439 protein-coding genes, 4 tRNA genes, 2 other RNA genes, 4 pseudogenes and 2 riboswitches (2 of these 451 running past the window's edge) are annotated in these 455,127 nt (G+C 55.7%); of the genes and pseudogenes, 191 read left to right on the plus strand and 258 right to left on the minus strand.

Annotated features, from left to right (window positions below; genetic code table 11):
• On the minus strand, positions 1–1,389 hold the 5' portion of the coding sequence (locus ACDO57_RS08910) for an EAL domain-containing protein (RefSeq protein ID WP_081112049.1). 132 nt of this gene lie to the left of the window's left edge; the window shows 1,389 of its 1,521 coding nt (coding positions 1–1,389); its start codon is at positions 1,387–1,389; the stop codon falls past the left edge of the window.
• A 235-nt stretch (positions 1,390–1,624) separates the two neighbouring features.
• Here ACDO57_RS08910 and ACDO57_RS08915 point away from each other — a divergent pair, with 235 nt between their 5' ends.
• Positions 1,625–3,124 carry a cyclic diguanylate phosphodiesterase gene (locus ACDO57_RS08915; protein WP_024908589.1) on the plus strand — a complete coding sequence of 500 codons (1,500 nt, stop codon included), beginning with the start codon at positions 1,625–1,627 and terminating at the stop codon, positions 3,122–3,124.
• Between the two features lie 287 nt (positions 3,125–3,411).
• Here ACDO57_RS08915 and ACDO57_RS08920 read toward each other — a convergent pair whose 3' ends face one another.
• From ACDO57_RS08920 to icd, 3 genes are all read right to left on the minus strand, one after another.
• Entirely contained in the window at positions 3,412–3,657 is a 246-nt protein-coding gene (locus tag ACDO57_RS08920) for a DUF2543 family protein (protein ID WP_370883858.1), read from the minus strand.
• A 74-nt stretch (positions 3,658–3,731) separates the two neighbouring features.
• Complete coding sequence (locus ACDO57_RS08925; protein WP_370883859.1) at positions 3,732–4,079, minus strand: DUF1304 domain-containing protein; 348 nt, start codon at positions 4,077–4,079, stop codon at positions 3,732–3,734.
• Positions 4,080–4,156: 77 nt separating this feature from the next.
• Positions 4,157–5,407, minus strand: a complete 1,251-nt coding sequence (gene icd / locus ACDO57_RS08930) for an NADP-dependent isocitrate dehydrogenase (protein WP_061715519.1) — start codon at positions 5,405–5,407, stop codon at positions 4,157–4,159.
• A gap of 117 nt (positions 5,408–5,524) precedes the next feature.
• On the opposite strand from icd, the gene rluE reads away from it, so the two are divergent.
• The 8 genes from rluE to ACDO57_RS08970 all read left to right on the plus strand — a co-directional run bounded on the left by rluE (position 5,525) and on the right by ACDO57_RS08970 (position 13,334).
• Positions 5,525–6,178 carry a 23S rRNA pseudouridine(2457) synthase RluE gene (gene rluE / locus ACDO57_RS08935; RefSeq protein WP_024908592.1) on the plus strand — a complete coding sequence of 218 codons (654 nt, stop codon included), beginning with the start codon at positions 5,525–5,527 and terminating at the stop codon, positions 6,176–6,178.
• 9 nt (positions 6,179–6,187) lie between these two features.
• Positions 6,188–6,661 carry an NUDIX hydrolase gene (locus ACDO57_RS08940; protein ID WP_370883860.1) on the plus strand — a complete coding sequence of 158 codons (474 nt, stop codon included), beginning with the start codon at positions 6,188–6,190 and terminating at the stop codon, positions 6,659–6,661.
• Positions 6,662–6,701: 40 nt separating this feature from the next.
• Positions 6,702–7,814, plus strand: a complete 1,113-nt coding sequence (gene mnmA / locus ACDO57_RS08945) for a tRNA 2-thiouridine(34) synthase MnmA (RefSeq protein WP_032657963.1) — start codon at positions 6,702–6,704, stop codon at positions 7,812–7,814.
• A gap of 27 nt (positions 7,815–7,841) precedes the next feature.
• On the plus strand, positions 7,842–8,471 hold the full coding sequence (gene hflD / locus ACDO57_RS08950; protein ID WP_008500756.1) for a high frequency lysogenization protein HflD: 630 nt from the start codon (positions 7,842–7,844) through the stop codon (positions 8,469–8,471).
• 19 nt (positions 8,472–8,490) lie between these two features.
• Positions 8,491–9,861, plus strand: coding sequence for an adenylosuccinate lyase (gene purB / locus ACDO57_RS08955; protein WP_008500757.1), 1,371 nt, complete (start codon positions 8,491–8,493; stop codon positions 9,859–9,861).
• 123 nt (positions 9,862–9,984) lie between these two features.
• Positions 9,985–10,656, plus strand: a complete 672-nt coding sequence (gene phoP / locus ACDO57_RS08960) for a two-component system response regulator PhoP (RefSeq protein WP_024908594.1) — start codon at positions 9,985–9,987, stop codon at positions 10,654–10,656.
• Positions 10,657–12,120 (plus strand): two-component system sensor histidine kinase PhoQ, encoded by a 1,464-nt coding sequence (phoQ, locus tag ACDO57_RS08965; RefSeq protein WP_024908595.1) that lies wholly within the window; start codon positions 10,657–10,659, stop codon positions 12,118–12,120.
• A 92-nt stretch (positions 12,121–12,212) separates the two neighbouring features.
• Entirely contained in the window at positions 12,213–13,334 is a 1,122-nt protein-coding gene (locus ACDO57_RS08970) for a cupin domain-containing protein (RefSeq protein ID WP_267214654.1), read from the plus strand.
• A 42-nt stretch (positions 13,335–13,376) separates the two neighbouring features.
• Here the strand turns inward: ACDO57_RS08970 and pepT are convergent, their stop codons facing one another.
• Complete coding sequence (gene pepT / locus ACDO57_RS08975) at positions 13,377–14,600, minus strand: peptidase T (protein ID WP_370883861.1); 1,224 nt, start codon at positions 14,598–14,600, stop codon at positions 13,377–13,379.
• A gap of 237 nt (positions 14,601–14,837) precedes the next feature.
• Between pepT and potA the strand changes: the two genes are divergently transcribed.
• From potA to potD, 4 genes are read left to right on the plus strand one after another with little or no spacing between them, the layout of a single operon-like run.
• Positions 14,838–15,980: a spermidine/putrescine ABC transporter ATP-binding protein PotA gene (gene potA, locus ACDO57_RS08980; RefSeq protein WP_175557795.1), complete on the plus strand. Its 1,143-nt coding sequence runs from the start codon at positions 14,838–14,840 to the stop codon at positions 15,978–15,980.
• On the plus strand, positions 15,964–16,821 hold the full coding sequence (gene potB, locus ACDO57_RS08985; protein ID WP_370883862.1) for a spermidine/putrescine ABC transporter permease PotB: 858 nt from the start codon (positions 15,964–15,966) through the stop codon (positions 16,819–16,821). Before potA ends, potB begins: the two co-directional genes overlap by 17 nt.
• A complete protein-coding gene (gene potC / locus ACDO57_RS08990; RefSeq protein WP_008500765.1) occupies positions 16,818–17,609 on the plus strand; it encodes a spermidine/putrescine ABC transporter permease PotC in 792 nt (263 codons plus the stop codon). The genes potB and potC overlap by 4 nt, the downstream gene beginning before the upstream one ends.
• Entirely contained in the window at positions 17,606–18,640 is a 1,035-nt protein-coding gene (gene potD / locus ACDO57_RS08995; RefSeq protein ID WP_024908601.1) for a spermidine/putrescine ABC transporter substrate-binding protein PotD, read from the plus strand. The genes potC and potD overlap by 4 nt, the downstream gene beginning before the upstream one ends.
• A gap of 47 nt (positions 18,641–18,687) precedes the next feature.
• Here potD and ACDO57_RS09000 read toward each other — a convergent pair whose 3' ends face one another.
• A complete protein-coding gene (locus tag ACDO57_RS09000; RefSeq protein WP_148769615.1) occupies positions 18,688–19,917 on the minus strand; it encodes an EAL and HDOD domain-containing protein in 1,230 nt (409 codons plus the stop codon).
• 237 nt (positions 19,918–20,154) lie between these two features.
• Here ACDO57_RS09000 and ACDO57_RS09005 point away from each other — a divergent pair, with 237 nt between their 5' ends.
• Positions 20,155–22,086, plus strand: coding sequence for a methyl-accepting chemotaxis protein (locus ACDO57_RS09005; RefSeq protein WP_157188944.1), 1,932 nt, complete (start codon positions 20,155–20,157; stop codon positions 22,084–22,086).
• Between the two features lie 45 nt (positions 22,087–22,131).
• Here ACDO57_RS09005 and cobB read toward each other — a convergent pair whose 3' ends face one another.
• From cobB to lolC, 5 genes are read right to left on the minus strand one after another with little or no spacing between them, the layout of a single operon-like run.
• Entirely contained in the window at positions 22,132–22,953 is an 822-nt protein-coding gene (gene cobB / locus ACDO57_RS09010) for a Sir2 family NAD+-dependent deacetylase (protein WP_032650873.1), read from the minus strand.
• Positions 22,954–22,967: 14 nt separating this feature from the next.
• Positions 22,968–23,876, minus strand: a complete 909-nt coding sequence (gene nagK, locus ACDO57_RS09015) for an N-acetylglucosamine kinase (protein ID WP_370883863.1) — start codon at positions 23,874–23,876, stop codon at positions 22,968–22,970.
• Positions 23,877–23,929: 53 nt separating this feature from the next.
• Entirely contained in the window at positions 23,930–25,174 is a 1,245-nt protein-coding gene (gene lolE, locus ACDO57_RS09020) for a lipoprotein-releasing ABC transporter permease subunit LolE (protein ID WP_032650869.1), read from the minus strand.
• On the minus strand, positions 25,174–25,875 hold the full coding sequence (gene lolD / locus ACDO57_RS09025; protein ID WP_010429765.1) for a lipoprotein-releasing ABC transporter ATP-binding protein LolD: 702 nt from the start codon (positions 25,873–25,875) through the stop codon (positions 25,174–25,176). Before lolD ends, lolE begins: the two co-directional genes overlap by 1 nt.
• Positions 25,868–27,067, minus strand: a complete 1,200-nt coding sequence (gene lolC / locus ACDO57_RS09030) for a lipoprotein-releasing ABC transporter permease subunit LolC (protein WP_370883864.1) — start codon at positions 27,065–27,067, stop codon at positions 25,868–25,870. Before lolC ends, lolD begins: the two co-directional genes overlap by 8 nt.
• Before the next feature lie 256 nt (positions 27,068–27,323).
• Here lolC and ACDO57_RS09035 point away from each other — a divergent pair, with 256 nt between their 5' ends.
• From ACDO57_RS09035 to ACDO57_RS09045, 3 genes are all read left to right on the plus strand, one after another.
• Positions 27,324–28,397: an acyltransferase family protein gene (locus ACDO57_RS09035; RefSeq protein WP_370883865.1), complete on the plus strand. Its 1,074-nt coding sequence runs from the start codon at positions 27,324–27,326 to the stop codon at positions 28,395–28,397.
• A gap of 149 nt (positions 28,398–28,546) precedes the next feature.
• Complete coding sequence (gene mfd, locus ACDO57_RS09040; protein ID WP_370883866.1) at positions 28,547–31,993, plus strand: transcription-repair coupling factor; 3,447 nt, start codon at positions 28,547–28,549, stop codon at positions 31,991–31,993.
• Positions 31,994–32,141: 148 nt separating this feature from the next.
• Complete coding sequence (locus ACDO57_RS09045) at positions 32,142–33,107, plus strand: L,D-transpeptidase family protein (RefSeq protein WP_370883867.1); 966 nt, start codon at positions 32,142–32,144, stop codon at positions 33,105–33,107.
• A gap of 505 nt (positions 33,108–33,612) precedes the next feature.
• Here the strand turns inward: ACDO57_RS09045 and ACDO57_RS09050 are convergent.
• Genes ACDO57_RS09050 through ACDO57_RS09075 form a run of 6 tightly spaced genes read right to left on the minus strand, consistent with a single transcriptional unit; the run spans position 33,613 to position 41,312 of the window.
• Positions 33,613–34,989: a hypothetical protein gene (locus tag ACDO57_RS09050; protein ID WP_061715531.1), complete on the minus strand. Its 1,377-nt coding sequence runs from the start codon at positions 34,987–34,989 to the stop codon at positions 33,613–33,615.
• Positions 34,989–35,246, minus strand: coding sequence for a PAAR domain-containing protein (locus tag ACDO57_RS09055; RefSeq protein WP_061715532.1), 258 nt, complete (start codon positions 35,244–35,246; stop codon positions 34,989–34,991). Before ACDO57_RS09055 ends, ACDO57_RS09050 begins: the two co-directional genes overlap by 1 nt.
• Positions 35,246–35,959 carry a hypothetical protein gene (locus ACDO57_RS09060; protein ID WP_061715533.1) on the minus strand — a complete coding sequence of 238 codons (714 nt, stop codon included), beginning with the start codon at positions 35,957–35,959 and terminating at the stop codon, positions 35,246–35,248. The genes ACDO57_RS09055 and ACDO57_RS09060 overlap by 1 nt, the downstream gene beginning before the upstream one ends.
• 2 nt (positions 35,960–35,961) lie before the next feature.
• Positions 35,962–36,657: a hypothetical protein gene (locus tag ACDO57_RS09065; protein WP_370883868.1), complete on the minus strand. Its 696-nt coding sequence runs from the start codon at positions 36,655–36,657 to the stop codon at positions 35,962–35,964.
• Between the two features lie 3 nt (positions 36,658–36,660).
• Complete coding sequence (locus ACDO57_RS09070) at positions 36,661–38,802, minus strand: DUF3274 domain-containing protein (RefSeq protein WP_061715535.1); 2,142 nt, start codon at positions 38,800–38,802, stop codon at positions 36,661–36,663.
• Positions 38,799–41,312: a type VI secretion system Vgr family protein gene (locus ACDO57_RS09075; RefSeq protein WP_157188935.1), complete on the minus strand. Its 2,514-nt coding sequence runs from the start codon at positions 41,310–41,312 to the stop codon at positions 38,799–38,801. The genes ACDO57_RS09070 and ACDO57_RS09075 overlap by 4 nt, the downstream gene beginning before the upstream one ends.
• 566 nt (positions 41,313–41,878) lie before the next feature.
• Between ACDO57_RS09075 and ACDO57_RS09080 the strand changes: the two genes are divergently transcribed.
• A complete protein-coding gene (locus ACDO57_RS09080) occupies positions 41,879–42,124 on the plus strand; it encodes a hypothetical protein (RefSeq protein ID WP_155267945.1) in 246 nt (81 codons plus the stop codon).
• A 15-nt stretch (positions 42,125–42,139) separates the two neighbouring features.
• On the opposite strand, the gene bhsA is transcribed toward ACDO57_RS09080, so the two are convergent.
• The gene (gene bhsA / locus ACDO57_RS09085) at positions 42,140–42,397 is read right to left on the minus strand and encodes a multiple stress resistance protein BhsA (protein WP_008500777.1); all 258 of its coding nucleotides are present in this window, start codon (positions 42,395–42,397) and stop codon (positions 42,140–42,142) included.
• A gap of 243 nt (positions 42,398–42,640) precedes the next feature.
• Here bhsA and ACDO57_RS09090 point away from each other — a divergent pair, with 243 nt between their 5' ends.
• A complete protein-coding gene (locus ACDO57_RS09090; RefSeq protein WP_024909039.1) occupies positions 42,641–43,276 on the plus strand; it encodes a TetR/AcrR family transcriptional regulator in 636 nt (211 codons plus the stop codon).
• 59 nt (positions 43,277–43,335) lie between these two features.
• On the opposite strand, the gene ACDO57_RS09095 is transcribed toward ACDO57_RS09090, so the two are convergent.
• The 22 genes from ACDO57_RS09095 to yceD form a co-directional block, all read right to left on the minus strand.
• Positions 43,336–43,875, minus strand: a complete 540-nt coding sequence (locus ACDO57_RS09095; RefSeq protein ID WP_008500779.1) for a glycine zipper 2TM domain-containing protein — start codon at positions 43,873–43,875, stop codon at positions 43,336–43,338.
• A gap of 193 nt (positions 43,876–44,068) precedes the next feature.
• Positions 44,069–45,373: an NAD(P)/FAD-dependent oxidoreductase gene (locus tag ACDO57_RS09100; RefSeq protein WP_024909038.1), complete on the minus strand. Its 1,305-nt coding sequence runs from the start codon at positions 45,371–45,373 to the stop codon at positions 44,069–44,071.
• Positions 45,374–45,611: 238 nt separating this feature from the next.
• The gene (gene ycfP, locus ACDO57_RS09105; protein WP_008500781.1) at positions 45,612–46,154 is read right to left on the minus strand and encodes an alpha/beta hydrolase YcfP; all 543 of its coding nucleotides are present in this window, start codon (positions 46,152–46,154) and stop codon (positions 45,612–45,614) included.
• A 34-nt stretch (positions 46,155–46,188) separates the two neighbouring features.
• A complete protein-coding gene (gene nagZ / locus ACDO57_RS09110; RefSeq protein ID WP_370884126.1) occupies positions 46,189–47,214 on the minus strand; it encodes a beta-N-acetylhexosaminidase in 1,026 nt (341 codons plus the stop codon).
• Between the two features lie 11 nt (positions 47,215–47,225).
• Positions 47,226–48,050, minus strand: a complete 825-nt coding sequence (thiK, locus tag ACDO57_RS09115; protein WP_370883869.1) for a thiamine kinase — start codon at positions 48,048–48,050, stop codon at positions 47,226–47,228.
• Positions 48,031–48,678, minus strand: a complete 648-nt coding sequence (lpoB, locus tag ACDO57_RS09120; protein WP_024909035.1) for a penicillin-binding protein activator LpoB — start codon at positions 48,676–48,678, stop codon at positions 48,031–48,033. The genes thiK and lpoB overlap by 20 nt, the downstream gene beginning before the upstream one ends.
• 10 nt (positions 48,679–48,688) lie before the next feature.
• On the minus strand, positions 48,689–49,063 hold the full coding sequence (locus ACDO57_RS09125) for a YcfL family protein (RefSeq protein ID WP_024909034.1): 375 nt from the start codon (positions 49,061–49,063) through the stop codon (positions 48,689–48,691).
• Between the two features lies 1 nt (position 49,064).
• A complete protein-coding gene (gene hinT / locus ACDO57_RS09130) occupies positions 49,065–49,424 on the minus strand; it encodes a purine nucleoside phosphoramidase (RefSeq protein ID WP_006809243.1) in 360 nt (119 codons plus the stop codon).
• Between the two features lie 247 nt (positions 49,425–49,671).
• The gene (ptsG, locus tag ACDO57_RS09135) at positions 49,672–51,105 is read right to left on the minus strand and encodes a PTS glucose transporter subunit IIBC (RefSeq protein WP_023311158.1); all 1,434 of its coding nucleotides are present in this window, start codon (positions 51,103–51,105) and stop codon (positions 49,672–49,674) included.
• Positions 51,106–51,402: 297 nt separating this feature from the next.
• Complete coding sequence (locus ACDO57_RS09140; protein ID WP_370883870.1) at positions 51,403–52,197, minus strand: metal-dependent hydrolase; 795 nt, start codon at positions 52,195–52,197, stop codon at positions 51,403–51,405.
• Between the two features lie 10 nt (positions 52,198–52,207).
• A complete protein-coding gene (gene holB, locus ACDO57_RS09145; protein WP_090417355.1) occupies positions 52,208–53,212 on the minus strand; it encodes a DNA polymerase III subunit delta' in 1,005 nt (334 codons plus the stop codon).
• Entirely contained in the window at positions 53,209–53,850 is a 642-nt protein-coding gene (gene tmk / locus ACDO57_RS09150; RefSeq protein ID WP_063144628.1) for a dTMP kinase, read from the minus strand. The genes holB and tmk overlap by 4 nt, the downstream gene beginning before the upstream one ends.
• Positions 53,840–54,862 carry a cell division protein YceG gene (gene yceG / locus ACDO57_RS09155; RefSeq protein WP_032650855.1) on the minus strand — a complete coding sequence of 341 codons (1,023 nt, stop codon included), beginning with the start codon at positions 54,860–54,862 and terminating at the stop codon, positions 53,840–53,842. Before yceG ends, tmk begins: the two co-directional genes overlap by 11 nt.
• A gap of 2 nt (positions 54,863–54,864) precedes the next feature.
• Positions 54,865–55,674, minus strand: a complete 810-nt coding sequence (gene pabC / locus ACDO57_RS09160) for an aminodeoxychorismate lyase (protein WP_370883871.1) — start codon at positions 55,672–55,674, stop codon at positions 54,865–54,867.
• A gap of 120 nt (positions 55,675–55,794) precedes the next feature.
• Positions 55,795–57,036 carry a beta-ketoacyl-ACP synthase II gene (gene fabF / locus ACDO57_RS09165; RefSeq protein WP_024909028.1) on the minus strand — a complete coding sequence of 414 codons (1,242 nt, stop codon included), beginning with the start codon at positions 57,034–57,036 and terminating at the stop codon, positions 55,795–55,797.
• Positions 57,037–57,127: 91 nt separating this feature from the next.
• The gene (gene acpP / locus ACDO57_RS09170) at positions 57,128–57,364 is read right to left on the minus strand and encodes an acyl carrier protein (protein ID WP_003857954.1); all 237 of its coding nucleotides are present in this window, start codon (positions 57,362–57,364) and stop codon (positions 57,128–57,130) included.
• 154 nt (positions 57,365–57,518) lie between these two features.
• Entirely contained in the window at positions 57,519–58,253 is a 735-nt protein-coding gene (fabG, locus tag ACDO57_RS09175) for a 3-oxoacyl-ACP reductase FabG (protein WP_008500795.1), read from the minus strand.
• A 12-nt stretch (positions 58,254–58,265) separates the two neighbouring features.
• The gene (gene fabD / locus ACDO57_RS09180; RefSeq protein ID WP_024909026.1) at positions 58,266–59,195 is read right to left on the minus strand and encodes an ACP S-malonyltransferase; all 930 of its coding nucleotides are present in this window, start codon (positions 59,193–59,195) and stop codon (positions 58,266–58,268) included.
• Between the two features lie 15 nt (positions 59,196–59,210).
• The gene (locus tag ACDO57_RS09185) at positions 59,211–60,164 is read right to left on the minus strand and encodes a beta-ketoacyl-ACP synthase III (RefSeq protein ID WP_008500797.1); all 954 of its coding nucleotides are present in this window, start codon (positions 60,162–60,164) and stop codon (positions 59,211–59,213) included.
• A gap of 6 nt (positions 60,165–60,170) precedes the next feature.
• The gene (plsX, locus tag ACDO57_RS09190; protein WP_024909025.1) at positions 60,171–61,205 is read right to left on the minus strand and encodes a phosphate acyltransferase PlsX; all 1,035 of its coding nucleotides are present in this window, start codon (positions 61,203–61,205) and stop codon (positions 60,171–60,173) included.
• 80 nt (positions 61,206–61,285) lie between these two features.
• Positions 61,286–61,459, minus strand: coding sequence for a 50S ribosomal protein L32 (gene rpmF / locus ACDO57_RS09195; RefSeq protein WP_003857964.1), 174 nt, complete (start codon positions 61,457–61,459; stop codon positions 61,286–61,288).
• A 16-nt stretch (positions 61,460–61,475) separates the two neighbouring features.
• Positions 61,476–61,997: a 23S rRNA accumulation protein YceD gene (gene yceD / locus ACDO57_RS09200; protein ID WP_014883375.1), complete on the minus strand. Its 522-nt coding sequence runs from the start codon at positions 61,995–61,997 to the stop codon at positions 61,476–61,478.
• 140 nt (positions 61,998–62,137) lie between these two features.
• Between yceD and ACDO57_RS09205 the strand changes: the two genes are divergently transcribed.
• Positions 62,138–62,722 carry a nucleoside triphosphate pyrophosphatase gene (locus ACDO57_RS09205; protein WP_370883872.1) on the plus strand — a complete coding sequence of 195 codons (585 nt, stop codon included), beginning with the start codon at positions 62,138–62,140 and terminating at the stop codon, positions 62,720–62,722.
• Positions 62,723–62,788: 66 nt separating this feature from the next.
• Here ACDO57_RS09205 and rluC read toward each other — a convergent pair whose 3' ends face one another.
• Positions 62,789–63,736, minus strand: a complete 948-nt coding sequence (gene rluC / locus ACDO57_RS09210; RefSeq protein WP_024909023.1) for a 23S rRNA pseudouridine(955/2504/2580) synthase RluC — start codon at positions 63,734–63,736, stop codon at positions 62,789–62,791.
• Positions 63,737–64,308: 572 nt separating this feature from the next.
• Between rluC and rne the strand changes: the two genes are divergently transcribed.
• Entirely contained in the window at positions 64,309–67,422 is a 3,114-nt protein-coding gene (gene rne, locus ACDO57_RS09215) for a ribonuclease E (RefSeq protein ID WP_370883873.1), read from the plus strand.
• Between the two features lie 41 nt (positions 67,423–67,463).
• On the opposite strand, the gene ACDO57_RS09220 is transcribed toward rne, so the two are convergent.
• Positions 67,464–68,402 carry a LysR family transcriptional regulator gene (locus ACDO57_RS09220; protein ID WP_370883874.1) on the minus strand — a complete coding sequence of 313 codons (939 nt, stop codon included), beginning with the start codon at positions 68,400–68,402 and terminating at the stop codon, positions 67,464–67,466.
• 109 nt (positions 68,403–68,511) lie between these two features.
• Here ACDO57_RS09220 and ACDO57_RS09225 point away from each other — a divergent pair, with 109 nt between their 5' ends.
• Positions 68,512–69,726: an MFS transporter gene (locus ACDO57_RS09225; RefSeq protein WP_370883875.1), complete on the plus strand. Its 1,215-nt coding sequence runs from the start codon at positions 68,512–68,514 to the stop codon at positions 69,724–69,726.
• Between the two features lie 75 nt (positions 69,727–69,801).
• Here the strand turns inward: ACDO57_RS09225 and flgL are convergent, their stop codons facing one another.
• The 11 genes from flgL to flgB form a co-directional block, all read right to left on the minus strand.
• Positions 69,802–70,755: a flagellar hook-associated protein FlgL gene (gene flgL / locus ACDO57_RS09230; RefSeq protein ID WP_024909019.1), complete on the minus strand. Its 954-nt coding sequence runs from the start codon at positions 70,753–70,755 to the stop codon at positions 69,802–69,804.
• Positions 70,756–70,769: 14 nt separating this feature from the next.
• Entirely contained in the window at positions 70,770–72,410 is a 1,641-nt protein-coding gene (gene flgK, locus ACDO57_RS09235; RefSeq protein WP_032650846.1) for a flagellar hook-associated protein FlgK, read from the minus strand.
• Between the two features lie 75 nt (positions 72,411–72,485).
• Positions 72,486–73,439 (minus strand): flagellar assembly peptidoglycan hydrolase FlgJ, encoded by a 954-nt coding sequence (gene flgJ / locus ACDO57_RS09240; protein ID WP_024909017.1) that lies wholly within the window; start codon positions 73,437–73,439, stop codon positions 72,486–72,488.
• A complete protein-coding gene (locus ACDO57_RS09245) occupies positions 73,439–74,536 on the minus strand; it encodes a flagellar basal body P-ring protein FlgI (RefSeq protein ID WP_029740346.1) in 1,098 nt (365 codons plus the stop codon). Before ACDO57_RS09245 ends, flgJ begins: the two co-directional genes overlap by 1 nt.
• Positions 74,537–74,548: 12 nt before the next feature.
• Positions 74,549–75,247, minus strand: a complete 699-nt coding sequence (gene flgH / locus ACDO57_RS09250) for a flagellar basal body L-ring protein FlgH (protein WP_024909015.1) — start codon at positions 75,245–75,247, stop codon at positions 74,549–74,551.
• Between the two features lie 57 nt (positions 75,248–75,304).
• Entirely contained in the window at positions 75,305–76,087 is a 783-nt protein-coding gene (gene flgG / locus ACDO57_RS09255) for a flagellar basal-body rod protein FlgG (RefSeq protein ID WP_008500810.1), read from the minus strand.
• A gap of 11 nt (positions 76,088–76,098) precedes the next feature.
• On the minus strand, positions 76,099–76,854 hold the full coding sequence (locus ACDO57_RS09260; RefSeq protein ID WP_008500811.1) for a flagellar basal body rod protein FlgF: 756 nt from the start codon (positions 76,852–76,854) through the stop codon (positions 76,099–76,101).
• A gap of 20 nt (positions 76,855–76,874) precedes the next feature.
• Positions 76,875–78,125: a flagellar hook protein FlgE gene (gene flgE, locus ACDO57_RS09265; protein WP_061715547.1), complete on the minus strand. Its 1,251-nt coding sequence runs from the start codon at positions 78,123–78,125 to the stop codon at positions 76,875–76,877.
• Positions 78,126–78,151: 26 nt separating this feature from the next.
• Complete coding sequence (gene flgD, locus ACDO57_RS09270; RefSeq protein WP_061715548.1) at positions 78,152–78,862, minus strand: flagellar hook assembly protein FlgD; 711 nt, start codon at positions 78,860–78,862, stop codon at positions 78,152–78,154.
• Positions 78,863–78,873: 11 nt separating this feature from the next.
• Entirely contained in the window at positions 78,874–79,278 is a 405-nt protein-coding gene (flgC, locus tag ACDO57_RS09275) for a flagellar basal body rod protein FlgC (protein ID WP_008500814.1), read from the minus strand.
• A gap of 3 nt (positions 79,279–79,281) precedes the next feature.
• Positions 79,282–79,698, minus strand: coding sequence for a flagellar basal body rod protein FlgB (gene flgB, locus ACDO57_RS09280; RefSeq protein WP_023311135.1), 417 nt, complete (start codon positions 79,696–79,698; stop codon positions 79,282–79,284).
• Between the two features lie 157 nt (positions 79,699–79,855).
• On the opposite strand from flgB, the gene flgA reads away from it, so the two are divergent.
• From flgA to flgN, 3 genes are all read left to right on the plus strand, one after another.
• Complete coding sequence (gene flgA, locus ACDO57_RS09285; protein ID WP_024909011.1) at positions 79,856–80,515, plus strand: flagellar basal body P-ring formation chaperone FlgA; 660 nt, start codon at positions 79,856–79,858, stop codon at positions 80,513–80,515.
• Positions 80,516–80,608: 93 nt separating this feature from the next.
• Positions 80,609–80,902 (plus strand): flagellar biosynthesis anti-sigma factor FlgM, encoded by a 294-nt coding sequence (gene flgM / locus ACDO57_RS09290; RefSeq protein WP_032650838.1) that lies wholly within the window; start codon positions 80,609–80,611, stop codon positions 80,900–80,902.
• A gap of 4 nt (positions 80,903–80,906) precedes the next feature.
• Entirely contained in the window at positions 80,907–81,332 is a 426-nt protein-coding gene (flgN, locus tag ACDO57_RS09295) for a flagella biosynthesis chaperone FlgN (RefSeq protein WP_008500818.1), read from the plus strand.
• A 59-nt stretch (positions 81,333–81,391) separates the two neighbouring features.
• Here the strand turns inward: flgN and murJ are convergent, their stop codons facing one another.
• The 4 genes from murJ to rimJ form a co-directional block, all read right to left on the minus strand.
• Positions 81,392–82,927: a murein biosynthesis integral membrane protein MurJ gene (gene murJ, locus ACDO57_RS09300; protein WP_024909009.1), complete on the minus strand. Its 1,536-nt coding sequence runs from the start codon at positions 82,925–82,927 to the stop codon at positions 81,392–81,394.
• Positions 82,928–83,056: 129 nt separating this feature from the next.
• On the minus strand, positions 83,057–83,980 hold the full coding sequence (locus tag ACDO57_RS09305; protein ID WP_370883876.1) for a Gfo/Idh/MocA family protein: 924 nt from the start codon (positions 83,978–83,980) through the stop codon (positions 83,057–83,059).
• Between the two features lie 2 nt (positions 83,981–83,982).
• On the minus strand, positions 83,983–84,633 hold the full coding sequence (locus tag ACDO57_RS09310) for a YceH family protein (RefSeq protein WP_061715550.1): 651 nt from the start codon (positions 84,631–84,633) through the stop codon (positions 83,983–83,985).
• A 9-nt stretch (positions 84,634–84,642) separates the two neighbouring features.
• Complete coding sequence (gene rimJ, locus ACDO57_RS09315; protein ID WP_008500822.1) at positions 84,643–85,227, minus strand: ribosomal protein S5-alanine N-acetyltransferase; 585 nt, start codon at positions 85,225–85,227, stop codon at positions 84,643–84,645.
• Between the two features lie 236 nt (positions 85,228–85,463).
• On the opposite strand from rimJ, the gene mdtH reads away from it, so the two are divergent.
• The 9 genes from mdtH to ACDO57_RS09360 all read left to right on the plus strand — a co-directional run bounded on the left by mdtH (position 85,464) and on the right by ACDO57_RS09360 (position 92,140).
• Positions 85,464–86,672 (plus strand): multidrug efflux MFS transporter MdtH, encoded by a 1,209-nt coding sequence (mdtH, locus tag ACDO57_RS09320; RefSeq protein ID WP_370883877.1) that lies wholly within the window; start codon positions 85,464–85,466, stop codon positions 86,670–86,672.
• Positions 86,673–86,795: 123 nt separating this feature from the next.
• Entirely contained in the window at positions 86,796–87,356 is a 561-nt protein-coding gene (locus ACDO57_RS09325) for a lipoprotein (RefSeq protein ID WP_023311126.1), read from the plus strand.
• Positions 87,357–87,482: 126 nt separating this feature from the next.
• Positions 87,483–88,529 (plus strand): dihydroorotase, encoded by a 1,047-nt coding sequence (gene pyrC, locus ACDO57_RS09330; RefSeq protein ID WP_032650832.1) that lies wholly within the window; start codon positions 87,483–87,485, stop codon positions 88,527–88,529.
• Positions 88,530–88,603: 74 nt separating this feature from the next.
• Complete coding sequence (dinI, locus tag ACDO57_RS09335) at positions 88,604–88,849, plus strand: DNA damage-inducible protein I (RefSeq protein WP_008500826.1); 246 nt, start codon at positions 88,604–88,606, stop codon at positions 88,847–88,849.
• 274 nt (positions 88,850–89,123) lie between these two features.
• On the plus strand, positions 89,124–89,378 hold the full coding sequence (bssS, locus tag ACDO57_RS09340) for a biofilm formation regulator BssS (RefSeq protein ID WP_008500827.1): 255 nt from the start codon (positions 89,124–89,126) through the stop codon (positions 89,376–89,378).
• A 116-nt stretch (positions 89,379–89,494) separates the two neighbouring features.
• A complete protein-coding gene (gene solA, locus ACDO57_RS09345) occupies positions 89,495–90,613 on the plus strand; it encodes an N-methyl-L-tryptophan oxidase (protein WP_370883878.1) in 1,119 nt (372 codons plus the stop codon).
• 59 nt (positions 90,614–90,672) lie between these two features.
• Complete coding sequence (locus ACDO57_RS09350; RefSeq protein WP_032645429.1) at positions 90,673–90,786, plus strand: DUF2770 family protein; 114 nt, start codon at positions 90,673–90,675, stop codon at positions 90,784–90,786.
• Between the two features lie 207 nt (positions 90,787–90,993).
• Positions 90,994–91,560 carry a cytochrome b gene (locus ACDO57_RS09355; RefSeq protein WP_208763753.1) on the plus strand — a complete coding sequence of 189 codons (567 nt, stop codon included), beginning with the start codon at positions 90,994–90,996 and terminating at the stop codon, positions 91,558–91,560.
• Position 91,561: 1 nt separating this feature from the next.
• Positions 91,562–92,140: a YceI family protein gene (locus tag ACDO57_RS09360; protein WP_024909002.1), complete on the plus strand. Its 579-nt coding sequence runs from the start codon at positions 91,562–91,564 to the stop codon at positions 92,138–92,140.
• Positions 92,141–92,181: 41 nt separating this feature from the next.
• On the opposite strand, the gene ACDO57_RS09365 is transcribed toward ACDO57_RS09360, so the two are convergent.
• A complete protein-coding gene (locus tag ACDO57_RS09365; protein WP_024909001.1) occupies positions 92,182–93,231 on the minus strand; it encodes a rhodanese-related sulfurtransferase in 1,050 nt (349 codons plus the stop codon).
• A gap of 221 nt (positions 93,232–93,452) precedes the next feature.
• Here ACDO57_RS09365 and ACDO57_RS09370 point away from each other — a divergent pair, with 221 nt between their 5' ends.
• The 3 genes and pseudogenes from ACDO57_RS09370 (at position 93,453) to ACDO57_RS09380 (ending at position 96,622) form a co-directional block, all read left to right on the plus strand.
• The gene (locus ACDO57_RS09370; protein ID WP_370883879.1) at positions 93,453–94,379 is read left to right on the plus strand and encodes a Kdo(2)-lipid IV(A) acyltransferase; all 927 of its coding nucleotides are present in this window, start codon (positions 93,453–93,455) and stop codon (positions 94,377–94,379) included.
• A gap of 140 nt (positions 94,380–94,519) precedes the next feature.
• Positions 94,520–95,737: a multidrug efflux MFS transporter MdtG gene (mdtG, locus tag ACDO57_RS09375; RefSeq protein WP_370883880.1), complete on the plus strand. Its 1,218-nt coding sequence runs from the start codon at positions 94,520–94,522 to the stop codon at positions 95,735–95,737.
• Positions 95,738–95,918: 181 nt separating this feature from the next.
• A pseudogene (locus ACDO57_RS09380) lies at positions 95,919–96,622 on the plus strand (integrase core domain-containing protein).
• A 448-nt stretch (positions 96,623–97,070) separates the two neighbouring features.
• Here the strand turns inward: ACDO57_RS09380 and ACDO57_RS09385 are convergent.
• Positions 97,071–97,637: a DUF2778 domain-containing protein gene (locus ACDO57_RS09385; protein ID WP_322742063.1), complete on the minus strand. Its 567-nt coding sequence runs from the start codon at positions 97,635–97,637 to the stop codon at positions 97,071–97,073.
• Between the two features lie 302 nt (positions 97,638–97,939).
• Between ACDO57_RS09385 and ACDO57_RS09390 the strand changes: the two genes are divergently transcribed.
• The 3 genes from ACDO57_RS09390 (at position 97,940) to ACDO57_RS09400 (ending at position 99,656) form a co-directional block, all read left to right on the plus strand.
• The gene (locus tag ACDO57_RS09390; RefSeq protein ID WP_048990094.1) at positions 97,940–98,632 is read left to right on the plus strand and encodes a hypothetical protein; all 693 of its coding nucleotides are present in this window, start codon (positions 97,940–97,942) and stop codon (positions 98,630–98,632) included.
• Complete coding sequence (locus ACDO57_RS09395; RefSeq protein ID WP_048990092.1) at positions 98,629–98,829, plus strand: hypothetical protein; 201 nt, start codon at positions 98,629–98,631, stop codon at positions 98,827–98,829. Before ACDO57_RS09390 ends, ACDO57_RS09395 begins: the two co-directional genes overlap by 4 nt.
• 452 nt (positions 98,830–99,281) lie before the next feature.
• Positions 99,282–99,656, plus strand: a complete 375-nt coding sequence (locus tag ACDO57_RS09400) for a MysB family protein (RefSeq protein WP_014831418.1) — start codon at positions 99,282–99,284, stop codon at positions 99,654–99,656.
• A 6-nt stretch (positions 99,657–99,662) separates the two neighbouring features.
• Here the strand turns inward: ACDO57_RS09400 and ACDO57_RS09405 are convergent, their stop codons facing one another.
• The 3 genes from ACDO57_RS09405 to mdoG all read right to left on the minus strand — a co-directional run bounded on the left by ACDO57_RS09405 (position 99,663) and on the right by mdoG (position 104,048).
• Complete coding sequence (locus tag ACDO57_RS09405; protein ID WP_048991550.1) at positions 99,663–99,890, minus strand: YceK/YidQ family lipoprotein; 228 nt, start codon at positions 99,888–99,890, stop codon at positions 99,663–99,665.
• 83 nt (positions 99,891–99,973) lie between these two features.
• The gene (mdoH, locus tag ACDO57_RS09410; protein ID WP_048991549.1) at positions 99,974–102,502 is read right to left on the minus strand and encodes a glucans biosynthesis glucosyltransferase MdoH; all 2,529 of its coding nucleotides are present in this window, start codon (positions 102,500–102,502) and stop codon (positions 99,974–99,976) included.
• Complete coding sequence (mdoG, locus tag ACDO57_RS09415) at positions 102,495–104,048, minus strand: glucans biosynthesis protein MdoG (protein ID WP_021240787.1); 1,554 nt, start codon at positions 104,046–104,048, stop codon at positions 102,495–102,497. The genes mdoH and mdoG overlap by 8 nt, the downstream gene beginning before the upstream one ends.
• A 254-nt stretch (positions 104,049–104,302) precedes the next feature.
• On the opposite strand from mdoG, the gene mdoC reads away from it, so the two are divergent.
• Complete coding sequence (gene mdoC / locus ACDO57_RS09420) at positions 104,303–105,442, plus strand: glucans biosynthesis protein MdoC (protein WP_370883881.1); 1,140 nt, start codon at positions 104,303–104,305, stop codon at positions 105,440–105,442.
• Positions 105,443–105,475: 33 nt separating this feature from the next.
• Here mdoC and ymdB read toward each other — a convergent pair whose 3' ends face one another.
• From ymdB to csgB, 5 genes are all read right to left on the minus strand, one after another.
• Positions 105,476–106,018 carry an O-acetyl-ADP-ribose deacetylase gene (ymdB, locus tag ACDO57_RS09425; protein WP_024908992.1) on the minus strand — a complete coding sequence of 181 codons (543 nt, stop codon included), beginning with the start codon at positions 106,016–106,018 and terminating at the stop codon, positions 105,476–105,478.
• A 106-nt stretch (positions 106,019–106,124) separates the two neighbouring features.
• A complete protein-coding gene (locus ACDO57_RS09430) occupies positions 106,125–106,445 on the minus strand; it encodes a type 1 fimbrial protein (protein ID WP_370883882.1) in 321 nt (106 codons plus the stop codon).
• Between the two features lie 164 nt (positions 106,446–106,609).
• The gene (csgC, locus tag ACDO57_RS09435) at positions 106,610–106,942 is read right to left on the minus strand and encodes a curli assembly chaperone CsgC (RefSeq protein ID WP_208763752.1); all 333 of its coding nucleotides are present in this window, start codon (positions 106,940–106,942) and stop codon (positions 106,610–106,612) included.
• A 61-nt stretch (positions 106,943–107,003) separates the two neighbouring features.
• Positions 107,004–107,456, minus strand: coding sequence for a curli major subunit CsgA (gene csgA, locus ACDO57_RS09440; RefSeq protein WP_024908989.1), 453 nt, complete (start codon positions 107,454–107,456; stop codon positions 107,004–107,006).
• Positions 107,457–107,497: 41 nt separating this feature from the next.
• Positions 107,498–107,953, minus strand: coding sequence for a curli minor subunit CsgB (csgB, locus tag ACDO57_RS09445; RefSeq protein WP_024908988.1), 456 nt, complete (start codon positions 107,951–107,953; stop codon positions 107,498–107,500).
• A gap of 742 nt (positions 107,954–108,695) precedes the next feature.
• Between csgB and csgD the strand changes: the two genes are divergently transcribed.
• Genes csgD through csgG form a run of 4 tightly spaced genes read left to right on the plus strand, consistent with a single transcriptional unit; the run spans position 108,696 to position 111,037 of the window.
• The gene (gene csgD / locus ACDO57_RS09450) at positions 108,696–109,346 is read left to right on the plus strand and encodes a biofilm master transcriptional regulator CsgD (protein WP_024908987.1); all 651 of its coding nucleotides are present in this window, start codon (positions 108,696–108,698) and stop codon (positions 109,344–109,346) included.
• A gap of 4 nt (positions 109,347–109,350) precedes the next feature.
• Positions 109,351–109,740 (plus strand): curli production assembly/transport protein CsgE, encoded by a 390-nt coding sequence (gene csgE / locus ACDO57_RS09455; protein ID WP_024908986.1) that lies wholly within the window; start codon positions 109,351–109,353, stop codon positions 109,738–109,740.
• A 23-nt stretch (positions 109,741–109,763) separates the two neighbouring features.
• Positions 109,764–110,177, plus strand: a complete 414-nt coding sequence (csgF, locus tag ACDO57_RS09460; protein WP_032648919.1) for a curli production assembly/transport protein CsgF — start codon at positions 109,764–109,766, stop codon at positions 110,175–110,177.
• Positions 110,178–110,203: 26 nt separating this feature from the next.
• The gene (gene csgG, locus ACDO57_RS09465; RefSeq protein WP_032648920.1) at positions 110,204–111,037 is read left to right on the plus strand and encodes a curli production assembly/transport protein CsgG; all 834 of its coding nucleotides are present in this window, start codon (positions 110,204–110,206) and stop codon (positions 111,035–111,037) included.
• A gap of 43 nt (positions 111,038–111,080) precedes the next feature.
• On the opposite strand, the gene ACDO57_RS09470 is transcribed toward csgG, so the two are convergent.
• The 4 genes from ACDO57_RS09470 to ghrA all read right to left on the minus strand — a co-directional run bounded on the left by ACDO57_RS09470 (position 111,081) and on the right by ghrA (position 113,996).
• Positions 111,081–111,563, minus strand: a complete 483-nt coding sequence (locus tag ACDO57_RS09470; protein WP_073961616.1) for a DUF1097 domain-containing protein — start codon at positions 111,561–111,563, stop codon at positions 111,081–111,083.
• A 96-nt stretch (positions 111,564–111,659) separates the two neighbouring features.
• Positions 111,660–112,214 (minus strand): molecular chaperone, encoded by a 555-nt coding sequence (locus ACDO57_RS09475; RefSeq protein WP_370883883.1) that lies wholly within the window; start codon positions 112,212–112,214, stop codon positions 111,660–111,662.
• A gap of 21 nt (positions 112,215–112,235) precedes the next feature.
• A complete protein-coding gene (locus ACDO57_RS09480) occupies positions 112,236–112,973 on the minus strand; it encodes a phosphatase (RefSeq protein WP_024908981.1) in 738 nt (245 codons plus the stop codon).
• An 84-nt stretch (positions 112,974–113,057) separates the two neighbouring features.
• Positions 113,058–113,996, minus strand: coding sequence for a glyoxylate/hydroxypyruvate reductase GhrA (gene ghrA / locus ACDO57_RS09485; protein ID WP_061715559.1), 939 nt, complete (start codon positions 113,994–113,996; stop codon positions 113,058–113,060).
• A gap of 231 nt (positions 113,997–114,227) precedes the next feature.
• On the opposite strand from ghrA, the gene ACDO57_RS09490 reads away from it, so the two are divergent.
• The 4 genes from ACDO57_RS09490 to ACDO57_RS09505 all read left to right on the plus strand — a co-directional run bounded on the left by ACDO57_RS09490 (position 114,228) and on the right by ACDO57_RS09505 (position 118,444).
• Positions 114,228–114,315 (plus strand) — tRNA-Ser (locus ACDO57_RS09490).
• 44 nt (positions 114,316–114,359) lie between these two features.
• Positions 114,360–114,497: non-coding RNA, RtT sRNA (locus ACDO57_RS09495), on the plus strand.
• A gap of 1,070 nt (positions 114,498–115,567) precedes the next feature.
• Complete coding sequence (locus tag ACDO57_RS09500; RefSeq protein ID WP_240608060.1) at positions 115,568–117,706, plus strand: DEAD/DEAH box helicase; 2,139 nt, start codon at positions 115,568–115,570, stop codon at positions 117,704–117,706.
• On the plus strand, positions 117,707–118,444 hold the full coding sequence (locus tag ACDO57_RS09505) for a DUF2290 domain-containing protein (protein ID WP_370883884.1): 738 nt from the start codon (positions 117,707–117,709) through the stop codon (positions 118,442–118,444).
• A gap of 433 nt (positions 118,445–118,877) precedes the next feature.
• On the opposite strand, the gene ACDO57_RS09510 is transcribed toward ACDO57_RS09505, so the two are convergent.
• Positions 118,878–119,783 carry a LysR family transcriptional regulator gene (locus ACDO57_RS09510; RefSeq protein ID WP_370883885.1) on the minus strand — a complete coding sequence of 302 codons (906 nt, stop codon included), beginning with the start codon at positions 119,781–119,783 and terminating at the stop codon, positions 118,878–118,880.
• 109 nt (positions 119,784–119,892) lie between these two features.
• Here ACDO57_RS09510 and ACDO57_RS09515 point away from each other — a divergent pair, with 109 nt between their 5' ends.
• The 4 genes from ACDO57_RS09515 (at position 119,893) to ACDO57_RS09530 (ending at position 121,858) form a co-directional block, all read left to right on the plus strand.
• Positions 119,893–120,753, plus strand: a complete 861-nt coding sequence (locus ACDO57_RS09515) for a pirin family protein (RefSeq protein ID WP_024908978.1) — start codon at positions 119,893–119,895, stop codon at positions 120,751–120,753.
• A gap of 20 nt (positions 120,754–120,773) precedes the next feature.
• A complete protein-coding gene (locus ACDO57_RS09520) occupies positions 120,774–121,451 on the plus strand; it encodes an isochorismatase family protein (protein ID WP_024908977.1) in 678 nt (225 codons plus the stop codon).
• 137 nt (positions 121,452–121,588) lie between these two features.
• Positions 121,589–121,676: transfer RNA gene (locus tag ACDO57_RS09525), tRNA-Ser, on the plus strand.
• Between the two features lie 44 nt (positions 121,677–121,720).
• Positions 121,721–121,858: non-coding RNA, RtT sRNA (locus ACDO57_RS09530), on the plus strand.
• A 201-nt stretch (positions 121,859–122,059) separates the two neighbouring features.
• Here the strand turns inward: ACDO57_RS09530 and phoH are convergent.
• From phoH to efeU, 4 genes are all read right to left on the minus strand, one after another.
• A complete protein-coding gene (gene phoH, locus ACDO57_RS09535; protein WP_024908976.1) occupies positions 122,060–122,848 on the minus strand; it encodes a phosphate starvation-inducible protein PhoH in 789 nt (262 codons plus the stop codon).
• Between the two features lie 499 nt (positions 122,849–123,347).
• Positions 123,348–124,631 carry an iron uptake transporter deferrochelatase/peroxidase subunit gene (efeB, locus tag ACDO57_RS09540; protein ID WP_208763749.1) on the minus strand — a complete coding sequence of 428 codons (1,284 nt, stop codon included), beginning with the start codon at positions 124,629–124,631 and terminating at the stop codon, positions 123,348–123,350.
• Positions 124,632–124,636: 5 nt separating this feature from the next.
• Positions 124,637–125,764: an iron uptake system protein EfeO gene (efeO, locus tag ACDO57_RS09545; protein WP_048989838.1), complete on the minus strand. Its 1,128-nt coding sequence runs from the start codon at positions 125,762–125,764 to the stop codon at positions 124,637–124,639.
• A 40-nt stretch (positions 125,765–125,804) separates the two neighbouring features.
• Positions 125,805–126,638 carry an iron uptake transporter permease EfeU gene (efeU, locus tag ACDO57_RS09550; protein WP_370883886.1) on the minus strand — a complete coding sequence of 278 codons (834 nt, stop codon included), beginning with the start codon at positions 126,636–126,638 and terminating at the stop codon, positions 125,805–125,807.
• A 251-nt stretch (positions 126,639–126,889) separates the two neighbouring features.
• On the opposite strand from efeU, the gene ACDO57_RS09555 reads away from it, so the two are divergent.
• Positions 126,890–128,074, plus strand: coding sequence for a NupC/NupG family nucleoside CNT transporter (locus ACDO57_RS09555; protein WP_024908972.1), 1,185 nt, complete (start codon positions 126,890–126,892; stop codon positions 128,072–128,074).
• 71 nt (positions 128,075–128,145) lie between these two features.
• Here ACDO57_RS09555 and ACDO57_RS09560 read toward each other — a convergent pair whose 3' ends face one another.
• Together ACDO57_RS09560 and putP are read right to left on the minus strand one after the other, a co-directional pair.
• Positions 128,146–128,565 (minus strand): DUF3574 domain-containing protein, encoded by a 420-nt coding sequence (locus ACDO57_RS09560; protein ID WP_032648964.1) that lies wholly within the window; start codon positions 128,563–128,565, stop codon positions 128,146–128,148.
• 113 nt (positions 128,566–128,678) lie between these two features.
• Complete coding sequence (gene putP / locus ACDO57_RS09565; RefSeq protein ID WP_024909642.1) at positions 128,679–130,187, minus strand: sodium/proline symporter PutP; 1,509 nt, start codon at positions 130,185–130,187, stop codon at positions 128,679–128,681.
• Between the two features lie 423 nt (positions 130,188–130,610).
• On the opposite strand from putP, the gene putA reads away from it, so the two are divergent.
• On the plus strand, positions 130,611–134,573 hold the full coding sequence (gene putA, locus ACDO57_RS09570) for a trifunctional transcriptional regulator/proline dehydrogenase/L-glutamate gamma-semialdehyde dehydrogenase (RefSeq protein ID WP_370883887.1): 3,963 nt from the start codon (positions 130,611–130,613) through the stop codon (positions 134,571–134,573).
• Positions 134,574–134,624: 51 nt separating this feature from the next.
• Entirely contained in the window at positions 134,625–135,020 is a 396-nt protein-coding gene (locus tag ACDO57_RS09575; RefSeq protein ID WP_024909640.1) for a lysozyme inhibitor LprI family protein, read from the plus strand.
• Here ACDO57_RS09575 and rutR read toward each other — a convergent pair.
• Positions 135,017–135,655 (minus strand): HTH-type transcriptional regulator RutR, encoded by a 639-nt coding sequence (rutR, locus tag ACDO57_RS09580; RefSeq protein WP_025912986.1) that lies wholly within the window; start codon positions 135,653–135,655, stop codon positions 135,017–135,019. The genes ACDO57_RS09575 and rutR overlap by 4 nt on opposite strands.
• A gap of 245 nt (positions 135,656–135,900) precedes the next feature.
• Here rutR and rutA point away from each other — a divergent pair, with 245 nt between their 5' ends.
• Genes rutA through rutG form a run of 7 tightly spaced genes read left to right on the plus strand, consistent with a single transcriptional unit; the run spans position 135,901 to position 141,335 of the window.
• Positions 135,901–136,992 (plus strand): pyrimidine utilization protein A, encoded by a 1,092-nt coding sequence (gene rutA, locus ACDO57_RS09585; RefSeq protein ID WP_023617762.1) that lies wholly within the window; start codon positions 135,901–135,903, stop codon positions 136,990–136,992.
• The gene (rutB, locus tag ACDO57_RS09590; protein WP_370883888.1) at positions 136,992–137,681 is read left to right on the plus strand and encodes a pyrimidine utilization protein B; all 690 of its coding nucleotides are present in this window, start codon (positions 136,992–136,994) and stop codon (positions 137,679–137,681) included. Before rutA ends, rutB begins: the two co-directional genes overlap by 1 nt.
• An 11-nt stretch (positions 137,682–137,692) precedes the next feature.
• On the plus strand, positions 137,693–138,079 hold the full coding sequence (gene rutC, locus ACDO57_RS09595; RefSeq protein WP_248239905.1) for a pyrimidine utilization protein C: 387 nt from the start codon (positions 137,693–137,695) through the stop codon (positions 138,077–138,079).
• 7 nt (positions 138,080–138,086) lie between these two features.
• Positions 138,087–138,887: a pyrimidine utilization protein D gene (gene rutD, locus ACDO57_RS09600; RefSeq protein ID WP_267214611.1), complete on the plus strand. Its 801-nt coding sequence runs from the start codon at positions 138,087–138,089 to the stop codon at positions 138,885–138,887.
• A 9-nt stretch (positions 138,888–138,896) separates the two neighbouring features.
• Positions 138,897–139,487, plus strand: a complete 591-nt coding sequence (locus tag ACDO57_RS09605; RefSeq protein ID WP_370883889.1) for a malonic semialdehyde reductase — start codon at positions 138,897–138,899, stop codon at positions 139,485–139,487.
• Between the two features lie 9 nt (positions 139,488–139,496).
• On the plus strand, positions 139,497–139,991 hold the full coding sequence (rutF, locus tag ACDO57_RS09610) for an NADH-dependent FMN reductase RutF (protein WP_023327078.1): 495 nt from the start codon (positions 139,497–139,499) through the stop codon (positions 139,989–139,991).
• A 21-nt stretch (positions 139,992–140,012) separates the two neighbouring features.
• The gene (rutG, locus tag ACDO57_RS09615) at positions 140,013–141,335 is read left to right on the plus strand and encodes a pyrimidine utilization transport protein G (protein ID WP_370883890.1); all 1,323 of its coding nucleotides are present in this window, start codon (positions 140,013–140,015) and stop codon (positions 141,333–141,335) included.
• Positions 141,336–141,408: 73 nt separating this feature from the next.
• Here rutG and ACDO57_RS09620 read toward each other — a convergent pair whose 3' ends face one another.
• The 4 genes from ACDO57_RS09620 to ACDO57_RS09635 all read right to left on the minus strand — a co-directional run bounded on the left by ACDO57_RS09620 (position 141,409) and on the right by ACDO57_RS09635 (position 143,476).
• The gene (locus tag ACDO57_RS09620; protein ID WP_024909632.1) at positions 141,409–141,930 is read right to left on the minus strand and encodes a GNAT family N-acetyltransferase; all 522 of its coding nucleotides are present in this window, start codon (positions 141,928–141,930) and stop codon (positions 141,409–141,411) included.
• 6 nt (positions 141,931–141,936) lie between these two features.
• Positions 141,937–142,206: a DUF1778 domain-containing protein gene (locus ACDO57_RS09625; protein ID WP_008499829.1), complete on the minus strand. Its 270-nt coding sequence runs from the start codon at positions 142,204–142,206 to the stop codon at positions 141,937–141,939.
• 61 nt (positions 142,207–142,267) lie between these two features.
• Entirely contained in the window at positions 142,268–143,185 is a 918-nt protein-coding gene (locus tag ACDO57_RS09630; protein WP_024909631.1) for a DMT family transporter, read from the minus strand.
• A gap of 117 nt (positions 143,186–143,302) precedes the next feature.
• Entirely contained in the window at positions 143,303–143,476 is a 174-nt protein-coding gene (locus ACDO57_RS09635; RefSeq protein ID WP_024909630.1) for a general stress protein, read from the minus strand.
• A gap of 391 nt (positions 143,477–143,867) precedes the next feature.
• Between ACDO57_RS09635 and wrbA the strand changes: the two genes are divergently transcribed.
• Together wrbA and ACDO57_RS09645 are read left to right on the plus strand one after the other, a co-directional pair.
• Positions 143,868–144,464 carry an NAD(P)H:quinone oxidoreductase gene (gene wrbA / locus ACDO57_RS09640; protein ID WP_024909629.1) on the plus strand — a complete coding sequence of 199 codons (597 nt, stop codon included), beginning with the start codon at positions 143,868–143,870 and terminating at the stop codon, positions 144,462–144,464.
• Between the two features lie 20 nt (positions 144,465–144,484).
• Entirely contained in the window at positions 144,485–144,712 is a 228-nt protein-coding gene (locus tag ACDO57_RS09645; protein ID WP_008499832.1) for a YccJ family protein, read from the plus strand.
• Between the two features lie 35 nt (positions 144,713–144,747).
• Here the strand turns inward: ACDO57_RS09645 and agp are convergent, their stop codons facing one another.
• Positions 144,748–145,989 carry a bifunctional glucose-1-phosphatase/inositol phosphatase gene (gene agp, locus ACDO57_RS09650; RefSeq protein ID WP_208763744.1) on the minus strand — a complete coding sequence of 414 codons (1,242 nt, stop codon included), beginning with the start codon at positions 145,987–145,989 and terminating at the stop codon, positions 144,748–144,750.
• A gap of 152 nt (positions 145,990–146,141) precedes the next feature.
• Between agp and ACDO57_RS09655 the strand changes: the two genes are divergently transcribed.
• Both ACDO57_RS09655 and ACDO57_RS09660 read left to right on the plus strand, forming a co-directional pair.
• Positions 146,142–146,585: a helix-turn-helix domain-containing protein gene (locus ACDO57_RS09655; protein WP_047650821.1), complete on the plus strand. Its 444-nt coding sequence runs from the start codon at positions 146,142–146,144 to the stop codon at positions 146,583–146,585.
• Positions 146,586–146,710: 125 nt separating this feature from the next.
• Complete coding sequence (locus ACDO57_RS09660; protein ID WP_208763743.1) at positions 146,711–147,505, plus strand: SDR family oxidoreductase; 795 nt, start codon at positions 146,711–146,713, stop codon at positions 147,503–147,505.
• Between the two features lies 1 nt (position 147,506).
• On the opposite strand, the gene ACDO57_RS09665 is transcribed toward ACDO57_RS09660, so the two are convergent.
• Positions 147,507–147,866: a helix-turn-helix domain-containing protein gene (locus tag ACDO57_RS09665; protein WP_024909625.1), complete on the minus strand. Its 360-nt coding sequence runs from the start codon at positions 147,864–147,866 to the stop codon at positions 147,507–147,509.
• A gap of 100 nt (positions 147,867–147,966) precedes the next feature.
• On the opposite strand from ACDO57_RS09665, the gene ACDO57_RS09670 reads away from it, so the two are divergent.
• Positions 147,967–148,716 (plus strand): SDR family oxidoreductase, encoded by a 750-nt coding sequence (locus ACDO57_RS09670; RefSeq protein ID WP_024909624.1) that lies wholly within the window; start codon positions 147,967–147,969, stop codon positions 148,714–148,716.
• A 1-nt stretch (position 148,717) separates the two neighbouring features.
• On the opposite strand, the gene ACDO57_RS09675 is transcribed toward ACDO57_RS09670, so the two are convergent.
• Positions 148,718–149,221, minus strand: a complete 504-nt coding sequence (locus ACDO57_RS09675; RefSeq protein WP_208763741.1) for a DedA family protein — start codon at positions 149,219–149,221, stop codon at positions 148,718–148,720.
• 160 nt (positions 149,222–149,381) lie between these two features.
• Positions 149,382–149,551, plus strand: a riboswitch (M-box (ykoK) riboswitch).
• 60 nt (positions 149,552–149,611) lie between these two features.
• Here ACDO57_RS09675 and ACDO57_RS09680 point away from each other — a divergent pair.
• Positions 149,612–150,613, plus strand: coding sequence for a magnesium transporter (locus ACDO57_RS09680; RefSeq protein ID WP_029741838.1), 1,002 nt, complete (start codon positions 149,612–149,614; stop codon positions 150,611–150,613).
• Between the two features lie 44 nt (positions 150,614–150,657).
• On the opposite strand, the gene hpxK is transcribed toward ACDO57_RS09680, so the two are convergent.
• From hpxK to hpxU, 7 genes are all read right to left on the minus strand, one after another.
• Entirely contained in the window at positions 150,658–151,896 is a 1,239-nt protein-coding gene (gene hpxK, locus ACDO57_RS09685; protein WP_370883891.1) for an allantoate amidohydrolase, read from the minus strand.
• Positions 151,893–153,134 carry an alanine--glyoxylate aminotransferase family protein gene (locus ACDO57_RS09690; RefSeq protein WP_267216729.1) on the minus strand — a complete coding sequence of 414 codons (1,242 nt, stop codon included), beginning with the start codon at positions 153,132–153,134 and terminating at the stop codon, positions 151,893–151,895. The genes hpxK and ACDO57_RS09690 overlap by 4 nt, the downstream gene beginning before the upstream one ends.
• A 13-nt stretch (positions 153,135–153,147) precedes the next feature.
• The gene (locus tag ACDO57_RS09695) at positions 153,148–153,885 is read right to left on the minus strand and encodes an amino acid ABC transporter ATP-binding protein (RefSeq protein WP_023327069.1); all 738 of its coding nucleotides are present in this window, start codon (positions 153,883–153,885) and stop codon (positions 153,148–153,150) included.
• Positions 153,866–154,522, minus strand: a complete 657-nt coding sequence (locus ACDO57_RS09700; RefSeq protein WP_072034229.1) for an amino acid ABC transporter permease — start codon at positions 154,520–154,522, stop codon at positions 153,866–153,868. The genes ACDO57_RS09695 and ACDO57_RS09700 overlap by 20 nt, the downstream gene beginning before the upstream one ends.
• A complete protein-coding gene (locus ACDO57_RS09705) occupies positions 154,522–155,187 on the minus strand; it encodes an amino acid ABC transporter permease (protein WP_370883892.1) in 666 nt (221 codons plus the stop codon). Before ACDO57_RS09705 ends, ACDO57_RS09700 begins: the two co-directional genes overlap by 1 nt.
• A gap of 4 nt (positions 155,188–155,191) precedes the next feature.
• Positions 155,192–155,974 (minus strand): transporter substrate-binding domain-containing protein, encoded by a 783-nt coding sequence (locus ACDO57_RS09710; RefSeq protein ID WP_023311064.1) that lies wholly within the window; start codon positions 155,972–155,974, stop codon positions 155,192–155,194.
• 191 nt (positions 155,975–156,165) lie between these two features.
• Entirely contained in the window at positions 156,166–157,005 is an 840-nt protein-coding gene (gene hpxU, locus ACDO57_RS09715; protein WP_023311063.1) for a MurR/RpiR family transcriptional regulator HpxU, read from the minus strand.
• Positions 157,006–157,147: 142 nt separating this feature from the next.
• Between hpxU and hpxW the strand changes: the two genes are divergently transcribed.
• Genes hpxW through hpxZ form a run of 4 tightly spaced genes read left to right on the plus strand, consistent with a single transcriptional unit; the run spans position 157,148 to position 160,707 of the window.
• Positions 157,148–158,731 (plus strand): oxamate amidohydrolase, encoded by a 1,584-nt coding sequence (gene hpxW / locus ACDO57_RS09720; protein WP_370883893.1) that lies wholly within the window; start codon positions 157,148–157,150, stop codon positions 158,729–158,731.
• Positions 158,732–158,741: 10 nt separating this feature from the next.
• Positions 158,742–158,930: an oxalurate catabolism protein HpxX gene (gene hpxX / locus ACDO57_RS09725; protein WP_208763736.1), complete on the plus strand. Its 189-nt coding sequence runs from the start codon at positions 158,742–158,744 to the stop codon at positions 158,928–158,930.
• A complete protein-coding gene (locus ACDO57_RS09730; protein ID WP_370883894.1) occupies positions 158,927–160,324 on the plus strand; it encodes an AtzE family amidohydrolase in 1,398 nt (465 codons plus the stop codon). The genes hpxX and ACDO57_RS09730 overlap by 4 nt, the downstream gene beginning before the upstream one ends.
• A complete protein-coding gene (gene hpxZ, locus ACDO57_RS09735; RefSeq protein WP_032649007.1) occupies positions 160,321–160,707 on the plus strand; it encodes an oxalurate catabolism protein HpxZ in 387 nt (128 codons plus the stop codon). The genes ACDO57_RS09730 and hpxZ overlap by 4 nt, the downstream gene beginning before the upstream one ends.
• Positions 160,708–160,749: 42 nt before the next feature.
• Here hpxZ and puuE read toward each other — a convergent pair whose 3' ends face one another.
• The 3 genes and pseudogenes from puuE to ACDO57_RS09750 form a co-directional block, all read right to left on the minus strand.
• Positions 160,750–161,682, minus strand: coding sequence for an allantoinase PuuE (gene puuE, locus ACDO57_RS09740; protein ID WP_267216732.1), 933 nt, complete (start codon positions 161,680–161,682; stop codon positions 160,750–160,752).
• Positions 161,570–162,438, minus strand: a pseudogene (locus ACDO57_RS09745) (aspartate/glutamate racemase family protein); the annotation flags it as partial. The gene puuE and the pseudogene ACDO57_RS09745, both read right to left, overlap by 113 nt.
• Positions 162,438–163,154 (minus strand): GntR family transcriptional regulator, encoded by a 717-nt coding sequence (locus ACDO57_RS09750; protein ID WP_048222414.1) that lies wholly within the window; start codon positions 163,152–163,154, stop codon positions 162,438–162,440. The gene ACDO57_RS09750 and the pseudogene ACDO57_RS09745, both read right to left, overlap by 1 nt.
• A 144-nt stretch (positions 163,155–163,298) precedes the next feature.
• On the opposite strand from ACDO57_RS09750, the gene ACDO57_RS09755 reads away from it, so the two are divergent.
• Entirely contained in the window at positions 163,299–164,795 is a 1,497-nt protein-coding gene (locus tag ACDO57_RS09755) for an NCS1 family nucleobase:cation symporter-1 (RefSeq protein WP_370883895.1), read from the plus strand.
• A gap of 100 nt (positions 164,796–164,895) precedes the next feature.
• Positions 164,896–166,215 carry a guanine deaminase gene (gene guaD / locus ACDO57_RS09760; RefSeq protein ID WP_370883896.1) on the plus strand — a complete coding sequence of 440 codons (1,320 nt, stop codon included), beginning with the start codon at positions 164,896–164,898 and terminating at the stop codon, positions 166,213–166,215.
• Here guaD and uraH read toward each other — a convergent pair.
• Positions 166,195–166,518: a hydroxyisourate hydrolase gene (uraH, locus tag ACDO57_RS09765; protein ID WP_061715588.1), complete on the minus strand. Its 324-nt coding sequence runs from the start codon at positions 166,516–166,518 to the stop codon at positions 166,195–166,197. The two genes, guaD and uraH, sit on opposite strands and share 21 nt — an antisense overlap.
• Positions 166,515–167,015, minus strand: coding sequence for a 2-oxo-4-hydroxy-4-carboxy-5-ureidoimidazoline decarboxylase (gene uraD, locus ACDO57_RS09770; RefSeq protein WP_370883897.1), 501 nt, complete (start codon positions 167,013–167,015; stop codon positions 166,515–166,517). Before uraD ends, uraH begins: the two co-directional genes overlap by 4 nt.
• 239 nt (positions 167,016–167,254) lie before the next feature.
• On the opposite strand from uraD, the gene hpxO reads away from it, so the two are divergent.
• Genes hpxO through ACDO57_RS09785 form a run of 3 tightly spaced genes read left to right on the plus strand, consistent with a single transcriptional unit; the run spans position 167,255 to position 170,408 of the window.
• A complete protein-coding gene (hpxO, locus tag ACDO57_RS09775) occupies positions 167,255–168,409 on the plus strand; it encodes an FAD-dependent urate hydroxylase HpxO (protein ID WP_370883898.1) in 1,155 nt (384 codons plus the stop codon).
• A gap of 14 nt (positions 168,410–168,423) precedes the next feature.
• Positions 168,424–169,461, plus strand: a complete 1,038-nt coding sequence (gene hpxD, locus ACDO57_RS09780) for a molybdenum cofactor-independent xanthine hydroxylase subunit HpxD (protein ID WP_370883899.1) — start codon at positions 168,424–168,426, stop codon at positions 169,459–169,461.
• Between the two features lie 11 nt (positions 169,462–169,472).
• A complete protein-coding gene (locus ACDO57_RS09785; protein WP_248273038.1) occupies positions 169,473–170,408 on the plus strand; it encodes a PDR/VanB family oxidoreductase in 936 nt (311 codons plus the stop codon).
• A gap of 80 nt (positions 170,409–170,488) precedes the next feature.
• Here ACDO57_RS09785 and ACDO57_RS09790 read toward each other — a convergent pair whose 3' ends face one another.
• Genes ACDO57_RS09790 through ACDO57_RS09800 form a run of 3 tightly spaced genes read right to left on the minus strand, consistent with a single transcriptional unit; the run spans position 170,489 to position 174,808 of the window.
• The gene (locus ACDO57_RS09790) at positions 170,489–171,679 is read right to left on the minus strand and encodes a glycoside hydrolase family 88 protein (protein ID WP_370883900.1); all 1,191 of its coding nucleotides are present in this window, start codon (positions 171,677–171,679) and stop codon (positions 170,489–170,491) included.
• A gap of 13 nt (positions 171,680–171,692) precedes the next feature.
• Positions 171,693–172,973 (minus strand): oligosaccharide MFS transporter, encoded by a 1,281-nt coding sequence (locus ACDO57_RS09795; protein ID WP_370883901.1) that lies wholly within the window; start codon positions 172,971–172,973, stop codon positions 171,693–171,695.
• Positions 172,970–174,808 carry a DUF2264 domain-containing protein gene (locus ACDO57_RS09800; RefSeq protein WP_370883902.1) on the minus strand — a complete coding sequence of 613 codons (1,839 nt, stop codon included), beginning with the start codon at positions 174,806–174,808 and terminating at the stop codon, positions 172,970–172,972. The genes ACDO57_RS09795 and ACDO57_RS09800 overlap by 4 nt, the downstream gene beginning before the upstream one ends.
• A 228-nt stretch (positions 174,809–175,036) precedes the next feature.
• Here ACDO57_RS09800 and ACDO57_RS09805 point away from each other — a divergent pair, with 228 nt between their 5' ends.
• The gene (locus ACDO57_RS09805) at positions 175,037–175,894 is read left to right on the plus strand and encodes a helix-turn-helix domain-containing protein (protein WP_370883903.1); all 858 of its coding nucleotides are present in this window, start codon (positions 175,037–175,039) and stop codon (positions 175,892–175,894) included.
• A gap of 73 nt (positions 175,895–175,967) precedes the next feature.
• Here ACDO57_RS09805 and cobT read toward each other — a convergent pair whose 3' ends face one another.
• The 21 genes from cobT to ACDO57_RS09910 are packed head-to-tail and all read right to left on the minus strand — an operon-like array spanning position 175,968 to position 193,073.
• On the minus strand, positions 175,968–177,023 hold the full coding sequence (gene cobT / locus ACDO57_RS09810; protein WP_048989896.1) for a nicotinate-nucleotide--dimethylbenzimidazole phosphoribosyltransferase: 1,056 nt from the start codon (positions 177,021–177,023) through the stop codon (positions 175,968–175,970).
• An 11-nt stretch (positions 177,024–177,034) separates the two neighbouring features.
• Positions 177,035–177,643: an adenosylcobalamin/alpha-ribazole phosphatase gene (locus ACDO57_RS09815; protein WP_370883904.1), complete on the minus strand. Its 609-nt coding sequence runs from the start codon at positions 177,641–177,643 to the stop codon at positions 177,035–177,037.
• A 3-nt stretch (positions 177,644–177,646) separates the two neighbouring features.
• Positions 177,647–178,405 carry an adenosylcobinamide-GDP ribazoletransferase gene (cobS, locus tag ACDO57_RS09820; protein ID WP_370883905.1) on the minus strand — a complete coding sequence of 253 codons (759 nt, stop codon included), beginning with the start codon at positions 178,403–178,405 and terminating at the stop codon, positions 177,647–177,649.
• On the minus strand, positions 178,396–178,947 hold the full coding sequence (gene cobU, locus ACDO57_RS09825; protein WP_024908230.1) for a bifunctional adenosylcobinamide kinase/adenosylcobinamide-phosphate guanylyltransferase: 552 nt from the start codon (positions 178,945–178,947) through the stop codon (positions 178,396–178,398). The genes cobS and cobU overlap by 10 nt, the downstream gene beginning before the upstream one ends.
• Entirely contained in the window at positions 178,944–180,467 is a 1,524-nt protein-coding gene (locus ACDO57_RS09830) for a cobyric acid synthase (protein ID WP_316498442.1), read from the minus strand. The genes cobU and ACDO57_RS09830 overlap by 4 nt, the downstream gene beginning before the upstream one ends.
• Positions 180,464–181,282: an energy-coupling factor ABC transporter ATP-binding protein gene (locus tag ACDO57_RS09835; RefSeq protein ID WP_032649044.1), complete on the minus strand. Its 819-nt coding sequence runs from the start codon at positions 181,280–181,282 to the stop codon at positions 180,464–180,466. Before ACDO57_RS09835 ends, ACDO57_RS09830 begins: the two co-directional genes overlap by 4 nt.
• A gap of 11 nt (positions 181,283–181,293) precedes the next feature.
• Positions 181,294–181,971 (minus strand): energy-coupling factor ABC transporter transmembrane protein, encoded by a 678-nt coding sequence (locus ACDO57_RS09840; protein ID WP_024908227.1) that lies wholly within the window; start codon positions 181,969–181,971, stop codon positions 181,294–181,296.
• On the minus strand, positions 181,958–182,239 hold the full coding sequence (locus ACDO57_RS09845) for an energy-coupling factor ABC transporter substrate-binding protein (RefSeq protein WP_024908226.1): 282 nt from the start codon (positions 182,237–182,239) through the stop codon (positions 181,958–181,960). The genes ACDO57_RS09840 and ACDO57_RS09845 overlap by 14 nt, the downstream gene beginning before the upstream one ends.
• A 1-nt stretch (position 182,240) precedes the next feature.
• Complete coding sequence (gene cbiM / locus ACDO57_RS09850) at positions 182,241–182,978, minus strand: cobalt ECF transporter S component CbiM (RefSeq protein ID WP_048989904.1); 738 nt, start codon at positions 182,976–182,978, stop codon at positions 182,241–182,243.
• On the minus strand, positions 182,975–183,688 hold the full coding sequence (locus ACDO57_RS09855; RefSeq protein ID WP_032649051.1) for a cobalt-factor II C(20)-methyltransferase: 714 nt from the start codon (positions 183,686–183,688) through the stop codon (positions 182,975–182,977). Before ACDO57_RS09855 ends, cbiM begins: the two co-directional genes overlap by 4 nt.
• Complete coding sequence (locus ACDO57_RS09860) at positions 183,685–184,479, minus strand: sirohydrochlorin cobaltochelatase (protein ID WP_032649053.1); 795 nt, start codon at positions 184,477–184,479, stop codon at positions 183,685–183,687. The genes ACDO57_RS09855 and ACDO57_RS09860 overlap by 4 nt, the downstream gene beginning before the upstream one ends.
• A gap of 10 nt (positions 184,480–184,489) precedes the next feature.
• Positions 184,490–185,275: a cobalt-precorrin-6A reductase gene (locus tag ACDO57_RS09865; protein ID WP_370883906.1), complete on the minus strand. Its 786-nt coding sequence runs from the start codon at positions 185,273–185,275 to the stop codon at positions 184,490–184,492.
• Positions 185,272–185,997 carry a precorrin-3B C(17)-methyltransferase gene (locus ACDO57_RS09870; RefSeq protein ID WP_370883907.1) on the minus strand — a complete coding sequence of 242 codons (726 nt, stop codon included), beginning with the start codon at positions 185,995–185,997 and terminating at the stop codon, positions 185,272–185,274. Before ACDO57_RS09870 ends, ACDO57_RS09865 begins: the two co-directional genes overlap by 4 nt.
• On the minus strand, positions 185,997–187,052 hold the full coding sequence (gene cbiG / locus ACDO57_RS09875) for a cobalt-precorrin 5A hydrolase (protein WP_370883908.1): 1,056 nt from the start codon (positions 187,050–187,052) through the stop codon (positions 185,997–185,999). Before cbiG ends, ACDO57_RS09870 begins: the two co-directional genes overlap by 1 nt.
• Entirely contained in the window at positions 187,033–187,806 is a 774-nt protein-coding gene (locus ACDO57_RS09880; RefSeq protein ID WP_024907721.1) for a cobalt-precorrin-4 methyltransferase, read from the minus strand. Before ACDO57_RS09880 ends, cbiG begins: the two co-directional genes overlap by 20 nt.
• Positions 187,799–188,368, minus strand: coding sequence for a decarboxylating cobalt-precorrin-6B (C(15))-methyltransferase (locus tag ACDO57_RS09885; protein WP_370883909.1), 570 nt, complete (start codon positions 188,366–188,368; stop codon positions 187,799–187,801). Before ACDO57_RS09885 ends, ACDO57_RS09880 begins: the two co-directional genes overlap by 8 nt.
• Entirely contained in the window at positions 188,358–188,963 is a 606-nt protein-coding gene (locus tag ACDO57_RS09890) for a cobalt-precorrin-7 (C(5))-methyltransferase (RefSeq protein WP_090417456.1), read from the minus strand. The genes ACDO57_RS09885 and ACDO57_RS09890 overlap by 11 nt, the downstream gene beginning before the upstream one ends.
• A complete protein-coding gene (cbiD, locus tag ACDO57_RS09895; protein WP_248163818.1) occupies positions 188,957–190,096 on the minus strand; it encodes a cobalt-precorrin-5B (C(1))-methyltransferase CbiD in 1,140 nt (379 codons plus the stop codon). The genes ACDO57_RS09890 and cbiD overlap by 7 nt, the downstream gene beginning before the upstream one ends.
• Positions 190,093–190,725 carry a cobalt-precorrin-8 methylmutase gene (locus ACDO57_RS09900; protein WP_047040039.1) on the minus strand — a complete coding sequence of 211 codons (633 nt, stop codon included), beginning with the start codon at positions 190,723–190,725 and terminating at the stop codon, positions 190,093–190,095. Before ACDO57_RS09900 ends, cbiD begins: the two co-directional genes overlap by 4 nt.
• A gap of 12 nt (positions 190,726–190,737) precedes the next feature.
• Positions 190,738–191,697 (minus strand): adenosylcobinamide-phosphate synthase CbiB, encoded by a 960-nt coding sequence (gene cbiB / locus ACDO57_RS09905; protein WP_370883910.1) that lies wholly within the window; start codon positions 191,695–191,697, stop codon positions 190,738–190,740.
• Positions 191,694–193,073 carry a cobyrinate a,c-diamide synthase gene (locus ACDO57_RS09910; RefSeq protein WP_370883911.1) on the minus strand — a complete coding sequence of 460 codons (1,380 nt, stop codon included), beginning with the start codon at positions 193,071–193,073 and terminating at the stop codon, positions 191,694–191,696. The genes cbiB and ACDO57_RS09910 overlap by 4 nt, the downstream gene beginning before the upstream one ends.
• A gap of 99 nt (positions 193,074–193,172) precedes the next feature.
• A riboswitch (cobalamin riboswitch) is annotated at positions 193,173–193,349 on the minus strand.
• Positions 193,350–193,802: 453 nt separating this feature from the next.
• Here ACDO57_RS09910 and ACDO57_RS09915 point away from each other — a divergent pair.
• On the plus strand, positions 193,803–194,669 hold the full coding sequence (locus tag ACDO57_RS09915) for an L-threonine kinase (RefSeq protein ID WP_370883912.1): 867 nt from the start codon (positions 193,803–193,805) through the stop codon (positions 194,667–194,669).
• Here the strand turns inward: ACDO57_RS09915 and ACDO57_RS09920 are convergent.
• The 3 genes from ACDO57_RS09920 to cobA are packed head-to-tail and all read right to left on the minus strand — an operon-like array spanning position 194,661 to position 197,198.
• Positions 194,661–195,308: a bifunctional precorrin-2 dehydrogenase/sirohydrochlorin ferrochelatase gene (locus ACDO57_RS09920; RefSeq protein ID WP_370883913.1), complete on the minus strand. Its 648-nt coding sequence runs from the start codon at positions 195,306–195,308 to the stop codon at positions 194,661–194,663. The two genes, ACDO57_RS09915 and ACDO57_RS09920, sit on opposite strands and share 9 nt — an antisense overlap.
• A 10-nt stretch (positions 195,309–195,318) precedes the next feature.
• The gene (gene cobD, locus ACDO57_RS09925; RefSeq protein ID WP_370883914.1) at positions 195,319–196,389 is read right to left on the minus strand and encodes a threonine-phosphate decarboxylase CobD; all 1,071 of its coding nucleotides are present in this window, start codon (positions 196,387–196,389) and stop codon (positions 195,319–195,321) included.
• Between the two features lie 38 nt (positions 196,390–196,427).
• A complete protein-coding gene (gene cobA, locus ACDO57_RS09930) occupies positions 196,428–197,198 on the minus strand; it encodes a uroporphyrinogen-III C-methyltransferase (RefSeq protein WP_048989926.1) in 771 nt (256 codons plus the stop codon).
• A 518-nt stretch (positions 197,199–197,716) separates the two neighbouring features.
• Between cobA and glmS the strand changes: the two genes are divergently transcribed.
• The 10 genes from glmS to cobO all read left to right on the plus strand — a co-directional run bounded on the left by glmS (position 197,717) and on the right by cobO (position 208,798).
• Complete coding sequence (glmS, locus tag ACDO57_RS09935) at positions 197,717–198,166, plus strand: methylaspartate mutase subunit S (protein WP_024907732.1); 450 nt, start codon at positions 197,717–197,719, stop codon at positions 198,164–198,166.
• Positions 198,166–199,554 carry a methylaspartate mutase accessory protein GlmL gene (glmL, locus tag ACDO57_RS09940; RefSeq protein ID WP_370883915.1) on the plus strand — a complete coding sequence of 463 codons (1,389 nt, stop codon included), beginning with the start codon at positions 198,166–198,168 and terminating at the stop codon, positions 199,552–199,554. The genes glmS and glmL overlap by 1 nt, the downstream gene beginning before the upstream one ends.
• A gap of 18 nt (positions 199,555–199,572) precedes the next feature.
• Complete coding sequence (locus tag ACDO57_RS09945) at positions 199,573–201,018, plus strand: methylaspartate mutase subunit E (protein WP_024907734.1); 1,446 nt, start codon at positions 199,573–199,575, stop codon at positions 201,016–201,018.
• On the plus strand, positions 201,018–202,259 hold the full coding sequence (locus tag ACDO57_RS09950) for a methylaspartate ammonia-lyase (RefSeq protein WP_024907735.1): 1,242 nt from the start codon (positions 201,018–201,020) through the stop codon (positions 202,257–202,259). Before ACDO57_RS09945 ends, ACDO57_RS09950 begins: the two co-directional genes overlap by 1 nt.
• 3 nt (positions 202,260–202,262) lie before the next feature.
• Positions 202,263–203,633, plus strand: a complete 1,371-nt coding sequence (locus ACDO57_RS09955; protein ID WP_024907736.1) for an acyclic terpene utilization AtuA family protein — start codon at positions 202,263–202,265, stop codon at positions 203,631–203,633.
• Positions 203,630–203,947 (plus strand): DUF4387 domain-containing protein, encoded by a 318-nt coding sequence (locus ACDO57_RS09960; protein ID WP_370883916.1) that lies wholly within the window; start codon positions 203,630–203,632, stop codon positions 203,945–203,947. Before ACDO57_RS09955 ends, ACDO57_RS09960 begins: the two co-directional genes overlap by 4 nt.
• A gap of 165 nt (positions 203,948–204,112) precedes the next feature.
• The gene (locus ACDO57_RS09965) at positions 204,113–205,405 is read left to right on the plus strand and encodes a dicarboxylate/amino acid:cation symporter (protein ID WP_024907738.1); all 1,293 of its coding nucleotides are present in this window, start codon (positions 204,113–204,115) and stop codon (positions 205,403–205,405) included.
• A gap of 54 nt (positions 205,406–205,459) precedes the next feature.
• Positions 205,460–206,461: a glutaminase A gene (glsA, locus tag ACDO57_RS09970; protein ID WP_370883917.1), complete on the plus strand. Its 1,002-nt coding sequence runs from the start codon at positions 205,460–205,462 to the stop codon at positions 206,459–206,461.
• Between the two features lie 72 nt (positions 206,462–206,533).
• Complete coding sequence (locus tag ACDO57_RS09975) at positions 206,534–208,186, plus strand: class I fumarate hydratase (protein WP_370883918.1); 1,653 nt, start codon at positions 206,534–206,536, stop codon at positions 208,184–208,186.
• Positions 208,187–208,195: 9 nt separating this feature from the next.
• Complete coding sequence (gene cobO, locus ACDO57_RS09980; RefSeq protein WP_024907741.1) at positions 208,196–208,798, plus strand: cob(I)yrinic acid a,c-diamide adenosyltransferase; 603 nt, start codon at positions 208,196–208,198, stop codon at positions 208,796–208,798.
• A gap of 47 nt (positions 208,799–208,845) precedes the next feature.
• Here cobO and ACDO57_RS09985 read toward each other — a convergent pair whose 3' ends face one another.
• Positions 208,846–209,751 (minus strand): LysR substrate-binding domain-containing protein, encoded by a 906-nt coding sequence (locus ACDO57_RS09985; RefSeq protein WP_048989940.1) that lies wholly within the window; start codon positions 209,749–209,751, stop codon positions 208,846–208,848.
• Between the two features lie 463 nt (positions 209,752–210,214).
• A tRNA-Ser gene (locus ACDO57_RS09990) sits at positions 210,215–210,302 on the minus strand.
• A gap of 277 nt (positions 210,303–210,579) precedes the next feature.
• Here ACDO57_RS09990 and ACDO57_RS09995 point away from each other — a divergent pair.
• The 7 genes and pseudogenes from ACDO57_RS09995 to ACDO57_RS10025 all read left to right on the plus strand — a co-directional run bounded on the left by ACDO57_RS09995 (position 210,580) and on the right by ACDO57_RS10025 (position 216,833).
• Positions 210,580–211,716 (plus strand): D-alanyl-lipoteichoic acid biosynthesis protein DltD, encoded by a 1,137-nt coding sequence (locus ACDO57_RS09995; protein ID WP_061715613.1) that lies wholly within the window; start codon positions 210,580–210,582, stop codon positions 211,714–211,716.
• Positions 211,717–211,844: 128 nt separating this feature from the next.
• On the plus strand, positions 211,845–212,963 hold the full coding sequence (locus ACDO57_RS10000) for an MBOAT family O-acyltransferase (RefSeq protein ID WP_024907744.1): 1,119 nt from the start codon (positions 211,845–211,847) through the stop codon (positions 212,961–212,963).
• Positions 212,960–214,393, plus strand: a complete 1,434-nt coding sequence (locus ACDO57_RS10005) for an AMP-binding protein (protein WP_370883919.1) — start codon at positions 212,960–212,962, stop codon at positions 214,391–214,393. The genes ACDO57_RS10000 and ACDO57_RS10005 overlap by 4 nt, the downstream gene beginning before the upstream one ends.
• Before the next feature lie 17 nt (positions 214,394–214,410).
• Positions 214,411–214,629, plus strand: a complete 219-nt coding sequence (locus ACDO57_RS10010) for an acyl carrier protein (protein WP_008499867.1) — start codon at positions 214,411–214,413, stop codon at positions 214,627–214,629.
• A 293-nt stretch (positions 214,630–214,922) separates the two neighbouring features.
• A pseudogene (locus ACDO57_RS10015) lies at positions 214,923–215,303 on the plus strand (PAS domain S-box protein); the annotation flags it as partial.
• A 24-nt stretch (positions 215,304–215,327) separates the two neighbouring features.
• Positions 215,328–215,816: a diguanylate cyclase domain-containing protein gene (locus tag ACDO57_RS10020; RefSeq protein WP_370884127.1), complete on the plus strand. Its 489-nt coding sequence runs from the start codon at positions 215,328–215,330 to the stop codon at positions 215,814–215,816.
• 180 nt (positions 215,817–215,996) lie between these two features.
• Positions 215,997–216,833, plus strand: coding sequence for an alpha/beta fold hydrolase (locus tag ACDO57_RS10025; RefSeq protein WP_024907746.1), 837 nt, complete (start codon positions 215,997–215,999; stop codon positions 216,831–216,833).
• A gap of 106 nt (positions 216,834–216,939) precedes the next feature.
• Here ACDO57_RS10025 and ACDO57_RS10030 read toward each other — a convergent pair whose 3' ends face one another.
• The gene (locus tag ACDO57_RS10030; RefSeq protein WP_021240841.1) at positions 216,940–217,197 is read right to left on the minus strand and encodes a YjhX family toxin; all 258 of its coding nucleotides are present in this window, start codon (positions 217,195–217,197) and stop codon (positions 216,940–216,942) included.
• A 314-nt stretch (positions 217,198–217,511) separates the two neighbouring features.
• Here ACDO57_RS10030 and ACDO57_RS10035 point away from each other — a divergent pair, with 314 nt between their 5' ends.
• Entirely contained in the window at positions 217,512–217,916 is a 405-nt protein-coding gene (locus ACDO57_RS10035) for a GNAT family N-acetyltransferase (protein WP_024907748.1), read from the plus strand.
• 65 nt (positions 217,917–217,981) lie between these two features.
• Here ACDO57_RS10035 and ACDO57_RS10040 read toward each other — a convergent pair.
• Positions 217,982–218,069, minus strand: a tRNA-Ser gene (locus tag ACDO57_RS10040).
• Between the two features lie 130 nt (positions 218,070–218,199).
• Positions 218,200–219,828, minus strand: coding sequence for an ABC transporter substrate-binding protein (locus tag ACDO57_RS10045; protein WP_248273065.1), 1,629 nt, complete (start codon positions 219,826–219,828; stop codon positions 218,200–218,202).
• A 269-nt stretch (positions 219,829–220,097) separates the two neighbouring features.
• On the opposite strand from ACDO57_RS10045, the gene yccA reads away from it, so the two are divergent.
• A complete protein-coding gene (yccA, locus tag ACDO57_RS10050; protein ID WP_061715617.1) occupies positions 220,098–220,757 on the plus strand; it encodes an FtsH protease modulator YccA in 660 nt (219 codons plus the stop codon).
• A 53-nt stretch (positions 220,758–220,810) separates the two neighbouring features.
• Here the strand turns inward: yccA and ACDO57_RS10055 are convergent, their stop codons facing one another.
• Together ACDO57_RS10055 and ACDO57_RS10060 are read right to left on the minus strand one after the other, a co-directional pair.
• A complete protein-coding gene (locus ACDO57_RS10055) occupies positions 220,811–221,287 on the minus strand; it encodes a hypothetical protein (protein WP_370883920.1) in 477 nt (158 codons plus the stop codon).
• Positions 221,284–222,039, minus strand: a complete 756-nt coding sequence (locus ACDO57_RS10060) for a winged helix-turn-helix domain-containing protein (protein WP_048991044.1) — start codon at positions 222,037–222,039, stop codon at positions 221,284–221,286. The genes ACDO57_RS10055 and ACDO57_RS10060 overlap by 4 nt, the downstream gene beginning before the upstream one ends.
• A gap of 309 nt (positions 222,040–222,348) precedes the next feature.
• On the opposite strand from ACDO57_RS10060, the gene ACDO57_RS10065 reads away from it, so the two are divergent.
• From ACDO57_RS10065 to tusE, 6 genes are all read left to right on the plus strand, one after another.
• Entirely contained in the window at positions 222,349–223,092 is a 744-nt protein-coding gene (locus tag ACDO57_RS10065) for a fimbrial protein (protein ID WP_248273068.1), read from the plus strand.
• A gap of 74 nt (positions 223,093–223,166) precedes the next feature.
• Complete coding sequence (locus ACDO57_RS10070; protein WP_061715619.1) at positions 223,167–223,673, plus strand: CS1 type fimbrial major subunit; 507 nt, start codon at positions 223,167–223,169, stop codon at positions 223,671–223,673.
• Between the two features lie 72 nt (positions 223,674–223,745).
• The gene (locus tag ACDO57_RS10075; protein ID WP_370883921.1) at positions 223,746–226,463 is read left to right on the plus strand and encodes a TcfC E-set like domain-containing protein; all 2,718 of its coding nucleotides are present in this window, start codon (positions 223,746–223,748) and stop codon (positions 226,461–226,463) included.
• Between the two features lies 1 nt (position 226,464).
• Positions 226,465–227,622 (plus strand): CfaE/CblD family pilus tip adhesin, encoded by a 1,158-nt coding sequence (locus ACDO57_RS10080; RefSeq protein WP_370883922.1) that lies wholly within the window; start codon positions 226,465–226,467, stop codon positions 227,620–227,622.
• 10 nt (positions 227,623–227,632) lie between these two features.
• Positions 227,633–228,184, plus strand: coding sequence for a LuxR C-terminal-related transcriptional regulator (locus tag ACDO57_RS10085; protein ID WP_090417494.1), 552 nt, complete (start codon positions 227,633–227,635; stop codon positions 228,182–228,184).
• A 68-nt stretch (positions 228,185–228,252) separates the two neighbouring features.
• Positions 228,253–228,582, plus strand: a complete 330-nt coding sequence (gene tusE / locus ACDO57_RS10090; protein ID WP_008499913.1) for a sulfurtransferase TusE — start codon at positions 228,253–228,255, stop codon at positions 228,580–228,582.
• On the opposite strand, the gene yccX is transcribed toward tusE, so the two are convergent.
• The 3 genes from yccX to ACDO57_RS10105 are packed head-to-tail and all read right to left on the minus strand — an operon-like array spanning position 228,579 to position 230,228.
• Positions 228,579–228,860 carry an acylphosphatase gene (yccX, locus tag ACDO57_RS10095; RefSeq protein WP_024907755.1) on the minus strand — a complete coding sequence of 94 codons (282 nt, stop codon included), beginning with the start codon at positions 228,858–228,860 and terminating at the stop codon, positions 228,579–228,581. The two genes, tusE and yccX, sit on opposite strands and share 4 nt — an antisense overlap.
• Positions 228,861–228,871: 11 nt before the next feature.
• On the minus strand, positions 228,872–229,660 hold the full coding sequence (locus tag ACDO57_RS10100; protein ID WP_024907756.1) for an AraC family transcriptional regulator: 789 nt from the start codon (positions 229,658–229,660) through the stop codon (positions 228,872–228,874).
• A 10-nt stretch (positions 229,661–229,670) separates the two neighbouring features.
• Positions 229,671–230,228 carry a kinase inhibitor gene (locus ACDO57_RS10105; protein WP_370883923.1) on the minus strand — a complete coding sequence of 186 codons (558 nt, stop codon included), beginning with the start codon at positions 230,226–230,228 and terminating at the stop codon, positions 229,671–229,673.
• 174 nt (positions 230,229–230,402) lie between these two features.
• On the opposite strand from ACDO57_RS10105, the gene rlmI reads away from it, so the two are divergent.
• Both rlmI and hspQ read left to right on the plus strand, forming a co-directional pair.
• A complete protein-coding gene (gene rlmI / locus ACDO57_RS10110) occupies positions 230,403–231,593 on the plus strand; it encodes a 23S rRNA (cytosine(1962)-C(5))-methyltransferase RlmI (RefSeq protein WP_248163791.1) in 1,191 nt (396 codons plus the stop codon).
• A 60-nt stretch (positions 231,594–231,653) separates the two neighbouring features.
• A complete protein-coding gene (hspQ, locus tag ACDO57_RS10115) occupies positions 231,654–231,971 on the plus strand; it encodes a heat shock protein HspQ (RefSeq protein ID WP_008499919.1) in 318 nt (105 codons plus the stop codon).
• A gap of 37 nt (positions 231,972–232,008) precedes the next feature.
• Here hspQ and ACDO57_RS10120 read toward each other — a convergent pair whose 3' ends face one another.
• Positions 232,009–232,422 carry a CoA-binding protein gene (locus ACDO57_RS10120; protein WP_008499920.1) on the minus strand — a complete coding sequence of 138 codons (414 nt, stop codon included), beginning with the start codon at positions 232,420–232,422 and terminating at the stop codon, positions 232,009–232,011.
• 173 nt (positions 232,423–232,595) lie between these two features.
• On the opposite strand from ACDO57_RS10120, the gene ACDO57_RS10125 reads away from it, so the two are divergent.
• Entirely contained in the window at positions 232,596–233,258 is a 663-nt protein-coding gene (locus tag ACDO57_RS10125; RefSeq protein WP_024907759.1) for a DUF2057 family protein, read from the plus strand.
• An 80-nt stretch (positions 233,259–233,338) separates the two neighbouring features.
• Positions 233,339–233,797, plus strand: a complete 459-nt coding sequence (gene mgsA / locus ACDO57_RS10130) for a methylglyoxal synthase (RefSeq protein ID WP_024907760.1) — start codon at positions 233,339–233,341, stop codon at positions 233,795–233,797.
• 58 nt (positions 233,798–233,855) lie between these two features.
• On the opposite strand, the gene helD is transcribed toward mgsA, so the two are convergent.
• The gene (helD, locus tag ACDO57_RS10135) at positions 233,856–235,910 is read right to left on the minus strand and encodes a DNA helicase IV (protein WP_370883924.1); all 2,055 of its coding nucleotides are present in this window, start codon (positions 235,908–235,910) and stop codon (positions 233,856–233,858) included.
• A gap of 123 nt (positions 235,911–236,033) precedes the next feature.
• Here helD and ACDO57_RS10140 point away from each other — a divergent pair, with 123 nt between their 5' ends.
• Positions 236,034–236,480 carry a YccF domain-containing protein gene (locus ACDO57_RS10140; RefSeq protein ID WP_032649128.1) on the plus strand — a complete coding sequence of 149 codons (447 nt, stop codon included), beginning with the start codon at positions 236,034–236,036 and terminating at the stop codon, positions 236,478–236,480.
• Positions 236,481–236,499: 19 nt separating this feature from the next.
• Complete coding sequence (gene yccS, locus ACDO57_RS10145; protein ID WP_148769585.1) at positions 236,500–238,662, plus strand: YccS family putative transporter; 2,163 nt, start codon at positions 236,500–236,502, stop codon at positions 238,660–238,662.
• Here yccS and ACDO57_RS10150 read toward each other — a convergent pair.
• Positions 238,619–239,245 (minus strand): TfoX/Sxy family DNA transformation protein, encoded by a 627-nt coding sequence (locus tag ACDO57_RS10150; RefSeq protein WP_023311030.1) that lies wholly within the window; start codon positions 239,243–239,245, stop codon positions 238,619–238,621. The genes yccS and ACDO57_RS10150 overlap by 44 nt on opposite strands.
• A gap of 217 nt (positions 239,246–239,462) precedes the next feature.
• On the opposite strand from ACDO57_RS10150, the gene sulA reads away from it, so the two are divergent.
• Together sulA and ompA are read left to right on the plus strand one after the other, a co-directional pair.
• The gene (gene sulA / locus ACDO57_RS10155) at positions 239,463–239,972 is read left to right on the plus strand and encodes an SOS-induced cell division inhibitor SulA (protein WP_024907764.1); all 510 of its coding nucleotides are present in this window, start codon (positions 239,463–239,465) and stop codon (positions 239,970–239,972) included.
• 354 nt (positions 239,973–240,326) lie between these two features.
• Positions 240,327–241,382 (plus strand): porin OmpA, encoded by a 1,056-nt coding sequence (ompA, locus tag ACDO57_RS10160; protein WP_024907765.1) that lies wholly within the window; start codon positions 240,327–240,329, stop codon positions 241,380–241,382.
• A 63-nt stretch (positions 241,383–241,445) separates the two neighbouring features.
• Here ompA and matP read toward each other — a convergent pair whose 3' ends face one another.
• The gene (gene matP / locus ACDO57_RS10165) at positions 241,446–241,898 is read right to left on the minus strand and encodes a macrodomain Ter protein MatP (RefSeq protein WP_008499929.1); all 453 of its coding nucleotides are present in this window, start codon (positions 241,896–241,898) and stop codon (positions 241,446–241,448) included.
• 186 nt (positions 241,899–242,084) lie between these two features.
• Here matP and ACDO57_RS10170 point away from each other — a divergent pair, with 186 nt between their 5' ends.
• Both ACDO57_RS10170 and fabA read left to right on the plus strand, forming a co-directional pair.
• Positions 242,085–243,845: a Lon protease family protein gene (locus ACDO57_RS10170; protein ID WP_061715627.1), complete on the plus strand. Its 1,761-nt coding sequence runs from the start codon at positions 242,085–242,087 to the stop codon at positions 243,843–243,845.
• 68 nt (positions 243,846–243,913) lie between these two features.
• Complete coding sequence (gene fabA / locus ACDO57_RS10175; RefSeq protein WP_008499931.1) at positions 243,914–244,432, plus strand: 3-hydroxyacyl-[acyl-carrier-protein] dehydratase FabA; 519 nt, start codon at positions 243,914–243,916, stop codon at positions 244,430–244,432.
• Positions 244,433–244,503: 71 nt separating this feature from the next.
• Here the strand turns inward: fabA and rmf are convergent, their stop codons facing one another.
• From rmf to rlmKL, 6 genes are all read right to left on the minus strand, one after another.
• Complete coding sequence (rmf, locus tag ACDO57_RS10180; RefSeq protein WP_013097261.1) at positions 244,504–244,671, minus strand: ribosome modulation factor; 168 nt, start codon at positions 244,669–244,671, stop codon at positions 244,504–244,506.
• A 256-nt stretch (positions 244,672–244,927) separates the two neighbouring features.
• Positions 244,928–245,494 (minus strand): membrane integrity-associated transporter subunit PqiC, encoded by a 567-nt coding sequence (gene pqiC, locus ACDO57_RS10185; RefSeq protein ID WP_024907767.1) that lies wholly within the window; start codon positions 245,492–245,494, stop codon positions 244,928–244,930.
• Positions 245,491–247,131: an intermembrane transport protein PqiB gene (gene pqiB, locus ACDO57_RS10190; RefSeq protein ID WP_061715628.1), complete on the minus strand. Its 1,641-nt coding sequence runs from the start codon at positions 247,129–247,131 to the stop codon at positions 245,491–245,493. The genes pqiC and pqiB overlap by 4 nt, the downstream gene beginning before the upstream one ends.
• Before the next feature lie 4 nt (positions 247,132–247,135).
• The gene (pqiA, locus tag ACDO57_RS10195) at positions 247,136–248,389 is read right to left on the minus strand and encodes a membrane integrity-associated transporter subunit PqiA (RefSeq protein ID WP_024907769.1); all 1,254 of its coding nucleotides are present in this window, start codon (positions 248,387–248,389) and stop codon (positions 247,136–247,138) included.
• 13 nt (positions 248,390–248,402) lie between these two features.
• Positions 248,403–250,310: an ABC transporter ATP-binding protein gene (locus tag ACDO57_RS10200; protein ID WP_024907770.1), complete on the minus strand. Its 1,908-nt coding sequence runs from the start codon at positions 250,308–250,310 to the stop codon at positions 248,403–248,405.
• A gap of 12 nt (positions 250,311–250,322) precedes the next feature.
• Positions 250,323–252,431, minus strand: coding sequence for a bifunctional 23S rRNA (guanine(2069)-N(7))-methyltransferase RlmK/23S rRNA (guanine(2445)-N(2))-methyltransferase RlmL (rlmKL, locus tag ACDO57_RS10205; protein WP_023311022.1), 2,109 nt, complete (start codon positions 252,429–252,431; stop codon positions 250,323–250,325).
• Between the two features lie 98 nt (positions 252,432–252,529).
• Between rlmKL and ACDO57_RS10210 the strand changes: the two genes are divergently transcribed.
• Positions 252,530–253,639 carry a YcbX family protein gene (locus ACDO57_RS10210; protein ID WP_370883925.1) on the plus strand — a complete coding sequence of 370 codons (1,110 nt, stop codon included), beginning with the start codon at positions 252,530–252,532 and terminating at the stop codon, positions 253,637–253,639.
• On the opposite strand, the gene zapC is transcribed toward ACDO57_RS10210, so the two are convergent.
• Both zapC and pyrD read right to left on the minus strand, forming a co-directional pair.
• Entirely contained in the window at positions 253,636–254,178 is a 543-nt protein-coding gene (zapC, locus tag ACDO57_RS10215) for a cell division protein ZapC (RefSeq protein ID WP_024907772.1), read from the minus strand. The genes ACDO57_RS10210 and zapC overlap by 4 nt on opposite strands.
• A gap of 166 nt (positions 254,179–254,344) precedes the next feature.
• Entirely contained in the window at positions 254,345–255,355 is a 1,011-nt protein-coding gene (pyrD, locus tag ACDO57_RS10220) for a quinone-dependent dihydroorotate dehydrogenase (RefSeq protein WP_032649152.1), read from the minus strand.
• A gap of 248 nt (positions 255,356–255,603) precedes the next feature.
• On the opposite strand from pyrD, the gene ssuE reads away from it, so the two are divergent.
• From ssuE to ssuB, 5 genes are read left to right on the plus strand one after another with little or no spacing between them, the layout of a single operon-like run.
• Positions 255,604–256,179 (plus strand): NADPH-dependent FMN reductase, encoded by a 576-nt coding sequence (gene ssuE / locus ACDO57_RS10225; RefSeq protein WP_024907774.1) that lies wholly within the window; start codon positions 255,604–255,606, stop codon positions 256,177–256,179.
• Complete coding sequence (locus ACDO57_RS10230) at positions 256,172–257,134, plus strand: sulfonate ABC transporter substrate-binding protein (RefSeq protein WP_024907775.1); 963 nt, start codon at positions 256,172–256,174, stop codon at positions 257,132–257,134. The genes ssuE and ACDO57_RS10230 overlap by 8 nt, the downstream gene beginning before the upstream one ends.
• Positions 257,131–258,276 (plus strand): FMNH2-dependent alkanesulfonate monooxygenase, encoded by a 1,146-nt coding sequence (gene ssuD, locus ACDO57_RS10235; protein ID WP_024907776.1) that lies wholly within the window; start codon positions 257,131–257,133, stop codon positions 258,274–258,276. Before ACDO57_RS10230 ends, ssuD begins: the two co-directional genes overlap by 4 nt.
• Positions 258,277–258,285: 9 nt before the next feature.
• Positions 258,286–259,077 carry an aliphatic sulfonate ABC transporter permease SsuC gene (gene ssuC / locus ACDO57_RS10240; protein ID WP_024907777.1) on the plus strand — a complete coding sequence of 264 codons (792 nt, stop codon included), beginning with the start codon at positions 258,286–258,288 and terminating at the stop codon, positions 259,075–259,077.
• Entirely contained in the window at positions 259,074–259,844 is a 771-nt protein-coding gene (gene ssuB / locus ACDO57_RS10245; RefSeq protein ID WP_024907778.1) for an aliphatic sulfonates ABC transporter ATP-binding protein, read from the plus strand. The genes ssuC and ssuB overlap by 4 nt, the downstream gene beginning before the upstream one ends.
• Before the next feature lie 48 nt (positions 259,845–259,892).
• Here ssuB and pepN read toward each other — a convergent pair whose 3' ends face one another.
• Positions 259,893–262,505, minus strand: a complete 2,613-nt coding sequence (gene pepN / locus ACDO57_RS10250; protein WP_370883926.1) for an aminopeptidase N — start codon at positions 262,503–262,505, stop codon at positions 259,893–259,895.
• 254 nt (positions 262,506–262,759) lie between these two features.
• Here pepN and pncB point away from each other — a divergent pair, with 254 nt between their 5' ends.
• The 4 genes from pncB to aspC all read left to right on the plus strand — a co-directional run bounded on the left by pncB (position 262,760) and on the right by aspC (position 268,671).
• Positions 262,760–263,962: a nicotinate phosphoribosyltransferase gene (gene pncB, locus ACDO57_RS10255; RefSeq protein WP_048991015.1), complete on the plus strand. Its 1,203-nt coding sequence runs from the start codon at positions 262,760–262,762 to the stop codon at positions 263,960–263,962.
• A 166-nt stretch (positions 263,963–264,128) separates the two neighbouring features.
• A complete protein-coding gene (gene asnS / locus ACDO57_RS10260) occupies positions 264,129–265,529 on the plus strand; it encodes an asparagine--tRNA ligase (RefSeq protein WP_024907781.1) in 1,401 nt (466 codons plus the stop codon).
• A 606-nt stretch (positions 265,530–266,135) separates the two neighbouring features.
• Entirely contained in the window at positions 266,136–267,296 is a 1,161-nt protein-coding gene (locus tag ACDO57_RS10265; protein WP_282439303.1) for a porin, read from the plus strand.
• Between the two features lie 184 nt (positions 267,297–267,480).
• The gene (aspC, locus tag ACDO57_RS10270; protein ID WP_033145106.1) at positions 267,481–268,671 is read left to right on the plus strand and encodes an aspartate transaminase; all 1,191 of its coding nucleotides are present in this window, start codon (positions 267,481–267,483) and stop codon (positions 268,669–268,671) included.
• A gap of 50 nt (positions 268,672–268,721) precedes the next feature.
• Here the strand turns inward: aspC and ACDO57_RS10275 are convergent, their stop codons facing one another.
• The 7 genes from ACDO57_RS10275 to cmoM form a co-directional block, all read right to left on the minus strand.
• Positions 268,722–269,369, minus strand: coding sequence for an MBL fold metallo-hydrolase (locus ACDO57_RS10275; RefSeq protein ID WP_370883927.1), 648 nt, complete (start codon positions 269,367–269,369; stop codon positions 268,722–268,724).
• A 20-nt stretch (positions 269,370–269,389) separates the two neighbouring features.
• Entirely contained in the window at positions 269,390–269,941 is a 552-nt protein-coding gene (locus ACDO57_RS10280) for a YcbK family protein (protein ID WP_023335137.1), read from the minus strand.
• 174 nt (positions 269,942–270,115) lie between these two features.
• A complete protein-coding gene (gene ldtD / locus ACDO57_RS10285; protein WP_370883928.1) occupies positions 270,116–271,939 on the minus strand; it encodes a L,D-transpeptidase in 1,824 nt (607 codons plus the stop codon).
• Positions 271,940–272,117: 178 nt separating this feature from the next.
• Positions 272,118–276,569 (minus strand): chromosome partition protein MukB, encoded by a 4,452-nt coding sequence (gene mukB / locus ACDO57_RS10290; RefSeq protein WP_370883929.1) that lies wholly within the window; start codon positions 276,567–276,569, stop codon positions 272,118–272,120.
• Positions 276,569–277,273: a chromosome partition protein MukE gene (gene mukE, locus ACDO57_RS10295; RefSeq protein ID WP_008499954.1), complete on the minus strand. Its 705-nt coding sequence runs from the start codon at positions 277,271–277,273 to the stop codon at positions 276,569–276,571. The genes mukB and mukE overlap by 1 nt, the downstream gene beginning before the upstream one ends.
• On the minus strand, positions 277,254–278,576 hold the full coding sequence (gene mukF / locus ACDO57_RS10300) for a chromosome partition protein MukF (protein ID WP_024907787.1): 1,323 nt from the start codon (positions 278,574–278,576) through the stop codon (positions 277,254–277,256). Before mukF ends, mukE begins: the two co-directional genes overlap by 20 nt.
• A 3-nt stretch (positions 278,577–278,579) precedes the next feature.
• Complete coding sequence (gene cmoM, locus ACDO57_RS10305; RefSeq protein WP_032649174.1) at positions 278,580–279,359, minus strand: tRNA uridine 5-oxyacetic acid(34) methyltransferase CmoM; 780 nt, start codon at positions 279,357–279,359, stop codon at positions 278,580–278,582.
• 124 nt (positions 279,360–279,483) lie between these two features.
• Here cmoM and elyC point away from each other — a divergent pair, with 124 nt between their 5' ends.
• A complete protein-coding gene (elyC, locus tag ACDO57_RS10310) occupies positions 279,484–280,263 on the plus strand; it encodes an envelope biogenesis factor ElyC (protein ID WP_370883930.1) in 780 nt (259 codons plus the stop codon).
• Here the strand turns inward: elyC and ACDO57_RS10315 are convergent.
• From ACDO57_RS10315 to ACDO57_RS10375, 13 genes are all read right to left on the minus strand, one after another.
• Positions 280,240–281,133 carry a YcbJ family phosphotransferase gene (locus ACDO57_RS10315; protein ID WP_148768953.1) on the minus strand — a complete coding sequence of 298 codons (894 nt, stop codon included), beginning with the start codon at positions 281,131–281,133 and terminating at the stop codon, positions 280,240–280,242. The genes elyC and ACDO57_RS10315 overlap by 24 nt on opposite strands.
• A 142-nt stretch (positions 281,134–281,275) precedes the next feature.
• Complete coding sequence (gene kdsB, locus ACDO57_RS10320) at positions 281,276–282,022, minus strand: 3-deoxy-manno-octulosonate cytidylyltransferase (protein WP_370883931.1); 747 nt, start codon at positions 282,020–282,022, stop codon at positions 281,276–281,278.
• Complete coding sequence (ycaR, locus tag ACDO57_RS10325; protein WP_006174474.1) at positions 282,019–282,201, minus strand: protein YcaR; 183 nt, start codon at positions 282,199–282,201, stop codon at positions 282,019–282,021. Before ycaR ends, kdsB begins: the two co-directional genes overlap by 4 nt.
• A gap of 45 nt (positions 282,202–282,246) precedes the next feature.
• Positions 282,247–283,476 carry a winged helix-turn-helix domain-containing protein gene (locus ACDO57_RS10330; RefSeq protein ID WP_024907790.1) on the minus strand — a complete coding sequence of 410 codons (1,230 nt, stop codon included), beginning with the start codon at positions 283,474–283,476 and terminating at the stop codon, positions 282,247–282,249.
• Positions 283,477–283,520: 44 nt separating this feature from the next.
• A complete protein-coding gene (gene lpxK, locus ACDO57_RS10335; RefSeq protein WP_208763690.1) occupies positions 283,521–284,498 on the minus strand; it encodes a tetraacyldisaccharide 4'-kinase in 978 nt (325 codons plus the stop codon).
• Complete coding sequence (gene msbA / locus ACDO57_RS10340) at positions 284,495–286,243, minus strand: lipid A ABC transporter ATP-binding protein/permease MsbA (protein ID WP_024907792.1); 1,749 nt, start codon at positions 286,241–286,243, stop codon at positions 284,495–284,497. The genes lpxK and msbA overlap by 4 nt, the downstream gene beginning before the upstream one ends.
• A gap of 36 nt (positions 286,244–286,279) precedes the next feature.
• Positions 286,280–288,544, minus strand: coding sequence for a ComEC family protein (locus ACDO57_RS10345; protein WP_370883932.1), 2,265 nt, complete (start codon positions 288,542–288,544; stop codon positions 286,280–286,282).
• Positions 288,545–288,758: 214 nt separating this feature from the next.
• Positions 288,759–289,046 (minus strand): integration host factor subunit beta, encoded by a 288-nt coding sequence (ihfB, locus tag ACDO57_RS10350; protein ID WP_008499965.1) that lies wholly within the window; start codon positions 289,044–289,046, stop codon positions 288,759–288,761.
• Positions 289,047–289,216: 170 nt separating this feature from the next.
• Positions 289,217–290,890, minus strand: a complete 1,674-nt coding sequence (gene rpsA / locus ACDO57_RS10355; RefSeq protein ID WP_008499966.1) for a 30S ribosomal protein S1 — start codon at positions 290,888–290,890, stop codon at positions 289,217–289,219.
• A gap of 111 nt (positions 290,891–291,001) precedes the next feature.
• On the minus strand, positions 291,002–291,685 hold the full coding sequence (gene cmk / locus ACDO57_RS10360) for a (d)CMP kinase (protein WP_024907794.1): 684 nt from the start codon (positions 291,683–291,685) through the stop codon (positions 291,002–291,004).
• 185 nt (positions 291,686–291,870) lie between these two features.
• Entirely contained in the window at positions 291,871–293,154 is a 1,284-nt protein-coding gene (gene aroA, locus ACDO57_RS10365) for a 3-phosphoshikimate 1-carboxyvinyltransferase (protein ID WP_370883933.1), read from the minus strand.
• A 69-nt stretch (positions 293,155–293,223) separates the two neighbouring features.
• A complete protein-coding gene (serC, locus tag ACDO57_RS10370) occupies positions 293,224–294,312 on the minus strand; it encodes a 3-phosphoserine/phosphohydroxythreonine transaminase (protein ID WP_024907796.1) in 1,089 nt (362 codons plus the stop codon).
• A gap of 162 nt (positions 294,313–294,474) precedes the next feature.
• Complete coding sequence (locus tag ACDO57_RS10375) at positions 294,475–295,167, minus strand: DUF421 domain-containing protein (protein ID WP_023310994.1); 693 nt, start codon at positions 295,165–295,167, stop codon at positions 294,475–294,477.
• A 127-nt stretch (positions 295,168–295,294) separates the two neighbouring features.
• On the opposite strand from ACDO57_RS10375, the gene ycaO reads away from it, so the two are divergent.
• The 4 genes from ycaO (at position 295,295) to pflA (ending at position 301,597) form a co-directional block, all read left to right on the plus strand.
• Positions 295,295–297,055, plus strand: a complete 1,761-nt coding sequence (gene ycaO / locus ACDO57_RS10380; protein WP_090417532.1) for a 30S ribosomal protein S12 methylthiotransferase accessory factor YcaO — start codon at positions 295,295–295,297, stop codon at positions 297,053–297,055.
• A 406-nt stretch (positions 297,056–297,461) separates the two neighbouring features.
• Positions 297,462–298,319, plus strand: coding sequence for a formate transporter FocA (focA, locus tag ACDO57_RS10385; RefSeq protein WP_008499974.1), 858 nt, complete (start codon positions 297,462–297,464; stop codon positions 298,317–298,319).
• A gap of 51 nt (positions 298,320–298,370) precedes the next feature.
• A complete protein-coding gene (pflB, locus tag ACDO57_RS10390) occupies positions 298,371–300,653 on the plus strand; it encodes a formate C-acetyltransferase (RefSeq protein WP_024907798.1) in 2,283 nt (760 codons plus the stop codon).
• 203 nt (positions 300,654–300,856) lie between these two features.
• Entirely contained in the window at positions 300,857–301,597 is a 741-nt protein-coding gene (gene pflA, locus ACDO57_RS10395) for a pyruvate formate lyase 1-activating protein (protein ID WP_024907799.1), read from the plus strand.
• 35 nt (positions 301,598–301,632) lie between these two features.
• Here the strand turns inward: pflA and ACDO57_RS10400 are convergent, their stop codons facing one another.
• The 10 genes from ACDO57_RS10400 to lrp all read right to left on the minus strand — a co-directional run bounded on the left by ACDO57_RS10400 (position 301,633) and on the right by lrp (position 315,644).
• Positions 301,633–302,154 carry an anti-virulence regulator CigR family protein gene (locus ACDO57_RS10400; RefSeq protein WP_370883934.1) on the minus strand — a complete coding sequence of 174 codons (522 nt, stop codon included), beginning with the start codon at positions 302,152–302,154 and terminating at the stop codon, positions 301,633–301,635.
• 123 nt (positions 302,155–302,277) lie between these two features.
• Complete coding sequence (locus tag ACDO57_RS10405; RefSeq protein WP_048990991.1) at positions 302,278–303,426, minus strand: MFS transporter; 1,149 nt, start codon at positions 303,424–303,426, stop codon at positions 302,278–302,280.
• A 275-nt stretch (positions 303,427–303,701) separates the two neighbouring features.
• The gene (locus tag ACDO57_RS10410) at positions 303,702–304,565 is read right to left on the minus strand and encodes a dimethyl sulfoxide reductase anchor subunit family protein (RefSeq protein WP_370883935.1); all 864 of its coding nucleotides are present in this window, start codon (positions 304,563–304,565) and stop codon (positions 303,702–303,704) included.
• A gap of 1 nt (position 304,566) precedes the next feature.
• Entirely contained in the window at positions 304,567–305,184 is a 618-nt protein-coding gene (locus ACDO57_RS10415) for a DMSO/selenate family reductase complex B subunit (protein WP_021240882.1), read from the minus strand.
• Positions 305,185–305,194: 10 nt separating this feature from the next.
• Positions 305,195–307,639, minus strand: coding sequence for a dimethylsulfoxide reductase subunit A (dmsA, locus tag ACDO57_RS10420; protein WP_370883936.1), 2,445 nt, complete (start codon positions 307,637–307,639; stop codon positions 305,195–305,197).
• A gap of 210 nt (positions 307,640–307,849) precedes the next feature.
• A complete protein-coding gene (gene serS, locus ACDO57_RS10425; protein WP_370883937.1) occupies positions 307,850–309,142 on the minus strand; it encodes a serine--tRNA ligase in 1,293 nt (430 codons plus the stop codon).
• A gap of 92 nt (positions 309,143–309,234) precedes the next feature.
• A complete protein-coding gene (gene rarA / locus ACDO57_RS10430) occupies positions 309,235–310,578 on the minus strand; it encodes a replication-associated recombination protein RarA (protein ID WP_024907805.1) in 1,344 nt (447 codons plus the stop codon).
• A 9-nt stretch (positions 310,579–310,587) separates the two neighbouring features.
• The gene (lolA, locus tag ACDO57_RS10435; protein WP_024907806.1) at positions 310,588–311,202 is read right to left on the minus strand and encodes an outer membrane lipoprotein chaperone LolA; all 615 of its coding nucleotides are present in this window, start codon (positions 311,200–311,202) and stop codon (positions 310,588–310,590) included.
• A 128-nt stretch (positions 311,203–311,330) separates the two neighbouring features.
• A complete protein-coding gene (locus ACDO57_RS10440; RefSeq protein ID WP_370883938.1) occupies positions 311,331–315,014 on the minus strand; it encodes a DNA translocase FtsK 4TM domain-containing protein in 3,684 nt (1,227 codons plus the stop codon).
• 135 nt (positions 315,015–315,149) lie between these two features.
• Positions 315,150–315,644, minus strand: a complete 495-nt coding sequence (gene lrp / locus ACDO57_RS10445) for a leucine-responsive transcriptional regulator Lrp (RefSeq protein ID WP_000228469.1) — start codon at positions 315,642–315,644, stop codon at positions 315,150–315,152.
• A gap of 545 nt (positions 315,645–316,189) precedes the next feature.
• Between lrp and trxB the strand changes: the two genes are divergently transcribed.
• From trxB to infA, 6 genes and pseudogenes are all read left to right on the plus strand, one after another.
• Positions 316,190–317,158 (plus strand): thioredoxin-disulfide reductase, encoded by a 969-nt coding sequence (gene trxB / locus ACDO57_RS10450; protein ID WP_024907808.1) that lies wholly within the window; start codon positions 316,190–316,192, stop codon positions 317,156–317,158.
• 114 nt (positions 317,159–317,272) lie between these two features.
• Complete coding sequence (cydD, locus tag ACDO57_RS10455; protein WP_370883939.1) at positions 317,273–319,039, plus strand: cysteine/glutathione ABC transporter permease/ATP-binding protein CydD; 1,767 nt, start codon at positions 317,273–317,275, stop codon at positions 319,037–319,039.
• Positions 319,039–320,760, plus strand: a complete 1,722-nt coding sequence (gene cydC / locus ACDO57_RS10460; protein WP_370883940.1) for a cysteine/glutathione ABC transporter ATP-binding protein/permease CydC — start codon at positions 319,039–319,041, stop codon at positions 320,758–320,760. Before cydD ends, cydC begins: the two co-directional genes overlap by 1 nt.
• Positions 320,761–320,805: 45 nt before the next feature.
• Positions 320,806–321,510, plus strand: a complete 705-nt coding sequence (gene aat, locus ACDO57_RS10465; RefSeq protein WP_032649215.1) for a leucyl/phenylalanyl-tRNA--protein transferase — start codon at positions 320,806–320,808, stop codon at positions 321,508–321,510.
• A gap of 183 nt (positions 321,511–321,693) precedes the next feature.
• A pseudogene (locus ACDO57_RS10470) lies at positions 321,694–321,867 on the plus strand (hypothetical protein); the annotation flags it as partial.
• Positions 321,795–322,013 carry a translation initiation factor IF-1 gene (gene infA / locus ACDO57_RS10475; protein WP_002211347.1) on the plus strand — a complete coding sequence of 73 codons (219 nt, stop codon included), beginning with the start codon at positions 321,795–321,797 and terminating at the stop codon, positions 322,011–322,013. The pseudogene ACDO57_RS10470 and the gene infA, both read left to right, overlap by 73 nt.
• Positions 322,014–322,084: 71 nt before the next feature.
• Here infA and ACDO57_RS10480 read toward each other — a convergent pair whose 3' ends face one another.
• From ACDO57_RS10480 to clpS, 3 genes are all read right to left on the minus strand, one after another.
• Positions 322,085–322,534: a hypothetical protein gene (locus ACDO57_RS10480; protein ID WP_061715650.1), complete on the minus strand. Its 450-nt coding sequence runs from the start codon at positions 322,532–322,534 to the stop codon at positions 322,085–322,087.
• Between the two features lie 251 nt (positions 322,535–322,785).
• On the minus strand, positions 322,786–325,065 hold the full coding sequence (gene clpA, locus ACDO57_RS10485) for an ATP-dependent Clp protease ATP-binding subunit ClpA (protein ID WP_008499992.1): 2,280 nt from the start codon (positions 325,063–325,065) through the stop codon (positions 322,786–322,788).
• Positions 325,066–325,092: 27 nt separating this feature from the next.
• On the minus strand, positions 325,093–325,413 hold the full coding sequence (clpS, locus tag ACDO57_RS10490; RefSeq protein WP_006174393.1) for an ATP-dependent Clp protease adapter ClpS: 321 nt from the start codon (positions 325,411–325,413) through the stop codon (positions 325,093–325,095).
• 267 nt (positions 325,414–325,680) lie between these two features.
• On the opposite strand from clpS, the gene cspD reads away from it, so the two are divergent.
• Positions 325,681–325,902 (plus strand): cold shock-like protein CspD, encoded by a 222-nt coding sequence (gene cspD / locus ACDO57_RS10495; protein ID WP_006809408.1) that lies wholly within the window; start codon positions 325,681–325,683, stop codon positions 325,900–325,902.
• 70 nt (positions 325,903–325,972) lie between these two features.
• Here cspD and macB read toward each other — a convergent pair whose 3' ends face one another.
• A complete protein-coding gene (gene macB, locus ACDO57_RS10500; RefSeq protein WP_024907814.1) occupies positions 325,973–327,913 on the minus strand; it encodes a macrolide ABC transporter ATP-binding protein/permease MacB in 1,941 nt (646 codons plus the stop codon).
• Entirely contained in the window at positions 327,910–329,025 is a 1,116-nt protein-coding gene (gene macA / locus ACDO57_RS10505; RefSeq protein WP_032649222.1) for a macrolide transporter subunit MacA, read from the minus strand. Before macA ends, macB begins: the two co-directional genes overlap by 4 nt.
• A gap of 159 nt (positions 329,026–329,184) precedes the next feature.
• On the opposite strand from macA, the gene ACDO57_RS10510 reads away from it, so the two are divergent.
• Positions 329,185–330,141: a VirK/YbjX family protein gene (locus ACDO57_RS10510; RefSeq protein ID WP_024907816.1), complete on the plus strand. Its 957-nt coding sequence runs from the start codon at positions 329,185–329,187 to the stop codon at positions 330,139–330,141.
• On the opposite strand, the gene ACDO57_RS10515 is transcribed toward ACDO57_RS10510, so the two are convergent.
• Positions 330,138–331,796, minus strand: coding sequence for an ATP-dependent endonuclease (locus tag ACDO57_RS10515; RefSeq protein WP_024907817.1), 1,659 nt, complete (start codon positions 331,794–331,796; stop codon positions 330,138–330,140). The genes ACDO57_RS10510 and ACDO57_RS10515 overlap by 4 nt on opposite strands.
• Before the next feature lie 291 nt (positions 331,797–332,087).
• Here ACDO57_RS10515 and aqpZ point away from each other — a divergent pair, with 291 nt between their 5' ends.
• The 4 genes from aqpZ (at position 332,088) to hcr (ending at position 336,630) form a co-directional block, all read left to right on the plus strand.
• A complete protein-coding gene (aqpZ, locus tag ACDO57_RS10520) occupies positions 332,088–332,783 on the plus strand; it encodes an aquaporin Z (RefSeq protein ID WP_370883941.1) in 696 nt (231 codons plus the stop codon).
• A gap of 171 nt (positions 332,784–332,954) precedes the next feature.
• Positions 332,955–333,854 (plus strand): lysine exporter LysO family protein, encoded by a 900-nt coding sequence (locus ACDO57_RS10525; protein ID WP_370883942.1) that lies wholly within the window; start codon positions 332,955–332,957, stop codon positions 333,852–333,854.
• Positions 333,855–333,998: 144 nt separating this feature from the next.
• On the plus strand, positions 333,999–335,651 hold the full coding sequence (gene hcp / locus ACDO57_RS10530) for a hydroxylamine reductase (protein ID WP_090417556.1): 1,653 nt from the start codon (positions 333,999–334,001) through the stop codon (positions 335,649–335,651).
• Positions 335,652–335,661: 10 nt separating this feature from the next.
• Positions 335,662–336,630, plus strand: coding sequence for an NADH oxidoreductase (gene hcr, locus ACDO57_RS10535; RefSeq protein WP_370883943.1), 969 nt, complete (start codon positions 335,662–335,664; stop codon positions 336,628–336,630).
• A gap of 59 nt (positions 336,631–336,689) precedes the next feature.
• Here hcr and ACDO57_RS10540 read toward each other — a convergent pair whose 3' ends face one another.
• Positions 336,690–337,124 carry a DoxX family protein gene (locus ACDO57_RS10540; protein ID WP_370883944.1) on the minus strand — a complete coding sequence of 145 codons (435 nt, stop codon included), beginning with the start codon at positions 337,122–337,124 and terminating at the stop codon, positions 336,690–336,692.
• Between the two features lie 151 nt (positions 337,125–337,275).
• Here ACDO57_RS10540 and poxB point away from each other — a divergent pair, with 151 nt between their 5' ends.
• The 4 genes from poxB (at position 337,276) to ACDO57_RS10560 (ending at position 342,587) form a co-directional block, all read left to right on the plus strand.
• The gene (gene poxB / locus ACDO57_RS10545) at positions 337,276–338,994 is read left to right on the plus strand and encodes a ubiquinone-dependent pyruvate dehydrogenase (protein WP_370883945.1); all 1,719 of its coding nucleotides are present in this window, start codon (positions 337,276–337,278) and stop codon (positions 338,992–338,994) included.
• Between the two features lie 38 nt (positions 338,995–339,032).
• Positions 339,033–340,034: a low-specificity L-threonine aldolase gene (gene ltaE / locus ACDO57_RS10550; protein ID WP_048990963.1), complete on the plus strand. Its 1,002-nt coding sequence runs from the start codon at positions 339,033–339,035 to the stop codon at positions 340,032–340,034.
• Between the two features lie 10 nt (positions 340,035–340,044).
• The gene (locus tag ACDO57_RS10555; protein WP_370883946.1) at positions 340,045–341,481 is read left to right on the plus strand and encodes a DUF2867 domain-containing protein; all 1,437 of its coding nucleotides are present in this window, start codon (positions 340,045–340,047) and stop codon (positions 341,479–341,481) included.
• 92 nt (positions 341,482–341,573) lie between these two features.
• The gene (locus ACDO57_RS10560; RefSeq protein WP_024907825.1) at positions 341,574–342,587 is read left to right on the plus strand and encodes an NAD(P)-dependent oxidoreductase; all 1,014 of its coding nucleotides are present in this window, start codon (positions 341,574–341,576) and stop codon (positions 342,585–342,587) included.
• 137 nt (positions 342,588–342,724) lie between these two features.
• Here the strand turns inward: ACDO57_RS10560 and ACDO57_RS10565 are convergent, their stop codons facing one another.
• From ACDO57_RS10565 to gspC, 15 genes are all read right to left on the minus strand, one after another.
• On the minus strand, positions 342,725–344,515 hold the full coding sequence (locus ACDO57_RS10565) for a glycoside hydrolase family 19 protein (protein ID WP_267216793.1): 1,791 nt from the start codon (positions 344,513–344,515) through the stop codon (positions 342,725–342,727).
• A gap of 133 nt (positions 344,516–344,648) precedes the next feature.
• Positions 344,649–345,089, minus strand: coding sequence for a type III secretion system invasion protein IagB (gene iagB, locus ACDO57_RS10570; protein ID WP_024907827.1), 441 nt, complete (start codon positions 345,087–345,089; stop codon positions 344,649–344,651).
• Between the two features lie 106 nt (positions 345,090–345,195).
• Positions 345,196–347,907, minus strand: coding sequence for a glycosyl hydrolase family 18 protein (locus tag ACDO57_RS10575; RefSeq protein ID WP_370883947.1), 2,712 nt, complete (start codon positions 347,905–347,907; stop codon positions 345,196–345,198).
• A 256-nt stretch (positions 347,908–348,163) separates the two neighbouring features.
• Positions 348,164–348,961, minus strand: coding sequence for an A24 family peptidase (locus ACDO57_RS10580; RefSeq protein ID WP_267216795.1), 798 nt, complete (start codon positions 348,959–348,961; stop codon positions 348,164–348,166).
• Positions 348,958–349,443 (minus strand): type II secretion system protein GspM, encoded by a 486-nt coding sequence (gspM, locus tag ACDO57_RS10585; protein WP_370883948.1) that lies wholly within the window; start codon positions 349,441–349,443, stop codon positions 348,958–348,960. The genes ACDO57_RS10580 and gspM overlap by 4 nt, the downstream gene beginning before the upstream one ends.
• Positions 349,440–350,573 (minus strand): type II secretion system protein GspL, encoded by a 1,134-nt coding sequence (gspL, locus tag ACDO57_RS10590; protein ID WP_370883949.1) that lies wholly within the window; start codon positions 350,571–350,573, stop codon positions 349,440–349,442. The genes gspM and gspL overlap by 4 nt, the downstream gene beginning before the upstream one ends.
• A 15-nt stretch (positions 350,574–350,588) precedes the next feature.
• A complete protein-coding gene (gene gspK, locus ACDO57_RS10595; protein ID WP_024907832.1) occupies positions 350,589–351,599 on the minus strand; it encodes a type II secretion system minor pseudopilin GspK in 1,011 nt (336 codons plus the stop codon).
• The gene (gene gspJ, locus ACDO57_RS10600) at positions 351,596–352,201 is read right to left on the minus strand and encodes a type II secretion system minor pseudopilin GspJ (RefSeq protein ID WP_370883950.1); all 606 of its coding nucleotides are present in this window, start codon (positions 352,199–352,201) and stop codon (positions 351,596–351,598) included. Before gspJ ends, gspK begins: the two co-directional genes overlap by 4 nt.
• Positions 352,198–352,578 (minus strand): type II secretion system minor pseudopilin GspI, encoded by a 381-nt coding sequence (gene gspI / locus ACDO57_RS10605; RefSeq protein ID WP_157188835.1) that lies wholly within the window; start codon positions 352,576–352,578, stop codon positions 352,198–352,200. Before gspI ends, gspJ begins: the two co-directional genes overlap by 4 nt.
• A complete protein-coding gene (gene gspH, locus ACDO57_RS10610) occupies positions 352,571–353,056 on the minus strand; it encodes a type II secretion system minor pseudopilin GspH (protein WP_267216799.1) in 486 nt (161 codons plus the stop codon). The genes gspI and gspH overlap by 8 nt, the downstream gene beginning before the upstream one ends.
• Positions 353,056–353,505 (minus strand): type II secretion system major pseudopilin GspG, encoded by a 450-nt coding sequence (gspG, locus tag ACDO57_RS10615; RefSeq protein WP_024907836.1) that lies wholly within the window; start codon positions 353,503–353,505, stop codon positions 353,056–353,058. The genes gspH and gspG overlap by 1 nt, the downstream gene beginning before the upstream one ends.
• Before the next feature lie 3 nt (positions 353,506–353,508).
• Positions 353,509–354,717, minus strand: a complete 1,209-nt coding sequence (gspF, locus tag ACDO57_RS10620; protein WP_370883951.1) for a type II secretion system inner membrane protein GspF — start codon at positions 354,715–354,717, stop codon at positions 353,509–353,511.
• The gene (gspE, locus tag ACDO57_RS10625; RefSeq protein ID WP_370883952.1) at positions 354,717–356,195 is read right to left on the minus strand and encodes a type II secretion system ATPase GspE; all 1,479 of its coding nucleotides are present in this window, start codon (positions 356,193–356,195) and stop codon (positions 354,717–354,719) included. The genes gspF and gspE overlap by 1 nt, the downstream gene beginning before the upstream one ends.
• Positions 356,196–356,210: 15 nt before the next feature.
• Positions 356,211–358,136, minus strand: a complete 1,926-nt coding sequence (gene gspD / locus ACDO57_RS10630; protein WP_370883953.1) for a type II secretion system secretin GspD — start codon at positions 358,134–358,136, stop codon at positions 356,211–356,213.
• Positions 358,137–358,149: 13 nt separating this feature from the next.
• Positions 358,150–358,881, minus strand: coding sequence for a type II secretion system protein GspC (gene gspC / locus ACDO57_RS10635; protein ID WP_370883954.1), 732 nt, complete (start codon positions 358,879–358,881; stop codon positions 358,150–358,152).
• A gap of 300 nt (positions 358,882–359,181) precedes the next feature.
• Between gspC and ACDO57_RS10640 the strand changes: the two genes are divergently transcribed.
• Entirely contained in the window at positions 359,182–360,732 is a 1,551-nt protein-coding gene (locus tag ACDO57_RS10640) for a peptidoglycan-binding protein (protein WP_370883955.1), read from the plus strand.
• A complete protein-coding gene (locus ACDO57_RS10645) occupies positions 360,732–361,361 on the plus strand; it encodes a hypothetical protein (RefSeq protein WP_267214556.1) in 630 nt (209 codons plus the stop codon). The genes ACDO57_RS10640 and ACDO57_RS10645 overlap by 1 nt, the downstream gene beginning before the upstream one ends.
• Here ACDO57_RS10645 and ACDO57_RS10650 read toward each other — a convergent pair whose 3' ends face one another.
• The 3 genes from ACDO57_RS10650 to ACDO57_RS10660 form a co-directional block, all read right to left on the minus strand.
• On the minus strand, positions 361,362–361,985 hold the full coding sequence (locus ACDO57_RS10650; protein WP_061715669.1) for a helix-turn-helix domain-containing protein: 624 nt from the start codon (positions 361,983–361,985) through the stop codon (positions 361,362–361,364).
• Positions 361,986–362,253: 268 nt separating this feature from the next.
• Complete coding sequence (locus ACDO57_RS10655) at positions 362,254–363,084, minus strand: N-acetylmuramoyl-L-alanine amidase (protein WP_024907844.1); 831 nt, start codon at positions 363,082–363,084, stop codon at positions 362,254–362,256.
• A complete protein-coding gene (locus ACDO57_RS10660; RefSeq protein ID WP_023310944.1) occupies positions 363,081–363,404 on the minus strand; it encodes a heavy metal-binding domain-containing protein in 324 nt (107 codons plus the stop codon). Before ACDO57_RS10660 ends, ACDO57_RS10655 begins: the two co-directional genes overlap by 4 nt.
• A 97-nt stretch (positions 363,405–363,501) precedes the next feature.
• Between ACDO57_RS10660 and ACDO57_RS10665 the strand changes: the two genes are divergently transcribed.
• The 6 genes from ACDO57_RS10665 to artJ all read left to right on the plus strand — a co-directional run bounded on the left by ACDO57_RS10665 (position 363,502) and on the right by artJ (position 368,022).
• Entirely contained in the window at positions 363,502–364,020 is a 519-nt protein-coding gene (locus tag ACDO57_RS10665) for a lipoprotein (RefSeq protein WP_023335076.1), read from the plus strand.
• Between the two features lie 226 nt (positions 364,021–364,246).
• Positions 364,247–364,975 carry an arginine ABC transporter ATP-binding protein ArtP gene (gene artP, locus ACDO57_RS10670; RefSeq protein WP_023310942.1) on the plus strand — a complete coding sequence of 243 codons (729 nt, stop codon included), beginning with the start codon at positions 364,247–364,249 and terminating at the stop codon, positions 364,973–364,975.
• Positions 364,976–364,994: 19 nt separating this feature from the next.
• Entirely contained in the window at positions 364,995–365,726 is a 732-nt protein-coding gene (gene artI, locus ACDO57_RS10675; RefSeq protein ID WP_048990934.1) for an arginine ABC transporter substrate-binding protein ArtI, read from the plus strand.
• 6 nt (positions 365,727–365,732) lie between these two features.
• Positions 365,733–366,449: an arginine ABC transporter permease ArtQ gene (artQ, locus tag ACDO57_RS10680; RefSeq protein WP_024907846.1), complete on the plus strand. Its 717-nt coding sequence runs from the start codon at positions 365,733–365,735 to the stop codon at positions 366,447–366,449.
• A complete protein-coding gene (gene artM, locus ACDO57_RS10685) occupies positions 366,449–367,117 on the plus strand; it encodes an arginine ABC transporter permease ArtM (RefSeq protein WP_024907847.1) in 669 nt (222 codons plus the stop codon). The genes artQ and artM overlap by 1 nt, the downstream gene beginning before the upstream one ends.
• Positions 367,118–367,290: 173 nt before the next feature.
• Positions 367,291–368,022, plus strand: a complete 732-nt coding sequence (gene artJ, locus ACDO57_RS10690; protein ID WP_021240923.1) for an arginine ABC transporter substrate-binding protein ArtJ — start codon at positions 367,291–367,293, stop codon at positions 368,020–368,022.
• Between the two features lie 79 nt (positions 368,023–368,101).
• On the opposite strand, the gene ACDO57_RS10695 is transcribed toward artJ, so the two are convergent.
• The 11 genes from ACDO57_RS10695 to nfsA all read right to left on the minus strand — a co-directional run bounded on the left by ACDO57_RS10695 (position 368,102) and on the right by nfsA (position 378,781).
• Positions 368,102–369,571: a sensor histidine kinase gene (locus ACDO57_RS10695; RefSeq protein ID WP_370883956.1), complete on the minus strand. Its 1,470-nt coding sequence runs from the start codon at positions 369,569–369,571 to the stop codon at positions 368,102–368,104.
• Positions 369,555–370,262: a response regulator transcription factor gene (locus ACDO57_RS10700; RefSeq protein WP_024907851.1), complete on the minus strand. Its 708-nt coding sequence runs from the start codon at positions 370,260–370,262 to the stop codon at positions 369,555–369,557. The genes ACDO57_RS10695 and ACDO57_RS10700 overlap by 17 nt, the downstream gene beginning before the upstream one ends.
• Positions 370,263–370,334: 72 nt before the next feature.
• Entirely contained in the window at positions 370,335–371,462 is a 1,128-nt protein-coding gene (gene rlmC / locus ACDO57_RS10705) for a 23S rRNA (uracil(747)-C(5))-methyltransferase RlmC (RefSeq protein ID WP_208763664.1), read from the minus strand.
• A 40-nt stretch (positions 371,463–371,502) separates the two neighbouring features.
• On the minus strand, positions 371,503–371,976 hold the full coding sequence (locus ACDO57_RS10710; RefSeq protein WP_024907853.1) for a YbjO family protein: 474 nt from the start codon (positions 371,974–371,976) through the stop codon (positions 371,503–371,505).
• A 65-nt stretch (positions 371,977–372,041) separates the two neighbouring features.
• Positions 372,042–372,887, minus strand: coding sequence for a putrescine ABC transporter permease PotI (potI, locus tag ACDO57_RS10715; RefSeq protein ID WP_023310934.1), 846 nt, complete (start codon positions 372,885–372,887; stop codon positions 372,042–372,044).
• Positions 372,884–373,837 carry a putrescine ABC transporter permease PotH gene (potH, locus tag ACDO57_RS10720; protein ID WP_061715675.1) on the minus strand — a complete coding sequence of 318 codons (954 nt, stop codon included), beginning with the start codon at positions 373,835–373,837 and terminating at the stop codon, positions 372,884–372,886. Before potH ends, potI begins: the two co-directional genes overlap by 4 nt.
• Positions 373,838–373,846: 9 nt before the next feature.
• Positions 373,847–374,980 carry a putrescine ABC transporter ATP-binding subunit PotG gene (potG, locus tag ACDO57_RS10725; RefSeq protein ID WP_148768830.1) on the minus strand — a complete coding sequence of 378 codons (1,134 nt, stop codon included), beginning with the start codon at positions 374,978–374,980 and terminating at the stop codon, positions 373,847–373,849.
• A gap of 102 nt (positions 374,981–375,082) precedes the next feature.
• Positions 375,083–376,195 (minus strand): spermidine/putrescine ABC transporter substrate-binding protein PotF, encoded by a 1,113-nt coding sequence (gene potF / locus ACDO57_RS10730; RefSeq protein ID WP_024907856.1) that lies wholly within the window; start codon positions 376,193–376,195, stop codon positions 375,083–375,085.
• A gap of 351 nt (positions 376,196–376,546) precedes the next feature.
• The gene (locus tag ACDO57_RS10735; protein ID WP_003858385.1) at positions 376,547–377,023 is read right to left on the minus strand and encodes a YbjN domain-containing protein; all 477 of its coding nucleotides are present in this window, start codon (positions 377,021–377,023) and stop codon (positions 376,547–376,549) included.
• A 63-nt stretch (positions 377,024–377,086) separates the two neighbouring features.
• The gene (gene rimK / locus ACDO57_RS10740; protein ID WP_048990925.1) at positions 377,087–377,989 is read right to left on the minus strand and encodes a 30S ribosomal protein S6--L-glutamate ligase; all 903 of its coding nucleotides are present in this window, start codon (positions 377,987–377,989) and stop codon (positions 377,087–377,089) included.
• A gap of 69 nt (positions 377,990–378,058) precedes the next feature.
• Positions 378,059–378,781, minus strand: coding sequence for a nitroreductase NfsA (gene nfsA, locus ACDO57_RS10745; protein WP_024907858.1), 723 nt, complete (start codon positions 378,779–378,781; stop codon positions 378,059–378,061).
• Between the two features lie 184 nt (positions 378,782–378,965).
• On the opposite strand from nfsA, the gene ACDO57_RS10750 reads away from it, so the two are divergent.
• Positions 378,966–379,235: a GrxA family glutaredoxin gene (locus ACDO57_RS10750; RefSeq protein ID WP_006809455.1), complete on the plus strand. Its 270-nt coding sequence runs from the start codon at positions 378,966–378,968 to the stop codon at positions 379,233–379,235.
• A gap of 35 nt (positions 379,236–379,270) precedes the next feature.
• Here ACDO57_RS10750 and ACDO57_RS10755 read toward each other — a convergent pair whose 3' ends face one another.
• Complete coding sequence (locus ACDO57_RS10755) at positions 379,271–379,645, minus strand: inner membrane protein YbjM (protein WP_032649308.1); 375 nt, start codon at positions 379,643–379,645, stop codon at positions 379,271–379,273.
• A 273-nt stretch (positions 379,646–379,918) separates the two neighbouring features.
• Here ACDO57_RS10755 and ACDO57_RS10760 point away from each other — a divergent pair, with 273 nt between their 5' ends.
• From ACDO57_RS10760 to ACDO57_RS10780, 5 genes are all read left to right on the plus strand, one after another.
• Complete coding sequence (locus tag ACDO57_RS10760) at positions 379,919–381,604, plus strand: aspartate:alanine antiporter (protein WP_014169303.1); 1,686 nt, start codon at positions 379,919–379,921, stop codon at positions 381,602–381,604.
• A 253-nt stretch (positions 381,605–381,857) separates the two neighbouring features.
• Positions 381,858–382,178: a metalloregulator ArsR/SmtB family transcription factor gene (locus ACDO57_RS10765; protein WP_061715680.1), complete on the plus strand. Its 321-nt coding sequence runs from the start codon at positions 381,858–381,860 to the stop codon at positions 382,176–382,178.
• A 40-nt stretch (positions 382,179–382,218) separates the two neighbouring features.
• Positions 382,219–383,508 carry an arsenic transporter gene (locus ACDO57_RS10770; RefSeq protein ID WP_370883957.1) on the plus strand — a complete coding sequence of 430 codons (1,290 nt, stop codon included), beginning with the start codon at positions 382,219–382,221 and terminating at the stop codon, positions 383,506–383,508.
• A gap of 12 nt (positions 383,509–383,520) precedes the next feature.
• The gene (gene arsC, locus ACDO57_RS10775; protein WP_370883958.1) at positions 383,521–383,952 is read left to right on the plus strand and encodes a glutaredoxin-dependent arsenate reductase; all 432 of its coding nucleotides are present in this window, start codon (positions 383,521–383,523) and stop codon (positions 383,950–383,952) included.
• A gap of 118 nt (positions 383,953–384,070) precedes the next feature.
• Positions 384,071–384,841, plus strand: coding sequence for an SDR family NAD(P)-dependent oxidoreductase (locus ACDO57_RS10780; RefSeq protein WP_370883959.1), 771 nt, complete (start codon positions 384,071–384,073; stop codon positions 384,839–384,841).
• On the opposite strand, the gene ACDO57_RS10785 is transcribed toward ACDO57_RS10780, so the two are convergent.
• Positions 384,838–385,383 (minus strand): TetR/AcrR family transcriptional regulator, encoded by a 546-nt coding sequence (locus tag ACDO57_RS10785; protein ID WP_045908446.1) that lies wholly within the window; start codon positions 385,381–385,383, stop codon positions 384,838–384,840. The genes ACDO57_RS10780 and ACDO57_RS10785 overlap by 4 nt on opposite strands.
• Positions 385,384–385,464: 81 nt before the next feature.
• Here ACDO57_RS10785 and ACDO57_RS10790 point away from each other — a divergent pair, with 81 nt between their 5' ends.
• Together ACDO57_RS10790 and ACDO57_RS10795 are read left to right on the plus strand one after the other, a co-directional pair.
• On the plus strand, positions 385,465–386,679 hold the full coding sequence (locus tag ACDO57_RS10790; RefSeq protein ID WP_248273122.1) for an MFS transporter: 1,215 nt from the start codon (positions 385,465–385,467) through the stop codon (positions 386,677–386,679).
• Complete coding sequence (locus ACDO57_RS10795; RefSeq protein WP_370883960.1) at positions 386,669–387,481, plus strand: Cof-type HAD-IIB family hydrolase; 813 nt, start codon at positions 386,669–386,671, stop codon at positions 387,479–387,481. Before ACDO57_RS10790 ends, ACDO57_RS10795 begins: the two co-directional genes overlap by 11 nt.
• Before the next feature lie 67 nt (positions 387,482–387,548).
• Here the strand turns inward: ACDO57_RS10795 and ACDO57_RS10800 are convergent, their stop codons facing one another.
• On the minus strand, positions 387,549–388,781 hold the full coding sequence (locus tag ACDO57_RS10800) for an MFS transporter (RefSeq protein ID WP_032649341.1): 1,233 nt from the start codon (positions 388,779–388,781) through the stop codon (positions 387,549–387,551).
• Between the two features lie 168 nt (positions 388,782–388,949).
• On the opposite strand from ACDO57_RS10800, the gene ACDO57_RS10805 reads away from it, so the two are divergent.
• The 3 genes from ACDO57_RS10805 (at position 388,950) to deoR (ending at position 391,120) form a co-directional block, all read left to right on the plus strand.
• Complete coding sequence (locus ACDO57_RS10805; protein WP_157188820.1) at positions 388,950–389,678, plus strand: phosphatase PAP2 family protein; 729 nt, start codon at positions 388,950–388,952, stop codon at positions 389,676–389,678.
• A 7-nt stretch (positions 389,679–389,685) separates the two neighbouring features.
• The gene (gene ybjG / locus ACDO57_RS10810) at positions 389,686–390,294 is read left to right on the plus strand and encodes an undecaprenyl-diphosphate phosphatase (protein WP_032649343.1); all 609 of its coding nucleotides are present in this window, start codon (positions 389,686–389,688) and stop codon (positions 390,292–390,294) included.
• A gap of 67 nt (positions 390,295–390,361) precedes the next feature.
• Positions 390,362–391,120: a DNA-binding transcriptional repressor DeoR gene (gene deoR, locus ACDO57_RS10815; RefSeq protein ID WP_008503427.1), complete on the plus strand. Its 759-nt coding sequence runs from the start codon at positions 390,362–390,364 to the stop codon at positions 391,118–391,120.
• A 67-nt stretch (positions 391,121–391,187) separates the two neighbouring features.
• On the opposite strand, the gene dacC is transcribed toward deoR, so the two are convergent.
• Positions 391,188–392,393 carry a serine-type D-Ala-D-Ala carboxypeptidase gene (gene dacC, locus ACDO57_RS10820; protein WP_048990359.1) on the minus strand — a complete coding sequence of 402 codons (1,206 nt, stop codon included), beginning with the start codon at positions 392,391–392,393 and terminating at the stop codon, positions 391,188–391,190.
• A gap of 241 nt (positions 392,394–392,634) precedes the next feature.
• Between dacC and ACDO57_RS10825 the strand changes: the two genes are divergently transcribed.
• Positions 392,635–393,261, plus strand: a complete 627-nt coding sequence (locus ACDO57_RS10825) for a glutathione S-transferase family protein (protein WP_024908678.1) — start codon at positions 392,635–392,637, stop codon at positions 393,259–393,261.
• Here ACDO57_RS10825 and ACDO57_RS10830 read toward each other — a convergent pair whose 3' ends face one another.
• The 5 genes from ACDO57_RS10830 to ACDO57_RS10850 all read right to left on the minus strand — a co-directional run bounded on the left by ACDO57_RS10830 (position 393,262) and on the right by ACDO57_RS10850 (position 396,279).
• Complete coding sequence (locus ACDO57_RS10830) at positions 393,262–394,380, minus strand: PQQ-dependent sugar dehydrogenase (RefSeq protein ID WP_370883961.1); 1,119 nt, start codon at positions 394,378–394,380, stop codon at positions 393,262–393,264.
• Positions 394,381–394,486: 106 nt separating this feature from the next.
• Positions 394,487–394,870, minus strand: coding sequence for a biofilm formation regulator BssR (gene bssR, locus ACDO57_RS10835; RefSeq protein ID WP_024908680.1), 384 nt, complete (start codon positions 394,868–394,870; stop codon positions 394,487–394,489).
• A 371-nt stretch (positions 394,871–395,241) separates the two neighbouring features.
• Positions 395,242–395,463: a DUF2188 domain-containing protein gene (locus ACDO57_RS10840; RefSeq protein WP_072051591.1), complete on the minus strand. Its 222-nt coding sequence runs from the start codon at positions 395,461–395,463 to the stop codon at positions 395,242–395,244.
• A gap of 91 nt (positions 395,464–395,554) precedes the next feature.
• A complete protein-coding gene (locus ACDO57_RS10845) occupies positions 395,555–395,971 on the minus strand; it encodes a hypothetical protein (RefSeq protein WP_228117509.1) in 417 nt (138 codons plus the stop codon).
• Positions 395,972–396,048: 77 nt separating this feature from the next.
• A complete protein-coding gene (locus ACDO57_RS10850) occupies positions 396,049–396,279 on the minus strand; it encodes a hypothetical protein (RefSeq protein ID WP_228117510.1) in 231 nt (76 codons plus the stop codon).
• Positions 396,280–396,320: 41 nt separating this feature from the next.
• Between ACDO57_RS10850 and ACDO57_RS10855 the strand changes: the two genes are divergently transcribed.
• Positions 396,321–397,007: a hypothetical protein gene (locus ACDO57_RS10855; protein WP_090417608.1), complete on the plus strand. Its 687-nt coding sequence runs from the start codon at positions 396,321–396,323 to the stop codon at positions 397,005–397,007.
• Positions 397,008–397,078: 71 nt separating this feature from the next.
• On the opposite strand, the gene tnpA is transcribed toward ACDO57_RS10855, so the two are convergent.
• The 3 genes from tnpA to ACDO57_RS10870 all read right to left on the minus strand — a co-directional run bounded on the left by tnpA (position 397,079) and on the right by ACDO57_RS10870 (position 398,292).
• Positions 397,079–397,513, minus strand: a complete 435-nt coding sequence (gene tnpA / locus ACDO57_RS10860) for an IS200/IS605 family transposase (protein WP_090417610.1) — start codon at positions 397,511–397,513, stop codon at positions 397,079–397,081.
• 153 nt (positions 397,514–397,666) lie between these two features.
• Positions 397,667–397,960, minus strand: a complete 294-nt coding sequence (locus tag ACDO57_RS10865) for a hypothetical protein (RefSeq protein WP_090417612.1) — start codon at positions 397,958–397,960, stop codon at positions 397,667–397,669.
• A 47-nt stretch (positions 397,961–398,007) separates the two neighbouring features.
• Entirely contained in the window at positions 398,008–398,292 is a 285-nt protein-coding gene (locus ACDO57_RS10870; RefSeq protein WP_090417614.1) for a hypothetical protein, read from the minus strand.
• A 485-nt stretch (positions 398,293–398,777) separates the two neighbouring features.
• On the opposite strand from ACDO57_RS10870, the gene ACDO57_RS10875 reads away from it, so the two are divergent.
• Positions 398,778–399,530, plus strand: a complete 753-nt coding sequence (locus ACDO57_RS10875) for a hypothetical protein (protein ID WP_090417616.1) — start codon at positions 398,778–398,780, stop codon at positions 399,528–399,530.
• A 19-nt stretch (positions 399,531–399,549) separates the two neighbouring features.
• On the opposite strand, the gene ACDO57_RS10880 is transcribed toward ACDO57_RS10875, so the two are convergent.
• The 12 genes from ACDO57_RS10880 to ACDO57_RS10935 form a co-directional block, all read right to left on the minus strand.
• Positions 399,550–399,855, minus strand: a complete 306-nt coding sequence (locus ACDO57_RS10880) for a hypothetical protein (RefSeq protein WP_090417618.1) — start codon at positions 399,853–399,855, stop codon at positions 399,550–399,552.
• Between the two features lie 270 nt (positions 399,856–400,125).
• Positions 400,126–400,320 carry a hypothetical protein gene (locus ACDO57_RS10885; RefSeq protein ID WP_090417620.1) on the minus strand — a complete coding sequence of 65 codons (195 nt, stop codon included), beginning with the start codon at positions 400,318–400,320 and terminating at the stop codon, positions 400,126–400,128.
• A 549-nt stretch (positions 400,321–400,869) separates the two neighbouring features.
• Positions 400,870–401,229, minus strand: a complete 360-nt coding sequence (locus ACDO57_RS10890; RefSeq protein WP_090417622.1) for a hypothetical protein — start codon at positions 401,227–401,229, stop codon at positions 400,870–400,872.
• Between the two features lie 314 nt (positions 401,230–401,543).
• A complete protein-coding gene (locus ACDO57_RS10895) occupies positions 401,544–401,864 on the minus strand; it encodes an HNH endonuclease signature motif containing protein (RefSeq protein ID WP_148769053.1) in 321 nt (106 codons plus the stop codon).
• 64 nt (positions 401,865–401,928) lie between these two features.
• Entirely contained in the window at positions 401,929–402,078 is a 150-nt protein-coding gene (locus ACDO57_RS10900; RefSeq protein ID WP_175557786.1) for a hypothetical protein, read from the minus strand.
• Between the two features lie 203 nt (positions 402,079–402,281).
• Positions 402,282–402,452, minus strand: a complete 171-nt coding sequence (locus ACDO57_RS10905; protein WP_153257551.1) for a hypothetical protein — start codon at positions 402,450–402,452, stop codon at positions 402,282–402,284.
• 191 nt (positions 402,453–402,643) lie between these two features.
• On the minus strand, positions 402,644–402,901 hold the full coding sequence (locus ACDO57_RS10910; protein ID WP_139210883.1) for a hypothetical protein: 258 nt from the start codon (positions 402,899–402,901) through the stop codon (positions 402,644–402,646).
• Between the two features lie 568 nt (positions 402,902–403,469).
• Positions 403,470–403,760 carry a hypothetical protein gene (locus ACDO57_RS10915; protein WP_228117511.1) on the minus strand — a complete coding sequence of 97 codons (291 nt, stop codon included), beginning with the start codon at positions 403,758–403,760 and terminating at the stop codon, positions 403,470–403,472.
• A gap of 120 nt (positions 403,761–403,880) precedes the next feature.
• Entirely contained in the window at positions 403,881–404,450 is a 570-nt protein-coding gene (locus ACDO57_RS10920) for a hypothetical protein (protein ID WP_370883962.1), read from the minus strand.
• Between the two features lie 59 nt (positions 404,451–404,509).
• Positions 404,510–404,674 carry a hypothetical protein gene (locus tag ACDO57_RS10925; RefSeq protein WP_228117513.1) on the minus strand — a complete coding sequence of 55 codons (165 nt, stop codon included), beginning with the start codon at positions 404,672–404,674 and terminating at the stop codon, positions 404,510–404,512.
• Between the two features lie 70 nt (positions 404,675–404,744).
• Complete coding sequence (locus tag ACDO57_RS10930) at positions 404,745–405,152, minus strand: hypothetical protein (protein ID WP_228117514.1); 408 nt, start codon at positions 405,150–405,152, stop codon at positions 404,745–404,747.
• 44 nt (positions 405,153–405,196) lie between these two features.
• Complete coding sequence (locus tag ACDO57_RS10935; RefSeq protein ID WP_228117515.1) at positions 405,197–405,388, minus strand: recombinase family protein; 192 nt, start codon at positions 405,386–405,388, stop codon at positions 405,197–405,199.
• A gap of 44 nt (positions 405,389–405,432) precedes the next feature.
• On the opposite strand from ACDO57_RS10935, the gene rimO reads away from it, so the two are divergent.
• Positions 405,433–406,740, plus strand: a complete 1,308-nt coding sequence (rimO, locus tag ACDO57_RS10940; RefSeq protein ID WP_090417628.1) for a 30S ribosomal protein S12 methylthiotransferase RimO — start codon at positions 405,433–405,435, stop codon at positions 406,738–406,740.
• 59 nt (positions 406,741–406,799) lie between these two features.
• Here the strand turns inward: rimO and gsiD are convergent, their stop codons facing one another.
• The 5 genes from gsiD to iaaA are packed head-to-tail and all read right to left on the minus strand — an operon-like array spanning position 406,800 to position 413,022.
• Positions 406,800–407,711, minus strand: a complete 912-nt coding sequence (gsiD, locus tag ACDO57_RS10945; RefSeq protein ID WP_024908682.1) for a glutathione ABC transporter permease GsiD — start codon at positions 407,709–407,711, stop codon at positions 406,800–406,802.
• A 1-nt stretch (position 407,712) separates the two neighbouring features.
• A complete protein-coding gene (gene gsiC / locus ACDO57_RS10950; RefSeq protein ID WP_248163677.1) occupies positions 407,713–408,633 on the minus strand; it encodes a glutathione ABC transporter permease GsiC in 921 nt (306 codons plus the stop codon).
• A 5-nt stretch (positions 408,634–408,638) separates the two neighbouring features.
• On the minus strand, positions 408,639–410,177 hold the full coding sequence (gene gsiB / locus ACDO57_RS10955) for a glutathione ABC transporter substrate-binding protein GsiB (RefSeq protein WP_048990344.1): 1,539 nt from the start codon (positions 410,175–410,177) through the stop codon (positions 408,639–408,641).
• Positions 410,178–410,200: 23 nt separating this feature from the next.
• A complete protein-coding gene (gene gsiA / locus ACDO57_RS10960; protein ID WP_061715691.1) occupies positions 410,201–412,072 on the minus strand; it encodes a glutathione ABC transporter ATP-binding protein GsiA in 1,872 nt (623 codons plus the stop codon).
• A gap of 11 nt (positions 412,073–412,083) precedes the next feature.
• On the minus strand, positions 412,084–413,022 hold the full coding sequence (iaaA, locus tag ACDO57_RS10965; protein ID WP_032649358.1) for a beta-aspartyl-peptidase: 939 nt from the start codon (positions 413,020–413,022) through the stop codon (positions 412,084–412,086).
• A 187-nt stretch (positions 413,023–413,209) separates the two neighbouring features.
• Between iaaA and moeA the strand changes: the two genes are divergently transcribed.
• Both moeA and moeB read left to right on the plus strand, forming a co-directional pair.
• A complete protein-coding gene (moeA, locus tag ACDO57_RS10970) occupies positions 413,210–414,442 on the plus strand; it encodes a molybdopterin molybdotransferase MoeA (RefSeq protein WP_370883963.1) in 1,233 nt (410 codons plus the stop codon).
• Position 414,443: 1 nt separating this feature from the next.
• Positions 414,444–415,196: a molybdopterin-synthase adenylyltransferase MoeB gene (gene moeB / locus ACDO57_RS10975; RefSeq protein ID WP_370883964.1), complete on the plus strand. Its 753-nt coding sequence runs from the start codon at positions 414,444–414,446 to the stop codon at positions 415,194–415,196.
• A 98-nt stretch (positions 415,197–415,294) separates the two neighbouring features.
• Here moeB and fsa read toward each other — a convergent pair whose 3' ends face one another.
• A complete protein-coding gene (gene fsa / locus ACDO57_RS10980; protein WP_370883965.1) occupies positions 415,295–415,957 on the minus strand; it encodes a fructose-6-phosphate aldolase in 663 nt (220 codons plus the stop codon).
• 128 nt (positions 415,958–416,085) lie between these two features.
• Here fsa and ACDO57_RS10985 point away from each other — a divergent pair, with 128 nt between their 5' ends.
• The 4 genes from ACDO57_RS10985 (at position 416,086) to ACDO57_RS11000 (ending at position 421,851) form a co-directional block, all read left to right on the plus strand.
• Entirely contained in the window at positions 416,086–416,985 is a 900-nt protein-coding gene (locus ACDO57_RS10985; RefSeq protein WP_370883966.1) for a glycyl-radical enzyme activating protein, read from the plus strand.
• A gap of 4 nt (positions 416,986–416,989) precedes the next feature.
• Complete coding sequence (locus tag ACDO57_RS10990) at positions 416,990–419,422, plus strand: formate C-acetyltransferase/glycerol dehydratase family glycyl radical enzyme (RefSeq protein WP_370883967.1); 2,433 nt, start codon at positions 416,990–416,992, stop codon at positions 419,420–419,422.
• A 207-nt stretch (positions 419,423–419,629) separates the two neighbouring features.
• Complete coding sequence (locus ACDO57_RS10995) at positions 419,630–420,445, plus strand: Cof-type HAD-IIB family hydrolase (RefSeq protein ID WP_090417640.1); 816 nt, start codon at positions 419,630–419,632, stop codon at positions 420,443–420,445.
• 149 nt (positions 420,446–420,594) lie between these two features.
• Positions 420,595–421,851, plus strand: coding sequence for a DUF1479 domain-containing protein (locus ACDO57_RS11000; RefSeq protein ID WP_370883968.1), 1,257 nt, complete (start codon positions 420,595–420,597; stop codon positions 421,849–421,851).
• Here the strand turns inward: ACDO57_RS11000 and ACDO57_RS11005 are convergent.
• Entirely contained in the window at positions 421,848–422,921 is a 1,074-nt protein-coding gene (locus ACDO57_RS11005) for a LacI family DNA-binding transcriptional regulator (RefSeq protein WP_370883969.1), read from the minus strand. The genes ACDO57_RS11000 and ACDO57_RS11005 overlap by 4 nt on opposite strands.
• A gap of 288 nt (positions 422,922–423,209) precedes the next feature.
• Between ACDO57_RS11005 and ACDO57_RS11010 the strand changes: the two genes are divergently transcribed.
• Positions 423,210–424,511: an MFS transporter gene (locus ACDO57_RS11010; protein WP_024908695.1), complete on the plus strand. Its 1,302-nt coding sequence runs from the start codon at positions 423,210–423,212 to the stop codon at positions 424,509–424,511.
• Positions 424,512–424,528: 17 nt separating this feature from the next.
• On the plus strand, positions 424,529–426,892 hold the full coding sequence (locus tag ACDO57_RS11015; RefSeq protein ID WP_370883970.1) for a TIM-barrel domain-containing protein: 2,364 nt from the start codon (positions 424,529–424,531) through the stop codon (positions 426,890–426,892).
• 85 nt (positions 426,893–426,977) lie between these two features.
• Here ACDO57_RS11015 and ACDO57_RS11020 read toward each other — a convergent pair whose 3' ends face one another.
• Positions 426,978–428,573 carry an ABC-F family ATPase gene (locus ACDO57_RS11020; protein WP_024908697.1) on the minus strand — a complete coding sequence of 532 codons (1,596 nt, stop codon included), beginning with the start codon at positions 428,571–428,573 and terminating at the stop codon, positions 426,978–426,980.
• A 222-nt stretch (positions 428,574–428,795) separates the two neighbouring features.
• Between ACDO57_RS11020 and ldtB the strand changes: the two genes are divergently transcribed.
• Together ldtB and ACDO57_RS11030 are read left to right on the plus strand one after the other, a co-directional pair.
• Complete coding sequence (ldtB, locus tag ACDO57_RS11025) at positions 428,796–429,716, plus strand: L,D-transpeptidase (protein ID WP_024908698.1); 921 nt, start codon at positions 428,796–428,798, stop codon at positions 429,714–429,716.
• A gap of 241 nt (positions 429,717–429,957) precedes the next feature.
• Positions 429,958–430,767, plus strand: a complete 810-nt coding sequence (locus ACDO57_RS11030) for a glycosyltransferase (RefSeq protein WP_157188808.1) — start codon at positions 429,958–429,960, stop codon at positions 430,765–430,767.
• 8 nt (positions 430,768–430,775) lie between these two features.
• Here the strand turns inward: ACDO57_RS11030 and ACDO57_RS11035 are convergent, their stop codons facing one another.
• From ACDO57_RS11035 to mntR, 9 genes are all read right to left on the minus strand, one after another.
• Positions 430,776–431,492 (minus strand): GntR family transcriptional regulator, encoded by a 717-nt coding sequence (locus tag ACDO57_RS11035; protein WP_024908700.1) that lies wholly within the window; start codon positions 431,490–431,492, stop codon positions 430,776–430,778.
• Between the two features lie 15 nt (positions 431,493–431,507).
• The gene (locus ACDO57_RS11040; protein WP_024908701.1) at positions 431,508–432,830 is read right to left on the minus strand and encodes a PTS sugar transporter subunit IIC; all 1,323 of its coding nucleotides are present in this window, start codon (positions 432,828–432,830) and stop codon (positions 431,508–431,510) included.
• 51 nt (positions 432,831–432,881) lie between these two features.
• Entirely contained in the window at positions 432,882–434,258 is a 1,377-nt protein-coding gene (locus ACDO57_RS11045; RefSeq protein WP_370883971.1) for a glycoside hydrolase family 1 protein, read from the minus strand.
• 148 nt (positions 434,259–434,406) lie between these two features.
• Positions 434,407–435,447: an aldo/keto reductase gene (locus ACDO57_RS11050; protein WP_370883972.1), complete on the minus strand. Its 1,041-nt coding sequence runs from the start codon at positions 435,445–435,447 to the stop codon at positions 434,407–434,409.
• 107 nt (positions 435,448–435,554) lie between these two features.
• Positions 435,555–437,078 carry an efflux transporter outer membrane subunit gene (locus tag ACDO57_RS11055; RefSeq protein ID WP_370883973.1) on the minus strand — a complete coding sequence of 508 codons (1,524 nt, stop codon included), beginning with the start codon at positions 437,076–437,078 and terminating at the stop codon, positions 435,555–435,557.
• The gene (locus ACDO57_RS11060) at positions 437,078–438,649 is read right to left on the minus strand and encodes a DHA2 family efflux MFS transporter permease subunit (RefSeq protein WP_032649392.1); all 1,572 of its coding nucleotides are present in this window, start codon (positions 438,647–438,649) and stop codon (positions 437,078–437,080) included. The genes ACDO57_RS11055 and ACDO57_RS11060 overlap by 1 nt, the downstream gene beginning before the upstream one ends.
• The gene (locus ACDO57_RS11065; protein WP_248163652.1) at positions 438,646–439,740 is read right to left on the minus strand and encodes an HlyD family secretion protein; all 1,095 of its coding nucleotides are present in this window, start codon (positions 439,738–439,740) and stop codon (positions 438,646–438,648) included. The genes ACDO57_RS11060 and ACDO57_RS11065 overlap by 4 nt, the downstream gene beginning before the upstream one ends.
• Positions 439,741–439,841: 101 nt before the next feature.
• Positions 439,842–440,951: an anion transporter gene (locus tag ACDO57_RS11070; protein ID WP_024908707.1), complete on the minus strand. Its 1,110-nt coding sequence runs from the start codon at positions 440,949–440,951 to the stop codon at positions 439,842–439,844.
• Positions 440,948–441,421 carry a manganese-binding transcriptional regulator MntR gene (gene mntR, locus ACDO57_RS11075; protein ID WP_023310887.1) on the minus strand — a complete coding sequence of 158 codons (474 nt, stop codon included), beginning with the start codon at positions 441,419–441,421 and terminating at the stop codon, positions 440,948–440,950. The genes ACDO57_RS11070 and mntR overlap by 4 nt, the downstream gene beginning before the upstream one ends.
• Before the next feature lie 183 nt (positions 441,422–441,604).
• Between mntR and mntS the strand changes: the two genes are divergently transcribed.
• Together mntS and ACDO57_RS11085 are read left to right on the plus strand one after the other, a co-directional pair.
• A complete protein-coding gene (gene mntS / locus ACDO57_RS11080) occupies positions 441,605–441,733 on the plus strand; it encodes a manganase accumulation protein MntS (protein WP_032645368.1) in 129 nt (42 codons plus the stop codon).
• Positions 441,734–442,016: 283 nt separating this feature from the next.
• Positions 442,017–443,600 (plus strand): phosphoethanolamine transferase, encoded by a 1,584-nt coding sequence (locus ACDO57_RS11085; RefSeq protein ID WP_157188802.1) that lies wholly within the window; start codon positions 442,017–442,019, stop codon positions 443,598–443,600.
• Between the two features lie 159 nt (positions 443,601–443,759).
• Here the strand turns inward: ACDO57_RS11085 and ompX are convergent, their stop codons facing one another.
• Positions 443,760–444,278, minus strand: coding sequence for an outer membrane protein OmpX (ompX, locus tag ACDO57_RS11090; protein ID WP_024908709.1), 519 nt, complete (start codon positions 444,276–444,278; stop codon positions 443,760–443,762).
• 354 nt (positions 444,279–444,632) lie between these two features.
• On the opposite strand from ompX, the gene rhtA reads away from it, so the two are divergent.
• The 6 genes from rhtA to ybiO all read left to right on the plus strand — a co-directional run bounded on the left by rhtA (position 444,633) and on the right by ybiO (position 451,231).
• Positions 444,633–445,520, plus strand: a complete 888-nt coding sequence (rhtA, locus tag ACDO57_RS11095; RefSeq protein ID WP_024908710.1) for a threonine/homoserine exporter RhtA — start codon at positions 444,633–444,635, stop codon at positions 445,518–445,520.
• Positions 445,521–445,819: 299 nt separating this feature from the next.
• A complete protein-coding gene (gene dps, locus ACDO57_RS11100; protein ID WP_010428924.1) occupies positions 445,820–446,323 on the plus strand; it encodes a DNA starvation/stationary phase protection protein Dps in 504 nt (167 codons plus the stop codon).
• 362 nt (positions 446,324–446,685) lie between these two features.
• Positions 446,686–447,429 carry a glutamine ABC transporter substrate-binding protein GlnH gene (gene glnH / locus ACDO57_RS11105; protein WP_023310880.1) on the plus strand — a complete coding sequence of 248 codons (744 nt, stop codon included), beginning with the start codon at positions 446,686–446,688 and terminating at the stop codon, positions 447,427–447,429.
• Between the two features lie 84 nt (positions 447,430–447,513).
• A complete protein-coding gene (glnP, locus tag ACDO57_RS11110; RefSeq protein ID WP_014169254.1) occupies positions 447,514–448,173 on the plus strand; it encodes a glutamine ABC transporter permease GlnP in 660 nt (219 codons plus the stop codon).
• On the plus strand, positions 448,170–448,892 hold the full coding sequence (gene glnQ / locus ACDO57_RS11115; protein WP_048991512.1) for a glutamine ABC transporter ATP-binding protein GlnQ: 723 nt from the start codon (positions 448,170–448,172) through the stop codon (positions 448,890–448,892). Before glnP ends, glnQ begins: the two co-directional genes overlap by 4 nt.
• A 125-nt stretch (positions 448,893–449,017) precedes the next feature.
• Positions 449,018–451,231 carry a mechanosensitive channel protein gene (gene ybiO, locus ACDO57_RS11120; protein ID WP_370883974.1) on the plus strand — a complete coding sequence of 738 codons (2,214 nt, stop codon included), beginning with the start codon at positions 449,018–449,020 and terminating at the stop codon, positions 451,229–451,231.
• A 48-nt stretch (positions 451,232–451,279) separates the two neighbouring features.
• Here the strand turns inward: ybiO and rlmF are convergent, their stop codons facing one another.
• Positions 451,280–452,191 (minus strand): 23S rRNA (adenine(1618)-N(6))-methyltransferase RlmF, encoded by a 912-nt coding sequence (gene rlmF, locus ACDO57_RS11125; protein WP_024908713.1) that lies wholly within the window; start codon positions 452,189–452,191, stop codon positions 451,280–451,282.
• Between the two features lie 243 nt (positions 452,192–452,434).
• Between rlmF and mcbA the strand changes: the two genes are divergently transcribed.
• The 3 genes from mcbA to ybiJ all read left to right on the plus strand — a co-directional run bounded on the left by mcbA (position 452,435) and on the right by ybiJ (position 453,638).
• Entirely contained in the window at positions 452,435–452,701 is a 267-nt protein-coding gene (gene mcbA, locus ACDO57_RS11130) for a DUF1471 family periplasmic protein McbA (protein WP_024908715.1), read from the plus strand.
• 124 nt (positions 452,702–452,825) lie between these two features.
• Entirely contained in the window at positions 452,826–453,092 is a 267-nt protein-coding gene (locus ACDO57_RS11135; RefSeq protein ID WP_370883975.1) for a DksA/TraR family C4-type zinc finger protein, read from the plus strand.
• A 285-nt stretch (positions 453,093–453,377) separates the two neighbouring features.
• Positions 453,378–453,638 carry a DUF1471 family protein YbiJ gene (ybiJ, locus tag ACDO57_RS11140; protein ID WP_023310874.1) on the plus strand — a complete coding sequence of 87 codons (261 nt, stop codon included), beginning with the start codon at positions 453,378–453,380 and terminating at the stop codon, positions 453,636–453,638.
• Positions 453,639–453,756: 118 nt separating this feature from the next.
• On the opposite strand, the gene ybiB is transcribed toward ybiJ, so the two are convergent.
• Complete coding sequence (gene ybiB / locus ACDO57_RS11145) at positions 453,757–454,719, minus strand: DNA-binding protein YbiB (RefSeq protein WP_157188800.1); 963 nt, start codon at positions 454,717–454,719, stop codon at positions 453,757–453,759.
• A 256-nt stretch (positions 454,720–454,975) separates the two neighbouring features.
• On the opposite strand from ybiB, the gene ACDO57_RS11150 reads away from it, so the two are divergent.
• Positions 454,976–455,127 carry the 5' portion of a fimbrial protein gene (locus ACDO57_RS11150; RefSeq protein ID WP_024908718.1) on the plus strand. It continues 385 nt past the right edge of the window, so the window shows 152 of its 537 coding nt (coding positions 1–152); it begins with the start codon at positions 454,976–454,978; the stop codon falls past the right edge of the window.

Here is a 455,127-nt window from a genome sequence, read left to right on the forward strand (position 1 = left end):
CGTTTCTACGCCTTCAGCCACAATGCGTAATGAGAGTTTTTTCGCCAGGTCAATGACGCAGTCCAGCAGTATCGTTGAGTCTTTTTCATCTGAAACCCGGTTCACAAAGCTTTTATCAATTTTAATATAATCAATGGCAAGCGCATTAAGGCATGAAAGACCTGAATAGCCGGTACCAAAATCATCCAGTGCAATGACAAAACCGGCGTTATGCAGCATGTTAAGGTTTTCCACCAGGTGAGGATTATCGATCAGCGGCTCACGCTCGGTCACCTCGAGAACCAGTTTGACTTCTTTACCCTGAAACCCCTTCCCGAATACACGACAGTCACCGATGAAGGATGGCGCATTGATGTGTCTGGCGCTGATGTTCACCCCAATATGAAACCCGTCCGGGAGCTTAGGCAAAAGCGGCTTAAGCTGCATCACCACTTTCGCCATCAACCCTTTGGTTAGCGGAATAATCAAACCGCTACGTTCGGCAATCGGAATAAAGACATCCGGTGGAATAAAGCCTGACTTTGGATGCTTCCATCTTGCCAGGACTTCAACGCCATACAGCCCGCCGGTATCACCGTTCACGATCGGCTGGTAATACGGCACGATCTCCCCCTGCAAAATGGCCTTACGTAAGTCGTCTTCAAATGAGGTGCTTTTCCCCTTGTAACGGCGGATCAAAATGCCCACCGCCACCGATAGCACGAGAATCAGTAGTATCAGGCTCCATCCCTGTTGCAGCAGCCGCGTCAGGCTAAAAAAGACAGGCGGTTGCCAGGCCAGACTAAAGGGGAATTGTGTAGATGCCGTAAGTGACCCCGTCCACGAGGCCGCTTTCCAGCCGGTCACATCACCGTTGCGCCCAAGCATGCTATTGCCGACAACCAACCCCAGGTCAACGCCGTTTGATGCGTTCGCGATGACGTCCTGCAAATGCGCATCGCTGACGCTGACGATGACACGCCCTCCCGCGATGGGCATCTGGAAGACAAGCACCGGGACGCCGTTCACCAGTCGATTGCCGGGCAGCAGCATTAATTTATGTTCAGGTAACGTCTCCGGATGCACAATCAATACGCCATTCCCGGGAAGGGAAGTACAGATGATTTTACCCTGCTGCTGGATCATGATGGCGCGCAGATGCGGTTTTAGCGCGGCTTCTGTCCCCAGCGCCAGCTGTCCGCTGCTGGTACACCCCTGCTCCGCAACGCGCTTCGCCGTGCTGGCCGCACTGACGGCTTCCGCCAGGATATTTTCTATTTTCTGGGTACTTGCCATGGCGGTATGACTATTATTAGCCTTCGCCATCTGCCATAGCTGCCAGTTAATAATCAGAATGCCGCTCAGAAAAAGAAACAAGGCACTCAGAATAGGGATCATCACGTTGCGCACGATGTTTTCCTTAATAGAAAAAACAAGCATCGATGTTCTGGAAGAAGAGCCTGTACTTACCCGGTATTGCTTATAACAATGAAAATAGCTTAGCTGAGAATTGTCTTAAAAAACTGATACTTTCGTATGAGTTCACCTGCCCGAATTTGCTCACCTGACGTGATTATCAGGCTTGTGCCTTGCCCTGGCTGTGTTAAGATTTGTCAAATCAGGGAGCGGACAGGATAACTGGAAAATGAAAAAACTCGTTGCCGTTGCGATCGTTTCAACGCTCCTGGTCATCCTGTCTCTTTATGCGGTCAATGCTGTTATCGTGGGGCAGCAGAAGAGCAAACAGCGTGAGATATCCCTTACCCTATTACATTATTCGGAAGACCTGTCCCAAAGCATAGCGCTGGCCCTTAAAAGCATTACTACGCAGGGATGTGATAAAACCAGTCTTGATAGTTACAGACAAATAACGCTGAATAACTATTATTTCGACGATATTGGTTTTATCGAGAAGGGAAAAATAGTCTGTACTGCTTTTTGGGGTAAACTTGCAACGCCCGTAGCGCTTCCTGCGGAACTGCATAAAACGCCGAGAGGCTTTCTTCTGGCGCAGTTTTCCAGAAAAGATTTTTTCACGGGCAATGCGGCAATTTATAATAATATTATTATCTTCACCACTCGCTATGCTTACGATAAATTCACCCCGGTTACGGCAAGCTATTCTCTGAGTACCACCACCAAAGACTTCGGCAGAACCTTTTTTACGACCTCCCCTGAGCTAACACAGCAGAGCTGGCTGCATTCGTCGTTGTTTACCCTGACCCTGACGCAGTGCAGCGCCTTCTGGGACCTGTGCGTCATCGTGAAGCATCACGATGCAGGGCTGGCCTCGTTACCCCTGTTTATCTTTTCGTTTCTCACGGTCATACTCTTTTTTATCTGGGTCGCGATAACGTTATTTATCTTCCGTATCTATGAAGATCGTTTTTCTCTGGAACGTACGCTGATCAAGGCCGTCCTGACCAATACCATCAGCGTTAACTACCAGCCTATTATCCGCATTCACGATCAAAAAATCGTGGGTGTAGAAGTTCTGTCGCGATGGCGCGACCAAAAGCATGGGGACGTCTCTCCGGAGCTGTTTATCCCATTAATAAAAAAAATCGGTCTGTATAAAAAATATTATAATAATATTATCGAAAAATCCCTCTCAGAAATTGCCCCGCTGGCGATTAAACATCAGCTGATCGTCTCCATTAACGTTGGGCGGAAGGAAATTGAAGATGGGCAGTTCATTAACATTTTGCGTCGAGCGTGTTTAGCCAATCACTTTCCCCTTTCTCTGATGAAGGTCGAACTTTCTGAGAAAGCCGTTTCCACGGCAGATATCCTCGAGGGGTTCTGTCAGGAGCTCAAGTCGCTCGGCGTTAAAATATCAATAGATGATTTTGGCGTGCAAAATTCAAACCTCGCCCGCCTGTCGCTGCTTGAATATGATGAGATTAAAATCGATAAGTCACTGGTGGATGGCATCAGCGAACATTATAAGCAAAACATCTTTGCTATCTTCAGCGATGCCCTCGCGAAGTTGAATAAAACGCTTGTTTTCGAGGGCGTGGAAAATGAAGTTCAGTATCGCTTTATTGCGAGCCGATATCCCGATGCGCTGATTCAGGGATGGTATTTTTCAAAAGCACTCACCCGGAGCGAGCTGGCGAAACGACTCACCGGTGTCGCACCGTAACCAGAAGCCTGCCGTGACCTTTTTTAGATTTGGCGTTTCCATTTTTTACGCAAAAACATATAGTCGTCACAATCAGATGGTAGATTCCCCGGAAACACACTCTTATTTTGGTTAAAAACGTGAAATTATCCTTACTTTTTCCAGTGGTACTCTTTTTTCTGACCGTGATTTTCGTGCTGTTTATCGACAAACCTGCTTCGCATATTCTGCGGAAAAAATGCATGTGGTCCGATAGCGTGATGCTGAGCTGTATCGCAAAGCATCAGCATAACGGTTTTTAAAGCAGACTATTCATTTCCCCACTGATTGAGGAAATTCGCAATATCATCAATACGACCCGCACGGATCCCGGCCTCAGCGGCCATCTCCTGCTGAGCCTCCTCGCTGATCTCCTCATTATTCGATAAACGGGTGAGCAGCAGCTGGAAATAATGTGCCAGCACGTCGAGTTCTGACTCCGCAACTTTCTGTGCGGCTTCCGTCGCATACTCCTCGGCAATGTCATAATATTTCAGTGGGATATCGTTATTCATAACAGTCTCGTCTCTGGCCTTTAAGGGTAACGTCACGAGTATATCGGACGCGTTATCTCAACCAAAGCATTGCTTCAGATAAGTAACGCAAGCAGCGCAGCGAGTGCGGGCACGGCCTGTACATACAAAATTTTTCGACTGGCGGTGGCCGCGCCAAAAAGTCCGGCAATCAACACGCAGGCCAGGAAGAAGATGGCCACCTGACTCCCCTTTTCGCCGAGCCAGAGGCTCCAGAGCAGGCCGGCCGCCAGAAAACCGTTATAAAGCCCCTGATTTGCAGCCAGCACGCGGGTGTCGCGCGCAAAGTCGGGATGCAGATTAAAGGCCTTGTGCCCTGTTTTGGTATTCCACAGGAACATTTCCAGCACAAGAATGTAGAGATGGATGAGTGCAACGACAGCGATAAGGACAGTAGCTAGCATCGTGTTGTCTCCCGTAGGCAGAGGCAAAAAAAACGGGAACCCTCAGGCCCCCGCTCTTGTTTAACCCAGAAACTGGATTACATGTTCGCGATAATCGCGTCGCCAAACTCTGAACATTTCAGCAGCTTAGCGCCTTCCATCAGACGTTCGAAATCGTAAGTTACGGTTTTCGCGTTAATCGCGCCTTCCATACCTTTAACGATCAGGTCTGCGGCTTCGAACCATTCCATGTGGCGCAGCATCATCTCTGCGGACAGGATGATTGAGCCTGGGTTCACTTTGTCCTGACCTGCGTATTTTGGTGCAGTACCGTGGGTCGCTTCGAACAGGGCGCACTCGTCACCGATGTTCGCGCCTGGGGCGATACCGATACCGCCAACCTGTGCTGCCAGGGCGTCAGAGATGTAGTCACCGTTCAGGTTCATACAGGCAATCACGTCGTATTCTGCTGGACGCAGCAGGATCTGCTGCAGGAACGCATCGGCGATCACATCTTTAATGATGATCTCTTTGCCGGTGTTCGGGTTCTTGATCTTCTGCCATGGGCCGCCGTCGATCAGCTCACCGCCGAACTCTTCTTTCGCCAACTGGTAACCCCAGTCTTTGAACGCGCCTTCGGTGAACTTCATGATGTTGCCTTTGTGAACCAGGGTCACAGAGTCACGGTCGTTGGTGATTGCATATTCGATAGCTGCACGCACCAGACGCTTGGTCCCTTCTTCGGAGCACGGCTTAATGCCGATACCGCAATGCTCAGGGAAGCGAATTTTCTTCACGCCCATCTCTTCGCGCAGGAATTTAATCACTTTTTCTGCTTCAGCAGAGTCCGCTTTCCATTCGATACCCGCGTAGATGTCTTCTGAGTTTTCGCGGAAGATAACCATATCGGTCAGTTCAGGGTGCTTAACCGGGCTAGGGGTGCCCTGATAGTAACGAACCGGACGCAGACACACGTACAGGTCCAGCTCCTGACGCAGTGCCACGTTCAGGGAACGGATACCGCCGCCAACTGGCGTCGTCAGTGGGCCTTTAATAGCAACGCGGTAGTCGCGGATCAGGTCCAGCGTTTCTGCTGGCAGCCAGACGTCCTGGCCATAAACTTGAGTAGATTTCTCACCGGTGTAAATTTCCATCCAGGAAATTTTACGCTCGCCTTTGTAGGCTTTCTCAACAGCGGCATCAACCACTTTCAGCATTGCCGGGGTAACGTCTACACCGATACCGTCACCTTCGATGAACGGGATAATCGGATTGTGAGGAACGTTAATCTTGCCGTTTTGCAGGGTGATCTTTTTACCTTCCGCCGGAACAACTACTTTGCTTTCCATTAACCTCTCCTTCGAGCGCTTCTGGTTGTTACTGATCTTATGTTAATAAATTGTAATGAGCCCTTCGATAGTACCTGATTGTCCTGCGCCATGAAAGGTCTTCGTTATTAGGCTATAATGCGGCAATTGATAACGCCTGAAAATACCATGAAGAAAACTTCTTTTACAAAACACCGGGTTGAGCGATTCAGCTCGCGACAAGCCGCCAGAAGACCGCAGGAAACCCAGCCGAAGCGGGTTATTTTGTTCAATAAACCCTACGATGTTTTGCCGCAGTTTACCGATGAGGCCGGGCGCAGCACGCTGAAGGACTATATACCTGTTCAGGGCGTCTACGCCGCGGGCCGTCTGGACCGCGACAGCGAAGGCCTGCTGGTCTTAACCAACGACGGCGCTTTACAGGCGAAGCTCACGCAACCCGGGAAACGCACCGGCAAAATTTACTTCGTCCAGGTCGAAGGCGAGCCGGACGAAGAAACGCTGGAAAAATTACGCAGCGGCGTGACGCTGAACGACGGCCTCACCCTGCCTGCAGGTATTGAACGCGTGAATGAACCAGAGTGGCTGTGGCCGCGCAACCCGCCGATTCGCGAACGCAAATCCATTCCGACAAGCTGGCTCAAAATTACCCTTTATGAAGGCCGCAACCGCCAGGTTCGCCGCATGACCGCACACGTCGGCTTCCCTACCCTGCGTCTGATTCGCTACGCTATGGGCAGCTACACCCTGGAAACGCTGGCAAACGGCGAATGGCGCGACGTCACCCCTTAAGGAGTCACTATGTTTAAACCTCATGTCACGGTTGCCTGCGTGGTCCACGCCCGGGGTAAATTCCTTGTTGTCGAAGAGAGCATTAACGGCAAAGCGCTGTGGAACCAGCCTGCCGGACACCTTGAAGCCAATGAGACCCTCCTGCAGGCCGCAAAACGCGAGCTGTGGGAAGAGACCGGCATTCACGCTGAACCCCAGCACTTCATCCGTATGCACCAGTGGATCGCGCCCGATCACACTGCGTTCCTGCGCTTTTTATTTGCCGTTGAGCTTAGCGAAACGTGCGCCACAGAGCCGCAGGATGACGATATCGACCGCTGTCTGTGGGTCACTGCCGACGAGATCCTGAACGCGCCAAACCTGCGCTCGCCGCTGGTTGCGGAAAGCATTCGCTGCTGGCAGTCTGCTGGCCGCTTACCGCTGGATGTCATCGGCGCATTTAACTGGCCGTTTACAGAGGGTGCCAATGGTGGGGGGGCGTGATAGAATACGCCGCCTTGAAGTTCAATGTCGTGAGTATTCCATGTCAGATAATAGCCAGAAAAAAGTGATCGTCGGCATGTCCGGCGGTGTCGATTCCTCCGTTTCCGCCTACCTGTTACAGCAACAGGGCTATAAGGTGGAGGGCCTGTTCATGAAGAACTGGGAGGAAGATGATGGCGAGGAATATTGCACTGCCGCTGCGGATCTCGCCGACGCGCAGGCCGTATGCGATAAGCTCGGCATTGAACTGCACACCGTTAACTTTGCCGCAGAATACTGGGACAACGTTTTTGAACTGTTCCTCGAAGAGTACAAAGCGGGCCGCACGCCGAACCCGGATATTCTGTGCAACAAAGAGATCAAATTTAAGGCCTTCCTCGAATTCGCTGCAGAAGATCTGGGCGCAGACTACATCGCGACCGGTCACTACGTGCGTCGTGCAGACGTGAATGGCAAAAGCCAGCTGCTGCGCGGTCTGGACGGCAATAAAGATCAAAGCTATTTCCTCTATACGCTTAGCCACGAGCAAATCGCCCAGAGCCTGTTCCCGGTCGGCGAGCTGGAAAAGCCGCAGGTGCGTAAAATCGCCGAAGAACTGGACCTCATCACCGCGAAGAAAAAAGACTCTACCGGCATCTGCTTCATTGGCGAGCGCAAATTCCGCGATTTCCTGGGACGTTACCTGCCCGCACAGCCGGGTAAAATTGTCACCGTCGACGGTGAAGAGATTGGCCAGCATCAAGGGCTGATGTACCACACGCTCGGCCAGCGTAAAGGCCTGGGTATCGGCGGAACCAAAGAAGGTAGCGAAGATCCGTGGTATGTTGTCGACAAAGACGTCGAAAACAATATTCTGGTTGTTGCCCAGGGTCACGATCATCCGCGTCTGATGTCCGTTGGCCTTATCGCCCAGCAGCTGCACTGGGTCGATCGTGAGCCGCTGAAAGGCACGCTGCGCTGCACGGTGAAAACCCGCTACCGCCAGACCGATATTCCTTGCACCATTACCGCGCTTGATGACGATCGCATTGACGTGCGCTTCGACGAGCCGGTCGCCGCCGTCACCCCGGGTCAGTCTGCTGTCTTCTACAGTGGTGAGATCTGCCTGGGCGGCGGGATCATTGAACAGCGCCTGCCGCTGCCTGCTGTTTAATACGATTGCACACATAAAGGAGACCGTGTGGCGAAGAACTACTATGACATCACCCTGGCACTGGCGGGAATTTGCCAGTCAGCCCGTCTGGTGCAACAGCTGGCGCATCAGGGTCATTGCGATGCTGACGCCCTGCACGTTTCACTCAACAGCGTTATCGATCTCAACCCCGGCTCGACCCTGGGTGTGTTCGGCGGCAGTGAAACCAATCTTCGTCTCGGTCTTGAAACCCTGCTTGGCGTGCTTAACGCCAGCAGCCGTCAGGGATTAAACGCGGAGCTGACCCGCTACACGTTGAGCCTGATGGTGCTGGAGCGTAAGCTGAGCGCAGCAAAAGGCGCGCTCAATACCCTGGGCGATCGTATTGCCGGGTTACAGCGTCAGCTCGACCATTTTGATCTGCAGTCCGACACGCTGCTCAGCGCCATGGCCGGCATTTATGTTGACGTCATCAGCCCGCTGGGCCCGCGTATTCAGGTCACCGGATCCCCTGCCGTGCTGCAAAGTCCGCAGGTACAGGCAAAAGTGCGTGCGTCCCTGCTGGCTGGGATCCGCGCCGCTGTGCTGTGGCACCAGGTTGGCGGTGGCCGCCTGCAGTTAATGTTTTCTCGTAATCGCCTGACCACTCAGGCAAAACAAATTCTTGCTCATTGTTAACCTCCCGGAGTTGCGAATTATGGAATTATCCTCACTGACCGCCGTATCCCCTGTCGATGGACGCTACGGCGATAAAGTCAGCGCGCTGCGCGGGATCTTCAGCGAATATGGTTTGCTGAAGTTCCGTGTTCAGGTTGAAGTACGCTGGCTGCAAAAGCTGGCCGCCCAGGCAGCAATCAAGGAAGTTCCTGCTTTTGACGAAAAGGCAAACGATTACCTTGATAAAATCGTTGCTGAGTTTAGCGAACAAGACGCCGCGCGCATTAAAACCATTGAACGCACCACCAACCACGACGTGAAGGCGGTTGAGTACTTCCTGAAAGAAAAAGTGGAAAGCGTCCCTGCGCTGCATGCCGTGTCTGAGTTCATTCACTTCGCCTGTACCTCTGAAGACATCAACAACCTGTCTCATGCGCTGATGCTCTCCACCGCGCGCAAAGAGGTGGTGCTGCCTTACTGGCGTAAAATCATCGACGCGGTAAAAGCACTGTCCGTGGAATACCGCGACATTCCGCTGCTCTCCCGTACCCACGGCCAGCCAGCCACCCCATCCACGATGGGTAAAGAGATGGCGAACGTCGCGTACCGTATGGAGCGCCAGTACCGTCAGCTGGAGCAGGTTGAGATCCTCGGCAAAATCAACGGCGCGGTCGGTAACTATAACGCCCACATCGCCGCTTACCCGGAAGTGGACTGGCACCAGTTCAGCGAAGAGTTCGTGACCTCTCTGGGCATTCAGTGGAACCCGTACACCACCCAGATTGAGCCGCACGACTATATCGCCGAGCTGTTTGACTGCATCGCGCGCTTCAACACCATCCTGATCGACTTCGATCGTGACGTGTGGGGCTATATCGCCCTGAACCACTTCAAGCAGAAAACCATCGCGGGTGAAATCGGCTCTTCAACCATGCCGCACAAAGTGAACCCGATCGACTTCGAAAACTCCGAAGGCAACCTGGGCCTGGCGAATGCCGTGCTGCAGCATATGGCGAGCAAACTGCCGGTATCCCGCTGGCAGCGCGACCTGACCGACTCCACCGTACTGCGTAACCTGGGCGTGGGCATCGGCTACGCGCTGATCGCGTATCAGTCCACCCTGAAAGGCGTGAGCAAGCTGGAAGTAAACCGTGACCGTCTGCTGGACGAGCTGGATCACAACTGGGAAGTGCTGGCGGAGCCGATTCAGACCGTGATGCGCCGTTACGGTATCGAAAAACCGTACGAGAAGCTGAAAGAGCTGACCCGCGGCAAACGCGTTGACGCCGAAGGCATGAAGCAGTTTATCGACGGTCTGGCGCTGCCGGAAGAAGAGAAAACGCGCCTGAAGGCGATGACTCCGGCGAACTACATTGGCCGCGCCATCACCATGGTCGACGAGCTGAAGTAACGCCCCTCTCCCCCTTTTCGCCCGAAAAGGGGGATGCTTTTCCCCGGTTTACTCAATGTTTATCCCCACAACAACATAATCAGCGTTAAACTATTCATACCAATTATTTAGGGAGAAGAGATGATGCGCGTACTGGTTGTTGAGGATAACGCATTGCTACGTCATCACCTGAAGGTTCAGCTTCAGGAGATGGGACATCAGGTGGACGATGCTGAAGATGCAAAAGAAGCCGATTATTATCTCAATGAACACCTGCCGGATATCGCCATTGTCGATTTAGGGTTGCCTGACGAAGACGGTCTGTCGTTAATTCGCCGCTGGCGCAGCCATGATGTCTCCCTGCCGGTTCTGGTGCTGACCGCCCGTGAAGGCTGGCAGGATAAGGTCGAAGTGCTCAGCGCGGGTGCGGATGACTACGTCACCAAGCCGTTTCATATTGAAGAGGTGGCGGCGCGCATGCAGGCGCTGCTTCGTCGCAACAGCGGGCTGGCGTCTCAGGTTATCTCCATCCCGCCTTTCCAGGTCGATCTCTCCCGCCGGGAATTATCCATCAATGATGAAGTGATCAAGCTCACCGCCTTCGAATACACCATTATGGAAACGCTGATCCGTAACAATGGCAAAGTGGTGAGCAAAGACTCCTTAATGCTCCAGCTCTATCCTGATGCTGAACTGCGCGAGAGCCATACTATTGACGTGCTGATGGGACGTTTACGTAAGAAAATTCAGGCGCAATATCCGCAGGATGTGATTACTACCGTCCGTGGCCAGGGCTACCTGTTCGAATTACGCTAAATGAGACGGATCTTGCGCCATATTTTGCCCCTCTCGCTGCGGGTGCGCTTTTTACTGGCAACGGCAGCCGTCGTGCTGGTGCTGTCGCTCTCCTACGGCATGGTCGCCCTGGTGGGCTACAGCGTCAGCTTTGATAAAACCACCTTTCGCCTGTTGCGTGGCGAAAGCAACCTGTTTTATACCCTGGCGAAGTGGGAAAACAATAAAATCACCGTCGAAATGCCGGAAAACCTCAATCAGCAGAGTCCCACGCTGGCCCTGATTTATAACGAAAAGGGGAAGCTACTGTGGGCGCAGCGGGACATCCCGTGGCTGGTCAAAAGCATTCGTCCGGACTGGCTCAAAACCAACGGTTTTCATGAAATTGAAGCCGATCTCAACACCACCAGCTCGCTGATCCGTGAAGATCGCTCCCTGCAGCAAAAGCTGAACGAGATCCGCGCCGACAACGCCGAAACGGAGATGACGCACTCCGTCGCGATTAACCTCTACCCGGCGACGCTGAACATGCCGCAGCTGACCATCGTGGTGATCGACACCATTCCGGTCGAGCTGAAGCGTTCTTATATGGTCTGGAGCTGGTTCATCTACGTTCTGGCGGCGAATCTGCTGCTGGTGATCCCGCTGCTGTGGGTTGCGGCGTGGTGGAGCTTGCGCCCCATCGAATCACTGGCGAAAGAAGTTCGTGAACTGGAAGAACATCATCGCGAAAAGCTTAACCCGGAAACCACCCGCGAGCTCACCAGCCTGGTGCGTAACCTCAACCGCCTGCTGAAAAGTGAACGCGAACGCTACGATAAATACCGTACCACCCTTACCGACCTGACCCACAGCCTGAAAACCCCGCTGGCCGTGATGCAAAGCACCCTGCGTTCAATGCGCAGTTCGAAACTGAGCGTCGATGATGCCGAGCCGGTGATGCTGGAACAGATCAGCCGTATTTCACAGCAAATTGGCTATTACCTGCATCGCGCCAGCATGCGTTCCGGCAGCGCGCTTCTGAGCCGCGAGCTGCATCCGGTAGCGCCGCTTCTGGATAACCTCACGTCCGCCCTCAACAAGGTGTATCAGCGTAAAGGGGTGAACATCAGCCTCGATATCTCGCCAGAGATAAGCTTTGTGGGTGAAAAAAATGACTTCATGGAAGTCATGGGTAACCTGCTGGATAACGCCTGCAAATACTGTCTGGAGTTCGTGGAAGTGTCTGCACGTCAGACGGAAACCGAGCTGCATATCATCGTTGAGGATGATGGTCCGGGGATCCCGCGCAATAAACGTGACGTGGTGTTCGATCGCGGTCAGCGCGCCGATACGCTACGTCCAGGCCAGGGCGTAGGATTAGCCGTCGCGCGCGAGATTGTCGATCAGTACGACGGAAAAATCGAAACCAGCGAAAGCCTGCTGGGCGGCGCCAGAATGGAGGTCATTTTTGGCCGCCAGCAGCCCACATCGAACGATAGTTAACCCGTTATGTGAAAAATGCGAGGATCTCGCAGCCGGGGGGCTGAGCTTCCGTTATAATCCGAGTCAGTAAGAGCCTGCGGAATAAAAAAATTATGGATTATCACTTAACACTTAACTGGCCCGAGTTTATTGAACGTTACTGGCAGAAACGCCCGGTGGTTCTGAAGCGCGGGTTCAGCAACTTTGTCGACCCCATCTCGCCTGACGAACTGGCCGGCCTGGCCATGGAAAACGAAGTCGACAGCCGTCTGGTCAGCCACCAGGACGGGAAATGGCAGGTTAGCCACGGTCCTTTCGAAAGCTACGATCACCTCGGTGAAAACAACTGGTCTCTGCTGGTGCAGGCGGTCAACCACTGGCACGAGCCAACGGCCGCCTTAATGCGTCCGTTCCGCGCCCTGCCCGACTGGCGCATGGACGATCTGATGATCTCCTTCTCCGTTCCTGGCGGTGGCGTCGGTCCGCATCTGGACCAGTACGACGTGTTTATTATTCAGGGTACGGGCCGCCGCCGCTGGCGCGTGGGCGAAAAAGTGCCAATGAAGCAGCACTGCCCGCATCCGGACCTGCTTCAGGTTGACCCGTTTGAAGGGATTATCGACGAAGAGCTGGAGCCGGGTGACATTCTCTACATTCCGCCGGGATTCCCTCACGAGGGCTACTCGCTGGAAAACTCACTCAACTACTCCGTAGGGTTCCGCGCGCCAAGCGGCCGCGAGATGATCAGCGGATTTGCCGACTACGTTCTGCAACGCGAGCTGGGCAGCTATCGTTACAGCGACCCTGATGTACCTGCGCGCGAGCATCCGGCCGATATCCTGCCCGCAGAGCTGGATAAGCTGCGCGGCATGATGCTGGATCTGATTAACGAGCCGGAGCACTTCAAACAGTGGTTTGGCGAGTTTATCAGCCAGTCTCGTCACGAGCTGGACGTTGCGCCGCCGGAGCCGCCGTATCAGGCTGACGAGATTTATGATGCGCTCCAGCAGGGCGATAAGCTGGTACGTCTGGGCGGATTACGCGCGCTGCGCATTGGTGAGGACGTGTTCGTCAACGGCGAGAAGCTGGACTCACCGCACCGTCCGGCGCTGGAAGCCATTGCCAGCCATCTGGTGCTGACTGCCGACACCTTTGGTGATGCGCTGGAAGACCCATCCTTCCTCGCGATGCTTGCCGCGCTGGTCAACAGCGGGTACTGGTTCTTTGAGGACTGAGTCGCTGTAATGCCCGGTGGCGCTTCGCCACCGGGCTTTTTCTTACCGCTTCGCGGTCAACTCCGCTATCCGCACAATCACCTTCACCGCCTTTTCCATCCCTTCGAGCGTCACAAACTCATGCTTGCCGTGGTAGTTATAGCCACCGGTAAACAGGTTCGGGCACGGCAGCCCCATAAACGACAGCTGAGAACCGTCGGTGCCGCCGCGAATCGGCTTCAGCTGCGGTTCAATATCGCAGTCGCGCATCGCCTGCTGGGCGATATCGAGAATATGCGGATGCGCCATCACCTTCTCGCGCATGTTGTAATAGCTGTCTTCGATGATGAGTTCAATGTAGCAATCAGGGTGTAATCCTTTACCCACCTTCTTGGCGATCTCCATCATCTTACGCTTGCGCGCCTCAAAGGCTTTGCGGTCGAAATCGCGGATGATGTAGTGCATCTGCGCGCTGTCCACGGTGCCTTTGATGCTGGTCAGGTGATAGAAACCTTCATACCCTTCGGTCTGTTCAGGGCTCTCTTCCGCCGGGACTTCCGCATGAATTCGTGACGCCAGCGACAGCGCGTTCACCATGACGCCTTTCGCCGAACCGGGGTGAACGTTATTGCCGACAATTTTGATCGTGACGGACGCGGCATTGAAGTTTTCATACTCCAGTTCACCGACGCCGCCGCCGTCAACGGTATAGGCCCACTGCGCGTTAAAGGCCTCCACGTCGAAGTGCTTCGCCCCCTTGCCGACCTCTTCGTCCGGCGTAAAGGCCACGCGGATATTCCCGTGCGGAATGTTTTTATCCTTCAGCACCGCCAGCGCGGTCATGATTTCGGCAATGCCCGCTTTATCATCCGCCCCCAGCAGCGTTTTGCCGTCGGTGGTGATCAGCGTCTGGCCCAGCAGCTGGTGCAGCACCGGGAACATGACGGGCGAGAGCACTTCGTCGCCAATGCCCAGCGCAATGTCGCCGCCGCGGTAGTTTTCCACAATCTGCGGGTTCACATGTTTACCGCTAAAATCCGGAGAGGTGTCGACATGAGAGATAAAGCCAATCGCCGGAATGTCACCCGGGACATTCGCCGGCAGCGTTCCCATCACAGTGCCTTTCTCGCTTAACGTGACGTTGACCAGCCCCATGGCGTCAAGCTGCTCTTTGAGCAGATTTAATAACTTCCACTGGCCTTCGGTGCTCGGCACCTGGCGAACACCCGGCTTAGATTGGGTATCCAGCGAAACGTACTGTAAAAAACGCTCAAGTAATTTATCCATGCAGTCACCCTCACTTTTTGTGACAACATTATCAATAAGCATCAAAACGCAAATATTGCGTCAGGTCACTTTTATCCCGCAAACGAGAATATTTTCCGTTTATATCGTTATGCGTTAGTAAATGTAGCTTATGAATCAGTGACAAGGATTGGCGATTGCAGGGGATTGCCGTAGAATGTCCGCCCTCATTACGAGTCACCAAGGTGGTTACACACAAACCCCGCTTCAGTCTGCTGCCTGAGGCGTCTATATGGGACAGCGCAAAAATTGAATACACAAACCCGTTCACCGCTGGTGAAACTGGAACGAATTCGTAAAAGTTTTGATGGCAAGGACGTCATTTCCGACCTCACTCTCACCATCAATGACGGTGAGTTTCTGACACTGCTTGGCCCCTCCGGCTGCGGCAAAACAACCGTACTGCGCCTTATCGCCGGGCTGGAAAGCGTCGATAACGGCCATATCCATCTTGAAAACCAGGACATCACCCGGGTTCCCGCCGAAGACCGCCACGTCAACACTGTCTTTCAGAGCTATGCCCTCTTCCCGCACATGACCGTGTTTGAAAACGTGGCGTTTGGCCTGCGGATGCAAAAAACCCCGGCGAGCGAGATCGAACCGCGCGTCACCGACGCCCTGCGCATGGTGCAGCTTGAGACGTTTGCCCAGCGTAAACCCCATCAGCTTTCCGGCGGCCAGCAGCAGCGCGTGGCCATCGCCCGCGCCGTGGTCAACAAGCCGCGTCTGCTCCTGCTGGATGAATCCCTCTCGGCGCTGGATTACAAGCTGCGCAAGCAGATGCAGAATGAGCTCAAAGCCCTGCAGCGCAAGCTCGGCATTACCTTTGTCTTCGTCACCCACGATCAGGAAGAGGCCCTGACCATGTCCGACCGCATCGTGGTGATGCGCGACGGCAAAATCGAGCAGGACGGCACGCCGCGTGAAATCTACGAAGAGCCGAAGAATCTGTTTGTCGCCAGCTTTATTGGCGAGATCAATATCTTCGACGCCACGGTGATTGAGCGTCTGGACGACCAGCGCGTGCGCGCCAGCGTCGAAGGACGCGAGTGCAATATCACGGTGAATTTCCCCGTCGAAAAGGGACAAAAGCTCAACGTTCTGCTGCGCCCGGAAGATCTGCGCGTCGATGAAATTCACGGCAATACCGAGGCCGAAGGGTTAATCGGCTATATCCGCGAGCGCAACTACAAAGGGATGACGCTGGAGTCTGTCGTCGAGTTGGAGAACGGCAAAATGGTGATGGTCAGCGAGTTCTTTAACGAGGACGACCCTGACTTCGACCACTCTCTCGACCAGAAAATGGTTATCAATTGGGTAGAAAGCTGGGAGGTTGTGCTGGCTGATGAAGAACACAAGTAAGTTCCAGAATGTGGTGATTGCCACGATCGTCGGTTGGCTTGTGTTGTTTGTCTTTCTCCCCAACCTGATGATTATCGCCACCAGCTTCCTGACCCGCGACGACGCTAGCTTCGTTTCGCTGGTCTTTACGCTGGACAACTACGCGCGCCTGCTCGATCCGCTCTATTTTGACGTGCTGCTGCACTCGCTCAATATGGCGCTGGTTGCCACGATTGCCTGCCTGGTACTGGGATACCCCTTCGCGTGGTTCCTCGCGGGCCTGCCGCAAAAGGTGCGCCCCCTGCTGCTGTTTTTACTGATTGTTCCCTTCTGGACGAACTCGCTCATCCGTATTTATGGTCTGAAGATTTTCCTCAGCACAAAGGGTTACCTGAATGAGTTTCTGCTGTGTCTGGGGGTGATTGATACGCCGATACGCATCATGTTTACCCCGAGCGCGGTGATTGTCGGCCTGGTCTATATCCTGCTGCCGTTTATGGTGATGCCGCTCTACTCCAGCATTGAGAAGCTGGATAAACCGCTGCTGGAAGCCGCAAAAGATCTGGGTGCCAGTAAGCTGCAGACCTTTATCCGTATCATTATTCCGCTGACGATGCCCGGTATTATTGCGGGCTGTCTGCTGGTGATGCTCCCGGCGATGGGCTTGTTCTACGTTTCTGACCTGATGGGCGGGGCGAAAAATCTGCTGATCGGTAACGTGATCAAGAGCCAGTTCCTGAACATTCGCGACTGGCCGTTCGGGTCCGCCACCAGCATCACGCTGACGGTGGTGATGGGTCTGATGCTGCTGGTCTACTGGCGCGCCTCACGGCTGCTGAACAAGAAGGTGGAACTCGAATGATCGGTCGACTGCTTCGCGGCGGTTTTATGACCGCCATTTACGCTTACCTGTATATCCCGATCATAATTTTGATCGTGAACTCGTTTAACAGCTCGCGCTTTGGGATTAACTGGCAGGGCTTTACCACCGACTGGTACAGCCTGCTGATGAACAATGACAGCCTGCTGCAAGCCGCTCAGCACTCGCTGACGATGGCGATCTTCTCCGCCACCTTCGCGACGCTGATTGGCTCCCTGACCGCCGTGGCGCTGTACCGCTATCGCTTTCGCGGTAAGCCGTTCGTCAGCGGCATGCTGTTTGTGGTGATGATGTCGCCGGACATCGTGATGGCGATTTCGCTGCTGGTGCTGTTTATGCTGCTGGGCGTTCAGCTTGGCTTCTGGTCGCTGCTGTTTTCCCATATCACCTTCTGCCTGCCGTTTGTGGTGGTGACCGTCTTCGCGCGTCTGAAAGGGTTCGACGTACGCATGCTGGAGGCGGCGAAAGATCTTGGCGCCAGCGAGATGACCATCCTGCGTAAAATCATCCTGCCGCTGGCGATGCCCGCCGTGGCGGCCGGATGGCTGCTTAGCTTCACCCTGTCGATGGATGACGTGGTCGTGTCCTCCTTCGTGACCGGGCCGAGCTATGAAATTCTGCCGTTGAAGATCTATTCGATGGTGAAAGTCGGCGTCTCACCGGAGGTGAACGCGCTGGCGACCATTCTGCTGGTGTTTTCGCTGGTTCTGGTGATCGCCAGCCAGGTTATTGCTCGTGATAAAACAAAATCTCAGGGGACAATGAAATGAAAAAAATGCTCGCCGCTGCGGCGCTGGTGCTTGGCATGGGTGCCGCGCACGCTGATGACAGCAAAACGCTCTACTTCTACAACTGGACCGAGTATGTGCCGCCGGGCCTGCTGGAACAGTTCACCAAAGAGACGGGCATCAAGGTGATCTACTCGACCTACGAGTCGAATGAAACCATGTATGCCAAGCTCAAAACCTACAAAGACGGCGCGTACGATCTGGTGGTTCCTTCCACCTACTTTGTCGACAAAATGCGCAAAGAGGGCATGATCCAGAAGATCGATAAAACAAAGCTAACTCATTTTTCAAACCTCGATCCGGAGATGCTCAACAAGCCGTTCGACCCGAATAACGACTACTCCATTCCGTATATCTGGGGGGCAACTGCGATTGGCGTTAACAGCGAGGCCGTCGATCCGAAAACGGTGACGAGCTGGGCCGACCTGTGGAAACCGGAGTACAAAGGCAGCCTGTTGTTAACCGACGACGCGCGTGAAGTATTCCAGGTGGCGCTGCGCAAGCTGGGCTACTCGGGCAACACGACGGATCCAAAAGAGATTGAAGCGGCGTATACCGAGCTGAAAAAGCTGATGCCTAATGTGGCGGCGTTCAACTCTGATAACCCGGCTAACCCGTATATGGAAGGCGAAGTGAATCTGGGGATGGTGTGGAACGGCTCCGCGTATGTGGCCCGCCAGGCCGGTACGCCGCTTGAGGTGGTCTGGCCGAAAGAGGGCGGGATCTTCTGGATGGATAGTCTGTCGATTCCGGCCAACGCGAAAAACGTTGAAGGGGCGCTGAAGCTGATTAACTTCCTGCTGCGCCCGGACGTAGCGAAACAGGTTGCCGAGACGATTGGCTACCCGACGCCAAACCTCGCGGCACGCAAGCTGCTGAAGCCGGAAGTGGCTAACGATAAATCGCTCTACCCGGATGCTGAAACCATCAGCAAAGGTGAATGGCAGAACGATGTCGGTGACGCCAGCCGCCTCTACGAAGAGTATTATCAGAAATTAAAAGCGGGCCGATAAACGGTATCGCGTTCTTCCTCGCGCCGTCTGTACGACGTGAGGAAGGATTAACTGACCGCATTCTCTCCTGCCCAGATCGTCGCCTTTCTCATCGCCTCCACCACGTCCTCATCCGACAGACCCAGCGCCTGACGAACCCGGGTCGCCTCGTCCCACTGTTGCTGTTCATAGTAACGGCAAAGGCTCACCATATCGGCTAGCCGTCCCTCCTGGTCGCACAGCGCATTGCTCACGCTCTGCGGCACCGCAATTTGCTTCATTAACTCTGCCATCGGCAGCTCAAGGAGGGTATCGAGCAAAGAAAACAGGCCGCACATGAACGCATTTTCAGCCAGCGCCGGTTCTTTCATCGTCTCAGCTATCAGTTCACAGAACTTACCGCGCATCATACTCAACGGGTAAAGCTCGCTGACGGTATCATTGCCCGCACTGGCGAGGACCACGACGGCAACAAACCGTCTAAGCTGGTTTTCCCCGAGGTATCTGAGCACCTCACTCAGGGTTAACTTGCTGAAATTACAGGCACCCACATGCTTAAACGCCGTATGCTTCATGTAGCGCATGATTTTATAAGAGAGCGTGAGATCGGTTTTTATCAACGACTCGACGATCCGAAAATCAGGCTTATTGCGTCCGACCTCCATTTGCAGCCTAAAAATCGCCAGCTGATTTTGCGACAGCCGTTTATATTTAATGACCTCCGGACGGCAGAAAAAATAACCCTGAAACAGCGAGAATCCCTCCTCCTTGTATTGGTTGAATTCCTCTTTAGTCTCAATTTTTTCAGCAAGATATTTAATATGTCCGGTCAGGTGTTTACGCGCTTTCAGATACGCTTTAATTTGCGCTAAGGTGTAATTTCTGACGTCGAATTTCAGGATTGAAATATAGGGTAAAAATGCATCCCATTCTGGTGCAAGGGTAAAATCATCAAGCGCAAACTGATAGCCATGCGCATTCATCTCCCTGACGGCCTGCAGCAGCTCGGCCCCTGGCACAGCATCTTCAAGGATCTCAATGACCACGCTCTCTTTATCCAGCGCTTCACCACTGCGGTCAATGACCATTCGCGACGGGAAATTAATAAACGACGTATGCGCCCCGGCGATGCGCTGGGACGGCACGCATAAAAACTGATCGGATATCATTCTGGACGTGGCATATTCCGCCGACACATCCGGAAAACGATTTGTCATCCCGTCTCTGAAGAGCAGCTCATAGGCCACCGTATTCATTTCAGGGTTAAAAATGGGTTGTCGCGCAATAAATCCGTACATATCCCATCCTCCTCTACCACTTTATATTTATTAGCATCCTCTTTCTACACGACGATAACGAGCATTATCGAGCACTATTTTGATTGAATGCACAAAATAAAAGCATCCACACTAATTAACGGGATTTACTATTCTGGAATTTAAATTAAATATCCCCGGCCCTCTACAGAAAGAAGGAAATATATCCGATAAGGAATATGTGCCTGCCCGACACGCACAACATTACGGGAGATGAGAATGAAAGACGCCATGGTCCGAAGATCTAAAATAAGAGTCAAGACGTTGATGCTATTGTCCATTTTCCTCACCGTGACGGTGGGCTTTACGGCAACGATCGGGTTTATGATGTGGCAGTGGATGGCGCAGCAGGAGGTGCTGGCCAAAAAACATATCCGCCAGATTGCCGAGGTGCAAGCTTTACAGGTCAGTAAACAGCTGGATTCTGCCCTGACTGCCGCCCGGGACATGGGCAACAGCGCGCTGGCGCTGCGCGAGGCGGGGGTATTCGATCGCCAGAGCCTGAACCAACTGCTCATCCACTATCTGTCGGCTCATCCCCAGTTTCTCTCTATGTCGATGGCCTTTGAGCCCAACGCGTTTGACGATAAAGATGCCGCCTTTGCCGGTCAGAGCGGTGAAGATCCTGCCGGACGCTACGCCCGCTACGTCGACCGCGACGCTACCGGCAAACCGGCCTTACACCTGCTGACGGACATCGAAACGCCCGGCAGCGGTGATTATTATCTGCTGCCGAAACAGCGGCATAAAGATGTGATCATCGAACCCTATATTTACCCCTACAACGGCGTGGACGTGATGCTCACCTCGATTGCCGCCCCCATCATGCGTGACGGTCAGTTTCTGGGCTCGGTCACCTCTGACTTCTCGCTCGCCACGCTGCAATCGACGATCGGCGCGATTAAACCGTGGAACGGCACAGGCTACGCCCTGCTCCTCTCCGCGGGTAATAACGTGGTGTCCAGCCCGGACAAGCGCGCAGCAGGCAAGCCTTACGCCGGTCAGATTGCCGGTCATGACGTCACCCGGATAAACGATCCGCTGCTGAAGGAAGATGTGTTTATCACCTGGCAGGACATCGCCGTCGGTAATAGCCAGACGCCGTGGAAACTCGCCATTATCACCCCGGTCAGCGAAGTGATGGCCGAAGCGCGCGCATTTTTGCTGAAAGCCATCATCCTGATGGTGTTAAGCATCGTGGCGGTTAGCCTGGTGATGGCGCAGATCTTTACCCGCAAAGTTGACCGTCCGGTGGGGGGTGAACCTTCGGAAGCCGCCGGGATCGCCCTGGCCGTCGCCCGGGGGGAGCTGAACAACACCATCCCGGTGCGTTCCGGAGATACCCACAGCATTTTTTATGCCCTGCACACCATGCAGATGCAGCTCAAGCGCATCGTCGATAATATCAGCGAAGCCAGCCATTCCGTGCACGGCGGGACCAGCGAAATTTCGGCGGGCAACCTTGATCTCGCCTCGCGAACCGAAGAACAGGCGGCGGCGATTGTTGAAACGGCAGCCAGCATGGAAGAGATTTCGGTCACGGTGAAGAATAACGCCGACAACGCCCACAAGGCGACGACGCTGACCGATCGCGCCGCGAGCCTCGCCGGGCATGGCGAAACGCTGGTGAACGACGTAGTCGTGGTGATTGGGGAGATTGACGAGAGCGCGCGTAAGATCGGTGAGATTAACAGCATCGTCGATGGCATCGCCTTCCAGACCAATATCCTGGCGCTAAATGCGGCCGTTGAAGCGGCGCGTGCCGGCGAACAGGGGCGCGGTTTCGCGGTAGTCGCAGGTGAAGTGCGCAATCTTGCCCAGCGAAGCGCTAACGCGGCCAAAGAAATTTCCCAGCTGATTGCCGAGTCCTCAGGCCGCGTCAGCAAAGGCGTTGAGCTGGTCAATGAGACCGGCGTAATGATGAAACAGGTGATTGAGGCGGTGTCGCACGTGCATCTGGTCATCAACGACATTGTTCAGGCGCTGGACGAGCAGAACCGCGGGATTAGCCAGGTCAGCACTGCCGTTAACCAGATGGACAGCACCACCCAGCAGAACGCCTCTCTGGTTCAGCAGATCTCAGCGGCGGCGCTCTCGCTGGACGAGCAGGCTAAATCGCTGGAGAAGACGCTGGCGTTCTTTCATTCTTAAATAAAAAGGCACCCGTCCAGCGGGTGCCTTTTCACGCGATTCGCGTTACAGACCTTTCAGCAGCTTGTCGACAAATTCCGGAACAACCGTGCTGGCCAGACCGTAGTGTTTCTCTTCAAACTCGCTGCCCACCTGGCTTGGCTCAAGGTTGAGTTCAACCGTATGCGCACCGTGCAGTCGCGCTTCGTGGACAAACCCCGCCGCCGGATAAACGTGGCCGGATGTGCCGATGGCGATAAACACGTCGGCCATCGCCAGTGCGCTGTAGATCTCATCCATTCCCAGCGGCATTTCGCCGAACCAGACCACGTGCGGTCGCAGGCGCGACGGGAACTGGCAGCAGTGGCACTTATCCTCCGGCAGCACGTCTTCTTTCCAGTCAAGCACCTGACCGCTCCAGGCGCAGCGAACCTTGAGCAGCTCACCGTGCATATGGATGATGTTCTTGTTGCCGGCCCGCTCGTGCAGGTTGTCGATATTCTGCGTTACCAGCAGAAAACGATCGCCCAGCGCCTCTTCCAGCTTCGCCAGCGCCAGATGCGCCGCATTAGGCGCAACGTCAGGCTGCTGAAGCTGACGACGGCGGGCGTTGTAAAACGCCTGCACGAGATCCGGGTCGCGGGCAAAACCTTCCGGCGTGGCGACATCCTCCACGCGGTGCTCTTCCCACAGCCCGTCCGCCGCGCGGAAGGTTCGAATTCCTGACTCGGCGGAGATCCCCGCCCCGGTCAGCACCACCACTCTGGGTTTATCCATCGCTTCTGGCATTATTCTGTCTCTGAAAAAGATCCGCTGGCGCAAGCGCTCACGTAAGCGGCGTTTGTTTTTGCGAAAACGGCTGAGTCGACCCTGGCGACGCGACAGCATAGAAACCTCGTAAACTAATCGGTGAGATGAAGGAATGCGGCTCCGCGCATCCCTCCTGCGTCCCCGTGTCGCGCGCGTTCAATACGCGGCACGCGGGCAACCGGCAATAAGTGTCGGGGCAAACGCCCGGACAACCGTTCCGTAATCGCGGTAAAGTTTGAGAGCCCTCCCCCGATCACCAGCAGATCCGGGTCGACGATGGTGAGAATATTTCCCAGACACACCGCCAGCAGATCCAGATAGCGCTCGACGTGCTCACGCGCCTGCGCATCCCCTTGCTCCCACAGGGTAATGATTTGAGGGGCCTCAAGTTTCTGATGATAGAAGTGTTCGTAAAGCCATGCAAACCCGCGGCCGGAAAGGTAGTTCTCAATACAGCCGTGCTGGCCACAGCCGCAGCGGGTCAGCGGGAAATCACGCCCCACCTCGAGAGCATCCACCGGCAGGCGGATATGGCCAAACTCGCCGGTGATGTAGCTGCGGCCGGTGATGGGCTTACCGTTGACGACGATTCCCCCGCCGACGCCGGTACCGAGGATCAGTCCCATCACCAGCGGATAGCGACGGAATTCATCATCCCAGGCTTCAGAGAGCGCAAAGCAGTTGGCATCATTGTCTAAACGCACGTCGCGTTCAAGGAGGGCAGAGAGATCGGCGCGCAGCGGTTTACCGCTGGCGGCAGGCACGTTGGCCGCGTAAAGCGTACCGTCGTCGGTTTCGGGCATGCCCGGAATACCGATGCCGACGCTGCCTTTCACGCCGAAACGTTCATCCGCCTGCGCCACCAGCGCGGCAATGGCGGTTAAAAATTCGTCGTAGCTGTCGCGCGGCGTGGGAACGCGGGTTTCCCACTGCAGTTTGAGGTCTTTATCAAACGCGCCGAGCGCAATCTTGGTGCCGCCAATATCAAATCCATAATACATAACGCATTCCTCTTTCGATCTGGCGACCCGAAAGCCGCTAGATCATGACGTAATTACTGGCCACTTAATACCCTCGCCGGATCAATTCGGCTTGCGCGACGCGCCGGATACCAGCTTGCCAGCAGACTCAGTAAAAGTGCTGTAAGCAGCACATAAAAAACATCCAGCCAGTGCAGCTCAGACGGCAGGAAGTCAATAAAATAGATATCACCCGACAGGAACTGGTGACCAATAAGCTTTTCAATGCCGTTGATAATCGGCGTCAGCTGCAGGGAAACCACCACGCCAATCACCACGCCGCACAGGCTGCCGAACAGACCCGCCAGCAAACCGTACCAGACGAAGATGGCGCGAATAAGACCGTCTTTTGCTCCGAGGGTACGCAGCACGGCGATGTCGCCGCTCTTGTCCTTGACCGCCATGACCAGCGTCGAGACGATATTAAAGCACGCCACACCAATCACCAGCACCATCGCCAGATACATAATGGCGCGGATCATCTGGATATCACGGTACATATACCCGTAAGTGCCAATCCAGCTTTTGATGTAGACATAGTTATTGGTCACGCTGCCCGCATCGCGTACCAGCTTGTTGGCGTTAAAGACGTCGTTCACCTTAATGGCAATACCCGTCACGCTGTCGCCCATGTCGAGATACTGGCGCGCATCTTCCATCGGCACCATGGCGAAGCTGTGATCGAGCTGACCGCTCAATTGAAGAATACCGGTGACGTGCAGGCGCACGCGCTTAGGCTGCTGCAGTTTGTGATCGGCGCTGGCGTTGGGGATCATGATTGACACCCAGTCGCCCTGCTTCACCTTCAGGGCATCGGCCACGCCTTTACCCATGATGATCTGCTGCTCGCCCGCCTTGAAGTTGGCCCACGCGCCGTTCTGCACATAGTTTGGCAGCGCGCTGAGGCGCGCTTCCTGGACGGGGTTGACCCCTTTAACCTGAATGGCGCGCAGGTTTACCCCACTCTCCACCAGCCCGGTAAAGTTAATATAGGGCGCGGCCGCGGCGATGCCCGGCACTTTTTCAACTTTGGCGAGCGCATCGCTCCAGTTCGTCCATGGCTGGTTAACCGGCTCGATCTCACCGTGCGGCACCACCGCCAGAATGCGGTTATTCAGCTCGCGCTCAAAACCGTTCATCGCGCTTAAGCCGACAATCAGCACCGCCACGCCCAGCGCAATACCGATGGTCGAGATGACGGAGATCAGCGACACCATGCCGCCGCGACGGCGGCCGCGGCTAAAACGTAAACCGATGAGTAACGATAACGGTGACGCCATTACTCTGCTCCCATCAGGGTCAGTTCCGCGTTCAGATGGCCGTCGCGCATCTCAAGCTGACGCCCCATGCGTTTTGCCAGCTGCAGATCGTGGGTCACCACCAGAAACGCGGTGCCCTGTGAGGCGTTCAGCTCGCCCAGAAGCTGGAAAATACTGTCCGCATTGCGGGCATCCAGGTTACCGGTAGGCTCATCCGCCAGCACCAGACGCGGGTTGTTGACCAGCGCACGGGCAATCGCCACGCGCTGGCGCTCGCCGCCGGAAAGCTCAGAGGGACGATGGTTGCCGCGATGACCCAGCCCTACCGCTTTCAGCATGTCGCTGGCGCGGGCGTTAATTTCTGCGGGTTTCTTTTTGCCAATCAGCAGCGGCATCGCCACGTTTTCCAGCGCCGTGAAATCCGGCAGCAGGTGGTGGAACTGGTAGATAAAGCCCAGCTCGCGGTTGCGTAACTCGGCCTTCGCCGCTGAGGACATTTTGCTCATCGGCTGGCCGGAGAAAATCACGTCGCCTTCGGTTGGCGTATCCAGCCCGCCCAGCAGATGCAGCAGCGTACTTTTGCCCGAGCCGGAGCTGCCGACAATCGCCATCATCTCGCCTTCACCCACGCTAAAGCTCACATTGTGCAGCACGTCGGTTTGCACAGTGCCTTCCTGATAGCGTTTGGACAGGTTGTCGCATTGCAACAGGATCTTATTCATAACGTAAAGCCTCAGCGGGTTGAGTGGCGGCGGCGCGCCAGGAAGGATAAAGCGTAGAAAGCAGCGCAATGGCCATCGCGGCCAGCGCAATACCGACCACCTGCAGCGGCTCGATAGCCACCGGCAGCGCCGCGCCGTCAAGCAGCGCGCCGATGATCGGCATTAAGTTATTGAGCTGGCTGGCAAGCAATGCCCCCAGCACGGCGCCGAGCAGCGCACCGATGATACCGGCGCTGGCCCCCTGCACCATAAACACCGCCATGATCTGGCGCGGCGTGAGCCCCTGGGTTTGCAGGATGGCGACTTCGCCCTGCTTCTCCATCACCATCAGGCCCAGCGAGGTAATGATGTTAAATGCGGCCACGGCCACGATCAGGCTCAGCAGCAGCCCCATCATGTTTTTTTCCATCCGCACGGCCTGGAACAATTCGCCTTTGCGCTCGCGCCAGTCCTGCCATTTGGTGCCGTCCGGCAGTTTTTGCTGGCTGAGAGTATCGACCTTCAGCGGTGCGTCGAGCCACAGGCGCCAGCCGGTGATATTCCCCGCCGGGTAGCGCATCAGGCGTGAAGCATCCTGAATGTTCACCAGCATCTGGTAGCCATCGACTTCGCTGTTAGCGGCAAAGGTACCAATCACGTTGAACAGGCGCTGACTTGGCAGGCGCCCCATCGGCGTAAACTGGCTGGCAGAAGGTACCATCACCCGCAGCTGGTCACCACGGTTGACGCCAAGCTGGCCGGCAAGCTGTTCACCCAGAATCAAGTTGTATTTTCCGGCTTCCAGATCGGTCTGCTTCACGTTAACCAGATACGGCGTCAGCGGATCGTTTTGCGCCGGGTCGATACCCAGCATCACGCCGACCGCTACGCTGCGGGCGCTTTGCAGCACCACGTCACCGGTGGTCAACGGCGCAACGCGCGTGACTCCCTGTAACTTCGCCGCGCTTTCCGGCAGCTGCTGTGGGTTAACCGAACCGTTAGTCGATGAGAGAACGGCCTGCGGCATCAGCCCCAGGATGTTGTTTTGCAGCTCGCGCTCAAAGCCATTCATGACGGAAAGCACCGTCACCAGTGCCATCACGCCAAGCGTAATGCCAATAGTCGAAAGCCAGGAGACAAAGCGACCGAAGCGGTCCGCGGCGCGCCCACGCATGTAGCGTAAGCCTATGAAGAGTGCGACAGGTTGATACATGAAATCCGTCTGTTTGCTGATAGCAGGCCCACGAGTATATAAGCGAATCCGTTAAGCGTAAATGACTGAAACAGTAAGCTTTGGTAATCATTTTTCCGAAAAATTCAGATAAATCAGGGTGCTATTGTCTGAATACTCACCTCGCAACCTCCACCTTTTCCGAAAAACCTCCTGATACAGACTGTTACCCATTACATCCTGGTGTCGTTTTACAACAATTGCTCGTTCGTTTATGGCAATAAGGTAGTGGCGAACAATGAAGCAAAAAGCATTATGGATTAACCAGATAAAAGGGCTGTGTATCTGCCTGGTGGTTATCTATCATTCGGTTATCACGTTTTATCCCCATCTGATCGGGCTGCAACACCCGTTCTCCGGCCTTCTCGCCAAATGCTGGGTCTATTTTAACCTCTATCTCGCACCGTTTCGTATGCCGGTCTTCTTCTTTATCTCCGGCTACCTGATCCGTCGTTATATTGACGAGGTGGACTGGCGAACCAGTCTCGACAAACGGATCTGGAGCATTATCTGGGTGCTGGCGCTGTGGGGCGTCCTGCAATGGCAGGCGTTGACCCACCTGAACGCCTGGCTGGCGCCCGAGCGTGAGCTTGCCACCTCGTCGAACGCGGCCTACGCAGACTCGCTCTCAGGATTTGTGCAAGGCATGCTCACCGCCAGCACCAGCCTGTGGTATCTGTATGCTCTGGTAGTCTACTTCACGCTGTGTAAACTGCTGAGCCGCTGGAAGCTGCCGGTACTGGGGCTGCTGGCGCTGGCAAGCATCGCGATCAACTTCCTGCCGCTGCCGTGGTGGGGAATGAACAGCGTGGTACGCAACATGATCTACTACAGCCTCGGGGCGTGGTATGGCGCAGCGCTGATGGCGTGGATGAAAAGCGTCAACCTGCGCCGCATCTGGCTGGCAACCGGCGCTTTCGCCTCCGTCTCCGTGGTGCTGTGGTTTGCTAACGTTCCGCTGCTGCTCTCGTTGCTGTCGATTGTGCTGATCATGAAGCTGTTCTACAGCTTTGAGCAGCGCTATGCAGTTCACCCTGACAACCTGCTGAACGTGATTGGCTCCAATACCATTGCGATTTATACCACTCACCGCATCTTAATTGAGGCCTTCAGCCTGTTCCTGATTGGCGAGATGAATGCCGCTTACTGGCCGGTCTGGGCCGAGCTATCCCTAATTCTTGTCTATCCGTTTGCCAGCCTGCTGATCTGTACCCTGGCCGGACTCGGGGTGCGTAAGATCTCCACCGCGCTGTTTGGCGACGTTTTCTTCTCTCCTCCCTCTACGCTGACCCTGTCACCTTCAACGCGTTAATGCCCTCTCCGCCCCCGTTTCGGGGGCGTTTAGCCCTGCCGTGCGGTTACGATTTGCTTATGTAAAACGATCGAGGATAATAAAGACATTGCGTATCAGTGATATGCCCCAATACTGTTGGTATATCCATAAGAGACTCTGACATAGCCATGCCTGAACACTATCGTTATTCCTTACCTGTCAAAGCGGGCGACCAGCGCCAGCTGGGTGAACTCACGGGCGCGGCGTGCGCCACGCTGGTGGCGGAAATCGCCGAGCGTCATCCAGGCCCGGTGATTCTCGTTGTCCCGGATATGCAAAACGCCCTGCGCCTGCACGACGAAATTCGCCAGTTCACCGATAATCTGGTGTTCAGCCTGGCCGACTGGGAAACGCTGCCGTATGACAGCTTCTCTCCGCATCAGGAGATTATCTCCTCGCGCCTGTCGACGCTCTATCAACTCCCGACCATGCAGCGCGGCGTGCTGATTGTGCCGGTGAACACCCTGATGCAGCGCGTCTGTCCGCACAGCTATCTGCACGGCCACGCGCTGGTGATGAAAAAAGGCCAGCGACTGTCCCGTGATGCCCTGCGCGCGCAGCTTGACGGGGCCGGCTATCGCCACGTCGACCAGGTGATGGAGCATGGGGAATACGCGACCCGCGGCGCGCTGCTCGACCTTTACCCGATGGGCAGCGACCAGCCGTATCGTCTGGACTTTTTCGATGATGAAATCGACAGCCTGCGCGTCTTCGACGCCGACACGCAGCGCACGCTGGAAGAAGTGGAGTCCATCAATTTACTGCCCGCGCATGAGTTCCCCACGGACAAAACCGCTATCGAACTGTTTCGCAGCCAGTGGCGCGATAAGTTCGATGTGAAGCGCGACGCGGAACATATTTATCAGCAGGTCAGTAAAGGCACGCTGCCTGCCGGGATCGAATACTGGCAGCCGCTGTTCTTCAACGAGCCGCTCCCTGCCCTGTTCAGCTACTTCCCGGCGAATACGCTGATTGTTAATACCGGCGATATCGACGCCAGCGCCAGCCGCTTTGAAAGTGAAACCCGCGCGCGCTTCGAAAACCGGGGCGTTGACCCGATGCGCCCGCTGCTGCCGCCGGAAGCGCTGTGGCTGCGTACCGACGAGCTCAACGCCGAGCTGAAGCGCTGGCCGCGCATGCAGCTGAAAACCGATTCGCTTGCCGACAAGGCCGCCAACACCAACCTCGCCTTCCGGACGCTGCCGGACCTGGCCGTCCAGGCGCAGCAGAAATCCCCGCTGGATAATCTGCGCAAGTTCCTGGAGTCCTTTACCGGCCCGGTGGTGTTCTCCGTTGAGAGTGAAGGCCGCCGCGAAGCGTTAGGTGAGCTGCTGGGACGCATTAAGGTGGCGCCGAAGCGCATCCTGCGCCTGAGCGAAGCGACCGGAAACGGTCGTTACCTGATGATTGGCGCCGCCGAGCACGGTTTTATCGACACGCTCAACAACCTGGCGCTGATTTGCGAAAGCGACCTGCTGGGCGAGCGCGTCGCACGCCGCCGTCAGGACAGCCGTCGGACCATCAACCCGGACACGCTGATCCGTAACCTGGCCGAGCTGCACCCGGGCCAGCCGATTGTTCACCTGGAGCATGGCGTTGGACGCTATCAGGGGATGACCACGCTGGAAGCGGGCGGCATTAAAGGTGAATACCTGATGCTGACCTACGCTAACGACGCCAAACTGTATGTTCCGGTGTCGTCCCTGCATCTGATCAGCCGCTACGCGGGCGGTGCCGAAGAGAACGCGCCGCTGCACAAGCTGGGCGGCGATGCCTGGGCGCGCGCGCGCCAGAAGGCCGCGGAAAAAGTGCGCGACGTGGCCGCCGAGCTGCTGGATATTTACGCCCAGCGCGCGGCCAAAGAGGGCTTCGCCTTTAAGCATGATAAAGAACAGTACCAGCTGTTCTGTGACAGCTTCCCGTTTGAAACCACGCCGGATCAGGCTCAGGCTATTAACGCCGTGCTTAGCGACATGTGCCAGCCGCTGGCAATGGACCGCTTAGTCTGCGGCGACGTCGGCTTCGGCAAAACCGAAGTGGCGATGCGCGCCGCTTTCCTTGCGGTCGAAAACAACAAGCAGGTGGCGGTGCTGGTGCCGACCACCCTGCTCGCTCAGCAGCACTTCGACAACTTCCGCGACCGCTTCGCCAACTGGCCGGTACGTATCGAGATGCTGTCGCGTTTTCGCAGCACCAAAGAGCAGACGCAGATCCTGGAGCAGGCCAGCGAAGGCAAGATCGACATTCTGATCGGCACCCACAAGCTGCTGCAAAGCGACGTGAAGTGGAAAGATCTGGGGCTGCTGATCGTCGACGAAGAGCACCGCTTCGGGGTGCGTCATAAAGAGCGCATCAAAGCGATGCGCGCCGACGTCGACATCCTGACCCTGACCGCAACGCCGATCCCGCGAACCCTGAACATGGCGATGAGCGGCATGCGCGATCTGTCGATTATTGCCACGCCGCCGGCGCGCCGTCTGGCGGTGAAAACCTTCGTCCGCGAGTACGATAATCTGGTGGTGCGTGAGGCCATTCTGCGTGAAGTACTTCGTGGGGGGCAGGTCTACTACCTCTATAACGACGTGGAAAATATCCAGAAAGCGGCGGACAGGCTGGCGGAGCTGGTACCGGAAGCGCGCATTACTATCGGCCACGGGCAGATGCGCGAGCGCGAGCTGGAACGGGTGATGAACGACTTCCACCACCAGCGCTTTAACGTGCTGGTGTGCACCACCATCATCGAAACCGGGATCGACATTCCGACCGCGAACACCATCATCATTGAACGCGCGGATCACTTTGGTCTGGCGCAGCTTCACCAGCTGCGCGGTCGCGTCGGGCGTTCACACCATCAGGCCTACGCCTGGCTGCTGACGCCGCATCCGAAAGCGATGACCACCGACGCGCAAAAGCGTCTGGAAGCCATCGCCTCGCTGGAAGACCTCGGCGCAGGCTTTGCGCTGGCCACGCACGATCTCGAGATCCGCGGTGCCGGCGAACTGCTGGGTGAAGATCAAAGTGGCTCGATGGAAACCATCGGCTTCTCGCTCTATATGGAGCTGCTGGAGAACGCGGTTGATGCCCTGAAGGCCGGACGCGAGCCGTCGCTGGAAGACCTTACCAGCCAGCAGACCGAGGTCGAGCTGCGTATGCCTTCCCTGCTGCCTGATGATTTCATTCCGGACGTGAATACCCGTCTCTCATTCTACAAACGCATCGCCAGCGCGAAGAAGGAGAACGAGCTGGAAGAGATCAAGGTTGAGCTGATCGACCGCTTTGGTCTGCTGCCCGATGCGGCGAGAAATCTGCTGGATATCGCGAGACTGCGCCAGCAGGCGCAGAAGCTGGGGATTCGCAAGCTCGAAGGCAATGAAAAAGGCGGCGTGATTGAATTCGCCGAGAAGAACCACGTCAACCCGATGTGGCTCATCGGTCTGCTGCAAAAACAGCCGCAGCATTTCCGTCTGGATGGCCCAACGCGTCTGAAATTTACCCAGGAGCTGACGGAGCGTAAAACCCGTATGGACTGGGTGCGTAACTTTATGCGTCAGCTGGAAGAGAACGCGATCGCATAACCTCCCTTCCCCCTGTTAGCCCAGTGCTACGGGGGGACAATTTACAAACTCTTTGCACTTCACCCGATCTTCCCGACATACCCATTCGCCATAATTATGTTTAACGCCTTATAAAACAATAACCTTATCATTTGCATGGATTGTGGTGATGATGACCTCTTCGCGTTTTACTCGCTGGATGACCCTGTTTGCGCTGGTAGCCACCGTCGCGGTTGCGCTTCCCGCTCGGGCAAACACCTGGCCCCTTCCCCCTCCCGGCAGCAAGGTGGTGGGTGAAAACCGCTTTCATGTGGTTGAAAATAATGGCGGTTCGCTGGAAGCGATTGCCAAAAAATATAACGTCGGTTTTCTGGCTCTGCTGCAGGCGAACCCCGGCGTCGACCCTTACGTCCCGCGCGCGGGCAGCGTGTTGACTATCCCGCTACAGACGATCCTGCCGGACGCCCCGCGCGAGGGGATCGTGATAAACCTGGCGGAGCTACGTCTGTACTATTACCCGCCGGGTAAAAACGAAGTGACGGTCTACCCGATTGGTATTGGTCAGCTGGGCGGCGACACCCTGACGCCGACGATGGTCACCACCGTCTCGGATAAACGCGCGAATCCAACCTGGACCCCGACGGCCAATATTCGTGCCCGCTATAAAGCTCAGGGCATTGATCTTCCAGCCGTGGTGCCGGCAGGCCCGGATAACCCAATGGGACACCACGCGATCCGCCTGGCAGCCTACGGTGGTGTTTACCTGCTGCACGGCACGAATGCGGACTTTGGCATCGGCATGCGCGTCAGTTCCGGATGTATTCGTCTGCGCGATGACGATATCAAAACGCTGTTTAACGTCGTTACGCCGGGTACCAAAGTGAATATTATCAATACGCCGATTAAGGTTTCTGAGGAACCGGGCGGCGTGCGGCTGGTCGAAATTCACCAGCCGCTATCGAAAAACATTGGCGATGACCCGCAGACGCTGCCCATTAACCTGAATGCCGCGATAGTAAGCTTCAAAACGAATGCGAATACCAGCAGCGTGGTGATGGAGCGCGCGATGGAGGCTCGGTCAGGCATGCCGACCGATGTCACCCGGCATCATGATGTCGCCCAGCAGTCGATGTAATTCAGAAAGAAAAACGCCCTGCACATGTGCAGTAATGCCGTTCACTTAAGGCTCGCGTGACTTAAAGCTGAACGTATATCCAGGCGGTACATAAAGCACTGAACGATCGCATCGTCGGTGCTTTCTTTTTGCTGGCAGGATAAAGGATTTTATATTTTCCTAATTATTTTCAAATTATTATGGATTTTCCCGTCGCACCTTTGCCACAGCCCCGTACCTGGGACACCAGGATATCCCAGGTTTGCAGGTGGTGGCAATGAGTTGCTGCTTAAACTCAGGAGAATAATCTGGGCAGCCTTTACGCCTGCCGGGAATCACATTTGTCTGCAGATCTGACTCTTTGATTCCCACCACTTATTTGGTGGACACCAGTACTTTTTGTTCCTGTAATCAAAAGAAAAATCAATATACACTACCATTAACGCGAGCATTGCAACGAGGGCCAGACCATTATAATAAAATACAGGGCTATGAAGTAAAATGAGAGCGATTAGTTCATTCATCATTACATCCCCATGTGCTGGTAAGCCTTATCACCCTGTAGCCAGGTGATCAATACCCCTGCAGCCGTAAACAATCCAGTACATATTACAAACAGAATAACCAGGAACCAGCCAGAAATATCTTTACCCTCGTTAACGCTGAAACTACACATAGTTAATATAACAGCGAAAAATAACATCATTCCGGCTATTCCGGCGGAAGACCACGGTGGAGTGTACATTTTTTCCGCCGGATAATCGGGCTGATGGGTTAATCTGGATGACACCGCCGTAATAGAAAACTTTTTCTGTTTGGATGCCGCCACAAACTGGTCGCCCTGTGCATACGTTACTGCATCTGATGCCAGCGCCAGCGCCAGCCACGGATACCCTGCAGAATGCTCGCCGAGCGACATTTCAAGATCCAGCCGATCCGGTACGACTTTTTTTTCGTCCAGCACTTCCAGCAGCGGATATTTTTCTGTGCGCGATAAACCGGTATACCAGATCTGTTTGGGTTTACTGACAGCCTCCGCACGCAGATAAACAGGTACTGCACTTTCTACGTCAATAACCCCCGTCATAGGTTGATAAAGATAAACAGGTTTTTCTCCTTCCGTTTTAACGTAGTCATTCGTCAGGAGAAGCGCGGTAGCATTCTCCATCCACTTGCATTCCCCTTCTTCAGAATGCAAATCTACACAGATAAGCAGGCGTTCAACGACGTAGCCGTTCGTCTGTTTTATCCACTCTGTGACTAACGTATAGTCCGGGCATTCAGGCAAAAATGTGATTTTTTTGATCGAGATCCCGGAACGTTCAAGCACACGCCGGAGTTCATCGCTACAGGATTCATCCCCACCTCGCACCCATACAAGCGCTTCAATCTGCCTGTACCGGGAGAGTTTTTCCATCATCGGCTCCAGGACGTGGATAATAGCCTGCCCGGCCCGCGTGAAATCGAATGATTTATCCAGGTCAATTTTCAACGGCATTTTGGCGGCCAGCGGAAACTCCCCCTCCAGTTTCAACATGTTCAGCGCCAGCTCCTTTGTTGCCTTTGGCGGGGTCAGTATCGACCAGCCAGCCAGGATGATGTTACGCCTGGCATAGCTGACAACCTTGTATTCCTGCCGTGCCGCAATCAATAACCGCGTTTCTATGTAGTGTCTGTGCGCGTTATACGCAATACAGAACGCCTGTACTAAAAAGGTTACTGCAGCGACAGGTATTACCACTGCATCAACAAGAAAACCTGAATCAACATGTTTATTACCCGGCCAGGTGACAGCCCGGATACCAGTACAAACAATCACGACGAGCACATAGACAACACACACACCAATAGTGGGAAAGTCATGTTTAAATTCGTTCTGCTTAGGGTAAAGCCACCAGTTCATCACACAGCCCCCGCAGTGGGGAGTGTGGTGCGAATAGCACAGCCGCACGCCGCTTTACAGCCATCCACGACCACGCCCCGGCCGTTCATCGTCCATGTCGGGTGGCATTCGTTGACAGGGAACGTTCCTTTATGCTCAGGGCACGTCACCAGATCGTCTTTCAGGGCCACTGGCAGGCCCATAAATTCCGCGCCTGACGCTTTAATCACTTTTCCGCCGCTCACCAGCGGGTCATTCAGTCGAATTACGCCATTCATCAGTTTCCCTTCCTTCCTGCGTCCATATCACAGCACATGTGATCCCAGCCGGTGTATCCCTTCACTTCCGGTACTTTGTCGGTTAAGCCCTGATAGTTGGCCTTAAACTGCGCAGTATTTTCTTTCAGACCTTGTTTGGTGATGTAATCCAGCCCCCATGCGGGGCCGGGGAAACGAGGTTCCAGATTACCGTGTACTTCGTTCCCCATACCATCATCCACGGTATATTCAATTCCAGGACCACCAGCGGCAAGGGGCGGGTCGTCAAACGGTTTGGACGACATATACAGTCGATGTTTGGTCTGTAAAAAACCCTGATCGTTGACGACGGTGAAAGACACAGCATCTTCTGCGGGTGCTCTGTTATCACCATTAGGTTCATTAGGTGATGGGGAAAATCCTACTGACCTCCAAGTTTCGCCATAATCTTTAGAAACAAGGAATCCATCTACCTCCCAGTTGGGGATTGAAATATAGCGCTCTGAAGGGTGAATAAATTTATGGGTAAATATTCGGTAAAACTGGCTAACCGGCTCGGTATGAATTCCTTTCTGGGTATCCGTGTACCAGAGTTCACCTTCGCAGTCCCAGCCCTTCAGCTCCAGATAACGATGGTCATCGAACCGGTACACTACCTGCGTTGGCGGCACTGAAGCCTTGCAACCTGCGGGCACCAGCAACAGCGCGGTAAGCAATGAATAAAGTCCTTTCATGGCTATCTCCCTGCATCCATATTGCATTGCATATGGTCCCAGCCGGTATAATCTTTCGCTTCCGGTACTTTATTGGGTAAGCCCTGCCAGTTTGTTTTATACTGCTGCGTACTATGTTCCAATATCTGTTTAGTCATGTAGACCATCCCCCAAGCCCAACCAGGTGAGCGAGCCTCCAATATTTGCTCTGTTCCATCATCCAGTTTATAGGGAATCCCTGGACCATTAGCTAATACACGAGGATCTTCAAATGGTTTGGATGACATATACAGCCTGTGTTTAGTCTGTAAAAATCCCTGATCGTTGACGACAGTGAAAGAAAGAACGTCCTCATAAGGCGCGTAATCATCGCCGTTAGGTTCATTTTCCCCTGGTGCAAATTGTGCAAGTTTCCATGTTCGACCATAATCCTTCGAAACCCTAAATCCATCAGCCCCCCAAATAGGGATAGACATATATTTTTCTGAAGGATGAATAAATTTACGGGTGAAGATCCTATAAAACTGTAAATAAACTTGAGAATGGATAGCCCTTTGCGTATCGGTGTACCAAAGCTCTCCTTCGCAGTCCCAGCCTTTCAGTTCCAGATAGCGGTGATCATCAAAACGATAAACTACTTGCGTAGGCGGTTCTGAAGCCTTACACGCTGCCGCAAATAAAACGGAAATAGTAATAACTCCTACACATAGTCCTTTCATGTCTTATCCTTTAGCCAACTGGCTGTCGCTTTTAGGTTTCGGCATTTCCCATTGCAGCAGCTTTATTTCCTGGAAATATCCAGGCCTGACAGTTCCCGTCTCAATATCCATCAGGTTACGCGAGCGAGGCCGAACACCGGCATAATCATTTTCCACACCAAAATCGCCCTTCGGCAGCACATCCTCCGGTTTATTCATAAAATCCTTTGTTGGTGCTATTGGTAACTGGCCTGATTGGTAATATTTTTTTGCGGCCGGGAAGCCATTCTGCGGATCACGCCAGTCAGCACGATGTAACAAGCTTTCCCAGAATTTACCGGCTTTGTAGTCAAACGACTTACACTGACCAATTGCAAGGTCGAATGCCATCGCGTGCGATGGCGCGAACTCACTCATGACAATTGACGAATGCTGGCTGTAGCTTACCGGGTCAGTTTTTTTCCATTCTTTTTCAAGTTCTTCACGGGTTTTCAGCCAGGTAATGGACAACACAGGATATTCTTTAGAACCAGTAACTTCCCCGTGAATAACGGTATGCCCCCGGTCATGGCTTTCTACATTCAGTTCATCTGGTGTTAAAACATGCCCAGGCTTCCAGCTAATACGCTGATAACTGTTAAGCATATACATCGCAGAATCCGTGCGCTTGATGGCACTGGCTTTAGCCGAATAGGATATGTAGGCATCCGGGCTATCCGGATCGATATAATACGTATACGGCTTGTCACTCGTTTTAGGGTCATTATCCGGATGGTTATCCTGACCCTGTAGTTTGAAAATAAAGGGTTCCGGCAATTCTTCACCGTTCACCACTACGTCATGGGTGCGGTAACTGGCATTCGGGAGAAATGAATATTTTGCATCCCTCTCTTTTCGTTGTGGCAACTCAAAGGGTTTAGTGTCAGGTGCTTTTCCTACTTCGCCGTGCTGATAAAAAACTCGCTGGAACAGGTTAGGAATGCCATCTGCAATTTTCTGAGGGATCCCACGCCAGCCAAATCCCTGTACATTTTCCAGCGATACAACGCCATCATTTGGACAGAAGTAGTTATACACTTTACCGTTATTGTTACGTCCATAGCGATCATCAGCCCGCAACGGATTATCAGAGGGTTTGCGCAGCGTACAGGAGGCTTCAAGGGCCAGTAATTCAGCCTCGCCTAATATCCCTCCCCCTTTCCACTGCGTATGCATCAGGCTACAGAAATTTTTGAATGTCTTCTGCCTGGCAGAATCAGTCTGTTGGTATCCTGGCTGAATATTTTCAGCCATGCGGGACTCCAGTGAATAAGGGGAATGATTCAGAATAACGCAGTTAACTGGATCATACCCCGCCTGCTTTACCAGCATATTTGCCAGCATGGTGATAATGGTGCCCTGGCTGTGAGCCACCACATTAATCACATCTTTCGTTGTAGTAGGTTCACTTCGAATCTGAATAATCAAATCTGCAAGACGCTGGGCAGCAAAAAACTGGTAAATACGGTGCGGGTTTTCATAAATGGGATGAGTGTAATCCCCGTCGTTCATATGCAGTGATGCAAATCCCGCCGCTGCCACGCCAATACCTCCAGCTCCAGGCCCCAGCATATCGGGAATGTTGGTGGTCGCATTCGCGAACGTTCCGCCACCTTTTGCAAAATTTGAATCAAGACCATTCTTGAGATTGTCATTCTGGTACTTAAATGAACCCTTACCGTCATTACCCAGCGCGGCCTTGTTTGTCTCATTATCTTCCTGATAGGCGTCATACGGCAGATGGGCACCGGAAGACAGTATTCCGACTTCATCCTTATACCGCTTCTGGTCTGCAACGTAATCAGCATGAGTGACCGGCTTGTACCCCCAGTAAAACGGGATAACAGGCGAACGGCCAGGATGCGCAATTCTGTACTCCCCCCACTCATGCGCGTAAAAATCCTGACGATTAAGACGCTTACTGAGGCCCGCAAGAATGCCTTTCTCCTGATTCTGGTATGCCTCACCCACGTCGTTTACGCCATGGACCAGAATCACAATTCCCGGCATCGGACGCGGCACGCCAACGCGACGGGTCTGGGCCACCTCACCCAAATCTTTGTGTACAGGAATATCCCCTTCTGATATGACCCTTGGAGCATACGGGCTTTGTCTGGCTTCCGTCATTCCATTAACTCCATTTTGTAGGTGTCCAGGTCATCAGCATCGAGTAACGATGAATGACCGTTGCTGTCCGTTATGCCTTCCACCACTTTTCCGGCCGAGCTGGTCAGCCGGAATTTTTTGTTTGCGAGAATTTGCTCCGGATCGTCTCCGGCATGCAGCTGGTAGCGGAGTTTAAATGCGCCCTGATTAAACGGCGGGACCGTGACCTGTGCGCTTTCCGGGCCGTCATACTTCAGACTGGGTCCTTTCAGTTCGATTCCCGTCGGCGAGAAGATGGTGACCAGTCCGTTCGGACTGACGCGTATCCCGCCTCCCCCACAGACCAGCTGTATGCCCTGTCTGGCGCTGCCGTTCAGCTGCCCGTCGGTACTCGCCATCGTGAAATCATTCTGCGAGAGCATATGCATGGCACCGCGCTGGGCCTGCGTCGTGATATCCCCGGCCCCAGCAATCATCTGAATGCCAAGCTTGCGGGCAAACAGAGAAAGTTTTTCCCCCACGGCCAGCGAGAATTTTTTCACCACGTTTACGCTGGTATCCTGGCCCGCCGTAACAATCACATCTTCCCCGGCAGACAGTTGCAGACTGTCCGGCGTGACGTGCGCCTGACCTTTGTCGGCATAGGTCAGCAGGCCCGCGCCGGTAAGGTTAGTTAGTGTCTGGCGCAGTTGACTTTGCTGATCGGTTTCCACATTACTGGCCCCGGCTGTCAGTGCGCTTTGTTGCAGCGTCATTGCCAGCGACAACGCTTTATCCAGCTGCGCAATGGCGGCTGTCATATCCAGTTGCTTACCCGCAGCACGCGGTTGCGCCTCCGTGGTGATCATCACCCCTTTCGCAGCACGGAGCGCCATGTGATTGTCAGTGCGCGCTTCCACACCTTCGCCGCGCTGCTTTCCCTCTGCGTCAACGAGGTGGCCAGCGCTGACCTGACTCTTGCCGTATTCCGTGGAAATCTTGATGTGTTCCTGACCGCGGCGGTCCTCCAGGCGGATTTTGTTCGAAGCAGCAGTGCGGATCACGTTGCGGGTGTCGTTGCGATTTGTAACCAGATCAGGGTGCTTGCCGTCATGCATGACATGCGCAATAAAGGGCCGGTCCGGATCGCCGCCTTCAAAGGCTACAGCCACTTCTGTACCGTCCAGCAGCGGGAAATGAAAACCAAACACATCCCCGCCGTACGGTCTGCCCAGACGCATCAGCGCACTTTCAAAACCGTCACGTTTCTCGTCGAGGTCAAAATCAAACTTCACGCGGTATCGGCCCCGGGCATCGACTCCGGCATAAGTGTGATCCCGATTGATGGCCGCCACGCGACCGGGTACCGTACCGGCAATCACCGGTCGCGGCAGATATTCCGGACGATAGCTGTAGCCGTTCAGATAAGGGATCCCCTTCAGGATGGCGCGGTAGTGCTGTGCGCGACTGCCGGATAGCGTCATTGTGGTGACAAGAAAACCGTGTTTAAACCCTTCAGGAATATCCCCTGTTGGGTGGAACATCACACCCGGCAACAGTGCCGGGTCACTGGTTGTCCCTCCCAGCACACTCTGTTTGTTCAGCAGGCGCTCATAGCGCAGGCGTGCGCAGAACGTGGCTGTTTCCGCCTCTTCACCGTAAAAATCGCCGTCCTCCAGATAATGATCGGCATAGTGATACTGTTTTCCGCTGGTTATCCCGTCGGGAATATCATTATCGAAAATGGTTTTATCCGCCTGTGGCGAAAATGGATTGCGGTAGTTATACGTACGCACCAGTACGCTTTCGGGAATGAGTTCGTATTGTTCTTCAAGCTCGGTAATGTATTCTTTATGGCTGGTCATGCCGGAATGGCGAACGTACGGCAGCTTCTTATCGCTGAAGACATAGCGGCGGCCACCGTCACCAAAGACAACCACCGTATCGCCCTGTACCTTGTCATGGTTTTCAAAGCGGAACCAGATCCCCACCTCGGCCAGCAGACGGCGGATAAACTGGAGATCGGTTTCCTTCCACTGAATAATCATTTCACGGCTGGGGTAGCTGTGGCTCAACTGATCAAAATCGATGTTGTAACCCTGAAAATGCCTGCTCTCCTTCATCAGCCTCGTGACGAGCTCCGGCACTGTCACATTCATGTATACGGCCGAACGGTAATTCCGGTCCAGCAGCGCCAGATCATGCTCCAGCACACACTCGTAAAGGGCTTCATCGGCAGATGACTTCAGACGGGCAAACGACGTGATCACCCCGTTAATCTGGCGCACCGGCAGCCAGGGCTCCTGATTGTGCCAGCCAGCTTTCGGATTCGGGGCACGAAGAATAAATTCCGCCCTCTGATTGAGGACATCGTTGACGGCAATGTTTGATGCCGGGCTGGTAAAGCGGATGGTGTAGCGATAGGGCTTACTGAGTTCTTCTTCCCCGGTAAAAGAGTGAACATCCGGTAAAACAGATTTGCCTCGTGGAATATACAGTAAATAACGGTTTAACGTATCCTGTTGCTGAACAATGCCTGACGGTCCTTTCATCGCAAAATATCCATAATAAAGAATGACTGTTTATTAAAAAACAATACCCTCACAGACCATTGAATAAAATGTCATTCCGTAACACATCACAGAATGTTACAAAATACATATCATTCAGTTTAAAGATAAATAAAACAAAAATATTCACACCATAAATAAAAGCCTAGGAATGATACCCGGCCCGTATATAACAATTCAGTCGATAAAACCAATATGAACGACGTGTTTTTCCTGTGAACGCATCATCAGACATTCAGAAACCGCCGCAGAAGGGTTACTCAGCCCTTTTTTCTGATATAAATCGTTCTTCCTTGGCGAACAGCAATAAATATTAAACCGGTTCGCCGCCTGATAAGAATTTACAGCAGTTTCCGTAAGCGGGGTTTTATCTGCCACCAGTATATGAGGATAAACTCCGTTCCGGTATCCCGGGTTCGCAGGAGGCGGCAAAGAGCCGCTGCTTAAACTCAGGAGAATAATCAGGACAGCCTTTTCGCCTGCCGCGAGTCACATTTTTCCTCATATCTGACACTTTGATACCCACCACTTATTTGGAGGACACTACGTTGTCGGAAGCATCAGATTATGACCTGACGGCTCTCGCCGGACGCATCCAGAGAACGGGAAAAAGTATTCAGTTCGAATGGGAAAACATCCGCAACGAAGTCCATATCGTGTCAGACGTAAAAAAATCCGGGTTCAGTGGGGCTGAACCCGGATTGTCTCTTACTGGCAGGATCGTTCAACTGTTCTTAAACGATCGGCATTACTTCACATGTGCAGGGCGTTTTTTATTGCAGTGGCATAAATGAGGGTTTATGCCCGGCTTATTTGTAGATGACAGCCGTGCCGTGCAGGGTGTTAGGACCGGTCACAGAGGTGATGCGGTAAGATTTTGCACCCATCTCTTGCGCTTTTTGCGCCAGCTGATCTTCCAGTGAACCCAGGTTAGTCCCGGCAGACGCAGAGATCGTCCCGACTTTATGCTGATCGACCGGAGTGGACTGTACCTGTACAGCAGCAAAGCTTGCGAAAGAGAGTGAACTCAGGACAGCAGCAGCGATGAGGGTTTTTACGTTTTTCATGATGTTTACCTTTAGCAGATGAATTTGGAGGTCGTTATCTATTTAGTTAACGATCGATAGGTAAATCATAAATGTGATCCAGGTCACGCGTCAACATAATTTTATAACGACCATTAACTTAATTTTAAAGTTGTTATTTTTCATATAGATATGATTAATATATTTTTAAGCATTAGCACTGGTGGTGGGTTGCGTTTATTTTTATAATGGTTATTCACCAAACCAACAGAGGACCAACGGCACATGACAACCGACGTCACGAGTTGTGCGAAGAAAAGCCGTGGCCGACCAAAAGTGTTTGACAGGGATGCAGCGCTTGATAAGGCCATGACTCTCTTCTGGCAACATGGGTATGAAGCAACCTCGCTTTCCGATCTGGTAGAAGCTACCGGAGCCAAAGCGCCGACGCTGTATGCCGAATTTACCAATAAAGAGGGGCTGTTCAGGGCGGTGCTGGACAGATACATTTCGCGCTTTGCGGCGAAACATGAAGCCCAGCTATTTTGTGAAGAGAAAAGCGTCGAACAGGCGCTTCGCGACTATTTCACCGCCGTCGCGACCTGCTTCACCAGTAAAGAGACGCCTGCGGGCTGCTTTATGATTAACACCTCTGCCACCCTGGCGGCGTCCTCGAAAGAGATTGCCAATACGGTGAAATCGCGGCATGCCATGCAGGAGGAGACGCTCAGCGCCTTTCTGGCTCAGCGCCAGCAGCGCGGTGAAATCCCTGCGCAATGCAACCCTCAGCTGCTGGCGCAATACCTGAGCTGTATTTTGCAGGGGATGTCGATCAGCGCCCGTGAAGGGGCTACGCTGGAAAAACTGCAGAATATTAGCGAAACCACGCTGCGACTGTGGCCTGAGCTACTGAAAATCTGAAGCAAAAAAAAGCTCCTCAGCCTGAGCGCATGAGGAGCTAAATTCAGAGAACATCTTTTTTACACTTTGTTATTCAGAACCAGCTGGCCATTTCCATCCAGTGGAATTTGCGTTCCCGGGTCTTTATCCATGCGGATTTTGCCCTGCTGATCGCCAATTTTGTACGTCACGTCATAGCCCAGCATTTTTTCCGACTTGTCATAGACGGTTTTGCAGCGTTGCTGAGTCGTGGTGTAAGTATCGTTATCCTGCATCGCGCCCTGTACCTGGTTACCGGCATAGCCGCCACCCAGCGCGCCGACCACGGTCGCCACATCTTTACCCCGGCCGCCGCCGAACTGGTGACCAATCACGCCACCCGCTACCGCGCCCAGAACAGAACCGGCAATGCGGTTTTCATCCTGCACCGGACGACGGTGCGTCACGGAGACGTTACGGCACTCCTGACGAGGCGTTTTTACCGTTTCTTTAATCGGTGTAGCAGAAACCACCTGCGCATACTGCGGGCCGCGATCTAATACGTTGAGACTGGCAACGGCAGCCACACCTAACGCAGCCGCGACGCCAATCCCTATACCCGCCAACATTGATTTATTCACGGGACTTCCTCCTTTGTTGCTATTGGTAACAATTTTGCAATGGAGGCACGGCTTCGCCAATAAGATAAAGGATCAAAAAAGGGGCGTTGAGAGGAGATATATTGTATTTAGGAGAACTCTTAAGCACTCAAACTGTGATCTACAGCATGAAATGCTAAAAACTCCCTCCGGAGGACCCGGAGGGAGTGAAAGATTAGTGCAGCTTCAGACGCGGACGGATCACGCGGTTGATTCTGCCCACCAGCATCATCAGCCCGGTTTTGAAGTAGCCGTGCAGCGCAATCTGGTGCATGCGGTACAGGGAGATATACACGAAGCGGGCAATGCGCCCTTCTACCATCATTGAGCCGCGCATCAGGTTGCCCATCAGGCTGCCGACGGTAGAGAAGTTTGACAGAGACACCAGAGAACCATGGTCTTTGTAGACATAGGCCTTCATTGGCTTGCCTTTGTACTGCGCCAGAATGTTGTGCAGCACCAGGCTTGCCATCTGGTGAGCGGCCTGCGCGCGCGGCGGCACGAATCCACCTTCAGGACGCGCGCAGGAGGCACAGTCACCGATAGCAAAGATTTCAGGGTCACGCGTGGTTTGCAGCGTTGGCTCGGTGACCAGCTGGTTAATGCGGTTCGTTTCCAGACCGCCGATCTCTTTCATAAAGTCAGGCGCTTTGATACCTGCCGCCCAGACCATCAGATCCGCTTTGATATACTCGCCGTCTTTGGTGTGCAGGCCGCCTTCGTCGGCGCTGGTCACCATGGTCTGCGTCAGCACCCGCACGCCCAGTTTGGTGAGCTCATTGTGCGCCGCACCGGAAATACGCGGAGGCAGCGCAGGCAGAATACGTTCACCCGCTTCGACCAGCGTGACGTTCAGCGCTTCGTTAGTTAACCCTTTGTAACCGTAGCTGTGCAGCTGTTTCACTGCATTGTGCAGCTCCGCAGACAGCTCAACGCCCGTCGCACCACCGCCGACAATGGCGATATTCACCTTACCGTTCGCACCCATATTGCTGGTGTACTTCAGGAACAGGTTCAGCATTTCCTGATGGAAACGACGCGCCTGGTGCGGGTTATCGAGGAAGATACAGTGCTCTTTCACGCCCGGCGTGTTGAAGTCGTTGGAGGTACTGCCCAGCGCCATGACCAGTGTGTCGTACGGCAGCTTGCGCTCAGGAACCAGCAGCTCCCCTTTTTCATCGCGCAACTCTGCCAGGGTGATGGTTTTGCTTTCACGGTTGATGTCCACCACCGAGCCCAGCTGGAACTGGAAATGGTGGTTGCGCGCGTGCGCCAGGTAGCTGAGCGCGTCCACGCCCTCGTCCAGAGAACCGGTCGCCACTTCGTGCAGCAGCGGTTTCCACAGGTGGCTGTGGTTACGATCCACCAGCGTAATTTTGGCTTTTTTACCGCGACCCAGCTTCTTGCCCAGCTGTGTAGCCAGCTCCAGCCCGCCAGCACCACCGCCTACAATCACTATCTTTTTCAATGGCGTAGTCAACGTGACCCCCTCAAATTATTAACCAATTGTTAATTAAAAGTTATAAAAATAACCCTTAATTAACAACAGGTTACAGCACTGAAACCATTCAGGTGCATTGAGAATACCACGTCAGGCGCATTGGTCATACCAAAATTGATATGCATCAAGTTTTGATGGCTTAAAAGTAGACAATTCTGGTCAAAAAGAAAGCCCGGTACGCTTTCGCGGCCGGGCTTTGATGCCTGCGGATAAGGGATTAACCCAGCGTTTTAAACGCTTTGATACGCTGCAGATGCGGGGAGATGTTCTTGAACTTGTGGGTCTGTTCTTCGTCCCAGACGATCTCATAGTAATGATGCAGCAGTTCTGCTGCCCGATGGCTGTTGAGCGCTTCATCATTACGTGAAAGGATCACCAGGCAGCGGTCGCGGTTTTTCTCACGAAAATTGCTGACGCACTTGGTCGCAATATCGACATACTCTTCCGGGCGGTCAATTTTGCCTTCCATGTTCTCGTTCGGGAACAGGTTAGGATTGAACACCACCTGGCGAATGTCGCACAGGAAGCCAATCCGCTCCGCCCAGTATCCGCCCAGCCCCACGCCGCAAATCAGCGGGCGATCGTCGACGTTGAGCTGCAACATCTTGTCCACCTCTTTGAGCAGATGCTGCATATCATGCTTCGGATGGCGCGTGCTATAGCTGATCAACCGTACATCCGGATCGATAAACTGCAGCTGCAGCACCTTCTCATGATTACCAGGACTGTTTGAGTCAAAACCGTGTAAATAGATGATCATCGTCTTCTCACCACGCTACGCCTTCCGGGAGGGTTTACAGGCTGGCTTTATGTGCCTGCCAGCGCTCATTCAGGTCTTCAAGCCGGGCGTTGACCGTCTTCCAGCGCGCCGAATCCATCAGCTCCTGACGGCTAAATGAACCTTTATGATACAATTGTGTAACACGCTCTGCATTGATCGGCGACAGGTTATCCAGCACGCTCACGGCACCTTTACGATTATTGCAGACCAGGATCATATCGCAACCCGCATCCAGAGATGCCTGACCGCGTTCAGCGTAGCTGCCCATAATAGCCGCCCCTTCCATCGACAGATCGTCAGAGAAGATCACGCCATTGAAGCCCAGTTCCTGACGCAGAACGGTTTTTAGCCAGTGCGGAGAGCCGCTGGCAGGGCGCGGGTCAACGTCGCTGTAAATCACGTGCGCAGGCATGATGGCATCCAGCTTGTTGTCGGTGATAAGCGACCTGAACACCGACATATCTTTGGTGCGAATTTCCGCTTCCGGGCGCGGATCGCGCGGCGTCTCTTTGTGTGAATCCGCCGTCACCGCCCCGTGGCCCGGGAAGTGTTTACCGGTGGTTTTCATTCCGGCATCGTGCATACCGTCGATAAACCGGGTCGCCATGGCCAGCGCAATACGCGGATCTTCATGGTATGAACGCTCGCCAATGGCGGCGCTGATATGCCCCACGTCCAGAACCGGGGCAAAACTGATGTCGATATCCATGGCGATCATTTCGCTGGCCATCAGCCAGCCGGCCTCCTGCGCCAGTTTCCCCCCCTCTTCCGTGCCTAACAGCGCGGCAAAAGACTGAGCAGCCGGCAGGCGGGTAAACCCTTCGCGAAAACGCTGCACGCGGCCGCCTTCCTGATCGACGGCGACCACCAGATGATTGCGCGACGCGGCGCGGATCTGACGCACCAGCTCACGCAGCTGCGCCGGATCGTGATAGTTGCGGGTAAACAGGATCAGGCCACCCACCAGCGGATGCGCCAGAATTTCACGCTCCTCCGCATCCAGCTCAAACCCTTCTACATCCAACATGACTGGACCCACATCCACCTCTCTTATCCTTTCGTTTGTAACTGACGCCAGGCATCGTCTGCCAGCGCAATAAAGTGTTTGTCTCTGGACTGCCGATAGCGCATTTCAAACCAGCCAGCCATTAACATGACGACCCAGGGTCGCCAGCATCTGACCTGACGCCTCAGCGCCTCGGGGTCAATATGTGCCACCTGGGCGTAGTCCCTGATGAGTATTTGCCGCGCGGCGTCACTCTCCGTCCAGACTGCCGCCAGCTCCAGCGCCACATCGCCATCTCCGGCATACTCCCAGTCGATAAGCCTGATGCCCGCTGGCGTATGAACAATATTCCCGGCATGAACATCCATGTGCAGCGGCGCGAGCCGAATCGGCTGCGGCTCGCCCGTTTTACGCAGCCGCTTGAGATGTGCCAGCCACATTGGGGTGCGTCTGTCAGGCGCGGCCTGCTGCCAGTAGCGTTCCAGCAGCGGGTATAACGTTATTCGCCATCCCAGACGTGGCTGCCGGTGCAGATGATACAGCATCGCCGCGAGCGCCGGCGTGTCCGGTAACGCGCTTTTAACGTCACCGTCCAGATAGTCGACGGCCATCCAGCCCTGTCTGAAAAAACGAGGAGCAGGCACGAGATCTGACGGAAGACGTCTCAGGGCACGAAACTGACGACGAAAATGGGAGGCAGGCGCGTAGGGATCGTGATTCTGCCGCAAGACCAGACGGTGTTCGCCCTGCGCTATAATGCAACTCGCGCCGCCAAGCCCGGAGTGGGCCTGCGGCGCGATAAGGCGGTACTGAGGAAAATAGCGCGTCAGAATCTCTTCACGCGTGCTGTCATTGTTGCGTAACCGCACCTTTACCTGACCAGATAATTTCGCCTGTCTGAACCAGCATCAGCTGCATCTGCAGGGCTGGGGTATTCACGTTACCGGTGGCGTTAGAGTAAAGCACATACTGTGCGCCAACGTTACGGGCAATGCCGATCGCCTTGCTGCGTGTGCCGAGACTATCCTGCGGCGAAAGGCCCAGCTGCTGTTTGGCTACCGCGAGCTGCTGAGCCGAGACCAGCGTAAACTTGCCGTTGTTAGCCAGAGCATTGCGCAGGGTTTCTGTCGCTTCGCCCGCGTTCAGTGAACCGTTGGTACGGTTGTTGACGCTGTCGACCAGCAATACGCTGCCCGCCGTCACGCCCTGCGCCTGCAGCATTTTACCGACCATCGGCTGCATTGCCCCATTCCAGTCGTAGTGGCGCACGCGCGGTGCAGGCTGCGACGTCTGATCCGGATGCTCAATCGGGCCAGGCTGCGCCGGTATAGACGGTACGGACGGCACGGTTGGCTGCGGCTGCGTTGGCTGCGTTGGCTGTTCTGTGCCCGGTTTCGCCTCTTCCACAGGCGCAGGCTGTTCAGTTCGGGTCACACACCCCGCCAGGAACAGCGCGAAAGCTGTCACGAGCGCATAGCGGCTCAAGTTTTTAATCAAGGTTCACCCCTCAGAGATAAAGATAAAGTCTCACCTTATGCGCACCCAGATAGTTGGCGCTGCCATAGAGCGTTACCGACGACCTGGCCGGAATGGTGACGCTGCGCGGCGCCTCCAGCGGATGCATTTCGAGACCTCTTACGTCATACCAGAAAAAACGGTAGTGGACCGTCACGGGTTCGTGTCTTTCATTAAAGAGCGTAGAGGAGGCAGATGAGTTGATTTCACTGATGGTCAGCGCGGGCTGTTGCGCCGTGATGCCCGCGGCAAGCACGGAGGATTCCATGACCAGCGTCTGTTCATCGTTCACGGGGATCGCCGGGCGCGTGCTGCACCCCACAATCATCATCGTCACTACCAGCGCTGCAATACGCCCTTTACGCATGTCAAAGACCTTTATGTGCCAGCATCGGCCCCAGAGGACGTCCACCCAGCAGATGCATGTGAATATGATACACTTCCTGGCCACCATGACGATTGCAGTTCATGATCAGACGGTAACCGTCTTCTGCAATCCCTTCCTGTTCAGCGATTTTCGCGGCCACCGTCAGCATACGACCTAACGCCACTTCATGCTCGGTTTTTACGTCGTTTACAGTCGGAATCAGAATATTGGGAATGATAAGGATGTGCGTCGGGGCCTGAGGGGAAATGTCCCGGAAAGCCGTCACCAGTTCATCCTGATAGACGATATCCGACGGAATTTCGCGACGGATAATTTTACTGAAAATCGTTTCTTCAGCCATGACCTTTTCCTTTTTTGTTTAATCTGGCGCAATGCGTCCGCTGTAAACACACTCCCAGGATCGGTGTGTGACACAATTCAAGAGTATGAGCGAGTTTCTCCTGTCCTTTCAACCTCCTCCCTCGATTTCTTTCCTGAATGTTCATCAGCTGAGTGAAGAGTGACCGCTTGCGCGTCTCAGTGGCGTTTTTTACGACACAAATAAAAAAGGCAGCCATTCGGCTGCCTTAGTCTCCCCAGGTCACAACTTAGTTGCTGCGGATGTACTCATCCATTTCGGTTTTCAGGTTATCGGATTTGGTACCGAAGATTGCCTGTACACCAGAACCTGCAACAACTACGCCCGCTGCGCCCAGTTTTTTCAGACCCGGCTGGTCTACTTTCGCGACGTCGGCAACGCTCACACGCAGACGAGTGATGCACGCGTCCAGGTTAGTGATGTTCTCTTTACCACCGAACGCGGCAACCAGTGCAGGAGCCATTTCGCTGGTCGCGCCAGCTTTGCTGTCTTCTGTCGCATCTTCACGGCCTGGGGTTTTCAGGTCCAGTGCTTTAATCAGCACGCGGAAGATGGTGTAGTACACAACGGCGTAGCACGCACCGACGATTGGGAACAGCCACAGTTTGCTGCTGTTACCGGACAGAACGATGAAGTCGATCAGGCCGTGAGAGAAGGACGTACCGTCACGCATACCCAGCAGAATACAGATTGGGAACGCCAGGCCCGCCAGAATCGCGTGGATAACGTACAGGATCGGCGCAACGAACATGAAGGAGAACTCGATCGGCTCGGTGATACCGGTCAGGAACGAGGTCAACGCTGCGGAGATCATGATACCGCCCACTTTTGCACGGTTCTCTGGCTTCGCAGAGTGCCAGATAGCAATCGCCGCTGCTGGCAGACCGTACATTTTGAACAGGAAGCCACCAGACAGTTTACCTGCAGTTGGGTCACCCGCCATGTAACGTGGGATATCGCCGTGGAATACCTGGCCTGCTGCGTTGGTGAATTCACCAATCTGCATCTGGAATGGAACGTTCCAGATGTGGTGCAGACCGAATGGCACCAGGCAACGCTCGATGAAGCCGTAGATACCAAACGCCACAACCGGGTTCTGGTAAGCAGCCCACTGAGAGAAGGTCTGGATAGCGGAGCCGATTGGTGGCCAGATGAAGGACAGGATCACGCCAGTGAAAATCGCTGCCAGACCAGAGATGATCGGCACGAAACGCTTGCCCGCGAAGAAGCCCAGATACTCAGGCAGCTTGATGCGATAGAAGCGGTTGAACATATACGCTGCAATCGCACCGGAGATGATACCGCCCAGAACACCGGTGTCCGCCAGGTGTTTCGCGGCAATCTCTTCTGCCGGTAAATGCAGAACCAGCGGCGCAACCACAGCCATGGTTTTCACCATGATGCCGTAGGCAACCACTGCAGCCAGCGCAGAAACGCCGTCGTTATTGGTGAAGCCCAGAGCCACACCGATCGCGAAGATCAGCGGCATGTTAGCAAAGACAGAACCGCCTGCTTCGGCCATCACGTGGGACACTACGGCTGGCAGCCAGCTGAAGTTAGCAGAACCGACACCCAGCAGGATACCTGCAATAGGCAGTACGGATACTGGCAGCATCAGCGATTTACCGACCTTTTGCAGGTTAGCAAATGCATTCTTAAACATAATTGAGAGTGCTCCTGAGTATTTGTGCTTTTTTTACGCTTTCACGCATTGGCCCGGGGGGAGTACCGTGCCGTGGACAGGACATCTAAGCGCCCTTTATTTATTACACAGAGTAAAATAATTCCCTCTGAGTTTGTTTGACGGCTATCACGTTTCAGCTTAAGGCGGTCGAAAAACTTTCAGTTATTTACAAAAAGCATGTCCGGATGTGTCTAAAAACACCCTCACCGCCCCAAATGAGGCGGTGAACTTTACTCGCTTTACTTATTAATTACGAGCCTAAAAAAAACAGGTGTATCAGACAGATTGCAGGCGGGCGGGGTCGATATGGAACAGCGTGGAGAAGTTTTCCGTCGTCACGCGGGCCAGCTCATCAATGCTGACGCCCTTCAGTACGGCCATGTACTCAGCCACATCTCTCGTCATAGCGGGCTGGTTCTCTTTACCGCGATGCGGTACCGGTGCGAGATACGGAGAATCGGTCTCCACCAGAATGCGATCGAGCGGAACATAACGTGCAGCATCACGCAGTTGCTCAGCGTTACGGAACGTCACGATCCCCGAAAACGAGATATAAAACCCCAAATCAAGCAGCTTACCCGCCGTTTCACTGTCTTCTGTGAAACAGTGTAGTACGCCACCGCAATCCGTCACGTTTTCTTCCCGGAGGATCGCCAGGGTATCCGCACGCGCGTCGCGGGTGTGGACGATAACCGGCTTGTTCAGCTCCCGGCCAATGCGAATATGGTTGCGGAAGGACTCCTGCTGACGCGGTTTGGTTTCCGGCGTGTAAAAATAGTCCAGCCCGGTTTCCCCCATCGCCACCACGCCCTCTTCTGCTGCCAGTTGGCGCAGATCCTCAACGTCGTACGCCTCGTCCTGATTCAGCGGATGCACGCCGCAGGAGAACACCACGTTATCGCGAACGCCCACCAGCTCACGCATGGAGCGGTAGCCCGGCAGCGTGGTTGCCACCGCAAGACAGAATTTCACATCGCGGGCAGCGGCTTTTGCCAGCACGTCATCCACGTTTTTATGCAGGGATTGATAATCCAGGCCATCAAGATGGCAGTGTGAGTCGACTAAAAACATAATGTCTCTCTCAGAGATGGGAAACCGGCGGTGTGACGCCGGGTTGCAGGTAATGTTCGATACGCAGTAACTGGTCGGTCAGTAAAAGCTCGCGATTAAGGCCCGTCACGGTTAAAAGCTGTTCTCGGCTCTGGCAAATTTCATGAAGCATCGCATGAAGAATCGTCCCTGAGAGGCGGTTCGCCAGCGTATTCACCAGCGACCACGCATCCGGGTTGGTCAGCAGCGTTGCCCCTTGCTGAGTTTTGAGTGCATCCAGCAGCAACGAGGCCAGCCAGTGCAGACGCTCAACGGCCCGATCGCTGTTAAGCGCAGGCAATACGCTTAGCCAGTCGTGGTTATTCAGTGCCGTTTCAACAGCCCGGCAGAGCGTTTCTCGCTCTGACCATACGTCAGGCTGCAGTAATGCCAGCGCCGCCGCGGGCGCGCCGCTGCTCAGGCGCAAGGCGGTCAGCGCACTCTCAGGTGACGTTGTCACCTCGCGCTCAAGCCAGCTCAGCGCCCACGATTCCTGGGGCACCGCCAGGTGATGAAGACGACAGCGGCTGCGCAGCGTCGCCAGTAATCGTCCCGGGTCACGACACGAGAGGAAAAACCACGTTTTAACCGGCGGCTCTTCCAGGGTTTTCAGCAGGGCGTTAGCCGCCGCCTCGGTAAGCTGTGTGGCGTCTTTGAGCCAGACCACTTTAGCGCCGCCCAGTCGCGCGTGCTCGTACAATTTTTCACTGACTTCCCGCACGGCATCAATACCGAGCGCGCTTTTGCCCTTCTCAGGCTCGAGGGTGTAGTAGTCAGGATGCGTGCCCGCCTGCATCAGTTGACAGCCACGGCATTTACCACAGCTCTTGTGCCCTTCCGGCTGCTGACACATCAGAAAACGGGTGATGGCATAAATCAACGCATCATCACCCATCCCTGGCAATGCCTGAATCAGTAACGCATGATGCCCCCGACCCGCCTGATAGCTGCCGATCAGCTGTTCAAAGTGTGGGCGCAACCATGGATACCATTTCATGCCTGCTGCTCCTGCACCCACTGCGTAATGGTATGCTGAATGTCACGCGTGACGTCGTCCAGGGACTGCGTCGCATCGATGGTACAAATTGAGCTGTCCTGTGCGGCAAGTTCAAGATAGCGCGCACGGGTGCGGTTAAAGAAATCAAACGACTCTTGTTCAATGCGGTCCAGCTCGCCGCGCGCGCGGGCACGCTTGAGGCCCACTTCCGGGGTCACATCCAGATAGAGCGTCAGGTCGGGGCGAAAATCCCCCAGTACGGCATTACGCAGCGTGGCCAGCATGGTCTGGTCGATACCACGTCCTCCGCCCTGATACGCCTGAGTCGACAGATCGTGACGGTCACCGATCACCCACTTGCCGTCGGCCAGGGCAGGTTTGATAACCGTCTCAACCAGCTGAACGCGCGCCGCGTAGAACATCAGCACTTCGGCTTTGTCAGTGATAACTTCGTCACCGACGGATTTAATATCCAGCACCAGGCTGCGCAGCTTTTCAGCCAGCTGCGTGCCGCCCGGCTCGCGGGTAAATACCATGTCCGCCACGCCCAGCGCTTTTAGCGTATCCACCACCACGTTGCGGGCGGTAGTTTTACCCGCCCCTTCGAGTCCCTCAATGACAATGTATTTACTGCGCATTTTTTTCCTTAAGTGCCTTCAGATAGTCCTGAACAGAGCGATTGTGGCTGGCAAGGTTGGTGTTAAAGGTGTGTCCCCCTTTTCCATCAGCCACAAAATAGAGATACGGTGTTTTTGCCGGATGCGCGGCGGCTTTAAGCGACGCTTCGCTCGGCGTGGCAATCGGACCTGGCGGTAATCCGCTAATCACGTAGGTATTATACGCCGTTGGCGTCTCCAGATCTTTTCTTGAGATCTTGCCGGCATAGCTCTCGCCCATGCCGTAGATAACGGTAGGGTCGGTTTGCAGACGCATGCCGATGCGCAGACGGTTGATAAATACTGACGCCACCCGATCGCGCTCGGCGGCAACGGCAGTCTCTTTCTCGATAATTGAAGCCATGGTGACAAACTGGTTTTGATCTTTATACGGCAGCCCGTCCATTCGCCCTTCCCAGGCGGCATCCACGGCGGCGACCATTTTTTTGTGCGCCCGCTTAAGAATCGCCACATCAGTCGTGCCTGCGGTATACATCCAGGTATCCGGCCAGAACCAGCCTTCCACCCACTCAGGATGCTCAAACTTGAGCACGTCTGCCACCGTCTGATAGCTGTCATCCTTCAGGGTATGCTTAATATACGGGGCATCGCGCAGCTGTTTGAGGTAATCGCTCAGACGCATCCCTTCCACAAATCGCAGGGGGAACTGGGCTTCCTTGCCGCTTTCCAGCAGCTGCAGCATCTCTCTGACGGTCATTCCCGGCGTAAAGCGATAGGTACCGGCTTTGAAATGTGACAGCTCAGGCTCCACGCGCAATAACCACTGGAATACCCGTGGACGATTGATAATCTTGTCGCCATAGAGCTGTTCCCCAAGCGCCTGGCGGCCGGTTCCCGCTTTCAGGGTAAAGATCGTTTCGTCTTTAACCAGGATCTTGCTGTCAGCCAGCTGGCGAACTTTCCATACGCCAGCTCCGCCAGCGACGCCCAGCGCAACGATGAGGATAAGGACAAAGCGCAACATTTTTTTCATGACTATCTGGTTTGCTCACATATCGGGGCTAAAAACTGAAACAGCTCGCGCGAAGACCAGCGTTGTTGGCCATACGCACGGACGGGTACAACAGCCATCAGCGCATTGCAGATGATGACTTCATCTGCAGTCTGTAACGCGGCTTCTCCTGCGCTAACTTCGACAACGCGATAGCCAGAGCGTGCCAGCTGTTGCAGACAAAACTGACGCATTAACCCATTTACGCCAGCGTGTTCCAGCGACGGAGTGAACACCTCTCCCCCCTGCCGCCAGAGTAAATTAGCCGCACAGCATTCCGTAATGAACCCTTCGCTGTCAAGAACCAGCGCCTCATCGGCGTCCGTCTGTTCAAGATGAGTACGAATGAGCACCTGCTCGAGGCGATTGAGATGCTTAATCCCGGCCAGCATCGGGTTCCGTCCCAGTCGAACCGGGCTCAGCGTCAGCGTGACGCCGTCCTCTCGCCAGCGAGAATAATGCGCAGGATAAGCAGAAACGGAGAGAATACGCGTTGGGTTGATACACGATGCGGCGCTGTAACCCCGGCCACCACTGCCGCGGCTGATGATGACCTTGAGTACGCCGGTGTCCTTCCCGGTTGCCAGCTGGCACATTTCCTGGCGCAATGTGTCCCAGTGCGTAAAGGGGATCATTAACTTTTCACAGCCATGCTGCAGACGTCGAATGTGCGCCTCCAGATGGCAAACATGACCATCCAGAATGCGCGCCGTTGTAAAGCAACCATCACCGAACTGTATCGCCCTGTCGCTGGCAGGCAGCGTGTCCTGCTCAAGGCCATTGATTAAAAACATGGTGGCTCCTTATGCGTGGGCATTTAGTCTGGCAGGATGTCATGCAGCCGACAAGAAGATTAGGCTTAATAAAAAAGGCCCGGCAAGCGGACCTTTTTAAAAGCTATCGGGACGTCAGGATCAGATCTTTTTGAAGATCAGAGAACCGTTGGTGCCGCCGAAGCCGAAGGAGTTACACAGGGTGTACTCCATACCGCTAACCTGACGCGCTTCGTGAGGAACGAAGTCCAGATCGCAACCTTCATCCGGGTTATCCAGGTTGATGGTTGGTGGAACAGCCTGATCGCGCAGCGCAAGGATGGAGTAGATTGACTCTACTGCACCCGCCGCACCCAACAGGTGACCGGTCATGGATTTCGTGGAGCTCACCATTACGCGGCTGGCAGATTCGCCGAAGATAGACTTAACCGCCTGAGCTTCCGCTTTATCGCCTGCTGGCGTAGAGGTGCCGTGCGCGTTCACGTAGCCAATTTGTGCTGGGGTAATACCCGCATCACGGATCGCGTTTTCCATCGCCAGCGCAGCACCCGCGCCGTTCTCAGGAGGAGACGTCATGTGATAAGCATCGCTGCTCATGCCGAAACCAACGATTTCAGCATAAATTTTCGCACCGCGTTTTTTCGCGTGTTCGTACTCTTCCAGTACGATCATGCCCGCCCCGTCGCCCAGCACGAAGCCGTCACGGTCTTTATCCCACGGACGGCTCGCCGCCTGCGGGTTATCATTACGGGTAGACAGCGCACGCGCCGCACCGAAACCGCCAACACCCAGCGGGGTACTGGCTTTTTCAGCACCGCCCGCAACCATAGCATCTGCATCGCCGTACGCAATAATGCGCGCGGCCTGGCCGATGTTATGTACGCCAGACGTACAGGCGGTGGCGATAGAAATGCTTGGCCCACGCAGGCCAAACATGATGGTCAGGTGACCTGCCACCATGTTAACAATCGTGGACGGAACGAAGAACGGGCTGATCTTACGCGGGCCGCCATTCATCAGAGATGTATGGTTTTCCTCGATCAGGCCAAGACCGCCAATCCCGGAGCCGATAGCGGCGCCGATACGGGTTGCGTTCTCTTCCGTAATCACAAGGCCAGAATCCTGCATGGCCTGAACGCCAGCGACAATTCCATATTGAATGAAGGCATCCATCTTGCGCTGTTCTTTACGCGAGATGATCTCTTCACAGTTAAAATCCTTTACTAAGCCAGCAAATTTCGTTGCATAGGCGCTAGTATCGAAATGGTCGATTAGGCTGATGCCGCTCTGACCGGCAAGGAGAGCTTTCCAGGTGGACTCTACGGTATTGCCGACAGGAGACAACATGCCAAGTCCGGTCACAACTACACGACGCTTAGACACGTTTGTCCTCCAGGGAGGGATAAAAAAAGAGATTCGTGGGACTAAAAAAGATAAAACTCAGGCGGTCGAATGACCGCCTGGAGATGTTCACTTACGCCTGGTGACCGTTGATGTAATCAATGGCAGCCTGAACGGTGGTGATCTTCTCAGCTTCTTCGTCCGGAATCTCAGTATCAAACTCTTCTTCCAGAGCCATTACCAGCTCAACGGTGTCAAGAGAATCTGCGCCCAGGTCTTCAACGAAGGAAGCGGAGTTCACAACTTCTTCCTGCTTAACGCCCAGCTGTTCGCCGATAATTTTCTTAACGCGTTCTTCGATAGTGCTCATACTCTTAAATTTCCTATCAAAACTCGCTTTCGCGATGGTTTTCGTAGTGTATAAAATGTTGAAAAATTTGCAACTAAATCCCGGCAGTTCGTACCACGATTTTACGTTATTTTGAGGCCATTCGCCCTAATAACGCAAATATTTTTCATCGTGGTTAAACCATATACATCCCGCCGTTGACGTGGAGGGTCTCACCAGTGATGTAACCCGCTTCGTCAGAGGCTAAAAATGCAACCGCACTGGCGATTTCTTTAGGGTCGCCAAGACGACCCGCCGGAACTGCCGCCAGCGTACCCGCACGCTGCTCATCAGTCAGCGCACGCGTCATGTCCGTTTCAATAAAGCCCGGAGCAACAACGTTTACCGTAATACCGCGGGACGCAACTTCACGCGCCAGCGACTTACTGAAACCAATCAGACCTGCTTTCGCCGCAGCGTAGTTAGCCTGACCAGCATTTCCCATGGTACCAACCACAGAACCGACAGTGATAATACGACCATGACGCTTTTTCATCATAGCGCGCATTACCGCTTTTGACAGACGGAATACAGATGACAGGTTGGTTTCGATGATATCGTTCCACTCGTCGTCTTTCATTCGCATTAACAGGTTATCGCGAGTGATCCCGGCATTGTTTACCAGAATATCCACTTCGCCAAACTCTGCGCGAATATTTTCCAGAACAGATTCGATAGATGCAGGTTCAGTCACATTCAGTACCAGACCTTTACCGTTTGCACCCAGATACTCGCTGATGGCCTGAGCGCCATTCTCGCTGGTTGCTGTACCAATCACCTTCGCGCCGCGCGCAACCAGTGTTTCAGCAATTGCACGCCCGATACCGCGGCTTGCGCCAGTGACCAGGGCGATTTTTCCTTCAAAACTCATGGTATTCCTCTTTTATTGCGAGAGTGCCGCTGACATCGCTTCCGGCTCGTTAATCGCCGAGGCTGTCAGGGTGTCAACAATACGTTTTGTCAGACCGGTGAGGACCTTACCTGGGCCGACTTCATACAGATGCTCAACGCCCTGAGAGGCCATAAACTCAACGGTTTTGGTCCACTGTACCGGGCTGTAGAGCTGGCGAACCAGTGCATCACGGATAGCTTCCGGCGTGGTTTCGCATTTCACATCGACGTTGTTCACAACGGAAATCGTCGGTGCGTTAAACGTAATTTTTTCCAGCTCAACCGCCAGCTTCTCGGCGGCAGGCTTCATCAGCGCACAGTGAGAGGGCACGCTGACCGGCAGCGGCAGCGCACGTTTAGCACCCGCAGCTTTACAGGCCGCACCTGCACGTTCAACCGCTTCTTTATGGCCGGCAATAACCACCTGGCCCGGCGAGTTGAAGTTAACCGGAGAGACCACCTGGCCTTCAGCAGATTCTTCACATGCTTTTGCAATTGCAGCATCATCCAGACCGATGATGGCAGACATACCGCCCGTGCCTTCCGGCACCGCTTCCTGCATGAATTTGCCGCGCAGTTCCACCAGACGTACCGCGTCAGCAAACGCGATCACACCGGCACACACCAGCGCAGAGTATTCGCCCAGGCTGTGACCCGCGAGCAGCGCGGGGGCTTTACCGCCCTGCTGCTGCCAGACACGCCACAGCGCAACGGACGCGGTCAGCAGCGCGGGCTGGGTCTGCCAGGTTTTGTTCAGCTCTTCGGCCGGCCCCTGCTGGGTCAGCGCCCATAAATCATAACCCAGTGCATCAGAAGCTTCACGGAAAGTCTCTTCAATGACCGGATAGGTTGCTGCCATTTCAGACAACATCCCAACGGTTTGAGAGCCCTGGCCCGGGAACACAAAAGCAAATTGCGTCATTTTTTATTCCTTATCCTAGAAACGAACCAGCGCGGAACCCCAGGTGAACCCGCCACCGAAGGCTTCAAGCAAGACCAGCTGGCCCCGTTTGATTCGTCCATCGCGTACCGCTTCATCAAATGCGCACGGTACCGACGCCGCAGAGGTGTTGCCATGACGATCCAGCGTCACCACAACGTTATCCATCGACATGCCCAGCTTTTTCGCGGTCGCGCTGATGATACGCAGGTTCGCCTGATGCGGCACCAGCCAGTCGAGCGCGGAGCGTTCAAGGTTATTCGCTTCCAGCGTTTCATCAACGATGTGCGCAAGCTCAGTCACCGCCACCTTGAACACCTCGTTCCCTGCCATCGTCAGGTAAATCGAGTTGTCCGGATTAACGCGATCGGCGTTAGGCAGGGTCAACAGTTCGCCGTAGCTGCCATCAGCATGCAGATGCGTCGAGATGATACCCGGCTCTTCGGACTGCCCCAGCAGCACCGCGCCCGCACCATCACCAAAAATAATGATCGTTCCACGATCGGTAGGATCGCAGGTGCGCGCCAGCACATCAGCACCGATCACCAGCGCATATTTAACGGCACCGGATTTCACGTACTGATCGGCAACGCTCAGCGCATAGGTGAAACCTGCGCACGCGGCAGCGACGTCAAACGCCGGACAGCCTTTAATGCCGAGCATGTTTTGCACCTGGCACGCCGCGCTTGGGAAAGCGTGCGTGGCAGACGTCGTGGCGACCACGATCAAACCAATCTGTTCTTTATCAATGCCCGCCATTTCGATAGCACGCTGTGCGGCTTCGTAACCCATGGTCGACACGGTTTCGTCTGGCGCGGCAATACGACGTTCACGGATACCTGTGCGCGTGACAATCCACTCGTCAGACGTATCTACCATTTTTTCCAGATCGGCGTTGGTACGCACCTGTTTTGGCAGGTAGCTGCCGGTACCTAAAATCTTCGTATACATGTACGCTCAGTCACTTTTAGCTAATACAGATTCCAGGCGAGCGGCAATCCGCTGAGGGACTTGTCGCTGCACCGCCTGCACTGCCTGTTCAATCGCGACAGCAAATGCTCGCTGATTGGCGGCGCCATGACTCTTAATCACGATGCCGCGCAATCCTAACAGACAGGCGCCATTATACTGGTCGGGGTTGAGGTGACTGAATCGCCGCGTCAGGCTCTTTTGTAACCAACGCTTCAATAAAATCAGCCACCAGGCGCTTTTTTTGCCTTCTCCCTGAGATTTCAGCAGAGAAAGAAACATGCGCACGACCCCTTCCATGGTCTTCAACGTTACGTTTCCGGTGAAGCCATCGCACACCAGAACATCCGTTTTCCCCGTCAACAACTCATTGGCTTCGAGATAACCAATATAGTTGATGGAGGGAACCTGTTTGAGCAATTCAGCCGCTTCGCGAATGCTGTCCAGGCCTTTGGTCTCTTCTTCACCAATGTTCAGTAACGCAACACGGGGAGTGTTGATCCCGACGACTTCTTCTGCCAGCACCGATCCCATCACGGCAAACTGAGCCAGCATAGTACTATCACAGTCGACGTTAGCGCCCAAATCGAGCACCACCGTCTTGCCCTTCTGCTGATGCGGTAACACCGTCACCAGCGCCGGACGCTCAATACCTTCAATAGGTTTGAGCAGTAATTTCGACAGCCCCATCAGCGCGCCGGTATTCCCCGCGCTGACGCAAGCCTGAGCTCGCCCTTCTTTCACCAGCTCCAGCGCTACCCGCATAGAGCTGCCACGACTATTGCGAATAGCCTGCGAAGGTCGGGCATCACTGGCAATAACTGACTGCGCAGGAATAATCTGCAGACGCGAACGTTGTTCAAAGTCAGCTTTTGCGAGTAATGGCGTGATTGCGTCGGGATTGCCGACTAAAAGAAGTGTGAGTTGCGAATTAGAATTCAGTGCCTGCAATGCTGCAGGCACTGTCACGGAAGGGCCAAAATCTCCCCCCATGACATCTAACGCCAGGGTTAGACGTGTCAAGGTATCGTCGCAGCCTGGTTCGGTAAATTCCCCGTTTGCACGGGGAAATCCTCACTAAGCCTAATCACGCTTGCGCGTGATTACTTAGTGATAACCTTGCGGCCGCGGTAGAAACCGTCAGCGGTGATGTGGTGACGCAGGTGTTTCTCACCAGAAGTCTTGTCTACAGACAGGCTGGTAACTGCAGTCAGCGCGTCATGGGAACGACGCATGCCACGTTTGGAACGGGTTGGTTTATTCTGTTGTACGGCCATGGACCTTACTCCTCAATTACTTACGCTTTAAGCTGGCTAATACGGCAAATGGGTTTGGTTTTTGCGCTTCATCAGGCAGTTCCCCAAAGACCATGTCCGCCTCGGACACTTCACAGTGTTCAGAATCATGCACCGGAACCACTGGCAAGGTGAGGATGATTTCATCTTCAACCAGAGCCAGAAGATCGATTTCACCGAATTCGTTAACCTCAATCGGCTCATACGCTTCCGGGAGTGCTTCAGCCTGTTCGTCAGAACGAACCGGACTGAAACAATACGTTGTGTGAACATGCTGTACAAACGGTTTCCCGCAACGCTGACACTCGAGCGTTACCGTCACCTTTGCATCACCGGTTAAAACGGCGAGACGCTGGTTGTCGATAGCGAACGACATGGAGCATTCTACATCACTGTCCACACTGACTACGGATTCGGCAATACGCTCAGCCTGATCGGAAGTATAGATACCTTCGTAATCGAGGCGTTTTTGAGCCGTACGAACCGGATCAAGAGTCAGGGGTAATTTTACCTTTTGCATAGGGCGCGCATATTAACTTTGTAACGTCATAGAGTCAAAGAAAAAGGCAACCAGAGCTGCCTTTTGCCAATTATTCGCACACATTGCGGCCTGTAGTTTAAAATGGCTGGCATCGATACGCTATATCTGGTGATAAAAATATGCCAAATCTCGTCCTTGCTTCCACGTCTCCCTACCGCCGAATGCTGCTGGAAAAGCTCGGGATCCCGTTTGAATGCGCCGCGCCAGAGGTTGATGAGACGCCACAGCCGGGCGAGTCACCGCGTCATCTGGTAACGCGTCTTGCTAAAGAGAAAGCGCAGTCGCTGGCCGCACGCTATCCTTCGCATTTGATTATAGGCTCCGATCAGGTTTGCGTGCTGGACGGCGAAATCACCGGCAAGCCCCATACGGAGGAGAACGCCTGCCAGCAGCTTCTGCGCGCGCGAGGCACTATCGTGACCTTTTATACGGGCCTGGCGCTCTATAACTCCGCCACCGATCATCTGCAAACGGAGTGTGAACCGTTCGACGTACACTTCCGCCATCTCAGCGAGCAAGAGATTGTGGATTATGTGCGTCGGGAACGTCCGCTGAACTGTGCGGGGAGCTTTAAAAGTGAAGGATTGGGGATTGCGCTGTTCGACAAGCTGGACGGTCGCGATCCCAACACGCTGGTGGGGTTACCGCTGATTGCCTTGTGTCAGATGTTAAGACGAGAAGAGTGTAATCCGCTGACCATGTGACTGGGACGCTGCGGCCTGATGCCCTCACCCCGGCCCTCTCCCACAGGGAGAGGGAGGAAAGCAAAATCAGCCGCGCAGAACCTTAAGACAGCGTTTCAACTGCTCATCCAGCGGCGCTTCAATACGGATGACTTCACCGGTATTCGGATGGGTAAACTTCAGCGCTGCCGCATGCAGGAACAGACGCGACAGTCCCGTCCCCGCCAGTTGCTTATCAAACTCGCGGTCGCCATAGCGGTCATCAAAGGCGATGGGGTGCCCTGCAAACTGCGTATGCACGCGGATCTGGTGGGTACGACCGGTCACCGGACTGCAGCGCACCAGCGTGGCAAACTCATAGCGCTCTTCAACCTTAAAGCGCGTCTCAGACGGTTTCCCTTCCTGGCTCACGCGGACAATACGTTCACCGCTTTGCAGAATGTTCTTCAGCAGCGGCGCCTGCACCACTTTTACATGGGACTGCCACTGACCGCGCACCAGCGCCAGATAGTCTTTCTGCATCCCTTTTTCACGCAGCTGTTCATGCAGCGAACGCAGCGCGGAACGCTTTTTCGCCACCAGCAGTACGCCTGAAGTGTCACGGTCAAGACGGTGTACCAGCTCAAGGAAGCGCGCTTCCGGGCGCAGGGCACGCAGCCCTTCAATCACGCCGAAGCTCAGACCGCTACCGCCATGGACTGCCGTTCCTGACGGTTTATTGAGCACCAGAATGTGGTCATCTTCGTAAAGGATGACATCGCTCAGGGCCGCCACTTTCTGCAGCTTTGGTGAAACGGTCTCTTCTTCACGTTCCGCAACGCGGACCGGCGGAATACGCACTTCGTCACCGGCTTCGAGTTTGTACTCGGGCTTCACGCGTTTTTTGTTAACCCGCACCTCGCCCTTACGCAGGATGCGATAAATCATACTCTTTGGCACACCTTTCAACTGGGTGCGCAAAAAGTTATCGATACGTTGCCCCGCGTCATCTTCGGCGATGGCAACCATTTTTACGGCTGGAGTCTCTGTTTTCATGGGTGGCGATTCTAAATATCGTCAGCCATTAGCGCCACTCATTTTTCTATGCTTATATTTACTTTTATCCGGCCTGCTTCCCGTTTCGCGCAACCGATTTGGTGGTTATTAAACCAATCGCCATTCTGAAGTGAAGAAACTGTGAGTAACCGGGTGATAATTGGTAAAAGTCATCTTGCTATAACCCGGCGAGCAGTGGAATAATGAGGCTGTTTTCCGTGTTAAATCCTGGTTAAGTAAGGATGTTGACGGAATGACCAATTTTGTCTGACCGATCATCCACGCAGCAATGGCGTAAGACGTATTGATCTTTCAGGCAGTTAGCGGGCTGCGGGTTGCAGTACTTCCCGGTATAAGGATTGTTCTCTGGAGAGTTCTACCCAGGCAATTCCCCTGATAATTGCGCTGTGTTTCCGTATGAAATACAGGCAACCGACACTCTGCGCCTCTTAAGCGAGCGACAACCGTGAGGTTGGCGACGTGAACAGACACGAGGCCATCGGTTCATACCCCGGAAAGCGTCACCTTGCCCGCAGCTTTGTCGTCAATGTAAGAATAACGAGTAAGTTACGATGAAAAGAATGTTAATCAACGCAACTCAGCAAGAAGAGTTGCGTGTCGCCCTTGTGGATGGGCAGCGCCTGTACGATCTGGATATCGAAAGTCCTGGACACGAACAGAAAAAAGCGAACATTTACAAAGGTAAAATCACCCGCATTGAACCAAGCCTTGAAGCTGCATTTGTCGATTACGGTGCTGAGCGTCATGGTTTCCTCCCCCTGAAAGAAATCGCCCGCGAATATTTCCCTGCAAACTACAACGCCCATGGCCGACCAAACATCAAAGATGTTCTGCGTGAAGGTCAGGAAGTTATCGTTCAGATTGATAAAGAAGAGCGTGGCAACAAAGGTGCCGCACTGACCACCTTTATCAGCCTGGCAGGGAGCTATCTGGTGTTGATGCCTAACAACCCGCGTGCGGGTGGCATCTCTCGCCGTATCGAAGGTGATGACCGTACCGAGCTGAAAGAAGCGCTGGCAAGCCTCGAACTGCCTGATGGCATGGGTCTTATCGTGCGTACCGCGGGCGTGGGCAAATCAGCCGAAGCGCTGCAATGGGACCTGAGCTTCCGTCTGAAGCACTGGGAAGCCATCCAGAAAGCAGCGGAAAGCCGCCCTGCTCCGTTCCTGATCCACCAGGAAAGCAACGTGATCGTGCGTGCCTTCCGTGACTATCTGCGTCAGGACATCGGTGAGATTCTGATCGATAACCCGAAAGTGCTTGAACTGGCGCGCCAGCACATCGCCGCGCTGGGTCGTCCGGATTTCACCAGCAAAATTAAACTGTACACCGGTGAAATCCCGCTGTTCAGCCACTATCAGATCGAATCCCAGATTGAATCCGCCTTCCAGCGTGAAGTGCGTCTGCCGTCCGGCGGTTCTATCGTTATCGATACCACTGAAGCGCTGACCGCTATCGACATCAACTCCGCGCGTGCAACTCGCGGCGGCGATATCGAAGAGACCGCCTTCAACACCAACCTTGAAGCCGCTGATGAAATCGCCCGCCAGCTCCGCCTGCGCGACCTGGGTGGTCTGATTGTTATCGACTTCATCGACATGACCCCTGTTCGCCACCAGCGTGCGGTAGAAAACCGTCTTCGCGAAGCGGTGCGTCAGGACAGGGCGCGTATCCAGATTAGCCATATCTCACGCTTTGGCCTGCTGGAGATGTCCCGTCAGCGCCTGAGCCCGTCGCTGGGTGAGTCCAGCCATCACGTTTGCCCGCGCTGCTCCGGCACCGGTACCGTGCGTGATAACGAATCGCTGTCCCTCTCTATTCTGCGTCTGATTGAAGAAGAAGCGCTGAAAGAGAATACCAAAGAGGTGCACGCGATTGTTCCTGTGCCAATTGCCTCCTACCTGCTGAACGAAAAACGAGCTGCGGTAAGTGCTATTGAAGCGCGTCAGGGTGGCGTTCGCTGCATCATCGTGCCAAACGACCAGATGGAAACTCCGCACTATCACGTGCTGCGTGTCCGTAAAGGTGAAGAGACGTCCACGCTCAGCTACCTGCTGCCGAAGCTGCACGAAGAAGAGATGGCCCTGCCTTCCGATGAAGAGCCAGCCGAGCGCAAACTGCCTGAGCAGCCTGCGTTAGCGACCTTTATCATGCCAGAAGCCCCACCGGAAGCGGCCCTGGAAAAACCTGTGGCTAAACCTGAAGCGCAGAAACCAGCAGCAGCGAAAGCCCAGCCGGCGCAGCCGGGTCTGCTGAGCCGCTTCTTTGGCGCGCTGAAGAAGATGTTTGCTGAAGAAGAAGCTCAGCCAGAACAGCCGAAGGAAGAGCCAAAAGCGGCCAAGCCTGAACGCCAGCAGGACCGCCGTAAGCGTCAGAACAACCGCCGCGATCGTAACGACCGTAGCGATCGTAATGACCGCAGCGAGCGTCGTGACAACCGCGACAACCGTTCTGAAAATAACGAAGGTCGTGAGCAACGCGAAGACAACCGTCGCAACCGTCGCGAGAAACAGCAGCAGAATGTTGAAGATCGTGAAATTCGCCAGCAGGCGGGCGATGAGTCTGAGAAGAGCAAACAGCGTGACGACCAGCAGCCGCGCCGTGAACGCAACCGTCGCCGTAACGACGAGAAGCGTCAGGCACAGCAGGAAGTCAAAAACCTGAACCGCGAAGAGCCTGTTGAACAGCAGGACGGCGAGCAGGAAGAACGTACTCAGGTTATGCCGCGCCGTAAGCAGCGCCAGCTTGCTCAGAAAGTCCGCTTCGCCTCAGAAGCAACCGAAGAGTCAACCGTTGTCGCAGTTGAAACCCGCGAGAACGCAACCGGCACGCAGCTGGCGAAAGTTGATCTGCCAGCGGTCGTTGAAAACAACGTTGAGCAGGATGAAAACGGTGAAAACCGTGATAACGCCGGAATGCCGCGCCGTTCACGCCGTTCCCCACGTCATCTGCGCGTCAGCGGCCAGCGCCGTCGTCGCTATCGTGACGAGCGTTACCCAACTCAGTCGCCAATGCCGCTGACCATTGCCTGTGCTTCGCCAGAAATGGCTTCCGGCAAAGTCTGGATCCGCTACCCTGTTGCTCGCCCGGAGCAGGTTGTTGAAGAGCAGCCTGTAACCGAAGTGGTGATTGCACCTGCGGCAGCGGTAGAAGACGTTGTGACTGAAGCGGCAACCGTGGTTGAACCTCAGGTTGTTGAAACGGAAGCACCTCAGGCAGTTGAAGTCGAAACCACTCATCCGGAAGTAATTGCCGCGCCGGTTGATGCCGCACCGCAGCTTATTGCTGAAGAAGATGTCGTGGTGGCTGAGGAAGTTGCTGAAGAGGCTGAACCTGTAGCCGCAGTGGAAGACACCGCTGAAGCCACCGTCGAAACCACCACTGAAGAAGTCGTTCAGGACGTTGAGATTGAGGTTGAACCGGTTGTTGAAGAACCGAAAGCGCCTGAAGTGAAACCTGAACCGGTTGTCTCTGCGCCAGCCGCTGCCCACGTGGCGACAGCACCGATGACCCGCGCTCCGGCGCCGGATTACGTGCCAGAAGCTCCGCGTCACAGCGACTGGGTTCGTCCGGCGTTCAGCTTCGACGGTAAAGGCGCTGCTGGCGGCCACAGTGCAACGCATCAGGCGACTGCACCGGCAACGCGCCCGCAGTCTGTCGAATAACGACGCTGAAAGTAAAAAGCCGACCTTAGGGTCGGCTTTTTTTATGGATGCTGCACAGGCCTTCTCATCCCGGAGACCTCCGGCATGACCTGCCGCATCAGCTCAAGAAAACGCCGCAAGCGTGCCGGATAATAACGGGACCAGGGGTAAACCAGATGCACCGGCAGCGCCGCTGGCTGCCACTCCGGCAGCAAATGCACCAGCCGCCCTTCCCGAATATCATCCTGTACCGTCCAGCTGGATACCACCGCCACACCGAGACCGGTGAGCACCGTATTGCGTGCGACATACAGGCTGTCGGTGCTGAGGCGTGGCGTAATAGCAATCCGCGCGGTGGCGGACGAGGCATCGTGAAAAAGCTCCACGTGGCGCTGGTAGAAAGAGCTGATCGCTATCCAGGGAAACTGCTGCAAATCCTCCGGCGTGGTAACCGCTGGAAAACGGGCCAGCAGTGCCGGAGAAGCGACTACCGAGCGCGGCACTTCCGCCAGCAGCACGGATACGGTCGCCGGATCGACCTCCACGCCCACCCGAATAGCACAGTCAAGGTTGTCGCCGAGGAAGTCAGCTGACCGATCGTTGAGCATCCACTCAATCGAAAGCTGCGGGTAGCGTTGCAAAAATTCGGTTACGGGTTTCAGAAGCTGATCCTGACCAAACGCGTGGGGTGCACGCACCCGCAGCACGCCTACGGGCTCATCTTCCGTCTGCCCCACCTCATCTTCCAGCGCCAGCCAGCTGTCAATCACCCGACGAGCGTGCTGATAGCAGCGTTCGCCGTCATCCGTCAGCCGCGTCGTGTGGGTGGTGCGCAGTATCAGGCGCACGCCCAGCATGGTCTCCAGCGACTGTAGCCGTCTGCTCACCGTGGCCTGGGTGGTGGCCAGCTGCCGTGCCGCCGCAGAGAGGGAACCCGCCTCCACTATCCGGACAAACGTCCGCATTAGCTCCACCCTGTCTATACGCTCAGCTCTTTTCATTGCATTTTCACTTATACGTTAAACGTATAAGCGTTTTACCACCGGGCCCGCTACCGTCGCAAGGCGTACTGATAAAAAATAGCCGCACACGACGAATGAGGAACAACTTATGAACACAACAACGACTCCCCATGCTGTAAGCCGCTGGGTGATTTTTATGCTGGCTCTGGGGGCCGGTTTCAGCGTGGCATCAATCTATTACGCGCAGCCCCTGCTGCCGCTGATGGGTGCCGATCTGCATCTGAGCATTGAAGGTATGGGTCTGGTTCCAACGTTAACTCAGGCAGGCTATGCGCTCGGTATCCTGTTCCTGCTTCCCCTGGGCGATCGCCACGACCGCAGGACGTTAATTCTGATTAAAAGCGCAGCGCTGGCGCTGTTTCTTCTCGGCTGTAGCCTGACCGGGCAGATCCATTCTCTGCTGCTGGCAAGCCTGCTCATCGGCATGGCCGCCACCATGGCACAGGATATCGTCCCTGCTGCGGCGATTCTTGCGCCAGAAGGTAAACAGGGGAAAACCGTGGGCACGGTAATGACCGGGCTGCTGATGGGTATCTTATTATCAAGAACCGTGAGCGGCGTAGTGGGCGAAGCGTTTGGCTGGCGCGTCATGTACCAGCTGGCGGCGGCGAGCATTACCTTCATCGGGGTGATGATGTGGTTTGTGCTTCCCCGTTTTGCCATTCACTCCACGCTGAGCTACCCCGCGCTGATGCGCTCAATGGAACATCTGTGGCGTCGTTATCCGGCGCTGCGCCGCGCGGCGCTGGCTCAGGGTTTTCTGTCGATTGCCTTCAGCGCCTTCTGGTCAACGCTCGCGGTCATGCTGCTGGAACGCTATCACCTTGGTAGTGCCGTAGCGGGTGGTTTTGGTATTGCGGGTGCGGCCGGTGCGTTAGCTGCCCCGCTGGCGGGGGGTCTGGCGGACAAACTGGGCGCAGGAAAAGTCACGCAGCTTGGTGCAGTTCTTGTGACCGTCTCATTCGCCCTGATGTTCCTGATGCCCGCGCTGAGCGTTCATGGACAGCTGATGCTGATCGCCGTCTCTGCCGTCGGGTTCGACCTGGGTCTGCAGTCCAGCCTGGTCGCTCACCAGAACCTGGTCTACAGCCTTGAACCGCAGGCGCGCGGTCGTCTTAATGCCCTGCTCTTTACGGTGGTCTTTATCGGGATGGCGCTGGGCTCCGCGTTAGGCAGCAATATCTACTCGCTGGCTGGCTGGACGGGCGTGGTCGCGCTGGCCACCGTCTGTGGCGTCATTGCGCTGGTCATCCGTCTGATAGAAAGCGCGCGTGTCGCCTCCGTACCGGCAGAAGCCGCATAAAAAAAATGCCCAATCCAGACGGATTGGGCAGTAAAACATGCCCAGTTTCAAGACATGTTCCAAGAGGTCAAGATGTTATTTGTTCAGCTGGAACAGAGACATGCCCTGCATATCGCTAAACGCTTTATAAGACGCCTGCAAGGCCGCCTGCTGCATGGTGTAAGAGGAAATCGCTTCGTTCCAGTCGACATCCACCAGATCACTCATCTGCTTAGTCTGACCCAGGGCACGGTCATCTCCCAGCGTATCGAGTTTTTCCAGTTCGTTCATCTTGGTTCCCACATCCGCAACGACCGTCAGGACGTTGTTCTGGGCGTTTTTGATGCCGATCTGCGCATTGGCAATCACCTGGTTTTGCGCCGTTGCGGCAGCCGGATCGTTCTCAATCGGTGTCTTCAGGGACGCAATGGCAGAATCCAGGATTTTGAACATGTTGGTCTGGCCATATCCACCGCCCGGCAGCTGTTCCGCATTACTGGTAATGCTTTCGAAAATTTGCTGTCCGGTATGGCTAATGGTCATATTTCGCGCCGTATCAACCTGCTGCGAGATGGCCTCTGCGCCGCCGTTATAATCCCCGGTCACGGCATCAAACGGTGCGCTCTCGGTTTTGTATCCCGCAAAGATAAAGCGGCCATTGCCATCCGTCGTGTTGGCCAGGTTCATCAGCTGATCGCGGATCCCCTGGATATCGGTCGCCAGAGAAAGACGGTCGTCATCGCTTAATGTGCCGTTGGACGCGTAAACTAACTTCTCGCGCACGCTTGAGATTGCGGTGTTCACTTGGGTTAACACGTTATCTTCCAGCGAGACCTTCTGCGTTGCAAAGGTACGCGCAAGCGCGAACTGGCTGTTTTGCGACTGAGATTGCGACAGAACGATGGCCTGCGACGCGGCGATAGGATCGTCCGAAGGACGGTTAACGCGCTTACCGGTGGACATTTGCTCACCGTAGCTCAGCCATCTGCTCTGGGAATCAGTGATCCCGCGCATGTTCTGCTCATACATCATCTGGGTGCTAATACGCATTATTCACCTCAACCTTAACGAATGTTGATAATTGCATCGAAGAGCGTACTGGCAGTCTGGAGAACCTGCGCGTTCGCCAGGTAATACTGCTGATAACGTTGCAAATTGCCATACTCTTCGTCGAGGTTTACCCCAGAGATGGTCTGCTGCTGCTTGATTAACTGCGTTTCCACATTGGCTTTCGTCTGGCTGCTCACCTTCAGTGACGCCGTGGTGCTACCGACGGTACTGACGAGAGAGGCATACGCATCGTTGAAGGTTTTATTTCCACCCACCACTTTGCCGTTTTGCAGATCGAGCAGTTTCTGACCGTTACGGTTGTCACTTTCGCCGCCGTTCTGTACCGACGCCATCGCCAGTTTGGACTCGTCGCTGATCGCCAGATCCATGTTCATGATGACGTTGGAAACCGGCTTCACGGTGAAACTGTCTTTGGTATTTGCCGTACCGCTCACGTTGACGTTAAGGCCATCAAACGACAGATTACCGCTGGCATCCGGGCTCATCGTAAAGCTGGTTTTGTCTGATGTGCGGGTGACCGTCCAGTCAGTGCCGTTAAACTGCAGCTTATAGTCAGTCGCCTGGACCTGTTTGCTGTCCGCCACAGAGGCCGTAACAACCGCCGATCCGCCGTTCTTGCTGTTGGACAGCACCGCAGGAGAACCAAAGTTGAACAGCTTACCGCCCGCATCACCGTTTGCATCAAAACCAGCTTCATGCTGCGTGTTCATCGCATCGGCAAAGGCCAGCGCCATCTGGTTCAGAGTGTTACGCGCTTTATCCAGATCTTCATTACGGAAGGTCAGTAAACCGCCTAAAGAACCGGTGGTGATAAATTTCTCGGGGATCTCAATATTACCCGCCACGTCATCGACGTAGGCGATGGTCGTACGCGCCGGATCGGCGCTGGACTTCACGGCAGCCAGCTGGCTGGCTTTGCTGCCCTGCACCAGGCTGTAACCATTGCCGAGAGAGATATTAAACGTGCCGCTATCCTGTACGGAGACTTCCACGCCCACGATTTTGTTCAGTTCAGTCACGAGCTGATCGCGCTGGTCGAGCAGGTCGTTAGGCGAAGCCCCCGCGCCAACGCCGGTCAAACGAGAAATCTGATCGTTCAGATTCGCAATCTGCGTCGCGTAGTTGTTGATCTGAGATACGCTGCTTGAGATGGCGGTATTCACCTGCGTATCCTGGTCACGAAGATACTGATCGTTGGTTTTAAACTGATTGACCAGACCGCCCGCTTTCCCCAGCACCGTCTGACGTGCAGCCGGATCTTCCGCGTTGCTCACCAGCGTTTGCAGACTCTTGAAGAAATCCTGCAGCGTGGTGGAGAGCGAGTTGGTGGTATCGGAGAGCACGTCGTCGATTTTTGACATCTGCTGGTAGCGCGTCGTCAGGCCACTGCTCTGCGTCTGCGCGGCGCGCAGCTGGTTGGTGATGAAGGCGTCATACTCACGCTGGACACCGGAGACATAGACCCCGTTACCCACCCAGCCACCGCCGGTCAGCGTGCTGTTAGATGCACCCAGCACCGTGGTCTGGCGGGTGTAACCTGCCACGTTATAGCTTGAAATATTATTACTGACGGTATTGAGTGCCGACTGAGCAGCACTGAGGCCACTCATGGCGCTGTTAATCAAACTGGACATGGGGGTTCCTTTTATACGTTCAGACACGAGTCCTGATGAAGGTTATCGGCAACCTCCACCGGGACTTGAGAACTTTCAGAACAGATTTTCGATATCTGTGCTATAGGCTTTGCTGACCTTCTCGCCCATGGATTTCAGCTGCTGGATCATGCTGGTGAGCTTGCGTGCATAGTTCGGGTCGGTCGCGTAGCCCGCGTTTTGCAGCGCCTGAGCCCCCTGCTCCGCCGTCGCCGCCTGCGTAACGGCGGTATAACGCGGATTTCGGCTCAGCAGGCCAACATAATCGGACAAGGCTTCCAGATAAGAGCTGTAGACGCGGAATTTGGCTTTGACCTTCACCGCCGCACCGTTCTCGTATTCGGTGGTCGTGATCTCCGTTGTCGGCCCCTTCCAGCTGGAGGTGGCCTTCACGCCGAAGATGTTGAAGCTCGGCTCGCCGTTTTCCTTGCGGATCTGACGCTGACCCCAGCCCGACTCCAGCGCGGCCTGCGCCAGAATCAGGTGATGCGGCACGCCGCTCTGTTCGCTGGCAAGGCGCGCAGGCAGAGAAAGCTGCGCCAGGAAGTCTTTGCTGTCACCGGAGAGCGGCTCATCGCCGCTGCCCGTGGCTTTTGGCATCGCTTTACGCACCAGCTGCGTCAGGGCCTGGTTCTGATAGCTGGTCACCGTTTCCAGGTCGAACTTCATCGGCACCTGCTGCGGCTGCTCCTGAGGCTGAATGCCCTGCGCGGCTTCGGTCTGTTTGACAATCATGTCAGCCAGACCGAGGCCTTTACCCGCAGTCATCTGCTGCGCAATCTGCTGGTCATACATGCTGGTGTAGAGACGCGTTGAATCACTGCTGAACATCCCGTCTTTCGGCAGGGTTTCACGCATGCTTTTCAGCATCATCTGTACAAACATCCCTTCTACCTGGCGGGCAACCGGGCGGATGTTCGCCGCCGGGTCTTTTCCTGCTTTGGTTTTCAGCTCGTTGAGCGACTGGGCGTCCCAGGCTGCACTGGTCAACAGTTTGCTATCGGTCAGCATTAGATGATTTCCAGTTTGGCGCGCAGGCAGCCCGCGCTTTGCATCGATTGCAGGATGGACATCAGATCCATCGGCGTTGCCCCCAGGGCATTCAGGGCACGCACCACGCTGTTCAGGTTGGCGCTGGAGCGCACGCTTTGCAGTGACCCGCCGCTCTGACGCATATCAATCTGCGTTTGCGGGGTCACCACCGTCTGACCGCCACCAAATGGCGTATTCGGCTGGCTCACGTTCGCGGAGCGGTTTACCGTCACGGAGAGGTTACCCTGCGCCACGGCGCAGCTGTCGAGCGACACTTCCCGGTTCATGACCACCGAGCCGGTACGGGAGTTGATGATCACCTTCGCATCCTGGACCGGAACGTTCACTTCCATATTCTGGATATCTGCCAGCATGCGCACCTGGTTGCTGCTGCCGGTAGAGGTACGGATCTGTACGGTGCGCGCATCGAGTGCCGTTGCATTACCGTAGCCGCGGCTGCGGTTGATGGTATCGGCAATCTGCTGCGCCATCGTGAAGTCTTCATTATTGAGCTGCAGGTTAATGGTATTGCCCGCGCCAAACTGAGTCGGCAGTTCACGCTCAATGATCGCCCCGTTGGTAATCCGTCCGCCGTTGAGCTGGTTCACCTGCACGCTGCTTCCGCCTGCGGATGCTCCCGCACCGCCGACCAGAATGTTCCCCTGCGCCAGCGCATAGACCTGGCTGTCGACGCCTTTCAGCGGGGTCATCAGCAGCGTACCGCCGCGCAGGCTTTTGGCGTTACCCATTGAGGAGACTACCACGTCAATGGTTTGTCCCTGGCGCGCAAACGCCGGGTAGGACGCGGTGACCATTACTGCCGCCACGTTTTTCAGCTGCATGTTGGTTCCCGCCGGCACGGTAATGCCGAGCTGGGAAAGCATGTTGTTCAGGCTTTGGGTGGTGAACGGCGTCTGGGTCGTCTGGTCACCGGTACCATCCAGACCCACCACCAGACCGTAGCCGATCAGGGAGTTTTCACGTACGCCCTGAACGCTGGTGAGGTCGCGAATACGGTCAGCCTGGGCAAACGTTGCCACCAGCGCAAGCGCCACGGCGAAGATCGATTTAAACATGGGTCACCTCGCTTACATCGGCGATAAATTAAGGAAGAAGCGCTGCAGCCAACCCATATTTTGCGCTTCATTGATATAGCCGTTACCGACGTACTCAATGCGCGCATCCGCCACCTGGGTGGACGGAACGGTGTTGGTGCCGCTGATGGTGCGAGGGTTAACCACGCCCGAGAAGCGAATGAATTCAGTGCCCTGGTTGATGGCGATCTGTTTTTCACCCACAACGTGTAAGTTGCCGTTAACCAGTACCTGGTCAACCGTGACCGTCAGCGTACCGCTGAAGGTATTGCTGGCGTTCGCGCCGCCTTTGCCGTTAAAGGTGTTGCCGCCGGACGCGTTCACATCAGCACGCGCGTTGCCGAACAGCCCTTCGAGATAGCGTGGCACGGTATCGAAGCCAAAATTGGTTTTGCCATCGCGGCTGGCATTCGCCGACGAGCTCTTGCTCGCGCTGACGTTTTCCTGCAGCACAATGGTCAATGTATCGCCGACGTTACGCGGGCGGCGATCTTCAAACAGCGGCTGATAGCCGTAATTAATCGGCTGCGCGGTCTGGAAAATGGAGCCGTTTACCACTGGCGCAGGGCCAGGAACGGGCTGGGCAGTCGTCGCACCCTGGACCAATGGTTTGGACGGGATCAAAGCACACCCGCTGAGGGTGACAGCCAGAACAGTCAGTATCGGATAACGAAACGCCGCGTTTTTTTGCATTGCCTTCATCTTCGAAAACAGGGAGCCGGCGCGGCGTTTACCGCACCGGGCTACACCTTAGAGTTGCGTCAGTTTCTGCAGCATCTGGTCGGTCGTCGACACTGCTTTACTGTTAATTTCATACGCGCGCTGAACCTGGATCATATTCACCAGCTCTTCCGCCACGTTCACGTTGGAGGTTTCAACATAGCCCTGGTACAGCAGGCCCGCACCGTTCAGGCCCGGGGTGCTCTCATTTGGCGTACCGGAGGATTGCGTTTCGGTGTAGAGGTTCTCACCAATGCTTTCCAGACCGGTATCGTTCATGAAGGTGGTCAGGTTGAGCTGCCCAACCTGAACCGGCGCGGCCTGTCCCTGCTGGGTCACGCTGACCACACCGTCACGTCCGATGGTGATGCTCAGGGCGTTGGCCGGGATGGTGATCGCAGGCTGGACCTGGAAACCGCCCGCCGTCACCAGCTGGCCGTTCTGATCGACCTGGAACGAACCGTCGCGGGTATAAGCAGAGGTACCGTCAGGCAGCTGCACCTGGAAGAAGCCCTGCCCTTTGATTGCCACGTCTTTACTGTTGTTGGTCTGAGACAGGTTGCCCTGACTGTGCAGACGCTCGGTGGCCACCGGGCGAACACCGGTACCGATCTGCAGGCCCGAAGGCAGCGTCGTCTGTTCAGAAGACTGCGCCCCCGGCTGGCGGATGGTTTGATAAAGCAAATCTTCGAAAACGGCGCGCTGACGCTTGAAACCATTGGTGCTCACGTTTGCCAGGTTGTTGGCAATCACGTCCATATTGGTTTGCTGGGCGTCCAGGCCTGTTTTCGCGATCCATAAAGAACTGATCATAAGGAGTCCTGTTAACTCATAGCCAGAAGTTGGTTAGCCTTGCCCGCGTTTTCATCCACGCTGCTGATGATCTTCATCTGCATTTCAAAGCGGCGGGCGCTGGCGATCATGTCGGTCATGGCTTCGACCGGCTTGACGTTACTGCCTTCCAGAACGCCGGACATCACGCGGATGCTCGGATCGGCCTGTAACGTGGCACCCCGCGTCGCCTGCGCCGCCTGGGTCAGACGGAACATGCCGTCATCGCCACGCTGCACCTCTTTGCCTTCCGCCTTAACCAGCTTCAGACGTCCGACGGGCGCAACGGTGTTGGCCGGGTCGCCCGGGTTCAGCGCCGAAATGGTGCCGTCCGCGGCGATAGTCAGCTCAGAGCCTTCCGGCACGGTCAGCGGACCCGCTTCCCCCATTACCGGATGCCCCTGAATCGTCAGCTGGCCCGTCGCGCTCACTTGGATGTTCCCGTTACGGGTATAGCCTTCGCTGCCGTCGGCCGTTTGCACCGCCAGCCAGCCGTCCTGCTGCAGGGCAACATCCAGCGGGCGTGAGGTATAGTCCATCTGCCCTGGCGTCATATCGGCGCCTGGGGTTGATGCCGTCACCAGCGTACGGGTTGGCAGGGAAAGCCCTTCTACCGGCACCGCGCGCAGCGCATTAAGCTGCGCGCGAAAGCCCGGCGTTGAGGCGTTTGCCAGGTTGCTGGCGGTAACGGCCTGCTGATTGAGCGTCTGGCTTGCCGCGCCCATCGCGGTATATATTGCGTGATCCATTGCGCTTTCCTGTTAGCCGCTTAACGCAGGTTAACCAGCGTGTTGAGGATCTGATCCTGGGTTTTGATGGTCTGCGCGTTCGACTGATAGTTACGCTGCGCGACGATCATGTTCACCAGTTCCTTACTCATATCCACGTTGGAGGCTTCCAGCGCGCCGTTGGTCAGCTTGCCGAAGTTACCGGTGCCTGCGGTACCCAGCAGCGCCACGCCGGAGGACTGAGAGGCAGACCAGACGTTGTCGCCTTCTGATTTCAGACCTTCGTTGTTGGCGAAGTTTGCCAGCACGATCTGACCCAGAACCTGAGACTGTTCGTTAGAGTAGCTTCCCACCACGGTGCCATCGTCGTTGATCTGGTAGCTCACCAGATCGCCTGGCTTGTAGCCGTTCTGATTGGTTGCCACCACGCTGTTCGCACCGGTGTTCTGCTGCATGGAGTTCAGGAAGCTCAGGGAGAAGGTCGCAGCCGTCGCACCGCTGACAGAACCCGTGGTGATGTTAATGGCCGGCGTGGCGTTTGGCGTTGCGCTCAGTACACCCGCAGCGTCGTAGTTATAGACACCCGCCAGGTTACCGTTCGCATCAAAGTTCATCTGCGCCGCTTTCGCTGCTGTAGAACCTGCAACGCTGCCGTCCTGAGTGTAAAGATCCCATTTATTGTTGGCCGTCTTCACGTAGTAGACGTACATGTTATGGGCGTTACCCTGGCTGTCGAATACGGTCACGGTCCCTTTTTTGTTATAGGTGTCCGGGTTGGTCGCATCGAAAGGGGCCGTTTGAACAGGGTCGGTTGAGTTCAGGTTGATCTGCTGCGTCGCGGTGGTGGTCGATTTTGCCGCCATCAGGGTATTCGGGATAGTAATCGCCTGAGGGTTCGCACCGGTCTGAACGGTAGGCGGCGTACCCGCTACCGGGTAGCCCGTCAGCTGCATGCCCTGCATGTTCACCAGCGTACGGTTTTCGTCCAGCTTGAACTGACCGTTACGGCTGTAGAACACAGAGCCGTTGGAATCGACCATACGGAAGAAACCGTTCTGGCTGATAGCAACGTCCAGACCACGACCGGTGTTGGTGGTGGTACCGTCGGTAAAGTCCTGAGTGATGCCCGCAACTTTCACGCCCAGGCCGACTTTGGAACCGGCAAACATGTCTGCAAATGATGCAGAACCGGATTTAAAACCATAGGTCGCGGAGTTGGCGATGTTGTTGCCAATGACGTCCAGGTTGGTGGCCGCAGCATTCAGGCCGCTGACCGCTTGAGAAAAGGCCATGACTTACTCCTGATAAGTGTTAAGGCTTAGATAATCTGCCGAACTTCGTCGAGTGTGGTGGAACCCGAGGTTCCCAAATCCAGTTTGTTGCCGTCGCTTCCTTTAATCACGCCCTGGACCAGCGCGAACTGCAGCGGCTGCGCTACCAGCTGGGTTGTCCCGTTGCTGGCGCTGATCGCTACTTTGTAGGAACCGTTTGGTGCTTTCGTGCCGTCGGTCAGGCTGCCATCCCAGGTAAAGGTGTGAACACCCGCCTTCAGCTCGCCGATATCAATGGTGCGCACGACCGTGCCGTTGCTGTCGGTAATGGTTGCGGTTACTTTCTCCGCCGCCTGCTGCAACTCAACGCCAAACGGCGTGGTCGTCGTGGTGGTATTGCCGTCGGTGGTGCTGCTACCCGCCAGAATCGTGGTTCCCGGGATCATCACCCCGTGGCCAATCAGGCTTGCCGCCTGCAGAGACTGGGCGCTGTTAATCTGCCCAGAGACGGAACCGAGGGTGGTGTTCAGTTTCTCAATGCCGCTCACGGTACTGATCTGCGCAAGCTGCGTGGTCAGTTCGTTGTTCTGCATTGGGTTGGTGGGATCCTGGTTCTTAAGCTGCGCCACCAGCAGCGTCAGAAAGCTGCCCTGAAGATCGGCGGCGTTACTCCCCGTCAGGGAGTTAGAACCCGTCGTACTCTTTGTGTTGTTAACACCCGAGTTCGTAGGATCATTCACATTTACGGCGATGGACATGCATGTCTCCTTTACTGGCCGAGAGTGAGTGTTTTGAGCATCATGCTCTTCACGGTATTAAGCACTTCGACGTTGGCCTGGTAGCTACGGGAAGCCGACATGGAGTTCACCATCTCACCCACCACATCCACGTTTGGCATCTTCACGTATCCGCTGGCATCCGCGAGCGGGTTACCCGGCTCATACACCAGCCTGTCAGGCGCCTGGCTCTCTACCACATCAGACACCTTCACGCCGCCCGTCGCCGCGCCCGGCGCAGCATCGACCTGAAAGACAACCTGTTTGGCACGATAAGGCTGGCCGTCGGGTCCGGTGACGCTGTCGGCGTTTGCCAGGTTACTGGCAGCCACGTTCAGGCGTTTGGACTGCGCGGTTAACGCCGAACCGGCAATATCAAAAATATTCAACAAGGCCATCTATCAGTTCCCCCCCTGCAGGACGTTCATCATGCCTTTGATTTGTCCGCCGAGTACGGTCAGGCCCGTCTGGTATTTCAGGCTGTTATCGGCAAACTGCGTACGCTCCCGGTCCATATCCACGGTGTTACCGTCGAGTGAGGGCTGATCGGGAATGCGGTAAAGTAAATCGGTCGCTGGCGCGGTCATCGCCTGAGCAGGAATATGGCGAGAGGATGTCATGGCAAGTGCAACACCCGTTCCTTCGGCACGTCCACGCTCCATCACCTTTTTGAGTTCACTGGAAAAATCAATATCGCGCGCCTGAAACCCCGGGGTATCGGCGTTAGCGATGTTGGCGGCTAAAATCTCCTGCCGCTGGGCGCGTAAATTGAGCGCTTCCTGCTGAAAACGTAACGCGGCGTCGAGTTTATCGAGCATGTCTCCTCCGCTGATGGCAAAATTTCAGTTCACAGCTTAAATCTCACCCGGTCTCCCCTATCGACGGAATAAGCGCAAAATGCGTCGCTATTTATTGCGTTGATGCAAAACCACTGCAGGTAGAATTCATTCAACTCTGGAAACGGTGGAACTTGCGATGCAAACGTTAAAACGTGGCCTGATGGCAATTTTCTGGCTGTTTAGCCCGCTGGTGCAGGCTGAAGGCTTACAGGATCAGTTGACGGCTTTCTTTGCTGAGAAGCTGGCAGGCTTTAGCGATGACGTTACCGTTACCGTGCGCACGCCACCGAATCTGTACCCGACGTGTGACCAGCCTTCGTTCAGCGTGGTGGGGTTCACAAAGCTTTGGGGGAATGTGAACGTGCTGGCACGCTGCGCCAACGAAAAACGCTATTTACAGGTTGCAGTTCAGGCGACGGGCAATTATGTTGTCGCCGCCGTGCCCATTGCGCGCGGCAGCGTACTGCAGACGAACAGCGTGACGTTAAAACGCGGCCGTTTGGATCAGCTGCCTCCACGCACCATGCTGGAAATAAACCAGGCACAGGACGCCGTCAGCCTGCGTGATGTTGCACCAGGCCAGCCGATACAGCTCTCAATGCTGCGCCAGGCATGGCGGATAAAAGCGGGCCAGCAGGTGATGGTGGTGGCCAACGGAGAGGGCTTTAGTATCAACAGTGAAGGGAAAGCGTTAAACAATGCCGCGGTGGCGCAAAACATCCGCGTCAGAATGTCCTCAGGCCAGGTGGTGAGCGGAACCGTCGATTCTGATGGGAATATTCTGATTAACCTATAATCTTTTTAAAGATTTCGCGGCGCGTGCCGATAAATATTCCACTAATGATGATGTCAGGCGCAAACGCCGCGAACCCTCGATGAGGACAACACTATGAGCATTGATCGTACATCAGCCCTGAAGCCGGTAAGCGCTGTACAACCTCGCGAAACGAATGACACTCCTGCGCAAAAAACGCGTCTGGAAAAACCGTCAACGTCCAACAGCACCAGCGTGACCCTGAGCGATGCGCAGGCGAAACTGATGCAGCCAGGCACCAACGATATCAATATGGAACGTGTTGAAGCGCTGAAAACGGCTATTCGTAACGGTGAACTGAAAATGGATACCAGCAAGATCGCTGATGCCCTGATTCAGGAAGCACAGAGTTTCTTACAGAGTAACTAACCGTATGAGTCGACTGTCAGAAATACTGGATCAAATGACGGTTGTCCTGAACGACCTGAAAACGGTAATGGACGCTGAACAACAGCATCTCTCTTCCGGTCACATCAACGGCAGCGCGCTGCAGCGTATTACTGAAGATAAGAGTTCGCTTCTGGCGACGCTGGATTATCTGGAGCAACAACGCCGCGCTGAGCAGGATCCGAAGCGCAGCGCCAATGACGATATTATTGAGCGCTGGCAGACCATTACCGAAAAAACCCAGCACCTGCGCGATCTTAACCAGCATAACGGCTGGCTACTGGAAGGTCAGATTGAGCGTAATCAGCAGGCACTTGAGGTGTTGAAACCGCATAAAGAAACCGGACTGTACGGTGCGGATGGTCAGACAGCGACTGCGCGTATTGCGGGTGTGAAAAAGATTTCGATTTGACGCATCAGCGACAAATCATGCAGTGGGGAGCACCATAAGGTGAACTCCCCTTTTGGCGTTTATGCCGTCCGACGGGCAAACTCTTTCACTTTGAAGCCCAGCACCGCGAGCGTGGCAAAGTACGCCACCACCCCGACGCCCACCACGGCCATCAGCCGCATCAGACGGTAGGGCATGGTGCCCTGAGACCACTCCGGCATCACGTACATCATGCCGAGCAGCGCGGCAGACATCACCAGTACCGCCACGATCAGACGCACCAGGAAACTTCCCCAGCCCGGCTGCGGCGTAAAGATATCCTGCTTGCGCAGCTGCCAGTACAGCAGTCCGGCATTCAGACAGGCCGCCAGACCAATCGATAATGACAGGCCCGCATGCTTCAGCGGACCAATAAACGCCAGGTTCATCAGCTGCGTCATAATCAGCGTCACAATGGCAATTTTCACCGGCGTTTTGATGTCCTGACGCGAGTAGAACCCGGGCGCCAGCACCTTGACGACGATCAGCCCCATCAATCCGACCGAGTAGGCAATCAGCGCGCGCTGGGTCATGGCGGCATCAAAGGCGGTGAATTTCCCGTACTGGAAGAGCGACACCGTCAGCGGTTTGGCCAGAATACCCAGCGCCACCGCGCTTGGCAGGGCCAGCAGGAAGCAGAGACGTAATCCCCAGTCCATCAGGCGGCAATACTCATCATGATTACCGCTGGCAAAACTTTTCGACAGCGACGGTAGCAGGATGGTCCCCAGCGCCACGCCCAGCACCCCGGACGGGAACTCCATCAGACGATCGGCGTAGTACATCCAGGAAACCGAGCCGGACACGAGGAACGAGGCAAAGATGGTGTTGATGATCAGCGAGATCTGGCTGACGGAGACGCCGAGAATAGCGGGCCCCATCTGCTTGATGACGCGCATCGCCCCGGCATCTTTGAGATTGATGCGCGGCAGCACCAGCATGCCGATTTTTTTCAGATGCGGCAGCTGATACGCCAGCTGCAGCACGCCGCCCACGGTGACCGCCCAAGCCAGCGCCAGCACCGGCGGGTTGAAGTGCGGCGCAGCGAACAGGGCAAAGCCGATCATGCTGACGTTGAGAAACGTTGGCGCAAACGCCGGAACAGAGAAGCGGTTCCAGGTATTCAGGATCGCCCCCACCAGCGAGGCCAGCGAGATCAGCAGAATATAGGGGAAAGTGATGCGCAGCAGCTGCGAGGTGAGCGCAAACTTGTCGGCCGTATCGGCAAAACCTGGCGCGGTTACCATAATCACCCACGGCGCGGCCAGCATCCCGAGTACCGTCACCACCGCCAAAGCCAGCGTCAGCAGCCCGGAGACATAAGAAACAAAGACGCGCGTCGCGTCTTCACCCTGCTTGCTTTTATATTCCGCCAGGATAGGCACGAATGCCTGGGAAAACGCCCCTTCAGCAAAAATACGACGCAGCAGGTTCGGTAACTTGAACGCGACGAAAAAGGCGTCCGTGGCCATCCCTGCACCAAATACCCTTGCCACAATGGCGTCGCGCGCAAAACCCAGCACGCGGGAAAACATGGTCATCGAGCTGACGGCCGCCAGCGATTTTAATAAGTTCATTAACGTGAATTTCCAGAACCATACGGATTTGTAGGCCAGGTGAGCCTAAGCGCCACCCGGCAAAGCCAACAAGCGGCGCTTAGTCTAACCGGATTTCAACGAATTACTATCCGCAGATGTTACAGCGAGTTATTCGCTCATGGCCTCGCGCCAGAGCCTTTCCACAATGCGCTGCGCCATAATGGCCTGCTCACCGGACGTTTCAGGAACCGTCTGATTTTGCACGCAGGTGATAAAGTGACGGGCACAACCGGCAAAACCGCGCTGTTCAAGCGTGCTCTGCCAGCCAGGGGCAGGTAGCGTCACCACGCCGCTGCCCTTCTCTTCCCGCCATTCACGCATGTCGGTTATGTCGTACAACGCGCCGTCGGTGACGGCCTGGACGGATTCACGCTGACTCCCCGCACGACGATGCATGCTGGTCGTGATCTGTAGATGGTCAATCGCGAAATGATGTTCGGCGTAGACCATTTCACCCTGCTCGTTCGTAAGTAGCGTGCCACTTTGCAGCTGTGCATTGCCGCTGGCGAGCCACAGCGCCGTATCCACAACGTGCAGATAGTCATCCAGCAGCGTGAAACGCAAATCGTTTGGCCCAATGCTGTCGGTACGGTGCTTATCCATCCGCAGCGAGGCGAGTGTGCCCGACTGCGCCTTCAGCTGTTGATAAAGCGGCGCAAAGCGGCGGTTGAAGCCCACCATCAGCGTCAGTTTTTTGCGCGCGGCCAGCTCAATCAGCCGTTCGGCATCCTGAACATTTTCAGCCAGCGGTTTATCCACGCAGACGTGAACCCCCAAATTGAGCAGCTCGCTCACCACCTGATAGTGGGTTGCCGTTGAGGTATGGACAAATACCACATCACACTCGCGGGCCAGATCCTGCAGGGAGGCAGCATACGGAATGCGCCAGGTTTCGCAGATACGTTCTGCCTTTTCTCGGGTGGGTGACCATGCCCCTTGCAGGGTCCAGTCCGTCGCCGCACCTAAAACAGGCAGCCAGGCTTTTTGCGCGATGCCGCCCAGCCCCACCACGCCTACGCGTAATTTTTTCACCGTCAGTCTCCCAAATGTGCCAGCAACGCATCCAGACGCTGTTTCAGCCCGGCGACCTCATCTTCCAGCGCCTCTACGCGGGCAACCAAATCGTCATCTCCAGCACTAATATCGGTTGCGCTGGATTTAACTGAAATATCAACTTCACCACTGAACAGATGCATATAGCGGCTTTCGCGTTTGCCCGGCTCGCGCGCCAGACGCACCACGTATGGACCGTCTTCGCGAGAAGCCAGCCCTTCCAGGGTCTGCTCGACCTCCTGCATCTCGCTGAACTCATGCATACGGGAAGCGCGCGTGCGCAGTTCCCCCGGTGTCTGCGCCCCGCGCAGCAACAGCGTGGTGATGACCGCCACTTCCGCACTGCTCAGCTTCAGGTCGCCAAATTCGGAGTTACAAAAGCGCTGTTCGTATTTGGTCACGCGGTTGCCGAAGCCGCTGACGGTGCGTAGATAGTGGCGTTTTACCAATGCATCGAGCACGTCCTGAACCTCATGCTCGCTGAGGTTCATCACCGGCTCGCGGTTGGTCTTCTGGTTGCAGGCCATGGTCACGGCGTTGACAGAGAGCGGATACTGCTCCGGCGTGGTGACCTGTTTTTCGAGTAAGCACCCAATCACGCGCGCTTCTGTACCGTTTAGCTGATACTTCATCTTTTCTCCTTAACGACCTGCGGTCCAGTCCCGGGTGGTTAACGCCGTCAGAACGTGGTCGCGCCACTCTCCGTCTATCAACAGATAGTCTTTGGCGTAACCCTCTTTCTCGAACCCTAAACGCGCCAGCAAATTGCCGCTGCGCTGATTATGCGGCATATAGTTCGCCATGATGCGATGGATATGCTGCGTGCGTTGCATATAGCGGATCGCCACCGTTAACGCCTCGTACATCAGCCCCTGCCCCTGCCATTTCTGGCCGATGGAGTAGCCAAGGTAGCAGGCGTGAAACGATCCCCGCACCACGTTTGAAAAATTGGCGATCCCGATAATCTCTTTCTCTTCAGGATCCAGCAGAGCGAAATAAAACGCGCTGCCCTGCTTGTGAAATTCCGTAATCATGCTGAGGCGCGCCTGCCAGCCGGAAGGGTAACAATGGCTCTCATCCCGAACGGGTTCCCAGGGTTTTAAAAACTGGCGATTCTCGGCGTAATAATCCGCCAGACGCCAGGCATCACGCTCATGCACCAGACGAACGACCAGCCTGTCCGTTGTCAGACGCACTTTTGGCACATTACTGCGATAGCCAAACATCGATACCACTCCTTCCCGTCACTTCAGCTTACCCATTAGCTTTACTATACCTGCGCCTGCGCCGTCTGTGAAAACAGTGACATACCATTTTGCCCTCTTTTCACACTTTTCGATGAGAACTCTCTATCAAAGCACCCTTTTGATAAAAAAATATTGTCGCGTTCAGGGGTGGGAAAAAACGCGGCGACACCGCAGAATGTTAGCGTGCTCACCATCTTATTTTCCCTGGAGGGAAAATGTCCCGCGTATCACAGGCCAGGAGCCTGGGTAAATATTTCCTGCTCGTCGATAACATGCTGGTCGTGCTCGGCTTTTTTGTCGTTTTCCCGCTGATATCGATTCGCTTTGTCGATCAAATGGGCTGGGCGGCATTAATGGTTGGCATTGCCCTGGGGTTACGCCAGTTTGTCCAGCAGGGCCTGGGCGTCTTTGGCGGGGCCATTGCCGACCGCTTTGGCGCTAAACCGATGATCGTGACCGGTATGCTGCTGCGCGCGGCAGGCTTTGCCACGATGGCGGTCGCTCAGGAGCCGTGGCTGCTCTGGTTCTCCTGTTTCCTCTCCGGTATCGGGGGCACGCTGTTCGATCCGCCGCGCACCGCGCTGGTGGTGAAGCTTATTCGCCCTCAGCACCGCGGCCGCTTCTTCTCGATTCTGATGATGCAGGACAGCGCCGGGGCGGTTGTTGGCGCCCTGCTGGGAAGCTGGCTGCTGCAGTACGACTTCCGTCTGGTCTGCGCGGCTGGGGCGGTGCTCTTTATTCTGTGCGCGCTGTTTAATGGCCTGTTCCTGCCCGCCTGGAAACTGTCGACGGTCAAAGCACCTGTCCGGGAAGGGCTTGGCCGCGTCCTGCGCGACAAACGTTTTGTCACCTATGTGCTGACATTGACGGGCTACTACATGCTGGCTGTGCAGGTCATGCTGATGCTGCCGATCATGGTTAACGACATTGCTGGCACGCCTGCTGCCGTTAAATGGATGTACGCCATCGAAGCCTGCCTGTCGTTAACGCTGCTTTATCCGATTGCCCGCTGGAGCGAACGGCGTTTTCGTCTGGAGCATCGCCTGATGGCCGGGCTGTTCCTGATGACGCTGAGCATGATGCCGATCGGGCTGGTGAACTCTCTCCAGCAGCTGTTTACCCTGATTTGCACCTTCTATATAGGGTCGATCATCGCCGAGCCTGCCCGTGAAACGCTGAGCGCCTCCCTTGCGGATGCGCGTGCGCGCGGCAGCTATATGGGTTTCAGCCGGCTCGGGCTGGCGCTTGGCGGCGCATTAGGTTACGCCGGGGGCGGCTGGTTGTTTGATGCCGGCAAAGCGTTAAACCAGCCCGAACTCCCGTGGATGATGCTCGGCGTGGTGGGCTTTATGACGCTCCTTGCCCTGTGGTGGCAGTTCAGCCTGAAACGCAGCGCGAGCGGTATGCTCGAGCCTGGCGCGTAGCCTTTCCCTCGGGCGGGAGTCCCTCCCGCCCCACTTCTCAGTTTTTTCTGCTGGTTTCTGCCCATTCACGCTGACATACTGGCGTAACAGGACAGAAGCGCCGATTTTTCGTTGAGGAACACTATGAAGAAAATTGTCTTTGCCGCTGCATTAGTTGTCAGCGGTCTGCTGGTTGGCTGTAACCAGCTCACGCAATATACCGTCAGTGAACAGGAAATTAATCAGGCGCTGGAAAAACATAACAATTTTTCTAAAGACATTGGCGTGCCGGGGCTGGCGGACGCGCATATCGTGCTCACGAATCTGACCAGCCAGATCGGACGTGAAGAGCCAAACAAAGTCACCCTGGCCGGTGACGCGGATCTTGATATGTCCTCCCTCTTTGGCAATCAGAAAGCCAACATCAAGCTCAAGCTGAAGGCACTCCCCGTGTTCAACAAAGAGAAAGGGGCGATTTTCCTCCAGGAGATGGAAGTCGTCGATGCGCAGGTGTCGCCGGACAAGATGGCGCCGGTTCTGCAAACCCTGATGCCCTATCTCAACCAGTCGCTGCGTAATTATTTCAACCAGCAGCCCGCGTACGTCTTAAGCGAAGATAAAAGCAAGGGCGAAGCTCTGGCGAAAAAATACGCAAAAGGCATAGAGGTTAAGCCGGGTGAAATCATCATTCCTTTCACCGATTAACCTGAAGGGCGCTGCGGCGCCCTTTTTTTTACGGAAAAGTGTGCAAACGAAAACGTTTCCGCTTATGATTTGTGTCCGGCAAAAACAGCCATCCTTATGACTGATTCCTGACAAGCCGGAGCTTCCATGACTGCACAACCCCAGGTTCTTAAAATCCGCCGCCCTGACGACTGGCATATCCATCTGCGTGATGGCGATATGCTGAAAACCGTCGTGCCTTATACCAGCGAAATTTATGGCCGCGCGATTGTCATGCCTAACCTGGTTCCACCAGTCACCACCGTCGATGCCGCGATAGCCTATCGCCAGCGCATCCTGGATGCCGTGCCTGCGGGACACGATTTTACCCCGTTGATGACCTGCTATCTGACCGACTCGCTGGACCCGAACGAAGTGGAGCGTGGGTTTAACGAAGGCGTATTTACGGCGGCGAAACTCTATCCGGCGAATGCCACCACCAACTCCAGCCACGGCGTCACCAGCATTGATGCCATCATGCCGGTTCTGGAGCGCATGCAGAAACTGGGCATGCCGCTGCTGGTCCATGGTGAAGTCACGCATGCCGAAATTGACATCTTTGACCGTGAAGCCCGGTTTATCGAGACCGTGATGGAGCCTCTGCGCCAGCGCCTGCCCGCGCTTAAAGTGGTCTTTGAGCATATCACCACCAAAGACGCGGCAGAGTACGTGCGCGACGGCAACGATCTTATCGCCGCCACCATTACGCCGCAGCACCTGATGTTTAACCGTAACCACATGCTGGTGGGCGGGGTGCGCCCTCACCTGTACTGCCTGCCGATTCTCAAGCGCAACATCCACCAGCAGGCGCTGCGCGAGCTGGTTGCCAGCGGGTTCTCCCGCGCGTTCCTCGGCACCGACTCCGCGCCTCACGCCCGCCACCGTAAAGAGGCAAGCTGCGGCTGCGCAGGCTGCTTCAACGCCCCAACGGCGCTTGCCAGCTACGCGACCGTATTTGAAGAGATGAACGCGCTGGAACATTTCGAAGCGTTCTGCTCCCTCAACGGCCCGCGCTTCTACGGCCTGCCGGTCAACGACAGCTTCATCGAACTGGAGCGTAAAGCGAGCCACGTTGAAGAGTCCATTGCGCTGACGGATGACACGCTGATCCCCTTCCTGGCGGGCGAAACCGTTAACTGGACGGTAAAACGTTAAAAAATCAATGCCCCTTGTTGTCAAACCGATAATATACCTGTATAAATAAACAGTATATTACACAGGGGGCATTTATGCGTATTGAAGTCACCATAGCCAAAACAACTGTTCTGCCTGCCGGCGCGCTTGATGCACTGGCAGGCGAATTATCCCGCCGTATTAACAACACTTTTCCCGACAACGCGGGTGCCGTAACGGTGCGTTACGCCGCGGCGAACAACCTCTCCGTCATTGGTGCGGCGAAAGAAGATAAAGATCGCATCAGCGAAATCCTGCAGGAAACGTGGGAAAGCGCAGACGACTGGTTTATCACAGATTAATACTGCTCCCTCATTGTGTTTTTTTGCCGGGTCGCCCCGGCTTTTTTTTGTCTAAAAATACGGTAAGTTCAAATTAATTCGGCATCTTCTTTAAGAATCGTGAACAAGATGGTGTTTTATTGTTCGAACAATCCTAAAAAGCAGAAAAATGTGTTGCCACCTGTTTATTTTTCCCTTCGGAACCCTTATTACTTGGTATACTGAAGATGCTTTCAGAAAAACATGCATTGAACCTCAAAGCCGTTGTCTTCTAACACGCATTAAGGGGGTTATAATGGAAAAGAATAGTGAAGTGATCCAGACCCATCCACTTGTTGGCTGGGATATCAGTACCGTAGATAGCTACGATGCGCTGATGCTGCGTTTGCACTACCAGACCCCGAATCAACTCAACCGTGAAGAAGCGGAAGTTGGACAGACGCTGTGGCTAACAACAGACGTCGCCCGTCAGTTTATTTCTATTTTAGAGGCAGGTATTGCAAAAATAGAATCTGGCGACTATCAGGAAAATGAGTATAAACGGCACTAAGCTTATGCCCACTTTTCTCTCTACAGGCACCCTCGCGGTGCCTTATTTATTTCTCCCTTGTCTAACTCCGCGTTGTTAATTACTCTGCTAACAAAACGTCAGTTTATGAGATGCATATGAGATACGACTTAATCATTATTGGTAGCGGCTCCGTGGGTTCCGCTGCCGGTTATTACGCAACACAGGCAGGTCTGAAGGTCCTGATGATCGATGCCCACCGCCCTCCCCATGCGGAAGGCAGCCATCATGGCGATACCCGCCTCATGCGCCATGCGTATGGAGAAGGCGAGCGCTATGTCCCGCTGGTGCTTCGCGCCCAGACGCTGTGGGATGAACTGGCGAAACAGACCGAAGAGCGTATTTTCGAGCGTACCGGGGTTATCAACCTTGGTCCGGCTCATTCGGAATTTCTTGCCGGCGTCGAGCGCAGCGCGAAAGCCTTTAATCTGGACGTTGAGAAGCTGGACGCAACGGGCATAACCGCGCGCTGGCCTGAAATTAGCGTCCCGGACGATTATATTGGCCTCTTTGAAGCCCACTCCGGCGTACTGCATTGTGAAACAGCGATCAAAACCTGGGTCGACCTTGCCGCGAAAGCTGGCTGTGCACAGCTGTTTAACTGTCCGGTGGAGGCCATCACCCATGACGAGAATGGCGTCACGGTAACGACCCTTGACGGTGAATATTCCGCGGTTCGCCTGCTCGTCAGCGCAGGAACCTGGGTCACTCGCCTGCTGCCGGACCTGCCGATCCAGCCGGTGCGCAAGGTCTTCTCCTGGTTCCAGTCGGATGGTCGTTACAGCGTCCAGAATAAATTCCCGGCCTTCACCGGGGAATTACCGAATGGCGATCAGTTCTACGGTTTCCCTTCCGAGAAAGACGCGCTGAAAATTGGTAAACACAACGGGGGCCAGGCGATCACCTCCCCTGAAGAGCGTAAGCCTTTCGGCGCCTTTCCTCAGGATGGTTCGGAAGCCTTCTCGTTCCTGCGAACTATTCTTCCGGGCGTCGGTGGCTTGCTGTATGGCGCAGCCTGTACCTACGACAACACGCCGGATGAAGACTTCATCATTGATACGCTGCCCGGGCATGACAACACCCTGCTCATCACCGGGCTGAGCGGCCACGGCTTTAAATTCGCTTCCGTGCTAGGTGAAATCGCCGCGCAGTTTGCTCAGGGTATCACGCCGCAGTTTGATCTGACGCCCTTCTCACTCTCGCGTTTTAACGGATAATCCACACGGGCTCCGGACGTCCCGGGGCCCGGTTCACTCACACTGCATTACGGGGCGTTATGCGCAGGATCGTTAGCTTTCTGATGAATAATATTCGCGAGCATTTTATGCTCTATCTCTTATTGTGGGCGCTGTTGGCCATTATTGATTTTGTTTACATTGTATTTTACTGAAAAGCCTTACTGACAATAATTGACGTTAATTTATCTTTACTGAAACTCACCATTTCGCTTGCACGAAGAGATTGAATTAGCGTTAGCGATCCTTTTCAAAATTGCTGAAATAAATAAAATAAAAATCAATAGACAATTATTTCAGTTGCAATATCCCGCCTTCCCGTTCATTTTTACTTTCCGGTTAATTTGAAAATGGACATTCTGATGCAATTGCGTAACTCCTCCCGGCGCTACGGAATAATATCCATAGGTTTGCACTGGATATTTGCTCTTGCCGTCTACGGTATGTTTGGACTTGGGCTCTGGATGGTCACGCTCAGCTATTACGATGGCTGGTATCACCAGGCACCGGAGTTACATAAAAGCATTGGTGTCCTGCTGATGCTGGGCCTGGTTTTCCGCGTGATCTGGCGACATATTTCCCCACCGCCTGCCGCGCCGAAGACCCACAGCAAATTTACCCGCGTCAGTGCAGTCGCAGCGCATATTGCGCTATATGCGCTGCTCTTCGCCATTCTGATTAGCGGATACCTTATCTCGACGGCGGACGGTAAGCCGATTAGCGTCTTTGGCCTTTTTGACGTCCCGGCAACGCTCAGCGATGCAGGCGCACAGGCAGACACCGCAGGGGTCGTACACCTCTGGCTTGCGTGGAGCGTCGTGATCCTGTCCGTACTTCACGGGCTTGCCGCCCTCAAACACCATTTTATTGATAAAGACGATACGCTAAAGCGCATGCTTGGCCGCTCGTCAGTTGACTCTGGAGCATAAAATGAAAAAACACCTGCTGGGTATCGCCCTGGGTTCTCTGTTATTCACCGCCGGTTCCGCCGTGGCGGCTGATTATAAAATTGATAAAGAGGGCCAGCACGCTTTCGTCAATTTCCGTATTCAGCACCTGGGTTACAGCTGGCTGTACGGTACCTTTAAGGATTTTGACGGCACATTCACCTTTGACGAGAAAAATCCTGCCGCCGACAAGGTCAACGTGACCATTAATACTAACAGCGTTGATACCAATCATGCTGAACGTGATAAACATCTGCGCAGCGGGGAATTCCTCAATGTCGGGAAATACCCACAGGCTACTTTCACCTCCACGGAAGTGAAAAAAGACGGTGATAAGCTGAATATTACCGGCAACCTGACGCTTAACGGCGTAACAAAACCGGTCACGCTTGATGCGAAATTACTGGGTCAGGGTGACGATCCGTGGGGCGGTAAACGTGCTGGTTTTGAAGCAGCGGGTAAAATTCACCTGAAAGATTTTAATATCACAACGGATTTAGGCCCGGCGTCTCAGGACGTGGAGCTGATTATTTCCGTTGAAGGTGTACAGCAGAAATCATAATAGATTCGCCCGGCAGGCTTTTGCCGTGCCGGGCGTTATTATCATTCCGGGTCAGGGATACCCAGTTTGGTATTCAGACGGCCGCGGGATTTATTGAAAATCTTGTTGCCGTTTTCACGTCCTGCACGACGGCGACGCTGCTCTTCTTCCGGCAGGATGCTCTCTTCGCTGCACAGCTCGCTACAGCAGCCGTTAAACTTCTCGGCACAGGCCGGGCACTGAATAAACAGCAGATGGCACCCGTCGTTTTTGCAGTTGGTATGGGTATCGCACGGCGCGCCGCACTGGTGGCACTGGGCAATAACGTCTTCCGAGATACGCTCACCCATACGCTCGTCAAAGACAAAGTTTTTCCCGATAAAGCGTACCGGTAAACCCTGTTCACGGGCGCGGCGGGCATACTCGATAATGCCGCCTTCAATATGCCAGACCTTATTAAAACCGTTGTGCTTCATCCACGCGCTGGCTTTCTCACAGCGGATACCACCGGTGCAGTACATAACGATCTTTTTATCTTTATGTTCCTGCATCATCTCAACCGCTTTGGGCAGCTGCTCGCGGAAGGTGTCGGCCGGGATTTCCATCGCGTTCTCGAAATGCCCCACTTCGTACTCATAGTGGTTACGCATATCAATGAACACGGCATCCGGATCGTCCAGCATCGCATTCACTTCCGCAGCCTTCAGATATTCGCCGACATCCGCCGGGTTAAACTCAGGATCGTCGATACCGTCCGCCACGATGCGTTCACGCACCTTCATGCGCAGCACCCAGAAGGATTTCCCGTCATCATCCAGGGCAATGTTCAGGCGTAAGCCGTCGAGGGCCGGATCGAAGTGATAAAGAACGTCGCGGAAAGCGCTGACTTTGCTTTCCGGTACGCTAATCTGCGCGTTGATGCCTTCACGGGCAAGGTAGACGCGTCCGAAGACGTTCAGGGCCGTGAACGCCTGATAAAGCGCATCGCGGGTTGCCTGCGGATCGTTGATCGTGAAGTATTTGTAGAAAGAGATGGTGGTGCGCGGTTCGGTTTCAGCCAACATACGCGCTTTTAACATCTCATTCGACACGCGGTTGTGTAACACTGGCATGGTGTACAGTCCTGGAATCGTTAGAGAGAATGAAAAATCGGTCGGCATCATATAGCAAATAAAACTAATTTACATCCACACAATTTACGCTACATTTCACACACCCTGATTAATCAGGCTTAACAATTGCTGTATTCGTGCACGCTTCGAAAGCAGATATTTTGGCTACGTCTAAAAAAATGAGACACTAGCAAAACAGGACGTTTGAACACAGGAAAGACATGACCCAGTTACCAAAATTTACTGCCGCCCTTTTGCATCCCCGCTATTGGTTGACCTGGCTTGGCATTGGCTTTTTATGGCTCCTGGTACAGCTTCCCTACCCTGTAATTTTTCGGTTGGGTAAATTTCTGGGCCGTTTCGCGCAGCTGTTTATGAAGCGTCGCGCCAAAATCGCGTACCGCAATCTTGAGCTCTGTTTTCCGCAGATGAGCGAGACAGATCGTCACGATATGGTTTCGAAGAATTTCGAATCCGTCGGGATGGGGCTTATGGAAACCGGTATGGCGTGGTTCTGGCCGGACAAACGCATGGCCCGCTGGAGTGAGGTGACGGGAACCGGCATGGAGCCTGTGCATACGCTTCAGGCCAACCAGACGGGCGTTCTCCTGATCGGCGTCCATTTCCTGACGCTGGAAATTGGGGCGCGCATGTTCGGCATGCAGGCGCCCGGCATTGGCGTTTATCGTCCTAACGATAACCCGGTCATCGATTTAATCCAGACCAACGGCCGCATGCGCTCCAACAAAAGCATGATCGACCGTAAGGATCTGAAGGGCATGATCCGCGCACTGAAATCCGGTGAAGTGGTCTGGTATGCCCCCGACCATGATTATGGCCCGCAGGCCAGCGTATTTGTCCCCTTCTTCGCCGTTGACGAGGCCGCCACAACCACCGGTACCTGGATGCTGGCGCGGATGTCCAAAGCTGCCATCGTGCCTTTTGTTCCTCGCCGTAAACCGGATGGTTCAGGCTACGAGCTGATGATGCTGGAGCCGGAACTCGCGCTGCCGCTTGACGATGCAGAAACTACCGCGCGCTGGATGAACAGCGTTGTGGAGAAGTGCATCATGCTCGCCCCGGAGCAGTATATGTGGCTGCACCGCCGTTTTAAAACACGCCCACAAGGTACGCCGTCCCGCTATTAATCCTCATGCGGTCCTCAGGGCCGCATGCTGTTTTAGCTTTAAAAGCTCCCCCTCATTGCGGCAATCATAACCCAGGCGCATAATTAGCAGGCTTATTACTTCATGCTTCAGGTGCTCAGCACCTCATTATGCGGATTGTTATGTCACCCTCAGATGCCCCCATAAACTGGAAGCGTAACCTCACGGTTGCGTGGCTTGGCTGTTTTCTTACCGGCGCGGCGTTTAGCCTGGTCATGCCCTTCCTGCCGCTCTACGTCGAACAGCTGGGCGTGATGGGTCACAGCGCGCTCAATATGTGGTCCGGCCTGGTATTCAGCATCACGTTCCTGTTTTCTGCGATCGCTTCGCCCTTCTGGGGCAGCCTTGCCGATCGCAAGGGACGTAAAATCATGCTGCTGCGTTCGGCGCTGGGGATGGCCATTATCATGGCGCTGATGGGCGTGGCGCAAAACGTCTGGCAGTTCCTGATCCTCCGCGCGCTGCTGGGCCTGCTGGGGGGCTTTATTCCCAATGCCAATGCCCTGATTGCCACACAAATTCCCCGCCATAAGAGCGGCTGGGCGCTGGGCACGCTTTCAACCGGCGGCGTGAGCGGCGCCCTGCTGGGGCCACTGGCCGGTGGACTCCTGGCCGATAGCTATGGCCTGCGGCCAGTTTTCTTTATCACCGCCAGCGTGCTGTTCCTGTGCTTTATCGTCACCCTGCTCTGTATTCGGGAAAACTTCACGCCTGTCGCCAAAAAAGAGATGCTCCACGCCAGGGAGGTGCTGACCTCGCTTAAAAATCCCAGACTGGTGCTGAGCCTGTTCGTGACGACAATGATTATCCAGGTGGCTACCGGGTCGATTGCCCCTATTCTGACGCTGTACGTTCGCGACCTGGCGGGTAACGTCAGCAATATTGCGTTCATCAGCGGGCTGATTGCCTCTGTACCCGGCGTGGCGGCGCTGCTGAGCGCCCCGAGGCTGGGAAAACTGGGGGACCGGGTGGGTCCGGAAAAAATCCTGATCTGCGCGCTGGTGATTTCCGTCCTGCTGCTTATCCCGATGTCGATGGTGCAAACGCCATGGCAGCTGGGCGTCCTGCGCTTTTTGCTGGGTGCCGCCGACGGCGCGTTGCTGCCCGCCGTACAGACCCTGCTGGTCTACAACTCCACGAACCAGATTGCCGGGCGTATTTTCAGCTATAACCAGTCATTCCGGGATATTGGTAACGTCACCGGACCGCTGCTCGGGGCCGGGATCTCCGCCAGCTTCGGTTTTCGCGCCGTCTTTATCGTGACGGCGGGCGTCGTGTTGTTCAATGCCATTTATTCGTGGTTCAGTTTATCCCGCGCGTTACGGCCCGTGACGGAATAAGACGAACGCCTGAAGCTTATTTTCGCATTCATACTTGCAGAATCTTATATTCAGCTATTCTTTCCCTGAAACCTTCTGGAAAACAGGGAGACACTAATGACCATGTACGCTGACCTGCTCCTCGTTGATTAAGACACCGCGATGTAAGTAATGTCTTCATAAGCCACATGAGGACATCCCCATGAAGAAGCGTTTTTCCGACGAACAGATCATCAGTATCCTCCGCGAAGCTGAAGCAGGGGTTTCTGCCCGTGAGCTCTGCCGCAAGTACGCCATTTCCAACGCCACCTATTATACCTGGCGTAAGAAGCTGCTTGCCGAAGCCATGCTGGATAAGGAGGCTCTTCAGTGGCCCTGGGGCGAAAGTACTGACGACGGACCAGAAGCGGGAAGCCGTGGTATTGATGTGTGATGCGACCGGTCGCAGGATCAAGTGCCTGACCTGTGTGGACGACTTCACGAAGGAGTGCCTGACATTACCATCGCATTCGGGATTTCAGGCGTTCAGGTCACGCGTATTCTGGACAGCATTGCACTGTTTCGAGGCTATCCGGCGACGATAAGAACTGACCAGGGGCCGGAGTTCACCTGCCGTGCAATGGATCAATGGGCTTTTGAGCATGGTATTGAACTGCGCTTAATCCAGCCGGGCAAGCCAACGCAGAACGGATTTATTGAGAGCTTTAACGGGCGATTTCGCGATGAATGTCTGAATGAGCACAGGTTCAGTGATATCGTTCACGCAAGGAAAGTCATTAATGACTGGCGGCAGGATTATAACGATGTCGTCCACATTCAGCACTGAATTATCAGACGCCATCAGAGTTTGCAGCACGGTGGCGGAATGGAAAATGTGAAAGTAAACAAACCGACATTACTAACTGATGGTTGTATCTAATACGGGGGGCAGGTCAGGACGGTTATCACATTGCCAATAACTTCATAAACAAAATCGTTAATAATATATTTTTCCATAAACTCACCTCATCTATTGTTGATGTATTTATTGTTATAGTCAGTAATTAAGTACCAAAAAACACCCTCACCATATACAGTGAGGGTACTTAATAAAATGAGGTATTAGCGATTGGCCTGAAACTTTCTTAGTACCAAACGTGTGAGCAAGAACAGTATGGTAGCGTAGATAAGTACCATCAGGATTAAGGCGATGAACCTTACCGGATCTGCATCAGCTTCATATGAACCACTCAGGCCGGAACCGAAAGTACTATAGGCGGTATCCATGACCCATTGCGTTAGTCCATTGAGAGGCTTACCGAAACTTGATAGCCACCATGCAAAGACAATACAGATACTGTATATGGCCGCATTCTTAACGAATCCTGCACTTCGCATAGTCGCTCCCCCCTTGCACATCAACATAACCATATGCCATCAATCCAGTCCTTGATCCTGGTACTTTAACCTTTTTAGTACGGAGCAACTGACTACGTACAGTATAGAAATCGGGTCGATTGACGAAAGTAATACACCCCTCAGAGAAACCAGAACCATCCGGCCTGAGTGGATGTAACCGGAAACTACCACGCGATACACCGTTAATCATTATGCTATCTGTCATGGTTTGAGCACTGAAGAGTGCAAACCATTCGGAGTGGTCATTACCTGTGATTGTATCAACGCCCCATGCCCGGATCTTATTCAATGTAGAGCCAGTTGGCCTATCAACTATCCAGTACCGTCCAGTAGGTATTGCACTGTTTGGTAAGTACGCACAGTTGGGATCATTGGTATATGGGTTTTGCCCACTGAATGCAGAGAAAGTTCCTATTCCATAGACGTGTAATTTGGCATAGCCATTTTTATCAATGTCGTCGTATGTCATCCTCATTATTTGCATTTTGTTTTCCCTGCTGTTTGCATAGGGCGATTCTATCATGTGTCGAGTAATCGAACATCACCACTATAAGGTAGGTAAGTACGCGAAGGGATTCAACAGCCCGCAACCCTGACAAGGAGCAAGGCGACGCGTAATTACTCGCAAAGACTTTAGGTACGTAGTACCGACCCCAATCACTTTGATTCAGTACTATCATCTGTCGAGCAAAGTGAGTAATAACGCCTTGCGGGTTTTCGAGTACTGGCGTGACCTGCCTCCATCGGTAGATACATCTTGTTTATTATTCGGAGGTTTATTACTGTTATGTGGAATATGGATAGGGAGAAACATGGGAAGGATTCATGAGCTACAACTCGCTTATACTGAACAAACTTGATGCTGATCGCTACATGGCTAACCTGCTGGATAAAAGCCTTGCTGGTGTTCAACAGCAAGCCGTACAACAGGCTCATTTAATATACTCTGGGGTGGAAAGGCTTTCGTGGTATAGCTCGTGCTTCCTCGACAACTACCAGGACGTATGTACACGTTTGAAGCAAGAAGATAAGAGGTTCTTGAAGGCTCTTGTAGTACTCGTAAAACATCATGGCACTATAAGAGAGATGCTTGAAATCTATATCAACTATATGTTTGAAAATCTCTCAGACCAGCGCATCAGGAACATTACGTTAATCTTGTCTAAAGCAGGAGCTGGGTTTACAACTGCCACCCTTACCAAGTTTACCATTGCGTACACTATCGCTACGTTAGCGGCTTCAAGTCTTTCAATGCAAGTATCGATCTCCTCGGCACTCACCAAATGGTCAACGCGTGGTGTAGCTGCGGCGGGAATATATGGGTATGCACAGGTAGCTTCACAGGCTGCGGAACGTCTTTTACATAAACATAGTCGGTACTATAGAGATCTCTATAATCGTGATCTGGAAATGTTATACTTCCTGGTTGAACCAATAATTGATCGTGTTGACGTACACAACCAATACCAAAAAAGCGATAACGATATTGTTTCTGATATTCTTAGGATAGTACGATGAAAAAAATGTTTAGCGTGTGGTGGCAGGAATTAGTTAGGCTTGTTATGCAAGTTTATATACCTATTGGTTTAACTATTATTTTTGGTATGCTCGCCGTCACCTTTTGGGAAGATTATGCATTAATATCTACTGTTATATTCCTGATAGTTGCATTTATTGTCAGTGATCGTTTATTCAAACCAAAAAAGAAGCGTTGATATGGAATCAAGAAAAAGCCCCGCTTAATGGGCAATGCCGTTCAGTTAAGGAGCGGTTGACCGATTCTTTACCGCGGCACTATAACGGCTTCCACTACAGGGAGCCGTTTTCTTATGCCATTTCTCAACGACCTGCTCGTTTTCAGCGACGGTTCGCCCATGTCGTCGTCTGCCGCCATCGGAGATGTCAGTACTGGTGAATACCGTCAATCCAAAAACAATTAGAGCACATGTGTGGAGATCTGGAAGCGGTGTTCATAACAAAACGCCTCCAGCCATTAAGGCCGAGGGCAGTTAAGATGTCAAAAATCCGTTACGCGGTGAACTCTCGTGCCGCACCGCTTAAGTGGGCGGCATTGAATGTGTGACGTCTTATTTTCACATTCATACTTGCAGAATCTTATATTCAGCTATTCTTTCCCTGAAACCTTCTGGAAAACAGGGAGACACCAATGACCATGTACGCCACGCTGGAAGAAGCTATTGATGCCGCTCGTGAAGAGTTCCTCGCCGACAACCCCGGCGTTGATGAAGAAGATGCTGACGTGCAACAGCTTAATATCCAAAAATACGTTCTGCAGGATGGGGATATTATGTGGCAGGCCGAATTCTTTGCCGATGAAGGTGAAGAAGGGGAATGTTTGCCGATATTGAGCGGTGAAGGTGCGCAGGCCGTCTTCGATGGCGACTATGACGAAATCGAACTTCGGCAGGAATGGCTGGAAGAGAACACGCTACACGAGTGGGATGAGGGCGAGTTTCAGCTCGAGCCACCGCTGGATACGGAAGAAGGTCAAACCGCAGCCGATGAGTGGGACGAGCGTTAATTTACGCTATTCGTAAGGGCCATGGCTGGCATCAATCGGCAGCAACAGCGTGTCGAAAATCAGCGAAAACGGCAGATCGAGCATGGTCAGGTAACGCCATGCGGAATCACGGAGATCCCATTTTACCCCCGGGTAATACTGATTACCGTGGCCTTGCCCTGGAATGGTGCGACTGATGATACTGCCGCAGCCGCTGAGCAGGCATGCCATCATGACGACGATGATTATTCTCATCTCTAACCTCTAAAAAAATACCGGCCTCGCAGCCGGTATTTTATCTGGCGGGTAGCGCTTCGCTACCCGCCCTGCTTAACGACTTACTTCGCCTTCAGTGCAAGCGGATTCAGCTTCACGCCCTTATAGTAGTTCACCCACGAAGAGTATTTCTCCGGAGCGGACCACACGCGGTAGTGAAGACGCGCCATGGTCACCGGGTCGCTCAACAGCACCAGTCGACGGTCGCGGTTGAGTTTTTCCGGGGTCTCGTTAAGCGCCTGCTCAACGTGACGATCGCGGGCAATCTCCAGCACCTGGCTGGCACGGTGACGCGCAGTGGCCATCGCCGTTGCCAGGGCGTTGAATGACGGGTTAAACACGGCGTGCATAAAGCCGTCATCCAGCGTGCGATTGCGGTTCTGCTCGAGATAACGATCGGTATCCACCAGCACCTGCGGCGGGGAATACTCTTCCGGGATCAGGAACAGTTTCCAGCGTTTGGTCCGCAGCCCCACCGTTGAACGGCTGGAGATCACGGAGACAAACGGCGACAGGATCAGCGAGAAGACAATCGGCGCCAGCCAGAACAGGAAGCGCAGATCCAGCCAGGCCATCCCGGCCGCCCACACCAGACCTAGCAGCAGCTGAGAACCGTGGCGCATAAAGGCTTCGCTCCACGGCGTGGAGTCGTCATCACGCTGCGGTGAGTTCCAGACCACTTCCCAGCCCAGGAACGCACTGACCACAAATACGGTGTGGAACAGCATACGCACCGGTGCCAGCAGCACGGAGAACAGCACTTCCAGCAGCAGTGAAAGGGTCACGCGGAAGAAACCGCCGTACTCTTTCGAGCCTTTGCACCAGATCAGGATGATACTGAGCAGCTTAGGCAGGAACAGTAGCACCATGGTGGAGGCAAACAGCGCAATCGCCAGCTCCGGACGCCACTGCGGCCACACCGGGAACAGCTGCCGCGGTTGCAGGAAGTATTGCGGCTCCGTCAGGGCATGGACCACCTGCAGCGCAGTGGAGAGCGCAAGGAACATAAACCACAGCGGTGCGGAGAGATAAGACATCACGCCCGTCAGGAACACCGCACGGTGAACCGGGTGCATCCCTTTAACAAGGAACAGACGGAAGTTCATCAGGTTACCGTGACACCAGCGGCGGTCACGCTTGAGCTCGTCCAGCAGGTTCGGCGGCAGCTCCTCGTACGATCCCGGCAGGTCGTAGGCAATCCAGACGCCCCAGCCAGCACGACGCATCAGCGCTGCTTCCACGAAGTCATGCGACAGAATAGAGCCTGCAAATGACCCCTCACCCGGCAACGGCGCCAGCGCACAGTGCTCAATGAACGGCTTCACGCGGATGATGGCGTTGTGACCCCAGTAGTGCGACTCACCCAACTGCCAGAAGTGCAGACCCGCGGTGAACAGCGGCCCGTAGACACGGGTGGCGAACTGCTGGCAGCGCGCATAAAGGGTGTCCATGCCGGACGCTTTTGGCGAGGACTGAATGATACCCGCGTTAGGGTTGGCTTCCATCAGACGCACCAGACCGCTCAGGCAGTCACCGCTCATGACGGAGTCCGCATCCAGCACGACCATATAGCTGTACTGATTACCCCAGCGACGGCAGAAGTCATCGATGTTACCGCTTTTACGCTTCACACGGCGGCGGCGGCGGCGGTAGAAGATCTGCCCTTCGCCCTGCACTTCTGCAATCAGCTCCATCCACGCTTTTTGTTCTGCAACGCAGATATCCGGGTTGTAGCTGTCGCTCAGGATGTAAACGTCAAAATGCTCCGCGTTACCGGTCGCCTTTACGGACTCCCAGGTCGCACGCAGGCCCGCAAATACGCGGTCAACGTCTTCGTTACAGATAGGCATAATCAGCGCGGTACGGTGCTCGGGATTGAGGGGTTCATCCCCGACCGTTGACGCCGAAATGCTGTATTTGTCACGCCCCATCAGCAGCTGCAGGAAGCCCATCAGCGCGGTCCAGAAACCGGCCGAGACCCAGCAGAAGAGAACCGCGAACAGCAGAAGGATGCCGCTCTGCAGAATATACGGCAGCAGCTGCATGAAGGAGACCCAGAGATCCTGGCCCATCATGTCCGTCGGGTTGATGAACGCCCAGCCCTGATAAGGCAGGATGGTTTTCATGTACCAGGTCGCGACGACCGTCTGCGCCAGCGTAAGAAGCAGCAGGATATAGCGACGGATGGTCCCCACGGTACGCCATTTCTGTTCGGACGCCTGCTCTTCTTTTGTCAGGCGCGACAGATAGCGCGGCGTCACATCACGCCCGCGCAGGCGATCCCAGAAGCGGCCCACCGGGTTGGTGCGCCATGGATCGGGGAACATTGAGGAACGCGTGGCCTTCGGCATCGCCTGAAGCTGATCGCGTCCTTCATCGTCTTTAATCAACTGCCCTTCCGCCAGCGAGTCCGGCCAGGCCTGCTCCAGACGCGCCTTGACTGACCCGAGCGGCGTATCATCATCACGGGAAAACTGACGATGTTCACCATCCAGCGCGGTGTGAACCGCGCGGATGTCGCTCTTAGGCAGTGCCGCTTTTTCGATATCCGTCAGCGGCATGGCATCAATATATTCAGATGTATTATTCATTGGCAGGTAGCTGATAGCTCCAGGTTTCACTCAGCGGCTGATCGTTACTGACCAGCGCAGCACGCATTTCAGTGGTCTGTTTCGGATCTTTCACTTTCACGCGCAGGGTCAGACGCCAGCCTTTGGTTACCGGGTTGTAACGCACGGTATTCTCAACGATTTCACCGTTATCACCGATGCTGGCCTGAGCGGCAACGGCGGTGTCCGGCGACAGTTTCTTCATATCCTGGCCGGTGAAGTCCACGACAAACGCCACGGTCCCGTCAGGCTGACGGATAAGATTAGACTGCTTCACATCACCCGTTGAGCGGCGAGTCTGCATCACATACGCGTTATCCGGCGCATGCAGCTTATCTTCGTCGCGGCTGAAGGTAATGGTGTACTTGAAGTTCATCTCTTTACCGGCTTCCGGCAGCTGATCCGGTGTCCAGTAAGCGACGATGTTATCGTTGGTTTCATCGTTGGTTGGAATTTCTACCAGCTCGACTTTACCTTTACCCCAGTCACCGTTTGGCGTGACCCAGGCGCTTGGACGCTGGTCATAGCGATCGTCCAAATCTTCAAAGCGGGAGAACTGACGACCACGCTGCAGCAGGCCGAAACCTTGCGGGTTTTCCATTGCGAAGCTGCTCACCGCCAGATGTTTCGGGTTATTCAGCGGACGCCAGATCCACTCACCGTTACCGGCATGAATAGACAGACCGTTGGAGTCATGCAGTTCCGGGCGGAAGTTGGTTGCCGGAGACGGCTGGTTCGGCCCAAACAGGAACATGCTGGTCAGTGGCGCAACGCCCAGTTTGCCTACTTTGTCACGCAGGTAAACCTTGGACTGTACGTCAACCACCGTGTCACGACCCGGCATAATCACAAAGCGATAGGCGCCGGTTGCACGCGGGGAATCCAGCAGCGCATAAATGGTCAGACGTTTGTCCGTTGGTTTTGGACGCTCAATCCAGAACTCACGGAAACGTGGGAACTCTTCACCTGATGGCAGCGCGGTATCAATAGCCAGACCACGCGCAGAAAGCCCGTATACCTGCCCCGCGCCAATGACGCGGAAATAGCTGGCACCCAGCATGCTGACGATTTCGTCGTTTTTATCTTTGCTGTTGATCGGGTAAAGCACCTTGAAGCCTGCGAAGCCCAGGTCTTTCACCGTATCTTTATCGTGTTGCACATTGCCAAAATTGAAATAATCCGGGCTGTACTTAATCTTACGAACCGCTGTCGCCGTCACTTCATTGATGGCAACAGGCGTGTCGAAGTACATACCCTGATGATAAAATTCAAGCTTGAACGGGGTTTTGATATTGCTCCAGTACGCTTTATCGTGATTGAACTGGATCTGCTGATAGTCCGCATACTTCATGTCGCGGAAAACGGAGGGCAAGTTACTTTTCGGCGCTTCGTAGCTCTTGCCTGCCATCGATTTTGCCTGTTTTGCGACATCGTCGATGTTAAAGGCCAGTGCCGATGAGGTATACAGTGACAACACCACTGCAGCACCCAACCAACGCATTTTCATCATCTGTGGTTTATGTTTCATAATAAGTAAGCACTTCCCCCTTTGTGTGCTTATATCGATCCGATCCATTTTAATGGAAACTCAGGCAATCCGACAACATTATCACTGCTTTGTTCAGCTGCTGGCTCAGGGATTAAGCAAATGAAAGAACCCGCTATTCACTTTGCGTGCTTATCCTGGAGACAGGGTGTCGGTCTTGGTGTAGGGTTGCCTTCGAATGTAACCATTATGAGTCTTAGGGATAAGACGAAAAGTCTGAGAATGCACAACGTTATATGAGCACAACACCAACAGAACGTGAATATTTCCTCGACTCGATCCGGGCATGGCTGATGCTATTGGGGATCCCCTTTCACATTTCACTGATTTACTCCAGCCACACCTGGCACGTGAATAGCCAGATGCCCTCCTGGTGGCTGACGCTGTTTAATGACTTTATTCACGCCTTCCGTATGCAGGTGTTTTTCGTCATATCTGGCTATTTCTCTTACATGCTGTTTCTGCGATACCCGCTCAAGCGCTGGTGGAAAGTGCGCGTAGAGCGCGTGGGGATCCCCATGCTGACCGCCATTCCGCTGCTGACGCTGCCCCAGTTCATTATGTTGCAGTACGTGAAGGGTAAAGCGGAGAACTGGCCGAATCTGACGCTGTATGAAAAGTACAATACGCTGGTCTGGGAGCTGGTATCTCACCTGTGGTTCCTGCTGGTCCTGGTGGTGCTCACCACGGTGAGTCTGTTGATTTTCAGCCGCCTGCGCCACCATCTAAGTACGAAAGCCGACGTCTTTTTCGCCAACGTTACGATGGGCAAACTGTCAGTGCTCTTCTTACTGTTGGGGATTGCCTATGCCGCTGTGCGACGGACCCTGCTTATCGTCTACCCGCCGATTTTGAGCGACGGGTTATTTAATTTTGTGGTGATGCAGTCGCTGTTCTACATTCCCTTCTTTTTAATCGGCGCGCTGGCGTTTATTCATCCGAAGCTTAAATCGCTGTTTGTCACCCCGTCACCGTGGTGCGCTCTGGGAGCCACCCTCGCGTTCGCGGCCTATCTGCTGAATCAGCGCTACGGGAGCGGCGACGCCTGGATGTATGAAACGGAAAGCGTGATCACGATGCTGCTGGGCCTGTGGATGGTGAATGTAGTATTCGCGCTAGGCCACCGTTTGCTGAACTTTAAGTCCCACCGCGTGACCTACTTCGTTAATGCTTCGCTGTTTATCTATCTGGTGCATCACCCGTTGACGCTTTTCTTCGGAGCTTACATCACACCGCACATCGCCTCCAACACGCTGGGCTTCTTTACCGGGCTGGTGTTCGTTGTGGGGGTGGCGATCGTACTCTACGAAATCCATCTGCGGATCCCGCTGCTGCGTTTCCTCTTTTCAGGAAAATCGCAGGCGAAAGCCTCTTAGAACACGCGGCGCACCGGATGCGCCGCGTTTGCTTCAGCTTTCCAGCTCTTGTCTGCGCTGAGTTAGCAGCCGCTGATAAAGATGCGTGGTGTCGTCGTCGAAACAGACAAAAATCACCTTCTCCGGCAGCGGTTTTAACGACAGGTAGCGGTAAACGGTTTCTACGGCGATCGTTGCGGCGGCGGCCTTAGGGTAACCATACACGCCGGTGCTGATGGCCGGGAACGCCATCGTTTTATAGCCGTTGTCGGCGGCCAGCCGTAAACAGTTCCGGTAAGCCTCTTCCAGAATACTCGCTTCGTGCTGGTCCCCGCCATGCCAGACGGGCCCTACGGCATGAATAACCGCTCTGGCAGGCAGATTGCCCGCAAGCGTAATCACCGCGTGACCGGGAGGACATTCGCCCTGCTGTTGCCGCACGGTTTTACAGGCTTCCAGCAGCTGCGGTCCGGCAGCCCGGTGGATAGCCCCGTCCACGCCGCCTCCCCCCATCAGGGAGGGATTGGCCGCATTGACGATAACGTCGACGTGCATGGTCGTAATATCGCCATGAATAATGTCAATTTGCGGTTTCATAAAGCCCCTCTGCAACCCGCCTTTTTCTTAAGTGTATCGCAGAGGAGACCGGGAGAAAAAACTATCAGAAAAAATCCTCTTCCACCGCTGGGCGGGAGAGTGCGCATTAGCGATACTGGATTTCGACAACCGCGAGCGTTTTTTCAGGATTTAGGTATTTCATATTGAGCGTCGCCAGGTTTGAGTCGCTCACTTTCCCGTTAAGCGCCTCTTCATAGCTCACCATACGCGTTTGCATACGGTTATTATCTGGACATGACATTGCAAACTGTTGCTTCTGGGGAGTGACTTCACAGGGGTCTGCAACAATGGCACCGCGAAAATGAATGACACCACCGTCAACAACTGTGGCCGAATAAGCCGGGATACTCAAAGCAGAAACGACCAGACACAGACCTGCCGCGAGTCGAGCAAAATAGTTGTTCATTATAGGTACTCCTCAATGAAAATCGTCCATGAGGGGTAAACGCGCTTCATTTATTACGGCAAACGAAGTCTCACGTTAAGGAACATGACGACCAGGTCCCTGATATCAGCATAGCTCAACGGCGCAGACCCGCCACATTCGCAACACATTGATTTCATGAATATTTAGATCGGACTTCCCGCCGGTGACCACTGTTGTGATAAATGAAGCGATTTTCCATCTGAAACGGTGACCACGATTTTTACCGTGTCTCCTGCGTTAATATTTAAACTCAGGCGCATTAAATCAATCGTCTGATTAGCGGGTATAAAAAGGGTATTTTGCTGTCGGGACGAACTTTGTCCCCCCTGCCCTTCCCGAACAGAAACAATTTGAACCTGACAATCACACGATTGCGCCAGAGTGACCTGCGGAATAATGGTGGTCATGTTTTCCTGCTGCGACGTTTTGAACGTTATCTGACTGGAAAGCGCGGCGAGTAGAATTAAGGTATTCATGATGAACTCCCGAAAAAAAACAGGGCTGATGCCCTGTTTTTTTGTAGCACAGATTTCAGTATCAGTACTGATGAGCTGTCGCGTGGTTACCAAAACCGATCTGGGTAACGTTAACAGTTGAGTTGGACGCAGTCTGGTCTACGAGTGCACCGTTAAAGCCGCCGGACTGGCTAACATTCATGACGGATTTTTTACTGTTCCACTGATCAAGTGTTGCACTGTTGCCAAACCCTTTCTGGGTCAGGTTGATTTTACTGTCATCAGAACCCTGACCAACGTCAGCGCCGTTACCGCCACCTGTCTGGCTAATATTCAGGACAGAATTTCTGGCGTCTGTTTGCAGAGCAACCGCGGAGTTACCGCCACCATTCTGATAAATATTCAGGGTTGAATTTGGGCCACCGTATCCGCCATGACCATGCCCATGACCCCAGCCATCCTGATTAATCAGACCAGCCATAGCACTACCAGAAACTACGATTGCTGCAAGCGCTGCCACTTTGAAAAATTTCATGGTAAACCCCCGTCGGATTGATTAAAGTCGTCGCGAAAGCGCTAATGTTGAATAACGTTAATCGCCATTTGCGACTGTTTCTGCACTACAACTGCGGTTTTCTGCGTACCGTACTGCGTAATATTTGCTCTATTACCCGACCCTTGCTGGATAATTTTCGCGCTATTACCGTATCCATCTTGCGTAATACCTGCATCATTCCCGTTACCGCTCTGATCGATCCAGGCTATATTGTAAGCCCCTGATTGATCGACTCTCGCTCTGTTGCCTGCCCCATCCTGGGAAACAATGGATAAGAGTTTTGAACCGTCCTGGCGAACCTGAGCGTCATTGAAAACGCCCCGTTGACCAATAATGGCTGCCTGATTTAGTGATGAAAGACTTAATTCGTTAACCGCAAAGTTATATTCAGCATTTGCCAAATCTGAATTAGCCGCGGTTACAAATCCAGGCGCACCCAGTAATGTAAACATCACAATTAACGATGTGTTTTTCATGTTGTCACCCTGGACCTGGCTATTTAATTACTCCATGTTTAAACGGCTCGTATGGTGTTAACGCGTCGTTACGGTGAAGAGTATGTCCGCTGAAACATTTTAAATATCTCACCCGCGCGGCTTATTTTTATTTTTCGGGTCACCACAAAGTCTTAATTTACAGTAAAAAACACTTTAATCAGGCCGGCTTATATTTTTTAATAAAGGTGTATTGTGAAAGGGTTGTACAACGAGACAAAGGCTGTCCACGCTTCCTCCCGGGTTGTTTAAACGTAACGGCAGGAAACATTTTTCTCTGTGCGTGACACGGAGCCTCTTTTCTTAAGCCAGACAGTCGCTCATTCCTGGGCTTAGAAATCATCTGAAACTCATACTTAATTAGTGCTTTACAAAAATAACAAATATTCTTAATAATCATATCGTTAAAAATATTTGTATGATTTTTAAAATCTGTGCATCTCTATTTAGGTGTACAACTTTCTCATCAATTCTCACCCTTCCAAACAATCAAATTTCACAAATTAATATTGATTTTTACGTTCTGTTACATGTTTAACACTTGCTTTAAACTTCGTAAAAGCTAGATTGAAATTAGATGTACGAAATTGGTTTTATATTTACCTCCCTGTGGAGGTTATGGTCTGATTCTATACACAGCAGTGCAACATCTGTCAGTACTTCTGGTGTCCTCTTTTAAACTGGAGGACAGCTGCCAGGTGCCAAAATAAAGTGGGGTTTCATCATGTATAATGAAGTCCATAGTTTACATGGTCATACATTACTGTTGATCACAAAACCTTCTTTGCAAGCGACAGCATTATTACAACATTTAAAGCAATCTTTATCACTGAGCGGGAAATTGCATAATATTCAACGTTCTTTTGATGATATTGCACCTGGCAGCATCATTCTTTTCGATATGATGGAAGCTGATAAAAAGCTTATCCATTACTGGCAGGATATTTTAAGCAGAAAAAACAATAATATCCGCGTGCTATTGTTGAATACGCCTGATGAATATCCTTTCAGAGATATTGAAAGCTGGCCGCATATCAATGGCGTGTTCTACGTCACGGAAGAAGAAGACCGGGTGGTAGAGGGGCTGCAAGGTATATTGCGCGGAGAGTGTTATTTTTCGCAAAAGCTTGCCAGCTATCTCATCACGCACTCCGGAAATTATCGCTATAACAGCTCAGAGTCAGCACTGCTCACGCACCGTGAGAAAGAGATCCTGAATAAGTTACGCATTGGTGCTTCAAATATTGAAATCGCCCGTTCGTTATTTATCAGCGAAAATACGGTAAAGACGCACCTTTATAATCTTTTCAAGAAGATAGCTGTGAAAAACCGAACTCAGGCGGTTTCGTGGGCAAACGATAACCTCAGGCGTTAATCACATGAAGCGCACGTTGAGTTGGATCGCCGCAGCGAGTTTCCTGCTCGCTGCTGGGAATCTGAAGGCCGTCGAGGTCGAAGTTCCCGGATTGTTAACAGACCACACTGTCTCATCGGTCGGGCACAGTTTTTACCGTGCCTTCAGTGACAAATGGGAAAGTACATACACGGGTAATATAACAATCAACGAGCGGCCCAGTGCACGATGGGGAAGTTGGATAACAATAACGGCTAATCAGTCCGTTATTTATCAAACGTTTTTATTCCCGACCAAAATGGACTTCGATAAAAACGTAGTCTTAGCACTGGCACAATCAGAAGACGCTATTAATCGCCTGCAAATAGATAAAGCCCTATTAAGCACCAGCGATTTAGCAAAAGACGAGTTCTAGCGAACCGATATGCGGAGGCTGTCATGCGTATTGCATATGCAGTTGTTTCGATAATGCTGATCACACCCATCAGCTGGGCCGGAAACATGACGTTTCAGTTCCGTAACCCTAACTTTGGCGGTAACCCTAACAACGGCGCGTTCCTGCTGAATGAAGCTCAGGCGCAAAACTCCTATAAGGATCCCAGCTTAAAGAATTTTAGCGTTGATACCCCGTCCGCACTGGATAACTTCACGCAGGCCATCCAGTCGCAGATTTTAGGTGGTTTGCTGACCAACATTAATACCGGTAAACCCGGGCGGATGGTGACCAACGACTTTATCGTTGATATCGCCAACACGGACGGACAGCTTCAGTTGAACGTGACCGATCGTAAAACCGGAAAAATCTCCACTATCCAGGTTTCCGGTCTACAAAACGATTCAACTAACTTCTGAACAACAACGAAATAAGGACAACAATCATGCAGCGCTTCCTGATATTTGTTGCAGTGTGCTTATTGAGCGGTTGTTTAACTGCTCCACCTAAAGAAGCTGCAAAACCAACATTAATGCCTCGGGCCCAGAGTTATCGTGATTTAACGCATTTACCTGCTCCAACGGGAAAAATATTTGTCTCCGTGTACAACATTCAGGATGAAACCGGGCAATTCAAACCTTACCCGGCAAGTAACTTCTCCACGGCAGTGCCGCAGAGCGCCACCGCGATGCTGGTTACCGCACTCAAGGATTCGCACTGGTTTATTCCGCTGGAACGTCAGGGGCTCCAGAACCTGTTGAATGAACGCAAAATCATTCGTGCCGCCCAGGAAAATGGCACCGTTGCGGACAATAACCGGACGCCTCTGCAATCTCTGGCGGCAGCGAACGTGATGATTGAAGGATCGATTATTGGTTACGAAAGTAACGTTAAATCGGGTGGTGCGGGCGCGCGGTACTTTGGTATCGGTGCGGATACCCAGTACCAGCTCGACCAAATCGCCGTTAACCTGCGTGTGGTCAACGTCAGTACAGGCGAAGTGCTCTCTTCGGTGAACACCAGCAAAACCATTCTGTCTTATGAAGTTCAGGCAGGGGTATTCCGCTTCATCGATTACCAGCGTTTGCTGGAAGGTGAAATTGGCTACACCTCTAACGAGCCGGTCATGATGTGTCTGATGTCGGCCATTGAAACCGGCGTGATCTACTTAATTAACGACGGTATAGACCGCGGGCTGTGGGATCTGCAAAACAAAGCAGACGTGCAGAACCCGATACTGGTGAAATACCGCGATATGTCAGTCCCTCCGGAATCCTGACAGGAAGCGCATAAAAAAGGCGAGATGATTATCTCGCCTTTTTTTATTCGCTCACTGCCGTGATGTTTTGCGCTTTTTCCCGCCGCGATGCCAGCCACAGACCGCTGTTTTTCATGGCATAGCCAAACAGCAGCCCCAGCGCCAGTGAGGGGACCACCAGCTTCCAGTCACCCTGTCCTGCAAAGGTCGCGCACGCCCCCATAAAGGTTCCCGGCACAAATGAAAGCAGCAGATGCTTAGCCTGGATGCACATTAAAAAGGCGACGACACCCGTCATGACGTATCCCAGAATTTCCAGATGCGGCGCCAGCGCGCTGCCTTTCATGATCACCAGCGCCCAGATAACACCACTCATCAGCGTGCAGCCTGAGATAAAGAGCCCTTTGACTCCCCCCTGCGGACAGGCGAAATAGGCGGTACAGCCGAGGAACCCGGCCCAGCTGAGCAATCCGAGAGACACGGCCACCCATCCCCAGAGCCCGGAGAGAATACCTGTCGTTATTGCGATACAAAGTAATATGTTCATGGCGCGCATCTTAGCAGAAGCGCACCATAGAAATGAGATCATCAGCACATTACATGCAAAATGAACTGATGAGTTGCAGAATTTATGTGACTTACATCACTCTTCGTTCTCTTCTTCCAGCTCATCCCACATTGCCGCGATAGCGTCGCGGGTCAGCGGCGCCAGCGTTCTCCAGAATGGCGAGGTGGCATGCGCTTCAATTTTACCCAGGAACGTCCCGACCCACGGCAGCAGGTACGTTTCGAACAAGGTTTCAATGGCTTCGTTCTCATCATCACCGGCGTTATCTTCAATCCAGGACGCTGCCAGCAGCAGCGTACCGATATGATCGGCTGGCGTATCGCTCAGCGGCATACCGCGAGTGGAGAGGAAAGCACGGACTTCCGCTTCCGTCGCCCCTTCCTGCCAGGCAGAGCGGTATGGCGAAACGCGGCACTCATCGCCGACAAACAGCGCATTATAGTCCGTAGCAATCTGCTGCATGTCGCAGCTTTTTTGCAGACGTTCCAGTAAATCATCCTGTTCCAGCGGCCAGTTCTGCGCCAGTTTACCTTCACGAATTAACGTAAAAAGTGGCACCAGTAGCGGGTCTTGCGGCTGGCGATAATAGAGCGTACCCAGCACGCGGCAGAGGATGGAAAACTCGTTCATTTTTTTTATTCCATTACACAATTAAAGATCGGCAAATTCGGCAATCGGTTCCATTCCGCGCGACTCAAGGAAATCGAGCATGCGGCGTGGGGTCACGTTCAGGATTTGCGCTTCCGGGAAGTTAACATCATTCAGCACTTTCAGGCACTCGCTGAAATCACCCAGCGTAAACGCGGTATGAGAGTCTGAGCCCAACGCCACCATGCCACCCGCATCACGCACGGCGGCCGCCACGGCGCGACAGTTGTCTTCGCTGCCCTTACGCGAGTGAACAAAGGAGGAGTTATTAATCTCCAGCGCCACGCGGTGTTTTGCTGCCGCCTGCGCGACAGCCTGAATATCAATCGGATACTTCGGGTTACCGGGGTGGCTGATAATGTGCACATTGCCGCTGGCAATAGTGGCAATCATCGCCGCGGTGTTGGTCTCTTTATCCTGAGGCGGGAAAACCGGCTCATGAAAACCGGCGAGGATAAGGTCCAGAGACGTCAGCATCGGGCCGGTGCAGTCGATCTCACCGTCGATATTTTTGATGTTCGCCTCAATGCCGCGCAGTATCCCAATGCCGTCCACCAGACGTGGCCAGATCCGCATATTCACAAAATGCCAGTAGTGCGGCGCATCCGCCATGTCCGGGCCATGATCGGTGATCGCGAACAGCTTAATACCTTTAAGCTTCGCCTGAGCGATATAATCATGGAGGTTGCTATACGCGTGGGTACTGGCGACGGTGTGCATATGCAGGTCAACGGGATACATCTCTTTCTCCTCTGCGGTTTTTCCAAAGGATAGCAGTTATCAGCGGCGAATATTAGCAAAAACCCGGCGAACGCCGGGTTTCTCTCAGTAGCCGCGCTTTCTGTCGACCTGCCCGGTGACCGCGTTGCCCTTTTCCATTTCGCAGATGGTATGGGATATATAGGCCACCGCTTCTGCCGGACGCGTCACGGCAGCCACGTGCGGGGTCATCGCGACGCGCGGGTGCTTCCACAGCGGGCTTTCCGCGGGCAGCGGTTCACGGCTATAGACATCCAGCATGGCGCCTTTTAGCTTTCCGCTGTCCAGGACCTTCAGCAGATCGCCTTCCACAACATGGACTCCGCGCGCCAGGTTCATCAGGTAGCTCTGATCGACGAGCTGATTGAGCAAGGTTTCATTGATGATCCCTACCGTTTCCGCCGTGTTTGGCAGCAGGTTGATCAGCACGCGCGTGCCGTTCAGAAAGGCCGGAAGCTCATCCGTTCCGGCAAAACTCTCGACGCCCGGATAGTCCTTGCGACTACGGCTCCAGCAGCGCAGGGGGAAGCCCCACGGAGCGAGTGCTTCTGCCACTTTTGAGCCCAGCACGCCCGCACCGAGGATGCCGATCGTAAAGTCTTCGCGACGGTACTCAGGCAGCGGCTCCCAGTGGGCCTGCTGTTTAAAGGCCTGATAGTCATCAAAGCGGCGGAACCAGTGCAGTACCTGGCTGACGGCATATTCCTGCATTTGCTGGCCCATTCCGGTATCTTCGAGACGGAACAGCGGAATATTTTCAGGCAGCATTTCGGGATGCGCTTTCAGTTTACTGAGGATCGAATCAACACCCGCGCCCAGGGCGAAAACCGCCTTCAGCTTGCGGCCCTGCAGCATCTCAACCGGTGGATGCCAGACCAGCGCATAGTCGGCATGTTCATTATCGCCACGCTTCCACTCGCGAACGCGTGCGCCGGGCAGCGCCGCCGTAAGCGCCTTGATCCAGTATGCCGTATCAAACGTGGGGTGATAGAAGAGTATATCCATAGTTATTCCTGCCTTTTATTGCGCTGTTTTGTTTTCATTTTCAAGTGGATTGCCAGCATAACAAATTTACTGCGTAACTGTGTTGCTGATAAAAAAGACGCTTTCAGCACATTTAAGAATCATGTTGCCTGAAGTTTGTCTAAACGCGCTAAATTACTGAAAAATTGGGTTGACGGCCGTTCGGCTTTTCCTTACATTAGCGCCCGTCCCGCAACAACGGGATGACAATATGGTGAGGTGTCCGAGTGGCTGAAGGAGCACGCCTGGAAAGTGTGTATACGGCAACGTATCGGGGGTTCGAATCCCCCCCTCACCGCCATATTTGAAGAAGAGCTCGCATGAAAATGCGGGCTTTTTTTTCGCATATTGCATGCCTGCGGGGGGATGAGAATCCCCGACCGGGGTTCGACAACTGGCGACAGCCAGTTGGACAGACTGAGAGCGAAGCGAACAGGCTGCCCGCAGGGCGAGCGAAGCGAGTCAATCCCCCCCTCACCGCCATATTTAAAGAAGAGCTCGCATGAAAATGCGGGCTTTTTTTTGCATGTTGAACGTCTGAGGGACATGAAATCCCACTACCGGGGTTCGACAACTGGCGACAGCCAGTTGGACAGACTGAGAGCGAAGCGAACAGGCTGCCCGCAGGGCGAGCGAAGCGAGTCACCCCCCTCTCACCGCCATATTTAAAGAAGAGCTCGCATGAAAATGTTTTTTTCGTATATTGAACGTCTGAGGGGCATGAAATCCTACTATCGGGGTTCGACAACTGGCAACATTCAGTCCGAGAGTCCGAGAGTCCGAGAGTCCGAGAGCGAAGAAAGTAAATTACCCTCCGCCGTGTTAAAAATATAAGTAAAAATTTTTATTTCATCATGTAACTGACTATATTGATTATATAATAGAGGTTATTCTGAACATCCCATTCTCGCTATTATTGCGATGAATACTCCATTTATTCTATTACACGGCATATTATATTCTTCTTATCCATAATATTAGCAATCGTTATACGAACCTCGCAGTATTTCATCTCATTCCAAACCAGACTAGGATAATAACATTCCGAAATAAGCACGAAATTTATTTACCTGCTTTTAATGCTTGTAAATGAGCCTATCAGGCCAGAGGCTAGCAAAAAACGCGACATTTTTACAGGTTGCTGTTTCTACAAAATATATATTTAAAGGAATGCCACTATCTGAATATAAAAGATATCACTCAGCATTTTTTACGAGTGGATAACCTCGCAAAAATTAGTAGTTGTGTGTAAAATATATTATAATTATCTATAAATAGCATGGCTACCCTTGCACAAGTTGGGTATGCACGCAATCTTAAAAATAAACTCGCATCACAAATTTTAAATTATTTTTCGTTTTAGCTTCATTTTGCATAAATAAAAGGTACAATACTAATACTTCGCTACTGCTTTTTTGGTTGGAGAGTGTATAGAACTGTCAAACTGAACAAAAAACCTTCAACGGCCCTTCTTTGACTGCAGCAATTATGTAGCACAAACTTTTTCTGGTGTGTATTATTGAAAGAATCACTTAGTTAAGGAGAAAATAACTATGGAAACAGTAATTACTTCAAAACATTTTGAAAGTGTTCCATTAGCAAAACTTGTAGTTGGACATCTCAAGTCGAACTGTGAGGCATTAGGTCTTGAAAAAGCCATAGTTTATTTTGGTTTCCCAAAATTCTACGGTTATGAATCAGATGTAATGAAGACATCTGACTTGGTTATTTTAAGTGAACAACATGGTATTTTAGCACTACGATTTAGTATTTTTAACAATTCTACTTCATCTAATAAAATAGATTTGGAATGGGATGAATTTAGAAGCTTGATATTTTCCAATCTTTATGAAAGTAGATTACTAAGAGCTAAAAAAAAACGTACTCAAGAACTTACGATTGGATTTGACGCATATTTTTATGCAGAATCTATAGAAGACCTTGATTGTGATTCTGATTTATTTATTACATCTATAACAGAGCTTACTGACACGCTCAATATCATGAAGGAAGACTTAAGTGAACCATTATCACAGGATAAATTCAACGAATGCAGAGCAATATTAGAAGGGACTAAAGCGTTATCCTCTGACAATCAAAGAAACGTTGACGAAGATGGAAAGTCCACTAAAGCTTTTACTTTAATGAAACTTGAAGAAGAGATTAAGACCTTCGATATTAGACAAAGAAACAGTGCAGTAACAATTATTGATGGCCCACAACGAATTCGTGGATTAGCTGGTTCAGGGAAAACAGTTGTTTTAGCAATGAAAGCAGCACATATTCATATGGAATACCCTGAAAAAAAAATCCTCTTTACCTTTTTCACAAAGAGTTTATATGTTCATGTTAAAAATCTTATTACTCGATTCTATCGTCATTATAAAAAAGTAGATCCAAACTGGGACAATTTGCATATCAAACATGCATGGGGTGGTACTGGCGTAGATGGGGTTTACTATACAGCATGCAACAACAATGGTATTCCGATTGTAGGATTTACACACGCAAAGATGCAGTCACCAAATAATCCCTTTGAGTATGTTTGTGCTGACGCCATTGCTAGCAACAAACTTCGCCAAGAGTACGATTATGTTCTAATGGATGAAGCTCAAGATATGACATCATCTTTTTTCCGGTTAGTCTATCGGATAACAAAAGGTGAATCTGATACTAAAAACATAATTTGGGGATATGATGAACTCCAAAATATTTTCAAAGTTAAGACACGTTCTCCAAGAGAACTATTTGGTCAAGATGAAAATGGTAGAGACTTCATTGATCTACAAAGAGCAGGGCGTAACATGCCAGAATATTTAGAAAATGATATTGTCCTTACAAAATGCTATCGAAACCCACGCGAAGTATTAATTTCGGCTCATGCTTTAGGCTTCGGTTTATATCGCAAAGATGGTTGTCCTGTTCAAAACTTAGAGGGTAAAGCACACTGGGAAGACGTCGGATACGAAGTTATAAATGGCAACTTTGAAGTTGGAAGTAAAGTAATTCTCGAGCGGCCTAGTAAGAATAGTCCATTGTCTATCTCTTCTTACGAGCCGTTAGAAGAACTTATTAAATATCGTTCTTTTGAAAGTTTACCTGAAGAGTCTGATTGGGTTGTAAAAAATATATTGTCGCTTCTCAGTGACGGCCTGCAGCCAGAAGACATTATGATCATTGCATTAGATGATAGAAACGCTCGCACTTATTTCAAATACATTCAAAATAAATTAATTGCAAGTGGTATTTTGTCGAATAATGTCCTATTGAATCCATACAGCTCCAAGTCATTTATTGAAAAGGGACATATAACTATGTCCACTATCCATAGAGCAAAGGGGAATGAAGCTCCAGCAGTACTTGTATTAGGAATTGATTCGCTTTTTTATACAGAAGGCAGCCATTATGCGCGAAATAGAATTTTCACTGCTTTTACTCGAGCAAAAGCTTGGCTTAGAGTAAGTGGTATTGGTGCAAATGCAGAACTCTTCTTCAATGAACTACATATATCTCTAAACAACAGCCCTCGTTTAGAGTTTATTCAGCCAGACCCTCAATATATTGAAACTCTTCAAAGAGATTTATCTGAAAAAAGTCAGAAATTAAAAGAATTGCAGCGTAGTTATCGTGAACAATTAGAATTATTGGGTATCAGCGACGAAGAAAAATCCGATTTTTTTAAAGGTATCTAAATGAACATCAAAAATTTTAATAACGGCATAACACGTTCAATGGCGATATGCACAACGTTAAATTTAGAACCCAAAATGGTGTTTCCTGTTAGTTTAAAAGTTAATCAGAGATTTAATAATGTCGCCTTGCGCGATGGTGCAACTCATGAAGATATATATTTCTCAGGTCTTAATGAAGGTTATTATAATTTTATCCTTAATGATTTTTCATATTTTCACTTTTCCTTTCAAGAGGTACAACATACGATTGGAAATCCAAAATTAGTGTATCCATATGAAATCAGGATGGCATTTTACCCAAACCCAATGAATTCATCCACTTACACCGACACTCCAGATTCACCGACAGATCTCTTGCAAACTTACCATAAGTACTTCATCGACGATGAATGGTCATTTGAAGAATATACTCAAGCGCTTTGCGAATTAAAAGCAAACATATCAACACCTATATTACGCTACGATTTAAGTGAGGATCAGCATAAAAGGATTAATCATCCAATAGCTCACTTACATTTAGGTGTAAACAATAGTTCTAGAATTGCTACAAATAAAATTTTCACTCCAGAACTTTTCACTACCTTTGTTCTTAGTAACTTTTATAGAGAAAAATGGGAGATATTAAGTGGCAGTGATTTAAAAATGGACATTCAATATCAAAGAACTAAAAATAGCTGCATAACAATAAAGTCTGATTTTTATTGTGATCTCCAACGCGGTGCTTTAAATATTGTATAAAATTTTTTATTCCATTATCACTACAGAAGAGGAAAGGGCATCGAATAAGCAGAAAAAATGATAACCTCCATCATATGACGGAGGTTATTAGCCATTTACAAGCTGGATAACCACTTAATTAATTCAAACTTTCAGATGTATTTCAACTGTATTTTAGGCCTATGATTACAAATTCACAATATATAAAACATTAACGCATGCATAGATTAATATTTAAATATTGCAATAGTAGCTCGCTTATTAAACATGTAAAAACCGCCCATTGCACTTGAATAGTAAGAAAATTGTTTCTCTCTCTATTAGACAATTCCTGCCAGATGATATATTGAGGCAGGTTGAGAGTGCTTCTGATTTGTTAATGCAACCAGTAACCCAAACTTCATCGTGCTTTTCATTTTTCTGGGGAACCCTCAGCCCAGGGGAGAGAGAATAATTAATCCTCAACCATCTTCGCATACTCTTCAGTCAGAAAATCCACCAGCGTCCTGACCGACGGCAGCATGCCGCGCCGCGAAGGATAAACCGCGTGAATCACTTCCCGTCGGGGTTCCCACGCGTCCAGCACCCGTACCAGTTCCCCTGACGCAAGCTGATCCTTCACCATTAATATCGGCAACTGTACAACGCCCACGCCCGCCATCGCCGCTTCCCGCAGTGCCAGCATGTCGGTGGTAATAAAGCGCGGTGCGTAGTGGATCTCCGCTTTCGCCCCTTCTGGACCACTGAGCTCCCATTTATGCACCTGTTTACCGGCCCCCATACTTAATCCAGGCCATTCACTGAGCTCGGAAGGCATTCGCGGTTTACCCATACGTTCAATCAACTGCGGACTTGCCACCAGGCAATGCCCCCTGTCAGCCAGCACCCTTAAGACCAGATCGCTATCATCAAACGGACGCGGACGCACGCGGATAGCGACATCAATACCTTCGCCAACAAGATCGACCCGACGATTGGTGGCCTCAAGCTGGAGATTAATCCCGGGGTAGCGCGCCATAAACCGCGCCAGCATCGGTCCCACGTGGACGTGCAGTAACGTGACGGGACAGGTGATCCTGACGACGCCGCGCGGCTCAGCCTGCAGCGCAGCAACGGCCTCCTCTGCCGCTTCTGCTTCTATCAGCATTGCCTTACAGTGCTGATAGAAAGTGTGCCCCACTTCCGTCACCGTAAACTGCCGCGTCGTGCGCTGTATCAACCGTACGCCAAGCCGCTCCTCCAGCTGCGCGATCCTGCGGCTCAGTTTGGACTTGGGTTGGTCAAGCGCCCTTCCCGCCGCCGCAAACCCCCCGTAGTCCACCACCTTCACAAACCAGACGAAGTCATTGAGATCCTGCATAAGTCCTCATTGTTCTATTTTCGGAACAGTGAATGCCATTTTCACTATCTACCGGGATATTAACCCTGAATATAAGCTAATTACATCAACAGAACATCAGGAGTTAATCATGAAAAACGTAACAGGCGTTTATACCGCTCCTCGTCAGCACTGGGTTGGCGATGGTTTCCCGGTCCGTTCAATGTTCTCTTATCAAACCCACGGCGAGCCGCTGAGTCCGTTCCTGCTGCTGGACTACGCAGGCCCGTACACCTTTCCGGCAGATGGTGCGAAACGCGGCGTAGGCCAGCACCCTCACCGGGGTTTTGAAACGGTCACTATCGTCTATTCCGGTGAAGTGGAGCATCGCGACTCCACGGGCAAAGGCGGCGTGATTGGCCCCGGCGACGTGCAGTGGATGACCGCAGGCGCAGGTATTTTGCACGAGGAGTTCCACTCAAGCGCGTTCTCGCAGAAAGGCGGAGAACTGAAAATGATGCAGCTTTGGGTCAACCTCCCTGCGAAAGACAAGATGGCCGCACCGGGCTACCAGAGCATCACGAAAGCCGACATCCCGGTGGTGACGCTGCCTGAAAACGGTGGAACGCTGCGGGTTATTGCCGGTCGCTACGACACGGTTACCGGCCCGGCGCACACCTTCTCGCCGCTCAACGTCTGGGACATCGCACTGAACCAGGGAAGCCATCTGGCGCTCAATCAGCCCGAAGGCTGGAGCACCGCGCTGGTGGTGCTTGAGGGCAACATCACGGTGAACGGTACCACTCAGGCAGGTGAAGCCCAGCTGGTCGTACTGAGTCAGGAAGGCGACAAACTGCACCTTGAGGCAAGCAGCGATGCAAAAGTGCTGCTGATGGCCGGCGAGCCGCTGAATGAACCCATCGTGGGCTATGGCCCGTTTGTGATGAACAGTAAAAGCGAAATCAACGAAGCCATTCGTGATTTCAACTCCGGCCGCTTCGGCCAGATCTGAACGTAATAAAGGAGAAGAAGATGTCTACACCTGCGAATTTTAATGGCTCCCGTCCGGTTATTGATGTGAACGATGCGGTGATGTTGCTTATCGATCACCAGAGCGGTCTGTTCCAGACCGTCGGAGATATGCCAATGCCAGAGTTGCGCGCTCGTGCGGCAGCGTTAGCGAAGATCGCGACCCTGGCGAAGATCCCGGTGATCACCACCGCGTCCGTTCCACAGGGACCGAACGGACCGCTTATCCCGGAGATCCACGCCAACGCGCCGCATGCGCAATATGTTGCCCGTAAAGGTGAAATCAACGCCTGGGATAACCCGGAGTTCGTGGCTGCGGTAAAAGCCACCGGGCGCAAAACGTTGATTATTGCGGGCACTATCACCAGCGTCTGCATGGCCTTCCCGTCAATTAGCGCGGTGGCGGACGGGTACAAAGTATTTGCGGTGATTGATGCCTCCGGCACCTACAGCAAGATGGCGCAGGAGATCACCCTGGCGCGCGTGGTGCAGGCCGGTGTGGTTCCGATGGATACGGCGGCGGTGGCCTCTGAGATCCAGCGAACCTGGAACCGTGAGGACGCGGCGGAGTGGGCTGAGGTATACACCCACATCTTCCCGGCTTACCAGCTGCTGATCGAAAGCTACGGCAAAGCACAGGAAGTGGTTAAAAACAGCGAAGTGCTCGATTCTCAGCGTTAATAACCCGTGCTGCGACAAGAGCTGATTAAGGCTTAACCGAACGCACACTAATACAGAAAATCTGCTTGACCGTTTTAGCGCAACTCCCTATAGTAGCGCCCCGTTGCCCCCCAAGCGGTCAGGCAGCAAAACAATATGGTGAGGTGTCCGAGTGGCTGAAGGAGCACGCCTGGAAAGTGTGTATACGGCAACGTATCGGGGGTTCGAATCCCCCCCTCACCGCCATATTTGAAGAAGAGCTCGCATGAAAATGCGGGCTTTTTTTTCGCATGTTGCACGCCTGCGGGGGGATGAGAATCCCCGACCGGGGTTCGACAACTGGCGACAGCCAGTTGGACAGACTGAGAGCGTAGCGAACAGTCTGCCCGCAGGGCGAGCGAAGCGAGTCAATCCCCCCCTCACCGCCATATTTGAAGAAGAGCTCGCATGAAAATGCGGGCTTTTTTTTCGCATGTTGCATGCCTGCGGGGGGATGAGAATCCCCCCCGGTGCTATATGCAGCTCGATGCGGCCTGAGCCCCTCACCCTAGCCCTCTCCCCAAGGGAGAGGGGATAAAATGCACAAAAAACAAAGCCCGGTTTCCCGGGCCTTGAACACAACAGCAAACTCAATAATACGCTTGCAGCGTGCGCTGGCAGAGCGCCGAACGCACGCAGTCCTCTTTGGTGAAGCGTACCACCCCAATCATCTCATCTTCCTCAAAACGTGACATGGCGTCGCTCAGCCCGGATTTCACGCCGGATGGCAGGTCACACTGGGTAATATCGCCGTTAACGATAACCGTCACGTTCTCCCCGAGGCGCGTTAAGAACATCTTCATTTGCGCAGCGGTCACGTTCTGAGCCTCGTCAAGAATGACGACCGCATTTTCAAATGTACGTCCGCGCATATAGGCGAACGGCGCGATTTCCACCTTGCCAATCTCTGGTCGCAGGCAGTACTGCATGAAGGATGCGCCCAGTCGCTTCACCAGCACGTCATAGACGGGCCTGAAGTACGGGGCAAACTTCTCCGAAATATCTCCGGGCAAGAAGCCGAGATCCTCATCAGCCTGCAGTACCGGACGGGTAACAATGATTCTTTCCACGTCCTTATGGATCAGCGCTTCCGCCGCTTTGGCTGCACTAATCCAGGTTTTCCCGCATCCGGCTTCACCGGTTGCAAAGATGAGCTGTTTACTCTCGATAGCATTCAGGTAGTGCGCCTGAGCCTCATTGCGCGCCACAATTGGAGAATTATCACGGCTGTCTCGGGCCATGCCAATTGCTTCTACGCCACTCATCTGCACAAGCGAGGTGACCGATTCTTCTTCACGCTGTTTATGGCTACGTGAATCCCGTCTCAGCACACGTTTTGCTTCGCGACGAGCTTTGATCACTGCTTTTTGTCTTCCCATGGATAGCACCTTGAGTTGTTGGTATTCATCACACGCGCCAGCTTCGGCACGATTATGCGCACGAACATCAGAGGGTTGGCTTCCTTGTAAGCCATTGCTTGCTTTATCGGATGACGATACGGAACAGCTACGCGCACCGTTCTGCACGTCGGTCGAATCAGATTCTTGAGGAAGGGGGGAGAATTTAGTGGTGAGGAAATCGCTGCCGGAGTCTGAGCCTCCGCGCCGGGTGCTGCGGTTGTTATGTTTACCTTGTCCAGTACAGGACGCAACCATTCGCGATCTCCATAGTGATTCAGCATCACTGCCGGGAACTACCGCTGTCTTATCTTAAGTACATCAGGAGTTATCACAAATGCAACATTTATTTTACCTGAATGCAACTTTTAAGACTGCACCTGCAGTGGATTCAGTCTTATATAGAAATATTACAGAAATATAACAACAAGATAGTCATATGAAAAAATAATGTCCCCGCGAACTATCGCAGGGACGATTATCAGGCTTCGATCAGCCCTTGAGCGAGGTACGCGTTACTGTCGCGCGCCCCTGGCAGGGCAAAGAAATAGCCGCCGCCGATAGGTTTAATGTACTCTTCCAGCGCTTCACCGTTGAGCCGCTTCTGCACGGTGAGAAAGCCCTTTTCCAGATCGTGCTGATAGCAGACGAACAGCAGCCCCATATCGAGCTGACCGGAGTTGGTCACGCCGAGCGAGTAGCTGTAGCCCCGACGCATCATCAGGCTCGACTGCGTCTCTTTGGTTCGCGGATTGGCAAGACGAATATGGCTGTCCAGCGCAATTATATCGCCATTGGGATCGCGGGCGTAGTCAGGCACATCATGCTCGTTCTTCATGCCGAGCGGTGCCCCGCTTTGCTTATCCCGACCAAAGATCGTCTGCTGCTCTTTGAGCGGCGTGCGGTCCCAGAACTCCACGTGGAACTGAATAATCCGCACCGCCTGATAGCTGCCGCCCACCGCCCATGCCGGTTCGCCCTGATCGGCAGTGACCCACACCACCTCCTTCATGAGCGCACCGTCGTGGCTGTCCGGGTTGGCCGTGCCGTCCTTAAAGCCCAGCAGGTTCACCGGTGTCTCTTTTCCTTTGCTGCGGGCGGCGTGGTCCGAGATAAACCCTTCCCGCTTCCAGCGCACGCTCAGCAGATCCGGCGTGTGCTTGATGATGTCGCGCAGGGCGTGGATCACCGTGTCCTGGGTATTGGCGCAGATCTGCAGGAGCAGGTCGCCGTGACACAGCGCCGCATCCAGGGAGTCATTCGGGAAGCGCGTCATTTTTTGCAGCGCCTTCGGCTTCTGTTTTGCCAGCCCATAGCGCGCGTCAAACAGCGATTCTCCCAGCGAAACGGTAATGGTCAGGTTATCCGGGGCAATAAACGGCCCCAGAATGCCGGAGTCCATTGGCGGCAGACGCGGGTTCGGCGTATCGGGCGCCGGTCCGCCCGCGGTGAGAAACGCGATGCGCGTCGTCAGCAGGCGGAACAGGCGTTCCAGATCGGCTTTATCGCTGGCCAGCGAATCAAAGGCCACCAGCATCATAGATGCCTGCTGCGGCGTCAGGATGCCCGACTGATGCTCGCCATAAAACGGCTGCGTCTCCATGCGGGCATTGGGTGACAGCGTGCCGGGCGCGCTTTGCGGTTTCGCCGCATGCGCCACCGGACAGCCACCGGCCAGAGCAAGCGCGCCCCCCAGCGCCCCTACTCCCTTTAACAACCGACGACGTGAAGGCTCAACCACGTCGTTCTCGCTATGCTTATTCATCGTGCTTAGTCCAGACCCAGTACGCCACGCAGCAGAGAGAGATCTTCCGCCAGGGCGGTGATCGGACCTTTCAGCGCGTTGCGGTCGGCATCGGTCAGCTTGTCGTAGGTCTCAAACCCGTCTTTGGTGCGGTACTTCGCCAGAATGGTGTCGACCTTTTTGAAGTTGGCATCCACTTTGGCCAGCAGCTCGCCGTTCTCTTTCTGCAGCTGAGGACGCAGCAGGTTAACAATTTTCTGCGCGCCGTCGACGTTGGCCTGGAAGTCCCACAGATCGGTATGGCTGTAGCGATCCTCTTCGCCGCTGATTTTGCTGGCGGCCACTTCTTCAATCAGCCCGGCCGCGCCGCCCACCACTTTTGACGGCGGGAAGGCCAGCTCGCTGATGCGCTTTTGCAGCTCCAGCACGTCGCTGTTCAGCTGGTCGGCATACTTCTCCATCCCTTTGGCAGAATTATCGCCGAACAGGGCTTTCTCCAGACGGTGGAAACCGGTGAATTTCGGATCGGCGGCTTTCTGCTCGAAATCATCTTCGCGGGCGTCAATGCTGCCATCAAGGTCAGAGAACAGCTCGGCGATCGGCTCGATGCGCTCGTAGTGCTGACGGGTTGGCGCATACAGGGATTTCGCTTTTTCGATATCCCCGGCCTTCACCGCATCGGTAAAGGCTTTGGTTGCCGTCGCCAGCTCCGCCGTCTCTTTGGTGACGTAGGCTTTATACGCGGTAATCGCATCGCCCAGGCTCAGCACCGCAGCGCCTTTTGCCGCATCGGCTGTCGCTTCACCTTTGACGATGAGCTTCCCTTTCGGGTTGGTCAGCAGACCGCAGGTCATCTCATACTCGCCCGGCTGGAGGTTGGCGGTCATCTTCTGGCTGAAGCCAGGGGCGATATTTTCACGCTCTTCCACCACCAGAACGCCTTTCAGGATCTCCCACTCCAGCGCCTTCTGGCTGTGGTTCTGAATAATAAACTGGGTTTTACCACTGTTCACCGTGAGGGTCATCGGCTCGCACTGCTTGTCGTTGACGGTGACCTTAACCTGTGGAACATCCGCGCCCCAGGCGGAGAATGCAGAAGCGAACAGCGCGGCAATGCCTGCGCATAACGCACTACGACGGAACTGAATTGCCATGACTCTTCCCTTTAAAAGTATGTTGTTACTCAATCAAAGATTACGGCGCAACGCGCGACGCCTGCGTGCCGGTACGCGGCGGCATTGCGAACAGCACCAGCGCCGGAACCAGATAGATAAAGTACATCGCCACTTCGCTGACGCTCGGCGTTTCCTGATAGCCGAAGATACCTTCGAGCAGGGTGCCGGTCAGAGAGTGCGTGGAGAGAACGTTGCTGAGGTCGAACGCCACGTCCTGGAAATGGTTCCACAGGCCCGCTTCATGGAAGGCGCGAATCGCCCCTGCCGCCAGACCCGCGGCTACCAGCAGAATAAACAGGCTGGTCCACTTGAAGAAGGCGCCCAGGTTCAGGCGGATACCGCCCCAGTACAGCAGAAAACCGAGCACCACGGCCGTGGCGAGGCCCAGCATGGCCCCCAGCGGCGGCCAGATCCCCACATCCTGCTGAAACGCTGCCAGCAGGAAGAAAACAGACTCCAGCCCTTCGCGCGCGACGGCGAAAAAGACCATCATAATGAGCGCCCAGCCGTGGTTATTGCCCTTTTGCAGCGCGTTATCCACCGCCTGCTCCAGCTGCACCTTCACGTTACGGGAGACTTTACGCATCCAGAACACCATCCAGGTGAGGATCACCACCGCAATCACGGCGACGATACCCTCAAACAGTTCCTGCTCTTTCTGCGGAAACTCGCCGGTGGTTTCGTTGATGAGAATACCGAGGCCCAGACAGAGCGCCGCGGCAAAGAATACCCCGACCCACATGACGCCAATCCAGCGCCCGCGCTGGGTTCGCTTCAGATAACTGGCGATGAGGCTCACGATAAGGGCGGCTTCGAGCCCTTCACGTAACATAATGAGAAATGGAACAAACATGCCGACACCTTAAATGTTTATCGCGGTCAACTGATGCAAAGAAAGGTAAATTCTTGTGATAGTGATTATCATTACGGCAGAAAGAAACACAAGCGAAATGTGCGGTGTTTTGATAACGAGTTGTAAACGCCCAGCCTGATAATAGTTTCAGGCGTTATCGTTAAGTTTATAAGTTATAACGAAAATGCCCATTTACGCTGATTCAGGGCTGTGGCTAAATAACCGCCTCAAACACCTGGTGAAATTAAATTATGTTTAAAATTGTCCATTTCCTGCTGGCGCTGGTCATTATTCTCGCGCTTGCCTGGCTGGTGAGTTTCGACCGCCGAAAAATTCGCATTCGTTTTGTTTTACAGCTGATTGTCATAGAAATTGCCCTGGCGTTCTTTTTCCTGCACGCCGAAAGCGGGTTATTCCTGATTAAATACGTCTCAGGATTTTTTGAGTCGCTGCTCAAATTTGCCGGTGAAGGTACCAATTTCGTCTTTGGCGGCATGGGAGAAAAAGGGCTGGCGTTCATTTTCCTCGGCGTCCTTTGCCCGATTATTTTTATTTCCGCGCTGATTGGTATTCTTCAGCACTGGCGGATCCTGCCGATTTTTATTCGGGTAATCGGTACGCTGCTGTCCAAACTGAACGGCATGGGCAAGCTGGAATCCTTTAACGCGGTGAGCTCGCTGATCCTCGGCCAGTCGGAAAACTTCATTGCCTACAAAGGCGTGCTGGGCGATCTCTCCTCTCGTCGTCTCTTCACCATGGCAGCCACGGCGATGTCGACGGTCTCCCTGTCGATTGTCGGCGCGTATATGACCATGCTCGACGCTAAATTTGTCGTCGCGGCGCTGATTCTGAACATGTTCAGCACCTTTATTATTCTCACGGTCATCAACCCGACGCGCCCGGAAGCGGAGCCGGATATTAAACTGGAAAAACTGCATGAATCGCAGAGCTTCTTCGAGATGCTTGGCGAGTATATTCTGGCCGGTTTTAAGGTGGCGATGATTATTCTGGCGATGCTGATTGGTTTTATCGCGCTTATTAGTGCCGTTAACGCCCTCTTCTCCAGCGTATTTGGCATGAGCTTCCAGCAAATCCTCGGCTATGTATTTTATCCCCTGGCATGGCTGGTAGGGATTCCTCTGAGCGATGCCTTAAACGCGGGCAGCATTATGGCAACCAAGCTGGTGGCGAATGAATTTGTGGCGATGATTGAGCTGCAAAAAATAGCGCACCAGATGTCCCCGCGCGGGCTGGGCATTTTATCCGTCTTCCTGGTGTCGTTCGCGAACTTCGCCTCCATCGGCATCGTGGCCGGGGCGATTAAGGGCCTGAACGAGCAGCAGGGTAACGTGGTGTCGCGGTTTGGTCTGCGCCTGGTGTACGGTGCGACCCTGGTGAGCCTGCTGTCGGCGAGCTTTGCGGGGTTGGTGCTGTAAGTTTTGTGCCGGGTGGCGCTGCGCTTACCGGGCCTACAAAACAACAACGGCGGGTTATCCCGCCGTTTTCATTAAAATTGCACGCACACCGGCTGGTCGACACGCATCACCGACTCCTGCGCGAAGCGCGACTTATAAATCCCGCGCAACGCTTCGATGTTCTTCTCGCTCTGCGCATCTTTACCGTGGATCAGCATCAACGCCTTGCTCGGTTCACGCGCCACTTTTCCGTCGTTCCCCAGCCACTGCCCGCGGGCATCAAACACCGTTAGGCCATCGCGGAAACGCGGCGTCACGTCCTGGTCAACAAACTGCTGCCATTCGTTGCTGGTGATCTGCGCCCCGGCAGGACGGTTTAAGCCGAAATAGAGCGTGGTTTGCTGCATCTGGTTATCCGCTTTGCAGGTTTCTACCGCCGCATGTTGCGATGGCGCGTTGCAGCCCGCCAGCATCAATAATGCTGCCGCCATTAACCCTGTTTTGATTGTCATGCTTCGCTATCCTCATTGTTATAAGCACAGCGATATCAACGTAAATTGCAGAATTTAGCAAGAGAGGTTTATTCCCTCTCCCCTTTGGGGAGAGGGTTAGGGTGAGGGGAGAATTATTCCGGCTGCAGCTTAGACGGCGGTGCGGAGTGGTAGTGCGCGTCTGCTTCCGCAAAGCGTTTCTGCATGGAGGCAGACGGTGCTTTACCCAGCAGGCTGAAGACCACGATACCGATGCTGCCGAAGATGAAGCCAGGGATGATTTCGTACAGGCCCAGCCACGCGAACTGTTTCCAGACGATAACGGTCAGCGCACCGATAATCATTCCCGCCAGCGCGCCGTTACGGGTCATACGTGACCACATAACGGAGAACAGCACGACCGGACCAAACGCCGCACCAAAGCCCGCCCACGCGTAGCTCACGAGACCCAGCACGCGGTTTTCCGGGTTGGCCGCCAGCGCGATGGCAATCAGCGCCACCACCAGCACCATAAAGCGTCCTACCCACACCAGCTCTTTCTGGCTCGCGTTTTTACGCAGGAAGGCTTTGTAGAGGTCTTCGGTGATCGCACTGGAGCAGACCAGCAGCTGGCAGCTCAGGGTGGACATCACCGCCGCCAGGATCGCGGAGAGCAGAATACCGGCAATCCACGGGTTAAACAGAATCTGCGCTAGCTCGATAAACACGCGCTCGGCGTTCTGGTTTACCGCGCCCGCCTGCGCCGGGTTATTGCTGAAGTAGGCAATACCGAAGAAGCCGACCGCACACGCGCCCGCCAGACACAGGATCATCCACGTCATACTGATGCGACGCGCATGGACGATGGTGTGATGAGAATCCGCCGCCATAAAGCGCGCCAGGATGTGCGGCTGACCGAAGTAGCCCAGACCCCAGCCCATCAGGGAGACGATAGCGACGAAGTTCAGCCCTTTCAGCATGTCGACGTTTTCGATGCTCTTCTGCTTGATCACTTCCAGCGAATCGCCAAAGCCGCCAACGGTGAAAATCACAATCACCGGGGTCAGGATCAGGGCGAAGATCATCAGGCTCGCCTGCACGGTGTCGGTCCAGCTGACGGCCAGGAAACCGCCCACGAAGGTATAGAGGATGGTCGCCGCCGCACCGGCCCACAGGGCGGTTTCGTAGCTCATGCCGAAGGTGCTTTCGAACAGGCGCGCACCGGCTACGATGCCGGAGGCACAGTAGATCGTGAAGAACACCAGGATCACCACCGCCGAGATAATACGCAGCACGCGGCTGTTATCTTCAAAGCGTCCGGTGAAGTAGTCCGGCAGCGTCAGGGCGTTATTGTTGGCCTCGGTGTGCACGCGCAGACGGCCTGCCACCAGCTTCCAGTTGATCCATGCACCGACGGTCAGACCGATGGCAATCCAGCTTTCCGAGATACCGGAAATGAAAATCGCGCCCGGAAGCCCCATCAGCAGCCAGCCGCTCATGTCGGAAGCGCCCGCAGAGAGTGCGGTCACCATTGGGCCTAGACTGCGTCCGCCCAGAATGTAGTCGTCAAAGTTCTTTGTTGAACGCCATGCCAAAAACCCTATCAGGATCATGCCAAATATATAAACGAGAAATGTCACCAGCATCGGTGTGCTAATAGCCATTCAAATTCTCCAAAAGTGTCGAGCGACAACCGTCCGGGTTGCCTTGTTATATGATCACCGGAACGTGGTGACGGTATCTTGTGTTTCGGTGAGGCGCGCTATCCTGCCGTATGCGCCCTCCGCTGACAAACGATTTAACACTGCATTTACATCAATTTCATCCCCGGCTTGATACGAGTTTCCTATAGGTTGCACTCGCTCACGCTTTTACGGGTTGCACCTTTTAAAAGTGTTAACTCCCGCATAAAAACAGGCTTACCGGGACAAAGGCAGCACGTTTTTCCAGCTAACCATCCGTTAACAATTCATTCATTTCCCGGGTTGCAAACCAGGTCACATTTAACACGGTTGCACAAAGTTGCAACATGGTGGATATTTCACGCTAACGACCAAACACGATGAAAGCACAACAGGAGCTTTGGCATGGGTATGACCACCATGGGGGTTAAGCTGGATGACGCAACCCGCGAACGGATTAAGACCGCAGCAACCCGCATTGACCGCACGCCGCACTGGTTAATTAAGCAGGCGATTTTTAACTATCTCGAAAGACTCGAGAGCGACGAGGGGCTGCCGGAGCTGCCTGCCCTGCTGGCCGGTGCAGCGAACGAAAGCGAGGAAGCGCCAGCCGCTGGCGACGAGAGCCATCAGCCCTTCCTCGAATTCGCCGAGCAGATCCTGCCGCAGTCCGTCAGCCGTGCCGCCATTACCGGCGCGTACCGCCGCGCCGAAACCGACGCCGTGCCGATGCTGCTGGAGCAGGCTCGCCTGCCGGAAGCCGTTGCCGCGCAGGCGCACAGCCTGGCGTACCAGCTGGCTGACAAACTGCGTAACCAGAAGACCGCCACCGGCCGCGCCGGGATGGTTCAGGGTCTGCTGCAGGAATTTTCCCTCTCCTCACAGGAAGGCGTGGCGCTGATGTGCCTGGCGGAAGCGCTGCTGCGTATTCCGGATAAAGCCACCCGCGACGCGCTGATCCGCGACAAGATCAGCAACGGTAACTGGCATTCACACATTGGTCGCAGCCCGTCGCTGTTCGTCAACGCCGCGACCTGGGGTCTGCTGTTTACCGGCAAGCTGGTCTCGACCCATAACGAAGCCAACCTGTCACGCTCCCTGAACCGCATCATCGGCAAGAGCGGCGAGCCGCTGATCCGCAAAGGTGTGGACATGGCGATGCGTCTGATGGGCGAGCAGTTCGTCACCGGGGAAACCATTGCCGAAGCGCTGGCGAACGCCCGCAAGCTGGAAGATAAAGGTTTCCGCTACTCGTACGACATGCTCGGCGAAGCGGCCCTGACCGCCGCCGACGCGCAGGCCTATATGGTCTCTTACCAGCAGGCGATCCACGCCATCGGTAAAGCATCCAACGGTCGCGGTATTTATGAAGGCCCGGGCATCTCGATTAAGCTTTCCGCCCTGCACCCGCGCTACAGCCGCGCGCAGTACGACCGGGTGATGGAAGAGCTCTACCCGCGCCTGAAGTCCCTGACCCTGCTGGCGCGCCAGTATGACATCGGCATCAACATCGACGCCGAAGAGGCCGACCGTCTGGAGATCTCCCTCGACCTGCTGGAAAAACTGTGCTTCGAGCCGGAGCTGGCGGGCTGGAACGGCATCGGCTTCGTTATTCAGGCCTACCAGAAGCGCTGCCCGTTCGTCATTGATTACCTGATTGACCTGGCCAGCCGCAGCCGCCGTCGCCTGATGATCCGTCTGGTGAAAGGGGCCTACTGGGACAGCGAAATCAAACGCGCCCAGATGGAAGGGCTGGAAGGCTATCCGGTCTATACCCGCAAGGTCTACACCGACGTCTCTTACCTCGCCTGCGCGAAAAAGCTGCTCGGCGTGCCGAACCTGATCTATCCGCAGTTCGCCACCCACAACGCCCACACCCTGGCGGCAATCTACAGCCTGGCCGGGCAGAACTACTACCCGGGCCAGTACGAATTCCAGTGCCTGCACGGCATGGGTGAACCGCTGTACGAGCAGGTGACCGGTAAAGTGGCGGACGGCAAGCTGAACCGCCCGTGCCGTATCTATGCTCCGGTGGGTACCCACGAAACCCTGCTGGCATACCTGGTGCGTCGCCTGCTGGAAAACGGCGCGAACACCTCCTTCGTTAACCGCATCGCTGACACCACCCTGCCGCTGGACGAGCTGGTTGCCGATCCGGTGCAGGCCGTCGAGAAGATGGCGGCCCAGGAAGGCCAGATTGGCCTGCCGCATCCGAAGATTGCCCTGCCGCGCGAGCTGTACGGCAAAGGTCGCGTTAACTCGGCGGGCCTGGATCTCGCCAACGAACACCGTCTGGCATCCCTCTCCTCTGCCCTGCTCAACAGTGCATTGCAGAAGTGGCAGGCCAAACCGATGCTGGAGCAGCCCGCTGCTGACGGCGACATGCAGCCTGTTATCAACCCGGCAGAGCCAAAAGATATCGTCGGCTACGTGCGTGAAGCCACCGAAGCGGAAGTGGATCAGGCGCTTGACAGCGCGGTGAACAACGCCCCTATCTGGTTCGCCACGCCGCCACAGGAGCGTGCCGCCATTCTGGAGCGCGCGGCTGTGCTGATGGAAGATCAGATGCAGTCGCTCATCGGTATTCTGGTGCGCGAAGCGGGTAAAACCTTCAGCAACGCCATCGCCGAAGTGCGCGAGGCGGTCGACTTCCTGCACTACTACGCCGGTCAGGTGCGCGATGATTTCGACAACGAAACCCACCGTCCGCTCGGTCCGGTCGTCTGTATCAGCCCGTGGAACTTCCCGCTGGCGATCTTCACCGGCCAGATTGCCGCCGCGCTTGCCGCAGGCAACAGCGTGCTGGCAAAACCGGCAGAGCAGACCCGGCTGATTGCCGCACAGGGCATCAACATTCTTCTGGAAGCCGGCGTGCCGGCGGGCGTGGTCCAGCTGCTGCCGGGCCGCGGTGAAACCGTGGGCGCCAAACTGACCTCTGATAACCGCGTGCGCGGCGTGATGTTTACCGGTTCGACCGAAGTGGCCTCGCTGCTGCAGCGCAACATTGCCACTCGTCTGGATGCACAGGGTCGTCCTACGCCGCTCATCGCGGAAACCGGCGGCATGAACGCCATGATCGTTGACTCCTCCGCCCTCACCGAGCAGGTGGTGGTCGACGTGCTGGCCTCCGCCTTCGACAGCGCAGGTCAGCGCTGCTCCGCCCTGCGCGTGCTGTGCCTGCAGGACGACGTGGCGGACCACACGCTGAAAATGCTGCGCGGCGCGATGGCCGAATGCCGCATGGGCAACCCGGGCCGTCTCACCACCGACATCGGGCCGGTGATCGACGCGGAAGCCAAAGCCAACATCGAAAACCACATTCAGACCATGCGCGCGAAAGGCCGTCCGGTGTTCCAGGCGGTGCGTGAGAACAGCGAAGATACCCGCGAATGGCGGACCGGCACCTTTGTGCCGCCTACGCTTATCGAGCTGGCGAGCTTCGACGAGCTGAAAAAAGAGGTCTTCGGTCCGGTACTGCACGTGGTGCGCTACAACCGTAACAACCTCAACGAGCTGGTTGAGCAGATCAACGCCTCCGGCTATGGCCTGACGCTCGGCGTACATACCCGTATCGACGAGACCATCGCGCAGGTAACCGGCAGCGCCAAAGTGGGCAACCTGTACGTTAACCGCAACATGGTTGGCGCGGTCGTGGGCGTGCAGCCGTTCGGCGGTGAAGGCCTCTCCGGCACCGGCCCGAAAGCGGGTGGTCCGCTCTACCTGTACCGTCTGCTGGCGAACCGTCCGGAGAACGCGCTGGGCGTCACCCTGGCACGTCAGGATGCGGAGTATCCGGTGGATGCACAGCTGAAAACCGTACTGACGCAGCCGCTGGAGGCCCTGATCGCCTGGGCGGAGAAACGTCCTGAGCTGCGTGCCGTTGCGCAGCAGTACGGCGAGCTGGCACAGGCCGGCACCCAGCGTCTGCTGCCGGGGCCGACCGGCGAGCGCAACACCTGGACGCTGATGCCGCGCGAACGCGTACTGTGCGTGGCCGATAACGAGCAGGACGCGCTGGTGCAGCTGGCTGCCGCGATGGCAACCGGGTGTGAAGTGCTGTGGCCGGACGATGCGCTGCATCGCGATCTCGCCAAACAGCTGCCGAAAGCGGTCTCGGCCCGCATTCACTTCGCGAAAGCCGATGCGCTGCTGACGCAGCCGTTTGATGCGGTGATTTATCACGGTGATTCCGACCAGCTGCGCGAACTCTGCGAGCAGGTTGCGGCCCGCAGCGGGCCGATTGTTTCGGTACAGGGCTTCGCCCGTGGGGAAACCAACCTGCTGCTGGAACGCCTGTATGTAGAGCGCTCGCTCAGCGTCAATACCGCGGCGGCAGGCGGTAACGCCAGCCTGATGACAATCGGCTAACGCTGTGCTAATAAGGCTCCGGAGACGGAGCCTTATTTTATTGGGGAGTGTATGAAACGATTTCTTATCGCAGGCGCAGCACTGCTGCTAAGCGCCAGCGCGCTGGCCGACGAGTGCGACAAAGCGACCACCCAGCTTGAGCTGAATACCTGTAGCGCGCAGCAGTACCAGGCTGCCGATAAAAAGCTCAACCAGACCTATCAGGCCGCCATCAAGCGTGCGGCTGCCCCCCAGCGCGATCTGCTGAAAAAAGCGCAGCAGGCGTGGATTGCCCTGCGCGACGCGGACTGTGCGTTTATCGGTTCGGGGACGGAAGGCGGGAGCGTCCAGCCAATGATTGTTAACCAGTGCCTGGCGGAAAAAACCGTGGAGCGCGAAGCGTTTCTGGCCTCGCTGATGCAGTGCGAAGAGGGCGACTTAAGCTGCCCTCTCCCACCGGGGAACTAACGCAGGCGGATCCCTTCGATAATCATCCGCTGCACGTTTTCCAGGGTGCTGTGGAAAAACGCTTCGTCCTGGAGCGTTTTTCCAGTCACCGCCTCGACCTGGGCCGCAAAGTCAGCGTAATGCTGGGTGGAGGCCCAAATCATAAAGATCAGATGATGCGGATCGACCGGAGCCAGTTTTCCGCTGGCCACCCATCCGGCGATAATGGCCGACTTATCGTCCACCAGCTGTTTTAAATCTCCGGTTAATTCCGCCTGCAACAGCGGCGCCCCCTGCAGCATCTCAAGACAAAACAGCCGTGAAGCCTGCGGGTAATCGCGTGACACCTCCAGCTTCAGGCGAATGTACTCCCTGATCGCCACCAGCGGGGCCAGCTCTTCGCGGAACGCTTTCAGCGGCGCCAGCCAGATATCGAGGATCTGCTGCATCACCGCGACATAGAGCGCCTCTTTCGACGGGTAGTAGTAGAGCAGATTGGTTTTGGATACCCCGGACTGCTCCGCCACCTGCTCCAGGCGCGTGCCGTGAATACCAAACTGCGAAAAGGTCTCCAGCGCCGCGCTGAGGATCGCCTGTTTCTTAGCGCTCACCGCCTGCGAACGTTTACCTGGTGTTTTCACTGCGCCTTGTGTCATTCCCGCTCTCCTTATTCTGCGTTGCCCTCAGCATAGCAAAACCCCCGTCTCGCCACGACATCCTGCACTCCGATCGCGCATGAATGCCTGTTTTCTGTGCAATGTTTTTGACCAGTTAGTCCACATTTAATCGAATCAAACCACCAACTTCTGATTAACACATTAATAACAAAGCCATTTTCAAAACTGGCACTGCCTTTGCAAAAACACCGTTACACCTGCGACGTAATGAAGAGAGGTTCGTGATGAAAATTGGCGTATTTGTACCCATCGGCAACAACGGCTGGCTTATCTCGACCACTGCACCGCAATACATGCCGACCTTTGAGCTGAATAAAGCCATCGTGCAGAAAGCGGAGCACTACCATTTCGACTTTGCGCTTTCGATGATCAAGCTGCGCGGCTTCGGCGGCAAAACCGAATTCTGGGACCACAACCTGGAGTCCTTCACCCTGATGGCCGGGCTGGCCGCGGTCACCTCGCGGATCCAGATCTACGCCACCGCTGCCACCCTCACCCTGCCCCCGGCGATCGTGGCGCGCATGGCCTCCACCATCGACTCCATCTCCGGCGGGCGCTTTGGCGTCAACCTGGTCACGGGCTGGCAAAAACCGGAGTACGAGCAGATGGGGCTCTGGCCGGGGGACGATTACTTCTCGCGTCGCTACGACTACCTGACCGAGTACGTGCAGGTCCTGCGCGATCTGTGGGGTACCGGCAAAAGCGATTTCAAGGGTGACTTCTTCACCATGAACGACTGCCGCGTCAGCCCGCAGCCGTCGGTGCCGATGAAGGTGATTTGCGCAGGGCAGAGCGACGCGGGAATGGAATTCTCGGCGAAATACGCCGACTTTAACTTCTGCTTCGGTAAAGGTGTGAACACGCCTGCCGCCTTCGCCCCGACCGCCGCGCGCATGAAAGAAGCCGCCGACAAAACCGGGCGCGACGTGGGCTCCTACGTGCTGTTTATGGTGATTGCCGACGAAACCGACGACGCGGCGCGCGCGAAATGGGAGCGCTATAAGGACGGCGCCGACGAGGAAGCCCTGAGCTGGCTCACCGAGCAGAGCCAGAAGGATACCCGCTCCGGCGCGGACACCAACGTTCGTCAGATGGCCGACCCGACCTCCGCCGTCAATATCAACATGGGCACCCTGGTCGGCTCGTACGCCAGCGTTGCCAGAATGCTCGATGAAGTGGCGGCCGTTCCCGGTGCGGAAGGCGTCCTGCTGACCTTCGATGATTTCCTCACCGGCGTGGAAACCTTCGGCGAGCGCATCCAGCCGCTGATGCAGTGCCGCGCCCACATCCCTGCCGTCACGAAGGAGGTGGCGTAATGACGACCCTTAACGCACGCCCGGAAGCCATCACCTTTGCGCCGCAGCAGAGCGCGCTTATCGTGGTGGACATGCAAAACGCCTACGCCAGCCAGGGCGGCTATCTGGATCTGGCGGGGTTCGACGTCTCCGCCACCCGGCCGGTGATTGAGAACATTAAAACCGCCGTCGCCGCCGCGCGCGCCGCGGGGATGCTCATTATCTGGTTCCAGAACGGCTGGGACGACCAGTACGTTGAGGCAGGCGGCCCCGGCTCGCCCAACTTCCACAAGTCGAACGCCCTGAAAACCATGCGTAAACGGCCCGAGCTGCAGGGCAAACTGCTGGCGAAGGGCGGCTGGGATTATCAGCTGGTGGATGAGCTGGTCCCGCAGGCGGACGATATTGTCCTGCCGAAACCGCGCTACAGCGGCTTTTTCAACACGCCGCTCGACAGCCTGCTGCGCAGCCGGGGCATTCGCCACCTGGTCTTCACCGGCATTGCCACCAACGTCTGCGTGGAGTCGACCCTGCGCGACGGCTTTTTCCTCGAGTATTTCGGCGTGGTGCTTGAAGACGCGACTCATCAGGCCGGGCCGGATTTCGCCCAGAAGGCGGCCCTGTTCAATATCGAAACCTTTTTTGGCTGGGTCAGCAGCGTCGCCGAGTTTTGCGATGCCCTGAATCCTCCGCTCGCCCGTATCGCCTGAGGAGACACACGATGCCGAAATCCGTAATTATCCCGCCGGGCACCAGCACGCCCATCGCCCCGTTTGTTCCCGGCACCCTCGCCGACGGCGTGGTGTATGTCTCCGGCACGCTGCCGTTTGATAAAGACAACAACGTGGTGTTTATCAACGACCCAAAGGCGCAAACCCGCCACGTGCTGGAGACGATCAAAACCGTGATCGAAACGGCGGGTGGCACGATGGAGGATGTGACCTTCAACAGCATCTTTATCACCGACTGGAAAAACTACGCCGCGATTAATGAAATCTACGCGGAGTTCTTCCCCGGCGATAAACCGGCCCGTTTCTGCATTCAGTGCGGGCTGGTGAAGCCGGACGCGCTGGTGGAAATCGCCACCGTTGCGCACATTGTGAAGTGAGGCGGCCATGAAACTCTCCGTCTCACCGCCCCCGTATGAGGGTGCGCCCGTGGTGGTCCTTATAGCCGGTCTCGGCGGCAGCGGCAGCTACTGGCTGCCCCAGCTGGCCGCGCTGGAACCGGAGTATCAGGTGGTGTGCTATGACCAGCGCGGAACGGGCAATAACCCCGACGCCCTGCCGGAAGGGTACAGCCTGGCACAGATGGCGGACGAACTGGCCCAGGCGCTGGCTGAGGCCGGGATCGCGCGCTACAGCATCGTCGGCCACGCGCTGGGGGGGCTGGTCGGCCTGCAGCTGGCCCTCGACAGGCCCGACGCCCTCACCGCGCTGGTGTGCGTCAACGGCTGGCTGACCCTCAACGCCCACACCCGCCGCTGCTTTCAGATCCGCGAGCGCCTGCTGCATTACGGCGGCCCGCAGGCGTGGGTTGAGGCGCAGCCGCTGTTTCTCTACCCGGCAGACTGGATGGCCGCCCGCGCCCCCCGCCTGGAGGCCGAAGAGGCCCTGGCGCTGGCACATTTCCAGGGCAAAGCCAACCTGCTGCACCGGCTCAGCGCCCTGAAAAAGGCCGACTTCAGCCGCCACGCCGCACGCATCCGCTGCCCGGTCCAGATCATCTGTTCCGCCGACGACATGCTGGTGCCCTCTGTCTGCTCGTCTGAGCTGCAGGCAGCGATCCCGCACAGCCACAGCGCGGTGATGCGCCAGGGCGGACATGCCTGCAACGTCACCGAGCCGGACACCTTTAACACCCTGCTGCTGAACGGGCTGGCCAGCCTGCTGCACAGTCATGAACACGCTTTATAAGGAGCTGTAATGAGCGAAGCCATTAATCCCACCGCGCTGGAAACGCTGTTCACCGGCGCCCGCACCCATAACGGCTGGCAGGATATTGCCGTCAGCGACGAGACGCTGCGCGAAATCTACGACCTGATGAAATGGGGGCCAACCTCCGCCAACTGCTCCCCGGCGCGCATTGTGTTTGTGCGAAGCGCGGAGGGAAAAGAGAAGCTGCGCCCGGCGCTCTCCAGCGGCAACCTGGAGAAAACGCTCACCGCTCCGATCACGGCGATTGTCGCCTGGGACAGTGAATTCTACGAGCGCCTGCCTGAACTGTTCCCGCACGGCGATGCCAGAAGCTGGTTTACCGCAAGCCCCGCGCTGGCGGAAGAGACGGCTTTTCGCAACAGCTCGCTGCAGGCCGGCTACCTGATTTTCGCCTGTCGCGCTCTGGGGCTGGATACCGGCCCGATGTCGGGCTTTGACCGACAAAGGGTCGACGAGGCCTTTTTCACCGGCACGACGCTTAAAAGCAATCTGCTGATCAACATTGGCTACGGCGACCCGGGCAAACTTTACGGCCGCCTGCCGCGCCTGACCTTCGACGATGCCTGCGGGCTGGCGTAAGGAGCGATGATGACGACACCGGATAAACAAACCTTTCGCGACGCCATGGCCTGCGTCGGCGCGGCGGTGAATATCATCACCACCGACGGTCCCGCGGGGATGGCAGGCTTCACCGCCAGCGCGGTGTGCAGCGTCACGGATTCCCCTCCCACCCTGCTGGTGTGCCTGAACCGCGGCGCGTCCGTCTGGCCGACGTTCAGCGAAAACCGCACGCTGTGCGTGAATACCCTGAGCGCCGGGCAGGAGCCGCTCTCAAACCTGTTTGGCGGCAAAACGCCGATGGAAGAACGCTTCGCCGCCGCCCGCTGGCAGACGGGCGACACCGGCTGCCCGCGCCTGGAGGATGCGCTGGCCTCGTTTGACTGCCGCATCAGCCAGGTGGTGAGCGTCGGTACCCATGACATTCTGTTTTGCGACATTGTTTCGATTATTCGCCACCCCGCGCCGCAAGGGCTGGTGTGGTTTGACCGCGGCTACCACGCGCTTATGCGCCCCGCCTGTTAACCCGCTTTAAGGAGACAGACCATGTTCGGATTTCCCCACTGGCAGTTGAAATCGACCTCCACAGAAGCAGGCGTGGTCGCGCCGGATGAACGCCTCCCGCTCGGGCAGACGATGGTGATGGGCGTCCAGCACGCGGTTGCGATGTTTGGCGCTACGGTGCTGATGCCGATGCTGATGGGGCTCGATCCCAACCTCTCTATTCTGATGTCGGGTATCGGCACCCTGCTGTTCTTTTTTGTCACCGGCGGGCGCGTGCCCAGCTATCTGGGATCCAGCGCCGCCTTTGTCGGCGTGGTTATCGCCACCACCGGGTTTAACGGCCAGGGGATCAACCCCAACCTGAGCGTGGCCCTCGGCGGCATCATCGCCTGCGGTCTGGTGTATACCCTGATTGGTCTGGTGGTGATGAAGATCGGCACGCGCTGGATCGAGCGCATGATGCCCCCGGTCGTAACGGGCGCCGTGGTGATGGCGATTGGCCTGAACCTCGCCCCGATTGCGGTCAGGAGCGTCTCCGCCTCGCCGTTTGAAAGCTGGATGGCGGTGATCACCGTGCTGTGTATCGGCCTGGTGGCGGTGTTCACTCGAGGCATGATCCAGCGGCTGCTGATTCTGGTCGGGCTGATTGTTGCCTGTCTGGTGTATGCCCTGCTGGCGAACGTTTTTGGTCTCGGCAAGCCGGTTGATTTTGCCCTGCTGCATCAGGCCGCCTGGTTCGGCCTGCCGAAAGTGACCTCGCCCACCTTTAACGCTCAGGCGATGATGCTTATCGCCCCGGTGGCGGTAATCCTGGTGGCAGAGAACTTAGGTCACCTGAAGGCGGTCGCGGGAATGACCGGGCGCAGCATGGATCCATACATGGGCCGCGCGTTCGTCGGCGACGGGCTGGCAACCATGCTCTCCGGTTCCGTGGGCGGCAGCGGCGTCACCACCTATGCCGAAAACATCGGGGTAATGGCGGTGACCAAAGTCTACTCGACGCTGGTCTTCGTGGCGGCGGCGGTGATGGCGATGCTGCTCGGCTTCTCACCGAAGTTCGGCGCGCTGATCCACACCATTCCATCACCGGTTATCGGCGGCGCATCGATTGTGGTGTTTGGGCTGATCACCGTGGCCGGCGCGCGCATCTGGGTGCAGCATCGGGTCGATCTCAGCCAGAACGGCAACCTGATTATGGTGGCGGTCACGCTGGTGCTGGGCGCGGGCGATTTTGCCCTGACGCTGGGCGGCTTTACGATCGGCGGGATTGGCACGGCGACCTTCGGCGCGATCCTGCTTAACGCCCTGCTGAGCCGCCGGATGGCTGCTGCGCCGCAGGGCGAGGTGGTGCGTCAGGATTCGTGAAATCTCAATGTCGGGTGACGGCTATGCCTTACCCGACCTTTACGTTCCGTAAGAACACCCTAATGTCAGGAAATCACGCCTGCTCAAACAGTCGTTCGATAGATTTTGTAGGAAAGAAAAGAGAATGGCTGTTTTCACCCGTCAGCGGAATAAAACCCTGCTTCAGATAAAATCGTTTTGCCCGGTCATTGAGTGCATCAACAAATATTCCGTGTACGCCCACCGCCTGCGATGCCAGATAGACAACCCGCATGGCATGCGTGACGAGCGTCGTTCCCCACTCCTGTCCCTGCAGGTCTTTATGTATCGCCAGACGTCCCAGCGTTACGCTCGGTACGTTGCTATAAGGGATCCGACGCTGCTGAGTCTTAGAAGGCAGCATCGCTTTTTCAAAACAGCTCCCAGACAACGTGTAATAGCCCAGGACTCGCGGACGATCGCGCTCTTTAAGCAGATAGCCTCGTAAAATACGCCCATTGTGCTGACGCACCAGATGTTCTGTGAGGAAGACATTTAGCGAGGGTTCACCACAATCGAAATCCCTGAAATCATAATCTTTTCCCTCTGAAAACATTTCGACCGTGAGATTGTCCACGACGCTTCACTCCATGTTTCGAAGACGTTTTGCCGCTCGCTTCAGGCGTTCATTTGGCTCTGGCGGATTGTCGATGGCATCCATCACCGCATTCCATGATGCTTCGTTTAAGACGAGACGCCGATGCTGTTCGATGACCTCCGCAGCGCGCTCTGACGCACTGTTCACCATAAACTGGGTGATCGTTTGGTTCGTCATCGCCGCCGCTTCTTCAATCATTGTTTTGTCTTCGTCCGTTAAGCGAAGATCGATACGCTGTTTTTTAAGTGCTGGCATGATTTACTTCATCGTGTACGGTAATTATCCGTACACATCGTAGATAAACCCGTCTATTTTTTCAATCTAAACCTTCTTCAGCTGTCATATCGCTCACCTGGCTCCGACGTTTTCTGAGCTTCAACTCGCTCACCAGCACCCCGGCGACAATAAATGCCGCCCCCACCAGGGCCAGCAGCGGCAGACGTTCCCCGGCCAGTCGCCCGAAAATGCCCGCCCAGACCGGTTCACCGGTATAAATCACCGTCGCGCGGGTTGGCGATACGCTGCGCTGCGCCCAGTTCATGGTGACCTGGATAATGGCGCTGAAGATACCCAGCCCCAGTGCGACCACCACCAGACCGGTGGACATCGGCGGTATGGACTCGCCAGCCGGAACCATCGTCGCAAACGCCACCAGCGACGCGGTGGCGAGCTGCACTACCGTCACCCGCTTGACGTCCACCTTGCCCGCCCAGGCGCTAATCAGAATAATTTCCGCCGCAATCGCAACCGCCCCGACGAGGGTGATGATCTCGCCCGGCCCCAGCGCCAGGAGGTTGTTTTCCGGCCCGGCCAGCAAAATCAGACCGATAAACGCCAGCACGATCCCAATACACGACATCAGACCGGGCAGCCGCCCCAGGCACAGCCACTGCAGTAGCGGCACCAGCGGCACGTACATCGCGGTGATAAACGCGGATTTGCTGCTGGAGATGGTCTGCAATCCCCACGTCTGCAGGCTGTAGCCCATCGCTATCGCGACACCAATGGCCACGCCGGCCTTCAGCTCTTTGAGCGTCAGACCCCGCAGCGTGTTAAGCGAAATCAGCCCTACGGCAAGCGCCGCCGTCGCAAAGCGCAGGCCAACGAAGAAGAACGGATCGCTGAGGGTCACCGCGTACTGAACGGCCAGAAACGTCCCGCCCCAGAACATGGTGATGAGAATGAGGATGGCTTCCTGCGGTTTTACGGAGAATTTAAAGCGTGAGACAGACATGCGGCACCAGCAAGTGAGAACAATTCTGTAGTGTGCGTTGCCTTTGGTTACAGTTCAATGTTGCAGAAATAAAAAAACCGCCGGGAGATCCCGGCGGCAGGGGTTCAACCCGGCGTGTTACTTACTGCTGCTGCCGTGGCTGTTTTTACCCCCTTTCTTGCCAGCTTCAGATGCGCGTTGCGGGTCATTCTTGAAGTTGCCCCCGCTATGCTGGCCACCTTTACGGCCTGCTTCTGATGCTCTTTCACGGTCTTCTGCGAAATTACCTGAACCACCACGATGGTTTGCCATCTCTAACCTCCAGAATGTGAAACATTAGACATCATATTGCATTCAGTAAAAGAGGATTCTTTCACCTCGCAACACAAGGACAGTGCCTTTATCTGTGCCGCGTGAAACTAAGCTTAGTGGAATGCCGCTATCCGGCAAGCCGCAGGTAATATTCTGCAACATGAACTCAGCCTTTCAGGTGAGATGACGCGACGGGGATGCATAAACCTTTCTTATCATTTTAAAAATCCGCACCGGGAAAGTTGTATCATTTTGCTACAAAGTCATTTTTCTACGCATGTTGTTATAAATCAAATAAATGGCGTTCATTTTTGCAGTCTGGCTGTGATGACATATCTTTAAAAGAACGCAGCGATCCGCTGTCAGAAAAACCAACGAGGAGTGATGCAAAATGGCAAAAGTTCTGGTGCTCTATTATTCCATGTATGGACACATTGAAACCATGGCTCACGCGGTAGCAGAAGGTGCAAACAGGGTTGATGGCGTTGAGGTTGTGGTCAAACGCGTACCGGAAACCATGCAGGCGGAAGCCTTCCTGAAAGCCGGGGGTAAAACACAAAACGCCCCGGTCGCCACCCCGCAGGAGCTGGCGGATTATGATGCCATTATCTTCGGCACCCCGACCCGCTTCGGCAATATGTCGGGCCAGATGCGCACCTTCCTCGATCAAACCGGCGGACTTTGGGCATCCGGGGCGCTTTACGGCAAACTCGCGAGCGTATTCAGCTCTACCGGGACCGGCGGCGGCCAGGAGCAGACGATTACCTCAACCTGGACTACCCTTGCTCATCACGGGATGGTGATTGTGCCGATTGGCTACGGCGCACAGGAGCTGTTTGACGTTTCCCAGGTGCGCGGCGGTACGCCGTACGGCGCAACCACCATTGCCGGTGGGGATGGCTCACGTCAGCCAAGCAATGAAGAACTGTCTATTGCCCGCTATCAGGGTGAATATGTCGCGGGTCTGGCCAAAAAACTGAACGGCTAACACCCAACAGGAGGACAAGCATGCCAACTCAAGAATCCAAAGCTCACCACGTGGGCGAATGGGCAAGTTTACGCAACACCTCTCCGGAGATTGCCGAAGCTATCTTTGAAGTCGCGAAGTACGATGAAAAGCTGGCCGAGCAAATTTGGGAGGAAGGTAACGATGAGGTGCTGGTGCGCGCCTTCGAAAAAACGGACAAAGACTCGCTCTTCTGGGGCGAGCAAACCATCGAACGTAAAAACGTCTAAGCGTTTCCCCCCGCCATCACGCGGGGGGTTCTCTTTTATTTCGCCGCGTTATTCATCACCGCATTGAATTTGTCGACAGGACAGAAGCCGTTCGCATCTACCGGGCAGCCCTTCAGCTCCAGCGTCACGCGCTGTGCCGGAGACTGCAGCGACAGCACGCTGGCGTTACGCAGCTGCTCTGAGCTCTGGTAGACATACTCAATTTTCATCAGCTCCTGGTTGGCATTTTTGTCGTGCCAGCGCTGGAAGACAATTTTGCCGCCAATCGGGGTGCGCTCCTGCTGGTCGTGCAGCTGATACGGTTTGAAATCCAGGGCGGTGAGCAGGGAAGCAATGTTCGAGTCATGCCCCACCAGCAGGGTGATTTTCGGCGCTTTCGCCTGGTCGGTGACCAGGGTTTTATCGATATATTTCACCAGCGGCTTCGCCACGTTTTGCGCCACCTCGGTGGAGGTAAACAGCGAATCCTGATAGCCGTTCTTCAGCTTCGACAGCACGCGCCACTGCTGGTCGGTTTTGATTTCACCCCAGGCGACCTGGTCGGCCGGGAAGCCTTCGTAATACTGCAGCGTGAACGCATCCACCAGCGAGTTACCCACCTTCAGCGGCCCGGATACGCCAGGCTCTTTTTCATAGTCGGCGCTGAAGGTATCTTTCGCATCCGCCAGCGAGCAGACTTTTTTCTCTTTGCACGACGGCGAGTCGGCGTAGTTCGTCATCTGCTCCAGCAGCTTGTAGCTGTCTGCGAGCTGCATTTTCTGCCGCTCGGCCTCCATCGCCTCCAGCGCTTTTTCGCGGAATTCCGGTGAGTTGTCGGTAATCACCGGATTGAAGGTCGGATCCATGGTGCCCATTTTTTCCTGATGGTGCACAGGAACGTCGCAGCCCGGGAACGCGCCGGTGATAAAGAACTGCGCTGTGGCGACGGTACGCTGCAGGCTGTTGGCATAAGCGTAAACGCTATCCGCCGCTGGACATTCTCCCGTCTTCACCATCCCCTGCTGCGCCAGCCACTCGCGCATGTAATGGCCCATATACACTTCCAGCACGCCCCCTTTGGTGGTGAGCTGACCGCCCGGGACCTCCCACTCCGGCCACTGCTTCGGCGTGGACTGCTCCAGCACGCTGCCGTTGTTGGCGAGCGGCGCGCGCAGGTTATGGCGGCTCATGATTAAAACTTGCTCCAGCTGATACCCTTCCGGCGTCTCTTGCGCCTGCACGCCAAACGTTGCTGAAATGGAACCGGCGACTGCCAGCGCGAGTAGTGCTTTTCTCATCCCTAATTCCTCACTCGTTTTAAAATATCGCGCTCAGTGTGACAGATTCGTCACAATTTTCCGGGAAGCATTTCTCAAACTGATGATTAACGTGCTTACGGTGTGTACGGATTAGTTTTATAATAAAACCATACCCCACTGGAGAATTCGCTGTGAAACGTACCCGCCTTGAAGAGAGCACCTGCCCCGTCGCCCGTTCGCTGGATATCATCGGCGACTGGTGGTCGCTGCTGATTGTTCGCGACGCGCTGCGCGGGATTAAACGCTTCGGCGAGTTCCAGAAAAGCCTCGGTATCGCGAAAAACATGCTGACCACGCGGCTGAAGCTGCTGGTTGATGAAGGCATCCTCCGGCTTCAACCCGCATCCGACGGCAGCGCCTGGCAGGAATACGTCCTGACCGAAAAGGGGCGTGCCCTGCAAACCGTGCTGGTTGCCCTGTCCCAGTGGGGGAATGAATTTTTGTTCGCGGAAAACGAATGCGGCACCGTGCTGGTCGATGCCGAACAGCGCAAACCCCTGCGCAAACTGGCGCTTATCGCCGACGATGGGCGCGAACTGACGCCTGAAGAGATCGTGGCTAAACTCCCCTCCTGACCGTTCCCGACGGCAAAAGCACAAAATGATCGCCAATATGGTTGCATTATAAAACCAAATAGCAGAGAGTTAATTCAGTTTCATCTTGAAACCAAATAACCCACTTTGCTTTGAGGTAACACACGATGACTACGCAAATCACCACCGCCCTGATCACGGGTGCCTCCTCCGGGATTGGCGCCGTTTATGCCGATCGTCTTGCCGCGCGCGGTGCCAACCTGGTGCTGGTCGCTCGCCGCGAAGATCGCCTGAAAACCCTCGCCGCCGACCTGCGCGCACGCTATGGCGTGGCCGTCGATATTCTGGTGGCCGATCTTACCGATGAAGCCGGGATCCGCGCCGTGGAAGAAGAACTGCGCAGCAATGCCGCCATTGATACGCTCATCAACAACGCGGGCACCGCGCAAATGGCACCGTTCCTCGCGGGCGAGATAGCGCAGCATCAGGCCATTAACACCCTGAACACCACGGCGCTGATGCGTCTGACCTACGCCATCCTGCCCCGTCTGGCGCAGAACAATCGCGGCACGCTGATCAATATCGCCTCCGTGCTGGCCCTGCACGTCCGGGCGGGCAGCGCCCTCTACAGCGCCACCAAGGCGTGGGTACTGAGCTTTACCCGTGGGTTACAGGAAGAATTTGCCGACAGCAGCGTGCGCATTCAGGCCGTGCTGCCCGCCGCCACGGCGACGGAAATCTGGAGCCATTCAGGCGTCACGGTGGACGATCTGCCGGAAGGTTCGGTAATGACCACCGACGATATGGTGGATGCGTCGCTGGCGGGTCTGGATCAGGGTGAACCGATCACCATCCCGCCGATGCATGATGCAGGCCTGTGGGAGCGCTACGAAGCGGCGCGCCTTGAGCTGTTTAGCAGCGCACGCACCGGCATTCCGGCACCGCGCTACGTAAAACAGTAGCCTAACGCTGAAGCTGGTCGCCGTACTCGCTCATCCAGGCGGCCAGCGGCGAGAGTGCGTCCTGCAAGGTTAACCCCAGCCCGGTGATCTGATACTCCACGCGCGGCGGGATCTCCGGGTAGACCGTCCGCGTCACCAGCCCGCGCTGTTCAAACAGGCGCAGCTGCTTCGTCAGCTCTTTCTGGGTGATGGGTGCAGCCGCCCGCAGCAGGTCGCCAAAGCGTACGGGCGTATTAAAGACAATCAGGCGATAGAGAATGGGGATCGCCCATTTACCGGAAATCAGGTTCACAAACTGCGTCATCGGGCAGGTATACGCCTCAGATTTTTTTTCACAGCACTCCTCCAGCATTTCTGCCATAGCACACCTCTTGCCTCTTTAGTATCCATTTGGTACCTGGTTTCCTTTCGATACTAACGTTTCTATAGTGCTTTCTCCAGAGACATTTCAGGAGAAGAACATGGGTCGTTTAACCGATAAGTATACGTTGATTACCGGCGGCACCAGCGGCATCGGTCTTGCCACCGCGCAGGCGTTTATCGCCGAAGGGGCGCGCGTCGCCGTGACCGGACGCAACCCGGACACCCTCGCCGAAGCAGAGCGCATTCTGGGCGATAAGGCATGGGTGATCCCAACCGATGCGGGCGATATCGCGTCGCAGAAAGCGCTGGCGGAAACCCTCGCCGCCCGCTGGCCGCGCCTCGACGCGGTGTTTCTCAACGCCGGCGACGTAACGCACGCGCCGCTGGAAGCCTGGCAGGAGGATGCGTGGGATCGCCTGATGAACATCAACCTGAAGGGACCGTTCTTTTTAATTCAGGCGCTGCTGCCGCTGCTGAATAACCCGTCGTCGGTGATCCTCTGCGGCTCCGTGAGCGCGCGCATCGGCCTGCCCACCAGCAGCGTGTATGCCGCGAGCAAGGCCGCCCTGCTGTCGCTGGCGCGCACGCTGTCGGCGGAGCTGCTGCCGCGCGGGATCCGCGTTAACGGTCTGAGCCCCGGTCCGGTGGAAACCCCGGCCTTTACCAAAACGGGCTTAAGCGAAGAAGCGCTTAACGCGATGATGGCGGAGATCATCAAGCTGGTGCCGCTCGGCAGAATGGGCTCAACGACGGAGCTGGCAAAAGCCGCGCTCTATCTGGCCTCCGACGAGTCGAGCTACACGGTAGGAACGGAGCTGCTGGTGGACGGCGGCATGGGGAGTTTGTAACTCAAAAGGCGCTGATGCCGGTGACGATGCCGACATACAGCGCCGCCCATACGCAGGCGGAAAGCAGGCTGACGGCGTAGACCTTTGCTGCATTCAGCCTGAGCATCCCCGCCGCCAGCGGGACGATGTAACGCAACACCGCCAGAAATCGCGACGTAAAGAGCACGATGACACCGTTCTTTTGCAGCTGATGCTGTACCCGCAAGAACTTGTCGGCATGCTTTGAGGTAAAACGCGTGACCAGCCGGGTGTGCCCCATCATCTGGCCGATATGGTAGTTCAGCACCGAACCCGCCGTTGCCCCCATCACCACGGCCAGCCACGCCAGCGCAGGATGCATGCTCGCCTGGCTGACGGTCATGCCCGCCAGCAGCATCACCGAGGCGGGCGGCAGCACGGAGGAGATCAGCACCGTCGACTTGCTCAGCGCCATCATAAATAACAGCGCGAACAGATGTGCCGGATACAGCGCAAAATGATTCAGCAGATTATCAAACCACGCCATTTGCTTCTCCTCCGTTGATTATATAATCCTCCATTAGAAATGAATGACCTTAAATAAACCATCAACGCTTTATTAAATAAGATTCTCCTAAACCGTTCTTAAACATTATTTAATTTCCCGAGCGGCAATATCAAATAAGCGTATTATTTCCCTCGTTTTACAACGATCTCGTTATGGCGAGGCTCCTGTACAAATACACGTTATCGCTCTGGTAGGTTCGAGAGAATCGACACAGGGTAAAACAGGCACTGTCGAATCAAGGCTTTGTCAGTATAACTTCCCTCACGGGATACGGTGTACAGTGCTGAACCCAGGACGTGGGGATCTCCTCTTCGACATGCCCTGTCTTGCTCGCCCCTGAGAGATTTTATTATTCAAAGGGAATTCACTATGTCTTACGCTATTCACAACCAAAACCTGGCATTCAATGACAGCGCGATCGCGCAATATATGAATACCGATTTTATTGTCCTCGATATTTCATTATGCGTGGCGCTGGCGCGCGAGCAATTCTTCGAAAAATTAAAAGACGACGATATTCCGTCTCATATTTTTATTGAAGACAATGGCCGCCTGGCGGGCATGATTGCCGTGCGTAAATTGCTGCAGACCGCCGATACGGTACAGCCGGTGAAATCGCTGATGATTTCGCAGTTTTTGCAGGTCAAACCGGAGGATGAACGTGCCGACGTTGCCGGGCTGCTGGCGCACGGCGGCGCGGACGTGGTGCCCGTGGTCACCCACGGCAAGCTCGTCGGCTGCCTGACCGAGCGCGAAATCGCCCATCTGCTGGAAGATGACGTCACCGAAGATGCTCAGCTTCAGGGGGCGACGCTGCCGCTGGAGAAGCCCTATCTGGACACCAGCCCGTATAGCCTGTGGAAAAAACGCTCCGTCTGGCTGCTGCTGCTGTTTGTCGCGGAGGCCTACACCAGCTCTGTGATCCAGCATTTTGAAGAGGCGCTGGAGTCCGCCATCGCGCTGGCGTTCTTCATTCCGCTACTGATCGGCACGGGCGGCAACAGCGGAACGCAGATCACCTCCACCCTGGTGCGCGCCATGGCGCTGGGGGAAGTGCGTCTGCGCGACGTTGGCCGCGTGCTGCGTAAAGAGATGACCACCTCGCTGATGATTGCCGCCACGCTCGGTATTGCCGGGTGCATTCGCGCCTGGATGATGGGGATTGGGCTGGAAATCACGCTTATCGTCAGCCTGACGCTGGTGTGCATTACGCTCTGGAGTGCGATTGTGTCGTCCGTCATTCCAATGGTGCTCAAGCGCTGCGGCATTGACCCGGCGGTCGTCTCCGCGCCGTTTATCGCGACGCTGATCGACGGCACCGGGCTGATTATCTACTTTAAGATCGCGCAATATACGCTGGGGCTGGAGTAACGCGGACCTTGCCGGGTGGCGCTACCGCTTACCCGACCTACAAATTAACGCGCACCGCCGTCAGCCAGCGTTCTCACCGCCCGCCCAAATGCCTCAATCGCCAGGGCAACATCGTCAGCCATCACCGATTCTGCCGGATGGTGGCTGACCCCGCCCCTGCAGCGCACAAACAGCATCCCCACCGGCCAGCGTTCCGCCAGCGCGATGGTGTCATGCCCGGCGCCGCTGGGCAGGGATAACGAGCACCCCTGCACCGATTCAACGGCCTGCCCCAGCAGATCCTGCAAACGCGCATCGCACGGCGTGGCGGCGATACGGTAAAACTCCTCGGCGCTGAAGCTCAACCCGCGACGCGCGGCAATCGCCTGCGCCTGCGCCAGCAGTTCAGCGAGCAGCGCGTCAAGCGGGGCATCCTGCGGGCCGCGAATATCCAGCGAGAGCGCAACCTCGCCCGGGATCACGTTGACCGCGCCGGGCAGGCAGCGCAGCTCACCGACCGTCGCCACCCGGTTGCCGCCCTGCTGTCGGGTGATGTTTTCGATCAGCACCATCCATTCGGCGGCGGCGGCCAGGGCATCCTTACGGTGACTCATCGGCACGGTACCCGCGTGTCCGGCCTCGCCGGTGAAGCGGCAGCTGAGGCGGCGCGCGCCGTTAATGGCTTCCACCACGCCCAGCGCCAGCCCTTCCTGCTCCAGACACGGCCCCTGTTCGATGTGCAGCTCCAGACAGGCGCTGAAATCGTCCTGATGGCGTGCCGCGAGCGCCACGCGGGCAGGATCGAGCCCCGCCTGCACCATCGCCTGCGCCACGCTGATGCCCTGAGCATCGCACGTCTCCAGCCAGCCCTGCGGCCAGGTACCGGTGATGCCCCGGCTGCCTAACAGGGTGATCCCAAAACGGGTTCCCTCTTCGTCGCCAAAGCCGACAATTTCTATGGCCTGCGCCAGATGCAAACCCTGCTGGTGCAGGCTGTCCACCACTTCGATGGCGGTGAGCACCCCGAGCATGCCGTCGTAGCGCCCGGCGTTGCGCACGGTATCCAGATGAGAGCCGAGCAGCACCGCCTGGGCCCCCTCCTGCGCGCCTTCGTAGCGTCCACAGATATTGCCCACGCTGTCCTGCCAGACGGTCATGCCCGCCTGGCGCATCCACTCTCCGACCAGCTGGTTGGCCTGCAGATGCTGCGTGGAGAGATAGACCCGTGTCAGCGCATCCGGGGTTTCGCTGATAGCGGCCAGCGCGTCGGCGCGCGCCATCACCCGTTCTGCCGCCGGGCTCATTGCGGCGTCTCGCGGCGATAGTGGTCCCACGCGGCCTGCATGGCGGCCCCCTGCGTGGTGGTGAATTTCAGGTAGTTCAGCACCGACTCCAGCGCGCTCAGGGTGGTCATCACGCAGTCCTTGCGCGCGTTATAGCCCATGGTGCCAATGCGCCACACTTTACCGTGCAGCGGGCCAAACGAGGTGCCGATTTCAATCCCGAAATCCTCCAGCATCAGCTTACGCACCTGGTCGCCGTTGATCCCCTGCGGAATGACCACGCCCAGCACGTTGTTCATCTTGTGCTTCAGGTCGCCGAAGGTCTCCAGCCCCATCGCCTGAATTCCCTTCAGCAGCGCATCGCCGTGCAGCTTATGGCGCGCGATGCCGTTATCCAGCCCTTCCTGCAGGATCAGCCGCGCGCATTCGCGGGCACCAAACAGCGCGGTCGTGGCTTCGGTGTGGTGGTTCAGCCGCTCCGGCCCCCAGTAGTCCATCACCATGCCGAGATCGAAGTAGTTGGAGTAGATCATCTCCTCGTCGCCGTCGCGGTGGGCGTCGGTGCGAATGCCCTCCTCCACGCACTTGCGGCGGCGGATCGCCTCTTCCATCCGCGCGCTCAGCGTGATCGGCGACGTGCCTGACGGGCCGCCGAGGCATTTCTGCATCCCGGCCGAGACGGCGTCCAGCCCCCAGGCGTCGGTCTCCAGCGCGTTACCGCCGAGCGACGCGGTGGCGTCGGTATAAAACAGCACGTCGTAGCGGCGGCAGATCGCGCCCAGCTCCGCGAGCGGCTGCAGCATGGTGGTGGAGGTGTCGCCCTGCACGGTCAGCAGCAGGCGCGGACGAATACGCTTAACCGCATCCTCGACCTGGTCCGGGGTAAACACCTCGCCCCACGGCACCTCGATGGTATGCACCTCCGCGCGGCAGCGGCGGGCAATTTCGCACAGCAAGTGGCCAAAGCGGCCAAAGACCGGCACCAGCACCTTATCTCCCGGGCGAATGGCGGAGACCAGAATAGCCTCAATTCCCGCGCGGGAGGTGCCGTCCACCAGCATCGTCCAGCGGTTTTCGGTGCGGAACACCCCGCGGTAGAGCGCCATCACCTCGTTCATGTAGTGGGTCATGGCCGGATCGTACTGGCCGATCAGCTGGCTCGACATGGCGCGCAGCACGCGCGGGTCGGCGTTGATCGGGCCCGGCCCCATCAGCAGGCGCTGGGGCGGATTGATTTGCGGAAATTGTGCGATATCCATTGTTAAGTCCTTATCAGTTGAGGCCGCGCACGGAGGAGATGAACTGCTTCAGTTCCGTGGTCTGCGGGTTGGCGAACAGCGTTTTGCTGTCGCCCTGCTCCCAGACTTTCCCCTGGTGCATAAACACCACGCGGTCGCCCACTTCGCGGGCAAAATTCATTTCATGGGTAACCAGTATGAGCGTCATCCCCTCGGCCGCCAGCTGCTCCAGCACTTTGAGCACTTCGCCCACCAGCTCCGGGTCGAGCGCGGAGGTGATCTCGTCGCAGAGTAATACTTTCGGCGACATCGCCAGCGCGCGGGCAATTGCCACGCGCTGCTGCTGGCCGCCGGAGAGGCTCGACGGGTAGTAATCCAGACGATCGCCGAGGCCAACCTTCTCCAGCATCTGCTGCGCCAGCGCCCGGCATTCGGCGGCGCTTTTTTTCAGCACCCGACGCGGGGCGAGCATCACGTTCTCCAGCGCCGTCATGTGCGGGAACAGGTTGAAGCTCTGGAACACCATCCCGACCGAGCGGCTGATTTCACGCGCCTGGGAATCCCGATCGGTAATGGTCATGCCGCCCAGCTTGATGCTGCCGTCCTGATAGCCTTCCAGTCCGTTGATGCAGCGCAGCAGCGTGCTTTTGCCCGATCCGCTGCGCCCGATAATGGAGATCACCTGGCCCATGTCGATATCCAGATCGACGCCCTTGAGCACGTGGTTATCGCCGTAGTACTTCTGCACCTGATTAATGGTGATGAGAGGCATTGAATTTCGTCTCCAGATAGCGGCTGTAGCGCGACAGCGGATAACACAGAATAAAGTAGCCGAGCGCCACCAGCGCAAAGACCTTAAACGGCTGATAGGTCACGTTGGTGAGCATGGTCCCGGCCTTGGTCAGCTCGATAAAGCCGATAATCGACGCCAGCGCGGTGCCTTTGATCACCTGCACGGCAAAGCCGACCGTCGGGGCGATGCCGATGCGCAGCGCCTGTGGGGCGACCACGCGAAACAGGGTCTGGCCGAAGGTCAGTCCCAGACAGCGCGAGGCTTCCCACTGCCCTTTCGGCAGGGCGCGAATGCTGCCGTTCCAGATATCGAGCAGAAACGCGCTGGTGTAGAACGTCAGCGCCAGCGAGGCGGCGGTCCACGGCGAGACGTCGATGCCGAACAGCGCCACGCCGAAGAAGGCCAGGAACAGCTGCATCAGCAGCGGCGTGCCCTGAAACAGCTCAATATAGCCGCGAATAATGCGCTTCACCGTGCGCCCGCCCGTCAGGCGCAGCAGCAGGAGCGGCAGCGTCACCGCCGCCCCGCCGACAAACGCCACCAGCGACAGCAGTACCGTCCAGCGCCCGGCCAGCAGCAGATTGCGAATAATGTCCCAGTCGGTAAAGGTGGTCATCATGCCTGCACCCCCAGCCATTTGCGTCCTGCCGCCATCATCAGCTGGCGCAAGGTAATCGACAGCGCTAAGTAAATCCCGGTGGTCACCAGATAAACCTCAAAGCTTAAAAACGTTCTGGACTGGATCAGGTTGGCGGCGAAGGTCAGCTCTTCATACGAGACCTGCGATACCACCGACGAGCCGAGCATCACGATGATGCACTGGCTCACCAGCGCCGGGTAAATGCGCTGCAGCGCGGGCGGCAGCACCACGCGAATAAAGGTCTGCAGGCGGGTCAGCCCCAGCACGCGTCCGGCTTCCCACTGCCCTTTCGGCGTGACCTGAATGCCCGCGCGGATAATCTCGGTGCTGTAGGCGCCCAGGTTCACCACCATGGCCAGCAGCGCCGCTTCCCCCGCCGTCATCTTCAGCCCCAGATTCGGCAGGCCGAAGACGATGAAAAATAGCTGCACCACAAACGGCGTGTTGCGGATGATTTCCACGTACGCGCCCCAGATGCGGCTGAACCAGGTGGTGCATCCGCTGCGGATTGCCGCCCCGACAATCCCCGTCGCCAGCCCGCCGACGGTGGCCATCACCGTCAGCTGAACGGTGACCCACAGCCCCGCCAGCAGTTCCGGCCAGTGCGGCCAGAGGGCTGAAAAATCAAGTTGCTCAGTCATCGGCTCAGGCGCCAAGGTTTGCCGGCAGCGGAGCCTTCAGCCATTGCTCAGACAGGCCGTTCAGCGTGCCGTCCTTGATGCCCTGCTCGATCAACGCATCCACTTTTGCCTTCAGGGCCGGCTCGTTCTTCTTCAGGCCAATAAAGCACGGCGAGTCTTTCAGCATAAAGCTCGGCACCGGGGCTTTATCCGCGTTCTGGCGCGAAATGGCCGCTACCACGAGATTGCCGGTCGCCACGTACTGCACCTGTCCGGAGAGGTAAGCGGAGAGCGTAGTGTTGTTATCTTCGTAGCGCTTCACGTCCGCGTCTTTCGGTGCCAGGCCGGTCAGCACCATGTCCTCCACCGCCCCGCGCGTCACGCCGATGGTTTTTCCGCTCAGCGCGGCGGCGTCCTTCAGCTCGGCGCCTTTCGGACCAAACACGCCGAGGAAGAACGGCGCGTAGGCGCGGCTGAAGTCGATTACCTTCTCGCGCTCCGGGTTTTTACCGAGGCTGGAAATGACCAGGTCCACCTTGTCGGTTTGCAGGTACGGCACGCGGTTGGCGCTGGTCACCGGCACCAGCTGCAGCTTGAGCTTCATCTGTTTAGCGAGATAGCGCGCCATGTCGATGTCATAGCCCTGCGGCTGCAGATCGGTTCCCACCGAGCCAAACGGCGGGAAATCCTGCGGAACGGCGATGCGAATTGTGCCGCGTTTCTCAATATCCTGAAGCTGGTCAGCCTTTGCCGGCAGCTGTGTGAAGAGGCATGCGGCCCCGGCCAGTGCAATCAACAATTTTTTCATGGTGCTTCCCCGTAACGTTAACATGAAACAAAAGATTCTTTGAATGTGATTTTGCAACTAATGTGCCAGATAAGGCGAAGCGGGGAATATTGTTGAGAAGCCTGATAAAACGCGGGCGGGTCGAAAAAACGTGCGTTTCTCCGCCCCGCCAGCTGCACCATTTCAATGCAAAGCACCAGCCTGATGCCCCATTATCGCTGTTCGAGTTCGTCCAGCTGCTGGTAGAGGGAGGCAATTTCGTGAATGCGCGGACGGCCTTTATCGAGAATTTCATGCAGGAAGGCGTTCGCCAGCAGGTTGATCAGACTGTTGACCGAGGAATAGCTGTCATAGGCCGAGACGCTGTCCAGCGGGGCGCAGAGCTGCCAGCTCGCCAGCGGGAACAGGCTGTGCGCCTGCGGCTCGCACATCAGCAGCACCGGAATACCGCTGCTCTGAAGCTGCTGCATCAGCGGGCGGATAATGCGCGGGCGGCGGCGGAAGGCCATCATCACCACCAGATCGTCCGGCGTTAAATCCACCAGCTCCTCGCCCAGGCTCTGCCCCGGCTGCGGCAGGACCAGCACCTGACCGCGCGCCTGCAGCAGCTGCTGGCGCAGGTGCAGCGCCGCCGGATAGGCGTTACGCATGCCGATAATGACGATGCGCCGCGCCTTAACCATGCAGGCCATGGCGTCGGCAAACTGCTGAGCGTCGAGGGCATTGACCCACTGGGTCAGGTTCGCCATCTCCTGCTTATAGTGACGCGCCAGCAGCGTATTGCCCTGCACCGCATCGCGGTTATCGGTGAGCGGCATCCCACTCTGGCGCAGGGTGCGCAGCTCGTCGCGCATATCCTTATATTTCTCATAGCCCAGACGCTTAAACAGACGGCTCACCGTGGCTTTCGACACCCCGCTCAGCTGCGCCAGCTCGGCGCTGTTGTAGCTAATGAGATCGTCAAAATGGTCGAAAATAAAGTCCGCCACCCGCTGCTCCTGCGGCGACAGCGACGGGTACTGTGCTTTCAGACGTTCATCCAGTTGTTCCATAGCGCCTCTGTAACTTTTGTTTCATCACATTTTGCCTTTCATTCTACCTTTCATTATACGTGCCAGTTTACTGAAACTTTTCTTTCAGAACTGGAACAGCTTTTGCAGCACCTTGTGACCTTCAGGGTTACGAGGACTCCTCATGCAAAGTAATGTCTCCACACACGGTATGGCGGTTGCGCCCCACCACCTTGCCAGCCAGAGCGCGCTGGCCGTGCTGCGCGAAGGCGGCAGCGCGATAGAGGCGATGGTCGCGGCGGCGGCCACCATCGCCGTGGTTTACCCACATATGAACGGGCTGGGCGGCGATGGCTTCTGGCTTATCGTGCCGCCGGAAGGCGAACCTGTCGCCATTGATGCCAGCGGCGCGGCGGGATCGCGCGCGACGCTGGCCGCCTACGACGGGCTCACGCAGATCCCCCATCGCGGCCCCCGTGCGGCGCTAACCGTCGCTGGCACGGTGAGCGGCTGGGACGAGGCGCTGAAGGTCTCGCGCGAGATGACCGACAGGGCGCTGCCGCTGGCTCGCCTGCTGGCCGACGCCATTGACTATGCGCAGAACGGCACGCCGGTCACGGCCTCTCAGGCCCACGCCACGGCCAGTAAATTCGACGAGCTGAAGGACGTTCCCGGCTTCGCGGAAACCTGGCTGGTGGACGGCAAGCCGCCGCAGGTCGGGAGCCGTTTTTATCAGCCCGCCATGGCCACGACCCTCACGCGCCTGGTGGAGGACGGCCTGGACAGCTTTTATCGCGGCCCGCTGGCGGAAGTCCTGGCGCGCGGCATGGAGACGCTGGATCTCCCCGTGACGCTGGCCGATCTCAACGCTCACGCCGCCCGACGCACCGCGCCGCTGAAGCTGCAGCATCAGCAGGGAGAGATCTTTAACCACGCCCCGCCGACGCAGGGGCTGGTCTCGCTGGCGATACTCGGCATTACCGACCGCCTGAACATGGCGGAAGCCGACGACGCCGAAACCCTTCACCGCATTGTTGAAGCCACCAAGCTGGCCTTTGGCCTGCGGGATGCCCACATCACCGACCCGCGCGCGCTGAAAACCGATATTCAGGGTCTGCTGGATCCCGCCGCTCTGCAGGCGCTTGCCGACAGGGTTGACGACGGCCGCGCCGCGCCGTGGGGAGCCGGCAAAGGCCCCGGCGATACGGTGTGGATGGGGGTAATGGATAAAAGCGGGCTCGCCGTGTCGTTTATCCAGAGTATCTATCACGAGTTCGGCAGCGGCGTGGTGCTGCCCGATACCGGCATCGTCTGGCAGAACCGGGGCGCATCGTTCAGCCTCGATCCCGCCCATCTTCTGGTCCTCGCGCCGGGCAAACAGCCGTTCCACACCCTGAACCCGGCGGCGGCGCGTCTGAAGGACGGTCGCGTGATGGTCTACGGATCGATGGGCGGCGACGGGCAGCCGCAAACCCAGGCCGCGCTCTTTACCCGCTACGTTGTTCAGGGCGTCCCCCTGCAGGAGAGCATCACCCGCCCGCGCTGGCTGCTGGGACGTACCTGGGGACAAACCTCGGACACCTTAAAGCTTGAAGGGCGTTTTTCACCCGAGACGGTCGCGCGCCTGCAGGCCCTCGGTCACGAGGTGGAGCTTTTCCCTGACTTTAGTGAAGCCATGGGCCACGCGGGCGCCATTGTCCACCACCCCAACGGGCTGTTCGAAGGGGCATTTGACCCGCGCAGCAACGGCGCGACCGCCGGATTCTGAGGAGAAAACAATGACGACACACCAACCCGACTGGCAGGCGTACCTGGCGCAGATGGAAACCATCCTCGGCGTGACGCTGGATGACGCCCGCCGCGCCGAGCTGCAGCTGCAGTTCAGCCGCATTGCCAGCATGGCCGCCCCGCTGATGGCGCTGTCGCTCGACGACCGCCTGGAGATTGCAGGAGTGTATAAAGCATGAGGCTACACGAGATGAGTATCGGCGCGATCCAGCATGCGCTGAACGCGGGAGAGCTGAGCGCTCGTGAGATTGCCCGCCAGACGCTGGAGGCGATTGCGCGCGTGAACCCACAGATCAATGCCTGGACCGCCGTGACCGAAGAACGCATGCTCGCCGAAGCCGATAATATTGATACCCTGCGACGGGAAAAGCGTCCCCTGCCGCCGCTGGCGGGCGTGCCTTATGCGGTGAAAAACCTGTTCGACGTTGCCGGTCACACCACCCTCGCCGGGGCCGATCTGTTCAGCCAGCGCCCTGCCGCCGCCGCTGACAGTTTCGCGGTGCGCCAGCTGCGCAGCGCGGGCGGGCTGCTGACCGGGATGGTGAATATGGACGCCTACGCCTACGGTTTTACCACCGAGAACAGCCACTACGGCACGACGCGTAACCCGCACGACCTGGCGCGCATTGCGGGCGGGTCGTCCGGCGGTTCAGCGGCCGCGGTGGCCGCCGGGCTGGTGCACTTTTCACTCGGCACCGACACCAACGGGTCGATTCGCGTTCCGGCCTCCCTGTGCGGCATCTACGGCCTGAAGCCCACCTTTGGCCGCCTGTCGCGATCCGGCAGCCATCCGTTTGTCGCAAGCCTGGATCATATCGGCCCCTTTGCCCGCCGCGTGTGCGACCTGGCGTCCGTGTATGACGCGCTGCAGGGCCGCGACACCAGCGACGGTTTTCAGGCCGAAAGCTCCCGGGAACAGACGCGCCCCTTGCTTGACCGCGGGCTTGACGGCCTGCGCTGCGCGGTGCTCGGCGGCTACTTCACCACCTGGTGCGACACGGACGCCAGAGACGCCGTGGCGCGGGTGGCGAAGGCGCTCGACGTGCAGGATGAGCTGCAGTTCCCGGACGCCGAACTGGCGCGCTCTGCGGCGTTTATCATCAGCGCCGCCGAAGGGGGAAACCAGTACCTGCCCGCGCTTCGCCGCGAGCCCGAGCGTTTTGAGCCGCACTCCCGCGAACGGCTGCTGGCCGGGGCGATGATACCCTCCGCCTGGTACATTCAGGCCCAGCGGTTTCGCGCTCACGCCCGGCAGGCGTTTAAAACCTTATTTGCGCAGGCCGACGTGCTGATCGCCCCGGCCACACCGCGCAGCGCCACGCTGGCGGGCGAGCAGACCATGGAAATTAACGGTCAGCTGCTGCCCATTCGCGCCAGCATGGGGATGCTGACTCAGCCAATTTCGTTTTTGGGCCTGCCCGTGACCACCGTTCCGCTGCGTACCGCGCAGGGTGCGCCTATCGGCCTGCAGCTGATTGCCGCGCCGTTTAACGAGCAGGCCTGCCTGCGCGTCGCGCGGGTTCTGGAGGAGAGCGGCATCACCGATGCCCGTCCGGCGGAGATAGCAGCATGATGAATCACGATGACATTAACCTCCCGTGGGTGGTTGCCGAGGTGACGGCCGCGTTTTACCGCTATGAGGACGCGCTGGTGAGCAACAACGTTGCGGTGCTGGACGAGCTGTTCTGGCACGACAAAAACACGGTGCGGCTGGGGGCGGGTGAAAACCTGTACGGGATTGATGAAATTCGCGCCTTTCGTGCGGCGCGCCCCGCCGCCGGGCTGCAGCGGACGCTGCGCCACACCGTCATCACCACCTTCGGGGAGGATTATGCCGTGTGCAGCACCGAGTTTACCCGGGAGAGCACAGAACGCATTGGCCGCCAGCAGCAGACGTGGGTGCGGTTTGCCTACGGATGGCGCATCGTGGCGGCGCAGGTGAGTTTGATGTCGTAGGCCGGGTAAGGCGCAGCCGCCACCCGGCAAAACATCGCACACTTACTTCTGAAACGGATGTACCTCCCGCCAGTGGTCGGCAATCTGCTGGCGGGTACAGACCCACACCCGCTCGTGCTGCTGCACATAATCGAGGAACCGTTGCAGCGCACGAAAACGCCCCGGTCGCCCCAGCAGGCGGCAGTGCATGCCGATGGACATCATCTTCGGCGCGCTTTCCCCCTCTTCGTACAGCACGTCAAAACTGTCCCTCAGATACGTATAAAACTGCTCGGCGGTGTTAAACCCCTGCGCGGTCGCAAAGCGCATGTCGTTCGCATCCAGCGTATAGGGCACAATCAGGTGCGGTTTACGGGAGCCATCGCTGCAGGCCACCTCCGTCCAGAAGGGCAAATCGTCGCCGTAGTAGTCGCTGTCGTAGTCGAAGCCGCCGTGCTCCACCACCAGTTGGCGGGTGTTGGGACTGTCGCGCCCGGTGTACCAGCCCGTCGGCGGCTTGCCGAACAGGTCGGTCAGCACCTGTACCGCTTTGTGCAGGTGTTCGCGCTCCTGTTGGATATCCATGTGCTGATAGTGGATCCAGCGCCAGCCGTGGCTGACCACGTCGTAATCAGCCGCCTTGATTGCCTCGACGATCTCCGGGTGACGCGCCAGCGCCATCGCCACGCCGAAGACCGTCAGCGGCAGGCCGCGTTTCTGAAATTCATTGTGGATCCGCCAGAACCCGGCGCGGCTGCCGTATTCGTAGAGGGAGTCCATCGACATGTGTCTGTCCGGGTAGCTGGCCGCGCCGATGATGTCCGACAGGAACTGCTCGGAACCGGCATCGCCGTGCAGAACGTGGTTTTCCGCCCCTTCTTCGTAATTGAGCACAAACTGCACGGCGATGCGCGCCTGATTCGGCCACCGCGCGTGCGGCGGGTTGCCCGCGTAGCCGCGCAGATCCCGCGGATAATCCTGTTCGAAAAGCCCCATTGCCACCCCCAAAAATTAAAATGGATTCAGTGCCTGAAAATGCCCGCTTAACGCTTTGTTCTCCGGGAACGCCAGATCCCCATGCTTGCTGGTCGACAACCCCAGCGCCACCAGCGATTCCACCATCTTCACCGCCGCGCTGACGCCGTCGATCACCGGCACGCGCAGCTCGCGGGTCAGCTCCTGCGCCAGCGTCGCCATGCCGCCGCAGCCCAGCACGATGGCGCCGCAGCCGTCCTCTTTCAGCGCCTGTATACAGCGCGCGCGCACTTTTTCCTGCGCCAGACCGCTACCGTCTTCCAGCGCCAGTACCGGAAGGTCGATGGCATGCAGCGCCGCGCAATGGTCCTGAAAGCCATACTGGTGCAGCAGATGACGGGCAATAATCAGCGTGCGCGGCAGCGTGGTGACCACCGAAAAGCGCGTCGCGACCAGCGTCGCCATATGCATAGCGGCTTCGGCGATGCCTATAACCGGCCCCTGCGCCAGCTCGCGCGCCGCCAGCAGGCCCGGATCGCCAAAGCAGGCGATCACGTGACCGTCCACGCCCTGCTCCCTGCCTTTTTTGATCTGTTCCAGGACACCAACGGCGGCGATGGCCTCATCAAAGTGGCCTTCTATCGACGGCACGCCCGCGCTCGGGCAGACCGCGAGGATCTCCGTTCCCGGTGCCGCCACCGCGCGGGCCGCCGCGCCGATGGTTTCCGTCATGGCGAGGCTGGTGTTGGGGTTGATCACTTGTATACAGACAGACATTACGACTCCTTGTGGCCGGCAAACAGCCGGGCAAAATCAGGCAGGCACTCGCCCGCCCGCTCGAAGCAGAGGCTGGCGACGATATGTTCAAAATGGTGCATTAATGCATCGCTTAGCGGCTGGAGCGCCTTCTGGCGCAGCAGATCCACCAGCTGCTCGTGATCGTTGCAACGGCAGCCCTGACGCCACGGCGCGCCCCAGGTGGCAATCACCAGCGAAGAACGCTGGCTCAGGCTGGTCACCATCTCAGTGAGCACCTGGTTGCCGGAGATGGCCTGCAGCTGAATGTGGAAATTGGCGGAGTGGCGAATCGCCGCCGGGCCGTCATAGGCCTCGTGCGCCTGCTGCTCCTGACGAATAATGGCCTCCAGCGCGGCAAGGTGCGGCGGCTGGCAGTGCGCCAGCACGTCCGGCAGGTTAGCGACCTCCAGCAGGGCGCGGGTGCGGAAGATGTGCCGCGCCTCTTCCACCGTCGGGCTGGCGACGTGTGCACCACGCTTGGGCGTCAGGGTGACCATTTGCACAGCGGCGAGTCGTTGAAGCACCTTGCGGATGCCCGTGCGGCTCACGCCAAAGACCTCGGCCAGCGCCTCTTCCGGCAATTTGCTCCCCGGCAGCAGCTGGTGTTCGACAATCGCGGTCATCAGCGCCTGGAAGATGGATTCGTCTTTATCATGCAGGTCTGGCGCGGTCTGCAGGGCGTTTAGGTTGTTCATTCACCACTCCGAATTTTACTTTCCGTTATCGAATCGTATACATAAAAATAAAATATTGCATACAAGATTTATTATTTTGGCCTGGATCCTGCAATACCGTTTGCACTCCCACTCAACGGGTTTTCATTCACAGGAGCAGGTTTCATGCCAAACAGTCAAAACGCACAGCAAGGTACGGCCGCTGATTCCGGTGCGGTTTACAGCCCACGTCTTTGCAATGAGGATCTGGCACCGACGCGTGACCAGAACTGGAGCTGGTACAACATCTTTTCGTTCTGGATGTCGGACGTTCACAGCATGGGGGGTTATGTTGTCGCCGCGAGCTTCTTTACGCTCGGGCTGGCAAGCTGGCAGGTGCTGCTCTGCCTGCTGGTGGGGATTTGCATCGTGCAGCTGTGCGCCAACCTGGTGGCCAAACCGAGCCAGATGGCGGGCGTGCCCTATGCAGTGATCAGCCGTCAGGCGTTTGGCGTCTTCGGGGCCAATATTCCGGCGGTGATCCGCGGGCTTATCGCCTTTGCGTGGTACGGCATTCAGACCTATCTCGCCGCCAACGCGCTGATGCTGGTGGCGCTGAAGTTCTGGCCGTCGCTCTCTTCACTCACCACCGGCGCATTCCTGGGCCTGTCGCATCTGGGCTGGATCTGCTTTGCCATTATGTGGGTCCTGCAGGCGATGGTCTTCTGGCACGGCATGAGCGCCATCAAGCGCTTTATTGATATCGCCGGTCCGGCGGTCTATGTGGTGATGCTGGCCCTCGCCGGCTGGATTGTATACAAGACCGGTTTTGACGGGATCTCCTTTACCCTCGCCAGCAAATCCCTGAGCGCGGGCGAGCAGACCTGGCAGATGATCACCGCCACGGCGCTGGTGGTCTCCTACTTCTCCGGCCCGCTGCTCAACTTTGGCGATTTCTCCCGCTACGGCAAAAGCATGGGTGAGATCCGCCGCGGCAACCGCTGGGGGCTGCCGTTTAACTTCCTGCTGTTCTCCATCGTCACCGTAGTGATTGTCTCCGGTACCCAGTCGCTGTTTGGCCGCATGATCACCGACCCGATTGAGACCGTCAGCCGCGTGGGCAACGATCTGGCCGTGGCGATTGGCCTGCTGACGATGATCACCGCCACCATCGGGATCAACATCGTCGCGAACTTCGTCTCCCCGGCGTTTGATTTCTCGAACTGCTCGCCGCAGAAGATCAGCTTCCGCACCGGGGGCATGATTGCCGCTGTCGGCTCGATCCTGCTCACCCCGTGGAACCTGTTCAACTCGCCGGAGCTTATCCACTACACCCTGGACGTACTCGGGGCGTTTATCGGCCCGCTGTTCGGCATTCTGATTGCCGACTTCTACCTGATTAAGCGCGGCAAGGTATCGGTCGACGATCTGTTCGACGACACGCCAAAGGGCAAATACTGGTACCGCAACGGCTTTAACCCGAAAGCCATTGGCGCGCTGATCCCGTCCGTTGCCGTGGGCCTGGTCATTAGCTTTATTCCGGCCCTGCATGAGGTGGCGAACTTCAGCTGGTTCATCGGCGTCTTGCTCGGCGGCGTGACCTACCGCTGGCTGGCGCGGGAAGAGCGCGAAACGGCAGGCGCAACGTCGTTCAGCTCCCGCGTGGCGACGCAAAAAGAGTAACCCCTTCCCTCCGGCCGCAGCGTATCTGCGGCCCGTTCATTCTGGCACCGTTCTTGCTGAGCCTTCTTACCCCCGCTACGCAAACACGAAGGCAGGAACCATGATGGAATACCAGACTGCGATACGCGGTGCTTTTTTTGATATTGCCCGGGTCTGCGACAGCGCAGACGCCATTGCCGAGCACGCGCGCCACCTTGAGGACGGACTGCTGTTTATCCAGAATGGAAAAATTCTGGCACAGATGCCGTGGCAGGAGGGCGAGCAGTATCTTGACCCGCACATAGGCTATACCGACCTGCGCGGCAGGCTGCTGCTGCCCGGTTTTGTTGACACCCACGTCCACTATCCGCAAACGGAGATGATCGGCGCCTTCGGCGAACAGCTGCTGGAGTGGCTGACCACCTACACCTTCCCGGTGGAGAGCCAGTTTTCCGATGAAGCCTACGCGAAAGAGATCGCCGAATTTTTCATACAGCAGCTGGTGAGCAACGGCACCACCACCGCGCTGGTGTTTTGCACGCTGCATCCGGAATCGGTCGAGGCGCTGTTTGCCGAGGCCCTGCGCCTGAACATGCGCCTTATCGCCGGAAAGGTGATGATGGACAGACACGCGCCGAACTACCTGAGCGAAGACGCGAAGCAGAGCTACCGACAGACACGGGCGCTGATCCAGCGCTGGCATCACCGTGGACGCCTGGGCTACGCCATTACGCCGCGCTTTGCCCCGACCTCATCCCCCGAGCTGCTTGCGGCGGTCAGCCTGCTCAGAGAGGAGTTTCCGGACACCTGGATGCAGACCCACCTGAGCGAAAACCCCAACGAAGTGGCTTGGGTAAGCGACCTCTGGCCGGAGCACGAGCGCTATCTGGACGTGTATCACCACTACGGCCTGACCGGCGAGCGCAGCGTGTTTGCCCACGCGATTCACCTTCACCACAGCGAGTGGCAGTGCCTGCATGACACCGGCTCGGCGGTGGCGTTTTGCCCCACCTCTAACCTGTTTCTCGGCAGCGGGCTGTTTCGCCTGCCCGCCTGCTGGCAGCACAGGGTGCGGATGGGCATCGGCACCGACGTCGGGGCGGGCACGACCTTCAGCATGCTGCGCACGCTGGGGGAAGCCTACAAGGTGGGCCAGCTTCAGAGCTACCGCCTGCGCGCCAGCGAGGCGTTTTATCACGCCACGCTGGGCGGCGCGCACGCCCTCCGGCTGGACGATAAGATTGGCAACTTCGCGCCCGGCAAAGAGGCGGATTTCGTGGTTATCGATCCTGACGTAACGCCGCTGCAGCGCCTGCGCAATCGCCGCTGCCAGGATATCTACGAGCAGCTCTTTGTGCTGATGACCCTGGGCGACGAGCGCAACATCAGCGAGACCTGGGTCAACGGCGAGCGGGTATGGTCAACTGCCCCGGTAGGTTGACCACCCGCCGGGCGCAATCACAAACGGCAGATGAAAATGCTCGTCTGCCGTTTCTCCCGTCACAAAATCAATTTGCGCACAGGGGTAGAGCGTGTCGCGACCGGTTTCGCGAAACCACGCGCCGATCTCCGCCACCAGTTGGTAACGGCCCGCGGGCAGAGAGGGAACGAACGCGGCGATGCGCCCCTGGGCGTTGGTCACCCCCGTGGCCAGCGTCTTCCCGCCCTGTTGCAGATGAACCGTTACGCCCTCTGCGGGTTTGCCCGCCGAAATATCAAGAATATGGGTGCTGAGTGTGCTCATTCGCTAATGACTCCTTCCAGCCGTAGCAGCGTAATTTCCCGCAGCTGTTCCAGCGCAGCACGGATTTCCTGCGCGTCGCTGTTTTCCAGCCGCGCGTGCAGGGCCTGTAATATCTCCTCGCCGCTGCGGCCCTTCGCGCGGATCAGAAAGACGCGTCCGAAGCGGGCCTCGTAGCGGGCATTGCCTTCACGCAGCGCCTGCGCAAGGGCGGCATCGCGATCGTTCACCGCTCCCTGCTCCTGGCGCGACAGCGCCGCCTCCGCCTGTGAACCCGCGGGCTTTTCCCCGATGCGCGGATGGGCGCTCAGGGCCTGCGCCAGCGCCGCTTCGTCCCAGGCGTGCGTCAGCGCTTTTGCCGTACTGAGCAATTCTTCCCGGCTGGAGTATGGCCGCCCCAGAGCCAGCGCATCGGCCCAGCCGGGGAGCGCCACGCAGGGGTGAATCAGCGCTATCGCCTTTTCGTGGGGAAGATGATTGAACTCGTGCAGTGCGATCATAGCGTCTCCTTTGTTGTCTTCCTCCAGGTTATTGCACAAACCACGCCACTCTTGAAGCAGATGTGAAACAGTCGATTCCGGATGGCTGACCAGGAAATTTTTGATTCAAAAAAAGGCACGCTCACCGCGTTTGCGCACCTTAGCAGTGCAAACCTCTCCCTCACAACGCCGTTTTCGCCACTCTGCAGCCTGGTACGCAAATTGCTGAACGTCTTTACACCCTGCAAAAGGAGAGAAGCATGAGAGCAATCGTTATTGGCGCGGGTATTGGCGGCCTGAGCGCCGCCGTCGCGCTGAAAAAAGCGGGCATCGACTGTACCGTATTTGAAGCCGTAAAGGAGATCAGGCCCGTCGGGGCGGCCATCTCCATCTGGCCTAACGGCGTGAAATGCATGCAGCACCTCGGCATGGGCGACATCATCGAGACCTACGGCGGACCGATGCGTTTTATGGCCTATAAGGATTACCGGCGCGGCGATACCCTGACCCGCTTTAGCCTTGCTCCGCTGGTTGAGCGTACCGGCGGGCGTCCCTGCCCCGTCTCGCGCGCTGAGCTTCAGCGCGAAATGCTGGACTTCTGGGGGCGCGACAAAGTGCAGTTCGGCAAGCGCGTCGAACGCGTAAATGAAGACGACTCGGGCGTGAGCGTGACCTTCACCGACGGCACCACGGCATCCGGCGATTTCCTGATTGCCGCCGACGGCAGCCACTCGGCGGTTCGCCCGTACGTGCTGGGGTATACCCCCGAGCGCCGCTACGCGGGCTACGTGAACTGGAACGGGCTGGTGAAGATTGACGAGGAGATCGCCCCGGCGCACCAGTGGACCACCTTCGTTGGCGAAGGCAAACGGGTGTCGCTGATGCCCGTCTCCGGTGGACGCTTCTACTTCTTCTTTGACGTGCCGCTTCCTGCGGGTCTGGCGGAGGATCGCACCACCCTGCGCGCCGATCTCACGGGCTACTTCCGCGGCTGGGCGCCGCCGGTGCAGACGCTTATCGCGGCGCTGGATCCTGACACTACCAACCGCATTGAGATCCACGACATTGAGCCGTTCGATACGCTGGTGCGCGGCAACGTCGCGCTGCTCGGCGATGCCGCTCACAGCACCACGCCGGATATCGGCCAGGGCGGCTGTGCGGCCATGGAAGACGCCGTCGTGCTGGGGGAATGCCTGCGTGAAAACCACAGCATCACGCTGGCGCTGCGGCAGTACGAGGCGCTGCGCTGCGACCGGGTGCGCGACCTGGTGCTGAAGGCGCGTAAGCGCTGCGACGTCACCCACGGCAAAGACATGGCGTTGACGCAGGCCTGGTATCAGGAGCTTCGAGAGGAGACCGGAGAGCGCATCATCAACGGTCTGTGCGAGACCATTCAGGGCGGCCCGTTAGGCTGAACGTAAGAGGGATAATGATGAAAAGAGAACCGACTCCACCCGCCCACTGCACGTTTGAGCCAGAGGACTGGCTGCGTCTGGCGAAATGCTGGCATCCGGTCGCGCGTGCCTGCGACGTCGGTCCGGCGCCGGTCAAGGCGACGCTGCTGGATGAACAGCTGGTGATTTACCGGATTAACGACCAGGTCGTGGTCGCCCGTGACGTCTGTCCGCACCGCGGCGTGCCGCTGACGCTCGGCTTTCACGACGAGCACGGGATTATCTGCCCCTATCACGGCTTACGCTTTGGAGAGGACGGGCGCTGCAACCGTATTCCCTCCAGCCCCGACCAGCCCGTTCCGGCGAAGCTGAACCTGATTAACTACGCCGTGGAGGAGCGCTTCGGCCTGATCTGGACCTGCCTGGCCTTTGACCCGGAAAACCCCGTGCCGCTGCCCGCCATGCCGCACTGGGATGACGACGGATTTCAGCAGATTAACTGCCCGGCGTTTGAGGTGAATGGCTTTGCCGGGCGACAGGTGGAGGGGTTTCTGGACGTGGCGCACTTTGCGTGGATCCACACCGATACCTTTGCCGATCCCAATAATCAGCTTGTGCCCGCCTATCAGCCGCAGGAGACGCCGTTCGGCTTCGTGGCGGATTACTGGAGTTCAGTGAGCAACTATCCCGCCAGTTCCCCCGTGCAGGCGCCAGAAGGCTTCCAGTGGCTTCGACATTTTGAAATGCATCTGCCGTTTACCGCCACCCTGACGATTCATTTTCCGGGAGAGTCGAGACTGGTGATCATGAACGCCGCGTCGCCCGTGTCGTCGCGCGTTACCCGCATGTTCGCCCCTATCGCCCGCAATTTTGATCTGCATATTCCGGTGGAGGACGTGCACGCCTTCAATCTGCGGATTTTTGAAGAGGACCGTCTGATGGTGGAAACCCAGCGCCCGGAAAGCCTGCCGCTGGACCTGACCCTGGAAGCCCATATCCCCGCAGATAAAAGCTCGATTGCCTACCGTCGGGGACTGAAGAAGATGGGCTTTGGCGAGTTTTTCCTGGTATGACGGAGGCCGCTATGCTGAGCGTAATTGTTGACGGGCTGTGGCGTGAGGGCGACAAAAGCCTCGCCGTCAGGCTGGTGGCTGAAGACGGCGAAGCGCTGCCGCCGTGGCAGCCCGGCGCGCACATTGATGTCCACCTGCCCTGCGGCGTGGTGCGCCAGTATTCCCTGACCGGGGCCTGTGAGGAAGAGGGCTATCTGATCTGCGTGGGGCGGGAAACCGCCTCGCGAGGCGGATCGCGCTACGTTCACGAGACGCTGCGTCCGGGGCAGAAGCTGCTAATTTCAGCCCCGCGCAATCTGTTTCCGCTGGTTCAGGCAGAACGGGTTTTATTGCTGGCGGCGGGGATTGGCATTACGCCGCTGTATGCGATGGCCCTGCAGCTGAAGGCCGCCGGCATGTCGTTTTCGCTGCACTATTACGTCAGGAAGCGCGAAAGCGCGGCGTTTGCGCGCGAACTTTCGCAGTGCGGTGAGTGCATCATTCATACTATCAGCCCGCGCACAGCTCTGGCAGAGCATCTCCCCATGCCTGAAGCGGGTTTGCGAGCCTGGGTCTGCGGACCTGCGGGGTTCATGGAAAAAGTGCGTGAGGTCGCCACGGCAAAGGGATGGGATGACGCCCATCTTCACAGCGAGGCGTTTCAGCCCGCATCCCCTGCCACAGGCGACGTCGCGGGCGAGATCTTTACGGTCAAGCTGGCCTCCACCGGGGAGCGCTGGCCGGTGCCTGCGGACAAAACCATTGCCCAGGTGCTGCAGGCAAACGGCGTGGACGTTCCGCTGTCCTGCGAAATGGGGATCTGCGGCGCCTGCCTGACGCCGGTGATTGACGGCGTGGTGGATCACCGGGACAGCGTGCAGTCGGAGGCGGAAAAAAGCGCAACGGACCAGCAGGTGGCGCTGTGCTGTTCGCGGAGCCATTCCGGGGAGCTGGTGATTGGGCTGTAAACCACCTGCACAGTCTTTCTTGCCGGGTGGCGCTGCGCTTACCCGGCCTACATTGTGCAAATCGCACAAGAGCTTATGGATTACCAGTACGGATGCCAAATCTGTCGCAGCCGCGCCAGCAGCTCAAGATAGAAATAGTCCCCCCAGCTACAGCACTGATCGACCCCCTTACCGCTGCCCATATGATAAACCGAGTGCTGCAGCAGCCCTTCGGTTGGATCGTCGTCATGAGCAAGGTAGTTATCGGTCAGCGACAGCGCGATACGCAGCGCCATCTCTTCATAATATGCACGGTTTGCGTCGAGCGTCGGCAGCGCCTTAACCAGCTCCAGCAGGCCACAGGCGGCAATCGCCGCCGCTGAACTGTCGCGCACGGCGTCGGTACCGAGCAGCGCCAGATCCCAGTGGCAAACATCATCTTCCGGCAGACGGTTGAGGAAGTAATGCGCCAGGCTGCGCGACAGCTCAACCATCTGCTTATCGCCGGTGTGCTGATAGCTGAGCAGGAAGCCGTAAATGCCCCATGCCTGGCCGCGCGACCAGCACGAGGTATCGCTGTAGCCCTGATGGGTGTTGCCAAAGCGCGGCTCGCCCGTCTGCACATCCATATAGTAGGTGTGATAAGTCGAGGCATCTTCACGCACGATATAGGCCGCGGCCTGTCCGGCATGAGCCGTCGCCGCCTGCGCATAGCGCGGATCCCCGGTCTGTTCGCTGGCCCAGTACAGCAGCGGCAGGTTCATATTGCAGTCGATGATCATTCTTCCCTGCTGCTCCGGGTCGTTTAAATCACCCCATGCCTGAATAATGTTGGCCGTCGGGTTAAAACGCTCCATCAGGCGCTCGGCTGCCAGCAGCGCCGACTGGCGAGCGGCTTCGTTGCCGGTGAGCCGCCAGGCGCTGATGCAGGAGAGCGAATAGAGGAACCCGAGATCGTGCGTGGCGGTGTCGATGCGCTGCTCAATACGCCGGGCGAACGACGGTAAATAGCGTTCGGCGGCTTCGCGATAATGCGCTTTGCCGGTCATCTCCCACGCCAGCCACAGCTGGCCAGGCCAGAAGCTGGTGGTCCATTCCACGTTATCGGTGCGCGGCCAGACCCCCTTCTCACAGGCCTCACCGGGGAACTTATCGCCGAAGGCGACAATATTTTTGTCGAGCTTGCGCGTGACGCGGGCTAACGCCGCTTCCAGCTTCTGGCTCAGTGCCAGGCGATCGACCTGATGCAGTTCGATTGGCCGCAGCGCTTCGGTGATAACAGATTTGGTCATAACAACTCCTGAATTAATGTTTGGCTGGTTCAACCGGGGCGGTATCTAAAGCCGGAGCAAAGGATCGTGAGTCATTGCGCGTCGACTGGCAGCGCGACAGCGTAAAGGCGGAAATCAGCGTAAATACCAGGGCGCAGCAGCCCATCAGCAGATAGGTATGCTCAAAGCCAATCCTGTCGTACAGATAGCCGGCAGGTGGGGCGACCACAATCGAACCCACGTAAATCATCGCCTGGTAGCCCAGCAGGTACATCGTGGCGTTAACCCGACGATGGAAATGTTCGGCGATGTATTTGAAGACCGAGATGAGCAGCAGCGCGATCTCGACGCCATAAAACGGTTTGATGATGGAGATAACAATCGGGTCGCTGGTCAGCCCGGAGGCGATCAGCCGCGCTCCGACCACGCAGCCGCAGAACAGCAGGCCGCGCTTGGCGCCATAGTGATTCACCAGCCACGGGATAAACATCATCATCACGAATTCCATCCCCGACTGGACGGTACTCAGGTAGCCGTACCAGGCATTCCCCTGCTCTTTGGTGGCGAAGAACGACACGAAGTAGCGCGGGAACTGCTGTTCGGCGATAAACATCATCCACGCCACCCCGGCGACGTAGAGGCTGAACATCCAGAACTTGCGATTTTTCAGCAGCATCAGCACGTCGGCGAAGACGATCTTATTAGCGGAAATGACGCTGTTATTGCGCAACTGCTCGTCGCCGATTTTGAGGCTAATCAGCACCAGCAGCATCAGTACCGAGGTCCCGCTGCTAAGCAGAAAATTGGCCAGCGGGGTGACGTTAAACAACAGCCCGGAGACCGACGCCGCCATCGCCCAGCCCAGCGAACCCCACATTCTGATGCGGCCAAACTCCAGCCCGTACAGGCGGCTAAAGCGGTCGGCATAAGATTCAGACGCCGCCACGCCGGCGTACCAGCCCAGGCTCAGATACAGCGCGCCGATGATAATCCCCGCCATCGCATGGCTTTGCAGCAGCGGCTGGTACACCAGCGCGAAGAACGGCGCCATCAGCGCGGAAATGGCGCAGACAAAATAGAGCAGCCACTTGCTCATGCCGATTTTGTCCATGATGTAGCCGTACACCGGCTTCAGAACCACCGCGAAGACACCGTTGATGGCGAACACGCTGCCGATGGTGACGCTATCGAGGCCCACTTTCTGGCTCAGCCACAGGGCGTACAGGCCAAAGCTGGATGACCACGTGAAGAAGTAAAGGAAAATAAAGGTACTCATTTTGTACTGCGCGGCGCGTACGGACGATGATGTGCTCATAGCGATGCCTCCGGAGCCAGAACGAGCGTCGTTTCTTGTCGTGCCGTCACGAAGCGTACCGCGTCATCGCTAATGAAGGCCTGCGGGCAGCGTTGCGGATCGAAGTCAGCGGCATTTCCCGCCCACACCGCGCTGATTAACACATGCTTACCGGGGTCGAGCTCGCCGCGCAGCACCGGCACCGCCGCGCGCTCGGCGAACAGCAGATTACTGTTTGGCGGCGTCACCACCGTCTCGCCGCGGCGGGCGTGCGGGTGTAGACAGAAAATGGCTGAGACATCCCGGGCACTGCTTAACCAGCAGGCACCGTCACTCTCGTGTTCCTGCGGCTGCGGGCGGTTCGCCAGGCTAAAGCCACCCTCCGCGCAGTCCAGCGCGCGCCGGGTATTGATGCGATGGACGCGTAGCTGCCAGTCGCCCAGCGCCAGCAGCCAGCTCTCAATCTCCACGTCGCGCCACGGCAGCCAGCGGCTGTAAATGGTGCCGTTAGAAGTGACCACGTGCTGGCATTCGCGGCGGCCACGCCAGTAGTTATCCTTTTCGGCCAGCAGCAGCATCGAATCGGGCGAGGCATGGTTCAGACCGTAGCGCCCGCGTTCGATGGTGAAGCCAAAGCGGGTGGAATAGGCAAATTTGCAGTATTTCGCTTCGGTATTCACGAAGTTGTTCAGCTCCAGCTGGCCGGACGTCAGCATCCACAGGTGATCGGGCTGATGCACCACCACCTGATCCGCGTGGGCTATCGTGTGCTGCGCGGGCAGCGGCGGCAGCGGCAGCTCAGCCGCCTGCCAGAAGGCATCGCCCTCGTCTAATGCCAGCACCAGCAGGGTCTTCAGGCCCCAGTACGGCGAACCCGGCGCGTTGTAGTCTTCCGCCATCGCCAGGTTCGGATAGCTGTAGCCGACGCTGAGCACGCCGTCGCGGTCGAACATCGGCTGCTTTAGCCACCAGCGCAGATGACGCAGCACGATGCCCTTCATCACCCCAGGCGAAAAGACCTCCAGCCCGGCGAAGGCCGCCGCACTCCAGAACGCCGCCTCGGCAAAGCGGTAGGTCAGGCTACGGCCAAACGGGATCGCCGCGCCGTCTTCGGCAAAGAAATGGATGAAGTCAGAGGAGAAACGTGCGGCCCGCTGACGCAGCGTTGCACAGCGCTGTGGATCGACCCCGGCCATGAGCTTCGCGTAAATCAGGCCATAGAAATGGAAGCCCATCGAGATGTAATAGTCGCGCGGCCGTCCCGGACCATCAGCGTACCAGCCATCGCCGAGGTAGTAGTGCTCCATGGCAGCAAAATGATCTTCCAGCGCCTGCGGGTTGGTCGGCATGCCGCAATAATGGAAGCCGACCTGCACCAGAATCGGGAAGAAGTGCCAGTTGTTATCGGGGATTTCCCGGGTCTCGCACTGCTTTAGCCAGCGCCATAAATGCTCTTTCTCCGTCTCAGTGAAGTGTGCCAGTACGGTTTCACCCGCCAGCGCCAGCAGCAGCCCGTAGGCCGCCATCTCGACGATTCGCTGATCGTAAGGCCCGACGTCGCCCCAGTAATCGGCATGCTGCGGATCGGTGCCGTTTTTTATCGCCTGTAAATAGAATGAGAAGTGCTGCGGCTCGCTGCCGCCAGCCAACAGCGGCGTCACGCCCCACAGCAGGCGGGAAAACGTTTCCATGTTCGCCACCTGCTGGCCGTAGTGAGCGGTAAAGTTCGCTAAATCAATGCGGCTGGCGTCTTTTTTAAACCAGGGCGACACCGCGTTCAGCATGTCGTTAACCAGCCGTAGCACCTCTTCCCGGCTTGTCAGTGGGTTATCCAGATGAATATTTTCAGGTTGCACAGGGTCCTCCCGCATTACACGAGGGTAGAGATAAGTTATTGTTATTAGGCTTTTTAAAGCCACGAGTGCGACGTCTGAATGAAGAGTAACTGCTTTTATTCCCGGCGCTGAGTGAGCAGACTCACAAAATTAAACCGCCATTTCATTTTTGCTGGATTTTGTCGAACGCGAGGGGGATAAATTACAAATGATGGCCTAAAAATTTAAATCTGTTGTCCTGGAGGTAATATGGGTGAAACGCAGCTGCTGGAACGAATTACGCTCGATCGGCAGGCCATTTCTTTTAACCGCATGTCCACCACCAGCGCGATTTACTACCACTGGCATCAATGCGTTGAATTGCTCTATATCTCCAGCGGCTACGGCATCGTGGTGGTGGATAATCAGCACTACACCGCCCGTCCGGGGCGATTATTTATCTTCCCGCCCTTCCGTTTGCACAAAGTGCAGGTCGATCATAGCGATAAGAATTCCTATCACCGCACCACCATGCACATTGAGCAATCGGTGGTCGAAAGTGCGCTCGGCGCCTTCCCGCGCCATCAGGCCCGGTTCGCCGCGCTGGCCGCCAGCAATCTTCCGGCGCAAATCTACGATCTCAGCGAGCATGCGGCGTTTATCGAAAGGATCCTTGAACAGTTTCAGCGCCTGGAGGGCAACGAGCAGACCGAGGCGTGCGAGGTGGCCTTTCTGATGATGCAGCTCATGACGTTTCTGCCCGAGCAGCCGCAGCCATACCCGCCGCGCCAGCAGACCGTCGCCTCGCGGATTATGAGCTGGGTCGAAGCCCACTATGCCAGCAAGTTTTCACTCGACCAGCTAGCGCACGACCTGGGGCTTTCGCGCAGCTATACCTCACGCATTTTTCGCCAGCAGACCGGCGGTAGCATCCACGAATATTTGCTGACCCGGCGGATAAAAAGCAGCTGCGAGCTGTTGCGGTACAGCGATGAGCCAATTGACGCTATTGCGCTCGCAGTCGGGTTTAGCGAGGTGACCTATTTCATTACCTGCTTTAAAAAGATGATGCGTCAGACGCCGCTGCAGTATCGGCGCAGTATCCGCTGCACCAGAATGCCCTGTTAAGGGGGGGGTTGACCGCTGGCCCAAAGCTGGACGCTTTCCGGCGTCCAGCCTGGCTGGGGTTTTTGCCTTTCCGTCATGCCGGAACGGGCAACTCAATGCCGCTTTGCGCCAGTTGCCCCATCTCGCAGTACATTGCGCAGGCCGCGCTGACGATAGACATTGCCAGCGCGGCACCGCTCCCTTCGCCAAGACGCATGTCAAGATGGATAAACGGCGCCAGCCCAAGGTGCTCCAGCGCGCGCCTGGCCCCCTTTTCTGCGGAAAAATGAGAGGGAATACAGTAGTTCTTCACTTCTGGCGCAATCTGACAGGCGGCGATGGCGGCGGCATACGAGAGAAAACCGTCTAACACCACGGGCAGTCCGCATGCGCCAGCGCCCAATATCACCCCGGTCATGCCCACCAGGTCATAGCCGCCGACTTTGGCCAGCACATCAACCGCATCGCGCGCATCCGGTTGGTTTATGCGTATCGCCTGCCGGACGATGGTTTCCTTATGCTGCACCCGGTCCTGCGGCAAATTGGCTCCAATCCCCACCACATCATGCGGATCGCTGTCGGTCAGCACGCTGATGATTGCCGAGGCCGGCGTCGTATTGGCAATACCCAGCTCGCCTACGCCAAAGACGGAGATCCCCTCCTGCGCGCGTTTTTTAACGAGGCTGGCACTCGCCAGCAGCAGGTGCTCGGCATCCTGACGGCTCATCGCCGGACCCTGAGCGATATTTCCGCAGCCGCGCGAGAGTTTAAGGCTGAGCATATTGTCGATAGGCTCGCCGTCAATACCGATGTCAACGGGCAGTACCGACGTCTGGCTATTGCGGGCCAGCACGCACACTCCGGTCAACCCCTTTTGCATATTGACGGCCTGAAGCCAGGTCACCACTTTCGGCGTCACGGCCACGCCTTCATCAAACACGCCATGGTCGGCGCACATGACGATAATCTCTTTTTGCAGATTATCGAGCCTGTCGATGCCCCACATTCCCGAAAGCTGTATTGCCAGACTTTCCAGCCGACCCAGGCTGTTTGTCGGCTTTATTAAGCCATCAACATGCCTTGAGGCCGCCTGAATCTTCTGTTTATCAAGCGGTCTGATGGCCGCCGCCAGCGCCTTCACTGTCCCCATCCTCATCACCCTCACTCTTCTGTTTGCCAAACGCTTCTGCCATTAAATACCCGTAACACCCAATGCCCGCCCCGATTTTCAACGACCGTGTAGGCATCGTGACTGAACGGGAAATGCCACATCGCCGCCACGGGCATCCCTAACCAGGTTGCCAGCAACAGGCTCAGCACGCCCTGATGCGCCACAATGAGCATGTCTTCGCGCTGCTGCAGCTGACTCATCTCATCCGCCGCCGCCCTGACGCGCGCGGCGAAATGCGGGAAGGCTTCGCCGCCGTCTGGCGTTGCGTTTTGCCAGTCATCCATCCAGCGCTGCCACGACGCGGGACTTTCTTTTTCGATGTCGCTGAAGTGACGCATCTCCCATTCGCCAAAATCCAGCTCGTTAAGCCGCGCATCGACGTGAACATCATGGGCTGTCGGCACGATAATCCGCGCCGTTTGCTGCGAACGCTGCAGCGCGCTGACGCGCGCGCGCGCGAACGCGACCCCGGACAGGTACCCGGCAACACGCTGGCTTTGGGCAATGCCCTGCGGCGAGAGCGCCAGATCGGTACTCCCGTAAAATACGCCGCTGATGTTAGCGGCTGTTTGACCGTGACGAACCAGAAAAAGACGCATACATCAGACCCACAGTAGCGACAGCAGGAAGACCATTTCACCGATCTCCTCCATCGCGCCCAGGGTATCCCCCGTCAGCCCGTCCAGTCGGCGGCTTAAAAAGGTCTTTACCGCGTTGACGACCATCCAGGTGATGACGCTGGCGATAAGCCCGTGCGCCCCGGCCAATAGTCCCACGAGCGCCACGCCGATGCAGAGGGTGATGACCGTCTCTTTGCCGCTGATATGGCCAAGATAGGCGTTTGCCATTCCAGCCCCTTCGCGCGCATAGCGCTGCCGGTACATGGCCAACACCATTGCCGTTCGACCGACGATCGGCGCGCAGACCAGCAGCGCAAACAGGGTATTAACCGGAAGGTGGGCCAGGGAAATTACCGCAGCGACTTTGATAAGGATGCAGAATACAATGGCCAGACCGCCATAGGTTCCCAACCGGCTGTCGCGCATAATCTCCAGCATCCGTTCGCGGGTGCGGGCAGAAAAGACGCCATCGCAGGTGTCCGCCAGACCGTCCAGATGAAACCCGCCGGTCAGCAGCACCAGCGCCAGAACCCAGGCGACCGCGCCGATATAGATCCCCCCGCCGGTCTGGCTCACCGCCAGATAGCCCAGGGCAGCCAGCACGCCAACGATCAGGCCCACTACCGGGAACCAGGGGACGCCACGGCCATACTGCGAAAATTCAACGCCGTCGCTCCACTTTTGCGGCACCGGAATGCGGGTAATGAATCCCAGCGTCGCCCACAACATTTTTAACGGCATTTAATCTTTACTCCAATTCCCGAGACAACCAGCCACACTTCCTGCGCCGCCTGCGCCAGCCTTTGGTTCGCGCGCCCGGCAATATCGACAAAATGACGCGCCAGCCGATTCTCTGGCGTGATGCTCATGCCCAGCTCATTAGTCACAATATAAACCGGCGCCGCCGACTGCTGGCAGGCCGCAATCAGGTCGTCCACCTGCTGTTGCAGCACCGCCTCAAGCGCGGAAAAATCGAGGGTCTCCGGCGACGCGCCGCCGCTGGCGTCATAGAGCAGGTTCGACAGCAGGGTGGTGACGCATTCCAGAACCACGCCTTCGCCCGGCTGCACCTGGTGGCGAATCACGTCGCCCAGATCGCGATACCCTTCCCAGGTTCGCCAGTGCGCAGGACGCTGGGCGCGGTGCTTGTCAACGCGCAGCGCCATCTCTTCATCGGTAATCACCGACGTCGCGATATACAGCACGCGCTCGCACTGCTGCGCCGCCAGCTGCTCGACGTGCGCACTTTTCCCGCTGCGCGCGCCTCCGGTGACCAAAATCATGCGCCTTCCTCCTGATGCTCCCGCATTATTTGATAGATCTTTTTAATATCAATATGTTCTCTCATCGCGCTCGCCAGGATATCAAACTGTTGCGCTTTCCAGGCGGCGTAATCTACCGCAACGTCTAAGGGCGCCAGTCCTTTGCGCTGGCGCAAGCCGTCCACCATCGCGCGCGTGAAGGCATCGTTATCGAATAGCCCGTGTAGATAGGTCCCTATCACCTGCCCGTCAGCGCTGATGGCACCGTCCGCGATGCGCTCGCCCTCTTTTTCCAGAAACAGCGCCGGGCTACCGTCGGATGTCAGTTGGGTCTCTCCCATATGGATCTCGTAGCCCTGCACCTTAATGCCCGCTGCCGACTTAAGCCACGCCGGGAGCGCCGACGCCATCTGCGCCGAGACCTGCGTCGTGGTTTTTCGCTGCGCGAAGCGGGTCACGGTATGGAGCAGACCCAGCCCCGGCTGGGTTCCCAGCCCCGACTCCACCTCATCAATGATGGTATCGCCAAGCATCTGGTAGCCGCCGCAAATGCCCATGACGGGCACGTTCTGCTGGTGGGACTGGAGCACCGCGTGCGCCATGCCGCTTTCCCGCAGCCAGGCCAGATCGCCCAGCGTATTTTTACTGCCGGGGAGAATCACGAGATCGGCCCCCGCCAGCTCCTGGGGATAACGGACATAGCGCACGCGAACATCGGGCTGCGCCGCCAGGGCGTTAAAATCGGTGAAGTTGGAGATATGCGGTACCTGCACCACGGCAATGTCGATATCGCGCTGGGCGGTTCGCAGGTATTTTCCCTTTTGCAGCGCCACACCGTCTTCATCTTCCAGATCCACATCCAGCCATGGCATCACGCCCAGCACCGGCACGCCGGTCAGGTTTTCTATCTGCTCAATACCCGAGTAAAGCAGCGCAACATCGCCACGAAATTTATTGATGATGACCCCTTTCACCCGCGCCCGCTCGCGATCGTGCAAAAGCGCCAGCGTGCCGTAGATGGCGGCAAACACGCCGCCTCTGTCAATGTCCGCCACGAGGATCACCGGGCACTGCGCCATTTCGGCCATCCCCATGTTGACGATATCGCGATCGCGCAGGTTAATCTCCGCCGGGCTGCCCGCGCCTTCCAGCACCACCACGTCATACTCTCCGGCCAGGCTGTTATAGACGTCGCGGATCTGCTCCCGCAGGCGCGGTTTGTACTCGTGGTAGCTGACCGCATCCATATCGGTTGCCACCTGCCCCATCAGCACCACCTGCGCTTTACGATCGCTGGTCGGCTTTAACAGCACCGGATTCATCCGTACGTCCGGCGTTATCCCCGCCGCCTGAGCCTGAAATATCTGCGCGCGGCCCATCTCTTTTCCCTCCGGCGTAATACCGGAGTTGAGCGCCATATTCTGCGACTTAAACGGTGCGGTACGCAGGCCATCCTGATAAAAAATCCGGCACAGCCCCGCCACCAGGACGCTTTTACCCACGTCAGAAGCGGTGCCCTGCAACATAATTGCCTGCGTCATGAGGCCTCCTTCATTACGTTTTTTTGTCGCATACGGCTGAAAAATTCATCTTCGGTTTTACATAACGGCAGGCCAAGCTGCGCGTGCAGCTTGACGAGCCAGGGCTGCGTTAATCCGGCCCGTTCAATCAGTTCGCCGCGGGCAAAGACCTCACCCGGCGCGCCGTGCGCCAGCACTTCTCCCTGACGCAGCACGTAGACGGCATCGCTCACTTCGTATATCAGGTCAATATCATGACTGGAGATCACCACGTGGTTCCCCTGCGCCACAATGCGCCTGATAATCTCGATCATCTGCGTGCGTCCTGAAGGATCAAGCCCGGCCGTGGGCTCGTCCAGCAGAAGATAGCGGGCGCCCAGCACCAGCGCCCCGGCAATGGCGACGCGCTTCTTTTGCCCGTGGCTCAGGCACTGGATCGGCTGCTGGCGAAAACGCTGCGCGTCAACCAGCGTCAGCGCATCGTCGACGCGCCGTGCAATCTCCGGTTCCGCCACGCCCAGATTGCGCAGGCTGAAGGCGATGTCGCTATCAATATCGGTATAAAAGATCTGCTGATCGGGATCCTGAAACACCGTTGCCACCTGCTGACGGAGCGCCAGCAGTCCGCGCTTGCTGTAGTCCAGCGGCTTCCCCTGCCACAGCACCGCACCCTGCTGCGGCTTCAGCAGGCCGCTCAGATTCATAAATAACGTCGACTTTCCGCAGCCGTTAGCTCCGACCAGCCCGGTGACGGGATGGGTCGAAAAATCCAGCGTCAGCCCTTTGAGCACCTGCGCCTCCTGATAGCGAAACCAGAGATCGGCGGTGGTAAGCATGGTGCGATTCCTTACAGGGGAAAATCACCCTGATAGAGTTTAATATCCAGCGTGGTCGCCATCTGCTGATAGCGAATCAGCACCCGGGTAAACAGCAAACCAACCAGCATCGCCAGCGAGCGATAGCCCTTTGGCAGGCTACGATAGCCAAAACGCAGCGTCTGCGCGCGGTGAATTGCCAGCGCTTCGTCTAACAGAATAAAAATAAAGCGCCAGGTCAGCAGGATCTGCTCGGTAAGCAGGCGCGGCACGCGCGCCCGCTTAAGCAGCACAATCAGCTGCGGAAACGGCAGGTTCAGCACCAGCCAGAAGGTCGCCGCCAGCGCGGCAAGGCTGCGCCAGAAGGTTTCATTGGCGGCAGTCAGCCCGGACGCGGTTATCCCCAGCCAGTAGTGCCCCACCGGGACGCCTGCCGCCAGCGTGTTCGGGTCACGGGTGACGCTAAAGAGGATCGTCAGCACGCCGACCAGCAGAAAGCCAAACGGCAGCGCCATCCAGCGGCACCAGCGCCAGAAGGTCATCCGCAGCAGCCAGCAGGTCAGTCCCGCCGTCAACGCCAGGACGATCCCCTGCCCCAGCGGCGGCAGCGCAAACGCCAGCGTCATCAGCGCCAGCCAGAGCAGAAACTTGCGTTCCGGCGCAACGTGAGCCCAGCGGCTCTGATAGCTTAGCCTGTCAAGCCCGGTCATCACGGCGCTGTCTGCCTTTGGTGTAGCCCAAAATATAGAAAATCACCGCTGCGCCAATGGAGCCCTGGAGCGTAAACAGCAGGCTTTCAATTTCGCCGCTGGCGGGTTCATAGAGCGGCGTGAACCACGGCGTGTAATGCGGCGCCACAACCTGAATTTGATTTTCGGCTTCACCATCCGAGCCGCCAAACTCCCCCCCGTGATCGATAAAAAATGGCAGTACGATCAGAGCAAGCACCATCGCCAACAGCATCAGCGTCTTTTTCATCTCAGTGTCCTTGTGCGGTAATCAGCTGACGTTTGGTCAACTGGTCATAAATCATGACGGTTAACAGTCCCTCCGCGATGGCGATGGGGATCTGCGTCAGGCAGAAAATGCCCATGAATTTCACAATCGAGCCCGCGGCACCCGTCGCCGGGTCCGGGAACGCCGCGCCAAGCTGGACTGAGGTGACAAAATAGGTCACCAGATCCGCCAGCATCGCGCACAAAAATACCCCGACATCACGACGGAGCCCGGCACGGCAGGCCATTTTCCACACCATGTACCCGACAACCGGCCCAATCACCGCCATCGACATGCCGTTCGCGCCAAGCGTGGTTAACCCGCCGTGCGCCAGCAGCAGCGCCTGAAACAGCAGCACGATGGCGCCGAGAATGGCGACGACGCCCGGCCCGAACAGAATCACGGCGAGCCCCACGCCGGTCGGATGCGAGCAACTGCCGGTCACCGAGGGGATCTTCAGCGCCGACAGCACGAAAATAAACGCCCCGCACAGCGCCAGCAGGACTTTCTGGTGGCTATCCTCCTGCACGATACGGCGCAGGCGCACCAGTCCATACCACAGACACGGTAAGAAGATCAGCCACCACGCCAGCGCCCACATGGGCGGTAAAAAGCCTTCCATGATGTGCATCGCGAACGCCTGCTCCGGCACCACCATCAGCAATAGCGCCGCCGCCAGGCCACTTAATGACAGCTGTTTAAGCTGTTGTTCGAGTTTCATTGCGCATACTCCCACTGTTTGTTGACCAGAATGGTCGAGAAATAGGGTAACGGCTGGTCGTCAGCAACCTCATCCAGATGCCGCCAGCACTGCTCGCCGGGGAGCGTGGCTTCTGACATCATCAGCGCGCAGTTCAGCAGCCCGGCCTGCGTCAGCAGCGCTTTGATGCGCGCAAACCGGCCATAGACCTTCATCAGCACCAGGCTGTCGTGCTGCTGCAGCGCCTGCGCAATCTCCGCTTCCGGCGCGGTGCATGCGATCACCGCCAGCGACTGCTGTTCCATCGCCAGCGGCGTTTTGGACCGCGCGGCAATCGCGGCAAACGACGTCACGCCGGGCACAATTTCCAGCCAGTCCGGGCTGCCGATGCGCTGAAGTAAGAACACCCAGGTACTGAACAGCATCGCGTCGCCCAGGGTGATAAAGCCAACCAGCTTTCCGTTGTTCACCTCCGTTACTAACGCGTCGGCCACCGCATCCCACACCGCCTCCTTTTCAGCGCTGTCGGCGCTCATGGGAAAGTGGCAGCAGCGGATTTCAGTCTGCTCACCGACATATTCACGAACGATAGAAAGCGCCAGACTGTCGCCCCCTTTTCGTCCCGCCGGGGCGTAGAGAATATCCAGCGAACCGAGGATCCGTGAGGCGCGCACGGTGATAAGGTCAGACGCGCCCGGCCCGGTACTGAGGGCGTACAGTTTGCCGCTCATGCTGCCTCCTCCATCGCCACGCTCAGCGCCTGCTGTAAATGGGCGACGAACATCGCGCGCACCGCCGGGTTTTCGCCCAGCCCGCTTAGCCACGGCGTTGCCGGGATCCCGGCAGCGTTAAACAGCGTCTTCCAGGAGTCCTCGTCATCAGAGGCCATATCGTTAATGGCGTGATCGCCCGCCACCAGCATCAGCGGCATCAGATGCACGGCGGTGACCCCTTGTTTACAGAGGCTCTCAATCAGGATGTCGACTTCCGGATAGCTCTCCACCGCGCCGACGCGGGCCGGGAAGCCCTGGGCCATCATCATGTGGTCGAGACAGGCATAGGCCGCAAAGGCGTGATGGCTGGCGCCGTGGCCCATAAATACCACTTTTTCCGTGGCCCCAAGCGTCGGCATCTGCTGTTGTAAGGCGCACATTAGCTGCGCGTAATCGTCGTGGCTGCTCAACAGCGGTACCCCCAGCGTCAGGCGGGTAAAGAGCGGGCGCAGGCTCTGCACTTCACGGACGATTTTCTCGTACTCATCGCCGTTGATGATGTGCAGGGACTGGATCGCCACGTCCTGATATCCCTGAGCCGCAAGCTTTTTCAGCGCCTGCAGCGGCGTATCGATCTCAATGCCGTCACGCTGTTTGAGCTTGCGAATGATCATCCCGGAGGTGAATGCCCGAAACAGCTCGCGGTCAGGGCAGCTTTCCGCCAGCGCACGCTCGCAGGCCACAATGTTTTTCTCGCAGGTATCGTGGTAGCTGGTACCAAAGCTGACCACCAGAAGCGCCTTTTTCATCTCTAACTCCTTAAGCAGCGGCCAGCCAGCGGGCTAAGCGCCCGGCGAATGCGGCCTGACTTTCCAGTAACTCTTCTCCCGTCACCAGCGGCGCCGGGCGTGTAATCACGATGCAGGGGATGCCCGCATCCAGACAGGGTTGAACCTTTTCCCGATAGCCGCCTTCCGCACCGGACGCTTTGGTGATCATCACGTCAGCCCGGCACTGGCGATAAAACGCCGCGTTAAACTCAGCGCTGAATGGCCCGCACATCGCGAAGATCTCGGTAACGCCAAAGCCAAGCCCGGCGCATTGCTCAAGGACCTCGGGCACCGGCAGCACCCGGGCCAGCAGCGTTTTCTCCAGCAGCCCGGCGCGCCAGCGCGCCAGATCTTTACTGCCGGTGGTCAACAGCACGCGTTCGCCCAGCCGCCGCGCGATGTCGCAGGCCTCTTCTATGCCCGGCACGCTGTAGAGCAGCGGATGCGTCAGCTCGCTGAGCTGTTCGGGGCGCTGATAGCGGCTAAGCAACACGCCCACCGTTTCACAGGCCGCCAGGATGTTGCGGCTGACCACCTCAGCGTAGGGATGCGAAGCGTCAATCACCCAGCGGGTCCTGTTTTGCGCAAGCCAGTTAACCATCTGCTGCTGCTCCAGGCGGCCACAGCGCACCCGGCCGTTAATGTCGCCCGCCAGCCGCTGCCCGGTGGCCGTCGCCACCGACAGGGTGTAGGCCACGCCGGCCGCATCCAGCTGCTGGCAGATCGCGCGGGCATCGCTGGTGCCGCCCATGACCAGCACGTCGCCATAGTTCACAGCACATAGCCCCGGGGTGTGATCATCAGCCCCTCCTGAACGTAGGTGGCCTTATTTCCGACGATCACCAGGCTTGTCATATCGACCGGCTCAAAGTCCATGTCGCCCAGCGTGGTCAGCCACTTCTCCTGCTTTTTGCGCCCGGCAGACTTCACTACCCCTACCGGCGTTTGCGGGCTTTTGCTGGCGGACAGCAGCTCAAACGCCCGTGCCAGATGGCCCTCGCGACCCCGGCTGCGCGGGTTATAGAAACAGATGACGAAGTCCGCTTCTCCCGCAGCAACAATGCGTTTTTCAATGACCGGCCACGGCGTCAGCAGATCGCTTAAGCTGATGTGGCAAAAATCGTGCATCAGCGGCGCGCCAAGCAGAGACGCGGCGGCGATACTGGCCGTCATCCCGGGGATCAGGCGAACCTCAACGTCCAGCTTCTGTTTGCTGACCAGGTCCAGCACCAGCCCCGCCATGCCATAAATACCGGCGTCGCCGCTGCTGATAAGCGCGACGTTATGCCCGGCCTGCGCCAGCTCGATCGCCGCCTGACAGCGTTCAATCTCTTTGCACATCCCGGTTTTGATCACCTGTTTGTCGCCGGTGAAGGCCTTCACCAGATGGGTATAGGTTTTGTAGCCAACGATGATTTCTGCCGCCTGCAGCGCGTCTACGGCTTCCATGGTCATCATGGCCTGCGAGCCCGGGCCGATTCCAATTACGGTTAACATCAGTGTGAAACTCCCAAAGTGATAGTGACGCCCTGTTCGCGCAGGGTTTCTCCTCGTAGTTGCCCATGGCTCAGCAGCCACGCTGCCGGTCCCGAGACGCTCCCCACCCCAACCGTCTGGCGTACAAACGGTGAAGCCGGAAAGCGGTGTTCGTGCTCACGCAGCGCGTCAGCGGTAAAAGTTTCAAACGGCACACCCCAGCAGGCGGCAAGCTGAAGCAGGCCCGCTTCGTCTTTTTTAAGGGAGACGCTGCCAATCGCTTTCAGCGCCAGCGGATCGAACTGATGCGCCGCAAGCTGGCGCATTAACAGGGTCGCCAGCAGCGGATACGGCGTGTCGCGTCGACAGCCGATGCCCGCCACGACCCGCTGGGGAACCAGCGTCCAGTGCGGTAACGGCAGTTCCGGCAGCGTGTTGCGCAGCGTAATGCACACCAGCGCATCCAGTTCCGGGAGGTGCTGCAGGTCGCTCACGGTGATAAACCCGCGCCGATCGCACCGGCTGACGTCGTCGTCGAGTTCCGCATCCCACCACAGCCCTACCCGCTGATGACTCACCAGCATCTGGTTGACGATTTTCACCGTCGTTCGGAAATCGCGCATTCGGGCATTCAACTGGAAGGCAAGGGTATCCAGCGCGGCCATCTCGTTGACGTCCGTGGCGGTGGTAATCACCGGATCCGCCCCCAGCATTTCCGCCAGATAGCGGGTCAGCGCATTCGCCCCGCCAGCATGGCCGGAAAGCAGGCTAATCACGTGCTGCCCACGCTCGTCGATCACCACTACCGCCGGGTCGCTCAGCTTGTCGTGGATGAGTGGCGCCAGAACGCGCACCGCAATGCCGGTGGCGCCGATAAAAATCAGCGCCGGGTAGCGCGTGAACGCCTCGCGCACCGCCGGGGCAAAGCCGCCATCGAAGGAGATAAAGCCCTCTTCCCGCAGGCCCTCGCTGGTAAAGCAGGTGACCGGCAGCATTGCCGCCAGACGCTTCGCCAGCCGCACGCCGCCCGGCGTCAGGCAAAACAGCGCGATGGGCTCAGGCTTTACGGTATTCATGGCTAAAATCCGCGGCATAGAGTTTTGAGTAGTGATACTCCTCGCCCAGGAACTTCCCGACCAGAATGAGCGCCGTTTTGCGGATCCCCGCCTCGCGTACTTTGTCGGCGATATCCGCCAGCGTGCCGCGGACGGTGTGGCTTTCCGGCCAGGTCGCTTTATAAATGACGGCAACGGGCGTGGTGGCCGGATAACCGCCTTCAATCAGGCGTTCCGCCACCCGGTGAATACGCTGGACCGAGAGATAAATCGCCATCGAGGTCTGATGGCTGGCAAATGACTCCAGCTGTTCACGTTCCGGCACCGGCGTGCGGCCTTCGAGGCGGGTAATAATCAGGCTCTGCGAGACTTCAGGGACGGTGTATTCCACCCCAAGCTCCGCCGCGGCGCCGAGGAAAGCGCTGACGCCGGGCACCACCTGCCAGGCAATGCCGCGTTTGGTCAGCTCTTCGCCCTGCTCGCGAACGGAGCCGTAGAGCGAGACATCGCCGGTCTGTAAACGTACCACCGTTTTTCCGGCCTTCACGCCCGCCGCCATCAGGTCGATTATCTGTTCTAAATGGAGTTCCGCGCTGTCGTGGCATTCGGCTCCCTGCGGGCAATACGCCAGCAGCTCGGTATTGATCAGCGAACCGGCATAGATAACCACCTGCGCCTGCTGCAGCAGCCGGTAGCCCTTGAGCGTGATGAGCTCACGGTCACCAGGACCGGCACCGACAAACCACACGCAACGGGAATCAAACGTCTCAGACATGGTGTTCTTCCTTCTGACAGGCGATAACAAAAACGGGATTATTCGGTTTGAAATAGTGACCGCTGCCGAGCGGGGTCAGCGCGGAAACCTGCATTTGCAGGCAATCAATGTTCTGGACGCCGATCTGCTGCAGATGGGCCATCGCGGTAGTGAGGTTTTCCATCAGGATAAACGTCATCACCAGACGTCCGCCGGGATGTAGCTGGCGCAGGGACCAGTCAATAAGCGAGGTCAGATGGCCGCCGCTGCCGCCCATAAAGACCGCATCGGCCTTATCCGCCACCGGTAACGGCGCAACGCCCGGCAAAATCGCGATATTGCGACAGGCAAAATGCTGGCGATTTTCCGCAAGCAGCTGCAGAGCCGCAGGGTTACGCTCTATGGCCGTCACGTGCAGCGAGGGAAACAGCAGCGCCGCCTCTATCGACACGCTCCCGGTTCCCGCACCGACGTCAATCAGGTGGCTGGCGCGATGCAGCTCGAGCTTCGTGAGGGCCAGCGCGCGTACCGCCTCTTTGGTCATCGGCACCGTTTCGCCGCGCAGAAACAGTTCATCTTTCATCGAGGATCACCACCGCATTCATCTCATAGTCGGCACTGACCTCACTGACGGGCAGCCAGTGGATCCGTTCATTTTCCATCGCCAGGTTTTCACCAATCACCATCCAGCGATGGCCCTTCCCGCGCGCCACCAGCTGCGCGGCAATCTCTTTCGGCCCGCACTGGCTATCGGTGACCATCGCCACTTTGCGATGCCGTGCCAGCTCGTCAACATTTACGCTGCGGCCATGGCTGCTGGTGAGCCACATCTCATTCATATCAATGCCCGCCTGCGCGCACAGGTACTGCACCGCGCTGATGCCGGGAATAATGCGCACGCGCGCCATACCGAAATGCGCCACCATCCGCGATCCGATGCCGTAAAAGAGCGGATCGCCGGAGGCCACAATCACCACCTTTTTCTCCTGACGCGCCTCAACCCAGGCCAGCAGCGCCGGAATGTTGGCCCCCAGGACAAACGTCTCGCCGCAAAACGCCGGGAACTGCAGCAGATGGCGTTTTCCGCCGACCAGCGCATCGGCGCGATCGATAGCTTCACGCGCGGCGGGCGTCATCAGGCGCAATCCCGCAGGCCCCATTCCCACGACCGTTAACATTGCAGCGCCCGGGCAATCGCCTCGACCGGGCGGTTGCTGCCCAGCACCTGGTTATCAAAGGAAAACAGAATGGCGTCACAGGTCGGCGGATTTTTGGTAAAGCGCAGCATCTGCATTACGCGCAGGCAGATCCGTTCGGCGAGATGGCTGTAAAGCGCCTGAAAACCCCAGGTTTCGATGTGTTCCATCGCCGCTTCGGTGGTATCGCACTCGCTGACGACGGTGAGTAATTCCAGCGGCGCACCGAGCAGCGCCAGATGCGCCACCAGCGTTTCCATACGCGCATCGGCGATATGGCTGTGGGTGTGGAATATCCCGGCGGCAATTTTGATGAGCTTGCCGGGATGGCCGACCAGCACTATCTGGCGAAACCCCAGCCGCACCGCCTCTTCAATCATGTAGCCGACAAAGTTGCTCATGGTGACCACGACATCTTGATCAATGCCCATCTGCTCGCGCACAAAGCGCTCGCCATGATTGCCCGGCACCAGCACGACCCGCTCCAGCCCGGCCGCGCGTTTAATCTCCAGCTCCAGAGAAAGCGAGCGTTTCCAGCTCTCCTCTGACATCGGCGTGACAATGCCGGTGGTGCCGATGATCGAAATACCGCCCAGGATCCCGAGGCGTGAGTTGTAGGTTTTCTGCGCCCGCTCTTCGCCTTCAGGGGCGAAGATTTCCACGTTGGCCCCGCGCGTCGGGCCAATCGCCTCGCGCACGGCGGACTCAATGGTGTGACGCGGCGTGCGGTTGATCGCCGCGCTGCCGATGGGCAGGCCGATGCCTTTGCGCGTCACGGTCCCCACGCCCTCGCCGCCCGCCAGCGTAATCTCGCCGCTGTCGTTGAGCGTCACGCGGGCGAAAATCAGCATGCCGTGGGTGGCGTCAACGTCATCACCGCCGTCTTTGCGGATGGCCGCAATCGCCTGCTGCCCTTCAATGTGCGGCGATTCCACGTTCAGACACAGCGTGACGCCGGAGGGTGTCACAATGGAGACCTGATGAATCAGGTGCTGGCGCAGCACCATCAGTGCGGCGACTTTCGCTGCCGCGGTCGCGCAGGAGCCGGTGGTGTAGCCTTTACGTAATGCCTTCCCGTTATGCCATACCGGGGCATCGAAGGTGGAATCGCTCATCGCGCCCCCTGCAGGTAATAGAGCATGGCGTTTACAATCGCCGCCGCCACATTGCTGCCGCCTTTGCGCCCGAGTGCCGCAATCGCGGGCAGATGGCTGTGCGTCAGCGCCTCTTTCGATTCCGCCGCCCCCACAAACCCCACCGGGACGCCCACCACGCCGCTGACGGCAACATCATGCTCAAGCAGGCGAAACAGCGCCGTGGGCGCATTGCCAAAGACGAAGATCTTCTCGCTCTCTTCCGTCACCGCGATATCCACGGCCGCCATCGAGCGGGTGATTCCCTGGGCCTTTGCCTGTGCCACCACCCGCGGGTCGCTGATATAGCAGCGGCATTCGCCCCCGAACGTGGCCAGCAGCGTTTTGTTGATCCCGGAGAGCGCCATCGTGGTATCGGTATAGATAACGGACGGGCGACGGAGCGCCGCGCAAAGCTGCTCCAGCGCGTCATCTGAAAACCAGAGAATATCCAGCCAGTCGAAATCTGCGGTGGTATGGATCACCCGCTTGACGATCGCCTCATGCAGCGGGCTGGCGAACCGGTACTCCGGCCGCGTTTCGCGAATGATTTCGCCAATGATGTCGAAACTTTTGGCTTCAATCGCCTGGGGTTGCTGGATGTATTGCATTGTCTTTTGTCCTCAGGCCACGCCAGCCATCAGCCAGCGTGCTGCGATAAACAGCGCCAGCGCCAGGGTGGAGGAAACCCACATCAGTCGAATCGTTCGGGAAATGTCGTCTACCGCAATCGGGCGCAGGGCGTCGCCGATCCACGGCTTTTCCACGCGCTGGCCAAAATAGGTGTTGGGTCCGCCAAGCCGGATGCCCAGCGCACCGGCAACCGTTGCTTCAGACCACGCGCAGTTGGGGCTGCTGTGGTTATAGCGGTCGCGCCAGCCGACGCGCAGCGCGCGGGAGGGATCCTCGCGGCATAGCCACGCCGCAACGCCCAGCAAGAGCCAGCTCAGGCGCGCGGGGATAGCGTTCGCCACGTCATCCATACGGGCGCTGATCATGCCGATCGCGCGGTATTTTTCATGCTTGTAGCCCACCATTGAATCGAGGGTATTCACCGCCTTATAGGCCATCGCCAGCGGCGCGCCGCCCAGCAGGAGGAAGAACAGCGGGGCGATAACGCCGTCGACCGTGTTCTCCGCGACGGTCTCCACCACCGCCCGGTTGATCTGTTCCGGCTGAAGCTGAGAGGTATCGCGCCCCACTATCCAGGAGAGCTTTTCGCGGCTTTCATCAAGGTCGCCTGCCCGCAGCGGGCGTTCAACGTCCCGCGCGGCGTTTGCCAGACTGCGCCCGGCCAGCACGGTAAATATCATCCACACCTCAATCGTCCAGCCCAGCCAGGGATGCACCCACCGTCCGAACGCCAGCACGCCCCAGGCTATGCCCCAGGTCAGCCCCACGACGGCCAGCCACATGACGCCGCCGCCAATGCGTAACGCCGCGTCGCTATGGCAGCAGCGGCGAACACCCCGCTGCACCGCATTGATCAGGTTGCCTATCCAGCGCACCGGATGCGGCCAGCGTTGCGGGTCGCCGATGATGACATCCAGCAACCACGCGACGCACCATGCCATCAGGGTCATAGCGCCCCCCTCGCCGCCGTCAGCCAGCGGCTGAGCATCGTGGGGCGTTGGGCAAAGTGGAGGTGCAGGTAGCTTGCGAACGTGTTGCCAACCTGCCAGCCACCCGCCCATTCCTGCATCGTCACGCCATCGCGCACTTTGCGGCACGCCAGTACCGCAGGGGTTTGGGGGGAGAAGTCGGAATAGTGAAACTCATGCCCACGCAGCACCTCCCCGCTATCGGCCAGCAGCGTGGGCTGGCGCGCCTGCGCCTCACAATAGCCAAAACGGGTCAGCCGTTTACCCATCCTGCTGTGGCCGGGGATAATATTAGCCATCCGGTGGGTGACCCCCTCGCTATCTTCCAGCGTGCTGCCGAGGTACATCAGCCCACCGCACTCGGCGTAGATCGCCACCCCGCGCCGATGCGCCTCCCGCAGGCTGGCGAGCATCGCGGTGTTTTCCGCAAGCCGTGCCGCATGCAGCTCCGGGTAACCGCCCCCGAGCCAGACCATCTGGCAGTCAGGTAAACGGCTATCGCGCAGCGGGCTAAAGCGGATAATGTCGACCCCGGTACGTTCAAGCAGCGTGATGTTATCCGGGTAATAGAAGTTGAAGGCCTCGTCATCGGCCATCGCGAGCGTTAACCCGCGCCCGGCGTCCCCGTCAGGGCGCGCGGGCCAGGCGCCCTGCGGCAGCGACGCCATCTGGCTGAGCGCGAGAAGTTGTTCAATATCCAGCGTACGTTCGAGAATGGCGGCAAAATTTTGCCAGGTCTGCGGGTCCGCGGCCGACTCCCGGGCGGTGACCAACCCAAGATGGCGCTCGGGCAAACCGACGCCCTCAACGTGCGGCACATAGCCCAGGACGGGTAGCGTGCAGTAGTGCTCAATGGCCGTTTTGAGCAGCTGATAATGTGATTCGCTGTTGACGCGATTGACAATCACCCCGGCAATATTGAGGGTAGGATCGAACCGCTGAAAGCCCATTACGGTCGCGGCAATCGACGTAGATACCGCCTTGCCGTCCACCAGCAGAACCACCGGACAGCCCAGCTGTTTTGCCATCGCGGCGGTGCTGCAATAGTTCGGATCGGTGCCGTAGCCGTCATACAGCCCCATCACGCCTTCAATGACCGCGATATCCGCCTGCTGCATATGCTCGCAAAACAGCGCGTTGAGTATTGGCTCAGGAAGCATGAAGCTGTCGAGGTTGCGGGAGGAGGTGCCGCTGACTTTGGTATGCCAGCCGGTATCAAGATAGTCAGGGCCCACTTTATACGGCTGGACGCGTAATCCACGCTGTTTTAACAGACTCAACAGGCCAAGCGTCACCGTGGTTTTACCACAACCGCTTCCGGTACCTGCCAGAACAAACGCGTACTGCTTTGCCGCCATGACCCCGATCCTGTCCAGGGTGGTTGGGAGGTATAGATACACGTCGTCCCAGTCTTTCGACTGTATGATGCATCAGTACAACCCACTTCCCACCGAAGTTGTTGAACGTTCCCGACAGGCAGGTCTTCTGGCTTAGCGTCCTCCTCGCCCGTCCTTCCCAATCTCACGATCAGTGGTCATTACGGGGTCGTCAGCATCACAGCAGCGGGGGCTGCGGGGGATTGTCACCCCCTTCCCTGCCACAAATGTGGCAAAACCTGTCGGCTTACATTATGAGAAAGAGTTCGTTCTCAAAACAGCAATGCTATTTGCGGCGCTTCAATTCACCTTAGGCAAATACTTAACCACAAATGAAAACCATGCTGAGTAAAACGTGGCGCCAGAATAATTGACGCCTTTCTCAATAACTCAACGTTTTATCACAAAAAATAAAAAGCAAAGATAATCACGCTTAAAATCTCAATATTTATTGTTCTATGACAAGTTATTGCACTACTTGATATTTTTTCATTTTATTGTGATCAAAATTCATCAGGATATTAAAGCCCGGTAAAAACATAATATTGCTGTTCAACGTAAGTCAGTGTGATTTCATTGATGCATTACGCGTTCAGCAGGATCGCAAAATAATATGGAGACTATCCAGGTCGTAATTTGCGGTATATCAAGGTAAGAGGAATATCCTCATGACACTATGCTCCAGGAATTTCTGACCAGTAAGGTGGAAACGTGGCTGTTGCGCAATGCCCCGCGTCGTGCGGTGAGCTTATCCAGGGCTGGATTTTGGGCAGTGAGAAGCTGGTCTCCTGCCCTGTCGAATGGTACAGCACCGTTGAGGTGAGCCACGGCTCACCCTTGGCGGATGAACGCCCGCTGTCGCGCGCGATGGTCGAGCGATTGTTGCAGCACTGGCACTATCCGGCGCAGCTAAGCCTGGATATCCGCATTGACGTGCACTCGACCATCCCGGTTGCCAAAGGGATGGCCAGCAGCACCGCGGATATCGCCGCCACCGCCGTCGCCACCGCCCACCATCTGGGGCGTCAGCTCGACGAAAGCACGCTGGCAACGCTTTGCGTTTCGCTCGAACCCACCGACAGCACCGTGTTTCGCCAGTTGACCCTTTTCGATCATAACGACGCTTCCACGCAGATCGCCTGCGACGTCCAGCCCGCTCTCGACCTGCTCGTTCTGGAAAGTCCGCAAACGCTGCGTACGGCAGATTACCACCGCATCCCGCGTCAGGCGGGGCTACTGGCCGGTTCGCCAGCGCTGGAACGCGCGTGGGAAAAAGTCCAGGAGTCCTGCATAACGCAAAACCCTTATCGGATGGGCGAAGCGGCCACCCTCAGCGCCATTGCCAGCCAGACGCTGTTGCCTAAACCGGATTTTGACGCACTGCTCTCACTGGTGGAGGAGTGCGGTATTTACGGGGTGAACGTGGCGCACAGCGGCAGCGTCGTGGGTCTGATGCTGGACAGAAATAAAGACGATGTCGATTATGTGAAATGGCTGCTGGTAAAAAAACAGCTCACCCGCCACTGGCCTGAACAACACCTGCTGCGGATGGTAAAAGGCGGCGTGACGCTACTCTGACAGCAGCCTGTGCTGAATGAGCCACTCGACCTGCTGCCTGACCTCCTGCTCGTGCTCCTGCGCTAAAGCCTGCTGCAGCGGAGCATACCGGAAGAACGCGGCCCAAAATGCACGCTTGCGCTCCCGGTCACCGCATGCGCGATTAATCCGTTCACGAAGCGTCCCCGCCAACTGCACGCTTTCCCGCATGCCCGGAGGAAGGTGGGCGGCGACATGCGCTTTGAGGATCTTGCTGTACACCGGCGCGTTGCCCCCGCAGCTCAGCGCAATAATGACCGGCGAATGGTCGATAATGGCCGGTGAGATAAAGGTGGCAGTCGAAGGATCGTCCGTGACATTGCAAAAGATACGCTCCGCGCTGGCGGCCGCGGCGACCTGACGGTTCACCTGCGGATCGCTGGTCGCGGCAATGACCAGCCAGCACGACTGCAGATACTGCGGCGAAAACGTCGCCGGAAACCACTCGATGTCACCGCTCGCGTGCAGGCTGGCGAGTTCCGGCGTCAGGGTGGGCGCAACCAGATGCAGCACCGCCCCGGCCGCCAGCAGCCCCTTCGCCTTATGCGTCGCCACCTGCCCGCCACCGACGATCAGGCAGCATTTCCCCTTCAGGTTGCAAAAAATCGGGAAATAGTCCATAGCCTTAGCCTTAGCCTTGTAAAACGTGAGTCAGCGCGGCAATAAACCGGCGGTTCTCCGCCTCGGTACGGACGGCAATCCGGTAGTAGTCGCGATCGAGCCCTGGATAGTTTTCGCAGTGGCGGATAAGGATGTGATGGCCGAGCAGCGCCGCCTTCAGGTCGAAACCCGGACGCAGACAGCGGAAGAAAATAAAGTTGGCCTGCGACTCCCAGACCGCCAGCGATGAAAAGCGCGCCATCGCCTGCCACAGGAAATCCCGCTCCCGGGCGATAAAGGCGTGGCTGCGAGCAATATAGTCCTCATCCGACAGCAAATGTTGCCCCACAAGCGCCGAGAAGGCATTCACGGACCAGGGCTCACGGGTGCGTTTCAGCTGGTGAATGGTTTGCGTATTGCCGCTCAGCAGATACCCAAGGCGCAGCCCGGGAATAGCAAAAAACTTGGTCAGGGATCGCAGCAGGTAAAGATAGCGTGACTCCGCCAGCCGCGGCGCCAGCGTGGAGCCCTGCGGCAGAAAATCGATGAACGCCTCATCCACAATCAGCGCAATCTGCAGCGATTCGCACAGCGAGGCCAGCCGGTCGAGAAGACCGGCATCAGGCATGAGTCCGGTAGGGTTGTTTGGCGTCGCGATAAACAGGCAATCGGGCCTGTGCGCGCGAACGGCGTCCAGTATGGAAACATCCACCTGGAACCCGTTCTGCTCACTCAGCGCATAGTCAATTATCTCGCAACCCTGCTGCTGTAATGCCCGGCGATATTCGGCAAAGCCCGGTACCAGCAGCATCGCCCGGCGAGGGGCAAGCGTTCGCACCAGGCCATAGATCAGCTCCGTTTCGCCATTCCCGGCAATCGTCTGGTCATAGTCACACCGGCTGGCGGTGGCCAGCGCCTGATGAAGATGGCGGTATTCAACGTCCGGGTACTGCATGATGATATCCAGATGGGACACAATGAGCGACCTGACGCGATCGGGCAGCCCTAACGGATTGATGTTCGCGCTAAAGTCCACCAGCAGCTCGGGAGCGATCCCCAACTGCAGCCCCGTTTCCAGAACGTTACCACCATGCTCACTCATTCGTTTCACTCGTCCATTTCGAAAATGTCAGGATAACATCAGACCACAACCTGATTCAGCGCGATATGTGATGCGGTAAACGCCAGTATCTCCTGCAGGCTGACCACCTCACCGATGACGATAAGCGCCGGAGCATGCAGTTTTTGACGTTCAACCTCGAGGTGGATATCGGTCAGCGTACCTTTGGCGATCTGCTGACGAGACTGGCTGGCATACATCACCACCGCCACCGGCGTTTCAGCGGACATGCCTCCCTCGATGAGCTGCTGGCAGATTTCCGTCAGCCGCGTCATTCCCATCAGAACGATCAGCGTTCCGTTGATTTGCGCCAGGGCATGCCAGTTTTGCGGGTCGTTCCCCTGGCACATATGACCGGTCACAATATGAAAGCTGGAGGCGTAATGACGGTGCGTGACCGGGATCCCGGCATAGGCCAGTCCGCCAATTGCGGAACTGATCCCCGGCACAATTTCGAACGTCAGGCCGGCTTTCGCCAGCTGCTCGGCCTCTTCGCCCCCGCGGCCAAAAACGTAGGGGTCCCCGCCTTTCAGGCGCACCACCTGGCGCCCTTCCCCGGCATGCTTGACCAGCAGGGCATTGATTTGTTCCTGAGGCACCGGATGATGGCTTGGGGTTTTACCGACATCAATAATCAGACAGCCTGCCGGAGCCTGAGCCAGAAGTTCAGGGTTTACCAGGCGATCGTGAACAATCACCTCCGCATGGCGGATACAGTGCAAACCTTTTACCGTAATCAAAGACGCATCGCCAGGCCCTGCCCCTACAAGCCAAACCTTCCCTTTACTCATCGTTATATCCTCAGATTAAATATTTAAAGACGCAAGAAAGCGGGTAATTAAAATTAGTGCTGAATTATACATCCCCTCCACACGTCAAAAATTTGATGTATTTATCACTCTTTCTTAATTTTACGAATGGCGTTTATGACCAATATCAATAAAACAGTGAATACCGCCTTCCCTCTGCCATTACGACATTATTGCTTTGGTCATCATGCTTAAAAAAACATATAAATCGCCTTCAGCAATAAAACAGGCGCGCGATCACAAATATTAAAATGGTTTTGTCAGCGACGTTTACAGATAAATATCAACCCTAAAATAAAGCGCACACAAGTAACTGATATAAATCATTTTTCAATGCAACATCATTACCATCATCATTTTTGGAAGGATTTTTTGAAAATAGATCAATTGCATCCCTTTCGTCTTCAAAACACACTCCAACACCATCAACAGACCCAATGTACATTAATCGTTTTTAATACCCATTTTATTTTCACTATCAGCCCTACAGAGGATTACCCATGAAGAAATCAACACTTGTTATTGGCGTCATTGGTGCTGACTGCCATGCGGTAGGCAATAAAGTTCTGGATCGTGTTTTTACTTCCCATGATTTTCACGTCATCAATCTTGGTGTGATGGTGAGCCAGGATGAATATATTGATGCGGCCATCGAAACGGGTGCTGATGCTATTGTCGTTTCATCCATCTACGGCCATGGCGACATCGACTGCCTGGGGCTGCGCGAGCGCTGCATCGAACGCGGTATCGGCGACATTCTGCTTTTTGTTGGCGGTAACCTGGTCGTGGGTAAGCACGATTTCGCCGATGTCGAAGCCAAATTCAAAGAGATGGGTTTCAACCGCGTGTTCGCTCCGAGCCACGACCTGGAGGACGTCTGTCAGCTGATGGCGAACGATATACAACAGCGTCAGCGCGTTGAAGAGCTCTGTCTTGAAGAGGGCTTCTGATGCAAATCGTCTCAGTCGACATTGGCTCGACGTGGACCAAAGCCGCACTCTTCACGCCGGAGGGTGATGCGCTAACGTTGGTCAACCACGTTCTGACCCCGACGACGACCCACTATCTGGCGGAGGGTTTCTTTACCAGCCTGAACCAGGTGCTAAACGTTGCCGATGCGCGACCGTTGCTGAACAGCGGGGACGTTACGCTGAAATACTCGTCGTCGGCAAAAGGCGGGCTCGCCGTTGCCGCAATGGGTCTGGTGCCGTCAATAACCCTGGAATCAGCCAAAGTCACCGCCCATTCAGCGGGTGCCAAAATCGCCCAGTACTACTCGTACAAACTGAACCGTCACGATATCCAGGCGCTGGAGGACTCCCCGCCGGACATTCTGCTGTTCACGGGCGGTACGGACGGCGGCGAAGAGAGCTACGGACTGGCCAATGCCCGCGCGCTGGCTGCATCAACGCTGGACTGCGCCATTATTTACGCCGGAAATCGCGATATTCAGGACGACGTGCAGGCCATTCTTGGCCACAAAGATCTGATCGTGGTCGACAACGTTTTGCCTGACCTCGATCACCCGAATCCGTATGCCGCCCGCAAGGCTATCTGCGATGTCTTTCTCTCCCGCATCGTGAAGGGGAAAGGGCTGGACGTTATCGTCGGGGAAACCGGCGAAGAGCCGATGCCTACGCCGTGGACCGTCTACGAGCTGGTGAAAGCGATAAGCGACATCGACAGCGCGTGGAAAGAATTCATGCTGATCGACATGGGCGGAGCCACCACCGACGTCTATTCCGCCAGCGCCAACATGCTCTCCCCGGATACCGTCCTGCACGGCGTGCCTGAGCCGTTTGTGAAACGCACCGTAGAGGGCGACCTCGGCATGCGCGTCTCGGCGGTGGTGGTTGGCGAGAGTACGCAGGAACTGGTGAACGCGGTGTTCGCCCACCAGCCTCAGCGCAGGGAAGCGTTCTATGGCTATCTGCGCCATCTGGTCGCGCATCCGGACTACCTCCCTGCTACCGAAGAAGAAAAGCATTTCGACACGCTGCTGGCCGGGCTGTGCGTGGGGTACGCCAGCGAGCGCCATGCCGGCACCAAAAAACAGGTCTGTACCTGCGTAGGCAACGTCGATTTGCAGATGGGGCGCGATCTGACCACCGTGCGCAAAGTGGTGGGTTCCGGGGGATGGCTCTCCCGCGCCAGCCAGTTCGATATTCACCGCTGGCTGAAGTACCGCGAGCTGGACGACAGCAGCAGACGCGTTCTTTTACCCGGGCAGTTTGACTATTACCGCGATGCAAAAGGGCTGCTTCCTCTGCTGGCGAACGTCGCCAGGCTGGACCCGCAGGCGGCGGCTCGCACCAGTATTCAATGTTTAACCCTATAAAACCTAAGGCAGCAACGAATGGAACTTCGAAATAAAAAGCTAACCCATGACGAATTCATGACTGAGCGGCAACAGGTCTTGCAGACCTGGCAAACCGGCAAGGACGTTGAGAACTTCGAAGATGGCGTGAAGTACCAGCAAACCATTCCTGAGCAAAAACGCTTTTCTCACGCCCTACTGAAGGCGGACCAGGAAGGTAAAACCCTGAGCCAGCCGCGCGCAGGCGTAGCGCTGATGGATGAACATATCGCCCTGCTCAAAACGCTGCAGGAAGATTGCGATTTGCTGCCCAGCACCATCGATGCCTACACCCGTCTGAATCGCTATGAAGAGGCGGCGGTAGGGATCCAAAAATCCATCGAAGCGGGCACCTCCAAACTTAACGGCTTACCGGTCGTCAACCACGGCGTCGCCGCCTGCCGCCGCATGACTGAAGCGCTGGAGAAACCGATTCAGGTACGTCACGGCACGCCGGATGCGCGCCTGCTGGCGGAGATCGCGATGGCCAGCGGCTTTACCAGCTATGAAGGCGGCGGTATCTCCTACAACATTCCGTACGCCAAGCGCGTCACTCTGGAAAAATCTATCCGCGACTGGCAGTACTGCGACCGCCTGATGGGCCTGTACGAGGAGAACGGCATTCGCATTAACCGTGAACCGTTTGGCCCGCTGACCGGCACCCTGATCCCGCCGTTTGTATCCCATTCGGTGGCGATTATCGAAGGTCTGCTGGCGCTGGAACAGGGCGTGAAGTCAATTACCGTCGGCTACGGCCAGGTCGGTAGCCTGACGCAGGATATCGCCGCGATTCAGGCTCTGCGCGAGCTGTCCCACGAATATTTCCATAACCACGGCTTTGACGATTACGAGCTGAGTACCGTCTTCCACCAGTGGATGGGCGGCTTCCCGGAAGATGAGTCGAAAGCGTTTGCCATTATCTCCTGGGGCGCAGCGGTTGCCGGTATGTCCGGGGCGACCAAAGTGATCACCAAGAGCCCGCACGAAGCGTTCGGCATTCCGACCGCCGCCGCAAATGCCCAGGGGCTGAAGGCCTCGCGTCAGATGCTCAACATGGTCAGCGATCAGAAATTCCCGCCGTGCGCCGCCGTCGAGCAGGAAGTCGAGCTCATTAAGAGCGAAGTCCGCGCCGTGCTGAAGAAAGTCTTCGAGCTGGGCAACGGCGATGTCGCGCGCGGGACGGTGCTGGCGTTTGAAGCGGGCGTGCTGGACGTACCGTTCGCCCCTGCCTCCTGCAACGCGGGCAAAATTCTGCCGGTGCGTGATAACGCCGGTGCCATTCGCGTGCTGGAAGCCGGTGCGGTTCCGCTGCCGAAAGATATCCTCGCCCTGCATCACGATTACGTCGCCGAGCGCGCGCGTTTTGAAGGCCGTAAGCCCTCATTCCAGATGGTTGTTGATGACATCAACGCGGTATCCCACAGTAAATTAATAGGAAGACCATAATGAAAATTAAGCAGGCCCTTTTCACCGCAGGCTACTCCTCGTTCTATTTCGACGATCAGCAGGCCATCAAAAACGGCGCCGGTCATGACGGGTTTATCTATACCGGCAATCCGGTAACGCCTGGATTTACGTCCGTTCGTCAGGCGGGTGAATGCGTATCCGTACAGCTGATTCTGGAAAACGGCGCGGTGGCGGTGGGCGATTGTGCAGCGGTGCAATATTCAGGGGCAGGCGGTCGTGATCCGCTGTTCCTGGCTGAACACTTCATTCCGTTCCTCAACGATCACATCAAGCCGCTGCTGGAAGGCCGTGACGTTGACCGGTTCCTGACGAATGCCCGTTTCTTTGACGAACTGCGTATAGACGGCCATCTGCTGCATACCGCCGTACGCTATGGTCTGTCGCAGGCGCTGCTCGACGCGGCGGCACTGGCGACCGGCCGCCTGAAAACGGAAGTCGTGTGTGATGAATGGCAGCTGCCGTGCGTTCCGGAGGCCATTCCGTTATTTGGTCAGAGCGGCGACGACCGCTATATCGCCGTCGACAAGATGATCCTCAAAGGCGTTGACGTACTGCCACACGCGCTTATCAACAACGTGGAAGAGAAGCTGGGCCTGAAAGGGGAAAAACTGCGGGAGTATGTGCGCTGGTTATCCGACCGCATCCTGAGCCTGCGCACCAGCCCGCGCTATCGCCCGACGCTGCACATTGACGTGTACGGCACCATCGGTCTGATTTTCGATATGGATCCGGTACGTTGCGCCGCCTATATCGCCAGCCTCGAAAAAGAGGCCCAGGGCCTGCCGCTGTACATTGAAGGGCCGGTGGATGCGGGTAACAAGCCGGATCAGATCCGCCTGCTGACCGCCATCACCCACGAGCTGATGCGTCTGGGTTCCGGCGTGAAAATCGTTGCCGATGAGTGGTGTAACACCTATCAGGACATTGTGGACTTCACCGATGCGGGCAGTTGCCACATGGTGCAGATTAAAACCCCGGACCTGGGCGGTATTCACAACATCGTTGATGCGGTGCTGTATTGCAACAAGCACGGCATGGAAGCCTATCAGGGCGGTACCTGTAACGAAACGGAAATCAGCGCCCGCACCTGCGTGCACGTGGCCCTCGCCGCTCGCCCGATGCGCATGCTGATCAAACCGGGCATGGGCTTCGATGAAGGTCTTAACATCGTGTTTAACGAAATGAACCGCACCATCGCACTGTTGCAGACTAAGGATTAAAAGATGGCACGTACATTTAAGATCTTATCGCCAACGGCTATCCTGGGCTATGGCTTCCCGGAAGAGAGCTTTCGGAAGGCCATGGAAGCGTCGCCGGATCTTATTGCGGTCGACGCAGGCTCTTCCGACCCTGGCCCCCACTACCTGGGGGCAGGTAAGCCTTTCACCGACCGGGCGGGGGTAAAACGCGATCTGCGCTATATGATCGTGGCTGGCGTTAAGCACAACATTCCGGTGGTGATCGGTACCGCCGGTGGGTCCGGCGCCGCGCCGCATCTGGAGTGGTGCCGACAGATAATCCTCGAGATTGCTCAGGAAGAGAAGCTCTCGTTCTCTATGGCGCTGATCCCGTCGGATGTCGATAAAGCTACCGTGCATCAGGCGCTGGATAACGGGAAAATCACCGCCCTGGATTTCGTCCCGGAACTGACCCACGAGGCTATCGAAGAGAGCACCTATATCGTGGCGCAGATGGGTATCGAGCCTTTCCAGCGGGCGCTGGCGGCCGGGGCGCAGGTGGTGCTGGGCGGACGGGCGTACGATCCGGCCTGCTTTGCCGCGCTGCCCATCATGCAGGGCTTCGATGAAGGTCTGGCGCTGCACTGCGGTAAGATCCTCGAGTGCGCGGCGATTGCCGCTACGCCGGGGTCCGGCTCCGACTGCGCGATGGGCATCATTGACGATAACGGCTTTACGCTGAAAACGTTTAATCCGAAGCGTAAATTCACCGAAACGTCGGCGGCGGCGCACACCCTGTACGAGAAATCTGACCCGTACTTCCTGCCGGGGCCGGGCGGCGTTCTGAACCTGAAAGGGTGCAGCTTCAAAGCGGTCAACGAGGGCGAAGTGTACGTCAGCGGTTCCCGCCACGAAGAAACGCCGTACGCGCTGAAGCTGGAAGGCGCCCGCCGGGTCGGCTTCCGCTGCCTGACCATTGCCGGTACGCGCGACCCGATCATGATTGCCGGGATCGATAATATCCTAGAAGAAGTGCAGGTCAGCGTGAAGCGCAACCTCTCGCTGAATGACGACAGCATCCGCATGACGTTCCACCTGTACGGAAAGAATGGCGTGATGGGCAACCATGAGCCGATGCAGTCCGCCGGGCACGAACTGGGTATTTTGCTGGACGTAGTGGCCCCCACCCAGGATATCGCCAACAGCGTCTGTTCGCTGGTGCGCTCTACCCTGCTGCACTACGGCTATGAAAACCGGATCGCAACAGCGGGCAACCTCGCGTTCCCGTTCTCCCCTTCCGACATTCAGAGCGGCCCGGTGTATGAGTTCTCAATCTACCACCTGATCGAAGCGAGCGACGCGCTGCGTTTTGATTTCCACCTCGAGCAGGTCACGCCAGAAGGAGTTCAGTTATGAAAAAGGGTATTTGCTCACTGGCGCAGGTCATTCGTTCTAAAAACGCCGGACCGTATGAGCTGGTTCTGGATATTTTATTTAAAACGCGTGAAGACTATCAGCGGGTAAAAGCCTCGGAGCAATTAACGCCGCAGCTTATTGCCCGTTTATATAATGTTAAGCCTGACTTTATTCATCGCATTATCTGGTTCGATCCGGCCAATGCGGTCAAAATCGTCATGCCTCGCGATATTATCTCCGGCAACGTCGGTGATAATGATGTCTATGGTGCCCAGCAGCATGCACCGTTATTAAGTATCGAGTTTGATCTGTAACACTACAAATACAACAACGTCCATTGGGATATAGATATTTGCTGTATCACTGTATTCCAGATAATTCATGCGGTTGGTCACAACAAACGTGCGTCCGAGCGGTTCATCAGGGCTCAGGCGCACGCGACCCTACACATTAACCAACCTTTATCCGATGGAGTAAACATGAAAAAAATAAGCTTAACGAAAATGATCATATTAGGTTTGATACTCGGCATGATTGCCGGGGTGGTCATTAATAATATGGCATCAGCAGATACAGCAAAAACGTACGCACAGGATATCTCTATTTTCACTACCATATTCTTACGCATGGTGAAAATGATTATCGCCCCGCTGGTCATTTCCACCCTGGTGGTCGGTATAGCCAAAATGGGTGATGCTAAAACGCTTGGCCGTATATTCTCCAAAACCTTTTTCCTCTTTATTTGCGCCTCGCTGCTGTCCATCGCCCTGGGGCTGGTTATCGTCAACATCTTCCAGCCTGGCGCAGGCATTAACTTTGTTCCCCATGACGCCGGGGCCGTTGCGGCCGTTCAGTCCGAGCCGTTCACGCTGAAAGTGTTTATCTCTCACGCGGTACCGACCAGCATCGTTGATGCGATGGCCCGCAACGAGATTCTGCAAATCGTGGTGTTCTCGATTTTCCTCGGCTGCAGCCTGGCAGCCATTGGTGAGAAAGCCGACCCCATCATTAAGGTGCTCGACTCTCTGGTGCATGTGATGCTGAAGCTGACGGGTTACGTCATGCTGTTTGCCCCGCTGACCGTATTTGCCGCGATCTCCGGACTGATTGCCGAACGCGGCCTGGGCGTGATGGTCAGCGCCGGTATTTTCATGGGTGAGTTCTACATGACGCTCGGCCTGCTGTGGGCGATTCTGATTGGCCTGTCCACGATGATTGTCGGTCCGTGCATCAGTCGTCTGACTAAAGCGATTCTCGAACCTGCGCTGCTGGCCTTTACGACCTCAAGTTCAGAAGCGGCTTTCCCGGGCACGCTGAACAAACTGGAAAAATTCGGCGTCTCCTCCAGGATTGCCAGCTTTGTCCTGCCCATCGGCTACTCCTTTAACCTGGTCGGCTCAATGGCCTACTGCTCGTTTGCGACCGTGTTTATCGCCCAGGCGTGCAACATCGAACTGAGCATTGGCGAGCAGATCACCATGCTGCTGATCCTGATGCTGACCTCTAAAGGGATGGCGGGCGTGCCGCGCGCATCGATGGTGGTTATTGCCGCCACGCTCAACCAGTTCAACATTCCGGAAGCGGGTCTGATTCTGCTGATGGGCGTCGATCCGTTCCTCGACATGGGCCGTTCCGCCACCAACGTGATGAGTAACGCAATGGGTGCCGCTATCGTCGGTCGCTGGGAAGGCGAGCACTTCGGCGCCGGCTGCCGCGGCAAGGTTCCGGCCAAAGAAAGCACTGCTTCAGAAACTGAAATCGCCATGTATTGATTACAAAGGCCAACCGTGGTTGGCCTTTCGTCTTCCGATGTACAGGAAAGCCCCATGAAGATAAACATTTTCGGCGTCAGCCTTTTATCCGTCAGCCTGATGTTTAGCGCTGCCACGCTGGCGCAAACCGCGCCGGACTATGCGCAGCTGCTTGAACAGGCTCACCAAAAATTCAAAGGTAATCATGAGGGGAAGGTCGCCGACTACATCCCTGCCCTGGCGACCTATAGCCCCGACAATTTCGCCATCACCCTCGCCACGGTCGACGGCAAGATTTACCAGGTTGGCGACGTGAAAAAAGCGTTTCCAATGGAGTCGCTGAGCAAGGTTTTCACCCTGGCGCTGGCGATGGAGCAGCGCGGTCCGCAGGAGGTGCTGGATAAACTCGGCGCCAGTGCGACCGGTCTGCCCTTCAACTCCGGTTTAGCCATTGAACTGAACAAAGGTGCGCCGGAAAACCCGCTGGTGAATGCGGGGGCGATGAGCACGGTTAGCCTGATTGAGGCGAAAGATAAGACCGACCGCTGGAACACGATCCTCAATAACCTGAACGCGTGGGCCGATGCCTCGCTAACCGTCAACGAGCCGGTGTTCAAATCGGAAATGGAGACCAATCAGCATAACCAGGCGCTGGCGATGCTGATGGCCTCCTACAACAGCTTTTATGGCGATACCCGTGAAGCCGTCGAAATCTACACCCGCCAGTGTTCCGTAGACATCACCGTTGAGCAGCTCGCCAAAATGGGCGCGGTGCTGGCGAACAAGGGCAAATCGCCTTTCAACGGTAAGCAACTGCTGAATGAACGCTACGTGCCGCAGGTTCTGGCGGAAATGGCGATTGCCGGGCTGTACGACGGCAGCGGCAAATGGCTGTACACCGTTGGGATCCCGGCGAAGAGCGGCGTCGGCGGCGGCATGGTTGCCATCGTGCCCGGTCAATACGCCATCGCGGTCTACTCGCCACCGCTGGATGCCGCCGGGAATAGCGTCCGCGCCCAGCAGACGATTGCGTATGTTGCCGGGGCGACGCAGGCCAGCCTCTTTTTAGCCCATTGACTGTGATTTTGTCAGCCGGGCGCGGCAGCTGCGCCAGCGCCCGGCAAAAACAACCACAAAGTGAGAAGTACTATGTCTAAACCATTTGTCTGGCAGGAACTGTTTGTTCAGAGTAACGATACGACGGAATATGAACTCCTCAGCACACAGCACGTTACGGTGACGGAGCTTGAGGGCGAAGAGGTCATTAAGGTGGCGCCTGAGGCATTGACCCTGTTGGCCCAGCAGGCCTTTTATGAAGCCTCATTTTTCCTGCGCGCCGGACATTTAACGCAGATAGCCAGCATCCTGCACGACCCGCAGGCCAGCAGTAACGATAAGTATGTCGCCCTGCAGCTGCTGCGCAACGCCGAAGTGTCGGCAAAAGGCGTCCTGCCAAACTGTCAGGATACCGGCACGGCCACCGTTGTGGCGAGCAAAGGCCAGCACGTCTGGACCGGCGGTGATGATGCCGAAGCGCTGAGCAAAGGGATTTATACCACCTTTAGCGAGTGTAACCTGCGCTACTCGCAAAACGCACCGCTGGACATGTATACCGAGGTTAATACCCAAACCAACCTGCCGGCGCAGATAGACATCAGCGCGACGCCGGGGAGCGAATATCGCTTCCTGTTTGTCAATAAAGGCGGCGGATCGGCTAACAAAGCCGCGCTGTTCCAGGAAACGAAATCGATTCTGCAGCCGGAGAAGCTCACCGCGTTCCTGATCGAGAAGATGAAGTCGCTCGGTACCGCGGCCTGTCCACCGTATCACATTGCCTTTGTGGTCGGCGGCCTCTCTGCCGACCAGGCGCTGAAGGTGGCGAAGCTGGCCTCAACAAAATATTATGACAACCTGCCCACCAGCGGGAACGAGCTGGGCCAGGCGTTCCGCGATATGGAGCTGGAATCCACGCTGCTCAACGCCAGCCGCGAATTCGGCATCGGTGCCCAGTTTGGCGGCAAGTATTTCGCGCACGATATTCGCGTCATCCGCCTGCCGCGTCACGGCGGTTCCTGCCCTGTCGCCATGGCGCTCTCCTGCTCCGCCGACCGAAATATCAAAGCGAAAATCAACAAGCACGGTATCTGGCTGGAGAAGCTGGAACATAACCCAGGGAAATATATCCCCGACGCCAGCCGTGAGGAACACGACGCCCGAACCGTACAGATCAACCTGAACCGCCCGCTGCGCGAGATCCTGCGCGATATGTCTGCCCTGCCGATCGGCACCCGGCTGTCGTTAAGCGGCCCTATCGTGGTCGCACGCGATATTGTTCACGCAAAAATCAAAGCCCGGCTGGATAACGGCGAGCCGATGCCGGAGTACATGAAAAACCATATCGTCTATTACGCCGGTCCGGCGAAAACACCGGAGAATCAGGCCTGCGGCTCCCTCGGTCCGACCACCGGCGGGCGCATGGACGGCTACGTCGATGCTTTCCAGGCCGCGGGCGGAAGCCTGATCATGCTTTCCAAGGGCAACCGCAGCCAGCAGGTTACCGATGCCTGCCATAAGCACGGCGGCTTCAACCTCGGCAGCATCGGCGGTGCGGCGGCGCTGCTGGCGCAGCAGTATGTGAAAAGCCTGCGCTGCCTTGAGTATCCCGAACTGGGCATGGAGGCGGTATGGATGATGGAGGTCGAGAATCTGCCCGCCTTTGTGCTGGTTGACGACAAAGGGAATAATTTCTTCAGCCAGTTTGAGCAGCAGCATCGCTGTGCATCCTGCCCTGCGGGACATTAAGGAGCCACTATGGAAGCGCGAGCTAACGCAGAAAAACACCGCCAACGACAGCAAAAGCGCAAAGAGCAGGTTGATATCCGCGTGGCGGCGGCAACAGAGAAGAAAGGCATTCTGATCGTCTTCACCGGCAACGGAAAAGGCAAGTCCACCGCCGCCTTCGGTACGGCGACGCGTGCCGTCGGCCACGGTAAAACCGTTGGCGTCGCGCAGTTTATTAAAGGCCAGTGGGATAATGGTGAATACAACACCCTGCATCCGCTCGGCGTCGAGTTTCACATTATGGGCACCGGCTTTACCTGGGAGACACAAAACCGGGAGACGGATATTCAGGCCGCAGCGGCGGTGTGGCAGGAGAGCAAGCGCATGCTGGCTGACCCGAGCTACGACCTGGTGGTTCTGGATGAGCTCACCTATATGCTGGCTTATCACTATCTGGATACTCAGGAGGTGATCGCGGCAGTTGAGAACCGTCCGGTGCAGCAGACCGTAATCGTCACCGGACGCGGCTGTCACTCGCAGTTACTGGCGCTTGCCGACACGGTCAGCGAAATGCGCCCGGTAAAACACGCATTTGACAGCGGTATTCAGGCGCAGGAGGGCATTGACTGGTAAGCATGTCGGTACCGGATGGCGCGCCGCACTGCCGCCATCCGGTGTTATTACGCGGCCGGCGATACCACTGATTTTTGTAATAGCCACTCGCGGAAGGTTTGTAACGGCAGGGACTGAGCCTTTTCCTCCCGCCACGTCATGATGAAGCGGTTGCCGGTGCGGATAGGAACATCACAGGGGATCACCATCTCGCCGCAGTCCAGGTCATGCTGGATGGCGAAGCGGGGAAGCAGCGCGACCCCAAGATTCGATCGTACTGCGGCAATCAGCATCGAGAGGAGGTCAAAACGCGGGCCAAGATTCACGTCCGGACTGGTGATACCGGACAGCGCAAACCACTCCTGCCAGCCATTGATGCGAGTGCTTTGGTGTAACAGCGGAAACTCACTGAGCAGCTCCTCAACCCCCAGCTTCTGCTCCGCGCTGGGGAGCAAGCTTCGGCTGCAGACCGGCAGGATCTCCTCTTCAAATAAATAATCGACTTCCGACCACGGGGGACAAAAATCGGCACGCATAATAGCTGCATCGTATTCGCGATTTAAAAAATCGCCGATATTGGCCAGCGAGTGAATGTTAACAATAATATCAGGATTTAATTTATTAAACTCCCATAAATTAGGGATCAGCCAATGCGTACTGAAGGTGGGATTTACCGCCAGCTCCACAACCTGAACGGCAGGCTGCCAGGACATTATCATATTTGTATCGCGTTCCAGCTTATTAAGCGTCTCTTTGACGATATTCAAATAATGCTTGCCTGCTGCATTCAGAAAAATCCGCTTTTTGGCATGATTGAATAATGAGGTGTGTAAAAACTCCTCCAGGGCCGTCACCTGTCTGAACACTGCACTCTGCGTTAACGCCAGCTCTTCTGCCGCGCGGGTATAGCTTTCGTGACGCGCCACAACTTCGAACGTCACCAGCAACTCGCTCTTGGGGATTTTTCCTCTCATCATGTCTTCCATTCATGGTGGGTAACAGTAATTTTTTGAAGCGAATAAACCCTGCTTCAGAACGATACCGCCATTATATTTTAGTTATGCTCTGTCGGCAGTGATCCACACCATGATTTAATCAGTTTTGCGCGTCAGGCCAAACTACTTGCAGAAAATGAAATGAAACATGAAAGATTATTAAGAACCTGTTCTCTTTTGTGCCTCGTGTAATGGAGACAGCGTCTTATTATATGAAAAATCATATGGCCATTAAAAACAGGAATAGCATAGGGCTGGACGTTAAAAAATATAAAACAAAACGTTGTGCTAAAAATAGAGCAGGGTTCTGTGTACGTCTTTTGATCAGCGGCGCACCCGCGTGACGGATGCCAGAGCACCGTTCCAGCGCCTCTTCAGCACGCAAGCAGCAACCGGCTCAAAACAAAAAACCCAGATCGCATAACGATCTGGGTTCCGAATTTGGCGGAAGCGTAGAGATTCGAACTCTAGAACCCTTTCGGGTCGCCGGTTTTCAAGACCGGTGCCTTCAACCGCTCGGCCACGCTTCCAAAGTGAGGCGCACTATAAACATCTATTAGCGCCTTGTAAAGCAGGAATTTTTCTATTTTTTGCCACCGGCGTTTGACTGCGCAAAAATCACCCAGGCGCTTACCGCGCATCGGTCTCTGCTCCCTTGTACATACCGTTACACAGCAACGCTCATCCTTTTAAATCGCTCTGGTATAGAATGCCACAAAAATAGACGGCCATTTGTTGTGTAATTGTTATAAATCTGAGTACCGACAGATTTTAGAAATTACTGCCATGCAGTGTTACTGGTTGATGATGAAAATCAAAAATACGCTTTGCTTACATATCCTGATGGCGACCCTGGCCATTTTGTTCCTGTGTGTTCACCCGCTGGTGACGAGCTTCGATCCGCCCCTCACGTTCCAGCCGCTGATTAAATCAATGGAGGGCACGCCGAAAGAACAAGCGGAAAAAATTGCGACTATTTCCCATGCCTTACAAGGTAATGCGATTTTCTTCATTGGTGCGTCTGAGGTTGCCACCTCAGAAGATGAACATTACGCTGTATATAATTACTTTAATAAGCAATTGCACACACCCGTTGTGGCGTATGGCGATGCGTTTGTCGATGACGAAACGCAGTTTTTACTGTTCTCGCGTTTTAAAAATAGCCTTAACGCAAACAGTAAAGTTGTTTTACTTCTGGCACCTGACAGCTTTTACTCAAAAGGGCTGCCACCGGCTATCTATGCCGATAATTTCCCCGGTTCTATTTTTAATCCGCTGATGAAAGACCCGCAGGCGCGCCCGCTGCTGGTTAATTATTTAAAGCATATTAATAGTAAAGAGATAAGCCATTTAACCTTTGGCCAAATGCGCGTCTTTGGCTGGCACCCCGATCTGATGTGGGACGAGCTGAGCTTCCAGTTTGCGAACGTCTGCACAATGATAAAAAACGACTGGCTGGCGCTGCTCAACGTCACGCCCCAGACGGTACAACCGTGGCCGCAGCAGCCCACCGCCCACATTACCCCTGACTGGGATAAAGAGCTGGCGAACGCGCGCGAGTTAAATAAAAAACGCCAGCAGAGCGCGGCCACGCTGTGGATGGACAAAACGATTTACGAAGAGGACGGTAAGCCGCAACAGTGGGATGACACGCCGGTCGTGCCTGCGCAAATCGCCGCGTTCAGTAAAACCGTCCAGCTGCTGAAGGAACGTCACGTGCAGGTAATTGCTATCGTCGACCCGGTTAACCCCTGGGCGCTTTACAATACCGATACCTTCCGCCCGGTTGATAAGCAAATTAAAACCATTCTGGAAAAGAACCAGATCCCTTATTTAGATATGTACGCCATGCCTTATCAGAATGGCTGGAACTGGGATCGTTTGCACCCTTCCGAACTGGCCTGGGTTCCTATGATTCGCTTTATTGCACAGAGCTTTAAATAATGAAAATCGTGATCCGTCTTTTTTTCCTTTATCTCCTGCTGGCGATCACTATCGTCGCGTGGACCTCTGTCGATGACAGCATGAGTATGCAGCTGCATTTTGAATATCAAAAGTTCTGAGGCCGAATGATGTATAGCTCAGGAATGTTTTTTGTCTATTTGTTTTCATCCGCTCTGGTGTTTGCGCTGGTCAATCGCGTATTACGTCATCGCCTGACTTATTTATCGGCCTTATCTGTCCTGGCTGCATTAGGCTGGGGCTATATTTTTCAGGGTGATTACCGTGTTCCCGCGGTCGTTTTTATCAGTTTTTACCTTGTCGCCGCGTTAAAAGAAAAAGGATGGTTAAAAACCTGGCAAGCTATTGTATTAACGCTGCTTCCTTTATTTTTAGTGAAATTACACGTTAATCATCATCTCGGCATGATCGGCCTCTCTTTTATGACGTTCCGCGCAGTGGACGTGCTGCTCTATCGCAGTAAAAAAGAAGGCCAGAATTTCCTGCACTATTTCTGCTATCTGTTTATGCCCTTTATCATCCTGGCAGGCCCCATGTACCGCTGGCGGACATGGATGAGTGACGTCAGCAAGCCCGTGTTTGCCCTTAACCGTGAACAGTTTTTAGTCGCGTTAGAGCAAATCATTACCGGCATTATCCAGAAGTTCCTGTTTGCCATGCTGGTTGATTCACTTGTCGTGCAGCCGTGGAGCCATAAGCCGTTTACGCTGACCGTGGGCGTGGTGATGTCGATTGCCTATAGCGCCTACCTCTACTTTGATTTTGCGGGCTACAGCAATATGGCCATCGGTGCGGGCCGCCTGTTTGGATTGAACATTCCGGCAAACTTCAATATGCCCCTTCTGGCAAAGAACCCGCAGGACTTCTGGCGCCGCTTCCACATCAGTTTGTCTGAATGGCTGCGCGATGTGGTCTTTATGCCCGTCTATATGAACCTGATGAAGTTCAACTTTTTCCGTCAGAACAAAACGCTGGCGCAAAATATCGGTATTTTTTGCACCCTGTTCTGCATGGGGGCATGGAATGGCCTGGAACGCCATTACGTCATCAGCGGCGCGCTGTTTGGCGCGATTTCCGTTACTCATAACATGCTGCTGTGGTCAGCCAAGCGCAGCCCGGCATTGCACCGCGGTTTGCAGTATCCGGCCGTTGCGTTTTTAGGGAGAATTCTGACGCTGGGAAGCGCCGCGGGATCCCTTTACATCTTTAGTGGAATGTCACCTCTATGAAAAATCACTCCGATCTTCAGGAACTGCAGGATTTCTTACGTGCGGCATTATGCGATCCCGCCTCCCCGCAGCAACTGGCCATCAGCGGCAGCGACGAAGCCTTAAGCTGGCTACAGCTTTCTGCTGCCGTGACGGACTGGGCACAGCGCTATCAGCGTTGCCAGCCTGTTGCCGGTACGCCGGTCGTCTTGTACGGACACCAGCAGGCCGAGTTCGCCGTGGCGATTTATAGCTGTCTGCTGCACAACATTCCGTACATCCCGGTGGACTGCATCTACCCACAGGAGCGCCTGCGGGAGATCTGCCATCTGGCCAATGCCCCTTACTATTACGACGTCGCGACCCGGCAGTTCATCGCCACGGGTGAACCAGGCAAGGTGCTGGAGGAGCAGGATCTGGCCTATATCATGTTTACCTCAGGCAGCACCGGCAAGCCTAAAGGGGTGCAGATTGGGCGTGAAAGCGTATGGCACTTCATGAAATGGGTCAGTCAGGACTTTTCGCTGCCGGAAAAACCGGTGCTGATGAACCACGCGGTGTTCAGTTTTGACCTCTCCCTGATCCCTTTGCTGGCGAATCTGGCGATGGGCGGACACATTGTGCTGAACGCCAAAGAGGATATTCAGAAAGAGAACTGGCTGGAGCGACTGAAAAGCAACGCGGTCTCCGCCTGGGTTTCTACCCCCTCTTTTGCATACCAGCAGCTGCTTTCCCCGCAGTTCAACAGCGAGTATTTGCCTGCGCTCAACGTCTTTATCTTCATTGGTGAAGTGTTAAATAAGGCGCTGGTTAAACAGCTCCGCCGCCGTTTCCCGCAGGCCAAAATCATCAACTCCTATGGCCCGACGGAAGCGACCATCGCAACAACTGTCGTTGAAATCACGGATGAGATCCTGAACAGCGACAGCGCCGTGCTGCCGGTGGGGGTCATGATGCCTGAGAGCAGAATGGAAATTTCCTCTGAGGGCGAGCTGATTATCTGGGGTAAAAACGTCATGCGCGGCTACCTCGGCCTGCCGCAGGAGAATGCAGAAAAATTACTCCGTCGGGAAAATGAAGCATTTCGCGGCTACCGGACCGGCGATCTGGGCTATGAAGCGGGGCTTATCTATTGCCAGGGCCGCAACGATAGCCAGGTCAAACTGAATGGCTACCGTATTGAAATCAATGAGATTGAAAACCGCCTTCTGGCCATGTCCGGCATCAATGAAGCGGTGGTTCTGCCGCTGATGAAATCCTGCGGCAGCGTGCTGCGCATTGCCGCGTTCTGCGTGACGGATATGGCGCCGGATACCATCAAAACGTCGCTGTTGAAGGTGGTTCCGCACTATATGGTGCCTTCGCAAATTATCGTAAAAGACGCTTTGCCGCTGAATCCTAACGGCAAAATTGACCGCAAGCTGCTGGACGCTTACGCCCGCACAAATTAATGACTCCAGGAAAAATTATGGAACAAGAAATTCTCGCCCTGTTCGAAAAAGTGTTATCCCGTAAGGTGGGCTTTCACGATGAACTGATTGAATCCGACATTCTCGACTCCATCCTGGCAGTCGATATGGTGCTGGAAGTGCAGGACGTTTATGGCTGCATGATCCCGCCAACTGACGTGGCGACGGTGCTGAAAACCCCGGCGGACCTGGCCCGCTATATTGAAGAAAACCGTTAACCCGGAAGGCTCTGGAGGCATGCTCCAGAGCCTGTTTCATTTATGCTGTCCAGATTACCTGCAAGCCACCTACCGCCGTCCTGCCTTACTCCCGATACAAAAAGTTATCAACAGCGCCATAATTGATACGTGCTTAACTTTTTGTCCAGGAATTCAGTATGCCGCCACGTACCGCCAGCGATCTCTATTCAGAAATGAAAAATATGTCCGTGGAAGAGCGGATCCGCTTTTTCTCTCTTTCGCTGGCGAAAATGCACAGCGAACTGCAGGAGAGCATCAGCCAGATAGAGTCGATGAAGCAGGCGCTGGAAGAGAGTGAAGAGTACCATCGTCAGCTGGTTGAAACCGCGCAGGATGCGGTGATAACCATCGATCATGCCGGTAACGTTGTGAACTGGAACCAGGCGGCATAGCGCATGTTTGGCTGGTCAGCGGAGGAAGCGATAGGCAACAGTCTTGGCAAGATGATCGTGCCGGAAGCGTTTCGCGAGCAGCACGCACGTGGCCTGATGCGCTTTAAGGCCGGACAACCGTCGAATATTCTCAACCGCACTATCGAGATTGCTGCGCTGCATCGCACCAAAGGCGAGTTTCCTATTGAGCTCTCGATATGGCCGCATCAGCAGGCGGGTAAGCAAATATTTTCAGCCTTTATTCGCGATATTACCGATCGCAAACAGCGTGAACATATTGCCTGGCTGCACGCTAACTTTGATGCCCTGACGGGGTTACCGAACCGGAGATTATTGGTTAACCGTCTGGAACTGGCGATCGCCCAGGCTATCGCTCACGATAAAGAAGTGGCGCTGCTGTTTATCGACCTCGACCGGTTTAAACCGGTGAACGATCTGCATGGTCATGCCGTTGGCGACGAGCTGCTGCGGCTGGTGGCATTTCGTCTGCAAAGCGTACTGCGCGAAGGCGACACGGTTGCCCGACTCGGTGGCGATGAGTTTGTCGCCCTGCTCCCCGATTTAACGACCGATGATGCCTTACCTACACACACGGCGGAAAAGATCAGCGCCGCGCTGGCACAGTCATTTTTGATTAACGAGCAGGTGATTTCCATCTCAGGCAGCATTGGTATTGCACGCTTTCCGCATGATGCGTGTGATGCCGATACGTTGCTCAATAGCGCAGACAAGGCGATGTATACCCGCAAGCGGGTTACGCCGGGAGAACGATGATGGAGCTGGCGCTTTGGATGCCTTTAACAGAAATGAAACCGACTGCTTTTACTATTTCTCCTACACTTTAGGAGTACTGTCGGTACGGGAAACAGAAAAAAGCCAACTTAATTAAGGCATTAATGATTCGCTGTGCGCTCAGCCGGGGATCATTTTGCCTTTAACAGAGGAGTCTGCGGTATGGCATTCGTAACCACGAAAGACGGCGTCAACATTTACTACAAAGACTGGGGTCCCAAAGAGGCCCAACCGATTGTTTTCCACCACGGCTGGCCGCTAAGTGCCGATGACTGGGATAACCAGATGCTCTTCTTCCTTGCAGAAGGCTATCGCGTTATCGCTATCGATCGCCGTGGTCATGGGCGTTCGGACCAGGTGAGTGAAGGCCACGATATGGATCATTATGCGGCCGATGCGTCAGCCGTGGTTGAAAGCCTGGATCTGCGTAATGCCGTGCACGTCGGTCACTCCACCGGCGGCGGCCAGGTCGCCCGCTATGTTGCGCGGTATGGCCAACCGCAGGGGCGCGTCGCCAAAGCGGTGCTCGTCAGCGCCGTTCCCCCTCTGATGGTAAAAACCGAAACTAACCCCGGCGGCACGCCCATTGAGGTTTTCGACGGCTTCCGCAAAGCGCTGGCGGCTAACCGCGCCCAGTTTTACCTCGACGTTGCCAGCGGTCCTTTCTACGGCTTTAATCGCGATGGCGCGGACGTTTCACAGGGCACGATCCAGAACTGGTGGCGTCAGGGGATGATCGGGAGCGCTAAGGCCCACTACGAGGGGATTAAGGCGTTTTCAGAGACCGACCAGACGGAAGATTTGAAAACCATCACGGTTCCCGTTCTGGTGTTGCAGGGCGATGACGATCAGGTCGTGCCTTATAAAAATGCTGCCCTGCTGCAGGACAAGCTGCTGGCGAACAGCGTGCTGAAAATTTATCCGGGCTTCCCGCACGGGATGCATACCACTCATGCGGATACCATCAACGCGGACATTCTGGCTTTTATTCGCTCATAACGCCGCGTTTCTTGCCGGGTGGCGCTGCGCTTACCCGGCCTACATTCCGCCACGATATCCCGTTCAATGCATGAACGCCACCCGAGGGTGGCGTTGTTTATTCCGCTTAGCGATTATCCAGCTGGGCGCGAACGTTGTTCAGCCCGGTGGTGTTGATTCGGTAAGGCTGCCCGTTCACGGAACGGATCAGCTTTTTGGTGCGGAGTTTTTTAAAGACGCTGAGCGTACAGTCGCTCAGCACCAGCCCTTCGCGGGTGTAGCACTCAACGGACGTGACGCGGCCAGAACTGTCGCGGACGTGCACAATACGTCCACCTTTGGCGAGAACGTGTAAGGTACGTTGTTCCTGACGGGATAAATTCATACTGGAAAACCTGTGTAATCATCATGCGTAAAAACGAGCCCACACCCGCAGGTGCGTGCGTAAGGTTTAAGCGCAGCGATAACCAGTCCGTCCTGAAAAGGGCGGGAAGCTGATTATCTGATGAAAACATTCTCCAGCATCAAAGCCTCGGTAAGAGATAAAAAGGTATTTACGGGGTGAATGATAACGCCTGTTTTTTACAGGGGAATAGCGGGAAGTTAAAAGTGTGAACGGGATCGGTCCGTAAAATCGTCTTTCGTCAATTTTACTGCCAGACTGAAACCCTTTACTGAACACCGACTGGAGCTCCTCTTATGCCTGATAACTATACCGTGGTTGAAACCGTCCCCACTGCAGAAGCGTTTTGCCGGCTGCGCGAGATCTCGGGTCTTAGCCCTCGCCCGCTGGAAGCGGCACAAAAAGCGCTGCCCGGCAGCTGCTATGGCATGCATATAGTGTTTCAGGGAAAACCGGTCGGTATGGGGCGCATCGTGGGGGATGGTGCGTTGAATTTTGATATTGTCGACGTCGCGGTTGATCCGCTTCATCAGGGGAAAGGGCTGGGCAGAATCATTATGGAAACGCTTGTTGCCTGGCTGGATAACCACGCCTGTAAAGGAGCGTACGTTTGCTTAATGGCCGATGTTCCTGAGCTTTATGCAAAATTTGGTTTTACGCTCGTTCGCCCGGCAAGCGAAGGGATGGCCAGAGTCTGGTGAAGGGCAAATCCGCGTTAAGACAAAAATAAAAACCCCAGGTTAACGAGTAACCTGGGGTTTATATCTGGCGGAAGCGCAGAGATTCGAACTCTGGAACCCTTTCGGGTCGCCGGTTTTCAAGACCGGTGCCTTCAACCGCTCGGCCACACTTCCTAAGTGAGGCGAACTATAAACACCTCACCGCGTGCTGTAAAGAGTGGTGGCACTCGTTCGCTGTAAAAATAGTCAAAACGTGTTTAATCGGTTGAACTGACGACACATCGACGATTTTATCAGCACAGGCTTAGTGTTTTTTGATGTACATGTCTTTCGTGTAATAGTACCCGAGCTTATCCGGCGTAAATCCACCGACCCACGGTTTAACCAGGTGCGTGCGGACATAGTGATAAACCGGAATGGCAGGCACATCGCGCCCCAGTAGATCTTCCGCCTGCTGGTAGTACTTACCCCGCTCTTCCGCTGTTTTGGCTTTTGCAGCATTGAGCAGCGCCTGGTCGTATTCCGGATTGCTGTACTGACTGGTGTTTTCGCTGTCGCCGGTGCGGAAGTTGTTCAGGAACGTCGCCGCGTCGTCGTAGTCGGCAATCCAGGCGTAACGCACCGCATCAAAATTGTGGGTGTGCATGGTATCCAGCATGGTCTTCCACTCCTGATTTTGCAGCTTCGCGTCCACGCCGAGGTTTTTCTTCCACATGGAGCTGGCCGCAATCGCGATGCGCTGGTGCGATTCAGAGGTGTTATAGAGCAGGTTGAAGCTCAGAGGATGGCTGGCATTATATCCGGCCTCGTTCAGCAGCTTTTTCGCCTCCGCGATGCGCTTGTCCAGCGGCCAACTGGCGTAATCCGGGTTCTGGAGCTTAACGCCGCCAATATCCGGCTGGCTGATGAGCCACGCCGGGCGCTGCCCCTGCCCTAATACTTTTCCGGCAATGATGTCTTTATCGAGCGCCATGTTCAGCGCCTTGCGCACGCGCGCGTCGTTGAACGGCGGACGGGTGGTATTGAATTCGTAGTAATAGGTCGCAAGCTGAGGTGAAACGTCCAGCTGGCTGCCCAGGGTTTTCTTGAGCTGGGCAAACTGGTTAATCGGCACCGTGTAGACAATGTCAATTTCGCCCGCTTTATAGCGGTTCACATCTGCGGCCTCGGAGGTGATAGGCAGATACGTCACCTTGTTAATCACGGTATGGTCATTATCCCAGTAGCGCGGGTTGCGCTCCGCCACAATGCGTTCGTTGACCACCCACTGCGACAGCTTATACGCCCCGCTGGTGACGATATGTTCAGGCTTGGTCCACTTGTCGCCAAAGCGGCCAATCAGCACTTTGTCCACCGGCACCAGTGACGGGTGCGCCAGCATGGCCAGGAATGCCGCATTAGGCTGCGTCAAAGTGACTTCCAGCGTGGTGTCGTTTATCGCTTTCACGCCCAGCGTATCGGGGGCTTTTTTCCCCTGCGCAATATCCGCACCATTCACAATGTGCATGTTGCCTGGATAGCTGGCGTACGGAGAAGCGGTTTTAGGATCAACCAGACGCTGCCAGCTCCAGACCACATCTTCCGCGGTGATGGCAGTGCCATCGCTCCAGGTGATGCCCGGACGCAAATGGAACGTCCAGACGGTGTTGTCCTTGTTCTCCCATTTTTCCGCCAGCCGTGGCTGAATGTCCCCCGTCGGGGAGACACTGACCAGCCCATCGAATAAATCGCTGATAATATTGAATTCGACGTCGCTTTCGACTTTATGCGGGTCGAGCGAGGCCGGCTCATTACCGTTGTTCCTGACCAGTTCCTGCTTCTCTGCCAATTGGGTTCCTGCCGGCACGTTAGCCGCCCAGGCAGCCGTGCTGGCGCACAGGATCCCTGCGGTTAACAAAGAGAGTGTAAAGTTCGTGCGTGTTTGTGGTTTCATTTCCTTCGCCTTATTGTCTGTTTTATGACGATCCGGAAATAACTCTTAGCGTTCGAATGGTAATAATGCAATATTTTTCAGTAACCTATAAGAGCTTGATCTGGTAAATTGTCGCAAACCGCTGTTCATACTGGTGAAACGCACTTCTGCAGAAGAAATAACCACCTCCAGCGCTAACGTGCTGAGTAAAGATGGGTAAAACCACTTTGAGACTGGCGCCCCGTTTCCTATTCTTTCCGCTAATTACATCTGTCATAAGAGAGTGACTCATGGATCGTATAATTACTTCTTCGCGCGACCGCACATCGCTACTCAGTACCCACAAGGTGCTGCGCAATACCTATTTCATGCTTAGCCTGACGCTGGCGTTTTCGGCGATCACCGCCACCGTCAGCACCGTGCTGATGCTGCCGTCTCCGGGGCTGATCCTGACCCTGGTGGGCATGTATGGTCTGATGTTCCTGACCTACAAAACCGCTGACAAACCGGTCGGTATTCTGTCTGCGTTTGCCTTCACTGGCTTCCTGGGCTACATTCTGGGGCCGATGCTGAACGCGTATCTGTCTGCCGGTATGGGCGATCTTATCGGCATGGCGCTGGGCGGTACCGCGCTGGTGTTCTTCTGCTGCTCGGCCTACGTGCTGACCACCCGTAAGGACATGTCCTTCCTCGGCGGTATGCTGATGGCGGGTGTGGTAGTTGTGCTGGTGGGTATGGTGGCAAACATCTTCCTGCAGCTGCCTGCCCTGCATCTGGCGATCAGCGCCGTGTTTATTCTGATTTCTTCTGGCGCGATCCTGTTTGAAACCAGCAACATCATTCGCGGCGGTGAGACGAACTATATCCGCGCCACCGTGAGCCTCTATGTGTCGCTGTACAACATCTTCGTCAGCCTGTTGAGCATCCTGGGCTTCGCCAGTCGCGATTAAGCACAACGGATATGAAAAAGGAGAATGCCCCGGCATTCTCCTTTTTTTATGCCCTACTCACCCCGGCAAATATAGGTCGGATAGCGCCGGTCCTGAATCAGCCACACGGAAGGCGAGAGTTCAGAGATCGTGAGGTAGTAGCGTGCAGTCGGACTGGCAAAGCTCCCCCACTGGGCGTCAGGCGTATTGTCGTTGTGTCGACGCCAGGTTTCGGTGTAGCTCAATACAATGACGTTATCATCGTCCCGCTGCTGCCAGGTAAAGTCCACGTCCCTGTCAACGATCAGATTTTGCCCGTCAGCCCTTGCCGCGCCTTTATAGGTGGTCACTCCGGTACCGTCCCGATGAAAATAGAACTGGGCAACGGTAGTGACCTTCACTTCGCTGGTTTTTCCCTCATTGCGCGTAAAGTTAAATTCGGTGCTACAGGCCAGCACATCCTTTTTAAACACACAGCCGGAATAGTAAAACAGCGCCAGGGCACTGCCGACCAACACACCACCCAGACCAAAGAGAAGTTTTATTTTCATTTTTGGGCCCCGCTTTTATAACGGATGGTTTTACACAGGCTGGATTTACTGACCGGGCAGGCGCCAATGAACACCTCATCTGCGGCGGCAATAGAAAAACGGGCGCTGAAATAATAAATGTCGTACTCCTCACGTTCGCACGCCACGTTATTGGCCGCCAGCTGCGCCGCTAATTTCGATAACACCAGCGGTCTTCCGTGATCGTTGATAATCCAGAGACGACAACGCGCGATTTTCTCCTTAACCGGCATGAGTTTCGCCGGGACGAATATCCCCTGCTGCCGGCTAAAGTAGAAGCTCGCCCCCAATGCAGCAATAATCAATATGGCCGGAATCCCCCACCTTTTCAGGGAAGCGCGCTGAGGCTTTTCCACTTGCGGTGCAGACGGAGGCTGCGGCTCAGCGGGTTGAATACTCTCTCCGGGCTGAAAAATCACATCGGCCTCAAAACGAAACCCATAACGAGGTACGGTTACGATAAATTCGTACCCCTCTCCCAGTGCCTGGAAGCTTTTACGTAATTCGCTCACCGCTTTATTGAGATTATTTCCCGATGGCGTAAAGCCAAACTCCTCCCACACGCGGGTAATCAATTCCTCCCGACTCAGGTCATGCCCTTTGTGTTTAATAAATTCCTGTAAAAGGCGAACGGCGGGTGCCGAAAGCGTTAATACAGATTCCGGTTGTCCAACAAGACTTATTGCATGTGCTTCAGGATCAAATAACAACGAATTATTGCATATAAAAAACATCTTTTATTCTCGGCTGTTACCGCATGCTTTTTAATCCCTGGTACATCGACATGAAAACCCTCTCCTGACTTGCTTATTTTCTCATCAGAAGGAATTTTCTCCCCATCCCTGGTCGCGGTATTTTCGCTTAACTATACAACCTTAAAGCCAGAAAATCAGGATAAAAAACTGTATATAACGAGTTAATTAATACAAATTTTCACAAACCGCTGTTCTGGTTAAAGTTTCCCTGCCCTGAAGCGATACGAAAGCAGACGGTGTCCTGGTGTTAACGCGCCGCCTTTAAACTCAGAGCAGGCAGACTTGATTGTGAAACAGAAAAAAAGAGTGAGCGTCACAACCGCCCTTTATGTCGCCGCGCTGTCACTGCCATTTTTCCCGGAAATGGCACTGGCCAATATGAGCGTGTATCCCATGGAACTTAACGTAGATAAGTCCGGTGCGGCGCAAATTAAGGTGGCGTCAAAAACGGATGATATTCAGTTCATTCGGGTGAGGCAAAAGAAAATTCTTAATCCCGGCACGGCCCTGGAAAAAGAAATTGATGTGGCGTCGTGGAAAGAGGGTGGCGTTGTTGTCACGCCGGAAAAATTCGCCCTTGCGGCAGGCGCAATGCGCGTGGTTCGCCTGGTATCGCTTACGCCCCCGGAAAAAGAGACGACCTGGCGCGTCTATTTTGAAGGGGTCAAGCAGCCTGACAGCATTATTGCGGGCAAAGCAGAAAGCCCTGCTGCGACGGCAAGGCTGGGCGTAAATGTGATCTGGGGTGCCCTGATCCATCTCGCACCGAAAAAAAGCGTGGTTGCGCTGTCAATTGACCCTCAGAGGGGAACGTTAAAAAACAGCGGCACGTTGCGCGTGCCGCTCAGAGAGATCGGTATTTGTGATGCGGATTCGTCGTGCAGATGGATTAAAGAAGACGCGACGATTTATCCGGACACCGAACGGAAATTAAAAACGCTCGCGAAGGTACAAGGCCAGAAATATAAATTCCGCTACTTCAACTGGCTGAATAAAACCGCTGAAGAAGCTGATTTACCCGTCGTGCAATAACACGACGTTACCGTAAAGACCCAAAGGGTTTGTTTAAAGAGCCAGGGTGCTCATTTGTAAATATGGAGATATCAATGCGTAAGTATTTTAAACCTCTGATGATTGTTGCCGCGATGACCACGTCCGTTAGCGCGCTGGCGATTCAAAAAGATATTACCGTCAACGCCAGCGTTGATTCACAGCTGGATATGACCCAGGCCGATAACACGCCGCTGCCGGCAAGCATCGATATGCAGTACCTGCCTGGCCGTGGCCTGGAAAGCTACCGCCTGAATACCAAGGTGTGGTCTAACTCCGCGACCAGCAACGTAAAAGTCCGTCTGGTTAGCGCCGCGAAGCTGGCGAATGCTGACGGTGCTGAGACCATCCCAATGACGGTGATTCTGGGTGATAAAACCCTCTCTACCGCAGATGTGGAATATACAGGCGCCGAACTGTTCCCGGGGAGCATTGAAAACGGTTCAGCGGTACTGCCGCTGACCATTTCCCAGACCACCAAAGGCATTCTGAAAACCGGTCAGTACAGCGGCGTTGTCAGCCTGATGCTGACGCAGGCGACGACCACGGAAGGCGGTGCGTAACACCACTGCACCTAAGGAATAACGTCAGAGGGTGCTCACCCTCTGACGTCAGGATGATGTCGAGGCTCGTTCATGGCGTTTCACAGAAATACCCTCCTCTTTGTTGCTTTGTTACCCGCTTCCATCCAACTCGCCTGCGCCGGGATGGCCGTCCCGCCAGGTTTTGAAGATCTGGCGAAGACGCAGCGCCTGTGGACAGAGGTGAACCTCTATGGCGAGGCGCTTGGCCTTTTTGAAACGGATATCACGCTTGAAACGGTCAGCTTTGTCGCACCTGAAACCGTGGTAGCGGCCATCAAACGCCGGTTTAATGACGACCCATCGCTTGTTGCCACCGTGTCTGCCGCGCTGGCCGTTCCGCTTGCCCGTAACGGCAACCTGGCCTGCAGCAGCAACGGCTCCGCAGCGGGCTGTGATTACATCGATACCGACCGCGCGGCCATTATTTATGACGAGAATAACGCCCGCATTAACCTGTTCCTGGACAAGAAATTTCTGCCTAAGCAGACGGCAGAGAATCAATGGTATCAGCCTACTCAGGGCACCGAAAATGCGCTGATCCATCAGCAAAACATTAACTTCGTTGCCGACAGGGATTATCAGTCGGCAACCGTGCAGGGCAACGGCGCGCTGGCGCTCACGCAGGACGGCTATGCGAATCTCGACTGGACCTGGCTGGGGCAGCGTTCACGGCAGAAGCAGCAGCAGGAGGTCACCGTCAACAACGCCTGGTTTCGCCAGGATATTCTGCGTCAGTACTATGTTCAGCTGGGCGAGATGGATACCCGCGATCTGTTCAGCAACGCCGGTGGGAATATCAACCTCAGCCAGCTGCCGCTGGGCAAAATTCGCGGCCTGCGCACGGGTTCAACAAGGGCATGGATGAACCCGGTTCAGCAGTCGAAGGGAACCCCTGTGACCGTGCTGCTTTCCCATGACGCGCGTATCGACGCCCGCCGGGGCAATCAGCTGCTGGCGAGCTTTTATCTGAATGCCGGGGCGCAAACCCTGGACACGCGTTCGTTCCCGGACGGGAGCTACACCGTGACGCTCTCCATCTATGAAAATAACCGGCTGACGCGCACCGAGCAGGTGCCGTTTACCCGAACCGGCATTACGCCATTCGACCGCGTCGAGTGGTTCCTGCAGGCGGGCGAAACCGATAATAGCGATCAAAACGAAGAACGTAGCGCGGTTGCGCAGGCGGGCGTTCGTCTGCCCGTGACCCCGACGCTGGCGCTGACCAGCGGCGCAACGTTCAAGAAAAACCAGCGTTTCCTGGAAAATGCGATCGACTGGAGCCGGGGCTTCAACGCGGGCCCGATCGATGGCGTGCTGAGTACCCGGTTTAGCTACCTCTACGGCAGCGAAGGTCAGCGCGGCAATATTCAGCAAATCAGCTACAACGACGGTTTTTCTTTGAGCATCTATCGCAACGCGTTGTCCGCTGAAAACTGCACCACCCAAAGCGCGGGATTTGACGCCGTGAACGGCTGTTATCGCACCCTCTCGGTGATGTTCTCCGTCCCGGTCGGCGCCTGGTATGCGAGCCTGGGATATTCGGATAACCGCAACGAAGGCCGGTACGTTTCACGCCGTGAGCTCCCGGACAGCGACGATCGCCACGATGCGGGTCTGCCGTGGGAATCGGTCTATATGACCCGCACGCGCACGCGGGCCTGGCAGGGAGGCCTGAGCAACGCCTTCAGTACCCATGGGCTGAACATTAACAGCAGCATTAACCTGTTTATGCGTAACGATGACGCCCGCGACGGCAGGGATAAAGGCGGCTACCTGAGCGTGAGCCTGTCCATGGCGCATAACCGTCAGGGTGATGCGTCAAGCTACACCTCTCTGGGCGCGACATGGCAGCACCAGCAGCGTGAAAAAAACCAGCTGAGCTACAGCGTGGCGCATAACTGGTATGCCGATGCCCGCGGTGAAAATGAGTATGGCCTCAGCGCGTCGGGCATTAACAGCGACTCGCTGAATACCTCAGCCTATACGCGCCAGGGCGGACGATATGGCAACGGAAGCCTGACGGTCAGCGATGCCTGGGATCGACAGGATCGGCGCCATACGCTGAGCAGCAGCGGTAACTACAGCTCAACGCTCGCGCTGTCCCGTTCTGGCCTATGGCTGGGCCGCTGGAGCGACGGTCGCCCTGCTTCCGCCGTCGCGGTGAACGTGGCCACGCCGGAAGATGCTCAGGATCCGCGCGTCGCCGTGTCGCTGGATAATAGCGGCAGTGCAGACATTCCGGGCAATAGCCGCGCCCTCTTCGCGGTACCGGGCTATCAGCAGACGACGTTGACGATTAACGAATCGCTAGACGTCTCCCGGGGAGCCAGCAGTGAAATCACGCAAGGGTCAGGCAGCAGAACGCTGTTTATGGTGCCAGGCAAACTGCTGCGCCGGGACGTGCAAACTACCGCAAGCTACACCTGGCTTGGCCAGTTAACCGACGAGCGCCATTCGCCGTTTATCGGCGGCGTGCCGCTGAACGTGAACGGCTGGAGCGACCTTGGCAATGGCGGGTTTAGCGCGCAAAGCGACGCCCTGCTGCATAACCTCTACCTGGTGCGTCAGCAGCAATTTTATCAGTGCGCGCTGAACGTGAAGAGCATGCGCGACGTCGTGCGTTACGTCGGTTCGATTCCCTGTAAGGAATTAACCTTTTCCGCCCTGCCGGATGCAGTCCAGCAGCAGGCGCAGCTGATGCTGGCCGGACGGTCGGTCCCTGCTGGCCCGACTGCCATGAATACCGATAGCCTCACTAAAGGGAAATGATGTGATTAAACGCCTCTTTATTTTACTGCTGTTAAGCCTGTGGGCCGGCCAGACGCTGGCGGGCGCCCCCGCGGGACGAAACTCCAGCGTTGGAATCAGCTTCGATCGTATGGCACCGCCTGCGCGTTTTGACATCTGGTTTCATGAATCGGGCGGTTATGACCCCGCCGATCCGCAAAAGTGGGGGCGTAATACCCTGACCTGTGAGTCCCGGACTGACACCACGAACGGCGCCTGCATGAACGCCCCGGTCTGGTTCTCGGCGAACCCGGCCGCACCTTATGCCATCAACTTGCGTTTTACGCATGCCATCACCAGCAAGACGGTGGATATCAAGGTGTATGGCGATCACTATATGTTTATCAACAACAGAGTGTTTACTTTCGCCAGCTTCGTGACTGGAGGAACTGTCGACCTCCCAGCATGGAACAGAGAGCCTTACTTCGATTTCTACATCGTAAAAAGCGAACTGGATAAGCTCGCCCTGCCGGGGATCTGGACCGCCACGCTGAAGCAGAACCTGCGCCAGTGGGGAAGCGCCGACTGCGGCGGGAACTTCAATGACGTGAATGTCGGCTGTCCGGGCTATCTCACCATCGCCAAATGGCAGGCCAATATTCGCATTGAGGTGGTCGACCCGGGAAACCAGCAGATTTATCTGCCGGCCTTTCCGCACTCCACGCCCATCGTTAACCTCAACCTGACCAACTTCCCGGGGCGCCCCGGGGGCAGCGAGATCCAGGGGGAAAACACGCTGGATATGTGCCTGTACGACGGCAAAAACAGTACCAGCACCCGTGCCTATCTTCGCTTTGAGGACGACGGGCTTCCCTCAGATGGGCGTGCCGAAGGGGCGTTTTCTATCCGGCGGCGCGGCGGTAGCCAGACCGATGCGCGGGACCGTCTCGATTATCGGGTCTCCGTCACCAATCCAATCACAGGCGCAACCGAAACGGTCGCGAACGGTAAAACCCTGGTCTGGCAAGGCACAAACGATCCGCAGCATCTGCGTCAGGTCGTGCTGCCGGGCGGACGCGAGAGCGTACTGTGCATTCCTGCGCCGATTATCCTGAAAACGCCTGCGTTTGCCGCCAGCAGCAAAAACGCAGGCGACTATACCGGCACGCTGCGCGTTATCTATACGCCCAGCACGTTATAACGAGGTCACCGTGAGTTACGCCATTCTCGACAATAATCGATTTTACGCCGAAGGGTTGCGCTATGCGCTGCTGCGTCGGGGCGTCCAGCCAGAGGTCATAAGCGATACCGTACAATGGCAGCCAACGCTGCTTACCCGCCGCGTTGTGGTCGTCCGCTGCCGTTTTTCCGTGGCGGCGACGCATCAGGCGCTGATCAACATTTTGCTCAGGCTTGAAGCCGCCCGCTGGAAAGGCAGCCTTTATCTGGTCTGCAACGAAAAGGGGTGGGCGCTGGCGACGCATTTACGCAAGCGTTTCGGTACGCTAACGGTTTATATCATCGACGACAGGATCGCCGTTGCCGATGCGGCGTATTTGCTGGCAAAAGAGCCGCGTCGCGTTCGAAGCCTGGACTGTTGCCTGACCGTTCCTGAATTCAACGTGCTCGATCTGATGCTGACCGGGTTGCCGGTCCGCCACATTGCCATCGTGACGCACATGTCGGAGAAACAGGTTTCAACCCATAAATGCAACGCGCTGAAGAAGCTCAATGCCAACAACCTGCTTCAGCTGCTCCTGTAGGTCACGGTTTATCCTGAGCCCGCTTTTTTGCTACACTGTCGCTGATTTTTTACCTACGACAGAAGATTATGTTCATTTTTGCAGGCCAGGAAATTGAGACCGATAGCGAAGGCTATCTGAAAGATACGACGCTCTGGAGCGAACCGCTGGCGGAGAAAATTGCGGAAAACGAAGGGATTACCCTCTCCCCCGAACACTGGGAGGTGGTGCGTTTTGTCCGCGAGTTTTACCTTGAATTCAACACCTCTCCGGCCATCCGCATGCTGGTCAAGGCGATGGCCAATAAGTTCGGTGAAGAGAAAGGCAACAGCCGCTATCTCTATCGTCTGTTCCCGAAAGGCCCGGCAAAACAGGCCACCAAAATTGCCGGCCTGCCAAAACCGGTGAAGTGCATTTAGTAGCGAATACCGAAGTTCATATATTCCCGCCCGGGCTGATGCGGTTCTGTTAAGACCTTATCAACCCGTGCGCTACGCGGCCCACCCGCTTTCAGCCACGCCACCAGCTTGTCGACCTGCTCCGCTTCGCCGCAGGCGACCACCTCAACGCTGCCGTCGTCCATGTTTCGCGCGTATCCCGTTAGCCCAAGCTGAACGGCCTCGCGCTGGGTGCTGTAGCGGAACCCCACGCCCTGAACAACGCCGTGAACCCAGGCAATGGTGCAGACTTTAGACATTTTTCTTCTCCTTAACGTAGCGTTTTCGGCAAACAGCCGTAGTGTTGCCGGAAACGGGCGGTGAAACGAGAGCTGGAAAGATACCCACATTGTAATGCGATTTCGCCAATTGGTAATCGGGTTGACTGTAGCTGTGACAAAGCAACGGCCATCCTCACCTCCTCCACAATCTGGCGAAAACTCTGTGACTCCTCGCGTAACCGCCTGCGCAGCGTCGGTACGCTTAAGGCCAGACGGCTGGCGACGTCCTGCGCGCTCCAGGCTCTGGCGGGCGACAGCATAATGAACTGCCGCACCTGCTCGGTCAGGTTACTGTTTCGCTCAATAAGCAGCGGACCTGCCACGCCGTCATGCAGCAAGGCCAGCAACAGACCGAAGGCCTGATGCTTTTGTAGCGCCTCCGGTAAATCCTGACGCACGGCGTGCAGCAGGTTATCCCACATAAACGCCAGCCCCTCGCTCAGCGGCGCGCAGAGCGAATGCAACGTCGTGCGCGGCCAGGATTTCAGGTAATGCGCTTTAAACTCGGCAACGATCTCCGGAGATAACATGAGCAAGTCCGATCGAAACATGCCGTTCGCGGGCTGATTGATAATCTCCATCACCGTATTGGCAGGGATAATGATGAGTTGATCCCGTGTCGCCTCCAGGCGGTTATCGTCCTGAACAATCACCTTACTGCCGTGAGTGATATGACAAATAGCCGGAAAGAAGAGTTTAACCTGGTGCAGGCGATGCATTTTGCTGGCAGTCACTTCACCCGCAGTAAGATGTTTATGTCGAAAATGGAACTCCTGCACCCTGTCATCCTTATCTGCTGTAGGTTGCTGTTAACTGAGCCTTTGCCAGAACGTGACTATTGATCATAAAACCGACCAGCGCGCCGCTGGCATTTTTGTCGACGGGCAGTTTATCCACATCCAGCGCCCAGACGGTCACCTGATAGCGGTGAGGCTTGTCCCCGGCAGGTGGACATGCGCCGCCGAATCCAGAATAGCCGAAATCATTGCGCCCCTGCACCACGCCGGCAGGTAATTTCTCGCCGTTCGGGTTACCGGCATCAGCGGGCAGCGTCATTGTATTCGCCGGTATATTGGCTACGGTCCAGTGCCACCAGCCGCTGCCGGTGGGCGCATCAGGGTCATAGACCGTAACGGCAAAACTTTTTGTACCGGCGGGCGGATTTTTCCATGCCAGCTGGGGAGAGGTATTCCCACCATGGCAGCCAAATCCCTCAAATACCTGCTGCTGCGCCAACCGCCGATCGCCGGAAATATCCCGGCTGGTCATGCTGAAAGACGTTGCTGCGAAAACCTGAAAACTCATTGCCGTCAGAGCGGCTATTGTGATGACACTGCGCTTTTTCATGGGTGCTTCCTCTGCTGAACTGGAGGCCCTACTGTAAAGCCTGCTGCAATGCCGTAATGTGCCTAAGCGATTCGATTTTGTGCCGAAACGCTCAACGGCATCCGCAGATGATTGCGCCTTGCTGAATGTGGTAATCTACGCGCCATTTCCCTGAAATCGACAGAACAGCAAATTATGAGTGTACGTTTAGTGTTAGCCAAAGGGCGCGAGAAATCATTACTGCGCCGTCATCCCTGGGTCTTTTCCGGCGCGGTTGCCCGTATGGAAGGCAAAGCCAGCCTCGGTGAAACCATTGATATCGTTGACCATCAGGGGAAATGGTTAGCGCGAGGCGCTTACTCGCCAGCGTCCCAAATCCGCGCGCGCGTCTGGACCTTCGATAAAGACGAAACCATCGACATCGACTTCTTCGTGCATCGTCTGCAGCAGGCGCAGCAGTGGCGTGAGTGGCTGGCAAAACGCGACGGGCTGGACAGCTACCGCCTGATTGCTGGTGAGTCCGACGGTCTGCCGGGCGTGACCATCGATCGTTTCGGTAACTTCCTGGTGCTGCAGCTCCTGAGCGCCGGAGCGGAATACCAGCGTGCCGCGCTGATTAGCGCGCTGCAAACGCTGTTCCCACAGTGCGCCATTTACGACCGCAGCGATGTGGCGGTGCGCAAAAAAGAGGGCATGGAGCTGACGCAGGGTCCGGTCACGGGTGAACTGCCGCCTGCCCTGCTGCCGATTGAAGAGCACGGCATGAAGCTGCTGGTGGATATTCAGGGCGGGCACAAAACCGGTTACTACCTCGACCAGCGCGACAGCCGTCTGGCTACGCGTCAGTACGTTGCCGACAAACGCGTGCTGAACTGCTTCTCCTATACCGGCGGTTTTGCCGTTTCGGCACTGATGGGCGGCTGTGCCCAGGTGGTGAGCGTGGACACCTCACAGGAAGCGCTCGACGTGGCAAAACAGAACGTCGAGCTGAATAAGCTGGATCTGAGCAAAGCGGAGTTTGTGCGTGATGACGTCTTCAAGCTGCTGCGTAAATATCGCGACCAGGGCGAGAAGTTCGACGTCATCGTGATGGATCCACCCAAGTTTGTGGAAAACAAAAGCCAGCTGATGGGCGCGTGCCGTGGGTATAAAGATATCAACATGCTGGCTATCCAGCTGCTGAACCCGGGCGGGATTCTCCTCACCTTCTCTTGCTCAGGCCTGATGACCACAGATTTATTTCAGAAAATCATCGCCGATGCCGCAATAGATGCTGGCCGTGATGTACAATTTATAGAGCAGTTCCGTCAGGCAGCCGATCACCCCGTGATTGCTACCTACCCGGAAGGACTGTATCTGAAAGGGTTTGCCTGTCGCGTCATGTAACTTGAAAAGAGAAATATTGCCCGCACATAACGTGTAAGTCGTATTTCCCGGGAGGTGACTATGATTGCCAGCAAATTCGGTATCGGCCAGCAGGTCCGCCACACTTTGCTCGGGTATTTGGGTGTGGTCGTGGATATCGACCCGGAGTATTCCCTTGATGAACCGTCAGCAGACGAGCTGGCGGTGAATGCAGAGCTTCGCGCCGCGCCCTGGTACCATGTGGTGATGGAAGGTGATGATGGACAACCCGTTCACACCTATCTTGCTGAAGCGCAGCTGAGCAGCGAGCTGCAGGAAGAGCATCCGGAGCAACCCACTATGGATGAACTTGCTCAGACTATCCGCAAACAGTTACAGGCTCCGCGCCTGCGGAACTAAGCGTGTAAAAAAAGCCCGATGAACGGGCTTTTTTTTATTACTTCGCCAGCCCCAGACGGGGGATGTCGATCGCCGGACAGCGATCCATGACGACGTTTAACCCCGCATCCCGCGCCAGCACCGCAGCCTGCTCGTTAATCACGCCCAGCTGCATCCACAGCGTTTTCGCCCCGACGGCGATAGCGTCCTGCGCCACTTCCCACGCCGCCTCGGAGTTTCGGAAGACATCAACCATATCAATTTTTTCCGGCACGTCAGCGAGCGTGGCATAACCCTGCTGGCCCAGTAAGGTTTTCCCCGCCACTTTTGGCGAGACCGGGATGACGTGATAGCCCTGATCGAGAAGGTATTTCATTACCCGATAGCTTGGACGATCGGGTTTATCGCTCGCGCCCACCAGCGCAATGGTACGCGTGGATGTCAGAATCTCGGCAATATCGTTCTCTTTCATGGTTTTTCTCCTGGCTTTTTTAAAAGTGTACGCCAAACCGCACATCTCAACCATCCATCCCATACCGATGCATGAGGGCAAAACGGCGAAATATGTCTATATGTTAGTAAACATGATTCTCGAAAAATTTAGATACATTAATGCGGCGACAGGATTTCTGACGGGAGCCTTCTATGAAAACCGGTATTGCCACTGCTCTGATTGCGTTAGTGATGCCGGTCTGCGTTTTTGCTACCACGCTCCGGCTCTCTACCGATATTGATCTCCTGGTACTGGACGGAAAAAAGGTCTCCAGTTCGTTATTGCGCGGTGCGGACAGCATCGAGCTGGATAACGGTCCGCATCAGCTGGTATTCCGGGTGGAAAAATCGATCGGTCTGGCGAATCGCGAGCAAAGGATGTATATCTCGCCGCCGCTGATCGTCAGCTTTAATACCCGGCAAATCAGTCAGGTCAATATTACCCTGCCTCGGCTTGAAACGGAGAAAGAATCGGCGGCCTTCGACGCGTCTCCCCGCATTGAACTTCTGGACGGGGATGCGATGCCGATTCTGGTGAAGCTGGATATTCTGGCGCTGACGACCTCACCAAAAGGTCCGGACTACGAGGCCGCGACCCAGACCTATAACAAAGCGGGTAAACGCGCGTCGCTTCCTCAGTTTGCCACCATGATGGCTGACGACAGCACGCTGCTTTCCGGCGTCTCTGAACTGGACGTCATTCCTCCCCAGTCCCAGACCCTGACGGAACAGCGCCTAAAATTCTGGTTCCAGCAGGCCGATCCCGACACGCGGGCCCGGTTTTTACAGTGGGCAAAACAACAACCTTCATCATAAGCCACATTTTTTACGCCTTTCTCTTGCAGCGTCAGACGGTTCCCGTCATCGTGTAGGCAGTTAACCTGATGGATATGATTATGGAACTGACAACACGCACGCTACCTGAACGCAAACACATTGCGCTGGTGGCGCACGATCACTGTAAACAAATGCTGCTTAACTGGGTTCGCCGCCATCAGTCTTCGCTGGAAAAGCACGATCTGTCGGCGACCGGTACTACCGGTAACCTGATCCAGCGCGAAACGGGTCTGCAGGTGAATGCCATGCTGAGCGGCCCGATGGGCGGCGATCAGCAGGTCGGCGCGCAGATCTCCGAAGGGAAGATTGATGTGCTGATCTTCTTCTGGGACCCGCTGAACGCGGTTCCGCACGACCCGGATGTCAAAGCCCTGCTGCGTCTGGCGACGGTGTGGAATATTCCGGTGGCGACAAACCTGTCGACGGCGGATTTCATCATCGAATCGCCGCAGTTTAATTCGCCGGTTGATATCCTCATTCCGGACTATCAGCGTTATCTTTCCGACAGATTGAAGTAGCTTTTTTGCCGGGTGGCGGCTACGCCTTACCCGGCCTACAAAACCTTCCCTGACGTCGTTATGGTTTACGCGCTACCGGCACATCAATACTCTTCAGGATATCGACAAACACGGATGGCTCCTCTTTATTGAACAGCAGCCACACGCGATGGCGCGCGCGGGTGATAGCCACATACAGCAAACGCCGCTCTTCGGCATCCGGGAAGTCTTCCGGCACCGGCAGCAAGGCCTGTTCCATTACCGACTCGCGGGCCGGAGCCGGGAAACCGTCGCTGCCCTCTTTCAGCCCCATGACAATCACATAGTCGGCCTGCTGCCCTTTGCTGGCGTGAATCGTCATAAATTCAAGCTGCAGCTTCGGCCAGCGGGTGGCCGCCTTTTCCAGCGCCTCGGGTTTGAGGTGATGGTAACGCGCCAGCACCAGGATACGCTCATCGGGCTTCGCATAGCCGCTGAGCTTGTCCAGCAGCGGTTCCAGCTGATCGTCCGCCAGCAGGGTCACGGCTTTTTTATCCCCTGCCCGCAGGCTATTGAGCGGTTTTGCCAGCTGATGCGGGTTCTGCTGGATAAAGCGGTTGGCGATTTCACCAATCCGTGAATTGAAGCGGTAGGTCGTGTCCAGATCGCTGCGATCGCCTTCGCCAAAATAGTGGTGGAATGCGGTTGTCAGGGAGAGCTGCGCCCCGCTGAAGCGATAGATGGCCTGCCAGTCGTCCCCCACCGCAAACAGCGAGGTATGCTTATTTTGCGCCCGCAGCGCTGAGAGCAACGCTGCACGCTGCGGAGAGATGTCCTGGAACTCATCCACCAGAATATGCTTCCACGGGCTGACAAAACGCCCCTTCTCAAGAATGATGATGGCCTGATGGATCAGGCCGGAGAAATCAACGGCATTTTCCTCTTTCAGCGCGGTTTTCCAGGCTTTCAGTAGCGGAGCCATCAGCTTGACCCGCTTCGAAAACAGATCGCGGATCGCCTCCGGCGCGCTTTCAATCATCTCTGCCTGCGATCCACCGTGCATTCGCATCAGGCTGACCCAGCGGTCAAGTCGCGAACCCAGCCGACGCGCCAGCTTATCATCCTGCCAGAAGCTACCCTCTGGCACGTCCCAGCTGAGCTCCTCCTCCAGCCACTGACGCCACCCTTTTGCCTGCGCCTTTTTCTCACTGCACTGCTGGCGCCACGTTTTGATGAACAGCGCCTGACGCGCCTGCGCGTCGTTTTCCAGCTTACTGATGGAAGGTACTTTTTTACTGCCCTGCTGAATAATATGCAGCGCAAGGGCATGAAAGGTTCTGGCCGTGATATCCCGGGTGTGCAGGCGTTCCTGGATACGTTCGTCCATCTCCTGGGCAGCCTTGCGGCCAAAAGCCAGAAGCAGAATTTGATCGGCTACCGCTTCCCCGGTCGTCAGCAGCCAGCCGGCACGCGCCACCAGCACCGACGTTTTACCGCTACCGGCCCCCGCCAGCACCAGCAGCGACTGCTCGCCGTTAACCACCGCGCGCGCCTGGGCCGGATTGAGCGGTGACGATTCCACCGTACTGAAAAAGTCGGCATATTGGGTGAGCATGGCGTCCGTCCAGGCCTGATTATGGGCGAGACGGCTTTTATCCTTATCATTCAGCCAGGCCTGACACTGGCGCCAGGCGTCGCGACAGTTGTCAAACTCGTCGAGACGCGTCACGGAAAGCGGCAGCGCCGAGAGTGCCTGTCGGATCTTTTGCTGCAGCCCGGCGGTCTGCTGACGGGTCAGCCACGCGTGTTGCGCGTTGCTTTGCGCGATATCGTCCAGCACCTGCTGGAGCACCTGGGCGGCAATCACGCTCATATCCTGGCTCCACTGCTGCCAGAGCGCGTTCAGGTGATGGTGGAAACGCTGAGTTTCCGTCCACTCGGTGCCGTGAAGACGCACGACTTTATCGTCAGGGAGAACGAACTCCAGCTCGCCCCACACCAGCCCGCGTTTGCAGTGGATAGCCAGAAGCTGATTAAACGGAATAAGATATTCGTGGCGTTCCCCGGAGACTTTCACCCCGGCATTAAGGAGAACAACCCTGTCGTAAGGGTGTTGCGCCAGGCGTTTGCCTAACGACGTTGCTTTCAGTTCCATGTTCCGCCAAATCCACGAAGAGATAATTTACCTGACAGTTTAACTGCCAGTTTTAAGGTGCTCCAGCCTAAAAAAACGTTACAATCATTGGGCGTTAATTTTATCGAAAGGAAGTGAGGGTTTATGCGTACCGTTCTGAATGTGTTGAATTTTGTGCTGGGCGGTTTTGCCACCACCCTTTCCTGGCTTTTTGCCACGCTGGTGAGCATCGTCCTGATTTTCACGCTTCCCCTGACCCGTTCCTGCTGGGAAATCACAAAACTCTCCTTAATCCCCTACGGGAATGAAGCCATCCACGTTGACGAGCTGAATCCGGAGAACAAAAACGCCCTGATGAATACGGGCGGAACCCTGCTGAACATTCTGTGGCTCATTTTCTTCGGCTGGTGGCTGTGCATCATGCATATTTTTGCCGGTATTGCACAGTGCATCACGATTATTGGTATTCCGGTGGGGATCGCGAACTTTAAGATCGCCGCTATCGCCCTTTGGCCCGTCGGTCGCAGGGTTGTTCCGGTAGAAGTGGCCCAGGCGGCGCGTGAAGCAAACGCTCGTCGTCGTTTTCAGTAAATAAGGACTGGCCGCGTTTATGCTAAGCCCACTGCTTCGCCGTTATACCTGGAACAGCACCTGGCTTTATAACGTCAGGATATTCATCGCGCTTTGCGGCACGGTTGCTCTGCCCTGGTGGCTGAATGATGTCAAACTCACTATTCCGCTCACGCTGGGAGTGGTGGCCGGGGCGCTGGCGGACCTGGACGATCGTCTGGCCGGGCGTTTGCGTAATCTGGTCATTACGCTTGTCTGCTTTTTTATTGCGTCAGCGTCCGTTGAGCTGCTTTTCCCGTGGCCCTGGCTGTTTGCCCTGGGTCTTACCCTCTCAACCAGCGGGTTTATTTTGCTGGGTGGCCTTGGGCAGCGCTATGCCACCATCGCTTTTGGTGCATTGCTGATCGCCATCTACACCATGCTGGGCGTTTCCCTGTACGACCAGTGGTACCAGCAGCCGGTTCTGCTGTTGCTGGGCGCCATCTGGTATAACCTGCTGACGCTAACCGGTCATCTGATCTTCCCGGTTCGCCCTCTACAGGATAACCTTGCCCGCAGCTTTGAGCAGTTAGCCCACTATCTGGAACTGAAATCCCGGCTGTTCGACCCGGATATCGAGGAAGAAAGCCAGGCTCCGCTCTACGATCTGGCGCTGGCAAACGGCCAGCTGGTTGCCACCCTTAACCAGACAAAAGCCTCTCTGCTGACCCGTCTGCGCGGCGATCGCGGTCAGCGCGGAACGCGAAGGACCTTACACTACTATTTTGCCGCCCAGGATATTCATGAACGCGCCAGCTCATCGCACGTTCAGTATGCCGCACTGCGCGAGAGATTCCGCTACAGCGACGTGATGTTCCGCTTCCAGCGCCTGCTCTCCATGCAGTCTCAGGCGTGTCAGCGGCTCTCGCGCTCCATTCTGCTGCGCACGCCCTATCAGCATGATCCCCGCTTTGAACGGGTATTCAGCCACCTTGATGCGGCGCTCGACCGCGTTCAGGCCAGCGGAACGTCACCGGAACACATCAAAGCGCTGGGCTTTCTGCTGAACAACCTGCGGGCGATTGATGCACAGCTGGCAACCATTGAGTCCGAACAGGCGATGGCACTGCCGGGCAGTGAGGTGGACAATCAGCTTGCTGATGACAGCGTGCACAGCGTTAGCGATATGTGGCTACGCCTGAGCCGGAACTTTACGCCGGAGTCGGCTCTCTTTCGCCACGCGGTGAGAATGTCGCTGGTGCTGTGCGTGGGGTATGCCTTTATTCAGATAACCGGACTGCACCACGGCTACTGGATCCTGCTCACCAGCCTGTTCGTCTGCCAGCCGAACTATAACGCCACCCGACACCGACTTGCGCTGCGTATTATCGGTACGCTGGTTGGCGTCGCGATCGGCCTTCCGGTGCTCTATTTCGTGCCTTCCGTCGAAGGTCAATTGATTCTGATCGTCATCACCGGCGTGCTGTTCTTCGCGTTTCGCAACGTGCAGTATGCCCACGCCACCATGTTCATCACGCTGCTGGTGCTGCTCTGCTTTAACCTGCTGGGTGAAGGCTTTGAAGTCGCCCTGCCCCGCGTGATCGATACTCTGATAGGCTGCGCGATTGCCTGGGCCGCGGTCAGCTTTATCTGGCCGGACTGGCGTTTCCGTAATTTGCCGCGGGTGGTCGACAGGGCGATGAACGCCAACTGTCGATACCTTGACGCTATCCTGGAGCAGTATCATCAGGGGCGCGATAACCGCCTGGCTTACCGGATAGCACGTCGTGATGCGCACAACAGTGATGCAGAACTGGCCTCCGTTGTCTCTAACATGTCAACGGAGCCTCGCGCCACGGCAGAAATTCGTGAGACCGCGTTCCGCCTGCTCTGCCTGAACCATACGTTTACCAGCTATATTTCGACGCTGGGTGCCCACCGCGAGAAACTCACCAACCCGGGTATTCTCAACCTGCTCGATGACGCCGTCTGTTATGTCGATGACGCGCTTCATCACCGCCCAGCCGATGAACCGCGCGTACAACAGGCGCTGAATGAACTGGCGCAACGCATTGCGCATCTTGACCCGGGAAACGACAGCAAAGCGCCGCTGGTTCTTCAGCAGATAGGCCTGCTTATCGCTCTGCTGCCTGAAATTTGCCGGCTGCAACAGCAAATCGCTACCTGGAGGAGTGATTCTCCTGTGGCTCAGGCAGCGCATTAAACCACTCCGTCAGCTCCCGGCGAATGCCTGCCGGGAGTGCCGCCTCATGCAGCCCCTCAATAGCCCCTTCGAGTGCGAAGAGAACTTTAATACTGAGCGCTTTATTTTTCGCCCGCATCTTCAGCCAGCTGGCTCTGGCACCCAGCGCCCGGAGTGTTTCTTCATTGGTAATACCGGCTTCAAAAAGCAAGACTTCAAGCTGAAAGGTCAGGTTTGGCAGATCCTTGAGTCGGTTTCGTTGATGGCGCTGATAGCGCTCTTTTCTTGCCGCACTGAGCGCAAACGAGGAGAGCTGAAGCAACCGCTCCCTGTCCTGCCATAATCCGTCATCCACACGATAATAGTTGAGCAGCACCGGGCGGCCTCGCTTCATCAATGTCAAAAATGAGGAGGCATTCTTTACACAGTATTTCGCACTCTCCTCACAAGCCCGAAGATAAAGCTCGCCATCAGACACCATGGCAAAAACCGCATCATCCACCGCCAGGGTGTACCCTCCAAACAGCGCACGATGATGAATCTCGCCCAACGGGGAGAGGTATTCCTGGGATTTATAAATCCGTTCATAAGATATCTTTTTCATGATATTTCCCTTCAAAATCATAAAATAACAACGAAATTTCTTACTAGCGGATCCGTTAGCAGGAAAATAGGCAACTTATCGCCGTTGAGCAAGATGATTTTTCGAGGGGCATCAAGATTGAATGAATTTTGCGAGTCGCTTTCCGAAAATGAGGTTGATCTTTATGCATACAGGGGTTACTGTATATCCATACAGTAACTACAGGGCTGGAATGAATATGCACACTTCAGGCTATGCAAATCGCGCAATCTCTCTCTCTTCTGCCGCAGGCAATGTCGCGCAGAATTCCGTCGAGCGTGTTTCCACAGGGCTTATCAGTGAAGTGGTTTATCGTGAAGACCAGCCCCTGTTGACGCAACTTCTGTTGTTGCCGTTATTACAACAGCTTGGTCAGCAATCGCGCTGGCAGCTTTGGCTCACGCCTCAACAAAAACTGAGCCGTGAGTGGGTTCAGTCCGCTGGCCTTCCGCTGACCAAGGTCATGCAGATTAATCAGCTCTCGCCGTGCGATACCGTTGAGTCGATGATCCGCGCGTTACGCACCGGAAATTACAGCGTGGTAATTGGATGGTTACCCGAAGAATTGACGGAAGAGGAACATTTCCGTCTGACTGAAGCCGCTGAAGAAGGGAGTGCGATCGGGTTCATTATGCGTCCGGTTCGATCGGATTCTTACCGCAGAGGACAACTTTCTGGGCTAAAAATTCACTCAAATTTGTATCATTGAGTGAAATTAAGATTTTTCCTGGAATTTTTTTCGACCACAAGATGGCATTAAAGTTCCCGGTCTGAAAATTGCGGCAAGGCTTGTCTGGTGCGGTTCTCCTTCATTTTATTGCACAAAATTCGTTCTAAAAATGTTAAATAATCGGTATACGGAACTTTTTTTTTCATATGCCTGACAGACTTCACACTTGTAAGTTTTCAGCTACGTTGTAGACTTTACATCGCCAGGGGTGCTCGGCCTAAGCCGAAGATATCGGTAGATTTATATTTGACCACGCCCCCCGGTGAAGGATTTAACCGTGATTCTCTCTTGAGACTTTCATGGCGAATTTTGGATGATAACGAGGCGCAAAAAATGAAAAAGACAGCTATCGCGATTGCAGTGGCACTGGCTGGCTTCGCTACCGTAGCGCAGGCCGCTCCGAAAGATAATACCTGGTATGCAGGTGGTAAACTGGGCTGGTCTCAGTTCCACGACACCGGCTGGTACAACAAAGACCTGAACAACGATGGCCCGACTCACGAGAGCCAGCTTGGTGCAGGTGCGTTCGGTGGCTATCAGGTTAACCCGTATGTTGGTTTTGAAATGGGTTACGACTGGTTAGGTCGTATGCCATACAAAGGCGACACCGTAAACGGCGCTTTCAAAGCACAGGGCGTTCAGCTGACCGCTAAACTGGGTTACCCAGTAACTGACGATCTGGACGTGTACACCCGTCTGGGCGGCATGGTATGGCGCGCTGACTCCAGCAACAACCAGGTTGGTAGCGACCATGACACCGGTGTTTCCCCAGTATTCGCTGGTGGCGTTGAGTGGGCTATGACCCGTGACATCGCTACCCGTCTGGAATACCAGTGGGTTAACAACATCGGCGACGGCAACACCGTTGGTGTTCGTCCAGACAACGGCATGCTGAGCGTAGGTGTTTCCTACCGTTTCGGCCAGCAGGAAGAAGCAGCACCAGTTGTTGCTCCAGCGCCGGCTCCAGCTCCAGAAGTACAGACCAAGCACTTCACTCTGAAGTCTGACGTTCTGTTCAACTTCAACAAAGCAACTCTGAAACCAGAAGGTCAGCAGGCACTGGATCAGCTGTACTCTCAGCTGAGCAACCTGGATCCTAAAGACGGTTCTGTAGTGGTTCTGGGCTTCACCGACCGTATCGGTTCTGACGCTTACAACCAGAAACTGTCTGAGAAACGTGCTCAGTCTGTTGTTGATTACCTGATCTCTAAAGGTATCCCAGCTAACAAGATCTCCCCACGTGGTATGGGCGAATCTAACCCAGTTACTGGCAACACCTGTGACAACGTGAAAGCTCGCGCTGCACTGATCGACTGCCTGGCTCCAGATCGTCGCGTAGAGATCGAAGTTAAAGGCATCAAAGACGTTGTAACTCAGCCAGCGGCATAAGTTATCGTCTTATAAAAAAACCCCGCCATGCGGGGTTTTTTATTGTCTGAAGAAAAGAAAAATCTATTTTTTACCCAACAGCGCCTGAAGGTCGTTCTTCAGCGTCGACATCTGGTTGGCGTACTTCTCTTTATGTTCGGCATCCTCAATCAACTGCACGATGGTTTCCGAAAGCGTTTTACCCCGTCGTTGTGCCAGCCCAGCCAGACGTTGCCAGACAACGAACTCAAGGTCGATTGATTTTTTTCGCGTGTGCTGATGCTCAGCATTAAAATGCCGTTTGCGTCGCGCGCGGATCGTTTGCTTCATCCGGTTTAACAAGGCAGGATTGATGTGCTTCTCAATCCAGCCGTTAACCTGTACCGGTTCATTTTCGAGGGTCAGCAAAATATCCACGGCTTCTTGTGCAGCGCTGGCTTCGATGTAGCAGGTGATCAGCTCCCCTTCACGGTGCTTTTTGACCAGGTACTTCCATTTCCAGCCGCTTTCGAGATTTTCCAGTTGTTGATATTTCATTGCGATCTCAGTGTTACCACGTAACTCTGTTCAGAATATCAGTTTTTTAGCAATCTGCTGAAAAGAAATCATATCCTGTGAGTGAATGCAGCCAATCGCCCTGTCGAAATACCCGATCCTGCTTGGGTACAGCCCCCCGCTTACGGTATACTCCACGCTTTTACATCTGACTAAAAAACATCAACTTTGACCATTACGAAACTTGCATGGCGTGACCTTGTTCCGGATACCGAAAGTTATCAGGAACAGTTTGCACAGCCCGAACTCGCAAAAGAACACGAATTCATCCTTAGCGATACGCAGCCCCGTTTGCATTACGCGCTGGAGCAGGTCTTAAGCCCATGGGCAACTGCGCCTTTCATGCTGCTCAAAGCCCCGGAAGAAGCGGAATACCTGACGTTGTTCGGGGATGCCGTGCGTCAGTTAAAGCCGGAAGCGAACGTCGTTTTTGGCGGCCAGTATCGTATCGCGGGACATGATGTCACTTTCGAACCGGCGGCACAGGCCGACGGCCATTTTGCCGCTAAGGGTGAGGTGATTACCGCTAACTGGGTCGAGGCTGAACAACTCTTTGGTTGTCTGCGCCAGTTTAACGGCGAGCTTTCGCTGCAGCCTGGGCTGGTACATCGCGCAAATGGCGGTGTTCTGATCATTTCACTGCGCACCCTGCTCTCGCAGCCGCTGCTGTGGATGCGTCTGAAAACCATCGTGCACCAGCAGCGTTTCGACTGGGTCGGCTACGATGAGTCTCGTCCTCTGCCCGTCTCTGTTCCCTCTATGCCGCTGTCGCTGACCGTCGTGCTAACGGGCGACCGTGAATCGCTGGCGGACTTCCAGGAAATGGAGCCGGAACTGGCTGAGCAGGCCGTGTATAGCGAATACGAAGACAACATCCAGATTGCTGATGCCGACGATATGGCGCAGTGGTGCCAGTGGGTGATGGCTGTAGCAGAACGTTCTGCGCTGCCAACCCCTGCGGCTGACGCATGGCCGGGCTTAATCCGCGAAGCGGTACGCTACACCGGTGACCAGGAAACGCTGCCGCTTTGCCCGCTCTGGATCGGCAAACAGCTGCGTGAAGTGGGTGTGATCAGTGGTGACGGGGCGTTCACCGGTGAACAGCTCACTCAGATGCTGGCTCAGCGTGAGTGGCGAGAAGGCTATCTTGCTGACCGTATGCAGGATGAAATTCTGCTCGAACAAATTCTGGTGGAAACCGAAGGCGAACGCGTCGGGCAGATTAACGCCCTGTCTGTGATTGAATTTCCAGGCCATCCGCGCGCATTCGGGGAGCCGTCCCGTATCAGCTGCGTTGTGCACATTGGCGATGGCGAGTTTACCGATATTGAACGGAAAGCCGAGCTGGGCGGAAACATTCACGCCAAAGGCATGATGATCATGCAGGCGTTTTTGATGTCAGAGCTGCAGCTTGAGCAACAGATCCCCTTCTCCGCCTCGCTGACGTTTGAGCAATCCTACAGCGAAGTGGATGGCGACAGCGCCTCTATGGCCGAGCTGTGCGCCTTAATCAGCGCCCTGGCGGAAGTGCCCATCAATCAGAACATCGCGATCACCGGTTCGGTGGACCAGTTCGGCCGCGCCCAGCCAGTGGGAGGCCTCAACGAGAAAATTGAAGGCTTCTTCTCTATCTGTCAGCAGCGCGGTTTAAACGGCAAGCAGGGTGTGATTATCCCGGCTCCCAACGCACGCCATTTAAGCCTCAGTCAGGAGATTCTGGATGCGGTTGAACAAGAGCAGTTCGCTATCTGGGCCATCGAAGGGATTGAGGATGCACTACCCTTACTGACAAACCTGGTATGGGATGGCGAAGGGCAAACCACCCTGATGCAGACTATCCAGGAGCGCATTGCTCAGGCGACACAGCAGGATGCTCGTCATCGTTATCCATGGCCGTTACGCTGGCTGGGCTGGTTTAGTTCGAACTGATCGGACTTGTTCAGCGTACACGTGTTAGCTATCCTGCGTCCTTCACTAAAATAAGGCTTACTGAGAACATGGTAGATAAACGCGAATCCTATACAAAAGAAGATCTTCTTGCCTCTGGTCGCGGTGAACTGTTTGGCGCAAAAGGCCCACAGTTACCGGCCCCGAACATGCTGATGATGGACCGTGTCGTGAAAATGACCGAAACCGGCGGCAACTTCGATAAGGGTTACGTAGAAGCAGAACTCGATATCAACCCGGACCTGTGGTTCTTCGGTTGCCACTTTATCGGCGATCCGGTAATGCCTGGCTGTCTGGGTCTGGATGCGATGTGGCAGCTGGTTGGCTTCTATCTGGGCTGGCTGGGTGGTGAAGGTAAAGGCCGCGCACTGGGCGTGGGCGAAGTCAAATTCACTGGCCAGGTTCTGCCTACAGCGAAGAAAGTGACCTATCGTATTCACTTCAAGCGCATCGTTAACCGCCGCCTGATTATGGGCCTGGCAGATGGCGAAGTGCTGGTAGACGGCCGTCTGATCTATAGCGCAAGCGACCTGAAGGTTGGCCTGTTCCAGGATACTTCTGCGTTCTGATTGTGCTTTTCGCACTCCCGGAAAGGCGAAACCTCCGCAATGCGGAGGTTTCTTTTTTGAAAGAGACGTTATCAGGCTATGAGTGCCCTGTCGCCGATGGCTTCTCGCCAGCCTCCAAGCCATTGTGACCTTTGATTTATCGTCTGATAAGGACACATTTCTTTAGAACGTCCAGCGATGCCGGCCTGATAACCACGTTGATGAGCCCGTTCCAGGCGATCTCGTTTCTGTCTCTTCATGCCTCGTTTCCCTCATTCTTTTGTCTGGTGGAAAGAAAACAGTGTCTGCACTCAATGTACAGGCACAGATAACGAATACCCCGAATTAGCCCCATCGTCAATGTTCAAAATTCATACGGGTGTCATATTTGTGAGCTACCTGGAAGTTCATTTGTACAAAAATTGTGATGCAGCACAAGTAACAAACTGAAGTGAAAACGAAAAAAAAACCGCAATCAGCGAGAGGCCAACTGCGGTTTTTGATGATGAATTTTACTTATGGCAGCCGGGAAATTTCCCTCGCGATGCTGGCTGACTCCTGTGCCCAACCCTGAGCCAGGACTTTAACCATTTCGTCATAGCCATCTTTCTGCTGCTTCAGCTCCAGATGGAAAGGACGCTTAATCAGCTGTCCCTGATGATTCAGCAACCACTCCCCGCTGATCACCACCGCACCATCATAACGGCCGTGGAAGCCCGTTACGGTGACGTTCAGCGTATCCTGGTCGTTACCCAACGGCTGCGACGCGACAACCCAACCCGGTAGCTGACTGCCCAGATTGGCCACCAGCGTGTTGCGCAGCTGTTGATCCAACGGGCTGGCCCACAGGTTGTTCGTCGCAATCACGTATTTAACGTCGCTGGTCTGATAGACCACGCCGTTTCCTGCCAGATAATCCGGCACCGCAACCTGCTCAACCCACAGCTGACGGTTTCCCTGACTGGCCGTGCTTTGCCCACCGCTGTGGGTCGCCACAGGCAGCTGATAGTAGCTTTTATTATCTACTCCTGAACTGCACGCCGTTAACAGCAGAGCACCAACCATCAATAGCCACTTTTTCATTCTTTTGCCCTCTTCGGCTCAGGATCCTTTTTATCTTTCGCTTCGAACACCAGCGCATTGCTCTTCTCGTTGAGCGTTTTCAGCACCGGCTGCAGTTCACGTAAGACCTGATCAAGACGCTGCATATCTGCCACCATCTTGTTGTAGGCCGCTGAACCCGGCTGGAAGCCCTGCATACTGCGGTTCAGCTCACGCAGCGTTTTCTGCATGTCCTGCGGAAGCTGCTGCATACTCTGGCTCGCCGTAATCTTGTTGATGTTATCCAGCGTGGTTTGCAGACGACGCATCGTTGCCTGGCTTTCGCTCAAAGAGTTCGTCGCCGCTTCAATCATCGGATTCAGTGGCAGATTGTTGATCTTATCCAGCGTCTCCATCAGACGCTGCTGGATCTGCGCCAGGCCGCTACTCACCGTTGGGATGATCTTATATCCACCGAATTCACGGATACCGGTAATCGGCGGTGCTTTCGGGTAGAAGTCCATATCCACATACAGCGCACCGGTCACCAGGTTACCCGTCTTCAACGATCCACGCAGGCCGCGTTCCATCAGTTGAGAGATATGGGCAGCAATATCCTGATTTTCGCCAATCTGGTTTAGCAGACGCTCCGGTTCGATGCGGATCAGCACCGGAATACGATAGTCATCATCCAGCATCTGGCTCAGGCCCGGGACGAAGAACGGAACTTGTCCAACCGTACCGAGACGAATACCGCGGAACTCAACAGGTGCCCCCGGCTGCAGACCGCGGACAGAATCTTTGAAGAACATCAGGAAGTCGACGTGATCGGTATAGAGCGCATCCTGAATGCTTTTTTGATCGTCAAAGAGACGGAAAGCGGTGTTCTCTGCGACCGGCTGCCCTAAATCCAGGCCTTCCGGCACGTCAAAACTTACGCCGCCGCCAAACAGCGTGGTCAGCGAACCCATTTCAACGCGCATACCTGCCGAGGTCAGATCCACCGCAATCCCGCTGTCTTTCCAGAAACGGACATTGCTGGTGACCAGCCGATCGTTTGGCGCATTGATGAAGAGCTGATAGCTGATCGCGCGTTTCTGCGGATCAAACGTGCTTTTCTCAACCGATCCCACGCGGTAGCCGCGGAACAGGACCGGGTCGCCCGCCGTAAGCTGACCTGCTTTTTTACTGTCGAGGATCACGCGGATACCCTTGGCATCAGGTGGTGCAAGCGGCGGTGAATCCAGAAGCTGGTATTTGGCTGGCTGGTTACCCTTAGCGCCAGGCTGCAGCTCAATGTAGGCGCCCGAAAGCAGCGTCCCTAAGCCGCTGATTCCCTCACGCCCCACCTGCGGCTTAACGACCCAGAAAACGGAATCGCCGTGCAGCAGTTTTTCCATGCCGGCATTAAGGCGCGCCTTGATCTCCACATGGGTTAAATCGTCGGTCAGGGTTGCACTTTCCACCACGCCCACATCCACGCTTCGGCTTTTGATAGTCGTTTTACCGCCCTCAATCCCCTCGGCATTGGTGGTTATCAGCGTGACTTCCGGTCCCTGATGGCTGTAATGATAAAACAGGATCCATGCACCGATCAGCGCAGTCACGATGGGAAAAATCCACACCGGCGACCAGTTTTTGACCTTCTGCACTTTCGCCTCTCCACTCTTATTTTCCATGCTCTTACTCTTCCTCATGGCTTGATTCAGGCTCACGATCCCACGATAAACGAGGGTCGAAGGTCATGGCCGCAAACATGGTCATAATCACGACCAGTGCAAACATTAAAGCCCCCATCGCGGGATAAATACTCATCAAACCGCCCATCCGCACCAGTGCAGAGAGAACGGCGATGACAAACACGTCAATCATTGACCAGCGTCCGACAAACTCGACCACTTCATAAATCAGGTGCATGCGTTCGCTATCGCGTTTTCCATGCCCTTTCGCATCCCAACAGAGCCAGGCAATGGCAATCATTTTTAAGGTGGGCACCATAATACTGGCGATAAAGATGACGCCGGCGACCGGATAAGAACCTTCGCCCCAGAGCAGTATCACCCCGGCGAGGATCGTCGAGGGCATTTTGTCACCGAGCAAATCGGTGATCATGATCGGCAGAATATTGGCTGGCAGATACAGCATGATGGATGTGACCAGCAGCGCCATCGTCCACTGAAGGCTATTTTTACGGCGTACGTGCCCCTTTGTTTCGCAGCGCGGACAAACGTCGAGATCGGCGGGCAGCACGGCGGTGCAGCATGGGCAAGAACGCAGCCCCTGACGAATACCGGGTACGCCGACCTTCACCGTCTGTGCAAGCGTCGGCGCTGGCGCGATATCGTCCCACGCCCAGCGCCTGTCCACGCACTGGAAGGCACGCAGCTGCAGAACGCAGTACAGACACCAGGGAATAAAGCTGCTGCCAATCCCCACGTCGCCGTATGCCATGAGCTTCACGAAGCTGACCAGAATCCCCGCCAGAAAGATCTCGGCCATCCCCCAGCTTTTGAGTTGAAAAAGGATACGCGCCAGTCGGATTTTCAGCGGTGCCGGCATCCTGACGCGGTTGACCAGCAAAAGGATAACGACCAGGCAAAAAGCCGGGACTATCTGGACAAACAGGAGAAAAAAGGTACCGAGGCTGGCGTAATCTTCCGAGAACATCACGCCCGGAATTTCAAGCAAATCTACCTGGCTGGTGATCCCCCCCACCTTCATATAGATGAAGGGGAAGAGATTGGAGAGCAGCAGCATGAACAATGCTGCCAGAGCGTAAGCAGTGGGACGCTGCCGCGGCGCGTCCCACTCGGTTGTCAACGTCGCACCGCAACGTGGACACAGGGCTTTATGTCCGTGACCAAGCTCTGGCAACGCCACGAGCATATCGCATTGCGAGCATAAAATATGCCTGTCGGCATGGTGCTGGTCACACATATGTTATCCCTGTTTATGCGCCGTTTTTCAGAGACTCAAGGTACTCCCAGCGCTCAAATGCTTCTTCCAGGGCTTTTTCAGCCGCGGACATTTCTGACAGTACTTTCTGAGTATAGTCATGCGATTGAGTAAAGAATGACGCATCAGCAACCTGTTTTTGCAAATCCTCAAGCGCGGCTTCCAGCTCTTCAAGACGCTGCGGTAGCCCCTCCAGTTCGCGCTGCAGGTTATAGCTTAGTTTAGCCGAGGTTTTCTTGACAGTTTCTGCTTTTGTTACAGCAGGTTCAGAACTTATTTTGGACTTTGACTGTTTCTGCGCCAGAGACTGCAATTGCTGCCCTTTTGCATCATGATAACCGCCTACGTATTGACCAATTCGCCCTTCACCTTCGAAGATCCAGCACTCGGTCACGGTGTTATCCACGAACTGACGATCGTGGCTGACCAGCATCACGGTACCCTGATAGCCGTCAATCAGCTCTTCGAGTAATTCCAGCGTTTCGACATCCAGGTCGTTCGTCGGTTCATCGAGGATCAACAGGTTGCTTGGCTTCAGGAACAGGCGCGCCAGCAGAAGGCGGTTTCGCTCACCGCCGGACAGCGCGCGCACCGGCGTCATGGCGCGTTTCGGATGGAACAGGAAGTCCTGCAGGTAGCCCAGCACGTGACGCGGCTTACCGTTTACCATCACCTCCTGCTTACCTTCGGCGAGGTTGTCCATCACCGTACGGTCCGGATCCAGCTCCGCGCGGTGCTGGTCGAAGTAGGCGACCTCCAGCTTGGTCCCGCAGTGAATACGTCCGCTGTCGGCCTGCAGCTGGCCCAGCATCAGTTTCAGCAGCGTGGTTTTACCGCAGCCGTTCGGGCCGATGAGCGCAATTTTGTCGCCTCGCTGCACCTGCGCGGAGAAATCGTTCACCAGCACTTTACCGTCGACCTGATAGTTGACGTTTTCCATTTCGAAGACAATCTTGCCGGAACGGGACGCCTCTTCCACCTGCATTTTGGCGCTGCCCATCACTTCACGGCGTTCGCTGCGCTCGCGACGCATCGCCTTCAGGGCACGTACGCGGCCTTCGTTACGGGTACGACGGGCTTTGATGCCCTGGCGGATCCAGACCTCTTCCTGCGCCAGCTTGCGGTCGAACTCGGCATTCTGCAACTCTTCCACGCGCAGGTTTTCTTCTTTCTCCAGCAGATACGTATCGTAATCGCCGGGATAGGTCACCAGCTTGCCGCGGTCGAGGTCGACAATGCGCGTCGCCATATTGCGAATAAACGAACGGTCGTGCGAGATAAAGATGATGGTGCCGCTGAAGGTTTTCAGGAAACCTTCCAGCCAGTCAATCGCTTCGATATCCAGGTGGTTGGTCGGTTCGTCCAGCAGCAGCACCTTCGGCCCGCTGACCAGCGCGCGGCCCAGAGCCGCTTTACGCAGCCAGCCGCCGGAGAGCGCCGACAGCTCCATATCGGGTTCCAGACCGAGCTGCGCCAGTACTTCATTAATGCGGTTTTCAAGCTGCCACAGACCGTGGTGATCGAGCATCTCCTGCACTTTCGCCAGTTCGTTGAGGTTTTTGTCGCTCGGATCGGTCATCACCAGATGCGAAATCTCGTGATAGCGCTTCAGGTATTCAGCCTGCTCGGAGATCCCTTCCGCCACGAAATCGTAAACGCTGCCGGTCACGTGACGCGGTGGATCCTGCTGCAGGCGGGAGACAATCAGATCCTGCTCGTAAACAATACGCCCGTCATCCAGACCCTGTTCACGGTTGAGGATTTTCATCAGCGTGGATTTACCCGCGCCGTTACGGCCCACCAGACAGACGCGCTCGTTATCTTCGATGTGCAGTTCTGCATTGTCGAGAAGCGGTGAGTCGCTGAAAGAGAGCCACGCGCCGTGCATACTAATTAAAGACATTTATTTTTCCTTTCAGACCGCGGTAATCAACCAGCAGTTATGGATTTGACGGTTACGGGCAAAGTCCTGAGACAGCGTTTTTTGGCTGATTTCTTGTGCTTTCAGTCCCAGGGCTGCTAAGCCGTCATGATCCATACGGAAGCCGCGTTTGTTGTTCGAGAACATAATGGTGCCGCCTTTGCGCAGCAGGCGCTTCAGGTCGGTCATCAGGCGCAGGTGATCGCGTTGTACATCAAAGCTATCTTCCATACGCTTGGAGTTGGAGAAGGTCGGCGGATCGATAAAGATCAGGTCAAACTGCTCGTCGGTGTCGCGCAGCCAGCCCAGCACGTCGGCCTGCATCAGGCGATGCTGACGTCCGGTTAAGCCGTTAAGACGCAGGTTGCGCTCCGCCCATTCCAGGTAGGTACGGGACATATCCACCGTGGTGGTGCTCCGCGCACCGCCCAGACCCGCATGCACGCTCGCGCTGCCGGTATAGGAGAAAAGGTTGAGGAAATCTTTGCCTTTACTCATCTGGCCCAGCATGCGGCGGGCGATACGGTGGTCGAGGAATAGACCGGTATCCAGATAGTCGGTCAGGTTGACCCACAGGCGCGCGTTGTATTCGCCCACTTCGATGAAGTCACCCTTTTCACCCATCTTCTGATACTGGTTTTTCCCTTTCTGACGCTCGCGGGTTTTCAGCACCAGCTTGTTCGGCGCAATGCCGAGCACGGCGATGGTGGCCGCGATAACGTCCAGCATGCGCTGACGCGCTTTCTGCGCATCAATGGTTTTCGGTGGCGCATATTCCTGAATCACCACCCAGTCCGCGTAGCGGTCAACCGCCACGTTGTATTCCGGCAGGTCGGCATCGTACAGGCGATAGCATTCAATGCCCTCCTGCTTCGCCCACTTCTCAAATTTCTTCAGGTTCTTGCGCAGGCGGTTGGCGTAATCTTCCGCCACGCCGGACGGCTTGCTGTCGGCAGCTTTCTCTGCCAGATGGTAGTTCTTCTGCACGCAGTCCAGCGGGCCGTTTTTGGCCTTAAACTGGCGATCGGCGCGCAGCTGGAGGCAGCTCAGCAGCTCCGGCGAGGCGCTAAACAGAGACAGGTTCCAGCCGCCGAAGTAGTCCTTCATATTGCGGCCCAGCAGGCTGTGCAGAGCAATCAGCGCAGGCTCGCTGTCGAGACGCTCGCCGTATGGGGGGTTACTGATCACGGTACCGTACGGGCCTTTTGGCAACGGGTTGGTCAGGTTCGCCACGTCTTTCACTTCGAAGGTGACCAGCTCGCCGATACCGGCGCGACGGGCGTTGCTGCGCGCGCGTTCAATGACGCGCGGGTCGCTGTCCGAACCGTAAAAGTGGGAGGTATACTCCGCCAGACCTTTGCGCGCGCGGGTTTGCGCGTCGTCTTTGACCTCTTTCCAGAGCGCTTCATCGTGCTGTGCCCAGCCTTTAAAGCCCCAGTGACCGCGATGCAGGCCCGGCGCGCGATCGGTTGCCAGCATGGCCGCCTCAATCAGCAACGTACCGGAACCACACATCGGATCGAGCAGCGGCGTACCCGGCTGCCAGCCGGAGCGCATGACAATGGCGGCCGCCAGCGTTTCTTTAATTGGCGCCATACCGGTACGATCGCGGTAGCCGCGCAGATGCAGGCCTGCACCGCTCAGATCGAGAGAGATACTCGCCGTGTCGCCGTTCAGCCAGACGTTAATACGCAGATCGGGGTTTTCACGATCGACGTTTGGACGTTCCTTATTTTTACGCGTGAAGCAGTCCACAATGGCGTCTTTTACGCGCAGGGCACCGTACTGGCTGTTGCGGATCTCGTCGTTCACGCCGTTAAAATGCACCGCAAAGGTGGCATTCGGGGTGAAGATCTCTGTCCAGTCGATCATCTGTACGCCGGTATAGAGGTCAAGGTCGCTATAAACCTTGCACTCCTTCATCGGCAGCATGATGCGCGACGCCAGACGGCTCCACATCAGGCTCTGGTAAATAAGCCGCGTGTCGCCCTCAAAATGGACACCACCCTGAACCACCTGGCACTCTTGTGCGCCCAGGCTTTCCAGTTCAGTTTTTAACAGCTCTTCCAGCCCACGGGCCGTACTGGCAAACAGAGAATTCATATCGTCACTTTTACTCTTAGAAAATTGTCGCGCATTATAGCTAATATGGCGTGTATGTCATAAAGTTGAAGGCTTATTTTCATTTGTGGGAGTGTGCAGTGGCGACGTTATCCAGGCTTTTTATTCATCCGGTGAAATCCATGCGCGGCATCGGCGTCTCTCACGCGCTGGCCGACATGAGCGGATTCGCCTTCGATCGTATTTTTATGGTCACCGAGCCTGACGGTACGTTCATTACCGCACGCCAGTTCCCGCAGATGGTTCGCTTTACCCCTTCCCCGCTTCACGACGGTTTGCACCTTACCGCGCCGGACGGTTCCAGCGCGGTGATTCGCTTTGCGGATTTTGCGCCCGTCGATGCGCCAACGGAAGTGTGGGGTAACCATTTTACCGCGCGCATCGCCCCGGATGAGATTAACCGCTGGCTGAGCGGCTTCTTTTCCCGTGACGTGCAGCTGCGCTGGGTTGGGCCTGAGCTGACGCGTCGCGTGAAACGCCACGACGCCGTTCCCCTCTCCTTCGCCGATGGCTTCCCGTTCCTGCTGACTAACGAAGCCTCGCTGCGTGATTTACAAGGCCGCTGCAAAGCCAGCGTTCAGATGGAACAGTTTCGTCCGAACCTGGTGGTGACCGGTGTCGACGCCTGGGACGAAGACACCTGGAAAGTGATCCGCATTGGCAGCGTCATCTTTGATGTCGTAAAACCCTGTAGCCGCTGCATTTTCACCACGGTGAGCCCGGAGAAAGGCCAGAAGCACCCTTCCGGCGAACCGCTGAAGACGCTGCAGTCATTCCGCACCGCGCAGGACAACGGCGATGTGGATTTCGGCCAGAACCTGATCCCGCGCTCCAGCGGTGCAATCCGCGTTGGTGATGAGGTAGAGATCCTTGCCCGAGGGCCTGCAAGAGTGTACGGCTCAGGTCAGGAAGAAGAAATGGTCGACGTTGTGACGAATGTCGCCTCTGCGGTAGATATTCACTGGCAGGGAAACATCATCCGTGGCAACAACCAACAGGTATTACTGGAGCAACTGGAGCAGGCAGGTATTCGCGTCCCCTATTCCTGTCGCGCAGGCATTTGCGGATGCTGCCGCATCAGGCTGGTGGATGGCGAAGTAAGTGCGTTGAAAAAATCGGCAATTGGAAATGACGGCACAATTCTGTGCTGTAGCTGCATACCGAAAACGTCCGTACAGCTGGAAGCTTAAACCGCCTGTTCGAGGCTGAAAGAATCTACGCGCAGCTGTGGCTTCAGCCTGTCGTTCATCACTTTAATGGCATCGCCAAGCTGCATCGTCCGCCCGGCAATGGTTACGCCGGGCTGGGCCAGCAGGCAGAGCGCAGCATTTTCACCAGGCTCAACCACCAGCAGGCTTACCTCTTCTGCGGTATCGCTCAGATTGACGCTCGCCGCGTCACCCGTTGCCGGGGTCCAGTTCATACCGTGCGGCAGGAAATGCCAGCTTTTCGGCATTTGCGGTTTCAGGAAGCGGATAGCCACCAGCGCATTTAATACCAGCTCAGCACGCTGCTCTTTAGAAAGCACCAGATCGCGGCATTTTTCTTCGAAAGAGAAATAAAGCGCCGCATCGTCAACGCAAAAGCCCGACGGGGAAAACGCGTCCGGGGTTAACATTCGGCGGGCGAAACGAGAGCGAAACAACATGCCATTGGCTAAATCGAGCATCATTCGATCATGCTCGTCGCAAAAATACCAGCGCCAGTTATCGTCAGGTTTAATTCGCATGTTTCTCTCCCGTCCCCGAAACGTCCTATACTAAAAATGTCCTGATCGCCGCTTCGTTTATAACACCATTAATAAAAGACTATAATGTCTAAATAAGCAACAGTGACGGAATATAAAACAACCAGGGCTGGAAATAAAGCCCTGGTTGTCTGATTAAGAGAAAAGATTAGATATGAGTAACGATTTCTTTAATCAGCGGTGGTCCTTTAAAAATAAAGCCGGAATAGATTTGCACCAGTGACGCACCCGCCGCCATCTTCTCGCGCGCAGCAATCACGGAGTCGATGCCACCGACGCCAATAATCGGCAGGCGTCCTTTTAATTCCGCAGACAGGGCGCGAATAATCTCGGTGCTTTTTAATTGTACCGGACGTCCGCTTAACCCACCCGCTTCGTCACAGTTTTTCATTCCCTGCACGAGGGAGCGATCGAGGGTGGTATTGGTTGCAATCACACCATCAATATTATGGCGAACTAAACTGTCGGCAACCTGGATCAATTCTTCGGCAGAAAGATCCGGGGCGATCTTAACCGCGACCGGAACATATTTATGGTGGATCGTCTGGAGTTCATTTTGCTTATTTTTAATGGCACTCAGAAGATCGTCCAGCGCTTCGCCATATTGTAAGGAGCGCAACCCCGGAGTATTGGGTGAAGAAATATTCACCGCAATATAACCGGCATAGGCGTAGACTTTTTCCATACAAATCAGATAGTCATCTTTACCCTGCTCGACCGGCGTGTCTTTATTTTTGCCGATATTGATGCCCAGAATTCCGTCAAAGTGGGCTTTTTTAACGTTCTCAACAAGGTGATCAACGCCAAGGTTATTAAAGCCCATGCGGTTGATCAGCCCTTCGGCTTCAACCAGGCGGAACAGGCGCGGCTTGTCATTTCCCGGCTGCGGGCGCGGCGTGACGGTCCCGATTTCAATGGAGCCAAAGCCCATCGCGCCCAGGGCATCAATACACTCGCCATTTTTGTCCAGACCAGCCGCCAGACCCAGCGGGTTTTTAAAGGTCAGACCCATGCACTGCACAGGTTTTACCGGGACATGCTGACGCACCAGCGCGGCCAGCGGCGTTCCGGTAATACGACGTAATTGCTGCATTGTAAATTCATGAGCGCGCTCAGGGTCGAGCTGGAAAAGAGCTTTACGAACGAAGGGGTAGTACATGAACTCTCCTGGATTCCCGGTGTGCAAACCGGGAGGGGATTATGGGCGATCCACGCGCGAAAGGGAATTGACCTGCGGCAAAAAATCAGCGTAAAACGCAATCGTTTACCTCCCTGTCTATTTCTTATGCACTTTTTCGCATTTTAATTGCAGATAAATCATTTAGTGGAATAACCGCGCGGTGTCACACTCCTGAAAATTGTTATGAATGTTAGATAAAAGCAAACAATTAGTTATAAGGAGGAAGTATGCGCGTCATTACCCTGGCCGGAAGTCCACGATTCCCTTCGCGATCCAGCGCCCTGCTGGAATATGCCCGCGAAAAACTCAATGCCCTGGATGTGGAAGTGTGCCACTGGAACCTGCATAACTTCGAACCTGAAGATCTGCTTTATGCCCGTTTCGACAGCCCTGCGCTTAAAACGCTCATCGAGCAGCTTAACGGCGCTGACGGCCTAATTGTGGCAACGCCCATTTATAAAGCCTCTTTTTCCGGGGCGCTGAAAACCCTGCTCGATCTGCTTCCGGAACGTGCCCTGGACGGCAAAGTCGTGCTGCCGCTGGCAACAGGCGGTACGGTTGCCCATTTACTGGCCGTGGATTATGCCCTGAAGCCGGTGCTGAACGCATTGAAAGCGCAGGAGATCCTCCACGGCGTTTTCGCCGATGACTCCCAGGTTATCGATTATCAACATAAACCTCACTTTACGCCGAACCTGCAAACCCGCCTCGATACTGCCCTGGAAACCTTCTGGCATGCTCTGCACCGCAGGGATATCCAGGCGCCGGCGTTTGGTCAGGCTCAAGGAGTCGCACATGTTTAAAACATTAACCCGTATCGGCCTGGCAGGTCTGATGGCGCTTTCCTCGCTGGCCCATGCCGCAGAAACGGCTCCGGAAAGTTTACGCATTGGCTATCAGAAAGGCAGCGTCAGCATGGTGCTGGCGAAAAGCCACCAGCTTCTGGAAAAACGCTTCCCGGACACCAAATTCTCCTGGGTGGAGTTCCCGGCTGGCCCGCAGATGCTGGAGGCCCTGAACGTCGGCAGTATCGATCTCGGCAGTACGGGTGATATTCCGCCGATATTCGCCCAGGCGGCGGGAGCGGATCTCGTCTATGTTGGCGTTGAGCCGCCCAAGCCGAAGGCCGAGGTGATCCTGGTGCCTGAAAACAGCGATATCAAAAGCGTCGCCGATCTTAAAGGGCATAAGGTCGCATTCCAGAAGGGTTCCAGCTCACACAACCTGCTGCTGCGTGCCCTGCAAGAAGCCGGACTCAAGTTCACTGACATTCAACCTGTTTACCTGACGCCTGCCGACGCGCGCGCCGCGTTCCAGCAGAAGAACGTTGATGCCTGGGCCATCTGGGATCCGTACTACTCCGCCGCATTGCTGCAGGGCGGCGTTCGCGTGCTGAAAGACGGCACCACGCTGAAGCAGACCGGTTCGTTCTATCTGGCCGCGCGTCCTTATGCGGAAAAGAACGGCGCATTTATTCAGGGCGTACTGGATACCTTTACCCAGGCCGATGCGCTGACCCAGACCCAGCGCCAGGAGAGCATTACCCTGCTGGCGAAAACCATGGGCTTACCTGAACCGGTGATCGCGAGCTATCTCAACCACCGTCCACCGACCACCATCACGCCCGTGGACGCCCACGTCGCCGCGCTTCAGCAACAAACGGCTGACCTTTTCTATCAAAACCACCTGGTGCCGAAACAGGTCACTATTCGCGAACGCATCTGGCAGCCCGCAGGCAAAGAAGGAGCTAAATCATGAGTCTGAATCTTTTCTGGTTTTTACCCACCCACGGTGACGGACACTATCTTGGTACAGAAGAGGGTTCGCGCCCGGTTGACCACGGCTACCTGCAGCAGATTGCGCAGGCGGCGGACCGAATCGGTTTCACCGGGGTGCTGATCCCGACCGGACGTTCATGTGAAGATGCCTGGCTCGTGGCCGCGTCGATGATCCCGGTCACCCAGCGTCTGAAGTTCCTGGTTGCGTTACGCCCGAGCGTTGTCTCCCCCACCGTGGCGGCGCGTCAGGCGGCAACGCTGGACAGACTGTCCAACGGCCGCGCCCTGTTTAACCTGGTGACGGGCAGCGATCCGCAGGAGCTGGCGGGCGATGGGGTATTTCTCGACCATACCGAGCGCTATGAAGCCTCCGCCGAGTTCACCCGCGTCTGGCGACGTCTGCTGGAAGGTGAAACCGTTACCTTTGAAGGCAAGCATATCCACGTTCGCGACGCGAAACTCTACTTCCCGCCGGTGCAGCAGCCGCGCCCGCCGCTCTATTTTGGCGGATCGTCGGATGTGGCCCAGGATCTGGCGGCAGAGCAGGTCGATCTCTATCTGACCTGGGGCGAACCGCCTGCGCTGGTGAAAGAAAAAATTGCCCAGGTCCGCGCTAAGGCGGCCGCCCATGGCCGCAAGGTGCGCTTCGGCATTCGCCTGCATGTGATTGTCCGCGAAACCAATGAAGAAGCCTGGCAGGCGGCGGACCGCCTGATTTCGCATCTGGATGATGAAACGATCGCCAGAGCCCAGGCCGCATTTGCCAAAACCGACTCCGTCGGGCAGCACCGAATGGCGTCCCTGCACAACGGCAAGCGCGAGAACCTGGAGATCAGCCCGAACCTGTGGGCAGGCGTCGGTCTGGTGCGCGGCGGTGCAGGCACAGCGCTGGTCGGCGACGGACCGACCGTGGCCGCGCGAATTAATGAATACGCAGAGCTGGGCATCGATAGCTTTATTCTCTCCGGCTATCCGCATCTGGAAGAGGCGTACAAGGTGGGCGAGCTGTTATTCCCGCATCTGGATGTCGCCATTCCGGAAATTCCACAGCCGCAGCGGCTTCAGCTTCAGGGCGAAGCCGTGGCGAACGAGTTTATTCCACGCAAAGCCGCACAGAGCTAAGGAGTGACCATGTCTGCCACCTCACATAAATGGCTGCTGCGCGCCGCGCCGTGGTTTTTACCCGTCGGCATTGTGGCACTCTGGCAGCTCGCGTCGTCCACCGGCTGGCTGTCGAGCCGTATTCTGCCCTCCCCGGAGGGCGTCGTAGAAGCGTTCTGGTCGCTGAGCGTGAGCGGTGAGCTGTGGCAGCATCTGGCGATCAGCTCCTGGCGCGCCGTGATTGGATTTTCCATCGGCGGCAGCATCGGTCTGGTTCTGGGCCTGATCAGTGGCCTTTCCCGCTGGGGCGAGCGGCTGCTGGATACCTCTATTCAGATGCTGCGCAACGTGCCGCATCTGGCGCTGATCCCGCTGGTTATCCTGTGGTTTGGGATTGATGAGAGCGCCAAAATCTTCCTCGTGGCGCTGGGCACATTGTTCCCGATCTACATCAACACCTGGCACGGGATCCGCAATATCGATCGCGGTCTGGTGGAGATGGCGCGCAGCTACGGCTTATCGGGTTTTTCTCTCTTTATACACGTGATCCTGCCGGGCGCCCTGCCCTCCATTATGGTCGGGGTGCGTTTTGCGCTCGGCCTGATGTGGCTGACGCTGATTGTAGCAGAGACTATCTCGGCCAATTCAGGCATTGGTTACCTGGCGATGAACGCCCGCGAATTCCTGCAAACGGACGTGGTGGTGGTTGCCATCATTCTGTATGCCCTGCTCGGCAAACTCGCCGACGTTAGCGCCCAGTGGCTGGAGCGCAGCTGGCTGCGCTGGAACCCGGCCTACACCCTTCAGGAGGCGAAAGCATGAATACTGCACGACTGAACCAGGGAACACCGTTACTGCTGAACGGCGTGACCAAACGCTACGGCGAAAACACCATTCTTAACGGGCTGGATCTGCATATTCCCGCCGGACAATTTGTGGCCGTTGTCGGGCGCAGCGGCGGCGGCAAGAGTACCCTGCTAAGGCTGCTGGCCGGACTGGAAGCCCCTAACGGCGGCGACATTCTGGCAGGAACAACGCCGCTTTCGAATATTCAGGACGATACCCGCATGATGTTTCAGGACGCGCGGCTGCTGCCGTGGAAAACGGTTATCGACAATGTCGGGCTCGGTCTTAAGGGCAGCTGGCGGGATGAAGCCCGCCAGGCACTGGCCGCCGTTGGGCTGGAAAATCGAGCCGATGAATGGCCTGCCGCCCTCTCGGGTGGGCAGAAGCAGCGCGTGGCGCTGGCGCGGGCGTTGATTCACCGTCCTGGCCTGCTGCTGCTTGATGAACCGCTCGGCGCGCTGGACGCCCTGACGCGAATCGAAATGCAGGATTTGATTGGATCCCTGTGGCAGGCGCACGGCTTTACGGTACTGCTGGTGACGCATGACGTGAGCGAAGCCGTCGCGATGGCGGACCGGGTGCTGTTAATAGAGGACGGGAAAATAGGTCTGGATCTGACGGTGGATCTTCCGCGGCCTCGTCGCGTGGGCTCAGCAAGACTGGCGGAGCTCGAAGCTGAGGTATTAGATCGAGTGATGAAGCGCGGGAGCATAGAGTTACAGCGAGCTAAGGCTAATGCCTGATGCCCTCACCCGGCCCTCTCCCACGGGGAGAGGGAGGGTTAACTTATTTTACGCTAACGCTTTGGCGATCTTCTCGTACAAATCACCAGACAGATTTTCCAGCCCTTTCAGCTGCTCAAGCGCGGCACGCATCTTCGCCTGACGCTTCGCATCGTAACGCTTCAGACGGATCAGCGGCTCAATCAGACGCGACGCCACCTGCGGGTTACGGCTGTTCAGCTCGGTCAGCATTTCCACCATGAACTGATAACCGCTACCGTCTTCGGCGTGGAACGCCGCCGGGTTGCTGCTGGCAAACGCGCCAATCAGCGAACGCACGCGGTTTGGGTTGCTCAGGGTGAAAGAACGATGCTTCAGCAGGCTGCGTACGTTGCTGAGTGCATCGGCCGCCGGGCTGGTCGCCTGCAGGATGAACCACTTGTCCATCACCAGGCCATCCTGATGCCACTTGTCGTCGTACTCCTGCATCAGCGCATCGCGGCACGGCAGTTCGGCGGCAACGCTTGCGCCCAGCGCGGCCAGGGCGTCGGTCATGTTATCCGCCTCGTGATACTGCTTGCTCACCAGGGTGTTCGCCAGCTCGGTTTCACCAAACGCCAGATAGCGCAGGCAGGTGTTGCGCAGAGAACGTTTACCAATGTCCGCGTGCTCAACGCGATAAGCGTCAAGCTTGTTGGCGTTATAAATGGCGAGGAACTCGTCCGCCAGTTCAGCAGCCAGCGTACGGGTCAGCGCTTCACGCACCGCCACGATCGCGATCGGATCGATAATCTCGAACAACTCGGCGATTTCAGTCGCTGACGGCAGGGTCAGAATTTCAGCGGCCAATGCAGGGTCAATCTTCTCATCCAGCAGGATCGCGCGGAACGCGTCAGCTACGTGAACAGGCAGCGACAGCGGCTGGCCCTGCTGATGGCGGTTTACGTTGAGCTTGATGTAGGTTGCCAGCAGGCTTTGTGCGGCATCCCAGCGGGAGAAGTCGTTACGCGCGTGACGCATCAGGAACGTCAGCTGCTGATCGCTCCACTTGTACTCCAGCTTCACCGGCGCGGAGAATTCACACAGCAGCGCAGGCACCGGCTGGAAGTAGACGTTATCGAAGATAAAGGTCTGCTCGGCCTGGGTCACGTTCAGCACGTTGTGTACCGGGTGGCCGCCCTTCTGCAGCGGGATGACTTTGCCTTCGTTATCGTACAGCTCAATGCTGAACGGAATATGCAGCGGGTATTTCTCTTCCTGCTCTGCCGTCGGCGGCGTGCGCTGGCTGATGGTCAGCGTGTACTGCTCGGTTTCCGGATTGTAGTCGTCTTTGACGGTAACAATCGGCGTACCGGCCTGGCTGTACCAGCGGCGGAAGTGAGAGAGATCGACATTAGAGGCATCTTCCATTGCCTGCACAAAATCGTCGCAGGTGGCCGCGCTGCCGTCATGACGCTCAAAGTACAGCTGCATCCCTTTCTGGAAGTTCTCTTCACCCAGCAGGGTGTGGATCATGCGGATAATTTCAGCGCCTTTCTCATACACCGTCAGGGTGTAGAAGTTGTTCATTTCAATGACTTTATCCGGACGGATCGGGTGCGCCATTGGGCTGGCATCTTCCGCAAACTGCAGGCCGCGCATGGTACGCACGTTGTTGATGCGGTTTACCGCGCGTGACCCCAGATCGGAGCTGAACTCCTGGTCACGGAAGACGGTCAGGCCCTCTTTCAGGCTGAGCTGGAACCAGTCGCGGCAGGTGACGCGGTTGCCGGTCCAGTTGTGAAAATATTCGTGGCCGATGACGCGTTCGATATCGAGGTAGTCTTTGTCCGTTGCGGTATCGGTACGCGCCAGCACGTATTTGGAATTAAAGACGTTCAGGCCTTTATTCTCCATTGCGCCCATGTTGAAGAAATCGACGGCGACAATCATATAGATGTCGAGATCATATTCGAGGCCGAAGCGCTCCTCGTCCCACTTCATGGAGTTGATGAGGGAGGTCATCGCCCACGGCGCGCGGTCAAGGTTGCCGCGGTCAACAAACAGCTCCAGCGCCACCTCACGGCCTGAGCGCGTTTTGAAGGTGTCACGCAGCACGTCGAAGTCCCCCGCCACCAGCGCAAACAGGTAGCACGGTTTCGGGAACGGATCCTGCCACTGCACCCAGTGACGGCCATTCTCCAGCTCGCCTTCACCTACGCAGTTACCGTTGGAGAGCAGAAAGGGATAGAGGGTTTTATCGGCGATGATTTTGGTGGTGAAGCGCGCCAGGACGTCCGGGCGGTCAAGATACCAGGTAATGTGGCGGAACCCTTCCGCTTCACACTGGGTACACAGCGCCACGCCTGACTGATAAAGCCCTTCCAGTGCGGTGTTGGCGGCCGGGCTGATTTCATTCACGATGCGCAGCGTAAACTGTTCCGGCAGGTTGTCGATGACCAGCTGGTTGTTTTCTTCTTTATAGTCTGACCAGGCTTCATCATTAATATGCAGGGAGACCAGCGTCAGGTCTTCACCATCCAGACGCAGCGGCACCGCAGTTGCGCTGTGGCGCGTCACCTTGCTTACCGCCGTGACAACGGTTTTAGTGGCATCCAGGTCAAAAGTCAGATCGATTTCGCTAATCAGGTAATCCGGCGCACGGTAGTCGTGGCGGTATTTGGCTTGTGGCTGTTGTGTCATAGAAAACCTTATGCATCGTTTGTCGAGTAACGTTTCAATATATTCCTGTTGCGCAAAACGCGCTATGCAGAATGTTCATCTTTTCAGGGTCAAAACCTTTTTTTGCTACATTTGTATAACACGGGGCACAAAATGCCCTCGACCATAAAACGCGCTTATGTTGTGATCGGGGTTCAATAAATCACTAAACAAGGTATACTCCGGAGTTGTTTATTGTACTAAACGCTCCTGTGAGAGGATGCTACTGCGCACCTATGACTCAATTCGCTTCTCCAGTTCTGCATACGTTGCTGGATACCGACGCGTATAAACTGCATATGCAGCAAGCCGTTTTCCACCATTACTATGACGTTCATGTCGCGGCGGAATTCCGCTGCCGTGGCGACGACTTGCTCGGTATCTACGCAGACGCCATTCGTGAACAGGTCAATGCTATGCAGCATCTGACGCTGCAGGACGAGGAATATCAGTGGCTTTCTGGCCTGCCTTTCTTCAAAGCCGACTATCTGAACTGGCTGCGCGATTTCCGCTATAAGCCGGAGCAGGTCACCGTGCTTAACGATAACGGCAAGCTGGATATTCGCCTTGAAGGTCCGTGGCGGGAAGTGATCATGTGGGAAGTGCCGCTTCTGGCGGTGATCAGCGAACTGGCTCACCGCTACCGTTCGCCGGAAACGGGCGTCGAGCAGGCGGTCGCCGCGCTGGAAAATAAACTCGCTGCCTTCTCCACGCTGACCGAAGGGTTAGACATGTCCCGCTTCCGCCTGATGGACTTTGGCACCCGTCGTCGTTTCTCGCGCGACGTTCAGGAGGCCATCGTTAAACGTCTTCAGCAGGAGCCGTGGTTTGTAGGCACCAGTAACTACGATCTGGCACGTCGCCTTAGCCTGACGCCAATGGGTACCCAGGCGCACGAGTGGTTCCAGGCGCATCAGCAGATCAGCCCCGATCTGGCTAACAGCCAGCGCGCGGCACTGGCCGCATGGCTTGAGGAGTACCCGAATCAACTCGGGATCGCCCTCACCGACTGTATTACGATGGATGCCTTCCTGCGCGACTTTGGTCCCGAGTTCGCTGAACGTTACCAGGGATTACGCCACGACTCCGGGGATCCGGTTGAATGGGGCGAGAAGGCCATTGCCCATTACGAGAAACTCGGCATTGATCCGATGAGCAAGGTGCTGGTCTTCTCCGATAATCTCGACCTGGCGAAAGCGGTCGAACTCTATCGCCATTTCAACACCCGGGTGAACCTGAGCTTCGGGATCGGAACCCGTCTGACCTGCGATATTCCTCAGGTAAAACCTCTGAATATTGTCATCAAACTGGTGGAATGTAACGGCAAGCCGGTGGCGAAGCTCTCCGACAGCCCGGGCAAAACCATCTGCCATGACAAAGCGTTTGTTCGCGCGTTGCGCAAAGCCTTCGATCTTCCTCAGATCAAAAAAGCCAGTTAAGCGCTTACGGGAGCCTTTATGGCTCCCCTCTTCTTATTTATTTCTTAATTCTTCTCTTTTGACTGCGAAATTTACTTGTCTGATAGCGGATGGCAGGTAACATAGATATCCCCCCATAAGGGTGGACAAGTATTTATTTTTTCCGACTATTAACAGAGAGAATATTATGAGCGTTGTGCCTGTAGCCGACGTACTCCAGGGCCGTGTCGCCGTTGACCAACAGGTCACCGTGCGCGGATGGGTGCGTACCCGCCGAGATTCTAAAGCTGGCATCTCCTTCCTTGCCGTCTATGACGGTTCCTGCTTTGATCCTGTACAGGCCGTCATTAATAATTCTCTGCCCAATTACAATGATGACGTTCTGCGCCTGACGACGGGCTGTTCCGTTATTGTCACCGGCGTGGTTGTGGCATCCCCGGGCCAGGGCCAGAGTTTCGAAATTCAGGCCTCAGCCATTGAAGTCACCGGCTGGGTTGAAGATCCGGATACCTACCCGATGGCAGCAAAACGTCACAGCATTGAATACCTGCGTGAAGTGGCGCACCTGCGTCCACGTACCAACCTGATTGGTGCGGTGGCGCGCGTGCGTCATACGCTGGCGCAGGCGCTGCATCGTTTCTTCGACGAGCAGGGTTACTTCTGGGTGTCTACCCCGCTGATCACCGCGTCCGACACAGAAGGTGCGGGTGAGATGTTCCGCGTCTCGACGCTGGACATGGAAAACCTGCCGCGCACGCCGGAAGGTAAAGTGGACTATGACAAAGACTTCTTTGGTAAAGAAGCTTTCCTGACGGTATCCGGTCAGCTCAACGGCGAAACGTACGCCTGTGCGCTGTCTAAGATCTACACCTTTGGCCCAACCTTCCGTGCCGAAAACTCCAACACCAGCCGTCACCTGGCGGAATTCTGGATGCTGGAGCCGGAAGTGGCGTTCGCCGACCTGGACGATGTTGCGGGTCTGGCGGAAGCGATGCTGAAGTATGTATTCAAAGCGGTGCTGGAAGAGCGTCCTGACGACATGAAATTCTTCGCAGAACGCGTAGACAGCGATGCTGTGGCGCGTCTGGAGCGTTTTGTGTCTGCCGACTTTGCGCAGGTGGACTATACCGACGCGGTGGCGATCCTCGAGAAATGCGGTGAGACGTTCGAGAACCCGGTTTACTGGGGCGTTGACCTGGCGTCTGAACACGAACGCTATCTGGCCGAGAAACATTTCAAAGCGCCGGTTGTCGTTAAAAACTACCCGAAAGACATTAAGGCCTTCTATATGCGCCTTAACGAAGACGGTAAAACCGTGGCAGCGATGGACGTCCTGGCGCCGGGCATCGGTGAAATCATCGGTGGCTCTCAGCGTGAAGAGCGTCTTGACGTGCTGGACGCGCGTATGGAAGAGATGGGGCTCAACCCAGCTGACTACAGCTGGTACCGCGATCTGCGTCGTTACGGTACCGTACCGCACGCCGGTTTTGGTCTCGGCTTCGAGCGTCTGATCGCCTACGTTACCGGAGTTCAGAACGTTCGCGACGTGATTCCATTCCCACGTACACCACGTAACGCCAGCTTCTAATCGGTAAAAAACTAAAATGGCCAGCCTGTGCTGGCCATTATTTTATTCTGCATTGTCAGTTTTCGTCAGCGCAAAGTCAGCATCTTTAAACCTTCACCCCGTCACAACCACTACCTGTTACGTTTTGTTTCCGCGAAATATTCAGCCACAAAAAATAAACCCCATTCTTATTGCGATTATTACATCCTCAAGCGTTAGCACAAATTTCAACCACTTTTACAGCCATCCAGAAGGCTTTCTGGGGTCATAAGAAAAACTGAGTCGTTTAGCCTCTGTTTATATGAATCGCCGTTATCTCAATTAATCATAAGGAATTCATATATATAGGATATGTCCTGTCGCTTAATTCGCCAGGGCACTCTGAAGTTTGAGGTGGTTCACAAAGTTCCCAAAAATACATATTTAGTTACACATATTTTCTTTCGGTTACTTAATCTTGAGAATTGTAGCACTTTCAGGCTAGCGAAACGCTTCGCCGAATGGAAAGATGCCTGTCAGATACATAAAGACACCAAACTCTCATCAATAGTTCCGGAAATATTTATTGACAGAATTTATTGACGGCAGTGGCGAGTGTCATAAAAAAACCAATGAGGGTAATAAATAATGATGAAGCGCAATATTCTGGCAGTGGTTATCCCTGCTCTGCTGGTAGCTGGTGCAGCTAACGCTGCAGAAATCTATAACAAAAACGCTAACAAGCTGGACTTCTACGGTAAAGCTGTAGGTGAGCACATCTGGACCACTAACGGTAAATCCAGCAACGAAGATACCACCTATGCCCGTATCGGTTTCAAAGGTGAAACCCAGATCAACGACCAGATTACTGGTTACGGTCAGTGGGAATACAACATGGACGCGTCTAACGCAGAAGGTTCTCAGGGTACTAAAACCCGTCTGGCATTTGCTGGTCTGAACTTCGGCGACGCGGGTTCTCTGGACTACGGTCGTAACTACGGCGCTATCTATGACGCGGCAGCGTATACCGATATGCTGGTAGAATGGGGCGGCGACTCATGGGTTGCAACGGATAACTTCATGAACGGTCGTTCTTCTGGCCTGCTGACCTACCGTAACAAAAACTTCTTCGGTCTGGTTGATGGCCTGAGCTTTGCCCTTCAGTATCAGGGTAAAAACGAGCGCAGCAATGCTGTTGCTGCAACTTATACCGACGATGGTCAGCTGATCAACGTTGGTCGTGGCGGTAACGGCGCTAAAGCTAATGGCGACGGCTTCAGCTCCTCTGTTCAGTACGAACTGGGCGAAGGTTTCGCACTGGCAGCGGGCTATGAAACTGCTGACCGTACCAACGAGCAGGTTGCCGCTGGCAATTCCGCTGACTGGGCAAGCGCAGGCGGCGATCGTGCTGAAGCATGGTCTACTGCTGCGAAATACGATGCGAATAACATTTATGCAGCGGTTCAGTATGCTGAAACCACTAACATGACGCGTGAAGCTGATAACAACTTCGCGAACAAAACTCAGAACATCGAAGCCGTTGTTCAGTACCAGTTCGACTTCGGTCTGCGTCCATCCCTGGGCTACGTCCAGTCTAAAGGTAAGGACCTGAAAGCACGCGGAACCTTCACCGGTGGCGATGCTGACCTGGTGAAATACATCGAAGTGGGTACCTGGTACTACTTCAACAAGAACATGAACGTGTACGCCGCGTACAAATTCAACCTGCTGGACGACAATGCCTACTCTGAATCTGCTAAGCTGGCAACTGACGACCAGGCTGCGGTTGGTATCGTTTACCAGTTCTAATCAGAACACCACTTTGTTATATGCTTAATGAACAGGGCTTCGGCCCTGTTTTTTTATGTGTGATAGAAAATAATGGCGACTTTTGAAAAGCCGCACGCTTTTCGTCGCAAACGGTTGGCATTTTGTAAATCTACCGTTAACCTGATAGCGGATTTCACTTCTGTAATCACAATGGAACTTCGTCATGTTTGAGAACATTACCGCCGCTCCTGCCGACCCTATTCTGGGCCTGGCCGATCTGTTTCGTGCCGACGACCGCCCTGGCAAAATCAACCTGGGTATTGGTGTATATAAAGATGAAACCGGCAAAACTCCGGTACTGACCAGCGTCAAGAAAGCTGAGCAGTATCTGCTGGAAAACGAAACCACCAAAAACTACCTCGGTATTGATGGTATCCCTGAATTTGGTCGCTGTACCCAGGAGCTGCTGTTCGGTAAAGGCAGCGCAATTGTGAGTGACAAACGTGCCCGTACAGCACAGACTCCGGGCGGTACCGGTGCGCTGCGCGTGGCGGCGGATTTCCTTGCGAAAAACACCTCTGTTAAGCGCGTATGGGTAAGCAACCCAAGCTGGCCTAACCACAAGAGCGTTTTTAACTCTGCGGGTCTGGAAGTGCGTGAATACGCCTACTACGACGCGGCAAACCACTCTCTCGACTTTGACGGCCTGCTGGCGAGCCTGAGCGAAGCGCAGGCAGGTGACGTGGTGCTGTTCCACGGCTGCTGCCACAACCCAACCGGTATCGATCCGACGCTTGAGCAGTGGCAACACCTCGCGAAGCTGTCCGTAGAAAAAGGCTGGCTGCCGCTGTTTGACTTTGCCTACCAGGGCTTCGCCCGTGGTCTGGAAGAAGATGCCGAAGGCCTGCGCGCGTTCGCAGCCGTGCATCAGGAGCTGATTGTCGCTAGCTCCTATTCCAAGAACTTCGGTCTGTACAATGAGCGTGTGGGTGCCTGTACGCTGGTTGCTGCTAACGAAGAGACCGTCGATCGTGCGTTCAGCCAGATGAAATCGGTTATCCGCGCTAACTACTCTAACCCACCGGCACACGGTGCGTCTGTTGTTGCCACTATCCTGAGCAACGATGCGCTGCGCGCTATCTGGGAACAAGAGCTGAACGATATGCGTCAGCGTATTCAGCGCATGCGCCTGCTGTTTGTGAACACCCTGGCTGAGAAAGGCGCAGACCGCGACTTCAGCTTTATCATCAAACAGAACGGCATGTTCTCGTTCAGCGGCCTGACCAAAGAGCAGGTTCTGCGTCTGCGTGAAGAGTTTGGCGTGTACGCCGTGGCCTCTGGCCGCGTGAACGTTGCAGGCATGACGCCTGACAACATGGCGCCACTGTGCGAAGCGATTGTCGCCGTACTGTAATTTGCGCCCATAAAAAAAGCCTGCGTTATGCAGGCTTTTTTTTATTCGGGTTACCAGACAGGCATTTCATCCTGAAGGAACGGGTTATGGAGCCGTTCATAGCCCAGCGTCGACATCGGACCGTGTCCAGGAATAAACGTCACATCATCACCCAGTGGCAATAGCTTCTGTTTAATCGACCGAATCAGCTGCCCGTGATCGCCGCGAGGAAAATCACTGCGTCCTACGCCACCTTTGAAAATCACATCGCCGGAAATCAGCAGACGAGACTGGTCATCAAAGAAGGCAATATGGCCTGGCGTATGTCCAGGACAATGCAACACCTGTAAAGTCACATTCCCTACGTTAACGCGCTCTCCGTCGTTCAGCCAGCGATCGGGCGTCAGGGGCTGACACTCATCAAGGCCAAACATGCGGCTTTGGGCAGGTAATCCCTGCAGCCAGAACTCATCTTCTTTTTCCGGACCGACAATCGGCACGCCGTAGTGTTCAGCCAGTTCAGCCGCTGCGCCCACATGGTCGAGGTGACCATGCGTCAGTAAAATCTGCATGAGCGTCACGCCACTGTCGGCGACTTCCTGCTTGATCTTCTCAGCGTCACCGCCGGGATCGACAAGCGCGGCCAGTTTAGTCTGTTCGCACCAAATGAGTGAACAATTCTGGGAGAACGCGGTAACCGGAATAATACGATAGTTCATACTGCTCCTGTGTTTCGTTATTACCAGTGCCGAACCGGACCGGTATCAATATGCACAAAGTTGCTGCTGGGGTAATATCCTACACCACCTGCGCGCATAGATAACGCAGCTTTGCGAATATTGGCTAACGAAACGCCTTCAATATGGAAATCCATTGCCTGTCCCTTCGTGTGATAGCTTTTTTTCGCTACCCCGCGACTGTGGGCGCGCAGTTCATTGTTGGTATCAATCGAGCGATAGCCAGAAATGAGCTGCACCGGCTTGCTGGTGCCCAGCAGGCCCTGAAGGCGGAAAATCTGATCAAACAGTCCAGGATCGATGGCTTTTATTTTATTCGCGCGGAAATCACGGAAAAAATGGTTAAGTCTTGCTAATTCATCCTGAATATAGCCTCTGCCATCGAAAAACTCCGCTTTTAGCGACTCACCGGTATGAAGATTGTTGAGCGTTAAAACTCGCGGACGAGGTGTCGAGAGGGTGGCAAATGCTGGCGTCGGCAGGATGGCCGCTGCGCCGAGCGCAACGCCACCTAACGCCAGCAGTTTGCGGCGATTAGCGTCAAATTTGTCCATGATAATCAGGTCTACAGGTAAAAGAAATCGTAATATGCTTAGCGCACGAAGGGCACCATAACTGGCAAAACCAGGTACGTCAAGGCGCCCAACCCCAGTGAATACGCGGCTTGCGGCGATATAGCCGCTTATTCACCATAACTTACGACAATCATTTTTCCCGAACTGCTTCATTTACCTGATTAATTGTTCCGCTTTTGGCAAAATTTGTGCGCCGGATCGCGCGGTGAGATCATAATTGTAAATATCTGTACGATACTGGGTACGCCCATCCTCGCCCACAAACGCCGTCAGATAGTAAAGATTGACCGGAATATTGTGGCGAATATTAACGTAACGTGTATCCCCCTTTTTCAGGGCATCCGAAATACGCGTATCGTTCCAGCCCGCATCCTGAAGCAGCATATTGGCCAGCTCCGAGGCTTTGTTCACGCGCACGCAGCCAGAACTCAGCGCGCGGGTATCTTTCTGGAACAGGTTGTGGTTCGGCGTATCGTGCAGATAGATAGCTTCTGAACTCGGCATATTGAATTTGTAGCGCCCTAAAGAGTTATGCGCCCCGGGAGCCTGCTGGAAACGGAACGGCAGATTTGACGCTGTGATCGTCGACCAGTCGACCATATAAGGATCGATGGCCTCTTTACTGTTCCATCCACGCATCACCGTATAACCATGACGTTCCAGATAACCCGGGTCGTTCCAGACCTTCGGCAGAATGTCTTTTCGCGCCAGAGTCGGCGGCACGTTCCACGGCGGGTTTACCACCACGTTATTCAGCGCGCTGCTCATCATCGGTGTTTTACGATCCGGACGCCCGACAATCACGCGCGACGCCAGTTTTTCGCTACCGTCCTGGTAATAGACCAGGGAATACGCCGGGATGTTAACCATAATCCCGGTAGAGAGCGTTCCCGGCAGCAAGCGCAAACGCTGGATATTGAGCGCCAGCACCCCTGCCCGCTGCGCAGGCGATACGTTCAGCCAGTCACGCGTCGTCTGGCCAATGACGCCATCGGCCCCCAGCCCCTGAGCGGCCTGGAATTGCTTAACGGCCGCAACCAGCTCGCGATCGTAAGCCGCGGGTTTGTCGCTCAGGACAACGGCTTTCTTCTCTTTCACGGGAGCTGACGGGCTGACGGCGACGTTTTGTGGATCATCACCCGGGAGAGCAATCTTTGGCCCGCCTTCCAGAATACCGGAACGCACCAGGATCTCGCGCAGGGCGGGCACATCGCTGCTCCACTGCCCCGGACGCAGCGTCGCGGTACCGCGCATTTGCGGCCATGGACGCGTGTCCCCCACCAGCGCGAGGAGCGACTGGTGCAGAGTGGCATATTGTGGGTGCGTCGGTGCCAGGCTGGCGATAAAGCGCGGCAGTTCGCCATTATCCAGCGCTAGCTGCCATTGATTAATCACCGACAGCGCTGGCGTCGCCAGTTTGTAAGGTTTATCGCTGTACAGCCAGCGGTTGCCATTGACAGGAATACCCGCCACGAACTGCAGGTAGCCCATCATGGCATCGGAAAGCACCACGTCCCGCGCCTGCCCGGTGACAGCAGGATCGGTTAACAGCTCAACCCATTTTGTAAACTGCGGCTGAAACCCTGCAATCGCGACCTCCGCCAGCTGTTGCTGGAAGGCGCGCACGGCATCGCGGTTTTCCCACATCGGTTTCATATCGCGGGCAGCATAGAGGAGCGTGAGCTGATTGATATAGACAGGCGTGTAGCCTGACGGTAGCCCCAACTGCAGCTGCTGACTGAGCGATTCGGCGTCGATGCCTTCCGGCAGCGGTTTAATACCGGCCATGACAGCCGTCGCAGGAGACTGGTCCAGCGGCTGGGACAACGACGTTGGCTGCGCGCCTGTCGTTGCCGAGCTGTCAGTCGGCACAATTTCAGGCTCGTCGGCCTGGGCGGTTAACAGCGGAGCAAACATCACTGCCAGGCACAAACTCAGCGCAGACAGCTGACGACCACATTCTTTCTTAAGCAACATCCCTTGCCCCCTGTTTTCACGACATGCCCATCACGTTGGGGCTTTCTTTCATTATAGGTAGACGGCTAAGCTGTTGCCTTACCTTATGTAAAGAAGTTTAAAGATAACGCAGCCCTAAGCACAAGTTAAGTTTAAAAAAAAAGCGGCGCCAGGGCGCCGCTTCGGGTCAGAAGACGCTTCAGGAAGCGTCGGCTGTGGTTTCCGGCAATGACTCTGGCGGCTGCGGCGCAAAGCCACGCAGCCCCACAACGTGAACGTGTTCGCTGTTCTGGAACACTTTACGCACCAGCTTGTAGGTAGTGCCTTTCTCGGGGCTGATGTTCTCCGGCGCCGCAATAATGAGCTGCATATCGAGACGTTCGCAAAGCTCGAACAGCGTGGCAATGGAGCGGGCATCAAGACGCGCGGCCTCATCCAGGAACAGCAGTCGGCATGGCGAGATGTCTTTGCCGCGCAGACGGCGCGCTTCATCTTCCCAGCTCTGGACAACCATCACCAGAATTGACATCCCGGTACCGATCGCTTCACCGGTTGAGAGCGCCCCGGATTCCGCACGCAGCCAGCCGTCTGAGCCACGGTTTACCTCAACCTCCATTTCCAGGTAGTTACGGTAATCCAGCAGCTCTTCGCCGATGGTTTGCGGCGTACGCTGGCCCATATCAATCTGCGGGTTCAGGCGCTGATACAGCTTCGCCAGCGCTTCGGAGAAGGTCAGACGGTTGCTGTTGAACAGATCCTGATGCTGCTCGTGCTGCTCAGACAGCACTTCCAGCAGCGTCGCGTGGGCTTCGCGCACGTTGACGTTGAGGCGCACGCTGTTCACCTGGCCAAACGACACGCTCTGCAGGCCCTGGTTCAGCTGGCGGATACGGTTCTGCTCGCGCTGAATGGTTTTACGAATGATGTTCGCCACGCTGCGGGAGCTGATAGCCAGCTTCTGCTCGCGGGAGGTCAGCTCCTCCGTCAGGCGACCCAGCTCGATTTCCATCTGTTCGATAGCCTCGACCGGATCGTCAGTACGGATGATGTCCTGACGAATACGTTCGCGCAGGTGCTGGTAAACCGCCACGAAGAACTGGATTTTACGTTCCGGACGTTTTGGATCTTCCGACATACGCAGCACGTCGCGCAGGTGTTCGTTATCCGCCACCGCCAGACGCAGCGCACCCAACGCCTTATCCGACATGGAACGCAGCTCGTCGGCTGAGAGATATGCCAGTTCACGGCGGTGCAGACGACGCTCAACGTTATTGTCTTTCACCATGCGCATCACCGCGCACCAGCCCGCCTTCGCGGTCACAACCTGCTCGCGCATCTCAAAGTAGTCGCGCTCCAGCTTGCGCAGGCGACGAGTCAGGTTATCCATTTCCGCTTCGCAGAAGGTCAGCGCTTTTTCCAGCTGATTACGACGCGCGCGGTTATTGCTGAGCTGAGAATGCAGCTCGTCACGACGAATACGCGCGCGCTCTTCTGCCCCGCTGTCGGCACGAACGCCGATGTCCTGAAGCTCTTTCTGCAGATCGTTTAACAGCTCTTTCTTGGTGTCGAAGGAGCTTTTCAGCGAGGCCAGCACCTGGTTGTACTGGTTCAGTTGAGCGGAGTGGCTGCGCATTGCTTCACGGGCGCGAGTACGTTCCGCTTCCGCCTGCTCAAGGCGTTGACGCAGTTTTTCGTTCAGGTCGCTGTTACCGCTCAGCATTTCTGCCGAATCGGAGTAGCCGAAGTGGGCGCGACGCTGCACCACCTCCGTCAGGGCAAACGCCTGCTGACGCGCCTCGCGCTGCACCTGCTGTGACCAGGCATAATCTTCTTTTAACTGCTCGAACTGTTCCGGGTCGCTCTGCAGTACAGATACGACGGGCTCCAGCTTCGCCAGCTGATTGCCGTGCTGCTGAACGAAACGCGCGGCTTCCTGCGCTTCATCCAGGCGCTCCTGGATCTCATCCACACGGTCAGCCAGCGTGTCATCCGCCAGCAGATTCAGGCGCGGCAGAATGCGGTTAAGGGCCGCGACGCCCTCTTTCGCCTGTTCAAACTGCACGCGACTCTGCTGGTTATCACTTTCATGACTGGCAATCGCCCGCTCCAGCTCGCCACGGCGGGTATTGAGCTTGCGAATTTCCGCTTCCGGGTCAGCTTCAAAGGCCACGGCCAGATGGCTGCCGATAAAGCGGCTGAACGCCTGGTGCAGACGCTGGGTTTTCTGCACGTCAAACGACAGGGTCGCGAAACGTTCAGACAGCGTTTCACGCTCGGCGTGCAGGCTTTCGATGCGGCTTTCGCGCGCGGCGCGGCCAAACAGCGGCAGCTCAGGGAAGCGGGAATAACGCCACTGGCGATCGGCGATTTTCACCACCACCGCTTTTTCCAGCTCGTCGACGCTGAAGACGCTGTCATCGAACGACTGCGGATCCCCTTCGATCAGGTAGAGATCCTCCGGGCAATCTTCCAGGCCGGCAAGCTGCTCAGAAATCAGCGACAGATCCGGGACCACAATCGCGTTGCGGGATGGACCGTACAGCGCGGAGAAGTATGGCGCATCGTCCAGACCGACATCGTCGTAAATCTCGGACAGCAGCACGCCGCCAAAACGCTCCGCCAGGGCATTGAGGCGCGGGTCTTCCGCACCGCCCGGCTGGCTTAAGCGTTCAATTTCTTCGTCGACTTCACGCTTGCGCGTGCCGACTTCGTCACGCTCAACAATGGCTTCGCGCTCGCGCTCCAGCAGCTGCTGCAGGTATTCGGTCACGTCCTGGCTGGATTCGAACTGCTCGCCGCACTGTTCGCTGAGCTGATTCAGGCTGCTTTGAGCCGCCAGCCAGACCGGCGCTCGTTGCAAGAGCGTCTTCGAACGGGACTGAATCTGCTCCAATTCCTGACGCAGCGTCATACGCTGTTCGCTGGCGTTTGATACGGTATCAGACAGGGCCGCGATACGCGCTTCCAGCTCCTGATGCAGGGCCTCAAGCTCGTCGAAATCGTAATTTTTTCCCTGACGCTTGCAGAATTCCGCCAGCAGACGCTCGGCCTCCTGCTGCTCGCGCAGGCGCTGTTCCAGCTCGTTCAGACGCATGCGCAGCGGCTGAACCTGTTCGGCCAGATGGCGCTGGTTCACACCGTCGCGCAGCAGTTCACGGGCAACGTCCCAGGCTTCGTTACGCGCCAGCGGACCGTTAATCGCGACGACCAGCTGATAAGCCTGCTCAAACTGGCTGTGCGCCGTTTGCGCGACGCTCATTTTCTGTTCGAGGGACAGCAGCTTCTCGGTGGCTTCCTGCTCTTTGGCCTGGAAGGTATCCAGCCACTCGTCGGCGCTATCCGGCGTCAGGTCAGGCAGGTGACACAGCTCTTTCGCACGCTGTAATGCCTGCAATGCCTGGGTGTACTGAATCGCTCGCGTCTGCTGCACGTCAAGTGCCTGCTGGTAATCGGCAAGCTGGCTTTTCAGCTCATCCACTTCCAGCTCGGCCGCTTCGGCGCGGGCTTCGTTCTCTTCCTGCATGTCGGCGGCTTCGGCCACCACTTCATTTTGCTCTTCGAGACGAATTTGCAGCTCGTCGAGATCCGCTTCATAGCGCTCGATTTTTTCCTGCTGACGCAGCGCGGTCTGCACCAGGTTCAGGTGATCGCTGGCGGCCTGGTAATCGGCTTCCAGGTCGCCTTCGGCACCGTTGTGCTCGCCCAGCTCGCGCGCCATTTCGACGTGCTTGTACTGCTCGGCCACCAGCTGTTTACGGGAGGTAAACAGCTCGCGGCGATATTCTAATGCCTGATCGAGATGCACGCGTCGCTCGTTGGCGTGGCGCATGTAGTCCGCCGCCACGTAGTTGGTGGCTTCGCTGATCAGGTGTTTAAACAGGTCGCGGTCGGACTGGGTAACGCGAATCGCTTCCAGCGTCATGCGGTTTTCACGCAGCGCCGCTTCCATATCCTGGAAGGCCTTACGTACGCCGCTGTTTTCCGGCAGCAGGTAGTCGCGCAGGGAGCGGGTGATGGCGCTGGAGATACCGCCATAAAGGGACGCTTCGATCAGGCGATAGTATTTGCTACGGTCTGATGCCGAGCGCAGACGACGCGCCACCACGCCCAGATCAAACATCAGCGCATGGTAGTCGGTAATCGAGTTGAACTGTTTGAACTGCACGCCTTCGATAGCTTCGAGCTTATCTTTCAGCTCCTGCAGCGTCAGCACACGCGCCTGACGTTCGTTCAGGGTTTCCGTCAGCAGCGCCGTTGGCTGCACGGACGTTGGAAGCCCCTGGATCGCAAACGGTTTGATATCCACTTTACGGTCGCGGCCAGCAACCTGCTGCAGGCGTACGCCCACCACCACACGCTGATGACGGGAGTTAATGACGTCCAGAACCGAATAACAGACGCCGGCCTTCAGCTTCCCGTGCAGGCCTTTATCACGGGAACCGCTTGTGGCCCCCGCTTCGGTGGTATTACGGAAGTGAAGCAGCGTCAGGTCAGGGATCAGCGCCGTGACAAAGGCCGCCATGGTGGTGGATTTACCCGCTCCGTTACCGCCGGAGAGCGTCGTGACCAGCTCATCCAGATCGAACGTTCGGGCAAAGAAGCCGTTCCAGTTAATCAGCGTCAGTGAGCGAAATTTACCGCGTTCAATCATTACTCTTCCTCCCCGCTATCCGGCAGATTCTCTTCATGCTCATCATTGAGCTGCAAATGGTTTTCCACCGGCATCGCTTCACCGTCGCGGATCATGCGAAGCTGCGCTTCACGCGCGTCATCACCCGCACGCACGTCGGCGCCAAAGCGGAAGACAGATTCCGTGATGCGGAATTTGCTGCTGTCGTGGCCCATAAACCAGACCATCCCCAGGCGACGCAGACGGTTCAGGGAAGAGCGAACCTTTTCCTGTAATTTCTGACGGTCAAGATCCGACCCCGTGGAGCGGTTGTTCACCAGCTTGAGCAGTTTGCTCTCATCTGCCAGCGTCAACAGCTCGTCGTAAAGTTCCTGCTGGGTGAAGATCCCTTCATTCGCCAGACGTTCCGGGCTGAGATAGAGGTAGCAAAGAATTTTGCCGACCATCATATCCAGCTCCGAGAGCACGGAACGCGGAATCAGCGTCGTGGAGCGTGGACGCAGGTAGAAAAACCCTTCCGGCGCGCGAATAAGCTCCACGTTGTAGCGTGCGTAAAACTCTTCCAGGTACTCCTGGAAATCCATCAAAAAGGCGTGATTATCCAGCTCGTCTAAGCCAATGTGACGACCGGCACGCAGCTGGCTGTCCAGCGCCGGAAATAACGGATTCGCCAGCGCCTGTGCCAGCTTAACTGGCATCACTTGTTCAATATTTGTCAATGACATGCGCCTGTACCTTGGCTCCGTAATCGTTAATTGGCTGCCACTTCGGCGGCAGTCCGGTGAAATCTGCTTGCGCGACGCCCAGGCGCACCGCCTGGTCTACCACAATGCGGGCAACGTCGAAGTGGCGCGCGCGCGGATATTGCGCCAGATAGTCGCGCACCACGAGCCCAAGATCCAGCGGCACTTGTCTGGTTTTGTAGACAGCGAGCTGTTCTTCGATCATCGCCGCAAGCTGCTCGCGAATTTCGTTAAATTCTTCGTATTCCAGATCCGGTGGCAGTTCACCGGTCACCTCTTCATCGCGCAGCGCCATCTCTTCGTCGCGCATATCCAGCAGACGATCGGCATTGGCGTAGGTCAGCGCCCACGGTGCATCGAAATAGGTCTGCACCGACTGACGCAGACGCTGGGCAAAGACGCGGTTTTTATCCATATCAATCGCGGTACGGATAAATTTATGCACGTGTCGGTCGTAGCCGATCCACAGGTCGATCGACTGCTGGCCCCAGCTGATAATGCGGTCGAGTTTGCTCTGCAGATCGAATACCAGACGGTCGATAAAATGCAGATCGTCATGCGCCAGCGTTGCGTCCTGGATGCGCAGCAGGTTAGCCTGCAGCTTGTCCCCTGCGGCTTCCAGCGTATCCTGGAGTTCGCGCAGCGTGCCGGAGGTTTCTGACAGCAGAAGTTCACAGCTGGAGATAGCCGCTCGCCAGTCTTTATTCAGCAACTGCGCGATATCGTCTTTCACCTGCTGCTGCTGTTCGTCCATAAGGCGCTGGGTGAGATCGATACTGTCGAAGATTTCCGCCACCGAATATTTCAGCGGCGCGTAGACGTTACGGTGCCAGTGGAATTCGTCACCGTTTTCATCCGCCGCGTCGGCGGCGCGCTTAAGCTCACCCGCCACGATCGACAGCTGCATGGAAAGACGCAGCGTGGAAAATTCACGCTGGCGAATATAGTAATCGGTGATGCCGATGCCCAGCGGCGTCAGGCGATAGATGGCGTTTCCTTCCGCCTGCTCGCTGGTAAAGCGGTTCAGCAGACGTTGACGCACCATATCGTTGATCGCGTTGTTGGCACGCACGCTAATGGTTTCGCTGGTTTGCTCAAACGCATCACTGACGTGGCGGAACGCATCCACCAGTTCACCCTCGCTCATTTCACCATCCAGCCGCTCGCCGTTCAGCGTGGCGACCGCCAGCAGGAAAGAGAGTCTGTCTACCGGCAGCGAGATGGAGAAATCGTTTTTCCTGGCCCAGGCAACCAGTTCGGGGACTGTCTGGGAAAATTCACTCATAGGTTATCCTTGCATCTGCGGCTTGTGCGCGGTGACGTGAATATAGCGGCCAAGGCTGACAAAAGGCTCCTGACGGCAATACCGCGTTTCCAATTCTGTTAAGGTGTCAAAACAGTCACGCTGTTTGTGTTTTTCACGCAGATAATCATGAAACACCCTGACGCCCGTCTTCCCGACAATCTGCCAGCCAATCGCTTCCAGCCAGCCATAAACCTGCTGTGGATCGCGCGGATAGTCCGGGGAAAGCGTGCGCTTTTTCTTTTTGGGCATCCCGACCTGAACATAGTCGAAGTTTCCCGCAACCATGTTGTGCATCAGGAAGCCGTTAGCATTGTAGAACATCAGCGACAGCGTGCCGCCCGGGCGCAACATCGACCACAGGGTTTGTAACACGCTTTGCGGATCGGCAACCCACTCCAGCACCGCATGAAACAATATCAGATCAACCTGGGTTTCCAAATGCTGCGCGATGTCCTGAGCGGCGCATTGTATAAAATGCATGTTGTCGCTCACACCTTTCTCTTCTGCCGCACGCGTCGCGCGGGCGACCATTTCCGCAGAAAGATCGCAAAGCGTGACGTGATGGCCGCGCTCGGCCATTTTTATCGCCGTCTGCCCTTCACCGCCACCAGCGTCCAGCACGCGCAACGTTTGACCGCCAAAGGTAGCCAGAATGGTGTCCAGATCCTGCCAGAGGATCGTCTGACGGAGCTGCCCTTTCGTGGTGCCATAAATGTTGCGCGAAAACTTTTCCGCGATGTCATCAAAATTGCGATCCCGCATTGGGAGAGTTCCACTCGCTAACTGCAAAACCGCTATTTTGTCACACCCGCGCGGAGAATGAACCTCTCTGGTGTAATATCACCGGTAATCACCTGCTATATGGTCAAAAAAGGAACCAAAAAGGATGCTTTTTACCCTTAAGAAATACATTGGAGGGATGATGCTTCCCCTTCCGCTGCTGCTCATCATCATCGCGCTGGGGCTGGCGCTGGTGTGGTTCAGTCGCTTTCAGAAGAGTGGCAAAACGCTTATCACGCTCGGCTGGTTTATCCTGCTGCTGTTGAGCCTGCAACCGGTCGCGGATGGTTTGTTACGCCCCATCGAAAACAAGTACCCGACATGGCAGGGAAATCAGAAAGTGGCGTACATCGTGGTACTGGGAGGCGGATATACCTGGGATCCTGACTGGGCCCCCAGTTCAAACCTGATCAATAACAGCCTGCCACGGCTAAACGAAGGCATTCGCCTGTGGCTGGCGAATCCGGGATCAAAAATGATCTTCACCGGCGCGGCGGCCAAAACGAACCCGGTGAGTACAGCTGAAGCGGGCGCCAGAGTCGCGGAATCGCTCGGCGTACCGCGTTCCTCCATCATCACCCTGGACAGCCCAAAAGATACCGAAGAAGAGGCTGCCGCAGTGAAGCAGGCGATTGGCGATGTCCCGTTCTTGCTGGTGACCTCCGCCTCGCACCTGCCACGCGCGATGATTTTCTTTGAGAAGCAAGGCCTGCACCCGCTTCCCGCACCGGCAAACCAGATGGCTATCGACGCGCCGCTCAACCCGTGGGAACGGGCGATACCGTCCCCGGCGTGGCTAATGCATAGCGATCGCGTCGGTTATGAAACGCTCAGACGCCTCTGGCAGTGGCTGAAAGGATCGTCAGGCGAGCCAGGGCAGGAGTGATTTTGTTGCCAGATCGAAGTTTGCGCGATTAAAACGTCCGGTATTGACCAGCTGCGCAACTTCGTCCCAGAGCAGATAAAGCCAGCGCCGCCAGAGAAACGCTTCTGCAACGGGCGCGCGTTGAAGGTAATGCCACAGTAAACCTTCCGCCGCCCCGCTGTCGCTGAGCCTGAACAGCTCGTATTCGCGCGGAGCCCAGAGCATGATCCCCGGCCCCAGCATCGCCAGAAGCTGATCGCTGCGGGAGTCTTTGAGCATGCTGCGCAGGGTGAAATTACCGTGGATCAGCACGCAGTTGTCATTAAAACCGTCGAACAGCGCCGGTAAGCACTCGCGGGTACGAAACAGAATTCGCTTATCCTGCATGGTCAAACCGGTATTGTTGAACTGGTTAAGCGTCCCCCACAGAACCTCAACCCGCTGGCGATACCACAGCGGCCACAGGTTTTCCTGAGTGCTGTCGACCGGACCGACAAGTCCGCGGCTATCCTGACGGTGCCAGGCGAGCAGCGCCTCGACAATCTGATCTTTTAACTGCTCCCAGCGCTCCGGCGTGCGCGCGGGCGCTTCAACGGGCACGCCGCGCAAGCGCTCAATCAGCAGCACGTCCGGGCCGGGATGTTCCTCATGGGTCATCACGCCGTACACCGTCGGCATACGGACGGTTCCCTCCCGCGCCAGCATCGACATTTTCCAGGCAAGCTGCCTGGCCACACCCGGTGAGGTGAAACTTCTGGCCATCAGCGGCATTGGGTTGCCCTGACTGTCATACAACGACCAAAGCGCGGTATCGACCTTTTCACTCACGCATTCGACACGGCTTAATTTCTCACCCAGCAGATGGCTAAGTTCGGCACGCAGCTGTTCCATATGAGATTACCCCCATTAAGACTACTGCTTTTATAATGAGCGTCCTGAAGGAAGATGTCACCCGGAAGAGATCAATTAGGGAAAAGAAAGGGAAATTAACGGGGAGAGGAACATCCCCCCGTCAGGAGGGATGCAGGCGGTATTAGCGCAGCTCGGCGCGAACGCGCTCAAGATCTTCCGGCGTGTCAACGCCCGTACCAGGCACTTCGCTGGCAACGGCAACGTGAATTTTTTCGCCATACCAGAGCACGCGAAGCTGCTCCAGCATTTCGATATGCTCCAGCGGACTCGGCGCCCAGGCCACATATCGACGAATAAAACCGGCCCGATAGCCGTAGATCCCAATATGACGCAGGAAGGTATCACCGATGGTCTCTTTAGAGAGCGCAAAGCGATCGCGATCCCACGGGATCGTGGCGCGGGAGAAATAGAGCGCATAGCCTTCGGCATCCATGACCACCTTCACCGCATTCGGGTTGAAAGCCTCTTCTGCATGGTGAACAGGCACCGCGAGCGTCGCCATACCGACCTGACGCTGCGCCAGGTTTTCTGCCACCTGACGGATAATCACCGCCGGGATCATCGGCTCGTCACCCTGCACGTTAACGATGACCGTATCATCACTAAAACCACATTTCTCAACCACTTCCGCCAGACGCTCGGTGCCGGACTGGTGATCGGCGCGGGTCATGCATACCTCACCGCCTGCCGCCTCAACCGCACGGGCGACGTCGGGATGATCGGTAGCAACAATCACACGGTCGGCACCGGATTCTCTTGCACGCTCAAGGACATGCACAATCATTGGCTTGCCGTTGATATCCACCAGCGGTTTACCCGGCAGACGCGTAGACGCGTAGCGCGCAGGAATAATGACAACAAAACTCATGGTTTGCTCTCTTCTGCCACCAGGGAACGCGCTTCATTTTCCAGCAGTACCGGAATGCCGTCACGCAGCGGGAAAGCCAGGCTGTCCAGCTTGCAAATCAGCTCCTGTTTGTCCTGGCTGTAGTAGAGTTTGCCGTTGCATACCGGGCAGGCAATAATTTCAAGTAAACGGTGATCCATAGTTCCTCCGTATGGGTAATCGCTAAAGCTTAACACATTCCCTTTTCAGGGCGTGCCTGTTTCCCAGCCACTTCGACAGGATGTAAACAGTCCGTCGGGTACCCGGCCCAGCGTCACGTCGTCGGCACCCTGCCAGCGCGCGAATTCGCTAATGGCGGACGTTAATCCTTTTTCCAGGCTCGCCGTCACCCTGACGCCCTCTTGCAGATAAAGCGCAATGATTTCAAGCGTGCCGGTCTTGCGGTGCATTTTGGCGTCCATGCGCCCGACCAGCTGTCCCTTATGCAGCAGCGGTAAAACAAAGTAACCATACTGGCGCTTTGGGGCCGGGGTATAACATTCCAGCCGGTAGCTGAAATCAAAGAGCTGCTCGGCGCGTTTTCTGTCCCAGACAACCGGGTCGAAAGGCGACAATACCGCGCTGTGGGTTGCCTGAAGTTTCCCCTCCAGAGCCTGAGGCAATAACGGGAGGAGATCCGCATGCAGCCACATTTCCCCCAGCGTTTCCACGGTAACGGGAATGACGCGCTGTTCGCGTTGCCACATGTCCAGCAGCGGTTTTAGCGCGGGCTGACGCAGGCGATAATAATCTGCCAGCCACTGCGCGCGAAAAATCCCCAGGCTACGGGCGCTGTTCTCCAGCATAACGGCCTCGGCCGCCTCCTGGGTAAGCAGGTCGCGCTCGTCGTCCCAGTGCGGCATCACGCGATGCGTCAGGTCGTAGACGCGCTGAAAATTACGCCGTTCAATCACCATGACTTTGCCAGAGGTAAACAGCCCTTCGAGATGACGTTTGTGCGGCTTCCACTCCCACCAGCCGCTTGTACCCTTACGCGGGTGTTCAAAATCGGCGGAGCGTACGGGACCGTTTTCCTGAATATGCGCGATAAGCTGCTCAATTTCGGCCGCATGTTCCAGCATCCACGCCTGTCGGTATTTCCAGCCCATCTTTTCAGGGGCAAGCATACGGTGGCGAACCAGGGCAAAATCGCTGCGGGGCAGAAAGCAGGCTTCGTGCGCCCAGTACTCCATTAACTCCCCCTTGCTGAGCGCCTCATCCAGCCACTGAGAAGGATAACTCCCCAGGCGGCTAAACAGGACAAGGTAAGGGCTGCGGGCCACAATGTTAATGGTGTCGATTTGAAGTAGCGACATGCGCTGAACGGTCGAGAGAATATCGGCAGGCTGCGCGCGGCGGCGGGGCTTTTTGAGCAGCCCCTGCGCGGCAAGGTGTAAATGACGTGCAGCTGAAAGCGAGAGTTGCGGTAAAGACATGCGTTTTCCTGTCAGTCAAAGCGCCACCAGAACCGCGTAAGCCTTTACTGCACCAACGCAATCAGTTCCTTGAGCAATTGTTCCGGCTGCTCGCCGCTGAGTTCAGCGTCAACCGGCAGATACCACCAGTTATCTTTCGCAAAGGCACGGCATTTCACCGCATCTTTTTCGGTCATGATCAGCGCTTGTCCGGGTACGGTCAGGGCGTCTACCTGCCCTTCCACCAGCGCCTGATGGTCGGCCAGCGGAACGCGTTTTTCCAGCCGGGCACCACACTGTTCCAGCGTCGCGAAGAAGCGTGGCGGATGGCCAATCCCCGCCATCGCCACCAGTGAAGGCAGCTCCGCAACCGACCGGCGTTCCTCCGTCACCAGGTTGATCGCCAGACCCGGCTGAAGATGCATCGGGATTTCACCCGCATTTGCCTCACCACCGTTCACAATCACCGCATCGACGGACTTAAGACGCGAAGCGCGTTCGCGCATGGGCCCTGCAGGTAACCACCAGCCGTTACCAAAACGGCGAACGCCGTCGATAACCACAATCTCTTTATCACGCGCCAGGGCGTAATGCTGCAGGCCATCGTCAGTGATAATGATTTGCACCGCGTGTTCGGCAAGCAGTGCCTGAACGGCGTCGCTGCGCACCGGGGAGACCGCAACCGGTGCGCCGGTACGCTGGAAAATCAATACCGGTTCATCACCCGCTTCGGCGGTCGTGGTTTCCGCCATCAGCAGCAGCGGATAACGCGCCGCTTTGCCACCATATCCGCGCGATACCACCCCCGGGCGGATGCCGCGTTTTTGCAATTGCTCCACCAGCCAGATCACCACCGGCGTTTTACCGTTGCCACCCGCCGTAAGATTACCGACAACCACAACCGGAACCGGCGCGCGCCAGGCACGCTTCAGCCCCAGACGGTAAAGCAGACGGATTGTGCCGCTCACCAGGCCGTATAGCCAGGAGAGCGGCAAAAGCAGCAGCCACAGCGGGGATTCACCGGACCAGATGCGTGCAATCATTCGCCAAACTGCATCTTATGAAGCTGAGCGTAAACGCCGCGGTGTTCCAGCAGGTCAGCATGGCTTCCGCGTTCAACAATGATGCCGTCCTCAACCACGACGATTTCGTCAGCCTGCTCGATAGTCGACAGGCGGTGCGCAATCACCAGCGAGGTACGGTTCTTTTGCAGTTCATCCAGTGCCGACTGAATAGCGCGTTCAGATTCCGTATCCAGCGCAGAGGTCGCTTCGTCCAGGATCAGGATCGGGCTGTCACGCAGCAGCGCACGCGCAATGGCGATACGCTGACGCTGACCACCGGAGAGCAGTACCCCATTCTCACCGATTATCGTATCCAGACCGTTATCCATCTTGTTGATAAAGTCCATTGCGTAGGCCATCCGCGCAGCGTTCTCAATCTGCTCGCGGCTGTACTCATCCGTGCGCGCATAGGCAATGTTGTTAGCCACGGTATCGTTGAACAGGTGCACGTTCTGGGAAACCAGCGCCACCTGATTACGCAGCGACTGCAGGGTATATTCCCGCAGGTCATGACCGTCTAACAGGATCTCACCTTCGTTAATATCGTAGAAACGGGTGATCAGGCTGGCAATGGTCGATTTACCCGAGCCGGAACGCCCCACCAGCGCCACAGTTTTACCCGCCGGAATGGACAGATTGATATTACGCAGCGCCGGCGTTTCACGACCAGGGTAGGCGAAGGTAACGTTGCGGAATTCGACATCGCCACGGGCGCGCTCAATTTCGCGTGTACCTTCGTCTTTTTCCTGCTCGGAATCCAGAATGCTGAACAACGTCTGGCAGGCGGCCATCCCGCGCTGGAACTGGGCGTTGACGTTCGTCAGTGATTTCAGCGGACGCATCAGGGCAATCATAGAGGAGAAGACCACTGTGATGGTACCCGCCGTCAGCGTCTCCATGACGCTCGGGAAGCTTGCTGCATACAGGACGAATGCCAGTGCCAGGGAGGCAATCAGCTGAATAATCGGATCTGAGATGGAAGAGGCCGAGACCATTTTCATCCCCTGCAGACGCATTTTGTTGCTGACTTTGTCAAAGCGGTGGGTTTCGACTTCCTGACCGCCAAAAATCAGGACTTCTTTGTGTCCTTTCAGCATCTGTTCCGCGCTGGTCGTTACCTGTCCCATCGTGTTCTGCATATTCTTACTGATATTGCGGAAGCGCTTTGAAACGACACGGATGGCAATAGAAACCACCGGCGCCAGCACGATAAGGATGATTGACAGCTGCCAGCTGTAATAGAACATCATTGCGAACAGGCCAATGATCGACGCGCCCTCACGCACGACGGTGATCAGTGCGCTTGATGACGAGGAGGCAACCTGCTCTGAGTCGTAGGTAATACGGGACAGCAGCGTCCCGGTAGACTGCTTATCAAAGAATGAGACCGGCATCCCCATCATGTGACTGAACAGGCGACGGCGCATGGTCATCACCACTTTCCCGGATACCCAGGAAATACAGTAGCTGGAGATATAGCTGGTGATGCCGCGCAAGATCATCAGTCCGATAACCACCAGAGGCATCCATAGCAACACTGAGCGATCCGTTTTACCAAAACCGTCGTCCAGTAACGGTTTGAGAAGCGATAGCATAAAAGTATCGCTGGCTGCGTTGAGGATTAACGCTACTCCCGCCACGATCAGGCCTGTTTTAAAGGGCGCAATCATCGGCCAGAGTCGGCGGAAGGTTTGCCACGTGGAGAGATCTTTGTCGTTATGCATTCAAAAAACCAGCATTCGTTGAAATAGCCGCATATTCTACCCGTTATCGACGGGCGCGCCAAACCACTGATGATACCAAACGGGTAAATATTGCTCTCGCAAGCGCCGGATTTGCCAGTGATGTTGCGAGAATGTCACCGATATTTGTCCAGAATGAGGTGTATCATGCCAGATATACCCCTCTTTTCGATAACGTCGGACAACTTTTGCCGACGGGAATCGCCATGCGTTATACCGTGCCGCTGAATCCAGAGCGATCTGACCTTCTACCCGCTGGACCAGCGACAATGAAGACGAGGTATTGCTGCCATGATGGGGCACCTGTATGAGCGTGGACGTCAGATAACGCCAGTAATGGCTAAGCATAGCCTGTTCCGCTTGTGCTTCAATGTCCCCTGTTAGCAGCACGCTCTGCTTGCCGTCGTCCACCTTTACCACGCAGGAACGGTTGTTTCCCTGAGCCGGGTAATTTTCAGGGGGCCAGTGGACGCTGAAGGTGAGTCCCTGCCATTGCCATCTCTGCCCGCGAAAACAGGGGCGATGTCCCGCCTGGCGCAAGGGGCTTCTTACCCACACGTCAGGCCACGTTTTTTGCAACGATGCGAGGCCTCCCGCATGGTCGAGGTGTTCATGACTGAGAATTACGCCTTCAGGCCGCAGGTGATGCCAGCGCAGCCAGGGAATAATTAACCGCTGCGCGCTATCCCCGCCCGGCCAGGCGAGTCCGGTATCATAAAGAATGGCTTTTCCCTGTCGTTCAATGACCATGGCCAGCCCCTGCCCCACGTCCAGCATATGCAGCGTCCAGCTCTCGCTTTTTGCCGTTCGCCAGAGAGGAAATGCCAGTAAGACGCTTCCTGCAAGACAAACGGCAGGAAGGGTTTTCCATGCGCGAAAACGCCAGGCAATGATGCTCAACCACGGCAGTAATGTCATGTATTGCCAGCGTTGGTCGACATTCTGCCAGCCGTCAGGCAGGCGCATGAGGAGCCAGAACAACCATGCTAGTGACTTATCTGCTGCAAACCAGACGACGCTTTCCAGGGCCGCCAGCGGCAGCAGATGAAGCAGCATACCGAGCAGGATCAGCGGCACGGAGACAAACGTCACCAGGGGAACGGCAAAGAGATTCGCGACCAGGGAGGAGATACTGAAGCCATGGAAAATCAGGACCTGTAACGGCATGAGCAGCATCAGCATGCCGACCTGCAGATGGAGCAGATTCAGTAGTGGCCTTATACGTCGAGCTCGTTGCCAGTCAGGAAGAGGAAGCCACTGAAACCAGAAAATCAGCGCGGCGACGGCAAATGCGGACAGGGCCAGACTCTGCGAAAGTACGGCTAAAGGATCGCTTATGAGGATCGCCGCGATACAGCACACCCATACCTGCCAGGGAGACCATTGACGGGCAGCGATCCGCAATATGGCAAGCACAGCAAGCGCGATGGCCGTTCGTAGCGCAGGAGGTTGCAGACCGGTAAGCCAGGCGTAGAAAGCGGCAAAGCACAACCCGGCCATAAGAGGCATCTGCCAGTGGACCCGGTGGCTGGGTAATAAAAACTGGAGCCCACGTGCGAGTAACCAGACGAGGGATGCCGCCAGCGCGATATGCAGACCCGAAATCGCCATCAAATGCAGCGTGCCGGTTTCACGCATCAGGTCTTTTATTTCCCGGGGAACATCCAGACGTTCTCCCATTCCCACTCCGAGGATAACCGCCCCCCAGCGGTAAGCCGAAAGTCGGTTCTGCAGTGACATCAGGTATTGCGCTCTCAGGCTGCAGCGGCCATCGACGAGTTCAGCGCGGGTGAAGCGCCCGCTTAGCGTTTGATGTTGGGCAAAAGCGCTGCGCTGAGAATCATATCCGCCTTCGTTCAGTTCGCCATGGGCAGGCCTGAGCCTGAGCGTCATGGTCCAGCGCTGACCGGCGCACGATTTCTGGGGCAGATAATTGCCATACAGCGTTACGCCGGTGGAGGCCCACCAGCGCTTGCCATCGACGCTGCGAATGTTTCCCTGATGCAGAGTGGCGCCGTCGGTCGCGGTGAGCTCTACCTCAGCCTGCACAGCCCCCGTTGTTAAATGCTGCATCGGCCAGACGCTCTCCTGCGCGGCCAGAATGCCCCACGCACAAAATAACAGCGTAATACCAGCATACTTCACTCGATGGTTTTGCCATGCAGCAAGCACTATCCCGCCAGCCACCATGACCCACACGGTGTAAGGTGATGGCAGTTCAGGTAACCAGAGTAACGGAACTATCGCCAGAATGGCGCAGACGCTAAGCGCGGGAATTCCCATTGCTTCCTCCCTGTTTCAGGGTGGCAGTATGCAAGCAGGTTGAGCGGGTCGTCAGGTGTGAAGGATGCGATTTACAGCAAGCGCAGCAAGGTATTTAACGGGTTGCAGAAAACGAAACGAAAAATGCGGGACACATTCAGAATGAAAGCGACAGAGACAAAAAAAGCACCCGCAGGTGCTTTCTTTCGAACCCAGTTTAACCGGCTGGCTAAACTCAGTTGCCGTAAATATTGGCGCGATCGCGCAGTTCTTTACCCGGCTTAAAGTGTGGAACGTACTTACCTTCCAGCTCGACTTTATCGCCAGTTTTCGGGTTACGCCCGGTACGTGGAGCACGATAGTGCAGAGAAAAACTACCGAAACCGCGGATTTCAATGCGCTCGCCCTGGGCAAGAGTGGAGGCCATATGCTCCAGCATCTCTTTTACGGCATCTTCCACTGCCTTGGCAGGGATATGCGGTTGCTGACTGGCAAGTCTTTCAATCAATTCTGACTTGGTCATGATTCCTCCGGTTCCTTTCAAACCAATTAGCTGAACAGCTCATTAAACAAGGGCGGCCGTAGCCGCCCTTTGTTATTGATTACAGGACGAATCCTGCAATCTGTCAAGTTTGCTCCTCATCCTTCGCGCTGTAAATGCGTTACAGCGCAAATGATGCTGAGAACCTGATATTACTCGCCTTTAGCTGCTTTGAAAGCTTCAGCCATTGCGTTGTTAGAGAAGTTTGCATCTTCCTGTTTGTTAACAGTTGCGATTGCATCTTTCTCATCAGCTTCGTCTTTAGCACGAACAGACAGGCTGATTGCACGGTTCTTACGGTCAACACCGGTGAACTTAGCTTCAACGTCGTCGCCTACGTTCAGAACCAGAGTGGCATCTTCAACGCGGTCACGTGAAGCTTCAGAAGCGCGCAGGTAACCTTCAACGCCGTCAGCCAGTTCTACGGTTGCGCCTTTAGCGTCAACTGCAGTTACTTTACCGTTTACGATTGCGCCTTTCTTGTTCAGTGCAACCCAGTTGTTGAACGGATCTTCTGCGAGCTGTTTAACGCCCAGGGAGATACGCTCACGCTCTGCGTCAACCTGCAGAACAACTGCAGCGATTTCGTCGCCTTTTTTGTATTCACGAACTGCTTCTTCGCCTGCAACGTTCCAGGAGATGTCAGACAGGTGAACCAGGCCATCGATGCCGCCGTCCAGGCCGATGAAGATACCGAAGTCAGTGATAGACTTGATTTTACCTTCAACACGGTCGCCCTTGTTGTGGGTTTCCGCGAACTGCTGCCATGGGTTGTTTTTGCACTGCTTCAGGCCCAGGGAGATACGACGACGTTCTTCGTCGATATCCAGAACCATCACTTCCACTACATCACCAACGTTAACAACTTTGGATGGGTGGATGTTTTTGTTGGTCCAGTCCATTTCGGAAACGTGCACCAGACCTTCAACGCCTTCTTCGATTTCAACGAAGCAGCCGTAGTCAGTCAGGTTGGTTACGCGACCAGTCAGTTTAGTACCTTCTGGGTAACGCTTAGCGATAGCTACCCATGGATCTTCGCCCAGCTGTTTCAGGCCGAGGGATACACGAGTACGCTCGCGGTCGAACTTCAGCACTTTAACAGTGATTTCGTCGCCCACGTTCACGATTTCGCTTGGGTGCTTAACGCGTTTCCACGCCATGTCGGTGATGTGCAGCAGGCCATCAACGCCGCCCAGGTCAACGAATGCGCCGTAGTCAGTGAGGTTCTTAACGATACCTTTGACTTCCATGCCTTCCTGCAGGTTTTCCAGCAGCTGATCGCGTTCTGCGCTGTTTTCGGATTCGATAACGGCACGACGGGAAACAACAACGTTGTTACGCTTCTGGTCCAGCTTGATTACTTTGAACTCAAGCTCTTTGCCTTCCAGGTGCAGAGTGTCACGAACTGGACGAACGTCTACCAGAGAACCTGGCAGGAACGCACGAATACCATTCAGCTCAACAGTGAAGCCACCTTTAACTTTGCCGTTGATAACACCGACCACAGTTTCAGCTTCTTCGTAAGCTTTTTCCAGCGTGATCCATGCTTCGTGACGTTTCGCTTTCTCACGAGAAAGCAGGGTTTCACCGAAGCCGTCTTCTACTGCGTCCAGAGCAACGTCAACTTCGTCGCCAACCTGGATTTCCAGCTCGCCCTGGGCGTTTTTGAACTGCTCTGCCGGAATGGCGGACTCAGATTTCAGACCGGCGTCAACCAGTACTACGTCTTTGTCGATAGCAACAACAACACCGCGAACGATGGAACCCGGGCGGGTTTCGATTTCTTTTAAGGATTCTTCAAACAGTTGAGCAAAAGATTCAGTCATGTTTAATCTTCAGGTTAATATTAACGTCCACCTGGCTCCGTGCCGGATGGGGTTGTTTCACATACCCGCCGTCAATCCCTTGCAGCGGGGGTACTGCTAAATCGGTCGCGATTACGCGAGTGCCAGTTTTTGGCGCGCATATTGTAGCGCTTTTTCAATCACTTGCTCAATAGTTAAACTGGTTGAATCCAGAACTAATGCATCTTCTGCTGGAACAAGTGGGGCGACGGCGCGGTTACGATCGCGGTCATCGCGCTCTTTTATCTCGGATAAAAGGCGATCAAAGTTAACACTAAACCCCTTTTCCTGCAACTGAAGCATGCGGCGTTGCGCACGTTCTTCCGAAGAGGCGTCAAGGAAAATTTTCACAGGTGCATCAGGGAAGACCACGGTTCCCATATCACGTCCGTCCGCGATCAGACCCGGGGCTTCACGAAACGCGCGCTGACGACGCAACAGCGCCTCGCGAACGCGCGGGAAGGCCGCGACCTGCGAGGCCGCATTCGCCACTTCCTGAGTACGGATTTCCCCGCTCACGTCTTCCCCTTCAAGGATGACTTCCAGGTTGCCATCGGTTGACACGAAGCGCACATCCAGATGCGCAGCCAGCGGAACCAGCGCCTCTTCAGACGCGACATCCACGTGATGATGCAGCGCGGCCAGCGCCAGCACGCGATAGATTGCTCCCGAATCTAAAAGATGCCATTGCAATGCTTCCGCCATCGCTTTGCACAGAGTCCCTTTCCCTGCGCCACTCGGCCCATCAATGGTGATTACCGGGGCAATTGCCGTCATCTTTTTCTCCTTAAATAAGGCATACCGTTTACATGAACGCCGCGCATTATACGCGCCAACGTGCGCAACTGTTACCTTTGCGTGCAAATTACGGAATGATTGAAGCAGAGTGTAGAAGAAATGAGCGGAGGTGTTCGTAATGAAGCGTAAGCAAATGCCGCATCGGGTGATGCGGCAAGGCGTTATCAGGCCAGCGTGCTAATGCGTGCCAACTGTTCGAAGTAGTCCGGGAAGGTTTTCGCGGTACATTTCGGGTCAAGGATCGTGACAGGCGTATCTGACAGCGCCACCAGCGAGAAGCACATCGCCATACGGTGATCGTTGTAGGTTCCGATTTCCGCAAACTGCAGTTTTGCAGGAGGCGTGACGCGAATGTAGTCTTCGCCCTCTTCCACCTCGGCACCGACTTTTCGCAGCTCTGTCGCCATCGCGAACAGGCGGTCCGTCTCTTTTACGCGCCAGTTGTAGATGTTACGCAGCGTGGTCGTGCCTTTGGCGAACAGCGCCGCCGTGGCAATGGTCATCGCCGCATCCGGGATATGGTTCATGTCCATGTCGATGGCGTTCAGCTCACCGTGGGTACAGGAGATAAAGTCATCGCCCCAGGTGACAATGGCGCCCATTTTTTCCAGCACGTCCGCAAAACGGATGTCGCCCTGCACGCTGTTACGGCCAATACCGGTCACTTTTACCGTTCCGCCTTTAATCGCACCTGCGGCCAGGAAGTAGGACGCGGATGACGCATCCCCTTCAACCAGGTAGTTGCCCGGAGACTGGTACTGCTGTGCCCCGCGCACCACGAAGCGCTGATAAGACTGGTTTTCCACCTCAACGCCGAAAGTTTTCATCAGGTGCAGCGTGATATCAATGTACGGTTTGGAGACCAGCTCGCCTTTAATCGTGATAACTGTATCCTGCGGGGCCAGCGGCGCGGTCATCAGCAGTGCCGTCAGGAACTGGCTGGAGACGCTGCCGTCAACCTCGACGTGACCTCCGGTAAAACCGCCGCGCAGACGCAGTGGCGGATAGTTTTCCTGCTCCAGATAGTCAATCTGCGCGCCGCCCTGACGCAGGGCATCCACCAGGTGACCAATCGGGCGCTCTTTCATGCGCGGCTCGCCGGTCAGCACAATATTGTTGCTTCCCAGGCACAGGGCCGCCGCCAGCGGGCGCATAGCGGTACCCGCGTTGCCCAGAAAAAGCTCAAGCTCTTCACCCGAGCGCAGCGCGCCGCCGTTGCCGGTCACTTCGCAGCGGGTACGATCGTCGGAGAGAGTGTAATGAACGCCCAACGCTTTCAGCGCATTGAACATATGGCGCACGTCATCGCTGTCCAGCAGGTTTGTGAGGACGGTGGTGCCGTTTGCCAGAGCTGCCAGCAGCAGAGCGCGGTTCGAGACACTTTTTGAACCAGGCAGATTGATGGTGCCATCTACCCGCGCGATAGGTTGTAACGTCAGGGATTCCATGAAAACTAAACTCTCAACTCAACATAATAAAAACCCCGCAGGGGCGCTGCGGGGGTGAAAAACAGCAAATTAACCGTGACGACGTTCGAAGTCGATCATGAAATCCGTCAGGGCTTTAACGCCTTCCAGCGGCATCGCGTTATAGATGGAGGCGCGCATGCCGCCCACGACACGGTGACCTTTGAGCGCGTGCAGGCCTGCCGCGAAGGACTCTTCCAGGAACACTTTGTCCAGGTTGCTGTCCGCCAGCTGGAACGGTACGTTCATGCGGGAACGGTTAGCGTTCGCCACATCGTTGCGGTAGAAATCGCTCTTGTCGATCACGCCATACAGCAGTTCAGCTTTCTGCTGATTTACTTTGTCCATCTGCGCCACGCCGCCGTTTTGCTTCAGCCATTTGAAGACCAGGCCGGAGAGGTACCAGGCAAACGTCGGTGGGGTGTTGAACATAGAATCGTTATCGTTCAGCACGGTGTAATCGAGAATCGACGGGCAGGATGTATGTGCTTTACCCAGCAGGTCTTCACGCACGATAACAATCGTCAGGCCTGCAGGGCCGATATTTTTCTGTGCGCCCGCGTAGATCACGCCATAACGGCTGACGTCAATTGGCGCAGACAGAATGGTGGAGGAGAAGTCAGCGGCAACCACGACATCGCTGCCGAAGTCTGGCGTCTCGTCGATGGCAATCCCGTCAATGGTTTCGTTCGGGCAGTAGTGCAGATACGCTGCATTATCAGAAAGCTGCCACTCGCGCATTGGCTTCACGGCGCGCAGACCGTCAACGGTCACTTTGGCGTCGATCACATTCGGCGTGCAGTATTTATGCGCTTCTTTAATGGCGCTTGCTGCCCAGTAACCCGCATCAACGTAGTCAGCCGTCGTTTTGTCACCGAGGATATTCAGCGGAATACCCGCAAACTGGCCGCGTCCACCGCCGTGACAGAACAATACTTTGTAGTTCGAGGGAATATTCAGCAGATCGCGAAAATCCTTTTCTGCCTCTTCCGCCACCTGAATAAACTCTTTACCCCGGTGGCTGATTTCCATCACCGACGTACCGAGACCGTTCCAGTCACAAAGTTCCTGTTGAGCCTGTTTAAGCACGTCTGCCGGTAACATTGCCGGACCTGAACTGAAATTAAAGACTTGAGCCATTTCCCCTCACCACGCTAAAAGCCATAAGTTATAACTGTGGATATCGGTTTTATCATTCAGTGACACGCGCCGCAATGTCTAAAACTTATGACCCGTGAAATGTGCCCCGCGTCACACAAAACAATCTGCCGCCTCGTTAAGACAAAACCGACAAAATGGCTGTCAGGTGATGCGTTTGGCCCGGCTAACCTTCGTCCATTCCGGATTTGCACAGCGAGGGCATAATTGACGATCCCCCGGCTGCATCGCCACAACATGGCTACATCTTACGCAAGCATACTCGCCTGATTCAGGCACCGTTCTGAAACGCTCAATGAGCATATCCGGCAGGATACACAGCCCCGGCTTCACCTCGTCGTCAGAATAGTAATAGACGCTGATCTGCCCGTTAGTTTCCATGATTGCCAGACGCACCTGCCCGAGCTGTTCAACGCTATTCAGGCGTAGCTCCATAAAGAACTCAAACTCGGTCATATTGGCGCTTTGTACATTTTCCCAGGCCAGCTGTCCGTCCTCGACGATAACGACCGGCTTCCCTTCAAGCAGATCTTCCAGCTTTTCGCTTTTCGACATCAGCCACATGACAAGACGGTAAAGTAGCGCCAGTGAGACAAAAACGATAAACACCGGCACCATCGGCACATCATCATAGAAGGCGACGTCCCCCGCCGCTGAACCCAGCGTCAGAATAATCAACACCTCAAAGAGCGACATCTGCCGTACGCCGCGACGGCCGGTGATTTTAAGAAACAGGAAGACAAGTACGAAGGTATACAGGCTGCGCAGCGCCACTTCGCCCAGAAATTCAGGAGGAACTTTATCAAACGCCATCCGCTGGAGATCAAATGCTTTCATTTTTCTATGCCTTAACAGTCAGTTACTGCCACTAAGCATAGTCCAGCCATTTATTTTCGCCGAAGATAGCACCCGTCACGCAAAACCCGTATCATTGCGCGCTTTACGTACGATAAAAGTGACCGCCATGACTCAAACGTTTATCCCCGGCAAAGACGCCGCCCTGGAAGATTCCATCGCTCGCTTCCAGCAGAAACTGACCGACCTGGGTTTTAACATCGAAGAAGCCTCCTGGCTCAATCCGGTGCCTCATGTCTGGTCCGTGCATATTCGCGATAAAGAGTGTGCCCTGTGCTTTACCAACGGTAAAGGCGCGACAAAAAAAGCGGCACTGGCCTCTGCGCTGGGTGAGTATTTTGAGCGTCTGTCCACCAACTATTTCTTCGCTGACTTCTGGCTGGGCGAGACCATCGCTAACGGCCCGTTCGTTCACTATCCAAATGAAAAATGGTTCCCGCTGACCGAAGATGACGAACTGCCGAAAGGTATTCTCGACGCTCGCCTGCGTGCCTTCTACGATCCAGACAACGAACTGACCGCCAGCATGCTGATCGATCTGCAGTCCGGTAACGAGGATCGCGGTATCTGCGCCCTGCCGTTTACCCGTCAGTCTGACGAGCAGACCGTTTATATCCCGATGAACATCGTCGGCAACCTGTATGTGTCCAACGGTATGTCCGCCGGTAACACCCGCAATGAAGCACGCGTGCAGGGTCTGTCTGAAGTCTTTGAGCGCCACATCAAAAACCGCATCATCGCTGAATCTATCAGCCTGCCTGAAATTCCGGCAGACGTGCTGGCACGCTACCCGGGCGTGGTGGAATCCATCGCCAAACTGGAAGCAGAAGGTTTCCCAATCTTTGCCTATGACGGCTCTCTGGGCGGTAAGTACCCGGTTATCTGCGTCGTGCTGTTTAACCCAACCAACGGCACCTGCTTCGCCTCTTTCGGCGCGCACCCGGACTTCGGCGTGGCGCTGGAGCGTACCGTTACCGAACTGCTGCAGGGCCGTAGCCTGAAAGATCTCGACGTGTTTACGCCGCCAACGTTTGACGACGAAGAAGTGGCCGAGCATACCAACCTCGAAACCCACTTCATCGATTCCAGCGGCTTAATTTCCTGGGATATGTTCAAGCAGGACGCCGACTATCCGTTCGTGGACTGGAGCTTTGCCGGAACCACGGAAGAAGAGTTCGCCACGCTGATGGCGATCTTCAACTCGGAAGATCAGGAAGTGTATATTGCCGATTACGAGCATCTTGGCGTCTACGCGTGCCGCATTATTGTTCCGGGCATGTCCGACATCTACCCTGCTGAAGATCTGTGGCTGGCGAATAACAGCATGGGTGCGCACCTGCGCGAAACGCTGCTGGCACTGCCGGGCAGCGAATGGGAGAAAGAAGATTACCTGAACCTGATCGCCCAACTGGACGAAGAAGGCCACGATGACTTCACCCGCGTACGCGAACTGCTGGGTCTGGCGACCGGTAAAGACAACGGCTGGTATACCCTGCGTATTGGTGAGCTGAAAGCAATGCTGGCCCTGGCGGGTGGCGATTTGGATCAGGCTCTGGCCTGGACCGAGTGGACCATGGAATTCAACCAGTCGGTCTTCTCTGCCGAGCGCACCAACTATTACCGTTGCCTGCAAACCCTGCTGCTGCTTGCACAGGAAGAGGATCGCGAACCGCTGCAATACCTGAATGCTTTCGTGCGTATGTACGGTGCTGAAGCCGTAGAAGCAGCCAGCGCGGCCCTGAGCGGCGAAGCGCCGTTCTATGGCCTGCAGGCTGTTGATAGCGATCTGAAAGCCTTCCCGGCGCATCAGTCACTTCTGAAGGCCTACGAAAAGCTGCAGAAAGCAAAAGCCGCTTACTGGTCAAAATAAGCGCACATAACATTACCAGCAGTAGGCGTATTCAATCGTCTGGGCTATATTACGGGGCAATTTCATTGCCCCGTTTTTTATTTTCTTCGGCAATGATTGTTGATTGTAATAATAAAGTTAAATACGGGTAAATATAATAATATTGATCTGGGCTTTACTGTTACTTTTTATGGTTAATACTCCATATTAATTAACTGCTTCAGAGGTGGCTGAACGAAAAAATTCAACTCTTTTCATAACTTTTAAAATTTATTTTTATACGGATAATCAAATACTTACTCCGCATTTGTCGTAAAACCATACACACTGCGGGCCTATAAGCCAGGCGAGATATGATCTATATCAATTTCTCTTCTATAATGCTTTGTTAGTATCTCGTCGCCGACTTAATAAAGAGAGAGTTAGTGTGAAAGCTGACAACCCTTTTGATCTTTTACTCCCCGCTGCAATGGCTAAAGTTGCCGAAGAAGCGGGTGTCTATAAAGCAACGAAACACCCGATGAAGACGTTCTATCTGGCGATCACGGCTGGTGTGTTCATCTCTATCGCTTTCGTCTTCTATATCACCGCCACCACCGGTACTGCCGGAATGCCTTTCGGCATGGCCAAACTGATTGGCGGCATTTGCTTCTCACTGGGTCTGATTCTCTGCGTCATCTGCGGCGCCGACCTCTTCACCTCAACGGTGCTGATTGTCGTGGCCAAGGCCAGCGGAAGAATTACCTGGGGTCAGCTGGCACGTAACTGGCTTAACGTCTACGTGGGTAACCTGGTTGGCTGTCTGCTCTTTGTTTTGTTGATGTGGCTTTCTGGCGAGTACATGACCGCCAACGGTGGCTGGGGCCTTAACGTCCTGCAAACCGCCGACCACAAAATGCACCACACTTTTATCGAAGCCGTTGCTCTCGGCATCCTCGCTAACCTGATGGTCTGCCTGGCTGTATGGATGAGCTACTCGGGTCGTAGCCTGATGGACAAAGCCTTAATTATGGTTCTGCCGGTTGCGATGTTCGTTGCCAGCGGCTTTGAGCACAGTATCGCGAATATGTTCATGATCCCAATGGGCATTGTTATCCGCGACTTTGCGAGCCCGGAGTTCTGGACCGCAGTTGGTTCATCCCCGGAAAGTTTCTCTCACCTGACTATTATGAATTTCATTACTGATAACCTGATCCCTGTCACTATCGGGAACATTATCGGTGGGGGTCTGTTAGTTGGGTTGACATACTGGGTCATTTACCTGCGTGGCGACGATCATCATTGATGGTTTTCTCAGGCAGTAAATAAAAAATCCACTTAAGAAGGTAGGTGTTACATGTCCGAGCTTAATGAAAAGTTAGCCACAGCCTGGGAAGGTTTTGCGAAAGGTGACTGGCAGAATGAAGTAAACGTACGTGACTTCATTCAGAAAAACTATACACCGTATGAAGGTGACGAATCCTTCCTGGCTGGCGCAACTGACGCGACCACCAAGCTGTGGGACAGCGTAATGGAAGGCGTTAAACTGGAAAACCGCACTCACGCGCCAGTTGATTTTGACACCTCCGTTGCTTCCACCATCACTTCTCACGATGCTGGCTATATCAACAAAGCCCTTGAGAAAATCGTTGGTCTGCAGACTGAAGCACCACTGAAACGCGCAATCATCCCGTTCGGTGGCATCAAAATGGTTGAAGGTTCCTGCAAAGCGTATAACCGCGAGCTGGACCCAATGCTGAAAAAAATCTTCACCGAATACCGCAAAACCCACAACCAGGGTGTATTCGATGTTTACACCAAAGACATTCTGAACTGTCGTAAATCTGGCGTTCTGACTGGTCTGCCAGATGCGTATGGCCGTGGCCGTATCATCGGTGACTACCGTCGCGTTGCGCTGTACGGTATCGACTTCCTGATGAAAGACAAATACGCTCAGTTCGTGTCTCTGCAGTCCGATCTGGAAAACGGCGTAAACCTGGAAGCGACTATCCGTCTGCGTGAAGAAATCGCTGAACAGCACCGCGCGCTGGGTCAGATCAAAGAGATGGCAGCTAAATATGGCTGCGATATCTCTGGTCCTGCTACCAACGCTCAGGAAGCTATCCAGTGGACCTACTTCGGCTACCTGGCCGCAGTTAAGTCTCAGAACGGTGCAGCAATGTCCTTCGGTCGCGTATCCACCTTCCTGGATGCGTACATCGAACGTGATATCAAAGCAGGCAAAATCACCGAGCAAGACGCTCAGGAAATGATTGACCACCTGGTCATGAAACTGCGTATGGTTCGCTTCCTGCGTACTCCAGAATACGATGAGCTGTTCTCCGGTGACCCAATCTGGGCAACTGAATCCATCGGCGGTATGGGCGTTGACGGCCGTACTCTGGTAACCAAAAACAGCTTCCGCTTCCTGAACACCCTGTACACCATGGGTCCTTCTCCGGAGCCGAACATCACCGTTCTGTGGTCTGAAAAACTGCCTCTGAACTTCAAGAAATTCGCCGCTAAAGTGTCTATCGATACCTCTTCTCTGCAGTACGAGAACGATGACCTGATGCGTCCGGACTTCAACAACGACGATTACGCTATCGCTTGCTGCGTAAGCCCAATGGTTGTTGGTAAACAAATGCAGTTCTTCGGTGCGCGTGCAAACCTGGCGAAAACCATGCTGTACGCAATCAACGGCGGCGTTGATGAAAAACTGAAAATGCAGGTTGGTCCTAAGTCTGAGCCGATCAAAGGCGACGTTCTGAACTTCGATGAAGTCATGGACCGCATGGATCACTTCATGGACTGGCTGGCTAAACAGTACGTCACTGCGCTGAACGTTATCCACTACATGCACGACAAGTACAGCTACGAAGCCTCTCTGATGGCGCTGCACGACCGTGACGTGATCCGCACCATGGCGTGTGGTATCGCTGGTCTGTCCGTTGCTGCTGACTCCCTGTCTGCAATCAAATATGCGAAAGTTAAACCAATTCGTGACGAAGACGGCCTGGCTGTTGACTTCGAAATCGAGGGTGAATATCCGCAGTTTGGTAACAACGACTCTCGCGTTGATGACATGGCGGTTGACCTGGTAGAACGTTTCATGAAGAAAATTCAGAAACTGACTACCTACCGTAACGCTATCCCGACTCAGTCTGTTCTGACCATCACCTCTAACGTTGTGTATGGTAAGAAAACCGGTAACACCCCAGACGGTCGTCGTGCTGGCGCGCCATTCGGCCCAGGTGCTAACCCAATGCACGGTCGTGACCAGAAAGGTGCGGTTGCCTCTCTGACCTCCGTTGCTAAACTGCCGTTTGCTTACGCGAAAGATGGTATCTCTTACACCTTCTCTATCGTGCCAAACGCGCTGGGTAAAGACGACGAAGTGCGTAAAACTAACCTCGCGGGTCTGATGGATGGTTACTTCCACCACGAAGCGTCCATCGAAGGTGGTCAGCACCTGAACGTGAACGTTATGAACCGTGAAATGCTGCTCGACGCGATGGAACACCCTGAGAAATATCCTCAGCTGACCATCCGCGTATCTGGCTACGCAGTACGTTTTAACTCCCTGACTAAAGAACAGCAGCAGGACGTTATCACCCGTACTTTCACTCAGTCCATGTAAGTGGAATTGACTGAAATCACGCGCTAACAAGCGTACAATAAAGGCTCCACGTCAGTGGGGCCTTTTTAGCACCCTCTCCACCTCAGTCTCTTTTGTCCGCTATCTATACTGAATGGATAACAGCCAAAACAGACTTAACACAGCCGGCTTTGAGCTGTGCATACACAGGCCCGGGACGGGCCGATGATGGAGATATCACCGCAATGTCAACTATTGGTCGTATTCACTCCTTTGAATCCTGTGGTACCGTCGATGGCCCGGGTATCCGCTTTATCACCTTTTTCCAGGGCTGCCTGATGCGCTGCCTGTACTGCCATAACCGTGACACCTGGGACACGCACGGCGGTAAAGAAGTCACCGTCGACGATCTGATGAAAGAGGTGGTGACCTATCGCCACTTTATGAACGCCTCCGGCGGCGGCGTCACCGCATCCGGCGGTGAAGCCATTCTGCAGGCTGAATTTGTCCGCGACTGGTTCCGCGCCTGCCGCAAAGAAGGCATTCATACCTGTCTCGATACCAACGGCTTTGTACGTCGCTACGATCCGGTTATCGACGAGCTGCTCGAAGTTACCGATCTGGTGATGCTCGATCTCAAACAGATGAACGATGAGATCCACCAGAACCTCGTTGGTGTTTCAAACCACCGCACGCTGGAATTTGCCAAATACATTGCCGATAAAGGCATTAAAACCTGGATCCGCTACGTGGTGGTGCCTGGCTGGTCAGACGACGACGACTCCGCGCACCGCCTCGGGGAATTTACCCGCGATATGGGCAACGTCGAGAAAATCGAGCTTCTGCCCTATCATGAGCTGGGTAAACATAAGTGGGTGGCAATGGGTGAAGAGTACAAACTCGATGGCGTGAAGCCGCCGAAGAAAGAGACGATGGAACGCGTCAAAGGTATTCTTGAACAGTACGGCCACAAGGTAATGTATTAAAGAAAGGCCCGGTGAGAACCGGGCCTTTTTATATTCTATTTAAAGACGCCGTTAATAACGGACGTCACAATGGCTGTACTCAGTGCAATTAAGACCAGGTCGTCACCCACTACCCGCCACTCATAGCCTGGATAGGAAGGAAGCTGACCCAGCATAGAGGCCGGCACGGTTTTCTTCGCAATCCCCGGAGGCAACGGCTTACCGCGCGCCAGGTTTTTTGCGATCCCCGGAGGCAGAGACTTATAGCCCGTTAAGCCATAATTCAGCGCCAGATGGCGGGCATGATCGAAACTCACGCGAGCGTCGACATCGCTACCGACATCTTTACTGCTTTTAACGCTCTTATCCGATTTTCCAGGGTTATCCTGACCGTTATTTTGCTTATTGCCATGGTTACCAGAATTCCCGTTTCCATGACTGCCGCTGTTACCCTGTCCGCCACCGTTTCCGTGACCATTGCCATTCCCGTTGCCAGGATTAGCCATGACCGGAGCCGTTGCAAACGTTAAAGACAACACTACGGCCAGTGCGGTAGTGGAAAAACGACGAATAGACATGATTGCTGCCTTATAGTGGTAGGACTCACATGAATTATCGTCTGACGCAATAAACAAACAATAAGTAAAACTCTTAGTTGTGATGGGGACAAAAAAGCCTGTCATCGACAGGCTTTTAATTCATCAGGCATGAGCCACAGGCGTTGGGTGCTCTCCCGCTTTGCGCAGCAGCATTAAAAGATAAATAAACGATACGCTGGCGATCATGATAAACAATAAATTATCAGAGTAATTCTGCATCAGCATCGCGGTAAACGTCGGCCCTAATAAACTGCCGATGGTATAGCTCAGTAATAGCGCCTGGTTCATTGCCACCAGCTGGTGATGTTCTACTTTCTCACAGGCCCAGGCCATCGCAACCGGATAGAGCGTAAAGCCGGCGGCCCCGAGAATAAACAGCGCAGGCGCCATCGCGGCGTTGCTGAGCATGGCAAGGCATCCCATGATCACCACGAAGACCTGAACGCGCAGCACCAGCAGACGACCGAAACGATCCGCCAAACGACCAATCGGCCATTGCCCGACAATACCCGCACTTACCATGACCGCCATCCAGAAGCCAATTCCGGAATCGCTGACGCCCTGATGATTAAGATAGAGCGGCATCAGGCCATAGAGCGAGCCCAGTACAATTCCCGAGATAATGCAGCCGTTAACGCCCAGACGCGCCTGACGCAGTCTGAGCATTGGCCAGACGTGGGTCGCTTCCTGATGCTCGCTGTTCTGGTTCACAATGCGCGTGAAGAGCAGCGGCAGGATCGCGGCCAGCACCATGCCCGTTACCCACGGCAGAACGCTCATCAGGTCGGTTGGCAGCTTGCTGACCATCAGTTGTCCCAGCACGGTGCCGACGTAGTAAACCATCATATAGGCCGCCAGCAGGCGTCCGCGGTTGCGGGTGGTACCGCTGCACATAAGCGCACTTTCAACCACCACCCAAATCATCGCGCAGCCTACGCCAGCGATAAAGCGCCATGCCATCCAGCTCCAGAAGCCGACCATCAGGCCCAGCCCGGCACACCCGGCGGCGAAAATCAGCGAGGCCAGATAATAGCTGCGGTTAAAGCCAAAGCGCTTAATCAGGCTCCCGGTCACCAGCGTACCCAGCAGGTTCCCGGTAAAAAAGGACGAGCTGACCATACCCACCTGCCAGGTCGGTAAGTTTTCATGGGCGAGCCACAGCGGGACGAGCGTATTTAACACTGCGATCGCCAGGGTCAACAGAAGCAGGCCACAGAGCAACAGCAGCACTGGCCGAGTATAGGTGGTCATGGATTAAAAACCGTGAGGAAGTTCAGATTTCGTGCGCATCATGCCACTGGCAAAAACAAAGTCAATCCACTGATTTAGCCGCCTCGCACAATATGTTCCCTGTCGATTTAAAAAACTTATCCTGCTAATGCCACGCCTGCTATAGATATTAATTATGTCTCTGTTTTCATTTATTAATGGGCAAAATTAAAACAAAACGACAGTCGAAAAATTTCATGATCGAAAAAAGCAAAAGCCGGGCACTCTGGCCCGGCTTGATATAACCCAATACACCGTTAACTGGCGACAGCCATACCAACGGTCATATGCAACCCGTAGAACACGCCGCGACCAATCAGTTCACCCGCCAGTACCAGCACAAAAGCCAGTGACAACAACGGCAGCGCAGGCTGATAGCCTTTGAGCTGAGGAGCAATCCAGAATACCAGCGCGGCGACCAGCAGAACGATACGCCAGGCCATCAGCGCACCGTAGTCCGGCACCAGGGCAGAGGCCTGCTGGATAGAGCTGTGAATGGTTGCCAGTTCAGAACCCTGCATCAGGGCGACCATCGCACTCACTACCAGCGCCAGCAGCGAAACAGCGGGCAGCAAACGCATTGCCCACCCGTCTACGCCCGCCACGCGCAGCAGCAGGTAGCCCAGCAGCGGCCCGCCGATAAACATCGTCAGGAAGAAGCTCATCGGCGTCCAGACGCTGTACCAGGTGGGAACGGTATCGATAGTGTTATAGACACGCACCATCATCCACACGAACACCACGCCCAGCACCATGGTCACGATCAGCCACAGGCTGCGCAGACCCGCAGGTAATTTCTTCAGCACGGCCAGCAGCCAGCCCAGACCACCGACGGCAAAGAAAATTGCCCCGCTGGCAATCTCATTACTGAGAGACGAGGCACCCACGCGGTTCAGGGAGTTAAACGCGCGCATCGGTGAACCCAGGTGCAGCGTTGAGGCGATAAAGCCAATCCCCATCAGCACCCACAGGCCAAACATGCTCAACACCAGACGCTGCTGCTGTTCAGCGTTGAGATTACCCTTCAACAGCGCCAGCGCGAGCACAATGAAGCCGCCCGCCACGCACTGACCAAAGACCGTGAAGATCATCAGCGGCCATTCATGCCATCCACTTCCCATCTCACACCTCCTTCGGGTTTGCCAGATAGCCGGTGGTGTCACCTGTAGGACGGCTGTTGGCGTTAGGTTTAATCACAATACTCGGCTTCGTGAAGTGCGCAGACGGCAGCGGTGCCACGGCGGCGAGCTGACCGTGTTTCTGACGCAGCTCTTCAATCGGGCCGAAGTCCAGCGCGCGCAGCGGACAGGACTCGACGCAAATCGGCTTTTTGCCATCCGCTACGCGGGTGTGGCAACCATCGCATTTGGTCATATGGCCCTTGGCAGCGTTGTACTGTGGCGCGCCATACGGACAGGCCATATGGCAGTAGCGACAGCCGATGCAGACATCTTCATCCACCACCACAAAACCGTCTTCGCGCTTGTGCATCGCCCCGCTCGGACAGACCTTCGTGCAGGCAGGATCTTCACAGTGGTTACAGGCAATCGACAGGTAATACGCAAAGACGTTCTGATGCCAGACGCCGTTATCTTCCTGCCAGTCGCCCCCGGCGTATTCATAGATGCGACGGAAGCTCACGTCCGGCGTCAGGTCTTTGTAATCTTTGCAGGCCAGCTCGCAGGTTTTGCACCCGGTACAACGGCTGGAATCAATAAAAAATCCATACTGGGTTGTCATCGGCTACTCCTTAAACCTTTTCAACCTGGACAAGGTTTGTGTGGGATGGATTGCCCTTCGCCAGCGGCGACGGACGCTGCGTGGTCAGCACGTTAATACTGCCCGCCTGGTCGATGCGGTTGGCATCAGGGCTGTACCAGGCCCCTTCCCCCAGCGCCACCACGCCTGGCATCATGCGCGGCGTCACTTTGGCCTCAATGTGCACCTCGCCGCGACCGTTGAAGATGCGTACGCGATCGCCATTGCTGATGCCGCGTGCTTTGGCATCCATCGGATTGATCCACATCTCCTGACGGCAGGCGGCTTTCAGCACGTCGACGTTGCCGTAGGTGGAGTGCACGCGCGCTTTGTAGTGGAAGCCGGTCAGCTGCAGCGGGAATTTCGCCGTCAGTGGATCGTTGTAGTTTTCGAAACCTGGTGTGTAGATCGGCAGCGGATCGATAACGTCCCCTTCCGGCAGCTCCCAGGTCGACGCGATTTTTGCCAACTCTTCGGAGTAGATTTCGATTTTGCCCGATGACGTGGTCAGCGGGTTCGCCTGCGGATCTTCACGGAACGCTTTATACGCTACGTGATGCCCTTCCGGATCGCGCTGTTTGTACATACCCTGCTTGCGGAAAGTGTCGAAGTCCGGGAGGTCAGGGATCGCTTTACGGGAGAGTTCATGCAGATGTCGCATCCACCCTTCCTGAGTACGTCCCTCGGTAAACTGCTGCTCAACGCCAAGACGTTTCGCCAGCTCAGAGGTCATCTCATAGATGGTTTTGCACTCGAAGCGCGGTTTAATAGCCTGGTCAGTAAAGATCACGTAGGACATGTTGCCGCAGGAGGCGTCCAGGGCGAAATCCATCTGCTCAGAGGCGGTGCAGTCCGGCAGTAGGATATCGGCATATTTCGCCGAGGAGGTCATGTGGCAGTCGATCACTACAATCATCTCGCACTTCTTGTCATCCTGCAGGATTTCATGGGTGCGGTTGATTTCTGAATGCTGGTTGATGAGACAGTTACCGGCATAGTTCCAGATCATCTTGATCGGCACGTCCAGCTTGTCTTTGCCGCGTACGCCGTCGCGCAGGGCGGTCATTTCCGGACCCCGTTCGATCGCATCGGTCCACATAAACATGGAGATGCTGGTCTGAACCGGGTTATCCAGCGTCGGCATACGTTCGAACGGCACTTCATATGAGCCTTCACGCGCGCCGGTGTTACCGCCGTGAATGCCGACGTTGCCGGTCAGAATGGAGAGCATGGAGATGGCTCGGGTCGCGATTTCACCGTTCGCATGACGCTGCGGACCCCAGCCCTGGCTGATATAGGCCGGTTTGGCTGAGCCAATCTCACGCGCAAGCTGAACGATACGCTCTGGCGGGATGCCGGTGATGGTGGACGCCCATTCCGGCGTTTTTGCTACACCATCGTTGCCCTGACCGAGGATATACGCTTTGTAGTGACCGTTAGCAGGCGCGCTGGCAGGCAGGGTTTTCTCGTCATAGCCGACGCAGTATTTATCCAGGAAAGGCTGATCGACAAGGTTCTCTGTGATCATCACCCACGCCAGGGCGGAGACCAGCGCCGCATCGGTACCCGGACGAATGGGGATCCACTCATCTTCGCGTCCGGCACCGGTGTCGGTATAGCGCGGATCGATGATGATCATGCGGGCATTGGATTTAGCGCGAGCCTGTTCGAGGTAGTAGGTTACTCCGCCACCGCTCATGCGGGTTTCGCCCGGATTGTTACCAAACAGAACGACCAGCTTACTGTTTTCGATATCAGACGGGCTGTTGCCGTCCGCCCAGCCGCCGTAGGTGTAGTTCAGGCCAGCAGCGATCTGCGCCGAAGAGTAGTCGCCGTAGTGATTGAGATAACCGCCGCAGCAGTTCATCAGGCGCGCCACCAGCGTTTTTCCCGGTGGCCAGGAGCGGGTCAGCGTGCCGCCAAGCGTCCCGGTACCGTAGTTCAGGTAGATAGATTCGTTACCGTACTCTTTAATCAAACGCTGCATGTTGGTGGCGATGATGTCGTAGGCTTCGTCCCAGCTAATTCGCTCGAACTTCCCTTCCCCGCGCTTACCGACGCGCTTCATCGGGTATTTCAGGCGGTCCGGATTATAGACACGACGACGCATGGAGCGACCACGCAGGCAGGCACGGACCTGATGTAACCCTTCGTAGTTATCGTCCCCGGTATTGTCGGTTTCGACATATTTAATTTCACCGTCCACCACATGCATACGCAGCGGACAACGGCTACCGCAGTTGACGGTACAGGCACTCCACACCACTTTTTCCGGCGAAGTGGCCGGAGACAGAGCCTCTGCCGCCGACGCCAGTCGGGTAAAGGGGAGCGTGAAGGCACTGCTGGCTACGGCCAGGCCGCCTATGGCCGTGGTTTTCATCAACCCACGGCGAGTGACCTCGGCAGCCATTAATGCTTCAGGCGCGTTGATTTTCATAGAGACTCACTTTGGTTGCTCACAAAGAAAAGAGAGGCGGTGCATACCGCTATGTAGTTTTATATATAACGAATATCTTCGTTATCAGCGTTTTGTGCTGACTTTCATTCGGAGGAGTATTACTACTTTAGAGGGAGAGGTTATTGCTTCGTATCAAATCAAAGGCATAAAAAAAGCGCCCTGAGGCGCTTTTTTGTTTTAAGACAAATATTAGCCGATGTACTGCTGGCCTTTCATGTATGGACGCAGCACTTCAGGGATCTCAATACGACCGTCTGCCTGCTGGTAGTTTTCCAGCACGGCAACCAGCGTACGGCCTACAGCCAGACCAGAACCGTTCAGGGTATGCACCAGACGGGTTTTCTTGTCAGATTTGCTGCGGCAGCGAGCCTGCATGCGGCGCGCCTGGAAATCCCAGACGTTAGAGCAGGAGGAGATTTCACGGTAGGTGTTCTGCGCAGGCACCCACACTTCCAGATCGAAGGTCTTGCAGGCGCCAAAGCCCATATCACCGGTACACAGCGCCATACGACGGTACGGCAGACCCAGCAGCTCCAGCACTTTCTCAGCGTGGCCGGTCATCTCTTCCAGCGCGTCCATGGATTCTTCAGGACGGACGATCTGCACCATCTCAACCTTGTCGAACTGGTGCATACGGATCAGACCGCGCGTGTCGCGACCGTAAGAACCGGCTTCAGAACGGAAGCACGGAGAGTGCGCCGTCAGTTTGATTGGCAGGTCGTCTTCGTCAATGATCTCATCACGCACGAGGTTAGTCAGCGGCACTTCAGCGGTTGGGATCAGCGCGTAGTTGCTGCTGTCTGCTTCTTCGTCCAGCGGACGGGTATGGAACAGATCGCCGGCAAATTTCGGCAGCTGGCCCGTACCGTACAGCGTATCGTGGTTGACCAGATACGGCACGTAGGTTTCGCTGTAGCCATGCTGCTCGGTGTGCAAATCCAGCATGAACTGCGCCAGTGCACGGTGCAGATGGGCAATCTGGCCTTTCATCACCACGAAGCGAGAGCCGGTCAGCTTAACCGCTGCCGCAAAATCCAGGCCAGCGTGCATTTCGCCCAGCGTCACGTGATCGCGCACCTCGAAGTCAAACTCACGAGGCGTGCCCCAGCGTTTCACTTCAACGTTGTCGTTTTCATCTTTGCCGACAGGCACGCTGTCGTCAGGAATATTCGGGATAGCCAGGGCAATATCACGAATCTCGTCCTGAAGAACGTCCAGCTCAGCTTTCGCCTGATCCAGTTCTTCACCCAGTTTGTTCACTTCCAGGCGTAATGGCTCAATATCTTCCCCGCGCGCTTTCGCCTGGCCGATGGATTTCGATCGAGAGTTACGCTCTGCCTGCAGATTTTCAGTTTGTACCTGCAGAACTTTACGACGCTCTTCAAGAGCGCGCAGCTTATCTACATCCAGCTTAAAGCCCCGGCGTGCCAGTTTTTCAGCGACTGCGTCTGGCTCATTACGCAGCAGATTGGGATCGAGCATGCTTATCCTGTGCTTATCGAATTAAAATAGGAAAATGTGACCACAGCCTGCGGCCACAAGGATACATTGCCAACATTACCGCAACGATTGAACTAACGGTAGCGTTTTATAGGGCTATTTTGATCCTGTCCGGCGAGCCAGGTGAGCTTTTCACCAATCTTGCCCTCAAGACCTCTGTTTGTGGGGTGATAATAGCGCGTTTGTGCCATCTCCTGCGGGAAATATTCCTCCCCGGCAGCGTAGGCATTGGGTTCGTCGTGAGCGTAGCGATACTCCTGCCCGTAACCCATCTCTTTCATCAGCCTGGTCGGCGCGTTACGCAGGTGAACCGGCACATCGTAGTCCGGCCGTTCGCGCGCGTCGGACATCGCCGCTTTGAAGGCGGTATAAACCGCATTGCTTTTCGGCGCGCAGGCCAGATAGACAATCGCCTGCGCTATGGCACGTTCGCCTTCCGCGGGTCCAACGCGGGTGAAGCAGTCCCAGGCCGACAGCGCGACCTGCATGGCGCGAGGATCGGCATTGCCGACATCTTCTGACGCAATCGCCAGGCAGCGACGCGCGACGTATAACGGATCGCCGCCCGCAGTGATAATGCGCGCGTACCAGTAAAGCGCCGCATCCGGCGCGCTGCCGCGCACGGACTTATGCAGCGCCGAGATCAGGTCGTAAAAACGGTCGCCTTTATTATCGAACCGCGCGCTGCGTTCCCCGGCAATTTCGGTGAGCAGCTCCTGCTTCAGCACCCGCTTTCCGGCATCGTCGACTTCGGCCATATCGGCCATCATTTCCAGCGTATTCAGCGCCCGACGCGCATCGCCGTTGACCAGCTCGGCAATCGCACGACGCGTGTCGTCAGGCAGAACGATATCCTGCCCGCCGTAGCCCCGCGCTTTGTCGTCCATCGCCTGAGTAAGAACCTTTTCGATATCCTCGGTCGTCAGCGATTTGAGCAGGTAAACGCGCGCGCGGGAGAGCAGCGCCGAGTTCAGCTCAAACGACGGGTTTTCGGTGGTCGCGCCGATGAAGAAGATCGTGCCGTCTTCAATATGCGGCAGGAAGGCATCCTGCTGGCTCTTGTTGAAGCGGTGGACTTCGTCCACGAAGAGGATGGTGCGCCGCCCGGCATTGCGGTTCTGCCGCGCACGCTCGATCGCCTCACGGATCTCTTTCACGCCGGAGGTGACCGCCGAGATGCGTTCAACGTCCGCGTTGGCATAGCGGGCGATCACTTCTGCAAGCGTGGTCTTGCCGGTACCAGGGGGGCCCCAGAGGATCATGGAGTGAAGATGTCCGGCCTCAATAGCGCGCGGCAATGGCTTACCGGCAGCCAGCAGGTGCTGCTGGCCGATGTACTGCGCTAAATTTTCTGGCCGCATGCGAGCGGCCAGAGGTTGAAACGCGTTATCTGAAAAATCGAGCGACAGATTGCCCACTCACGCCTCTTACTTATTGCGTTGGTCGTCCACCGTTACGCCCTTCGGCGGGGTAAAGGTGAATTTCGATGCATCAACGGCGCCGTTCTGCTGAGATTTAAGCTGGTAGCTGCTGCGCTGATCGTCCTGCTCAACCGCGCCGAACTGATTGATGGTACCGTTGGTGCTTACGTTAATGGTGAACTGCTTCAGGTTGCCGTTGCTGCCTTTCGGCGTCAGGACAAACTCGTCACCCGTCTGTTTAATATTGTACTGCTGCCAGTCGCTGGCCTGGTTACGGGCAATCAGCATAAACGGCGTATTGCTGGTGGCATCCTTCAGCCAGGTCGCCGTAGCCTGCTCAACGAACGGGTTGAAGAACCATAAGGTTTTGCCGTCAGACACCAGGATGCTCTCATCCGGCTGGGTCATGTGCCAGTTGAACAAATTTGGGCGTTTTACCCACAAATCTCCCTGGCCTTCCTGCACCGCGTTGCCGCTGCCGTCAGTCACTTTTTGCGTGAAGCTGGCGTGGAAGCTGCTTACTTTATCCAGTCGGCTTTTAAGGTCGCTGGCTGCATCAGCCCAGACGCTGCTGGCGACAAAACTGGTGAGTAATGCACAGGCGATGGCGATTTTTTTCATTGTTATTCCTTAAAATACGTCTTCCCGATATGGGGTTTCCGTCTTCTATTCTGGACCTGCCCGAAGGCAGGCGACAGAAGAAAATGCTTAATTTTGGCTGATTTACCCTTCTTTGCAATCGCTGAAGGTTAATCAAACGGCGGCGGTGCCAGCACCTCGCGGTTACCGTTATGCCCCTGCTCGCTCACAATGCCCTGCGCTTCCATCTGCTCGATGATACGCGCCGCGCGGTTATAGCCGATGCGGAACTGACGCTGCACCCCAGAGATGGACGCTTTGCGTTTTTCGGTAACGAAGCTAACCGCCTGATCGAATAACGGATCCAGCTCTTCGCCGCCGTCGAAGCCACCGCCACCGCCTTCGCTTTCCGTATCGCTGGTAATGCCGTCAACATATTGTGGACGACCGCGCGCTTTCCAGTCCTGCACGACGGCGTGAACTTCCTCATCGCGGACGAACGCACCGTGGACACGCACCGGAGAGGTGGAGTTCGGGCCGGAATAGAGCATGTCACCCATACCCAGCAGCGACTCTGCGCCGCCCTGGTCAAGAATGGTACGGGAGTCAATTTTACTTGATACGGTAAAGGCGATACGCGTCGGAATGTTCGCTTTGATAAGGCCGGTAATAACGTCTACGGAAGGACGCTGGGTCGCCAGCACAAGGTGAATACCGGCCGCACGCGCTTTCTGCGCCAGACGGGCAATCAACTCTTCCACTTTCTTACCGACGGTCATCATCAGGTCAGCGAATTCATCGACCAGCACGACGATATAAGGCAGTTTTTCCAGCACCGGATGCTGGGCATCCATGCTGTCACCCGGTTTCCAGTAAGGATCCGGAATCGGACGTCCCATGCGCACCGCCTGGGCGATTTTCTCGTTATAACCGGCCAGGTTACGCACGCCCAGCGCAGACATCAGCTTGTAGCGGCGTTCCATCTCATTGACGCTCCAGCGCAGGGCGTTGGCGGCGTCCTTCATGTCGGTCACAACTTCGGTCAGCAGATGCGGGATGCCTTCGTAGACCGACAGTTCGAGCATTTTCGGGTCGATCATGATGAAACGCACATCTTCCGGCTGCGCTTTATACAGCATGCTGAGGATCATGGCGTTCACACCGACAGACTTACCGGAACCGGTAGTACCCGCGACCAGCAGGTGAGGCATTTTCGCGAGATCCGCCACCACCGGATCGCCCGCGATATCTTTACCCAGCACCACGGTCAGCGGAGATGGGTTATCGCGGAATTTGGTGTTATCCAGCACTTCACGCAGGTAGACGGTCTGACGTTTCTTGTTCGGCAGCTCAAGGCCAACGTAAGGTTTACCCGGAATTACTTCCACCACACGTACCGCCACGGTCGACAGAGAACGCGCCAGGTCGCGGGACAGGTTGGAAATGCGCGCGGCTTTAACGCCAGGCGCCAGATTCAGTTCAAAACGGGTGATAACAGGACCCGGCGAGTAGTTCACCACGTCCGCCTTGATGCGGAAGTCAGCCAGACGGGCTTCGACCAGACGCGCCATTTGTTCGAGCGCGAAGGTATCGACCGGTTCCACTTCTGACGGCGGCGGCGTTAACAGATCCAGAGACGGCAGCGGCGTGCTTGGACGCTGCAGCGGACGACTGTCACCGTTACGCATCAGCAGCGGGTGAATCAGGCTCTCCTGCGGCTGAGGCGCAGGCTGCTGGAACTGCGGCGGCTGTGGTGCCTGCTGCGGTTGCGCATACGGCTGCTGAACAGGTTGTTGAGGCTGCGAGTATGTCTGTGGTGCTGGCTGCTGGCGCAGAGGCGCTGCTTCCGGCATCACGCTCGGGGTAAATAAAGGCTCGCTCGGGCCATCATCCACCAGCTCCTTCATCGGCGAAAATTCAAAATCAGACAGCGAGAACGGGTTTGCACCCGCCGGTTGCTCACCGGAATAGCGCTGCTGCTGGGTGGCGGCAAACTGGCGCGCCAGTTCTGCTTCTGCCGCGTCCTCTTCATCTTCCAGCACCGGTTCATCGTGCTGGTATTCTTCACCGTAGCGCTGATTCTGCTGCGCAGCGAACTGGCGGGCCAGCTCGTCCTGCTGCATTTCATCGGCGTCATCTTCGTAGTCAGGCTCGCGCGCTTTCTCTTCAGCCATACGCTGGGAAGGCAGCTTGATACCATAAGAGGCAAGCTCTCGGCGGGTTGGAACGCGAACGCGGTTAGGGCGAGGCAGTTGCGGACCAATCCCCTCCTTCACCTGAGGACGTGGCGCGCCCCCTGTTGCCAGACTAAAGACAGGTGCAGCTGCGGCAGCGGTAGCCTGTTTCACGCTTTCCGCTACGGGTGCGACTGCAGGCGTCGGGTCGATCGGTGGAACGGAAACAGAAGGCGCTTTCGTCACCGGCTCCTGCACCGGTTCAGGCACCGGCTGGTACCAGGCAGCCAGCTGCTCGCGTTCACGCGCACGTCGCTCTTCGACTTCTTCGAAATAGTACAGCGGTGGGCGGGCGGGCTTCACCTCTTCCACGATTTCAGGTTCAGGCTGCGGCTCAACATAAGGCTGCACAGGTTCAACCGGTTCAGGCACATACTCCTGATAAGGTTGGGCCACCGGCTGTTCATAGTGCGGGTAATCTTGCGGTTCATACGCAGGCTGCGGCGGCTGATAAGGCTGCTGCCACTGCTCCTGCTGCACAGGGACGTAGCTTTCAGGTTCAGGTGCGATAACGGGCTCCGGCGTGTGAACACCGGGCGCAGTCTGCCAGTCAACCTGCGGCTGCTGAATAACGGATTCCGGCGGCGAAACCGGCGCGGATGGCATCACAGCGTCGACCGGCGCGGCATACGCCTGCGCAGCGGTCGTCGCGGCTGCTGCTGCCGCAACCGGCTCGGTAACCGAGTGGCCATTTAACAACGGATCGTATTCGTCGAAGTCACCCGGCATGGCCCGGCTGCCGGAGAAGAGCACATCGTCAGGATCGACGGCGACACCCGCCGCGCGATACGCCACCTGCTCGTCTTCATCCATGCGTTTACCGGAGAAGAGCGCCGCATCGGTTTTACGGCCAAGCGGGTTGGCAAATTTCTCAGCAACACGCTGACGACGCGCCAGCGCGCCGCGCAGAATACGCGCACGACGAGACTCGCGACGCTGCACAGGCGCGTCATCTTCATCTTCCTCTTCGTACTCGTCTTCATCAACCCACGTATCGTCACGACGGGTACGGTTGCTGGCGAAGGTCAGAATAGTGAGGATAAAACTGCCGATTTTCTCGGCAATGCTCACCCAGGACCAGCCGGTAAACAATGTCAGCCCGGCCGCCCAGATGCAGAGCAATGCGAGCGTGCCACCGCTGCTGTGCAGCATCGGTTGTAGCGCAGAGCTCAACAAACTGCCGATCACCCCGCCAGAGGCGAAGTACCAGATATCATCCGCATTAATCGCTGCCAGCCCGCACGAGGTGAGGATCAGCGCCAGCGCGCCAATCAGGCGCAGCGACACGGCGAAATAGTCGATGTAATCATCGTTCTGACGATGACGCCACGCAAACCAGCATCCGCCAATGATAATGACGGGAAGGGTATAGGCCATCACACCGAAAATGAAAAACAGCGTGTCCGCAAGCCAGGCACCGGGGACACCGCCTAAATTATGGATAGGCTCATGCCATGCAGTTTGTGACCAGCTGGGATCCGAGGGGTTGAAACTGAGTAAGGCTGCCATCAGCCAGACGGCAAAAAGGGCAATAACAATCAGCAAAGCCTCGAGGAGACGACGTCCGCTGCTTAGCTTCGATAGTGTGACTTCTTTGTCTTCAGTGTATTCCTGGCTCAAGAAAGGCTCTCCAGGTATCAGGCATATCCTGCCTGTTTGCTAAAACGGACAACAGTGCCGGGACTCCCCGGCACTGTTGCTGTATGGATTAACAGGAGTGTAATCAAACTACGCTGATTTTGCACCTGTTCCGTGTTAGCGCGTCTTAATAACCAGACGATTGCTCTGTTTGACCTCTTCCATCACCACATAGGTACGGGTGTCGTTCACACCTGGCAGACGCAGCAGGGTTTCACCCAGCAGCTTACGGTAGGCGGACATATCAGGTACACGGGTTTTCAACAGGTAGTCGAAATCACCGGATACCAGGTGACACTCTTGAATTTCTTCAAGTTTCTGTACAGCGGCGTTAAATTGCTCAAACACATCCGGCGCACCACGATTCAGAGTAATCTCAACAAATACCAGAAGTGAGGCATCCAGATAATGCGGGTTCAGCAGAGCCGTATAGCCCTGAATGAAACCCTGTCTTTCCAGTCGACGCACACGCTCAAGGCACGGCGTCGGGGAAAGTCCCACACGTTTTGAAAGCTCGACGTTGGAAATACGCCCATCCTTTTGCAATTCATTAAGAATGTTACGATCGATACGGTCGAGATCTTTGCCAGGGCGCTTCTTGCTATCTACCATTATTATTGTCTCTCTGTATTCCTTCCCTACTCCTGCCTGGACCCTGTGCACATCACTGTTCAGAGCCTGTACCCGTTAGTCATCACATCGCCTGATTATGTATTAGACGCGATGCGGATTCGGGTTCTGTTGGTAAGAAGACCGTTGCCCGAAGGCAGTCACCGACATCACGTATGGCGTCTGTCCACGCCATGCGTAGATTTCACTGACCCGGTAAAAATGGCATTTACGTGCATGCCTATGCGGCATACGGTTAACACGGTTTTTTCTTCTTCCTTGAATGTTTTCGCAAAAGCGCAGGGGATTGTCAAAGCAAAACATCGTTTTTTAGTACAACATGCCGGATATTCATTGCGGCAGGGTATTAATCCTCATTTTATTGCCTTACAAACGACCGGTTTTCAGGAGAAAGCGTGATGTTATCGCGCGCTATTCATCGTCCGTGGCTATTACACAGATTGATATCAAAATTGCTGCGCTCTTTTTTTACGACAACAAATTCCCTACAATCCAGCCAAATGTCTGCCAACAACAATGGGGATCTCATGGGCACGGCCAAACACAGTAAGCTGCTAATCCTTGGTTCTGGACCTGCGGGATATACCGCGGCGGTCTATGCTGCACGCGCTAACCTGCACCCGGTACTCATCACCGGCATGGAAAAAGGCGGTCAGCTGACCACCACCACCGAAGTGGAAAACTGGCCAGGGGACCCGAACGACCTGACCGGGCCGCTGCTGATGGAGCGTATGCACGAGCATGCTGCTAAATTCGAAACCGAAATTTTGTTCGATCATATCAATAAGGTCGATCTGCAGAACCGTCCGTTCCGCCTGACGGGCGACAGCGGCGAATACACCTGTGATGCGCTGATCATCGCCACCGGCGCCTCTGCCCGTTACCTCGGTCTGCCATCCGAAGAAGCGTTCAAAGGCCGCGGCGTTTCTGCCTGCGCCACCTGCGACGGTTTCTTCTACCGCAATCAGAAAGTCGCGGTCATCGGCGGCGGCAACACCGCCGTAGAAGAAGCGCTCTACCTGGCGAACATTGCCTCTGAGGTGCATCTGATCCACCGTCGCGACACCTTCCGCGCGGAGAAGATCCTGATCAAACGTCTGATGGATAAAGTGGCAAGCGGCAACATCGTGCTGCACACCAACCGTACCCTGGAAGAGGTGACGGGCGACCAGATGGGCGTTGCCGGTCTGCGTATCCGTGATACCCAGAACACCGATAACGTCGAAACGCTGGAAGTGGCGGGTCTGTTTGTGGCGATCGGTCACAGCCCGAACACCGCGATCTTCGACGGTCAGCTGGAGCTGGAAAATGGCTACATCAAAGTGCAGTCCGGCATTCACGGTAACGCGACCCAGACCAGCATCCCGGGCGTGTTCGCGGCCGGCGACGTGATGGACCATATTTACCGTCAGGCGATCACCTCTGCGGGCACCGGCTGTATGGCCGCGCTGGACGCTGAACGCTACCTCGATGGACTGGCTGAACAAGGTAAATAATCTTTACAAGTCAGTAACAAACGTAAATAAAGGCGGCGATAAGTCGCCTTTATTGTCTCCCCGTTGTAACATTGCGCTGCCCAATTTCTAATAACGTCACCTGCAAAGTACGCAATGGAAAAAACCCGTCAACAAGAGTTAACACGCTGGCTGAAACAGCAAAGCGTTATTTCCCGCCGCTGGCTTACGATTTCCCGTCTCCTGGGATTCGTTAGCGGCCTGTTGATTGTTGCCCAGGCATGGCTGCTGGCCCGCATTCTTAATCACATGATCATGGAGAACATTCCACGCGAAGCGCTCCTGCTGCCCTTTATTGTTCTGATCCTGATTTTTATCCTGCGCGCCTGGGTGGTGTGGCTGCGTGAGCGGGTCGGTTTTCACGCCGGACAGCACATCCGCTACGAGATCCGCCGTCAGGTGCTCGACAGGCTTCAGGAAGCCGGGCCCGCGTGGATCCAGGGTAAACCTGCCGGTAGCTGGGCGACGCTGATCCTTGAGCAGATTGACGATATGCACGACTACTATGCGCGCTATCTGCCGCAGATGGCCCTTGCCGTCTTCGTTCCGCTGCTGATCGTGATCGCCATCTTCCCGGTGAACTGGATGGCTGCGCTGATTCTGATGGGCACCGCCCCGCTGATCCCGCTGTTTATGGCGCTGGTCGGCATGGGGGCAGCGGATGCCAACCGCCGTAACTTCCTGGCACTGGGTCGCCTGAGCGGCCATTTCCTCGATCGTCTGCGCGGCATGGAGACGTTACGCATTTTTGGCCGCGGTGAAGCGGAAACCGAAAACATTCGCCAGGCGTCACAGGACTTCCGTCAGCGCACCATGGAAGTGTTACGCCTCGCCTTCTTGTCTTCCGGCGTACTGGAATTCTTTACCTCTCTGTCGATTGCCCTCGTGGCGGTCTACTTCGGCTTCTCCTACCTCGGCGCGCTGGATTTTGGCCATTACGGCACGGCGGTGACCCTTTCTGCCGGGTTCCTGGCGTTGATCCTGGCCCCGGAGTTTTTCCAGCCGCTTCGCGATCTGGGGACCTTCTATCACGCCAAAGCCCAGGCGGTTGGCGCAGCCGATAGCCTGAAAACGTTCCTGGAAACGCCGCTGGCACACCCGGAGCGCGGTGACGTGACGCTGAATGCTAAAGAGCCCGTGACCATCGAAGCGCAAAACTTTTCCATTCTGTCACCCGAAGGCAAAGTGCTTGCGGGTCCGCTGAACTTTACCTTACCTGCCGGACAACGCGTGGTGCTCGTCGGCACCAGCGGTTCCGGGAAAAGTTCTCTGCTGAATGCGCTATCCGGATTTATGGCCTATACGGGTTCACTGCGGATCAACAGAACCGAACTGCGTAACCTCGATCCTGACGCCTGGCGTAAACAGCTCAGCTGGGTGGGCCAAAACCCGCAGCTTCCCGCCGCTACGCTGCGTGAAAACGTCCTGCTGGCGCGCCCGGATGCGCGTGAAGATGAACTGCAATCGGTTCTCGACCGCGCCTGGGTCAGCGAGTTTCTGCCGCTGCTCCCGCAAGGGGTAGATACCGTGGTCGGTGACCAGTCCGCCGGGCTGTCGGTCGGACAGGCGCAGCGTGTGGCCGTTGCCCGCGCGTTGTTGAATCCTTGCCAGCTGATGCTGCTGGATGAACCCGCCGCCAGCCTGGATGCCCACAGCGAGCAGCGCGTAATGGAAGCCCTGAACGCCGCCTCCCGGCAGCAAACTACCCTGATGGTCACCCATCAGCTGGAAGGCATTGCCGACTGGGACCAGATCTGGGTCATGGAGAACGGCCGTATTGTTGAGCAAGGCGATTACGCCTCTCTCGTTGCCGCGCAGGGACCGTTTGCCGCCCTGCTGGCGAACCGTCAGGAGGACATCTGATGCGTGCTCTGCTGCCTTATCTTGCGCTCTATAAACGCCACAAATGGATGCTGACGCTGGGGATTGTGCTGGCCATTGTCACGCTGCTCGCCAGCATCGGTCTGCTCACGCTTTCCGGCTGGTTCCTGTCGGCCTCGGCCGTCGCAGGGTTCGCCGGATTATACAGCTTCAACTACATGCTTCCGGCTGCCGGGGTTCGCGGTACCGCCATCACCCGTACTGCCGGACGCTATTTCGAACGGCTGGTCAGCCACGACGCCACTTTCCGCGTGCTGCAGCACCTGCGCATCTATACCTTTAGCAAACTGCTGCCCCTCTCCCCTGCCGGGCTGGCGCGTTTTCGTCAGGGCGAGTTGCTTAACCGCGTGGTGGCGGATGTCGACACGCTGGATCACCTTTACCTGCGCGTGATTTCCCCGATCGTGGGCGCGTTTGTGGTGATTGTGGTGGTCACGCTGGGGCTGTCTGTTCTGGATGTTCCCGTGGCGCTGACGCTGGGCGGGATCATGCTGCTGACGCTCATCATTTTGCCGCCGCTGTTTTACCGCGCCGGGCAATCCACCGGGGAAAACCTGACGCGTTTGCGCGGGGACTACCGCCAGCAGCTAACCTCCTGGCTTCAAGGGCAGGCAGAGCTGACCATTTTTGGCGCCAGCAAGCGCTACCGTGCCCGGATGGAAAGTACGGAGCTGAACTGGCATGAGGCCCAGCGCCGCCAGTCGGAGCTGACGGCCTTCTCTCAGGCGCTGATGATGCTGATCGGCGGCGTGGCGGTGATAGCCATGCTGTGGCTGGCCTCCGGCGATGTCGGGGGAAATACACAGCCGGGTCCGCTTATTGCCCTTTTCGTCTTCTGCGCGCTGGCCGCGTTTGAAGCGCTGACCCCGGTGACGGGCGCCTTCCAGCATCTGGGGCAGGTCATCGCCTCTGCTCTGCGCATCACCCAGATTGCCGAGCAGGAGCCTGAAGTCACGTTCAGTGCCGGGCAGACCGCTGTACCGGAGCAGGTTGCGCTGACGCTGGAAGATGTCACCTTCGCCTACGACAAACAGGCGCAGAACGCGCTGGACGGTATCAATCTGTCAGTTAATGCAGGACAGCGGATTGCGATCCTCGGCCGTACCGGCTGCGGTAAATCGACGCTGCTGCAGCTGCTGACCCGCGCCTGGGATCCGCAGCGCGGTCAGATTCGTTTTAATAATACGTCGCTCACTGATTTCAGCGAGCAGGCCCTGCGCAAGACAGTGAGCGTCGTTCCACAGCGCGTGCATCTGTTTAGCGCCACGCTGCGCGATAACCTGCTGCTGGCCGCGCCAGTGGCCTCTGATGATGCCCTTCGCGCCGTGCTGGAGCAGGTCGGACTGCAAAAGCTGCTTGAGGACGAGGGATTGAACAGCTGGCTGGGCGAAGGTGGCCGCCAGCTCTCCGGCGGTGAGCTGCGCCGTCTGGCCATTGCGCGCGCGCTTCTGCACGATGCGCCGCTGATGCTGCTCGACGAACCCACCGAAGGGCTAGACGCCACGACCGAGAGCCAAATCCTTGATTTACTGGCGAATGTCATGACCGGCAAAACCGTGCTAATGGTCACGCACCGCCTGCGCGGACTGGCGAGCTTTGATCGGATAATTGTGATGGACAACGGGCACATTATTGAGCAAGGTAATCACACAGAACTGTTGGCAAAACAGGGTCGCTACTACCAGTTTAAACAGCGTCTGTAGACTATATTTGTAGCGTCCTCACTCGCGTACTGGAGTTTTGCTGTCATGCGCCTGGTCCAGCTTTCTCGTCATAACATCGCGTTCCCTTCTCCGGAAGGGGCGCTGCGTGAGCCCAACGGGCTGCTGGCTCTCGGCGGTGACCTTAGTCCCGCTCGACTATTAATGGCGTACCAGCGCGGTATATTCCCCTGGTTTTCCCCCGGAGATCCGATTTTATGGTGGTCTCCCGATCCGCGTGCCGTGCTGTGGCCAGGGCAGTTTCACGTCAGCCGCAGCATGAAGCGTTTCCATGCGAAATCACCTTACCGCGTTACCCTCAACCACGCCTTTGGTCAGGTCATTGAAGGCTGTGCTGAAGACCGTTATGAAGGGACATGGATAACCCGCGATATTATTACCGCCTACCACCAGCTCCATGAGCTTGGCTACGCCCACTCCATCGAGGTATGGGAAGGCGGAGCACTCGTTGGCGGCATGTACGGCGTGGCGCAGGGGACGCTGTTTTGCGGTGAGTCGATGTTCTCTCGTGCTGTTAACGCCTCGAAAACTGCACTGCTGGTCTTCTGCGAGGCGTTTGCCCAGCGCGGCGGACGCCTGATCGATTGTCAGGTGCTCAACGAGCACACGGCCTCCCTGGGTGCTGTTGAAATTCCGCGACGCCAGTACATCGAACAGCTGGATGCCAGCCGTCAGGAGAAGCTCCCGCGCGACTTCTGGATACCGAGAACGCTCTTTATGCCCAATGCCTAAATGTTTTCCGCATATTTTTTGTGAGGGTGTTATAATTACGCCGCAGAGTAGCTTCTGCCTGTTGCCCCGCCGCCGTTTGGGACCCTCGCTTCAGATAACGTCCTGACGTTTATCCTGTCGTCTCCCCTTTACGAATGCGCTTCCTGTTCGGTTGTACCGTGACGCTTGGGCAATGCGCCGAAACTGTTTTGCTGCGTTTTAATCGCGCAATTCTTTACTTAATTGATGAATTTCGGCATTATCTTGCCGGTTCAAAACTTGGTAGTGATACCCCAGAGGATTAGATGGCCAAAGAAGACAATATTGAAATGCAGGGTACCGTACTTGATACGTTACCTAATACCATGTTTCGCGTAGAGCTGGAAAACGGTCACGTGGTAACTGCGCACATCTCCGGTAAAATGCGCAAAAACTACATCCGCATTTTGACGGGCGACAAAGTGACTGTTGAACTGACCCCGTACGACCTGAGCAAAGGCCGCATTGTCTTCCGTAGTCGCTAATTGTTTTCGCCTGTAATGGCAGATGAATATTTAAAAGGTCGGGATTATCCCGGCCTTTTTTATTTATGGCTTTAGTGTTGCTGCGTCGGAAGATGTATTGTCATCCATGGTTGTACAGGAGCGATTAAATCCCCTGCCATAGAATGTGCCATGTCGTGAAGTAATCCCGTAAGATGCGGCAACATATCGCGGTCAAAATGCGACACCAGCAGCACGTGGTTTAACGCCCGGCAGTAGTCACATTTCGTTTCTGTATCTTCCAGCAGCCACTCTTTTTGCCGCGGTTGTTCCGCTTCTTCCTCAAATTCCAGTATCTGAAAATCACGCATGGATTCCGTGAGGCCGGTTTTCACCTCTTCCAGATAAGCCCCGAGGCAACGGCAAACGGGCTGCGTTTGGGGGAGTGATTTGCAGTCGAGAAGGATTTCGGTGAGCAGTTTGCAGCGCTCGGCAAGGGTTGGGAGATCGGGGTTGAGGGAGAGTTCGCTGTAAAGTTGGGCGAAATTATTAATATCAGTCATATGTGATCCTTTATGCACGTAAGATTGTTTGTGCACACTTTCAGGACGCCAATCCCGGCACCTGATTTTGCAGGTGCGCCGCCATTTTATTACTGTGGATTTATCCAGCAACTGACTTCGAAAGAAACTGGAAAGCGCCTCGCAAAATTCCTCTGCGGCCTGTTGCCCTCACCCCGGCCCTCTCCCACGGGGAGAGGGAGAAAACAAAAAAAACGGCAACCGAAGTTGCCGTTTTGCTTTTATCTTACAACTCAGTGAGCCGCTTCCGGCTTGTGCTTCGCCGCACTCTGGAAATCGTACGTCAGTTCGTTCTTCGCCTGGTCCAGCGCCACGGTCACCTGGCCGCCGTCCACCAGCGAGCCAAACAGCAGCTCGTTCGCCAGCGGTTTCTTCAGGTTGTCCTGAATCACGCGCGCCATCGGACGGGCGCCCATCGCACGGTCGTAGCCTTTCTCGGCCAGCCAGTTGCGGGCCTCCTGGCTCACTTCCAGCGACACGCCTTTCTGATCCAGCTGAACCTGCAGCTCGACGATGAACTTGTCCACCACCTGATGGATCACCTCGGTAGACAGGTGATCGAACCAGATAATGTTGTCCAGACGGTTACGGAACTCCGGCGTGAAGATCTTCTTGATCTCCTCCATCGCATCGGTGCTGTTATCCTGGTGGATCAGGCCGATGGATTTACGCTCGGTTTCACGCACCCCGGCGTTGGTGGTCATCACCAGCACCACGTTGCGGAAGTCCGCCTTGCGCCCGTTGTTGTCGGTCAGCGTCCCGTTGTCCATCACCTGCAGCAGGATGTTGAACACGTCCGGGTGCGCCTTCTCGATTTCATCGAGCAGCAGAACCGCGTGCGGATGCTTGATCACCGCGTCGGTGAGCAGGCCGCCCTGGTCAAAGCCCACGTAGCCCGGAGGCGCACCAATCAAACGGCTGACGGTGTGACGCTCCATATACTCGGACATATCAAAGCGCAGCAGCTCAATGCCCAGCGCTTTGGAGAGCTGAACCGTCACCTCGGTTTTCCCCACGCCGGTCGGACCAGCGAACAGGAAGGAACCGACAGGCTTGTGGTCATGCCCCAGTCCGGCGCGGGCCATCTTGATCGCTTCGGTTAAGGCCTCAATGGCTTTATCCTGACCAAAGACCAGCATTTTCAGGCGATTGCCGAGGGTGCGCAGCGTGTCGCGGTCGCTCTGAGAAACGCTCTTCTCAGGGATACGCGCGATGCGGGCCACCACGGACTCAATATCCGCCACGTTAACGGTTTTCTTACGCTTGCTGGCCGGCATCAGACGCGCACGCGCCCCTGCCTCGTCAATCACGTCAATCGCCTTATCCGGCAGATGACGGTCGTTGATGTATTTCACCGCCAGCTCCACCGCCGCACGGACCGCTTTCGCGGTGTAACGCACATCGTGGTGCGCTTCGTACTTCGGTTTCAGGCCGTTGATGATCTGCACCGTTTCCTCGACGGACGGTTCGGTCACGTCGATTTTCTGGAAGCGGCGCGCCAGCGCACGGTCTTTCTCAAAGATGTTGCTGAACTCCTGGTAGGTCGTGGAGCCAATCACGCGGATCTTGCCGCTGGAGAGCAGCGGTTTGATCAGGTTAGCCGCATCCACCTGGCCACCGGAGGCCGCACCTGCGCCGATGATGGTGTGGATCTCATCGATAAACAGGATGCTGTTGGTGTCCTGCTCCAGCTGTTTTAACAGCGCCTTGAAGCGTTTTTCAAAATCACCGCGGTATTTGGTGCCCGCCAGCAGCGAGCCGATATCCAGCGAGTAGATGGTGCAGTCGGCAATCACTTCCGGCACGTCGCCCTGCACAATGCGCCAGGCAAGACCTTCGGCAATCGCGGTTTTACCCACGCCTGATTCCCCCACCAGCAGCGGGTTGTTCTTGCGGCGACGGCACAGCACCTGGATCGCGCGCTCCAGCTCTTTATCGCGACCAATCAGCGGGTCGATACCGCCAACGCGAGCAAGCTGGTTAAGGTTGGTGGTGAAGTTTTCCATACGATCCTCCCCGCCTGCTTGCTCTTCATTGTTATTGACCTGATTGCTGGAATCCGATGCCTGGTTAGGCTCGTCTTTGCGCGTTCCGTGAGAAATAAAGTTAACCACGTCGAGGCGGCTGACTTCATGTTTGCGCAGCAGGTAGGCAGCCTGTGACTCCTGCTCGCTGAAGATGGCGACTAAGACGTTTGCGCCAGTCACTTCGCTACGTCCGGAAGACTGGACGTGGAATACCGCGCGCTGCAGCACGCGCTGGAAGCTGAGCGTCGGCTGCGTGTCGCGCTCTTCTTCACTGGCTGGCAGCACCGGTGTGGTTTGTTCGATGAAGGCTTCGAGTTCCTGACGTAGCGCCACCAGATCCACGGAGCAGGCTTCCAGCGCTTCGCGGGCAGATGGGTTGCTAAGCAGTGCGAGCAGTAAATGCTCGACGGTCATAAACTCATGTCGGTGCTCACGCGCTCTGGCGAAAGCCATGTTTAAACTGAGTTCCAGTTCTTGATTGAGCATAGGCACCTCCCCCAATTTTATGCCTTATCAGGCCTTTTCCAGCGTACACAGCAACGGATGCTCGTTCTCCCTCGCATAGTCGTTCACCATCGCTACTTTGGTTTCCGCCACTTCGGCTGTGAAGATGCCGCAGATAGCTTTGCCACGATAATGAACGGTAAGCATCAGTTGCGTTGCACGTTCTACATCATAAGAAAAGAACTTTTGTAGCACGTCAATAACAAATTCCATCGGCGTGTAATCATCGTTCATTAACATAACTTTATACATAGATGGCGGTTTTAGCGCGTCGCGCACTTTATCTTCCGCCAGCTGGTCAAAATCCAGCCAATCGTTGGTCTTACCCATTATGCATAACCACTTTGAATCTACCTCAGATGTTAGATAACAATCATCTATTACTGTCATCCGCGATGTCTGTCACAAACTATTGCAATAGCGTTAACTGCTTCAAACTTTGGTTGATTATTGTCCCATCTCCAGCGCCAAACGCTTGACGACTTCTTTCGTTTCTCTAAATTGTACAAGCGTGAGATGGCGAGGTTTTGAACAGCCCCCACTCCACCACCGGTTCATTCCATCTTAACTTATAAGATTTACGAAGGATGTCGAAGCATGGAAATGGGTACTGTTAAGTGGTTCAACAACGCCAAAGGGTTTGGCTTCATCTGCCCCGAAGGCGGCGGCGAGGATATCTTCGCTCACTATTCCACCATTCAGATGGATGGTTACAGAACGCTCAAAGCCGGGCAGTCCGTCCGGTTCGATGTACACCAGGGACCAAAAGGCAATCATGCAAGCCTAATCGTACCCGTTGAAGCAGAGACGGTTGCATAGCTCTCTGTTTTATTGTGTACATCCCGCAGTCAAAATGCCAGCCCGATCGGCTGGCATTTTTATTTTCGGGTTATTCCCGAGCCAGCGCGTCCACCGGATCCAGCCGCGCCGCATTGCGGGCGGGCAACCAGCCAAACAAAATGCCGGTAAAGGTCGAACACAAAAATGCGGTAATAATGGCAACCGGCGAGAAGCCAATCTCCCAGCCGGGTAAAAAGAGCTGGAGTGCAAACGCGATCATCATCGAGAGCGCAATGCCCATCGCCCCGCCGACCAGACACACCAGCACGGCTTCAATCAAAAACTGCTGCAGCACGTCACTGGCGCGGGCCCCGACCGCCATGCGGATGCCGATCTCCCGGGTGCGTTCCGTTACCGACACCAGCATGATGTTCATCACCCCGATGCCGCCGACGACCAGCGAAATCACCGCCACCAGCGTGAGGAACAGCTGAAGAGTACGTGTGGTCTTTTCCGCCGTTTTCAAGAGGCCGTCCATATTCCAGGTGAAGAAATCTTTCTTCCCGTGGCGCAGGATTAACAGCCGCTCAAGCTGCTGTTCGGCGAGCGCGCTGTCGTAGCCCTCCTTCACGCGCACGGTGATGGAGTTGAGCCAGGACTGCCCCATAATCCGCCCTGAGATGGTGGTGTAGGGCAGCCAGACGCGCAGGATCTTGCTGCTGCCAAACATCGACTGCTTCTCTTCCGCCACGCCGATGACCGTGGCAGGCATGTTGCCGACCAGGATCACTTCGCCTACCACGTTGACTTTATTGGGGAAGAGCTGCCTGCGCGAGTTCGCGTCCAGCACCACCACCTGCGCCCTGCCCGCCAGCTGTTCGGCGTTAAAGGTAGCGCCTTCACTGAAGGTCATGCCGTAGACATTGAAATAGTCTCCGCTAACGCCGTTCGCACTGGCGGCAACGTCGACATTGCCCACGCGCAGACGCAGGTTCTGCGATACCGCAGGCGTGGCGGAGTTGACCCACGGCTGCTTCTGAATGGCCGCCAGATCGTCGTATTTCAGCGCCTGCTGATACTGCGGCTCGTCGTCGCCAAAGTCTTTGCCGGGATAGACGTCAATGGTATTGGTACCGATGGCGCGGATATCTGCCAGCACCAGCTGCTTGGCCGCGTCGCCCACCACCACAATCGACACCACCGAGGCGATACCGATGATGATGCCGAGCATCGTCAACAGGGTACGCATTTTGTTGGCCGCCATCGCCAGCCAGGCCATGGTCAGCGCTTCACGAAAGCCGCTGGAAAACTGTCCCCAGCCGGTTGATGCCGGGAGCGCTTCTTTCGGCGCCGCTGCTCTGGACTCGCGCGGCGGCGGATTGCTGACCAGCTCGCCGTCGTGGATCGCAATAATGCGTTCCGCCTGCGCCGCCACCTGCGGATCGTGGGTAACAATGATGACCGTGTGCCCCTGATCGCGAAGCTGATGGAGGATCGCCATCACCTCTTCGCCGGAATGGCTGTCGAGCGCGCCGGTCGGCTCATCCGCGAGGATCACCTGCCCGCCGTTCATCAGGGCGCGGGCAATACTCACGCGCTGCTGCTGGCCGCCGGACAGCTGCGAGGGCTGGTACTCCACCCGCTCCGCCAGCCCCAGACGCGTCAGCAGCATCTGCGCGCGCTCGAGGCGCTTTTTACGCTCGACGCCCGCATAGACCGCAGGTACTTCCACGTTCTGCGCGGCATTGAGGTGAGAAAGCAGATGGTAACGCTGGAAGATAAAGCCGAAGTGTTCCCGGCGCAGCTTCGCCAGCGCGTCGCCATCCAGCGTGGAGACATCCGTCCCGGCCACGCGATAGGTACCGCTGGTGGGTTTATCCAGGCAGCCGAGAATGTTCATCAGCGTCGATTTACCGGAACCCGATGCGCCGACAATCGCCACCATCTCGCCCGCTTCCACGCGCAGGGAGATGCCCTTCAGCACCTCCACCGGACCGTCGCCGGAGGGATAGCTGCGACGAATGTTATTCAGCTCAAGCAGCGCCGTCATTTGGCGGCTCCGGGCAGGCTTTCGCTGACAACAACCTCCTCGCCCTCTTCCAGCCCTTTCACCACCACCACATCAGTGTCGTTGCGCGCGCCAATCACAACCTCGCGCTCGCGCGTTTCGCCGTTGCGCAGCACTTTCACTTTATAACGGCTATCCCCGGCGGATTCGCCGAGCGCAGAGAGCGGAATGGTCAGCACGTTCTTCACGCCGGTCAGCTGGATATGCACCTGTGCGGTCATGTCCAGACGCAGCACGCCCTGCGGGTTTGGCACTTCAAAACGAGCATAGTAGAAAATAGCGTCGTTCACTTTTTCCGGCGTCGGCAGAATGTCTTTCAGCACGCCTTCGTAGCGCGTCTGCGGATCGCCCAGTACCGTAAACCAGGCGTTTTGCCCCGGCTTAAGATGGATCACATCCGCTTCTGAGACCTGGGCTTTGACCAGCATGGTGCTCATGTCCGCCAGCGTCAGAATGTTTGGCGCCTGCTGTGCGGCAATCACCGTCTGCCCCTGGAGCGTGGTGATCTGGGTCACTTCGCCCGCCATCGGTGCCACAATTTGGGTGTAGTCGAGGTTGGTTTTCGCCGTATCCAGCGAAGCCTGATTGCGTTTGATTTGCGCGTCAATCGTGCCAATCTGCGCCTGTTTCACCGCCAGTTCAGTGGTGGCGGTATCTAAATCTTGTTTTGAAATAGCCTGAGTTTTAGCCAGCGCCTGCTGACGGGTTAGCGTCACCTGGGCCAGGTTACGTTCTGCCAGCGCCTGCGCACGCTGCGCGCGCAGTTCCATTAGCGTGGCTTCCACCTCGCGGATCTGGTTCTCAGCCTGTTCTGGATCGATAACGCCGAGCAGCTGGCCTTTTTTCACCTTGTCGCCAATCTCAACCGACAGCGTTTTCAGCTGGCCGCTGACCTGAGCGCCGACGTCAACCTTGCGCAGCGCGTCAAGCTTGCCCGTCGCGAGGACGTTTTGCTGCAGTTCGCCCGGACGAACAATCAGTGTCTGATACTGCGGCACCGGCGCGTTCAGCACCTGCCATAGCCAGTATCCACCGGCTAAAACCACGACCGCCAGCAGCAGAAACAGCGTTCTGCGTTTTCCCTTGAGGTTCATAAATAATCCAAATAAATGTTCTGGCAATGATAAGTGTTGATTCTATCTAAACGACTCCTCAACGAAACCCCTTCTTCTTGAAATCGTCACAATTTGTTTACGAGACGTTGAACGTTCGCCTGCTGAAATGGAGATCTTCATCAAGAAGCAGGATCTATCATGTCTTCCATCGTCGATACACCTTTTTCAAACTTGCCTCAGCCTAAATCTGGCTGGCAGCTCTTCAAAAATCTGGCTTTCGGTAAGCTCAAACCAGGACTGGCGTGGCAAAACCCCGCCTATCGACGTAAATTCATGTTACGTTCACTGGCGACACCCATTAGCACTGCGCGCCTGTTAACAAGTCTTGCAAAACAACCACGTCTGATGCAGATGCTGCAGGTACAACCAGGGCTACCGTGTCGGTTGCATCGTCCCTGGTTGACGGTGAATATGGATCGACAGCATGCGCTGGAATCCCTCAACTGGCACTATCAGACGATGAGCCGCCAGCTTCCGGTGACGCTGCTAACGGGTTATTTTTCGAAGAAGGGCTTCACCCTGCTGACCTTAACCGGCAAAGATGAACAGCAATTTACCGTCCGTCTGTGCGCCGATGCGTTTCTGGATAAAGAAGGGGAAGCCACCCTCGCCTTCTGCGACCATCAGAATACGGTGCTGGCCGAGATGACCTTCACCCTGTGCCAGTTTGAGGGAAAATCGACGCTGTTCATTGGCGGTTTGCAAGGGGCAAAAGCGCATGTTCCCCATGAGCTGATCCAGGGTGCGACGAAAGCCTGCCATGGTCTGTTCCCGAAACGTCTGTTGGTCGAGGCCGCCATGACCCTCGGCACCGCCTTCCCGGTAGAACAGATTATCGCCGTCAGTAACGATACCCATATTTATCGCAGCTGGCGCTACCGCAAGAAAAAAGAGGGGAAGCTGTTGGCCGATTACGACAGTTTCTGGATCTCTATCGGCGGTGAAAAACAGGATAACGGTAACTTTATGCTGCCGCTCGTCATGCCGCGTAAACCGATGGAAGAGATCGCCAGCAAAAAACGCTCCGAATATCGCCGCCGCTACGAGCTGCTGGATAGCCTGATTCAGCAGGTGAAACAGGCGACCCAACGCTAATCCGCTTTCCCGCGTGCCAGCCACAGCACGCGGGAAAACATCTTCCGCAGCAGGGTCGGTACCGCCTCTACGCCCCGCCTTCCCGCTTCCGTCGCCACTTCAATGGCTAAATCCGGTTTTGACGAACGATGAATGGCTTTGGCGATCACGCGCCGCATGTTCATCGGGACATCGACCGGCACCATGGCAATGCGGTGGAAGACGTCATCGAACCCCTGACGGTACATAAAGTGTTCCATGTCCATCGCAGGGAGCATGGTTAAATGGTCGCGCTCTTCCTCACGCTCGTTATTCAGCAGGCTGCGTACGGTCGAGGCATATTTTTTGCCCGCCTCATCACCGTCGACCAGAACGTGCCACTCGATCCCCATCCGGCGAGCAAATTTTATCAGCGGCTTTAGTCCCGACTGGGCGAATTCAATCACCTTAATGCCTTCCGCATCAAAATGGTGGCCGCACTGGCGCGCCAGTTCGTTGATAACCCAGGTTTCCGTTTCCCCCTCCACCAGCAGCCAGCAGCGGGCAAAGAGCGACGACGCGCGGTTAAAGCGAATATGAAACGCGATGCGCCGCCCGTCTTCCGCGTTCAAACCACCCGGACCAAGCCGGAAAGCGGAGACGCGGGAGGACTCACGGACCAGACGGCAGACGTGTTCTACCGGCGTCAGCGATAATAATTCACCGGAATTGGTGGTCGTAATGCGCTGGAGCGGCAGCAGATTCAGCAGATGCCATGCCACGGAGAGCATGATGGGATGCAGCCGCGTTTCCGGGTCTTCCACCAGCAGCAGCGGCCGGGCGTCCCGGTCAAGACGAACGGTGCCTTTGGCCTGCAGAAGCGTTGAAAACAGCCCCAGCAAAATCACCCGATGGGTACGACCGCCGGGCCGGTCAATCATTCGGTTAATGATGTCGAGGTAACGCCAGCTGCGCTGCTCATCATGAGAACGGCGGCGCATCAGACGATGACGCGACTCAGAGGTTCCCTGCTCGGAAAAATAGTGCTCCAGGAGTTGCACCATTGCGGACAACCCCTGACGGATTTGACCATCGGTCAGATTTTGCGGACGCGACACCAGCTCTCTTGCCAGAAAATCCAGCTCGCGGGCGGTGACTTCCACGTCCGGCATATTGGGTACGGTACCGTTACGAATACGCCGCATAAAACGCGCATCGCGCAGGCGTAACACCGGCGTCAGGCGAATCAGGTGGCGGGCCAAATCGTCGATATTCTCAAGCGGGATCGGGTTGGCTTTCTCATCGAGAAAATCACGCAGGGTGAGTACCCCCTCGTTCTCCGCCATCTCCCCTTCCAGCCGATAGAAAATCCGGTGGAAACCGTCATCGCACGGCACCCAGCAGGGTGACAGCGGGCGGAAGCGACGCACCCGATGCCGTCCGGGCTCGGATTCGCGGAAGGTCAGGATGATATGCAGGTGCTTCTCGCGCCCCGTCACGTCGCCGGGCGGGAACCAGAAATCGTCGCGGACGAAGTGATACAGATCGTCTTCGGGCGAAAGCAATAACGTCAGCGCATCCAGCAGGCTGGACTTACCCCACGCGTTCTCGCCGATCAGGACGTTGTTCTGCTCCAGCTGCAGCGACAGACGGTTAATACCACGAAACCCGACAATTTCCACACGTTCGAGAAGCATAAATCCCCCGACAAATGATCACTTTTTCCTTCAAGTTATCAGCAGTATAGCGGGAGGCGTTCTGTCACGACAGCACAACGTTCACCCTTGCGAGAATTAGTCTATGCTCTATTTACCGCTAATTTGAACAAGGATTGACATCGCATTGCCTAAAATCAAACCAACAGAATTTATTTAAGTGGCGAAGGGGTGTTGTTATTTTTTAGAATAGAGACTCTTTGAGTCGTCATCCCTTTATGACGATATATCCCGCGCGCGGGAAAGAGTGCGGATAATTATTTTGAGGTGGTTATGTTTAGAAAATTAGCGGCAGAATGCTTTGGTACATTCTGGCTGGTATTTGGTGGCTGCGGTAGCGCCGTTCTGGCAGCAGCATTCCCGGAATTGGGTATTGGTTTTGTCGGCGTCGCGCTGGCGTTTGGTTTAACCGTATTAACCATGGCGTTTGCCGTGGGACATATTTCCGGTGGTCATTTTAACCCAGCAGTGACATTAGGTTTATGGGCGGGCGGCCGTTTCCCGGCAAAAGACGTGATTGGCTACATTGTGGCGCAGGTGGTTGGCGGTATTATTGCAGCTGGCGTTCTGTACGTGATTGCCAGCGGTAAAGCCGGGTTCGACGCGGCGGCCAGCGGCTTTGCCTCTAACGGCTTCGGCGAACACTCTCCGGGCGGTTACTCCATGCTGTCTGCCATCGTGATTGAAATTGTGCTGACCGCCGGCTTCCTGCTGGTGATCCACGGCGCAACGGACAAACACGCGCCAGCCGGTTTTGCCCCGATTGCGATTGGCCTGGCGTTGACGCTTATCCATCTGATTTCAATTCCGGTCACCAACACCTCCGTTAACCCGGCACGCAGCACCGCCGTCGCCATCTTCCAGGGCGGCTGGGCGATTCAACAGCTGTGGCTGTTCTGGGTGATGCCAATTATCGGCGGTATCCTGGGCGGCGTGCTGTACCGCACCCTGCTGGAAAAACGCGATTAATCGAGCGCGGTGTCGGGTGGCGCTAACGCTTACCCGACCTACGTTAGAGTCCACTTTATAGGCCGGGTAAGGCGTAGCCGCCACCCGGCTTTTTTATTGCTCCTTTACCTGACAGCCTTTATTGGGTAGTGTCTCTGGCGCTCAACAGATACTCAAAAGGACCGGCTGTTCATGTTTTCAGGACTCCTCATTATTCTGCTGCCCCTGATTGTGGGCTACCTTATCCCGCTGCATCAGGAATCTGCATTACGGCTTATCAACCGTTTTCTCAGCTGGATTGTTTACGTCATTCTTTTCTTCATGGGGATAAGCCTGGCATTCCTGGATAACCTGTCGGCGAATTTACTCTCCATCCTCCATTATTCTGTCGTCACCGTGGTGGTTATTTTACTGTGCAATATTGCCGCGCTGCTGTTGCTGGAACGAACTATTCCATGGAAAAATCACCATCATCAGGAAAAACTCCCTTCACGAATTGCCATGGCGCTGGAATCATTAAAACTGTGCGGCGTCGTGGTGCTCGGTTTTCTTCTTGGACTGACCGGTTGGGCATTTTTACAGCACGCGACAGAGGCCAGCGAATATACGCTTATCTTCCTGCTGTTCCTGATCGGTATTCAGCTGCGAAATAATGGCATGACCCTGAAGCAAATTGTCCTCAACCGTCGGGGAATGATGGTTGCCGTGATTGTTGTCGCCAGTTCAATGGTGGCGGGCGTCATTAACGCCTTTATTCTCGATCTGCCGCTGAAAACCGGCCTGGCGATGGCGTCAGGTTTTGGCTGGTACTCCCTCTCCGGTATTCTGCTGACCGAATCATTCGGCCCGGTGATCGGCAGCGCCGCTTTCTTTAACGATCTGGCGCGAGAGCTGATTGCCATCATGCTGATCCCAAGCCTGGTTCGCCGCAGTCGTTCCACCGCGCTGGGCTTGTGCGGCGCAACGTCGATGGACTTTACCCTGCCGGTACTACAGCGCTGCGGAGGGCTGGAGATGGTGCCCGCGGCTATCGTACACGGCTTTATTTTAAGTCTGCTGGTTCCGGTCCTGATGGCCTTCTTCTCTGCCTGATACTTCTTTGGCGGTAGGTTTCCTGCCGCCAAAATTGCGCTAAATCAATCTCCCTCTATTTTGTAGCAGAAAGCCCTTTTCACCGTTCTGGCACAAGCATAACCTTAAACATGTATATCAAATATAACTTTAACAGGTGTGATTATGTTTTGTGTGCAATGTGAACAAACCATCCGTACCCCGGCAGGCAATGGCTGCTCTTACGCACAGGGTATGTGCGGCAAAACCGCAGAAACATCTGACCTGCAGGACCTGCTGATTGCGGCCCTGCAAGGCCTTTCCGCCTGGGCGTTCAAGGCCCGTGAATACGGCATTGTCGACCACTACGTCGACAGCTTCGCCCCGCGCGCCTTCTTCTCCACGCTGACCAACGTTAACTTCGACTCTCCGCGCATTGTCGGCTATGCCCGCGAAGCGATTGCCCTGCGTGAAGCGCTGAAAGCACAGTGCCTGAAGGCGGACGCCAGCGCCCACGTGGAAAATCCGATGTCAGAACTTCAGCTGATCAGCGACGATCTGGGCGACCTCCAGCGTCAGGCGGCAGAATTCACCCCGAATAAAGACAAGGCGGCGATTGGCGAGAACATTCTCGGCCTGCGCCTGCTGTGCCTGTACGGCCTGAAGGGCGCGGCGGCCTATATGGAACACGCGCACGTGCTCGGTCAATACGACAACGACATCTACGCCCAGTACCACAAAATCATGGCGTGGCTGGGCACCTGGCCTGCCGATATGAATGCCCTGCTTGAGTGCTCAATGGAAATCGGCCAGATGAACTTCCGCGTGATGAGCATTCTGGATGCCGGTGAAACCAGCACCTACGGCCACCCGACGCCGACGCAGGTCAACGTTAAAGCGACCGAAGGCAAGTGCATCCTGATTTCCGGTCACGACCTGAAAGATCTCTACAACCTGCTGAAGCAAACCGAAGGCACCGGCGTTAACGTCTATACCCACGGCGAAATGCTCCCGGCGCACGGCTACCCGGAGCTGCGTAAATTTAAGCATCTGATCGGTAACTACGGCAGCGGCTGGCAGAACCAGCAGGTGGAGTTTGCCCGCTTCCCGGGCCCTATCGTGATGACCTCTAACTGCATCATCGACCCTACCGTCGGCGCGTATGACGACCGTATCTGGACCCGCAGCATCGTCGGCTGGCCGGGCGTGAGCCACCTCGAAGGCGACGATTTCGGTCCGGTTATCGCCCAGGCGCAGCAGATGGCGGGCTTCCCGTACAGCGAGATCCCGCACCTGATCACCGTCGGCTTTGGTCGTGAAACCCTGCTGGGTGCCGCTGATTCGCTGATCGACCTCGTCAGCCGTGAAAAGCTGCGCCACATCTTCCTCGTTGGCGGCTGCGACGGCGCGCGCGGCGAGCGTAACTACTTCACCGATTTCGCCACCCGCGTGCCGGAAGACTGCCTGATCCTGACCCTGGCGTGCGGAAAATACCGTTTCAATAAGCTGGACTTCGGCGACATCGAAGGTCTGCCGCGCCTGATCGATGCGGGCCAGTGTAACGATGCTTATTCGGCCATCATTCTGGCCGTTACCCTGGCGGAGAAACTGGGCTGCGGCGTGAACGACCTGCCGCTGTCGCTGGTGCTGTCATGGTTTGAGCAGAAAGCGATCGTCATCCTGCTGACCCTGCTCTCTCTCGGCGTCACCAACATCGTGACCGGCCCGACCGCGCCCGGCTTCCTGACGCCGGACCTGCTGGCGGTGCTGAACGAGAAATTCGGTCTGCGTTCCGTGACCAACGTCGAAGATGATATGAAGCAGCTGCTGAGCGCGTAAGGAGTAACTCATGACCATGCCAACCCCACAATGTCCGTGGCGGATGCAGGTTCATCACATCCATCAGGAGACGCCGGATGTGTGGACGCTGTCGCTGCTTTGCCATGACTACTATCCGTACCGTGCGGGTCAGTATGCGCTGGTTAGCGTTCGCCATTCGGCAGACACCCTGCGCGCCTACACCCTTTCTTCCACGCCGGGCGTGAGCGAGTACATCACGCTTACCGTCCGCCGTATTGATGACGGCGCGGGCTCGCAGTGGCTGACGCGGGACGTGAAGCGCGGGGATTATATCTGGCTGTCTGACGCACAGGGGGAATTCACCTGTGACGACAAAGCAGACGATAAATTCCTGCTGCTGGCGGCGGGCTGTGGCGTAACGCCGATTATGTCGATGCGCCGCTGGCTGGCGAAGAACCGCCCGCAGGCAGACGTGCAGGCGATCTTCAGCGTGCGCTCTCCGGAAGATGTGATTTTTGCCGATGAGTGGCGGAATTATCCGGTGACGCTGGTGGCTGAGCACAACGCGACCCACGGCTTTGTGCCCGGTCGCCTGAGCCGCGAGCTGCTGCAAAGCGTGCCGGATATGGCGAACCGCACCGTGATGACCTGCGGCCCGGCGCCGTACATGGATAGCGTGGAAAAAGAGGTGAAAGCGCTTGGCGTGACCCGCTTCTTCAAAGAGCAGTTCTTCACGCCGGTGGCGGAAGCGGCAACCAGCGGCGTTAAGTTCACCAAACTGCAGCCTGCGCAGACCTTCTTTGGCCGCGTGGGGACCACGCTGCTGGAGGCGCTGGAAAGCAATAAGGTGCCGGTAGTGGCTGCCTGCCGTGCGGGCGTGTGCGGCTGCTGTAAGACGAAGGTGGTTTCGGGGGAGTATACCGTCACCAGCACCATGACGCTGTCCGACGCGGAAATTGCCGAGGGTTACGTGCTGGCATGTTCGTGCCATCCACAGGGCAATCTCGTCCTCGCATAAACGTTAAATGTTAGATCGTAGGCCCGGTAAGCGTCAGCGCCACCGGGCTTTTGTTATCCTCACCGCCACGCCGGACCTTTCCCTACCGCAAAGCGCCCTGCCCCTAAAAACGCGATAGCCAGCGAGCCGATAAAGAAGTACACCAGGCTTTCAATCGCCCATGCGCCTACCTTATCGAGGGCGAGCGTTTCCCCCATTCCCACCATCAGCCACGCTACGATCATCGTAAACGCCAGCACCAGCGCGGCCGGGCGCGTAAAAAGCCCGACAATAATCAGGAGCGGCGCCACCACTTCGCCAACCAACACGCCGTAGGCGATAAATCCCGGCAGCCCTTTCTCTACCAGCATGCCGCTGATAAAGCCCACGCCGCCAAAAAGCTTGTGCAAACCGTGAAAAAGCATCAGCCCGCCGACGGCAAGTCGTAACAAGAGTTTGCCAAGTTCGTCGCACGATAGCTTTTCATTAACAGCAATTAACAATGATTTAACCATTTGAAATGATTCCTGTTTTCACCGAGGTATTGCCAGATTATGCCGAATAATTGCGCGTGAAAAGCACCTTTTAATTAGGGGGAGATGACGGGCAATACGGAGACTTTCTTCTAAGCTTGTAAGCGATATCACAAAAAGGAGACGGACAACCATGAAACAAACCGTGGCTGCATATATTGCGAAAACGCTCGAACAGGCTGGCGTGAAACGTATCTGGGGCGTAACCGGCGATTCCCTGAACGGACTTAGCGACAGCCTCAACAAGATGAAGACCATCGAATGGATGCCCACCCGCCATGAAGAGGTTGCCGCCTTCGCCGCAGGCGCTGAAGCACAGCTTACCGGTGAACTGGCCGTCTGCGCCGGATCCTGCGGGCCGGGTAACCTGCATCTGATCAACGGGCTGTTCGACTGTCACCGCAATCACGTGCCGGTGCTGGCGATTGCCGCCCATATCCCCTCTTCCGAAATCGGCAGCGGCTATTTTCAGGAGACGCATCCGCAGGAGCTGTTCCGTGAATGCAGCCACTATTGCGAGCTGGTTTCATCCCCGGAGCAGATCCCGCAGGTGCTGGCTATCGCCATGCGCAAGGCCGTGCTGAACCGCGGCGTTTCGGTGGTCGTTATCCCGGGCGATGTGGCCCTCAGGGCCGCGCCGGAAGGGGCCAGCACCCACTGGTATCACGCTCCGCAGCCGGTGGTGACGCCAGCCGAGGAGGAGCTGAAAAAGCTGGCACAGCTGCTCCGTTACTCCAGCAATATCGCCCTGATGTGCGGCAGCGGCTGCGCGGGGGCGCACAAGGAGCTGCTTGAATTTGCCGGTAAGCTGAAATCGCCGATTGTCCACGCCCTGCGCGGCAAAGAGCACGTCGAGTACGACAACCCTTACGACGTGGGGATGACCGGGCTGATCGGTTTTTCCAGCGGCTTCCACACCATGATGAACGCCGACACGCTGATCCTGCTCGGCACCCAGTTCCCGTATCGTCCGTTCTACCCCGCGGATGCCAAAATCATTCAGATTGATATCAACCCGGCCAGCATCGGCGCGCACAGCAAGGTCGATATGGCGCTGGTGGGCGACATCAAATCTACCCTTGCCGCCCTGCTGCCGCTGCTGGAAGAGAAAACCGACCGCAAGTTCCTTGATAAGGCGTTGAGCGACTATCGCGATGCCCGCAAGGGGCTGGACGACCTCGCCAAACCGAGCGACAAAGCCATTCACCCGCAGTATCTGGCGCAGCAGATCAGCCATTTCGCCGACGACGATGCCATCTTCACCTGCGACGTGGGCACGCCAACGGTCTGGGCCGCGCGCTACCTGAAGATGAACGGTAAACGCCGCCTGCTCGGCTCGTTCAACCACGGCTCGATGGCTAACGCCATGCCGCAGGCGCTGGGCGCAAAAGCAACGGCGCCGGAGCGTCAGGTGGTGGCGATGTGCGGCGACGGCGGGTTCAGCATGCTGATGGGGGATTTTCTGTCGGTGGTACAGATGAAGCTCCCGCTGAAAATTGTGGTCTTCAACAACAGCGTGCTGGGCTTCGTGGCGATGGAGATGAAGGCTGGCGGCTATCTGACGGACGGCACCGAGCTGCACGACACCAACTTTGCCCGCATCGCCGAGGCCTGCGGCATCACCGGTATTCGCGTGGAGAAAGCCTCCGAGGTGGATGAAGCCCTGCAGCGCGCCTTCTCCATCGACGGTCCGGTGCTGGTGGATGTCGTCGTCGCCAAAGAGGAGCTGGCGATCCCGCCGCAGATCAAGCTTGAGCAGGCCAAAGGCTTTAGCCTCTATATGCTGCGCGCGATCATCAGCGGGCGCGGTGACGAGGTGATCGAACTGGCAAAAACCAACTGGCTCAGGTAAAACATCTGGCATCGCCTTTTTAATAATAAGGACATGCCATGATCGATTTACGCAGTGATACCGTTACCCGCCCGAGCCGCGCCATGCTCGAAGAGATGATGGCCGCCCCGGTCGGGGACGACGTCTACGGTGACGATCCGACGGTAAACGAACTGCAGCGCTATGCCGCAGAGCTCAGCGGAAAAGAGGCCGCCCTGTTCCTGCCAACCGGTACGCAGGCTAACCTCGTGGCGCTGCTCAGCCACTGCGAGCGCGGTGAAGAGTACATCGTGGGCCAGGGCGCGCATAACTACCTCTACGAAGCCGGCGGTGCCGCGGTGCTCGGCAGCATTCAGCCGCAGCCGATTGACGCCGCGCCGGACGGCACCCTGCCGCTCGATAAGGTCGCGGCGAAAATCAAAGCCGACGATATTCACTTCGCCCGCACCCGGCTGCTCAGCCTTGAAAACACCCACAACGGCAAAGTGCTGCCGCGCGAATACCTGAAAGCCGCATGGGAGTTTACCCGCGAGCGCAGGCTCGGCCTGCACGTGGACGGCGCGCGCATCTTCAACGCCGTGGTGGCGTACGGCTGCGAGCTGAAAGAGATTACGCAATACTGCGACTCGTTCACCATCTGCCTCTCTAAAGGGCTGGGCACGCCAGTGGGTTCCCTGCTGGTGGGCAATGCGGACTACATCAAACGCGCGAACCGCTGGCGCAAAATGACCGGCGGCGGCATGCGTCAGGCGGGTATTCTGGCGGCAGCGGGGCTGTATGCTCTGAAAAACAACGTGGCGCGCCTGAAGGACGATCACGACAACGCCGCGTGGATGGCGGCTCAGCTGCGCGAGATTGGCGCCGACGTGATGCGCCACGACACCAACATGCTGTTCGTCCGCGTGGGCGAGGATCGCGCCGCAGCGCTGGGGGAATTTATGAAAGCCCGTGGCGTGCTGATCAACGCCTCACCCGTCGTGCGTCTGGTCATGCATCTTGACGTCAGCCGCGAGCAGCTGGCGGACGTAGTGAAACACTGGCAGGCGTTTTTACAGCGATAAGGAGCATCACGTGCCGCAACGCATTCTGGTGCTCGGCGCCAGCGGATATATCGGTCAGCACCTCACCGCGGCGCTAAGCCAGCAGGGACACCGGGTGCTGGCAGCGGCACGCAACACGGAGCGCCTGCAAAAGCTCAGTTTACCTGGCGTCACCTGCCACAACGTTGATCTCAACTGGCCGAAGGAGCTTCCCGCGCTGCTGGAAGGGGTCGACACGCTTTACTACCTGGTGCACAGCATGGGCGAAGGCGGGGATTTTATCGCCCACGAGCGTCAGGTGGCGATGAACGTCCGCGATGCTCTTCTGCAAACGCCGGTGAAACAGGTAATTTTTTTAAGCTCGCTCCAGGCACCCGAACATGCGCAGTCCGATCACCTGCGCGCCCGCCAGCTGACGGCTGACACCCTGCGCGGCGCTGCTATTCCCGTCACCGAACTGCGCGCCGGAATTATCGTCGGCGCAGGCTCCGCCGCCTTCGAAGTGATGCGCGATATGGTGTATAACCTGCCGGTGCTCACGCCGCCGCGCTGGGTCCGTTCGCGCACCACGCCGATTGCGCTGGAGAACCTGCTGCATTATCTGGTGGCATTGCTGGATCACCCAACCGACCAGCACCGCGTGCTGGAGGCCGCCGGGCCTGAAGTCCTGAGCTATCAGGAGCAGTTCGAACATTTCATGCGCGTCAGCGGCCGCCGCCGCTGGCTGATCCCCATCCCCTTTCCAACCCGCTGGATCTCGGTGTGGTTTTTGAATGTGATCACCTCCGTGCCGCCGACGACCGCCAAAGCGCTGATCCAGGGGCTGAAGCACGATCTGCTGGCGGACGATCGCGAGCTGCGGGCACTCATACCCCAGGACCTGATCCGCTTTGACGATGCCGTGCGTAATACGCTGAAAGAGGAAGAGCAACTGGTGAACTCCAGCGACTGGGGCTACGACGCCCAGGCGTTTGCCCGCTGGCGCCCGGAGTATGGCTATTACCCGAAACAGGCGGGCTGCACGGTGAAGACTTCTGCCAGCCTCGCAGATCTGTGGGAGGTGGTGAACCAGATTGGCGGCAAAGACGGTTATTTCTTCGGCAATATCCTCTGGCAAACGCGCGGGGCAATGGATCTGCTGGTGGGGCACAGGCTGGCAAAAGGCCGCCCGGCACGCCCGTATCTTGAGGTGGGCGATGCGGTCGACAGCTGGAAGGTGATCATCGTCGAGCCGGAAAAACAGCTGGCGCTGCTGTTCGGCATGAAAGCGCCGGGGTTGGGACGACTCTGCTTTACGCTGAAGGACAAAGGCGACCATCGGGAGCTGGACGTCCGCGCCTGGTGGCATCCGCACGGAATGCCGGGGCTGTTCTACTGGCTGTTGATGATCCCTGCCCACCTGTTTATCTTCCGCGGAATGGCGAAACGCATTGCGCAACGGGCAGAACAAAAGACGGAAAAGATATAAATAAAACTCTCTTTCTTTCACCTTTCCCATTGCATAGCGCCGTAATTCACGAAAGAATGCGCACGAAATTCTTTTCAACACAGTGGATAGCTATGAAGGTACTGGTTACCGGGGCGACCAGCGGCTTAGGCCGAAATGCGGTCGAATTTCTGCGCAATAAAGGCATCAGCGTCAGGGCTACCGGTCGCAACGAAGCGATGGGTAAACTGCTGCAAAAAATGGGCGCAGAGTTCGTCCATGCTGACCTGACGGAGCTGGTCTCCTCTCAGGCAAAGGTGATGCTCGCCGGTATCGACACGCTATGGCACTGTTCCAGTTTTACCTCCCCGTGGGGGACCCAGGAAGCCTTCGATCTCGCCAACGTGCGCGCCACCCGTCGTCTGGGTGAATGGGCCGTTGCCTGGGGCGTGCGTAACTTTATTCATATCTCGTCACCGTCACTCTATTTCGACTATCACCACCATCGCGACGTGCAGGAAGATTTCCGCCCTGCTCGTTTTGCCTGTGAATTTGCCCGCAGCAAGGCGGCCAGCGAAGAGGTGATTGACCTGCTGGCGCAGTCAAACCCGCATACCCGCTTTACGGTCCTGCGTCCGCAGAGCCTGTTCGGGCCGCACGACAAGGTGTTTATTCCGCGTCTGGCGCAGATGATGCACCACTACGGCAGCGTGCTGCTGCCGCGCGGCGGCGATGCGCTGGTGGATATGACCTATTACGAAAACGCCGTTCACGCTATGTGGCTGGCAAGCCAGCCGGACTGCGATAAGCTGATCTCCGGTCGCGCCTACAACATCACTAACGGCGAACCGTGCACGCTGCGCAGCATTGTGCAGCGGTTGATCGACGAGTTGCAGATCGACTGCCGTATCCGTTCCGTGCCCTACCCGATGCTGGATATGATTGCCCGCAGCATGGAGCGTTTTGGCAGTAAATCGGCCAAAGAGCCTGCGCTGACGCATTACGGCGTCTCTAAACTCAACTTTGACTTCACGCTGGATATTTCGCGTGCGGAGAATGAGCTGGGGTATAAACCGGTTGTGACGCTGGATGAAGGGATTATGCGCACCGCGGCGTGGCTGCGGGATCACGGGAAGCTTCATCGCTAGCCTTTCTGCCCGGTGGCGGCTTCGCCTTACCGGGCCTACAACTGCACCGTATTGTTCCCTCGCCCCTTTGGGGAGAGGGTTAGGGTGAGGGGAAAGAGCAAATACTAAAACGGCAACCTTTCGGTTGCCGTTTGCTTTTACAGTGCCGTCCAGGCATCAGCCCATGCCAGACCTGCGCCTGGCTCGTAGTATGCCGGGGCGTTGTTACACCAGCCGCTGTACGGGAACGGTTTGCACTGGAACAGTTTACCGTGGTTGTTCACGATATCACCTGCCTTGTACTTGCTGTTCGCGCTCCACGCGGCGTAAGAGCCGGAAGTGCCTTCGTCCTGAGACGGTGCCGCTTTCGCCTTCACGTTCAGAAGGTAAGAGGTGGTGCTGCTCAGTTCGCCATCGCTAACGGTCAGACTCACTTCAATCTGCTGTGCTGTGGCGGATTCTGGCGCCCTGAAGGTCACAACCGCTTTGTCCTGACCGGTCACGGTCTGACCATCCTGTGAACGCCAGGTGTAGGTCAGCTTGTTACCGTCGGCGTCTGTGGAACCTTCCGCGCTCAGAGAAACCTGCGCACCGGCTTCAACGGCGCCAATTGGACCCGCAATATGCGCGACCGGGGCGTGGTTCACCGCCACCGGCTCAGCCGGGGTTTCATCCGGCGTCGGCGCTGGCGTCACCGGGGTTTCGTCCGGGGTGGTGGCAGAGCCATCGTCGTTCACGATGTTGACGTTAAAGAACTTCTGCACGCACTTGCTGTAGTCACCCTCTTTAAAGGCGCTGAACGGCGTCTGGTAGCCCACCAGCTGGCAGGAGTAGGTCTGGCCAGTTGGGGTATCCGCGCTCCATCCCCAGTCCTGTTCCCAGTAAATCTTCAGGGCACCAGCACCGCCTTCATCGAACTGCTTCATGTTAGCGCAGCCCAGCACTTCGTTCGCCGGAACGGGCACTTTCAGGTAGTTCGCGAACTCTTTGTAGTACTTGATACGGTTTTGCGACTGGGCAATTTCAGTTGGGCCGCCGCACTCAACGCCGCCGTTGATGATCTGGGTGGTCACGCCGAAGCCAGGGACCAGACCGTTGGCTTTATCGTGAGCGTTCGGCTGCCAGGTGCCGTCGATAACCTGCAGCATGCTTGGTTTTGGCGGCTGCGGGTAGGCGAAGAAGAAGATCGCGCTCGCCAGGTTCAGCCAGGTGTCCGCCACCAGCTCAGGTTTTTCGAGTAGGGTACGCACGTCGCCGTACATCGCCTCAGAGAACGGACCGTAGTTGTAGTTGTAGGACAGCTGCTTCGCACCGCGACCGAAGTAGCTCAGGAAGTCGCCGTCTTTATCTTTCCCGCACGGCCAGGTCTGCCCCTGCCAGACGTCAGGGTTACATTCGCCGTTATAGCCGCCCTTCTGGCCTTCGCTCCAGCCCATTTCACGCACGTGAACCAGCGCCTGACGCCATTCGGCCTCCGGACGCCAGCTCTCGTGGCCGCCGGTTTCCTGGGCAAAGTGGGCAAACATGGTAGCCAGCTCTTTACGACAGATGGCGTCGCTGTCGCGACCGTCGTTATAGGTCTTACACAGCGCCGGGAATTTACCTACCGCCTTCAGGAAGTTGCTGTAGGTGTACGCCTGCGCGCGCAGTGGGAAGAGATATTCCCAGTCGCTGGCCTTCACGATCCCTTCCACGCGCTTCACGTTTTCAGGGTTCGCCGCGCGGCCTGGCTCAATCATTTCTACCTGAGCATTGTCCAGCGTCTGAATAGTCTCTTTTACGGAGGCCATCAGCGGGAAGCTGGTCAGTTCTTTTTCCTTCTTCGCCAGATCGCTGGCTTTCATGGTGTACGGCTCGCTGGGGGTTGCTTGCAGCGAGGCAGCCTGCGCCATAAACGGGGCGACGCATGCGCCGGCAACGAGTACACTCAGTAACGTCCTTTTGTTCATTTCTGTATTCCTGTTAATAGAAGTTAAATTATAAAATCCCGGCTTATGTATTAATCCGTTAATAAATAAACCACTGACATCTGTTTTCATTTTTCGAAGAACACCCTCGGGAATTCTTCAAAAATAAAAAACCTTAATAACGTGCCGCTAATTTCAATTGCTGATATTTCGCCCAGACTTTATGGGCATATTTCATGCGTTGCGGATAATTTTCTTTTTTTAACCCGGCGTTATACGCACCTACCGCCTCCCAGTTATAGCCATAGACCTTAATCATCCCGGACAGGATGGAAGCGCCAACCATGATGGAGGTACAGGGCTCGGTCATCAGCCGGTATTCATCGATCCCCCTGCTCTCAAGCTGCGCAAAATGGGAGCTGTTAATTTGCATTAGCCCGACATCACGCGTGCCGTCATGGTTTTGACCAACCGCGTACGGGTTCATGCCGGATTCAACGTTGGCGATGGCATATAATAAGTACGGATCGACATGATAATAATGCGCCGCTTTATCCCAACAGTTTGCCAGCGCGCTTTGGCTTATTATCAATAACAACAACATTACCTTTTTCATGTTTACCTGCTGTAAGCGTCAGTGATTTCTCCTTAGCAACATCCTGTAAAATGAATTTTGAATCACTCACCACCCCAAAAGGGTGGTGAGTGATTACTGGGCTATATTATTTGCAGTCTGTTGATGGGCCTTCTTTCACCCATACATCGCTCTTAGCCGGGTTATCACCGCGGGTCCACCATTTGGCACGGTAAACATTGCCCTGGTAGGTTGTGGTTTCGCCGCCGTTGTAGACCAGGTCAGATCGCCAGTTCATCTTCACATTGCTGACCAGCTCCCAGGCATCAACACCGAAGCCGGGCTGGTTGCCCTGGGTCCAGTACTTCGCTTTCCACACCAGATGGTCGAAGCTTACGGTATCGCCATTGTTGTAGATTTTGCTGGCATCCCACGCGGCATATTTGCTGGCGTTAGCATCGACAGGCGCGTCGCAGCTACCGGCTGCAGAGCCTTCATCAGATGGCGGAATCACCTCATCAGCCGGAGGGGTAACCTCGTCAGCAGGTGGGGTCACGTCATCAGCCGGCGGCGTAACCTCAGCCGGTTTCGGATTCACGGTAACCTGCACGTTAGACTGCACGCTGGTTTTACCATCACCGACAACGACGCTCAGCGTGTAAGTAGACGTTGAAGTCACCTCTGGCGCAGTGATGGTCACGTTCGCGCTATCGGTTCCGGTTGCGTGCATATCCGCCGGAATGCTCCAGGCGTAGGTCAGCGCGTCGCCGTCAGGATCCGCCGCCTGGGCATGCAGAGCATAGGTTTCACCCGCCTGCAGCGTTACCGCTTCCATCTGATTGACTACCGGCGCCTGGTTCGCTTTTGGCGCTTTGTTCACGACCTGCACATCAATTGCGTTGCTCAGGCCTTTCGCATCCGTTACCGTCAGGCGGAACGCCAGGGTCTGGTCGCTGGTCACGGCCGCAACGTTGAAGGTCGCTTTGGCTTTGGTGCTGTTGGTGAGGGTCACCGATGGACCAGAAATCTGGGTCCACTTGTAGGTGATAGCATCGCCATCCGGGTCGGTAGAGGCAGAGCCATCCAGCGTAACGGTTGCCGGGCCTGAGACGTTCTGATCGGAAGATGACGCGATTGGCGCATGGTTAGTCACCACCGGATCAACCGGGGTAGTGCTGCCCAGCAGGCTTTCGTTCATCGCGTTCAGGATATCGCCGTTGTCAGCATCAATAGACCAAGAGAACAGACCACCCAGTTTGTTGGCCAGGACGTATTTGCCTTTCGCGGCCGCGGAGTGGGCATCTTCATAGGAGATCAGATCGCCCGTTGATTTGTTGAAGACGTAAGGCGCTTCTGCAGTCGCGTCGTAGCCATACTCCCAACCCGGCTTGCCTTTGTACTCATTTACGATCTGGCGATAGTCGACAACACCCGGTTCCCAGGTGCCTTTCACCATACCGGTTGCAGTACCGGTGAATGGATTATCGCCGGTGTAGCCGTGCACGCCGGTCCAGCCACGGCCATACATACCTGTACCCACGACTATCTTACCTGGCTGTACACCCTGCTGAAGCAGCGCATTCACGCCGTTTTCGGTGGTGTAGTTGGTATCTGGTCGCCATGACGGTGCACGCAGTGCGGCCTGGTGGCCCAGGTCGGTGTTGCTCCAGCCGCCGTAGAAGTCATAGCTCATCAGGAAGATATGATCGAGATACTGCTGAGCGGTGGTGTAATCCACATCCTCAACTTTATCTTTACCGGCGCCAATGGCGCTGGTCAGCTCGTAGGAACGGCCCGTTTCGCTTGACAGTTCATTGAGCATCGCACGGAGATCGTGCATCAGCGCAGTGTAGGTCGCTTTATCCTGCTGCGGATTACCGAGGTTTTCACTCACACCGCCGCCGCCTGGGAATTCCCAGTCGATATCCACACCGTCAAAGAACTTCCAGGTTTGCAGGAAATCTTTTACAGACGATACAAAGCGAGCGCGGATCGCAGGATCGCCCATGTGGAAGAACGGATCGGACAAGGTCCAGCCACCGATGGATGGCAGGACTTTCAGGCCGGGATGCGCTTTTTTCAGCGCCATCAGCTGGCCGAAGTTCCCTTTGTAGGGGTCATCCCATCCAGACACGCCAGCCTGCGGTTTTTGCAGGGCAGCCCACGGATCGTGGATAGCCACGGTATAGTCCGGGCGGCCTGCACAATCACGCTGCAATACGGCGAAGCTGTTACCACCTTCAACGGTTTTCAGACCATCGTTGATGCCATCGCCACCGCAGATTGGAATAAAGCCGTACAGGATGTGGTTCAGGTTAGCGGCAGGGATTTTATCAACCGGGAAGTTACGGCCGTATACGCCCCACTCAGGGAAATAGGCCCCGACGACCTTATCGGTATGCTCAGAGAAGGTTTTATTGTTCTCTTTCATGGTTGTATTCAGCGGCAGCAGATGGCTGCCGTCGGTGTCCGCCACAATAATCAGCTTGCTGGCACTTTTGGTACAGCCGCTGGCGTTACACAACTCAACCTGTTCCTGGTAACGGCCACCTTTTTTCACTTTAAACGTCGCGGAGCCGGAAGCGCTACCGGCCCCGGTCCAGACAGGGGTGCCATCAAGCAGAACTTTTGCAGACGTTGGCGCAGCGCCACTCCAGACATTCCACTCAACTTTCACATCCACGCCATCTTTATGCACTTTGACAAGGCTGTTGTAGTCCTGAGCCGCCTGGTCTACCTCTACCAGCGCAAATTTATCATTGCCGCTGCTGATAGTCGGTGTACCCGGTGCTGCTGCAAATGCGGAGCCGGATGCCGCCGCAATGAAGAGCGCCAGATATTTAGGCTTCATAAATTTCATTTTTATTTCCTGATAAATTTATTCGTGACGTTAATAATCCATGTCTTCCTTGAGAGCATGGAATCTATTTGCATAATGCGTATTTAACTGACCTTACAACCGTGACAAGAAAATATTTTTCTGCGTTGTATTCCCCCATAAAAAGATACAAGCCAAAATTCCGTATAGCTTATATCCCTTACGATACACTGGGCGCAAAGAGACGTCCTGCTCTTACACCGTCGAAAAAATTGACAAAAAAACTTGACCGAAATATTTAAAATATGAAAGCAAACTGCTGCCCAATAAACACCACTATTCCAGCAAATGAGAGATAGGGTCCGAAAGCAATAATGAGGTTATTTTTATTTAAGATATTCAGGATGAAATAACCGACGATACCGCTTAAGGCGGCGACTAATACCAGCGTGGGTAACGCCTGCCAGCCGCACCAGGCTCCCAAAGCCGCCAGCAGCTTAAAATCGCCATAACCCAGCCCTTCCCGCCCGGTACCAAGCCGAAATGCCCAGTAGAGCAGCCAAAGAGAGAGATAACCTGCCACGGCGCCAAATAGCGCATCGCGTAGCGGCATCGTATGGTCAAACGTATGGAGCAACAGGCCAGCCCACAGCACAGGCTGCGTCAGGCAATCCGGCAGCAGCTGATGCCGCCAGTCGATCAAGGCCAGAGGCAACAAGAACGCCGCCAGTACCCACAGGGAGAACAAGGCCTGTACGTTTGGCATACACCAGGCGGTGACGCCAAAAAACAGCGCGGAAAAAAGTTCGATTAAAAATATCCTCAATGGGATACCCACGCCGCAGCGGCTACAACGTCCACGCAGGAGAAGCCAGCTGACCAGCGGAATATTCTCCCAGGCGGCCAGGGTGTGCTGACACGCCGGGCAGTGCGACGCCGGAAAAAGCAAATTGCCGCCCCCCTCTTCCTCCATCACCATGCCCGGTACGCGCTCGGCGACGACGCCCAGAAAGCTCCCCACAATGCCGCCCAGAATCGCACTCATCAGCGGGAACCCCACCGGGTAGACCTCCCGCATCAGCGCGAAGGTGTTCATGAGGCTTTGCTCCAGGTGAGCTGGACTTCCGCTTTTACATCACTGAGGCGATCGACCGGCGTGAGGTTCATTTTTTGCAGCCTGACGCCGGAGGTCTGGTTAATTTCCCGCAGCCAGTTCTTTAATTCGTAGACGTTAACGCGATTTACGACGAACGATAAGGTTTGTCCATCCTGACGCACATCCGTCAGAGGAAGATTAATTTCCTGTGCGCTACTCTCCACCACCGTACGCGGATTATCTGTTTTGACAATCTGGACCTGGAGATGGTTTTTATCTATTTCACTGCGCATCCAGTTCAGCGTCTCTTTTTGTCTGCTCAGCGTGGCTTTACTGTTCAGAATCATATTATCCAGCGGGATCATGCCTGCGTAATAAACGGCCACCCCCGCCAGGGCTACGGCACATATTTTTATAATGACTTTTTCCCTGGCGCTGTAATTCTGATAACGAGACTTAAGCTGCGCGATTCGCTCTTTCATTTATATTTCCCTGCAATCATGGCGGTATAAGGTGCAGCGGTAGAAACAGGCTGCAGGGTAAAATCAAAATTTTCCCCCGCCTGATTCACAAACGTCTGCAACGCGGTTTGGTTTTGCGCACTGACGCTCAGCGTCAGCGTGTTCTGTTGGGCGTCGTATTCCAGCAGATCGATTTCCATCGCCGGCACGGCCTGCCTGGCCTTCTCCAGCGCTTCAAGCTGCAAAAATACCCCTTTGGTCTGCTTTTTCATGTTTTGATCAAAGTGGTATTTGATGTTGGTCTTCTGGCGCATACTCGGAAAATGGTGCTGAAAAACCTGAGCGATCTCCTGCTGATTAGCATTCTCCTGCTGCACCAGCATCCAGGCCATGGCGACGCGCGGGCCGAGCAACAGGCCGAGAGACAGCAGACCCGCTGCGGCCATTGCCGCTTTGATGCCTTTCGGGGCTTTACCCGAGCCCGCTTTCGCGCTGAATTCACCGTGCATAATATTCACGCGGCAGGTTTGCCACTGCGGCTGGATCAGTACCAGCGGATGCTGCCAGGGCTGCAGGAGGTCAACGTCAACCCCTTCAGGCTGCGCGCCGTAGCAGCACACCTCGCCCTCGCCCGCTTTTTGCATCAGCAGCGGCAGCAGGCTGGCCTCCATCTCCCCGGCGGTGTGGGGGGATAAACGCAGCCAGTAGCTTTCATCCTGCTTAACCAGCGTGCTTCCTCCCTCTGCCACCGGCAGCAGCCAGGCATCCGGCAACGCCTGGATCACCTTCATTCCGGCGGCCTGAAAACGGGTTAACCATCCGCGCAGCTGGTCGGCATCAATCGCCACCACATCGACCTCGGCGCCCTTTTTGTTGAGCACCGTCCAGTGAAGATTATCCACGTCACCAATCAGCGTCTCTTCCGCCATCCACGAGAATGCAGCCGCCTGCGAGGCAACTTTTTTCGGCAGCGTAAAGTGGCGGAAGATCATGTTGCTGGCAGGCAGCAGCAGGCAAACGCGTGCCGCCAGGGGATGGTTTATCAGCGAGTCAAGGCTATCCAGCGTCTCAACCTGCTCGCTGCCGGAGACACACCACATTATTTTCCCGCCCTCGCGGCTGTCGGGACGAACAAAAAGGACCTGTTTCATAGCGTTCTACTTTTCTTATTCAATCATTCGGTAACGGCGCTGCCACGTCACGATCTCACCGGCTTCGTTATTGACCTGAAGCTGGCTCACCACGCGAAGCGTTAATTCATCGGTATTGCCGGTATAATTGACGCGGAAATACCGGCTGTTAATGGAGAGATAGTCGGCCACCTGCGGAAGGTCGTCTTTTAACTGGGGGAAGGCCTGCTCCAGCGCTTTGCTGAAGGTTTCCATACTTTCCCAGCCGGTTTCAGGACGCGATTCAATCAGGCGAACGGCATCATCTTCATTGAGTTTTCCCGGGAACAGCGCGGCCAGTAAGGCGGCCTGCTCCGGTTTCAGGGTATTCACATCCACCTTGCTGGCGGCGTCCGGCAGCGCGCACAGCAGCTTGCTCACCTTCGGGTAAGCGGCAGCCGGAAATGCGGGCAGCAGCGTGATCTCGGCAATGGTTCGCATCATCTGGTTTGCCGGTTGGCGAGCGGGCACCACGCCAGCCCAGGCATCGGTCTCTGCGCCCTCTTTGGCCGTCGTCGTGTCGCCATCGAGATAGTCCACCAGCTGCAGATACACCTCTTCCGCGTTGGTCTGGCTCAGGCCGCTCTGCGTCAGAAGCTGTTCAACAATCTGCTCTCTGCGGGGCTTTTCCGGCACCGCCGGGGGGTTTTTCCCCTGGGCAACTTTCTCGACCGCCAGCAGGTTGTTGACGTTAAAGCAGTCCTGCGCGTCTTCCACCTGGCCGACCACCGTGTAGTCTTCGCCCCGGGTTTCCAGCGGCTGATGCCAGTCGCCGTCGGGGGAGAGCGCTTTGCTTTCCCCGCTGGCGTCGGCCTGCAGCCGGTCTTTCACCACCTTTTCCTGGGCCTGCATCGCCCAGCGCAGCTGCTGCTGGCTTACCTGGTAATGCGTTTTTTGCAGGTTGCGGCAGAACTGCTGGCTGATTTTGGCAGCCAGCGCCGACATCATCACCAGCAGGATCAGCACCACCAGCAGGGCTACGCCTTTCTGTTTCTGTAATCGGCTCATGGCTTCACTTCCTGTGCCGGCTGCGGGGCAGGTGCAGCGGCCTCAGGCAGATCTCCCGGGGTCGTAAATACCCAGCGCCAGGTATCACCGTTTTCCATGGTCAACGTCAGCTCCACGCCGTCCGGCAGATGCGCCGGGTCGCTCCATCTTTTCTGCCAGCCCTGACGGTAAAAACGCCACTGCAGGGATTTCACGTCGCTGACAATCGGCACCTCGTCGGGTTTCGCGTCCGCCGGGCCGTCAATCACCGGCCAGACGTCGCGATACAGATGCCCTTGTTCCAGCCACCAGCGCACGCGCTCCAGCTGGACCGTGCCGCTCACGCCGTTCAGCGTGGTCAGCTCAAGCGCATCGTCCACCTGACGGAACAGATCCGGCTCGTTGCGCGGCGCGCGCGCCTGCAGCTGGTAGAAATCACGTTCCATCAGGTTCCATGCGCGCTGCAGCTGATTGAGCTTCGCCGCGCTGGCGTCGGTGGCCGAACTGGTGCGCATCGCCCCGTCCAGAATTTGCCAGGCCAGGGTGCCGATCACCGCAAAGATGGTCAGGGCAATCATGATCTCCAGCAGGGTAAAACCGCGCTGGCGTCGGGTTCTCTTCACTGGCTCTCTCCTGGCCCAACGATCTGCAGCGAAATAACCGGCTGGCTGTCGTCGCCTTCCGCATACACGCGAATCGCGTTAGCCCAGCCGTTGTCGGCGGTTTTGACCCGCTGCTTGCGCCAGTTCCAGCCGCGCCCGCCCATGATTTCCGTTCCCTGCTCCTCAGCATCCGGGAAGTCGGTTTTCGCGAGCTGCGCTTCCGCCAGCTGGTTCTCGGCCACCCAACTGGCCTGCAGCGTGTCGGCCAGCCCGTGGGTAAAACGCACGTTCAGGGAGACCGAGTTCATCAGCGCCAGCGCGGCGGTGGAGAAGATGACCAGCGCGACCATCACCTCCAGCAGCGTCATCCCGTTCTGCTTAACCTTGCCTTTAGTCATCGTTCTCTACCGATACCGGGGCCGCGCCCTGCGACACCACGCGGAAATAGTGCTGTTTGTCGTAGCGTTGCAGCGTAAGCGTAAAGCGGCCAATCTCGCCGTCCGGCAGAAAGAGGATCTGCGGATCGGCCTCGACGGTGGCCGCCAGACGCTGGGGCGACAGCGATACATGCATCTCCTGCGGAAAATCGCCTTTGGTGGTAATTCGTCCGGCAGATAAAGGCACCCAGTGACGCACGCCATTTTTATCGTCTAGCGTGACCAGCTGATATTTATCGGTGGTGATTACCAGCCCAACGATATTTCCGTCCATTACCGCACGGTCTGAACCATAATCAACGAGGGCTTTTAATTGCTGGCCAAATATATCCGCACCGCTGCGTGAGGGTATTGTTGACACCACCATCATGGCGCAGCTGGCAAATATCACCAGCGCCAGAATAATTTCCAGCAACGTAAAGCCGCGTTGATTTTTCATTATTTCTCTTTCTTATCCAGAGACCAGTTCGTAATATCATCGGCGGTATTGGCTTCGCCGTCTGGACCGGCAGAAAAGACGTCTACGGCGCCGTGTTCGCCCGGGCTGACGAGCAGATAATCGTTTCCCCACGGGTCCTGCGGCAGGCGGCGAATATAGCCGTCAGCGCGGTAGCCGTTCGGGATGGGTGCGATTTCAGGCTTGGTCACCAGCGCCTGCAGGCCCTGCTCTGTTGTCGGGTAGCGGTGGTTATCGAGCTTATACATATCCAGCGAGCCTTCGAGCGCGACAATATCGCTGGTCGCTTTTTGCGTATCCGCTTTTTCTTTATTGCCCATTAAGTTTGGTACCACCATACTCGCTAAAACGCCGAGAATAACGATCACCACCATTAATTCGAGCAAGGTGAAGCCCGCCTGGCGAGCCAGGTTTTTACGTTTTATAGCCATGATTTAACCTACCATATTATTAAGTTGCAGAAGCGGCTGTAATATTGACAGCACGATAAATAAAACCATCGTCGCCATGGAGACCACCAGCGCCGGTTCAAATACCGACAGCGTTAACGTAATTCGATGCTGTAATGCCGACTCCTGGTTTTCCGCCGCGCGGTCCATTAAATTGCCGAGCTCCCCGCTCTCTTCGCCGGAGGCAATCATGTACAGCATGGTTGGCGGGAATAATTTCGCCTGTTCAAGCGCGGCATATAAAGATGCCCCCTGGCGCACGGTATCGGCGGCCTGCTCCAGCACCTGCCGGGCGTAGAGGTTTTCGATACCGTCCATCGCGATATACATCCCTTCGAGCAGCGGCACGCTGCTTGCCTGCAGAATGCTCAGGGTTCGGATATAGCGGGCGCTGTTGATGGCGCAGACCAGCTTTTTAATCGGCGAACCGTTCACCAGCCAGCTGTGCCAGCGAAAGCGGTTTTTGGCATTTCTGAGCCAGGTCTTAAAGCCGATAAACCCACCGGCCAGGATCCCGACAATATAGATGCCGTACGCCTGCAGGAAATCGCTCACCGCGATCAGCGTGCGGGTGGTGATCGGCAGCTGCTGCTTCATGTGGGTGAACTGCTCGATCACCTGCGGGACCACCGCCACCAGCAGAATGCCGATCACCGCGATGGCCACCACCGTCAGGGTAATCGGGTAGACCATCGCCTGCATCAGCTTGCTTTTCATCTTCTGGCGCTGCTCGTTGTACTCCGCCAGCTTCTCCAGCACGTCGCCCAGGTGACCGGTCTTTTCACCGGCCATCACCAGGGTGCAGTAAAGCTTGTCGAAGGTGCGCGGGAACTGGCTGAAGGCGTCAAACAGCGTGTGCCCTTCCACCACCTTTTCACGGATCTCCACCACCATCGCCGCCAGCTTTTTGTCTTCCGTCTGCTTCGAGATGGCCTTCAGCGCGCTTTCCAGCGGCAGCGCGGCGTTGACCAGCGTAGAAAGCTGACGGGTAAACATCGACAGCACCGGCGTGGAGAGCTTAGGCCCGGTTTTCGCTTTTCCGGCAGCCGCCGCCTCGCGGCTTTCGGTGATGCTGACGGGCATCAGCTTTTGCTCACGCAGCATCTGGCGAACCTGCTTTTGCCCCTCGGCCTGCAGCGTGCCGCGCCGGGTTTTGCCCGCCGCATCCGTCGCCGTCCAGGCGTAGAAGGCCATTATTCATCCCCCCCGCGCTCGGCGGTGACGCGCATCACCTCTTCCAGAGAGGTGATGCCGCTAATCACCTTCAGCAGCCCGTTTTCGCGCAGGCTGTAGGCCTGCTTAAAGAGCTGCGTTTCGATGGACATTTCGTCCTTATCTTCATGGATCGCGCGGCGCATGGTGCTGTCCACCACCAGGAACTCATGAATACCGGCACGGCCCTGATAGCCGCTCTGTCGGCAGTGCTCGCAGCCCACCGCGCGATAGATCGCTTTCGGCGGCGCGTCCATAAAGCTGAACAGTGCTTTTTCATTGTCATCCAGCGGACTGGTGGTCCGGCAGTGGCTACACAGCCGACGCACCAGACGCTGGGCAATGACACCGAGCAACGATGAACCGATTAAAAACGACTCCAGCCCCATATCCCGCAGGCGGGTTATCGCCCCGGCGGCGCTGTTGGTGTGCAGCGTAGACATGACCAGGTGACCGGTGAGTGACGCCTGCACCGCAATTTGCGCGGTTTCGCCGTCGCGAATTTCCCCGATCATCACCACGTCCGGGTCCTGACGCAGAATGGCGCGCAGCCCGCGGGCAAAGGTCATGTCCACGCGCGGGTTAACCTGCGTCTGCCCCACCCCTTCCAGCTCGTATTCAATCGGATCTTCAACGGTCAGAATGTTGCGCTCATGACCGTTCAGCGCCGAGAGAATGGCGTACAGAGTGGTACTTTTCCCGGAGCCCGTGGGCCCGGTGACCAGGATGATGCCGTGCGGGCGGTCAATCAGCCCTTTTAACTTCTCCAGCTCTTCTTCAATCAGGCCCAGCTTGTTGATGTCGGGCTTCAGGTTGCTTTTATCGAGCAGGCGCATGACCACGCGCTCGCCGTACTGGGACGGAATGGTCGAGACGCGCACGTCGATGGCCTTGCGGCCGATGCGCAGAGAGATACGGCCATCCTGCGGCAGGCGCTTCTCGGCGATGTCCAGTTTCGACATGACCTTGATGCGCGACACCAGCAGCGGTGCCAGCTTGCGCGCCGGCTGCAGCACCGGGCGCAGCACGCCGTCAACGCGGAAGCGAATGCTCAGCGTGCGCTCGAAGGTTTCGATATGAATATCCGATGCGCCGTCCTTCACCGCCTCGCCGAGAATGGCGTTGATCAGGCGGATCACCGGCGAGTTCTCGTCGTTATCAAGCAGGTCTTCGTTATCCGGGATCTCCTCGGTTAACGCCATCAGGTCGATATCCGCGTCCATATCATCCACCAGCTGCTGCGAAACGCCGCTGCTCTGCTGCCAGATCTTGGCCAGCAGCTCGTCAAAGGCTTCAGATGTCAGGGTCACCGGGACGAACGCGCGTCCCAGCACCCGGCGCACTTCCAGCAGTGCTAACGCCGGGGTGTTATCACGGATATAGACGTCGTTGTTGTAAAACAGAACGCCGTTATCTTTTGCGTAGCTGCTGCTACACAGGGTTTTAGTCAGTTCGTCCACGGTGCCCTCGCCGCCTTAGTGTTTGAACGGATTGCGCGGTGTGCTGGCGCTGGTTTTTACCGGCGCGGCGCTGGCGTCGACGGGAAACGCGGGCAGTACCGCGTTATCCGTTGGTTCGATAATGCCGAGCTTTTTCTCTTCCACGCGCTGCTGCTGGCGGGCGCGGATCTGGTCATATTTCTCTTTCGACGCCGCGCTGTAGTTGTCGTCGTCGCGCAGCACGGTGGTATGGATAAACACCATCAGATTGCGTTTCGACGTATCCTGCGAGGTATAGCGGAACAGCTGGCCGACCAGCGGGATATCGCCCAGCAGCGGCACTTTGGAGACCGATTGTTTGGTGACGTTCTCCATCAGGCCGCCGAGCACCACCGTCTGCCCGCTGTGCACCATCACTTCGTTGTTGATGGTACGGGTGTTGAAGGTTGGGCCGAGGCTGGCATCATCCGTCGCGCTGTTGTCGACGCTGGAGACTTCCTGCTCAATCTTCAGGTGGATCATGTCGCCGTCGTTGATCTGCGGCACAATTTTCAGCTTGGTCCCGACCGTCTTGCGCTCAACGGAGTTAAAGACGTTGTCGCCGCTGGTGGTCTGGGAGCCGGAAAGCACCGGCACGTCCTGACCGACGTTGAACGACGCCTCTTTGTTATCCAGCGTGACCACGCTTGGCGTGGAGAGAATATCGTTTTTGCCGTCGGTGGAGAGCGCGGTCATCAGCGCCCCGAAATCGCCGTTAAAGAAGCCGGTCGCAAGGCCGGTGAAGCTCGCCCCCTTCATGGTGCCGTTTTTAATCTGGCTGATTGGCAGGCCGGTGGAGCCGAACTGCACGCCGCCGTGCTTGCTGGTCCACTGCACGCCGAGATCCAGGCCGTTACCGTCCTGCACTTCAGCAATGATCGCTTCCACCAGCACCTGCGGACGACGGATGTCGAGCTTGTCGATCACCTTCTCAAGGGAGTTCATCACGTTAGGCTGAGCGGTGATCACCAGCGAGTTGGTGGCCTCGTCGGCGGTAATGTTCAGATCGCTGGACGCGGTGGCGGTTTTCGACTTCGGCGTACTGGCCTTATCCTTCAGCTGTTCACCTATCCCGGTCAGAACCGGCACCACCTTCGTGGCGCTGGCATATTTGAGGTAGAAGACGCGGGTATTCCCCTCGTTGTTCTGCTCGCGGTCCAGCTGATGGATCAGAGAGCGGGTACGCATGCGCGCATCTTCCGAGCCGCTGATCACCAGGCTGTTGGTTTCGTCATCCGCCACCACTTTAGTGGCCAGCTGCGGCGCGTTCTGCCCCTTCTGCTCTTCATTGTTGAGGTTGTTCAACATGTCGGAGAGCTCTTTGGCGGAGGCAAAGCGCAGCGGCACGATCTCGCGGCACTGAATCCCGTCTTTGTCCACGCGCTGAACCAGATCCACCAGGCGGTTCACCACCGAGGCTTTACCGGTCAACAGCAGCACGTTGGACGGCTCAAAGTGCACCACGTTGCCGATGCCGGTGGCATCGTTGAGCTGGCGCAGCAGCGGGGCAAGTTCACGTACCGGCACATTTTCCATGCGCACGACGCGGGTGATGATCTCATCACCTTTACCCGGGTTTTTGCTGTCTGCCAGCGGCGCGCCGGCGGTACGGGCCACGCTGGAACGCACTACTTTAATCATGCCGTTGTCCATCGGGATCACCGACAGGCCGTACAGATCCAGCACGCTCAGGAAGAACTGGTAATACTCATCTTCCGTCAGCACGTTGTAGGTTCGCACCGACACCGAGCCCTGCACGGACGGATCGACGAGTATGGTTTTATTCAGATTGCGGCCTACCGTATCGATAAACTCGCGGATATCGGTATTTTTAAAGCTCGCGCTAAAGTTGGCTGCAAGCAGCGAACTTGAATATAACGACAATGCGGTCAGCGCCACGCACGCCCAGGGAAATTTCTTCATGTCTGTACACTTGTTAATTGTTTAGAACATTAACCCGAATATTTTCAAGGTGAGCGTGACGTCTGACGACGACCTCCGCCTCTTTCATTTTCGACCAGTTGGCAATAATACTTTTTGACTGTGCTTCATCGGTCATATCGACAGAATTCACTTTTACCGCCACATCACCTTTTTCCAGCCCTGAATGGCTGTAGAAGGAAGAGGCATTCCTTGGATTAATGTTGTAGCCTTCCAGCTGGCCTTTTTCGATTAACGGCTTTAACACCAGATAATCATTCAGATGCACACTTTCCGCGCCTGCATCTTTCGTCGATTTGCTTACCGGGCCGCTGTCAACGCCGCCCTTAAAATAATCAGGTTTATTTAATGCCAGTACCTGCGTAGCACCTTCGTAATTAACCACCACATTGTCTTTGTTAATTTCCTGAATATAGGCATCGTTAAAACCGGTCAGCGGCTCGCCTTCACGGTAGCTCTTCTGACCACCCGGCGTTTTGATCACGGCGAAAGAAAGCCAGGCGTCATCGCTGCGCACAATACCTTCGACCTCCGCTGCCAGCGGGGCTTTCGCGGCGGCGGGCAGGTTGTCCTGACGCACGGCCGCCGTGAAAAGGGTGAATGTTTTTTTATCACGACGCGTTTTCAGCGGCTGCGCATCAGCGTTAGCCAACTTATTCGTAACTTTTTTATAATCTTTAAACGTCAGATACCCTTGCTGGCCGCAAAAAATTAACAGCACAAACATAATGCAAGGCGTTATCCACCGTGACAGAAATGAGAACCTCATTTTTCATCTGGCCTTTAGCAAAGCGAAAATAAGCAGCGTCGCGCTGCGCCAATATGTGAGCAAAGCGTAATTTCCCGCTGTAAAAACGACCACTCACTTTGCCGCTAACTTTCATACAGAAAAATATTGACCGCATAAAATCCAGATGTTAGGCCTCACCGGCAGGATATTTTTACCCTGTGCGCAAATTGACCACCCTATAGCGTTGCTTTACTTTCTCGTCCTGTTGCTATTCCTAATCAGAGACGGTAAGTCGTTATGTATCAGAGCCACTTTAATTTTAAAAACCCGCCCTTTCGGAAAATAACCGGGTTATCCGGGGATTTTCTGGTGCCTTATCATCAGGACGTATTCAACCTGCTGAAAGAGAAAACCCAACAGGCGGGGATTATTGGGCTCTTTGCTGACGATGCCCCGCTGCTGGGCCAGTTCAGCGACGCCCTGAAATCCGCTAATCCTGACGTTTTTGCCATTAACGCGTTTCCAAAACTGAGTGCCAGTAGTCTGCTGTATAAACTCAACCCGGGAACGAAAGAGAGCAAAAACCGGCTTCAGGCGGTGGATACCATCCTGCACCAGTGGCAAGGGGGAAAAACCAGGACGAAAGTGCTGGTGATTAGCCACACCGAAGCCATGAAGGACACCTGTCAGGAGGTGCTGGCTATGCTGCTGACGCGCGCTCAGGAGCTGGGGTTTTGCCTCTCAATCGTGCTAATGGGCGCAGCAGGTCGGGAAGCCGTCCTGATGCAGCAGCCCGAGCTGCGTGAATATGCGCATACCCATCACAGCCTGCGTCCTCTTACCTGCCGGGAATCTCTCCGCTACGTTGAGGCGCAGTGTGAAGAGCACGGATGCGAGAGCTCACCGTTAACCCCGGCGCGCGTGCGCAAGATGCATACGCTGACCAGAGGGAATATCAGCAAGCTGAACGAGCTGGCCCACCTGTCGATGCTCGCCGCCTGGACCGAGCGTGCGGATCAGGTCAGCCCGCGTCATTTACGTCTGGCCTCCGGCGAGACGCTGCCTGCGAAAAAACACGGTAAGCACCTGGCTACCGTCGGTTTATTCGCATCCCTGCTGTTTGCCGCCTGCGGCTGGTATTTGACCTCCTCGATCGGTGCAAAACTTCCGGTTCAGCTCCCGGTGCCTGCCAGCTGGAAACAGCAGACGCCACATGTTCAGGCCCCGGTGGTGCCGGTTATCGACAATGAAATGGTCAATCAGCCGGATGCCATGCATCAGCTCTATCTGATGTGGGGATATGACGCCTCAGCGGACGATGCCCTGTGTCAAAACGCCGCAAAGGTGAACCTGATGTGCAGGCAGGGTAACGCCTCACCGGACGCGCTGGCGCAGGAAGGGTATCCGTGGATAAGTGAACTGAAAACCGGCAACCACCTCAATTATGCCGTGGTCGCCCGCGTCGGGGATAACTCACTCGACCTGCTGATGAACAACCGTACCTGGCAGGTAAGCCGCAGCTGGTTTAACCAGCATGCCACCGGCAACTTTACCCAATTGCACCGCCTGACGCCGGAAGGTAAAGACGTCATCAGCGGTGCCAGCGATGCGAAGGACATGGGTTGGCTTGACCAGCAGCTGAGCGTAGCCCTTAACCAGCCGGAAACCCATTCCCGGACCTGGACGGCGGAGATGATGAAACGCACCCGCGAGTTCCAGCAAAAAATGCATCTGCATGTGGATGGCATTCCAGGGGAAGATACATTGATGCAGTTAATGCGTGAAACCCATTCCACGCCGAGCGTGCTGATCCAGACCTCCCCGAAAATGCAGGAGAAGAAAGCCTGATGTCTACCCTCTGTCTTGCGGCCCAGCGCAGCTACGCTACCGGGGAGGCGGTCTGGTTTTCGTATCGCCTCCCCAGCCTGAGAAAAATCGTCGGCAACGCCTTTTTATGGATATTGGGTCTGTGCGTCATGTTGACGGCGGGCGTGTACGCGCATACTTACTGGAATCTGCGTCATCCTGCGCCGGAACCGGTAACAAAAGCGAGCGTCGCGAAACCTGAAACGCAGCTTTCTGATATGCACTACGTGTATGTGAGCAAGCCGTTCCCGCATCCACATCCGAAACCCGCACCGGTGCAGGCAGACATCCCTGCCATGCAGGATCTGCCGATTAACAGCGACGATGCCGACTGGCAGCAAGCGCCCGACGGCGCGGAACCGCACGATACGTCGCGGGATACGTTACCCGGCACCGAAGCGCATGATGTCGCGCCCGCCAGTACAGGCAGTGAGGATGCTTCTTTAACCGAGTTGTTTAAGCAGGCGTTAAAAGAACAGGAGCAAGATTATTCGCAAGGCAAAATTCCCGCGCCGCCGGTGGATGAAACGCAGGATAATTCGCAGACGAGAGTGCAACATAACGTGGGATCCCGATCTCCTTTGAGTGAAAAAGGAGATCGGCTGGAATAGTTAGTATTTTTCAGGCAATGTGTTCAGATTAAGGAGTCGACCTTTTTCCACCACAATATATTGACCTTTTTTGAGGTCGGAGAGGATTTTAATGATGGTACTGCGCGCCAGATTGGTATATTCCTGAATATAATCGTAAATATTGATATCACGCTGATGATGAACAATCAGCTCATTAATCTCGTATAAAAACTCGCGCACTACAGAATAAGCGCTGCGGGCAACCAGCACATCGTCACGTTTGCTCAGCATGCAGATGTACCAGGCCAGCACTTTGGTGAGTTCAGGCCATAAATTGTTATCGGTCATCAGCTGCGCGAAGACCTCTTTTTTGATTGAGCGCACCACAGCGTTAGCGCGAATGAGGCCGTACATATGGGTTGCGTTATAGTACATCGACGAGAGGCCAAAAATGCACTGGCCCGTTACCGTGAACATACACAGTTCGTCGGATTCGCGTCGGAATTCAACTTCACCGCTGACGATAATATGAATATATTGTGAATCGGACGTGGAGAGTTTCTGCCATTTCTTTAAGATCTTCTCTTCAAAACCTGATGTAGCAGAAATAATGGCTTCCATTTCATATTGCGGACGTAATTTTTTTGCATAGATGCTTAACATTGTTATACCCGATTTAAGATGTGAAATTTAAAAATGCAGGCATAGGGCAAAAAAGCCTTAAGCCCTGAATATGTTCCTGTGAAATTCTCAATGAGAGAAATAAAGAATAAATGCGATATATTTATTTGCTATATTAATTAGCAAGCTATGTGTCTATCTTAAATCCGGATAATTTTAAGTCAATTAACTAAAAATGAATTGAGTTTGTACTTAAGATTAATCTGAAGAAAATCAGAATGCGTTAAGGCATTCGGGGTAGTCCGAAGGATTACCCCTGCCCGTACTTCTCCAGAAGCGCTTCGGCAATGGCCATCGTTTCGACGTCCGCAATACCGTTCCACAGGTCAGGCCGGAAATGCATCTGGAACGCCGTGATGATGCGCTTTTGCTGCGCAGGGGTGCTGTCAACCGGCACCTCATAGCCATACCGCGCGAGGAGATCGAGTAATGCCCCGGTCTCCACCTGCTGATAGCGCGGACGCCCGTTAATATAGAACGCGACGCGCGCCGGATCGGGCCATGCGCCAATGCCCTGCTGAGCAAGCTGTCGCCACGGGAACAGCGGGCCGGGATCGTCTTTGCGCTGCGGCGCGATGTCCGAATGGGCCACCACGTTTTCAGGTTTGATGTTGTAGCGGGTAATAATATCTTTGGCGAGCGGCACCAGCGCCGCAATTTGCGCAGGCTCAAACGGGGTAAAGCGCTTAACGCCCGACGTTTTTTGCCAGCCGCGGTTCTCAAGCTCAATGCCGACAGACGTATCATTGATGCGGTTTGTGCCGCGCCAGAAGCTAATGCCCGCATGCCAGGCCAGTTCGCTCTCGGGCACCAGCTGCCAGATGCGCGGCTTACCGTCCGGTGCCGGGGGTTTAGCCGGGATCAAATAGTGAGAGCTGACGTTCTTATCCGTCAGCGTGGCCAGCGAGCTGTCAAAATCATCCGCGGTGTAGTGGATAACCAGCACCTTGATGCGAGGGTAAGCCGCCTGAGCCTGATGACGCGTATCCAGCTCGTAGGCACCTTTATCGATGATTCCCTTTTCCGCGGTACATCCTGCCAGCAGCAGCGCCAGCAGGATTGTGGCAAACGAACGCCTCATCGAAGGGTTTTCACCGCCGTACCGCTTACGCTCACCATCAGCATGCTGGCATCTTTCCCGACCGTTTCGTAGTCGATATCAATCCCGACGACCGCATCCGCGCCGAGGGCTTCCGCCTGCTCGCCAAGCTCTTTAAAGGCGATTTCGCGCGCTTTGCGCAGCTCTTTTTCGTATGCACCCGAGCGGCCACCCACGATATCGCGGATACCGGCAAAAAAGTCACGGAAGATATTGGCGCCGAGAATCGCTTCGCCGGTGACCACGCCGCAGTACTCGGTTATTGTCTGCCCTTCCAGGGTTGGCGTTGTTGAAAACTGCATGGTTTCTCTCCTTCTTTAGCGTTCAATGCCTTAGGCACAGCATTATCGGTTCGTTACGCTATGATTGAAAGGATAGTTAATAAATAAGGAAATCAACATGCGCTATTCTGCTTTAACACTTTTAGTGCCCTGCGCGCTGGTGCTCAGCGCCTGTACCACCACGGTCACGCCAGCCTTTAAGGATATCGGTACCCGCAGCGGCCCCTGCATAGAGGGCGGCCCGGACACTGTGGCGCAGCAGTTCTATGATTATCGCATTCAGCACCGCAGCAACGACCTCACCGGGCTACGCCCGTATCTGAGCGATGGCCTGGCAAAACTGCTTAACGACGCCACCCGCGATCCACAGCATAACGCCCTGCTGAAATCCGATCCGTTCTCCAGCCGCACCACGCTACCGGACAGCGCCGAAGTGGCGAGCGCGTCAACCATCCCGAATACGGACGCCCGTAATATTCCGCTGCGCGTGAAGCTGACGCAGGGAACCCAAACCTGGCAGGATGAAGTGCTGATGATCCGTGAAGGTCAATGCTGGGCAGTGGACGACGTACGCTACGTGGGCGGCAGCGTTCATGCCCCGGCAGGCACGCTTCGCCAGTCGATTGAGAATCGCTAAATCCGCCGATATTCCCTGGTAACCCCCGTAAAATGTGCGGCATTTCATGCGGAATGCCGACATTTATACTCGCCGACCTTGCCGTTCGCTATTTTGTGCTATGTTTAAGAGGAAACACGGGTTATATTTAACTTTTAACGCAGAAATATTGCATAACTATTCTGTCAACGGTACTATCTGCGGCCTCAATTGCTATAGATTGCCTGGATGAGTAAAGACTGCCCCGATGAGTATTAAACTAAACGGCATTAACTGCTTCTACGGCGCACACCAGGCGCTGTTTGACATCACGCTGAACTGCCCGGAAGGCGAAACGCTGGTTTTGCTTGGCCCAAGCGGTGCAGGCAAAAGCTCCCTTCTGCGTGTCCTTAATCTGCTTGAAATGCCCCGTTCAGGTACGCTGGCGATTGCCGGTAACCATTTTGATTTCGCGAAGACGCCGTCTGATAAAGCGATTCGTGAACTTCGTCAAAACGTCGGCATGGTCTTCCAGCAATACAATCTCTGGCCGCACCTGACCGTCCTGCAAAACCTGATTGAAGCCCCGTGCCGCGTGCTGGGGTTAAGCAAGGATCAGGCGATCGCGCGCGCCGAAAAGCTGCTGGACCGCCTGCGTCTTAAGCCCTACAGCGACCGCTATCCGCTGCATCTTTCTGGTGGTCAGCAGCAGCGTGTGGCCATTGCCCGTGCGCTGATGATGGAACCCGCGGTACTGCTGTTTGATGAACCCACCGCGGCGCTGGATCCGGAAATCACCGCCCAGATCGTGAGCATCATTCGCGAGCTGGCGGAAACTAACATTACGCAGGTCATCGTCACCCACGAAGTGGAAGTGGCGCGTAAAACCGCCAGCCGTGTGGTCTACATGGAAAACGGCTATATCGTTGAGCAAGGTGATGCGAGCTGCTTCGCGAACCCGCAAACCGATGCCTTCAAAAACTATTTATCTCATTGATTGTGTCAGGGGAAATATAATGAAAAAAGTATTACTTGCCGTGCTGCTTGCTGGCGTTACCCTTTCCGCTACCGCAGCCCAGACCATTCGTTTTGCCACGGAAGCCTCTTACCCTCCGTTTGAGTCCATTGACGCGAACAACAAAATTGTGGGCTTCGACGTGGACCTGGCTAACGCCCTGTGTAAAGAGATCGATGCGACCTGTACCTTCAGCAACCAGGCGTTCGACAGCCTGATCCCAAGCCTGAAGTTCCGCCGTATCGACGCCGTGATGGCCGGTATGGATATCACCCCGGAACGTGAAAAGCAGGTGCTGTTCACCACCCCTTACTACGACAACTCCGCCCTGTTCATTGGTCAGAAAGGTAAATTCACCTCTGTCGATCAGCTGAAAGGCAAAAAAGTCGGCGTGCAGAACGGCACCACGCACCAGAAATTCATTACGGATAAGCATCCGGAAATCACCACCGTTCCGTATGACAGCTACCAGAACGCGAAGCTGGATCTGCAAAATGGCCGTATCGACGGCGTTTTCGGTGATACCGCGGTCGTGACCGAGTGGCTGAAAGCCAACGACAAGCTGGCGCCAGTGGGCGACAAAGTGACCGATAAGGATTACTTCGGTACCGGTCTGGGGATTGCCGTTCGTCAGGGCAACACTGAGCTGCAGCAGAAATTCAACGCTGCGCTGGAAAAAGTGAAGAAAGACGGCACCTACGAAACCATCTACAAAAAATGGTTCCAGAAGTAATTCCTGATGAATGAAATTTTTCCTTTAGCAAGTGCCGCCGGGATGACCGTCGGCCTTGCCGTTTGCGCACTGATTATCGGCCTCGTGCTGGCGATGTTCTTTGCGGTGTGGGAATCCGCGAAATGGTTCCCCGTCGCCTGGACAGGCTCCGCGCTGGTCACCGTGCTGCGTGGGCTACCGGAAATTCTGGTGGTCCTGTTTATCTATTTCGGCTCTTCGCAGCTGCTGCTCACGCTGTCTGACGGCTTCACCCTCAATCTCGGCTTTGCGCAGATCCCGGTGCAGATGCAGATTGATAACTTCGACGTCAGCCCGTTCCTGTGCGGCGTGATTGCTCTCTCCCTGCTCTACTCCGCGTACGCGTCGCAAACCCTGCGCGGTGCGCTGAAAGCCGTGCCGCAGGGGCAATGGGAGTCGGGTCAGGCGCTAGGGTTGTCGAAATCCGCCATCTTTTTCCGTCTGGTGATGCCGCAGATGTGGCGTCATGCCCTGCCGGGGCTCGGCAACCAGTGGCTGGTGCTGCTGAAAGATACCGCGCTGGTGAGCCTGATCAGCGTTAACGATTTGATGCTGCAAACCAAAAGCATCGCCACCCGTACCCAGGAGCCGTTTACCTGGTACATTGTGGCTGCGGCGATCTACCTGGTGATCACGTTGCTCAGTCAGTACATCCTCAAGCGTATTGACCTGCGTGCGACGCGCTTTGAACGGAGACCAGGCTGATGCTTGAATACTTTCCCGAGTTGATGAAAGGGCTGCACACCAGCCTGACGCTGACCGTGGCGTCCATTATCGTGGCGCTGATCCTGGCCCTTATCTTCACCATCATCCTGACGCTGAAAACGCCGGTGCTGGTGTGGATTGTGCGCGGTTACATCACCCTCTTCACCGGTACGCCGCTGCTGGTGCAGATCTTCCTGATTTACTACGGCCCGGGCCAGTTCCCGTCGCTGCAGGACTATCCGGTTATCTGGCATCTGCTCTCTGAGCCGTGGCTGTGTGCCCTGATTGCCCTTTCGCTGAACAGCGCGGCCTATACCACCCAGCTGTTCTACGGGGCGATCCGCGCCATCCCGGAAGGCCAGTGGCAGTCCTGCGGGGCGCTGGGCATGAGCAAGAAAGACACGCTGGCAATCCTGCTGCCGTACGCCTTTAAGCGCGCCCTCTCCTCCTATTCCAACGAAGTGGTGCTGGTGTTCAAAAGTACCTCGCTGGCCTACACCATCACCCTTATGGAAGTGATGGGTCACGGACAGCTGCTGTATGGACGCACCTATGACGTAATGGTGTTCGGCGCGGCGGGCGTGGTGTACCTGGTGGTGAACGGTCTGCTGACGCTGATGATGCGCCTGATCGAGCGTAAAGCGTTAGCGTTTGAGCGCAGAAATTAACCACGCGAATGCATAAAACGGTATTCATAAAGCGGGTAACCTGATGGGTTATCCGCTTTTTTTTGTAACAAACACAATATTTAATCATTTTTATTGCATACAAATTCATTAATTGGCATTGTACATCCAGGCCGCAGACACGGCGCATCAATAAGACAGACGGGAGCATTACAATGAAAAAGTTAGTTCTGGCCGCATTACTCGCCACCTTCGCCGCTGGCGCATCCGCTGCGGATAAAATCAATTTCGGCGTGTCCGCCACCTATCCGCCGTTTGAGTCGCTGGATGCCAGCAACCAGATCGTCGGTTTCGATATCGATCTGGCGAAAGCGCTGTGCAAACAGATGCAGGCCGACTGCACCTTTACCAACCATGCCTTCGACAGCCTGATCCCGTCGCTGAAGTTCAAAAAATACGATGCGGTGATTTCCGGGATGGACATCACGCCTGAGCGCAGCAAGCAGGTCGCGTTCACCGACCCGTACTACGCCAACTCGGCGGTGGTAATTGCAAAGAAAGGCGCTTATACCTCTTTCGATCAGCTGAAAGGCAAACGCATCGGGATGGAAAACGGCACCACGCACCAGAAATACCTGCAGGACAAACATCCGGAAGTGAAAACCGTGGCCTATGACAGCTACCAGAACGCGATTATCGACCTGAAAAATGGCCGTATCGACGGCGTCTTCGGCGATACCGCCGTGGTGAACGAATGGCTGAAAACCAATCCGCAGCTGGGCACCGCAACGGAAAAAGTGACCGATCCACAGTACTTCGGTACGGGCCTCGGCATCGCGGTACGTCCGGATAACAAAGCCCTGCTGGAAAAACTGAACGGCGCGCTGAAAGCGATTAAAGCGGACGGTACGTATCAGAAAATCAGCGAGCAGTGGTTCCCGCAGTAACCTTTTTTGCCGGGTGACCTGGCCTACGGGGGTGGTAGTCTGTAGGCCGGGTAAGGCGAAGCCGCCACCCGGCAATTTCTCAAAGCGGCACAAAGAACCTGAACCGCGCCCCGCTCACCGACTCCATCAGCCTGATCCCGCCGCCGTGCAGCTCCAGCATCCGTTTCACGATTAATAGCCCCAACCCGCCGCGATTCTCTCTCGACGCCTGGGTATTGAGCGCCGACGGCCGCTGGAACAGATCGTCGCGCAGCGAGGCATCCACGCCCGTTCCGCTGTCGGCCACTTCGACCTGCAGCCGTTCATTCTCCTGCCAGACCGCCAGACGAATTTCCCCGCCAGCTGGCGTATGGCGCATCGCGTTATCGAGCAGGTTGGTCACCACGCGTTCGATCATCGACACATCGGCGTTTATCAGCGGCAGCGGCCCCGGCACGTCAATATGCAGATTGACCTCTCGCGTGCGGGCGGTGAGCTCAAACTTCTGCGCCACGTCGGAAATCAGCTCTCCCATCGCGAACCGTTCGCGCTGGGGTTTAATGCCGCCGTGCTCAAGGCGCGCCAGCTCAAACAGCTGCTGCGAAAGATGACGGACTTTTTGCCCCTGACGCAGCGCGGTGGCGAGATACTGCTGGTGCTCCTGCGGCGTCAGCGTGGCGGATTTTAGCGAAAGGGTTTCCAGATAGCCCAGCAGCGAGGTTAGCGGCGTGCGGAGATCGTGCGAAATGTTGGCGATAAACTCCCGGCGCTGGCGATCGCTGTCGGCCAGCTGATCCCACTGGCGGGTGATTTTGCGCGCCAGCTCGATAAAGCTGTTGCGCAGGATTGCCACTTCATCTTTTGCCGCCGCGTCCGGCGTCTGTACCGCCAGCAGCCTGATTGCGCTTATGCTGTCCTGCTCCAGCCCGGCCACTTCCACCGTCAGCTGTTTGACCGGACGCGTAACCCAGTACCAGACCAGCAGCCCTGCCAGCAGCCCAAACAGCGCGACCCACAGCAGTGACCACAGGACGGTACTCCACAGCGCCTTGTGCCAGGCCATTTCCGCCAGAGCGTTTGACTCCTCGCCCTGCAAGATAATGTACAGATAGCCTTTTAGCTCGCCGTCCTGCCGCAGCGGCGTGGCGCTGAAGACTTTTTGATTTTGACTGCGCGGATCGTCGCCCAGTACCGGCATGGCGGTGCCGCTCAGGAAGCTCTGCACCGGCGCCAGGTCGATTTTTTGCCGCTGAATATGACCCGGCGGTGCGGCATCGGCGAGGATATCGCCGTCAGGAGAGATAACGTACAGCTCAACGCTCGGATTAAAGGTCATCAGCCGGCCAAACAGCGGTTTCAGCGCGCTGCGATCGACCCGGCCCTGCGCGTCCAGAATCGGTTCGCGCTGGACGATCTGCTGCGCCAGCCCACCCGACAAACGCTGCACCATCGCGTTACCGTACTGCATGCTGCTGTAGAGCTGTACCGCGCAGGCGACGGTGGCGCAGAGCATCATCAGCAGGATGAAGAGCAGCGTCAGGCGCTGGCTCAGGCTAAAGCGGCGCATCATGATTTGGCTCCGCAAATTTATAGCCCTTGCCCCAGACGGTGCGAATGATCTCCGGCTCGGCGGCGTCCTTCTCAATCTTAATGCGCAGGCGGTTGATGTGGGTGTTAACGGTGTGTTCGTAGCCCTCGTGCTGGTAGCCCCAGACCTGCTCCAGCAGCGCCAGACGGGAAAACACCTCGCCGGGATGACGGGCAAAGAAGTACAGCAGCTCGAACTCGCGCGGGGTGAGGTCCACCACCTGGCCGTGAAGCAGCACGCTGCGCGCCAGCGGATCGATGGTCAGTCCGTGGGCCTGAATGTGTCCGTCGGTTTGCGCCTGCCCCATCGCCTGCTGACGACGAAACAGCGCTTTTATGCGCGCAATTAATTCCTGCACTGAGAACGGCTTAGCCAGATAGTCGTCGGCGCCGGTTTCCAGCCCGGTGATGCGGTCGGTTTCGCTGCTGCGGGCGCTGATGATGATCACCGGCAGGTAGCGCGTCATCTGACGGATGCGGCGGCAAATCTCCAGACCGTCCACGTTGGGCAGCATCAGGTCGAGGATCACCGCATCCCACGGCTGTTTTTCAAGACGCTGCAGGGCGTTGCCCCCGTCGGGCTCGTGGGTGATGGCGTAGCCTTCGTCTTCTAAATTGAGTTGCAGAAGCGCCGCGATATCGTGGTCGTCTTCCACCAGCAGGATCTGCTTCATGAGTAAGCCTTCATTCATTTCTTATGACGTAAGCTTACCTGATTTCGCCGGGATGAAGAGTTCACATTTTGTTTAAGATTTTACGAGCAACGTCAGCACTTCATAGTGCGCGGTATGCGGGAACATATCAAAAAGCTGAACGCGTTCAATGCGATAGCCCGGTAGGTGCGCAATGTCTTTCGCCATGGTCTGCGCGTTGCAGCTGGAATAGATGATGTACTCTGGCGCCATCTGGCTCAGGTAGTCGCACAGCGCATTGCCGATGCCGCGGCGCGGCGGGTTGACCAGCACCAGCTCAGGCACGTTGCCCTGGCCGGTCGCGAACTGCGTGGAGTCCAGCGCCTGGAAGCGCAGGTTCGTTAACCCCAGTTCGGCGGCAGACTGTTTCGCGCAGGCAATCGCTTCGGCAGAGATCTCAATCCCGGTGAGCTGCATCTCCGGCGTCGCGCAGTGCAGGCCAAACCCGCCCACGCCGCAGAACAGATCCCACATGTGGTGAACGTTCAACGCTCGAACCCAGTCGCGGGCGGTAGCGTACAGGCCGCTTGCCACGGTCGGGTTCGTCTGGAAGAAGCTTTGCGGGCGGATCCACAGCGGCACGCCGTTGAAGCTCTCCGCCAGCGCGTGCTGGTCGGTGAAGAAAATCTCTTTCTCCCCTTCCATAATCGCCATATGCACCGACTGAATATTCGCCGTAATGACCTTCAGCTGCGGGAGTTGCGCCTGCAGCCACGGCAGCGCCGCGCGAAGCTGCGCCAGCTTGGTTTCAGAGCGCAGCACAAAGCGCAGCATCATGCCGCCGTCGATCTGGCTTTCGGTCAACAGAAGGTACTTCAGCTCGCCGCGCTTGCGGGCCACGCTGTAGGGCGTTAACCCCGCCCGCGCGATAAACGGCTTAAGCGCCGCAAAGACCGGCGCAAAGGAGGCGGGATACAGCGGGCAGTCGGTTAAGTCTTCCGGCGTGCCGTCGCGGTGCAGCATCCCCAGCAGCGGTTTTTCAACGCTGCCGCTGACCACCATTTTGGCTTTATTACGGAAACCCTGCTCCGGGCCGCTGACGGGTGCGCACCATTCGCCCACCGCGTGCGCTGCCAGCAGCTGTTGCAGGTCGGCCATTTTGGCGGTGAGTTGTTGAGAGACCGGCTGTTCTATCCACTGACAGGAGCGGCAGCGTCCGGCGTCATAGAGTGCGCACTGCATATGAAAACCTTAAGAATCACGAGGGCTGCGATTATACACATTATTGCAGGCGGAAGAACCGCCGACTGGAAGCCGGAACGAAGAGTAGAAAGAGCACCAGCATGTCCGGCAGTTTTTGCATAAACAGCGCGCGCAGGATCTCGCGTTTGGATTCACCGGCAATGCTGAACAGCTCCGGGTAGCCATACCCCAGCGAGGCGGCCCACAGATAGCTCGCCGCGGTAATCTGCGTCAGCAGATAGACCCAGCGCGCCCAGTTGCGCCCTTTGACCAGCGAAAACGCGCAGTAGATCTCGATAAACACCAGCACCAGGCTGCTCAAAAAGACCAGCGTCAGATTCCACGTCTGCACGCTGCGGTGAATGAATTCACCGATGCCGCGCACGCCCAGGGTATTCAGAATCATCAGCACGTCCAGGCAGCGGATCATAATAATGGCGAGCGCCGCCACCTGAACCAGTGCAGGTACGTTAGGACGCGCGTGCGTAATACGTGATTTTTTTAATAATCCCAATGTTTTACTTCCCTGAAAAACAGTGCCGCGTCATGCGCGGCACATCACTGGAAATTTTAAATCCTTCAGCCGCGTCTTGCACGCTGGATATCGCGCACGCGCTGTTTTTCCGCGCGCGCCATCAAATACCAGGCGATAAATCCGACAATTCCGACCACGCCGAGGATGATAGAGGCCAGGGCGTTGATCTCCGGGTTGACCCCCATACGCACGCTGGAGAAGACCAGCATCGGCAGCGTCGTCGCGCCCGGGCCGGAGACAAAGCTGGCGATAACCAGATCGTCCAGCGACAGCGTAAACGCCAGCAGCCAGCCGGAGATCACCGCCGGCATAATCATCGGCAGGGTGATGATGAAAAAGACCTTCAGCGGCGTCGCGCCAAGATCCATCGCCGCCTCTTCAATGGAGCGATCCAGCTCGCGCAGGCGCGAGGAGATCACCACCGCCACGTAGGCCGTACAGAAGGTGACATGCGCCAGCCAGATGGTGAGCATACCGCGATCCGCCGGCCAGCCGATGGCGTGCGCCAGGGCCACGAACAGCAGCAGCAGCGCGAGACCGGTGATCACGTCCGGCATGACCAGCGGCGCGGTGATCATAAAGGCGAAGCCGTTCGAGCCGCGAAAACGCCCGAAGCGCACCATCACCAGCGCGGCGATCGTACCCAGCACCGACGCCATGGTCGCCGCCAGCGCCGCAATGGTCAGGCTCAACCCCACCGCGCTCATCATCGCATCATCGTGGAACAGCTCGCTGTACCAGCGCGTCGACCAGCCTGCCCAGACCGTCACCAGTTTGGAGCTGTTAAACGAGTAGATCACCAGCATCAGCATCGGCGCATACAGGAAGGTAAAGCCGATCACCAGGATCGCAATTCGCCACGGGGAGCGTACTACCGGTAAGTTGTTCATCCGTGATCTCCCATCTGTTTCTGCTGATGCTTGTGGAACCACATGATCGGCACGATCAGCAGCAGGAGCATCACAATCGCCACCGCAGAGGCCACCGGCCAGTCGCGGTTATTGAAGAACTCCTGCCACAGCACGCGGCCAATCATGATGCTGTCCGGGCCGCCAAGCAGTTCCGGGATCACAAACTCCCCCACCGCCGGGATAAAGACCAGCATCGACCCGGCGATGATGCCGCCTTTGGTCAGCGGGACAATGACGCTGAAGAAGGTTTTTAACGGACGCGCGCCGAGATCGAGCGACGCTTCCACCAGCGAATAATCAATACGCGTCAGCGCCGTGTAGATCGGCAGCACCATAAACGGCAGATAGGCGTACACAATGCCGATATAGACCGCGAGGTTGGTGTGCAGGATGGTCAGCGGCTGATCGATAACCCCGAGCCACATCAGGAAGTTATTCAGCACGCCGTTGTTTTTCAGGATCCCCATCCAGGCGTAAACGCGGATCAGGAACGAGGTCCACGACGGCAGGATCACCAGCAGCAGCAGGATGTTACGCGTCGACGGCTTGCTGTGCGCCACCGCCCACGCCAGCGGGTAGCCCATCACCAGACAGCAGAGCGTCGAGATCGCCGCCACCTGCAGCGACTGCAGATAGGCTTCGAAATAGAGCGGGTCGTCGGTGAGCTGCAGGAAGTTGCCGAGATTAAGCGTCAGCGTCAGCTGCCCGTCGGCCCAGTCCAGCAGGTTGGTATAGGGCGGTATCGCCCGCGCCATTTCCGCCAGGCTTATCTTGAAAACAATCAGGAACGGCAGCAGGAACAGCAGGATCAGCCACACGTACGGCATGGCGATCACCAGCTTGCGGCCGTGTTTCATCTGCATGCGCGTCAGTAAACCGGCAATGGCGCCCGGCTTTTCTACGCGGGCTGGAGGTTCAAGTGTGCTCATGATCGCTCCTTATACCGTCAGCACGACGCAACTGTCAGCGTCCCAGCAGAGGCGCACTTCGTCGCCCCAGGTCGGCTGCCCCTTGCGATAGCGATGTTCGTTCTGCAGCTGCGCGCTGAGCATCTGCCCACTTTTCAGGCGCACGTGGTAGATGGACAGATCGCCCAGATAGGCAATGTGCACCACTTCGCCCACGGCAAAGTTATAGCCATCGGCGGGCGGATCCTCACAGAGCATGATTTTCTCCGGACGCAGCGCGACGTAGACCGGCACGTTATCCACCACCGAGTTATCAGGATCGACCTTAAGCGGATGCTGCAGCCCGGGCGATTCGATAACCAGGCCATCCTCCTGACGATCTTTCAGCAGCCCTTCGAAGACGTTAACCGAGCCAATGAACTCCGCGCTGTAGCGGGTAGTCGGATGCTCATAAATCTCTTCCGGCTCGCCAATCTGCACGAACTTGCCGCGGTTCATGATCGCGATACGTCCGGCCATGGTCATGGCTTCTTCCTGGTCGTGGGTCACCATCACGCAGGTCACCCCCACGCGCTCGAGGATATCGACCACTTCGAGCTGCATACGGTCGCGCAGTTTTTTATCCAGCGCGCCCATCGGTTCATCAAGCAGCAAGAGTTTCGGGCGTTTTGCCAGGCTGCGGGCCAGGGCCACGCGCTGGCGCTGGCCGCCGGAGAGCTGGTGCGGCTTACGCTTCGCGAACTCCTGCATGTGCACCAGGCTCAGCATCTCGGCCACGCGCGCGGTAATTTCCGCTTTCGGCAGTTTGTCCTGCTTCAGGCCAAAGGCGATGTTCTGCTCCACCGTCATGTGCGGGAACAGCGCGTAAGACTGGAACATCATGTTGATCGGGCGCTGATACGGCGGCACGCTGGAGAGATCCACGCCATCAAGCATGATCTGCCCGGCAGTGGGCTGTTCAAAACCGGCCAGCATACGCAGCAGGGTCGATTTACCGCAGCCAGAGGCCCCCAGAAGGGCAAAAATTTCGCCTTTAAAGATCGTCAGGCTGACGTCGTCCACGGCATGCTGGCCATCGAAAGATTTGGTGAGGTTACGTATTTCAAGAAGCGGGGTCAGCGCTTTACGGACTTTCGCCTGCGGGCGGGGGATCGCGTCATTCACGGGGTGTTCTCCGGTAGAGATCAAATCATGGTGCAGGCGCACCAGAACGGTGCGCCTGTTGCCGGACACGCTTCGCTTGCCCGGCCTGTGACTCACGGTAACTTATTTACCGCTTTTCACCTTGGTCCACGCGCGGGTACGCACGCGGTCGATTTTTGGATCCTGTACTTTCAGGGTGAAGAGCTTGGCGAACACATCCGCTGGCGGATAGATAGCCGGGTTATTGCGGATCTCTTCGCTCACCAGCGGCACGGAGGCCTTGTTACCGTTCGCGTAGTAAACGTGGTCGCTGATGTGGGCGATCACGTCAGGACGCATCAGGTAGTTGAGGAACTGATACGCTTCGTCTTTGTTTTTAGCGTCAGTCGGCATCGCGAAGACGTCAAAGAAGGCCAGCGCCCCCTCCTTCGGAATGAAGTAAGAGACGTTCACGCCGTTTTTCGCCTCTTTCGCGCGGTTAGCCGCCTGCCATACGTCCCCTGCCCAGCCGATCGCGACGCAGATGTCGCCGTTTGCCAGGTCGTTAATGTACTGGGACGAGTGGAAGTAACGAATGTTTGGACGCAGCTTCAGCAGCAGATCGGTCGCCGGGCCGGTGTAATCATCGGCTTTACTGCTGTTCGGGTCTTTGCCCAGGTAGTTCAGCACGGTGGCGAAAATCTCTTCCGGCGCATCGAGGAAGGAAACGCCGCAGCTTTTCAGCTTCTCAAGGTTTTCCGGCTTCAGCACCACGTCCCAGCTGTCCAGCTTCACGTCCGGGCCCAGCACCGCTTTGACTTTATCAACGTTGTAGCCGATACCGGTAGTCGCCCACAGGTAAGGCATGGCGTATTTGTTGTCCGGGTCATGCTTAGCCACCAGCTTCAGCACTTCCGGATCGAGGTTTTTCCAGTTCGGTAACTTGCTCTTGTCCAGCGGCTGGAAGACGCCTGCCGTCAGCTGACGCTCCAGGAAGCTTGCGGAAGGCACCACGAGGTCAAACCCGGTGCTGCCCGCCATCAGTTTTCCTTCCAGCACTTCGTTGGAATCGAACACGTCATAGACCACTTTAATGCCGGTCTCTTTTTCAAAATTTGCCACCGTGTCCGGCGCAATATAGTCAGACCAGTTATAAACGTGCAGCGTTTTTTGTTCCGCAGCGAGCGTGCCGGCAGAGACGGCCATCAGAGCACCCGCAACCAGACCCGATAACCATTTTTTATTCAAGGCGATCATAGTGTTATTCCTTCTGAAAGCTCGTTAACAAACGAACTAAAACTGTGCAATCTGAAGATATGCAATAATCATGCATAGTTTGTCGCTCTGCCCAAAATAAAAAGAAACCTCTTTACCCGGCAGTTTCCGCTCGCTTTTTTAAGCATCGCAAGAATAACTGTAGCCCGTGTCCCCGGCTATAGCCCAGACGAAAAAACGCCTTTTATCAATTTTTTATGCAGGTTATGTCTACGTGATAAGCCGAAACGGCCTTCAGGGAGGTGAATAATTCTTTAAAGAAAGGTTAAAAGCAGCAGAAAAAATGGCCTTCTGCAGCCGCCATGGCAGCGACTGCGCAAAAGTCAGACAGGCTTAGTGAAGAAAATTGGGAGATGCATCATTATTCTCTGCATCATCTTCCGCGCTATACAGCAGATGGTGTGCATTGGCTTCCATCATCACCATCGAAATTTGCTCTTCGCTCAAGCGCATAAACCAGGCGAACTGCTTGAACGACAGCCCTGCCCCGGAGAATAAAGACTGGCAAACGACCAGTTTTGGCAGATTATCGTCCTGTATGTCGAGAAATGCCTTCACCGTCAAAGAACTGGCATTGATGGCCGACAGGTCGGAGGCCAGCGCCAGCAGCGCGGACGGCTTCACTTCGGCCAGCGCGGAGAAAAGGATCACGTCGTTAATGAGATCGATCTTGGCATCGAAAATGCCGTCGAAATTCTGCATATGAGGCAGATGCAGCGCCTGGCAGGAATCGCATTCGAAGAACGTAATTCCGGCATCATCAAGCCATTGACGTAACGTATCCAGTGTAGGTACGACCTGTAAATCCATCGCGATGCAGCCTCTTTAATAAAAACTTCGCATAGGGTACTCAAAAAGCGCGCGGTAATCCATTTAACCACCCGTTTTCAGACAGTAGCCCGGCGTGGCATGACGCTCGATCCATGAGATCATTTTACCCGCAATATCGACCCCGGTGGTTTTTTCCACGCCTTCCAGCCCCGGCGAGGCGTTCACCTCCATCACCAGTGGCCCCCGCGTCGCCCGCAGAAGATCTACACCCGCCACATCCAGCCCCAGGGTTTGCGCCGCTTTCACCGCAATTTCCCGCTCGCGGTCGCTGATATCGGCCACGCGCGCGACGCCGCCGCGGTGAAGATTAGAGCGGAAGTCGCCCTCTTTCGCCTGACGCTCAATGGCCGCTACCACCTCGTTTCCCACGACGAAGCAGCGGATGTCGCGCCCTTTGGCCTCTTCAATATACTCCTGCACCAGAATGTGGGCATTCAGCCCGCGGAAGGCGTCAATCACGCTCTCCGCTGCCTGACGCGTCTCCGCCAGCACCACGCCAATGCCCTGGGTGCCTTCCACCAGCTTGATCACCAAAGGGGCGCCGCCCACCATGTCGATCAGATCGCTGGTGTCGTCCGGTGAATGGGCAATCCCCGTGACGGGGAGATCGATCCCCTGACGAGCAAGGAGCTGCAGCGAGCGCAGCTTGTCGCGGGCACGGGAAATAGCAACGGATTCGTTGAGCGGATAACTGCCCAGCATCTCGAACTGGCGCAGCGCGGCGGTGCCGTAGTAGGTAATCTGGGAGCCGATGCGGGGGATGACCGCATCAAAATGCGGCAGCTTGCGGCCTTTGTAGTGAATCGACGAGGCGGCCGGGTCGATGTTCATGTAGCAGGACATCGGGTCGAGGATCTCAACCTGATGCCCGCGTTTCGCCGCCGCTTCTCTCAGGCGCTTACATGAATAGAGCGTTCCATCCCGGGACAATATGGCAATTTTCACCCTGCACCTCTCTGAAGACATGGAAAAAGCCTGCGTATCATATACGCAGGCAGGCACAGGATAAATGGACTATCGCGTCGCCCAGCCCTGTTTGTGCAGATAATCAAGAATAAACGGGCGATTTTCTTTAATGATGGTGCGACGAATATGGTCGGTCCAGGTATCACGACGGTTATTGCTGCCGCGCGTCATGTAGTAGTTCGCCAGCTCTTCATCGTATTGATTCAGGACATCCTGATCGACCGGCTGGTAGTGGTTTTCGTGCACCAGCATCGCCGCAGGAATGCGCGGCTTCAGATCCGGGTTATCCGCCGGCCAGCCGAGGCACAGGCCAAACAGCGGCAGCACGTGTTTTGGCAGCTTCAGCAGCTCGGTCACGCTTTCGATGTTATTACGCAGGCCGCCGATGTAGACACCGCCTAACCCCAGCGACTCCGCCGCCGTGAAGGCGTTTTGCGCCATCAGCGCGGTATCCACCACGCCCAGCAGCAGCTGTTCGGCCAGCCCCAGCTCGGCCTCAGGGCAGATCTGCAGATGACGGTTAAAGTCGGCGCAGAACACCCAGAACTCCGCTGCCTGCGCCACATGCTTCTGCCCGCCGGTCAGCGTCACCAGCTGTTCACGCATGGCCGGGTCGGTGATGCGGATAATGGAGGTGCACTGCAGGAAGCTCGAGCTCGAGGTCGCCCTGGCGCTGTCGATGATCGCGTTACGCTGCGCCTCGGTAATCGGCTCATCGGTGAAGTGGCGAATGGAACGGTGGGAACGGAGCAGGTCAATCGTGGGTGTCATCTTGTCTCTCTTTGTCGTGCTTAATACGTATTGCAGCCAGTATAGGCAATGATCTGCGCGATGTAATTGGCGAAACATAGCCTGACTGTATCAAAGCGACAGGCGAAACCTTCTTTAATGGCGGCAGGTTATCGGGCACTATATGTCCTATTCGCCGTCAGGCTTGTTTTTTGAGGAGAGAGAAATGTTTGCAGTAATTTTTGGTCGTCCAGGGTGCCCTTACTGTGTGCGCGCGAAAGAGCTGGCTGAGAAACTGACCGAAGAGCGCGATGACTTCAACTTCCGCTACGTGGATATCCACGCGGAAGGCATCACGAAAGCGGATCTCGAAAAAACCGTCGGCAAGCCGGTTGAAACCGTACCGCAGATCTTCCTCGATCAGAAACACATCGGCGGCTGCACTGACTTTGAAGCTTACGCCAAAGAGCATCTGGGCCTGTTTGCTGCCCAGTAATGAAATGAAAGGACGCCCTCACCGAGAGGGCGTTTTTATTTGTGGTGCCGTCGGTGCTGAAGCAGACTGCGCACAAATAAGTAGCAGAGCGCGCCAAGGGCGCACCAGAATACGGCGCTCATCAACCATGCAAGTTCCTGCCAGAAACTCCGCGTTGATATATAGAGCAAGCGCATCAGCAGCAAACAGAGCGGCGCGGCCAGCATGGCGCCCAGCAGCGGCTTCACCACCTCCCCTTTACGGGAGAGAAAACTGGCAGCAGCCCCCGGCAGCGTAAAAAAGAGCAGCCCCAGCTCCGGATGACCCGACGCCCTGAATGCACCTTTCACGTTAAAAGCAAGCGACATGCATACGACCGTGAACAGCAAAAAGCAGCTGATCACCCCCGCCCAGTTTCGTTTAATGTTCAAACTATCCTCCTGACTTATCTCTATCAAATACTCTTTCGTCGGGTAGACGCCCAGTCAGATAAAGCAATGCGGCAATCCTTGCCAAAGTACGCACAGGGTGATGCGATAATCAGTAGCTGTCAGTAGCTAATGCGATTAAACTACACGCCAGCTAATGTTTTAGGGAATAAAGCAGGAAACAGGGAGCGTTAACGTCTTTCCCTGACCCAGAAAACAGTAGCCCAAAAAGTCCTTTCATTCAACAACTTACTGGTAAACAAGAAGTTAGCCTCCGTGAATATAAACGTCGCAGACTTGTTAAATGGGAATTACATCCTGTTATTATTTGTGGTACTGGCGCTGGGCCTTTGCCTGGGTAAATTGCGCCTGGGTTCAGTTCAACTTGGTAATTCCATTGGCGTTTTAGTCGTCTCCTTATTATTAGGCCAGCAGCACTTCAGCATTAACACGGACGCGCTCAACTTAGGTTTTATGCTGTTTATTTTTTGTGTTGGCGTGGAAGCGGGACCGAACTTTTTTTCAATTTTCTTCCGCGACGGCAAAAATTATCTGATGCTGGCGCTGGTGATGGTCGGCAGCGCGCTGCTGATCGCGTTAGGGCTGGGTAAACTGTTTGGCTGGGATATCGGGTTAACGGCCGGTATGCTGGCAGGCTCCATGACCTCCACCCCCGTGCTCGTGGGTGCCGGTGATACCCTGCGCCATTCCGGCATGGCCGGCGCACAGCTTTCTACCGCGCTCGACCACCTGAGCCTCGGCTACGCCCTGACCTATCTGATTGGTCTGGTGAGCCTGATCGTTGGCGCACGCTACCTGCCAAAACTGCAGCATCAGGATCTGCAGACCAGCGCCCAGCAAATCGCCCGCGAGCGCGGTCTGGATACCGATTCCAAACGTAAAGTCTATCTCCCGGTGATCCGCGCCTATCGCGTCGGGCCAGAGCTGGTGGCATGGGCTGACGGTAAAAATCTGCGCGAGCTGGGGATTTACCGCCAGACGGGCTGCTACATCGAACGTATCCGCCGCAACGGCATTCTGGCGAACCCGGACGGCGACGCGGTGCTGCAGATGGGCGACGACATCGCGCTGGTGGGTTACCCGGACGCCCACGCCCGTCTCGACCCGAGCTTCCGTAACGGCAAAGAGGTGTTCGACCGCGACCTGCTCGACATGCGTATCGTCACCGAAGAGATCGTGGTGAAAAACCATAACGCCGTGGGCCGCCGCCTGGCGCAGCTGAAGCTGACCGACCACGGCTGCTTCCTCAACCGCGTGATCCGCAGCCAGATTGAGATGCCTATCGACGACAACGTGGTGCTCAACAAAGGCGACGTGCTGCAGGTCAGCGGCGACGCCCGCCGCGTGAAAACCGTGGCCGACCGCATCGGCTTTATCTCCATTCACAGCCAGGTCACCGACCTGCTGGCCTTCTGCGCCTTCTTTATCGTTGGCCTGATGATCGGGATGATCACCTTCCAGTTCAGCAACTTCAGCTTCGGCATCGGTAATGCCGCCGGTCTGCTGTTCGCCGGGATCATGCTGGGCTTCCTGCGAGCGAACCACCCGACCTTCGGCTACATTCCGCAGGGTGCGCTGAACATGGTGAAAGAGTTCGGTCTGATGGTCTTTATGGCGGGCGTGGGCTTAAGCGCGGGCAGCGGGATTGGTCACAGCCTCGGCGCCGTCGGCTGGCAGATGTTGGTTTCCGGACTTATCGTCAGCCTGGTACCGGTGGTGATCTGCTTCCTGTTCGGTGCCTACGTGCTGCGCATGAACCGCGCCCTGCTCTTCGGGGCGATGATGGGGGCGCGTACCTGTGCGCCTGCCATGGAAATCATCAGCGATACTGCGCGCAGCAACATCCCGGCGCTGGGCTATGCGGGCACCTATGCTATCGCTAACGTGCTGCTGACGCTGGCGGGTACGCTGATTATCATCATCTGGCCAGGACTCGGATAACTCCTAAGAATGCGCGTGGCGGAAAATATTTTTGTTACGTGCAGAACTTTTTTATCAGGGGGCAGTCATAACTAGTGCCACTGCTTTTCTTTGATGTCCCCAATTTGTGGAGCCCATCAACCCCGCCGTTTTGGTTCAAGGTTGATGGGTTTTTTGTTGCCTGAAATTCCCCCTCCTCTAATCTCACCTTCTCTCTTGCCACCAAAACATATATGATTAAACATATATAAAAATCACACCTGCAGGAACTCCCATGCTCCACCCACTCCAGCTCTTCAAAACCCTCTCCGACGAAACGCGGCTCGCCATCGTCATGCTGCTCCGTGAAGCGGGCGAGCTGTGCGTCTGCGATCTCTGCGCCGCCACCGCCGAATCTCAGCCGAAGGTCTCACGCCACATGGCCCTGCTGCGCGAGTCCGGGCTGGTGATCGACCGTCGCGAGGGCAAATGGGTCCATTACCGTCTCTCTCCCAACATGCCCGCGTGGGCGGCAACCGTTATCGACACCAGTTGGAACTGCCTGCGGGAAGAGACGCGTCTGAAGCTGAAAAACCGACTTCCGGGCTCGTGCTAACCCAAACATATTCACAAAAACAGATATAACGGAGTAAGCAATGTTTCTGGCAGGGGCTATTTTTCTGTTTACGCTGGTACTGGTCATCTGGCAGCCCAGAGGGCTCAGTATCGGCTGGAGCGCGACCATCGGCGCCATGCTGGCGCTGATCAGCGGCGTGATCCACGTAAACGATATTCCGGTCGTGTGGAATATCGTCTGGAACGCCACGGCAACGTTCATTGCCGTCATCATCATCAGCCTGCTGCTGGATGAGTCCGGCTTTTTCGAGTGGGCGGCGCTGCACGTTGCCCGCTGGGGAAACGGTCGCGGGCGATTGCTGTTTACGTATATCGTGCTGCTGGGCGCAGCCGTCGCGGCGCTGTTTGCCAATGACGGTGCGGCGCTGATCCTGACGCCTATCGTTATCGCCATGCTGCTGGCGCTAGGGTTCAGCAAGCAGGCCACGCTGGCGTTTGTGATGGCGGCAGGTTTTATCGCCGATACCGCCAGCCTGCCGCTGATTGTGTCGAACCTGGTCAACATCGTCTCGGCAGACTTCTTTAAGCTGGGTTTCAGCGAATATGCTTCGGTGATGATCCCGGTGGATATCGCCGCAATTGCCGCAACGCTGGTGATGCTGCATCTCTTCTTCCGTAAGGAAATTCCGCCGGAATATGACCTGGCAAAACTCCGCGAACCCGCGCGGGCCATTCACGATCTCCCCACGTTCAGAACGGGCTGGATCGTCCTGCTGCTTCTGCTCGTCGGTTTCTTCGTGCTGGAGCCTCTGGGTATTCCGGTCAGCGCCATTGCGACCGTCGGCGCGCTGATTTTGTTCGCCGTCGCAAAACGCGGACATGCAATAAACACCGGAAAAGTGCTGCGCGGCGCACCGTGGCAAATCGTCATCTTCTCGCTGGGGATGTATCTGGTGGTGTATGGCCTGCGCAATGCCGGGCTGACGGAATATCTCTCAGGTGTACTGAATAGCCTGGCCGGACACGGATTATGGGCCGCCACGCTGGGAACCGGGTTCATCACCGCGTTCCTGTCTTCCATAATGAACAATATGCCCACGGTGCTGATTGGCGCGCTCTCCATTGACGGCAGCACGGCAACTGGGTTGATCAAGGACGCGATGATTTACGCCAACGTGATTGGCTGCGATCTGGGGCCGAAAATCACGCCTATCGGCAGCCTCGCCACCCTGCTCTGGCTCCACGTGCTGGCGCAGAAAAACATGACGATTACCTGGGGCTACTATTTCCGGACGGGCATCATCATGACGCTGCCGGTCCTGTTTGTGACGCTCGCCGCGCTGGCGCTACGTCTCTCCTTCACACTGTAATGAGCCACTGATATGAGCCACATCACCATTTACCACAACCCCGCCTGCGGCACCTCGCGCAACACGCTGGAGATGATCCGCAACAGCGGCACGGAGCCAGAGATTATCCTCTATCTGGAAACCCCGCCATCGCGCGATAAGCTGACCGCCCTGATTGCCGATATGGGCATTTCGGTACGGGATCTGCTGCGTAAAAACGTGGAGCCCTATGAGCAGCTCGGCCTTGCCAAAGATAACTTCACCGACGACCAGCTAATCGAGTTTATGCTGCAATACCCGATTCTGATTAACCGTCCGATCGTGGTCACGCCGCTGGGCACCCGCCTGTGCCGTCCGTCTGAAGCCGTCCTCGACATCCTGCCTGATGCGCAGAGAGGGGCATTTACAAAAGAGGATGGCGAAGCCGTCGTAGACGCCAGCGGGAAAAAAATCTTGCCAAAGTAACCCATTGATAATGGCACGGTAAGATCTGCCAACCGCATGCCCCACCCAACGGCTGAGTTGCATCAGCCGAAACCCGGCACATACTTTTGAGGGTTAAGTCTGGTGAGGATATGCGGGTATGGGCTTTAAAAACAAAACCGCCGTCATCTTCGGCGGCAGCGGCGCTATCGGCAGCGCAACTGCGCACGCTCTGGCGCGTGAAGGAGCGGATGTATACCTCGCCGCACGTGACCACACCAGGCTGGAGCAGGTCGCCAGCCGTATTCGCGCAGCGGGCGGTTCTGCCAGCACGTTTATTTTCGATGCGCTTGAGGAGTCCTCGCCGCTCCCCGACCTTGCCCGCATTGATATCGTCGTCAACGCCACGGGCTTTATGCACGATCAGGGCAAACGTCTTGAGGCATTAACGCTCGGCGAATTCCGTCAGGGCTTCGACCCTTTCCTGGCCGCGTACTTTAACATTGCGAAAGCCGTGTCATCCCGCATGGGCGGCGAGCATGGCGGGACCATAATTACCGTCGTCGCCCCCGCCGCAAACATGGCGATGGCGGGCCACCTCGGACATATCGTCGGCTGCGCGGGAACGGAAGCCTTTACCCGGGCGCTTGCGGCTGAGCTGGGGACTCAAAATATTCGTGTAATGTGTCTTCGCTCGCACGCAATAGCCGACGCGGTGCAGGCGGGTTCGTATGTGGGCGCCATTTTCGCCGCCAAGGCGCAGGCGATGGGTATTACGGTCGGGCAGTTTCTCGGCGGCGCCGCGCAAAGCACCCTGACGCATCGCCTGCCGACGCTGGCGCAGGTAGCAGACACGATTGCGTTTTTGGCTTCAGATGCGGCCAGCGCCATCACGGGAACCACAGTCAATATGACCGCCGGTGCAACCTAGCTCTCGCCCGCAATCCTGCCCACCATGGCCCGGATCTCTTCGCGGGTTAAGGGCGTCCGGTCAGTGACGTAGTGCAACGTCATCCCTTCGATAAACGCATCCAGCGCGCGGGTGGTGACCGGGTCGAACCACTGCTCCAGCGTGGTCTGGCTCATCTTCATCCAGTCCTGCATCACCGTTTTGAGCGCCGCGCTGCGGTGCATAAAAGCGTAAAGCTGATACATCAGCGCCATGTTGTGCGGCGTGGTCACCTGCGAGCTGTGGATCAGAGTAGTGATGGATTCGCACGCCATTTCCGGCCCGGTGACGCCGGCAAAGAAATCCCGGTACTGCTGCGACATCTGGCGGGTAAACCACGTGAAGGCCTCCTCCAGCAGCGGCTCCATACCGTCGAAATAGTAGGTCATCGACCCCAGCGGCACGCCCGCACAGGTGGCGATTTTACGGTGCGTGACGGCGTGGATCCCGTGCTCGGCAATGGTATCGAGCGTTGCCTGCAGGATCTTCTCCCGGCGATGCGGATCGTTCGGTGGTCTGCTCATAAATTCCTCACGTGGTTTGTGTACAAATGTACACAAACTTGCTAGTGTTGTCGCTATTGTTGTACTTCTGGTGCTACCCCAATGACGCTGACCTCTCCCCGTAAAGCCCTGCAGCTCCGCCTGTGGGCGCTGTTTATGTTCTTCTTCATTCCCGGCCTGCTGATGGCCTCCTGGGCCACGCGCACCCCCGCCATTCGCGATATTTTGTCCGTTTCTACCGCTGAGATGGGCATCGTGCTGTTTGGCCTGTCGATAGGCTCCATGAGCGGCATTCTCTGCTCTGCCTGGCTGGTTAAGCGCTTCGGTACGCGGGCGGTGATCCGCACTACCATGTGCTTCGCGGTGTTCGGGATGATCGTGCTGAGCGTGGCGCTGTGGTTTGCCTCACCGGTGCTGTTTGCGCTGGGGTTGACGGTGTTTGGCGGCAGCTTCGGCTCGGCGGAAGTGGCGATAAACGTTGAAGGGGCGGCGGTCGAGCGCGAGATGAACAAAACCGTGCTGCCGATGATGCACGGCTTTTACAGTCTCGGCACGCTGGCCGGTGCCGGCGTGGGGATGGCGCTGACCGCCACCGGCGTGAGCGCCAATCTGCATATTCTGCTGGCGGCGCTGGTGTGCATTATTCCGATTCTGACCGGCATCCGGGCCATCCCGGACGGTACCGGCAAAAACTCCGCTGACGAACAGCACTCGGCCGAAAAAGGGCTGCCCTTCTACCGCGACTTCCAGCTGATGCTGATCGGCGTGGTGGTGCTGGCGATGGCGTTCGCGGAAGGGTCCGCCAACGACTGGCTGCCGCTGCTGATGGTGGACGGCCACGGCTTTAGCCCGACCTCCGGCTCGCTGATTTACGCCGGGTTTACGCTGGGGATGACCGTCGGACGCTTCACCGGCGGCTGGTTTATCGACCGCTACAGCCGCGTGGCGGTAGTGCGCGCCAGCGCCCTGCTCGGCGGCCTGGGCATCGCGATGATCATCTTTGTCGATGTGGACTGGATTGCCGGCGTCTCGGTGATCCTCTGGGGGCTGGGCGCGTCCCTCGGCTTCCCGCTGACCATCTCAGCCGCCAGCGACACCGGCCCGGATGCCCCGACGCGCGTCAGCGTAGTGGCAACCACGGGCTATCTCGCCTTCCTGGTCGGGCCGCCGCTGCTCGGCTTCCTCGGTGAGCACTACGGACTGCGCAGCGCCATGCTGGTGGTATTAGGGTTGGTGATCGTCGCGGCGCTGGTGGCGCGCGCGGTGGCAAAGCCGGAAACGAATCAAACGACACTGGAGAAGGGATATGAGCGTTAAACTGATCGCCGTCGACATGGATGGTACTTTTCTGAACGATGCCAAGACCTATAATCGCCCGCGCTTTCTGGCGCAGTACGCCCGCATGAAGGCGCAAGGCATTCGCTTTGTGGTCGCCAGCGGCAACCAGTACTACCAGTTAATCTCCTTTTTCCCGGAGATTGCGCATGAGATTGCGTTCGTCGCCGAGAACGGCGGCTGGGTCGTGAGCGAAGGTGAAGATGTCTTTAACGGTGAACTGTCGAGAGCCCATTTCGACACGGTCGCGAACGTCTTAAGCGACGTGCCGGGTATTGAGATCATCGCCTGCGGGAAGAGCAGCGCCTACACGCTGAAATGCTATGACGAGGGCTTTAAGGATATCGCGGCGAAGTACTATCACCGTCTGGAAATGGTGAGTGATTTTGACAACCTGAACGATATTTTCTTCAAGTTCGGACTTAACGTGTCTGACGATGAAATTCCGCGGATTCAGGCGCTGCTGCATGAAAAGCTGAGCGACATCATGGTGCCCGTCACCACCGGTCACGGCAGTATCGACCTGATCATCCCCGGCGTGCATAAAGCCAACGGTCTGCGGATCCTGCAAAAGCGCTGGGGCATTGACGACAGCGACGTGGTGGCCTTTGGGGACAGCGGCAACGACGTGGAGATGCTGCGTCAGTCCGGGTTCAGCTTTGCGATGGCGAATGCCAGACCGCATATTAAAGCGGCGGCGCGTTTTGAAGCACCGCATAATAACGATGAAGGCGTGCTGGATGTGATTGATAAGGTGCTGAACGGGGAGGCGCCGTTTAATTGACCGCGTGCGGTCTGGTGCCCTCACCCCTCACCCTGGCCCTCTCCCCAAAGGGGAGAGGGAAAAAAGATTATGGTTGCAGGGCGTTCCCGACGCGTTTGTCCTTCAGGAACACCACCATCAGGCCAACCCACAGCACGCCGTTGGCGAGGTTAAACAGGCTGAACAGCCCGTTGCCGCCCATCGCGTAGGCATGCTTGCTCACCTCGATACCGACGGTAAAAATCAGCATCTGCAGCATCCCCATCGCCGCTGACACCGTGCCTTTACTCATCTCGCTGGCAAACAGCGTCAGGCGCACCAGCCCGGCGTTCGCCACGCCAATTCCGAAGGCGTAAATGCTCAGCCCTGCAGTCATCCATAGGTAAGCGTGGGATGACGCGACGGTCGCCACCGCTGCCAGAATCAGCCCTGCCGCAATCGGCCAGCCGCCCATGATAATCAGTGAACGCACGGTGCGTCGTGACGTCAGACGTGCCAGCACCAGGTTCCCGATAATCAGCGCGCCAAAGATCGGCACCTGCAGCAGACCATACTCATAGCTGCTGAGCTTTTCACCGCTGATGATAATAACAGGCGACTGGGCAATCCACGCCAGCAGCGGCAGGCTAACGAACCCGGTCGCCAGCGCGCCCGCCACAAAGCGGCCATTCTTCAGCACTTCTTTGTAATCCCGACCCAGCTCTTTCAGCGAGAGTTTCTCGCCGATGCGGGTGGCCGTTTCCGGCATCGCACGGTGCAGGCCAAAGAACGCGAAGGCGGCGAGAAGCGCAAAGAGCACAAACATCCCTTCCCACGGCGCAACGTGCACCCACGCGGCCCCCACCAGCGGCCCGAGTAAGGGGGCGATAAGCGCCACGTTCGCCATCAGCGCGGTAATTTTGATGCACACCGCCTCTTCAAACGACTCCTGAATGGCGGCATACCCCACGGCGCCGATAAAGCACAGGCTCACCCCCTGCAGGAAGCGCAGCAGGGTAAATTGTTCAATGTTTTGCGCCAGCAGCGTGGCAAGACAGGTGACGATAAACCACACCACGCCCGTCAGCATCACCGGACGACGGCCAATACGATCCGACAGCGGACCTAACAGCCACTGCAAAAACATGCCGCCGGCCAGATAGGCGGTCATGGAGGTCGGTACCCACTCGATTCCCGCGTTGTACTGCGCCACTACGGCCAGCATACCGGGCTGGATCATATCGTTGCCGATATAGGTAGAAAATTCGTAGAGCACCAGACACAGAGGGAAAAGCAACGCCTGACGACCCAGACGTGAACCAGAAGAAGAACGGTTTAACATGCAATCTCTTTATAATGACAAAATCGCGACGAGTTTAATGAAATGCCGCAGCCCGAGATAGTGATTTATCGAGGATAAACAGAAATAAAGCACATATCGTCTTCGTTTAAGGTTTCCTTAAGTTGACAGATTTATGATAGCCCCATTACTCGTCAACGACCCCAAATTATGGCACTCACTTCCAGCCGTTCAGAATTGTCTAACTTACAGACAAATAAGACAAAACGACTTTACCGCTTGCCGGGCCGCTTTTATGGTTATCAGCTTTTCGTACTGGTCGTCCTTGCCGTGCTTTTCACGTGGTTATCACGCAATGAAGCGCTCGACAGATGGATCACCGGTTTTTGGTATGACGCGGCAACGCAGAGCTTTCCACTGCAGAAAGATCATCTGCTGGATCTGCTGAACCACCGTCTGGCGAAGTACATTGCCATCGCCTTAGGTGCCGTGGCGCTGTTTTACGGCGCTTACAAGCGTAACGCAAGGCTGGTCACGGCGGCGCTGCTGATGGGCGTTGGTGCGCTGGTGGTAGGCGTGCTGAAAAGCGTGAGCCATCACAGCTGCCCGTGGGATCTGGTGGAATATGGCGGTAAAGCTGTCTCTTATCCCCTGTTCAGCGCCGTCCCTGCTGACAGCGGTCCGGGGCGCTGCTTCCCCGGCGGTCACGCCTCCAGCGGCTTTATGGTGATGGGGCTGTTTTTTGCCTTCTGGCGCGAGCGTCCGCGTCTCGCCTGGTCCTTCGTCGCGCTGGGCGTGGTGTTAGGCCTGGTGATGGGCTACGGCCAGATCATGCGCGGGGCGCATTTTTTCTCTCACAACCTGTGGGCTGGGTGGTGGGTCTGGTTTTCTCAGGTGGTGGTCTACGGCCTTATTTCCACCCGGTTTGCTAAAGAGTGATAACGCTATGTTAGAGAATCTGAATTATCAGCTGTTTTATCTGATCAACGCCACCCCGGCCTCGCCTGAGTGGATGATCGACTTTGCCACCTTCCTGGCAAAAGATCTGATCAGCATCGTGCCCGCGCTGGCCGCCATCCTCTGGCTGTGGGGACCTCGTAGCCAGGTGAAAGCGCACCGCCAGCTGGTGATCAAAGTGGCGATGGCGCTGGGCGTGAGCGTTCTGGTGAGCTTCGCACTGGGTCATGTGTTCCCGCACCCCCGTCCTTTTGTGGCTCACGTGGGCTATACCTTCCTGCACCACGCGCCGGATGACTCGTTCCCGAGCGATCACGGTACGGTGATCTTCACCTTCGCACTGGCTTTCCTGTTCTGGCATCGCCTGTGGTCTGGTGCGGTCCTGATGGTGGCAGCCCTGGCAATCGCCTGGTCTCGCATTTACCTGGGTGTTCACTGGCCGCTGGATATGGTGGGCGGTTTCCTGGTCGGGCTGATTGGCTGCGTGAGCGCGGCTATCCTGTGGAGTCTCTTCGGTGAAGCGCTCTACCGCACGCTGTCTTCACTCTATCGTGCCATTTTCGCTATCCCGATCCGCAAAGGCTGGATACGTGACTAACCCCAACCTGACAGGTTACACTTGAACCCCCGCCCTGCGGGGGTTCACTTTTTTATCCCGAGGAACTATGGAAACACGTCGCGATGACCGCATTGCTCAGCTGCTACAGGCGCTGAAGCGCAGCGATAAGCTGCATCTTAAGGAAGCCGCCAACCTCCTCGGCGTCTCAGAGATGACCATTCGTCGGGATCTGAATAGCGAGAGCGCGCCCGTCGTGCTGCTGGGCGGGTATATTGTGCTTGAGCCGCGCAGCGCCAGCCATTATCTGATCAGCGACCAGAAGACGCGCCTGGTGGAAGAGAAACGCAAAGCCGCGCGGCTTGCAGCCTCACTGGTACAGCCGCACCAGACGCTGTTTTTTGACTGCGGTACCACTACGCCGTGGATTATCGAGGCCATCGACAGCAGCATTCCGTTCACCGCCGTCTGCTACTCCCTGAACACCTTTCTGGCGCTTCAGGAGAAACCCGAGTGCCGGGTGATCCTATGCGGCGGCGAGTTTCACGCCAGCAACGCCATCTTTAAGCCGCTTAACCTGCAGGACACGCTCAGCAATCTCTGTCCGGATATCGCGTTTTATTCCGCCGCCGGCGTTAATGTGCGCCAGGGCGCGACCTGCTTTAATCTGGAAGAGCTGCCGGTGAAGCACTGGGCGTTGAGCGCCGCGCAGTACCATGTGCTGGTAGTCGATCACAGCAAGTTTGGTAAGGTACGTTCGGCAAGAATGGGCGAGCTTGCGCAGTTCGATGCCATCGTCAGCGATTGCCGCCCGGACGACGAGATCGTGGCCCACGCGAAGGCGCAGCAGGTGAAGTTGATGTATTAAACGGGGTGCGGTCTGGTGCTCTCACCCCGGCCCTCTCCCACAGGGAGAGGGAGAAAACCCATCGAGTTTAGCTAAACCAGCTGCCAAACCACCCGTGGAATTTCATCATCACGAAATCCCACATCCGGCTGAAGAAGCCACCCTCTTCCACCGCTTCCATCACAATCAGCGGACGCTGTTCAATCGACTTACCGTTGAGCTGGAAATCAATGGTTCCGACCACCTGGCCTTTTTTCAGCGGCGCGGTGAGCTGCGGGTCGGTCAGGGTGTAGCTGGCTTTCAGGTTTTTCAGCTGACCGCGCGGAATGGTCACCGAGCCCGCCTCACCCGCGCCCAGGTTCACTTCGCTCTTGTCGCCAAACCAGACGCGTTGGCTGACGAACGTGGCATCCGGTTTAATCGGCGTCACGGTTTCATAGAAGCGGAAGCCCCAGGTCAGCAGTTTTTCTGATTCATTAAAGCGAATACGGTCGGTTTTGGTGCCCAGCACCACCGAAATCAGGCGCATATCGCCCTGGGTCGCGGAGGCCACCAGGTTATAACCGGCACCCGCCGTGGTGCCGGTTTTCATCCCGTCCACATTGACGTTGCTGCTCCACAGCAGGCGGTTGCGGTTCGGCTGGCGGATTTTGTTGAACGTAAACTCTTTCTCTTTGTGGATCGCGTATTCATCCGGCACGTCGTGGATCAGCGCTTTCCCCAGCAGCGCCATGTCGCGCGCGGTACTGAACTGTCCCGGCGAATCCAGACCGTGAACCGTTTTAAAGGTCGTATTGGTCAGGCCCAGCTTTTGCGCGTAGCCATTCATCAAACCAATGAAAGAATCCTGGCTGCCGGCAACATAATCGGCCAGCGCGATGCACGCATCATTTCCCGACTGAATAATTACCCCTTTGTTCAGATCGGAAACGGAAACCTGATCGCCCGGCTTCAGGAACATCACCGATGACCCGCGCAGCGCCGGGTTGCCGGTCGCCCACGCGTCCTTACCGATGGTCACCATATCGTTCAGCTTAATCTTGCCCGCTTTTAACGCCTGGCCCACCACATAGCTGGTCATGATTTTGGTCAGGCTTGCCGGATCGAGTTTCTCATCCGCATTCCCTTCCGCCAGCACTTTACCGCTGGAATAATCCATCAGGATCCAGGCGCGCGCATCCACAGGCGGCGCTTCGGGCGCAGCCTGTTCAGCTGCGTAGAGCGTTGGTGCAAACAGGAAAATAAGCGCAGAGCCGGTCGCCAGGCTGCGCAGAGAAGTCATTTTACGCGTCATAAATGCCACCCGAGTGTCCATTCAAAAATTACGTCACATCACCGTGTCGCAAGAAGCGATGAGTAATAGCGCACTAAAACGGTTAAAGAAACCCAACGAGGGTAAAGTTATTAAAGTTTATGCAATAACATTCAGATACGCTTTGATTAAGACGATTTTTTTGTCTTCTGTTGCGTAATTGTTAGGTTTATCTCACCATGGCGAAAGGCTGACTCGGATTCACATCTCATCGGGAGTAAATATGATTACGCTGTGGGGCAGAAATAATTCGACCAACGTTAAGAAAGTGCTCTGGACGCTGGAAGAGCTGGATTTACCGTTCAATCAAATCATGGCTGGCATGTCGTTCGGCGTGAACAAAGAGGCAGACTATCTGGCCATGAACCCGAACGGTCTGGTGCCGCTGCTGCGCGATGATGAAACAGACGCGACGCTTTGGGAGTCCAACACCATTGTGCGTTACCTCGCCGCGCAGTACGGTCAGGGCCGTCTGTGGGTTGAAAACCCCGCCCGGCGCGCTCAGGGCGAAAAGTGGATGGACTGGGCAAACCAGACGTTATCCCCGACCCACCGCGTGATCCTGATGGGGCTTATCCGCACGCCGGAAGCTGAACGCGACTATCCCGCAATTCACGCCGCGCAGGATGCCTGCGAAAATCTGTTTGCGATGATGGATGACGAGCTGGCGAAGCACGCATGGTTCTCCGGCGAGGCGTTCGGCACAGGCGATATCGCCGTGGCGCCGTTCGTCTGGAACCTGACCAACATGGGTCTGAAGTGGACGCCGCGCCCTCACCTTGAGCGCTGGCTTAAACAGCTGAGCGATCGCCCGGCGTACCGCAACGTGGTGATGATCCCGGTCACCTGATTACGCTCCGGACGGGCTGACTTTCAACAGCTGCCCGTCCGTCTCGTCGGTCAGGACATACAGATACCCATCCGGCCCGACCCGCACATCGCGAATACGCTGGTCCCGGTCGCCCAGAATGCGCCCGTCCTCCGTCACCTTGTTTCCCTCCACGCTCAGCACGATCACGTCCTTCTCCTTCAGCGCCCCAATAAACAGCTTGTTTTTCCACTGCGGGAAAACGTCGCTGTTGTAGAACGCCATGCCGCTCACCGCGGGTGAGACTTTCCAGACGAACAGCGGCTTCTCGGTGCCCTCAACGTGCTCGCCTTTGGCTTCCGGGATTTTCAGGCCGCTGTAGTTAATGCCGTGCGTGGCCAGCGGCCAGCCGTAGTTCTTACCTTTCTCCGGAATGTTGATCTCATCCCCGCCGCGCGGGCCATGCTCGTTCAGCCAAAGCGTGTCGCTCCAGGGGTTCATCGCCATCCCCTGCGGGTTGCGAATGCCGTAAGACCAGATTTCGGGCCGCGCGCCGGGGGTATTCACAAAGGGGTTATCCGACGGGACTTTCCCGTCTTCGGTGAGGCGCACCACTTTACCCTGCAATTTATCCAGATCCTGCGCCGTCGGACGCTGATTGTTCTCGCCGAGTCCGATAAAGAGAGAACCTTTGCCGTCAAACACCAGTCGTCCACCAAAATGGTTCCCGGTGGAGAGTTTCGGCATCTGGCGGAACACCACCTGGAAGGCTTCAATACGCGTAAAATCGTCGCTTAGCCGGCCATAGCCCACCGCCGTCCCGGCTTTGCCGTCACTCCCTGCTTCGGCGAAGCTCAGCCAGACGCGGCGTGATTTTTCAAAATCCGGGGCGAGGACCACGTCCAGCAGCCCTCCCTGACCGTTTGCCCAGACCTTCGGCACGCCGATAATCGGATCGGACACCCCTTTTCCGTCCTGCCAGCGTTTGAGCTGACCGTCCTTCAGGGTCACCAGCAGGCCTTGATTGTCCGGCAGAAACGCCAGAGACCAGGGGTGATCGAGTTTATTTTGCAGCACCTCGACCTTGACCGCCTCTGGCGCAGCAAGAAGCGAAAATGGAATGAATAACGCAGGCAGGAAAATCAGCGAGGATCGAGGCATAACGCGCTCCTTTATCGGCATATGGCATAAAGGTTAGCCACTGCATCCGGGCGCGTTACCACTTTTACAAAAGCTTAATCAGAAGGGGGAGTTGCCTCCCCCGGGATCAGTGCTGTTCAAGCTGTTTGTGCTCGTTCAGACACATGATGCATAGAGAGAGCGTTGTCAGGCAGTTTTCAAGCTTCTCCGCGTTTACGGCGATAAAGTTCGGGCAGTCGTGGCGTCCGTTCATCAGACACACCCCTGCTATGGAGAGCACCTCGGCGGCGCGGCGCAGCGCTATTTCTTCACTTTCGCCGCCGTTCGCCTTCAGGGTCGGTGCTTTTTCACGCATGAAATTACACAGTTCAAACAGGTTATCACGCAGATGTTCGCTTTCGCTGACTGACATATACCCTTTTGCCTTCCTCAACTGCAGGTACGCGGCCAGGTCGATTCGGGCGTTGATCAGCTTGTTCAGCAGATCGCGTTTAAGTCTGTCAACGGTCATGCTCTTTCCTCCTCTGTCAGCCATGGTGCATTGTCAGGATAAGTTCATTTTTTGTACAGTTTAATGCCTGGGATCAATTTTTATTAACTGATTAACATAATTTACAATGTTACAACCTCGGCCCGACGCATCCGCCTTGCAAAGAGTGTATAAATCCCCCGCGATACGCTGTAAAATCCCGCCCTGATAACTCCATAATTGATGAATTTTTAACCTATGAGCAATGTTACGCACCAGCCGAAAATCGGCTTCGTCTCCCTGGGCTGCCCTAAGAATCAAGAAATAAAATCCGCCTGATTAATCTTCATTCACCGTTATCTATTGAAAAGACAAAAAAAAGAGGCCATCGGCCTCTTTTGCTTTACTGAAATTTATCCCTTAGGCGGATATGGATCGTTGCCATATGAGTCACGAGAACGAATCTGCCCATCACGTCCATGAATTAACAATTCACTTTGTTGATGTCGAGCTATCTCACGAGCAGCTTCTATAGCTTCAGCTTGCGTTGAATGTACAGAAGTTGCTCGTTCATTACCTTCACCTTTTACAGCCCATCCATCAGGATGCGTTACTACATGTTGGTTCTTACCCATACAAATTACCTGCTGTGTGAAATACACCATGTGGTGCAATAAGTAAGTATAGACACAACATGTAGCGTTACGCTTGCTTAAAATCACATTTTCAGTACTCAACCGTCACAACCCCACAGATTACCTTAGTACCGTTCCATTCATCCTTGTAGATACTGGTATCAATACCCACCCCGAGTTGAAACGTGTACCCTGTATCATTAACAAACTTCTGGTACTTGGCTGTGGCTGTCTGTACTGAAGCGTCATAGTACTTATGTCCAGTGTACTTAAACCCTGCTGAACCTTGCGGTACAATCCATGCCCCATTGGATGAGAAAGTACTCGCATGTTCAATCACCTTGTATTCGAATTCTGAGCCTGTGTAACGGCCTGTATACGCTTCTGATGTGTTGATCTTGCTGAAAGGTGGATTGTCATAGGCAACATCATAGAAACGGTCTGGTGAGTACTGGAGAGCGTCACCAATGATCCATTCTGCCTCTGGTAGTACCCTCTTTCCGATCATTACGTACTCTGGATTCAGCTCAGCACAGGTAATGTGTGTTGGCTTGTTTCTCAAGTACTGGTAGTAGCTGAGGCGACCTATACCCGCACAAAGTTCAATACATTACATTGACCAGTACAACCAGCATCAAGTATGAAATCCCATGCGAGCATTTCAGGTATGAAGAAAGCACCAGTAGCCCCTATACCATCGCCTTTGTAGTTGTTGAAGATAAACTCTTTATCGTCTTGGGTTAGTTGCTTATCTGAGTGGATGAGATCCATTACTTGAATGTGTAATGCTGATTCCTTTTTTGTAATTCTTGCCATAAAATACCATTTACCATTTAATGTAAAGGTATTTAGGAAGAATGAAACAGTGGGCTAAAGGACTTTTTAAAAACTTTAAACTGTCCCATATAAGCTGGATGATTGTTGGGGTGTTTCTTACAGAATTTATCACTTGGGTTTTATATAAGACCCCAAAAAAAATTACAGCTCCAGGCTTTTCAGCGATTGTAGCTGCCTGTGCTTTATCTTTGGCTGTGTATTCAGCGTATCAATTGACAAAATGGATAAAAAGCAAAGTAAATGATAAAGGGTTTAAAAAGTGTGAAGCTATCATTGATAAAATCCAAGAAATAGCTGTAGAAGCTGTGAAAATCAATATCATTATTGAGGAGTTGTTTATAACAAAAAAAGTCATTATTAATGAAAGCATTTATAATAAAACTATTGAAAAGTTAAATATTGAAAAGGAAAAACTCAGAGAAGTAATGTTAGAAATGCATGCTCATGAATTGCATTTACAGATTTGGGGATTTGAAATTTCAACAAATTACTCATTAAAAGAGTTCAATGACATCTTAATAAAATATATTTCATCAATTAATAAAACAATTAAAAACTCGAAACAACTGTTGCTAATTGGGGAATATAAAGAAGTAGGTAAAGATAGGGAACAATATAAAGAGGCATTACGAAGAGTTAGCGATTACATGGATACAATTAATGGTTCATCTTTCGATGAAATCTTTGTACCATTTGGTAAGAAGTAAAAGACCACCTTCTTAGAAGGTGGCTTTCTAGAATGCCCCCTGTAAGGGGAGCTATTGTTTCCTTCCTGTTTCTACTCTAGCAATTCCATCTGCTGTTCGTGCGTTTGTTCCGTTTTCTCCTGATGCCGCACATATCGTCTGATGATCTCTTCGTTTACCTCTACCGTATCGACAAAGTAGCCGCGTGACCAAAAATGGTTTCCCCATAACTTCTTCCTGATATGTGGAAAACGATTGTAGAGTCTGATGGCACTGCGGCCTTTCAGATGCCCCATCAGGGTTGATATTGAGATTTTAGGTGGGACGCTTACAACAAGATGTACATGATCTGGTTGAACATTTAACTCCAGAACCTCACAATCTTTTATTCCGCAGAGAATGTAGATTGTCCTGTAAAGCTCCTTACCCAGCTTATCTTGGAGGATCCTGAATCGATATTTTGGCGTCCAGACTATGTGGTATTTGCAACGCCAATATACATGTGATGAACTCCTGTAAAGCCCCATGTCAGTCTGTCTCCTTTTACTTGTGGTGAGTAAGAAGAGATATTCCGACATGGGCATTCTTCAGGCTATAGCCTTACAGGATCAATCACCACCTCCCAAGAGGTGGTTTAGGGATGACAATGAAAAACCACATCATTGTAGTGGTTTTTTAAGTTATTTCGCTACAACCTTCCAGCGTCCACCAGGCTTTGTTATCTCATACTGGTACTGATCATCACACCATACGTCTATGCGGCCTGAGAAGTTCGCATTGCTAAACGTTGTGACTTTATCGCATGTGTAATCACGCTGGATAAGAGCCTGAGCGAAATCCTTAGCATCCTGTAACTCTTGCTCTGTAAGCTTGTTAGATGGTTCTTCGGCTTGTGTTTCATGCTTGTCATCACCACCCGCGAGTTTGATGAATAATGCTATCAACACCAATACAACAGCTATAATCCTTCCCATTGTTAAACCTTATAGATTATCTGTAGTTTATACCGTAACTATTTCCATCAGTCCTTAATGAATTGTTGTACTGAATACCCTACCTCGCCCGAATGACCGAACGACATGAACCCATGATCCATAACCTGTACGTTACGTATCGTCATAGGTTCTTCAACCGTAACGCAACTACCAGCTTTGACCATCTTCAACATCACACCCTGATCTTTAGTCGAGATAGCACTAATCATCTTCATCAGATTTCCGTAGCTGTCACAGTAAAAACCCTCAGAGATAGTAGCGGCCTGTGATGAACCGGCCATGAATAGTACTGCCAATAATAATTTTTTCATTTTCTTCCTTATAAGCTACAAGAAATGATAGTTAGGAAATGAACAACAGATTTCCCATCATGGATAGTATCGGCCTTAAGTGGAATTTCTTTACTTGCATGCGAAATGAATAGTAGAAAATCAGTACTGAGGATTATCATGTGATAGCTTCACGCCACACCCACACCTTAAACAAACCTACCCATCGTGGAGGTTGTGAGGTTGTGAGGTTGTGAGGTTGTGAGTGTACTTGATTGCGTTTACAGTGGTAAAGTACAATAATCGTTCAAATGATTTAGTTGTGGGTTTTATCAACAATGGAATTAAAAAAACAAACTTAGTATTATTGGGAATCAATATAGTGCTGTTTATCGTTGCAATTTTAGTACTAATCAAGGTTCTGTTTTCTGGTTCCCCGGAATAGTTTGGAACCATGACCTCGTTTAGAGTGGCCTCCACTTTAAATGGTTAATATCAAGTTCTTTTATGAAGATAAACGAGTATATATGATCATTTCACGTAATGTTGATTACTTTGAGCTACTCCTAGATAAGACCCGCAATCATAATGGTGTTATTAATGCGGATAATCTGGATATAGAAAAAATTAAAAATGCCTTTGAGAGATCACATGACATACGTAAATTTGAGATTGGTCTTTATTGGCAGCGTTCTGGATACATATTAGGTTTTTTATCAGTGCTTGCTGCTGCGATTGCTTATTGCTTTTCTGTGTATTTCAAAGAAACAACAACTGAAAGCACTAAGTTTATCATGATATTAACAATGACTTGTTTAGCGGTTATCGGAGTATCATTATGTAACTTTTGGCGACGTATAATCAAGGCTAGCAAGTACTGGCAAGAAAACTGGGAATATAATATTGATATGCTTGAACCCTTTGTATCTGGTAATCTTCATAAAATTCACTTCTATAAGACAGACAAACAATATAATAGATTCTCAATTAATGAAGTTGTATTGTCAATATGCAACCGCATTAATATTATATTATACATGATCGTTTTTTTCGTTTTCGCATTGATCATAAATGAACTTTTCCCTTTTAATAAAGAATTTCCAATATCAAAAGCGACTATTTATCTTGTAGGTTCGCCTCTACTTTTAATTTACTTGTTAATTGAATTTGTTGGCTTAGCTATTTTTCGTAAATCGGATAAATTTAGACCGAGGAGTAGAATTATTTCCAAAGATCAATTAAAAGTTACGATTGATAAAATTAACTGTTCAAAAGGTTAATTTATACTAATAGCATGGTTTATTTGTATAGCCATTTATCACTTGGGTAATCATCGGAATATTGCCTCTTTAAATGGCTGTATAATGTCTTCACTGCCCTTATGGTTGTTTCTAGTTCAGGGTTGACGGTTAGCTGCTGGAAGTAAGCAGCCTCATCATTTTGTAGTTCTAAGTAGCAGTACATATCAATAGTTTCTTTTTTATATGTACCATGTAGTTCTAGTACCAAACCACTATCGCCATCAGTTTCTACTCTGATTTTGTCTGTAACATATAGAAAGTAAAATGAATCATCTTCGTAAGTCTGAAATTCTGTTCTAAGCATATGTAAATCTTGTTATTAGATTAGTACCGCTACCCCTTCAATGTATTTACTGATAATGCTTAGATGAGGCTGTAAGCAATTAAATTAATACAATGAATCTTTAAGCATCCCTGCCAACTGGCTGGCCTCTCTACTACTCAGTACCGTCCAGTAGGTATTACACTGTTTGGTAAGTACATATAATTGGGATTATTAGCATACAGGTTATGTCCAGTAAAAAAGCCGCATATAAATTGCGGCTTTATCTTCTAATTCATATCTAGTAGTGAATTAGTTATCGAAAATATCTGAATCACCTTTCCTATTATATGCCTGTTCAAACATTTTCTGGATATCACTAACTGGTAAATTGATTTGTGCATCTGATGGTAATTGCTGGTTAGTAATTCCATCATATAATATAACCGTATCTTTATAATCATCGTTAACGGCATATCGCCCATAAATCTTTGTGTATGTAGTCATTTCTATCATCCTCGTGTGTGTTTGATAAGTTTATTATTCCAGACTAAATAAAAAAGTGAACCCCCTTAGAGAAATATTTAATAAAGTCAATACTGGCCGCGTTTCCAGTTAGGTTTCATTAGATATTCCTTTTTGTTAGTAATGCCCTCTGTGGGCGGCTGCGTGTGCGGGCGACTCGTTCAGGTGTGACTCCGTGGCGACTCACAAATACTTTGAATAATTACTTTGATAGTAGCTCTTGGGGTTTTGTTACTTTGACAGTACTGTTACTTGTCTGAGCGAAAGCGAGAAAAAACGCTTGCGGGTTTTTGATGCGATAGCAGAGAAAAACGCAAAGTTACTAACCAATACTACGAGGAGTTCTCTACGAGTAGTATTCGTGACGCAAGTCACAGTTTCATTGAATACTGATAGAGAAAGAAATACATGGAATGAAATGGAATGGATTTCGTATCTCTATACTTAGTTGCCGTATTGACGATAAGACGCGGGTTTCAGGAGCTTTTTTTTGCCGTATTACGGCATGGAACTATGCGTATTAAGGCACAATTAACGCAAACTCTTTAAGTACTCAATCATGTCATCAATATAGTTACCTTGTTTTCGTAGCTCTAATAGTTTATCTACCTCTTTATACGTTAGCGTTCTTTGTCTATGTGCTGGTGCTGGTAGTGCGTCTGGGTGCTCCATCATATACTGCTCTATTCGTTTTGCTGCATCCATGATCGCTGCCCCGTAGTAGCTTATCATACGTTCTTTTACTTGTTTCTTATTCTGTTGTACTTTAATAGCATTGACAGTACTGAATAGTAAATCATTTCGAATTTCATCCTCATTACTCAATACTGTAAACAAATCATATACACTAATTTTATCTCTCACATTAAGTTTAGCTATTGAATCCTTCATAATGTTCTTGATATTTTCACATGGGATATCTTTATATAGCTTGCACTGACTAATTAGTGCCTTTATACTTCTGTTATCAAAACTTGAATATGTTTTGTCATAATAAACACATTGTAAAAGGTTAATTAATACTGGCCTGATGTGTTCCTAGCATTCAGGCTTTTTTCTTAATTATTTCTAACAATACTACGATAACCAGCACGGGAAATGTTACGATTAAACTTAGTATTGAAGTACTGACATAGTTTCTCACCAACAAATGCAGAATTTCGGATATCTTGCTTCTGTTCTTCCAATAATTTTTGGCGTTCGATTTACTTACGTTTGGCTTTAAGAATATTCTCTGATTGTGTTATCCATCGTAAGTTACTTACTTCATTGTTTAGTGGGTTATCGTCAATATGATCTACAACTAATCCCTTGTGTTGCCCTAAGAATGTTTCAGCTACTAAGCGATGTACCTCATGCGTTACTGTTTTCTTACTACCCTTATTACCAACTGATAGTGATACCTTACGATAACCACTGCTTTTACTGATACCACCTTCTAGTACTTTACCATTTTTAGTATTACGTACAGTACCGTAGTTACTTACTTCATAATTTTCATATTGAGTTTGTTTGAAATATTCCATTTTATAAATATGCTAACTAATCCTTGTTAGTACTGCAAAATATTTTTTACGATAGTATCAAACGTTACTTACCCATAATCATGTACTGATTAACTAAGTAAACTAAAGCACCACTTTGTGACTTTGCTTTTCCTTCATCGACAAATTTTTGTAGTGCTAATAGATGTGACTCAGATAAACGTACATTTATTTGTTTCTCTTTTTTATCTTTCATCGAGTGTACCTTGAATATTGCTATACATTTTTCAGAATAAAATGAACCCAAAAAAACCGCCATTGCGATGGGGTTTACTTTAAGCATTTGGAGGATTTTTATCATGGTAGAACGAATGTTCTATATACTATATAGTATCTCATGACTTTTGAACATCCCAAAAACTGCTAATAACTAGTACCGAATTGTGTTCTTTCTACTTTTTATTTATCTTTTAATTTTTGGGGAAACTGCCAGATACGGGCGATAATCCATAAAACCACTATAATTAGTAGGTACAGCATCCAACCAAGTAATAAGTACTGGATGAATCCTGTACCCATGATGATAACGCCAATGATCAGTACTAAAGAAGTGATTAACCAATCTACCATTTGAATACTCCCGTGATGATTATTATAGGAGTGTTTATTGAATTTACTTCACAAATGGTCTGTTATGTAGTTATAACCAGTAATTAATTCTAATATTTTACCTGCTATCTATTGATTCTTTTGCCACTGTATTTCCTTTAGACGTAAAAAAGCCGTAACGGTGTACGGCATTATTTTTCCATTTTGAATAACTACTTTAATGGTTCAAACTGTGTAATAGTACCATCACACCATTCAACTAATGGTAATCCACTTGGATGGTAACCAATGATAGTACCAGTACGATTACCATCATTAACTTTACCACCTAATTCACCATTACTTATATGAATACCAAAGTAATAACCACATTTATCATTAGTACATTGAATACCAAAGTTATCATTCACTGTCATTACTTCACCACATTCAGTATCACCATTACATTTTGGACATTTCATTTCTAACATAGTTATTACCTTTTCTATTGATTGAATTAAAATATATATTGGAGATTACCCTAAACTACCATATCATTCACCCCAACTATTTTACAGCTGGATAGTAATAAAAACAGTTTGAGGTACTTCTATTGTTTTATTCATTTTCATGTGGCAGGCCTAGCCTATGAAGGTAAGAGGCGACCCGATTACGACAGATAAATCATCAAACCACCGCTTGATGAAATTTATTATCCCAAACATTTTTATTTCGGCAAGCATTATTTTTGGGTTGGAATAGGCCGATCCCCCTCCAGGCCTTTATCCATGCGACTTTCAAACACTTAATTTTTTTAATTGAAAATTTCTAAGAACTATAAATTTCAATAGTATTTGAACAGAATGGTATTGATAAGTATATTCCTCAAAAGTATTGCCAAAGTACATAAACAATAAACCCCGATACTTACGGGCTTAGTACTGTTACTCACGAATTATCTGTTCATTAGTAACCATGAGTATATTTTATTTATGAGAGTGAAAATAAGTACAAAAAGCCCCTAGAGGGGCTTAATAAAAATAGTTGGAGCTATAATGTTTAATGTATTTTGAATTTTTCAATAAATTGTTGACGAGTTAACCCTGTCGTTTCGAGTGCACTTGTAATCGCTTTAGGCAATCTACCATTAAATGAAATAGTGTATACCACACCTTCAAAAGCAATCGTTACTTTCTCGTGCTTTCCAGTATTAGGCCAAAATTGTGTACCTTTAATTTCTGGATAACCAACTTCGAAAAGCAAAGTTACAGGAGTATCATACATTGCTACATAGCTTTCTTTTAATTTTCGCAAGTAACCTACTGCCTTTTGGATTTCAGGCATCTTCATTATGATCATTTTCAAGTACTGTTAGTGTCCCCTCTTTCCCTGTATCAAAATCGATATCAAACCGCCAATGTGGTTTTCTATCAACGCCACCAAACACCAAAACTTCAAAACTTCAAAACTTCAAAACTTCAAAACTTCATCATTACCATAATATTTAATTCTTATAGTTATACATTCCTCTGTTTTATCTACCACGATATATTCTATAATTGCATCAATAACTTTTCTGATCTTATCCCTATCATTATCTTCCATATTTATAAAAACAGCCCATTGAATAAGGATGAGAAACTCCATGATATCTACTTCAAAAGAACCTTTTCCTTGCAATGAAACTAATCTTTCTTTCAGTTTCTCTACGGATAAAACAAGTTCCTTTCTCTTGCTATTAATTTCGTTCAAAGAATGACCCAAAGAACTTACATCAGGTGCAATAGCTATTGCAGTAACAATATTAGAAATTTGAGTATCTAAATCTTTGATCAAGGTTTCTTTTTTATTGAGTTCTTCTAATACGGTTGTATCAGTACCACTTCTCCTACTTTTATCCATGTAGCCAATTAATAGTGCAATCATAGTACAGTGTTCAACTAATTGTGCTGTGATTGACCAACCTGAACACCCCTTTTGTAGATGTACTCCGTTTGTACAGATGTATCGTGCTTTGCCATGATTCATAAATGAATGCATAGTACCGCCACACTTATTACATTTGAGTATCGATAGACCAGAAAGTAATTTTCTATTATCTACAGAATTTTTTCCGATTTATAGTTGCTTTGTTTTTTTCTTTCTTCCAGTAACAAAAACTCTGCTTCATCTTTACATAACCAAGGATAGTAATTTTCTAATTTATAAGGAATGCCCTTTATAGTTACAATACGTTCACCAATTAAAGCACGGTTATCACGCATTTTTTTAGTACCTGATAGTCCCACTCTTTACCTTTCAGACCATTTGAATACTTCTGATCAAGATATTTTTTTACACTGTATACACCACTGCCGGACAAGAACATATCAATCGCTTCACGTGCAATATTCCAATAAGTAGGATGTTTTTCACCGCTTCGTATTGCGATCCTGAATCATCAATCCAGAATGGGTGGCGACCTACGGATTTTATGTTAACTGGCAATCCATTTTTATGGCGTTCTACTAACGTTTCAACATTACCTAAAGTACGTTGAGACTTAGTTTCTGATTCTTCATTGGCACGACTGAACAGCAATAGTGAAATCATTAATTCTGTTGGTTTTTTGTTCACAGAATCAAGTGTATATACCCGCTTATCCATGCCTGTGACGAGTGTCAAACCTAACTCTAACAATTCAATAAAAAGTTTCTGTGCAGTTGTAACATTCTGTCTTGTAATGTGGTCCAGATTTTCCACATATAGCCAGGAATCAGAGGCAATAGCTCCTTGTTTAATAGCATCTATAAAACCCCTAATTTTCCTGAGTTGGTATTCTTGCCACGAAAGGCACTGACGCCTGGGTCTTCGATCTCATCCATTTCCAGCCCAGCATCAGCCGCATATGCTTTCGCGGCTGCAAGCTGCCTGTTTCTGGTTGTCCCTTTGTCCTGGCGATCTGTTGACCACCTGATGTAGCTATAAAGTTGCGGCATCTATATAATCCCCGGCAAAGTGAGCAACTGATTGTACAAAAAAAATGTCTAAGATTGGATTTATATCATTAGGGTGCCCGAAAAACCTGGTGGATTCAGAACGCATCCTGACCGAACTGCGCACCGAGGGCTATGACGTGGTGCCAAGCTACGACAACGCCGATATGGTGATCGTTAACACCTGCGGGTTTATCGACAGCGCGGTTCAGGAGTCACTGGAAGCCATCGGTGAAGCCCTGACGGAAAACGGCAAAGTGATCGTGACCGGCTGTCTGGGCGCGAAAGAAGACCAGATCCGCGAAGTGCACCCGAAGGTGCTGGAGATCACCGGCCCGCACAGCTACGAGCAGGTGCTGCAACATGTTCATCACTACGTGCCAAAACCCAAGCACAACCCGTTCCTCAGCCTCGTGCCGGAACAGGGCGTGAAGCTGACGCCGCGTCACTACGCGTACCTGAAAATTTCCGAAGGCTGCAACCATCGCTGCACCTTCTGCATCATCCCGTCCATGCGTGGCGATCTGGTGAGCCGTCCCATTGGTGAAGTGCTGGCGGAAGCTAAACGTCTGGCCGACGCGGGCGTGAAGGAGCTGCTGGTCATCTCCCAGGACACCTCGGCCTACGGTGTAGACGTCAAACATCGCTCCGGTTTCCACAACGGCGAGCCGGTGAAAACCAGCATGGTGGGCCTGTGCGAACAGCTGTCCAAACTCGGTATCTGGACGCGTCTGCACTACGTTTACCCGTACCCGCACGTTGACGACGTCATCCCGCTGATGGCGGAAGGCAAGATTCTGCCGTACCTGGACATCCCGCTGCAGCACGCCAGCCCGCGCATTCTGAAGCTGATGAAGCGTCCTGGCTCCGTTGACCGCCAGCTGGCGCGCATCAAGCAGTGGCGCGAGATCTGCCCGGATCTGACCCTGCGCTCCACCTTTATCGTCGGATTCCCGGGTGAAACCGAAGAAGACTTCCAGATGCTGCTCGACTTCCTGAAAGAAGCGCGTCTGGACCGCGTCGGCTGCTTCAAGTACAGCCCGGTAGAAGGCGCAACCGCCAACGAGCTGGCGGATCAGGTGCCGGAAGAGGTGAAAGAAGAGCGCTGGAACCGCTTCATGCAGCTGCAGCAGCAGATCTCTGCTGAACGTCTGCAGGAAAAAGTGGGCCGCGAGATTATGGTTATCATCGACGAAGTGGATGAAGAAGGCGCAATTGGCCGCAGCATGGCGGATGCCCCTGAAATCGACGGTGCGGTGTACCTGAACGGCGAAACCAGCGTTAAGCCGGGTGATATTATTCGCGTGAAGGTTGAAAACGCGGATGAGTATGACCTGTGGGGTAGCCGGGTTTAATCTCCCCCTCTGTAGTAGGCCGGGTAAGGCGTAGCCGCCACCCGGCACATTTCACAGCACTACCCCTTAATCCTCGGATCCAGCGCGTCGCGCAGCCCGTCACCCAGCAAATTAAACGCCAGCACGGTCAGGAAAATCGCCAGACTCGGGAAGATCGCCACGTGCGGGGCAATCACCATATCTGCCCTCGCCTCGTTCAGCATCGCGCCCCACTCCGGCGTTGGAGGCTGAGCTCCTAACCCCAGAAACGACAGGCTGGCCGCCGAGATAATCGACACGCCGATACGCATGGTGAAATAGACCACGATGGACGACACCGTTCCCGGCAGAATATGGCTGAAGAGAATGGTGGCGTCGCTGGCCCCCATACTGCGGGCCGACTCGATAAAGGTCTGTTGTTTCAGCACCAGCGTGTTGCCGCGCACAAGACGAGCAAACGCCGGAATCGAAAACACAGCGACCGCAATGATGACGTTTGCCATGCCGCTGCCCATGATCGCCACCACGGCAATCGCCAGCAAAATGCCGGGAAAAGCAAACAGCACGTCGCAGATGCGCATGATGATGCGATCCCACCAGCCTTCGTAATACCCGGCAACGAGACCCAGCACGGTACCGATGGCCGCGCCAATCAGCACCGCGAACACCCCGGCGGCAAGCGAGATCTGCGCCCCCACCAGCACGCGGCTAAAGATATCGCGCCCGAGGGAGTCCACGCCGAACCAGTGCAGCATCGACGGTCCGTCGTTCAGACGGTCGTAGTCAAAATAGTTTTCCGCATCAAACGGCGCCACCCACGGCGCAATCACCGCCACCGCAATTAGCAGCAGCACAAACAGCCCCGCGGTCATCGCGACCGGCTGACGGCGAAAACGCCGCCAGAATTCAGACCACGGGGTGCGGACGTGGTCCGGTTTTAGACCCGGCATCGCGTTTAAAACGGCCTGACGTCGCCAGTTCAACAATCGCATCTTACTTGTACCTGATGGCCGGGTTAATGGCGGCATAGAGCACATCCACCACTAAGTTGATAAGAATAAACTCCAGCGAGAAAAGCAGGACTTCCGCCTGAATCACCGGGTAGTCGCGCATCTCGACGGAATCGACCAGCAGGCGTCCCAGCCCCGGCCAGTTGAAGACCTTTTCCACCACGATAGAGCCGCCCAGCAGGAAGCCAAACTGCAGTCCCATCATCGTCACCACCGGGATCATCGCATTGCGGAACCCGTGCTTGAGAATGACCCACTTCTCGCTGACCCCTTTCGCCCGCGCGGTGCGAATATAATCTTCGCTCAGCACGTCAACGAACGAGGCGCGGGTAAAGCGGGCCATCACCGCCGACACGGCAGCCCCCAGCGTCATGGAAGGCAGAATGTAATGCTTCCAGGTATCGGCCCCGACGGTCGGCAGCCAGCCCAGTTCGACGGAGAAGATCTGCATCAGCAGCATCCCCAGCGCGAACGCCGGGAAGGAGATGCCGGTCACCGCCAGCGCCATGCCGAGCTTGTCCGGCCAGCGGTTGCGCCAGACGGCCGCGACAATCCCGGCGCCCAGCCCAAACACGACCGCCCAGCTCATACTGGCAATCGTTAACCAGAACGTCGGCATAAAGCGGCTGGCAATCTCCTCCGACACCGGACGGCGCGATACCATCGAGATACCAAAATCGCCCTGCAGAACGTTGCAGATATAATGGATGAACTGCATATACAGCGGCTGGTCGAGGCCAAGCTGCTTACGCACCAGCTCAATGACGGTGGCATCCGCTTCAGGCCCGGCAACCAGACGCGCCGGATCGCCCGGCAGCATATGGACAAACAAAAACACCAGGACCGCCACAATCAGCAGCGTCGGGATAAGCCCCAGCAGGCGTTTACACACATAATTCAGCATGAGGTTTATTTTAAATCCGCATCGTCAAAGCTAAAGCCCGTATCCGGCATAATGTAGAACCCGGTCAACGCTTTATTATGGGCTGACACCAGTTTCTCTACCACCAGCGGCACCCACGGCGACTCTTTCCAGATGATGTCCTGCGCGTCCTTGTAGAGACGTGCTTTCTCCTCCGGCTTGGTGGTTTTCAGGGCATCGGCCAGGTCTTTGTCCACCTGCGGGTTGCTGTAAAACGCGGTGTTGAACAGGGTTGGCGGCCAGTTCTGCGAGGCAAACAGCGGCGACAGCGCCCAGTCTGCTTCACCGGTCGAGGCCGACCAGCCGGTATAGAACATCCGCACGCCGCTCTCTTTCTGTCCTTTCCCCTCCACCTCTGCCGCACGCTGTCCGGCATCCATCGCGGTGACCTGCGCCTTGATGCCGACCTGCGCCAGCTGCTGCTGGGTAAACTGCAGCACCTTCTGAGCGGTACTGTGATTATGCGAGGACCACAGCGTGGTGCTGAAGCCGTTCGGGAAGCCCGCCTCTTTCAGCAGCTCGCGCGCTTTGGCCGGATCGTACGGCCACGGCTGATAGCTTTGCGCATAGGCGATAGCCGGCGGCAGCACGCCGGTGGCCGGAGTGGCATAGCCCGCAAAGGCGACCTTCACCAGCGCCTGACGGTTAATGGCGTAGTTGATGGCCTCACGCACCTTCGGGTTATCGAACGGCTTTTGCGTGACGTTCATGCTGATGTAACGCTGCATGATCGACGGGCTGGCGACCAGCTCCAGCTTGCTGTTTTTCTGCAGAATGGCGGCCTGCTCATACGGGATCGGGAAGGCAAACTGCGCCTCGCCGGTTTGCAGCATCGCCGCGCGGGTGTTGTTGTCCACCACCGGGCGCCAGGTGATGGTATCGAGCTTCGGCAGCCCCTGCTGCCAGTATCCGGCGAATTTCTTCACCTTCACAAAATCGGTCTGGTTCCAGGTGAGCAGCTCGTACGGACCGGTGCCAACAGGGTGGAAGCCGATCTCCTTGCCGTATTTCTTCAGCGCGGCAGGGGAAATCATCGCCGTTGCCGGATGCGCCAGAATATTGATAAACGCGGAGAACGGCTCTTTCAGGGTGATTTTTACCGTTGCCGGGTCGACCACCTCGGTGCTGGCGATATTTTTATACAGGTTATAGCGCTTGAGGCTATTTTCCGGATTGCTGGCGCGATCGAGGTTAACCTTCACCGCCTCCGCATTGAAATCTGTCCCATCCTGGAACTTCACGCCGGTCCTGAGCTTGATGGTATACACCAGTCCGTCGTCGGACACGGTGTACCCCTCCGCCAGCACGTTTTTGAGCTTCATCTCTTTATCCAGGCCAAACAGGCCCTGGTAGAACGATTTCGCCACCGCCTGAGAGAGCGTGTCGTTGGCGTCATACGGATCGAGCGTGGTGAAGTTAGAGCCGACGGCAACCACCACATCTTTGGCAGCGAACGCGGGGGCAGCGGCCAGGGCTGCCGTCACGCTCGCGGCTAACAACCATCTACGCGCTACAAATGTAACCATTGTGTTCTCCTGCCTGTTGAAAGTTATAACCGCGAAAAGGCATTGTCCTGACGCGGGGGAGCAACGAAATGACCCGGACTGACCTCGCGCAGCGTCACGCGCTCCACGGCCTCGCCACGCTTACGAATATTGCTCGGCATTTCATCCTGCAGCAGCACGCGCTGGCCGTGACGATGCGCCGGATCGGCAACCGGGACCGCCGCGATGAGCTTGCGGGTGTACGGGTGCTGTGGGTTCTCAAACACCGCTCTTCGCGGACCAATTTCCACGATTTGCCCCATAAACATCACCGCCACGCGATGGCTGATGCGCTCGACCACCGCCATGTCGTGCGAGATAAACAGAAAGGCAATGCCCATATCCCGCTGTAAATCCAGCAATAAGTTGATGATTTGCGCCCGGATAGAGACATCCAGCGCCGAGACGGACTCATCGGCAATCACCACTTTCGGGTTTAGCGCCAGCGCGCGGGCGATGCAGATACGCTGCCGCTGTCCGCCGGAAAACTCGTGCGGATAACGCCAGGCATGCTCCGGCTTCAGGCCGACGCGCTCCAGCAGCCAGGCCACGCGACGCTGTGCCGCTTCGCCGTCGAGCAGGTTATGTACCCGCAGCGGCTCCATGATCGAATACCCCACCGTATGGCGCGGATCGAGGGAGGCATAGGGATCCTGGAAAATAAACTGAATATCCCGCCGCACCGCCTGCAGCCTGCTGTCCGGAAGGGTATCAATGCGCTCACCGTTAAAGGTAATGCTGCCTTCCTGTGACTCCACCAGACGGAGCAACGCGCGTCCGGTGGTAGATTTACCGCAGCCGGACTCCCCCACCAGCGCCAGCGTTTCACCCGGCCAGAGATCGAAACTGACGTTTTCCACCGCGTGCACTTCGCGCTTCACCCGGTTCAGTACGCCGCTGCGCAGCGGAAAGCGGGTGACCAGATCGCGCACTTCCAGAATGGGCTTACCCGGCACCACGGTGTCCTGCTCGCGCTCATCCTCCTGCTGCTCAGACGCCTCGAGAGAAATCAGGGGGAAGCGGCGCGGCAAATCGCTGCCGTTCATCGCCCCCAGACGCGGAACCGCCGCCAGCAGCGCTTTGGTGTAAGGATGCACGGGCGCGTGAAAAATCTGCTCAACCGGGCCGGTTTCCACCGCGCTGCCCTTGTGCATCACCAGTACGCGATCGGCGATATCGGCGACCACGCCCATATCGTGGGTGATGAAAATCACCCCCATCTCCATCTCCTGCTGCAGGACTTTGATGAGCTGCAGGATCTGCGCCTGAATCGTCACGTCCAGCGCCGTCGTTGGTTCGTCGGCAATCAGCACTGCGGGGCGGCAGGAGAGCGCCATGGCAATCATCACCCGCTGGCGCATGCCGCCGGAAAGCTGATGCGGATAGCGCCCCAGAATGGCCTGCGCCTCCGGAATGCGCACCAGCTCCAGCATCCGTCGGGCCTCTTTGAGCGCTTCATCGCCGCTCAGCCCCTGATGCAGGCGGATGGACTCGGCAATTTGCTCCCCGACCGGGAACACCGGGTTCAGGGAGGTCATCGGCTCCTGGAAGATCATCGCAATATCCGCCCCGCGCACGCTCTGCATCTGCGAACCGCTTAGCTCATTTAAATCAATGACCTGACGATTGCGGCGGCGCAGGAGCATTTTCTCGCTGCTGATTTGCCCGCCCGTCTGTTCCAGCAGGCGCATTAGCGCCAGCGCGGTGACCGATTTCCCGGAGCCGGACTCGCCAACAATCGCCAGCGTCTCGCCGCGCCTGAGCGTGAACGATAAATTCTGTACTGCGGGGATGAACTGCCGCTCTTCCTGAAACGCAATATCGAGCTGATGGACAGCCAGCACTTCGCGGTTGTCCAGTTCTTCACTGTGCGGCACGCGCTGCCCCCTTATTCACGATAAATCCCCGTGCTCGGCTCATCGCCGGCATAGCCCCAGGCGCGATACATGCCTTCGCTGTTGAACGGCAGTGCCACGTTGCCCTCATGATCCACCGCAATGAGTCCGCCGACGCCGCCCAGGGCTGGCAGTTTTTCCATCACCACGCGCTCGCAGGCCTCGCTCAGGCTTAAACCGCCGTAATCCATCAGCGCGGTGATGTCGTAGGCCGCGAGGGCGCGGATAAACACTTCCCCGGTTCCGGTACACGATACCGCCGCCGTCGCGTTATTGGCATAGCAGCCGGCGCCCGGCAGCGGGCTGTCGCCGACGCGTCCGGGAAGCTTGTTGGTCATCCCGCCCGTTGACGTCGCCGCCGCGAGGTTCCCGGCTTTATCCAGCGCCACCGCGCCGACCGTGCCCATTTTGGTGGTTTCATCAAGCGGCGCACTGTGGTCAAGCTGCGTCATGCCCGCCGAACGGGCTTCCAGCAGCTGCTGATAGCGCGCTTCCGTGGAAAACAGATCCGGCGATACCGGCTCCATTCCGTGTTCGAAGGCAAACCTCTCCGCCCCCGCGCCCGTCAGCAGCACGTGCGGGCTCTCTTCCATCACCAGACGCGCGGCCAGCACCGGGTTACGCAGGTGGCTGACGCCTGCCACGGCCCCCGCTTTCAGGGTGACGCCGTCCATCACGCAGGCATCCAGCTCGTGCGTTTCATCCCGGGTAAAGACCGAACCGATCCCCGCATTAAATAACGGGCACTCTTCCAGCAGGCGCACCGCCTCGGTGACCACGTCCAGCGCGCTTTCGCCCGCTTCCAGCATTCTCTGGCCCGTTTCCACAATGGCGTACAGCGCGTCGATGTAACGTTTTTCCTGCTCAGGCGTGAGCTGTGCTCGGGTGATTGCCCCGGCCCCGCCATGAATTGCGATTACCGCCTTAACCATTCGCATCACCCGTTAGCCTGTTTTGCGGCTTTTTCTATAAATATCATTATCGTCGACGAAACTTCAGATGATTTTTGAATATAGAAAGACGTAACAGTGATGTAAAGCGTGCACCCTTCGGTCATACAGTTAGCCGCACTTTTCTGCCATAATGGACGCTTTCGTTGTTACTCCGCAGGAGCCCACCATGGATTTTACCGCCGGATTGATGCCGCTTGAGACGGCACTCACGCAGATGCTTGACCGAGTTTCCCCGCTGCATGACGTTGAGACGCTGCCCCTCGTACGCTGTTTTGGCCGTATTGCCGCGCGCGATATCGTCTCTCCGCTTAACGTGCCGGGGTTTGATAACTCCGCGATGGACGGTTACGCGGTACGCCTGGCGGATCTCCAGACGGGTAACGCCCTGCCGGTGGCGGGTAAAGCCTTTGCGGGTCAGCCGTTTAGCGGTGAATGGCCTGCGGGCACCTGCGTGCGCATTATGACCGGCGCACCGGTTCCGGCAGGCTGCGACGCCGTGGTGATGCAGGAAGAGACCGAACAGACCGACGACGGCGTGCGTTTTAACGCGAGCGTCAAAGCGGGCCAGAACATCCGCCGTACCGGCGAGGACATTACCCTCGGCGCGACGGTCTTTGCCGCCGGACAGAAGCTGACGGTGGCGGAGCTGCCGGTCCTGGCCTCGCTCGGCATCGCGGACATCGACGTTATCCGTAAAGTGCGCGTTGCCGTTTTCTCCACCGGCGACGAGCTGCAGCTTCCGGGCCAGCCGCTGCAGGACGGCCAGATTTACGATACCAACCGCCTGGCGGTACACCTGATGCTGGAGCAGCTGGGCTGCGAAGTGATTAACCTCGGCATCATTCCTGACGATCCGGAAAAACTGCGCGCCGCGTTTATCGAAGCGGATAACGCAGCCGACGTGGTCATCAGCTCCGGCGGCGTCTCCGTGGGCGAAGCGGATTACACCAAAACCATCCTCGAGGAGCTGGGTGAAATCGGCTTCTGGAAGCTGGCGATCAAGCCGGGCAAACCGTTCGCGTTTGGCAAGCTTTCACACAGCTGGTTCTGCGGCCTGCCGGGTAACCCGGTCTCGGCGGCACTCACCTTCTACCAGCTGGTGATCCCGCTGCTGGCGAAGCTTTCCGGCAACAATGCTAACCCGCTGCCGGAACGCCAGCGCGTTCGTGCCGCCACGCGCCTGAAAAAATCACCGGGCCGCCTCGATTTCCAGCGCGGCATTCTGGCGCGCAACGCGGACGGCGAGCTCGAAGTGAGCACCACCGGGCACCAGGGCTCGCACATTTTCAGCTCCTTCAGCCAGGGCAACTGCTTTATCGTGCTGGAGCGCGAGCGCGGTAACGTAGAAGCAGGCGAGTGGGTTGAGGTAGAACGTTTTAACCACCTGTTCGGAGGCTGACATGACGGTGGAGCTGAGCGACCCGGAGATGATGCGCTACAACCGCCAGATTGTGCTGCGCGGGTTTGATTTCGAGGGACAGGAAGCGCTTAAGGCGGCCAGCGTGCTGGTCGTCGGGCTGGGCGGGCTGGGCTGCGCCGCCGCGCAATACCTTGCTGCGGCGGGCGTTGGAAAAATGACGCTGCTGGATTTCGATACCGTATCGGTGTCCAACCTGCAGCGCCAGACGCTGCACAGCGACGCGACGGTTGGCCAGCCAAAAGTGGACTCTGCCCGCACGGCGCTGGCGCGCATCAACCCCCACGTTCAGTTCACCCTGATTGACGACATGCTGGATGACGACGCGCTCTCCGCGCAGATTGCCCGGCACGATCTGGTGCTGGACTGCACCGATAACGTCGCCGTCCGCAACCAGCTCAACGCGGGCTGTTTTGCCCACAAAATTCCGCTGGTCTCCGGCGCGGCAATCCGCATGGAGGGGCAAATCAGCGTCTTCACGTACGCCGAGGGTGAACCCTGCTACCGCTGCCTGAGCCGTCTGTTTGGCGAGAATGCGCTGACCTGCGTTGAGGCGGGCGTGATGGCGCCGCTCGTCGGCGTGATTGGCTCATTGCAGGCAATGGAAGCGATCAAAGTCCTGGCGAACTACGGCACGCCCGCAGCGGGGAAAATCGTGATGTATGACGCGATGACCTGCCAGTTCCGCGAGATGAAGCTGATGCGTAACCCGGGGTGTGAGGTCTGCGGAGGGTAAACCCTGCTGCGGCCTGATGCCCTCACCCCGGCCCTCTCCCACAGGGAGAGGGAGAAAACCGCAGGCCGGGTAAGCGTCAGCGCCACCCGGCAACAGTATCAGATCGACGTCCTTCCAAACGCCCCCTGCCAATCCTGCTCGAACTTCACGATCGCCGCATCCACTGCCGGAGAGGTAATAAACTGCTGCGCCACGTCCAGCGGCAGCGTGATGGACTCGCACCCTGCCAGCAGGCAGTCCAGCGCCTGACGCGGGGTTTTAAAGCTCGCGGCCAGCACCTTTGACTGCGGGACATGCAGCGTCAGCAGCTGCTGTAATTCCACAACGGTCTGGATCCCGTCCCCGCCCTGCGCGTCCACGCGGTTAACGTAAGGCGCCACATACTCGGCACCCGCCAGCGCGGAGAGCATCCCCTGCGCGGCGCCGTACACCGCCGTGCCCAGCGTCGGGATGCCTTCAGCTTTCAGCATCTTGATTGCCGCCAGCCCCTCTGCGGTCACCGGCACTTTCACCACCAGATCGTTAATGATGGCGCGCAGCTTACGCGCGTCCTCCACCATCCCTTCGGCGGTGGTCGCCATTACCTGAGCGAACAGACGACCTTTACCACCCATCGCGTCGTGCAGCGCGGGCAGCAACACGTCCAGCGGCGTTTTACCTGCCGCCACAATGCTTGGGTTGGTGGTCACGCCCGCCAGCGGGAAGATACGCGCCAGCTTTTTGACTGCCGCAACGTCAGATGTGTCGAGATAAAGTTCCATGATGTCACCCTCAAAATTAGCCTGCACTTACCCTATCACGACAAAACCTGCTCAAGAGTTGACCTGCATCAAGATAACTTTCATTCGAAAGTAATTTAATCTTCATATGCAAGATGAGAGGCGAAATCATGATCTTCAATATTCAGCGTTACTCTACCCACGATGGTCCCGGTATTCGTACCGTGGTGTTCCTGAAAGGCTGCTCGCTGGGCTGTCGCTGGTGCCAGAATCCGGAAAGCCGCTCCCGCAGCCGGGACGTGCTGTTTGATGCACGCCTGTGCCTAGACGGCTGCGACCTGTGCCAGCAGGCGGCACCGGGCTGTATCGAACGCGCGCTGAATGGCCTGGTCATCCACCGCGAAAAGCTGAATGAAGAGACGCTTAATGCCCTTACCGACTGCTGCCCGACGCAGGCGCTGACCGTCTGCGGTGAAGAGCAGCAGGTCGAGGAGATCATGGCGACCGTACTGCGCGACAAACCCTTCTACGACCGCAGCGGCGGCGGGATCACCCTCTCCGGCGGCGAGCCGTTTATGAACCCTGAACTGGCGCAGGCCCTGTTTAAAGCCAGCCACGAACACGGGATCCACACCGCCGTCGAAACCTGCCTTCACGTGCCGTGGCACTATATCGAGCCGTCATTACCCTACGTCGATCTGTTCCTCTCCGACCTGAAGCACGTCGACGGTGACGTGTTCAAACAGTGGACGGACGGTTCGGCTAAGCGCATCCTGGACAACCTGAAACGCCTGGCCGCTGCCGGGAAAAAAATCACCATCCGCGTGCCGCTGATCCAGGGCTTTAACGCCGATGAAGCCTCCATCACCGCCATCACCAACTTCGCCGCCGACGAACTCGGCGTCGACGATATTCATTTTCTGCCGTATCACACGCTGGGCATGAACAAATACACCCTGCTCGGCCAACCCTACTCTGCCCCTGACAAACCGCTGGATAACCCTGCCCTGCTGGACTTCGCGCAACAGTACGCCTGCCAGAAAGGGTTAACCGCGACCTTACGAGGATAAACTTATGACAACCCTGAATCTCAATACCCTCAGCGAGCGCATTAAGGCGCACAAAACGGCGCTGGTGCATATCGTTAAGCCGCCGGTCTGTACCGAGCGCGCGCAGCATTACACCGAAATGTACCAGCAGCACATGGACAAGCCGATCCCGGTCCGTCGCGCCCTGGCGCTGGCCCATCACCTGGCCGAGCGTACCATCTGGATCAAACACGACGAGCTGATTATTGGTAACCAGGCAAGCGAAGTGCGCGCAGCACCGATCTTCCCGGAATACACCGTCTCCTGGATTGAGAAAGAGATTGACGACCTGGCGGATCGCCCGGGCGCGGGCTTTGCGGTGAGCGAAGAGAACAAGCGCGTCCTGCACGAGATCTGCCCGTGGTGGCGCGGCCAGACGGTGCAGGACCGCTGCTACGGCATGTTTACCGACGAGCAGAAAGGCCTGCTGGAAACCGGCATCATCAAAGCCGAAGGCAACATGACTTCCGGCGACGCGCACCTGGCGGTGAACTTCCCGCTGGTGCTGGAGAAAGGTCTCGACGGCCTGCGCGCCAAAGTGGCCGAGCGCCGCTCGCGCATCAACCTGACGGTGCTGGAAGACCTGCACGGCGATCAGTTCCTCAAGGCAATTGATATCGTGCTGGAAGCGGTGAGCCTGCACATCAAACGCTTCGCCGATCTGGCGCGCGAGATGGCCTCAACCGAAACCCCTGAAAGCCGCCGCGACGAGCTGCTGGCGATAGCAGAAAACTGCGACGTGATTGCTCACGAGCCGCCAAAAACCTTCTGGCAGGCGCTGCAGCTGTGCTACTTCATTCAGCTGATCCTGCAGATTGAGTCCAACGGCCACTCCGTCTCCTTCGCGCGTATGGACCAGTATCTCTATCCGTACTACCGCCGCGACGTGGAGCTGAACCAGAGCCTCGACCGCGAACACGCCATCGAACTGCTGCACAGCAGCTGGCTGAAGCTGCTGGAAGTGAACAAGATCCGCTCCGGCTCGCACTCCAAGGCTTCCGCCGGTAGCCCGCTGTACCAGAACGTCACCATCGGCGGCCAGAAGCTGGTCAACGGTGAGCCGATGGACGCGGTGAACCCGCTCTCGTACGCGATTCTGGAATCCTGCGGCCGTCTGCGCTCCACCCAGCCGAACCTGAGCGTGCGCTATCACGCGGGCATGAGCAACGACTTCCTCGACGCCTGCGTGCAGGTGATCCGCTGCGGCTTCGGGATGCCGGCGTTCAACAACGACGAAATCGTGATCCCGGAATTCATCAAGCTCGGCATTGAGCGCGACGACGCCTACGACTACGCGGCGATTGGCTGCATCGAAACCGCGGTGGGCGGCAAGTGGGGCTACCGCTGCACCGGCATGAGCTTTATCAACTTCGCCCGCGTCATGCTGGCGGCGCTGGAAGGCGGCCGCGATGCCACCAGCGGCAAGGTGTTCCTGCCGCAGGAGAAAGCCCTCTCAGCCGGTAACTTCGACAATTTCGACGAGGTGATGGCGGCGTGGGATACCCAGATCCGCTACTACACCCGTAAATCCATCGAGATTGAGTACGTGGTGGACACCATGCTGGAGGAGAACGTCCACGATATTCTCTGCTCGGCGCTGGTGGACGACTGCATCGAGCGCGCGAAAAGTATCAAGCAGGGCGGCGCGAAGTATGACTGGGTCTCCGGCCTGCAGGTGGGCATCGCCAACCTCGGCAACAGCCTGGCGGCGGTGAAGAAGCTGGTGTTCGAACAGGGCGTCATCGGTCAACAGCAGCTGGCGGCCGCCCTGGCGGATGACTTCGACGGGCTGACCCACGAGCAGTTGCGTCAGCGCCTGATCAACGGCGCGCCGAAGTACGGCAACGACGACGACAGCGTGGATATGCTGCTGACCCGTGCCTATCAGACCTATATTGAAGAGCTGAAGCAGTACCACAACCCGCGCTACGGCCGCGGCCCGATTGGCGGTAACTACTACGCGGGCACCTCCTCGATTTCCGCGAACGTGCCGTTTGGCGCGGCGACGATGGCGACACCGGACGGACGTAAGGCGCACACGCCGCTGGCGGAAGGGGCAAGCCCGGCTTCCGGTACCGACCACCTGGGTCCAACGGCGGTCATCGGTTCCGTGGGTAAACTGCCTACCGAGGCGATTCTCGGCGGCGTGCTGCTGAACCAGAAGCTTAACCCGTCAACGCTGGAAAACGACAGCGATCGCCAGAAGCTGATGGTGCTGCTGCGCACCTTCTTCGAGGTGCATAAGGGCTGGCATATTCAGTACAACATCGTCTCGCGCGACACGCTGCTGGAGGCGAAGAAACATCCTGACCAGTATCGTGACCTGGTGGTGCGCGTCGCAGGCTACTCGGCGTTCTTCACCGCCCTGTCGCCGGATGCGCAGGACGATATTATTGCGCGTACTGAGCATACGCTGTAACGGTGTATCCCCTCTCCCTTGAGGGTGAGGGGGAAATACGCACGCTGATGCCCTCACCCCGGCCCTCTCCCACGGGGAGAGGGAGAAAACACTAAAAACGGCAACCTCGGTTGCCGTTTTGCTTTTACTTTCGAATGAAATTAAATTTGTGCTCCCCGTCACCTTGTTATTAGAATGTTTCAAAACGCAGTGACCCAGGAGCACAGTATGACCGTTAAAGTTATCGTCACCGATATGGACGGAACTTTTCTTGATGATGCCAAGCAGTACGATCGTGACCGCTTCCAGGCACAGTTTGAGCAGCTTAAAGCCCGCGGCATTGAATTCGTTGTCGCCAGCGGCAACCAGTATTACCAGCTCATCTCCTTCTTTCCGGAGCTGAAAGACAGGATCTCCTTCGTGGCGGAAAACGGCGCGCTGGTGTTCGATCGCGGGGAGCAGATTTTTCACGGCGAGCTGACCCGCCATGAATCGCAGATCGTCATTGGCGAGCTGCTGAAAGATAAAGGGCTGAACTTCGTGGCCTGCGGGCTGGAGAGTGCCTACGTGAGCGACAAAGCCCCTGAAGCGTTCGTGGCGCTGATGTCAAAGCACTACCACCGCTTAAAGCGCATCAGCGATTACCGTGAAATTGACGACGTGCTGTTTAAGTTCTCCCTGAACCTGCCGGACAGCGATATCCCTAATCTGGTGGATAAGCTGCACGTCTCCCTGGACGGCATCATGAAGCCCGTCACCAGCGGCTTTGGTTTTGTCGATTTGATTATCCCCGGCCTGCACAAAGCCAACGGCATCAGCCGTCTGCTGAAGCGCTGGAAAATCTCCCCGCAGGAGTGCGTGGCCATTGGCGACAGCGGCAACGATGCCGAGATGCTGAAGCTGGTGAAATATTCCTTTGCAATGGGCAACGCGGCGGAAAGCATCAAAGAAATCAGCCGCTACAGCACCGACGACAACAACCATCAGGGCGCGCTGAACGTTATTCAGGCCGTGCTCGACCACCACTCCCCGTTCGACGCCTGATCCTCTCCTCGCCGGAGCCTGGCTCCGGCTTATCACTCTTTTTCCGTCCTGTGGCTTGCGTCAAGTTTTTAAACTTGCATTAACTTAATTTTAACTTAAAGTATCACTTGTAGATATTTTTACTTTCGAATGAAAGATGCGAGGCAGTTATGACCTTTACCAGTGAAACTTTACCGGCAGATCACAAAGCGGCAATCCGTCAGTTGAAACGTGAGCTGCGCGCGCAGATCGGCGACGTGCAGGCGGTGTTTAACAAGCTCAGCGATAAAATTGCCACCCGCGTGGCGGAAATCAACGCCCTTAAAAACAAAGGCGAATCCGTCTGGCCGGCGATCCCGTTCGCGGATGTAAAAAACGGCACGATTACCGACGCGCAGCGCGAAGCCGTTAAGCGCCGCGGCTGCGCGGTGATTAAAGGTCATTTCCCGCGCGAGCAGGCACTGGCGTGGGATCAGTCGATGCTCGACTACCTCGATCTGAACAAGTTTGACGAGGTGTACAAAGGGCCAGGCGATAACTTCTTCGGCACCTTAACGGCCTCTCGTCCGGAGATTTACCCGATTTACTGGTCGCAGGCGCAGATGCAGGCGCGCCAGAGCGAAGAGATGGCGCAGGTGCAGTCGTTCCTGAACCGTTTGTGGACATTCGAGAGCAACGGCAAACAGTGGTTTGACCCGGACGTGAGCGTGATTTATCCGGACCGTATCCGCCGCCGTCCGCCGGGAACCACCTCGAAAGGACTCGGCGCGCATACCGACTCCGGCGCGCTGGAGCGCTGGCTGTTGCCGGCTTACCAGCAGGTCTTTGCCCGCGTGTTTGACGGCAACATCGAGAAATACGATCCGTGGAACGCCGCGCACCGTACCGAAGTGGAAGAGTACACCGTCGATAACACCACCAAATGCTCGGTATTCCGCACCTTCCAGGGCTGGACGGCGCTGTCGGACATGATCCCCGGCCAGGGGCTGCTGCATGTGGTGCCCATCCCGGAAGCGATGGCGTACATTCTGCTGCGTCCGCTGCTGGACGACGTGCCGGAAGACGAGCTGTGCGGCGTGGCGCCGGGGCGCGTGCTGCCGGTTTCCGAGAAGTGGCACCCGCTGCTCATCGAGGCATTAAGCAGCATTCCGGCACTCGAGGCAGGCGATTCCGTGTGGTGGCACTGCGATGTGATCCACTCCGTCGCGCCGGTGGACAATCAGCAGGGCTGGGGCAACGTGATGTACATTCCCGCCGCACCGATGTGCGAGAAAAACCTCGCCTATGCGAAGAAGGTGAAGGAAGCGCTGGAGACCGGCGCGTCGCCGGGAGACTTCCCGCGCGAAGATTATGAAAAGAGCTGGCAGGACCGCTTTACCGTGAACGATCTCAACATCCACGGCAAGCGCGCGCTGGGCATGGTCTAACTGTCGTACAGCCCTTCCCGCTCCACGGCGGTGCGTCGTTTCCCCTGACGTATCCGCCGTACGGATCCCCGCACGGTCAGCGTGCCGTTAAGCAGCAACGTCCCCACCGGCGCGTCCGGGCGCATCAGCCGCTGCTGGAGCATGTGTACCGCTTCGGTTCCCAGTTCGTCGCGGGGAACGTGCACGGCCGTTAATGGAACATCCTGGATCGCCGCCAGGTTAAACCCGTCGATGCTCATCACCGACACGTCCTGCGGCACGCGCAGACCGTGGTTTTGTAATGCGCTAATGGTGCCCGCCGCCATAAAGTCGCCGCCGACCAGAAACGCGGTAGGTAAATCTTTCCCCTGCACTTCGCTGAGCCAGCTGCTGACCGCCTGTTCCGTTTCGCGCGCGCTGAAGCTGGGCACCACCAGCAGATCGCGTTTATCGCTGAACGTCAGGTTGTGGGACTGCCACGCGTCGCGGATCCCCGACAGGCGCAGCTCCATGGTGTAGCGACGCAGGCACAGTACGTTCATCACCTCACGGTGTCCCATCTCGAACAGGTATTCCGCCGCCCGCTCGCCAATGGCGCGGTGATCCGGCGCAACGGCAGGCAGACGCATGTGCCGGTCGCGGCAGTTAATCAGCATGCAGGGTTTACCCACATCTACCGCCAGATCGTGAATATGGGGATCGTCAATGCCGAGAAGGATTGCCGCCTGAGTATCCGGCTCATTCATGCGCGCCAGAAAAAGCTGGGCGTCGCTGTCGTTCTCTTCCAGCGCGCAGTAGCGCAGGCGCACATCATGGGATGCCAGGCCTTTACTCACGCTCTGGATCACGCGGTAGTAAAAGATGTCGGACCGCTCGTCGAAGGCGCGCTGGGGGGCAAAAACCACCAGGCTATTGAGAAGCAGCCGTCCCGCCGCCATGCCCTCCATCACCCCCAGCTCCCGCGCGCACGCCAGCACCTTTGCGCGCGCTTTTTCGCTGGTATTCGCTTTCCCCGCCAGCACCCGAGACACGGTGCTGATCGAGAGCTGCGTACGGGCGGCGATTTCGGTGATTTTTAGCCTTTTGTCCATTTTGTGATCTGGCTCCATTTGCGAAATGAAAAAATTTTCATAGCGTATCCGTCAGGCAATAACTGACATAAATGCCATCATGCCAGAGTGGTTGAGTCAGTTATGAGAAATTTTGCACAAAATCCACTATTGCCCACTCATTTTCTCCCTTAAGGTGAACTTGTCACACAACTTCCATACTAGTTGTATACCAACTTAAGCAGTTTAAACGGATAGAAATCAAAGGCATAAAAATCTGTGTGACACCTGAACCTCCGTCCCCTTACCGTCCGTCTTGTGGAGAGTAAAATGAGTCAGGACATCAATAACACCGTTGCGACAAGCAAAACCCGTCGCGTCATCAAGAACCTGCGCTGGTACGTGCTGGTGCTGTTCTTACTTGGCGTCACCGTTAACTACATCACCCGAAATTCGTTAGGCATTCTTGCCCCCGAGCTGAAAGAGAGCCTCGGGATCACCACCGAGCAGTACTCCTGGATCGTTGGCGCGTTCCAGATCGCCTACACCATTTTCCAGCCCCTCTGCGGCTGGCTGATTGACGTGATCGGCCTGAAGATTGGCTTTATGGTCTGCGCCGGGATCTGGGCGCTGATGTGTATTTTCCACGCGGGCGCCGGAAGCTGGCTGCACCTGGCTATTTTGCGCTTCTTTATGGGTGCCTCTGAGGCCGCCGCTACCCCGGCTAACGCCAAAACCATCGGTGAATGGTTCCCGAAATCAGAACGACCTGTTGCCGCCGGCTGGGCGGGCGTGGGCTTCTCCATCGGCGCGATGCTGGCTCCGCCAATCATCTACTTTGCTCACGCCTCGTTTGGCTGGCAGGGGGCGTTTATGTTTACCGGCGTGCTGGCGCTGCTGTGGGTGATCCTGTGGTGGGCGTTCTACCATAACCCGGAGCAGCACCCGAACCTGAGCAAGGACGAGCTGGCGTTTATCAAGCAGGATAACGAACCGCCTGCCGTCAAACTGCCCTTCCTGACCGCGCTGAAAACCGTCTCGAAGAACAAACGCTTCTACGGTATCGCCATCCCGGCCTTTATGGCGGAACCGGCCTGGGCGGTGCTGAGCTTCTGGGTGCCGCTGTACCTTGCCAAAGAGCACGGCATGGACCTGAAGCAGATTGCGATGTTTGCCTGGCTGCCGTTCCTCGCCGCCGACCTCGGCAGCGTGGCGAGCGGTTACCTGACGCGTCTGTACACCCGCCTGTTCGGCTGCTCCCGCGTGAACTCTGTCGTCGCCAGCTCCGTGACCGGCGCGTTCCTGATGATCTCGCTGGCCATCGTGGCCATTACCCGCGACCCATATATCACCATCGTGCTGATCTCCATCGGCGGCTTCGGGCACCAGATCATCTCCTGCATGCTCAGCGCCCTGGTCGTGGAGTCGTTCGACAAAGGCCAGATGGCGACCGTCAACGGCATGCGCGGCTCGGCGGCGTGGATCGCCAGCTTCCTGTTCTCGCTGTTAATCGGTGTGACCGCCGACAAAATCGGCTTTAACCCGCTCTTTATCGCCATGGGCTTCTTTGACCTGATTGGCGCTGTCTTCCTGGTAGCATTTATTGCTGAACGTCGCGCCAAGCGCGCCTGATAGTGGATGTATTGCATATGAAAACCCTGAAAAACTGGACCGTTGATATACAGTCGGCAAACCATCTGGAACTGCTGGTCGATAACCAGCACCGCCTGTGCCTGTATGTGCTGGAAGAGAACCTGTTCCGCGTGCTGATTAAGCGCAAAGGCGAGCTGGCGCTGGACCGCACCTGGAGTATCGCTCCGGAAAAAGACGTGCCCTGGGAAGGCCGCCGTCGTGACGACATAAGCGGTTTCTCCTGCCCGGCCTGGAACCTGACGCAGCAGGGTGAGACGCTAACCGTGGCAACCGAACAGCTGCGCGTGACCGTCCACCAGCCGCTGTGGCTGGAGTGGCACTACCGCGATGAGGCGGGCGAATGGCTGCCGCTGGTCAATGACCGCCCCACCAGCGCCTACCTGCTGAACGCCCACGGCGACGGCGTGGCGCACTATCTCAGCCGTCGTAAGGACGAGCGTTTCTACGGACTGGGCGAGAAAGCGGGCGATCTGCAGCGCAACGGTAAACGCTATGAGATGCGCAACCTCGACGCAATGGGGTACAACGCGGCCAGCACCGACCCGCTCTACAAGCACATCCCGTTCACTATCGCCCGCCGCGACGACGTCAGCTACGGCCTGTTCTACGACAACCTGAGCAGCTGCTGGCTGGATCTGGGTAACGAAATCGACAACTACCACACCGCCTATCGCCGCTGGCAGGCGGAAGCGGGCGATATCGACTACTACATCTTTACCGGCAGGCGCGTGCTGGACGTCACCAAGGCCTTTGTGCGCCTCACCGGAAAAACGCTGTTCGGACCGAAATGGAGCCTGGGCTACAGCGGCTCGACCATGCACTACACCGACGCGCCGGATGCGCAAAACCAGCTGATGAACTTCATCCGCCTGTGCGAAGAGCACGCCATTCCGTGCGACTCGTTCCAGCTCTCCTCCGGCTATACCTCCATCAACGGCAAGCGCTACGTCTTCAACTGGAACTACGACAAGGTGCCGCAGCCGAAGGTAATGAGCCAGGCGTTCCACGACGCGGGATTGAAGCTGGCCGCCAACATCAAGCCGTGCCTGCTGCAGGATCATCCTCGCTATAACGAAGTGGCGGAGAGCGGCCTGTTCATTCGCGATTCAGAAACCGATGCACCCGAACGTTCCAGCTTCTGGGATGACGAAGGCTCGCACCTCGACTTTACCAACCCGCAGACGGTGCAGTGGTGGCAGAACGGCGTCACCACGCAGCTGCTGGAGATGGGCATCGACTCCACCTGGAACGACAACAACGAATATGAAGTGTGGGACGGGGAAGCCCGCTGCTTTGGCTTCGGTAAGGAGATCGCCATCAAGCACATTCGCCCGGTCATGCCGCTGCTGATGATGCGCGCCTCGCTGGAAGCGCAGCAGCGCTTTGCGCCGGAAAAACGCCCGTATCTGATCTCCCGCTCCGGCTGCGCCGGGATGCAGCGCTACGTTCAGACCTGGAGCGGCGACAACCGCACCAGCTGGGACACGCTGCGCTATAACATCCGCATGGGGCTGGGCATGAGCCTGTCGGGGCTGTTCAACGTCGGCCATGACGTGGGCGGTTTCTCCGGCGACAAGCCGGACGCCGAGCTGTTCGTGCGCTGGGTGCAGAACGGCGTGATGCATCCGCGCTTTACCATTCACTCGTGGAACGATGACCACACGGTGAACGAGCCGTGGATGTACCCGGGCGTCACCCCAGCCATTCGCGGCGCGGTTGAGCTGCGCTACCGCCTGCTGCCGTATCTCTACACCCTGCTATGGCAGGCGCACGCCGACGACGAGCCGATGCTGCGTCCGACCTTCCTCGACCACGAGCACGATGCGCAGACCTTCGAAGAATGCGATGACTTCCTGCTGGGCCGCGACCTGCTGGTCGCCAGCGTGGTCGAAGCCGGGCAGCGCGAGCGCCGCGTCTGGCTGCCGGATAACGACACCGGCTGGTATGATTTTTACACCCACGCGTGGTATGCGGGCGGCCAGTCGATCGTTCTCGACGCGCCGCTGGAAAAACTGCCGCTGCTGGTGCGCGCCGGAGCCGGTCTGCCGCTCAGCGAGCGCATCACGCATGTGAGTGCCGAAAAAGATACGACCCGCGAGCTGAAGCTGTTCCCGGTGAAAGGTGTCGGCGCGACCTCCGGGCTGCTGTTTGAAGACGACGGTGAAAGCTGGGGCTATCAGAACGGCAATGCGCTGTGGGTGGAATGGGAAATGGTGTGCGATGGCGCAACCATCAACCTGAAGGTGAACGCGCGCGGGGATTATCGTCCGGCGTGGAAGGCGCTGAAGGTGTCGTTACCGGCGGGGGAAAAACGTACGCTGCGGGTGAACGGGGTTGAAGGGAGTGAGTGGGTGCTGTAGTGCGGCCTGATGCCCTCACCCTCTCCCACAGGGAGAGGGTATAGAACGTAGGCCGGGTAAGGCGAAGCCGCCACCCGGCATTTTTTTAGTTCTCGATACCTTTGCTGCGCAGGTAATCTTCGTAGTTACCGGTGAAGTCCACCACGCGCTCTGGCGTAATTTCGATCACGCGGGTCGCCAGCGAGCTGACAAACTCACGGTCGTGAGAGACGAAGATCAGCGTGCCCTGATACATCTCCAGCGCCATGTTCAGGGATTCGATAGATTCCATGTCCAGGTGGTTAGTCGGTTCGTCCATCACCAGGATGTTTGGTTTTTCCATCATCAGCTTGCCGAACAGCATGCGGCCCTTCTCGCCACCGGAGAGCACTTTAGCCGGCTTTTTGATGTCGTCCTGGCTGAACAGCAAACGACCCAGAATGCTGCGCACCGCCTGCTCGTCGTCGCCTTCCTGCTTCCACTGGCTCATCCAGTCAAAGACGGTCAGGTCATTTTCGAACTCGTACTCATGGTCCTGCGCGTAGTAACCAATCTGCGCGTTTTCGGACCATTTCACGGTGCCGTTGTCCGGTTGCAGTTCGCCGACCAGGGTTTTCAGCATGGTGGATTTACCCACGCCGTTAGCGCCCAGAATGGCAATCTTCTCGCCCACTTCCAGCAGCAGGTTGAAGTTTTTAAACAGCGGGCCTTCATCGAAGCCTTTGGTAAGGGCTTCCACTTCCAGCGCGTTACGGAACAGCTTCTTGTCCTGTTCGAAGCGGATGAACGGGTTCTGACGGCTGGAGGCTTTAACCTCTTCCAGCTTGATTTTATCAATCTGACGCGCGCGCGAGGTTGCCTGACGCGATTTAGAGGCGTTGGCGCTGAAGCGGCTGACGAAGGACTGCAGGTCAGCAATCTGCGCTTTCTTCTTGGCATTGTCCGCCAGCAGACGTTCACGCGCCTGGGTGGCCGCCGTCATGTATTCGTCGTAGTTGCCCGGATACACGCGCAGCTCGCCGTAGTCCAGATCCGCCATGTGCGTACAGACCATGTTCAGGAAGTGACGGTCGTGCGAGATGATGATCATGGTGCTGTCGCGATCGTTCAGCGTCTGCTCCAGCCAGCGGATGGTGTCGATGTCCAGGTTGTTCGTCGGTTCGTCGAGCAGCAGGATGTCCGGGTTAGAGAACAGCGCCTGAGCCAGCAGCACACGCAGCTTCCAGCCTGGCGCGACTTCGCTCATCGGGCCGTAATGCTGTTCAACCGGAATACCCACGCCCAGCAGCAGCTCGCCCGCGCGCGCTTCCGCAGAGTAACCGTCCATCTCGCCGTACTGCGTTTCCAGGTCGGCCACTTTATAGCCGTCTTCTTCGCTCATTTCGGCCAGCGCATAGATGCGATCGCGCTCCTGCTTCACTTCCCACAGCTCCGCGTGCCCCATGATCACGGTGTCGAGCACGGTGAACTCTTCGAAGGCGAACTGATCCTGACGCAGCTTACCGATGCGCTCGTTCGGATCGAGCGACACGTTGCCGAGGGTCGGCTCCAGATCGCCGCCGAGGATCTTCATAAAGGTGGATTTACCGCTACCGTTGGCACCAATCAGGCCGTAACGGTTGCCGCCGCCAAATTTGACGGAAATGTTTTCGAACAGCGGCTTACTGCCAAACTGCATAGTGACGTTGCTGGTAACTAACACGGGGAGATTCCTGCGAAAAGTGTGATAAACACGGCATTATGCCACAATTCCGAATTGAGATCCCGCGTTGCAACCATCCACTAAACTTTAACAAAATCGAAAAAAATGTGATTTCGTACACATCTGAATTCCCTGTGAGCGGGAATGCACATATAATGCGCTCCCATCACAGATTCAGACTTATCAACTCATCGCCTGAATGGCTTAGATACCTCGCACAACATGAACATGAAATTAACAGCGCTTTTTGCGGCGGCGTTAGCCGTAGTAGGTTTTTGTAAGACCGCGTCTGCGGTGACGTATCCCCTGCCGACCGACGGAAGCCGTCTGGTGGGTCAAAACCAGGTGGTGACGGTTCCTGAAGGTAACTCTCAGCCGCTGGAGTATTTCGCTGCGCAGTACCAGCTGGGCCTGTCTAACATGCTGGAAGCGAACCCGGGCGTTGACCCGTACCTGCCGAAAGCAGGTACCGTGCTGAATATTCCTCAGCAGCTGATCCTGCCGGATACCGTTCATGAAGGTATCGTGATTAACAGCGCCGAAATGCGCCTGTACTACTACCCGAAAGGCACCAACACCGTTATCGTGCTGCCAATCGGTATCGGCCAGCTGGGTAAAGACACCCCAATGAACTGGACCACCAAAGTTGAGCGTAAGAAAGCGGGCCCAACCTGGACGCCGACCGCCAAAATGCACGCAGAATACATCGCGGCAGGCGAACCGTTGCCAGCCGTTGTACCGGCAGGCCCGGATAACCCAATGGGCCTGTACGCGCTGTACATTGGTCGTCTGTATGCGATCCACGGCACCAACGCCAACTTCGGTATCGGCCTGCGCGTGAGCCACGGCTGCGTGCGCCTGCGTAACGACGACATCAAATTCCTGTTCGAAAACGTGCCGGTCGGTACGCGCGTGCAGTTCATCAATGAACCGGTGAAAGCAACCTCTGAGCCAGACGGCAGTCGCTACATCGAAGTGCACAACCCGCTGTCCACCAGCGAAGACCAGATCAACAACAACGAAGTCGTTCCTGTTACGCTGAACAGCGCGGTGCAGGCGGTGACTTCTCAGCCAGATGTCGAAACGGCGATTGTTGACCAGGCCGTGCAGAACCGCTCCGGTATGCCGGTGCGTTTGAACTGATCACGCTGAATCAATAACGTATCTTATAAGACCCCGTATTATCGGGGTCTTTTTGCACTGTAATCTCCATCACGCTGACCCTTTCTGAACAGCTATTACTGCCGTAAGTGCCTTTCTTGCCATTTTCTGCTAACCCAGCGGGGTTACATCTAATCCTCTAAGTGTTATGATGCGCCCACTTATAAAATCAGTTTTATCTGCTTTTATAAGGTCTTTTTATCTCTGGAGCACGCATAGTTTGATGATTAGCATTAACTTAACAACAACAAAATCGCGCCTTTATCTCTGTTCGCAAACGGTGTGGTCACTGGCGAACCAGAGTAAGAAGGTCGATCAAATTGTTGTGTGGGTCTCCAGTACACCTTATCTCAGTGACGAAGGCATCACTGAGGAGCCGGAGTGGGCGCAGAAAATTCGCCAGACGGGCACCAACCTGGTTTTTAAATGGGTTAAGAACACCGGCCCTTATCGGAAATTGTTTCCGGCGCTGCAAGCAGCAACCGAAGACGATATTCTGATTTATGCCGATGATGACGCAATCTATAACGAAATTTGGGCAGAAACACTGCTGGATGATTTTTATCGCCACAATCAAAAATATGTGGTTGCCGCGCGGGTGCGTGAAACAGTAAAGAAGAAGAAAGAACTTCTTGATACCTATCGTAATTTCCCGCTTATCACCGTGCCAAAAGTCGTTGAGCAGAACTATATCATCACCGGTCTTGGTGGCGTTGTGCTCAAGAAAAATATGATCCCGGAATATTTCCATTATAACGAAGATTTTATTACGGTTTGTCCTCGCGCGGATGATATTTGGATCAGCAAACTGATTCAGCTAACCAAAACACCTGTCTATGTTTCTGCACAAAGCATTCGTTTTGTTCATGAAATAATCCATGACTATGGATTATCGCGCGAGAATACCAGCAAAATAAAACGTTCCTGGTTTCAAAAAATCCGTTTTACATTTAAGCCTGGTCAAATACAGCATCTGTGTCAGAACGATCTTTACATAAAAGACACGGACAGCTATTTCGAGTCGTGCGCCTGAAAGACTGATTACCCGTTATTCACGATCACGATCCCGCCGTGGTCGTAGCGATAGTGGCAGTGGGCATACTCCAGCGGCGTGCCATCTTCCAGATAAATCACCTGCTCCACCTCCAGCACCGGATCGGTTTCCTCGCAGACCAGATGCTCTCTGTCCAGCGCGCTGGGCTTAAGCGCCCGCACCACCCGGTACGACCCCATAATTTTCAGCCCCAGCGTTTCCTGAACGTACTGGAACACTGAAGCTTCAAGATGGTTTTTCGTCAGGCCCGGGACCAGATTCATCGGCATCACCGTGGAATCCAGCGACATCGGTTCACCGTTCAGCAAACGGAGTCGAATAAAGTCATAGATCGGCGCATCGGCGTTAATCATCAGCGACGCCTGCTCTTTTTCGTTCGGGAAGCGCAGCTCGAAATGCACCACCTGGCTCGTGACCGTGCCCAGATGCGCCCAGGTTTTGGTCGCGCCAAAGTAGTCGCTGCCGGAGAGATCCCACTGCGAGAGCTGGAGGAAGTTTTTACGGATGAACGTGCCCTGGCCCTGACGGGTATAGACCAGACCTTCGACGATCAGCTGGCGCATCGCTTGCTGAATGGTCATCCGGCTGGAGCTGAACTCCGCCGCCAGCGCAAACTGGTCCGGCAGGGGTTCGTTGGCGGCGTACTGCTGGCTGATAATGCGTTTCTTAATTTCCCGCGCTATGGTGATGTACTTCGCCGCCATCGTCCTTCCTTTCAGTTAGTTTTCTATCCCACTGTTTTTCAACGCCACTCTCTCGGCAATCTTGAGGAAAGGCAGGTAGAAGAATACACCAAATACGATGATTGCCAACTGCACTACCACCGCCCGCCAGTCCCCCGCCGTGGCCAGCCAGGCGCTCAGGATCGGCGGCGTGGTCCACGGGATCATCACCACGCAGCGCGACATTAACCCCAGCGTGGTACAGAGCCAGGCGAAATAAATGCCGATGGCGGGCAGCAGCACGAATGGGATCATCAGCGGCAGGTTAAACACGATCGGCAGGCCAAAAATCACCGGCTCGTTGATATTAAACAGGCCCGGCGCCAGCGAGAGACGCGCCACCTGCTTCGCCGACTGCTGGCGCGAGAAGATAAATATCGCAATCAGTAGCGAGATCGTGCTGCCCGTGCCGCCTACCATGCCGAACGTCGGCACGAAGATGTTATTGATGATGTGCGGAATGGGCTGACCGTTGGCGAAGGCCAGCATGTTTTCGTTGGTATTGATCAGCAGGAACGGCTCCAGCACCACGCTGTTGACCACCGACTGATGAATACCGAGCGTGAACAAGAAGTTGCCGAAGCTGTAGATGAAAATCGTCCCGGGCAGGCTGGTGTTGATCAGCCGCAGCGGCTGCTGGATAAAGGTCGTAATGAGATGGATCAGATCCGTATGCAGCACGTTTGCCAGCACCGCCGCCAGCACCGCGAACAGGGAGAGCGTGAGGATGGTCGGGATCAGCGCGGTAAAAGATTTGCTCACGGCCGGAGGCACGTTTTCCCCCAGCGAAATGTGCAGCGCCTTCAGGCGCGAAATAGCGATAAACACTTCCGTTGAAAGCAGCCCAATCAGCACCCCGGCGAAAATCCCGGTGGAGCCGATATTGGCGAACGTCAGCACCTGGGTGACGTTCACCGTGGTATCGCTGCCGACGGGCGTAATCTGCAAGCGCATCGGCATCATGATGATGAAGCTGCTGACGGCGATAACCACTGCCGAGACCGGATTGTCGAAATCTTTGTTGCGCGCCAGCGACCAGGCAATCATCGGCGCCAGCAGCAGCGCGGCAATGTTCAGCGTGCCGTTGATAATCGCCTCGCCCCACACTTTGAAGTGTGCCAGCGTATCGCCGTGAAAAATCCACGGAAAGACCACGTTGTTCACCAGCACCGCCAGACCGGCGAGGATGAAAATCGGCATCACCGTGGCGAAGGCGTCGCGCAGGGAGCGCAGGTGCACCTGGTTTGCCAGGCGCGCCGAAAACTCGACAAATTTATCGACAAAGGACTGCATGTGCGGTGTGATTTTTGTTTCAGACATAGCGGAGTGTTCCCATCAATCAGTCACAAAAACGGCCCGGCAGCGTACGGCTTACATCTCGCGTCCGTTGGTATGGATAACCTGTTTTAACCACGCGTAGCTCTTCTTCGGCACGCGCTTCAGGTCTTTCAGGTCGTGGTTTTCCCGGTTGACATAGACCACGCCGTAGCGCTTACGCATGTCGCCCTGGGAGCTGAGAATGTCGATCAATCCCCAGCCGAGGTAGCCAATGACCTCTGCCCCGTCCTCGAATATCGCCGCTTTCATGGCCTCGATGTGCGCCCGGTGATAGTCGATGCGGTAGGTGTCCTCAATCGGGTTCACGCCGTCCCATGACTCAATCACCCCAATGCCGTTCTCGATCGGGAACACCGGCAGGCGCCAGTCGTTGGCGTAGCGGGTGATGATGGTGCGGAAGCCCAGCGGATCGATCTGCCAGTTCCACTCGGTGGCTTTCAGGTACGGGTTGTTTTTCTCGCCGTGCAGCAGGTAATAGTTCACCGGCGTGCCTTCCGCGATCGCATCACTGTCCAGCGTTTTGCTGGCGTAATAGCTGAAGGCCATATAGTCGTTCTTTGTACGAGCGAACAGCGCCAGGTCCTCGGCGCGGTAGATATCACCAAAGCCCTCCTGTTCCACCACCGCCATCACCGCCGGGCTGTAGCCTTGCCCTGCGAAGACGCGCAGCAGGTTCTGGTTGAGAAACTCGTCATACTGCTGGGCGCAGAAGATATCGCGCGGTTTGCAGGTAGCCGGGTAGATCAGCTGGTGCGCCAGCATGCCGCCCATCAGCTGGCCCGGTCTGGTCTGGTGCAGGTATTCCGTTAGCGCCATGTGCGCCACCATCGTATGGTGCTGCAGCTCGTACAGCTCGCGCAGGGTTTTCTCGCCTTTCATATAGCCGGAAATACGGAACGCTTCCGGCATATGGAAGATGTTCTGCTCGTTGAAGGTCAGCCAGTATTTCACGCGGTCGCCATAGCAATCGATCATCTTTTTGCCATAGCGGATAAAGGCGTCCATTACGCGGCGGTCGTTGAAGCCGTTGTACTCCTGCGCCAGCGCCAGCGGCATATCGAAATGGTACAGGCAGATCATCGGCTCGATGCCGCGGGCGATCAGATCGTCAATAAAGCGGTCGTAAAATGCCATGCCTTCGTCGTTGAACGGGCCGTCACCCTGCGGGCAGACGCGGCTCCATGAGATCTGGAAGCGGTAGCAGTTCATGCCCAGATCCTGCATCAGATCGAAATCTTCCCGGTAGCGGTGGTAGGAGTCGGTCGCCACTTTCCAGTCGGACACGTTTTCCCCGGCTTCACGAATGTCATACACCGACATCCCCTTCCCGCCTTCGTTCCAGGCTCCTTCCGTCTGCATGCTGGAGACCGAGTTGCCCCATAAAAAGTTGGCCGGTAGCTGGTGGTTCATGTTTTCTCCCTATATGACTAGTCATTTAAAATTTCATGTCTAGTCATATAGGCGATGATGAAAAGAGGATCAAAGAGGAGGATCGTTTTTTGTGAGCAAGGCGGGAAAAAAAGCCCCGGTAAGCGATGCACTCCCGGGGCAAGAAGGGTTACTGTTGCGCGAGCTGATTACGGCGATACTCTCCCTGACGCTCCAGCATCCAGCCAGGATATTCCCGCGGCAGCGCGCTGACCGCATCCAGCTGTTTAAGCTCGTCTTCGCTGAGAAGGATCCCGGTGGCAGCAATGTTGTCGTCCAGCTGTTCAACGCGTTTCGCGCCAATGATGACGCTGGTCACCGCTTTTTGATGTAGCAGCCACGCCAGCGCGATTTGCGCGACGGAGACGCCCTTGCTTTCGGCGATAGTCCGCATTACGTCCACGCAGTCGAAGGCGCGATCTTTATTCACCGGCGGGAAGTCAAACTCCAGACGACGACCACCGGCTTCACTCTGCCCGTCGCGGCCATATTTTCCGCTCAGCAGACCGCCCGCCAGCGGGCTCCAGACCATCAGCCCGACGCCTTCGCTCTGCATCATTGGCACCAGCTCACGCTCAAGATCGCGTCCGGCGATGGTGTAATACGCCTGCAGTGATGCGAACCGCGCCAGCCCGAGACGCTCGGAAATGCCCAGCGCTTTGGCAATCTGCCACGCCGCCCAGTTCGAGACGCCGATATAGCGCACGTGGCCGTGCTGCACCAGGTTATCCAGCGCATACAGCGTCTCCTCAATCGGCGTGGCCGGGTCGAAACCGTGAAGCTGATAGAGATCGATATGATCGAGCTGCAGGCGGCGCAGGCTCTCCTTCACGCTGCTGATGATGTGATAGCGCGAGCTGCCGCGCGAGTTCACCCCGGCGGTACCCGTTTCGCCGAATACCTTGGTCGCGACCACCACGTTCTCGCGCGGGATTTTCAGGTTTTTCAGCGCCTGCCCGAGGATCGTCTCCGAGCGCCCTTCCGAATAGACGTCAGCGGTATCGATGAAGTTAATGCCCGCATCCAGCGCGCGGCCCACCAGCTGCTCCGCTTCGTTTTGCTTAAGCTGGCCAATCTTGCCCCACATGCCGTCTTCACCACCGAAGGTCATGGTGCCGAGGCACAGTTCAGAAACAAACAGTCCGGTGTTGCCCAGTTTTTGATAACGCATAAGATAATCCTCGCATGTCGTTTAAGGGGTACCCGATAGTTATACCCGCCCCTCAGCGATCGCGAATGTGGCGTTCCTGTCCGTTTCTTGCCCAATCCTCTGAATATTTATCCGCGCGGGGCGTCGCCAAAGACGCTGTAGTCCGGTAATTGCACCTGCTGGTACGGCTCCCAGCCGCCGCCGAGCGCCTTGTAGAGCGCCACCAGATCGAGCGCGCTCTGCACCTGCGCCTGGGCGCGCTGCTGCTGGGCCTGCGCCAGCTGTCGCTGGGCGTCCAGCACGTCAATGAAGCTGGCGATCCCCTGGCGGTAGCTGTCGCTTGCCAGGTCAAACGCGTTTTGCAGCGCATCGATCGTTTTCGCCAGCCCCGCTTCACGCTGCTGGTCGGTGCGATAGCTCACCAGCGCATTTTCGACATCGCCAAGCGCGGTGAGCACCGTCTGACGATAGTCCAGCACCGCCGCACCCTGCTGCGCGCGCGCCACCTTCACGCTGGAGACCAGTCGACCGCCCTGGAAGATGGGAATGGAGACCTGCGGGCCAAAGCTGTAGAAGTGGCTGCTCCAGTCGGTCAGCCAGTTGGTTTCGCTGTTGCGCAGGCCAAACTGCCCGGAGAGGGTAAAGCTCGGGAACAGCTCCGCCACAGAGACGCCGATTTGCGCCGTGGCGGCATGAAGGTTCGCCTCCGCTTCGCGCACGTCCGGACGGCGGCGCGCCAGCGTCGACGGAATGCCGGTCTGCACAATATCCGGCAGCGCGGGCATCGGCTGCACGCTCTGCAGTTCCGCATCCAGCGCCCCCGGCGGCTTACCGAGCAGGATCGCCAGGCCGTTCATCGCCTGCCGCTCCTGCGCCTGATATTGCGGAAGCTGTGCTTCAAGGTTGCCTAACTGCGCCCGGGCGTTTTCCACGTCCATCTGCGGCGACAGCCCGCCGCGCTGGCGGCTCTCGGTCAGATCCAGCGTCTGCTGCGCGCTCTCAATCTGGGTGTTCAGCGTGGCGATAATGCTCTGCGCCCCGCGCAGCTGGAGCCACGCGCGCGCCACTTCCGCCTCCAGCGACACCAGCGCGTCGTTACGCTGTTCGATAGCCGCTTTCTGCTGCGCTTCGGCGGCTTCCACCTGACGGCGCACCTTGCCCCACAGGTCGATTTCCCACTGGGCGTCGAAGCTGCCCTGGTAGAGGTTGATCGGCTGCGTCAGCGGTCCCAGCGCGCCCTTGAGAGCGGGATCGATGCTATCCACCTGGTCATATACGCCGTGGGATTTCAGCTCCCCTTCCAGCCCGAGCTGCTGGCGCGTCGCCTGCAGATTGCCGTTCACCGACGGATAAAACGCCCCGCCCGCCTGGTTAATCTGTTCGCGCGCTCCGGCGATGCGCAGCACCGTCTGCTGCAGCGTCAGGTTCCCGGCGATGGCGCGTTCAACCAGGCTGTCGAGCTGCGGCGAGCCGAACGTTTTCCACCAGCGCGGATTGGTCGCGGCGGAGGTGGTTTGCGACTTCACCGAGCCGTCGCCTTTATCGTTCCAGTGCGTGACGGCAGGTAACGCGGGCTGCTGGTAGTCCGGCCCGACGGCGCAGCCTGCCAGCAGCATCATTATCATCAGGGGGTGTAAACGTCTGTGTATCATCAATGTGCTCCTGCACTCCCCTCGCTCTTAACCGGCGAGAGCAACAAACAAAACGGAATCAATAGCAAGGCCACCGCGCTCAGAATGGTGAAGACGTCGATGTAGGCCAGGAAGCGCGACTGCTCAATCATCGTCTGGTACATACGTCCGGTGGCGATGCCGGTGGGATCGCCCACCTGGGTGGTGAAGTTCTGGATCGCCTGCGCGCTTTCGCGTATCGCCTGCTGAAACTGCTCGTTAAACGGCGAGGCATGGTACGCAAGGTGCGCACTGTGCGCCTGCGAGCGCTCGGTAATCGCCGCCGTCGACAGCGAGATCCCGACCGAGCCCGCCACGTTGCGGAACATGGTGAACAGCGCTGCCGCATCGGCGTTCAGCCGCCTTGGTATTGAGATAAAGGCAATGGTAGTCAGCGGCACAAACAGGAACCCCAGCCCCAGCGACTGGGCGCTGCGGAACAACACCAGGGTTTCGAAGTCGATATCCGGGGTCAGCGTGCGCGACCAGAAGAACGACACCGCCAGGCAGGTAAAGCCAAAGGCGATAATCCAGCGCGTTTGCACCACCGGCATCAGCTTCAGCACCAGCGGAATCGTCAGCACAATCAGCACCGCTCCGGGCGACAGCACCAGCCCGGACCAGGTGGCGGTATAGCCCAGGTCCTGCTGCGCCAGCTGCGGGATCACCACCGAGCTGCCGTACAAAATCATCGCCATCCCCGCCATCAGCAGGCTGGAGATGGCAAAGTTGCGGTCCTTCATGCAGTGCAGATCCACCACCGGTTTTCTGGCATACATCAGCCAGTAAATCGCACCAATGATGCCGATCAGCGTTAATACCGCGAAAGTGCGGGTAAAGTTCGAGTTAAACCAGTCTTCGTCTTCTCCCCGGTCGAGCATCACCTGCAGACAGCCCAGCCCCAGGGCGATCAGGCCGATCCCCGTCCAGTCGATGGTCAGCTTCTCTTTAGACTTGCTCTCCCACGGCGGATCTTCCAGCAGCTGGTAGATCGCCAGCACCGTGACAATCCCCACCGGAATGTTGATAAAGAACACCCAGCGCCATGAGTAGTTGTCGGTGATCCAGCCCCCCAGCGTCGGACCGAGGACCGGCGCAACGATAATCGCGATGGACGAGAGCCCAAAGGCTTTGCCCCTGTCTTCGGGCTTGAAGTAGTCGAGCAGCACCGACTGCTGCGTGGGCTGCAGCCCGCCGCCAAAGAAGCCCTGCATCACGCGGAACAGGATGATCTGCCACAGCTCGGTGGCGATCCCGCACAGGAATGAGCAGACGGTGAACATGACGATGCAGATCAGGAAGAACTGCTTGCGGCCAAACACCCGGCTCAGAAACGCCGAGATGGGCAGCACGATGCCGTTCGCGACCAGATAGCTGGTTAACACCCATGTGGATTCGTCATAGCTGGACGAGAGCGAACCCGCCACGTGGGGCAGCGCCACGTTGACGATGGTGGTGTCCAGAATTTCCATAAACACCGCCAGGGTGACGACAATCGCCACCGCCCACGGGTTGCTGGCGGGCTTCCAGCTGTCGTGGCTGTGGTCCGTCATTCCACCGTCACCTTCGGCGCAACCGAGAGCCCCAGCGGCAGCGGTTTGTTCGGATCGAGCCCCTTATCAATCACGATTTTCACCGGCACGCGCTGCACAATTTTGACGAAGTTACCAGTGGCATTTTCAGCCGGGAAGGCGGAGAAGCGCGAGCCGCTGCCCTGCTGGATGCTGTCAACGTGGCCCTCGAGCGACATATCCGGCCACGCGTCGACGGACACGGTGACCTTATCGCCGGGCTTCATGCGCTCAAGCTGGGACTCTTTGAAGTTCGCGACCACCCACACGTTCGGCGAAACCAGGGAGAACAGCGCCGTTCCCGCCTGCACCAGCGTGCCGGGCTGCACGTTGCGTTTGGTGACAAACCCGTCGAACGGAGCGCGGACTTCGGTGTAAGAGAGGTTCAGATTGGCCGTTTCCAGCTGCGCTTTCGCCTGATCGACCTGACGCTCGCGCGCTTCAACGTTGGTTTCCTGCTGGCGGATTTGCAGCTGTACCTGCTCTGCCACCTCCAGCTGCGCCTGGGCGCTGGCCAGCCCCGCCTGCGCGCTGCGCAGCTGAGCGTTCGCGGAATCAATACTTTGCTGGGTGGTTGCCCGCGGGTCGACGCCGCGCTGGCGACGGTACTCCGCCTGCGCGTTCGCCAGATCGGCCTGCGCTTTCAGCACCTGCGCTTTGGCTTCGTCACGCTGGGCGGGATACTGCACTTTTGAGAGCGCCAGCTGTGCCTGAGCCTGATGCAGCTGCGCGATAGCCAGCCCAAGCTGGGCCTGGGCCTGATCGCGCTGCGCGGTGGTATCACGCGGATCGATGACCACCAGCAGATCGCCCTTTTTCACGCGCTGGTTATCACGCACGCGCAGCTCGGTGACGTAGCCCGCCGTTTTGGGGGCAATCGTCACCACGTCGCCGTCGGTAAAGGCGTCGTCGGTCGTCTCTTCGTTACGGGTTAAAAACCACCAGACCAGCGCCACGACGACCATCACCACCACGACAATGCCGAGGATAATTAACGGTTTTTTGCCCGGGCGCTTACGCGCATTATTGTTTTTGTCCTGCTCGTCAGCAGGCGGGTTTTGATCTTCAGCCATAGGTCAGCAACGGTCCTGTCAGTGAGCGGCATCACACTATGCCGTTCACTAAAGCTAGGACGTTGCTATACGTTTGCCAGGAAAAACTGACAAATTGCGCACTATATGAGAAGGAATAGTCCGAAACCGATCGCCGCGGCCCAAACCAGCATCGGAATCGACCAGACGTGGAAACGCCACCAGATACGACGGTCGTTGGCCATACGCAGGGCAATCAGGTTGGCCAGCGAGCCGGGCAACAGCCCAAACCCGCCGATATTCACCGCCCAGGCCAGGAGCGTATCCGGCGGAACGTAGTTGAGCAGCAAAATGGTGGAAGGCACGTTGCTGATAAACTGCGACAGCCCAATCGCCGTTAGCCACAATCCCGGCTGAGACAGCGTGCTGACGCTGTGCAGAACGTTTTGCAGCACCGGAAGCTGGATAAGGAGATGCACATCAATAAACATCGCCATAAAGACCAGCAGCAGCGTCCAGTCCACGCTCACCAGCACGCGCCGCGCCAGAACGACAAACCCTGCGGCAACGAGCAGGACGCCCGCCAGCTCATATTTCAGCTCCAGCGCGAACAGAAAGACGATGTATAACCCGAGGCAGCTCCACACCAGACGCGGCTGCCACTGCGGGCCCGTGGTGCCGCTGTGGTACTGCAGTTTTTTATCCGGAAACGCAAACCAGCAGACCGCCAGCAGCGACAGCATCATCACCAGCGCCAGCGGGGCCATCTGCCAGGTAAAGGCGGCAAACGACAGGCCGGAACGGCCCCAGAGCAGGATATTTTGCGGGTTGCCGATAGGCGTCAACAGAGAACCGGCGTTAACGGCGAGCGCTTCAAAGATAATGAGCCGGCTGACCGGAATTTCACAGAGCTTACGCAGCGTGAGCGTGAGCGGCACGATGATAAACAGCGCCACATCGTTGGTCAGAAACGTCGACAGCACCGCGGCGGAGAACACCATAAACAGGGACAGCCTGCGTTCGGTGGCAAACCGGCGCACCATTTTACGTCCCAGAACGTCAAAATAGCCGCTCAGCTCGACCCCTTTGGTGAGCATCATCAGGCCGCTCAGGGTAATGATGGTGCGCCAGTCAATCGCGGCGGGCCAGGCATGTGGGGCAAACGGCACAAAGAGGCTTAACGCTGCGCCAATGAGTAATAACAGATGGAAAAAACGATCGCGTGCCAGGGCCTGCAGTCCAGGGATTTTCATTCAGCGGAGGGACCATATTTAAGCGTAAATTCACGAAATTTCACCAGCGTCTCTTCGCTAACGTGGTGTTCCATTCCTTCCGCATCCCGGCGGGCGATCTCCGGGCTGACGCCCAGCACCAGTAAAAAATTCTCGACAAGCTGATGGCGCTCGCGGCTCTCCTGCGCGAGTTTCTCCCCCTCCGGCGTCAGAAAAACACCGCGCCAGGGGATCATTTCAATTAAGCCCACGGAGGCCAGGCGTTTTAACATTTTAGCGACAGTTGGCTGTGAAACCCCCAGCCTGGCGGCCATATCGACCTGGCGCGCTTCACCAACCTCACGGATCAGATCGGAAATGAGTTCAACATAATCATCAATCAGTTCACGCCGGTGCGCTTCACGGACCTGGCGAAAACCTTCGACATGTTCTTCAACATTCACCAGTTGCGTCGTTTTCCTCATTGTCGGATGACCTGCGCGACGGTTCATTGTACTTCCTCAGTGGGGTGACGCTTCCAGCGCCCGGTTTCGAGAGCGCACATTGTAAACCATAGCTCCGCAAGCACAAAAAATTAACGAAATAGCCATAGCTATACAATATAGCCTGTGCTATATCTGTATGTAATGCAGTCACCCTTCACGGATCGAAGGGATCAAAACTCAGGAGGTCTTATGAACGAATTCAAGAGGTGCATGACCGTGTTTACCCACTCTCCTTTTAAAGTGCGCTTAATGCTGTTGAACATGCTGTGCGATATGTTTAACAACAAACCGCATCAGGACGACAAATCTTCCCACTAAGCGGCGTTGCGGTACGCCGCTTCATTTTCCCGTCACAATCTCGCTCTAAACTGGCTTCCAGCCGCCTTATTCCCGATCTTTTTTACGGATTTGCAATCCCCTTCGCAAAACATCTGCTTAGCAACTGTTGATATTATTTAGCGCTCGCACTATCTTCTTGCAGCCCTGCACAATTTGCGGCTCGCTGAAGCGGACCCTCATTCCCTCTCCACGCACTGTCAGGCAGGTTATGACCCTTGACGCCAGGGTGAGCACATGGCGTTTTCATCCATGATAGTGACCTATGAATGTAACCCTGATAGATACCGTTGTGACCCGCAGCCGGGCCTTAAGCCCGTGGACGGGTTTTTACTTTTTGCAGTCATTACTGATTAACTTTGCGCTGGGTTATCCCTTTAGTCTGCTTTACGCGGTGGCGTTCACCTGCGTTCTGCATTTGCTGTGGCGATCCGCACCGCGCGTGCAAAAAGCGTTAATCGGCATCTGTTCGCTGGTTGCTGCACTCTATTTCCCGTTTGGTCAGGCTTACGGCGCGCCAAACTTTAATACCCTGCTGGCGCTGCACTCGACCAATATGGAAGAGTCAACGGAGATCCTGACGATCTTCCCGTGGTACAGCTACGTGGTCGGGATCTTTATCTTCGCGCTGGGCGTTATCGCCATCCGCCGTCAGTCGGGCGAGAAAAAATCCTGGGGTAAGATCGAAATACTCTGTCTGGTGCTCAGCATTGCCGTGGCCTTTGTCGCTCCCATCCAGAATATTCCCTGGGACGGTAAACTAAGGCTCAGCAATATCGGTTATCCGGTTTTCCGCTTCGTGAAAGACGTCGTTGTAAACAATAAAGAGGTTCTCGACGAACAGGCGCGCATGGCTGAGCTTTCCAATATGAAAGACACCTGGAACGTGCTGGCCGTTAAGCCGAAATATCACACCTATGTGGTGGTGATTGGCGAAAGCGCGCGTCGCGATGCGATGGGAGCGTTTGGCGGTCACTGGGATAACACACCGTTTGCCAGCTCAGTCAAAGGCACGCTGTTTACCGATTATGTCGCGGCCAGCGGCTCGACGCAGAAATCGCTCGGCCTGACCCTTAACCGGGTGGTGGATGGCAAACCGCAGTATCAGGATAATTTCGTCACCCTGGCAAACCGTGCGGGTTTTCAGACGTGGTGGTTCTCTAATCAGGGGCAAATTGGCGAATACGATACGGCCATCGCCAGTATCGCCAAACGCGCTGACGAAGTGCAGTTCCTGAAAAATGGCGACTTCGAAGCCGACAAAAACACCAAAGACGAAGCGCTGTTGAAAATGACGGCACAGGTCTTCGCCACCCCGCGCACCCAGCCTCAGCTGATCGTCCTGCACCTGATGGGGTCGCACCCGCAGGCCTGCGATCGGACCGGTGGGAAGTACGCGGAGTTTGTGCAGTCCAAAGAGACGTCCTGCTATCTCTACACCATGACGCAAACCGACGACCTGCTGAGCAAGCTGTACGATCAGCTACGCAATACGGGCGACAGCTTCTCCATGGTCTATTTCTCGGATCACGGGCTGGCGTTTAAAGAGCGTGGTAAAGAGGTGCAGTACCTGGCGCACGATGACAAGTTCCAGCAGAACTTCCAGGTGCCGTTTATGGTGCTGTCGAGTGACGATAAAACGCATCGCGTTATTAAAGCGCGTCGTTCGGCAAATGATTTCCTGCAGTTCTTCTCGCAGTGGACCGGGATTAAGGCTGAGCAGATAAAAAATGCTTACCCGTTTGTCTCTAACAAGAAAGCTTCCCCAGTGTACGTTACCAACTTCAAGTTACAGAAAGTTGACTACAACCATCTGGGTACGGATATTTTTGATATTAAGAATAAGTAATTGCCGTCTCGTGCGGACCGATGCCCTCACCCTGGCCCTCTCCCACGGGGAGAGGGAACAAACACTAAAAACGGCAACCTAAGGTTGCCGTTTTGCTTTTCTCTTCGACAAAAAAAATCCGCCACATTGGGCGGATTTTTTATTTAATCACCGAAGTGATTAGAAGCGGTAACCTACGCCAGCGATCCAGGTGCCAACGTCAACGTTGCGGATACGGCTCTGCTCATAGGAGAAGTCCAGAGCAACGTCCTGGATTGGGTTGAACTGCAGGCCTGCGCCATAGGAGAAGCCATAGTCGCTGTTGCTTGCAGTGCGGTTCAGACCCTGGTTTTCGGTCTGCTGGAATTTACCGTAGCCAACACCTACAACACCGTAGATGCTCGCCCAGTCATTCAGACGGTAAGCCGGGCCCGCGGTGATACCGTAGTACTGGCCTTTGTTGTATGCGCCGTTTTCAGAACGATCTTTCTCGGTGTAGGTGAAAGAACCGATCACGCCCAGTGGGTTGTTATCCTGCTCGTAACGATACTTCAGGTTGAAACCGTTAGCTTTGTTCATCACGCCCTGATAGTCGCTCTGAGCGTAACCACCAGTAACAGTAGAAGTAGCAGCTACAGCGGTACCTGCGGAAACAGCCAGTACAGCGGCCAGTGCTGAAAGACATGCAATTTTTTTCATAACCACCTCAAATGTGATCCAAGTAAGTCCGTAAGTTTTAAATATATCAAAAAAATTTGCGAAACTCTTTGTGATTCGTGATGTCTAATGAAACCTTTCCTGTAACAGAACGTTTCCAGCGTCAGCTATCTCTTTCAAATCACATGCAATTTTCACTACTAAATGCGCATAGTGCGCGTCTGCGCAGTTACATTCATCCAGATTATTCCTAATCTGACAGGCGATAAATCCACCAGCGCTTAACCATTTTACGGATTTGACATGGTTTTTTTTCAACAGCGCCTCAACCGTAGCCGCATATTTCCTTTACACTGCAACTTTTACCTCATTTGACATAAGCTGACAGGAGAAAGGATGCCTGGGTTATCCCGCACGTCGTCGGTCTGGTTGCCGGTCGCAGTCATACTCATTGCCATGTTGTCCATTCAAAGCGGTGCTTCGCTTGCAAAATCGCTTTTTCCGCTGGTCGGTGCGCCTGGGGTAACAGCCCTGCGTATCGTCCTGGGCACGGCGATACTGGTGGTTATTTTCAAACCCTGGCGTCTGCGATTCAAAAAGGAGCAGCGTTTACCGTTGCTGTTTTATGGACTCTCCCTGGGGGCAATGAATTACCTGTTCTACCTCTCTATTCAGACGATACCGCTGGGGATCGCCGTCGCGCTGGAGTTTACCGGCCCGCTGGCGGTGGCGCTTTTTTCCTCGCGACGTCCGGTCGATTTTATCTGGGTCGTGTTAGCCGTTCTGGGGTTGTGGTTCCTGCTGCCGCTGGGCAAGAGTGTTTCTGAGATTGATCTGACGGGCGCAGCGCTGGCGCTGGGTGCAGGCGCCTGCTGGGCCGTCTATATACTCACGGGCCAGCGTGCAGGAGAAGAGCACGGTCCGGCGACCGTCGCGTTGGGTTCACTGATCGCTGCTATCGTCTTTGTGCCCATCGGCATGGCGCAGGCGACCGAATCTATCTGGCAATGGTCCGTCATGCCCATCGGGCTGGCGGTCGCGATCCTCTCTACCGCACTTCCCTATTCTCTGGAGATGATTGCCCTGACGCGTCTGCCGACGCGCATATTTGGCACCCTGATGAGCATGGAGCCTGCGCTAGCCGCCATTTCCGGGATGGTGTTTCTCGGCGAAACCCTGACATTGACCCAGACTCTGGCGCTCTGCTCGATTATCGCGGCATCAATGGGCTCGACGCTCACCATGCGCCCTGAACCTAAAGTGGAGAAAGTGGATATCCGCTAAGCCCATATATTCTGCATGGCTTCCACGCCATGCAGAATAAAGGCCAGAAAGACTGTCGTTATAATTTTTTACACACTTCACCCTATTTTCAAAATATCCCTCTGGGTTTACATTCCCAGCCAGTAATTAAGATTGATCTGTATCAATTTTAAAATTTCAGATTAATTTCAATGAGTTAAAATCTCAACCTCCTTCTCGCTATTAAACCGATAGGCATAGCCAAACCGCAGGGAAAAAATCCGGTGCTATACTTAGTTCCGTAATTACCTGGGACATAAACATCAAGAGGATATGAGATTATGAGTACCGCTAAACTGGTGAAAACGAAAGCGTCTAATCTGCTTTATACCCGTAACGATGTATCGGACAGCGACAAAAAAGCAACCATTGAGTTGCTGAATCGCCAGGTGATCCAGTTCATCGATCTTTCGCTGATCACCAAACAGGCCCACTGGAATATGCGCGGTGCAAACTTTATTGCCGTTCATGAAATGCTGGATGGCTTCCGCACAGCACTGGTGACCCACCTCGATACGATGGCTGAACGTGCCGTTCAGCTAGGCGGCGTGGCGCTGGGTACCACGCAGGTGATCAACAGCAAAACGCCACTGAAGAGTTATCCGCTGGATATCCATACCGTTCAGGATCATCTGAAAGAGCTGGCGGACCGCTACGCGATTGTGGCAAATGATGTGCGCAAAGCGATTGGCGAAGCCAAAGACGAAGATACCGCTGACATTTTCACCGCCGCGTCCCGCGACCTGGATCAATTCCTGTGGTTTATCGAATCTAACATCGAATAATTCATACGAATTTTCTATCAAACCCTCGCCCTCCGGTGAGGGTTTTGCACATCTATGGTGCACAGTTTTTGTCTGCACACCTGCAAAAGTGAACGAAATGTAATAATCACCTCACACAACCGTTAACGGAAGATTGTTTTTTCGTCATAATTTACGCTAAATATCTCCCCGTCAGTTGAGCCAAACGAAGCGCACCAAAACAGTGCTCCACTTTGGTGCAATAAAACCTCATTGCCCCATTTAATGTGCAATGTATGACATCATCCCCTTTGCAAAACAATGGCTTGTAAAGTTGGCACGATTTTTTCATTGTGCCACCTGTTCTCGCAGGGGATCGCCCCGTGGATATAAAAGGAAATGCTATGAAGTCTGTATTAAAAGTTTCACTGGCTGCACTTACCCTGGCTTTTGCGGTGTCCTCTCAGGCTGCCGACAAACTGGTTGTGGCGACCGACACGGCGTTCGTTCCGTTTGAATTCAAACAGGGTGATAAATACGTTGGTTTTGATGTGGATCTGTGGGCCGCAGTCGCAAAAGAACTCAAACTGGATTACACCCTGAAGCCGATGGACTTCAGCGGCATCATCCCGGCACTGCAAACCAAGAACGTTGATCTGGCGCTGGCGGGCATCACCATTACCGATGAACGTAAAAAAGCGATCGACTTCTCTGACGGCTACTACAAAAGCGGCCTGCTGGTGATGGTCAAAGCCGATAATAACGACGTAAAAAGCGTGAAAGATCTCGACGGCAAAGTGGTGGCAGTGAAGAGCGGCACCGGTTCGGTTGATTACGCGAAAGCAAATATCAAAACCAAAGACCTGCGTCAGTTCCCGAACATCGACAACGCGTACATGGAACTCGGCACCAACCGTGCTGACGCGGTTCTGCACGACACGCCGAACATCCTGTACTTCATCAAAACAGCCGGTAACGGTAAGTTCAAAGCGGTTGGCGAGTCTCTGGAAGCCCAGCAGTACGGTATCGCGTTCCCGAAAGGCAGCGACGACCTGCGCACGAAAGTTAACGGCGCGCTGAAAACGCTGAAAGAGAACGGCACCTATAACGAAATCTACAAAAAATGGTTCGGTACCGAGCCTAAATAATAAGACGTAACAATGATGTTCACTCGGGGGCGACCTTTCGCCCCTGCTATTTTTGAAACACGGTAACAGTAACAGGAAATTATCATGCAGTTTGACTGGAGCGCCATCTGGCCTGCCATTCCTATCTTGCTTGAAGGCGCTAAAATGACCCTGTGGATTTCGGTCCTGGGTCTGGTTGGTGGGTTGATTATCGGTCTTGTCGCCGGTTTCGCTCGCACCTACGGCGGCTGGATTGCAAACCACATCGCACTGGTTTTCATCGAAGTGATCCGCGGCACCCCAATTGTCGTACAGGTCATGTTCATCTACTTCGCCCTGCCAATGGCGTTCACCGACCTGCGCATCGATCCGTTCAGCGCAGCCGTCGTCACCATTATGATCAACTCAGGCGCCTACATTGCGGAAATCACCCGCGGTGCGGTGCTGTCGATTCATAAAGGTTTCAGTGAAGCCGGTCTGGCGCTAGGTCTTTCTCGTCGCGAAACGATCCGCCACGTTATTCTGCCGCTGGCACTGCGTCGCATGCTGCCACCGCTCGGTAACCAGTGGATCATCAGCATTAAAGATACGTCGCTGTTCATTGTTATCGGCGTGGCCGAGCTGACCCGTCAGGGTCAGGAGATCATTGCTGGCAACTTCCGCGCGCTGGAAATTTGGAGTGCGGTAGCCGTTGTCTACCTGATCATTACTCTGGTTCTGAGCTTCGTTCTGCGTCGTCTTGAAAGAAGGATGAAAATCCTGTGATTGAATTTAAAAACGTTTCCAAGCACTTTGGCCCAACCCAGGTGCTGCACAATATTGATCTGAACATTAAGCAGGGTGAAGTGGTGGTGATTATTGGGCCATCCGGCTCCGGTAAATCCACCCTGCTGCGCTGCATCAACAAGCTGGAAGAGATCACCAGCGGCGATCTTATCGTCGACGGTCTGAAGGTGAACGACCCGAAAGTGGATGACCGTCTGATTCGTCAGGAAGCGGGCATGGTGTTCCAGCAGTTCTACCTGTTCCCGCACCTGACGGCGCTGGAGAACGTGATGTTTGGCCCCCTGCGCGTGCGCGGCGCCAACAAAGCGGCGGCAGAAGCGCTGGCCAAAGATCTGCTGGCGAAAGTCGGCCTGGCTGAACGCGCGCACCACTACCCTTCTGAGCTGTCCGGTGGTCAACAGCAGCGCGTGGCGATTGCCCGCGCGCTGGCGGTCAAACCGAAAATGATGCTGTTTGATGAGCCTACGTCCGCACTCGACCCCGAGCTGCGCCACGAGGTGCTGAAGGTCATGCAGGATCTGGCAGAAGAAGGGATGACGATGGTGATCGTGACCCACGAAATCGGCTTCGCTGAAAAAGTGGCGTCCCGCCTGATCTTTATTGATAAAGGCCGTATCGCGGAAGACGGTAACCCGCAGGAATTAATTGCGAACCCGCCGAGCCCGCGTCTGCAGGAGTTCCTGCAGCACGTCTCCTGATCCATCGCTTTACGCTAAAGCCGGGCTTGCCCGGCTTTTTTACGCCAGATTGTTCCCAAAAATCCCCCTCCGCGTCCCGACTTCTATACTTATCATTTTGTTCGACATTTTCACCGGAGGACGCCGTGCCGTGGATCCTGTTGCTGTTGATTAGCCTGTTTAGTGCGCCATCGTTCGCCGTCGCGATCCCCGGCGTGACCACCGGAACAACCGCCAGCCAGCAAAATACGCCCCCTCCTGAACCCGATGTCGAACAGAAAAAAGCCGCCTACAGCGCCCTCGCCGACGTCCTTGAGAACGACACCTCCCGGCAGGAACTTATTGGTCAGCTGCGGAAAGTGGCCGCCACGCCGCCGCAGGAGCCGGTGCCTGTCATCACCCCTCCCCAGGTGGAGGAACAAAAAACGGTGCTGGAAAATGTCACCGACGTGAGCCGGCACTATGGGGAAGCGCTCTCCTCGCGCTTTGCTCAGCTCTACCGCAACCTGATTGGCTCGCCGCATAAGCCGTTTAACCCACAAACGTTTACCGCCGCCGCCACGCAGTTCCTGATGCTGGCCGGCGCAGTATTTCTTTTTTACTGGCTGGTGCGCCTGTGCGCGTGGCCGCTCTACCGCAAAATGGGGCAATGGGGACGCAGAAAGAATCAGCAGAAAAGCAGCTGGCTGCACCTGCCGTTGATGATAGCCTCAGCGTTTATCATCGATTTACTGCTGCTTGCGTTGACGCTGTTTTTAGGTCAGATGTTGGCCGACAGGCTGAACGCGGACAACAAAACCATCGCCTTCCAGCAGTCGCTTTTCCTGAATGCCTTTGCCCTGATTGAGTTCTTCAAGGCGCTGCTGCGGTTACTCTTTTGCCCGCACGTACCGGCGCTGCGTCCTTTCGCCATCCGGGATGCGAGCGCGAAGTACTGGGCGCTGCGTCTGAGCGTGCTCAGCGGGCTGATTGGCTACGGTCTGCTGGTTGCCGTGCCGATCATCTCCAACCAGGTGAACGTCCAGTTCGGGGCGCTGGCAAACGTCATTATCATGATCTGCATTACCGTCTGGTCGCTGTATCTGATCTTCCACAATAAAAAAACCATTACCCAAAGCCTGCTGAATCTGGCCGATCGCTCCCTTTCGTTCTTTAGCCTGTTTATCCGCGCTTTCGCCCTGGTGTGGCACTGGCTGGCAAGCGCCTACTTCATCGTACTGTGCTTCTTCTCGCTGTTCGACCCGGGCAATAGCCTGAAATTCATGATGGGGGCGACGTTCAAAAGCCTGGCCATTATCGGTATCGCGGCGTTTGTGTCGGGGCTGCTGTCGCGCTGGATCTCGAAAATCATCACCCTGTCGCCGCAGGTACAGCGTAATTACCCGGAACTGCAAAAACGGGTGAACGGCTGGATGTCGGTATCGCTCAAAGTGGCGCGCATTCTCACCGTCTGCGTGGCGATTATGCTGCTCCTGAATGCGTGGAGCCTGTTTGATTTCTGGAACTGGCTGCACAACGGTGCGGGTGAAAAAACGGTCGATATCCTGATTCGCATCGCGCTGATTTTGTTCTTCTCCGCCGTCGGCTGGACGCTGCTGGCGAGCCTTATCGAGAACCGCCTGGTATCGGATATTCACGGCCGTCCCCTGCCCAGCGCGCGGGCAAGAACGCTGTTAACCCTGTTCCGCAACGCGCTGGCGGTGATTATCAGCACCATCACCATCATGATTGTGCTGTCGGAAATCGGCGTAAATATCGCCCCGCTGCTGGCGGGGGCCGGTGCGCTGGGGCTGGCGATCTTCTTCGGGTCGCAAACGCTGGTGAAGGATATTATTACCGGCATCTTTATCCAGTTTGAGAACGGGATGAACACGGGGGATCTGGTCACGATTGGGCCGTTAACCGGCACCGTGGAGAGGATGTCCATCCGCTCGGTGGGCGTGCGCCAGGACACCGGGGCGTACCACATCATTCCCTGGTCTTCGATCACCACCTTCGCCAACTTTGTGCGCGGCATTGGTTCAGTTGTAGCGAACTACGATGTGGATCGTCACGAGGATGCCGATAAAGCGAAGCAGGCGCTGCGCGATGCGGTAGAAGAGCTGATGCAGATGGAGGATATTCGCGGGCTGGTGATTGGCGAGCCGTCATTCGCCGGCATCGTCGGGCTGACGAACACGGCGTTTACCCTGCGCGTGTCGTTCACCACCCAGCCGCTGAAGCAGTGGACGGTGCGCTTTGCGCTCGACAGCATGGTGAAAAAACACTTCGATCTGGCGAACGTGCGGATGCCGGTCCAGACCTATCAGGTACTGCCGCCGCCCGCATCGCCGCTCCCTCCGCAGGAGCCGACGCTGTAGCCCGGTTGCCGGGTGGCGGCTTCGCCTTACCCGGCCTGCGACGGAGTGCTATTTGCGACGTTTGTTATTGTCCATAAACGTCCAGGCGATAAAGCGGCTTTGCTTCTGGCCCTGCGCCATCTCTTTTTTCACCACTTTTACGGCGCCCGCTTCGGTCAGCGCGCGGTAGAGTGGCGGCAGGTTATCTCCGCGGGAAACCAGCGTTGTGAACCACTTCACCTGACGGCCAAACTGTTTGCTTTCCGCAATCATGCGCAGGATAAACGCCACTTCGCCCCCTTCACACCAGAGCTCCTGCTGCTGACCACCGAAGTTCAGCGCGGCGTCTTCAGCCTGACCCAGATTGCGGCGCTTGCGCTCGCTGCCCGCGCGGGCCGATGCCGCCGAATCATGGAACGGCGGATTGCACATCGTGGCGTCATAGCTTTCGTTTTTGTGAATAATGCCGTTGAAGATCGACGCCGCCTCTTTCTGACGACGCAGGCGAATGGCGCGGCTCAACCCAGGATTCGCGCTGATAATCGCCTGGGCGCTGGCAAAGGCCTCGGCACCGATTTCGCTTCCGGTAAAGCGCCAGTGGTATTCATGCGCGCCGATCAGCGGGTAAATCAGATTCGCCCCGGTGCCAATATCCAGAATGGTGGCCTGCGGCGGAACAACGCCCTCATTGCCCTCGGCAAGAAGGTCGGCAAGGTGATGCACGTAATCCGCGCGGCCCGGCACAGGTGGACAGAGAAAGCCTTCCGGAATATCCCAGTGAGCCACACCGTAAAAATGCGCCAGTAGAGCTTTGTTCAACATTTTAACCGCCTGCGGGTCAGCAAAGTTGACCGAGGGCTCTCCCGCTGGGGTCTGAACCAGGTAGTCCTGCAGCGGCGGGCAGCTCAGGCATAACGCATTCATGTCGTAGCGGCTGCGGTGGCGATTTCGCGGGTGCAATCCCGGCTTTTGGGCAGTCATGGCATTCTCCTTTAAACAGCGGCGTAAGATACCCTTTGCTGGCCCAACGGTAAATCTTTCTCTGCGTCGCGCAAAAAAACGCCGTAAATCAAACACCTTTATGTCTATGATCTGTCAGCGAATTGTCAATTTATATCGTTCAAAAAATAAGCAGATCATCATCAAATATTTGCGCTAAGTCACACTCATCAGGCTTCTAAACTTAAAGGGAATCACCTGCTGTTTCCTCATGAGGATGTGATTATGAAAAAGTATCTGACCCTTGCTATTATCGCTGGCGTCCTGGCAACTGCTTCATTCTCTGCCATGGCCGTTCAGTCACTAACCCAGAGTACCGACACCAGCCAGCTCCGTCCTGCAGGCACCGTTTCAGTTAGCCGTGCCAGCAACCTTGACGATCTCCAGGCTAAACTTGCCGAAAAAGCCCGTCAGGAAGGTGCAAAAGGATTCGAGATTAATTCCGCCAGCGGCGATAACCATATGTTTGGCACCGCGACCATTTACAAGTAACCCCACTACACTCCAACACACTGCATCTGCCGCACAGATGCAGTTCTCTTTTTCCTTCGCCTTGATTGTTCATTTTTTAACCCCATAGTAAACGTATGGCTTAAACCGATTTCAGGAGGACGCTATGGCTTCCGGCTGGGCAAATGACGACGCTGTTAACCAACAGATCAACAGTACTATTGAAGATGCGGTTGCGCGCGCCCGCGGTAAAATTCCGCGCGGCGAAAGCTTAACGGAATGCGAAGAATGCGGAGAACCCATTCCGGAGGCGCGCCGGAAAGCCATCCCCGGCGTAAGGCTTTGCATCTCCTGCCAGCAGCATAAAGATTCAAAAAACTCATCATATTCGGGATATAATCGCAGAGGTTCGAAAGACAGCCAGTTACGTTGACTTTCCTTTACCTAAGTTAACCCCGCAGGCCCATACCTTTACGCTCACGATTTTTAACGAACCGCGTGGCAAAATGTGCCCTTCATTTCGCTTCTGTAAAGCGCATTAAAAAGAAGTGTAAATCGCCAGTTTGAATTTATTAATATTCAATAAGTTATTTGTCATTCAGTTTTTTTGAGCAACCACGTCAATTCTCTTCGATTTTATCCCTCGCAAAAAAACGTGATACTCATCACATCGACGGAACATCGTCCCCTTAACAGAAACACCTGCGAGAGATTAATTATGAAAACCATCAAATATGCTGTAGCTGCTGTTGCCCTGTCCGCTCTGTCCTTCGGCGCTTTCGCCGTAGAGCCAGTCTCTTCAACTCAGGCACAGAACATGAACAAAGTCGGTGTGGTGAGTGCTGATGGCGCGACCACGCTGGACGGTCTGGAAGCCAAACTGGCTGAGAAAGCCGCTGCTGCCGGTGCAAGCGGATACACCATTACCTCCGCTAACGGCAATAACAAGCTGAGCGGCACCGCGGTTATCTACAAATAATCGCCTGAACGAATGCTGTCCCCTCGCCAAACCCTCTGGTGAGCTGCTCCAACCCTCATTGACCCTGTTGTTTGTTACCCTTGCTTGCCCGTCCGCCACTGGACGGGCTTTTTTTTAGTTAAAAAGACTGCGCCACGCGTGCCAGCCCGGCTTCTACCGTGTCCACTTCACCGGTTGCCAGCAAACAGCAGGCCATCTGCAGCTTGATCGAATGCGGAACAGGAACATTTCCAGCAAGGCACTGCTCAATCCAGTGGGCTGTAGTATGGGGATCTTTTGCCTCAGGCAATATCACACCGCTATTTTCCTCCCCGCGTTCCAGAATGACGCGCGTACCAGCAGAATCGATCAGCATCACCTGCGGGCAACGCTGTGGGTTCGCATAAACCTCACCTTCCGTGCCGTGCATCAGTAACGCCCTTCCACCAATAGCCGCAAAGAACTGACCCACACGCGCCACGTATTCCGGGTGCGAGACGCTGGAAAGACGAAGGGCGGCATCTTCGCCAAACGGTGTGGCCAGCTTCGCCAGCGTGTGCGCGCTGTTGCGCACGCCCATGCGCCAGCGCATATCGAGCTGCTTTTCAAGCGGCGGGCAAAGTGTGCCAACCGGGATATAAACGGGCTGATGGCCATCCAGCTTCGCCTGCGCCTGACCGGCATGACGCGTTGGCTCGATGCCCAGCATCCCGAAAATGGTTTCCGTCAGTACGCGAGTGGGGTCTTCACTAACCCCGTGCACCACCACCGGGAACCCCAGCTTGTGTAATAAAATAGCAAGAAGCGGGGTTAAATTTGCCTGCTTGCGCGCGCCGTTGTAGCTCGGGATTACGATCGGCATGGGCTTTGCCACAGGCGGCGTTAAGCGCAGCGTTTGCGCCTGCATGGCTTCATAGAACCCGCGCATCTCCGCCTCACCCTCTCCTTTGATACGCAGCGCGATCAGAATGCCCCCCATTTCCAGGTCGGGGACGTCGCCCTCAAGCATGCGGGTGTAAAGTGCACGCGCGGTTTCATGGTCCAGATCGCGGGCATGATTTTTCCCACGCCCTACCTCTTTGATAATTTTGCGGTAATCCACGACTTCTCTCCTGACAGCATCATCTTGTTAACAATATAGCCCTGATGATTGCCCGGCCGTTAGTGTTTTATCCCCTAACCCAATGCTCTGTTTTAATGAAAAAAAATATATACAAGAAATTTTTCAATTATTTGTGATTTCTGCAGAAGATTCTTAGACATGTATTTTTTGATTAAATAACCAGCGGAAAGTCTTCCAGGGTCAACGGTGAAAACGTCCAGGCAACGTTCGCACCAGTCACATATCAGGATTCACTATGAACAAGGTTGCTTTAGGTTTATTCATCGCCGCAGCGGTGGGATGTTCTGCATCCGCATTTGCGGCAACAAACGGTGAAGGGCAGATCAATTTCACCGGAGAAATTATTGATTCAGCGTGTCAGGTGGTTAATGGGTTAAGTAACCCGTT

Source organism: Enterobacter cloacae complex sp. 2015409, assembly GCF_041365315.1.
In the GTDB taxonomy this organism is placed as follows: Bacteria; Pseudomonadota; Gammaproteobacteria; order Enterobacterales; family Enterobacteriaceae; genus Enterobacter; species Enterobacter pseudoroggenkampii.

Excerpts from the sequence above, each read along its gene's own strand:
- flgM (WP_032650838.1), top strand. The coding sequence starts at position 80,609 with ATGAGCATTGATCGTACATCAGCCCTGAAGCCGGTAAGCGCTGTACAA.
- ACDO57_RS10120 (WP_008499920.1), bottom strand. The coding sequence starts at position 232,422 with ATGAAAGAGAACGATATTGCCGAGATTCTGACATCCACGCGTACCATT.
- potI (WP_023310934.1), bottom strand. The coding sequence starts at position 372,887 with ATGAACAACTTACCGGTAGTACGCTCCCCGTGGCGAATTGCGATCCTG.
- cydC (WP_370883940.1), top strand. The coding sequence starts at position 319,039 with ATGCGTGCTCTGCTGCCTTATCTTGCGCTCTATAAACGCCACAAATGG.
- ACDO57_RS09680 (WP_029741838.1), top strand. The coding sequence starts at position 149,612 with ATGTCTTACGCTATTCACAACCAAAACCTGGCATTCAATGACAGCGCG.
- ssuD (WP_024907776.1), top strand. The coding sequence starts at position 257,131 with ATGAGTCTGAATCTTTTCTGGTTTTTACCCACCCACGGTGACGGACAC.
- ACDO57_RS10665 (WP_023335076.1), top strand. The coding sequence starts at position 363,502 with ATGCGCTATTCTGCTTTAACACTTTTAGTGCCCTGCGCGCTGGTGCTC.
- rluC (WP_024909023.1), bottom strand. The coding sequence starts at position 63,736 with ATGAAAACAGAGACTCCAGCCGTAAAAATGGTTGCCATCGCCGAAGAT.
- ACDO57_RS10345 (WP_370883932.1), bottom strand. The coding sequence starts at position 288,544 with ATGGGAATTCCCGCGCTTAGCGTCTGCGCCATTCTGGCGATAGTTCCG.
- rutB (WP_370883888.1), top strand. The coding sequence starts at position 136,992 with ATGACGACCCTTAACGCACGCCCGGAAGCCATCACCTTTGCGCCGCAG.
- ACDO57_RS10035 (WP_024907748.1), top strand. The coding sequence starts at position 217,512 with ATGCCTGATAACTATACCGTGGTTGAAACCGTCCCCACTGCAGAAGCG.
- ACDO57_RS10895 (WP_148769053.1), bottom strand. The coding sequence starts at position 401,864 with ATGGAATATTTCAAACAAACTCAATATGAAAATTATGAAGTAAGTAAC.
- ACDO57_RS09470 (WP_073961616.1), bottom strand. The coding sequence starts at position 111,563 with ATGAACATATTACTTTGTATCGCAATAACGACAGGTATTCTCTCCGGG.
- macB (WP_024907814.1), bottom strand. The coding sequence starts at position 327,913 with ATGACGGCGCTGCTTGAGCTGAATAACATTCGTCGCAGCTATCCCTCC.
- ACDO57_RS10150 (WP_023311030.1), bottom strand. The coding sequence starts at position 239,245 with ATGAAAAAGATATCTTATGAACGGATTTATAAATCCCAGGAATACCTC.
- ACDO57_RS10075 (WP_370883921.1), top strand. The coding sequence starts at position 223,746 with ATGGCGTTTCACAGAAATACCCTCCTCTTTGTTGCTTTGTTACCCGCT.
- csgA (WP_024908989.1), bottom strand. The coding sequence starts at position 107,456 with ATGAAATTTTTCAAAGTGGCAGCGCTTGCAGCAATCGTAGTTTCTGGT.
- ACDO57_RS09090 (WP_024909039.1), top strand. The coding sequence starts at position 42,641 with ATGACAACCGACGTCACGAGTTGTGCGAAGAAAAGCCGTGGCCGACCA.
- msbA (WP_024907792.1), bottom strand. The coding sequence starts at position 286,243 with ATGCATAACGACAAAGATCTCTCCACGTGGCAAACCTTCCGCCGACTC.
- ACDO57_RS11065 (WP_248163652.1), bottom strand. The coding sequence starts at position 439,740 with ATGGCTGAAGATCAAAACCCGCCTGCTGACGAGCAGGACAAAAACAAT.
- ACDO57_RS11040 (WP_024908701.1), bottom strand. The coding sequence starts at position 432,830 with ATGTCTGAAACAAAAATCACACCGCACATGCAGTCCTTTGTCGATAAA.
- ACDO57_RS09185 (WP_008500797.1), bottom strand. The coding sequence starts at position 60,164 with ATGTATACGAAGATTTTAGGTACCGGCAGCTACCTGCCAAAACAGGTG.
- ACDO57_RS09805 (WP_370883903.1), top strand. The coding sequence starts at position 175,037 with ATGGGTGAAACGCAGCTGCTGGAACGAATTACGCTCGATCGGCAGGCC.
- ACDO57_RS11050 (WP_370883972.1), bottom strand. The coding sequence starts at position 435,447 with ATGCGTTATCAAAAACTGGGCAACACCGGACTGTTTGTTTCTGAACTG.
- yceG (WP_032650855.1), bottom strand. The coding sequence starts at position 54,862 with ATGAAAAAAATGTTGCGCTTTGTCCTTATCCTCATCGTTGCGCTGGGC.
- ACDO57_RS09885 (WP_370883909.1), bottom strand. The coding sequence starts at position 188,368 with ATGAAAGATGAACTGTTTCTGCGCGGCGAAACGGTGCCGATGACCAAA.
- ACDO57_RS10915 (WP_228117511.1), bottom strand. The coding sequence starts at position 403,760 with ATGAAGATGCCTGAAATCCAAAAGGCAGTAGGTTACTTGCGAAAATTA.
- ybiJ (WP_023310874.1), top strand. The coding sequence starts at position 453,378 with ATGAAAACCATCAAATATGCTGTAGCTGCTGTTGCCCTGTCCGCTCTG.
- ACDO57_RS10125 (WP_024907759.1), top strand. The coding sequence starts at position 232,596 with ATGAAAACCGGTATTGCCACTGCTCTGATTGCGTTAGTGATGCCGGTC.
- ACDO57_RS10645 (WP_267214556.1), top strand. The coding sequence starts at position 360,732 with ATGTCTACCCTCTGTCTTGCGGCCCAGCGCAGCTACGCTACCGGGGAG.
- tusE (WP_008499913.1), top strand. The coding sequence starts at position 228,253 with ATGTTCATTTTTGCAGGCCAGGAAATTGAGACCGATAGCGAAGGCTAT.
- icd (WP_061715519.1), bottom strand. The coding sequence starts at position 5,407 with ATGGAAAGCAAAGTAGTTGTTCCGGCGGAAGGTAAAAAGATCACCCTG.
- ACDO57_RS10070 (WP_061715619.1), top strand. The coding sequence starts at position 223,167 with ATGCGTAAGTATTTTAAACCTCTGATGATTGTTGCCGCGATGACCACG.
- ACDO57_RS09360 (WP_024909002.1), top strand. The coding sequence starts at position 91,562 with ATGAAAAAACACCTGCTGGGTATCGCCCTGGGTTCTCTGTTATTCACC.
- cobS (WP_370883905.1), bottom strand. The coding sequence starts at position 178,405 with ATGCCGTTAAAAATGTTGTGGGCGACGCTGGGATTCATTACCCGCATT.
- cydD (WP_370883939.1), top strand. The coding sequence starts at position 317,273 with ATGGAAAAAACCCGTCAACAAGAGTTAACACGCTGGCTGAAACAGCAA.
- ACDO57_RS09795 (WP_370883901.1), bottom strand. The coding sequence starts at position 172,973 with ATGAGCACATCATCGTCCGTACGCGCCGCGCAGTACAAAATGAGTACC.
- ACDO57_RS09690 (WP_267216729.1), bottom strand. The coding sequence starts at position 153,134 with ATGGATATCGCACAATTTCCGCAAATCAATCCGCCCCAGCGCCTGCTG.
- glnH (WP_023310880.1), top strand. The coding sequence starts at position 446,686 with ATGAAGTCTGTATTAAAAGTTTCACTGGCTGCACTTACCCTGGCTTTT.
- gspM (WP_370883948.1), bottom strand. The coding sequence starts at position 349,443 with ATGAAAGAGCGAATCGCGCAGCTTAAGTCTCGTTATCAGAATTACAGC.
- ihfB (WP_008499965.1), bottom strand. The coding sequence starts at position 289,046 with ATGACCAAGTCAGAATTGATTGAAAGACTTGCCAGTCAGCAACCGCAT.
- potF (WP_024907856.1), bottom strand. The coding sequence starts at position 376,195 with ATGATCGCCTTGAATAAAAAATGGTTATCGGGTCTGGTTGCGGGTGCT.
- ACDO57_RS09605 (WP_370883889.1), top strand. The coding sequence starts at position 138,897 with ATGAGCGAAGCCATTAATCCCACCGCGCTGGAAACGCTGTTCACCGGC.
- ACDO57_RS09700 (WP_072034229.1), bottom strand. The coding sequence starts at position 154,522 with ATGACCACCTTTACCGACTGGGACATTATTCGCAATCTGCTGCTGGCC.
- ACDO57_RS09575 (WP_024909640.1), top strand. The coding sequence starts at position 134,625 with ATGAAACGATTTCTTATCGCAGGCGCAGCACTGCTGCTAAGCGCCAGC.
- helD (WP_370883924.1), bottom strand. The coding sequence starts at position 235,910 with ATGGAACTGAAAGCAACGTCGTTAGGCAAACGCCTGGCGCAACACCCT.
- ACDO57_RS10780 (WP_370883959.1), top strand. The coding sequence starts at position 384,071 with ATGGGCTTTAAAAACAAAACCGCCGTCATCTTCGGCGGCAGCGGCGCT.
- csgF (WP_032648919.1), top strand. The coding sequence starts at position 109,764 with ATGCGTATTGCATATGCAGTTGTTTCGATAATGCTGATCACACCCATC.
- rluE (WP_024908592.1), top strand. The coding sequence starts at position 5,525 with ATGCGGCAATTGATAACGCCTGAAAATACCATGAAGAAAACTTCTTTT.
- ACDO57_RS08940 (WP_370883860.1), top strand. The coding sequence starts at position 6,188 with ATGTTTAAACCTCATGTCACGGTTGCCTGCGTGGTCCACGCCCGGGGT.
- hpxZ (WP_032649007.1), top strand. The coding sequence starts at position 160,321 with ATGATGAATCACGATGACATTAACCTCCCGTGGGTGGTTGCCGAGGTG.
- ACDO57_RS09325 (WP_023311126.1), top strand. The coding sequence starts at position 86,796 with ATGAAGAAAATTGTCTTTGCCGCTGCATTAGTTGTCAGCGGTCTGCTG.
- ACDO57_RS09975 (WP_370883918.1), top strand. The coding sequence starts at position 206,534 with ATGTCTAAACCATTTGTCTGGCAGGAACTGTTTGTTCAGAGTAACGAT.
- csgE (WP_024908986.1), top strand. The coding sequence starts at position 109,351 with ATGAAGCGCACGTTGAGTTGGATCGCCGCAGCGAGTTTCCTGCTCGCT.
- ACDO57_RS08915 (WP_024908589.1), top strand. The coding sequence starts at position 1,625 with ATGAAAAAACTCGTTGCCGTTGCGATCGTTTCAACGCTCCTGGTCATC.
- asnS (WP_024907781.1), top strand. The coding sequence starts at position 264,129 with ATGAGCGTTGTGCCTGTAGCCGACGTACTCCAGGGCCGTGTCGCCGTT.
- cobA (WP_048989926.1), bottom strand. The coding sequence starts at position 197,198 with ATGAGTAAAGGGAAGGTTTGGCTTGTAGGGGCAGGGCCTGGCGATGCG.
- rpmF (WP_003857964.1), bottom strand. The coding sequence starts at position 61,459 with ATGGCCGTACAACAGAATAAACCAACCCGTTCCAAACGTGGCATGCGT.
- rimJ (WP_008500822.1), bottom strand. The coding sequence starts at position 85,227 with ATGTTTGGCTATCGCAGTAATGTGCCAAAAGTGCGTCTGACAACGGAC.
- mukE (WP_008499954.1), bottom strand. The coding sequence starts at position 277,273 with ATGTCATTGACAAATATTGAACAAGTGATGCCAGTTAAGCTGGCACAG.
- artI (WP_048990934.1), top strand. The coding sequence starts at position 364,995 with ATGAAAAAAGTATTACTTGCCGTGCTGCTTGCTGGCGTTACCCTTTCC.
- ACDO57_RS09995 (WP_061715613.1), top strand. The coding sequence starts at position 210,580 with ATGAAAATCAAAAATACGCTTTGCTTACATATCCTGATGGCGACCCTG.
- ACDO57_RS10880 (WP_090417618.1), bottom strand. The coding sequence starts at position 399,855 with ATGCTTAGAACAGAATTTCAGACTTACGAAGATGATTCATTTTACTTT.
- ACDO57_RS10765 (WP_061715680.1), top strand. The coding sequence starts at position 381,858 with ATGCTCCACCCACTCCAGCTCTTCAAAACCCTCTCCGACGAAACGCGG.
- ACDO57_RS09705 (WP_370883892.1), bottom strand. The coding sequence starts at position 155,187 with ATGACTGAGCAACTTGATTTTTCAGCCCTCTGGCCGCACTGGCCGGAA.
- flgD (WP_061715548.1), bottom strand. The coding sequence starts at position 78,862 with ATGTCCATCGCCGTAAATGTGAATGATCCTACGAACTCGGGTGTTAAC.
- ACDO57_RS10785 (WP_045908446.1), bottom strand. The coding sequence starts at position 385,383 with ATGAGCAGACCACCGAACGATCCGCATCGCCGGGAGAAGATCCTGCAG.
- ACDO57_RS10870 (WP_090417614.1), bottom strand. The coding sequence starts at position 398,292 with ATGAAAAAATTATTATTGGCAGTACTATTCATGGCCGGTTCATCACAG.
- ACDO57_RS10660 (WP_023310944.1), bottom strand. The coding sequence starts at position 363,404 with ATGCAGTTTTCAACAACGCCAACCCTGGAAGGGCAGACAATAACCGAG.
- hpxX (WP_208763736.1), top strand. The coding sequence starts at position 158,742 with ATGACGACACACCAACCCGACTGGCAGGCGTACCTGGCGCAGATGGAA.
- ACDO57_RS10525 (WP_370883942.1), top strand. The coding sequence starts at position 332,955 with ATGTTTTCAGGACTCCTCATTATTCTGCTGCCCCTGATTGTGGGCTAC.
- ACDO57_RS11060 (WP_032649392.1), bottom strand. The coding sequence starts at position 438,649 with ATGACGGACCACAGCCACGACAGCTGGAAGCCCGCCAGCAACCCGTGG.
- gspK (WP_024907832.1), bottom strand. The coding sequence starts at position 351,599 with ATGAGCCGATTACAGAAACAGAAAGGCGTAGCCCTGCTGGTGGTGCTG.
- gspL (WP_370883949.1), bottom strand. The coding sequence starts at position 350,573 with ATGAAACAGGTCCTTTTTGTTCGTCCCGACAGCCGCGAGGGCGGGAAA.
- ACDO57_RS10830 (WP_370883961.1), bottom strand. The coding sequence starts at position 394,380 with ATGCCTCGATCCTCGCTGATTTTCCTGCCTGCGTTATTCATTCCATTT.
- mdtG (WP_370883880.1), top strand. The coding sequence starts at position 94,520 with ATGTCACCCTCAGATGCCCCCATAAACTGGAAGCGTAACCTCACGGTT.
- rutG (WP_370883890.1), top strand. The coding sequence starts at position 140,013 with ATGTTCGGATTTCCCCACTGGCAGTTGAAATCGACCTCCACAGAAGCA.
- phoQ (WP_024908595.1), top strand. The coding sequence starts at position 10,657 with ATGAGACGGATCTTGCGCCATATTTTGCCCCTCTCGCTGCGGGTGCGC.
- ACDO57_RS09625 (WP_008499829.1), bottom strand. The coding sequence starts at position 142,206 with ATGCCAGCACTTAAAAAACAGCGTATCGATCTTCGCTTAACGGACGAA.
- lrp (WP_000228469.1), bottom strand. The coding sequence starts at position 315,644 with ATGGTAGATAGCAAGAAGCGCCCTGGCAAAGATCTCGACCGTATCGAT.
- pepN (WP_370883926.1), bottom strand. The coding sequence starts at position 262,505 with ATGACACAACAGCCACAAGCCAAATACCGCCACGACTACCGTGCGCCG.
- ACDO57_RS10375 (WP_023310994.1), bottom strand. The coding sequence starts at position 295,167 with ATGAAAGCATTTGATCTCCAGCGGATGGCGTTTGATAAAGTTCCTCCT.
- ACDO57_RS09370 (WP_370883879.1), top strand. The coding sequence starts at position 93,453 with ATGACCCAGTTACCAAAATTTACTGCCGCCCTTTTGCATCCCCGCTAT.
- ACDO57_RS09480 (WP_024908981.1), bottom strand. The coding sequence starts at position 112,973 with ATGTATCCCGTTGACCTGCATATGCACACCGTCGCCAGTACCCACGCG.
- phoP (WP_024908594.1), top strand. The coding sequence starts at position 9,985 with ATGCGCGTACTGGTTGTTGAGGATAACGCATTGCTACGTCATCACCTG.
- ssuB (WP_024907778.1), top strand. The coding sequence starts at position 259,074 with ATGAATACTGCACGACTGAACCAGGGAACACCGTTACTGCTGAACGGC.
- uraH (WP_061715588.1), bottom strand. The coding sequence starts at position 166,518 with ATGAGCACACTCAGCACCCATATTCTTGATATTTCGGCGGGCAAACCC.
- ACDO57_RS09355 (WP_208763753.1), top strand. The coding sequence starts at position 90,994 with ATGCAATTGCGTAACTCCTCCCGGCGCTACGGAATAATATCCATAGGT.
- phoH (WP_024908976.1), bottom strand. The coding sequence starts at position 122,848 with ATGGGAAGACAAAAAGCAGTGATCAAAGCTCGTCGCGAAGCAAAACGT.
- cbiB (WP_370883910.1), bottom strand. The coding sequence starts at position 191,697 with ATGACCCTGATGGCATGGTGCGTCGCGTGGTTGCTGGATGTCATCATC.
- rutD (WP_267214611.1), top strand. The coding sequence starts at position 138,087 with ATGAAACTCTCCGTCTCACCGCCCCCGTATGAGGGTGCGCCCGTGGTG.
- ACDO57_RS10480 (WP_061715650.1), bottom strand. The coding sequence starts at position 322,534 with ATGACTGATATTAATAATTTCGCCCAACTTTACAGCGAACTCTCCCTC.
- ldtB (WP_024908698.1), top strand. The coding sequence starts at position 428,796 with ATGAACATGAAATTAACAGCGCTTTTTGCGGCGGCGTTAGCCGTAGTA.
- csgC (WP_208763752.1), bottom strand. The coding sequence starts at position 106,942 with ATGAATACCTTAATTCTACTCGCCGCGCTTTCCAGTCAGATAACGTTC.
- flgH (WP_024909015.1), bottom strand. The coding sequence starts at position 75,247 with ATGCAAAAAAACGCGGCGTTTCGTTATCCGATACTGACTGTTCTGGCT.
- serS (WP_370883937.1), bottom strand. The coding sequence starts at position 309,142 with ATGCTCGATCCCAATCTGCTGCGTAATGAGCCAGACGCAGTCGCTGAA.
- pflB (WP_024907798.1), top strand. The coding sequence starts at position 298,371 with ATGTCCGAGCTTAATGAAAAGTTAGCCACAGCCTGGGAAGGTTTTGCG.
- ACDO57_RS10045 (WP_248273065.1), bottom strand. The coding sequence starts at position 219,828 with ATGAAACCACAAACACGCACGAACTTTACACTCTCTTTGTTAACCGCA.
- ACDO57_RS11030 (WP_157188808.1), top strand. The coding sequence starts at position 429,958 with ATGATTAGCATTAACTTAACAACAACAAAATCGCGCCTTTATCTCTGT.
- ldtD (WP_370883928.1), bottom strand. The coding sequence starts at position 271,939 with ATGTTGCTTAAGAAAGAATGTGGTCGTCAGCTGTCTGCGCTGAGTTTG.
- potD (WP_024908601.1), top strand. The coding sequence starts at position 17,606 with ATGAAAAAAATGCTCGCCGCTGCGGCGCTGGTGCTTGGCATGGGTGCC.
- ACDO57_RS10935 (WP_228117515.1), bottom strand. The coding sequence starts at position 405,388 with ATGCCGCAACTTTATAGCTACATCAGGTGGTCAACAGATCGCCAGGAC.
- csgD (WP_024908987.1), top strand. The coding sequence starts at position 108,696 with ATGTATAATGAAGTCCATAGTTTACATGGTCATACATTACTGTTGATC.
- rimO (WP_090417628.1), top strand. The coding sequence starts at position 405,433 with ATGTCTAAGATTGGATTTATATCATTAGGGTGCCCGAAAAACCTGGTG.
- ACDO57_RS09510 (WP_370883885.1), bottom strand. The coding sequence starts at position 119,783 with ATGCAGGATCTCAATGACTTCGTCTGGTTTGTGAAGGTGGTGGACTAC.
- hpxW (WP_370883893.1), top strand. The coding sequence starts at position 157,148 with ATGCAAAGTAATGTCTCCACACACGGTATGGCGGTTGCGCCCCACCAC.
- ACDO57_RS09630 (WP_024909631.1), bottom strand. The coding sequence starts at position 143,185 with ATGTCTGTCTCACGCTTTAAATTCTCCGTAAAACCGCAGGAAGCCATC.
- mcbA (WP_024908715.1), top strand. The coding sequence starts at position 452,435 with ATGAAAAAGTATCTGACCCTTGCTATTATCGCTGGCGTCCTGGCAACT.
- ACDO57_RS10795 (WP_370883960.1), top strand. The coding sequence starts at position 386,669 with ATGAGCGTTAAACTGATCGCCGTCGACATGGATGGTACTTTTCTGAAC.
- ACDO57_RS09840 (WP_024908227.1), bottom strand. The coding sequence starts at position 181,971 with ATGACCGGGCTTGACAGGCTAAGCTATCAGAGCCGCTGGGCTCACGTT.
- fsa (WP_370883965.1), bottom strand. The coding sequence starts at position 415,957 with ATGGAACTTTATCTCGACACATCTGACGTTGCGGCAGTCAAAAAGCTG.
- pqiA (WP_024907769.1), bottom strand. The coding sequence starts at position 248,389 with ATGTGTGACCAGCACCATGCCGACAGGCATATTTTATGCTCGCAATGC.
- ACDO57_RS10905 (WP_153257551.1), bottom strand. The coding sequence starts at position 402,452 with ATGGTAGATTGGTTAATCACTTCTTTAGTACTGATCATTGGCGTTATC.
- aroA (WP_370883933.1), bottom strand. The coding sequence starts at position 293,154 with ATGGAATCCCTGACGTTACAACCTATCGCGCGGGTAGATGGCACCATC.
- ACDO57_RS09045 (WP_370883867.1), top strand. The coding sequence starts at position 32,142 with ATGATGACCTCTTCGCGTTTTACTCGCTGGATGACCCTGTTTGCGCTG.
- ACDO57_RS09675 (WP_208763741.1), bottom strand. The coding sequence starts at position 149,221 with ATGGCGTGGTTTGATAATCTGCTGAATCATTTTGCGCTGTATCCGGCA.
- ptsG (WP_023311158.1), bottom strand. The coding sequence starts at position 51,105 with ATGTTTAAGAATGCATTTGCTAACCTGCAAAAGGTCGGTAAATCGCTG.
- holB (WP_090417355.1), bottom strand. The coding sequence starts at position 53,212 with ATGAAATGGTATCCATGGTTGCGCCCACACTTTGAACAGCTGATCGGC.
- ACDO57_RS10990 (WP_370883967.1), top strand. The coding sequence starts at position 416,990 with ATGACAACCCTGAATCTCAATACCCTCAGCGAGCGCATTAAGGCGCAC.
- ACDO57_RS10060 (WP_048991044.1), bottom strand. The coding sequence starts at position 222,039 with ATGTTTTTTATATGCAATAATTCGTTGTTATTTGATCCTGAAGCACAT.
- ACDO57_RS10580 (WP_267216795.1), bottom strand. The coding sequence starts at position 348,961 with ATGAACACCTTCGCGCTGATGCGGGAGGTCTACCCGGTGGGGTTCCCG.
- ACDO57_RS09965 (WP_024907738.1), top strand. The coding sequence starts at position 204,113 with ATGAAAAAAATAAGCTTAACGAAAATGATCATATTAGGTTTGATACTC.
- ACDO57_RS09000 (WP_148769615.1), bottom strand. The coding sequence starts at position 19,917 with ATGTACGGATTTATTGCGCGACAACCCATTTTTAACCCTGAAATGAAT.
- ACDO57_RS09835 (WP_032649044.1), bottom strand. The coding sequence starts at position 181,282 with ATGCTTACCACCGCCGATCTCTGGTTTCGCTATCAGGAGGCGCAGGTG.
- rhtA (WP_024908710.1), top strand. The coding sequence starts at position 444,633 with ATGCCTGGGTTATCCCGCACGTCGTCGGTCTGGTTGCCGGTCGCAGTC.
- hinT (WP_006809243.1), bottom strand. The coding sequence starts at position 49,424 with ATGGCTGAAGAAACGATTTTCAGTAAAATTATCCGTCGCGAAATTCCG.
- trxB (WP_024907808.1), top strand. The coding sequence starts at position 316,190 with ATGGGCACGGCCAAACACAGTAAGCTGCTAATCCTTGGTTCTGGACCT.
- pqiB (WP_061715628.1), bottom strand. The coding sequence starts at position 247,131 with ATGGAAAATAAGAGTGGAGAGGCGAAAGTGCAGAAGGTCAAAAACTGG.
- ACDO57_RS09205 (WP_370883872.1), top strand. The coding sequence starts at position 62,138 with ATGCCAAATCTCGTCCTTGCTTCCACGTCTCCCTACCGCCGAATGCTG.
- ACDO57_RS10025 (WP_024907746.1), top strand. The coding sequence starts at position 215,997 with ATGGCATTCGTAACCACGAAAGACGGCGTCAACATTTACTACAAAGAC.
- ACDO57_RS10890 (WP_090417622.1), bottom strand. The coding sequence starts at position 401,229 with ATGAAGGATTCAATAGCTAAACTTAATGTGAGAGATAAAATTAGTGTA.
- gspF (WP_370883951.1), bottom strand. The coding sequence starts at position 354,717 with ATGGCCTTCTACGCCTGGACGGCGACGGATGCGGCGGGCAAAACCCGG.
- iaaA (WP_032649358.1), bottom strand. The coding sequence starts at position 413,022 with ATGGTTAAGGCGGTAATCGCAATTCATGGCGGGGCCGGGGCAATCACC.
- gsiD (WP_024908682.1), bottom strand. The coding sequence starts at position 407,711 with ATGCGATTGTTGAACTGGCGACGTCAGGCCGTTTTAAACGCGATGCCG.
- ACDO57_RS10840 (WP_072051591.1), bottom strand. The coding sequence starts at position 395,463 with ATGGGTAAGAACCAACATGTAGTAACGCATCCTGATGGATGGGCTGTA.
- ACDO57_RS09880 (WP_024907721.1), bottom strand. The coding sequence starts at position 187,806 with ATGTCTGAGACGTTTGATTCCCGTTGCGTGTGGTTTGTCGGTGCCGGT.
- macA (WP_032649222.1), bottom strand. The coding sequence starts at position 329,025 with ATGAACCTCAAGGGAAAACGCAGAACGCTGTTTCTGCTGCTGGCGGTC.
- lolD (WP_010429765.1), bottom strand. The coding sequence starts at position 25,875 with ATGAATAAGATCCTGTTGCAATGCGACAACCTGTCCAAACGCTATCAG.
- ACDO57_RS08920 (WP_370883858.1), bottom strand. The coding sequence starts at position 3,657 with ATGAATAACGATATCCCACTGAAATATTATGACATTGCCGAGGAGTAT.
- yceD (WP_014883375.1), bottom strand. The coding sequence starts at position 61,997 with ATGCAAAAGGTAAAATTACCCCTGACTCTTGATCCGGTTCGTACGGCT.
- ACDO57_RS09260 (WP_008500811.1), bottom strand. The coding sequence starts at position 76,854 with ATGGATCACGCAATATATACCGCGATGGGCGCGGCAAGCCAGACGCTC.
- ACDO57_RS10875 (WP_090417616.1), top strand. The coding sequence starts at position 398,778 with ATGATCATTTCACGTAATGTTGATTACTTTGAGCTACTCCTAGATAAG.
- aat (WP_032649215.1), top strand. The coding sequence starts at position 320,806 with ATGCGCCTGGTCCAGCTTTCTCGTCATAACATCGCGTTCCCTTCTCCG.
- lpxK (WP_208763690.1), bottom strand. The coding sequence starts at position 284,498 with ATGATTGCACGCATCTGGTCCGGTGAATCCCCGCTGTGGCTGCTGCTT.
- ACDO57_RS10995 (WP_090417640.1), top strand. The coding sequence starts at position 419,630 with ATGACCGTTAAAGTTATCGTCACCGATATGGACGGAACTTTTCTTGAT.
- dps (WP_010428924.1), top strand. The coding sequence starts at position 445,820 with ATGAGTACCGCTAAACTGGTGAAAACGAAAGCGTCTAATCTGCTTTAT.
- ACDO57_RS09955 (WP_024907736.1), top strand. The coding sequence starts at position 202,263 with ATGGCACGTACATTTAAGATCTTATCGCCAACGGCTATCCTGGGCTAT.
- ACDO57_RS08925 (WP_370883859.1), bottom strand. The coding sequence starts at position 4,079 with ATGCTAGCTACTGTCCTTATCGCTGTCGTTGCACTCATCCATCTCTAC.
- ACDO57_RS10900 (WP_175557786.1), bottom strand. The coding sequence starts at position 402,078 with ATGAAAGATAAAAAAGAGAAACAAATAAATGTACGTTTATCTGAGTCA.
- ACDO57_RS09900 (WP_047040039.1), bottom strand. The coding sequence starts at position 190,725 with ATGCAATACATCCAGCAACCCCAGGCGATTGAAGCCAAAAGTTTCGAC.
- matP (WP_008499929.1), bottom strand. The coding sequence starts at position 241,898 with ATGAAATATCAACAACTGGAAAATCTCGAAAGCGGCTGGAAATGGAAG.
- mntS (WP_032645368.1), top strand. The coding sequence starts at position 441,605 with ATGAACGAATTCAAGAGGTGCATGACCGTGTTTACCCACTCTCCTTTT.
- hpxK (WP_370883891.1), bottom strand. The coding sequence starts at position 151,896 with ATGAGCCCGGCGGCAGAACGGGTGATGGCGCGCGCCGACGCGCTGGCC.
- ACDO57_RS10330 (WP_024907790.1), bottom strand. The coding sequence starts at position 283,476 with ATGTCTTTACCGCAACTCTCGCTTTCAGCTGCACGTCATTTACACCTT.
- fabG (WP_008500795.1), bottom strand. The coding sequence starts at position 58,253 with ATGAGTTTTGAAGGAAAAATCGCCCTGGTCACTGGCGCAAGCCGCGGT.
- pyrD (WP_032649152.1), bottom strand. The coding sequence starts at position 255,355 with ATGTACTACCCCTTCGTTCGTAAAGCTCTTTTCCAGCTCGACCCTGAG.
- rutF (WP_023327078.1), top strand. The coding sequence starts at position 139,497 with ATGACGACACCGGATAAACAAACCTTTCGCGACGCCATGGCCTGCGTC.
- ACDO57_RS11015 (WP_370883970.1), top strand. The coding sequence starts at position 424,529 with ATGAAAACCCTGAAAAACTGGACCGTTGATATACAGTCGGCAAACCAT.
- serC (WP_024907796.1), bottom strand. The coding sequence starts at position 294,312 with ATGGCTCAAGTCTTTAATTTCAGTTCAGGTCCGGCAATGTTACCGGCA.
- ACDO57_RS09960 (WP_370883916.1), top strand. The coding sequence starts at position 203,630 with ATGAAAAAGGGTATTTGCTCACTGGCGCAGGTCATTCGTTCTAAAAAC.
- ACDO57_RS09515 (WP_024908978.1), top strand. The coding sequence starts at position 119,893 with ATGAAAAACGTAACAGGCGTTTATACCGCTCCTCGTCAGCACTGGGTT.
- iagB (WP_024907827.1), bottom strand. The coding sequence starts at position 345,089 with ATGAAAAAGGTAATGTTGTTGTTATTGATAATAAGCCAAAGCGCGCTG.
- ACDO57_RS09555 (WP_024908972.1), top strand. The coding sequence starts at position 126,890 with ATGTTTAAAATTGTCCATTTCCTGCTGGCGCTGGTCATTATTCTCGCG.
- ACDO57_RS09815 (WP_370883904.1), bottom strand. The coding sequence starts at position 177,643 with ATGCGTCTTTTTCTGGTTCGTCACGGTCAAACAGCCGCTAACATCAGC.
- ACDO57_RS09070 (WP_061715535.1), bottom strand. The coding sequence starts at position 38,802 with ATGACGGAAGCCAGACAAAGCCCGTATGCTCCAAGGGTCATATCAGAA.
- ACDO57_RS09910 (WP_370883911.1), bottom strand. The coding sequence starts at position 193,073 with ATGGCGGCAAAGCAGTACGCGTTTGTTCTGGCAGGTACCGGAAGCGGT.
- clpA (WP_008499992.1), bottom strand. The coding sequence starts at position 325,065 with ATGCTCAATCAAGAACTGGAACTCAGTTTAAACATGGCTTTCGCCAGA.
- ACDO57_RS09350 (WP_032645429.1), top strand. The coding sequence starts at position 90,673 with ATGCGCAGGATCGTTAGCTTTCTGATGAATAATATTCGCGAGCATTTT.
- ACDO57_RS09710 (WP_023311064.1), bottom strand. The coding sequence starts at position 155,974 with ATGAAAAAATTGTTGATTGCACTGGCCGGGGCCGCATGCCTCTTCACA.
- ACDO57_RS09665 (WP_024909625.1), bottom strand. The coding sequence starts at position 147,866 with ATGGCAGAAATGCTGGAGGAGTGCTGTGAAAAAAAATCTGAGGCGTAT.
- aqpZ (WP_370883941.1), top strand. The coding sequence starts at position 332,088 with ATGTTTAGAAAATTAGCGGCAGAATGCTTTGGTACATTCTGGCTGGTA.
- ACDO57_RS09920 (WP_370883913.1), bottom strand. The coding sequence starts at position 195,308 with ATGGACTATTTCCCGATTTTTTGCAACCTGAAGGGGAAATGCTGCCTG.
- lolA (WP_024907806.1), bottom strand. The coding sequence starts at position 311,202 with ATGAAAAAAATCGCCATCGCCTGTGCATTACTCACCAGTTTTGTCGCC.
- poxB (WP_370883945.1), top strand. The coding sequence starts at position 337,276 with ATGAAACAAACCGTGGCTGCATATATTGCGAAAACGCTCGAACAGGCT.
- mdoG (WP_021240787.1), bottom strand. The coding sequence starts at position 104,048 with ATGAAACATAAACCACAGATGATGAAAATGCGTTGGTTGGGTGCTGCA.
- ACDO57_RS10540 (WP_370883944.1), bottom strand. The coding sequence starts at position 337,124 with ATGGTTAAATCATTGTTAATTGCTGTTAATGAAAAGCTATCGTGCGAC.
- gspI (WP_157188835.1), bottom strand. The coding sequence starts at position 352,578 with ATGACTAAAGGCAAGGTTAAGCAGAACGGGATGACGCTGCTGGAGGTG.
- ACDO57_RS11055 (WP_370883973.1), bottom strand. The coding sequence starts at position 437,078 with ATGATACACAGACGTTTACACCCCCTGATGATAATGATGCTGCTGGCA.
- cmoM (WP_032649174.1), bottom strand. The coding sequence starts at position 279,359 with ATGCGGGATCGCAATTTTGATGACATCGCGGAAAAGTTTTCGCGCAAC.
- kdsB (WP_370883931.1), bottom strand. The coding sequence starts at position 282,022 with ATGAGTTTTGTTGTCATTATTCCTGCGCGCTACGCGTCTACGCGTCTG.
- ltaE (WP_048990963.1), top strand. The coding sequence starts at position 339,033 with ATGATCGATTTACGCAGTGATACCGTTACCCGCCCGAGCCGCGCCATG.
- ACDO57_RS09075 (WP_157188935.1), bottom strand. The coding sequence starts at position 41,312 with ATGAAAGGACCGTCAGGCATTGTTCAGCAACAGGATACGTTAAACCGT.
- rne (WP_370883873.1), top strand. The coding sequence starts at position 64,309 with ATGAAAAGAATGTTAATCAACGCAACTCAGCAAGAAGAGTTGCGTGTC.
- solA (WP_370883878.1), top strand. The coding sequence starts at position 89,495 with ATGAGATACGACTTAATCATTATTGGTAGCGGCTCCGTGGGTTCCGCT.
- ACDO57_RS09365 (WP_024909001.1), bottom strand. The coding sequence starts at position 93,231 with ATGCCAGTGTTACACAACCGCGTGTCGAATGAGATGTTAAAAGCGCGT.
- hspQ (WP_008499919.1), top strand. The coding sequence starts at position 231,654 with ATGATTGCCAGCAAATTCGGTATCGGCCAGCAGGTCCGCCACACTTTG.
- ACDO57_RS10695 (WP_370883956.1), bottom strand. The coding sequence starts at position 369,571 with ATGATGCGCCGCTTTAGCCTGAGCCAGCGCCTGACGCTGCTCTTCATC.
- hpxU (WP_023311063.1), bottom strand. The coding sequence starts at position 157,005 with ATGGAACAACTGGATGAACGTCTGAAAGCACAGTACCCGTCGCTGTCG.
- ycaR (WP_006174474.1), bottom strand. The coding sequence starts at position 282,201 with ATGGATCACCGTTTACTTGAAATTATTGCCTGCCCGGTATGCAACGGC.
- ACDO57_RS09695 (WP_023327069.1), bottom strand. The coding sequence starts at position 153,885 with ATGCCTCTCATCACCATTAATCAGGTGCAGAAGTACTACGGCGATAAC.
- fabD (WP_024909026.1), bottom strand. The coding sequence starts at position 59,195 with ATGACGCAATTTGCTTTTGTGTTCCCGGGCCAGGGCTCTCAAACCGTT.
- rmf (WP_013097261.1), bottom strand. The coding sequence starts at position 244,671 with ATGAAGAGACAGAAACGAGATCGCCTGGAACGGGCTCATCAACGTGGT.
- flgC (WP_008500814.1), bottom strand. The coding sequence starts at position 79,278 with ATGGCCTTGTTGAATATTTTTGATATTGCCGGTTCGGCGTTAACCGCG.
- elyC (WP_370883930.1), top strand. The coding sequence starts at position 279,484 with ATGCTTTTTACCCTTAAGAAATACATTGGAGGGATGATGCTTCCCCTT.
- bssS (WP_008500827.1), top strand. The coding sequence starts at position 89,124 with ATGGAAAAGAATAGTGAAGTGATCCAGACCCATCCACTTGTTGGCTGG.
- ACDO57_RS09660 (WP_208763743.1), top strand. The coding sequence starts at position 146,711 with ATGACTACGCAAATCACCACCGCCCTGATCACGGGTGCCTCCTCCGGG.
- ghrA (WP_061715559.1), bottom strand. The coding sequence starts at position 113,996 with ATGGATATACTCTTCTATCACCCCACGTTTGATACGGCATACTGGATC.
- pyrC (WP_032650832.1), top strand. The coding sequence starts at position 87,483 with ATGACTGCACAACCCCAGGTTCTTAAAATCCGCCGCCCTGACGACTGG.
- ACDO57_RS10005 (WP_370883919.1), top strand. The coding sequence starts at position 212,960 with ATGAAAAATCACTCCGATCTTCAGGAACTGCAGGATTTCTTACGTGCG.
- ACDO57_RS09855 (WP_032649051.1), bottom strand. The coding sequence starts at position 183,688 with ATGAGCGGCAAACTGTACGCCCTCAGTACCGGGCCGGGCGCGTCTGAC.
- ACDO57_RS09405 (WP_048991550.1), bottom strand. The coding sequence starts at position 99,890 with ATGAGAATAATCATCGTCGTCATGATGGCATGCCTGCTCAGCGGCTGC.
- gsiC (WP_248163677.1), bottom strand. The coding sequence starts at position 408,633 with ATGCTGAATTATGTGTGTAAACGCCTGCTGGGGCTTATCCCGACGCTG.
- ACDO57_RS09670 (WP_024909624.1), top strand. The coding sequence starts at position 147,967 with ATGGGTCGTTTAACCGATAAGTATACGTTGATTACCGGCGGCACCAGC.
- ACDO57_RS10565 (WP_267216793.1), bottom strand. The coding sequence starts at position 344,515 with ATGAACAAAAGGACGTTACTGAGTGTACTCGTTGCCGGCGCATGCGTC.
- efeU (WP_370883886.1), bottom strand. The coding sequence starts at position 126,638 with ATGTTTGTTCCATTTCTCATTATGTTACGTGAAGGGCTCGAAGCCGCC.
- ACDO57_RS09050 (WP_061715531.1), bottom strand. The coding sequence starts at position 34,989 with ATGAACTGGTGGCTTTACCCTAAGCAGAACGAATTTAAACATGACTTT.
- mdoH (WP_048991549.1), bottom strand. The coding sequence starts at position 102,502 with ATGAATAATACATCTGAATATATTGATGCCATGCCGCTGACGGATATC.
- ACDO57_RS10650 (WP_061715669.1), bottom strand. The coding sequence starts at position 361,985 with ATGTTAAGCATCTATGCAAAAAAATTACGTCCGCAATATGAAATGGAA.
- ACDO57_RS09035 (WP_370883865.1), top strand. The coding sequence starts at position 27,324 with ATGAAGCAAAAAGCATTATGGATTAACCAGATAAAAGGGCTGTGTATC.
- ACDO57_RS09005 (WP_157188944.1), top strand. The coding sequence starts at position 20,155 with ATGAAAGACGCCATGGTCCGAAGATCTAAAATAAGAGTCAAGACGTTG.
- rlmI (WP_248163791.1), top strand. The coding sequence starts at position 230,403 with ATGAGTGTACGTTTAGTGTTAGCCAAAGGGCGCGAGAAATCATTACTG.
- efeB (WP_208763749.1), bottom strand. The coding sequence starts at position 124,631 with ATGAATAAGCATAGCGAGAACGACGTGGTTGAGCCTTCACGTCGTCGG.
- flgB (WP_023311135.1), bottom strand. The coding sequence starts at position 79,698 with ATGCTCGATAAACTCGACGCCGCGTTACGTTTTCAGCAGGAAGCGCTC.
- ssuC (WP_024907777.1), top strand. The coding sequence starts at position 258,286 with ATGTCTGCCACCTCACATAAATGGCTGCTGCGCGCCGCGCCGTGGTTT.
- bhsA (WP_008500777.1), bottom strand. The coding sequence starts at position 42,397 with ATGAAAAACGTAAAAACCCTCATCGCTGCTGCTGTCCTGAGTTCACTC.
- cspD (WP_006809408.1), top strand. The coding sequence starts at position 325,681 with ATGGAAATGGGTACTGTTAAGTGGTTCAACAACGCCAAAGGGTTTGGC.
- ACDO57_RS09060 (WP_061715533.1), bottom strand. The coding sequence starts at position 35,959 with ATGAAAGGACTTTATTCATTGCTTACCGCGCTGTTGCTGGTGCCCGCA.
- ybjG (WP_032649343.1), top strand. The coding sequence starts at position 389,686 with ATGTTAGAGAATCTGAATTATCAGCTGTTTTATCTGATCAACGCCACC.
- ACDO57_RS10790 (WP_248273122.1), top strand. The coding sequence starts at position 385,465 with ATGACGCTGACCTCTCCCCGTAAAGCCCTGCAGCTCCGCCTGTGGGCG.
- nagK (WP_370883863.1), bottom strand. The coding sequence starts at position 23,876 with ATGTATTATGGATTTGATATTGGCGGCACCAAGATTGCGCTCGGCGCG.
- potH (WP_061715675.1), bottom strand. The coding sequence starts at position 373,837 with ATGAGCACACTTGAACCTCCAGCCCGCGTAGAAAAGCCGGGCGCCATT.
- ACDO57_RS10750 (WP_006809455.1), top strand. The coding sequence starts at position 378,966 with ATGTTTGCAGTAATTTTTGGTCGTCCAGGGTGCCCTTACTGTGTGCGC.
- arsC (WP_370883958.1), top strand. The coding sequence starts at position 383,521 with ATGAGCCACATCACCATTTACCACAACCCCGCCTGCGGCACCTCGCGC.
- ACDO57_RS09730 (WP_370883894.1), top strand. The coding sequence starts at position 158,927 with ATGAGGCTACACGAGATGAGTATCGGCGCGATCCAGCATGCGCTGAAC.
- ACDO57_RS10515 (WP_024907817.1), bottom strand. The coding sequence starts at position 331,796 with ATGCTTCTCGAACGTGTGGAAATTGTCGGGTTTCGTGGTATTAACCGT.
- moeB (WP_370883964.1), top strand. The coding sequence starts at position 414,444 with ATGACGGTGGAGCTGAGCGACCCGGAGATGATGCGCTACAACCGCCAG.
- ssuE (WP_024907774.1), top strand. The coding sequence starts at position 255,604 with ATGCGCGTCATTACCCTGGCCGGAAGTCCACGATTCCCTTCGCGATCC.
- wrbA (WP_024909629.1), top strand. The coding sequence starts at position 143,868 with ATGGCAAAAGTTCTGGTGCTCTATTATTCCATGTATGGACACATTGAA.
- dinI (WP_008500826.1), top strand. The coding sequence starts at position 88,604 with ATGCGTATTGAAGTCACCATAGCCAAAACAACTGTTCTGCCTGCCGGC.
- gsiB (WP_048990344.1), bottom strand. The coding sequence starts at position 410,177 with ATGGTTACATTTGTAGCGCGTAGATGGTTGTTAGCCGCGAGCGTGACG.
- ACDO57_RS09645 (WP_008499832.1), top strand. The coding sequence starts at position 144,485 with ATGCCAACTCAAGAATCCAAAGCTCACCACGTGGGCGAATGGGCAAGT.
- ACDO57_RS09950 (WP_024907735.1), top strand. The coding sequence starts at position 201,018 with ATGAAAATTAAGCAGGCCCTTTTCACCGCAGGCTACTCCTCGTTCTAT.
- ACDO57_RS10315 (WP_148768953.1), bottom strand. The coding sequence starts at position 281,133 with ATGGAACAGCTGCGTGCCGAACTTAGCCATCTGCTGGGTGAGAAATTA.
- ACDO57_RS10410 (WP_370883935.1), bottom strand. The coding sequence starts at position 304,565 with ATGGGAAGTGGATGGCATGAATGGCCGCTGATGATCTTCACGGTCTTT.
- ACDO57_RS09785 (WP_248273038.1), top strand. The coding sequence starts at position 169,473 with ATGCTGAGCGTAATTGTTGACGGGCTGTGGCGTGAGGGCGACAAAAGC.
- ACDO57_RS10265 (WP_282439303.1), top strand. The coding sequence starts at position 266,136 with ATGATGAAGCGCAATATTCTGGCAGTGGTTATCCCTGCTCTGCTGGTA.
- ACDO57_RS09430 (WP_370883882.1), bottom strand. The coding sequence starts at position 106,445 with ATGAACAACTATTTTGCTCGACTCGCGGCAGGTCTGTGTCTGGTCGTT.
- ACDO57_RS10910 (WP_139210883.1), bottom strand. The coding sequence starts at position 402,901 with ATGTTAGAAATGAAATGTCCAAAATGTAATGGTGATACTGAATGTGGT.
- ACDO57_RS09140 (WP_370883870.1), bottom strand. The coding sequence starts at position 52,197 with ATGTTTTTAGTCGACTCACACTGCCATCTTGATGGCCTGGATTATCAA.
- pepT (WP_370883861.1), bottom strand. The coding sequence starts at position 14,600 with ATGGATAAATTACTTGAGCGTTTTTTACAGTACGTTTCGCTGGATACC.
- uraD (WP_370883897.1), bottom strand. The coding sequence starts at position 167,015 with ATGATCGCACTGCACGAGTTCAATCATCTTCCCCACGAAAAGGCGATA.
- potC (WP_008500765.1), top strand. The coding sequence starts at position 16,818 with ATGATCGGTCGACTGCTTCGCGGCGGTTTTATGACCGCCATTTACGCT.
- glmS (WP_024907732.1), top strand. The coding sequence starts at position 197,717 with ATGAAGAAATCAACACTTGTTATTGGCGTCATTGGTGCTGACTGCCAT.
- cobB (WP_032650873.1), bottom strand. The coding sequence starts at position 22,953 with ATGCTGTCGCGTCGCCAGGGTCGACTCAGCCGTTTTCGCAAAAACAAA.
- yccA (WP_061715617.1), top strand. The coding sequence starts at position 220,098 with ATGGATCGTATAATTACTTCTTCGCGCGACCGCACATCGCTACTCAGT.
- ompA (WP_024907765.1), top strand. The coding sequence starts at position 240,327 with ATGAAAAAGACAGCTATCGCGATTGCAGTGGCACTGGCTGGCTTCGCT.
- ACDO57_RS10575 (WP_370883947.1), bottom strand. The coding sequence starts at position 347,907 with ATGAAATTTATGAAGCCTAAATATCTGGCGCTCTTCATTGCGGCGGCA.
- flgG (WP_008500810.1), bottom strand. The coding sequence starts at position 76,087 with ATGATCAGTTCTTTATGGATCGCGAAAACAGGCCTGGACGCCCAGCAA.
- cobT (WP_048989896.1), bottom strand. The coding sequence starts at position 177,023 with ATGGGGACAGTGAAGGCGCTGGCGGCGGCCATCAGACCGCTTGATAAA.
- cbiG (WP_370883908.1), bottom strand. The coding sequence starts at position 187,052 with ATGAATACCGTAAAGCCTGAGCCCATCGCGCTGTTTTGCCTGACGCCG.
- ACDO57_RS09750 (WP_048222414.1), bottom strand. The coding sequence starts at position 163,154 with ATGAACAACCTAAACGCCCTGCAGACCGCGCCAGACCTGCATGATAAA.
- glsA (WP_370883917.1), top strand. The coding sequence starts at position 205,460 with ATGAAGATAAACATTTTCGGCGTCAGCCTTTTATCCGTCAGCCTGATG.
- ACDO57_RS09475 (WP_370883883.1), bottom strand. The coding sequence starts at position 112,214 with ATGAACGAGTTTTCCATCCTCTGCCGCGTGCTGGGTACGCTCTATTAT.
- hcr (WP_370883943.1), top strand. The coding sequence starts at position 335,662 with ATGACCATGCCAACCCCACAATGTCCGTGGCGGATGCAGGTTCATCAC.
- ACDO57_RS10230 (WP_024907775.1), top strand. The coding sequence starts at position 256,172 with ATGTTTAAAACATTAACCCGTATCGGCCTGGCAGGTCTGATGGCGCTT.
- ACDO57_RS10000 (WP_024907744.1), top strand. The coding sequence starts at position 211,845 with ATGTATAGCTCAGGAATGTTTTTTGTCTATTTGTTTTCATCCGCTCTG.
- efeO (WP_048989838.1), bottom strand. The coding sequence starts at position 125,764 with ATGGCAATTCAGTTCCGTCGTAGTGCGTTATGCGCAGGCATTGCCGCG.
- ACDO57_RS11005 (WP_370883969.1), bottom strand. The coding sequence starts at position 422,921 with ATGGACAAAAGGCTAAAAATCACCGAAATCGCCGCCCGTACGCAGCTC.
- yccX (WP_024907755.1), bottom strand. The coding sequence starts at position 228,860 with ATGTCTAAAGTCTGCACCATTGCCTGGGTTCACGGCGTTGTTCAGGGC.
- ACDO57_RS09310 (WP_061715550.1), bottom strand. The coding sequence starts at position 84,633 with ATGAAGTATCAGCTAAACGGTACAGAAGCGCGCGTGATTGGGTGCTTA.
- lolC (WP_370883864.1), bottom strand. The coding sequence starts at position 27,067 with ATGTATCAACCTGTCGCACTCTTCATAGGCTTACGCTACATGCGTGGG.
- rlmF (WP_024908713.1), bottom strand. The coding sequence starts at position 452,191 with ATGACTGCCCAAAAGCCGGGATTGCACCCGCGAAATCGCCACCGCAGC.
- potB (WP_370883862.1), top strand. The coding sequence starts at position 15,964 with ATGAAGAACACAAGTAAGTTCCAGAATGTGGTGATTGCCACGATCGTC.
- ACDO57_RS10640 (WP_370883955.1), top strand. The coding sequence starts at position 359,182 with ATGTATCAGAGCCACTTTAATTTTAAAAACCCGCCCTTTCGGAAAATA.
- artJ (WP_021240923.1), top strand. The coding sequence starts at position 367,291 with ATGAAAAAGTTAGTTCTGGCCGCATTACTCGCCACCTTCGCCGCTGGC.
- ACDO57_RS10920 (WP_370883962.1), bottom strand. The coding sequence starts at position 404,450 with ATGCATTCATTTATGAATCATGGCAAAGCACGATACATCTGTACAAAC.
- gspC (WP_370883954.1), bottom strand. The coding sequence starts at position 358,881 with ATGTTTGTGCTGTTAATTTTTTGCGGCCAGCAAGGGTATCTGACGTTT.
- ACDO57_RS09245 (WP_029740346.1), bottom strand. The coding sequence starts at position 74,536 with ATGTTTAAATCGATCTTCGCCGTGGCGCTTGCGCTGGTGGCAACGTTT.
- ACDO57_RS10735 (WP_003858385.1), bottom strand. The coding sequence starts at position 377,023 with ATGGATTTACAGGTCGTACCTACACTGGATACGTTACGTCAATGGCTT.
- ACDO57_RS09635 (WP_024909630.1), bottom strand. The coding sequence starts at position 143,476 with ATGGCAAACCATCGTGGTGGTTCAGGTAATTTCGCAGAAGACCGTGAA.
- rutC (WP_248239905.1), top strand. The coding sequence starts at position 137,693 with ATGCCGAAATCCGTAATTATCCCGCCGGGCACCAGCACGCCCATCGCC.
- artQ (WP_024907846.1), top strand. The coding sequence starts at position 365,733 with ATGAATGAAATTTTTCCTTTAGCAAGTGCCGCCGGGATGACCGTCGGC.
- moeA (WP_370883963.1), top strand. The coding sequence starts at position 413,210 with ATGGATTTTACCGCCGGATTGATGCCGCTTGAGACGGCACTCACGCAG.
- acpP (WP_003857954.1), bottom strand. The coding sequence starts at position 57,364 with ATGAGCACTATCGAAGAACGCGTTAAGAAAATTATCGGCGAACAGCTG.
- ACDO57_RS10925 (WP_228117513.1), bottom strand. The coding sequence starts at position 404,674 with ATGCGTGATAACCGTGCTTTAATTGGTGAACGTATTGTAACTATAAAG.
- ACDO57_RS10845 (WP_228117509.1), bottom strand. The coding sequence starts at position 395,971 with ATGATCGGAAAGAGGGTACTACCAGAGGCAGAATGGATCATTGGTGAC.
- murJ (WP_024909009.1), bottom strand. The coding sequence starts at position 82,927 with ATGAACTTATTAAAATCGCTGGCGGCCGTCAGCTCGATGACCATGTTT.
- tnpA (WP_090417610.1), bottom strand. The coding sequence starts at position 397,513 with ATGGGGCTTTACAGGAGTTCATCACATGTATATTGGCGTTGCAAATAC.
- mukF (WP_024907787.1), bottom strand. The coding sequence starts at position 278,576 with ATGAGTGAATTTTCCCAGACAGTCCCCGAACTGGTTGCCTGGGCCAGG.
- gspH (WP_267216799.1), bottom strand. The coding sequence starts at position 353,056 with ATGAAAAATCAACGCGGCTTTACGTTGCTGGAAATTATTCTGGCGCTG.
- ACDO57_RS09055 (WP_061715532.1), bottom strand. The coding sequence starts at position 35,246 with ATGAATGGCGTAATTCGACTGAATGACCCGCTGGTGAGCGGCGGAAAA.
- ACDO57_RS09755 (WP_370883895.1), top strand. The coding sequence starts at position 163,299 with ATGCCAAACAGTCAAAACGCACAGCAAGGTACGGCCGCTGATTCCGGT.
- cbiD (WP_248163818.1), bottom strand. The coding sequence starts at position 190,096 with ATGAGCGATTCCACCTTCGATGCCCCGGTATGGCATAACGGGAAGGCA.
- ACDO57_RS09385 (WP_322742063.1), bottom strand. The coding sequence starts at position 97,637 with ATGATAGAATCGCCCTATGCAAACAGCAGGGAAAACAAAATGCAAATA.
- artM (WP_024907847.1), top strand. The coding sequence starts at position 366,449 with ATGCTTGAATACTTTCCCGAGTTGATGAAAGGGCTGCACACCAGCCTG.
- ACDO57_RS11000 (WP_370883968.1), top strand. The coding sequence starts at position 420,595 with ATGACCTTTACCAGTGAAACTTTACCGGCAGATCACAAAGCGGCAATC.
- flgN (WP_008500818.1), top strand. The coding sequence starts at position 80,907 with ATGAGTCGACTGTCAGAAATACTGGATCAAATGACGGTTGTCCTGAAC.
- putA (WP_370883887.1), top strand. The coding sequence starts at position 130,611 with ATGGGTATGACCACCATGGGGGTTAAGCTGGATGACGCAACCCGCGAA.
- gspG (WP_024907836.1), bottom strand. The coding sequence starts at position 353,505 with ATGGCTATAAAACGTAAAAACCTGGCTCGCCAGGCGGGCTTCACCTTG.
- ACDO57_RS09220 (WP_370883874.1), bottom strand. The coding sequence starts at position 68,402 with ATGAAAAGAGCTGAGCGTATAGACAGGGTGGAGCTAATGCGGACGTTT.
- gspD (WP_370883953.1), bottom strand. The coding sequence starts at position 358,136 with ATGAAGAAATTTCCCTGGGCGTGCGTGGCGCTGACCGCATTGTCGTTA.
- mdoC (WP_370883881.1), top strand. The coding sequence starts at position 104,303 with ATGAGCACAACACCAACAGAACGTGAATATTTCCTCGACTCGATCCGG.
- tmk (WP_063144628.1), bottom strand. The coding sequence starts at position 53,850 with ATGCGCAGTAAATACATTGTCATTGAGGGACTCGAAGGGGCGGGTAAA.
- ACDO57_RS10985 (WP_370883966.1), top strand. The coding sequence starts at position 416,086 with ATGATCTTCAATATTCAGCGTTACTCTACCCACGATGGTCCCGGTATT.
- hpxD (WP_370883899.1), top strand. The coding sequence starts at position 168,424 with ATGATGAAAAGAGAACCGACTCCACCCGCCCACTGCACGTTTGAGCCA.
- ACDO57_RS09985 (WP_048989940.1), bottom strand. The coding sequence starts at position 209,751 with ATGAGAGGAAAAATCCCCAAGAGCGAGTTGCTGGTGACGTTCGAAGTT.
- ACDO57_RS10865 (WP_090417612.1), bottom strand. The coding sequence starts at position 397,960 with ATGGGAAGGATTATAGCTGTTGTATTGGTGTTGATAGCATTATTCATC.
- flgE (WP_061715547.1), bottom strand. The coding sequence starts at position 78,125 with ATGGCCTTTTCTCAAGCGGTCAGCGGCCTGAATGCTGCGGCCACCAAC.
- clpS (WP_006174393.1), bottom strand. The coding sequence starts at position 325,413 with ATGGGTAAGACCAACGATTGGCTGGATTTTGACCAGCTGGCGGAAGAT.
- infA (WP_002211347.1), top strand. The coding sequence starts at position 321,795 with ATGGCCAAAGAAGACAATATTGAAATGCAGGGTACCGTACTTGATACG.
- ycfP (WP_008500781.1), bottom strand. The coding sequence starts at position 46,154 with ATGATCATCTATTTACACGGTTTTGACTCAAACAGTCCTGGTAATCAT.
- dacC (WP_048990359.1), bottom strand. The coding sequence starts at position 392,393 with ATGACGCGTAAAATGACTTCTCTGCGCAGCCTGGCGACCGGCTCTGCG.
- ACDO57_RS10510 (WP_024907816.1), top strand. The coding sequence starts at position 329,185 with ATGTCTTCCATCGTCGATACACCTTTTTCAAACTTGCCTCAGCCTAAA.
- ACDO57_RS09845 (WP_024908226.1), bottom strand. The coding sequence starts at position 182,239 with ATGAAAAAGACGCTGATGCTGTTGGCGATGGTGCTTGCTCTGATCGTA.
- mntR (WP_023310887.1), bottom strand. The coding sequence starts at position 441,421 with ATGAACCGTCGCGCAGGTCATCCGACAATGAGGAAAACGACGCAACTG.
- nfsA (WP_024907858.1), bottom strand. The coding sequence starts at position 378,781 with ATGACACCCACGATTGACCTGCTCCGTTCCCACCGTTCCATTCGCCAC.
- ACDO57_RS09125 (WP_024909034.1), bottom strand. The coding sequence starts at position 49,063 with ATGCGTAAAGGGCGTATTGCAGCGCTGGTAGTGACGATGATGATTGTG.
- ACDO57_RS09860 (WP_032649053.1), bottom strand. The coding sequence starts at position 184,479 with ATGAAAAAGGCGCTTCTGGTGGTCAGCTTTGGTACCAGCTACCACGAT.
- puuE (WP_267216732.1), bottom strand. The coding sequence starts at position 161,682 with ATGGGGCTTTTCGAACAGGATTATCCGCGGGATCTGCGCGGCTACGCG.
- rutR (WP_025912986.1), bottom strand. The coding sequence starts at position 135,655 with ATGACACAAGGCGCAGTGAAAACACCAGGTAAACGTTCGCAGGCGGTG.
- artP (WP_023310942.1), top strand. The coding sequence starts at position 364,247 with ATGAGTATTAAACTAAACGGCATTAACTGCTTCTACGGCGCACACCAG.
- pqiC (WP_024907767.1), bottom strand. The coding sequence starts at position 245,494 with ATGAAAAAGTGGCTATTGATGGTTGGTGCTCTGCTGTTAACGGCGTGC.
- zapC (WP_024907772.1), bottom strand. The coding sequence starts at position 254,178 with ATGCGAATTAAACCTGACGATAACTGGCGCTGGTATTTTTGCGACGAG.
- pflA (WP_024907799.1), top strand. The coding sequence starts at position 300,857 with ATGTCAACTATTGGTCGTATTCACTCCTTTGAATCCTGTGGTACCGTC.
- pncB (WP_048991015.1), top strand. The coding sequence starts at position 262,760 with ATGACTCAATTCGCTTCTCCAGTTCTGCATACGTTGCTGGATACCGAC.
- ACDO57_RS09225 (WP_370883875.1), top strand. The coding sequence starts at position 68,512 with ATGAACACAACAACGACTCCCCATGCTGTAAGCCGCTGGGTGATTTTT.
- ompX (WP_024908709.1), bottom strand. The coding sequence starts at position 444,278 with ATGAAAAAAATTGCATGTCTTTCAGCACTGGCCGCTGTACTGGCTGTT.
- mgsA (WP_024907760.1), top strand. The coding sequence starts at position 233,339 with ATGGAACTGACAACACGCACGCTACCTGAACGCAAACACATTGCGCTG.
- ACDO57_RS11010 (WP_024908695.1), top strand. The coding sequence starts at position 423,210 with ATGAGTCAGGACATCAATAACACCGTTGCGACAAGCAAAACCCGTCGC.
- ACDO57_RS09400 (WP_014831418.1), top strand. The coding sequence starts at position 99,282 with ATGACCATGTACGCCACGCTGGAAGAAGCTATTGATGCCGCTCGTGAA.
- cbiM (WP_048989904.1), bottom strand. The coding sequence starts at position 182,978 with ATGAAACTCGAACAACAGCTTAAACAGCTGTCATTAAGTGGCCTGGCG.
- cobO (WP_024907741.1), top strand. The coding sequence starts at position 208,196 with ATGGAAGCGCGAGCTAACGCAGAAAAACACCGCCAACGACAGCAAAAG.
- purB (WP_008500757.1), top strand. The coding sequence starts at position 8,491 with ATGGAATTATCCTCACTGACCGCCGTATCCCCTGTCGATGGACGCTAC.
- ACDO57_RS10800 (WP_032649341.1), bottom strand. The coding sequence starts at position 388,781 with ATGTTAAACCGTTCTTCTTCTGGTTCACGTCTGGGTCGTCAGGCGTTG.
- ACDO57_RS10030 (WP_021240841.1), bottom strand. The coding sequence starts at position 217,197 with ATGAATTTATCCCGTCAGGAACAACGTACCTTACACGTTCTCGCCAAA.
- lolE (WP_032650869.1), bottom strand. The coding sequence starts at position 25,174 with ATGGCGTCACCGTTATCGTTACTCATCGGTTTACGTTTTAGCCGCGGC.
- ACDO57_RS09890 (WP_090417456.1), bottom strand. The coding sequence starts at position 188,963 with ATGTTAACGGTCGTGGGAATGGGGCCTGCGGGATTGCGCCTGATGACG.
- putP (WP_024909642.1), bottom strand. The coding sequence starts at position 130,187 with ATGGCTATTAGCACACCGATGCTGGTGACATTTCTCGTTTATATATTT.
- sulA (WP_024907764.1), top strand. The coding sequence starts at position 239,463 with ATGCACACTTCAGGCTATGCAAATCGCGCAATCTCTCTCTCTTCTGCC.
- ACDO57_RS10055 (WP_370883920.1), bottom strand. The coding sequence starts at position 221,287 with ATGAAAATAAAACTTCTCTTTGGTCTGGGTGGTGTGTTGGTCGGCAGT.
- ACDO57_RS10655 (WP_024907844.1), bottom strand. The coding sequence starts at position 363,084 with ATGAGGCGTTCGTTTGCCACAATCCTGCTGGCGCTGCTGCTGGCAGGA.
- ACDO57_RS09790 (WP_370883900.1), bottom strand. The coding sequence starts at position 171,679 with ATGACCAAATCTGTTATCACCGAAGCGCTGCGGCCAATCGAACTGCAT.
- ACDO57_RS10770 (WP_370883957.1), top strand. The coding sequence starts at position 382,219 with ATGTTTCTGGCAGGGGCTATTTTTCTGTTTACGCTGGTACTGGTCATC.
- ACDO57_RS10405 (WP_048990991.1), bottom strand. The coding sequence starts at position 303,426 with ATGACCACCTATACTCGGCCAGTGCTGCTGTTGCTCTGTGGCCTGCTT.
- ACDO57_RS09520 (WP_024908977.1), top strand. The coding sequence starts at position 120,774 with ATGTCTACACCTGCGAATTTTAATGGCTCCCGTCCGGTTATTGATGTG.
- ACDO57_RS10275 (WP_370883927.1), bottom strand. The coding sequence starts at position 269,369 with ATGAACTATCGTATTATTCCGGTTACCGCGTTCTCCCAGAATTGTTCA.
- ACDO57_RS10700 (WP_024907851.1), bottom strand. The coding sequence starts at position 370,262 with ATGAAGCAGATCCTGCTGGTGGAAGACGACCACGATATCGCGGCGCTT.
- ACDO57_RS09390 (WP_048990094.1), top strand. The coding sequence starts at position 97,940 with ATGAGCTACAACTCGCTTATACTGAACAAACTTGATGCTGATCGCTAC.
- ycaO (WP_090417532.1), top strand. The coding sequence starts at position 295,295 with ATGACTCAAACGTTTATCCCCGGCAAAGACGCCGCCCTGGAAGATTCC.
- ACDO57_RS11035 (WP_024908700.1), bottom strand. The coding sequence starts at position 431,492 with ATGGCGGCGAAGTACATCACCATAGCGCGGGAAATTAAGAAACGCATT.
- ACDO57_RS08970 (WP_267214654.1), top strand. The coding sequence starts at position 12,213 with ATGGATTATCACTTAACACTTAACTGGCCCGAGTTTATTGAACGTTAC.
- csgG (WP_032648920.1), top strand. The coding sequence starts at position 110,204 with ATGCAGCGCTTCCTGATATTTGTTGCAGTGTGCTTATTGAGCGGTTGT.
- rutA (WP_023617762.1), top strand. The coding sequence starts at position 135,901 with ATGAAAATTGGCGTATTTGTACCCATCGGCAACAACGGCTGGCTTATC.
- yccS (WP_148769585.1), top strand. The coding sequence starts at position 236,500 with ATGCTAAGCCCACTGCTTCGCCGTTATACCTGGAACAGCACCTGGCTT.
- ACDO57_RS09065 (WP_370883868.1), bottom strand. The coding sequence starts at position 36,657 with ATGAAAGGACTATGTGTAGGAGTTATTACTATTTCCGTTTTATTTGCG.
- ACDO57_RS10280 (WP_023335137.1), bottom strand. The coding sequence starts at position 269,941 with ATGGACAAATTTGACGCTAATCGCCGCAAACTGCTGGCGTTAGGTGGC.
- ACDO57_RS10140 (WP_032649128.1), top strand. The coding sequence starts at position 236,034 with ATGCGTACCGTTCTGAATGTGTTGAATTTTGTGCTGGGCGGTTTTGCC.
- ACDO57_RS09505 (WP_370883884.1), top strand. The coding sequence starts at position 117,707 with ATGAACATCAAAAATTTTAATAACGGCATAACACGTTCAATGGCGATA.
- ACDO57_RS09560 (WP_032648964.1), bottom strand. The coding sequence starts at position 128,565 with ATGACAATCAAAACAGGGTTAATGGCGGCAGCATTATTGATGCTGGCG.
- rlmKL (WP_023311022.1), bottom strand. The coding sequence starts at position 252,431 with ATGAATTCTCTGTTTGCCAGTACGGCCCGTGGGCTGGAAGAGCTGTTA.
- ACDO57_RS09870 (WP_370883907.1), bottom strand. The coding sequence starts at position 185,997 with ATGTTAACCGTAATTGGAATCGGCCCGGGCTCGCAGGCCATGATGACC.
- glmL (WP_370883915.1), top strand. The coding sequence starts at position 198,166 with ATGCAAATCGTCTCAGTCGACATTGGCTCGACGTGGACCAAAGCCGCA.
- cobD (WP_370883914.1), bottom strand. The coding sequence starts at position 196,389 with ATGAGTGAGCATGGTGGTAACGTTCTGGAAACGGGGCTGCAGTTGGGG.
- deoR (WP_008503427.1), top strand. The coding sequence starts at position 390,362 with ATGGAAACACGTCGCGATGACCGCATTGCTCAGCTGCTACAGGCGCTG.
- aspC (WP_033145106.1), top strand. The coding sequence starts at position 267,481 with ATGTTTGAGAACATTACCGCCGCTCCTGCCGACCCTATTCTGGGCCTG.
- fabA (WP_008499931.1), top strand. The coding sequence starts at position 243,914 with ATGGTAGATAAACGCGAATCCTATACAAAAGAAGATCTTCTTGCCTCT.
- ACDO57_RS11045 (WP_370883971.1), bottom strand. The coding sequence starts at position 434,258 with ATGAACCACCAGCTACCGGCCAACTTTTTATGGGGCAACTCGGTCTCC.
- hcp (WP_090417556.1), top strand. The coding sequence starts at position 333,999 with ATGTTTTGTGTGCAATGTGAACAAACCATCCGTACCCCGGCAGGCAAT.
- ACDO57_RS11135 (WP_370883975.1), top strand. The coding sequence starts at position 452,826 with ATGGCTTCCGGCTGGGCAAATGACGACGCTGTTAACCAACAGATCAAC.
- rlmC (WP_208763664.1), bottom strand. The coding sequence starts at position 371,462 with ATGCAGTGCGCACTCTATGACGCCGGACGCTGCCGCTCCTGTCAGTGG.
- ACDO57_RS10105 (WP_370883923.1), bottom strand. The coding sequence starts at position 230,228 with ATGAAAAAGCGCAGTGTCATCACAATAGCCGCTCTGACGGCAATGAGT.
- ACDO57_RS11085 (WP_157188802.1), top strand. The coding sequence starts at position 442,017 with ATGAATGTAACCCTGATAGATACCGTTGTGACCCGCAGCCGGGCCTTA.
- cobU (WP_024908230.1), bottom strand. The coding sequence starts at position 178,947 with ATGATTTTGGTCACCGGAGGCGCGCGCAGCGGGAAAAGTGCGCACGTC.
- cmk (WP_024907794.1), bottom strand. The coding sequence starts at position 291,685 with ATGACGGCAATTGCCCCGGTAATCACCATTGATGGGCCGAGTGGCGCA.
- dmsA (WP_370883936.1), bottom strand. The coding sequence starts at position 307,639 with ATGAAAATCAACGCGCCTGAAGCATTAATGGCTGCCGAGGTCACTCGC.
- pabC (WP_370883871.1), bottom strand. The coding sequence starts at position 55,674 with ATGTTTTTAATCAATGGCCTTGAGCAGGACACGCTGCCTGCCAGCGAC.
- ACDO57_RS10560 (WP_024907825.1), top strand. The coding sequence starts at position 341,574 with ATGAAGGTACTGGTTACCGGGGCGACCAGCGGCTTAGGCCGAAATGCG.
- hpxO (WP_370883898.1), top strand. The coding sequence starts at position 167,255 with ATGAGAGCAATCGTTATTGGCGCGGGTATTGGCGGCCTGAGCGCCGCC.
- ACDO57_RS10805 (WP_157188820.1), top strand. The coding sequence starts at position 388,950 with ATGGCACTCACTTCCAGCCGTTCAGAATTGTCTAACTTACAGACAAAT.
- ACDO57_RS10825 (WP_024908678.1), top strand. The coding sequence starts at position 392,635 with ATGATTACGCTGTGGGGCAGAAATAATTCGACCAACGTTAAGAAAGTG.
- ACDO57_RS10400 (WP_370883934.1), bottom strand. The coding sequence starts at position 302,154 with ATGTCTATTCGTCGTTTTTCCACTACCGCACTGGCCGTAGTGTTGTCT.
- ACDO57_RS09500 (WP_240608060.1), top strand. The coding sequence starts at position 115,568 with ATGGAAACAGTAATTACTTCAAAACATTTTGAAAGTGTTCCATTAGCA.
- guaD (WP_370883896.1), top strand. The coding sequence starts at position 164,896 with ATGATGGAATACCAGACTGCGATACGCGGTGCTTTTTTTGATATTGCC.
- ACDO57_RS09830 (WP_316498442.1), bottom strand. The coding sequence starts at position 180,467 with ATGACGCAGGCAATTATGTTGCAGGGCACCGCTTCTGACGTGGGTAAA.
- glnP (WP_014169254.1), top strand. The coding sequence starts at position 447,514 with ATGCAGTTTGACTGGAGCGCCATCTGGCCTGCCATTCCTATCTTGCTT.
- ACDO57_RS10850 (WP_228117510.1), bottom strand. The coding sequence starts at position 396,279 with ATGGCAAGAATTACAAAAAAGGAATCAGCATTACACATTCAAGTAATG.
- ACDO57_RS09395 (WP_048990092.1), top strand. The coding sequence starts at position 98,629 with ATGAAAAAAATGTTTAGCGTGTGGTGGCAGGAATTAGTTAGGCTTGTT.
- ACDO57_RS10415 (WP_021240882.1), bottom strand. The coding sequence starts at position 305,184 with ATGACAACCCAGTATGGATTTTTTATTGATTCCAGCCGTTGTACCGGG.
- agp (WP_208763744.1), bottom strand. The coding sequence starts at position 145,989 with ATGAGAAAAGCACTACTCGCGCTGGCAGTCGCCGGTTCCATTTCAGCA.
- ACDO57_RS09945 (WP_024907734.1), top strand. The coding sequence starts at position 199,573 with ATGGAACTTCGAAATAAAAAGCTAACCCATGACGAATTCATGACTGAG.
- ACDO57_RS10885 (WP_090417620.1), bottom strand. The coding sequence starts at position 400,320 with ATGACTACATACACAAAGATTTATGGGCGATATGCCGTTAACGATGAT.
- flgL (WP_024909019.1), bottom strand. The coding sequence starts at position 70,755 with ATGCGTATTAGCACCCAGATGATGTATGAGCAGAACATGCGCGGGATC.
- ACDO57_RS10010 (WP_008499867.1), top strand. The coding sequence starts at position 214,411 with ATGGAACAAGAAATTCTCGCCCTGTTCGAAAAAGTGTTATCCCGTAAG.
- csgB (WP_024908988.1), bottom strand. The coding sequence starts at position 107,953 with ATGAAAAACACATCGTTAATTGTGATGTTTACATTACTGGGTGCGCCT.
- ACDO57_RS10855 (WP_090417608.1), top strand. The coding sequence starts at position 396,321 with ATGAAACAGTGGGCTAAAGGACTTTTTAAAAACTTTAAACTGTCCCAT.
- flgK (WP_032650846.1), bottom strand. The coding sequence starts at position 72,410 with ATGTCCAGTTTGATTAACAGCGCCATGAGTGGCCTCAGTGCTGCTCAG.
- mnmA (WP_032657963.1), top strand. The coding sequence starts at position 6,702 with ATGTCAGATAATAGCCAGAAAAAAGTGATCGTCGGCATGTCCGGCGGT.
- ymdB (WP_024908992.1), bottom strand. The coding sequence starts at position 106,018 with ATGAAACCGCAAATTGACATTATTCATGGCGATATTACGACCATGCAC.
- bssR (WP_024908680.1), bottom strand. The coding sequence starts at position 394,870 with ATGACCGTTGACAGACTTAAACGCGATCTGCTGAACAAGCTGATCAAC.
- ACDO57_RS10200 (WP_024907770.1), bottom strand. The coding sequence starts at position 250,310 with ATGTCTTTAATTAGTATGCACGGCGCGTGGCTCTCTTTCAGCGACTCA.
- mukB (WP_370883929.1), bottom strand. The coding sequence starts at position 276,569 with ATGATTGAACGCGGTAAATTTCGCTCACTGACGCTGATTAACTGGAAC.
- ACDO57_RS11070 (WP_024908707.1), bottom strand. The coding sequence starts at position 440,951 with ATGAAAATCCCTGGACTGCAGGCCCTGGCACGCGATCGTTTTTTCCAT.
- flgA (WP_024909011.1), top strand. The coding sequence starts at position 79,856 with ATGCAAACGTTAAAACGTGGCCTGATGGCAATTTTCTGGCTGTTTAGC.
- flgJ (WP_024909017.1), bottom strand. The coding sequence starts at position 73,439 with ATGCTGACCGATAGCAAACTGTTGACCAGTGCAGCCTGGGACGCCCAG.
- mfd (WP_370883866.1), top strand. The coding sequence starts at position 28,547 with ATGCCTGAACACTATCGTTATTCCTTACCTGTCAAAGCGGGCGACCAG.
- mdtH (WP_370883877.1), top strand. The coding sequence starts at position 85,464 with ATGTCCCGCGTATCACAGGCCAGGAGCCTGGGTAAATATTTCCTGCTC.
- rpsA (WP_008499966.1), bottom strand. The coding sequence starts at position 290,890 with ATGACTGAATCTTTTGCTCAACTGTTTGAAGAATCCTTAAAAGAAATC.